This window comes from Methylobacterium sp. CM6246, assembly GCF_054818005.1.
Genome location: NZ_JBTXKY010000001.1, coordinates 2,614,270 through 3,056,784, shown reverse-complemented (window position 1 = coordinate 3,056,784; position 442,515 = coordinate 2,614,270). Strand labels below are relative to the sequence as shown.

Below are 442,515 nucleotides of genomic sequence, written 5' to 3'. Positions count from 1 at the left end.
GCATAGGGCGGCCCGGCCACCGAGTCCCGGAAGGCGCCCGACAGCTTCACCCAATGGCCGTCGCGCACGAGGCCGAGCAGGGTCTGGAAGCCTGGATGCTCCACCCCGGCCGAGGCCGGCATGTGGCCCATATGGTCGAACACCAGGGGCACCGGCAGCCGCGACAGGCGGCTCGCAATCGGCGGCAGGTCGCGGGCGTCGAGCAGGAACTGGAGGTGCCAGCCCATCTCGCGGGCCAGCGCCCCGTAGGCCTCCACCGCATCGAGGCCGATGCCGCCGCCGAACAGCACGTTGAGGCGCAGGCCCACCACCCCGGCCTCCTTCAGGGCGGCGAGGTCCGCATCGGGGAGGCCCAGCGGGATCACCGCGATGCCGCGCAGGCGCTGCCGGTTGGCCCGGAGCGTCTCCACCATCAGGCGGTTGTCGGTGCCGTGGACGCTGACCTGGACCAGCACGCCGTTGGCCATGCCGGTGGCGTCGAGCATCGCGAGGTACCGGTCCGCGGGGGCGGCCGGGGGCGTGTAGCTGCGGTCGGCCACGAGCGGATAGGCCGGTGGCAGGCCGATCACGTGGGCATGGGTGTCGACCGCGCCCTCCGGCACCCGGTAGCGCGTCGGGCCGCCGGGGTGCGGATCGGGGGCCGGGCAGTCTCTGATCTCCGCCATGATCAGGTATCCGCGTGCAGGACCCGGCCGCGGGTCTCGGGCAGCGCGAAGGCCGCCAGGAAGAAGATCCCGTAGGCGATGGCCGCGAAGATCGCGATGGCCGAGGCGAGGCCGGCGCGCTCGGCGAGGTAGCCGACGAGCGCTGGGAACAGGGCGCCGATGCCCCGGCCGAAATTGTAGCAGAACCCCTGCCCCGAGCCGCGCAAACGGGTCGGGTAGAGTTCGGTCAGGAACGCGCCCATTCCGGAGAAGTAGCCGGAGGCGAAGAAGCCGAGCGGGAAGCCCAGCACCCAGAGCACGCCGTTGGAGAGCGGGATCTGCGTGTAGGCGACGATCACCGCGATGGCGCCGAGCGAAAAGATCAGGAACAGCGGCCGGCGCCCGAGCCGGTCGGCCAGCCACGCGCCCACGAGATAGCCGGCGAACGAGCCGACGATCAGGGCCGCGAGGTAGCCCGTGGAGGACACCACCGACAGACCGCGCTCCGTGGTCAGGAAGCGCGGCACCCAGGTGGTGATCGCGTAGTAGCCGCCCTGGCATCCGGCCGCCGCCAGCGAGGCGAGCAGGGTGGTCTTGAGGATCGGCCCGGAGAAGATCTCCCAGATCTTCGGCCGGTCGCCGGTCGCGATGGCCCGGGCACGAGTCTCGGCGGCGACCTGCGGCTCCTGGACGTAGCGGCGCAGGTAGAAGATCAGCAGGGCCGGCAGCGCGCCGATCGCGAACATCCAGCGCCAGGCGATCTCGGGGGGCAGCAGCGAGAAGGTTACGGCCTGTGCGAGCACCGCCATGCCCCAGCCGATCGCCCAACCGGACTGGACCGAGCCGACCGCGCGGCCGCGATATTCGGCCCGGATGGTCTCGCCGATCAGCACGGCGCCGGCCGCCCACTCGCCACCGAAGCCGAGCCCCAGGATCGCCCGGGCGATGAGCAGTTGCTCGAAGTTCTGCACGAAGGCGCAGAGCAACGAGAACACCGAGAACCACAGGATGGTGATCTGGAGGGTGAGCACCCGGCCGATCCGGTCGGCGACGAAGCCCGCGAGCCAGCCGCCCAGGGCCGAGGCCAGCAGCGTCACCGTGGCGGCGAGGCCGGCCGTGCCGGAATCGACATGCCAGAGGGCCATGATCGTCCCGATCACCAGCGGGTAGATCATGAAGTCCATGCCGTCGAGGCACCACCCGGCAGCGCAGGCCCAGAAGGTGTGCCGCTCCGTCGACGTCATGGAGCGGTAGAAGGCCATCAGGCTGGCATCGCGGATTTCCACCGCCTCCACGCCCGGATGTCCCGGCCCTGCTTCCGTCCGCATCACACTCTCCCGTCAGCGGATACCAATATCGGCGCCAATAGCCGAGCTGTGCAACCGTGGGGAGGTGCTACGCAAGGAAAAGGCCGCCCTGAGGCGGCCTTTTCCGAGACGTTCCGGTTCAGGCGTCGCTCAGTAGCAGCGCTCCACCAGAACCCGGCGGTAGCCGTAGGGGGTCCAGCGCACCCGCGGGACCGTGTAGCAGCCGCCGCCGTAGCCGTAATCGCCGGCGAAGCCGACCGGGGCGTAGCCGCCGCCATAGCCGTAGCCCGGATAGCCGTAGCCGCCGCCGTAACCGCCGTAGCCACCATAGAGGCCGCCGGCCGCCAGACCCAGGCCGACGCCGAGACCCAGGCCGCCGAGCCCGTAGCCGTAGCCGCCGCGATAGCCGTAGCCGCGGCCGTAGAAGCCCCGGCCGTAGCCACCGCGGAAGCCGGCGCCGCGGAACCCGCCGTAGCCGCCCCGGAACCCGCCGAAGCCACCGCCGCGGAACCCGCCGAATCCGCCGCCTCGAAACCCGCCGCCGAATCCACCACCGTGGAACCCGCCGCCGTGGAAGCCGCCTCCGCCGAAGCCACGCGCGTCGGCGCTGGCCGGCATCACGACCAGGGCACCCGCCGCCAGCATGGCCGAGCCAAGCACTGCACCCTTCATCATGTATCTCCGTGGATCTAGACCGCCCTCGTGGCTAAGAAACGCCGAGTACTGAAAACAGTTCAGCCGCCCCCCGCGGCGCGCCGCCGCTCCCGCAAGGCGCAAGCCCGGCGCCATCCTGACCGTGGACGGTGCGGTTCCGGACACCAAAATCGCCGTTTTCCCAGGTGAGAGCTCCTGCGTCGGCCCGCGTCTCCGCCTGTGGGCATCACGGAACCCTCGATGACGACGCGCCCGGTTCACGCCTTCTTGATCGCGCTCCTGGCGCTGGTCGCCCTCAGCCGCGGAGCCGCGGCGGCGCCGGCCGCCCCGGACCTCTGCCGCGCCGTCCAGGCGCAGGGCGAGAGCTTCACGGTCTGCACCGTCGACCTGCGGCGCCAGCGGGTGCGGCTGTTCTGGCTTCAGGAGGACGGCCGGCCCTACGGTGCCCTGGGGACCCTCGCCGAGAAGCAGGGCGGCCGCCTCGGCTTCGCGATGAATGCCGGCATGTACGACAAGGAGCAGGCGCCGGTGGGCCTCTACGTCGAGGACGGGCGCGAGATGAAGCACGTCTCGACCGCGGACGGGCCGGGCAACTTCCACCTCAAGCCCAACGGCGTGTTCTGGCTGAAGGGCGACAAGGCCGGCGTGCTCGACACCGGACATTATCTCCGGGCGAAGATCCGGCCCGACTTCGCGACCCAATCCGGCCCGATGCTGGTAATCGACGGCCAGATCCACCCGAAAATCTCGGCGGACGGGCCGAGCCAGAAGATCCGCAACGGCGTCGGGGTACAGGAGGACGGCCGCGTGGCGGTGTTCGCCATCTCCGAGCGCCCGGTGACGTTCGGGGCCTTCGCCCGCTTGTTCCGGGACGACCTCGGCTGCCGCAACGCCCTGTTCCTCGACGGAACGGTGTCCAGCCTCTACGCGCCGAATCTCGGCCGCTCCGACATCAGCCGGCCGCTGGGGCCAATGGTCGGGGCGATGGCGCGCTGACGGCGCGCGCTCGTCATCCTGCGTCACCGCGGATCCGATCCCGGACCACATCACGGTACGCCCACGAGGCCCCACGTGGGCGTACACCGGCAGGCATGCGAGCCGGGGCCGTGAGGTCGATTGCCCGGCGGTCCGGAACCGCCGTCAGCGCTTGAACGCGCGCCCAACCCCGATATACTCAGACAAAATAAAGGGGGGCAACATGAGTCGGTCGAGGCTTTTCGGCAGCGTCGCAGCTGTGCTGATCGCGACGAGCTCGGCGGGGGCGCAAGTCCCGCAAACGATCCTGTACGGCGCGGCCTATTACGATGAGTATACGCCGGTCGATCGGGTCGACGAAGACGCCAGGATGATGAAGGCGGCGGGCATCACCGTCGTCCGGATCGCCGAATCCACGTGGGGCACGTTGGAGCCTCAGCCAAACGTCTTCAATTTCACCCCGATCGACAGGACCCTCGCGGCGATGAACCGTGAAGGCATCAAGGTCATCATCGGCACGCCGACCTATGCCGTGCCGACGTGGTTGGCGCGTCAGCACCCCGACATCCTGCTGCAGCCGGGCGCCTACGGTCCGCGGCAGAATATGGACATCACCAATCCCCATTATCGCGCAGCCGCCGAGCGCGTCATTGCGGCCCTGATCGCCCACGTGAAGGACGATCCGGCGGTCATCGGCTACCAGGTCGACAACGAGACCAAGTCGTTCGGAACCAGCGGCCCCAACGTCCAGGCCGCCTTCGTTGCGGCCCTGAAAAGAAAGTGGTCGAGCCTCGACGAGCTCAACAAGGCTTGGGGGCTCGACTACTGGAGCAACCGGATCAACAGCTGGGACGATTTCCCGTCGGTCAACGCGTCGATCAACGCCAGTTTGACGAACGCCTTCCAGGCTTTCCAGCGGGGGCTCGTGACCGACTTCCTCGCGTGGCAGGCTGATCTGGTCCGTCGTCACGCCCGTCCCGGCCAGTTCGTCACCCAGAATTTCGACCTCGACTGGCGCGGCTATTCCTACGGCATCCAGCCGGACGTCAATCATTGGGAAGCCGCCAAGGCGCTCGATGTGGCCGGCATCGACATCTACCATCCCAGCCAGGAGAAGCTGACCGGGACCGAGATCGCCTTCGGCGGCGACGTGGCCCGCTCGCTGCGCGGCGGCGAGAATTACCTGGTGATCGAGACTCAGGCGCAGGGATTCCCGGAATGGACGCCCTTTCCTGGCCAGCTTCGCCTGCAGGCCTTCAGCCACCTCGCCTCGGGTGCGAAGATGGTCGAGTACTGGCACTGGGCCACGACCACGAACGCGTTCGAGACCTACTGGCGCGGGCTGCTGACGCAGGACTACAAGCCCAACCCGGTCTACGACGAGGCGAAGACGATCGGCGCCGATCTCAAGCGGCTCGGGCCGAAGCTCGCCGACATGAAGAAGAAGAACCGCGTCGCCCTCTACGTCAGCAACGCCGCGTTGAGCGCCTTCGATTCGTTCAAGATCAACACGCACGACTTCAAGGCCAATGCCGATCGGAAGCCCGTCACCTACAACGAGGTGGTGCGAGGATTCTACGATGCGCTTTACCGGCAGAACATCGAGGTGGATCTGATCTCTCCGTCCTCCACGGTACCGCTCGATCAATACAAGCTGATCGTGGTGCCGGCGCTCTACGCGGCGAGCGATGCTGAGATCGCCAAGCTCAATGAATGCGCCAAGGCGGGCGCCCACGTGCTCTACAGCTTCAAGAGCGGCTTCTCCGACGAGAACACGAAGGTGCGCTTCGCGGCGCAGCCGGGCGGGATCGCGCAGGCGGCAGGGGTGACCTATCAGCTGTTCACGGTTCCCGAGGGCGTATCCCTCGCCGGCGATCCGTTCGGCGTCGGCGCTGTCGACAACAAGGCCCGCTGGTGGATGGAGATGTTGACCCCGACCACGGCAACGGTGGTGGCGCGCTACCAGAGCCCGTCCTGGCCCGCCGCCGCCGCGGTGACGCGCAACAGCTGGGGCGCGGGCGAGGTCACCTATGTGGGCTTCATGCCGACCGATGCCCTGGCGGAGAAAATCCTGGCGGATGCGGCCACGCGCGCCGGGATCGACGTTCCCGCGGCGCACTGGCCGATCGTCGTTCGCGGGGGCACCCTGTCGAACGGGCATCCGGTTCGCTACGTGTTGAACTACTCCGCGGCGGCACGGGCCACGCCCGCGATGATGAACGGCACCGAACTCCTCGGCGGTCGGGCGGTCACGCGCGGCAAGCCGATCGACCTGCCGGCTTGGGGCGTCGCGATCCTCGAAGGCGAGTCCGCGGCGCCCTGATCGACCCGCGCTCGGCTTCGGAGCCGGGCGCGGTCTGATCGGGAGCGGCGCCAGAGCCGCTCCCGATCGCGCTGCAATCCGGGACGGCTCTCAGTCCTCGATGCAACGCGATCGCTTGCGCCGAACCGGTAACTACGCCGGCTGCGCGCGCTCTAGCGCTGCCCGAACGCCGTATCCTTGAACAGGTCCTTGTATTCCCGCGGCTGCGAGCGCCAGTACTGCTTCGGGGCGTGCACCTTGGCGCCGAGCTCGGCCGCCGCGTGCCAGGGCCAGCGCGGGTCGTACATTATGGCCCGGGCCAGCGAGATCGCGTCGGCCTTGCCCTCGGCCAGGATCGTCTCGGCCTGCTGCGCCTCAGTGATGAGACCGACCGCGATGGTGGTCAGCCCGGTCTCGGCCTTGATCCGCTCGGCATAGGGCACTTGGTAGCCCGGCCCGAGCTTGATCGCCTGCTTCGGCGAGACGCCACCCGTCGAGACGTGGAGCGCGGGTGAGCCGGCGCGCTTGAGCGCCTGTCCCAGGGCCACGGTCTCGTCGAGGTCCCAGCCGTCCTCGACCCAGTCGGTGGCCGAGACCCGCAGCCAGACCGGGCTGCCCGCCGGGACGACGTCGCGCACGGCATCGTAGACTTCGAGGGGGAAGCGCATCCGGTTCTCGAGGCTGCCGCCATAGGCATCGGTGCGCTTGTTGGCGATCGGCGACAGGAACTGGTGCAGCAGGTAGCCGTGGGCGCCGTGCAGCTCCACGGCCTCGATGCCCAGGCGCACGGCGCGCTTGGCGGTAGCCACGAACTGCTCGCGGACGCGCTTCAGGTCGGCGGCGTCGAGGGCGTGGGGCGGGACCTCGGCCTCGCCGTGCGCGACCGCCGAGGGCGCCTCCGTGCGCCAGCCATAGGCCTGCTCGGGCGGGATCTGCTGGCCGCCGGCCCAGGGCGCCTCGCTCGATGCCTTGCGGCCGGCATGGGCGATCTGGATGCAGATCGGGATCGGGGCGTATTCGCGCACCGCCTCGAGCACCCGGCCGAGCGCCCGCTCGCAGCCGTCATTGTAGAGGCCGAGGTCCCAGGCGGTGATCCGGGCCTCGGGCGAGACTGCGGTGGCCTCCAGGGTCAGCAGGCCGGCCCCCGACATCGCCAGCTGGCCGAGATGCATCATGTGCCAGTCTGTGGCCTCGCCGTCCCGGGCCGAATACTGGCACATCGGTGCGATCAGGATGCGGTTCTCGAGCGTGAGGGCGTCGAGGGTGAGCGGTTCGAACAGGCGGGCGGTCATGGGCGGCTCCGTTACGCGCCGGACCTATGTGGCGCAGGCGCGCGGCCGAGGCCAGCATCGGCATGTGCGCAAGCCCACCCGCTATGCGGCCACGGCACGGTCGCAAGGGAACCGACCACGCGTTCGGTAACTTCTGGCTGAATGACGGTCTGATACCGCCGATGCGAACCGCCTGAGGGGGCGAGATCGCGCGAGGTCCACGCCATGTTGCTCCCGAACCGTTCCACCCGATTTGCCGCCCTGGCCGCGGCTCCGTTCGCCCTGGCGGCGTTCCTGGCCGTCCCCGCCGATGCCCAGCCGGCGGCGTTCGGCGGCCCGAAGATCTTGATTCACGGCAACTATTGCGGCCCCGGCAACAACGCGCCGCTGCCGCCGATCGATGCCCTCGACGCCGCCTGCGCCCGCCACGACGCCTGCACGCCGGCAGGTGGTCTGCCGTCGCAGGCCTGCAACCTGCGCCTGCAGCACGACGCGGCGCTCGTCTCACGCGACCCGCGCCAGCCCGAGGATCTGCGGGCGCTGGCGGGCTTCGTCGCGGCAAGCGCGACGCTGATCCCCGCCGAGCCGGGCCCACGGCGCCTACCCGCCTCGGTCACGACCGCCACGATGCCGGGGGCCTATGCGCCGGCCCTGTCGCGGCCGGTCCCCTCGGCCGACCTCTCGGACGAGGCACCCGAGGGGGGTGAGGCCGACTGAACCTCGTCCCGCCCGGACGGTCAGGCTCGGCCACCCGCCTTGCGCGCATGGCCGAGGAAGAACCGGACCATCTCGGCGCTCGCATCCGGCCCGCGGGGCTCGGTGAACGAGCCGTCCGGGCTGCCGCCCGACCAGGCATGCCCTGCCCCGTGCAGGATCCAGTATTCCAGCTGGGTCCCGCCGGCGGCGTCCTTGCGGACCGTTCGGGTGTAGGCGACGCCCCCCGGGCTCGTGCCCCGGTCGACCGTCTCGGCGAGGCCCGTGGGCGCCATGGCCTGGGCGACCACCTGATCGCCGTTGGCCGGGTGCACGGTGCGATCGATGTCGCCGTGGAACACGATGGTCGGGACCGCCTGCCGGTTGCGGCCCGGGGCGCTGCCCTGCCCCTTCATGGCGGCGAAGGCCGAGGGAACGTCCCGGGCCGCGCCGCAGGCCAGGCCCGAATGGACGCCCACCGCCGCGAACAGGTCCGGATAGGTCGCCGCCAGGATCGCCGCCGTAGCACCCCCGGCCGAGAGACCCGCAGCGTAGACCCGGTTCGGGTCGCCCGAGAACTCCTCCACCACCGCCCGGGCGATGCCTGCGAGCAGGGCCGGCTCTCCGGCGTCACGGGTCTGGTCACTGGTGGCGTACCAGTTCCAGCAGCGCTGCATGTTTGCCGACTGGGGCTGCTCCGGATAGGCGACCAGGAAGGTCTGCGCCTCGGCGAGGCGGTTCATCCGCGTCCCGGCGGCGAAGTCGTCCGGGTTCTGGGTGCAGCCGTGCAGCATCAGGAGGACGGGCAGCGCCTGGCCGGTGTAGCCGCTCGGCACGAACACCTTGTAGCGGCGGCTGCCCGCGGCGGCCGTGAAGGTTCTGTCCTCGAACCGGGCGCCGGCCGGCACGGTCGCGGCGGCGGGCCGTCCGGGCTGCTGCACGGGGGCTCCCGCGAAGCCCTCCGCGAAAGCGCCGGTGGGGAGTCCGCTCCGCGCGAGGCCGTCGCGCACGGTCCGCATCACCGCCGCGGCGATGTCGGCGGCGTGTGGGGGGACGTGTGGGGCGGCGTGGTCCGGCTCGGCACTCGGCTTGGGGGGCGTCCAGGCGTCGCCGGGGGCCTGCGGCGCCTCCATGTCGATGATCGGGGCGCCCCCGGTCGTCTCGGCCGGGCGCTCGCGCGCCTCGGCCCAGCGGGCGAAGGCGTCGGCCTGCTGGCTCTGGAACCGGCCCATGGCGGCCGTCATCCGGGCGGCTCGGGCCGCGCGCTTGCCCTCGGCCTCGGCCGAGCCGGGGCCTCCGAACCCGCCGAGCTTCATCTTGGACAGGTCGAAGTTCAAAAAGTCCAGCTTGGGGAAGTGCTTCATCGGGCCGTTCCTTGCGGGCGGGGTTCGGACACGGCCGGCGGCTGCGCCCGGCTGTGCGGTCGGGAAATTCTTCAGGCGATCCGGTCGGCCAGGGCGGCCTTGACCGCGGGGCTGGCCTGGAACGCCCCCAGCACCTCCACGGAGGCGATGGCGGCGCGCGCCAATTCGGGTGTGACGTCCGTCGCCACCGTGGCGAGGCCGAGGACCTGGATGTGCAGGGGCACGCCGGCATCCCGGGCGGCCTCCAGGGAGGCGCGGGAATAGTGTGAGACGCCCAGGCGCAGCTGGCGGCGGGCCACGGATTGGCGCACCGCCTCCTCCTGCCGGTCCAGCTGGTTGCGCACCGCGGTGCGGATGAAGTCGGCGCGGTTGGCGTAGAACCCATCGCGGACCATCAGGTCGACCCGGCCGAGATCGACGAAGCCCAGGTTGATCGTGATCTTCTCGCTATCCGGCACCTTGGGCCGGAGTTCCGGTACGGTGTCTGCCATCGCCTCGCCCTCTCCAGCCCATCCGGTTGGATGGTCTAGAGATGGTGAACGGATGCCGCAGCGCAAGATACGGTCGCGACGCGTCTCGAAACGGTCGCGGTTTCAAAGGGTCGGCGGCCCGTTGCGTGTCCGGGGCGGAGCCCTGGTGTCCGGCTTCGCCCGGATTCGGGGCTGCGCCCCCCGAACCCCGCCGAAGGGCCTCGGGCCCTTCGGGAGCCCGTATCGCGACGCATCATCAATCCGCGCCGATCCCCCGTCCCTTCAGGCTGGCGCCGATCTCGTCGAGGACGGAGGCGTCGTCGATGGTCGCCGGCATCGTCCAGGGCTCGTGGTCGGCGATGCGCTTCATGGTGGCGCGCAGGATCTTGCCGGACCGGGTTTTCGGCAGGCGCGGCACGGTGAGCGCCAGCTTGAACGCAGCCACGGGCCCGATCTCGTCGCGCACCTTGGCGACCAACTCGCGCTCGATGTCCTCGGGCGCGCGGTCGACCCGGGCCTTGAGCACCACGAAGCCGCAGGGCACCTCGCCCTTCAGCGCGTCGCGGATGCCGATCACCGCGCATTCGGCGACATCGGGGTGGCCGGCCAGCACCGCCTCCATGCCGCCGGTGGACAGGCGATGGCCCGCGACGTTGATAATGTCGTCGGTCCGCCCGAGCACGGTGATGTAGCCGTCGGCGTCGATCACCCCGGCATCCGAGGTGTCGTAGTAGCCCGGGAAGGTGGCGAGGTAGCTCGACTGCATCCGGGCGTCCGAGCCCCACAGGGTCGGCAGGCAGCCGGGCGGCAGGGGCAGCCGGATCGCGATGGTGCCCATCGTGCCGGGCGGGACCGGCTTGCCGCCCTCGTCCAGGACCGCGACCGCGTAGCCCGGCATCGGCACGCAGGTGCTGCCGTGCTTGACCGGCAGGAGGCCGAGGCCCAACGGGTTGCCGGCGATCGGCCAGCCGGTCTCGGTCTGCCACCAATGGTCGATGACCGGGCGATCCAGCGCCCGCTCGGCCCAGGCGACCGAATCCGGGTCGGCCCGCTCCCCGGCCAGGAACAGGCTGCGGAAGGCGGACAGGTCGTAGTCGCCCACCAGCGCCCCGGCCGGATCCTCCTTCTTGATCGCGCGCAGGGCCGTCGGCGCCGTGAACAGACAGACTACGCCGTGCTCGGCGACCACCCGCCAGAACGCCCCGGCATCGGGCGTGCCTACCGGCTTGCCCTCGTACAGGACCGTGGTGCAGCCGTGCAGCAGCGGCGCGTAGACGATGTAGGAATGGCCGACCACCCAGCCGATATCGGAGGCGCAGAAATAGGTCTCGCCGGGCCGGACGCCGTAGAGGTTCGGCATCGACCAGGCGAGCGCCACAAGGTAGCCGCCGGTATCCCGGACCACGCCCTTCGGCTTGCCGGTCGTCCCGGAGGTGTAGAGGACGTAGAGCGGGTCGGTGGCGGCCACCGGCACGCAGGCGGCGCGCTTGCCCGCCGCCTCGGCGGCCGCGACGGCCTCGGCCCAATCGTGGTCGCGGCCCGCGACGAGCGTCGCGGCGCATTGAGGACGCTGCAGGATCAGGCAGGCGTCGGGCTTGTGCCGGGAGGTGGCGATCGCGAGGTCCAGCAGCGGCTTGTAGGCGACCACCCGGTTCGGCTCCAGGCCGCAGGAGGCCGCCAGCACCACCTTCGGGGCCGCATCCTCGATCCGCACCGCCAATTCGTTCGCCGCGAAGCCGCCGAACACCACCGAGTGGACGGCGCCCAGCCGGGCGCAGGCCAGCATGCCGAACAGGGCCTCGGGCACCATCGGCATGTACAGGATCACCCGGTCGCCCTTGCCGACGCCGAGATCGGCCAAGACGGCCGCGAGCGTCGCCACCGAATCGCGCAGGGCCCGGTAGCTGATGCTGCGCTTCGTGCCGGTGACGGGGGAATCGTACAGGATCGCCGCCTGCTCGGCCCGCGCCCCGTCGGCGTGGCGGTCCACCGCGTTGTGGCAGGCGTTGAGCGTCCCGTCCGGGAACCAGCGGCCGTAGGGCCCGGCGTCCGGCGCGAAGATCTGCTCGGGCGCGCGCGACCAGTCGAGCGCCCGGGCCGCCTCGCGCCAGAACGCCTCCGGGTCGCGGCGCGCCGCGACATAGATCTCGGGATAGCGGCCCGGCAGGCTGGCGGTGGTCATGGGCGCGGCGTGTCCTCGGAGCCGCTCTCCGGCGGCATCCCGGAGAGATTAGCCGATTCTGATTTTTTTGCGCGCGCGAGCGGTCGTCCAAGTGGATGATAACGCGCTTATGGATCGCTACCGGGCTCAGCCGAAGAGCCGGCTTCTCCTACCCAGTCCCATCATTCTGATGTTCTGGACCGAAGCGGAGGCCTCGAAGGAGGGTTCCAGGGATCGCGGCTGCATCTGGAGGGCGCCTTCGAGGCTCAGTGGCGCGGGCGCCTCGCGACGGGGTCTCGGTTGGAAGAGCGTAAAACACGCGTGCAGAGAACCGCCGCACCGGGCGGACCGATACGGCGGTTCTCATCTTGAAAGTATGTTCGTGGGACAGTCAGGCGTCGCTCAGTGCAACGTATCGTTGCCGGCTTGCAGCCTTTTGATTTCGTCCTTGAGAAGAAGTTTCCGTCGCTTCAGTTCGGCAATGTGGAGGTCGTTCGCAGAAGGCCTGTGGATCGCCTCGTGAATCTCGCGCTCGAGGGCTTCGTGCTTCCGGGCGAGTTGGCTCAAATGCGTCTGCAGCGACATGAGTCGAATCTCCTGTCATTGTTCCGACACATAGAGACTGGCACAGGATGCCGCACCTGTCGAAGCCTTTTCTCCGGCCAAGCCTCACGAATGCTTGCACGGCCGGCTTGTCCCGCGGCGGGGCGTAACGCATGCTCTTCGATCTGGAACGGTCTTCGATCCCGCGGGTGATGATGGCGGACGAGTCGGGTGAGAGCGCGCAGTCGGACCTCGAGGCCGAGCTGAGTCGTCTGCGCGAGGAGCACCGGGGCCTCGACGGCGCCATCGAGGCGCTGGAGCGCAGCGTCGCTGGGGATCAGCTTCAGATCCAGCGCTTGAAGAAGCGCAAGCTGACCCTGCGCGACCGGATCTACCATATCGAGGATGCCCTCACCCCCGATATCATCGCTTAGAGCGCGCCGCCGAAGTGGATGCCGGTTCGGGGTGAGCGAGCGCAGCGCGTCGCACCGGAAGCCGGAAACCATCTTCCGGGACGGTCCACCGATGCCGGTGGACGCACTGGCCCGCCGCCTTGCCGCCGGGCCGCCTCGCCTGTAAGCGGCCTCTTTTGCCGGGACATACGATGGCGTCGCCTCCCGTCGCGATCATCATGGGCAGTCAGTCCGACTGGGCGACCATGCGGCACGCCGCCGAGACGCTCGATGCGCTCGCGGTGCCGTACGACGCCCGGATCGTGTCGGCCCACCGCACCCCGGACCGGCTCGTGGCCTTCGCCAAGGGCGCGGTGGCGGACGGGTTCAAGGTCGTGATCGCCGGTGCCGGCGGGGCCGCGCACCTGCCCGGCATGGCGGCCGCGATGACCCGCCTGCCGGTCTTCGGCGTTCCTGTGGAATCGAAGGCCCTGTCCGGCCAGGACAGCCTGCTGTCGATCGTCCAGATGCCGGCCGGCATTCCCGTCGGGACGCTGGCGATCGGCCGGGCCGGCGCGGTCAACGCGGCGCTGCTGGCGGCCGCGGTGCTGGCGCTCGGCGATCCGGGCCTGGCGGAGCGGCTCGAGGCGTGGCGCGCGGCCCAGACCGCGTCGGTGGCCGAGCGGCCGGTGACGGAAACGCATTCGTGACGGACACACCCCTGAAGCCCGGCTCCACCCTCGGCATCGTCGGCGGCGGGCAGCTCGGGCGCATGATCGCGCTCGCGGCGGCCGCTTACGGCCTGAAGGTGCACGTCTACGCGCCCGATCAGGACAGCCCCGCCTTCGACGTCTGCGCCCGGACGACCTGCGCGGCCTACGACGACCCGCAAGCGCTCGCCGCCTTCGCGCGCAGCGTCGACGCGGTGACCTACGAGTTCGAGAACATCCCGCGCGCCACCGCCGACATCCTGGCCCGGCACGCGCCCCTGCACCCGAACGCCGAAGCTTTGGCCACCACCCAGGATCGCCTCAGCGAAAAGGAATTCATCAACCGGCTCGGAATTCCGACCGCCCCGTTCCAGGCGGTCGACACGCCCGATGACCTCGACCGGGCGATCGCGGCGCTCGGCCTTCCGGCGGTGCTCAAGACCCGCCGGTTCGGCTACGACGGCAAGGGTCAGCGCATCCTGCGCGAGCGCGCCGAGGGCGACCGCAACGCGCTGTTCGCCGAGTTCGGCGGCGCGCCGCTGATCCTGGAGGGCTTCGTGCCGTTCGAGCGCGAGGTCTCGGTGGTCGCCGCCCGCGGCCGTGACGGCGGCTTCGCGGCCTTCGACCTGTGCGAGAACGAGCACCGCGACCACATCCTGGCGCTGACCCGGGTGCCGGCCCCCGGCCTGACGCCCGAGACCGCCCGCGCCGCCCTCGACATCGCCAAGCGGATCGCCGATGCGCTGGATTATGTCGGCGTGCTCGCCGTCGAGATGTTCCTGGTGCGCCAGGACGGAGCCGAGCGGCTGGTGGTCAACGAGATCGCGCCGCGGGTCCACAATTCCGGGCACTGGACCATCGAGGGGGCGACGACCTCGCAATTCGCCCAGCATGTCCGCGCGGTGTGCGGCTGGCCGCTCGGCGACTCGGCCCGGATCGGCGGGTTGCCGGTGGAGATGCGCAACCTGATCGGCGCCCAGGCCGACGATTGGTCGGGCCTGCTGGCCGAGCCCGGCGCCCACCTGCACCTCTACGGCAAGGGCGAGGCCCGGCCCGGCCGCAAGATGGGCCACGTCACCCGGCTGGGATCCGTTCCGATCCCCTGATCGAGCCCGGTTCTGCGGCTTCGGGAACACACCGGACCGGCCGCACGCGTGCCGGAGGCCGCCCCCGGACGCCTGCGCGCCGTCGAGCCATACCTTCGCCACATCCCGCCGCTTCCACCACATCGTGGGCGGTCACGGAACCGCGCGCCTTTAAGCCGGCATTCACCGCGATGCGCGACGGTGCCTCGGAGACGAGGGGCGCGGCGCGGGCCGGGCGACGGGACAATCGGGGGCGGGGTGCGCGCGCGAAGGCGGGCCGCGCCCCGGGGAGAGTGGGGCGATGATCGTACGCAACGGGCTGGCACACAAGATCGCGCTGATCGGCGCGGCCACGCTCTCGGCCGCGGCCCTTGCGGGCTGTGAAACCGTCGGCAGTGCCGCCAGCCCGCGGCAATACGCGGTGGTGGAGACCGACACCACCGGCGCCACCAACGTCAACATCGCGTCGCTGACCGAGGTGATCCAGCGCAACCCGAACGACGCTGCCGCCTACAACACCCGCGGCGCCGCCTATGCCCGGGCCGGCCAGTTCAACGACGCCATCGCCGACTTCACAAAGGCGATCCAGATCGACCCGAATTCGGGTTCGGCCTACAACAACCGCGCGCTGGCCGAGCGCCAGGTCGGCCGCGACGCCGCCGCGCTGCAGGATTTCAGCAAGGCGATCAGCATCGACCCGAATTACGGGCCGGCCTATATCGGCCGCGCCAACGTCGAGCGCGCCCAGGGCAACGTCGACCAGGCCCTGTCCGACCTCAACGTCGCGATCCGGCTGATGCCCGAATCGGCCGAGGCCTACCATGCCCGCGGCCTGGTCCGGCAGAAGCAGGGACAGGACACCCAGGCGATCGCCGACTTCGACGCCGCGATCGACCGCAACCCGTTCGTGTCCGCGCCGTACGCGGCCCGCGGCCAGAGCCTGATCGCCACCAACCAGTACCCGAAGGCGATCGAGGACTACAACGCGGCGCTCAACGTCAACAACAAGGACGCCACCTCCTGGGCCTATCGCGGCCTCGCCTACGAGAAGTCGGGCCAGCGCAAGGAGGCGCTCGAGAATTACCAGCGCGCCGCCGTGATCGAACCCAACAACGCCGTCGCCCGCGCCGGCCTCGGCCGCGTGCAGGGCGGCGTGGGCTCGCTGTTCAACTGATCTCGCAGACGACCGAGACGGTCCAGGCCGGCGCCCTCCCCTCGGCATGAGCGGAGGGCGTTCGTGTATGGCGTGGCGCGCGCCGGAACGTTCGAGCGCATGAGCCTCTCTGGCTCCACGGTCATTCCGGGGCCGCGAAGCGGAACCCGGAACCCGGAAACTCGACTCGAGCAGGACCCGGCACTGTCGGCGGCTCTCGATTGCCGCCTCGGGCGGCCCCTTCGGTTCCAGGCTCCCCTGCGGCGCCCCGGAATGACGGTGTACGTCCGTTTCTCACGCCGCCAGCAGGCCGTTCTCCCCTTGCGTGATCCGGCGCAGGTGGTGGGCGGTGTCGCCGAGCTGGTATTCGATCATGGCGAGCCGCTTGAAGTGGTGGGCGCCGATATATTCGAGCGTCATGCCGATGCCGCCGTGGAGCTGCACCGCCTCCTGGCCGACGAACCGGCAGGCCTTGTTGATCTGCACCTTCACGGCCGCCAGCGCCGCCGCGCGCGCGGCCGGATCCTCCGCCTCCACCATCATGGCGGCGTAGAGGGCCATCGAGCGCGCCTGTTCGAGCTGGATCAGCATGTCCACGGCCCGGTGCTGGAGGGCCTGGAACGAGCCGACGCTGACCCCGAACTGCGTGCGGGTCTTGAGATACGCCACCGTGAGCTTGTGGAGCGCGTCCATCGATCCGACCGCCTCGGCGGCGAGCGCCGCGATCCCGTGCTCGGCCACCCGCTCCAGCAGCGGCAGGCCGCCCTCGGGATCGCCGAGCGCAGCGTCGGCCGGCAGCGCGACGTCCGAGAACGACACCTCCGCGGCCCGGCCGCCATCCTGGGTCGGGTAGGCCTCGATCGCGACCCCCGGGGCGTCCGCCGGCACCAGGAACAGGCCGATCCCGTGCGGGTCGCGCCGCTCCCCGGAGACCCGCGCCGAGACCACCATCAGCCCGGCCGCGTCGGCGTTGGGCACCACGCTCTTGGCCCCGCTCAGGACGAAGTTTTCGCCCGAGCGACGGGCCGTGGTCGCCACGTCGTGGAGGTCGTAGCGTGACTGGCGCTCGGTGTGGGCCAGGGTAAGCCGCAGGCTGCCGTCGATCACGCCGGGCAGGATCTTTTCCTTCTGCGCCGCGCTGCCGCCGAGCCGGAGCGCCGTCGCGCCGAGCACGAGGCTCGCGAACAGCGGCTCGACCACGAGGTTGCGCCCCACCGCCTCCATGACCAGCATGGTTTCGACCGGGCCGCCGGCCAGCCCGCCCTCGTCCTCGGAGAAGGGCAGGCCGGTGACGCCGAGTTCGGTAAACGCCGCCCAGCCCGCCTCGGGGAAGCCCAGGGGCGCCTTCAGCCGGGCCTGCCGGCTCTCCAGCGACGGATACAGGTCCGCCGCCATCCGCTCGACGCTGTCGCGCAGGAGCGACTGGTCCTCGTTCAGGTCGAAATCCATGGTGGTGTCCTCTCGCGGAAGGTCACGGGCGCCGCGTTCATCCCACCCACACCCTCATCCTGAAGTGCCAGAGCGCAGCGGAGGCCTCGAAGGAGCCCTCCAGCCAGCCCCGCGACCCCTGGAGTTCTCCTTCGAGGCGGCTTCGCCGCACCTCAGGATGAGGGGGTCGGGTGGGATCGGCGGGGGCGGCTTGCGGGCCCCCTGCCCTCACAACCCCAAGATCCCCTTGGCGATGACGTTGTGCTGGATCTCGTTGGAGCCGCCGTAGATCGAGACCTTGCGGTTGTTGAAGTAGCTCGGCGCCGCCGCATCGACCCAGTCGAAGCCGCCGGGCAGGTTGTTGGCGCCGGCCCCGCGCGATGGTGCTGCCAGCGCGAACGGTCCGGCGAGCTCGACCAGCAACTCCGTCGCCGCCTGCTGGAGCTGCGAGCCGCGGATCTTGAGGAGCGAGGAGGCGGGATCCGGCTCCACCGAATCCGCGCGACCCTGCTTGGCCGCCACCCGCATCTGGGTGATCTCCAGCGCCTTCAACTCGACCTCGACCTCCGCGACCCGGCCGCGGAAGTCGCGGTCGTCCCACATGGTCCCGGAGCCTGCCGGCATCTCCTTGGCGAGGCGCTTGATCCGCTGAATGCGTTCCTTGGTGAGGCCGATCCGGGCGATGCCGGTGCGCTCGTTGGCGAGCAGGAATTTTGCGTAATCCCAGCCTCGGTTCTCCTCGCCGACGAGGTTCTCGAGGGGAACGCGCACGGAATCGAAAAAAACCTCGTTGACCTCGTGCCGGCCCTCCAGGGTCAGGATCGGCCGCACGGTGATGCCGGGGGTCTTCATGTCGATCAGGAGGAAGGAGATGCCGCGCTGCTTCTTGGCCTCGAAGTCGGTGCGCACGAGACAAAAAATCCAGTCGGCGTGCTGGCCCAGCGTCGTCCAGGTCTTCTGGCCGTCCACGACGTAGTGGTCGCCGTCGCGCACGGCCTTGGTCTTCAGGGAGGCGAGGTCCGAGCCGGCGCCGGGCTCGGAGAAGCCCTGGCACCACCAATCGTCGAGATTGGCCGCGCGGGGCAGGAAGCGCGCCTTCTGGTCCTGCCGGCCGAAGGTCGCGAGCACGGGGCCGAACATGTAGCAGTTGAACTGCTGCGGCAGCGGCACCGCGGCCTGGAACAGCTCCTCGGTGTAGATGTAGCGCTGTATCGGGGTCCAATCCCGGCCGCCCCATTCCTGCGGCCAGTGCGGCACCGCCCAGCCCTTGGCGTTGAGGATCCGCTGGCTGGCGACGATGTCCTCCTTGGCGAGGCTGCGCCCCTCCGAGACCTTCTTTCGTATGTCAGCCGGGATCTTCTCCCGGCAGAAGCTACGGACCTCGTCGCGGAACGCGATTTCGTCCGGCGTAAAGCGCAGATCCATCGTCAGCCTCCGATCTCGAACAGGCCGGCGCAGCCCTGGCCGCCGGCCACGCACATGGTCACCACGGCGTAGCGCGCCCCGCGGCGGCGGCCTTCCAGGAGGGCGTGCCCCACGAGCCGCGCCCCCGACATGCCGAACGGATGGCCGACCGCGATGGCGCCGCCGTTGACGTTGACCTTGTCCGGATCGATCCCGAGCGTGTCCCGGCAATAGACCGACTGGGACGCGAAGGCCTCGTTCAGCTCCCACAGGTCGATGTCGGCGACCGTGAGCCCCTGCCGCTCCAGCAGGCGCGGCACCGCGAAGACCGGGCCGATGCCCATCTCGTCCGGCCCGCAGCCGGCCGAGGCGAAGCCCCGGAAGGTGCCGAGCGGCGTGAGGCCGCGCCGGGCGGCCTCCTCGGCCGACATCAGCACGCTGGCGGCGGCCCCGTCCGAGAGCTGGCTGGCGTTGCCGGCCGTGATGAAGGCGCCCTCCCCGCGCACGGGCTTGAGCTTGGCGAGGCCCTCCGGCGTCGTGTCGGGGCGGTTGCCCTCGTCCTTGGTGAGCCGCGTCTCGACCTCCCGGGTCTCGCCGGTGGCCTTGTCGGTCACCGCCATCACGGCGCTCATCGGGACGATCTCGTCGTCGAACAGACCCCGCTCCTGCGCGGCGGCGGTGCGGCGCTGGCTCTCCGCCGCGAAGGCGTCCTGCACCTCCCGGGAGATGCCGTAACGCGCGGCCACGATGTCGGCGGTCTCGATCATCGGCATGTAGATCGCCGGCAGGTGCGCCTCCAGCCAGGCGTTGCGGGTCAGCTCCCGCTGGACCTTTGGCTGGACCAGGCTGATCGACTCGACCCCGCCGGCCACGGCCATTGGAACGCCATCGAGGATGATCCGGCGGGCGGCGCTGGCGATCGCCTCCAGGCCCGAGGCGCAGAAGCGCGAGACCGTGACGCCGGCCGATTCCACCGGGATCCCCGCCACCAGGGCGGCGTGGCGGGCGACGTTGCCGCCGGTGGCGGTCTCCGGATAGCCGCAGCCCAGCACCACCTCCTCGACGGCTCCCGGCTCGAGCCGGGCCCGGTCCAGGGCGCCCCGGATCGCGTGGGCCGCGAGGTCGGCGCCGCGGGTGAGGTTCAGCGCGCCGCGATGGGCCTTGCCGATCGGCGTGCGGGCGGTCGAGACGATCACCGCGTCGGTCATGCCGGATTCCTCTTCGGTTCCGCACGGATGTGCAGGTCGGATGCTGGCACAGCATCGGCCGGATGCGGCGCGGGTCCCCCCTCCCGCACGGGAGAGGCGGCGCGGCGCGGGCTGCAGGAGCGACAGCGCCTGATGCCGGCGGGTTGGGGATCCCGAAGGGCGTCACGCCCTTCGGTGGGATGTCGGGGCAACGCCCCGAGGCGTCGGACCTCTCGAAACCGGGACGAAGCCCGTTCGAGCCGGCCGGCCATCAGGCCGTCGCCTTCCAGGCGGCGAAGGTGCCGCCTTCGTCCGCCAGCTTGCGCAGCAGCGGCGCCGGCTCCTGGCTGTCGTCGCCGGCCTCCCGGGCGAAGCGTGACAGCGCCTCGGCGACCGTCCTGAGCCCGACCGTGTCGGCCCAGTGCATCGGGCCGCCGCGCCAGGCCGGCCAGTTGTAGCCGTTGATCCAGATCGTATCGATGTCGCCGGGCCGTGCCGCGATCCCCTCTTCGAGGATCCGGGCGCCCTCGTTGACCATCGGGTACATGAGCCGAGCGACAATCTCGTCGGGGCTGAACGTGCGACGTGCGACGCCGTGCTCGGCGGCGGTCTTCTCGATGAGCGCGTCCACCTCGGGATCGCGGGTCCCGGTCCTGGCGCCGTCCGCATACACAAAGAAGCCGCGGCCCGTCTTCTGGCCGAACCGGCCCATCTCGGCCAGCGCGTCGGCGACCGGGGCCCGGCCGCCGAAATCCTTGCGGGAGCGCCAGCCGATATCGAGGCCGGCGAGGTCGCTCATGGCGAAGGGGCCCATCCGGAAGCCGAAGGCGGTCACGGCGGCGTCGACCTCATGCGGCAGCGCGCCTTCGAGCAGCAGGCGCTCGGCGGCCCGGCTGCGGCGCTCCAGGATGCGGTTGCCGACGAAGCCGAAGCAGACGCCCACCGTCACCGGGAGCTTGTTGAGGCGCTTGGCCAGATCCAGCGCGGTGGCGAGCACGTCGGGCGCGGTCTTCCCGGCCCGGACCACCTCGACGAGGCGCATGACGTTGGCCGGGCTGAAGAAGTGCAGCCCCAGCACGTCCTGCGGCCGGCCGGTCACCGCCGCGATGGCGTCGACATCGAGATAGGAGGTGTTGCTCGCCAGGATCGCCCCCGGCTTGGCGATGCCGTCGAGTTTGGAAAAGATCTCGCGCTTGACGCCCATGTCCTCGAAGGCCGCCTCGATCACGATATCGGCCTCTGCGGCGTTCTCCAGGCCGATCGCCCCGGTGATCCGGCCGACCCGCGCATCGCGCTGGGCCTCGGTGATCGAGCCGCGCTTGGCCGAGCCCGCATAGAGGGCCTTCACCCGGTCGAGGCCGCGCTCCAGGGCGCCGGCCTCGGTCTCGATCACGGTGACCGGGATGCCGGCATTGGCGAAGCACATACTGATCCCGCCGCCCATGGTGCCGGCGCCGATCACCGCGGCCGTCTCGATGGCGCGACGGGGCGTCTCCTTCGACAGGCCCGGGACCCGGCCCGCCTCGCGCTCGGCGAAGAAGGCGTAGCGCAGGGCCTTCGAGCGCGGATCCTCCACCAGCGTGCGGAACTCGTCCCGCTCGACGGCGACCGCCGCGTCGAACGCGGTCGGGTCAAGGCCGGCGCGCACGGCCCGGACCAGGGCGCGGACGTTGGTCGCCTGCGGATCGCGCTTCACGGCCTCCTCGGCCAGCGCCTCGAAACTCTGCCGGGCCTCCGGCGTCAGCCTGTCCGCCCGGTCGCGCACCCGCGGCAGGGCGCCGGAATCGGCCAGTTCCAGGGCCCGGGTGCGGGCCGCCGGGACGAGGTCGCCCAGCACGACGGCATCGACGATGCCCCGCTCGGCGGCCGCATCGGCCGAGATTGGCGAGCCGGTGAGCATCATCGTGAAGGCGGCGTCCGGCCCGATCAGGCGCGGCAGGCGCTGGGTGCCGCCGGCTCCGGGGATGATCCCGAGCTTGATCTCCGGCAGGCCGAGCTTGGCCGCCGGCGCCGCGATCCGGCCGTGGCAGGCCATCGCCAGTTCCAGTCCGCCGCCGAGCGCCGCGCCGCCGATCGCCGCCACCACCGGCTTCCGGCCGGCATCGAGCCGCTCCAGCACGTCGGGCAGGCTCGGGGCCTGAGGCGGCTTGCCGAATTCCGAGATGTCGGCCCCGCCGACGAACACCTTGCCCTCGGCCGCCAGCACGATGGCGCGCACCGAATCGTCCGCCTCCGCCCGGGCCAGGGCGGCATCGAGGGCAGCCCGCAGCCCGGCGCCGAGCGCGTTGACCGGCGGGTTCGCCAGCGTGAGCACGGCCACGCCGCCATCGACCTCGTAACGAACCAAAGCGTCGCGCTCCCTGTTCTGCATTGCAGAATGATCGTTTGCATTTTGCGGGGATGTTGATCTGCGATCCCCGACTCGTCAAGGATGCGCCGGCATCGCCCGTGACCCGCGTCGTGGCGTTCCGCATTGCAGACGCCGCTCAGCTGAACGGTTTGACCGGTGCCGGACGCCATGCCATTCAGACCCGCCCCGGGCACGATTCCGACCCTGGCCCGCCCAGCCGGGTTCCATGGGAAGGGCCGCCCGATCGATCAGGGAGGATCGCCGTGCGCGGTATCGGCCAACAGCCCGGCAGCCTCCGATGAGCGACGGATCCGAACAGGGGCCGGCTAGCCGCCTGCCCGAGACCCTGCGCGGTCGCCTCGCCCTGCCGGTGATCTGCGCCCCGATGTTCATCGTGTCGGGGCCGGAACTCGTGATCGCGCAATGCCTGGCCGGGGTGGTCGGCGCGTTCCCGGCGCTCAACGCCCGGCCCGCCGCACTCCTCGACGAATGGCTTTCGACGATCACGCGGACCCTGGCTGAAGCGCGCGCGAAGGATCCCGCCCGCAAGATCGCGCCCTTCGCGGTCAACCAGATCGTCCACGCGTCGAACGACCGGCTGGCGCACGACGTCGAGGCCTGCATCCGGCACCGGGTGCCGATCATCATCACGTCGCTGCGGGCGCCGGACGCGGTGATCCGACCGGTCCACGGCTATGGCGGCGTGGTGTTCCACGACGTCACCACGGTCCGCCATGCCGAGAAGGCCCTGGAAGCCGGGGTCGACGGGCTGATCCTCGTCTGCGCCGGCGCGGGGGGCCATGCCGGCACGCTGAGCCCCTTCGCCCTCGTCGGCGAGATCCGGCGCTTCTACGACGGGCCGCTGATCCTGTCGGGGGCGATCACCACCGGCTCGGCGATCCTGGCCGCCCAGGCCATGGGCGCCGACCTCGCCTACATGGGCACCCGGTTCATCGCCACCCGGGAGGCGAACGCCGCGTCCGGCTACAAGGACATGATCGCCGGCAGTGCCGCCGCCGACGTCCTGTACACCCCCTACTTCACGGGCGTGCCGGGCAATTACCTGACGCCGAGCATCCGCGCCGCCGGGCTCGATCCCGAGGCCTTGCCGGTGCGCGACAAGACCGCGATGGATTTCGGCAGCGCCGGCGTGAAGGCCTGGCGGGACGTCTGGGGCGCCGGCCAGGGGGTCGGCACCATCGCGGACGCGCCGGCCACCGCCGACCTGGTGGCCCGGCTCGTTCGGGAATACGCCGCCGCCCGGGCCGGGCTCGGGGGCGTCGCCGCGGCCTATGCCGGCGAGGCCGTCCCGTGAGCCTCCGTGTCGCCGATCCCGAGCTCGGGATCCGGCTGGTCACCATCGACCGGCCGGAGCGCCGCAACGCCCTCGACCGGGCGACCTATGCGGGCCTCTCCGCCACCTTCACCGCGGCCGGCGCCGACGAGACCGTGCGCGCCGTGGTGCTCACCGGGGCGGGCGGCTGCTTCACGGCCGGCAACGACCTCAGGGACTTCCAGGATGTCCAGACCGACGGCGACAGCCCGGGCCTGACCTTCCTGAAGGCCCTGCGCGGCTGCCCGAAGCCCGTCGTCGCGGCGGTGGAGGGGCACGCGGTCGGCATCGGCACGACGCTGCTGCTGCATTGCGACCTCGCCTATGCCGGGGACGGCGCCCGCTTCCGCCTGCCGTTCACGGCGCTCGGGCTGAGCCCGGAAGGCGGTTCAAGCTACCTCCTCCCGCTCATCGCCGGCACCAAGCGGGCGGCCGAGCTGCTGATGCTCGGCGAGCCCTTCGGCGCCGCGGAGGCGGCGGCGGCCGGCCTGATCAACGCCGCCGTCCCGCAGGGCGCCGCCCTGGACACCGCCCTCGCCCGAGTCCGTGCCCTGGCCGCCCTGCCCCCGGTCTCGATCGCCGCGACCAAGCGCGCCCTGCGCCGGGGCCACGATGACGTGGTCGCCCGCACGCTCGCCGAGGAGGCGCAGGTGTTTCACGGGCTCCGCCGCGGCCCGGAGGCGCAGGCGGCCTTCGCGGCGTTCCTGCGCCGATGAACGCCGTGGGTGAGGCCCTGCTGGGTGATCCCGAGGCGACGCCGGGCGACGGCGCCAACGAGCGTGGCGCCAAGGAGGATCGCCACTTCGTCACGGCGCTCGGCCGTGGCCTCGCGGTGCTCGCCTGCTTCGGGCCCGGCCGGACCAGCCTGGCCAACCACGACCTCGCGGCGGCCTGCGGCCTGCCGCGCTCGACCGTGTCGCGCCTCACCTACACGCTGACCAAGCTCGGCTACCTGCACCACACCGCCGAGACCGGCCGCTACCGACTGGGCCACGCGACCATCGCGCTGAGTTCGGCGGCGCTGGGCGGCCTCGACGTGCGCGGCATCGCCCGACCGGTGCTGCGGGCGGTCGCCGAGGCCGCCAACGCCTCGGTGGGGCTCGGAGTGCGCGACCGGTTGAGCATGCGCTACGTCGATTGCCAGCGCGGTCCGGCCGCGATCTCGCTGAACCTCGACACCGGCTCGCGGATCTCGCTCGCGCGCAGCGCCATGGGTCGCGCCTACGTGGCGGTCTGCCCGGAGCGCGAGCGCGAGAGCATCTACGAGGACCTGAAGGCCCTCGACCCGGTGGCCTGGCCCGCCCTGCGGGCCGGCCTCGACCGGGCCGTGGCCGAGCACCGCGAGCTCGGTTGCTGCACCTCGTTCGGCGAGTGGCAGGAGACGGTCTGCGCGATCGCGGTGGGATTTCATCCCGGCGGCGGCCTGCCGGCCATGTCGGTCAATTGCGGCGCCCCGACGATCATCACCGACGCCCGGTTCCTGATGGACGTGGTGCGGCCGAAGCTCGTCGCAGCCGTGCGCAGCCTCGACGGCGTGATGGGAGCATGAGGACCCGTTCCATGGAAACCGATCCATCCCAAGATCTCCCGCTCGCCGGCATCCGCGTCCTCGACCTGTCCCGGGTCCTGGCGGGGCCGTGGTGCGCGCAGGTGCTCGGCGATCTCGGCGCCGACGTGATCAAGGTCGAGCACCCGGAGCGCGGCGACGACACGCGGGACTGGGGCGTGGCGACCAGCCCCGGCAACACCTCGTATTTCGACAGCGTGAACCGCAACAAGCGCTCGATCGGCGTCGATCTCGCGACGCCCGACGGGCTGGCGATCGTCAAGGCGCTGGCCCGCGAGAGCGACGTGCTGGTCCAGAACTTCAAGACCGGCGGGGCCGAGAAGCTCGGCCTCGGCTACGCGGCGCTTTCGGCCGAGAATTCCGGGCTGATCTACTGCTCGATCGCCGGCTACAGCTCCGACGGCTCGGAGGCCGGACGGCCCGGCTACGACCTCGTGGTGCAGGGCGAATCCGGCGTGATGGCGCTGAACGGCGAGGCGGGCGGGCCGCCCCTGAAGTTCGGGGTCGCGGCGGTGGACCTGTTCACCGGGCAATACGCGGCCCAGGCCGTGCTGGCGGCCCTGTTCCAGCGCGAGCGCACCGGGCGCGGCAAGGCGATCGACCTCGCCCTGTTCGATTGCGGCGTGGCGCTGACCTCCTATTACGGGCTGGAGGCGCTCGCCCGGGGCATCGATCCGCCGCGCTACGGCAACGCCCACCCGTCGATCGTGCCCTACGGGGTGTTCGAGGCGGGAGACGGGCCGGTGGTGATCACGGTCGGCAACAACGCCCAGTACCGCCGGTTCTGCGAGCAGGTGCTGGAGCGGCCGGACCTGTGCGCCGACCCGCGCTTTGCGACCAACCTCGACCGCTCGAAGAACCGCGCCGCCTTCATCCCGATCCTGGATGCCGAACTCGCCAAGTGGGAGCGCGCGCCGCTGATCGCGCGCCTGCGCGCGGCCGGCATCCCCTGCGGCGAGGTGATGGGCCTGCGCGAGGCGCTGACCTGTCCGCGCGCCCGGGAGGCCGGTCTGGTGGTCGAGGGCGCCGACAACGCCCACGTCATCGCCCCGCCCTACCGGCTCGACGGGCGCCGGCTGCCGGTGCGCCGCATGCCGCCGGGCCTCGGGGATTCGAGCGCCGAGATCCTGGCCGAGCGGCTGGATGTGTCGGCGCAGGCGCGGGACGCGCTGGTGGCGAAGGGCGTGGTCCGGTAGCGCGCCTTCAGCCCTCGACGGCGCCCAGCCGGGCGCGGGCATCGTCCAGCACCCGGGTCAGGGCGTCGTCCCAGGCGACCCGCGGCTGCCAGCCGGTGGCGTCGTGCAGGCGGGCGGAATCGCCCGCCGCCAGCGGGATTTCGTTCGGGCGCACCCGCTCGGGGGCGATCCGGATCTCGAACGGCACCCGGGCGCGGGCGCGCAGGCCGTCGAGGACGCTGGCGATCGTGCGGGGGACGCCGGAACTGATGTTGAACACGCTCCCGTCCGCCAGGGCTTCGGACCGGCCGATCAGGTCGGCATAGGCGCCCGCGACGTCGGCGACGTCGAGGAAATCGCGGTACGAGGACAGGTTGCCGACCTCGAGGAGCGGTGCCGCAAGGCCGGCCTCGATCCGGGCGATCTGCCCGGCGAAGGAGGCCACGACGAAGCGCTCGTCCTGGCCCGGGCCGATATGGTTGAACGGCCGCAGCACCACGAGCTTCACGCCGATCCGGGGCAGCAGGTCGCGCAGCAGCTGCTCGCCGACCCATTTCGACCGGGCGTAGGTGTTGCGCGGCAGGGGTTCGGCCGCCTCGGACAGCGCGTGGCCGGCCAGGAAGGCACCGCCATAGACCTCGCCCGAGCTGACGAAGAACAACGTGCAGCCCGGCACCGCCTCGACGGCCGCCACGAGGTTCATCAGGCCGTTGACGTTCACCCGCCAGGTCTGCCCCGGCCCGGTGGCGGACTGGCCCACCGAGGCGAGGCCGGCCAAGTGGAGGATCTCGGTCGGCCGGAAGCGCGCCACGAAGGCGCCGAGGGCCGCCTCGTCCAGGAGGTCGATGCGCGCGTAGGTGACGCCCTCCGGCAGGCTCGGCGCTTCCCCGCGGCCGATGCCGACCACCCGGGCGCCCGATCCGGTCAGGAGCGGCAGCACATGGCCGCCGACGAAGCCCGCCGCGCCGGTGACGAGGATGCGTCTCACGCCAGGCCTGCCGATCCGTTCCACGGGGTCATCATCATCGTGCAGTCCCGGACGAGATCAGGCGTTGTCTCCCTCAACGAGAAGGCAGCGATATAAACCCGCGCACCGGCAAGGAAATGGGATCCCGAAAGGTACGAGACCCTTCGGCAGGGTGCAGGGCTCCGCCCCGCACCCATAAGGGGTCGAAGACCTTTCGAAACCCTGGCTCGTCAGTTCATCGTCCGGGTGCCCCAGCGGGTGCCCATGCGGCTCTGGGCGCTGCCGGGGGAACTGCCCGCGTCGGCGCCGATCGCCGGCCCGGACGCGGTCTGCGGCCTGTGCTGGGAGCCGGCCGCCATGGGCGTCGAGGCCACCATGTCGGGCACCTCGGCGAGGTGTTCCTCGTCGCGATCGGTGGCGAACTGGCCGGCCTTACGGAACGGCCAGAGATAACCCGGAACCACCGCCTCGGCCGCGGTCGGGCTGATACCGAGCGCCTCGATGGTCCGGCCCTCGGCCTTGGCGGCCTCGGACACGACGTTGTCGTTCTGGAGCAGGATCACCTGGTCGCGGGTGAGCTTCAGGCTGTCGGGCAGCAGGCCGAAGGTCAGGGTGTGGGCGACCTCCAGGAACCGGGCCTGGAGCTTGGCCACCGGCAGCGGCAGGTCCACCACCGCGCGCTTCCGCTGGATCGTCTTCAGCATGTAGCGGACGAGGTGCTCGAGCGTCGCGACTTCGGGGCCGCCGAGCTCGTAGACCTTGCCGCCCGGCACCGCGCCATCGACGGCCCGGGCGATCGCCTCGGCGACGTCGCCCACGAAGACCGGCTGGAAGCGCGACTGGCCGCCCGCCAGCGGCAGGACCGGCAGCGCCCGGGCCAGCCCGGCGAAGCGGTTGAAGAAGCTGTCGCCCGGCCCGAAGACCAGCGAGGGCCGGAACACCACCGCGTCCGGGCAGGCGGCGAAGATCCGGGCCTCGCCCTCCGCCTTGGTGCGGGCGTAGTGCGACGGCGAGGCCGGATCCGCCCCGATCGCCGAGACGTGAATCATCCGGGCACCCTGCCGGGCTGCGGCGCGCGCGATCTCGCCCGCGCCTTCGACCTGCAGGCGTGCGAAGCTCTGCGAGCCGGTCTCCTGCAGGATGCCGACGAGGTTGATCACCACGTCCGAGCGCTCGGCCGCGCGGGCCACCGATTCGGGGTAGCGCAGGTTGGCCTGGACGGCCACGATCTGGTTGACCTTGCCCAGCGGCTGCAGGAACAGCGCCAGGTCCGGCCGGCGCACCGCGACGCGGATCCGGTAGCCGCGTTTGGCGAGCGCCCGCACCACGTGCCGGCCCAGGAAGCCGGAGCCGCCGAAGATCGTCACGAGCTGGGATTGCGGGCGCAGGGGGCCCGTTGCTGCGGTGGATGCGGGCATGCTGTCCTGAGGCGTGTTCTGTGGGCCGGTCATCGCCGTGGTCTCGGGCTCCTCGCGCGCCCCGGGGCGCCGTCATGCGGGCCTACTTAGCCTAAGTTCGGCGCCTTGGGAGCCGCCCATGCGCGTCGCGGCGCGATTACCGTGTCCTGGCGCCGGATGCGACCGGGAACGGGCACCGCGCCCGCGCATTTCCACGGACGACTTCGCCGGGCCGTCCGCCGGCCGGGACGCGCCGGGGACCATGATGATTCTAGGGATGCTCGTCTCGGCGGTGATCGCCGTCTTCGGACTGCTCGTCGCGCTGGGCCTGATCGGCCACCCGATCGATGCGCAGCTCGTCACCAATTACGGCTGGAGCATCCTGACCATCGGCGTCGCGCTGTTCGTCCTGTTCGCCTATCGCCGGTTCAGCCGGACGCGGGGCCGGCGCTCGGTCTGACCAACGGGATCAGGCGACCTTGATCCGGCGGCGGATCTCCCGCGCCACCGCCGGCCGGCCGTCGGCGCCCCGGCTCACCGAACGCGGCGCGCCGACCGTGATGCTCTGGCTCTCGCGGGCGATGAAGGCGGTGGGCATCTCCGCCTTAAGGTCCGCCTCCATGTCGCGCAGCGCCGTATCCGAATGGGCCGGATGCAGGTGGATGATCGCCAGCGCCTTGACCCCGGCCGTCCGGGCCAGCTCGACGCCCTTCTGCCAGGTGGAGTGGCCCCAGCCGCGGCAGGTCGGATACTCGCCGTCGGTGAACATGCCGTCGTAGACCATCAGGTCGGCGCCTTCGACGAACCGCGCCAGCTCGGGATCCGGCCAGGGGTCGCTGTGCTCGATGTCGCTGATCAGGCACAGGCGCTGGCCGCCATGCTCGAAGCGATAGCCCACCGAGCCCTGCGGGTGGTTCAGCAGGATCGTGTCGACCCGGGCGCCATCCGGGAACGTCAGGGACTGCCCGGCCTCGAAGCCGTGATGGTTGAACGTGCAGCACAGCCTGTCGAGCGTAACCGGGAACAGCGGCGGCGCGAACAGACGATCGAGCGTCGGGCCGGCCGATTCGCCGCCGAGATTGCCACAATAGGTGTTGATCACCCGGTCGCAGTCGAGGACTGCCGGCTTGAAGAACGGGAGGCCCGCCGTGTGGTCGAGGTGCAGGTGGCTGAACAGGAGGTCGACTTCCCGGGGGAGATCGGTGCGGTGGCCCTGACCGAGGTTGTAGATGCCGGAGCCGGCATCGACCACGAACATCCGCTCCCCGCAGCGCACCTCGAGGCACGGCGTGTTGCCGCCGAATTCGGCGTATTGCGGACCGCTGACCGGCGTCGAGCCACGGACGCCCCAGAATCGGAGGACGAGGCCCTCGTCGGCCGCACGGATAGTCGGCTCGGAACACTTGGACATGGCGATCACGAATCTGCGGACAGTCGGTCCCGATCCGTTAGAATCGAAACCCCGTCGCCGTTCCGGGAAGGTAGCGCTGATTACGGCAGGCCGACGGGACAGGAGTACCGCTCATCCCCTGCCTTACAATGAATTGGGGGGTCGCAGGCCGTCGTGATGTGCGTCCGCGCACACGGACGGGCCGCGCCCCGGCGCTGCGGCTCCCTTAGAATCGCGCGGCGGATGCGACAAGCCCGGCGTTGGCGCTGCCGGGAATCAGCGGCCCGCCGACCGCGCCCGGGACCCAACCCAGGCCCGCCGCCAGCATCGCGGGCAGGCCGTCGCCGTAGCGCGCCGGGAGCCGGCCAGCCAGCGCCCCGAACGGGTCCGGGGCCCGGTCGTAGACCGGGACGAAGCCCGCCATTCGCCGCAACGCGAGGGCGGAATCGGGGGCGGCCCAGGCGGCCCACACCGCCTCCGGCACCGGCCGCGGCGCCCGGTGACCCGGCACGACCACCACCTCCTGGCCGGCGAAGGCCAGCGCCTCGGGGCGGCTGACGTCGCCGACCGCGCCGCCCCGGGCGGTGTAGGCCGCCCAGAAGGCGTGCTGGCCGCCGTCGGAATAGGTGGTGCGCACGGCCGGCTCGCCGGATTCGGCGAGCGCCGCCATCCGGGCCTCCTCGATGGCGCGGTGGGTCGCGACGGCGGCTTCCCGCGCGGGGTCCCGGGACGGCGCGAAGGCGTAGCGGCCGGCGACGACCGAGACCTGCAGCTCCTCCTTGCTCGCCTCGAACCGGTCCGAGCCGGCCTTGAGCTCGCGCCAGAACCCGATGTTCGGGTCGGTGCGGTGGCGGGCCATGTTCTCGGCACTCATCCGGAACGGGTAGGACTGGAACTGGAACGCCGCCTGCCCGCCGTTCAGGGCCTCGCGGGCGATGGCGTAGATCTCCCCGACCGTGCCGTCGGTCATGGCGAAGCAGCCCATCGACGAGCAGATGCCGTGCACCATCACGGCCGAGCCGGTGCCGCCATGGGCGCGATCGTAGGCGTTGGGGTAGCCGACATCGAAGGACAGGTAATAGTGCGAGTTCGGGTTCATCTGGCGCCGGGGCACCGAATAGAACCCCTCCGGGGTCTGCCGGTCGCCGCTCTTGCGCTTGGGGCCGAGCTGGCCGGACCAGCGGCAGATCGGGAAGGTCTTGATGTGGACGTACCCGGCCGGGCCCTTCTTCCAGACCTCGATCTCGGATTCCTTCTTGTAGGCCCGGAACAGCACCGGGGCGGCGGCACTGGTGCCCTTCTGCGCCATCAGGGCGAGCGTCGCGGCCGGGATCGGCGCGTCGGCCTTCCCGGCCTGCGCCGCGACGGAACCGCAGACGGTCAGCAGCACGAGGCCGGCGGCGAGGGATCTCGGTATCGGGAGGGGCATGAACCGTCCGCGCCGCATCGGCCGGAGGGGAACACGGCCGTGCACGGTCCGCGGAGGCTGACCGGGCATTGCGGCCGTCGTGAGGCCGTCGCGCCCGTGACGACCGCCGGTCACGCCAGGGCTGGCTCCGCGCCGACGGCGCCCGCGGCCTCGATGGCCTGGGGGGCGACCACGGCGCTGTTCTCCACCGCGATCACCGCGTCGAACGGCGCGATCCCGTCGGGTACCCCCGATTCGGGCAGGCAGACGATGAAGCCGCGCCCGGCCCGGGCCTGCCGGAGCCGAGCGAGGCGCTCGCGCACGCCCTCGACCTTGCGCTCGTCGGGCGCCACCGCGACCACCAGGATGTCGGGCTCGCGGGCGAGGCAGCGCCCCAGCTCGATCGCGACGCGCTCCCGGGCGTTGATCGCCCCGTCGGCCAGCGCGCCGGTGCTCGGCTGGATCTCGACCTTGCTGTCCAGGCCGAGCCCGTAGACCGAGGCTTCGAGGCCCTCGTCGGCGAGCACGCGCTGCACCAGTGCCCGCACCCGGGGCTCCGCGTTGGCCTCGCCGAGGCTGATCCGGCCGAACAGCAGGTTCTCCTCCAGGCTGGCGGCCGGATTGACCCGGCCGGGATCGTGGAACTCGACGGCGCCGGCGAGGTGGGGCGGCAGCATCCGGGCGAAGGAGCGGCGCGCCTGAACCAGCCGCTGCTCGAACGCGGCGTCGATCAGCCCGAAGCGGTGGCGGGATTCGCTGTAGCGCAACGCTAGGCCGATCAGCCGGGTGCGGTCGCGCTGGCCGGCCGACCCGCGGCGCAGGCTCGCGGCATTGGGCAGGCGGACCACCAGATCTTCGAAGTAGCCGCGCTCCGAGGCCTGGAACAGCGAATAGTTGTCGAAGAGCGAATGATCGTTGGGCAGGTCCGCGAAGATTTCCACCGTGCTGCGCGCCACCGACAGGCCGATCTCGGTGAGCGGCCGCACCAGCTCCTCGGCCTCCAGCACCGCCCTCAGGTACGGGTGGCGGGCGAACCGCAGGGGCGCGAAGGCCCCCCCGACCGGTTCGCCGAACAGGATGTTCTCGCCGATGCTCGCCTGATGGTTGTAGCGGGCCGGGTCGAAAGGCTCGACCAGGCGCTCGGCCCCCTTGGCGGCGAGGGCCGCCCGCATGGTCCGGCGGGCCGTGACGATCGCCGCCGCGAGCCGGGGCTGGCTCGCCGGGTCGAGGCGGCCGGTCAGGCCGCGGGCGTAGACGAAGCCGTCGAGCCCGGCGAGCCGGCTGATCCCGATCAGCCCGATGTCGTCGGGGGCGTTCGCCGGCTCGGTGCCGTAGAGCAGGTTCTGCCGGAGCGAGCCCTCGATCAGGATCGCCTCCCCGGCCGCGAAGGCGATGCGGCGGGCGCGCTCCGCGGCATCGAAGCCGCGCAGGTCGGAGCCCGCGTAGGTGACCGCGCCCGCCGTCGGCTCGACCTGGCCGGCCAGCACGGCCGCCAGCACCCGGGCGCCGCTGCCCCGGCTGCCGGTGATCGCCACGTGGCCCGGCATGGTGACGGCGACGTCCACGCCGGTCAGGCGCTCGCCGGTCGCTGCGTCGAAGGCGCCGACGCCCTGGGTCGCCAGGATTCCGGACCGGGGCAGCGGCTGCGGTGCGAGCCCCGGCCTGGGCGCCCGGGCCTGCCGCCCCTCGAGCAGGGCTATGATGCGGGCGAGGTCGCGGAAGCGCGGCCGGACGGATTTGCGCACCGTCCAGAGCCGGGCGCAGATGCCGGCGAGCCAGCCGGCGAGGCCGAACGCCCCGGTGGCCGCGAGCAGGGCGGCTGGATCGACCGGCGGCGCCGGCGGGCCGCCGGTCTCTGCGGAGCGCCACAGGGCGGTGCCGATGGCGATGGCCGGGAGGATCACCGCCAGGGCCAGCGCCGGGGCCCGCGCGTAGGCCAGCCGTGCCTCGGCCCGGGCCACCATGGCGCGCGTCGCCGCGACCCGGGCCGCGATGCGTGTCCGTTCGAGGGCGGCGGCTCCGTGGACGCGAACGGCCGGCAGCCGACGGACCAGGTCGTTCAGGTTCGTCTCGGCCCGGGCGCTGGAACGCAGGCGCAGGTCCTGCCGGTCCCGGGCGCGTTCCAGGACCAGCCCGTAGGCGAGCCCGATCGCCGCCAGGCCGACCGCCGCGGCCGGGATCAGGCGTGGGGCCGCGAGCGCCGCGAAGCCGAGCGCCAGGAGCAGCGCGGCGAGCGTCATCGCCGGCAGGACGATGCCGGCGGCGAGCAGCCGGTCGCCCCGGCCCAGCACCTCGCCGACCAGGCGGGCCAGGCTGCGGGCCTCGTCGCGGGCTCCGGCCGGCGCGTCGAGGATCGCCTGCAGGACGCTCTCCCGGACCGCGTCCGCGGCCCGGTTCTGAGCCTTGAAGCACAGGCGCGCCACGATCCAGCCGATTCCGGCCAGGGCCAGCGCGCAGGCGGCGATGCACAGGAAGGCGGCGAGCTCCAGCTCCGCCGGGCGCATCGGGACACCGTGCGTCAGCACGACGTCGCGGCCCGGCAGCGACAGGGCGAGCCGCAGGAACGGCAGCGTCAGCGCCTCGTCGCGCGGCAGCACCGCGACGAGATCGCGCAGACACAGCAGGGCGAGCGCGCAGAGCGGGGCGCCGACCCCGACAGCGAGGCCGGCCGCAATGGTGTGCAGGCGCCGCGCCGCGCGCCAGGTCAGGACGATGGGGTCGGAATCCATAGGGGTCCGAGGCAGGTCCGGGGTGGGGCGGCGACGGGATCGGGCCGCCGCGCCCGACAGGTCAGGCAGCGCATAGGCCTTCGCGCCGCCGGCGGGAAGTGTCGCGGGCTCGGCACGAGAGGCGCCCGGCATGGTGATCCATGTTCTAGCCCCCGTCTGGAAAAGCTCTAGGTTCCTGGGTGAGGGCCGGCCGCTTTGGTCGCATTGCGCGGGCGGACCGGTGCACCGCACACTTCAACCTGGGATCAACGGTGGGGCGACGCTTGCGGCGAGGGGGTGAGCAGATCGAGCCCGGCGACCGAACCCGCCTGCCCGGCGGGTTTTGCGGCTCGTTGCGCGGGCGCATCTGCCTCCTACGCGGGAGCGCCTGCCCCCTGCGCGGGGCCGCCTGATGGCGCAGCTTTTCACCCCCGGCGCGGACGCGACCTACCGGCTCGCCCTGATGACCGGTGTGGCCTGCCTGGTCGGCCTGCCCGTGTTGGCGGCCGGGATCGTGCGCTCGAACTACGTCACGGGCGTCGGCATCGCGCCGGCCCAGCCCCTGCCGTTCAGCCACAAGCACCATTCCGGCGAGCTCGGCATCCAATGCCGGTATTGCCACACCACCGTCGACAAGGAGGCCACCGCCGGCATCCCGCCGACCCATACCTGCATGACCTGCCACTCGCAGATCTGGACCGGGTCGACGATGCTCAAGCCGGTGCGCGACAGCTACGCGCAGGACAAGCCGCTGGAATGGGTGCGGCTGAACAAGCTGCCGCAATACGTTTACTACAACCACTCGGTGCATGTGACGAAGGGCATCGGCTGCTCGACCTGCCACGGCGACGTGACGTCGATGCAGATGACCTATCGGGCGAACGCCTTCGAGATGCAGTTCTGCCTCGATTGCCACCGGGCGCCGGAGAAGTACGTGCGCACGCCCGATCAGGTCTGGAACATGACCTGGAAGCCGCCGGCCGACCAGGCGACGCTGGGTCCGAAGCTGGTGGCCGAATACCATATCCGCGGCGGTGCGCGGCTCACCGAGTGCGGGATCTGCCACCGATGACGCACACTTCCGACATCGCGGCGTTGCGCGCCAAGCTCGCCGGCGGCGACGGCCCCCGCTTCTGGCGCAGCCTCGACGCCGTCGCCGACAGCCCGGAATTCCGCGACTACCTCGCGGCCGAGTTCCCCTCGGCGGCCCGCCTCGCCGCCGCCCCGGAGCGGCGCGGATTCCTCAAGCTGATGGCGGCGTCCTTCGCGCTCGGCGGCCTCACGGCCTGCGGCGCGGAGGGCGGGCGCGATTACGAGGTGCCCTACGTCAACCAGCCCGAGCGGATCGTGCCGGGCACGAACCTGTCCTACGCCTCCTCGGCCGTGTTCGACGGGTTCGGCAACGGGATCCTGGTCACCACCCGCAACGGTCGGCCGCTGAAGATCGAGGGCAATCCCGATCACCCCTGGAGCCGCGGCGGCACCGACGTGCTGGCCCAGGCCTCGGTGCTCGGCCTCTACGACCCGTTCCGCTCGCAGGCGGTTCAGCACCTCGGCAAGCCGAGTTCCTGGGCGGCGTTCCGGACGGCCCTGCAGACGCAGATTCCGGCCTGGCGCGAGGCCGGGGGTGCGGGGGTGGCGCTGCTGACCGGACCGGTGACGTCGCCCACCGTCGCGGCGCAGATCGCCCGGATGCGGGCCGCCTACCCGGCGCTGCGCTGGTATGTCGGCGCCGGCACCGGCCGCGACGCGATCTACGAGGGCGCCCGCCTGGCCTATGGCCGGCCGCTGGAGACGCAGCCCGATTTCGGCCGGGCGCGCACGATCGTGTCCCTGGACGGCGACTTCCTCGACCTCGGCCCCGGCCAAGTCGGCCTGTCGGGGCGCTGGAGCGCGGCCCGTCGCGCCGCTTACGCCGAGGGCCGCCTGTTGAGCCTCCACGCCGCGGCCCCGACCCCGACCCTCACCAGCGCCAAGGCGGATCACGGCGTCCCCGTCTCGGCCGGACGCCTCGAAGCCCTGGCGCGGGATTTTTTGGCGGTGACTTCAGGCGCCGCGGCGCCGGCCGGCGACGATCCGGTCTCCCGCTGGACGCGCCGCGCCGCCAAGGCCCTCACCGAGGCGCGCGGCGCCGGCATCGTCACGGCCGGGCTGACGGCGAGCCCGGACCTGCACGCACTGGTCCACCGCCTCAACGGCGCGCTCGGCAATACCGGGGCGACCCTGCGGCACACGATGCCCGTGGCCGAACAGGGCTCCGGGACGCTGGCGGACCTGGCGGAGGAGATGGAGCGCGGTGCCGTCAAGGTCCTGATCGTGCTCGGCGGCAACCCGGTCTACGACGCCCCGGGCGCCCTCGACTTCGCCGCCCGGATGGAGCGCGTGCCGCTCAAGATCCATGCCGGGCTCTACTACGAAGAGACCGGCGCGCATGCCGACTGGCACCTGCCCGCCGCCCATCCGCTGGAGAGCTGGGGCGACGTCCGGTCCCTCGACGGCACGGTCGGGCTGATCCAGCCCACGGTGGCGCCGCTCTACAACGGCCGCACCCTCCAGGACATGCTGGCCTTCCTCACCGACGGACGCGGCGGTGAGGAAGGCGCCGACGCGCTCGCCCTGCTCAAGGCGCGCTGGCGGACCGAGGGCGAGGACGCGGCGGCGTTCGAGGCGCGCTTCTCCGATGCCCTGCGCCGGGGGTTCTGGCCGGACAGCGCGGCTGCGACCGAGGAGGTCGCGCTCACGCAGGAGGCCGGCGGCGCCGAACCCTCTACCGGGCCCTCTGCACAGCCCTTTGCCCAGCCCCCCGCCCGATCCTCTGCCGAGGCCGGGATCGAGGTGGTGTTCCGCCCGGATCCCACGGTCTGGGACGGTACCCATGCCGACCTCGCCTGGTTGCAGGAACTGCCGAAGCCGCTCACCAAGGTGGTTTGGGAGAACGTGGTCGCGCTCAGCCCGCATCTGGCCGAGCGGGAGGGTGTCGCGACCGGCGACATCGTGCGGGTCGAGGCGGAGGGGCGCGCCGTCGAGGGCGCCGCCTGGATCCTGCCGGGCCAGGCCGCCGACACCGTGACGCTGAGCCTCGGCTACGGCCGCAGCGTGCCCGACCACCTGTCCAGCGGCCTCGGCTACGACGCCGCCACCCTGCGCCCGGCCGGGACGCCGTGGCGGCTCTCCGGCGCGCGGCTGACGAAGACCGGACGGCGCCGCATGCCGGCGACCACCCAGCATCTCGGCACGATGGAGGGGCAGGACATCGTCCGCGTCCAGGCCGTCGGTTCCGCGCCGGTGGGCGATCCCAAGGGCGCGCCGGCGCCGGCTTCGTTCTACCCGCCGCCGGAGAGCCAGGACCGCTGGGTCGCGGCGCAATGGGGCATGGCGATCGACCTCGACGCCTGCATCGGCTGCAACGCCTGCGTCACCGCCTGCCAGTCGGAGAACAACATACCGGTGGTCGGGCGCGCCGAGGTCGAGCTCGGCCGCTGGATGGGCTGGCTGCGGGTCGACCGCTACTACGCGGGCGGGCTGGACGCGCCGACGACGCATTTCCAGCCGGTGCCGTGCATGCATTGCGAGCAGGCGCCCTGCGAGGTCGGTTGCCCCGTGGAGGCGACCCTGCACGACAGCGAGGGCCTGAACCTGCAGGTCTACAACCGCTGCGTGGGCACCCGGACCTGCCAGAGCTACTGCCCGTACAAGGTCCGCCGCTTCAACTACCTGGACTACACCGGCGGCATGACCCCGGTGCAGCAGCAGCAGCGCAACCCCGAGGTCACGGTCCGGGCCCGCGGCGTCATGGAGAAGTGCACCTACTGCATCCAGCGCATCACGGCGGCCCGGATCACCTCGGCCAAGGACGCCCACGCGCCGATCCCGGACGGCGCCGTCGAGACCGCCTGCCAGGGGGCCTGCCCGACCCGGGCGATCACCTTCGGCAACGTCGCCGACCCGGGAAGCCAGGTCTCGGCCGCCCGCACGGACACGCGGGAATACGCGCTGCTCGGCCACCTCAACACGCGCCCGCGCACCACCTACCTGGCGGGGCTCGCCCCCGCCGCCGATCCGGCCGGACGGGAGGGCTGAGCATGTCCGGCGCGCTCGCAGGCGGTTCGCTGATCCGGCCGGAGGAAACCCTCCAGGGCATCGGCGGCGCGGTCACCGCGATCCCGCTGACGCATCCACGCAACCGGCGCTGGTGGATCGCCTTCGCGGGGGCTGCGGCGCTTCTCGGCGTGTTCGGCTTGACCCTCGGCTACCTGCTCTACGCGGGGCCTGGGATCTGGGCCAACAACAACGCCGTCGTCTGGGCGCTGGACATCGCCAGCTACGATTGGTGGATCGGCGTCGCCTCCGGCAGCCTGCTGGTCTCGGCGGTGCTGCTGCTGCTCGGGGCCGAGTGGCGCGGGGCGGTGAACCGCATCGCCGAGACCCTTGCGCTGCTCGCCACCGCGGCGGCCGGCCTCTATCCGATCATCCATCTCGGTCGGCCGTGGTTCTTCTTCTGGAACCTGCCCTACCCCAACACCTACAACCTGTGGCCGCAGTTCCGCTCGCCGCTGCTGTGGGACGCGATCGACATCGTGGCCTTCCTGGTGATCTGCGTCAGCCTCTGGTTCATCGGCCTGCTGCCCGACCTCGCCACCCTGCGCGACCGCGCCTTCGGGGAAGCGATGCGCCAGGCCGACGCGAAGGCGCCGACCCGCCGGCTCGCCCTGCTGCGCGCCCAGGTCTACGGCATCGTCGCCTCCGGGTGGCGCGGGTCCGCGGCCCATTGGCAGATCTGGGTCCAGGCCTACCGCACGGTGGCGCTGCTCGGCGTGCTGCTGGTGGTCTCGGTCCAGACCGGCGCCTCGGTGATGCTGGCGGGCTCGCTGATGCCGGGCTGGCACAGCACGCTGCTGCCGGTGAGCTTCCTGGTGAACGCGGTCTATTCCGGCGTCGGCATGACGGCGGCGATCGTGGTGCTGATCCGCGTCGTCTACGGCCTCGACGCCCTGGTGAGCGTGCGCCACCTCGACGTGCTCGGCCGCCTGCTGCTCGGCCTCGGCTGCGCCAGCGCCTATTGCTACGCGGCCGAGTATTTCGACACGTTCCTCAACGGCGACCCGGAGGCGCGGGCGGTGCTGGCGCGGCGCATGACCGGCGACCACGCGCTGGTCTCCTGGATGGCGATCCTCCTGTTGGTCCTGCCCGCTCAGGTGCTGTGGTCGGCCCGGGCCCGCACGGCGCCGCTCGCGCTCGCCGCGGTCGGGCTCCTGGTGGCGGCCGGCGCCTATGCCGACCACGTCATGGTGCTGGTCGTCACTCTGACCCAGGACTTCCTGCCGTCCTCGCGGCTGCCCTACGGGGTGGATCCCTGGGGCGTGGCCACCTTCGCGGGCTCGCTCGGCCTGTTCCTGACCCTGCTGCTGCTGTTCCTGCGCTACCTGCCGGCGGTCTCGATCATCGAGAGCCGCCGCCTCGCCCTGGCGCGCGCCCCGGGCACCCAGGCCGCCGCCCGGGAGGCCGTCTCGCACGCCGCCCCCCGCCCGGAGGAGGATCCGGGGCCGGCGCCGCTCTGGGGCGTGTCCGCCACCTTCGCCAGCCAGGCCGACCTCGCCGCCGCGCTCCAGGCCGTGTCCGGGATCAGCCCCCCGGACCAGGTCCATCTCGACGGGCACGGGCCGGTGCCGATGCCGCGGACCCTGCGGTCCCTCGGCCTAGAGGGGCGCTCGATCCTGCCCTACGCGCTTGCCGGCGCGCTGCTCGGCGGCGCGGGCTTCTACGCGATGTGCATCTACGCCACGGCCTACGACTACGTGTTCCTGATCGGCGGGCGTCCGCGCCTGTCCTGGCCGTCCTTCGTGGTGCCGAGCATCTCCTTCGCGATGATGACCGGCTGCATCGCGATCCACCTCGCCCTGCTGGTGCTCAACCGCTTGCCGCGGCTGAACCACCCGGCCTTCAACATCCCGGGCTTCCTGCGCGCCTCGGACGACCGCTTCTTTCTCTCCGCGGAGGCGCGCGACGACCGCTTCGACGCAGGCCGGTTCGAGCGCCGGCTCGCGGGCCTGGCGGCCGAGGCCGGGCGCCCCCTCGAGATCCGCAGGATCCCGCGATGAGGCGCGCCGCCAGCCTCCTCCTCGTCGCGGCTTTGCCGGGTCTCTCGGCCTGCGGCGAGGCCAACATGGACGACCAGGCCCGGGCCAAGACCTGGGACCGCAACCCGTTCTTCCCCCGCCAGATCACCATGCGCCAGCCGGTGCCCGGGACCGTGCCGCGGGTCGATCCGGCCCGCGAGGCGCCGCAGCCGCAGACGATCAGCCGGGACCTGATCGACCGGGGCCGGGAGCGCTACGGGGTGTTCTGCACGCCCTGCCACGGCCAGGATGGGCGCGGCGGGGGCATGATCGTGGCCCGCGGCTTCCCGCCCGCCGGCGACCTCACCGCCGAGCCGCTCCGCCGGGCCCCGGCCGCCGAGATCTACGGCGTCATCGGCAACGGCCGGCGCGCGATGTTCGGCATGGCCCAGATGATCCCCTCGGCCGACCGCTGGGCGATCGTCGCGTATGTCCGGGCGCTCCAGCTCAGCCAGGACGCCGTGGTGGCGGGCCTGCCCCCGGACGACCGGGCCCGCCTGGAGGCGACCCGATGAGCCGGCCCGTGCTGATCGGCCTCCTCGGGCTCGGCCTGCTCGCCGCCTGCTGGCTCGCGGGCGGCTGGCGCGGCGCGGCGTCCTCCTACCTGGCGGCCTGGCTCGTCCTGCTGGCGCTGCCGGTCGGCGCCCTGCCGGTGACGATCGTGGCCGAACGCTTCGGCAAGCGCGTGCGCGAGCGCGGCGGGATCGAGATGCTGGCGGGCCTGCGCCGGCTCATGGCGCTGATGCCGGTGGCCGCGCTGCTGGGGCTGCCCCTGCTCGCCGCGGTGCCGGTGCTCTACCCGTGGGTCGGGGCGGCGCCCCGCACACCGCTGGCGGCTTTCTGGTTCATCACGCCGTTCTTCGTGGCCCGGGTGATCGCGTATCTCGCCGCCTGGACCTGGCTGTCGATCCGGTTCGCGCGGCCCTTCGACGAGCCGGGCGAGGGCCGCACCGTGCCGGCGGTGGGCCTCCACGCGGTGGTCGGCACGCTGTTCACCACCGACGTGATCGCCTCCCTCGACCCGAGGCTCGACTCGACCCTGCTCGGCCTGTTGGTGATGACCGCCTGGAGCGGGCTGGCCTTCGCGGCCGCGATCCTGCTCGCCTGGGAGGAGCCGGAGCCGGTGGGCCGCGGGCGGACGGCGCCCGGGCGCGGCCGGCTGGTTCCCCTGGTGGTCCTGCTCGGGCTCTGGGCGTTCATGCACTTCGTGCAGTTCCTGATCGTCTGGTCCGCCAACCTGCCCCCGGAGGTGGCCTGGTACTTCGCCCGGGGCGGCAGCCTCGGGCGCGGGCTGTCGATCGGCGCCGGGGCCGTGGTGGTGCTGGCCGGGCTCGCGACCCTGCGGCCGGGCCGTCCGACCACGCGGGTCCTGGCCGGCGCGGCGCTCGCGGTGCATGCCCTCGAGATGTTCTGGCTGGTCACCCCGGCCCTGCGCGACCGGTTCGTGCTCCGCCCGGTCGACGGGTTCGCGGCCCTGGCGGTGGCCTGCCTTGCCGCCGCGCTCCATCCGCTCTTGCGCGCGGCGCCGGGCGCCCGGCGCGCCGGGAGGTCGGCATGAGCGCGCGTCCCGGTCCCGGCCTGATCCCGGCGATCCTGGCCGGCTTGACCCTGCGCGGCAGCGGCCTGCTCGGTGGTCGCTCGGGTCGCGCCACCGCGCCGGGCACGCCGGCCAACGCCCCGCGCGACCCCGACGATCCCGGCTATGAGACCCGGGACGTCAAGGTCCGCAACACCACGCTGGTGATGGCGGGCCTGGCGCTCTCCGTCCTGACGGTGATCGGCACGATGGTCTGGATGAGCGCCGCGTTCAGCGCGAGCCAGCGCCGGGCCCTGCCGCCCCTGACGCCGCAGCAGACCGCGACGCTGACGCCGCCGCCCCCGAACCTCCAGGCGGATCCCTACGCCGACCTCGACCGCCAGCGGGCCGCGACCGGGGCGCGGCTCTCCGGCTACGGCTACAGCGATCCGGCCCGCACCCACGCCCGCATCCCGGTCGATCGGGCGATGGACCTCGTCGTCGGCCGCTCCCTCGACGCGCCGGAACGGTAGGCAGGATGACGCCGAACCACGCAGCCCTGGAGCTTTGGCCCGCCGCGGTCTCGGGCACCGCGACCGAGACGGACCTGCTCATCCTGGCCTTCACGGTCCTGACCCTGCTGCTGACCGTGCCGGTCTTCGTGGCAATCACCTATTTCGCCCTGCGCTACCGCGAGGGTTCGGAGGCGGATCGCAGCCCCTCCGGCATCCGCTCCAACCTCATCGAGATCAGCTGGATGCTGATCCCGTTCCTGCTGACGCTGATCTTCTTCGTCTGGGGCGCCCGGGTGTTCATCGCCTCCAAGAACGCCCCGCCGGACGCCATGGTGATCGAGGCGATCGGCCGGCAATGGATGTGGAAGTTCCAGCATCCCACCGGTCAGGCCGAGATCAACGACCTGCACGTGCCGATCGGCCAGCCGATCCGCCTGCGCATCATCAGCCAGGACGTGATCCACGCCCTCTACCTGCCGGCCCTGCGCCTGCAGGTGGCGGCGCTCCCCGACCGCTACACCGATCTGTGGTTCAAGGCCGACAAGATCGGCACCTACCACCTCTATTGCTCGGAATATTGCGGCACCGACCATTCGGTGATGGGCGGCGAGATCAGCTTCATGAATCCCGGCGACTACCAGGACTGGCTGACCCATTCCGGCGCGCAGCAGGGCAAGGTCGCGGCCGGCCGCACCCTCTACGAGGCCTATGGCTGCGCCGGCTGCCACGATCCCGGCTCCTCCGTGAAGGCCCCGAGCCTGGCCGGCCTCTACGGCAGCCCGGTGAAGCTCGCCGACGGCCGCACGGTGACGGCCGACGACGCCTGGCTGCGCGAGAAGATCCTGAACCCGAACGGCGACCGCCTCGCCGAGGGCTACAAGCAGGTGATGCCGAGCTTCGCCGGTCGGATCCCGGAGGGCGAACTCGGGACGATCATCGATTTCCTCAAATCCTACACGGCGCCGGCCTCCGGCAAGGCCGCGCAGGCCACTCCATGACGGCCAATCCATGACGGCGACGAGGGCGACACCATGAGCGCATCGGGCAGCGTCGGCGGCACGGCCCGCCGCGAGCCGCACGCGCCGGAGGCCACCCTCGGGCGCAAGGCCGACTACCTTCACGCAGATTCGACCCTGCGCTCGTGGTTCCTCACCACCGACCACAAGCGCATCGCGATCCTGTACCTGGCCTCGATCACCGGCTTCTTCGTGATCGGGGCGGTCGCGGCCGGCGTGGTCCGGCTGGCGCTGATCGTGCCCAACGGCGCGATCATGACCAACGACACCTACAACAAGGCTTTCACCATCCACGGCGTGGTGATGGTGTGGTTCTTCCTGATCCCGTCGATCCCGGCGACCTTCGGCAACTTCCTGATCCCCCTCATGATCGGGGCGAAGGACCTGGCGTTCCCAAAGCTCAACCTGACGAGCTGGTACGTGTTCATGGCCGGGGCGTTCTTCACCCTGGTCTCGCTGGTGCTCGGCGGGGTCGACACCGGCTGGACCTTCTACGCGCCGCTCTCCACCGCCTTCTCGAACACCTGGGTCCTGCCGGCCCTGATCGGCGTCACCATCGTGGGCTTCTCGTCGATCCTGACGGGGCTCAACTTCGTGGTCACCATCCACACCATGCGGGCACCCGGCATGACGTGGTTCAAGCTGCCGATCTTCGTCTGGGCGCACTACGCCACCAGCCTGATCTTTCTGCTCGCCACGCCGGTGATCACGACCGCGCTGATCCTGCTGATCATGGAGCGGGGCTTCCACATCGGCGTGTTCGACCCGGCCTATGGCGGCGACCCGGTGCTGTTCCAGCACCTGTTCTGGTTCTACTCGCACCCGGCCGTGTACATCATGGTCTTGCCCGGCATGGGGGTGATCTCGGAGATCGTCCCGGCCTTCGCGCAGAAGAAGCTGTTCGGCTACCGGTTCGTCGCCTACGCGTCGATCGGGCTGGCCTCGGTGACCTTCTTCGTCTGGGGCCACCACATGTTCGTCAACGGCCAGAGCGACTTGGCCTCGCTGGTGTTCTCGGCCCTGTCGTTCGCGGTGGCGGTGCCGTCGGCCGTCAAGGTCTACAACTGGACCGCGACGATCCATAAGGGGAGCTTACGGCTCGATACGCCGATGCTCTACGCGATGGGCTATATCGGGCTGTTCGTGCTCGGCGGCCTCACCGGGCTCTACCTCGCGACGCTCGCCATCAACCAGCACATCCACGCGACCTACTTCGTGGTCGCCCACTTCCACTACATCATGGTCGGGGGCACGGTGCTGGCGTTCCTGGGGGGGCTGCACTTCTGGTGGCCAAAATTCACCGGGCGGATGTACAGCGAGCCCTGGGGCCGGGTCTCGGCGATGCTGATCTTCATCGGCTTCAACGTGACCTTCTTCCCGCAGTTCATCCTCGGCTATCTCGGGATGCCCCGGCGCTACGCGACCTATCCGGTCGAGTTCCAGCTCCTCAACGTGCTGTCCTCGGCCGGCGCCACGATCCTGGCCGCCGGCTACATCTTCCCGATGCTCTATCTGGTCTATTCCCTGTGGTTCGGCCGCAAGGCACCCGCCAACCCCTGGAACGCCAAGGGGCTCGAATGGGAGACCGGCTCGCCGCCGCCGAAGCACAACTTCCTCTCTCCGCCGGCGGTGCCGCGCATCCCCTACGATTACCCGATCCAGGCCCAGGAAGCCCAGGACCAGCACGGATGAGCAAAGGGCTGGCAGACGGCGTCGGGGTCGCCCGCGCCGGGCATTTCGAGACGGTGGCCCAGCAGCGCGCCGCCGCGACGCTGGGCATCTGGGCCTGGCTGATCACCGAGCTGCTGCTGTTCTCGGCCCTGTTCCTGGTGGCGCTGATCGTCCGGATCCAGCACCCGGAGGCGACCGTCGCGGCGGCCAAGCACCTCAAGTTCTGGATCGGCGCCACCAACACCGTGGTGCTGATTTGCTCCAGCTTGACCATGTCGATGGCGATCGAGTTCTCGCGGATCGGCTGGCAGCGCGCCATGGTCCGGGCGATGCTGGCCACCGCGGCGCTGGGCGGCCTGTTCCTGGTGCTCAAGGGCTACGAGTATTACGCGGACTGGGACGAGCACATGATGCCGTTCCTGGGCAGCCGGCCCTTCGCGCTGGCCGAGACACCGCCCGCGCGGCTGTTCGTGAACCTGTATTACGTCGCCACGATCCTGCACGCGGTGCACCTGTTCACCGGCATCGCGCTCCTGCTCGGCATGACTTGGATGGCCGCGAAGGCCGGCTTCCTGTCCCGGCACCAGAACTGGATCGAGGTCTACGGCCTGTACTGGCACTTCATCGATCTGGTCTGGATCCTGGCCTTCCCGATCCTCTACGTGGTCAACCGGTAGGATGCGCAATCCCCTCGCTGCCTTGAGCGCCGACGACCGCGCCCTGCTCCGGCGCCGGCTGCGCACGCCGGTGCTGACCTTCCTGGCGCTGCTGGCGCTGCTGGCCGTCAACGTCACCCTGGGCGCCACCCTGCCCTTCGCCCAGGTCTGGATCGTCGAGCTCCTGGTCGTCGCCGTGATGGTGGCGCTGATCCTTCTGGTCTCCATGGAGGTGATCCACGAGCCGCCGCTGATCCGGCTGTTCTCGGGGATCGGCTTCTTCTGGGTCGCCATCATGTTCGGCATGACGCTGACGGATTACCTGGCGCGGTGACGCCCATGAATTCCGTCGTCCGGGCGTCAGGCGGCGCCAACACAGTGTCGTGATCCGGTCCGATGCACCGAGCCGGCTTCCACTTCGGCGCCACGCACTCTAAACGTCGCCCCGTCCCCGCTCGGCTCCGGCTTTATCCTGATGTGCGAATTGCTCGGCATGAGCGCCAACGTGCCGACCGACATCCGCTTCTCGTTCGCCGGGTTGGCCAGGCGTGGCGGCGAAACCGGCCCGCATGCCGACGGCTGGGGCATCAGCTTCTACGACGGGCGGACCTGCCGCAGCTTTCACGAGCCGGAGCCGAGCTCGCGCTCGCAGCTGGCCCGGCTGCTGCGCGACATGCCGATCAAGAGCCGCATCGTCGTCGCCCACGTGCGCAAGGCCAATCGCGGCCGGGTCAGCCTGGAGAACACCCATCCGTTCGCCCGGGAATTGTGGGGCCGCCGGTGGACCTTCGCGCATAACGGCCAGCTCAAGGGCGTGAAGCGTCTGCCGCTCGGCGGGTTCATGCCGATCGGCTCGACCGACAGCGAGCACGCCTTCTGCTGGATGCTCGGCCGCCTCCAGACCCGGTTCCAGGCCCTGCCCCGTCCCGCCACCCTGGACCGCGCCGTCGCAGACCTCGCGGGCGACCTGCACGCCATGGGCGTGTTCAACATGCTGCTGACCGACAGCCGCACCCTCTACGCCCATTGCGGCAAGCGCCTGTGCTACCTCACCCGCCGCGCCCCGTTCGGCACCGCCACCCTGATCGACGAGGATTGGCAGGTGAATTTCGCGCAGGAGACCTCGGAAAGCGACGTGGTCACGGTCGTCGCCACCCAGGCGCTGACCCGCGACGAGCGCTGGACCGACCTCGCCCGCGGCGACGTCCTGACCCTGCGGGACGGGGCGATCCGCCTGTTGAGGCCGGCCGGAGCGTCTTAAGTCCTACTTGAGCGAGGGTGCATGCCGCCCCCCGATGCGCTAGAACGACCGTAACAGGAGCGCATCGGCCGGGCTTCAGGGGAGTTCGGCCGGCAAGCGATCCGCCTCGACCGTCCCGGACCGCAGGTCGAGCCACGATAAGCTGACGAGCGCGATACGCATGACCCGCGACGACACCGACACCGCCCTGTCCCACGAGGACGGGCTTCGGGATGCGCTTCGGGATGGCCGCCCGAATCTCGCCCCGAACATCCGCACACATCTCGGCGAGCACCTGCGCACGGTCTACGAGCGGATCGGCGAGGAGGTGCTGCCCTCTCGCTTTGCCGACCTGATCGAGAAGCTGGAAGAGGCTCTGCGCGCCCGCGGCGAGGCGATCGAGCCGGAGTTCCGCAACGGCCTGCTCGCGGCCGTCCCGTCCTTGCGCGCCTTCGCGCTGTCGCTGACCTCGAACCCCGCCCGCTCCGACGACCTCGTCCAGGACACCCTGCTCAAGGGCTGGCAGCATCGCGCCCGGTTCCAGCCGGGGACCAACCTCAACGCGTGGTTGTTCACGATCCTGCGCAACATCTTCTACTCCGATCATCGCAAGCGGGTCCGCGAGGTCGAGGACCAGGACGGCTCCTACGCGGCGCGGTTGGCCACGGCCCCGCACCAGGGCGACCGGCTCGATGTCGAGGACCTGCAATCGGCCCTGGCCAAGCTGCCGCCGGACCAGCGCGAGGCGCTGGTGCTGGTGGGTGCCGAGGGCGTCTCCTACGAGGAGGCCGCCACGATCATGGGCTGCAAGGTCGGCACCGTGAAGAGCCGGGTCAGCCGCGCCCGCGGCCGCCTGGCGGAGCTGCTGGGCTACGACGAGGAGGATCTCGGCTCCGATCGGTTCATCCAGTCGGCGATGCCCAAGGACGCGTAGGGCAAGGACGCGTAAGGATCGCGCCGGGCGGTCCGTCCCCGCCCCGAAAAAAGATGCATCCGAATCCGAGGATCGGACGTTACCGGCCCGAGCTTCGTCGCCTCGCTGCGGCGGAACGCCACGGAATGGAGATGTCCCGCATGACCTTCAAGACCCTTATCGCAGCCTCGGCTCTGGCTCTGTCACTGCCCCTCGCCGCCCAGGCCCAGGGCACCATCCCGGGTGCCGAGCGTGGCGCTGCCGCCGGCAACGACGCGGCCGGCCCGATCGGCGGGATCGTCGGCGGTGCCGTCGGTGCGGCCACCGGCACGGTGGGCGGCATCCTCGGCGTCGACATGGCGCCGCGCTTCCGCAGCTACGTCCGCGAGCGCAACGTCCGCTCGTACGATTACGACGGCCGCGTCGCCGTCGGCTCGACCCTGCCGTCCTCCGGCGTCACCTACTACGACGTCCCGAACGAGTACCGCGTGCAGCCGGGTTACCGCTACACCGTCGTGAACGACCGTCCGGTGCTGGTCGATCGCGGCCACCGGATCGTTGAGGTCATCGACTGATCGCACGGGCCGGTCCCGCGCCGGCCCCTCGGGCCCCGGAGCGACCCGCTCCGGGGCCCGTCCTCGATCCGCAGGACGACGGAGGCGCAACGGTTCTCCGGCGAAGCCGTTGATACGCCACGTGAACCATGAGGCGACCATGAGCCAGGATCCGAGCGACCCCGGCGCGACACTGCCGGAACCGGTGCGCGATCACCTCGGCCAGCAATTGCGCGGCGTCCTGCCGGTCGGGACCGACAAGCCCCGCTTCCTCGGGGACGATCCGGTGCCGGACGCGTTCGAGCCACAGATCCGCCGGCTCGAGACTCGGCTGAAGACCCATGAGGAGGGCACGGAGGCGGTTGGCCAGGCCCTCGATCAGATCCTCGATGCCCTCGGCGTGAAGCCGGACGGCGCCGACAAGTCTCAGGTTTAAACGCCAAGTCTCGGGTTTGAAACGCGATGCCGTGTCAGACCCGCGGCTTCTCGGCCAGCAGATCGCGGATCTCCGACAGGAGCTTCACGTCCGCCGGGACTTCGGCCACCGCCTCGGGCTTCTTGGCCTCGGCGTTCTGCAGCTTGTTCATGGCCCGGATCACCAGGAACAGCACGAAGGCCACGATCATGAAGTTGATGGTCAGCGTTAGGAACTGGCCGTAACCCAAGACGGCGCCTTGCTTCTTGGCGTCCACATAGGGCAGCCCGGCCTGCACCTTCGACGAGAGCGGGATGTAGTAGTTCGAGAAATCGAGCCCGCCCGTGATCGCCCCGATCGCTGGCATGAACAGGTCCTGCACGGCGGAATTGACGATCGCCCCGAAGGCCGCGCCGATGATCACGCCGACCGCGAGATCGACGACGTTCCCGCGCAGGGCGAACTTCTTGAATTCCTCGAGCATGCACAGTCCCCCGCCGATCCCGGGGGCAGACTACGGAAGATCGCTCGGAAAGCCAGCGCGGCGCCCGCCTATCCCCCGCTGATCGTCGGCGCTGCCGGCTCGTCGACCGCGGTGGCCGCCTCGGCCTTGGCGCGACGGCGGTATTGCGCAGCGACCACCGGGATGGTCAGCAGGTAGCCGCCGCTCACCGCCACCAGCGCCTCGAACGGATAGCTGATCAGGATGCCGAACGCGGCGACGCCGAGCAGGAAGATGGGCAGGACGAGGCTGCGCGGCACCCGCTTGCCCATGGTCTTCCCCGAGAAGGTCGGGACCGTGGACACGACCAGCAACGCGATGGCGAGCACGTAGATCAGGATCGCCGAGGCGATCCAGCCCTCGGCGCTGAAGCCGAGGAAGTGCAGGTAGAGCGGCAGCATCGCGGTCAGCGCGCCCGCAGGGGCCGGCATGCCGACGAAGAAGTCCTTCTTCCATTCCGGCCGGTTCGGATCGTCCAGCATGGCGTTGAAGCGCGCGAGCCGCAGGGCCATGGCGATGGCGAAGATCAGCGCTACGATCCAGCCGGCGGATTTGAGGTGGAACAGCGCGAACCCGTAGAGGATCAGCGCCGGTGCGCAGCCGAAATTCACGAAGTCGGCCAGCGAATCGAGCTCGGCCCCGAAGCGCGAGGTGCCCTTGAGCAGCCGCGCCACCCGCCCGTCGATGCCGTCGAGCACGCCGGCCGCCACCACAGCGATGACGGCGGGCTCGAACTTGCCCTCGAAGGCCAGCCGGATCGCGGTCAGCCCGAGGCAGAGCGCCATCAGGGTGATCATGTTGGGCGCGATCATCCGGAACGGCACCGGCTTGAACCGGCGCGGGCGCGGCTCGTTCGGATCCGGCGCGAAGGGCGGGAACAGGTCGTCCATGGCCGTCTAGATCCGCTTGAACTGCCGTCCGGGGCCGCCGCCGAGGTCGGCCAGCACCGTCTCGCCGGCCACGGCCTTCTGGCCGAGTCCGACCAGCACGGTGGCGCCCGCCGGCAGGTAGACGTCCACCCGGGAGCCGAACCGGATCAGGCCGAACCGCTCGCCCACCGACAGCACGTCGCCGGCCGAGACGAACCCGACGATCCGCCGCGCCACCAGGCCGGCGATCTGGACCACGCCGACGCGCTTCGCCTGCCCGGCATGGCTGGTCTCGATGACCATCCCGTTGCGCTCGTTGTCGTCGCTGGCCTTGTCGAGCTCGGCGTTGAGGAACAGGCCGGGCGTATAGTGGATCTGGCCGATTCGCCCTGAGACGGGCACCCGGTTCACGTGGCAGTCGAACACGTTCATGAACACCGAGACCCGCAAGGTGGGCACCTGCGGCAGGTCGAGCTCGGGCGGCGGCAGCACGGTGGCGATCAGGTTGACGCGCCCGTCCGCGGGCGAGACCACGAGCCCGTCTTCCACCGGGGTGATCCGCTCCGGATCGCGGAAGAAGTAGCAGACCCAGAGGGTGAGGATCAGGAAGATCCAGCCGAAGAACTGCGAGAAATAGCCGGCCAGCACCGTGAGCACGATGCCGATCAGGATGAAGGGATAGCCCTCCTTGTGGATCGGCACGAGCGTCCGACGGATCGTCTCGATCAGGTCTGTCATCGTGTTCCGGTTTCAACGGCGCCGCGGGCGGGCGGACATGTCGGACGCGCGGATGGCAGCCCGCCGGGCCGGCGTCAACGTGTCGGGGCGTTCCGTCTCTCTATCAGACATGCGTCATCGTCCCCACCCGCCCGCGGCGGCCAGGCATGGTCCAGCAAACCCGACCCAGGGGATGCGGGACGCCGCGAAGACCCTGGCGTCGACCATAGCTGCACGGCATCCACGATTGCGCCCTCTGCCGACACCTCTGATACAGTTCTCCCCTGATGGGCAGGCTGCGCACGCGACGACGGCGTGAGCCGAGCGCGGCCGCCCAGGATAGTGCCGCCGGTCCGGTCCGCGGCCGCAATGGAGGAAGCCGCCCGGTGCAGAAGCTCGCCATCCTCGGCCTCGGCGCCATGGGCCACCCGATCGCCCGCAACCTCGCGGCCAAGCGCCTGTCCGATTCCGAGACCGTCGTGGCGGTGGATTCCGACCCGGCGCGCCTGGCCGGGCTCGACGCGCCGGGCCTCGTCGCGACGGCGGATCGTGCGGCGGTCGACGGCGCCGCGGTGCTGTTCCTGTGCCTGCCGAACGGCGACGTGGTCGAGGCGGCCCTGTTCGGCGCGGATCGCCTGGTCGAGCGGCTGGCGCCGGGGGCGATCGTGGTGGATCTCAGCACCATCGCGCACGCCAAGGCGCTCGCGATCGGGCGCGCCGTGGCCGCGACCGGGCGGTGTTTCGTCGATGCCCCGGTCTCGGGCGCGCCGGCGGGCGCCAAGGCCGGGACGCTCACGGTGATGTGCGGCGGCGACCCGGAGCGCGTCGCGGCGGTCCGGCCGCTGCTGGAGCGGATCGGCACCAGCGTCCTGCATATGGGGCCGGCGGGATCCGGCCAGCTCACCAAGACGATCAACAACGTGCTCTACGACATCAACATCGCGGCGCTGGCCGAGGTGCTGCCGATGGCGGTGGCCATGGGGCTCGACCCGGAGCAGATCGCCCAGGTGGTCACCACCGGCACGAGCCGGAGCTACGCGGCGCACTATTTCGTGCCGCGCATCCTCCAGGGCCGCTTCGACGAGGGCTACCCGATGGGCGCGGCCTACAAGGACCTCGTCGCGGCCGCAGCGATCTCGGCCGAGGGCGGCTATCCCATGCCGGTCACGGCCGCCGCCACGGCGACCTACCAGACTGCGCTACGCCAGGGCCACGGCGACCGCGACAAGGGCGCGATGGTGCTGCCGTTCGAAGCCTTGCTGGGGGTGAAGGTCCGCTCCGGCGGTTGAGCCCCTGCCCTCGCGGCTGCGCTCCGTGAAAGGCTTCAATCCACCGCCGGCGCGTGCAGCTCCGCGTCGGTGAACCGAGCCTGCTCCTCCATCACCAGCTGGCCCAGCTCGCGCTTGATGGCGTTGAAGTCGGCGCTCGCCGGGTCCCGGGGCCGGGGGATCGGCACGGTGACGTCGCGCTTAATGCGCCCGGGCCGGTAGGTCATCACGAGGATCCGGTCGGCCAGGTAGATGGCCTCCTCAATCGAGTGGGTCACGAACACGATCGTCTTGCGTGAATCGGCCCAGATCCGGAGCAGCTCGTCCTGCAGCGTGCGGCGCGTCAGGGCGTCGAGCGCCCCGAACGGCTCGTCCATGAGCATCACCGGCGGGTCGAGGGCGAGGATGCGGGCGATGGCCACGCGCTGGCGCATCCCGCCCGACAGGTCCTTCGGGTAGCGGGTGCGGAAGTCCGACAGGCCGAGCGTCGCGGTGATGCGGTCGACCGTCTCGGCGGCCTGGGCGCGCGGCACGCCCTTGATATCGAGGCCGAAGCGGACGTTGTCCTCGACGCTCATCCACGGGAACAGGGCGTATTCCTGGAACACCATGCCCCGGTCCGGGCCGGGATCGACCACCGGCTTGCCGCCCACCGTGATCGTGCCCGAGGTGAGCGGGCTGAAGCCGGCCATCGCGTTGAGCAGGGTGGACTTGCCGCAGCCCGAGGGCCCGAGCAAACACAGGAACTGGCCCTCCGGCGCCGTCGCCGAGATGTCCTGAAGGGCGGCGACGCCCGAAGCGCCGCTGCCGAACACCTTGACGGCGTTCGCGACCACGATCTCTGCCGACATCGTCCGGGTTACCGCTCCAGGCCGCGATGCCAGCGCAGCAGGTGATCGTTGAGGCGGCTCATCGCCCCGTCGATGATCAGGCCGAGGATGCCGATCGTCAGCATGCCGCCGATGATCTTGTCCGACCACATGTATTCCCGGGCCTCGAGGATCCGGTAGCCGAGCCCGTCCGAGACCGCGATCATCTCGGCGACGATCACCACGATGAAGGCGGTGCCGATGCCGATGCGCATGCCGGCGAGCACGAACGGGCTCGCGGCCGGCAGGATCACCCGGCGGAACATCGTCCAGGAGCCGGCGCCGAGGTTGCGGGCGGCGCGGATGTAGATCGAATCGACCTGGCGCACCCCCGCGATGGTGTTCACCAGGACCGGGAAGAAGGTCCCGAGCGCGATTAGGAACAGGGCCGGCGGGTTGCCGAGCCCGAACCACACGATGGCGAGCGGGATGTAGGCGATCGGCGGGATCGGGCGCAGCACCTGGAGCAGCGGGTTGAACAGGGCGTAGAGCCCGTCGTTGGTGCCGAGCACCAGGCCGACCGGGACGGCGAGCCCGGCCCCGATCAGGAAGCCGGAGACCACCCGGGACAGGCTCGACGCCGCGTCGTGCGGCATCTCGCCGGAGAACAGCCAGGACAGATAACTCTCCTGGCCCGGATCGTACGGCAGGGCCGGCAGCAGGCCGGACCACCATTTCACCGCCACCGCGCTCGGCGGCGGCAGCACCACGGCCGAGACGAGCCCGGTGCGGCTCGCCAGCTCCCACAGGATCAGCAGCGCGACCGGAACCAGGACGCCGCGAAGGTCGCGCAGGGCCATCGGATCACTCGACCTTCAGGTCGGCCTTGGCCTTGTCGAGCAGATCGAGCTTGACCCACTCGGCATCGCTCTTGGGCGGGTTCTGCATCTTACCCAGCCCGTACTTGACCATGTAGTCGGTGGTGACCTGCATGTGCCCCGCCGGCATGGCGTAGGTGTAGCTCGCGTTGGCCATGCCATCGCGAAAATCCTGGCTCGTGAGCTGACCCTTGAACACCTGCTCGCGGACGTATTTCTCGGCGAGCGCCGGGTCGTCGATGAAGGCCTTGGTGGCGGCCACGAACAGGCGCAGCACCTTGGCGGCCACCTCCGGCCGCTCGGTGTACATCTTCTCGGTCATCACCAGGGGCCGCACCGGCTTGCCAATCGGCGTGTCGTAGGGCTTGACCAGCTCGACGCCCCAGCCGGCGCTGATCGCCTGGGTCGATTGCGGCTCCGACTGGCAGATCACGTCGACGTATTTCTGCCCCAGGGCCTGGTTCAGGTCGGCGTAGTTGTTGAAGTAGGTCAGCTGGACGTCCTTGCCCGGGCGCTCGGACCAGGTCAGCCCGTGCTTGTCGAGCTCGGCCAGGAGCATCAAGTCCTGCGTGCCGCCGCGCACCGTCGCGACCTTGAGGCCCTTCAGGTCGGCCGCGCTCTTGGCCGGCAGGTCCGGCCGCTTGAGGATGCGCACGCCGCCGTCGGCGAAGCCCGCCACCACCACCAGCTTCACGCCGTTGCCGCGGGCGGCCACCGCGCCGTCGCCCCCGGAGGCCGCGATGTCGATCTGGTCCACGGCCATCGCCGGGTAGATGTCGGCGCCCTTGGCGAACTGGCGCTCGTCGATCTTCAGGCCGTATTTCGGCGCGATCTCCTTCATGTAGGAGATGGCGCCGTAATGGGCGAATTTCAGGTTGCCGAGTCGGACGACATCCTCCGCCCGGACAGTGCCGCCGAGGGCGACCAGCATGGCGCCGGCCGCGATCAGGCCCTTCAACATCGATGTCTCCCCCGACCGGACGGCATGAGCCGATTCGCAGCGGGGCCTTCATGATGGGCCGTTCAGCGCAGTATAACGAATACAGCCGGGGAAGTAATCCGCCTTCCGATGTCCTATTCCACCGGTTCAGTCGCCGGCACGGCTCCGCGCCCGGCCCGGATCGGCAGGACCGGGGCGTCGGCGCGCTGGAGCACTTCGAGCGCCGCGTCGGCCTCGCGCTGGCGGTCCCAGAGCGCCGCATAGATGCCGCCGGCCTCCAGCAACTCGCCATGGGTGCCGCGCTCCGCGATGCGGCCGTGGTCGAGCACCAGGATCGCGTCGGCATTGACCACCGTGGACAGCCGGTGGGCGATCACCAGGGTGGTGCGCCCGCGGCTGACCCGGTCGAGCGCCGACTGGATCTCGGCCTCGGTGAAGGAATCCAGCGCCGAGGTCGCCTCGTCGAGCACCAGGATCGGCGGCGCCTTGAGGATGGTCCGCGCGATGGCGACCCGCTGCTTCTCGCCGCCCGACAGCTTCAGGCCGCGCTCGCCGACCGGGGTGTCGTAGCCCTCCGGAAGGCCGGAGACGAAGCGGTCGATCTGGGCGAGCTGGGCCGCCTCGCGCAACTCCGCGTCGGTGGCGTCGGCCCGGCCGTAGCGGATGTTGTAGCCGATCGTGTCGTTGAACAGCACGGTGTCCTGCGGGACCATGCCGATCGCCGCGCGCAGCGATTCCTGCGTCACCGCCGCGATGTCCTGGCCGTCGATGCTGATCCGGCCGGCCGACGGCTCGTAGAACCGGAACAGCAACCGCGACAGAGTCGATTTGCCGGCTCCCGAGGGCCCGACCACCGCCACCGTCTGCCCCGCCAGGATCTCGAAGCTGACGCCGCGCAGGATCGGCCGCTCCGGGGTGTAGGAGAAGCGCACGTCCTCGAACCGCACCGTGCCGCCCGCGACCGTCAGCGGCGCGGCGCCGGGCCGGTCGGCGATCTCCGGGTTCTGTCCGAGGATGCGGAACATGTCGTCGATGTCGATCAGCGCCTGTTTGATCTCGCGGTAGATCATGCCCATGAAGTTCAGCGGCATCGACAGCTGCACCAGCAGGGTGTTGGCGAGCACGAAGCCGCCGATCGTCGTGCGCCCGGCCAGGATGTCCCGGGCCGCGAGCCACATCACGATCGTCATGCCGATGGTGAAGATCACCGCCTGGCCGGCATTGAGCACCGCCAGCGAGACGTAGGTCTGGGTCGAGGCTTTTTCGTACTTGGCCATCGACACGTCGTAGCGGGCGGCCTCGCGGGCCTCCGCGCCGAAATACTTCACGGTCTCGTAGTTGAGCAGGGAGTCGACCGCCTTGGTGTTGGCGTCGGTATCCGAGGCGTTCATCCGGCGGCGGATGGCGATCCGCCACTCGGTCGCCTTGTAAGTGAAGGCCAGGTACGCCCCGACCGTGAGGAACGCCACCAGCGCGTAGCGCCAGTCGAACTCGTAGGCCAGCACGCCGAGCACCAGCGCGAACTCGACGATGGTCGGAACCAGGGTCAGCACCATCAAGCGCGACAATTCCTCGATGCCGGCGCGGCCGCGCTCCAGCACCCGGGTCAGGCCGCCGGTCTTGCGCTCCAGGTGGAAGCGCAGGGACAGGCGGTGCATGTGCTCGAAGGTCCGGAGCGCCAGGCGGCGCACCGCGTGCATCGCCACCTTGGCGAACAGCCCGTCGCGCACCTGGGTCAGCGCCGACATGGCGATCCGCGATACGCCGTAGAGGGCGATGAGCAGCATCGGGGCCGCGAACAGGCCCGTGGGCAGCGGCGCGTCCTTCCCACCGATCGCGGCGACCAGGGCGTCGGTGATCCACTTGAAGGTGAACGGGGTCACCATGGTCACGAGCTTGGCCGCGAGCAGCAGCCCGAACGCCAGGAAGACCCTGCGCTGCAGGTCGGGCCGTCCGTGCGGCCAGAGATGCGGCCAAAGGCGCCGATAGGTGGCGAGCAGCCCGGGGCGCTCGGCCGGGTGTGCGGACCCGGCCGGGGGCGCGGTGTCGTCGGTCATGCGGGATTCGATGCAGGAGGAACGGCGGGAGGAAGGATCTTCCTCCTGCATATAGGCCCGTGGAACGGAGCGGGCACCCGCAGCCGCCGCAGGGCCGGTCATCCTCTCCAGAACGGCTTCCGGATCTCGCGGCGCAGGTGCCAGGGTTCGATGCCGGCATCCCGGAGCTGGTCCGGATGCAGGGCGGCGAGCAACCTCCGGGTCCGGATGCGCTGGAGCCAGAGACCCAGCAGGGACGGGACGGCGGACCGGTTCGCGGAGCGCGTGGGCCTGGCCGTGGACGGAGCCGCGGACGACAGTGTGACGATCGACATGGCGTAGGTTCCGGTGACGGGACGCAGTCCGGCCGGGATTGCGGGGGCAGGATTGAACCGATAGATATCTCGGATCAATCGAAACATTGCACTCGGAGCAATGATGCGGGCTTCGGATTATCGCACCGTCGCGGACGCGGTCGCCGGCGAGATCGCCTCGGGGCGTCTGCGCCCGGGCGACCGGCTGCCGCCGCAGCGGGACTTCGCCTATGCCCGGGGCATCGCGGTCTCGACGGCGAGCCGGGTCTACGCAGAGCTGGGCCGGCGCGGGCTCGTGACCGGCGAAGTCGGACGCGGCACCTTCGTCCGCTCCGAGCCCGGCCAGGCCGTGCGGCTCCAGCCGGAGCCGCCCCCGGCGGCGATCGACCTGCAGCGGACCCATTCGCGTTTGCCGGAGCAGGAGGTCGTGCTGGCCGAGACCCTGGCGGCCCTGGCGGGCGCGGGCGCCGAGATCGGGTTCAGCCAGTACGGTCCCGCGGGCACGCCCCGGGCCCGCACAGTCGCGGCCGACTTCCTCGCCCGCGACGGCTACGCGCCCCGGGCCGCCGACATCCTGTTCACCGGCAACGGCCGGCAGGCGCTTGCCGCCGCGCTCGCAGCCCTGGCGGCGCCGGGGGAGCGGATCGGTTGCGAGCCGCTGACCTATCCGGCGGTGCGGGGCATCGCGGCCCGGCTCGGGATCACCCTGGTGCCGCTGGCCATGGATACCGAGGGCGTGTGCCCGGATGCGCTCCTCCAGGCCCATCGGGCGACCCCGCTGAGCGGCGTCTATCTCCAGCCGACCCTGCAGAACCCGCTCGGCGCGACCATGGGCGCCGCGCGGCGGGCCGACCTCGCCGGCATCCTCGACACGGTCGGTCTCACCGCCATCGAGGATGCGGTCTACGGCTTCCTCGCCGACGCGCAGCCGCTCGCCAGCCTGGCGCCGGACCGGACGATCCTGGTGGACAGCCTGTCGAAGCGGGTGATGCCGGCCCTCACGGTCGGGCTGATCGCCGGGCCCCCGCACCTGACCGACCGGCTCGCGGCCTCCGTGCGCCAGGGCGCCTGGACCGCGCTCGGGCTGTCGCTCGCGGCCGGCATGCACTGGATGTCGGGCGGATCGGCCGCGACCCTGGCGGAGGCTAAGCGCCGGGACGCGGCGTCACGCCAGACGCTCGCCCGGGAGATCCTGGCGGGACTCACGGTGGTCGGCGACCCCCGCGCCTATCACCTCTGGCTCGAATTGCCCGAGACGTGGCGGGCCGAGGCGTTTGCGGCGGCGGCGTTGCGCCGGGGCATCGCGCTGCTGCCGGCCGCGGCCTTCGCGGTGAATCCCGGCCACGCGCCGAACGCGGTCCGCCTCGCCCTGGCGACGCCGTCGCCGGAGGACCTGTCCGAGGCGCTCACGACCCTGCGCCGCCTGGCCCTCTCGGAGGACGACCAGATCGTGGACTGACGGGGGCGTCAGCCCCGCTTGTCGGTTGGCAGGATGAAGATCTGGCCCGGATAAATCCGGTCCGGGTCGCGGATCTGCCCCTGGTTGGCGTCGTAGATCACGGTGTAGCGCTCGCCCCGGCCGTAGGTGCGCTGGCTGATCCGCCAGAGGTTGTCACCCCGGGTGATTTTTGCCGTTGTGATCTCCGGCACGAACACCGCGCCGGCCCCGGTGGGGCTGCGCGCACCCGCGGCATCCTGGCTGAGGGCGGAGGGAGTGTCGGCCGCGCCGGCGCTGTCGCCTTGGGGGCGGCCCCCACCCTGCATGGCCGAGGAGGCTGCCGACCGCCCGGACGGGCCCTGCGGCCGATCCTGCCCGGCGCCTTCGCCGGCTGCGACGCGGGTCGGCTCGGGCACCGCGAGCGGCACCTCGGCGCGGGTGGAGACCTTGCCGGTGCGGGGATCGATCTGGTCGATCCGCACCTGATACTGGCCGGGCTTGACCCCGCGGCCGATCGTGAAGCTCGCTCGCCCGTCCGGCCCGACGCTACCCGGGGCGATCAGCGTGTCGTTCAGGTAGAGCCGGAGCTTCGCGCCCGGGATCCCGGTGGCGGTCACGAACAGCCGGCCGCTCTCCTGCACGTCCACGCTGACGATCTTGGCGGCCGGCGCCTTGCCGTCGGCGGGGGCTGCGGGCGCCGCCTTCGCCTGGGTCCCGGTCGCCGCCGGCCCGGGGGCGCCGGGCTGCGACAGCACGATCGTGGCGGCATCCGGGGCGGTCAGCGCCACCAGGGGCTGGCGGTCGCGGCCCGGGGCGACGTCCACCGCCACGCTCTGGCGTGAGTCTGCGACGCGGCCGTCCTTGGTGGTCATGCGCAGCCGCAGGGCGCTGGAGCCCGCCGGCAGCGCCGGCGGCACCAGGGCGAACTGGCCGTTGGCGTCGGCGGTCGCCCGGGCCACGGGCTTGCCGTCGACCAGCATCTCGATCACGGCATCCGGCGCGCCGCGCCCGGCCACCACGGCGTCGCCGTTCGGCTCGACCCGGACGATGTCGAAGCGCGGCACCTCGGCGGCGTCGGGCTCGGCAGGCTTGCCGTCGGGCGCCCGGTCGGCCGTGCGCGCCGCACCCGGTGCCGGATCGACGGCATTGCGCGCGTCCGAACGGGTGTCGCCGGGCTTGATCTCGCCGGGCTTAATTTCGCCGGGCTTGGCGCCATCCGGCCTGCTCGCCCCCGACGTGTCGTCGCGGAAATCGATGGGCGGCGCGCCGGCTTCGGCCGTCGCTCCGGGGGCGGCCAGGCCCCGCACGCCGCTCTGCGGCGCGGGCGCCGCGGCGGCGGGCGGCTCCGGATCGTGCCGGCCGATCATCCGCCGCAGGGACTCGCCGCCGAACAGGACCAGCACGAGGCCGAGACCGCCGAGGAGGCCGGCGAGCGCCAGGGCGAGACTGCGCCGCACCTGTCTCGACATCGCCACGAAGGCCTCCCTGCTCGTCCGGCCGCCCGGCGAATGGGCAACCTGCCCGCTCAAAAACCGTCGACTGCGGCGCCCATAATACCGTACATGGTCCCGACACCAAGCCGTCCCGCCGCTCCGGCGGGTGAATCCCACGCGAATTCAGCAGTTTGGCGCGTGGAGCGCCGGGCGCGGGGGTCTTTCTCGACGGCTCGCAACGGTTGCGTGATGGAGGGCGCCGGATGGCCCCGGTGAGGACTGTCTGTGTCTATTGCGGCTCCGGCTTCGGCGGAGACCCGGCCTTCCGGGCGGCTGCCGAGACCCTCGGCACGGCGATCGCGCAGGCCGGAATGGGCCTGGTCTATGGCGGCGGTGACGTTGGGCTGATGGGCGCCGTGGCGCGCGCTGCGCTGGCGGCCGGCGGCCACGTGACCGGCATCATCCCGGACTTCCTGCAGGCGCGTGAGCACATGCTCGACGACGTGCAGGAGACCATCGTGGTCTCCGACATGCACACCCGCAAGCGCCTGATGTTCGAGCGCTCGGACGCGTTCGTGACCCTGCCGGGCGGCATCGGCACCCTGGAGGAACTGGTCGAGCAGCTCACCTGGGCGCAGCTCGGGCAGCACCGGAAGCCGGTGGTGCTGGTCTCGGTGGCCGATTTCTGGGCGCCGCTGCTCGACCTGTTCGAGCACATGCGCCGCCACGGCTTCATCCGGGCTGGGTTGGACCTGAGCTACACCATCGCCCGGGACGCGGCCGCGGTGGTGCCGCTGCTGCGCGAGGCCGGCCACGAGCCGGACCCCCAGGCCGAGGAGACCGTCAAAGAACGGATGTGAGGCCGGGCCCGGCCTCTTGGCTCCTCGGACGCTTGGCTCCTCGGACGCTTGACCCCTCGGACGCTTGGCCGCGCCGGCGATCCGGAAGGTCGGTGTATGAGGCCGGCGCCGCCGCACGGGGCGGCGGCTGGCGGAGTCCGAGCATGCGCGTCCCGATCCTGGCGGCCCTGGCGCTCGCCTGCCTCGCCGCCGCGGCGTCCGCGGAGGCGCCGCCGGTCCTCCAGACCCTCGATTACGCCAACACCCGCTATTCCGACCTCGCCCAGATCGACGCCGGCAACGTCTCGCGCCTGAAGGTCGCCTGGACCTTCTCCACCGGCGTGCTGCGCGGGCACGAGGGCGCCCCGATCGTGGTCGGGAACCGGATGTTCGTGCACACCCCGTTCCCGAACGTGGTCTACGCCCTCGATCTGGATCACGACGGCAGGATCCTCTGGCGCTACGCCCCGCGCCAGGATGCGAGCGTGATCGCGGTGATGTGCTGCGACACGGTCTCGCGCGGTCTCGCCTACGCGGATGGGCGGCTGTTCCTGCAGCTGGCCGACACCACGGTCGTGGCCCTGGACCCGGAGAGCGGCGGGGTCCTGTGGTCGGTGAAGAACGGCGACCCGGCCCGGGGCGAGACCAACACCGCCACGGTCCTGCCGGTGCACGGCAAGCTCATCGTCGGCATCGCCGGGGGCGAGTACGGCGCCCGCTGCCACGTCACCGCGTACGACCAGGCGACGGGCCAGCGCCTCTGGCGCGCCTACGCCACCGGTCCTGATGCCGACATGCTGGTCGATCCGGACACGACCACCGAACTCGGCCGCCCGATCGGCCGGGATTCCTCGCTCACGAGCTGGGAGGGCGACCAGTGGAAGATCGGCGGCGGCTGCAGCTGGGGGTGGTTCTCGTTCGATCCGGCGCTGAACCTCGTCTATTACGGCACCGGCAACCCGGCGACCTGGAACCCGGCCCAGCGCCCGGGCGACAACCGGTGGACCATGGCGATCTTCGCCCGCGACCCCGACACCGGGCTCGCCCGCTGGGTCTACCAGATGACGCCCCACGACCAGTGGGACTACGACGGCGTCAACGAGATGATCCTGACCGAGCAGGTGATCGACGGACGCCCGCGCCGGGTGCTGACCCATTTCGACCGCAACGGCTTCGGCTACACCCTCGACCGCGCGACCGGCGAGGTGCTGTTGGCGGACAAGTTCGACCCGAGCGTCAACTGGGCGAGCCGGATCGACCTGGACCGCGCCTCCCCGGGCTACGGGCGGCCGGTGGTCGACAAGCGCTACGCGCCCGGCGAGGCCGACGAGGAGGAGGTCACCAAGAACATCTGCCCGGGGGCGCTCGGCGCAAAGAACCAGCAGCCGGCGGCCTACTCGCCGGTCACCCGGCTGTTCTACGTGCCGACCAACCACATGTGCATGGATTACGAGGCGTTCCGGGTGAGCTACACGCCGGGCCAGCCCTATGTCGGCGCGACGCTGACCCTGCACCCGCCCGAGGGCTCCGACCGAACCGGCGCGTTCATCGCCTGGGACGGGGCCAAGGGAAAAATCGCCTGGACGATCCCGGAGCCGTTCTCGGTCTGGTCCGGGGCGCTCGCCACCGCCGGCAACGTCGTCTTCTACGGCACGCTCGAAGGCTACCTCAAGGCGGTCGACGCCCGGGACGGGCACGAACTCTACCGGTTCAAGACGCCGTCGGGCATCGTCGGCAACGTCACCACGTACGCACACAACGGTCGGCAATACGTGGCGGTGCTGTCCGGGATCGGCGGCTGGGCGGGCATCGGGCTGGCCGCCGGACTGACCGACCCGGCGGACGGTTCGGGCGCGGTCGGCGGCTACGCGGCCCTGTCGCAGTACACGGCGCCCGGCGGCCAGCTCACGGTGTTCGCGCTGCCGGAGTGAGCCCGCGCGGACCCGTGCCGACGAAGTCCACGAACGCCCGCAGCGGCGCCGGCAGGTGCCGGCGGCCGGGATAGTAGAGGAACGGGCCGGAGAAGACCTGCCACCAGGGTTCCAGCACCGGCTCCAGGGCGCCGCTGTCGAGCTGCGGGCGCAGCCAGTCCTCGAACAGGTGGATGATCCCGGTTCCAGCCACCGCCGCCGCGACCGCGAGGTCGCTGGCGCCGACGCGTACGATCAGCGGGCCGGACGGATCCACGCGGACGATCTCCCCGTCGCGCTCGAACTCCCACGGCGCCGTCAGGCTGCCGCTTGGGAACCGGCCCAGCAGGCAATCATGGGCCAGGAGGTCGCGCGGATGCTCCGGGCGCCCGCGCCGGTCGAGATAAGCCGGCGCCGCCGCCGTGGCGAAACGCTGCCGCCGTGGGCCGATCGGCACCGCGATCATGTCCTGCTCCAGCCGCTCGTCGTAGCGGATGCCGGCGTCGCAGCCGGACGCCAGCACGTCCACGAATCCATCCTCGACCACCAGTTCGAGCCGGATCTCGGGATAGGCCGCCAGGAACGGCGGCACGATCGCGGGCAGGACGAGGCGTGCCGCGCTCAGAGGCACGTTGAGTCGGAGCGGTCCGGCCGGCCGGTCGCGGAACCCGTTCACCACATCGAGGGCGGCCTCGACTTCTCCGAGTGCCGGGCCGAGCCGCTCCAGCAGGCGGATGCCGGCCTCGGTGGGCGCGACGCTGCGGGTGGTCCGGTTCAGGAGGCGCACGCCGAGGCGCGCCTCGAGCCGGCGCACCGCCTCACTGAGGCTCGACGCGCTGCCGTTTCCGGCGCGGGCGCCCTCGCGGAAGCCGCCGGCCCGCGCCACGGTCACGAAGGCGGTCAGGTCCGACAGGTCCATCGTCATTGTTCGAGATCTCGCACAGCCCGTGCCGAACATCAGCGCTTATCCGATCAGGCCGCGCCGTCTACATCCGGGGCGCACACAGGAGATTCGCCATGACCGACATCGCGCAGGCCGGCACGTTCGCGCTCGGCGACCGCACCGTGAAACGCCTCGGCTACGGGGCCATGCAACTCGCCGGGCCGGGCGTGTTCGGACCGCCGAAAGACCGCGGGACGGCCGTCGCGGTGCTGCGCGCGGCGGTGGCCGAGGGGGTCGACCACATCGACACCAGCGACTTCTACGGGCCGCACGTCACCAACCAGATCATCCGCGAGGCGCTCCACCCCTATCCCGACGATCTGGTGATCGTGACCAAAGTCGGCGCCAAGCGCGGGCCGGACGCCTCGTGGAACCCGGCCTTCTCCCCGGAGGAACTCACGCGGGCCGTCCACGACAACCTGCGCAATCTGGGCGTCGACGCCCTCGACGTGGTCAACCTGCGCCTGATGTTCGACGCCCACGGTCCCGCGGAGGGCCCGATCGAGGCGCCGCTCACCGTGCTGGCGGAGCTGCAGCGCCAGGGGCTGATCCGGCGGATCGGGCTGAGCAACGGGACGCAGGCGCAGGTCGCCGAGGGCCGGCGGATCACCGAGATCGTCTGCGTGCAGAACCAGTACAATCTCGCGCATCGGGCCGACGACGCCCTGATCGACGCGCTGGCCGAGGCCGGCACCGCCTACGTGCCGTTCTTCCCGCTCGGCGGCTTCAGCCCGCTGCAATCCACCGCCCTGTCGGAGGTCGCCGCCAAGCTCGGGGCGACGCCCATGCAGGTGGCGCTGGCTTGGCTGCTGCGCCGGGCGCCCAACATCCTGCTGATCCCGGGCACCGGCTCGCTCGGCCACCTGCGCGAGAATCTCGCGGCGGCCGCGCTGAGCCTGCCTGACGACGCGATGGCCACGCTGGGCGCGATCGGGGCCGCGTGACCGGCGACGCGGCTGCCTACTTGGCCCCCTACTTGGCCCTACTTGGCCCGCAGGCCGGCCACCATCGGGCAGCCGCCCTCGCTCATCGGCCGGAACGCCTGCTCGGCCGGGATCGTCTCCAGCACCTTGTAGAGATCCCACTCGCCCTTCGACTCGGCGGGCGTTTTGGCCTCGAACAGGTACATCGGGTGGATCTTGCGCCCGTCCGGCCGGATCGTGCCCTTGCCGAACAGGGGATCGTCGGTGGGCAGCTCCTTCATCTTGGCCACCACGGCGGCGCCGTCCTTGGCCGAGTGCAGGGCCGCCACGGCCTTCAGGTAGTGCAGCGTGCTGGCGTAGACGCCGGCCTGGTACGAGGTCGGCTTCCGGCCGGACATGCGCGCGCCGAACCTGTCCGCGAAGGCCCGGGTGCCGTCGTTGAGGTCCCAGTAGAACGAGGCGGTGAACGCCAGGCCCTGGGCGACTTCGAGCCCCAGGGAATGGATGTCGGTGATGGCGATCAGCAGGGCGGCGAGCGTCTGGCCGCCCTGGCGGATGCCGAATTCATGCGCCTGCTTGATCGCGTTGGCCGCGTCGAGGCCGGCATCGGCCAGGCCGATCACCTGCGCGCCGGAGGCCTGCGCCTGCAGGAGGAACGAGGAGAAATCGGGGTTCGGGAAGGGCGTGCGCACGCCGCCCACGACCGTGCCGCCGCTCTTCTCCACCACCGCCTTGGTGTCGCGTTCCAGGGCGAGGCCGAAGGCGTAGTCGGCGGTGATGAAGTACCAGGACTTGCCGCCGCGCTTGAGCATCGCCTTGCCGGTGCCGTTGGCGAGCGCGGCGGTGTCGTAGGTCCAGTGGACGGTGTTGGGGGTGCAGGCCGGGCCGGTCAGGTCGGCGGTGCCGCCGCCCGAGTTGATGAAGGCCTTGTTCTTCTCCTTGGTGATCTGCGCCACCGCGAGCGCCACCGAGGAGGTCGGCACGTCGAACACCGCGTCGACCCCGTCGCGGTCGTACCATTGCCGGGTGATCGAGGCGCCGACATCGGGCTTGTTCTGGTGGTCGGCGGCCACGACCTCGACCTTCAGCCCCTGGGTCTCCGGCTTGAAATCCTCCACCGCCATGCGGGCCGCCACCACGGCGCCCTCGCCGGTGGAATCGAAGTAGACGCCCGAGCGGTCGTTCAGCACGCCGATCTTCACCGGCACGAGGTCGGCCGCGAGCGCCGCCCCGGCTCCGAGCGCGCACAGAAGCCCCGTCAGTGCCGCGACGCGGTGGCGGACCGTCATGTCTCACTCCCTGTTTCTTTGATCGCGGCGGCGTTGTTCGCCGCTCGGATGTCGTCCGAATGCAGTCTAGGCGGACCGGATCGGAGCCGATACCGGCCGGTGAGAGGATGCGGGCGATCCGTCAGGGTCTCCCTTCACCCGCGGGGCGCCAGCCCAAACAGCGCCCGCGCCTCGTCGGGCGTGGCCGGCTCGCGGTCGAGATGGGCCAGCAGGCTCACCGCTTTCTCCACCAGGGCGGCGTTGCTGGGCGCGAGCACGCCCCGGGACAGATAGAGGTTGTCCTCCAGCCCGACCCGGACGTTGCCGCCCATCCCGGCGGCCACCGCCAGGATCGGAAACTCCTCCCGGCCGATGCCGAAGGCCGACCAGACCGCGTCCTCGGGCAGCCGGGCGCGCATCGCCACCAGGGCCTCCGGGGTCGCGGGCGCGCCCCAGGGGATGCCGAGGCAGATCTGGAACAGGGGCGGCCGCGCCAGGTGCCCCTCGGCGATCAGGTGCCGGGCCAGCTCGATCTGGCCGAGGTCGAACACCTCGATCTCGGGCTTCACCCCGGCCTCGCGGATCTGCGCCGCCATCGCCCGCAGGTGCGCGGGGGTATTGAGGAACAGGTGCTCGCCGAAGTTCATCGTGGCGACGTCGAGGGTGCAGATCTCGGGGCGTAGCGCCGCGACGTGCCGGGTCCGGGTCTCGGGTGACGCGAAGGTGGTGCCGGGGCCGGCCACCGACGGGTCGGGATCGCCGGGCACGAACCGGCCCCCGGCCCCGGTGGTAAGGTTGAGGATCACGGCCTCGTTCTTCTCGCGCACCCGCTCGACCACCTCGCGGTAATGGGCGAGTTCCATGCTGGGCGCGGCGGTCTCGGGATCGCGGACATGGATGTGGACCACCGCGGCCCCGGCGGAGGCGGCCTCCAGGGCGGATTGGGCGATGGCCTTCGGGCTCACCGGCACCGCCGGGTTCTTCTTCGGCGTGTCGAACGAGCCCGTGAGGGCGCAGGTGATGACGGTCGTCCTGGACATACTTTCCTCCCTGGCCTGATCCTGACGGTGCCGTCCCGCGTGTGGACGAGGGCCGCTATAGCGCCCCGCCATCCACCGTGATCGTCTCGCCCGTGATGTAGGCGGCGCCCGCGGCCAGGAAGAAGATCGTCTCGGCGATGTCCTCGGGCCGGGCCATGCGGCGCAGCATCGTGTGCTGCACCGTCGCGGCCTTGCGCGCCTCCGGCCACGGCTCGGTCCACGGGGTGGCGACGAGGCCGGGGGCGACCGCGTTGACGCGCACGTCCGGGGCGAGGGCCCTGGCCAGGCTGCGGGTGAGGTTGATCAGCCCGGCCTTGCTGGCCGAATAGGCGATCGAGGAGCCCCGCCGCCCGAGCCCGGCCACGGAGGCCGTGTTGACGATCGCCCCGCGGTTGTCTTTCAGACTCGCCGCCGCGGCCCGCGAACAGCGGTACGGGCCGAGGAGGTTCGTGGCCAGGATCGTGGCCCAAAACTCTTCCGTCATCGCGTCGAGGTCCTCGAAGGCGATCGGCGCAGTGGTGCCGGAGGTCCCGGCATTGTTGACCAGCACGTCGAGGCCGCCGAGCGCCGCGATCCCGGCCGCCACCATCGCCTCGGCAGCGCCGGGCTGCGACACGTCCCCGGGCAGCGCCATCACGGCCAAGCCCTCGGCGGCGAGACGCTCGGCCTCCGCGGGGCCGCGGGGATCGTCGGGGAGGTGGTTCAGCGCCACGCTGGCGCCGTTGCGGGCGAACAGCGTCACCGTGGCCAGCCCGATGCCCGAGGAGGCGCCGGTGACGAGGATGCGCCGTCCGGACAGGTCCGCGCCGATCATGTGCCCTCCATCCGGCCGATCCCGGCCATCGCCTTCTTCAAGGCCAGCAGCTTGCGGTCGCGCTCGCGGAACAGGTCCGCAGGCTCGCGTCCGCCCCAGTCGAAATAGCCGCGCCCCGCCATCACTCCGGTCCGGCCCCCGGCGCAGAGTGCGTCCAGGGTCTCCGACCGGGTCCGGGCCGGGGGCGGCGCGTAGCTGCCGTTCGCCAGGGCGCGCCGGGTCAGGTCCAGCCCGGTGAAATCGGCCTTGGCGAGGTGGCCGAGGATCGGGATGCGTAAGCTGAGCCCGTGGATGATCGCGTCGTCGATCTCGCGCGGCTCGGCGATGCCTTCGTCCAGCAGCCGGAACACCTCGGCGCTGATCGCCGACTGGATGCGGTTGGCGACGTAGCCGGGGATGAAGCGCTTGAGCGCGATGGGCACCTGACCGAGGCCGAGCACGAGGTCGTGCATCGCCGCGATCACGGCCGGATCCGTGCCGGGCCCCGGGACCACGTCGACGAGGTCGACGATGTAGGGCGGCGTGTACCAGTGCATCACGAGCGCCCGCGCCTGCCGGGCCTGCGGGATCAGCGGGAAGACGTCGAGGTAGCTGGTGTTGCTCGCCAGGATCGCGTCGGCCGGGCAGAGCCGGTCGAGCGCCCCGAACAGCGCCCGCTTGGATTCCGGGTTCTCGGTGATTGCCTCGATGACCAGGCCGGCGCCCGCGACCGCCGGTTCGAGCTCCGCCTCGACCCGGACGGACCGGGCGAGCCGCGCGGCGTCCCACCCGTCCGGCGCAGCGCCGCCCTCCCGCAGGGTCGCCAGCGCGGATTCCATGAGCGCCGGCACCCGGGCACGGGTCTGCGCATCCGTGTCGGTGATCCGGACGCCGTGCCCCCGGAGCGCCAGCACCAGGGCGATGCCGTGGCCCATCAGGCCGCCGCCGACGATCGCGATCTCCATCGTGTCCTCCCTCAAACCGTCGCGATCGGCGTCGTCGGCGAGCCGACCGCTCCTGGCAGGCGCAGCGGCGGCGCCGTCAGCAGGAACCGGCTGCGGCCATGGGCGCGCAGCCACTCCGCGAGCGGCGTCAGGTGCCACAGCTCGCCGAGGTTGATTCCGAGCTTGAACAGGCAGTGCTCGTGGAGCGGCAGCGTCGCGCAGCAGGCCGGTCCCACCCCGGCCGGATAGGCCTCCACGGCGTAGTTGTCGGCGATCAGCGCGCACAGCCCCGAGCGGGTGATCCAGTCGAGGAGCCGCGGGTCCCGGCCGTCGAGGCCGGCGCAGAGGTTGTGGACCTGCTTCGGATCGGGCGTGCCGCCCATGGCGATCAGCCGCTCGGCGAAGCCGGTGTGCAGGCAGACCATGTCGCCGGGCTCGATCACGACGCCGTCGGCCTCGAGGATCCGGGCGAGCTGGTCGTAGCCGACCTTGACCTTGGCGTCGCCGAGATGCGCGCGCAGGTCGATCATCACGGCCCGGCCCTGCATGCCGACTTCGGCCAGGCGCTCGATCCCGAGTCTGTTCGCCCGGGACGGCTGGTCGGCCGCCTCGTTCGTGCTCGGGCCGACGATGTCCCGGCCGCCGCGGAAGCCGTTGTAGAAGGTCGGGCCGGCGCCGGTGCCGTCCGCATCGAACAGCGAGCCGACATGGGCGAGCGAATCCCACTGCGTCGAGTATTGCAGGTGGATCAGCGCGCGGTCGTCGCAGATCACGTCGGTGGCGCCCGCGACCTCCTCGCAGACCGGGAAGTTCATGTTCGGCCGGCCGTCGGCCCGCCGGGTCGGGGTGATCTGCGGCGGGTGGCGGCGCGGATTGAGGACGGTGCCGCCGGGCAGGTCCAGCGGCAGGCTGAGGCAGAAGGTCAGGCCCTCGCGGACCTCGGCGACACCCTGGCGGACCTTCTCGGGGGTCAGCAGGTTCAGGCGCCCGAGTTCGTCGTCGGGGCCGAAATCCCCCCAGGTCGAGCCCTCCGGGCGCCGGGTCCAGCGCAGGCTCATGAGCGCCGCCCCGTCGCCCGAGGCCGCAGGACGCGTCGCCTCGCAGGAATCCGGGGCCGCGGTCCGGGGCGAACCCCGGCCGCGGCCGAGCGTGCGTTCCTCACCTGTCCGTCGCCCTTCTTCGAGGCCGTCGAGCCCGCTTTTCGCGGAGCCGGTGCGAGCCTAGGCTGGCGCGGCGCGAGTCGATACCCCGGGCGGAAAACGACTGGGCCGAAACGTCACCGGCCGGTCCCGGTGCGGGCCTTGTGCTCTGGTTTTGCGCGGATACAGTTCATCCCAAGCCCGCGAATAAAAAATTCGGGCACTTGGGATGAGGAATCGCCGATGTCCGAGACCGTGCGCGTCGTCGCTCGGCGTGCCCCGATTCGGCGCGCGCTGCCCACGCTACTCGCTGCGGGGCTGATCGTGTCGGGACAGGCCCACGCGGCCGACCCGATCAAGGTCGGCGTGATCGCCGAGGCGCAGTCGGTGGCCGGCGCCGCGATCCCGAAGGCGGTCCAGCTCGCCGCCGACGAGATCAACGCCCAGGGCGGGGTCGACGGGCGGCAGATCCAGGTCGTGACCTACGACGACAAGAGTTCCGCCTCCGACGCGGTCCGGGCGTTCCAGCGGGCGGTCAGCGAGGACAAGGTCAACCTCGTCATCGCCAGCTACATCTCCGAGGTCGTGCTGGCGCTGATGCCTTGGTCGGCGCGGCTCAAGACCCCGATGATTACCCCGGGGGCCGCCTCCAACGAGATCAGCGTCGCCGTCCACAAGGACTACGCGCGCAACCGCTACACCTTCCACGGCTACCTGACCTCGCACGCCCTGGCGCAGTCGGTCTGCGACTCGGCCAAGGAGGCGCTGGTCGGGCTGCTCAAGGCGAAATCCGCCGCGATCATGAGCGAGGACGCGGCCTGGACCCGTCCGCTGGATGCGGCCTACGAGGACTGCCTGCCCAAGGCCGGGCTCAAGGTGGTGGAGCATGTCCGGTTCTCGCCGGATACGGGCGACTTCACCCCGATCTACAACAAGATCGAGGCGGCCAAGCCCGACCTGATCGTCACCGGCATCGCCCATGTCGGCGTGCAGCCCACCGTGCAGTGGCAGAACCAGCAGGTGCCGATCGCCATGACCGGCATCAGCGGCCAGGCAACTTCGTCCACCTTCTGGGCCAACACCAACGGCGGCACGCAGGGCGTGCTGTTCGACGCGATCGCCGTCCCCGGCGTGGCGATGACCGAGAAGACGAACGCCTTCACGGACGCCTACGTCAAGCGCTTCGGCGGCGCCCCGTCCTACGCGGGCTACATGGCCTACGACGCGATGCACTACGCGGCGGACGCGGTGAAGCGCGCCGGCTCCACCGAGGCCGACAAGCTGGTCGAGGCCCTGGAGAAGACCGACTGGCTCGGCACGGTCGGGCGCATCCAGTTCTACGGCAAGGACGAGACCTTCACCCACTCGATCAAGTACGGGCGGGGCTTCGTCACCGGGCTGCTGGCCCAGTGGCAGAGCGGCAAGCAGGTCGCGATCTGGCCGACGGAGGTGGCCAACGGCAAGCTGGTCCTGCCGCCCGCGGTCAAGCCGGCGGTGCAGTGAAGCGGGCGGGGAGAGCGCGATGATCGGCCTCCAGATCCTCGTCGACGGCTTCGCGATCTCGGCGCTCTACGCGCTCGGCGCGATGGGCTTCACCCTGATCTTCGGCGTCTCCGGCGTGCTCAACCTCTCGCACGGCGCGCTGATGGTGATGGCTGCGGTCGCCGCCTGGGCGGCCTCCGCCCAGTTCGGCCTCGGCTCCTACGCGGGCGCCGGGATCGGCATCCTGTGCGGGCTGGCCGCTTCCCTGGTGACCTACTTCGCCATCGTCGCGCCGATCGAGCGCAGCAGGGCGATCCCCCGGGAGGAGAAGGAGATCTTCGTCCTCACCGGCACCCTGCTCTGGGGCATCATGATCCAGGAGCTGGTCGCCTACTTCTTCACCGACAACCCGAAGACGGTCCTGCCGATCGTCGAGGGCGTGATCGAGATCGCCGGGGTGCGCACGCCCCGCAACGAGATCTTCACCGCGGTGATCTGCTGGATCGTGATCGGCCTGCTCTGGCTGTTCGTGAACAAGGCGCGGGCCGGCAAGGTCCTGCTCGCCGCCTCCATGAACCCCCGCGGGGTCACGCTGCTCGGCCACGACATGGGCCGGATCTACGTCGCGGTCTGGGCGATCTACGGGCTGCTCGCCGGGATCGCCGGGGTGCTGCTCGGGATGTTCCTGGGGGTGTCGTCCTACTCGGTGGGGCCGCTCACCGCGAGCGCCTTCTCGATCGTGGTGCTGGGCGGGCTCGGCAGCGTCACCGGCTCGCTGATCGCCGCCTACGTGGTCGGCTATCTCGAGACGGCCACCGCCTACCTGATCTCCCCGGCCTACCGGGTGATCCCGGCCCTGCTGCTGCTCGTGGCCGTCATGTACCTGCGCCCGCAGGGCCTGCTGGGGCGGCGGTGATGGTTCTTTCGGGACTCTCCCGCCGGCCCGAATGCCACATGCGCGACCTCCGCGGAACGCTCTCCCCTCTCCCGACCCGGCCTGACGGCCGGCCTACCCTCCTCCGCAGAGGGCGGATGGCAACGCGCGGAGGATGGAACCGCTCATGAAGCTCCTCACCACCCCGGGCTTCTGGGTCGCGCTGCTGGCGCTCGCCCTGGCCGCGTTCCTGCCCTGGTGGGTCTCGGGCTACATCCTCGGGCTCCTCACCATCGCGTATTATTTCGGCGTCTTCGCCATGGCCTGGGACCTGCTCTTCGGCTTCGCCGGCGAGGTGAATTTCGGCCCGACCTTCCTGATCGGGCTCGGAGCCTACGGGGCCGGCATCCTCAACAACCGCTACGAGCTGCCGATCCCCTACTGCCTGGCGGCCGGGACCGTGCTGGCGGTGGTCGGCGGGCTGGCCCTGGCGCTGCCGGCCCTGAAGGTGCGGGGTCCGTATTTCGGGCTGATCACCCTGGTCGCGGTGCTGCTCCTGCAGAACATGATCGTGGTGTTCTCCGGGATCACCGGCGGCGAGATCGGGCTCACGGTGCCGGACGTGATCTCCATCGACGCCGACACCAATTACTGGATCGCGCTCGGCTTCATGGCCTTTGCCGGGCTGGTCCTCACGGCCATCGCCCGCTCCCCGGTGGGGCTGATCCTGCAGGCTGCCGGCCAGGACCCGATCGTGACCGGCGCGCTCGGCTTCAACGTCGCCAAGCACAAGCTCGCGGCCTTTGCGGTCAGCGCCGCCTTCTCGGGCCTCGCGGGTGGGCTGGTGGTCTTCTACATGGGCACCGCCTCGGTCGGCACGCTGATCGACACCGCGGTGGGCGTGCAGGTGATCATCGCGGCGGTGCTCGGCGGGCGGCGGACCATCGTGGGCGCCGCGCTCGGGGCGGTGTTCCTGATCGCCGCCGGCGAATTGCTGCGCCCGCTCGGCCCGCTCTCGACCTTCGTGGTCTCGGCCGTGGCCCTGCTGGTCATCCTGTTCGTGCCCTCGGGGCTGCTGGGCCTCGCATCCATCCGGAGAGCGCGATGACCGTCGCCGTCAGGCCTGCGCTGAACGCCGCCCCCCTCGCCGAGCCCTGCCTCACGGTGCGGGGCCTGACCAAGCGGTTCGGCGGCCTCGTCGCCGTCAAGGACATCGACCTCGATCTGCGCCCCGGGGAGATCCTGGGACTGATCGGGCCGAACGGCTCGGGCAAGTCCACCGTGATGAAGCTGATCATGGGGCTGGAGCGGCCGAGCGCCGGCTCGATCCGCCTCGACGGCGCCGAGATCGGCGGAATGCCGGCCCACCGGGTCGCCCGCCAGGGGATCGGCCTCGTGTTCCAGCACGCGCGACCGCTCCAGCGGCAGACCGTACTGGAGAACATCAGCCTCGCGCTGCTGCCCGACAGCCTGATCCGCCTGGCTGCGGATCCCCACGTCGCGCGCCGCGCAAGGGACATCGCCGAGCGCGTCGGCCTCGGCGCGGTGGCCGACCGGCGGCCCGGTACCCTCCCCTTCGCGGACCTGCGCCGCCTGGAACTCGCCAAGGCGATCGCCCGCGACCCGCGGGTGGTGCTGGTGGACGAGCCGTTCGCGGGCCTGACCGGGGGCGAGGTCGCGGCCTTCTCCGAGCTGATCCGGGGCTTCCGGGACGAGGGCAAGGCCGTGCTCCTCGTCGACCACAACGTGAAGAGCGTCGCGGCCCTCGTGGACCGGGTGTTCGCCATGTATCTCGGCGAACGCATCGCGGAGGGCTCGGCCGAGGCGGTGATGGCCGACCCGACGGTGCGCCGGGTCTATCTCGGCGGCAGCATCGAGACCGCCGCCAGGCCCGAGGCCGCGTTCAAGGCGGATTCGCTGCTCACCGTCGAGGGCGTCGACGTGCTCTACGGCAAGGCGCAGGCCCTGCGCGCCGCCTCGATCCACGTCCACGAGGGCGAGTTCGTCTCGGTGGTGGGCCTCAACGGCGCCGGCAAGACCACGCTGTTCAACGCCATCTCGGGCCTCGTCCCGCATTCCGGCACGATCCGGTTCGACGGCCAGGATCTCGGCCGCATGAAGCCGGCCGCGATCGCCCGGGCCGGGATCGTCCAGGTGCCCGAAACCCGCGAGCTGTTCGGCGACCTCAACGTGCGCGAGAACCTCGATCTCGGCGGCCAGCACGTCACCAAGGCCGAGAGCGTGCAGCGGCGCGAGTGGCTCTACGAGCTGTTCCCGATCCTGAAGGCCCGCGAAGGCCAAACCGCCCGCACGCTGTCGGGCGGCGAGCAGCAGATGCTGACCATTGCCCGCGCCTTGATGATGCGCCCACGCCTCCTGATCCTCGACGAGCCGACGCTCGGCCTCGCCCCGGTGATCCTGGAACTGCTGTCGAAGGCCCTGGAGCGCCTGCGCCAGACCACGCCGATCACCGTCCTGCTCGGCGAGCAGAACGTCACCTTCGCGCTGCCCCATGCCGACCGGGTCTACGTGCTGGAACAGGCCCGCATCGTCTGGGAGGGCCCGCCGGACCGGTTCGCCGGCGAGATGGGATCGAAGTATCTGTGAGGGGGGAATCGGACCCGCTGCTCCCCCTCCCCCCTTTGCGGGGAAGGGTGGCCCTCGCGTCAGCGGGGGTCGGGAGAGGGGAACCCGGCATCAGAAAGGGGCGGAGCGGTGATGAAGGCCGCCAGCCTTCTTCGGCACCGTCGCTCCCCTCTCCCGACCCGGCCTGACGGCCGGCCCACCCTCCCCCGCAAAGGGGGGAGGGAGAGGCGCGGATCCCATCGGAACGAAACTCGGGAGCGGACACCGTGGATTTCAACCTCTCCCCGACTCAGACGCAGTGGCTGACCCGGGTCCGCGCCTTCATCGCCGACGCGATCCAGCCCGCCGCCGCCGCCGTGGCGGCCGAGCGGGCGGCAAGCCGCGCGCCCTCGCCCACCATGGAGCGGCTGAAGGGCCAGGCGCGGGCCGAGGGCCTGTGGAACCTGTTCCTGCCGCCCTCCCCCGAGCATGACACGGACGCCTACCGCGGCGCCGGCCTGACCAACCTCGATTACGCGCTCTGCGCCGAGGCGATGGGTCGGGTCGGCATCGCGTCGGAATGCTTCAACTGCGCGGCGCCCGACACCGGCAACATGGAGGTGCTGCACCGCTACGGCAGCCCGGCCCAGAAGGAGACGTGGCTGCGGCCGCTGATGGCCGGGGAGATCCGGTCGGCGTTCCTGATGACCGAGCCCGACGTCGCCTCCTCGGACGCCACCAACATCGAGACCGCGATCCGCCGCGACGGCGACCACTACGTCATCGACGGACGCAAATGGTGGTCCACCGGGGTCGGCGACCCGCGCTGCACCCTCGCGATCCTGATGGGCAAGACGGACCCGGAGGCGCCCCGCCACCGGCAGCAATCCCAGATCCTCGTGCCCATGGACACGCCCGGCCTGCGGGTCGCGCGCCTGCTGCCGGTCTTCGGCTACGAGGACGCGCCCAAGGGACACGGCGAGGTGGTGCTCGAGAACGTGCGCGTCCCGGCCGAGAACCTGATCCTCGGCGAGGGGCGCGGCTTCGAGATCGCGCAGGGGCGGCTCGGGCCGGGGCGCATCCACCATTGCATGCGCACCATCGGGGTCGCCGAGGCGGCGCTCGAGGCCATGGCCCGGCGCCTCGTCTCGCGGGTCGCCTTCGGCAAGCGCATCAGCGAGCAGTCGGTCTGGGAGCAGCGGGTCGCGGAGGCGCGGATCGACATCGAGATGACCCGGCTGCTCTGCCTGAAGGCCGCCGACATGATGGACAAGGTCGGCGCCAAGGGTGCGAAGCTCGAGATCGCCATGATCAAGGTCGCCGCCCCGCGGATCGCCCTCAAGGTGATCGACGACGCGATCCAGGCCCATGGCGGCGCCGGCGTGTCCGAGGATTTCGGACTGGCCAGGATGTACGCCCATATCCGCACCCTGCGGCTGGCCGACGGGCCGGACGAGGTGCACAACCGCTCCATCGCCCGGCTCGAATTCGGGCGCTACACCAACGCCCGGGAGGGTGCATGAGCGGCCCCGACGCCTTCTCCGGCGTGAAGCCGGTCGAGCCGCGCCATCGGATCGACGAGGCCCGGCTGGCCGCCTGGCTCGCAGAACACGTCCGCGACTATGCCGGGCCGCTCACCGTGCAGCAGTTCCGCGGCGGCCAGTCGAACCCGACCTACCGGCTGGAGACGCCCGGCCAGGCCTACGTGCTGCGGCGCAAGCCGTTCGGGCCGCTCCTGCCCTCCGCGCACGCGGTGGAGCGCGAGTTCCGGGTGATCGGCGCGCTCTACGGCGAGGGGTTTCCGGTTCCGAGGCCGTTCGCCCTCTGCGAGGACGAAACGATCATCGGCGCCGCCTTCTACGTGATGGAGGCGGTGGGCGGCAGCGTGCACTGGGACGGCACCCTGCCCGGCCTCGACCCCCATGCCCGGCACCGGCACTATGCCGGCATGATCGCGACGCTCGCGCGCCTCCACGCGATCGACCCGGAGGCGGCGGGCCTCGCCGATTACGGCAAGCCCGGCAACTACTTCGCCCGGCAGGTCGATCGCTGGACCCGCCAGTACCGGGCCGCCGAGGACGGCCGGCTCGCGGATGTGGAGCGCCTGATCGCCTGGCTGCCCCGCACCGTGCCCGAGCAGCAGGGCACGGCCATCGTCCACGGCGATTACCGCCTCGACAACCTGATCTTCTCGCCCGACGGCGGCGTCAGCGCGGTGCTCGACTGGGAGCTGTCGACCCTCGGCGATCCGCTCGCCGATTTCAGCTACCTGCTGATGCATTGGGCTTTGCCGGCGGACGGGCGCAGCGGCCTCGGCGGCCTCGACCTGCCGGCGCTGGGCATCCCGACCCGGGAGGAGGCGGTGGCGCTCTACTGCCGGGCCGCGGACCGGGCGGCCCTGCCCGACCTCGACTGGTACTTCGCCTACAACCTGTTCCGGCTGGTCGGCATCCTCCAGGGCGTGGCCGCGCGCGCCAAGGCCGGCAACGCCGCGAGCGAGCACGCCGCCGCCATGGCGGCGCGGGTGCCCGCTCTGGCCGCCGCGGCCTGGGCGTTCGCCGAGCGCGCGGGGGCCTGAGATGGATCTCGCCGGTCGCGTCGTCGCCGTCACCGGGGCCGCCCGGGGCATCGGCCGTGCGCTCGCCGAGGCCGCCCACGCGCGGGGCGCCTGCGTCGTCGCCCTGGACCGGGACGGCGCCGGGGCCCAGGCCGTCGCCGCCCGGCTCGGCGGCCGCGCCTGCGCGCTCGACGTGGCCGATCCCGATGCCGTGGCCGAGTCCATCGCGCGGATCGAGGCCGAGACCGGGCCGATCGCGCTGTACTGCTCCAATGCCGGCATCCTGGAGCGCGACCCGGATCCCGGGCTCGCGACCTCGGCCGATCCGGCGAGCTGGGAGCGCGCCTGGTCGGTGAACGTGATGGGCCACGTCCACGCGGCGCGGGTCCTGGTCCCGCTCTGGCTCGCCCGGGGCGAGGGGGCGTTCCTCGGCACCGTCTCGGCGGCCGGATTGCTGAGCCAGATCGGCAGCGCGACCTACTCGGCGACCAAGCACGCCGCCCTCGCCTTCCTGGAGCACCTCGCCATCGCGCATGCGGGGGACGGCATCCGGATCGCCGCCCTGTGCCCGCAGGGCGTCGACACCGCCATGCTCGGTGCCGCGAGCGCCGCCGCCCGCGACGGCGTGCTCGCGCCCGAAGCCGTGGCCGAGGCGGCCTTCGACGGGCTGGCCGCCGGCCGGTTCCTGATCCTGCCGCACCCGCAGGTCGCGGACTACGCACGCCGCCGGGCGGACGACCCCGAGCGCTGGCTCGCCGGCATGGCGCGCCTGCGCCGGTCGATGCTGGACGCCGGATGAACCCCGACCGGACCCAGGGAGGACGCGCCATGTCCCTGTTCGATCTGACCGACAAGGTCGCGCTGATCACCGGCTCGTCACGGGGCATCGGCCGGGCGATCGCCCTGCGGATGGCCGAGCACGGCGCGCGGGTGGTGATCTCGTCGCGCAAGCGCGAGGCCTGCGAGGCGGTGGTGGCCGAGATCGAGGCCGCCCACGGCCCGGGCCGCGCGGTGGCGATTCCCGCAAGCATCTCGGTAAAGGCGGAGCTGGAGGATCTGGTCGCCCGGACCGAGGCCCGGTTGGGTCCGGTGGACGTGCTGGTCTGCAACGCCGCCAGCAACCCGTATTACGGGCCGCTCGCCGGCATCTCGGACGCCCAGTTCCGCAAGATCCTGGAGAACAACGTCCTGTCGAACCACTGGCTGATCCAGATGGTCGCCCCCGGGATGGTCGCGCGGCGGGACGGGGCGATCGTCATCGTCTCGTCCATCGGGGCGCTGAAGGGGTCGCCGGTGATCGGCGCCTACAACGTCTCCAAGGCCGCCGACCTTCAGCTCGCCCGCAACTACGCGGTCGAGTACGGCCCGGCCAACGTGCGGGTGAACTGCCTGTGCCCGGGGCTGATCCGCACCGATTTCGCCCGGGCCCTGTGGGAGGATCCCGAGATGCTGGCATCCACCACCGAGGCCGCGCCGCTCCGCCGGATCGGCGAGCCTGACGAGATCGCGGGCGCGGCCGTGTTCCTGGCCTCGCCGGCCGGCCGGTTCGTCACCGGCCAGGCGCTGGTCGTCGACGGCGGCGTGACGATCGCGCGATGACGAGCCCCGATCCCCGCCTTCCCGCCGGCTGGCCGGCCCTCTCCTTCCGCGAGGCGGAAGCGCGCCTCACCGCACCAGGGGCGCCGTTCGCGATCGCCACCCTGCCGATCCGGGGCGTCCCGACCCGGATCTGGACGAGCGCGCCGCCGACGCTGCGCGACCTGTTCCGCATCGCCCGAGGGCACGGGGACCGGACCTTCGTGGTCTACCGGGACGAGCGCGTCACCTTCACCGGCTTCACCCGGGCCGCGACCGCCCTGGCCCACGCCCTGGTGGCCGCCGGGATCGGCAAGGGCGACCGCGTCGCCATCGCGCTGCGCAATCTGCCGGAATGGCCGGTCTGCTATTACGGTGCCCTGCTGGCCGGGGCGATCGCGACGCCGCTGAACGCGTGGTGGACCGGGCCGGAACTCGCCTACGCGCTCCGGCATTCCGGCGCCCGGGTGCTGATCGCCGACGGCGCCCGGTTCGAGCGGATCGCCCCCCACCGCACGGAATGCCCGGCCCTGGAGCAGGTTTTCGTCACGCGGATGGAGCCCGACGACCGAATGACGCCACTCTCCGCGGTGATCGGCCCGGTGGCGGACTGGGCCGCTCTGCCCGAGCGGGCCCCGCCCGACATCGCCCTCGACCCGGAGGACGACGCGACCCTGTTCTACACCTCGGGCACCACCGGCCGGCCCAAGGGTGCGGTCGGCACCCACCGGGCTGCGGCCACCACCGTGATGGCCTACCCCTATTCGGCGTCGCGCAGTGCGCTGCGCCGGGGCGAGACGCCGCCGAAGCCCGATCCGTCCGCACCGCAGCGGGCCTCGCTGCTGGTGATCCCGCTGTTCCACGTCACCGGCTGCCACGCGAGCCTCGGGGCGGCGCTCTACGGCGGCCACCGCCTGGTGATGATGCATCGCTGGGACGCCCATGAGGCCCTCGACCTCATCGACCGGGAGGGCTGCACCGGAGCCGGCGGCGTCCCGACCATCGCTTGGCAGCTCGCGACAGCCGCCCGGGAGGCGGGCCGGCCGCTGCCGAGCCTCGAATCGGTGACCTATGGCGGCGCGCCCGCGGCCGGCGACCTGGTGCGCGCGCTCGGCGAGGCGTTCCCGAAGGCGGCCCCCGCCACCGGCTGGGGCATGACCGAGACCTCGGCGACCTTCACCCACCACCAGGCCGAGGACTATCTCGCCCATCCCGAATCCTGCGGCCCGCCCCTGCCGGTCTGCGAGGTGCGGATCCTCGATCCGCTCGGGCAGGACCTGCCGCCCGGCAGCGTCGGGGAGCTGTGCGTGAAGGGCCCCAACGTGGTCCGCGGCTACTGGGACGACCCGGACGCCACCGCCGAAATCCTGTCCGACGGCTGGCTGCGCACCGGCGATCTCGCGCGCGCCGACGACGAGGGGTTCCTGACCATCGTCGACCGGATCAAGGACATGCTGATCCGCGGCGGCGAGAACATCTATTGCTGCGAGGTCGAGAACGTCCTCTACGCGCATCCGGACGTGATCGACGCGGTGGTGCTGGCGGTGCCCCACCCGACGCTGGGCGAGGAGCCCGGCGCGATCGTGGCCCTGGCCGAGGGGGCCCGGACCGGACCCGAGGAGATCCGGGCCTTCGCGGCCGAGCGGCTCGCGGCGTTCAAGGTTCCGGTGCGCGTGGTGGTCTGGGACGGGCTCCTGCCCCGCAACCCCGCCGGCAAGATCCTGCGGGCGCCCCTGCGGTCGGTGTTCGCGGTCGGATCAGCTCAGAACGGCTCGCCCTCGTCGTCCGGCCGGTAGACGCGCAGCGACCGGCCGTCCGGGAACTCCACCGTGCGGCGGCGTACCACCATGTAGCCGGCGGCCTCCGCGGCACGCAGGCGCTCCAGCCGCTCGTCGGCATAGCCGGGGCCGTAATTGTAGGCCCGATAGCGCGGATAGCCGTCCGGCAGCGGCGGCGGTGGGGGCGGTGCGACCGCGACCATCCGGTGCGGACGCATGGGCCGGGCCGCCGCTGCGGCGACACGCGACCGGTGCGCCGTCGTGGCGCCCCGCGTCGTAGCGACCCGCTTGGCCTCCGGGGCGGGGCGGCGCGTCGCGACGCGCTTCTGAGTGGGCCGTGCGGCGACCGCCTTGCGGGCCGGTGCCGCGGCAGCAGGAGTCGATGCGGGCGGCGGATCGGCTTTCTGAGCCTCGGCCGGGCTCGCGGCCGGGGCCACCTTGCGGGCTGGCGGGTCGGTCCAGCCCGAGGCCGGCTCGGCGCGCGCGCCGGTCGCGCCCAGGGCGAGGGCGAGGACGAGCGCGGCGAGACTCGTTCGTGCACCGTACGGCATGGTGCCCTCCTGAGATCGCGGTGTTTCGGATCGGTCCGCTGGGCCGCACGACAATAGAGCGAACCGTCGCGCAGGGGAATTCCGCAGCATCATTTCGACGGCGATCCCCCAGGACATTTTTAGATCAGTGAATCGTTCCCGATGATCCGAGCTGCGAAGCTGGAGATCGGCTGGCTTGAGAGGAGCGCGTGCCCGTTGCTTCAAACCGGTGTCCGGCTCGGCTGGACGGGCCTGCCGCGGCGCGAGCCCCTGAACCGAACCGCGGGCTCCGTACCCGTCGCGTCGGCAATCCGGCGCAGCGTCTCCACAGTGGAGCTCGAAGGCCCCGATTGCCATCGCGGGTCCCGGCCCGATCCGTTCCCATCGTCTCAGCCCGTTGCGTCTGCGACGGCGGGGACGGCGTTTTGCGCGGAACTCGCCGCCCCCGCCGTGGTTGCACCGCCATGTCCACCCCCGCCGATGCGTCCTCCGGCTCACCACCCGGCCTGCGGGTGTGCGTCGATCTGAACCTCTGCCAGGCCTACGCCCAGTGCTGTTACGCGGCGCCGCGGCACTTCCGCATCGAGGGACACGAGGCGCTGTTCTACGATCCCGCCCCGGCCGCGCACGACCGCGCCGACATCGAGCGGGCGCGCGTCGCCTGCCCGGTCCAGGCGATCCGGGTCGAGGATCCGGGGCAGGCTGCCTGAGATGGCGTCGGGATCGACCACCGAGCGCGCGATCGTGGTGGGCGCCGGCCTGGCGGCTTTGCGCGGCGCCGAGGCGATGCGGGAGGCCGGGTTCGCCGGTCCGCTGACCATCGTCGGCGCCGAGCCGTACCGGCCCTATGACCGTCCGCCATTCTCGAAGCACGTTCTCACCGGCGAGACCGGACCGGACGCGACCGCCCTGCCGAGCAGCCTCGGCGCGGATGTGGAATGGCGTCTCGGAAGCCCGGCCGAGCGCCTCGACCGGGGGGCGCGCACCCTCCACCTCGCGGACGGGCGCGCCCTGCCCTACGACCGCTTGCTGATCGCCACCGGCACCCGCGCCCGGGCGTGGCCCAACCCCCATGAGGGCCGGCTGGCCGGCGTCTTCACCCTGCGCGGGCGGGACGATGCCGCCGCCCTGCGGACCGCGCTGGCCGCGGCTCCCCGCCGGGTGTTGGTGATCGGCGGCGGCTTCATCGGCTGCGAGGTCGCCAGCGTGTGCCGGCAGCTCGGCCTGCCGGTGACCTTGGTCGAGCCCGGGCCGACGCCCCTGGCCCGCGTCCTCGGAGGCACGGTCGGGGCGTTCATCGGGGCGATCCACGAGGGGCGGGGCGTCGATCTGCGCTGCGGCAGCGAGGTCGAGTGGCTCGAAGAGGCGGACGGCCGGTTCGTGCGCGCACACCTCACGGACGGCACCCGCATCGACGCGGACGTCGCGGTGATCGCCCTCGGGGCCGTCCGCAACACCGAATGGCTCGACGGCTCCGGCCTGTCGGCGGATCCGGGCGGCGTCGATTGCGACGCGGCGGGCTACGTCCTCGACACCGACGGGGCGGCCGACCCGCGCATCGCCGCCGCCGGCGACGTGGCCCGGTTCCCCCATCCGCTCTACGGCGGGCGGCGCGTGGCGCTGGAGCATTGGAGCCAGGCGGTGGCGCAGGGCATCCATGCCGGGCGGCTGCTGGCCGGGGCGAAGCCCGAGGGCCCCTACGGCGCGTTGCCGACCTTCTGGTCCGCGCAGGGCAACGTGGTGGTCAAGTCCGTCGGGCTGACCGAGGGCGCGGACGCCCTGGCGATCACCCATGGCGAGCCCGGCACCGGCCGCTTCCTCGCCGTCTACGGACGGGCGGGGCGGTGCATCGCGGCCGTCTCGGTGGACAGCGCCCGCTGGTTGCCGGCCCATGCCGAGCGGGTCGCCGCCGGCGCGCCGTTCCCGCCGGACGGGACCGCCGCCGATCGCCCGGCGAAAGGGATCACCCTCCTCACCCCCGGCTTTCCCTGACCGCTCCGGCGCCCCGCCCGGGATCCCGGGCGGCGCGCCGAGGTTTCGATTTGGATCGGCCCGGACGTCTCCGTCCGGACGATGCGCAACTTGGACACCGCATGCCCGACGCCACCCTCCTCGATCAGGTCAAGGATTTCGCCAACCGCGCGGACCCCTATCCGATCTACGCCAAGCTGCGGGAGCATCCGGTCTCGCGCCAGGACGACGGGACCGAGGAAGGGACCTGGGTGGCCGCGACCCACGGCGCCATCTCGAGCTTGCTGCACGACCCGCGGGTCAGCTCCGAGACCCTGCCCCCGGCCGACCGGCCGCGCACCGGCAACCCCCTCACCGACCTCATCGTCAAGCCGCTCAAGGACTGGATGATGGACCGGCACCGGGTCTTCATCTTCCGCGACCCGCCGGACCACGACGTCCTGCGGGCGTCCGTGATGCACCAGTTCTCCCGTGCGCGCGTCCAGGCGATGCGGGCCCGCTCCGACCGGCTGGTGGCCGACCTGCTGAACGAGAAGTGCGGCGCCCGGGAGATCGACGCGGTCGACGACCTCGCCTACCCGCTGCCGGTGACGGTGATCTGCGAGTTGTTCGGCGTCCCCCGGGAAGACGAGCCGAAGTTCCACGGCTGGGCGACCCAGCTCGCCACCGCCCTCGAGCCGGACAGCCTGTCGGATCGGGAGATCCGCGATGCGAACAGCCGGACCTTCGACGCGATCGGCGGCTACATGGCCGACCTGATCAAGGAGAAGCGCCGCCATCCGCAGGACGACATGCTCTCGGGGCTCGCCAACGAGGCGACGCCGGAGGGCGCCAAGATGGGCGATTACGACCTGATCGCCACCTCGATCCTGATGCTGGTGGCAGGCCACGAGACCACCGTGAACCTCATCACCAACGGGCTGCTGACCCTGCTGCGCCACCCCGACGAGCTGGAGCGCCTGCGGCAGGATCCCGGCCGCGCCCCGCGCCTCATCGAGGAACTGCTGCGCTACGAGCCGCCCGTGCAGTTCCGGACCCGAAAGACGCTGTCGGCCATCGAGATCGCCGGCGTCACGATCCCCGAGGGCGCCGACCTCGTCCTGCTGCTCGCCTCCGGCAACCGCGACGGCGCCGTCTTCCCGGATCCCGACCGCTTCGATCCCGACCGCGCCGGCATCCGCCACCTCGGCTTCGGCGGCAGCCTCCATTACTGCGTCGGCGCCCCGCTCGCCCGGTTCGAGGCCGAGGCGGCGCTCACCGCCCTGGCGAGCCGGCTCAAGGCCCCCCGGCTGATCGAAAACCCGCCGCCCTACCGCTCCGGGGCCGCCCTGCGCGGGCCGGAACATCTCCGGGTGGCGATCGACGGGATTGCCTGACCGTATCAGCCCACCCTCCGCGGCTCAGTCGGTGATCTCGATCGGCGTACCGTCCGGAATGGCGATCACCGCCTCATAGAAGCCGTCGCCGGTCCGGCGCGGGGGGGCCGTAAGGCAGCCATCCGCAGCGCATCGGGCGGCAAGGGCATCGACGGCCTCGATGCTACCGAGGGCGATCGCGACATGCGCCCAGCCCACACGCTCATCGTGTTTTCCGTCTGCGACCCCCGGCGCTGTCATGAGTTCGATTTGCGCGCCGTCGCTGGGCAGCGTCACGAACCGCGATACGAATCCCCTCTGCCGCTGGCTGTGGTACGGCGCGCCGACCTCGGCCCGGAAATAGCGGCGCCAGAAGGCTGCGGCGGCGTTAAGATCGCGAGTCCACAGGGCGACATGGGCGATGCGCATCGTACGGCCCCTTGCGCCAGTGAGTCCGGCGAGGAACCGCACGGTCGCCGAAGCAGCCCAGTGCCGTCTACCACTCCATGGTTGAAGTGGCCCTCGCGGGTCCGCCCTCTCAGGCGGCTTTGACCGCGGCGAGGAACGTGGTCACCTCCTGTCCCAGCCCGGAGGCGTAGCGCGCCAGATCCTGCGCGGCGCTCAGCACCTGGCTGGCGGCGGCGCCGGTCTCGCCGGCGGCTTCCCGGACCTCGGCGATGTCGGCGCTGACGGCCTGCGTCCCCTGCGCGGCCTGGGTGACGTTGCGCACGATCTCGCTCGTGGCGGCGCCCTGCTCCTCCATGGCGGCGGCCACGCTCAGGGCGACCGTGCGCATGGCATCGATCGTGCCCCCGATCGTCCGGATCGACTCGACGGCGTGCCGGGTCTCGTTCTGGATCGCGGCGATCTGATGGGCGATCGTGTCGGTGGCCTTGGCGGTCTGGGCCGCCAGGGCCTTCACCTCGCCGGCCACGACGGCGAAGCCTTTGCCGGCCTCCCCGGCCCGGGCGGCCTCGATGGTGGCGTTGAGCGCCAGCAGGTTGGTCTGTCCGGCGATGCCGGCGATCAGGCCCATCACCTCGCTGATCTGGTCCGTGCCCCGGGACAGGACCTGCATCAGGTCGTTCGTGCGGGCGGCGTCGACGCTGGCCTGGTCGGCCATCGTGGAGGACTGGGCGACGCGGGACGCGATCTCCTGGATCGAGGCGGACATCTCCTCGCTGGCGGCGGCCACGGTCTCGACGTTGGACGACGTCTGCTCCGAGGCGGCCGCGACACGCCCGGACTGGTCGGTGGTGCGGGCGGCCGTGCGGGTCATCTCCCGGGCGGTGGCCTCCATCTCCACGGCGGCCGCCGACAGGCTCTGGGTCAGCGCGCCGACATGGGCGTCGAACCGGCCGGTGAGTTCGTCGAGGGCCTGGGCGCGGCGCATCTTGGCGGCGTTCTCGGCGGCGGCGACGGTCTCGGCGTCCCGCTTGGCGATCAGCGCGTCCTTGAAGACCTGTACGGCCCGGGCCATCGCGCCGACCTCGTCGCCGCGCCGCTGGTCCGCCACCGGCACCGCGAGGTCGCCGCCGGCGAGCCCCCGCATCGCCGCGGTCAGGCGCACGATCGGCCGCGACAGGCCGTTGCCGATGAGTACGAGCAGGGCGAGCACGGGAAGCACCAGGCCGGCGGACCAGAGGGCATTGGTCAGCGCGCGGTGGCGTACGGCCGCGTAGACGTCGTCGCGATAGAGCCCGGCGGCGACGACCCAGCCCCAGGGCTTGAACATCTGGACGCTGGCGACCTTCTCGACCGGCTCGCTCCCGCCCGCACGCGGCTTCATGTAGTCGACGAAGCCGGCACCGTCGCGCTTGGCGACGTCCACCATCTCGGCGAAGTAGCGTTTCCCGCCCGGGACGTCGGTCTGCTCCAGAACCACCTTGCCGACGTTCTTGGCGTTGAACGCGTTGGCGATCAGCCGTCCGTCGGTATCCAGGACGAAGAAATAGTCGGCGTTGCCGAAGCGCAGGGCGCTCACCGCGTCGAGGGCGGCCTTCTGGGCCTGATCGAGCGGCATCCGGCCGGCGGAGGCCAGTGCCTCGTAATGGGCGAGCAGGCTCTGGGCGACGTCGCCGAGGTTTCTTGTCATCAACGCCCGGTCCTCGAGCGCTGAGGAGCGGGTGTCGACGTAGTTCAACCCACTGAGGGCGCCGACCGCCGCCAGTACCAGGGCCATCACCGCCGCCAGCTTGTGGCGCAGCGTGACGTTCGAGAGGCTCCACCGGGGCACGGCGTTGCCCTCGGACGAGCGGTCGGTCTGCGAGCGTATCATTGAGGCACCGGAAACGGGACGGGCGAAGGCCGTCGAGGGCTGCCGGTGCCGGGGGGCGGCACCGCCCACGGCGGCCCGGACCCCACGGCACCGTTCCGGGGCGAAGGTGTGACACGGGATTGGTAAAGATTCGGTCCACACCGGGTATCGACAGCGTATTGGATACGCTTTCCGGTCTCGATAAGTCTCTGGACACATATTCGATGGCCACATCGCGCGACGAGCGCGGGGGATCAAGAGGTTTCCAAGAAAAAACTACGAACCTCTTCGCGGAACAACCGCCCGCCCCGGCGGGATTGTGTGGCCTAAGCCTCGATCCGATAGTGAATCGGCTTGAAGCTTCCGTTGTTCGATTGCAGCGCCGAGCAGGCTGTCAATCCGATGATCAGGTCGGTCTCGGCGGTGAACACGATCCGGTCGCCCGCCCGGCTCAGCGGCGGCTCGACCGTGAGCGCCCCGGTCGTTCCATCGATCGGCACGTTCATGAAGCAGTTGAACGCCACCGGGATCGCGTCGGGTGCGATGCCGTAGGGGGCGAGCGCCGCGGCGAGGTTGCCGAAGCAGCCCCGGTGCGGGTCCGTGTCGCCGTAGATGATCCGGAACGTGTCGGCCGAGCACGGCGTCAGCAGGAAGTCGTGGCGGCCGACCGTGTCCTCGACGATGCGCAGCAGCACGTTCGAGCGGTTCGAGTAGAGCGGGTCGCCGGTGGTCAGGTAGATCCGGCTGGCATAGTCGAGGGTCCGTCCGGACGAGATCACCTCACCCGTGTCGTGACGATTGTAGGCGACCAGATCGGCCACCTGCTCCCCGCGCGGGTCGATCACCGTCAGCCGCTGGCCGCGGTCCAGGGTGAAGGCGACGCCTGAGCGCGGCTCGATCTGCTGCACATCCGCCCGGTCCATGGTGTCTTTGCTCCCGCTCCGCTCCGGCCGGCAACGCGGCAGGCGCCGCCGCGATCCAGCGGCGCCTCAGGCGCCGCTGGTCGGGAAGGTGAGGTCGCGCGGGGAAGCCAGCGGATGCCAGTCGTCTACGACCGGTGTGGCGGGCGCCGCCGGACGGCCCTGCATCGGGCAGCGCCATTCGTCGCCGACGACGCGGCCGCTGTACTGGCGCGCCTCCGAGGACTCGCCGTGACGCGCCAGCATCGGATTGAGGCTGCCGGCCAGGGCCTCGTCGCGCTCCAGGATCGAGGCGCGGAGCTTCTCGTAGCGGCCCTCGGCCCGCAGCCGCTCGAACTGGGCGTGCAGGTTGAACACCAGAACCGGCGAGGAGAACCGCCGCGCCGGCCGGCTCGCGTTCGGATGCAGGCCGACCACGAAGAACGCCTCGCCGCCGAAGCTCAACGAGAAGTGCGGGTTGTCCGGATCGTCCGCTACCCGGGCGTCGTGGGGCTGGCCGAGCCAGGCATCCTTGTCGGTCAGGGATTGCGCCCGCGCCCAGAGATTCTGCTCGAACGCTTCCTCTGACAGGTCGCCCGGCCCCTCGAACACCACCGCGAAGCTCTGGAACAGGTCGGGAGCCTCCCGGTAGCGCGCCACGAAGGCGAGCAGAGCCGGGTAGATGCGCATGTCGTCCCAGCCCGAGGTGATGTCCCGGGCCACGACGATCTTCATGCGCCCGCGCGACAGCGCCGACTTGGCGCCGACGCAGGGGAACGGGGGATTTCGAATGAAGTCGCGGAAGGCCTGGGCACGCGGATGCTCTTGGTCGTCGCGGGGAAACTGCATGCGCTCCGTAGCCCGTATCTGCGCAGGTCCGCCCCGGAGGGGGCAACCGCTGGTCGGGACTCGGGCAACTGCGGTTTCAGGTCACTGTTCCCGCCTGCGACAGGTCGTCCGGGGAGAAGGTGAATCGAAAGCCGTCACGCGAAGGATCGAGGACGGTGTTCGAAAGAACTGTCGCAATGTTCGCCTACGGCACAAACATAGATTAAGGTCGGATAGACTCGCTCCACCCCCGCGCGAATGTTGCGGGACTCGTGCCGTGACTTCTCCGCATGGTCTGCCGGCCCGATCCAGATCGGGGCCCGTCTGGCTCGTCTTTCCCATCCTCGCCCGCGTCCTGAGGCGACGGACCGAGACTCGGATGGCTTACGCCTGAGGATCTGGGGGCGGGTTGGAGGGGCGCTGATCTAGAGCGGACGCGTGCCTGTCGGACGCCGTGCATGTCGGGCAAGCCGACCCGGCCCTGCGGGAGAGCCGGGTCGGCATGGCGTCCTCAGGCAGGCCGCCGAAGTCGCCCCGGGCTCGGCGGCGCGCTGCGGCTCCGGACGCGGTTGGTCCTAATGGTCGTGGTTGCAGCCCGGACCGTGCACGTGCCCCGGATGCGCATGGTCATGCGTCCCGGCCTGGTCGTGCGCGTGAGGGTCGTGATCAGGACCATGGCCGTGCCCCTGATCATGCGCGTGCCCGTGATCATGCGCATGTGCGTGATCGTCGGCGTGCGCGTGGGTGTGCCCGTCGGTGTGCCCGTGGGCGTGTTCGTGGGCGTGTTCGTGATCATGCCCGTGGTCGTGATGGTCATGCCCGTGATCGTGCCCGCAGGTGCTGTGGTCGTGCGCGGCATGCTCGGGCCGGAACGGACGCGAGACCGGGCTCGCGGTGCAGCCCTGCCCGCGCACCAGCTCGGCATTGGCCGGCGAGGCCGGGACGTAGAGCACGTCCGCGGCGATCTCGGCGGGGACGTGGTTGCCGCCGAGCTGCCAGGCCAGCCGGGTCAGCCGGGCCGGGTTCCCGGCGCGCACCTCCAGCAGCGCCTCCGCGGCGGCCCGCACCGCGACGAGGCGGCCGTCCTCCAGGCGCAGGGCGTCGCCGTCCTCCAGCGCCGCCGCCTTGGCGAGCGCCACCTCGAACCCGAGGCCGCCCTCCGCGACGATGGATCCGGAGGCCGCCGCCCGGCCCGCGTGGTCGAGGCTCACCGTGTCGACGACGCGGTCGGGGCGAACCGCGGCCCGGCGGACGATCGTGGTGGCTCTCGACATGGGACCCTCGGGGATGGCGCCGCGGCGCCCCGGCCGGAGCGCCGCCTCAGGCCGGTGGCATAGGGCGAGACGGGAAGCGGGCGCAACTCCGGCCGCCGCCGGTGGGAGGCGCCGGCGCGGCATTCGGGACCCGCGCGCGATCGACGGCTCCGGGCAGGGAACCTTAGCCGTAGGGAGCGCATTGCTTTACTGCTAAGCTCACCGCGATCCGCCACGACGACGGCCGGACCGGATGCACAAGGGAGATCAGGGGACCATGAAGAAGCTGACCGCAGCCGCCCTCGCCACCATCGCAGCCCTGTCGCTGGGCGCCTGCAACACGCCGGAGGACCGGGCTCTCGGCGGTGCCGGCCTCGGCGCGCTCACCGGCGCGGCCATCGGCGCTGCCGCCACGGGCCGCGCTGGCGGCGCCCTGGCGGGTGCCGCGATCGGCGGCGCCGGCGGCGCCATCGTGGGCGCCTCCACGGCGCCGCGCTGCCCCTACGGCACCTACCGGGACGCCTACGGCAACATCTACTGCCGCTAAAGCCGGGGGGCCGGGCGCGTCCCGGCCCTTCCGCACCGCCCGAGGAGCGGTTATCCCGGCCTTGGCCGGGGCGTCCCCGGTGCCGGACCTGAAGCCGCCGACCATGACCGCATCGCGTCCGCGTTTCCCCTCGGGAACGCCCAGTCCATGAGCCAGGGGGCCAAGCTCCAAGGCCCCTGGGGCAAGCTCGGCGGTGCCGGGCTCGGCCTCGCCGTGGGCGGTCCGCTCGGGGCGCTGATCGGCGGCGTCGCGGGCCACTTCCTGGTCGACCGGATCGGCGCGCCCTTCGGCCCGACGCCGCGCGACGTGGTGTTCACCACCGGACTGGTGGCGCTGGCGGCCAAGATGGCCAAGTCCGACGGCGTCGTGCTGCCCTCCGAGGTCGAGGCGTTCGGCCGGGTCGTCCGCGTCGACGAATCCGCGCGGTCCGGCGTCGAGCGGCTGTTCGACCTGGCCAAAAAGACCACGAACGGCTTCGAAGCCTACGCGCGTCAGCTCGCGACGACCTTCGGTGACGAGCCGGCCCTTCTCGAGGACGTGCTCGACGGCCTGTTCCAGATCGCGGGCGCCGACGGCGCGCTGCACGAGGCCGAGGAGCGCTACCTGCGCGCCGTCTCGGAGATCTTCGGTTTTGACGATGCCGCCTTCCGGCGGATCGCGGCCCGGCACGTGCGGCTGCCGGACGATCCCTACGCGGTCCTCGGCCTCGACTCGGAGGCCGACGAGGCCACCGTCAAGGCCCGTCACCGGGCGCTGGTCGCCGAGCATCATCCCGACCGCGCGCTGGCCCGGGGCCTGCCCGCCGAGGCCGTGACCATCGCGACCCGGCGGCTCGCCGCCATCAACGCCGCCTACGACCGGATCGTGCAGGAGCGCGGAGCGCGGTGAGCCTCGATCCGGACAGCCCCCTCGCCCGCCGCGTGGCGCCCTCGCCGAACCACGGCGAGCGCCGCGGAGCGAAGCCCGACATGCTGCTCCTGCACTATACCGGCATGGCGGGCGGCGCCGCCGCGCTGGCACGGCTGCGGGACCCGCTGAGCGAGGTCTCGGCCCACTACCTCGTGTTCGAGGATGGCGGCATCGTCCAGATGGTGCCGGAGGCTCGGCGCGCCTGGCACGCGGGCCGGGGTGCCTGGAAGGGCGTGACCGACCTGAATTCCCGCTCGGTCGGGATCGAGATCGTTCATCCGGGCCATGCCGGCGGGCTGCCGCCCTACCCGGAGGTGCAGATCGACGCCGTGATCGCTCTGGCCCTGGACATCCTGGGGCGCTGGCCGATCCCGCCGGAGCGGGTGCTCGGCCATTCCGACATCGCCCCGGAGCGCAAGGAGGATCCGGGCGAGACCTTTCCGTGGGATCGCCTCGCGGCGGCCGGCATCGGCCACCGGGTGCCGCCGGCCCGCCTCCGGGATGGGCGGTTCTTCGCGCAGGGCGATGCCGGCCAGCCCGTGGAGGCGCTGCAGGCGATGTTCGCCCTCTACGGCTACGACGTGGCGGTGACCGGGACGTTCGATGCGCGCACGCATGCGGTCGTCACGGCCTTCCAGCGCCATTTCCGCCAGGAGCGCGTGGACGGCGTGGCCGACGCCTCGACCATCACCACCCTGCGCGACCTGATCGCCGCGCTACCAGCCTAGCACGGGGAAATCCCGGGCTTCCAAAGAGCTCGGCCCTTTGGCGCGGTGTCGGGGCGGAGCCCCGATGAACCAGGGCCCCGCCCTGGTCCCGCACAAGGTCCCGGACCTTTTGAAACCAGGACTTCAGGCCCGATGGGCCGGCGCCTCGTGGCCGTGGGCCGGGCCGGAGACCGCCGGGGCCGGCGCGTCGGTGCGGGTGCGCCACAGGCTGTAGAGCACGCCGATCGTCAGCAGCGACAGGGTCACCACCAGGGACACCCACGGCTGGACGTGGATCAGCCCGAACGTGTCGGCGATGACGATCTTGGCGCCGATGAAGATCAGGATGAAGGCGAGCGCGGTCTTGAGATAGGCGAACCGGTCGACCATCGCGGCGAGGGCGAAGTAGAGGGCGCGCAGTCCCAGGATCGCGAAGATGTTGGAGGTGTAGACCACGAACGTGTCGGTGGTGATCGCGAAGATCGCCGGCACGCTGTCGACCGCGAAGATCACGTCGGCGCCGTTGACCAGCACCAGCGCCAGGGCGAGCGGGGTGAACCACAGGGCCTTCTTGCCGGTGGCCGGGTCCGGCCGGCGCACCGCGAAGTGCTGGCCGTGCAGCTCGGGCGTGACCCGGAAGGTCTTCTTGATCCAGCGCACGATGGCGCTGTTCTGGAAGTCGCCCTCTTCCTCGGGGCCCGAGAACAGGATCTTGAGGCCGGCGAAGATCAGGAAGGCGGCAAACAGCGACAGCACCCAGTGGACCTGGTGCACCAGCGCCGCGCCGAGCCCGATCATCAGGCCGCGCAACAGCACGGCGGCCAGGATGCCCCAGAGCAGGACCCGGTGCTGGGCGGCGCGCGGGATGCCGAGGGCGGCCAGGATCATGGCGATGACGAAGACGTTGTCCATCGACAGCGACTTCTCGACCACGAGGCCGGTGACGTATTCCTCGCCCGCCTGCGGCCCGAGATACCACCAGATCCAGCCGCCGAAGGCGAGCCCGAGCGCGAGGTAGAAGCCGGTCAGCAGCAGGCTCTCGCGGACCCCGATCTCGTGGTCCTTGTCCCGGTGCAGCAGCCCGAGATCGAAGGCGAGCAGACAGGCGATCAGGACGTGGAAGCCGAGCCACATCCACAACGGCTTGCCGAGCCATTCGACGGTTAGAACGTCCATCATGTGCGGGACCTGATGCTGATTCCGGAAGGAAAGCATCGGCTCCGACATCACGGGCGCTGAAAAGCGCCCGCCAGAGGGGCCCGCAGCCGATAGGGGCGAGTTAAGCGGGCGAACCGGGCGAATCAAGGGCACGGTGGCGGCGCGCGGGTGACTCGCGCGTCGGACCGCGTCCGCGGCCGGTGCTCAGGCCTCCCCGGAGAGCTTCATCAGCACCAGGCCCGAGACGATCAGCGCCGCCGCGGCGATCCGCAACGGGCTCGCGCTCTCGCCGAGCATCAGGATGCCGAGCAGGAAGGCGCCCACCGCCCCGATGCCGGTCCAGACCGTGTAGGCGGTGCCCAGCGGCAGGCTGCGCATCGCGAAGGCCAGCAGGACGAAGCTGCCGAGCGCGGCCGCCACCGTCACGGCGCTCGGGATGGGCTGGGTGAAGCCGTCCGAGCGCTTCATCGCGTAGGCCCAGACCACCTCCAGCAGGCCGGCCGCGAGCAGGATCAGCCAAGCCAAGGTCGTGTCCTCATGTCGGGGTGTCGGCGGCCGGCGCTGCGCCGGGCTTTGCCGCGGGACGTTCACCGAGCGGGCGCTCCTCCATGTAGGCGAGGAACCCGAGGGCCGCCACCAGGCCGACGCAGGCGGCCAGGAACACGGAGCGGAAGGTCTCGGCCAGATGCGCGGGATCGCCGCCGCGGATCAGGCTTTCCACGTCGTGCCCGGTCCCGGCGGCCCCCCCGAGCACGATCGTCCCGAAGGCGGCCACGATCAGGGCGCCGCCGAGCGAGCGGAAGAAGTTCATCGCTGCCGTGGCGATGCCGAGCTGGTGCGGCTCCACGGCGTTCTGGATCGCGATGGTGGAGAGCGGCAGGATCGTCCCGATCCCCATGGAGAGCAGCGCCAGCATCACCTCCATCAGCCAGAACGGCAGCGCCCGTCCCTCCAGGGCGATGATGGCGCAGCAGGCGATGCTGACGCTCATCATGGCCAGCGGCACGCGCTTGTAGTGCCGGAACAGCAGCATCGACCGGCCCGACAGCGTCGCCCCGGTGACGGTGCCGACCATCAGGGGCACCAGGGCCACGCCGGATTCGCTGGCGGTGAGCCCGAGCACGCCTTCGAGGAAGATCGGCACGTAGATGGTCAGGCCGATGAAGGTGCCCATGGCAAAGCAGGCCGACAGCGTGGCGCTGTAGACCACCCGGTCCTTCAGCACCTGCGTGGGGATCAGCGGCTCGGCTGCCGTGGCGAGCCGGGCCGCGAAGCCGCACCCGAGCACGGCCGCAACGGCGAGCAGGCCGAGCACCGGCGCGGAGCCCCAAGGGTAGCGCACGCCGCCCCAGCTCAGGGCCAGCATCAGGGTGGTCGAGCTCAGCACCAGCAGGATGGCGCCGGGATAATCCAGCGTGTGGCGGCGCTCGTTGCGCGGCAGCAGCTTCAGCTTGGCGTTGGTCAGCGCGAAGGCGAGGAAGCCGATCGGCAGGTTGATCCAGAAGATCAGCGACCAGTGCAGGTGCTGGGCGAAGAAGCCCCCGAGCAGGGGCCCCGCCACCGAGGCCGCCACGAACACGCCCGCGATCACCACCTGGTAGCGCGCCCGCTCCTTGGGCGCCATGATGTCGGCCAGGATGGTCTGCGACAGGGCGATCAGCCCGCCGCCGCCGATGCCCTGGAGGCCCCGGGCCAGCGCCAGGGTCACCATGGTGGGCGCCACCGCGCAGGCGAGCGACCCGAGCACGAAGGTCGCGATGGCGATCAGCAGCATGATCCGCCGGCCGTGGATGTCGGAGAGCTTGCCGTAGAGCGGCGTGACCGCCGTGGAGGCGAGCAGGTAGGCGGTGACGATCCAGGGCAGGTTGGCGGCGTCGCCGAGATCGAGCCCGATGGTCGGCATCGCGGTCGCCACGATGGTCTGATCGAGGGCCGCGAGCAGCATCGCGGTCATCAGGCCGAAGACGATCGACCGGATCTCGAGCGGGCTGAGGCGGCCTTTCGAGGGCACGGCGGGGGCCGGCGTGGACGGATCGGTCGCGGTGACGGCGGTGGAGAGCGTCACGGGCGGGAAGCCTCTTCTGGGTTTGCGCCGGATCGGCAGGCTGGACGGGAACGAGGCTGCAGCATCACGGTTGCGCGCAGAGGACGGCATTAACGTCGGGCCGCGCCGGATCCTACGCGTTCCGCGGTCGTCTGCCGTGTGCGTGACACGGGGTGAATTGCCCGCAGGCGGTGCCCCACGGATAATGTGCGGATTGCCGACATCATCTACCGGGCCGCGCGGGCGACGGACGCGCAGACCATCGCTGCAATCCACGTAGCGAGTTGGCGCGATGCCTATTGGTCGATCCTCGATCCCGCGTTTCTGGCCGAGCCCGTCGAGGAGGATCGCCTTTCGCACTGGCTCGGAAAGCTCGACACGCCGGCCTTGAATTTCATGGTCGAGATCGCCTCGACGTCCGATGAAGGACTTGTCGGCTTCGTAGCGACGCATCGTGATCTTGATCGGCGATGGGGCAGCTTGGTCGATAACCTGCACGTCCGTCCAGAGATGCGGGGCAGGAAGATCGGGGAGGCACTGCTGCGCTCGGCTGCGCGAAAGCTCGCCGCCCAGCAGGCGGGAAATGGCCTGTACCTATGGGTTTTCGAGGCCAATGAGGCTGCGCTTCGCTTCTATGAGCGTATGGGCGGCCAGGTTGTCGAACAAGCCATCTCGCAGATCCCGGCCGCGAACGGCAGGACAATTCTGCGGGTCCATTGGCCGACACTGTCGGATTTGTGTTAGAATCTGTTGTTCGATCTTTCCCATCCTCCCCCCCCCCCTCATCCTGAGGCGCCGGAGCGCAGCGGAGGCCTCGAAGGAGCCCTCCAGCCAGCTGCGCGATCCCTGGAGGGCTCCTTCGAGGCGGCTGCGCCGCACCTCAGGATGAGGGGGGAGTGTGGGATCTCCGCCAACCGGAACCGTCACGCGACGGGAACCGGGCGGACAAACAGGCTGTCGGGGAGCCGCATCGTCGCAGAACGGCGCCGGGTAAGGCGGTCCGGCCCCTGAGACGCCGCCGACATCGGCCACATCTTGACAGGTGCGGGCAGCCTGCCGCTCTCCAGGCGGATGCCGGACGACATCAACGATATCGCCATCGTGGGCGGCGGGCCGGCCGGGCTGGCCGCGGCCGAGGTGCTGGCGCAGGCCGGCCGCGCGGTCACGGTGTACGACCGGATGCCCTCTGTCGCCCGCAAGCTGCTGATCGCCGGGCGCGGCGGCCTCAACCTCACCCACAGCGAGCCGCGCGCGGCCTTCCTGGCCCGCTACCATCCCGCCGGCCACCTGGACGCCGCCATCGCGGCGTTTCCCCCGGAGGCCCTGCGAGACTGGTGCGCGGATCTCGGCGAGCCGACCTTCGTGGGATCGAGCGGGCGGGTGTTTCCGACGAGCTTCAAGGCGTCGCCGCTGCTCCGGGCCTGGCTGGCGCGGCTCGACCGGCTCGGGGTCCGGATCCGCACCCGACACCGGCTCACGGCGATCGGTGAGGCACTTGCCTTCGCGACGCCGGACGGGCCGGTCGAGATCCGGCCCCGGGCTGCCCTGCTGGCGCTCGGCGGGGCGAGCTGGCCGCGGCTCGGCTCTGACGGGCTCTGGGTGCCGCTTCTCGAGGGGCTCGGCGTGGACGTCGCGCCCCTGGAGCCGGCCAATGCGGGTTTTGCCGTGGCGTGGTCCGCCCTGTTCCGCGAGCGGTTTTCCGGGGCGCCGCTCAAGCGGGTGGCGCTCGCCTGCGACGGCGTTGCGGTCCGGGGCGAGGCCGTGATCACGGCCGCCGGGATCGAGGGCGGGGCGATCTACGCCCTGTCGCGGCCCCTGCGGACGGCGATCGCCGGGCGGGGCCGTGCCCGGCTCACCGTCGATCTGCGCCCCGACCTGACCGGGACGGATCTCGCCCGCCGCCTCGCCGGCGCCCGGCCGGGGGACTCGACCGCGACCCGCCTGCGCAAGGCCGCGGGGCTCTCGCCGGTGGCCGCGGGTCTCCTGCGCGAGGCGGCCGGCCAAAACCTTCCCGGCGAGCCCAAGGCGCTCGCCGGGCTGATCAAGGCCGCCCCCCTCGACCTCACCGGCTCGGCCCCGATCGAGCGGGCGATCTCGACGGCGGGCGGGGTCCGGCTCGACGCCCTCGACGGCCGCGCCATGCTGCGCGCCCGTCCCGGCCTGTTCCTGGCCGGCGAGATGCTCGACTGGGAGGCGCCGACCGGCGGCTACCTGCTCCAGGGCGCCTTCGCGGGCGGACGGGCCGCCGCCGCCGGGATGCTCGACTGGCTGCGCCAGAGCGGCGGCTAGGGCGCCCGTCGCGGCTAGGACGCTCGTCGCCGAAGGGGATACCGGCTCACCGCCGGGTGCAGAACCCGACGATCCCCGAGGCGTCCGCCGGGCAGGTGGCGCCCTCCCCGTCATAGACGGGGGTGCCGCCCTTGAGGCAGTGGGCGGTGACCAGCATCTCATCGGCCGCGCAGGTGACGGTGCAGCCGCCCGCGCAGTCGGACTTGCGCACGGCCCGCAGGGCGGATGCGCCGGTCTCGCCCCTGGACTCTGCCCCGCCGGCCGGGCCGGGCTCGCCCTTGATGCCCGGCTCGCCCTTCGGTCCTGGATCGCCCTTCGGTCCCGGATCGCCCTTTGCGCCCGGAATTCCCGCAGCACCCGGCTCACCCTTCTCGCCAGGCTCTCCCTTGCTGCCCGGTTCACCCTTGCTGCCCGGTTCACCCTTGCTGCCCGAGTCGCCCTTGCTGCCCGGTTCACCCTTCGGGCCGGTCTCGCCCTTCGGACCAGGCTCCCCGGTCGGACCCGCGGCGCCCTGGGGGCCGGGCGGGCCCGGCGGGCCTTCGGCGGCGCAGTTCGCGACGACCGCCTCGCGCTCGTCCGGGTCGGCCTTGAGGGTCACCACGCAGGTCGGCGGCCGGTAGGGGACCCGGAACGCGAAGCGCCCGCGCCGATCGGCCTGGATCGAGATGTCGTCGTCCAGGACCACGATCGCCCCCGGCTTGCGCACCGAGCCCGAGATCCGCAGGTCGCCGGCCTCGATCCGGGCGTCGTAGACCATGATCGGCTGGCTCGGGACCGGCGCGTGCCGGGGGCGCGGCTTGGCCTGGCGCGGGGGCGCCTCGGAGGATGGGGCGGGGCCGGGGTCGGGCGGCTGCTGGGCGAGGGCCGCTCCTGAGAGGGCGAGCAGGATCGTCAAGGCGAGGGCTGGGCGCATGCTCGGACCGTGTCGGCCGCGTCTGGCGCGGCAGACGACTGTGGTCTCGGCTCGCGGGCTCGGTCAACCGTGGCTTTGGTCGCGGGCGGGGCGGCTGATTCCACAGGCGTCCACAATCATCCACAGGCCAAGCTGCTGGCCCCGCGTCCGATTCAGGTGACCCGCTGAAACGGTTTGAACATGTTCCTGTTATGTTCTTATCGTCCGGCATGATCGGAGCACGCGGAGATGGGGCTGGACCCTGCGAACCAGACCGGGCGGGATCCCGCGCCGGGCAGCCCCCGGGAGCGGCTGGCGGCGCTGCGGGCGCGCCTGTCCGCGTCGGCCGGTCCGGCAGCCCCGCCGTCGGTCCTGTCCCTGGATCTGCCGGCGATCGACGCGCACCTGCCCGGCGGCGGTCTGGCCCTCGGGCCGCCGCACGAGATCGCCCCGGCCGAGCCTGCGGACGCGATCGCGGCCCTGAGCTTCGCCCTGGCGCTCTGTGCCGCCCGGCTCGCCCGCACGCAAGGCGCGGCGCTGATCGCCGCCGCCCCGAACCAGCCGTTGCTCCACGGGCCCGGCCTGGCCGGCCTCGGCCTGGATCCGGCCCGGCTGCTCCTGCTGGAAGCGGGCGGCGACGCGGAGGTGTTCCGCGCGCTCGAGGCGGCGCTCCACGCCCGCACCTTGTCGGCGCTCGTCGGCCTGGTCCAGGACGGCCTGCCGCTGAAGCCGGGCCGGCGCCTGCAGCTCGCCGCCGAAGGGGGCACGGAGGGCGACGGGCCGCCGCTCGTGCTGATCCTGCGGCCCGCCGAGGCCGGGCTGCCCAACGGCGCCGCCACCCGGTGGCGGATCGCCTCGGCTCCGGCCGCCCGGGACCGGTTCGGCACCCTCGACAACCCGCGCTGGCGGGCGCGCCTCGATCGCTGCCGCAACGGCCGGGGCGGCGACTGGCTTCTGGAGTGGGACCATGCCGCGCATCGTCTGCGTCTGCCTGAGCCATTGGCCCGTGACGCGGTTGCGGCGGGCCGGTCTCGCGCTTGACCGGGGCCCGCTCGCGGTGGCGGCCGAGGGGCCCGGCGGCCTGCGGCTCCTCGCCCTCGACCCGGAGGCGGGTGCCCTCGGCTTGAGGCCCGGCGAACTCCTGGGCCGGGTCCGGGCGCGGATCGGCGTGCCGCTCCAGGTCTACCCCGCCGATCCCGAAGCCGACCGGGCGGCGCTGCTGCGGCTCTGCCGCTGGGCGGAGGGCTACGCCCCCGGGGTGGCGCCGCTCGGGCCGGCCGAGGCCGCGGACGGGTTTTACGTGGACGTCGCCGGGGCGAGCCACCTGCGCGGGGGCGAGGGCCCCCTCGTGGACGACCTCGCCGGGCGCCTCGCCCGGTCGAAGATTCCCGCCCGGATCGCGCTGGCCGACACCCCCGGCGGCGCCTTCGCTGTGGCCCGCTTCGGCGCCGCCGACCGGGTGGTCGTACCCCCCGGCGAGGCCGCCCGGGCCCTCGGGGGGCTGCCCGTGGAGGCCCTGCGCCTCGATCCCGGCACGGTCTCGGGCCTGAGGCGGCTCGGCCTGCGCCGGGTCGGCGAGATCGACGCCCTCGCCCGGGGGCCGCTGGCCCGCCGCTTCGGCGAGGCCCTGCTGCTGCGCCTCGACCAGGCGATGGGCCGCCGGCCCGAACCCCTGGCGCCGCTCACCGAGGAGGCCGCGTACCGGGCCGCCCGGGGCTTCCTCGACCCGATCGGCCGGCAGTCGGACATCGTCGTCACCGCCCGGCTGCTGATGGCGGAGATCGCCCCCCGGCTGGAGCGCGACGGGGTCGGCGCCTGCGCCCTGCGCCTCGTCCTGCACCGGGTCGACGGGGTCACGCGCGCCCTCGATCTCGGCCTGTCCCGGCCCGAGCGCTGTCCCGAGCGCGTCGCCACCCTGGTCTCCCTGCGCCTCGACCGCCTCGGGGCGGCTCTCGACGCCGGCTTCGGCTTCGAGACCGTGGCGCTCACCGTCACGGTGACCGGGCCGATGACGGCCCGCCAGACGGATCTCGGGGCGTCGCCCCAGGGGGACGGGATCGGAGTCCTGGCCGACGCCCTGGCGCAGAGGCTCGGCCGGCCGCTCCTGCGCCTCGGGGCGCGGGCGAGCCACCTCCCGGAGCGCGCCGGCCACACCCTCCCGTGGACTGCAGACCCGACGCCCTGGCCGGACCACCTCCCGCCCCGGCCCCTGGTGCTGTTCCCCCGGGGCGAGGCCGCCCTCGACGTGCTGTCCACGGTGCCCGAGGGACCGCCCCGGCGCTTCCGCTGGCGCGCCCGGATCCACGCGATCGTCCATGCCGAGGGGCCGGAGCGGATCGCGGCCGAGTGGTGGCACACGCCCGGCGCGCCCGCCGCCGGCAGGGATGCCGACGCGGCGAACGGGGGCGCCTCCGGCCAGGCCCGGGACTATTACCGGGTCGAGTGCGCGGCCGGCCGAAGGCTGTGGCTGTACCGGGACGGGCCGCACGCCCCCGGCCGCCCGGCCGCCTGGTTCGTCCACGGGGTGTTCCCATGAGCGATCCCGCCTACGCCGAACTCGCCCTGACCACGAACTTCTCGTTTTTACGCGGCGCCTCGCATCCGCAGGAATACGTCGTGCAAGGCGCAGCCTACGGGCTCGCCGCGATCGGGGTCGCCGACCGCAACACCGTGGCCGGGGTGGTGCGGGCCCATGCGGCGGCCCAGGCCCTCGCGGCGGAGGGCGTGGCGATCCGCGTCCTGCCGGGCGTGCGCCTCGTCACCGAGGACGGGTTCGAGGCCGTGACATATCCGGTGGACCGGCAGGCCTGGGGCCGCCTCTGCCGGTTGCTCACCCAGGGCAACCGGCGCAGCCGCAAGGGCGCGTGCCAGTTCTCCTTCGCCGAGATGCTGGAGGCCGCCGAGGGACAGATGTTCATCGCGATCCCGCCGGGCCGGCGCCCGCGGCCCCCGGACGGCTTCCTCGGGCGGCTCGAGGCCCTGGCCGCCGCCGCGCCGGGCCGGACCTGGCTCGGGGCGAGCCATGCGCGGCGGGGCGACGAGCGCCGCCGTCTCGGCCTCCTGGCCGAGCTGGGGGAGACCTACGGGGCGCCCATGGTCGCGATCTCGGATGCGCTCTACCACCATCCCGACCGGCGCCCGCTCCAGGACGTGGTGGCCTGCATCCGCGAACGCTGCCGGATCGGGGAGGCCGGCTATCGGCTGGAGGCCAACGCCGAGCGCCACCTGAAGCCGCCCTCCGAGATCGCCCGGCTGTTCGCCGACCATCCGGAGGCGCTCGCCCGCACGGTCGAGATCGCGCAGGCCTGCACCTTCTGCCTGTCGCAGCTGCACTACGAGTATCCCGACGAGCCGGTGCCCCCCGGGCGCACGGCCCAGGAATACCTGGAGGAGAAGACCTGGGAGCGGGCGCGCTGGCGCTATGCCGGCGCCGTCCCGGACTCGGTCGGGGCCACGCTCGGCGAGGAGCTGCGGCTCATCGCCAAGCTGGACTACGCCCGCTACTTCCTGACCCTGTTCGACGTGGTCGAGTTCGCCCGGAGCCGGGGGATCCTGTGCCAGGGGCGCGGCTCGGCGGCCAATTCCGCCGTGTGCTTCTGCCTAGGCATCACCGCGGTGGACCCGTCCAAGCACCGGCTGCTGTTCGCCCGGTTCATCTCCGAGAACCGGGGCGAGCCCCCCGACATCGACGTCGATTTCGAGCACGAGCGGCGGGAGGAGGTGATCCAGCACCTCTACCACCGCTACGGGCGGGAGCGTGCCGCCCTCTGCGCCACGGTGATCCACTACCGTCCGCGCATGGCGATCCGGGAGGTCGGCAAGGTCTTGGGGCTCACCGAGGACGTGACCGCGGCGATCGCCGACACGGTCTGGGGCTCCTGGGGCAAGGACGTGCCGGACAAGCACGTGCGCGAGGCCGGCCTCGACCCCGACAACCCGGTGCTCCGGCAGGCGCTCGACCTCGCGCACCAGCTGATCGGCTTCCCTCGCCACCTGTCGCAGCATGTCGGCGGCTTCATCCTGACCCGCGGGCGCCTCGACGAGACCGTGCCGGTGGGCAACGGCGCCATGGCGGACCGCACCTTCATCGAGTGGGACAAGGACGACATCGACGCGATCGGCCTGATGAAGGTCGACGTGCTGGCGCTCGGCATGCTGACCTGCCTCAAGCGCGGCCTCGATTTTCTGGAGACGGACCACGGCGTCTTCTACGAGACCCTGGCCGACCTGCCCCGGGAGGATCCCGACACCTACGCGATGCTGGCGAAGGCCGATTCCGTCGGCGTGTTCCAGGTCGAGAGCCGGGCGCAGATGTCGATGCTGCCCCGCCTCAAGCCGAAGGAATTCTACGACCTCGTCGTCCAGGTGGCGATCGTGCGCCCGGGCCCGATCCAGGGCGACATGGTCCATCCCTACCTGCGCCGGCGGTCGGGGCAGGAGCCGGTGGTCTATCCGTCGCCCGACCCCGCCCACGGCGATGCGGACGAGCTGAAGGAAGTCCTGAAAAAAACCTACGGCGTGCCGCTGTTCCAGGAGCACGCGATGCAGATCGCCATCACGGCGGCGAGCTTCACCCCGGCCGAGGCCGACGGCCTGCGCCGGGCGATGGCGACGTTCCGGCATGTCGGCACGATCGGCGGCTTCGAGCAGAAGTTCGTGGGCGGGATGACCCGCCGCGGCTACCCGGCGGATTTCGCCCAGCGCTGCTTCGCGCAGATCAAGGGGTTTTCTACCTACGGTTTCCCGGAGAGCCACGCGGCGAGCTTCGCGCTCCTGGTCTACGCCTCGGCCTGGATGAAGTGCCGGCACCCGGACGTGTTCCTGGCCGCGATCCTCAACGCCCAGCCGATGGGCTTCTACCAGCCGGCCCAGCTGGTGCGGGACGCCCGCGCCCACGGGGTCGAGGTGCGGGGCGTCTGCGTCAACGCCAGCGCCTGGGACTGCACCCTGGAGCCGGCCGGGGATCCGAAGCTGCACGCGGTGCGTCTCGGCCTGCGCCAGGTGAACGGCCTGCCCGAGGCCGCGATGCACCGGCTCGTCCGGCTTCGCGCCAACGGCTATGCCAGCATCGAGGGCCTGCAGGCGGCCCTCGCCTTGCCGCGCAACGCCTTGGAGCGCCTGGCCGAGGCCGATGCGTTCCGGTCGCTCGGCCTCGATCGGCGCGCCGCCCTGTGGATGGTGCGGACCCTCGAGGGCACCTCGGCCCGGAGGGCGGCCAAGGCGGACGGCACCGAGCGGCGCGGCCACCTCCTCGACGCGCCGCTGCCGCTGTTCGCCTGGCACGCCGACGACGGCCTGTTCCGGCACGAGCCGAACGTGGACCTGCCCTCGCTGCCCCTGTCCGAGGCGGTGGCCGAGGATTACGCCGCCACCGGCCTGTCTCTGCAGGGGCACCCGGTCGCGTTCTTCCGGGGCCGGCTCGCCCGGATCGGCGCGATCCCGGCCCGGGCCCATCAGGATCCGGCCCTGCCCCAGGGCGCCCGGGTCACGGTGGCGGGCCTGGTGCTGATCCGCCAGCGGCCGGGCACCGCCAAGGGCGTGGTGTTCCTGACCCTGGAGGACGAGACCGGCATCGCCAACGTGATCATCTGGAAGACGGTGTTCGAGGCGAACCGCCGGGCCGCCATGCAGGCCCGCTTCCTCGCCGTGCGCGGCCGGGTGCAGCGGGCCGAGGGGGTGGTCCACTTGGTCGCCGAGGGATTTCGCGATCTGACGGAATCCCTGCGCGACCTGCGCGCCGCCGGGATGAAGCTGCCCCCCGAGACCACCGATTTCGGGGCGCCTCAGGACCGGCGGGCGTATCCGAGCCGGGATTTCCATTGAGCGTTCGACCGGGGACGCCCGCCGCGAACGCGTGCGCAGCGACGCGACCGAGCGGCGGATGACAGACGCTTGGCAGCGCCTGCCGGCGACCCGATCGAGGCGTACACGGTGCTCCTAGGATCTGCCGAAAAGCGGATAGGGGCCCCGATCAGCCTCGACCAAGTGGACCCGCATCGAGTTGTTCGAGGATCCGCGTCAGCGTCGCACGATTGTTTTTATCGTCTGCGTTTTCGAGCGCATCTTCCAACACGAGACGGATATCCTCGGCCTCGACTTTCTCCATGTCCCAGTTCGGGTAAAGACGCTCTCGTTCTTCTTCGCTCTGGCTCAGCGAAACGATGTCGTGATGCCGCTTGTCGCGATGCAAAATCGCGATCAGGTTCTGGATCTTGGCGGCCGGCCCCTCGATCCACTGGAAGAAGACGCCGCTGCCGAAAACCAGCACCCCGGTGATGCCGTGTTCGAAATTGTTGCGCTGGGCCGTCTCGACGATGCGGCAGACTTCGGCGTCGTCAACGCCCTCGGCGGCACGACTGCAATAGACAAAATGGTAGAGTTTGGGCAGCGCAGCTTCGTCTAACTCGACGCCGCGCGGGATGCCGTATTCGTCGAACATGAGTAAGCTCGCTTGATGTGTGACACTGTAATCAAGCCGCGACCTCAATCGGACCCGCGCCCGCATATGCGGGGCGGCGCCGGTCCAATCCGGTCGAGACTCATACGTTGCGGATCGCTCAGCGGTTCATGAGTCGCGAAGCGCGTCGCCGCGTTCGGCCGCAAGCCGCTCGAAGACTTTCAATGCTTGCACAGGAGTGGCCCGGTCTATCGCGCCGTTCGCGACTTCAGCTTGTGACCACATCCAAGATCGGGCCGGATCGTCACGCATGGCCCAGCGCGGGAATAATCGGTCCGTCACAGTGTGATAGGACAATCGCCTGATCTCCAAATGCCGGTCGTCCCGCAAGATCCGAGCATAGGTGTCATCCAGCGCTTCGGCCGAGCCCTCCAACAACTGCATGTAGACATCGGCCCTACAGATGAGGGCGCCAGTGATCCCATCTCGCGCGTTGCATCGCCGCGATTGCGATAGGATGCCGTTGAGCATCGCTTGGTCAAACCCAAAGGGGCGTGAGGCATAGATGAGCTGAACGACAGACATGGCTGCTGGATCCTATCGGGCCGTCGGATTGGTTCGGATCGGTAGAGAGATCTACGTTCGGTCGTTCACAGGCTCGAAGGCGGATGTGAGCAATCTCTGCGCGAGCAGAACCGCGGTGGGTGCATCGACCGCCGAGGCATCGGCGCCGACCCGTTCGACGTATTCGGGATGCTCCAGGAAGACGGGTCCCCCGACCATGACGCCGATCGAGGGGTTGAGCGACGCCCGTCGTACCGCCTGGATCGAGGCGGCGAGTTGATCGAGATGGCTCTCCCGGCTCAGCGTCAGACCCACGACGCCGAACCGCTCCGAAGCGACGAGATCGGCGATCTCCTGGGGGCTGGAGGCAAGCCCGCTATCCGCATGCCAGCCGGCCTTCCGCATGAACTGTTCGACGATGGCCAAGCCGAAGGTGTGAAGTTCGCCCGGTGCTCCCATCAGGAGGATGCGGCGCCCGCTATCGTAGGGCGCGACGCCTCCGTCCGTGCGGAACGTGGCCAACAGGAACTGGAGTTGGGCGAGGCCGGCCGTGACCTCGATGAAGTCGCACAGATCGTCGTCCCACATGCGCCCCAGCAGGGCCGCCGAAGGTGCCAACAGGTCGAGGAACAGGTCGTCGACGGAATATCCCTTGGCCGTCAGGGCGGTGAAGGCGTCCATGAGGGCCGTGACGTCGTGCCCGAGGATCAGGTCCGTGAAGCCCGCGACCGTTTCCGCTTCCAGCTTCGGCAGGACGTCCGACCGGACCTCCCTCTCGCCGCGATCGACCAGCATCATCCGCGGGATGATGTCCGTCTGAACGATGCGGCCAAGCGCTAGGGTTCGGTGCCGTGCCTCGTCGACGGATCTTCGTCGTGCATAATCCTCCCGGGCATACGCCGCTTCGGCGATCCCCTCCGTGATCAGATCGGCCCACTCTCGGTGGGTTGATCCCTGATCCAGCATTGCCTCCTCCCCATGGTCCGGGGTTGGCATCCCCGTTTGTTATTGACCGTCGTCGGCGAGTACGGGGCGTAGGAGAGACGCAAATGCGCGCGTTGTAAAGGAGACGACTCTCCTACCGCGCTCGCCCGATATCAGCAGTTTACGGCGGGCAGAGAAGTACAGCCGTCAGGCGGGAGATACAGGTCTTCGAACGTCCGCCCCTCGTCGACCGCAGCCTCGGGCGGACCGACTGCTCCCCAGCCGTTACGGACGGCACCAAACGTCGGATCCCGTCTCGGCGCATGAAGACGCAGACCCATCGACCGCCACGCTGCCTCTTGACAATGTTCCTATTTTGTGCTCATTAGCCGTCACCTGTCCTTCGGCGGTGTGGGGGTGACTCCACGGCGCTCCTCGGGGGTCCGTCCGGTGGCTGACCGGCGGGCTCGGGGGATGGGGCGATGCCCGCGTCGGTGGCTCTCAGCCGCCATCGCCCCGGGCGGCGTGCCGATGCAGGGCGTGTCTCGGATGCGGGCGTGAAGATCGGGCGGTAGTCTGCCCGGCGGGGTGCGGAAATGCCCCCGCGGCGACCCGGATCTGGGCGTGACCCTCAGAAACCTGCGGACCCGCCCACTACGAGGCGGATGTCGGGTGGAAGGCCACGGCGGTGATGCGGGTTCCGGGGGCGTCTCGGCTGCGATTGCGGCTTGGGCGCCATGGGCAGTGACCGCTAACACGGAGTCGCGGGGATCGGGGCGTCGCACAGACATCGCGACGAGACAGACGGCACCGGCCGGGGACCATGCCCGGCCGATGCCGCGGGTCGCCGCGGGGATTGGATCCCGCGCGTAACTTGGCCGACACCTGGGTTCCCGCGGCGTCCCGCGTCCAGCGTGCTGAATCTTCTTGGGCCATGCCCCCGGCGCACCAGGCGCGCGGGGACGATGAGGCCTGTCGGGCGGTCGCGTGGCCGGCGCGCCCGCAAAACCGGACCGGGGCCCACCCGTGCGGCATCCTGTCTGGTCGATTCCAGAATCAAAGTGAGACTGGGCTGAACCCAATCTTCTGATTGGCCGTTGAGCGTTCGGCACTGCGACCGCGCAGGCCCAGCCGATTGCCGGAGGTCACGAACGCCGGGCATGAAAGAGTCGATTCGATGGAACAGCCCGACGCTTGGCATCTGACGGACCGGCTCGATGCCGAACACGGCAAGGGCGATCCGTTCGCCGCCGCGGTCCGTGCCACGCGGATGGCGATGATCGTGACCAATCCGCGCCTGCCCGACAACCCGATCGTCTTCGCCAACGACGCGTTCCTGCGGATGAGCGGCTATGACCGCCAGGATGTGCTCGGCCGCAACTGCCGCTTCCTCCAGGGGCCCGACACCGACCGGGGCGCCGTGGCGCTGATCCGGGAGGCCGTGGCGGCCCAGCGCGACATCGCGATCGACGTCCTGAACTATCGCAAGGACGGGGCGCCGTTCTGGAACGCCCTGTATCTCAGCCCCGTCGCCAACGAGGCCGGCGAGGTGCTGTTCTTCTTCGCCTCGCAGCTCGACGTCACCGATCGCGTCGACGCGCACCTGCAGGTGCAGAAGGAGAAGGACCATTTCGAGGCCGAGGTCGCCCGCCGGACCCGCGACCTCACCGAGGCCCTGGCCACGCAGACCATGCTGGTCCACGAGGTCGATCATCGGGTCAAGAACAACCTCCAGATGATCGCGGCCCTCCTGGCCATGCAGACGCGGGCGATCACCGATCCCGCCGCCCGCGCCGCGATGGAATCCATGCTGACCCGGGTGGAGGCCCTCGGCACGGTCCACCGCAGGCTCTACCAGTCCAACAACGTCGAGCGGTTCGACGTGGCCGAGTTCGCCCGCGACCTCGCCACCGACCTGATCCGCGGTTCCGGGACCGACCGGATCCGCCTGCACCTGGATCTGGAAACCGTGGAGATCCCGGTGACAAAGGCCCCGCCGGTGGCGCTGATGATGAACGAGCTGATCACCAACGCCCTCAAGCACGCCTTCCCGGACCACCGCGCCGGCCGGCTCTCCGTGACGGTGGCGCCGGACGACCGCCACTTCACCATCAAGATCGCCGACGACGGCGTCGGCATGCCCGTGCAGGTCATGGAGCAGCGCTCGTTCGGCAAGCGGCTGATCGGCACCCTCTGCCGCCAGCTCAATGCCAGCATCGCCTGGCAGGCGAACGACCCGGGCACGATCGTCAACGTTCGCCTGCCCCGCGAATTGGCTACCGGTCCGGAGGCCAGATGAGCGAGCCGATGCGGATCCTCGTCGTCGAGGACGAGGCCCTGATCCTGATGCAGATCGAGATGATGCTGGAGGAGGCCGGCTATCGCGTCGTGGGCACCGCCATGACGGCGGCAGAGGCGATCGCCCTCGTCCACGAAACCCGGCCCGAACTGGTGCTGATCGACCTGCGCCTCGGCGATGATTCCTCGGGCGTGGACGTGGCGCACGCGGTGCGCGCCATCGGCGGCATCACGGCCGCCTTCATGACCGCCAACGCCCGGGCCCTCTCGGACGATCTGGAGGGCGCCACGGCGGTGATCGCCAAGCCGTTCACCGGAGCGGTCCTGGAGGAATCCCTGGCCTACCTCGAGGATTGCGTCCGCCGGCCGCCGCCGGCCGAGCTGGTGCCGACCGGGATGCGCCTCGCCCCGGCCCTGCTCAAGAGCTTCGCCCAGATGCGGCAGTGAACGCCGCCCTCGACACCTCCGGCCCGGCGCGTAGAGTGCCGGCCATGTCAAGCTTCCGCGTCGCCCGCCCGCTCCTGGCCACATTCCTCGCGGCCCTGGCCGGCCTGCCCCTCGCCGCCCGGGCGGAGCCGTGTGACGACCTCGCCCAGCAGATCGCCGGGGCGATCGGCGGCAAGGTCGGCAAGCGCGCCGGGCCGAGCATCGACATCCGCCTGGCCGGTCCGATCAAGTTCGACGTGACCTGCCGGGCCGAGCCGATCGTGCAGGCGACCTCCGCGGAGCCCGCTCCCTCGGCGGCCTTCTTCCGCGACCTCGCGGCGGCCTCGGAGATCCTGGTCGGCGAGCCGGCCGCGCGGGTCGAGCCGATCATCGCCGACGCCTACCGGACCGCCCTGTCGGACCGCCGCAAGTCGTTCATCCAGCAGAACGGCTGGTCCGCCTCCTGCTACACCGATCCCGGCAGCAGCGCGATGCGCACCCTGTGCTCGGTGGGGCGCATCCCGCCGCGCTGATCAATACTCGATCACGTCCTCAAGCGCGTAATGCTTCACGGTCTTCCGGTTGGCGATCAGCTCGTCCACGGTCGGCTCGCCCTTGAGGGCCCGGGCGATGGCGAGCTTCGTCGCCTCGTAGTTGGTGCGGTACAGGTCCTTGCGGTCGAGGTTGTCGTCCTCCGCGCAGCGCGGGTCGAGCCAGATCATGATGATCATGCACAGCTCGTCGAGACCGTCCTTGGGCAGCACGCCCTCGATGATGCAATCCACGATCGCGTCGCCGGTGGCGGCCTGGACGACGCCGCCGAGCAGCTCGACATACTCGGCCGTGTGGATCGTCGCCTTGGTGGTCATCATCGTGGCGGGGCGCACGAGCTGGTTGAGGTCGCGCACCACGAACATCCGGGTGTGGCCCTGGACCTGCCCCATCATCGACGCGAAGGCCTGACCCACCGGTCCCCGTACCGAGCCGATCAGCACCTCGGGCATGGCGTCGGTGTACTGCCCGTCGGCGGCCAGGACGGTGGCCTCGCCGGTGCGGAACCAGATCTCTTGCATGTTTCGCGACTCCCCGTGTCAGGTCGCCCGGGGGAGACATCATCGAGGCGCCGGCGTCAATCGCTCCGGAGCAGGCCGACCCCGTCGAGGGCGCCGACCCCGGCGATCGCCACGGTCGGGCCGGCGCTCTTGAGGAACTCGGATCCGCGGGGCAGGGAAGTCGGGTGCGGCGCGACGCGGGAACAGTCCCGGGCCAGGGCCGTTCCGGCCGGAGCCTGCGGCGTTGTCTCGGGTCCGGCAGCCGGGAGGGATGTCATGACGGAGAGCACGGATCGGGGGGGCGGCTGGAGCCTCCAGGCGAGCGCCATGCCGGACGGGGTACGGCTCGAACTCGCCCTCGCCGACCTCGGCGGCGGCCCGGTCACCGCGGCGATCGTGCTGGACCGGGCGGAGGCCCGAGCCTTCGCCCGCGCCCTGCTGGCGGCGGCCGGCGATGCGGCCGAGCGCACCTTCCCCAAGCCGGGCGCCTGACCGGGCGGTCTCGGGGCCGGCGCGGGCGGCTCAGATCATTGTTGGATGAAGCCCGGATTGCGGCCCGGCAGGCGCGGCACCACCGTGCCCCGCTTCTCGATCGGCGCGTCGCAGGCGTAGGTGAATTCGCTCTTCTGCGGATCGAACACCGTCTCGCCGGTGATCCGGCAATCCTCCCGCACGGTCTCGTCGAGATAGGCGCGGGCGGCGGTGCGGAAGCGCTTCACCCGGGTCGCGGCCGGATCGGGATCGATCCGCACCTCGCTGAGATTGCAGCCGGTGTACTCGCGCAGGGCGTTCGAGACGACGAGCATCCGGCGCACCTGCCGGTTGTCGTAGACCTCGTAGGGCTCCTTGCAGCCGATGGTGACCACCTGCGGGGTGAGCGCCACGTAGTTGCGCGAGATATACGAGAACCCGGTGGTGCAGCCGGCCAGCGCCAAGCCGACGGCCCCGGCACCGATGGGCAGAAGAGCCGCGCGTCGCATCCTCGTCATCCCAAGCCCAATTCCAGCCCAGTCTCGAAGCCGCCGGGACGATCCGCCTGCCCCGCCGACCGGGGCAAGCACCTCGGCGCATTGAAACGGCGCCGCTTGCCCAGTCAATTCGTTTGTCGCCCGAGATGCCGTTCCAGGCGTCCGCGACCGGTCATCGCTCGACTCGGCGGTGGACGGCGCGCGTGACAGGCTTTGTTGCTGCGCCAGGACGGCGGAACGATCCGACCGGGTGGCGGCGCCGTCAGTCCTCGAAGACGTCCCCGACCAGCCGACGCACGAACTGGAACGCCTCCGTCGCCCCCGCGGCGACGCGTTGCTCCCCGGCCTCCCGGAGTTCGACCCGGTCGAGGGCGGCCGTGAAAAGCCGCCAATGCAACCCGCGTCCTTCGGGATGTCCGGCAAGATGGCGCGCACCGTGGGTTTCCGACAGGCCGAGCGCCCGGGCCTCCTTGAGCAGGATGGCCGCCCCGAGATTCGAGCCCTCGGCGACGTAGAGCCAGCCCAATCCCTGCGCCGGTTCGATCGTCCCGGGATGTTCCTCGGACGCGCCGTCAGGGACGGGCGCTCCGACATCGCGCAGATCCTGCTGGATCAAGGGCAGTCGGCGCCTGCCGTCGAGATCGGGCAGGACATGGGCGAACGCGCCATCGCGATAGACTCGATCGACGACCGCATGGAACCTGTACTGGATCTGGAGGAACAGCGCGTAGCGCTCCAGGCTCGCGAACGGCTTTGCCGCCATGATGCGCCGATCAAGCTGATCATGGGCGGCCGCGGTCGCCACTCTCAGGCGCTTCACGCGGCTGCAGGTCTCGGCGATGTCGGATGATGCGGCGTCCATGCGATCTATGTCTGTCGTCCGGGCAAGGTGCCGTGGGCAGACGTGAGCGGCCCGCCGCGCCACTCTGACCGTCCCAGCCTATGGACCATTGCGGCGATTCGGGTCACCGAGGCTGGCCCGGGTTCGTGCCGATCCGGCCAGACCGGTTCTGCCATGGCGGAGCGACCGCGTCACGGCACACAACGGCCGCATCCGCACATCGCCGATCGATCAAGCTCGGCCGATCACGCTTGCGGAACACTTGCGGAACGTTTAACGTGTTCGTGATTTGTTTCCGCGACCGCATCGAAGCGGTCCTCCAAGCCGCGAGTCCCCCGTCGATGCTCACGCGCAAGCAGCTGGACCTCCTGCGTTTCATCCAGAGCCGCATGCAGGAATGTGGCGTCCCGCCCTCGTTCGACGAGATGAAGGACGCCCTCGATCTGAAGTCCAAATCGGGCATCCACCGGCTGATCACGGCCCTCGAGGAGCGCGGCTTCCTGCGCCGCTTGCCGAACCGGGCGCGCGCCATCGAGGTGATCCGCATCCCCGAGAGCCTGTCCCAGGCGGCTGCTCCACCCGCGGAGCCCCGCCGCTTCACCCCGAGCGTGGTCGAGGGCGGGAAGTCCAAGCTGCCGGCGCAGCCGGCGACCGCCCGGATGATCGACGACGGCGGCCGCGCCATCTCGATCCCCGTGATGGGCCGGATCGCGGCCGGTACGCCGGTCTCGGCGATCCAGAACCAGAGCCACGCCATCACCATGTCGCCGGACTTCCTGGCCGGCGGCGAGCATTACGCCCTCGAGGTCCGCGGCGACTCGATGGTCGATGCCGGCATCCTGGACGGTGACCTCGTGGTGATCCGCAAGCAGGATACGGCCAATACCGGCGACATCATCGTGGCGCTGATCGACGACGAGGAGGCGACGCTCAAGCGGCTCCGCCGCCGGGGCTCCTCGATCGCCCTGGAGGCCGCCAACCCGGCCTACGAGACCCGCGTGCTCGGGCCCGACCGGGTCCAGATCCAGGGCCGGCTCGTCAGCCTCGTCCGCCGCTACTGAAGGGGTTCGGCCGGCGCGTCGCCGGGCGCGGCCTCGGAACCGGCGACGTCGGCCTCGGCCGGGATCGGCTCGGAGGGCGTTACCACTTTCGGTTGTGGGACAGGCGACGGCCGCGAAGCCGGTGATGCCCGCCAAGGCACGGTACGGCCCGTGTCGCGGGTATAGCGTGCCGTGAAGCCATTCCGGTCGGCCCGGAGCGCGACGGCGCCTCGTTCGGCGAGCACCCGGCGGTCGATCACCAGCGGCCCCGTGCAGGTGGGCGGCGCCGCGAGCCGCGAGATCAGCAGGGCCGCCCGGGCGCAGTCCTCCGTGAAGGCGCGCCGGTCGCGGACCAGGGCGACGGCGCGGCCGTCCGGCAGGCTTGCGGTGCAGCCGAGCCGGTCGCACCGTCCGACAGCCGACGAAGCCTGGATCACCGCCTTCGCCGATCGCCCGTCGCCATCCGCTTTCAGCCACTGCTCCATCACGAAGGCCGAAGGATTGCCGAGGGCCCACAGGACTCCGTCCGGTCCACGCACGGCCGCACCACCGCCCTGCCGGTCGACGTACAGGTCGAATCGCTCCGGAACGACGGCGAGGCCGAGCCCGAGCAGTGCGGGCGGCAGGGCCAGCCAGCGCAGCCGCGATACCGGCAGCGTCGCCAGCAGCAGCCCTGCCGCCAGCAGCATCAGCGCGCCGGTGCCGAAGGCCGGCAGCACCAGGACGGCCCGATTGAAGCCGGCGATCCATTCGGAGATCGCCAGCATGCCGCCCACCGCCTGTCCCATCAGCCACCAGATCGGCCGGTCCAGGGCGAAGGGATAGGCCAGGATCCCGATCACCGCCGCCGGCATCACGACCAGGGAGACCAGCGGCAGGGTCAGGGCGTTGCCGATCAGCCCGAACGGCTGGACCGTCTGGAAATGGTAGGTCACGAACGGCGCCGTCGCGACCTGTGCCACCAGGGTCGTCGCGAGGGTGCCTGTCACGGCCGAGAGGCCGGTGCCGACGAACCGTTCGATCCGCCCCGCCCCGGGACGCTGGAACAGGCGTCCGTCGATGAGCCGCGCGCAGGCGATCAGCCCGGCCACCGCCCCGAACGACATCTGGAAGCTCGGTCCGAGCAGGCCCTCAGGTTCCCGCGCCAATGCTATCAGGGCGGCCAGCGCGAGGTTGCGCATGGACAGCGCCGGCCGGTCGACCAGGATCGCGCCGAGCATGATCAGCGTCATGATCAGCGAGCGCTCGGCGGCGATGTCCCAGCCCGAGAACGCGCAATAGGCGGTGACGCCCAGCATCGCGAACCCGGCGGCGATCTTCTTGATCGGCCAGACCAGCGCGCAATACGGCACCAGCGCCAAGACGGCCCGCACCAGCCAGAACACCACGCCGGCGGCCAGCACCATGTGGAGGCCCGAGATGGAAACGACGTGATAGATGCCCGCCGCCCGGAGCGCATCGTTGGCGGCCGGTCCGATCAGGCCGCGCTTGCCCGTGACCAGGGCCGCCGCCACGGCCCCCGCTTGCCCGCCCTCGGCCTGCGCGATCCGGCGTGTCAGCGCGTTGCGGGCCTCGTCCAGCAAGGCTGCCAGTCGCAGGCGCAGAGGCGGCGGGGTGGGCGGCTCTCGAACCGTGATCGCCCCGATCAGCGAGCCTACCGCGCCGAGTCCCTGAAAGTAGGCATCCCGGGCGAAATCGTAGCCGCCCGGTCGTGCCGCCTCGGGCGGCGGCAGCAACCTTGCCGTCGCGGCGATGAAGTCCCCGGGCCGCAGGGATGGCGCCTTCCGGAACGAGACCCGCACCCGAAGCGGCCTCAAAGCGGGTTCGAGCCCGGCGAAGCTCTCGACCCTGATCACCAGCCGGGCGCCGACCTCGCGCTCGTCCAGCCCCTCGATCATCCCGGTCAGCGGCCCGATTGTAGTGCGGGTGAGGATCGGCGCCGCCACCTGCGAGACCCGCCAGGTCGCCGCCGCGAAGCCCAGGAAGCCGGCTGTCAGCGCCAGGCAAAGGGCGAGTGCCCCCGGCCGCGCACCCAGGAACGGCGCCGGCGCGAGGGCGAGCGCCGCTCCGGCCAAGGGGGCGGCGAGGAACGGCGTCCCGTCGGCACACCCGAAGAAGACCAGGATCCCGGCGCCGAACGCCACCGCCAGCCACGGGAACAGGCGGCGCTGCTCGACCTCCCGGGTGAGCCCATCGGCGAGCCAGCCGCGGAGCGCCGGCATCGACACCGGGCGCGTGCCGGCCAGCGCCACCGCGCCGCCCGCCAGCCTCGCGCCGATCCGCCGCATCCGCCCCGCCCCGTGCCGGACGACTCAAGTCCCGGCCGGGGATTCTTAACGCACCCATCGGCCCGTGCTACAGCGGACGCTTCGTGCTACGGGCGCCACGCCGTGCGACGGGCGCCGCCCTGACGCCCTGCACCGCCCCGTCGCCCTTCGCCCCCGAACATATCGGCCCGATGTCCTCAGCCGTCGTCACGCGCTTCGCCCCCTCGCCCACCGGATACCTCCATATCGGCGGTGCCCGCACGGCGCTGTTCAATTGGCTGTACGCCCGCCACACCGGCGGCAAGATGCTGCTGCGCATCGAGGATACCGACCGGGAACGCTCGACCAAGGGCGCGATCGACGCGATCCTCGACGGCCTGTCCTGGCTCGGCCTCGATTGGGACGGGGACGTGGTCTTCCAGTTCGCCCGCGCCGAGCGCCATCGCGCGGTCGCCGAGGAGCTCCTGGCCGCCGGCCGCGCCTACCATTGCTACGCCTCCGCGGAGGAACTGACGCAGATGCGGGAGACCGCCCGAGCCGAGGGCCGGGCCCCGCGCTACGACGGGCGGTGGCGCGATCGCGACCCGTCCGAGGCTCCTGCCGGGGTCAGGCCGGTGATCCGGCTGCGAGCGCCCATCGAGGGCGAGACGGTGGTCGAGGATGCCGTGCAGGGGCGGGTGACCTGGGCCAACCGCGATCTCGACGACCTCGTCCTGCTGCGCTCGGACGGGACGCCGACCTACATGCTCGCCGTCGTGGTCGACGACCACGACATGGGCGTCACCCAGGTCATCCGCGGCGACGACCACCTCACCAACGCGGCCCGGCAGAGCCAGATCTTCTCTGCGCTCGGCTGGGACATCCCCAGGATGGCCCATATCCCGCTGATCCACGGCGCCGACGGGGCGAAGCTGTCGAAGCGCCACGGGGCGCTCGGGGTCGAGGCCTACCGCGACCTCGGCTACCTGCCGGAGGCGCTGCGCAACTACCTCGTGCGCCTGGGCTGGAGCCACGGCGACCAGGAGGTGTTCTCCACCGACGAGATGATCACGGCCTTCGATCTCCGCGCAGTGGGGCGCTCGGCGGCGCGGTTCGACTTCGCCAAGCTCGCCAACCTCAACGGACTCTACATCCGAGGCAGCGCCGATGCGGATCTGGTCGGCGCGCTCGAGACGATCCTGCCGAACGTCGGCCCGGAGCGCGGCCTCCCGGCGACGCTCCAGCCAGCCCTCAAGGACCAGCTGATCCAGGCCATGCCGGGCCTGAAAGAGCGGGCCAAGACACTGATCGAACTGCTCGACAGCGCCTATTACCTCACCGCCCAGCGTCCCCTGGTGCTCGACGACAAGGCCCGGACGCTCCTGTCCGACGAGGGCCGGGCGCGTCTGGCTGGGGTGCTGCCGGATCTCCAGTCGCTGCCCGAGTGGAGCGCGGCGGCGACCGAGGGTGCGGTGCGTCAGTATGCGGAGACAGCCGGGTGCAAGCTTGGGCAGGTGGCCCAGCCCCTGCGGGCCGCACTCACCGGCCGCACCACCTCCCCGCCCCTGTTCGACGTGATGGCGGTGCTCGGACGATCCGAGACCCTGGCGCGCCTCGCCGATCAGGTGCCGCAGGGCTGAGCGGGCGGGAAGGAACTGCGCGCCTCGGCCCGGATTTCGCTTGGTACCGGATTTTGCTTGGCGATGGCGGTCGGTTGTCACCGACCCCGTTGCTGCTGCACTGCCGTTTGGGTAACCCATGGCCTGTGAGCACCCGCAACATGACGCGCGGCGTGCTCCGGCCCCGGGGTCGACTCGGGCAGCCCGAGGCCGGCATCCGCCACGTCGCCAGAGAAGGGTCCACGTTCCATGAGCGCATCCAGCACCATCACCGTGGACGGCAAGGAGATCGAACTGCCGGTCAAGTCCGGCACGATCGGCCCGGACGTCATCGACATCGGCAAGCTCTACGCCAAGACCGGCGCCTTCACCTTCGATCCGGGCTTCACCTCGACGGCCTCGTGCGAATCGAAGATCACCTACATCGACGGCGATGAGGGCGTGCTGCTCTATCGCGGCTACCCGATCGAGCAACTCGCCGAGAAGGGCGACTTCCTCGAGACCTGCTACCTGATGCTGTTCGGTACGCTGCCGACCGCCGCCCAGAAGGCCGATTTCGACTATCGGGTCACGCGCCACACCATGGTGCACGACCAGATGAACCGGTTCTTCACCGGCTTCCGGCGTGACGCCCACCCCATGGCCGTGATGGTCGCCTCCGTCGGCGCGCTCTCGGCCTTCTACCACGACTCGACCGACATCACCGACGAGAGCCAGCGGCTGATCGCGTCGATCCGCATGATCGCCAAGATGCCGACGCTGGCCGCGATGGCCTACAAGTACTCTATCGGCCAGCCCTTCGTGTATCCGAAGAACGATCTGGACTATACCTCGAACTTCCTGCGGATGTGTTACGCGGTTCCGTGCGAGGATTACGAAGTCAATCCGGTCTTCGCGAAAGCCCTCGACAAGATCTTCATCCTGCACGCCGATCACGAGCAGAACGCCTCGACCTCGACCGTGCGGCTCGCCGGTTCGTCCGGCGCGAACCCGTTCGCCTGCATCGCGGCCGGCATCGCGTGCCTATGGGGGCCGGCCCATGGCGGCGCCAACGAGGCGGCGCTGAAGATGCTGATGGAGATTGGCACGCCCGAGAACGTCGGCAAGTACGTCGCGAAGGCCAAGGACAAGAACGACCCGTTCCGCCTCATGGGCTTCGGCCACCGGGTCTATAAGAACTACGATCCGCGCGCCCGGATCATGCAGAGCACCACGCACCAGGTCCTCAAGGAACTCGGCAAGACGGAGGATCCGCTGCTCCACGTCGCCATGGAACTGGAGCAGATCGCCCTCAAGGACGAGTACTTCATCGAGAAGAAGCTCTACCCGAACATCGATTTCTATTCGGGCATCACGCTCAAGGCGATGGGTTTCCCGACCGACATGTTCACTGTGCTGTTCGCGGTGGCGCGCACCGTCGGCTGGATCGCGCAATGGGCCGAGATGATCGAGGACCCGATGCAGAAGATCGGCCGTCCGCGCCAGCTCTATGTCGGCCCGGCGCAGCGCGACTACGTGCCGGTCGACGAGCGCGGCTGAGCCGAGCCATCGAACCCGAAGCGACACCGGGGGCGGCCGAAGGGCCGCCCCTCTCGCTTTGGCCGGTCCTGGCCAGCGGGGCGGTCGTCACGCTCCGCATCCCTTGTCGGCAACCCTATGATTGGCCGTCGATCCGCGCCTTCCTGGCGAAGCGAGCCATCCTTGGGGTCGAAGCGGCCGAGCCCGGCGCGCAATGCTACGCACGCACGGTCTGCATCGGCGGACGGCTCGGCATCGTCGCGGTCGCGTTCGGCGATGCCGGCCTGGACGCGACGCTCCAGGGCCTCGACGTCACGTCCGGGATCGAGGTCGCCGAGCGCCTGCGCCGCCTGTTCGATTGCGACGCCGATCCGGCCGCGATCGCGGCCTGCCTGTCCCGAGACCCTACCCTGGCCGGACTCGTGGCGGCCCGGCCAGGATTGCGGCTGCCCGGCGCGTGGGACCCGTTCGAGACCGGATGCCGGGCGATCCTCGGCCAGCAGGTCTCGGTTCAGGCCGCGATCCGGCTCGCCGGAAAGCTGGTCGCCGCATTCGGGACGCCGCTGGCAGAGCCGGCGGGCAGCCTGACCCATGTCTTCCCGACGCCGCTTCAACTGGTCGAGGCCGACGTGGCGCTCGCGCTGAACATGCCCCGCGCCCGCGGCGCAGCGATCCGGGCGCTGGCGGCCGCCGCGCTCGCGAACCCGGACCTGTTCGCCCCGGCCGGGACCCTGGAGGATGCGGTGCTGCGCTTCACGGCGATCCGCGGGATCGGCCCCTGGACCGCGCAGTACATCGCCATGCGGGCGCTCAAGCTGCCGGACGCCCTGCCGGTGGGCGACATCGGCCTTCTCCGCGCCCTCGAGACCGCCACCGGCCGTCCCAGCCCGGCCGCACTCCTCGCCCGGGCCGAGGCATGGCGCCCGTTCAGAGCCTACGCGGCCCAGCATCTCTGGGCCGCCGACGAGGTTTTTGTGCGCGAGCGATAATGCTGCCCCTCACCGCCCGAACCGCTCGAATTTCGGGAAGCTGCGCGCCATCATCAGGCCGACCTCGCCGCGGTGACCCAGCCATTTCTCGAGAACCGACGCGTTGGCGAGCCGCCCCTCGGGTGAGCCGTCCTGCCAGGGCAGACCGTCGGCCAGCCGGAAGGCGTGCGCGTCGGTGAGGCCGCCGCTGCGGCAGCGCTGGAGCCGGACGCCCTTGCCCCGGGAGAGTTCGGCCACCTCCGAGATCGGGAAGATCAGCAGCAGCTTCTCGGTGTTGACCACCGCGACGTGATCGCCGTCGGCGGGGACGAGCACCACGGCCGCCGCGTCGCCGTCGAGGCCGAGCACGCCCTTGCCCTTGCGGGTGTTGGCCACCAGCGCGTCCGACGGCGCCACGAAGCCGCGCCCATCCGAGCCCACGATCAGCAGCTTGGTCTCCGGCTTGTAGGGCAGCGCGGCCACCACCTCGGTGCCGTCGTCGAGATCGACCATCAGCCGCACCGGATCGCCGAAGCCGCGCCCGCCCGGCAGCTTCGACGCCTCGATGGTGAACACTTTACCGTTCGAGGCGAGCAGCAGGATCTTTTGAGTGGTCTCGCTCGGGAAGGCGATCTTCAGGCCGTCGTCACCCTTGAACGCCACCCCTGACAGGTCGGCGACGTGCCCCTTGAGCGCCCGGATCCAGCCCTTGTTCGAGACGATCACGGTGATCGGCTCGCGCTCGACCAAGGCTGCCGTGAAATCGATGCCGCCGACATCCGGCGGGCTCGCGAGCGTGGTGCGGCGCTTGCCCAGCTTGGTCTCCGGCCCGAAGGTTTTTTTCACGGCGCGGATCTGGGCTTGGATCGCCTTCCATTGCGCTGGCTCGGAGGCGAGCAGCGCATCGATCTCCGCCTTCTCGGCGGTGAGTGCGTCCAGTTCGCGCTTCAGCTCCATCTCTTCGAGCTTTCGCAAGGACCGGAGGCGCGTGTCGAGGATCGCGTTGGCCTGGATCTCGGTCAGCTCGAACCGGGCCATCAGGGCCGGCTTCGGCTCGTCCTCCTCGCGGATGATGCGGATCACCTCGTCGAGGTCGAGATAGACGATCAGCAGTCCGCCGAGGATCTCCAGGCGCCTGTCGATCTGCCCGAGGCGATGGCGCGAGCGGCGCTGGAGCACCACGCGGCGATGGTCGACCCATTCCCGCAGGCATTCGGTGAGCCCGATCACCTTCGGCACGAGGCCGCCGACCAGGACGTTGAGGTTGAGCGGGATGCGGGCTTCCAGCTCGGTCAGCCGGAACAGCGATTCCATCAGGATCACGGGATCGACCGTGCGCGAGCGCGGCTCCAGCACAACGCGGACGTCCTCGGCCGATTCGTCGCGTACGTCGGCCAGCAGCGGCAGCTTCTTCTCCTGGAGAAGCTCTGCCATCTTCTCGATCAGCCGGCCCTTCGGGATGCCGTACGGGATCTCGGTGACGATGATGTTCCAGGTGCCGCGGCCGAGATCCTCCTTGTGCCAGCGGGCCCGGACCCGGAAGGCGCCGCGGCCGGTCCGGTAGGCCTCGGTGATCGACTCCGCCGAATCGACCAGGATGCCGCCGGTCGGGAAGTCCGGCCCCTGGACGAAGCTGTTGAGCTGCGCTGACGTCGCCCCAGGATGGCTGATCAGGTAGAGCGCCGCGTCGCACAGCTCGGCGGCGTTGTGGGGCGGGATCGAGGTCGCCATGCCGACCGCGATGCCCTGGCTGCCGTTGGCCAGCAGGTTCGGGAAGGCCGCCGGCAGCACCACCGGCTCGTCTTTCTCGCCGTTGTAGGACGGGCGGAAATCGACCGTGTCCTCGTCGATCCCGTCGAGCAGCAGCCGCGCGACCTCGGTGAGCCGGGCCTCCGTGTAGCGGTAGGCGGCCGGGCCGTCGCCGTCGATATTGCCGAAATTGCCCTGCCCGTCGACCAGCGGATAGCGCTGCGCGAAGTCCTGAGAGAGCCGCACCAGCGCGTCGTAGATCGCCTGGTCGCCGTGTGGGTGGAAGTCACCCATCACGTCGCCGACGATCTTGGCGCATTTCTTGTGCGCGGTGTTCGGGTCGAGGCGAAGCAGCCGCATGCCGTACAGGATGCGCCGGTGCACGGGCTTCAGCCCGTCGCGGGCATCCGGCAGCGCCCGGTGCATGATCGTGGAGAGCGCATAGGCGAGGTAGCGCTCTTCCAGCGCGGATTTCAGCTCGACGCTCTCGATCCCGTCGCCGGACGGCGGCTCGAAGGGCTGGCCCATGACGGCTCCTGTCTCAGGGCAGGGCCGCCGACCGGCAGCACCGCCTCAACGCGCGATTCGTCATTCCGTGGCGCCGTCGGCGAGCCCGGAATGACGGGGTTGGTTTCAACCGGGGCTCAGTCGCCCCCGGCTCGGCCGTCTCTAGAACATAACGCGAACATTACTCGGCCTCGCGACCGAGCGCAACAAATCGTGCGCGCTCTTCCGGCGCGGCGAGGCCGCGCGGACCCCAGACGTGCCGGTCGAGGAAGTATCCCGTCAAGGTAAACCCTTGGGCAACACCGTCCGGCCCCGGGGATCCGCCCGCGTGCAGGAAGGCCGGCAGCGCCAGTAGGCGATCGCGAAACGGCTCCCCAGCCGAGGCGCTGACCGCCCGGCCGCTCTTCGGCGAGACGTAGGCCAACGCGTCGTTGCCGCCGGTCGCCGCGCAGGCAGTCAGGTCGAGGCCGAATCCGAGCTCAGACAGGATCTCCAGCTCGAACCGCACCATCAGGGGCGGCGCGACGGCCGGGTCGTCGAGGTGCTCGACCAGCACGCCGGCCGCCTCGTAGAGAGCCGGATGCGGATCCCGCTCCGGCAGGAGCCGCAGCAGCGCCGCCATGTGGCCGAGCCCGTAGAGCGCGATGCCCGACCCGATCATCCGCGAGACCTGGGATTCCAGCGGCTCCACAGTGTAGGCGCCGAGCCCCTCGTCTAGCCGCGCCCGCCAGCTCAGCCGGACCCGGTTGCCGGGCTGAAGCACTGGCTGCATGCGGCGCGAACGTCCGCCATGCACGAGGCCGAGATGGCGCCCGTGGTATTCGGTCATCGCTTCCAGAATGACGCCGGTCTCTCCGTGCCGGCGCAAGCCGAGCACGAGGGCGTCGTCGGTCCACTGCATCGAGTTCCCGTGACCGGTGGGCGTGGTGCGGGTCGGCGAACGCCGGTGATCCGCAAGAGATCTCCATATAAGCGCTCCTCGGCCGCCACGCCGCCTTTGCGCGCCGGCGGCGCAGCTTTAGCGTGGCCGTAAAGGAATCACGCCCATGCGCCGCGCCGCAGTTCCGGTTCTTGTCCTGGCCCTGACGCTCACCGGCGCGCGGGCTGCGCCCAAGGCGGCGAAGCCCGTTGCCGCGGAAGCGCCCTCCCCGGCCTTGAAGCAGCGGCTTGCCGCGCTCGCCCTGAAACAGGTCGATTTCGGTTCGGTCTCGCTGCTGCCGGTTCGCTTCGCGGGCAGCCGGCTCGCCGGGCCGATCGAGGATGGCGGGCGGACGATCTACTGCGTGTCGAGCCGGATGAGCGGCCGGACCTTCGGCAAGCCCGAGCGGCCCAAGGCGGTGATGCGCTACGCCGCCGACCGGCTGGACGTGATCGACGACGACGAGGTCTGCACCGGCCATCGCAGCCAGCCGTTCCCGGAACTGGACGCCCTCGGCAACGCGCGGTGAGCCGGCCGCGTTGATGGCCATGCCCTCGATACACGCGCGCACCCTGGACCTCAGCCTCGATCTGATCGTGCGCGCCCACGCCACCCCGGTCCCGGACGATCCGAGCGCACTCGAGCTGCTCAGCGATGCGGAGCTGCGTCCCGGCCTCGAAGCGATCACGGCCGGGCGGGAGGGGCATGACCTCTGGGTGTTCGCCTACGGGTCCCTGATGTGGCGGCCGGAATTTCCGGTGGCCGAGAGCCGGATCGGGACCGTGCGGGGCTTCCACCGCCGCTTCTGTCTGCTCCAACGGCGGTTCCGTGGCACCCCGGAGCGGCCGGGTTTCGTCCTGGCGCTGGATCGCGGCGGCCTGTGCAAGGGCGTCGTGTTCCGTCTGCCGGGGACGGAGATCCGCGAGGCGCTGATGCCGGTCTGGCGGCGGGAGATGCGCGGCCGCGGCTATGTCGCCCGTTGGCTGCCGGTGGCGACCGAGGCCGGGACCGTCTCGGCGCTGACCTTCCTGGCCAACCGAGCCAACGAGCGCTACGCGGGCCGTCTCTCGGACCCGGACATCGCTGACAAGATCGCGGCCGCCCGCGGGCATGCCGGGCCGAGCGCCGAGTACCTGTTCCGGACCGTCGAGGCTTGCGAACGGCTCGGTATCCGCGACCGCCACCTCTGGAGCCTTCAGGCCCTCGTGGCTGCGCGGCTCAAGGCCCGTGCGGCGCGGCAGTGAGCCTCAAGACCAGGCGCGCTTCATCGCGATCACCACACGGCCGCCCGCATGCTCGGTATCCGGGTTGCGCGGCTCGCGGATACCCGGCGCCCGCCCGGTGGTGAGATAGACGACGAGGGTGAGGGCGAGGAGGATCTTGGTGCGCATCGCAACGCTCAGGGTTGAGCGAGGGTGCATAGGATCGATCGGTTTTTACGAAGTTGCCGACAGGCTCACAGGCTGTGGTTGTGGGCATTTCCATGGATCGTGGTGAACGAATCGTTGCGGGCCGGCCGCGATCGTCTCGGGTAGCCCGTTCCCGCGCGACCCTGGCAGGACGCCTTAGTTCCTTGAAATCGCATGGCGATTCCAAAAGGCTGGATTCGACTTTCACGCCTCATGCTTTATGCCGCCGGCCCAGGATCCCCATGGGCGAGGACAGGATGCGGCTGAGGATCGGTGTGGCTCTGGCGATTCTGGTGGTTGCGGTCGCAGTGCTGGCCGCGGGCCCCTGGCCCCACGGCTTCCGGCTGTCCGACGTCTTGACCGGGGGGACGCCTCTCCTGCCGGACGGGTCGCGGCCGATGGCCGGCGCCGTGGAACTCGCCGGCAACGCCACTCTGGGCGCCGGTCAGCGTCCCGCGACCCTGCGGCTCGCCTGCGACCCCGCGGGGGCCGGCCTGTCGGCGGTCCTGACGGTCCAGCGCTTCACGGATTTAGCGGATGGGTTCGATGTGGCCCGCCTCGACGGAGGAGGACCACCGCTCACCAGCATCCTGGTGTCGAGCGCGGGGAGCGTCCGCTCCGTGCGGATGGCAGCGCAGGGGGCTGTCTCGACCGATCCCAACAAACAGATCACCCTGACGGTGACCGGCGGCCACCGGGGCGAGGACCCATTGCGCGGCGTCGCCCTGGCGCTTGCCCAGCCCGGGACCCGAATCACCTGGACGCAGACGAGCCCACGCGCCGGTGACCAATCCCTGGTGGGGAGCTTCTCGGTGGCGGAAGGTGATGCGGCAGCGTTGAAGGCCGCGCTGAACAGCTGCCTCGCGGTGCCGTAACGGCGCTTGGCACCGACTGCGACATCTGAATTAAGCGTCGGGCCTTCAAAGGCACCAGGCGCTTGGATCTGGAGTCAAGCTGCAGTGGCTCGCTGCACGTCGTCTCGTGCGTCGATGGTGTACTCTGCCGTCGAACCCGCACTGCCCGTCGGGCGCTCCGGCGGCAAGACACACGTGGGTGGTCTGGGATCGAACGATCAATCCCAGACCACGATGCCGAACGCCCTGTCCGGCAGGGGGAGGCAGGACGGCTCGACATCCTGCTCCGAGGAGACGAAGACGCTTCACCCTGTCCGGGGTGGCCTCCTTGATGGCTTGGCGCCGGCAAAGGGCCCCAAGCGGAGCGGACTCAGCGCCCCTTCTTGTAGAGTTTGCTGGCGATCTCGAAGATTTCTTCCGGTGCGTAATCCGGCGCGAAGGCCCCGTAGTTGCCATCGAGTTCCGGAATCTTGCCGCCCTCGGGATAGCCATCAACCACTTCGAGGTTGCCCGGCGGGTCGCCCGGCAGCGCCACCTCGTCGTTCGACCAGACGCCGGCAGCTTCCTGATAATCCGCCTCGCTGAACGTGTAGAGGCGCCGGTGCTTGCCCTCGTCGAGGTACTTCTGACACTCAGGGACCCGCGACAGATCGATGTTCGGGGTCGGCAGCATCTTCTCGATCTCGACGCCGGTGAGCTTCTTCAGGGCCAGTGCGTAGGCATGGGCGTGCAGCGAGCCGCGGACCAGAAGGTAGGCACAGACTTCCCGGCCGGTCGGCTCGGACATGGTCTCGTAGACCCGCAGCTTGTGGATGCGGGCACCGCATTCCAAGTGGAAGTTGTGCAGCAGGTCGATGATCAGGTTACCGGTCGTCGTGACCATGTCCATGTTCCAGGACGCGGCGTTGGAATTCATCGGCATCGCGCCGCCGCCATTCGCCAGGAAGCTGCCGGCGAGGCGGACATCCTGCATCTCGGCAAACGGTGCCTTGGAGATGTCGACGTCCTTCTTCGGGTTGCCTGGACCATTGTTCAGCATGGCGATGCCGGTCGAGACGAGTTCGACGTGTCCGATCTCTTCAGCGAAGATGCTCGACACGAGGCTATAGAAAGGCCGAAGTTTGGTCTTGTTGCGGAAATTGAAGCTCTGGAACATGTAGTTCCCGAGGGTCGACATCTCGCCGTACTTGCCACCGAGCAGTTCCTGCAGGGCGGCGGCTGCGTTGGGCTCGGGCTTCTTCGGCTCCGGTAGCTCCGTCAGCAGACGGTCGATCTTCATGAACATGCGGGCAGCTCCGTTTGCGCGAGGTGCGCATGGGACCTACCGGCGAGGGACATACATGTTCCTGCCTGCGACCGAGCTTCTTTTGCCGTCCCCGCAGGAACGTTTCAGCTACGGCACCTCGATAGCCGGAGAAGAATATTCTCAGAATGGCGTCGCCGCACGCCCCGATCGATGACATCCGCAACAGGTCAATCCGGCAGGATCAGCTGCGTTCCTCGATCATGCCGCCGACGTCCGGCGCGGTCCTGAGGCTGCGGGGCTCGGTGCTTCTCGGGGCCGGCAACCACCGTCGGGCAGCCTGGATGCATCTCGACCACGGCGTCACGCTGCGTCGCCGGTCCCTTCCGCAGCACGACAGAACCCCAGACCATCGGGACCATGGTGTCTTCGGGCTGCGTGCGGTTCCTGAACCAGGACATCGTCGACCTGTACGCCCGCGTGCCGGTCGGTACGCGGGCGGTGGTGCTGGCGGCAGGTGGCTCAGCGGCGAGTTAGCTCACCTCCACCTGCACCACCCCCGGCACGGTGCGGAGCAGGCCGGCGAGCTGGGGCGAGGCCTGGAACTTGCCCGGAAGCCGGATCTCGACCTCGCGGCCGCCACCATCGAGCTTGAGGATCAAGGAGACCTCGCTCTCCCCGCGCATCGAAAGCCGCTGCTGCACCGGCGCGACCCCGCGCGGGTCGCTCAGATGAATGCGAATGCCCTTCTGGTGCCGGGCGACCGCGTGATCGAGCGGTTCCGCGGTGAGGATCCGGGCGCGCACGTCCTCGCCCTCCAGGTTCGCCTGAAGCTGGAGCACCAGGGGTCGGCCCGGTTCAAGGATATCCCGGTACTGGCCGAGTCCCTCGGAGAAGATGATCGCCTCGAAATGGGCGGTCCGGTCCGACAGGGTGACGATGCCCATCTTGTTGCCGGTCTTGGTCCGCCGTTCTGCCCGATCGAGCACCGAGGCGGCCACGCGGCCGACGCTGCTGGTCCCGGCCCGGACCGAGCGGCAGAAATCCGCCCAGCTCTGCACCCGCAGCTTGTCCAGAAGGTCGCCGTACTCGTCGAGCGGGTGGCCTGAGACGAAGAAGCCGATCGCCGTGTATTCGCGCTTGAGGGTGTCGGCCATCGGCCAGACCTCGTGCGGCGGGATGCGCAGCGACACGTCGTCCGCGACCACGCCGCCGAACATGTCGGTGACGCCGGTGGAGGCGGCCTCTGCGGCGCTGGCAGCCAGCTTCATCATCGGCTCGACCGCCGCGAAGGCCCGGGCGCGGTCCGGTTCGATGCAATCGAGGGCGCCGGCCTGGACCAGGCTTTCCAGGGTGCGCTTGTTGATCATCCGCGGGTTGAGCCGCCGGGCGAGGCAGGCCAGGTCCTTGAACGGCCGGTCGCCCCGCGCCTCGACCAGCGCCCGCACCGCTTCGCGGCCGACGCCCTTGATGGCGGCGAGCGCGTAGAAGATCTTGCCGTCGCGCACCTCGAACACTTCGCCGGAGGTGTTGATCGAGGGCGGCTCCACCGTGATCTTGAGCCGCTGCGCGTCCTGACGGAATTCGGCGAGCTTGTCGGTGTTGTCGATGTCCAGCGTCATGGCGGCGGCTAGGAACTCGACCGGGAAGTTCGCCTTCAGGTATCCGGTCTGGTAGGTCAGCAGCGCGTACGCCGCCGCGTGGCTCTTGTTGAAGCCGTAATCGGCGAACTTGGCGAGCAGGTCGAAGATCTCGTTGGCCTTGGCCTTGATCAGCCCGCGCTCGATGCAGCCTTTCACGAACCGATCGCGCTGCGCATCCATCTCGGCGCGGATCTTCTTGCCCATGGCGCGCCGGAGCATGTCGGCCTCGCCGAGCGAGTAGCCGGCCAGGACCTTGGCGATCTCCATCACCTGTTCCTGGTAGACGATGATGCCGAAGGTCTCCTTCAGCATCGGCTCCAGCTTCGGATCCGGGTACCAGGACGCCTCGTTGCCGGCGTCGCGGCCGAGCTTGCGCTCGCAATAGACCGGGATGTTGGCCATCGGGCCCGGCCGGTAGAGCGCCACCAGGGCGATGATGTCCTCGAACCGGTCGGCCTGCATCTCGCAGAGCGCCTTGCGCATGCCGGCGGATTCCACCTGGAACACCCCGACGGTCTCGCCACGGCCCATCGGCTTGTAGGTCTCTTCGTTGTCGAGCGGCAGGCTCGCGAGGTCGATCTCGATGCCACGCTGCTTCAGCAGGTCGGTGCAGCACCGCAGCATGGTAAGCGTCTTCAGGCCCAGAAAATCGAACTTCACCAAGCCCGCCTGCTCGACCCACTTCATGTTGAACTGGGTCACCCGCATTCCGGTCTTCGGGTCCCGGTAGAGCGGCACCAGCTCCTCGAGGGGCCGATCGCCGATCACCACGCCGGCCGCGTGGGTGGAGGCGTGGCGGTGCAGGCCCTCGAGCTTCTTGGAGATGTCGATGAGCCGGGCGACGATCGGCTCCTCCTCCATGGCCTGCTGGAGCTTGGGCTCTCCCTCGATCGCCTGTGCGAGCGTCACCGGGTTGGCTGGATTCTGCGGGACGAGCTTGGTCAGCTTGTCGACTTGTCCGTAGGGCATCTCCAGCACGCGGCCGACATCGCGCAGCACGCCGCGGGCGAGCAGCGTACCGAAGGTGATGATCTGACCGACCTGCCGCTCGCCGTAGCGCTGCTGCACGTAGCGGATCACGCGCTCGCGGCCCTCGACGCAGAAATCGATGTCGAAATCCGGCATCGAGACGCGCTCGGGGTTGAGGAAGCGCTCGAACAGCAGGCCGAAGCGCAGCGGATCGAGGTCGGTGATGAGCAGCGACCAGGCCACCAGCGAGCCGGCGCCGGAGCCGCGGCCGGGACCAACCGGGATGTCGTGGTCCTTGGCCCACTTGATGAAGTCCGAGACGATCAGGAAGTAGCCCGGGAACTTCATCGACACGATGACGTCGAGCTCGAAGGCGAGGCGTTTGCGGTAATCGTCCTCCGAGAAACCCGGCGCAGTGCCGTGCTGCTTCAGCCGCAGCTCCAGCCCGGCCTCGGCCTGCCGGCGCAGCTCGGTCGGCTCGTTCGCGACTGACGCGACGCCAGGTTCACCGGCGTGATCCTCGGCGATCGCCTCGGCCACGACCTTCGAAAAGTTCGGCAGGATCGGCTTGCGGGTCCGCGCCCGCACGGCGCAGCGCATGGCGATCTCGACGGTGGCCTGAAGCGCATCCGGCAGGTCGCTGAACAGTTCGGCCATCTCGGCGCGGGTCTTGAAGGCGTGACGTGGCGTCACCCGGCGCCGGCGCTCGTCCGAGACGAGCCGTCCGTCCGCGATGGCGAGCAGCGCGTCATGGGCGTCGTAATCGTCGGACTTGGCGAAGAACGGTTCGTTGGTCGCGACAATTCCAAGACCGTGCCGGCCGGCGATGTCGAGCAGCGCCGTCTCGATCCGACCTTCCTCGGGCGAGCCGTGGCGCTGGATCTCGACGTAGAGCCGGTCCTCGCCGAAGGCCGCTTTCAGCTGCCCGAGGCGGCTCAGCGCCAGCTCGGGTCGCCCGGCCCGAAACGCCGCGTCGAGGGGCCCCGACAGACCGCCGGTGAGCGCGATCAAGCCGGCCCCTGCCTCGGCCAGGGCGGAGGCTTCGACTCGGGGCGCCTCGCCGAGCGCAGTGTCGAAATAGGCGCGGCTCGCCAGACGCAGCAGATTGGCGTAGCCGGTCTCGTCCTGGGCGAGCAGCACGACGCCGTGGCTCGTCGGAGCCGTGCGCTGGTGCGGGTCGGCCGCCTCGAACGCCACCGAGAGCTGCACCCCGGCGATCGGCTGGACACCCTCTCCGGCCGCCTTCTCGGAGAATTCCAGCGCACCGAACAGATTGTTGGTGTCGGTAAGCGCCAGGGCCGGCTGCCGGTCGGCGACCGCGGCCTTGACCAGGGAGCCGACCTTCAGCGCCCCTTCGAGGAGGGAATAGGACGAATGGACGTGGAGGTGGACGAATCCGACCTCCTTGAGCTGGCGTGGCATGGCCGACCTTGATCCGGGGTCGCCCAACATCCCCGCTCGGCCTTGCCAAGTCGACGTATGCCTGAGCCGAACCTGACGATATCCACCGGTCGTGCTCCCGGCGCACCAGTTCGGGCGCCCTCTGTGGATAATCGGCGTGGCCGGCTCGATCGCCTGTGCATAAGCCGCGCATGGCCGGAACTCGGCCCCGAAAGGGAGGACCCGGCTAACGAACCGGTGCCAGAGCTATCGCCCAGGCGCCGACCGCCGCAAACAGCATCCCGAAGGCCATGAACTCGACCATCCCGGTCAGGACCAACCGCTTCAGCATCGTCGCGCCTCCCGTGTTCCGTCTCCATTATGTTCATGTTTCGTTCTGGCGATAGGGGCGTGAGCGGTGCAGTGCCTGCGGCTTTACATCATAGTAAACAAATAGTGGCTTGATGGAGATCGGGCGGGCTGCCATGTCCGCCTTTATCGGGGCGTTCGTTATTTGACCGGGGGGGTCAAGGGAGCAGGCTATTCCCGCGCAACACATTGGGGAACGGATCCAGGTCGCGCTGGTGGCCGTCGGGACGCACGGCGACGTGCTGCCGTTCATCGCGCTGGGCCACATGCTCCTGGCCCGCGGGCATGGCGTCACCTTGGCCGCACCGGCGCCGTTCGAGGCGATGGCGCGGCGCGCGGGTCTGTACTTCCAGCCCCTCGGCACGACCGCCGATTACGAGGCCGTGATCGGCCAGCCCGAACTCTGGCATCCGCGCTGGGGCTTCCGTCCGATGTTCGACTTCGCCCTGCGGGTGGCCGAGACCACCTGCCTCTGGCTCGGAGCCACCCGGGCGCGCGGGGTCGATCAGATCGTGGTCGCATCGCCCCTGGCCTGGGGCGCGCGGCTCGCCCAGGAACTCTACGACATGCGGGCCGCGACTCTGCACGTGATGCCGTTCCTGATCGAAAGCCGGTCCGATCCGCCCCGGCTGCCGGGACTGCCGTTGCCCCGGATCCTCCCGGCGGCGTTGCGGGCCTGGCTCAACCAGGGCGCCGACACGGTGGCGGTCGGCCCGTTCACGCTGCCGCCCCTGAACGCGCTCCGTCAACGCCTCGGCCTCGATCCGGTGACCCGGCTGCGGCATTGGTGGAACAGCCCGACCCGCATGCTGCTGATGTTCCCGGATTGGTACGCCGCGCGCCAGGCGGACTGGCCGTCCCAGGCGGTGCAACTCGGCTTCCCGCTCGTCGATCGGTTCGGCGACGTGCCGGCGATGCCGACGGAACTCGAGACCTTCCTGGCCGAAGGCGACGCGCCGATCGTGTTCACCTACGGCTCGGCGATGCGCCAGGGCGCAGCGTTCTTCGAGACCGCTCTGGAGGTGTGCCGGCGGATGGGCCGACGCGGCGTCCTGCTCGCTCCCCAGGACGGCCAGATCCCGATGCCGCTGCCGCCCGGGATCATCCACCTGCCCTACGCGCCGTTGAGCGCGTTGCTGCCGCGCAGCGCCGCCCTGGTCCACCACGGCGGCGTCGGCACGGTGGCGCAGGCCCTGGCGGCGGGCATCCCGCAGCTCGTCGTCCCGGTGGCGTTCGATCATTTCGACGAGGGGCGGCGCCTGAAGGACCGGACGCTGGGCACCACCTTGAGCCGCCACGCCTTCCGTCCGGCCCGGGCCGCCCGGGTCCTGGGGCGGCTGCTGGCCGACCCGGCGGTGACGCGCGCTTGCGCCCAGGCCAAGGCGCACTTGGCCGAGAGCCCCGACGCGATCATCGCCGCTTGCGACCGCGTCGAAGAGCTGGCGTTTCTTACGGTCGAGCGCGGACCCGGCCTGAAGGTCGCAGAGGCCGGCCGCCGATGAGGGCTCGGGGCGACTGGAAGGCATAGCTCCGCTGAGTCGATGGCTTTGCCGGCCTTCAGGGGCTTCGCGACATCCGGAAATCACGGATCCGCGGTGCTTGGCCCGACGGTGCGGCGAGCCACGCGCGCCGCTGCTTGATCAGCGCCTTAAGCCGTGCGCGTCGCGGGTTCGACCGAATGCAATCGCAGCCGTCGAGGTCCGTCGACTCGCAGCTGAGGATCGATGCCACCATCACCACGATCGCGAGGATCGCCAGCGTCACGAGGGGCCAGGCGAGGCCGAGCCCGACCAACGCGGCGATCGCGAGTTTACCGGCCAGTGAGCCGACGATCTTGGCTTTCATCAGGACGAGCAGGGTGGTGCCGCCGCCTGCTCCGCCGCGCAGGGCCCGGACGATCCGCTTGGGGAACCGATGCTGCGCGGCGAGGGCTTCCAGGCGTCGCAGCTGCCGGCGAACCCGCGCGATCCCCGAAGAGACCGGATCCGGGCGGAGGTTGGTCCGCGATTGATCCGCCACCGGCCCTCCGGGCTCTCGTCCGATCTGCTTCTCCTCATTGTTTAGCGCGACCGTACGAGCCGGTCGACAAGACCGATCCGGGCGAAGCTCGCTCCGGCGGCTGAAGGCCATGATTTGAACGACGGACCGGAGCAACACAGCGTTGATCCGATGATCCTGATCCGGAGGTTGCGGTGATCCGCCTGCTGTCGAGTGTCATGCTGCTGGGATGGATGCAGAGCGCCCAGGCCACGGATATCATCGTGGATTACCGGGACCGCGGCTTCCGGGATGCCAAGCCTTCGATCGCGCCGGACGAGCGGGCCCATCTCGCGCGGGTCATGGCCGAAGAGGCTCCGCAAGCGCTGCGCACGGAACTGGGGCCCGACTCCGTGGTGCTGGGGGTGGCCGCAGGTGCGTTCACGCGGCCCGGCAGACGCGAGCGCGCCTATCTCGTTCAGCGAACGGCGCCCGTGGCGAGCGAGCCGTTTCCGAATGCGGTGGCACCCGTCCTCGTCGTTCTCGGCGATGGCGCGAAGGCACGCTTCTTCCGCCTGCCCAACGACGTCCAGTATCAGCGCGTCGCCGCCGCAGTCGATGCCGATCGCGATGGACGCAGCGACGTGCTGCTCGAATCCGGGTTCTACAACATGGGCGAGAGCGTCACGGCGCTCACCGCGGTCAAGCTCGATCCGGGCAGCGGGCTGGCGACGCCGGGCCAGGTCATCCGGGATGTCTTCACCGACAGCTGCGACGGCGGCTCGGCCCGCAAGAGCCGGACGGCGTCGACCCTGTTCCTCGACGCGGCGGGGAAACTCGTCACCCGGCGCTACCAGCTCACCTGTCGATGAAGGATCCAAAGTCCCTCAGGATGACGAAGGGCCGGGATTCCGCGCGCCGCGCCGTCAATCGAGCGGTGTGATCAGCCCGTCGCGGATCGTCACCCGGCGGTCCATGCGGGCGGCGAGGTCCAGGTTGTGGGTCGCGACCAGGGCCGCGAGGCCCGAGGCCCGCACCAGCGACATCAGCACCGAGAACACGTGGCCGGCGGTGCCGGGGTCGAGATTGCCCGTGGGCTCGTCCGCCAGGAGCAGCCGCGGGCCGTTGGCTACCGCGCGGGCGATGGCGACGCGCTGCTGCTCGCCCCCCGACAGCTCGGCCGGTCGATGCGGCAGGCGGTCCTTGAGGCCGAGGAAGCTCAGCAGCTCGGTGGCGCGGGTCTTCGCCTCGCCACGGCCGAGGCCGCGGATGAGCTGCGGCATCACCACGTTCTCGAGGGCCGAGAACTCCGGTAGCAGATGGTGGAACTGGTAGACGAAGCCCATCTCCTCCCGGCGCAGGCGGGTGCGCTCGGTATCCGGCATCGCGGCGGTGGGCCGGCCGCCGATATAGACCTCGCCACCGTCCGGCCGCTCCAGCAGGCCGGCGAGGTGCAGGAGCGTCGACTTGCCGGCCCCGGAGGGCGCGACGAGGGCAACCAGCTCCCCGGGCCAGATCGCGAGATCGGCCCCGCGCAGGATATCCAGGGCTCCTTCGGCCTGCCGGTAGCGCCGCTCGACGCGGGCGAAGAACAGGGCCGGCACCGGCGGGCTGCCGGCGGGCTCGCTTGCGTCACTCATGGGGTGCGGACCGTCAGCCGTAGCGCAGAGCCTGCACCGGATCGAGCCGGGCGGCACGCCAGGAGGGATAGAGCGTCGCTGCGAGCGACAGCAGCAGCGAGGTGATCACCACGGCGGTGATCTCCCGCGGGTTCATCTGAGCCGGGATCTCGGCGAGGAAGCGCACGGTCGGGTCCCAGGCCCCGGGAAACAGCACGTGCTGGATCGGCTTGATGTTCAGGGTGATCAGGACCCCGAGCCCGAGACCGCTCAGGGTCCCGACCAGGCCGATCAGTGCGCCGTTGATCAGGAACACCCGCATGATCGTGCCGGGGGTCGCCCCCATGGTGCGCAGGATCGCGATATCGCTCGACTTGTCGCGCACCAGCAGGATCAGGCCCGAGACGATGTTGAGCGTGGCCACCACCACGATCAGGCTGAGGATCAGGAACATCACGTTGCGCTCCACCTCGAGCGCCCCGAAGAAGGTGCGGTTGCGCTGGCGCCAGTCGGTCAGCAGGATCGGGCGCTCGGCCGCCATCTCGAGGGGCTCGCGCATGTCGCCGACCTGATCGGGGTTGTCGACGTAGATCTCGATCATGCTGACGTCGCTCTCCCGGTTGAAGAACGCCTGCGCCTCGGTCAGCGGCATGAACACGAAGGTCTGATCGAACTCGGTCATGCCGACCTCGAACACCGCCTTGACCGCGTAGCTCTTGGTCCTGGGCGCCGTACCGAAGGGCGTGGACGACCCCTTGGGCGTGACCAGCGTGATGTTGTCCCCGGCTTGAAGCCCCAGGGAATCCGCGAGCCGCCGGCCGATCAGGACGCCGGTGCCGTCATCGAACCCCTCCAGCGTGCCGCCGCGGATCGCGCTGGAGACCGCGGCCAGCGCGTCGAGGTCGGCGGCGCGCACGCCGCGCACGATCACGCCGGAGCCGCCGAACTGCGACGAGGCGAAGGCCTGGCCTTCCACGAGCGGCACTGCGGCGCGCACGCCCGCCACCTTCGACAGGCGCTCCGACAGGTCGACCCAGTCGTTGAACGGGCGGTCGATCGGCGTGGCGAACAGGTGACCGTTGATGCCGACGATCTTGGAGAGCAGCTCGGCGCGAAACCCGTTCATCACCGAGAGCACGATGATCAGGGTGGCGACGCCCAGCGCGATGCCGAGGACGGAGAAGAACGCCACCACCGACACGCCGCCACCCCGGCGACGCGCCCGCAGGTAGCGGCCGGCGATGATCCACTCGAACGGCGCGAAGGGGGCCGTCCCCTCGCGCAAGGAGGCCGCGAAGCCCCTCACCCGGTCGATCGCCGCTGCTCCAGTCATCGGCCTAGCCCTAAGCACCATTGGCTGCGTTGTCGCCGCTCAAGTGGCGAAAATGATGCCTAAACACGGATTGAAGCAGAATTGCCGCCGGCAATTTGGCCGGCCGCCGCGCTGGCGCCCTTTGCCGGCTCAGACGCGGCGGATGCGGGCCAGCAGGTCGACGGTCGCGAGGCTCTCGCGCTCGCCGCCGGCGCGCCGCTTCAGCTCGACCTTGCCCTCGGCCAGGCCCTTCGGCCCGACGATCACCTGCCAGGGCAGGCCGATCAGGTCCGCGGTGGCGAATTTCGCGCCCGGCCGCTCGTCGCGGTCGTCGTACAGCACCGACAGGCCGGCCGCCTCGAGGTCCGCCTGGATCTGCGCGCAGGCGGCGTCGGTGCCGGAATCGCCGACCTTGAGGTTGATCAGGGCCACATCGAAGGGGGCGACCGAGTCCGGCCAGATGATGCCGGCCTCGTCGTGGCTGGCCTCGATGATCGCAGCCACCAGCCGGCTCGGCCCGATGCCGTAGGAGCCCATGTGGACCGGCCGCTCGATCCCGTCGGGCCCGGTGACCTTGGCACCCATCGGCTCGGAATACTTGGTGCCGAAATAGAAGATGTGCCCGACCTCGATGCCCCGGGCGGCGAGGCGGTCGGCCTCCGGCACCTCCGCGAAGGCCTCCGGCTCGTGGATCTCGTCCGTGGCGGCGTAATGGGAGGTCCAGGCGTCGACGATGCCCTGCAGGCTCGCGACGTCGTCGAAGTCCACGGTCTCGGGCGGGGTCTCGAAATCGAGGTAGGCCCGGTCGCAGAACACCTCGCTCTCGCCGGTCTTGGCCAGGATGATGAACTCGTGGGACAGGTCGCCGCCGATCGGGCCGGTATCGGCGCGCATCGGGATCGCCCGGAGGCCGAGCCCCGCGAAGGTGCGCAGGTAGGCCACGAACATGCGATTGTAGGCGTGGCGCGCCCCGGCCTGGTCGAAGTCGAACGAGTAGGCGTCCTTCATCAGGAACTCGCGGGAGCGCATCGTGCCGAAGCGCGGCCGCACCTCGTCGCGGAACTTCCACGAGATCTGGTAGAGGTTCTTGGGCAGGTCCTTGTAGGAGCGCACGCTGGCCCGGAAGATCTCCGTGACCATCTCCTCGGCGGTCGGGCCGTAGAGCATCTCGCGGTCGTGCCGGTCCTTCAGGCGCAGCATCTCCTTGCCGTAGGCGTCGTAGCGCCCGGATTCCCGCCACAGCTCGGCCGATTGCACGGTCGGCATCAGGATCTCGATGGCGCCGGAGCGATCCTGTTCCCGGCGGATCACCGCGCAGACGCGCTCCAGCACCCGCAGGCCGAGCGGCAGCCACGCGTAGATGCCGGCCGATTCCTGGCGCACCAAACCGGCGCGCAGCATCAGACGGTGGGAGACGATCTCGGCTTCCTTGGGCGTCTCGCGCAAGGTCGGCATGAAGTAGCGAGACAGACGCATGTTTTCGGAGGCTTGTCTTCGGGGAGTTCGGCCTGGATCCGGCCGGGAGGCACCGAGGCGCCCGGGCACACAACACGCCGGGGACGCAAATTACAAGCACCGTCGGCCGACAGAGCGCGTAATCCGGCCGCGCCGCCGGAGGGCAGGCCGACCGGGCGCGGTGCCGCAATAGGAATCGAACTGCCCATTTGCCGGCAAGAAAGCGCAGATTTTTCTCGCACACCCGGTGACAACACGAATTGTTGTTCCTATAAGCGGCGCGTGATGTTTGCGACGCCCGCAAGAGGTGGCGCAGGGTCCGAGTCTCGGGAGGAAAACCGACCGCCACGCAGGCAATGCGTAGGATAATCAAAGGTCGAGCCACTGCAGCTTGAAAAGCAAGGCCTCAGGCCTTGCTTTTTTTGTTGTTCGGCATCCTTCGCCGCGCCCGTCCCGATCTTCCAGCACGCTGCCGGGCGTGGAAGTTGCCATCGTCGGCCCTCCCTCCAGGTCACGTCGCAGGCCTGATGCAGACGCCACGCTGTGAAGAGCGGTGAAAGCGCGGACAAGTCGATGGTTTGTCGACTATTCGACTTTGGCGGCGCAACCCATTAACTCGCAAGGCCTTTTCGCGGCGCATGGTGGTCCGGACCTTACGGGGTGGATTCGCCATGCACTTCCAGATCCGCCAGGCCGAGCATCTCTGGTCCTGGGTCCTGCTTAACGAGGCCGACGAGACCGTCGCCGAGTCGTCCCGGACGTTTCCCTCGGCCGCGCAGGCCTCGGCGGCTGCCCTGGCCTTCGCCCACTTGGTGTCCCGGGCCAGGAAGTCGCTGACGGTGCGGTCCTCCTCCGGGATGCTGCTGTAGAACCCGATCCGGTTTCGTCCCGAACTCAGGTTCATCGGGACGGTTCGCACGCGACCTCCCGACAGGCCTCTTCGTCCCCACGCGCCTGGTGCGCCGGGGGCATGGCCCATGACGTCTCCTCACGCTGGACGCGGGACGCCGCGGGAACCCAGGTGTCGGCCAAGTTACGCGCGGGATCCGATCCCCGCGGCGACCCGCGGCATCGGCCGGGCATGGTCCCCGGCCGGTGCCGTCTGTCTCGTCGCGATGTCTGTGCGACGCCCCGATCCCCGCGACTCCGTGTTAGCGGTCACTGCCCATGGCGCCCAAGCCGCAATCGCAGCCGAGACGCCCCCGGAACCCGCATCACCGCCGTGGCCTTCCACCCGACATCCGCCTCGTAGTGGGCGGGTCCGCAGGTTTCTGAGGGTCACGCCCAGATCCGGGTCGCCGCGGGGGCATTTCCGCACCCCGCCGGGCAGACTACCGCCCGATCTTCACGCCCGCATCCGAGACACGCCCTGCATCGGCACGCCGCCCGGGGCGATGGCGGCTGAGAGCCACCGACGCGGGCATCGCCCCATCCCCCGAGCCCGCCGGTCAGCCACCGGACGGACCCCCGAGGAGCGCCGTGGAGTCACCCCCACACCGCCGAAGGACAGGTGACGGCTAATGAGCACAAAATAGGAACATTGTCAAGGGCGGAGCGCCGCTCTGCCGGCTCCTTTGCGGCGAGCCCAGCCAAGCGGCCCGGGTTTGCCCCATTCTGAGCGCGCGTGCCGCACGGGGTTTGGTTCGCTCCGCTTGCGATGACGGAGGGGGCCGCGCAGGGCCCGTCACGTGGAAGCCTCATGTGGCTCCACGGTGCGCAGCAAAAAGGCCGCGGTGGCGCCCTGCCCCCGCGGCCTTCTCGATGGATCGGTCGATCAGGTCTGCTGCTGCGTCCGGCGGGGGCGCACGGTCCAGCGCTCGAACACGCCTGCCGACTCGTCGGCCTTCGCGTCCTTGGGCTCGGCGGTCGGCTCGGGATGCTGATGGATCGCGGCGCCGAGCGCCTGCGACAGGCTCTCGATCACGTCGTCGATGCGCGCGTCGCTGTGGATGCCGTCGTGGGCGGCGGCCGGGGCCGGGGCGGTTTCGTGGGCGGTCGGCGCCGGGGGCGCGACGGGCTCCGGGGCCGGCTCGGGCTGATGCTCGGGCTCCGGCGGCAGAGCCTCGGCGACGGGCAGGGGTGCGGGCGGCGGCTCGACGGCTTCGGGGGCCGGCGCCGGCGCCGGTGCAGGCGCGGGCGGTGCCGCCGGTGCGGCGGCCGCAGGCGTCACGATGCGGCGCATGGCGCTCATCGCGCCGTCGTCCGACGTCTCGCTGCCGCGCGCGTTGCTGCCGTAGCGGCCGAAGCCGAAACGCGGCTCGATCATATCGAGCACGGCGTCGAGCGCCGCGTTGCTCAGCGGCACCTCCTCGCCGGCCGGCACGCCCTGGATGGCCAGAGCCTGGCGCTCGTAGGCCGGCTCGCTGCTGACCTCGCGTCCGAACCAGTTCGGGGTCTGGAAGGCACCCGCGTCGCCGTCATTGTCGAAGGCGACGCTGATCAGGTCGAGATTGCCCGGCGTGACGTACCGGTCGATCGTGACCTCGCGCCCGCCGAGCGTCAGCACGGTGCGGTCGTAGGCGGCCTTGCCGGGGCAGACATCCAGCAGCGCGTCGCCGTGGGCGCGCGGCACATCGGTCCGCTCCTCGGCCGGGATGCCGTCGGCGCCCTTGTTCACCAGCACCAGCTGGCAGATCTGGCCGTCGACGCGCACGTAGGAGCTGCGGCCGCCCTGGGCGACGAAGTGGCCCTCGGTGATCCGGGCGCCGCCCCGTTCCTTGCGGATCAGGCGGACCAGGGATGGCGCGACCAGGAATCGGCGAATGGTGCTCATGAACTCAAAACCCCTCCCGCTTCGTCGGCGGTGCGCCGATCCGGCGGACTGCCCTCAGGGCCGCCGGCCCGGATGGATCTGGTAAGTCGAGCCGGCCGGCACGGCGTAAAAGCTCAGCCGCAACGCCGTATTGGCTCTCCCTCAACCGCATCCATCGCCAATACCGGACGGCGACAACATGAGACGGTTAAGCGCTAAGCAAAAACACGACGAAATCAAGTCCGGAATGGGGTTGCGATTCCCCCAATTCCGGGTCTGTCCCCGATATCCCGTCTTTCGGTATGGATTTTCCAACCCAGGTTAATCCCGGGCCGGCCCGGCTCAGGCCGCCGGCTCGAAGGTCATGGCGGCGCCGTTCATGCAGTAGCGCAGGCCCGTGGGGGCGGGGCCGTCGTCGAAGACGTGGCCGAGATGGCCCTTGCAGCGGGCGCAATGAACCTCGGTCCGGACCATCCAGTGGCTGCGGTCCACGGTGGTTTCGACGGCGCCCTCCAGCGGCTCGAAGAAGCTCGGCCAGCCGCTGCCGGACTCGAACTTGGTGCCCTGCTCGAACAGCGGCTGTCCGCACCCGACGCAGGTGAACGTGCCGGGCCGCTTCTCGGCCAGCAGGCAGCTCGTGCCGGCGCGCTCGGTGCCGTGCTCGCGCAGCACCCGGTACTGCTCGGGCGTGAGCGTCGCCCGCCACTCGGCCTCGCTGCGGGCCTCCGGGCTGGTCGTCGCGGTATCGGCCATGAAGATCTCCCTGTTCGCCGGGCGATATAGGCATCGTGCCCGGGGCCCGGCAGTCCTGCCACCCCGAAAACGGCTGCACCGGCGGCAACCTGTCGCTCACGGTCCCGCTTTACGGCCGCGTCCTACGCCGCCGCCCCCACGGTGTCGGCCATCCGGGCCCGGCGGTGTCCGAGCGGCAGGGGCGCCCCCGTGGTGGTGTCGCGGCCGGTCTGGTGCTCGAGCTCGGCGTTGATCTCGCCGCCGAGCAGCACGATGGTCGACGAGATCCAGATCCAGGTCATGAAGCCGATCACCGCCCCCAGCGAGCCGTAGGTCTCGTTGTAGGTGCCGAAGCTGGCGACGTACCAGGAGAACAGCAGGGACGCGATCAGCCAGAGCAGCCCCGCCACCACGCTGCCGACGCCGACCCAGCGCCAGCGGGCGTGTTCCCGGCTCGGGCCGAAGCGGTAGAGCACCGAGAGCCCGGCGAGCAGCACCAGCAGCACCGCCGGCCAGCGCAGGGCCGCGAGCAGCCAGGCACCCGAGCCGAGGCCGAGGAAGTTCAGCACGATCGGAACCACCACGATCGCGTTGAGCGCGATGATGATGAACAGCAGCGCGCCCACCGTGAAGGTCAGCGAGCGGATGTTGAGCCAGAGGAAGTTGCGCTTCTCCTCCTCCTCGTAGACCACGTTCAGGGCATCGAACATCGCCTTCATGGCGGCGTTGGCGCTCCAGAGCGACAGCAGCAGGCTGGTGAAGAACGTGACGCTGAGGGAGCTGCTGCCCTTGGCGGCGATGCGCTTGATCTGGTCGCCGATCAGCTCCACCGCGCCGGTCGGCAGTACGGCGTGCAGCTGCGCCAGGTGCTCGTTGATCGCGTTGACGTCCGCGAACAGGCCGTAGCAGGTGACCAGCGCCGCGATCGCCGGGAACAGCGACAGCAGGGTGTAGAAGGTCACCCCGGCGGCCACGGCCAGCACCCGGTCCTTGTTGAACTCCAGGTAGACCCGGACCGCGATGTCCTTCCAGCCGGCGCCCGTCATCTCGGCGGGGCTGTCGGCGGCGCGTCCACGCTCGGGCTGGGTCGCCGCCGTGAGCTGCGCGGCGCGGCCCACGATCGAGCGTGCGCCGACATTGATCGCCGTGTTGCGCACAGGTGGGGCCGGGTCGACGTGCAGCGGTTCGGCCTGCGGCTCCGGGGTCTCGGACAGGGCCTGCGTGCGGCGCCGGGCCGGCGTCGCAGCGAGCGCCACCAGGGCCGAGCCCAGCATCAGGATCCAGAGGACCGAGCCGGTATCCGGCTCCGGACCCGGGCGGGGAGGCGACGCGCGCATGGCTGTACGAGACGGACGTTCCGCGCGGAACTGCCGCGCTCGAAGGCTCAAACGTCGGCGAAGCGCGGCCGTTCCGCACGCGTTTTCGGGCACGCGCGGCTGCGACGCGCGTTGTGCATCCTATGCGCGATCAGCCACGCCTCGGATTCTGCTGCAAGTTCGTCCTGGACGAGCCGCCCGGCACCCATGCCACCCTCAAGGCGGAGCGCGAGGCCACGCTCCACATGAACCTGACCAGCGTGACCATGGCGCATCTCACCAAGCTGGAGCCCGCCGCCCGGCGGGCGAAGCTCGCCGGGCTCGTCGCCCACAATCTGGACGCGCTGGCCCGCCAGATCGCCTGGGTCGGGGCCCGGCCGCCGATCGAGCGCCTGCTGCGGATGGCGAGCAACGTCCTGCCGGGCTACACCCACGCGATCGCCCGGGCGATCTACGCGGAGCCCGAAATGGAGGCTCTGGTCCAGCGGGGGCTGACGGAGGCCGGGGCGCTGGCGCGCCGGCTCGGCGTGCGCCTGAGCTTCCACCCGGGCCCGTTCTGCCTGCTGGCGAGCCGCAACCCGGCGGCCATCGCCAACGGCCTGTCGGAACTCGACTATCACGCCGAGATCTTCGACCGCATGGGCTACGGGGGCGGCTGGCATCCCCACGGCGCCCACATCAACATCCATGTCGGGGCCGGCGACCCGGGCGTCGCGGGCTTCCGCGAGACCCTGCCCCGGGCCAGCCAGGTGGCGCGCGACCTCCTCACCGTCGAGAACGACGAGAACGTCTTCGGGGTCGAGGCGGTGCTGCAACTCGCCGACGTCGTGCCGGTGGTGCTCGACCTGCACCATCACTGGGTGCAGAGCGGCGGCGAATATCTCGAACCCGACGATCCCCGGATCGCCCGGGTGCGGGACTCCTGGCGCGGGGTGCGGCCGCTGGCGCATATCAGCGTCTCGCGCGAAGCGGTCTCGGCCGATTGCGACCCGGACGCCCTGCCCGATTTCCCGGCTTTGCGCGCGGCCGGCCACGCGGTCCGGGATCTCGCCGCCCATTCCGACATGATGTGGAACCGGGCCGTGAACGACCTCGTCGCCCGCCACCTCGTCTGGGCCGATTTCGAGATCGAGGCCAAGGCGAAGAACCACGCCTCCACGCAGATCGCCCGCCACATCACCGACCCGGCCCGGGCCGCCATCGCGGCGGAGTGACGGCGGATCTCGGCGGCGTCGCCGGACCGGGCTAGCGCCTTGTTCGGGCATGATGATCTCGGAGATCCGGATTTCACTTTCCCGCATCATGCGCTAGGCAGCCGGCATGAAGACGGCCGATTGCGACATCCTCATCGTCCCGGGGCTCGGAGGCTCCGACGAGGACCATTGGCAGGCCCGCTGGGCCGGCCGGCTCGCCACCGCCCGCGTGGTCGCCCAGGACGATTGGCACGCGCCGACCCCGGAGGCCTGGTGCGGACGGATCGCCGAGGCCGTCGCGGCCGCGACCCGTCCGGTGATCCTGATCGCCCACAGCCTCGGGGTCGTGGCCTGCGTCGAGGCGGCGCCGCGTTTCGCGCCGGGAATCGTGCGCGGCGCCCTGTTCGTGGCCTGCCCGGACGTCGAGGAGGCGCCCGACCTGCCCGATTCCGTGCGCACCTTCGCGCTGGTACCCCGGGACCCCCTGCCCTTCCCGTCGCTCCTGGTCGCGAGCCGCACCGACCCGTATTGCACCTACGCGCGCGCCGACGACTTCGCCCATGCCTGGGGTTCCCTCACGGTCGATGCCGGCGAATCGGGGCACATCAACGTCGCGAGCGGCCACGGGCCGTGGCCCGAGGGGCTGATGCGGCTCGCCGGGTTCATGAAAGGGCTGTAGGCGCTGCGCCGCGCGTTAACGCGCCATTTACCCTCGCGGCCTCCAGTGTCGGCTTGGGCGGACCTTCGCCCCGAAGGCGCCCCTGGAGAGCACCGTGACGCGTAAAGAGCTTCTGGAACGACTCGACGTGGTCCAGGCCGCCCTCGGGCAGCGGGCCCACATCAACTTCAACAGCTCGCTGTTCAACGACGCCGCGCTCCTGAAGCGCATCGAGGCGTTCGAGGCGAAGGTCGGCGAAGTCGAGAAGCCGAAGGTGGCCGACTACACCGGCAACATGTTCACGCGCATCGCCAACCGCCGCGCCGCCACGGCCGCCGCGAAGTAGCCGCGTCGGCCTATTTCGATTCGGGCTCTGCCGAGCGCAGCAATTCGCCCGCTACGTCGGCCAGGCGCGGCGGCGCTTCGCGCACGAACGGCAGCGGCCGGCAGACGTTGAGGGCGGCCAGCCCGAACCGGGCGGTCATCAGCCCGTTCAGCACGCCCTCCCCCAGCTTGGCCGAGACCCGGGCCGCGATCCCGAGCCCCAGTACCTGCTGCATCACGCTCTCGCCCACCGCCATCCCGCCCGTGATGGTGAGATGCGCGACCGCCGCCCGCGCCAGCCGTAGGAAGCCCAGGAATCCCGGGCGTCCGCCGTAGATGGCGGCGATCCGGCGCAGCAGCCGCACGGCGGCGAAGACTACGAACGCCACGTCGACGATCGCCCGCGGGCTCAGCGCCGTGACCGCCGAGACCTGCTTGGCCGCCGCCGCGATGGCGTTACGCGCCTGCCGGTCGAGACCCGCCAGCAACTCGTGCTCGGCCAGCCCGATCCGGTCGTCCACGTCGAGGATCGCGTCGGCGGCGGCGTCGATCCGGGCGCGGCCGGGCGCCAGGGATTCGCGATCGGCGTAAAAGGTCGAGAGCGCCTGCACCACCGCCTGCGCGCCGGTATGGTCGCGGCTGCCGAGCGCGTCGATGGCCGATTGGCGCAGGCGCTCGATCTTCCGCTCGCGCCGCAGGCCGGCCAGCTCCCGGACGACGATCGCCAGGAGCGCCAGACCGGCCAGCCCGAGCAGGGCGAGCGCCACCCAGCCGAGCCAGGGCGCGGCCTGGAACAGGTCTGCGATCATCCGCTCGATCGACAGGCCGATCCCCAGCGAGACCAATCCCCCCGCCGCGGTCAGGAACAGCGCCCCCCAGGGCGAGCCCCGGCGCGGCGCAACCGGCACCGCGACGCCGTCAGCCGCGTCGACGATCTCGAACGGCTCCTCGACGATCCGGGCCTGTTCCGGCCGGGGCGCGAGCGGCATCGTGGCCACGCCCGGCCCCGGCGGCGGCTCGGGATTGATCCGGAAGGCTCGGGGTTTCTGGCCTGAGGACATGGCTTACGGCCTCCTGAGGGGGCGGATTGTTTTAGGGTTTGCCCCTTCGGCAAGGACGCTGTTCGCACGTCGTTTGGCGCTGGCCGCGACGTACCCCATCTCCCGCAAGGGAGAGAGGACCTGCATCGTGCCCGATGCCGTATAGGCCCGGCGACATGCGCGCGAACGCGGACCCGCCCATCGGTCGCGCGCGCCGCCCAGGGCGATCGAAATACGCGCCGACCGGCTCACGACCGCGACGGCATCCTGGGCACCCACCCGCCCCATCATCACCCGAGCCTGTCACCGATCAGAAACTGCATCGCCCGGTCCAGCCGGATCTGCGGCAGGTGGCCGGCGCGGCCGAGGCCGTCCGGGCGGATCAGCGGCGGGCGGAAGCGGGGGAAGCGGAGCGACCCGGGGGCGACGGCGCCCTCCAGCACTGCTTCCGCGCGGGCGGGGAGTTCGCCCGGGAACACGGCGGCCTCGCTGTTGCCGTCGAAGACCTCGTCGCCCACCGTCTCGCCGGCCTCGGGCGTGCCCGCGACCGCGCGGAGAACCTCGGAGCCGTCATGAACCGTGGTCTCGCGGGTGGCGCGCACGGAGGCGAGCGCCACGGTGCCGACCCGGGCGCCCGCGGCCTCGGTCCGCCGCATGGAGCGGGAGACCAGCAGGCGCAGCAGCGCGTCGAGCCGGTCGTGGCTGGTCTGGTGGAGGTGGTCGGCCTTGGTGGCGGCGAACAGAACCCGGTCGGCCCGGGGCGCGAACAGCTTCGACAGCACCGTGTTGCGCCCGATGTTGAGGCTGAGCAGCACCGCGTCCAGCGCCTCCTCCAGCTCCGCCAGGGCGGTGGCCCCGGCATCGACGGCGGCGAGCACGTCCACCAGCACGATCTGCCGGTCGACCCGCTGAAAATGGTCGCGGAAGAACGGGGTGACGACCTTGGCCTTGTAGGCTTCGAAGCGCCGCTCCATCAGCCCGGCCAGGCTGTCCGGGGGGATGCTGCCGGTGAGATTATCGAGCGGCGCGAAGGTCAGCGCCGGCGAGCCCGCGAGGTCGCCGGGCATCAGGAAGCGCCCCGGCGGCGTCGTGGCGACCGATTCCGGGCCGGCGCGCAGGGCCGCCAGATAAGCCTTGAACGCGTCGCTGGCGCGCTCGGCCGCGACTTCGTCGAGGGGGCCGTGCGGATCGAAGCCCTTGAGCGCCTCGAGCCACGGCGCCGCCACCGCGGTCCGGCCCGGCCGGCGGGTGCCGTTGATCGTGGCCCGGGACCAGGCGGTGTAGCCGGTCTCGATCAGCGCGAGGTCGAGCAGCCATTCGCCGGGGTAATCGACCACGTCGAGCATCAGGGTCGCTGGCCCGCTGCGCCAGCCTGCGGCGCGCTCGTAGGCGATCTCCAGGCGGAACTGGCTGATCCTGTCGGTGGAGCGCGGCCAGCGCCGGGCCTCCGTGAGGGTGCCGAAATGCTCCTCGTAGGGGAAGCGCGGCACGTCGTCGTCGGGCTGCGGCACCAGCCGGGCGCGGCGGAGGCGGCCCTCCTGCGCGGGCGCGAACGCCGGCAGCGCGTGAGCCTCCACGAGGTGGTGGATCAGCGCCGTGGTGAACACGGTCTTGCCGGACCGCGCGAGCCCGGTGACCCCGAGCCGCAAGGTCGGCTGGATCAGCAGGTCGTGCGAGGCTTCGGCGAAGGCTTTGACGGCCGAGCCGGCGCGTGCGGCAAGGTCGGTCAGGGGCACGGGCGGGCTCGTGATCGAGGGAAACAGGCCGCGCACAGGTGGCGCGATTGCAGCCGAACCGCAAGGCTTGCGGTTACGGTGTCGTCGCGTTGGCGGCGGGCGTGACCGGCTTCAGACGGGCGATGGCCGCGTTGACCAGGTCGGGACCTGCCCGGAGCGTGCCGAGTTCCACGGCCGACATCGCCAGCATCACCGGCCCCAGATTCGGTCGCGGCTCGCCGTCCGGCCCGAACAGGTCGAGGTCGTCGGTCGGCTTCAGCCCGACGCTGCCGCTGATCTTCGCGGCATAGGCCTGGATCCGAACCTCGTCGCCCGTGCAGAGCGGAGCCGGCAGGCGCAGGTCGAGCAGGGGCAGCCCGGAGGCGATGGCGGGCAGGAGCGCCGATTCCGCGACCATCCGGTCCGGGCTCGGGACCTTGCGGTCGAGGAGCGCGGCCGGATCCGCGGCGCCGCGGGCAAGCGCCGGTACCGTCGGGGACGCGATGCCGGCGGCGATGTCGGGCACCGGCTGGAGCGTTGCGACCCGGGACACGCGGGGGGCGGGCAGCCGAGCGCCGGCCTTCCCCGCCATCCGGGCGAGCGGCGACCAGGGCTGCACCCGCAGGGCCTTGGCCCGGCCCCGGGCCACGCCGCCCGGCCGGTGGGAGGCCAGGAACCGGGCACGCAGGGTCCGGCCCAGTCCCCGGGGTGCGAGGGTCGCCGAGACCGCCGGCGTGGCGACCCCGGTCGCGACCCCCCTGCCCGTCCGACTCGGCATCGCGACCCGGCACTCGGAAGGCGCCCAGCGGCGCACGATGGCGAGGGCGTTGCGCCGGTTGTAATCGCGGACGTAGCGGCGCAGCAGGCTCGCGGCGGCGTCTGCCCCGTCCGCCATCGTGGCGAAGGCGGTGTGGCCCTCGGTATCGGCCCCGATCTCCCCCGACCAGCGGGCGGACTTGATGCACCAGCCGTTGTTGAGCCGGACGCAGCGGGCGACGTAGGGCGGGTTCTCTGCGAGCCGGGCCGTCAGCGCCAGGGACCGCGGCAGCAGGTTGTCGCCGGCCTGCGCGTGCCAGTTGGATACCGACCGGGTGGCGGGATCGAAGCGCGGCGGGGCGGCCTCGGCCGGTGCCGCGGCCATCGGCGGCGCGGCGGCCAGCAGCGCAGCCGCGCGATCCTCCGCGGCCGGCACGAGCGCCGGCACGAGGGCCGCCAGCAGGACGAGCGCGTTCAACAGCACGCGGACGGGCTCCCACGGTCGCGGTCCTCCGTGGAACGGCGCTCCGTCACGGGTTCAGCACCCTCAGCGCGGCCTCGTGGAGGCGCGGGTCGGCCGCCGCCACGACGCGCCCGCCGCCTGCGGCCGAGCCGCCGTCCCAGGCTGTGACGCGTCCGCCCGCGCCCTCGACGATCGGGATCAGCGCGACGATGTCGTAGGGCTTCAGGCCGGCCTCGACCACGAGGTCGATCTGGCCGGCGGCGAGCATGCAGTAGGCGTAACAATCGGTGCCGTAGCGGGACATCCGCACGCGGCCCTCCAGATCGCGGAAGCGGTCGGCCTCCTCGCCGCCCGCGAACAGGCGCGGGTCGGTGGTGGCCAGGATGGCCTGGCTGAGTTCTCCGCAGCGGCGGCCGCGCAGGGTGCGCTCGCCGGCGCGGCCGCGCAGGCGGGCGTTGCGGCCGTCGCCGGTGAAGCGCTCGCCGAGATAGGGCTGGTGCATCAGCCCGCGCACCGGCACGCCGTTGCGCGTGAGCCCGATCAGCGTGCCCCAGGTCGGCAGGCCGGCGATGAAGGCGCGGGTCCCGTCGATCGGGTCGAGCACCCAGACGCACTCGGCGTCGGTGCGCTCGGAGCCGAACTCTTCGCCCAGGATGCCGTGGCTCGGGAAGGTCTGGGCGATCATCCGGCGGAGCACGGTCTCGGCCGCGCGGTCGGCCTCGGTGACCGGATCGAACGGTGCGCCGCCCCGCGCCTTGTCGTCGAGGCCGAACGCGGCGCGGAAGAACGGCAGGATCGCCTGGCCGGACGCCTCCGCGAGATCGTCCATGAACCGTCCGAGTTCGACGACGCTCATCGGCCCTGCCCCCTGCTTTGCCCGAGGCCCGATGGGGGCCTGCCCGGCGCGAGACGAAACCGGGGCCGGGCCCCGGCCGTCAAGCCCCTTCGCCCCAAACCCCTTCGCCCCAAGCCCCAAGCCCCTTCGCCCCAAGCCCCTTCGCCCCAAGCTCCTTGGCCGCAAGCTCCTCCGCTTCAAGCCTCACGCCTCCGCGGGTTCCGGCAACCGCGCCTCGGCGCCGGCCGCGGGCGCTGCCGTGCCCGCGATATCCGCCTGCACGGCGGCCAGCACCGCCTCGAGCGCCTCGCGCAAGGACGCGACCTGTCCGGACGCCTCGGTGGAGCCGTTCGGCACGCGCGCCACCCGGTCCGACTGGCCGTTCTGGGCCAGCCACAAGCCGAGCAGGACCGGTACGCCGGGCATCCGCGCCTGCAGCCGCCCGACCAGCCGGCGCAGGTGCGTCGGCTCGCCGTTCAGCGCCAGCGAGACGACGCAGGCCATCCGGGCCGGGCCCGGCTCGAACCGTCCGATCCGCGCCGTGGCGGCGTCCGAGAACGGCACGGTGCGGACGCCGATCCCGCGCTTCTCCAGGATCTGGGCCAGGATCGCGGCCGCCGCGCCGTCGAGGAAGCCGCGTCCGGAGATGCAGAGCACCGCGCCCGCGCGGGTCCAGGCTTCCGGCAGCGCATCCGGGGCCGGGCCGACCGGCATCGGGCTGCAGGCGTGCTCGCCACCCTCCCCCGAGCTCTCGGCGGTGGCGTCGCCGCGCTCGGACAGGTCGGCGATCAGCTCGCCCAGGGCGGTGCGCATCGCGCCCTTCTGCTGGGCGGTCAGCACACCCCGCGCCGCGTCGCGGGCGGCGAGTTCGAGCGCCTTGAGCACCACCTCGTCGTAGTAGGACGAGAGCGAGCATTGCTGCAGGATCAGCTCGGCATGGCCCAGCACCTCCTCGGAATCGCCGGCCAGGATGCGCTGGTAGAAATTCTGCACGGGCGTGAGCGCCGGCCGGTCGCCGAACAGCACGTCCAGGAATTCGAGATGTTCGACGTGCCGTCCCAGCACCACCAGGCAGACGGTGAGCGGCGTCGACAGCAGCAGGCCCACGGGCCCCCACAGCCAGGTCCAGAACAGGGCCGAGACCAGCACCGCGAGCGGCGAGAGCCCGGTGGACTGGCCGTAGACGATCGGCTCGAACACCTGGCCGGTCAGCGGCTCCAGGATGAGGAACAGGATCGTCACCGCGATCATCATGTTCCAGCCGGGATCGACCGCGGCGGCGAGCGTGATCGGGAGGATCGCCGACAGGAACGCGCCGATGTATGGCACGAACCGCATCAGCGCCGCGAAGATCGCCCACAGCACCGGGTTCGGCACGCCGATGACGTAGAGGCCGATCCCGATCACGACCCCGAAGGCGGTGTTGAGGGCGAGCTGCACCACGAAGTAGCGGCTGAGGCGCCCGGCCGCGTCGTCGATCGCCCCGGTGGTGCGGTGCAGGTCGCTGGAGCCCGCGAGCCGGATCATGCGGTCGCGCAGGTCCTCGCGCTGCATCAGGACGAACAGCAGCACCACGAAGACGATGCCCACCGTGGCCAGCGGCTGCAGCACCGGCGACAGCAGGGTGCCGAGCGTCTCGAGCGGCCCCGGCTGGGTCGAGGCCACCTCGACCAGGACGGGCTTTTGGCCGGGCCCGGCCTGGTCCAGTGCCGATCCCTGCGCCGGCTCGGAGGCCGGCGGGGCGGGGCGCGCGGGCTCCGGACCGGCCGGCGCCTTCGCGGGCTCCTTGCCCGCCTCCGCCTCCTTGCCGCCGGCATGGAGCGCCCGGCCGATATTGGCGACGTAATCGGTGATATGGCCCACCGGCGAGGCGCGCAGGCCCTCGATCTTGCGCTCGATGGTGGTGCGGTAGCGCGGGATGTCGCCGGCGAGGTCGGCCGCCTGGATGCCGATCAGCGTCGCCAGGGCGGCCACGATGCCGAGCGTCAGAAACACGCTCACGCCCACCGCCACCAGCCGCGGCAGGCGCAGGCGCCGCAGGCGGTTCACCAGCGGCGTCAGCACGAAGGACAGGAGCAGCGCGATCGCGATCGGGATGAAGATCTCGCGGCCGAAATACAGCACCGCCACGATGGTGGCCCCGACCAGGATCGGCGAGGCCATCGCGGACCGCGGGGTCTCGGCCGCGGCGACGCGCGTGGGGCGCGGCGCAACCAGCGCGCGCTCAGGCTGCGCCCCGACCGGGCTTCTCGTTCCCATGCTGCGATCCACACCCCGAACGCGACAGGCGGGCGCCCGCCGGGGTCGCGGGGCCTCGCGGCATGGGAACGGCACGGGGTCCGAAAACGATCCCGCGCGGCTCGCGGATCCGTTACCCAGAGTTGCGCGCGCTCCGGTTACGCCCCCTGGACCCCGGCCCGGGCCACCTCGCCCACGTCCTTCAGTTCGGGGAGCGACCAGCACATCTGCATCACCCGCTTGGCCTGGGCGTCCGGCAGGATCCCGGCGGCGAGGTCGGTGAACTTCGCCTCCAGCTGCGCGTCCGACATCGGCGTCTCGACGCTGCCGATCGCGTGCTCGATCCGGCGGTGGAAGCTGCGCCCGTCGTTCAGCGTCACGGTCATGTCGACCTGCGCGGCGTCGATGCCCGGGGTGATCACCGGCATCACCTTCTGGCGCAGAGCCACGACGCGCGGGTCGTTCACGGCCCTGTCGCTGAACTGCTTCTCGCCGCCCGCGCCCTCCACGAGGGCGATCGCGGCCGCGTGGTAGATGCTGAACTTGCCCTCCAGGCCGGTCTTCGGCGCGGTCTTGCCGGTCAGCTCGAGCACCAGCGGGTGGACCTTGAGGTCGACCCGGGCGATGTCCTCCGGCCGGACGTGGTCCTGATCGCGGATCTGCACGCCGGCATCGATCGTCGGGTGCATGACGATCCCGCAGGCGAACGGCTTGTAGGTGTTGAGCAGGGCCTCGTAGCGGGTGCCGAGGCCGTCGGTGATCTCGGACCAGTCCTGCTTTGTCGAGATGGTGTTGGCCCAGCCGCGCTTGGCCTCGATCATGCCGTCCGACGACGTGAAGCCCTTCGCGGCCAGGATCGCCGCGAACAGGCCGTTCGAGGCCGCCCGGCCCGGGTTGAAGCTCTTGTTCATCGAGCCGAACGATTCGCGCAGGCCCACCGGCTGCGAGGCGGCGAGCCCCAGCGCGTAGACCATCTGCTGCTCGGTCAGCCCCATCAGCTTGCCGACTGCCGCAGCGGCGCCGAACGGCCCGCAGGTGCCCGTGATGTGCCAGCCGGCATCGTAGTGGTTCGGGTAGACCGCGTTGCCGATCCGGCACTCGGTCTCGATTCCGACCACCAGCGCGTCGAGGAAGTCCTTGCCCGAGACCGGCTTCATCTGGGCATAGGCCAGGATCGCCGACGCGACCGGCCCGGCCGGATGGATGATCGTCTTGAGGTGGGTGTCGTCAAAGTCGAAGATGTGGCTCGCCACGCCGCTCAGGAAAGCCGCGTTCATGATGTCGAATCGCTCCGACCGGCCGAACAGCCCGGCCTGCGGCGGCCCCGAGAACGGCTGCAGCGCCGAGACCGCCACGTCCACGGTCTCGTGGTGCGAGCCGCCGATCGCCACGCCGACCCAGTTGAGGAAGCTGCGCACGCCCTCACGGCGGACCGTTTCGGGCAGGGTGTCGTAGGACGAGGCCAGGATCCACTGCGCGAGGATTTTCGTAACGGGCGGCGGCGCCTTGGCGGCCGGCGTCTTCGCGGGGTCGACGGCCTCGGCGGCCTGCACCCCTTGCACGGCCGGCGCCGCCAGGGCGAGGCTTGCGGCGCCGATGAGCGCGCGGCGATTGAAGGTCATGGCGTTCTCCCTCGGGGGCGTCCGCAGACGGCGGCCCTGTTGGTCGACACGATACTGAATAAAGCTCGGGTCCGTCAGGGGGGAACGTTTCGTATCCGCGCGCAGGCCCCGCCTGTCCCTGCGCGCAAGGCGCATGAGCGGACTGTGACCCGGGACCCGGCGCACGACGACGCGCAGCGTCCGTGGGGTTCAGCGACGGTGCCGCGGCACGGCGCTCTGCGTGCTGGGTCCCGGATCACCGTCCCCTGACGGGTCCGGCGTCCGGGAAAGGGTGCGGTTCATCGGCCGGGGTGGCGAAGCCGGTCGTCCCTCACACCAGCACCGGCAGCGCGTCCTGCTCGCCGACCCCAAACACCCGGCGGTAGCGGGCGATCTCGTCCTCCGGTCCCTGCGCCTTGGTGGGGTTGTCGGACAGCTTGACGGTGGGGCGGCCGTTCGCCTCCACGACCTTGCAGACCACCGAGACCGGATCGAGTTTGCCGTCCGGCAGGAGGCCGCGGAAATCGTTGGTGAGCAGGGTGCCCCAGCCGTAGCCGATGCGCATGCGCCCGTGGAAATGGGCGTGGATGCGCTCGATCTCGTCGATGTCGAGGCCGTCGGAGAAGATCGCGAGTTTGTCCGCGGGATCGTAGCCGCGCTCTCGCCAGAACCGGATCACCTCCTCGCCGCCCGCGATCGGGTCCTTCGAGTCGATGCGGATCCCGGTCCAGTCGCTCACCCAGTCCGGGGCGTTCGCCAGGAAGCCGGTGGTGCCGTAGGTGTCGGGCAGGATGACCCGCAGGTTGCCGTCGTAATCCTCCTGCCAGTCTGCCAGCACCGCGTAGGGCGCGGCGGCCAGCGCCGCATCGTCCTCGGCGAGCGCCGCGTAGACCATCGGCAATTCGTGGGCGTTGGTGCCCACGGGCTCGACCTCCTGCCGCGCCGCGATCAGGCAGTTCGAGGTGCCCAGGAATGCGGGGCCAAGTCCCTCGGCCATCGCCTGAACGCACCAATCCTGCCACAGGAAGCCGTGGCGCCGCCGCGTGCCGAAATCCGCCACCGACAGGTCCGGCAACCGCTGCAGCCGCTGGATCTTCTCCCAGACCCGGGTCATGGCGCGCGCGTAGAGCACCTGCAGGTCGAGCTTGCCAAGGCCGCGCAGCACCGCGCGCGCGCGGAGTTCGTTGAGGATCGCGAGCGCCGGGACCTCCCACATCGTGGTCTCGATCCAGGGACCGTGGAAGGTCAGCTCGTACTGGCCGTCATGGACCGCGAGCTCGTAGTCCGGCAACTGGAAGCCCTCGAACCACGCGACGAATTCGGGGCCCAGGATCCGCCCCTGGCCGCGGAACACGTTGCCGCGCAGCCAGGTCACTTCGCCCTTGCTGAGCCGCAGGCTGCGGGCGTGGTCGAGCTGCTCGCGCAGCAGCCCGGCATCGACCTCGTCGGCGATGCGGATGCGCTTGGTGCGGTTGGTGATCCCGAAGGTGGTGTCGATCTGTGGATGCCGGCGCAGGATCGTCTGCGCCATCAGCAGCTTGTAGAAATCGGTGTCGAGCAGGGACCGCACGATCGGGTCGATGCGGAAGCTGTGATCGTAGACCCGCTTCGCCAGATCAATCATGCCGTTCGGACTCTTTCACGCGCGCCACCGGCGCAGAGCGCATGCCGCAAGCCGTGACGTCAAGAAGAAGGGCGGCCCGCCGATCTGGCGCGCCGCCCCGTCATCCGCATCGCCAAGTCACACGAGATCAGGCGAGGTCGACCTTCTTGGTCTCGGTCTTGGGGCTTTCGCCGGTGAGCGAGGCCTTCACGTAGCCGTAGAGATGCAGCATCGTGCTGTTAGGGCTGTCCCAGTACTCGCCCTTCTCCGGGTGGACGCGGATCAGCGCGACCTCGGGATCGTTCTTGCCGTTGGGGAACCAGGTCTTCAGGCTCTCATTCCACTTCTCGTCGATCTTGGCCTGATCGCGCACGATCTCGGCCTTGCCGGCGACCGACACGTAGGTCTGGCTCGACGGGTCGGAGTAGGCCAGGTTGATCTGGTTGTCCTTGCTGATCTCGGCCGTCTTGGGCGAGTGCAGCTTGGTGAAAAACCACAGGTCGCCGTTCTCGTCGGCGTCGTTGTTCCACATCGGGCGGCTGTTGAGCGTTCCGTCGGCATCGACGGTGGTCATCATGGCGATCTTCACGTCCTTGACCAGCTCGAACAGCTTCTTCGCGCCCTCGTGGTCGCGGTGGTTGCCCTGATGCATGAAACCGATCTCCTTAACTGTCGCCGACGTGGCGTTCGAGTCGCGCGGGCAGCCCCCTCCAGGAAGGCCCCGCCCGCAAGTCGCCTCGACAACGGGCGAAGGCCCGCTTGGTTCAGGTGGTTTCGGGATGGGGGCAATCGGGCGGTGGACGGCCCGCTCAGGCTTGGCCGTGGTGGCCGCTCGGGTCTGGCCGGCCATCGCACCGGCCCGGGCCGAGATCGGGTCCGGCGCAGGCGTCCGGATGGGCCGCTCCGATTCCCGGGCGTTGAAGATCAGGCTGCCCGAGTCGCGACCGAACGCGGAGGCCGGTCGCGCGGGGCCGCGGCGTGGAGGTTTGACGCCAGGGTCTGGTGTTCTCGCCTGGCTTAGTTACATGCAGCGGGAACGAGACCTGCTTTCCCCCGGTGGAGGACGATTTGGCGATCACCCGCGACGACGTGCTGCGCGCGCTCCAATCCGTCACCGTCGATGCCGCCGGCACCACCCTGCCCGGCTCCGGCCGGCTCTCTCAGGTCGTGGTCGATCCCAATAACCGCGTGATGTTCTCGATCCTGGTCGATCCGAGCGAGGCCGAACGGTTCGAGCCGGTGCGGCGACAGGCGGAGGGGCGCATCCTGCAGATGCCGGGCGTCTCGGGGGTGTTCGCGAGCCTGACCTCGGAGCGCGGTCCGGGCATGCCCGCACAGAGCGACGCCGCGCCCCGCCCGGTGACGCCGCCGCCGGTCGCGCCGCCGCGGCCCGGCGCGCCCCCGAACCAGGGTCCGCAAATCGCGGGCGTGCGCCACATCGTGGCGGTCGCCTCCGGCAAGGGCGGCGTCGGCAAGTCCACCACCGCCTGCAACCTCGCGCTGGCCCTGCAGGCCCAGGGATTGAAGGTCGGCCTGCTCGATGCCGACATCTACGGGCCGTCCGTACCGAAGCTGTTCGGCCTGTCGGGCAAGCCGACCGTCGTCGACAACAAGTCCATGGAGCCGATGGTCGGCTACGGGCTGAAGGTCATGTCGATCGGCTTCCTGATCGAGCCCGAGACGGCGATGATCTGGCGCGGGCCGATGGTGCAGTCGGCGATCACCCAGATGCTGCGCGACGTGCTGTGGGGCGAACTCGACGTGCTCATCGTCGACATGCCGCCCGGCACCGGCGACGCCCAGCTGACCATGGCCCAGGCGACCCCGCTCTCGGGCGCCGTGATCGTCTCGACGCCCCAGGACTTGGCGCTGATCGACGCCCGGCGGGGCGTGACCATGTTCAAGAAGGTCGCGGTCCCGATCCTCGGGGTGATCGAGAACATGGCGACCTTCGTCTGCCCGAATTGCGGCCACGCCTCGCACATCTTCGGGCATGGCGGCGCCCGCATCGAGGCGCAGCGCCTGGGCGTGCCGTTCCTCGGCGAGGTGCCGCTCGACATGACGATTCGCGAGACCTCGGATTCCGGCCGGCCCGTGGTGGCGACCGATCCGGACGGCCCCCACGCCAAGGTCTACCGCGACATCGCCGCGTCCCTGTGGGCGAACCTCTCGGGTGCCCCGGCCGGGCGCACCGCGCCGAGGATCGTCATCGAGTGAGTGTCTCCCGGTGGATCGCCCGCACGTCCTGGGCCTGATCCTCGCCGGCGGCCTCGGCCGCCGGATGGGCGGGGTCGACAAGCCGCTGATGCGGCTGGTTGGCCGGACGCTTCTCGACCGCGTCGTGGAGAGGCTCGCCCCGCAATGCGGCGCGGGTCTGGCCTTGAGCGCCAACGGCGACCCGGATCGGTTCGCCGGGTTTCCGGGGCCGATCCTGCCCGATCCCGTGCCGGGGCTCCCGGGTCCCTTGGCCGGCCTGCTGGCGGGTCTGGACTTCGCCGCCGTGCGGCACCCGGACGTCACCCATGTGCTGAGTGCCCCCGGGGACGCCCCGTTCCTGCCGGACGATCTCGCCATGCGGCTCGAACCGGCCCTGCGGGACGCGCCGATCGCCCTCGCCGCCTCGGGCGCGCGCGCGCATTACACGGTGGCGCTCTGGCCGGTCGGGCTGCGGGCGGATCTGCGCCGCGCTCTGGTGGAGCGGGACGAGCGGCGGGTCGGGGCGTTCATCGCGCGCCACGGCGCGGCGACCGTCTCCTGGCCGACGGAGCCCCTGGATCCGTTCTGCAATCTCAACGCGCCCGACGACATGGCGGCTGCCGAGGCCGCGATCCTGGCCGGCCTCGGGCGCGGCTGAGCCCGGCCTCAGGCCCGGCGCGCTTGCCAGCGTGGATAGAGGATGCCGAGGGCGAGGCCCCCGAGGACGAGACCGGCCGCGCCGAGCTTCCAGCCCGGCAGCGTCTCACCGAGCCAGACGGCGGATCCGGCCATCCCGAAGACCGGTACCAGCAGCGCGATCGGGACGATGCGCGCGGCGGGGTGGCGGGAGAGCAGCCATCCCCAGACGGCGTAGCCGAACAAGGTATTGCCCACGGTTTGCCAGATCACCGCCCCCCAGGTCGCCGCATCGGCATTCTGGAGGCCGGCGCGGATCGCATCCCAGCCTTCGAGCAGGAAGGACAGCGCGAAGAGCGGCGGCGCGGAGAACAGGCTGGCCCAGACCACGTAGGGCAGCATCGCGCGGACGCCGCTGCGCTTCGCCGCGACGTTGCCGCCGGCCCAGCTCGCCGCCGCGAGGACGATGAGGCCGAGGCCAAAGGGCGTCGTGGCCCCGTCGGCATGCAGCGCGATCACGCCGATGCCGGCCGCCGCCAGTGCCAGGGCGGCCCATTGGTAGCCAAGGACCCGCTCGCCGGTGAGCCGGATCGACAATCCGATCGTGAAGAACACTTGGACCTGGATCACCAGCGACGCGAGGCCGGGGGTGATGTGGCCGCGCATGGCGATGAACAGGAGCCCGAACTGCCCGGCCCCGATCAGCAGCCCGTAGGCGGCGAGATTGCGCCAGGCGACGTTGGGCCGGGGCATGAGGAACACGCCAGGGCACGCCGCCAGCGTGAAGCGCAGCGCCGCGAACAGCAGCGGCGGCAGGTGGTCGAGCCCGATCCGGATCACCACGAAGTTGGTACCCCAGACGGCGACCACCGCGACGGCGAGGCAGAGGTCCCGAAGCGGAAGCGTGGCGGTTTCCATGGCGCGGCAACCTCACAGGCCGCGCGCGTCTTGCCAAGGGACAATCGTCCCATCGGTACGCGGACGTGTCCGCCCGGGCGGGCGGACACGTCCGGTCGTTTCAGGCCGCTTCGCCGACCGTCGCCTTCACGATCTTGTCCGGGGAGCGCGGCGGCTCGCCCTTGTTGATCGTGTCGACCACGTCCATGCCGTCCACGACCTTGCCCCAGACCGTGTACTGCTTGTCGAGGAAGCGCGCGTCGTCGAAGCAGATGAAGAACTGCGAGTTCGCCGAGTGCGGGAAGTTGGTGCGGGCCATCGAGCAGGTGCCGCGCACGTGCGGCTCGGCGTTGAACTCGGCCTTCAGGTCCGGCAGCTCGGAGCCGCCCGAGCCGGTGCCGGTCGGATCGCCGGTCTGGGCCATGAAGCCGTCGATGACCCGGTGGAACGGCACGCCGTCGTAGAAGCCCTGGGCGGCCAGCGTCTTGATCCGCTCGACATGGCCCGGGGCGAGGTCGGGGCGCAGCCCGATCACGACGCGGCCCTTGGTGGTCTCGAGGATGAGGTTTTCGGTGTCGGCCATGGTAGGTCCTTCCTGTTGGTGAGAATGTAGCGGCGCCCACCCGATCCGGCGAGCGCGGCGAAACGGTCAGGCCGGCGGGCGGTAGACGAACCGCAGGGCTACGGGCCGCCCCGCGATCGCCCGGCCGAGGCCCGGGGTGATCCGCGCCGGCATGCACCCGGTGAGCGCGTCCAGGGTCGCCCGCACCAGGCTGCGGCGCCGGCCGGTCTGGAAACCCGCGGCGTAGGTGATGCGCGGGCGGCCAATCAGGCTGCCGTCGCGCCGGAGCGACAGCCGCGCGGTGATCTCGATATCGGCTGCCCCGCCGTCGGGCCGCCCCAGCCCTGCCGGCGGCTGCCAGCAGGCCGCCAGCACCGGGTAGAGTTCGGCCAGGGTATCGGCCGCCCGGGCCGGCCGATGCGCGAGCGGTACCGCGACGGTGCCGCGCAGGGTCTGCGGCAGGCTCAGCGGATAACCGCCGCCGGGCGCGTACGCGTAGCCGCCATAGGCTGAGACGCCATCATAGGCGCGCGCCGTCGCCGGGGCGAGGGCGAGCGCGCCGAGGAGGGCCAGCCGGTGCCACATCGGCGAGGGGCTACTTGGCCTTCTCGGCCAAGGTCATGCGGACGATCTTGTCCGGATCCTGCACGGCGCCGCCCGGGGCGCCGGGGGCGGCCTTCTTGATCCTGTCGAGCACGTCGAGCCCGTCCGTGACGTTGCCCACGACGGTGTACTGCTTGTTCAGGAACGGCGCGTCGCCGAGGCAGATGAAGAACTGCGAGTTGGCCGAGTTCGGATCCGAAGAGCGGGCCATGCCCACGGTGCCGCGGCGGAACTCGGCCGTCTGCGAAAACTCGCCCGGGATGTTCGGCAGGCTGGAGCCGCCGGTGCCGTTGCCCTTCGGGTCGCCGGTCTGGGCCATGAAGCCGTCGATCACCCGGTGGAACTTCAGGCCGTCGTAGAAGCCCTGGCCGACCAGCGTCTTGATCTGCTTCACGTGCTTCGGGGCGAGGTCCGGCCGCAACGCGATGGTGATGCGCCCGTCCTTGGTGTCGAGAAAGACCGTGTTGGCGTCGGCGGCCCGGGCGGCCGGGACGGAGCCGAGCGTGAGGGCGAGCGCGAGGAGGGCGTGGCGGCGATTCATCGGGTTCCTTCCAGAAAGGTCAGAGGATCAGGCTGTGGTGGCGAAGCGCTGCCGGAGGCGGTCGGCGACGGCCGCCGGCACGAAGGGCGAGACATCCCCACCCATGCCGGCGATCTGGCGCACCAGCGTCGCGGTGATCGGGCGCGCCTGCGTCGAGGCGGGCAGGAACACGGTCTGCACCTCCGGCGCCATGGCGCCGTTCATGCCCGCGAGCTGCATCTCGTAGTCGAGATCCGTGCCATCGCGCAGGCCGCGTATGAAGATCGACGCCCCGCAGCGCCGGGCCGCCGACACCGCGAGGTCGGCGAACGTCGCGATCTCCAGCGTCGCGCCCTCGGCCTGGGCCACCGGCCCGCAGGTCTCGGCGAGCAGGGCGGCGCGCTCCTCCGCGGAGAACAGCGGCGCCTTGCCGGGATGGACGCCGATGGCGATCACGAGGCGGTCCACCAGCCGGCAGGCTTGGCGGACCACGTCGAGATGGCCGTTCGTGACCGGATCGAACGAGCCGGCATAGAGGGCGGTGCGCGTCATCGCGGCCCGACCTAGAGCATTTTTGCGCGCGACGGAACCTCGGGCTGTGCGGGCCGAAGCCTCACACCTCTTCGGTGCCGTCCTCGGTGCCGTCCTCCGGACCAGCCTCGATGCCGCTCTCCAGGCCGGCCTCGGCGCTGCCCTCGTCCTCTCCCACGATGTGCTCGACCGACACGACCTTCTCGTCCTTGGCGGTGTTGAACACGGTGACGCCCTGCGAGGCGCGGCCGACGATGCGGATGTCGTCCACCGGCACCCGGATGAGCTGTCCGCGGTCGGTGACCAGCATGATCTGGTCCGTCGCCTCCACCGGGAAGGAGCCCACGAGGCTGCCGTTGCGGTCGTTGACCCGCATGGCCGTGATGCCCTTACCGCCGCGGCCCGAGGTCCGGTACTCGAACGACGAGGACCGCTTGCCGTAGCCCCGTTCGGACAGGGTGAGCACGTATTGCTCTGCCCCGCCCATCTCGGCGTAGCGCTCCTGCGAGATCGCGGCGGCCTCCGCGCCGTCCTCGGCCTCGACCTCGGCGCCCTCCTCCACCTCGCCAGTGACGGCGCGGCGCATCTTCAGGTAGCCGGTCCGCTCCTCGGCGCTGGCGTCGAAGGCGTTCAGGATCGTCATCGAGATGACCCGGTCGTCCTTGGCCAGCAGGATGCCGCGCACGCCGGTCGAGTCGCGGCCCTTGAAGACGCGCACGTCCTCGACGGGGAAGCGGATGCACTGCCCCATCGCGGTCGTCAGCAGCACGTTCTGGTCCGGCCGGCAGATCTCGACATGGACGATGTGATCGCCCGGATCGAGCTTCATGGCGATCTTGCCGTTGCGGTTCACCTGGACGAAGTCCGACAGCTTGTTGCGCCGGACGTTGCCGCTCGCGGTGGCGAACATCACGTCGAGAGTTTCCCAGGACGCCTCGTCCTCGGGCAGCGGCATGATCGTGGTGATGCGCTCGGAGGTGTCCTGCAGCTGCAGGATGTTCACCAGCGCCTTGCCGCGGGCGTTCGGAGCGGCCATCGGCAGGCGCCAGACCTTCTCCTTGTAGGCCTGGCCCTGGCTGGAGAAGAACAGCACCGGCGTGTGGGTGTTGGCCACGAACAGGCGGGTGACGAAATCCTCGTCGCGGGTCGCCATGCCCGAGCGGCCCTTTCCGCCCCGGCGCTGGGCCCGGTAGGTCGAGAGCGGCACGCGCTTGACGTAGCCGGCATGGGACACGGTCACGACCATGTCCTCGCGGGCGATCAGGTCCTCGTCCTCGACGCTCGAATCGAAGTCGACGATCTCGGTCCGGCGCGGGGTGGCGAATTGCTGCCGGACCTCGATCAGCTCGTCCGTCACGATCGCCTGGATGCGGGCGCGTGAGCGCAGGATGTCCAGGTAGTCGGCGATCTCGTCGGCGAGCGACTTCAGCTCGTCCCCGACCTCGTCGCGGCCAAGCGCCGTGAGGCGCTGCAGGCGCAGGTCGAGGATGGCGCGGGCCTGGGTCTCGGACAGGCGATAGGTGCCGTCCTCGGCGACCCGGTGGCGCGGGTCGTCCACGAGCGCGATCAGCGGCGCGATGTCGTGGGCCGGCCAGTCGCGGGCCATCAGGGCCTCGCGGGCGGTGTTCGGGTCCGGCGAGGTGCGGATCAGGCGGATGACCTCGTCGATGTTGGCGACCGCGATGGCCAAGCCGCACAACACGTGGGCGCGCTCGCGGGCCTTGCCGAGCAGGAACTTGGTGCGCCGGGAGACGACCTCCTCGCGGAAGTCGACGAAGGCCTGGAGCAGGTCCTTCAGGTTCATCAGCTCCGGCCGGCCGCCGTTGAGGGCGACCATGTTGCAGCCGAAGGAAGATTGCAGCGGTGTGAACCGGTAGAGCTGGTTCAGCACCACCTCGGCCATGGCGTCGCGCTTGATCTCGACCACGATGCGCATGCCGCTGCGGTCGGATTCGTCGCGCAGGTCCGAGATGCCCTCGACCCGCTTCTCCTTCACCAGCTCGGCGATCTTCTCGACCAGCGTCGCCTTGTTCACCTGATACGGGATCTCGGTGAAGATCAGCGCCTCGCGCTCCTTGCGCAGCTCCTCGACATGCGACTTGGCGCGCATGATCACCGAGCCGCGGCCGGTGGCGTAGGCCTGCCGGGTGCCGGCGCGGCCGAGGATCATCCCGCCCGTCGGGAAGTCCGGCCCGGGAACGATCTCGGTCAGCTGCTCGATGGTCAGCCCGGGATCGCCGATCAGCGCCACGCAGGCGTCGATCAGCTCACCCAGATTGTGCGGCGGGATGTTGGTCGCCATGCCGACCGCGATGCCGCCGGCGCCGTTGGCCAGGAGGTTCGGGAACCGGGCCGGGAGGACCTTAGGCTCCTCGCGCGATTCGTCGTAGTTCGGCTGGAAGTCGACGGTGTTCTTGTCGATGTCGGAGAGCAGCGCGGTCGCGGGCTTGGCCAGGCGCGATTCGGTGTAGCGCATGGCCGCCGGCGGATCGCCGTCGACCGAGCCGAAATTGCCCTGCCCGTCGATGAGCATCAGGCGCATGGAGAAATCCTGCGCCATCCGCACCAAGGCGTCGTAGATCGATTGGTCGCCGTGCGGGTGGTACAGACCGATCACGTCGCCCACGATGCGGGCCGACTTGACGTATTTCCGCTCCGGCAGGTGCCCGGATTCGAAGGCGGAATAGAGGATGCGCCGGTGCACCGGCTTCAGGCCGTCGCGCGCGTCGGGAAGCGCGCGACTCACGATCACGCTCATGGCGTAATCGAGGTACGAGCGGCGCATCTCGTCGGTGATGGAGACGGGGCGAATGTCGCTGGCGGGCGGGGGAGCGCCAGTCGGATCGGTCTCGGCCAAGGAAGTATCCGTTATCGGGCCCGGAGGGGCGGTGCTGGCGACCGTCCGGATGGCGCGCGGGGCGCCCGGACGGCCTTGCGGAACAGCAGTGATATCAGGTGGTTAAATAAGCTTTTCCGGGCCCGGACACAAGGCCGCGCCCCGGCCCGATCCGGCCGGGGCGCGCGCTGCACGCGTCAGTAGAACGTCGGGTGCCGCGGGCCGAAATGCCGGCGGTACGCGACGGGGCGCCGGTGCCAGTGATGGCGGTGCCAATGGTGGCGGCGGTGCCAGTGATGGCGCCGGTGGTGCCAGTGCCGCCGCCAGTGATGGCGCCGGTGCCAGTGGCGCCGGTAATGCCACCGGGCGAGCTGCACCGTCGGGGCGGGGGCTGCCGCCTCGGCGGTCGCCGGGACCGGCAGGGGCGCCGCGCGCGCCGGGGCGTCGGCGAAGCCCCCGATCAGCGCAGCGAGCAGGACCAGGATAGGCCAGGGTCGCATCGTCTCTCTCCCGTTTGAGGACCCGGAGCGTCCAGCCGATCCGGGCCGGCGCGATCCGTGCGCCGTCGGCAGGAACCGCCAAGGTGGGCAAACGGTTCGATCCGGTCTGACTGCGCAGACGGTTGGGCCCTGCTGTCCCGGTTCCCTTGCGCCGGCCGCCGGAACGCCCACCTCGGGCGGAAGCACCTCCGCGTCCCGCCTTTCCCGAAGAGCCTCCATGCCGTTCGCCCTCCCCGACGCCCTCCGGGCTTTCCTGCCGCGCCGCTTCCGCGACCGCCGCCCGCGGGTCGCCGTGGTCCGGCTGTCCGGCACGATTGGGGCGGTCTCGCCGATCCGCCCGGGGCTCTCGATCGGCGGCGTCGCCGGCAGCCTGGAGCGGGCCTTCACGATGCCGGGGATCAAGGCGGTGGCGATCGTGATCAACTCGCCGGGCGGCGCCCCGGCGCAGTCGCACCTGATCCACCGCCGCATCCGGGCCCTGGCCGACGAGAAGAAGCTCCCGGTCGTGGCCTTCGTCGAGGATGTGGCGGCGTCGGGCGGCTACATGATCGCCTGCGCGGCCGACGAGATCGTCGCCGACCCGACCTCGATCGTCGGATCGATCGGGGTGGTCTCGGCCGGCTTCGGCTTCCAGGGTCTCCTGGAGAAGATCGGCATCGAGCGTCGGGTGCACACCCAGGGCGAAGCCAAGTCGATGCTCGACCCGTTCCGCCCGGAGGACCCCGCCGATGTCGCGCGCCTGAAGCGTCTCCAGGCCGACATCCAGGACCTGTTCACCGGCCTCGTCACGAGCCGGCGCCCAACCCTGTCGACGTCGGAAAACCTGTTCACCGGCGCGGTCTGGACCGGGCGTCAGGCGGTCGGCCTCGGGCTGGTCGACGCGCTGGGCGATATCCGCTCGACCATGCGGGCGCGCTTCGGCGACACGGTCGACCTGCGGCTCGTGGCCGAGGCCCGGGGCGGGTTCCTGTCCCGCCTGCTGCGCCGGGGCGGGGCCCCGGGCGGCATCGCCGAGGAGGCGGTGGCCGCGTTGGAGGAACGCGCGGCCTTCGCCCGCTTCGGGCTCTGACGCCGGGGGCGCCTCAGCCCCGTCCGGCGCGCCGGGCCGAGACCCGCGCCAGGGCGGCCAGATCCTTCTCGCCGTCGCCCTGGCTGATCGCCTCGATCAACCCGTCGCGCAGGACGCTGGCGAACGGCATCGGCACGCCCGCGCCCTCCGCCGCCTGGAGCGCCAGCCGCACGTCCTTGGCGCCGAGCCTCAATCCGAAGCCCGGCGGCTCGTAGCGGTTCTGGGCGATCGAGGCGCCGTAGCCCTTGTAGACCGGCGAAGCGAACAGCGTATTGGTCATCAGGTCGAGGAAGTCGGCGCCCGCGACCCCGTGGCCTTCGGTCAGCGCGCAGGCCTCGCCCATGGCCTCGATCGCCGAGATCAGCATGAAGTTGCCCGCGAGCTTGACCGCGTTGGCCCGTGACGGTTCGTCGCCGAAGGGCCAGGTCTTGGCGCCCATGGCGTCGAGCAGCGGCGCGGCGCGCTCGAGCGCGGTCGCCGCGCCGGCCGCCACGATGTTGAGCTTGCCGGCCTCGGCCACGTCCGGCCGCCCGAAGACCGGTGCGGAGACGTAAGGAACGCCCGCCCGCTCGTGGATTGCGGCGAGCTGCCGGGCGAGCGCCACCGAGATCGTGCTCATGCCGATATGCACGCCGGGGCGCTCCGGCTGGTCGAGCAGGCCGCCGGCCACGATCACCGACTCAAGGGCCGCGTCGTCGGCCAGCATGGTGACGACGGCATCCCCGGCGAACGCCTCCGCGGCGCTCGCCACCGGGGTCACGCCCTCGATGCCGCGGGCGCCCTCGGGCGAGCGGTTCCAGGCCCGGACCCGGTGGCCCGCCCGCGCGAGGTTGGCGGCCATGCCGCGGCCCATCCGCCCCAATCCGATGAATCCGACGTCCATGCCGCGCTCCTCGCTGTCGTTGCCGCCGTGCCGACCCGGGCCGGGCCCCGACGGCGCAGGCGGGGATTTGTCCCGATCGCCGGGCATGGCAAGCTCGCGCCATGCTGCGCAACCGCATCACAGACATTCCGGGCCTGCGGGTCGGCCACGCCGGCGACCCGACGGTCGCCAGCGGGGTCACCGCGATCCTGTTCGACGCGCCCGTCATCGCCTCCGTGGACGTGCGCGGCGGCGGCCCCGGCACCCGCGAGACCGACCTGCTCGATCCCGAGCGCACGGTGGAGCGGATCGACGCCCTGGTCCTCTCGGGCGGCTCGGTCTTCGGGCTCGACGCGGGCGCGGGCGTGACCGCGTGGCTCGCCGAGGCCGGACGCGGCTTTCCGGTCGGCCCGCTGCGGGTGCCGATCGTGCCGGGGGCGGTCCTGTTCGACCTGCTCAACGGCGGCGACAAGGATTGGGGCCGCTACCCGCCCTATCGCGAGCTGGGTTTCCTGGCGGCCGCTGCCGCGTCGGACGACTTCGCCCTGGGCTCCATGGGGGCCGGCACGGGCGCGCGCACCGGAAACCTGAAGGGCGGGATCGGCTCGGCCTCGGCGACGGTGTCGGGCACCGGTTTCACGGTCGGCGCGCTGGCGGCGGTCAACGCTTTCGGCCGCGCCACAATCGGCGGTGGGCCGCATTTCTGGGCCGCGCCGTTCGAGGTGGGCGACGAGTTCGGCGGCCTCGGCTCCCCCGCCCGGGTGCCGGCGGATTCCCTCGCCTTCCCGGCCCGGATCCTGCCCGGCTCGGCCACGACGCTCGCGGTGGTCGCCACCGATGCCGCCCTGACCAAGGCCCAGTGCCGGCGCCTCGCGGTGGCCGCGCAGGACGGCCTCGCCCGCGCCCTGGTCCCGGTCCATACACCCCTCGACGGCGACCTCGTCTTCGCGGTGGCGACCGGCACCGTGCCGCTGGGCGATCCGGTGGCCGATCTCGCCCGCCTGGGCGACGCCGCCGCGCGGGTGCTGGCCCGGAGCGTGGCGATCGGCGTGTTCTCAGCGCATAGCCTGCCTGGGCTGGCGCCCGCACCGCCGCTGTCGGTCATGGGCCTGCCGCCGGCCTGGCGCGATCGTTTCGGTGGGGGATGAGACCAGCGCGGGTGCACGCAGGCGCGGTGGTCACACCTCTCCGCGCGCATCCGCGATCAGCTGCGCCAGCCCGGCATCGACCTCCGCGCCGAGCATCTTGCGCTCGGCATCGGTGAGGTCTTTGGCCCAGGCGGTTCCGGCAAAGCCTTCCGCACAGCGCGCCCGCTCGGAGGCGATGTAGGCCTCGGTCTCGGCGGGCTGCGTTTTCATCGCGTGGACGAGGCCGAACCACGCCGCCCGCTCCACCACCGCCAGCCGCGCCCGCAGGCGGATCGCCGCCGCCTTGTCCGGATCGATCCCGTTGTCGCTCATTGTGTTTCTCCCACATCGTTCTCGGCGAGCCGCTCGATCAGGCCCTGGAGCCGGCCCGGGACCGGCTCGGCGGTCGAGCGCGCGTAGAGCACCCGCAGCTGCCGGCCGATCTCGGCGAGGCTCATGGAGCCCTTGGCGATCACCCGGTCGGCCTGGGCGCCGAGGCTCGCCTTCTCGGCGCTGGTGATCTCCTTGGCGGTGAGCACCACCACCGGCACGTCGCCGTCCGGCCGGGCGCGCAGCGCCCGCAGGAAGCCGAACCCGTCCATCTCCGGCATCATCAGGTCGAGCAGGATCAGGCTCGGGCGCGTCTGGCTGACCCGCTCCAGGGCGATCCGTCCGTTCTCAGCCTCGTCTACGGTCCAACCCTCGCGGCCGAGCGACCGGCGCAGGCGCTCGCGGGCATCCGGGTCGTCGTCGACCACGAGGACGCGCGCCTCCCCCGGGCCCTCCGGGCGGTAGCGCTCCATCATGCTCTTCAGCCGGTCCCAGTCGATCGGCTTGACGAAGTAGTCGGTGGCGCCGAGCGCCTGACCGAGCCCCTGCTCGGCCACCACCGAGGTCATGATCACCGGCGTCCCGGCGAGATCGGGATCGCTGCGGACCGCGTGCAGCACCGCCCAGCCGTCCATGCGCGGCATCTCGACATCGAGCAGGATCGCCCGCGGCTTGAGCGCCCGGGCGAGCGTCAGGCCGGCCCGGCCGTCATTGGCGGTGCGGACGTGGAACCCCTCGCGCTCGAGGAAGCGCTGGAGCAGCTCCCGGGCGGCGGGGTCGTCGTCCACCAGCAGGACCGTCTCGTGCTGCTCGTGCGACTCGACCGCCGTCGCCTCGGCCTCGGCGGTGACCTCCTGCGGCTCGTCCTCCGGCTTGAGCACCGCCGGCAGGCGGATCGTGAAGGTCGCGCCCTGCCCTTCCGTGCTGGTCACCGCGATGTCGCCGCCCATGGTCTGGCAGAAGGCCCGGGTGATCGCGAGGCCGAGGCCGGTGCCGCCGAACTGGCGGGTGGTCGAGTCGTCGGCCTGCACGAAGCGCTCGAACAGGCGCGCGATCTGCGCTTCGGACAGGCCGATGCCGGTATCGGTGACCGCGAAGGACAGCCAGTCCGCCGCCTCCTCCCGGTGGTGCCGCACGGTGAGGCGGATCGTCCCCTTCTCGGTGAACTTGGCGGCGTTGCCGATCAGGTTGAGCAGGCACTGGCGGATCTTGGTCTGGTCCTGGTGCATCGACCCGAGGCCGGCCTCGCCTGCCTCATCGCCCACATCGAGGACGAAGCGGTTGCCCTTCTTCTCCACCAGCGAGCCGGTGGAATCGACCACGTCCCGCAGCAGGTCCGAGACGGAAAACGTCTCGGCCGAGGCGGTCATGCGCCCGGCCTCGATCTTCGAGATGTCGAGCACGTCGTTGATCAGCGACAGCAGATGCCGGGCGGCCGCCTCGATCTTGCGCAGGTCCGGCAGCAGGGCGGCCTGGCCGATATCCTCAAGCTCCTCGCCGAGCATCTCGGAATAGCCGATCACCGCCGAGAGCGGCGTGCGCAGCTCGTGGCTCATGTTGGCGATGAACTGGCTTTTCGCCCGGTTGGCCGCCTCTGCGGCCTGGCGCGCCCGCTCGACCTCCTCCTCGGCCTCCTTGCGCTCCGTGACGTCGACGCAGGTGCCGACCCATTCGCGCAAAGTGCCGTCCGCGGCGAGCACGGGCACGCCCCGCACCTCCATGGCCCGCCAGGCGCCGTCGTGCCGGCGCAGGCGGTACTCGACCTCGTAGGGCTTGCGCGCCTCCACGGAGGCGGCCCAGGCATCGGCCGCGTGCGCGCTGTCGTCGGGATGGACCGCGTCGACCCAGCCCCAGCCCTGGTAGGCCTCTTCGGTCTGGCCGGTATAGGTGCTCCACCGGACCTGCGGCGGCATCAGCTCGCCCACCGCGTTGGTGTTCCAGATCACCGCCGCGGAGGCGTCCACCAGCGCCCGGAAGCGCTGCTCGGAATCGCGCAGGCGCTCCTCGACGGCGCGGCGGCGGGAGATGTCGGTGTTGGTGCCGTACCAGCGCAGGATGGTCCCGGCCTCGTCCCGGTGCGGCAGCGCCTTGGACAGGAACCAGCGGTAGATCCCGTCGCGCCCGCGCAGCGGAAACGTGTCCTCCCAGGACTGGCCGAGCAGGATCGCCGCCCGGAAGCGCTCGGTGACGGCATCGACGTGGTCGGGGTGGTGGACGGCGCGCCAGCCCCAGCCGCGCATCTCGTCCAGGGTGCTGCCCGTGTAATCGTACCAGCGTTGGTTGTACCAGACGATGGTCCCGTCGGCCTCGGCGATCCAAGCCAGCTGCGGCAGCGTCTCGGCGAGATTCCTGTAATCGGCATCGGTGACGACGCCTTGGCCGCCCTCGGATTCTCTCATCGGCTCGCCGAAATCCCGTCGCTCGCCCCGCGGGGCGCAGGGTATTCCTTATACACGCATCGGGTCGGGATCCGACCGGACCTCAACCACAGGGTCCACCGGCCGCCGGCCGCGGAGGGCATCGATGCTGTAGAGGGCCAGCGCCAGCCAGATCAGGGCGAACATGGCCGCCCGGTGCGGCTCCACGTGCTCGCCATAGACCAGGACGCTCAGGCCGAGCAGGCAGGTCGGGGCGACGTATTGCAGCAGGCCCAGCGTGGTCAGCCGCAGGCGCACCGCGGCGGCGGCGAACCAGATCAGCGGCAGCGCCGTGGTGAGCCCGGTCAGCATCAGCAGCGTTAGGTTCCTGGGCTCGGCCGGCAGGAACGGCTCGGGCGAGAGCACGAGCCACAGGATCGCGAGCGGCAGGAGCAGCAGCGTCTCGGTCAGGAACCCGACCAGGGCATCGACTCCCACAAACTTCCGCACCAGCCCGTAGAGTGCGAAGCTGACCGCGAGCGACAGCGAGAGGGCCGGTAACTCCCCCGCCCACACTACGGCGACGGCCACGCCCGTCGCCGCGATCGTGACCGCCACGACCTGCAGGGGCCGCAGCCGCTCGCCGAACACCACGCGCCCGAACGCCACGCTCACCAGGGGATTGATGTAGTAGCCGAGGCTCGCGTCGAGCAGGTGTCCGCGGTCGATCGCGTAGAGGTAGAGCAGCCAGTTCACCCCGATCATCGCGGCTGAGACCGCCAGCAGGGCGTGGCGCGGGCGCAGGGGCAGCGGCAGGTTCAGGCGCCGCCGCGCCGCGAGCGCCAGGGCCAGGGCGCCTGCGAACAGGCTCGACCAGACGATCCGCTCGGCCAGGATGTGGTTGGGGCTGAACGCCCCGAGCATGCGGAAATGCACCGGGACCAGCAGGCCCCAGCTCAGATAGGCGGCGAGCGCGTAGACCAGGCCCACATTGTCCTCCCGATCGACCCGAGCGGGCGGACGGTGCTGCGGCTTTACGCCCCGCGTCGCGCCCATGACAGGGGTGCGCGACGCAGAGCTGCTATCCCGGCCGCCATCCCGGGTGGACGCGCGCGGCGCGCCCCCCGGCTCAGGCGGCTCGGATCGTCTCCAGGAACCGGTCGACCTCGCCGCTGAGATGCTCGGACTGGCGCGACAGCTCGGAGGCCGCGTCGAGGACTTGGCCGGCCGCCCGGCCGGTCTCCGCGGCGGCGCCGGCCACGCCGGCGATGTTGCTGGTCACCTCGCCGGTGCCCTGCGCCGCCTGCCCGACGTTGCGCACGATCTCCTGGGTGGCCGCCCCTTGCTCCTCCACCGCGGCCGCAATGGTGGTGGCGACCGCCTCGATCTCCTTGATCCGAGCGGTGATCGCCGCGATCACCGAGACGGCCGCGCCGGTGGATGTCTGGATCTGGCCGATCTGGCCGGCGACCTCCTCGGTGGCCCGGGCGGTCTGGTTGGCCAGCTCCTTCACCTCGGCCGCCACCACGGCGAAGCCGCGCCCGGCCTCGCCGGCGCGCGCGGCCTCGATCGTGGCGTTGAGGGCGAGCAGGTTGGTCTGGGCCGCGATGTCGGTGATCAGCCGGACCACGTCACCGATTTTGGCGGCGGCGGCGCTCAGCTCCTGCACCAGCGTCGCGGTCTGGTCTGCCTCGGACACGGCGCCCTGAGCGAGCTTGGCGGATCCGTCCACCTGCCGGCTGATCTCCTGGACCGACGAGCCCAGCTCCTCGGCCGCGCTCGCCACCGTGTTGACGTTGGAGGCGGCCTCCTCGGCGGCGGCCGCCACGGCGGTGGATTGGCTGGCGGTCTGGGTCGCGGTGGCGGTCATGGCCTGCGCGGTGGCCTGCAGCTCGGTGGCCGAGGACGAGACTTGGCCGATGATCCGGCCGACCGTGCCCTGGAAGCCGTCGGCCAATTCCAGCATCGCCTGGCGGCGCGCCTCGGCGGCGGCCTCGTCCGCCATCCGCCGGATCTCGGCCTGCTCGGCGGCCTTCTGGGCGACGAGCGCCTTGATGCCCTCCACGGCGCGGCCGATCAGGCCGATCTCGTCGCCGCGCCGCGCCTCCGGGATCTCGGCCCCGATCTCGCCGTCCGCCATGCGCCGCAGCACATCCGTCAGCCGGCGGATCGGGCGCGTCACGCCGTAGATCACGACCAGGCCGCCCCCGACGATGCCCGTGGCGATACCGATGAGCGACACGGTCAGCAGCAGGGAGCGGGTCGCGTTGGTCTCGACGGTGAGGTCGTCCGACCGCTTCTGGACCGAGACATCCATGTCGTCCACGAGGGTGCGGGCGGCCTCGGTCAGGTCCGCCCGGATCGGTTCGGCCGTCCGGTGTGCGAGCACCAGGGCCTCGCTGCCCTGGCCCTTGTCGGCGAGGCTGCGCATGTCCCCAACGGTCCGGGCGTAGAGGTCGAATTGCGTAGCGATCCGGTCGATCCGCTCCCGGAAGGCGGGTGCGTCGCGACGGGCGTCTTCGACCAACTTCGCGGCTTCGGCCACGAGGCCCTCGAGGCCCATGCCGACCCGGGTCCCGTCCGCCGTGCCGGCTTCTGCCGCGCTGCGGAAGGCCACGTAGCTCAGCTGCGCGACGACGCGGTTCAATCGCGCCACCCGGACGACCGCCTTCGATTCCTTGTCGAGCAGGATCGTGTAGGCGACGTCGATTCCGGCGACGTTCTGTGATGTGTACCAAGCTGATCCGAAGAAGAGTATACTCATCAACGCAATGACAGAAAAGAGCTTCGTGGGAATATTGATCTTGGCTATCAGTTCCATGGAAGCCTCTGCTTGGCGCGATGGCGAACGTGCCCGAGAGATCTGTGTGGATTAATGTGGATGGCGGCAAGATGGATTGTTGCCGATCGATGTCTACGCTGCCCGTTCCGAGAGAACAGAAACGGCATTGTCTCGATCGAGCGACGCTATGAAATCTTATTATTTAGCGAGGCTGGCGTTTGAATGAAGAAAGAACGTTATTTTAATGCTGTTTGCGCGATCCGAATGCCGTCATTCCGCGGTGTGAAGCTTACGGGGCGATCCAGCTGCCGGTCCAGTCACCCTGGCCCCGGGTCCAGGCGGCCCGGCGATGGCCGCGGCGGTCAAGGTAGAGGAAGTCGAGGCGCGCGGCCCGTACCCTGACGACGGCGAAATGCGGCCGGCCGAGGGTCGCCGCCGCCGTCTCGTCGGGCAGCGTGTAGGCGTCCCCCGTGGGCAGCGCCGTGCCCGGAGCGGGGGCGGCGCCGTAGCAGACCCGGCTCATCGCCCGGGAGCCGGCCCAGGCTTCCTCCGCCACGGCATCGTCCGTGTGGAGCGTCGCCCGGCCCTCGATCCGGATCTGGATCTTGGCCGCCGCGTCGTAGGCGGAGAGTGCGCAGGCCGGGTGCGCCAGGATCTCGGCGGCCTTGTCGGAGCGGCGGTCGCAATGGAACCGCAGGATGCCGGATCTCGCGTCGGCGGCGCGCAGCACCACCGTGCGCAGGCGGGGGCCTTCGGGTCCGAGCGTCGCCAGGGCCGGCAGGTGGAAGCCGCTCCGGCCCTGCGCGGCGCCCTCGTCCAAGAGCCGCCACAGCTCGGCGAAGCTGGCGTCGAGGTCGTCGTAGAAGGCCGGCACGGGAGCGCGGGTCATGCCGGGTCGCTCCGACGTCGCCGCTGCTCGCGAAAAATCAGCGCCAGGTTGCGCAGGTAGATGCCGGTGGACAGGCCCTGGCCGATGATGATCACCGGTTCCCGGCGCACGAATCCGTAGACCAGGGTCATCAGCCCGCCCAGGATCGACAGGAACCAGAACGAGAGCGGCATCACGCTCCGGCCGGCGCGCTCGCTGGCGATCCATTGCAGGATGAAGCGGGAGCCGAACACCAGCTGAGCGATGATGCCGAACACCACCCAGAAGTCGAGCCGGGTGACGAACACGTCGTAGAAATAGTCCGGCAGATCGCGCGCGAGCTGGATCAGCATCCGACATCCTGGTCTGCGGGCATGGCGGTGTCGGAGGCGGTGTCGGCGGCGGCGATCTCGGCGGGCTGCGGGTCGGCGCGCTTGCGTCGGATCAGCCACCAGACCCCGGCGAGGTCGAGGAGCCCGACCCAGAGCCGGTCGAACAGGCCGTAATTCGAGACGCCGGTGAGCCGCGGCCGGTCGATCACGTCGTGGTGGACCACCGAAAACCCTTCGCGCACCATCAGGGCCGGCATGAACCGGTGCAGGGCGTCGAAATAGGGCAGCCGGAGGTACACGGCCCGGCGGAAGACCTTCAGGCCGCAGCCGGTATCCCGGGTGGCGTCCTTGAGGATGCGCCCGCGCACGCCGTTGGCGATGCGCGATTGCAGCATCTTGAAGCGCCCATCCTTGCGTCCGCGCCGCTGGCCCTGGGCGAGCCCGGCCTGCGCGCCGCCCGCCTCCAGGGCGGCCAGCAGGGCCGGGATGAAGGCCGGGTCGTTCTGGCCGTCGCCGTCGAGGGTCGCGACGACCGGCGCCCGCGCGGCCAGGACGCCGCTGCGCACCGCCGCGGACTGGCCGCCACCGCGTGCATGCCGTACCACCCGCATCCACGGCCGGCCGGCGCGGGCCGCCGCCAGGGCCGCCGGCGTGCCGTCGGTGGAGCCGTCGTCGACGTAGATCAGCTCGAAGCCGAGCGGCGTGCAGGCGGCCTCGATCTCGGCCACCAGGGGGGCGATGTTGCCGGCCTCGTTCTTGACCGGCACGACGACGCTGAGGTTCGGCGCGCCGGTCACGGGGCCACCCCGTAGGCGGTCACGAAGACCCGCCGGCCGGTGTTGAGGTTGAAGCCCTCGACCTCGGCGAGCGGCGCGGGCGCGCCCCGCGCCACCGGCCAGGCGGCGTTGAAGTCGTCGCGTTCCCGGGCTTCCACGAACAGCAGCCGGCAGCCGCCCGCCTCCAGGAATTGTCTGGCGGCGGCGCCGTCCGGCGGGAGGGCGAGATCCGTGCCGGCCAGGAACACCAGGCTCGGCTCCCGGTAGCCGAGGCTCGCGACCTGCGGGTTCGCGCAGCCCACGCGGTCGCGCAGGGCGGCGAGCCGCGGCGAGACCTTCAGGGCCGGCAGCGAGCGTTGCGCCACGCCGAGTACCGCCGGCCCGAGCAGGCAGGAAGCGAGTACCCCGAGCACGAGGGCGCGCTCGGGCCTGCCGCCCGCGAAGGCCATCCAGGCCAGGACTGCCACCGCGCAGGCGGCGGCGAGCAGCGGCAGCGCGGCCCAGGGGAGCGTGTGGCTGTCCAGGCGCCAGCCGGCCAGGCACAGACCGAGCGTCAGACCCACAGGAATCGCCGGCACGAGCAGGGCGGTCGCCCGCGCCCCGCGCAGACGCGGGTCGAGCGCACCGCGGGACAGGGCCAGGGCGGTGAGGATGGCGAGCCACGGCATCAGCGGCAGGACGTAGTGGGGCAGCTTGGTCGGCACCGCCTCGAAGATCAGCCAGGCCGGCAGCACGGAAGCGATCAGGAACGCGAAGGCCGGCTCGCGCCGGGCGCGCCAAGCCAGCGGCAGGCTCATCGCCGCGAAGGCCGCGCCGGGCCAGAAGGTCGCGAAGAACGCCAGCGCGTAGGCCCCGGGCGGGGCCCAGTGCCGCTCGGCCCCGCCGCCGACCTTGGCCAGCATGTCGTGCCCTACCGCCTCAGCATAGAAGGTGCCGCCGCTCTTCCAGGCGATCGCCGCGAACCAGGGGGCCACCAGCAGCAGCGTGAGCGCCAGCCCCGCCCACGGCTTCAGCGCCAGGAGCCAGCGACCCGAGCGCGCCACCACCGACAGGATCAGGGCCGGCAGCACCACGAACAGCGGCACCATCGGGCCCTTGATCAGGATGCCGAGCGCCATCCCGAGCCAGAAGGCGGGGAAGACGGCACGACCCAAGGGTTTGCCGGCCCGGTACGCCAGCCATACCCGCGCGAGCGCCCCCAGGCTCGCGGTGGCGCAGGCGGCGAGCAGCGCGTCGGTCTTGGCCAGATGCGCCTCGGCCGAGAGCATCAGCCCGGCGCCGTACAGGACGGCCGCCAGCAGCGCGAGGCGGCGGGGCAGGAAGGCGAGCGCGGCCCAGTAGGCGAGCAGCACCGAGGCGGTCGCGCCGATCAGCGACGGGATGCGATAGAGGGCGATCTGCCGGCGCGCGTCGGGCACGCCGAGCGCCTCGCCCGCCGCCACCGCGGCGGCCTGCGCCCAATAGATTCCGACCGGCTTCTTGTGCCGGGCCTCGCCCTGGAAGCGGATGTCGACGAAGTCGCCGCTCTCCAGCATCTGCTTCGAGGCCTGGGCGAAGCGCGGCTCGTCCCGGTCCATCGGCTGCAGGGAGATCTGCCCGGGCAGGAACAGCAGCAGGCAGAGCGCCAGCAGGGCGGCCGCGGCGCGGGCATGGGTCAGGCTCAGCGCGTCGAGCCCGCGGCCGATCCGATCGACAGGTGCGCGGCGCGGAATGCCGTCGGCGGAGAGGCTCGTGGTCATGCCCGGCCGGTCAATCAGGATCGGACGGGAAGGTCAAATGCCCCGTCATTCCGCCGTCATCGCGCGCGGTGACGGCGGACCGTCAGGACGCGGCCCGCAGGCGCGCGAAGCCGGCGTCGAGATCGGCCTGGAGGTCGGAGATGTCCTCCAGCCCGATATGGAAGCGCAGGGCCGGGCCGCCGGGCGCCCACTGTGTCGCCGTCCGGTAGCCGGCGCAGTCGAACGGGATCACCAGGCTCTCGAAGCCGCCCCACGAGAAGCCCATCCCGAACAGCTCCAGCCCGTCCAGCATCGCGGCGACCGCCGCCTCGGGCACGGGCTTGAGGATCACCCCGAACAGCCCGGAAGCGCCGGAGAAGTCGCGCTTCCAGATCGCGTGGCCGGGATCCTCCGGCAGCCCCGGATGCAGCACCCGCAGCACCTCCGGCCGCGCCTGGAACCACCGGGCCATCTCGAGCCCGGCCCGGCCGTGCTCGCGCAGGCGCAGCGCCATGGTGCGCATACCCCGGAGCGCCAGGAAGATGTCCTCGGCGCCGGCGCAGGGGGCGAGGTGATCGAAGGTGCGCCGTACCGCCGGGTAATACGCGGCGTTGGCGGAGGTCAGGCCGATCAGCAGGTCCGAGCCACCGCTGAGATACTTGGTGCCGGCCTCGACCGCGATGTCGACCCCGCGTTCATGGGGCGGGAACAGCAGCGGCGTCGCCCAGGTGTTGTCCATGATCACGCAGGCGCTTCGCGCATGTGCGACCTCGGCGATGGCCGGGATGTCCTGCATCTCGAAGCTCTGGGAGCCCGGCGCCTCGACCAGCACCGCCTTGGTGTTCGGTTGCATCAGCTCCGCGATGCCGGCTCCCACGGTCGGATCGTAATAGGTGACCGCGACGCCGAACCGGGCCAGGACGCCGTCGCAGAACTGCCGGGTCGGCCGGTAGGCGGAATCGGTGACGAGGAGATGGTCGCCGGCCGAGACCGCGGCCATCAACGCGATGGTGAGGGCCGACAATCCCGAGGGCGTCACCACGGTGCCGGCGGCGCCGGCAAGCTCCGTCCAGGCATCGGTGAGCGAATCCATCGTGGGCGTCGCCGAGGTGCCGTAATTGTAGCGCCCGCGCCGGTTCTTGATCGCGTCGTAGGTCGGATAGAGCACGGTCGAGCCGCGATAGATCGGCGTGTTGACGAAGCCGTGCTGCGCGCCCGGATCGCGGCCCGCATGGACGAGGCGCGTCGCAGCCCCGTACTTGTCCTTGGATTCGGGCTTGGGCGTCAGGGACATTGTGGCTCTGGGATCGCGTTGCGCTGCGACACACGAAGCCCGCGGGCTTGGGCGAGGTCAAGCGTGGCGCCGCTAGAGGGGCGGACGCACGACCTCCAGATTGACCCCATGAGCCTAGGGCGATATCAGTTCGTGATATCTCGTGCGCCGAGATCGGGCGCGAAATGAACAGCCGGCATGCGCGTACTTTGCGCGCCATCTACAAGGATCCGGTGCCGGCCTCGATCGAATGGCACGCCATCGAGAGCTTGCTGCTGGCAGTCGGATGTCGGCTTATTGAAGGGACCGGGTCACGGGTGCGTTTCGCGTACAGAGGCGTCGTGGCTGCTTTCCATCGGCCGCATCCGGCCAACGAGGCCGCGCGCTATCAGGTGCGCGCCACACGCGAGTTTCTCATCAAAATCGGTGTCACACCGGGAGAGTCGCCGTGAACACGATGACCTATCAGGGCTTTCGTGCCCGCGTCGCGTTTGACGAGGAGGATGAGCTTTTCGTCGGCCAAATCGCTGGCATCAACGATGTGATCAGCTTTCACGCGGACACCGTGCCCGAGCTGAAGGCCGCGTTTCATGAGGCGGTGGACGACTACACCGCGGCGTGCCGAGCGATCGGAAAGGAGCCGGAAAAGGCTTATTCCGGCAAGCTGATGCTCCGGATTGACCCGAAAATCCATGCCCAGGCAGCCCGCGCGGCGGAACTCGCCGGAACGAGCCTCAATCAATGGGCCGAAGATGTCCTGCGTCGGGCGGGCTCAAACCTCATGCGGTCCGTGACCGAGGAGGCCTGAACCGCCTAACGCCGACCCGGCCCCATCGCTCACGGCGTCTCGGGCGGATCGGAGACCACCGCCTCCTCGTAAGCTTGCATCCAGGCGGCATGCTCTTCCGAGCCGTCCGGATAGGGACATTCGCTTGCCGGCTTGCCGTACAGGCGGGCGTTGCGCCCCTGAATGAACGCGCTGTCGCTGGCGGTGGCCTGGACGTTGGTCAATATCGCCTCCCGAACATTGGCACCCATCCCGACGATTTGGGGTGGGCTTCGTTAACGGGCCGGCGGGTAATCTGTTGCCGTCTCCAGTCGCGTTCCGGGTCGTCTGCGTGCGTATCCTGCGTTCCCTTTTCGGCGGCGTCCTCGTGCTGGTCTCGACGGCGATCGTCGCCTTCGTCAGCGCCGACCGGCTCGCCCACCTGGCGCCGCCGGCCGTGGTGCGCGCCGCCCAAGCCGAGCCCTCGGCCACCGGGTCGCTTCCAGCGCCGGTCAAGGCCGTGCCGACGCCCAAGGCGGCCGTGCCCAGCATCCCGAACGGGTTCGATACCGAGCGGCTCAACGCCCTGATGCGCGGCGACCCGATCCTGCCGCGCCGCTGAGCGGACGGGGCTCGTCACGGGGTCCCGCCAGGCGGCTCGTACGCCGGCCCCCTACCGGGCGGTGCGGAAAACCTGCAGGTCGAGGTCGCGGACCTTCTTGCGCAGGGTGTTGCGGTTGACCCCCAGCAGTTCCGCCGCGCGGATCTGGTTGCCCCGCGTGGCAGCGAGCGCCGCGCCGATCAGCGGGCCTTCGATCTCCCGCAGGATCCTGTGATAGAGCCCGGGCGGCGGCAGCGTGTCCCGGTAGCCGGAGAAGTAGTCCGACAGGTGGCGCTCCACCGCGCTGGACAGGGTCTCTGATTCGCCGTTGGCCTTGCGGGCGCTGCCGTTGGCGGAGGCCGGGGCGGCGAGCGGCAGGGTATCGAGCTCGGCCTCGATCACCGGGCCGGTGATCGTCTCCTGCGGGTACAGGGCGGCGAGCCGGCGAACCAGATTCTCCAACTCGCGGACGTTGCCGGGCCAGCGGTACCGCTTGAGCCGCTCCATGGCGTCGCCGTCGAGCGACTTGCGGGTCAGGCCCTCGCGCTCGACCAGCACGAAGAAGTGCCGGATCAGGTCCGGTACGTCCTCGGACCGCTCGCGCAGGGCCGGCAGCCGCAGCGGCACGACGTTCAGCCGGAAGAACAGGTCTTCGCGGAAGATCCCCTGCTGGATCGAGATCCGCAGGTCCTTGTTGGTCGCCGCGATGATCCGGACGTTGGTCTTGATCGGAACGCGGCCGCCGACCGTGGTGTACTCGCCCTGCTGCAGCACGCGCAGGAGCCGGGTCTGGGCCTCCATCGGCATGTCGCCGATCTCGTCGAGGAACAGGGTGCCGCCCTCGGCCTGTTCGAACCGGCCGGCGGAGCGCTGGAGCGCGCCCGTGAAGGCGCCCTTCTCGTGGCCGAACAGCTCGGATTCGATCAGGTCGCGCGGGATCGCGGCCATGTTGACCGGCACGAACGGGCCGGTGCGGCGGCGGCCGTAATCGTGCAGCGCCCGGGCGACCAGCTCCTTGCCGGTACCGGACTCTCCGGTGATCATCACGGTGAGGTCGGTGGGCATCAGCCGGGCGAGCGCCCGGTAGATCTCCTGCATGGCGGGCGAGCGCCCGACCAGCGGGATGTCCTCGTTGTCGGGCGGCGCGCCGGCCGCGGGCGCCCCGCGGGGACGCGACAACGCGCGGCCCACGATGGCGATAAGCTCCTTCAGGTCGAAGGGTTTCGGCAGGTACTCGTAGGCCCCGCGCTCGGAGGCGCGGATCGCCGTCATGAAGGTGTTCTGCGCGCTCATGACGATGATCGGCAGTTCCGGCCGCACCCGCTTGATGCGGGGCAGCAGGTCGAACACGTTCTCGTCGGGCATCACCACGTCGGTGATGACGAGGTCGCCCTCGCCCTGCGCGACCCAGCGCCAGAGGGTTGCGCAATTGCCCGTCGAGCGGACTTCGTAGCCCGCCCGGGATAGTGCCTGGTTCAGCACCGTGCGGATGGCGGCGTCGTCGTCGGCGACGATGATGTGGCCGTTCGGCATGACTCTCTACTCAGACGTCCGGCCGGGCGGCCGAAACACAAGACGATTTCAAGGGTCGACCGACGATTCACGCCCGTCGCGGGCGCTCGACATCGGCAGAAGAATGCGGAACGTCGTGCGGCGGGGGGCGGGATCGCACTCGACGATGCCGCCGTGGTCGCCCACGATCTTGGCGACCAATGCAAGTCCGAGGCCGGAGCCCTGTGACTTGGTGGTCACGAAGGGGTCGAACAGGTCCGGCAGCAGGTCGGCCGAGATGCCCGGGCCGTTGTCGCGGATCGCGACCTCGATCGGCAGGCTGACCCGCTCGCGCGAGCCCGGCACCTGCAGGCGCAGGCCGGTGCGGAACGCGGTGGACAGGGTGATCTCGCCCTCGACCGCATCCGGGCCGATCGCCTCGGCGGCGTTCTTCACGAGGTTCAGGATCACCTGGATCAACTGGTCGCGGCTTCCGAGCACCGGCGGCAGCGACGGATCGTAGGTCTCGACGAAGCGGATATGGCGCGCGAACCCGCTCTGGGCCGAGCGCTTCACCTGGTCGAGCACCCCGTGGACGTTGACCGCGCCGCGATCGGCCGGGCGCTCGTCACCGAACAGCTCCATCCGCTCTACGATCCGCACGATCCGGTCGGATTCGTCGCAGATCAACCGGGTGAGCATCCGGTCCTCCTCGGCGCCGGTGCCCTCCAGGAGCTGCGCGGCGCCGCGGATGCCGGCGAGCGGGTTCTTGATCTCGTGGGCCAGCATCGCACCGAGCGCCACCATCGAGCGGGCGGCGCCGCGATGGGTGAGCTGGCGGTTCATCTTGTCCGCGATGGTGCGCTCCTGGAGCATCATCACCACGGCGTCGTCGTCGTCGGCGAGCGGCGTGGCGAACACGTCGACGCTACGCTCCAGACCGAGGCGGGGCTGGGTCAGCTCGACCCGGTACTCGCTGACGCTGGCCCGGCGGCGCCGGACGTCGGCCACGAGCGCGATGATCGGCGACGCGAACGGGATGATGTCGCGCAGGCGACGCCGCTGCATCAGGCGCGCGGAATAGTCGAAGAACGCCTCCGCGGCGTGGTTGCAGTGGAGGATCCGCTCGTCGCCCCCGATGGTCAGGACCGGCAGCGGCAGGGCGTTGAGCACGGCCTCCCCGGACGTGGCGCGCCGGCCGCCGGGCTCCTGCGGAAAGGCGTCCTCGGTCACGCGGCCTCCCGGATGGTCTCGGACGCCCCGAAGGCGCGCGCCAGAAGGGCCAGCGCCACCTCGGGATCGGTGGTGGTGAGGAGGGCGGCGCGCTCGGCCGGCTCCAGCGCCCCGCCGGTCTCGGCATAGGCGGCGAGGTGCTTGCGGGCGTGGCGCACGCCCATATGGCGGCCGTAGAGCGACAGCAGCCCGGCGTAATGCGCGGCCGCCATCCCGGCCTGCTCGGCCCGAGACGGCGGATCCGTCGGCCGGCCGGCCAGCGCCGCCGCGACCTGCCCGACCAGCCAGGGCCGCCCTGTGGCCGCGCGCCCGATCATCACCCCGGCGGCGCCGGAGGCGGCCAGGCACGCCCGGGCGCTGGCGAGGTCGACCACGTCGCCGTTAGCGATCACCGGGATCGACACCGCCTCGACCACGGGGCGGATCGCGGCCCAGTCGGCCACGCCTTTGTAGAATTGCTGCCGGGTCCGCCCGTGGACCGTGACGGCGTTGAGCCCGAGCCGCTCGGCCCGGGTCGCCAGATCGACGGCGTTGCGGGTCGCGTCGTCCCAGCCGAGCCGCATCTTAACGGTGACCGGCACCGACACCGCGCCGCGCACGGCCGCGAGCAGCCGTTCGGCATGGTCGAGATCGCGCATCAGGGCCGAGCCCGACGCGATTCCGGTGACGATCTTGGCCGGGCAACCCATGTTGACGTCGATCACGTCGGCGCCACCGGCCTCCGCGAGGCGTGCGGCCTCGGCCATGGGCTCCGCCTCGCAGCCGGCCAACTGGACCACGTGCAGGTCGACCCCGGAGCCGTCGGCCCGCAGGGTCGCCTCGCCGGCGCCGCGGGTGAACTCCCGTGCCGCCACCATTTCGGACACCACCGCGTCGGCGCCGCAGCGCCGGGCGATCCGACGCATGTGCAGGTCGGTGACCCCGGACAGGGGCGCGAGCAGGCAGAGCGGGGCGGGGGATTTCTCCCCGCCACCCGGACGTCCACGGCGCAGCGCGCTTAAATAATGATCAGTCGCCATTCTGCACAACAATGAGGCAAGGGCGATCCGCTGGCAAGCGGATACCGCGCGTTGATTTCGAGCCCTCCCCCGCTTAAACGACGGGCACCCTCACCGGCAGAGGTTCGGCAGCACGGCTGGCCCGCGCGCCCGCCCCCGTTTCCCGCGCCAGGATCCCACGAGTTTCCCGCCCATGCCCGCCATCGGCACGCCTGCCACCGGACCCGCGGATACGGAGTCCGGCGTCGCCGCGGTGGTCGTGGCGGCCGGTCGCGGCATCCGCATCGGCGGCGGCACGCCCAAGCAGTACCGCAGGGTCGGCGGCCAGGCCGTTCTGACCCGTACGCTGGCGGCGCTGGCCGCCCAGGACACGATCGACCGGATCCAGCCGGTGATCGCCGCCGACGCGGCAGACTTCTTCCTCAGTTGCTTGGACGAACTCGCCCCCGGTCTCCGGGAAAAGATCGGCGCCCCCGTCGAGGGCGGGGCCACGCGCCAGCTCTCGGTGCGTGCCGGCCTCGAGGCGCTGGCGGCGGGTGCTGCGCCGGAGATCGTACTGGTCCACGACGCCGCCCGCCCCTACGTCGATGCGGCCTTGATCGCCCGGGCGATCGCGGCTGGCCGCGACCACGGCGCGGCGGTACCCGGCGTGCCGGTGACCGACACGGTCAAGCGCGTCGCCGAGATCGCCCCCGGTATCGGCCGCGTGATCGAGACCCCGCCCCGGGAGCACCTGCGCGCGGTCCAGACCCCCCAAGCCTTCGCCTTCGCCCCCCTGCTCGCCGCGCATCGCGACGCCGCCGGCCAGGGCCTCGACGGCTTCACCGACGACGGCGCGCTCGCCGAATGGGCGGGCTTGCCGGTGGTGGTGTTCCTGGGCGACATCGCCAACCGCAAGATCACCCAGCCCGCCGACCTGATCGAGGCGGATCGGGCCTTCGCGTCCGATTCAACCGAAACGCCAGCGCCCGGAGCCCGCGCCATGACCGCCTACGTCACCCGCCTCGGCACCGGCTTCGACGTCCACGCCTTCACGTCCGGCGACCACGTCTGGCTGGGCGGCATCAAGATCCCGGCCGATCGCGGCGTGCTGGCTCATTCCGACGGCGACGTGGCGCTGCATGCGCTCACCGATGCGCTGCTCGGCGCCATCGCGGACGGCGATATCGGCACGCATTTCCCGCCCTCCGACGAGCGTTGGCGGGGCGCTTCCTCGGACCAGTTCCTGGCCCACGCCTGTGCCCTCGTCCGCGCCCGCGGCGGTCGGATCGACCATCTCGACATCACCGTCCTGGCCGAGGCGCCGCGGATCGGCCAGCATCGGGAGGCGATCCGCGCCCGCATCGCCGAGATCGCCGGCGTGCCGCTCACTGCCGTTTCGATCAAGGCGACGACCACGGAGAAGCTCGGTTTCGTCGGCCGTGCCGAAGGCCTTGCAGCCCAGGCCGCCGCCACGATCCGCCTCCCCGAAGAGGACGGCCCGGTGCTCGACGCCGAGGCCGAGACCGCGATGCGGCAGGGGTAAACGGCTGGTTCGCATTGGCGGACCGAAGCTTATTCTGGCCGCCGCGTTCTACGTCTTGCTGCGCCCAGCCGCGATGTTCACGTCTCTGCTTTTACGGCGCGGCTTCCCCTCTCCCCGCGAGCGGGACGAGGGGATCCGTTCGGCCCGTCGCGCGAAGCCGTTAGCGCTGCGAGAGGAAGAGGCCGAAGGGTTTCCGACCGACCCCCGCCCTCATCCGCGTTGAACGCCGAAGGCACCCTCTCCAAAAAAGGAAATCACGCCGTCCGGAGCAGGAGCGCGATCGCCGCGATGGCGATCGTGGCCATCGTCAGCAGGATCCCGCCGCCCCGGCATGCGAACTGGCGGGGGGTGTTCGGCGCGGCGAACATGCCGATCGGGTGGAGGATACGGCCGACCAGCAGGGCGATCAGCAGGCCCTGGACCAGACCGTGGCCGCCGCCAGCCTCCAGCAGGGCGATCAGGATCAGCGCCAGCGGGACGTATTCCGAAAAGTTGGCGTGGGTGCGGACCCGCTTGAGCAGGGATGCGTCGCCGCCGTCGCCCAACAGGACGTTGTCGGAGACGCGGGATCCCATCACCCACCCGGACAAGCCGAGATACACGAGGGCGAGCAGCGCGGCGTAGAAGGCCGTGGTCGCGGGGAAGATCATCGGTGTTGGGTTTCCTGTCTGGGCAGCTGGTCCTTGAGCCAGGGCCGGCCTTGCGTCACAACACGAGATAGGGCGCTCCGGCCCAGGGCGAACCGCGTGCGATGATCGACGACACGGAGCTTCTGGACCGCGCCGAGGCGCTGGTCGCGGCCTACGCCAAGGCCGGGCGCACGATCGTCACGGCCGAATCGTGCACCGGGGGGCTGGTGGCGGGGCTGCTCACCGCGGTGCCGGGTTCCTCGGCGGTGGTCGAGCGCGGCTACGTCACCTACTCGAACGAGGCCAAGGCGGAGGCGATCGGGGTGCCGATCGACCTGATCCGCCGGCACGGCGCCGTCAGCGAGGATGTGGCCCGGGCGATGGCCTGCGGGGCGCTGTCGGCCTCGCGTGCCACGGTCGCGGTGGCGATCACGGGCATCGCAGGCCCCGGCGGCGGCAGCGCCGAGAAGCCGGTCGGGTTGGTGCATTTCGGGTTGGCCCTGCGCGACGGCGGACGCCGGCACCTGGAGCGGCGCTACGGCGACCTCGGACGCGGCGCGATCCGCCGCGCGGCGGTCGCGGACGCGCTCGGCCTGCTCGAGGGAGCGCTGGCGGACTGATCCAGCGGCGGGAGGGGTCGATGGTCAGCCTGAAGACCCAGCTCTGCATCGTCGGCGGCGGCCCGGCCGGGATGATGGCCGGACTGCTCTTCGCCCGGGCCGGGATCGCCGTGACGGTGCTGGAGAAGCACGCGGATTTCCTGCGCGACTTCCGCGGCGACACGATCCACCCCTCCACCCTCGACCTGATGGACGAGCTCGGCCTCGGCGAGCGCTTTCGCGCCCTGCCCCAGCGGCGGGTCGAGTCCTTCTCGGGAGTCGTGAACGGCCGGAGCTACCGGGTCGCCGATTTCAGCCGGCTGCCGACCCGCAACCGATTCCTGTCTTTCATGCCGCAATGGGATTTCTTGGACTTTCTCGCCGGCGAGGCGGGCCGCTATCCGGGGTTCCGGCTGATCCGCCGGACCGAGGCACGCGACCTCGTCGAAGCGGAGGGCCGGGTCGCGGGCGTGCGGGCCGAAGGGCCGGACGGGCCGGTGGAGATCCGGGCCGACCTCGTGCTCTGCGCGGATGGCCGGCATTCGCGGATGCGCCAACGCGCCGGCTTGGTGCCCCGGGCCTTCGGGGCGCCGATCGACGTGCTGTGGTTCCGCCTGCCCCGCCGGGACGGCGACCCCGAGGCGGCGGCCGGGCGCTTCGCACCGGGGCGTCTCCTGATCACCCTCGACCGGGGCGACATCTGGCAATGCGCCTACCTGGTCCCGAAGGGCGGGGACACGACGCTTCGCGCCAGGGGGCTGCCGGCCTTCCGGGCGGCGGTGGCCGAGATGGCACCGTTCCTGGCCGACCGCACCGAGTCCATTCCCGACTGGGACGCGGTCAAGCTCCTCACCGTGACCGTTGATCGGCTGGAGCGCTGGCACCGCCCCGGCCTGCTCTGCATCGGCGATGCCGCGCACGCGATGTCGCCGGTGGGTGGGGTCGGCATCAATCTCGCGATCCAGGACGCGGTGGCGGCGGCCAACATCCTGGCCGGGCCCCTGCGGTCCGGGCCGGTCGCCGAGGCAGACCTCGCGCGGATCCAGGCCCGGCGGTTGTTCCCGGTCCGGGCGACGCAGGCGCTACAGCGGTTCATCCAGGCCCGGGTGATCGCCACCACGCTCAAGGCCGATGCGCCGTTCCGGGCTCCGCTCGCCCTGCGGATCCTCGACAGGCTGCCGATCCTTCAGGTCCTGCCCGCCCGGATGATCGGGATGGGCGTGCGGCCGGAGCACGTGTCCGCGCCGGCCCGGACCTGACGCGTTCAGGCGGTGCCGTACATCCGGTTTGCCCGGCCCTCGAAGGCGTCGGTGAACTTGCGGAAGGCGCGGTCGAACATCGTGCCCATCAGGAGGCCCAGCGTCCGGCTCTTGAACTCGTAGGTGATGAAGAAATCCACGGCGCAGCCACCATTCGGCGCTTCCTTGAACAACCAGCGGTTCTCAAGGTGCCGGAACGGGCCGTCGATGTACTCGGCCACGATCTTGTGGTTGGCCGGATCGAGGCTGACCCGGGTGGTGAAGCGCTCGCGGATCGCCTTGTAGCCCACGCCCATCTCGGCGATCAGCACCTCACCGCCCTCCGGCATGTCCTGGTGCTGGACCTGCTGACGGCGGATCACCCGCAGGGATTCGCACAGCGGCAGGAACTCGGGATAGCGCTCCACGTCCGCCACGAGATCGTACATCTGCTGCGGCGAATGCCGCACCGTGCGGGTAACCCGGAAGGACGGCATTTCTGTTCCGACGTGCTCAGGCCGAGAGGGCGGGGGCGTGCGAGGAGGCATGCTTGGCGAGCCGGGCCGCCTGAAGCTTGGCGAAATCCTCGCCCGCATGGTGCGACGAGCGGGTCAGCGGCGTGGCCGAGACCAGCAGGAAGCCCTTGGCGTAGGCGGTGGTCTCGTAGGTCTTGAACTCGTCGGGCGGTACGAAGCGCACGACCTCGTGATGCTTCTTGGACGGCTGCAGGTACTGGCCGACGGTCAGGAAGTCGACCTCGGCCGAGCGCAGGTCGTCCATCAGCTGGAGCACTTCGTTGCGCTCCTCGCCCAGGCCGACCATGATGCCGGACTTGGTGAAGATCGTCGGGTCGAGCTCCTTCACCCGCTGCAGCAGGCGCACCGAGTGGAAGTAGCGGGCGCCCGGCCGCACCGTCAGGTACTTTGCTGGGACTGTCTCCAAGTTGTGGTTGAACACGTCGGGCTTGGCCGCGACCACGACCTCCAGGGCCCCGTCCTTGCGCAGGAAGTCCGGGGTGAGGATCTCCACCGTGGTACCGGGGCTCGCACGACGGATCGCCGCGATGGTCCGGGCGAAATGCTGCGCGCCGCCGTCCTTCAGGTCGTCCCGGTCCACCGAGGTGATCACGACGTGGTGCAGGCCGAGCTTGGCCACCGAGTCGGCGATTTTCTCGGGCTCGTGCTGATCCAGCGCGTCTGGCAGGCCGGTGCGGACGTTGCAGAAGGCGCAGGCCCGCGTGCAGGTGTCGCCCATGATCATGAAGGTGGCGTGCCGCTTCTCCCAGCACTCGCCGATATTCGGGCAGCCGGCCTCCTCGCAGACCGTGACGAGGCCGTGCTCGCGCACGATCTTCTGGGTCTCGGTCCAGGCCTTGGAGCCCGGCGCCTTGACCCGGATCCAGTCCGGCTTCTTCGCCTGGACGGGCTGGTCCGGCCGGTGCGCCTTCTCGGGATGGCGCAGGCGCGCGGCGCGCGGATCGTTCTTCAGGATGTCGAGGACGATGGCCATGCCACACCGCGGGGAAGCGCCCGGGGGCGCGGTCGGTCAGTAGAGACTGACTTAAGGCGCCCGGCCCCGCGCCGCAAACCACCGCGACGCCGGGACGCCATGCGGTGGTTGAGGATGCCGCGTTTCCGTCAGATCCCGAGCACCCGCACGAGCAGGCCGGCCAGTGCCGCCCCGATCACCGGGCCGCCCACCGGAACCAGCGCGTAGCCCCAGTCGGACGCGCCCTTTCCGGCGATCGGCAGGATTGCGTGGGCGATGCGCGGCCCGAGGTCGCGAGCGGGGTTGATGGCGTAGCCGGTGGTGCCGCCGAGCGAGAGGCCGACGCCCCAGACCAGCATGCCGACCATGTAGGGCGCGACCCCGCGCGGGATCGCCCCGGAGGCGCCCAGCGTGTTGGTCACCAGCGCCGAGATGGTCAGGATCAGGAAGAAGGTCGCGATGATCTCCGACGTCCAGTTGGCCTTGGCGTCCCGGATCGCCGGCCCGGTGCAGAAGCAGGCGAGCTTCAGGTCCTGCTCGGGGGTTGCCGCCCAGTGCGGCAGGTAGTGCAGCCAGACGATCGCCGCCCCCGCGAAGGCGCCGAGCATCTGGGCCGGGATGTAGACGGCGAGCTTCGAGACATCCCCGGAGCTGACGGCGCCCGCCACGGTCACGGCCGGGTTGAGGTGCGCGTCCGGGCTGCCGGTGGCGGTGGCGACGAAGATCCCGGCGAGCACCGCGAAGGCCCAGCCGGCGGTGATCGCGATCCAGCCCGCGTTCTCGGCCTTGGATCCCTTGAGCAGGGCGCCGGCGACGACGCCGTCTCCGAGCACGATCAGGGTCATCGTGCCGAGGAATTCACCCAGGAATGGCGACGTCATGGTCTGGTCTCCCCCAAAGATCGTCTTGTTACGAAAGTCTTTTTTTGAGGTTCTTCCGTCGCCGACCTCGGGCGTTGGCTGGAGGTCGGAACTTGCGGGTCTCAAAGGGCCCGGGCCTTTTCGCGTGCGCGGGGTTACGCCCGGCCATCCTGGGGGGCTCCGCCCCCGAACCCCTGCCGAAGGTCCCGCGCTCTCTCGAGCCGCGGGACCGGCCCGCTCAATCCTCGTCGAGCTTCCAGTCGAAGGAGCGCTGCACCGCCCGGCCCCAGGCGGCGGCGATCTTCTCGCGCTGGCCGGCATCCATCTTCGGGGTCCAGCGCTTGTCGACGCCCCAGTTGCGCTTGAGGTCGTCGAGGCCCTTCCAGTAGCCGACCGCGAGGCCGGCCGCGTAGGCGGCGCCGAGCGCCGTGGTCTCGGAGACCTTCGGGCGCACCACCGGCACGTCGAGCATGTCGGCCTGGAACTGCATCAGCGTGTTGTTGGCGACCATCCCGCCATCGGCCCGCAATTCTTTGACCGGAATGCCGGAATCCCGCGCCATGGCGTCCAGCACCTCGTGGGTCTGGAAGGCCGTCGCTTCCAGCACCGAGCGGGCGATGTGGCCGCGGTTGACGTAGCGGGTCAGGCCGATGATCAGCCCGCGCGCGCCCTCGTTCCAGTGCGGCGCGTAGAGGCCCGAGAAGGCCGGCACGAAGTAGACGCCGCCGTTGTCCTCGACGGTGGTTGCGAGCGTCTCGACCTCGGCCGAGTCCTTGATCATGTGGAGGTTGTCGCGCAGCCACTGCACCAGGGCGCCGGTGATCGCGATGGAGCCTTCGAGCGCGTAGGCGGGCTTCTGGCCGTCGAGGCGGTAGGCCAGGGTCGTGACCAGGCCGGCCTTGGATGGGACGGGCTCGGTGCCGGTGTTCATCAGCGCGAAGCAGCCGGTGCCGTAGGTGTTCTTGGCCTCGCCGGGTGCGAAGCAGGTCTGCCCGAACAGGGCCGCCTGCTGGTCGCCCAGGATGCCGGCGATCGGCACGCCCGCGAACGGCGCCTTGGTCTCGCCGTAGACCTCGCTCGACGAGACGATCCTCGGCAGCATCGCCTTCGGGATGCCGAAGACGCTCAGCATACCGTCGTCCCATTCCAGGGTCTTCAGCGACATCAGCTGCGTGCGGCTGGCGTTGGTCACGTCGGTGACGTGCAGCCCGCCCTCGGTGCCGCCGGTGAGGTTCCAGACCAGCCAGGTGTCGATGTTGCCGAACAGCACGTCGCCGGCCTCGGCCCGCTCGCGGGCGCCCTCGACATGATCGAGCAGCCAGCGCAGCTTGAGGCCCGAGAAATAGCTCGCCAGGGGCAGGCCGGTGAGGTCGCGGAACCGGTCGCGGCCGCCGTCGCGGGCGAATTCGGAGACCAGCCGGTCGTTGCGGGTGTCCTGCCAGACCAGGGCGTTGTGCAGCGGCTTGCCGGTGCGCCGGTCCCAGATCAGCGTGGTCTCGCGCTGGTTGGTAATGCCGACGGCCGCGAGGTCGGTGGGCTGGAGGCCGGCCTTGTCCAGGGCCTCGCGCATCACACCCTGCGTCTTGGTCCAGATCTCGGCGGCGTCGTGCTCGACATGGCCAGGAGCCGGATAGATCTGCGCGTGCTCGGCCTGGGCCAGCGCGATCACGCTGCCCTCGCGATCGAACACCATGAAGCGGCTGCTCGTGGTGCCCTGGTCGATGGCCCCGACGTAACGGCTCATCGTTCCCTCCCTGTGTTATGCCCGACCGGTCTCGCGCCGGATCGGGTTCGGCAAGATCATGCGGCCTCGGCCCTGCGGTCGAGGTAGGCGGCGAGGCGTGCGGCGCTTTCCGGGCCGGTGCGCAGGCCGAGCTTCGAGCGGCGCCAGAGGATGTCCTCGGCGGTGACCGCCCATTCCGCGACCCGCAGGTAATCGACCTCGGCCGCCGTGAGGCCGCCATCGAAGACTTCGCCGAGATCGGCCATGGATTGCGCGGTCCCCACGATCTCGCGCGCCTTGGTTCCGTAGGCGCGAGCGAGGCGCCGCGCGGTCTCGGCGGGCAGGAACGGTTTTTCCGCCTGGAGCTTGGCGAGGAACGTGTCGAAATCCGCGTCTGGCATGGCGCCGCCGGGCAGCACCGCATCGCCGGTCCAGGCCGGCTTGAGGCCGGGGAAGAACGGCTTGAGCTTCTCGATCGCGTGCTCGGCCAAGCGCCGGTAGGTGGTGATCTTGCCGCCGAACACCGACAGCACGGCCGCCTTGCCGCCCTGGTCCTCCACGTCGAGGACGTAGTCGCGGGTCACCGCGGAGGCGTTCTCGGCGGCGTCGTCGTAGAGCGGGCGCACGCCCGAATAGCTCCAGACCACGTCGGCCGGGGTGATGCGCGTGTCGAACGAGCGGTTGACGCAGCCGCAGAGGTAATCGGTCTCGTCTCGGGAGATCGAGACCGGCCCGGGCTCGCCGTCATACGGCACGTCGGTGGTGCCGATCAGCGTGAAGTCGCGCTCGTAGGGGATCGCGAAGATGATGCGCTTGTCGGGCTGCTGCAGGATGTAGGCCTGGTCGCCCGGGAACAGGCGCTTCACCACGATGTGGCTGCCCTTGATCAGACGGACCGCCGCGCGGCTGTTGATGCCGAGCGTGCCGCCCAGGGTCGCGCTGACCCAAGGGCCTGCGGCGTTGACCACGGCCTTGGCCCGCACGGTCCGCTCGCCGCCGCCGCGCTCGTCCCGCAACGTCGCGACCCAGCCGTCGCCATCGCGCCGGGCCGAGACGACGCCGGTGCGGGTCAGCACCGTGGCGCCGCGCTCGCGGGCATCCATGGCGTTGAGCACGACCAGGCGGCTGTCCTCCACCCAGCAGTCGGAATAGACGAAGCCGCGGGTCAGGCGCTTCTGCAGCGGCGCGCCGTAGGGCGAGCTGCGCAGGTCCACGGACTTGGAGCCCTGCAGGGTCCGCAGCCGCGCGAGATGGTCGTACAGGAACAGGCCGAGGCGCAGCATCCAGGCCGGGCGCAGGCCCTCGTCGTGGGGCAGCACGAAGCGCAGCGGCCAGATCACGTGGGGCGCCTGCCGCAGCAGCCGCTCGCGCTCGGCCAAGGCCTCCCGCACCAGACGGAACTCGTAATATTCGAGGTAGCGCAGGCCGCCGTGGATCAGCTTCGTCGAGGACGAGGAGGTGAAGCCGGCCAGATCCCCGCGCTCGGCCAGCAGGACCGACAGGCCGCGGCCCGCCGCGTCGCGTGCGATCCCGGTGCCGTTGATGCCGCCGCCGATGACCAGGAGATCGTAGGCGTCGGACGGCTCGTGCTGGCGCTGTGCAGCCGGCATTGTTCCTCCTCTCCTGCCCTCGATGGCAGGTTGAGGACATATTGAGCCGCCCGAACATTTTCGCAAGCGAAAAAAACGAAGTTCGTTACGGTTCGTCTGCGCTGTCCGCCACCGCCAGGGTCACGCCCTGCCGCTCAATCATCGCGACGATTTCCGGGGGCGGCATCCGGTCGGTGAAGAACGTGTCGACCTGATCCAGGCGACCGACCTGCACCATCGGCCTCCGGGTGAACTTGGTATGGTCCGCCACCAGGAAGGTCTTGCGGGCATGGGCCAGGATGGTCTGCGTCGCCCGCACCTCCTCGTAATCGTAGTCGAGCAGCGCGCCGTCGGCATCGATCCCGCTGATGCCGATCACCGCCACGTCGACCCGGAACTGGCTGAGCGTGTCGCAGGTGAGCTGGCCCAACACCGCGCCGTCGCGGTTGCGCACAGTGCCGCCGGCCACGACGATGTGGAATTCCGTGGCCTCGGCGAGCGACAGGGCGACGTTCAGGTTGTTGGTGATGACGCTGAGGTCGTCGTGCCGGGTCAATTCCCGGGCCACGGCCTCGGGGGTCGTGCCGATGTTGACGAAGACCGAGCAGTGGGACGGGATCCGGCTGGCGGCCAACCGGCCGATCCGGGTCTTCTCGGGGAGCAGGGTCACCCGGCGGTCGGCGTAGTCGATGTTCTCGACGCTCGACGGCAGCCCGCCCCCGCCCCGGTAGCGCTCCAGCCGCCCTTCCGCGCTCAGCTCGTTGAGGTCGCGCCGGATCGTCTGGACGGTGACGCCGAATTGCGCGGCGAGGGCCTCGATGGTGACGAAGCCCCGCTGACGGACGGATGCCACGATGGCGCTGCGCCGCCCCTCGACGCCGGACACCTCGACCCTGTCCTCGGATCTCCGGTCGAGCGGTCGTGACATCGACACTCCTGGCGTTCCCCGATCCGCTCGAAGACGCGGATGTTCGTTTGCGAACATTGTGTGCGTGCAGCGGCTTTCGCAGGAGAGTGAACCGGCGGGCGTGGCCGGGCAACCGCTTCGGTGCTGTGAACCGATGGATTCACAGACCTGCCGGAGGCTACGCCTGCCCCGTGGGAGGTTCGCGCTGTGCGCGGCTCCGCTCGTATTCGCCGTACCGATCCCGCGGGCCTGCGGCCAAAAGCCCGCAAAAAAGGCCTGTCGCGGGTGCGACAGGCCCGTTCGTCCGGGTGACGCCGCCGTGCGGCGTCCCGGCAGATCACATCTGGTGGTGACGCATCCGGCGGTGATGCTTCATCATGCGCTTGTGCTTCATGCGCTTGCGCATCATCGGACGCTCGACCGGGGCTGCACCGCGCTCCATGGCGGCGGCTTCGCCAGCGCGCTCCATGCCGCCGCGGGGACCGCCCGCCTGGGCGCCGGAGGAGTTGTAGGGCGAGTTGCCCTGGGCGTAGGCGGAGCCCGCGAGCAGCGTCAGCGACGCGGCGGCCAACAGAAGTTTCCTCATGATCAATCCCTGGGCGTAGACTGTCGCAGGCGAGGCGCCGTCCGTCGTCTGGGTGGTGCCGCTGCGTCGGAAAATAAGCGGCCCAGAGGAGACTTGGTTCCCCGATCCCGCGTTTCGGAGACGAATGATTGCTTGGCGGGGTCCGAGGGCCTATTTCGCGACCTGTCCCGGCGCGACCGCGCCCGGGATGCGTTCGGGAGGGGGCGGCTTTGGCCAGCAGCGGTTCGGCCTATCTGCTCCTGGATGTCGCCGGCACGCCCTGCGCCCTGCCGCGCGCGGCGGTGTCCGAGATCCTGCCCCTGCCGGCCCTGCACAATCCCCCCGCCACGGGCGGCTGGCTCGCCGGCTTCCTCAACCTCGGCGGCGCGCCGATTCCGGTGATCGATCTGGCCCCGCTGCTCGGCCTGCGCCAGGCCGCGACGGCTCCGAGCCTCTACGCGCATCTCGTACTGACCCGCGACGACGCGGTCGCGTACCTCGTCGATCGCGCCGCCGACCTCGTGGTCGTCCCGGATTCCGCGATCCGGCCGGCCGAGGAGGCCGGGACGCTCAACGGCTGCGTGGCCGCCGAACTCGTGATCGGCGACAGCCTGGTACACGCCCTGGCGCCCGAGGGGTTGCTGACCGCGCAGGAACGGGCCCGGATCGCGGCGCTGACCCGGGCCGCCGCCGAGCGTCTCGCCGCTTTGCCGCCGTCCGCGTGATCCCACGATGGCGCGCCAAGTTCCGCCCCGCCCCCATCCGGGCGACGACCCCGCCTATGCTGCCCTGAAGGCACGCATCATCGCCCGCACGGGCCACCATTATTATATCGACAAGGACGAACTCCTGATCGAGCGCCTGCGCCGGCGCTTCCGGGCCACCGCCGTCGCCGACTGCGCCGCCTACAGCGTCTTGCTGGCCGACCGGTCCCGGGGCGAGGCGGAATGGGCCTGCCTGGAGGCCGAGATCACCGTTGGCGAGACCTTCTTCTTCCGGTACGCGGAGCAGTTCCAGGCCCTGCGCCAGACGATCCTGCCCGCGCTGATCGCGGCTCACAGCCTCGACCGCACCCTCCGGATCTGGAGCGCCGGCTGCTCGACCGGCGCCGAGCCCTATTCCCTGGCGATCTTGGTCCGCGAGGCCCTGGGCGACGCCCTGCCCGACTGGCGGATCGCGATCCTCGGCACCGATATCAGCGTCGAGGCGCTGGCCACCGCCCGGGCCGCCGAGTACGGGCGCTGGGCGCTTCGCACCATGCCGCCGGAGGACCGGCTGCGCTACTTCACGCGCCTGCCCCCCGCCCCCGGGATCCGCCGCGAGGGCGGTTACGCCCTGCGGCCGGAATTCCGCGCGCTGGTGCGGTTCGAGCGGGGCAACTTGTTAAGCCTCATCGAGCCCAAGACCCCGCCGGGCGAAGGGTACGACCTGATCCTGTGCCGCAACGTGCTGATCTATTTCGAGGCCGAGACGGTGGCCGCGGTGGTGCGCGGCCTCGGGCGCAGACTTCGGCCGGACGGCTGGCTGCTGCTGGGCCATGCCGAGCCGAACCCGACCTTCTCGGGGTTCCTCGATCCCGTAAGCCTGCCCGGGACCGTGGCCTACCGCCGCCTTGCCGACGCGGTGCCGCCCGCGCCCCGGCCGGTCCCGCCGCCGGCCGAGCCAGAGCCCCGCCCCCGGCCTGTCGAGGAACCGCGGGCGGCGCTCGAGACCGTCGTGGCGACCCTGGCGCAGCCGCGCCCGCCCGCAATGGAGGTGGCCGAGCGGTCCTCTGTCGAGATCGTGGCCGCCGACCCGGACGCGCCGGCCGGTGACCTCGCCCGCATCCGTGCGCTCGCCGATGCCGGCGAAACCGGCGCCGCCTGGCGGGTCCTGCGCGGCGCCCTTGCGCACGACCCGACCGATCCGGCCCTGCGCTTCTACGAGGGCCTGCTCGCCCGCACCCTCGGCCGGGACGACGAAGCCGAGCGCGCGCTGCGGGCAGCGCTCTACCTCGACCGGGGCTTCGTGATGGCCCACTACCATCTCGGGCTGCTGCTGATCGGGCTCGACCGTCCCGTCGAGGCGGCCCGCGCCCTCGACAACGCCATCGCGTTGAGCCAAGCCCTCGGACCGAACACGCTCCTGCTCGAGGGCGACGGCGCCGCGGCCTGCGAGATCGCCGCCGGTGCCACCGCCGCCCGCGCCGGGCTCGGGCCGGAGCGTGGCCCTGACAGCGGCATCGGGAGCCCCTGATGGAAGCGCAGCCCAGCGCGCCGGATCGCGGCGGGCGCCCCAAGTCCGACCAGGCGCTCGAGTCCGACCGGGACCTGGTGGCCGAGCGCACCGCAGCGCTGGCCCAGCGCAGAGTCTTCTCTGCCGGGCCGGAGACCGGCATCGACCACCTCGTTTGCGCCTGCGGGGCCGAGCGCTACGGGCTGCCGCTCGCCGCGGTAGCGCACGTTCTGCCGATGCGCCCGTGCACGCCGATGCCGGGAGCGGTGCCGGCGCTGCTCGGCCTGATCGCGCTGTCGGGCCGGATCGTCGGCGTCCTGGGCCTTGCCCGGGCGCTGGGCCGCCCTGAATCGCCCCCCGACGGCGAGCGCGGGGGCGGGCATCTCGTCGTGCTGCGCGGCGGCCAGGCTCAACCCGTCGCTCTGGCGGTCGACCGGGTGCTGGGCATCGCCACCGCCTCTGTCGACTCGACCGCGGAGGACGCCGATCCGGCCGGATTGGGCAATGCCGCCGCTTCGGGTTATGCCCCCGCCTCGGCCGGCGACGGCCGACCGGATTTCGTCGTCGTCGACCTTCCCCGCCTCTTGCGTCGCGTGCTGCCCTAAAATCCCGTCCGCGCGCCCCTCCACCGGAGCCAGCCCCGACCGTGACGTTCTCGATCGGAAGACGCATCCTCCTCGGCTTCGTGGCCGTCACCGTGGTGATCGTGGCGCTCGGCTTCTACGCGCTGGAGCAGATCGGGGCGGTGCGCGACACCACCGACGCCATCGTCCGGCGCGACATGTCGGTGCTGCGCCAGCTCGACGACCTCGGCAACCAGGCCCGGGATCTCGGGCTCCTGCGGCGCAGCGCCGTGATCGCGATGCTGTCGCAGGCGCAAGGGCGGCCGGCGCGCGCCGACGATACCCTGACGACCTGGCGCCGGACCGCCGCCCAGATCGAGAGCGGCCTCGCCGCCACGATGCAACTCGCCGGCGAGTACCGGACCCAGTCGATCTCCACCGAGCGCAACGCCGTCTGGGACCGCATCGCCACGGCCGCGGCGGACGTGCAGCGCTCGTTCCGGGAGGTGCGGAGCGTCGGCGAGGCGCAGTTCGCCGCCATCGCCCGACAGGACGTCGCCGGGGTCGAGGCGCGCAACGACGAGATCAGCCGACTGCAGGCGCCGTTCCTGGGGGGCATCACGAACCTGCGCACCCTGCTCGACGGCGGTATGGCCCTGGGGCAGCGCGCCGCCCACGAGGTCTACGAGCGCTCGCGCCTGTCGATCTACCTGACGCTGACTGCAGCCGTGCTGCTGGCGATCATCGTCACCTGGATGATCCGGCAGGCCGTGGTGCGCCCGCTGGAGACCGTGATGGGCTTCGTGGAGCGGGTCGGCGACGGGGATCTCTCGGGCCGGCTCGACATGCGCGGCGGCGACGAGATCGCGCGCCTGGGGCGGACCCTGAACGCGATGGTGGACAACCTGTCGGACCTCGCCCGCACGAGCCGGGCGGCCACCGCCGACCTGAACGCCGCCGCGGCCGAGATCCGCGCCTCGGCGCAGCAGCAGGCGGCGTCGGTCGAGGAGCAGTTCGCGGCCGTGCAGGAGACTGCGGCCACGGTGGACGAGATCACCCATTCCGGCGCCCAGATCGGCAAGCGCGCCACCGAGGTGATCGCCACCGCCCAGGCCACGGCCCAGACCTCCCGGCAGGGCCTGCGCGCGGTCTCCGACACCGCCAAGGCGATGGACGCGATCCGCGAGCAGGCCGAGGCGGTGGCCGGCAACATCGTCAGCCTGTCGGAGAAGACCCAGACGATCGGCGACATCATCGAGACGGTCAACGACATCTCGGAGCGCACGCACCTGCTGGCGCTGAACGCCGCGATCGAGGCGGCGGCGGCCGGCGAGAGCGGGCGCAGCTTCGCCGTGGTGGCCTCCGAGATGAAGCTGCTGGCCGACCAGGCCAAGGCGGCCACCGGTCAGGTCCGGGGGATCCTGGGCGAGATCCAGCGGGGCATCAACACGTCGGTGATGCTCACCGAGGAGGCGGTCAAGCGCGCGGCGGCCGGCAAGACGCGCTCGGACACGACCCAGCGGACGATCGAGGAGATCACGGCGCGGGTGGAGGAGAACGTGCAGACGTTCCAGCAGATCGTGGCCTCGACCAACCAGCAGCAGCTCGGGATCGAGCAGGTGATGGGCGCGCTGCAGAACATCCGCCAGGCCAGCCAGCAGACGGCGGCCGGCACCCGCGAGGTCGAGGCGGCCTCGGCCAACCTCACCGAACTCGCCCAGGCCCTCATGGCCCTGGCCGAACGCTACCGGCACTGAGGGCGGTACCGCCTTGCCCGCCGATATCCGCCAGCTCCTGCTCGCGGCCTTCGAGGTCGAGCACCGCGAGCACGTCACGGCGATCCGGGCCGCGCTCGGGAGCGCGACCCCGGACTGGAACGACGTGTTCCGCCGCGCCCACAGCCTCAAGGGTGCCGCCCGCGCCGTCGATCTCCCGGCCGTGGAGGCGGTCGCCCACCGCCTGGAGACCCTGTTCGAGCGGGTCCGCACCAACGCGCAACCGGTCGACCGCGAGGCGGCCAACGCCGTCCACTTGGCCCTCGACCGGATCGAGAGCTACGTCGCCGGCCTCCAGGACGGGGCCGGGCCGGACATGCCGGCCGACGCCCTATCGGCCCTCGGGCAATGCCTCGGCCTCCCCGGGGAGGCCGCGGAGGAAGCCCCGCCGCCGGCTGCGCCACCGCCACCGGTCGCGCGGGCTGCCGAACCCCCCGCCCCGCCGGCGCCGGTTCCGGTCGCCCCGGCGCCATCCCCCGAGCCCGCCGAGTCCGGCGCCGCGATCCTGCGCGTGCCCGGGGAGGCCGTGGAGGCCCTGGCCCGAGCAAGCCACGACCTGACCAGTACCCTTGCGGCGCAGGCCCCCGCCGCCGAGGGCCTGGCGCGCCTCGCCCGGCTCGCCCGCGACATGCGGGCCGGCGCCGAGGCGCTGGCGGCCAAATCCGTTGCGGACGAGCCGGAGCTGCGCGCGCTGGCGGCCCATCTCGGCGGCTTCGCCCGGGAGGCCGCGGAGCTGTCCCGCCGTCAGGCCGCGGCGACCAGCGCGGTCGAGGGCGCGGCGTTCCGGGTCCGCGCCGAGGCCGAGCGCCTCGCCCTGGTGCCGGCCGAGACCGTGCTCGGCCCCCTCGCCCGCTCGATCCGCGAGACCGCCCGGGAGCAGGACCGCGACGTCGATCTCGACCTGCGCGGCCTCGACCTGCCTGTGGAGCGCGGCCTGCTCCAGGCCCTGAAGGATCCGCTGCTCCACGCCCTGCGCAACGCCCTGAGCCACGGCTGGCAGAGTCCGGAGATCCGCCGTGCCGCCGGCAAACCCGAGGCCTTGGCGCTCGGGCTGGAGGTGGCCGTGCGCGGCTCGCGCCTGCAGGTCACCGTCACGGATGACGGGCCGGGGCCGGACCTGTCCCGGATCGCCGCCACAGCCCGCGCCCGCGGCCTGATCGCCCCCGGGGAGGAAGCTGACCCCGAGACCCTGCTGCGCCTCGTCTTCGAGCCCGGCTTCTCCACCGCGGAGGCGGTCGATACCCTGTCGGGGCGGGGCTACGGCCTGTCCGTGGCCGCGGATGCCGCCCGCCAGCTGCTCGGCAGCGTGCGCCTGGAGCCGCGCGAGCCCGCCGGTACCGCCCTGGTGTTCAGCCTGCCGCTCTCGGCGGCCCGGCGCAGCCTGCTGCTGGTCGAGGCGGCCGGGCGGACCTATGCCTTGCCGGGCGGCGCGGTGGAGCGGCTGCTGCGCATGGACCGCGCCGGCTTGCCCATCGCCCTGGGGCGGACGATCCTGCGGATCGGCGCGGATGATGCCGCGACGAACCATCCGGTCGCCGCCCTCACCGAGATCCTGGGCCAAGCGCCGACCGCCCCGGACGCGGCCGGTCAGGACCCGACGATCCTGACCGCGGTGCTGCTGCGGGCCGGCGGCGGCCGCCTGGCGCTCGGGGTCGACCGCCTGCACGACGTCCGCGCTTTACTGGTCCTGCCGGCGCCGGCCTTCGGGGCCGATCCCGGCCTGATCGCCGGGACGGCTGTCCTGCCCGGCGACGTGCCGGTGCTGGTCCTCGACCCCGACGGCCTCGCCGCCCGGGCCGCGTCGATGGCGTCGGGCCTTTCGCTCGGAACGATGGCGCAGGCTCCACGTTCGACGACCGCGCCCCGCGCCACCGCACGGGCGACCATCCTGGTCGTCGACGACTCGATCACCACACGCACCTTGGAGAAGGGCATCTTGGAAGCCGCCGGCTACCGCGTGGTCGTCTGCGTCGACGGTCAGGACGCCCTCGACCGGCTGCGCGCCGAGATCGAGCCCATCGATCTTGTGCTGGCCGACGTGGAGATGCCGCGCCTCGACGGCTTCGGCCTGCTCAAGGCCCTGCGCGCCGATACCCGCTTCGCCCGGCTCCCAACAATCCTGATGACCTCGCGCGGGGATGCGGCCGACGTCTCCCGCGGCCTCGACCTCGGCGCGGACGCCTACCTAACCAAGCAGAAATTCGACCAGCGCCAGCTGCTCGACACGATCGGACAGCTGCTATGACGCCCGTCCGGGTCATGCTCGTCGAGGACAGCCTCGTGGTGCGCGAGTTGCTGCGCTACATCGTGTCGCGCGATCCCCGGCTCGAACTCGTGGCCGCGGTGCCCTCCGGCGAGGAGGCCCTGGCCACCCTTCAGACGGTGCGGCCGGACGTGATCTCCATGGATATCCGCCTGCCCGGCATCGACGGTCTCGAGACCACCCGCCGGATCATGGCGGAGCAACCGACCCCGATCGTCGTGATCGCCGATGCGGTGGAAGATTCGTCGCTCCGCATCTCCATGAATGCGCTGCGCGCCGGCGCCCTGTCGGTGGTCGAGAAGCCCGTGGCGACGACCCATGCGGGCTACGAGGCGGTGGCCGGAGAGATCTGCACCCAGCTTCGAATCATGGCGCAAGTCCCGGTGATCCGGCGGCGACCGATCGGTGCCGAATGGGCCGGACGAACCAGCCTGGCCTCCTTCGCCGCCCCCACCGAAGCGGCGGCGCAGGCGCCGAGCCTGCTGGCGATCGGCGCGTCGACAGGCGGCCCGCCGGCGCTCGCCCGGGTGATCGGCGCCCTGCCCAAAACCTTTCCGCTGCCGGTGCTGGTAGTCCAGCATATGGGCCCGGCCTTCATGGAGGGTTTCGCCACCTGGCTCGACAGCGTCGTGGCCCTGCCGGTCTCGCTGGCGCAGGACGGGGAGCGCGCGGAGCCCGGCCGCGTCTACGTGGCGCCCGGTGACCGGCACCTGGAGATCGGCTCCGGCCGGGTGATGCGCGTGATCGCCACCGAACCCGTCTCCGGCCAGCGCCCGGCTGCCACGGTGCTGTTCCGCTCTCTGGCCCGTCAGGTCGGACCCTCGGGGATCGGCGTGCTGCTCACCGGCATGGGCGAGGATGGGGCGGTCGGCCTCGCCGACATGCACCGGGCCGGCGCCCAGACCGTGGCCGAGCACGAGAGCACCGCTGTGGTCTACGGCATGCCGGCGGCGGCGGTGCGGCTCGGCGCCGCCCGCGCGATCCTGCCCCTCGACCGGATCGGCGACCACGTCCTGCGGCTTGCCGATCCCGGGGCTCGGCCGTGAGCCGGAGCGAGGCCGGCGCCCAGGACGGGCCTGCCCGGATCCTGCTCGTGGAGGATTCGGAGACGCAGGCTCTGGAACTGCGCCTTCTCCTTGAGGCGAACGGTTTCTCGGTGGAACGCTGCTCCTCCGCAGAAGCCGCCCTCGACCATCTCAACCGCAGCCAGCCCGACCTCGTGGTGGCCGATTATCACCTGCCCGGCATGGATGGCGACGAGCTGATCCGCCAGATGCGCCTGTCCCTGCGCACCCGGGCCCTGCCGGTGCTGATGCTCACCGGCGGCGGTGGCGGCGAACGGAAGGGCCTGGAGAGCGGCGCCGACGCCTACCTGCCGAAATCCGCCGACCGCGACCTGATGATTCTGCGCATCCGCGCCCTTCTGCGCGAGCGCCGGCCCTCCGCCGAGGGCGAGGGGCCCGGTGCCGCCGCGTTCCGGCGCGGGCGGATCCTGGTGATCGACGGCAGCCTGACCTACCGGACCTTCCTGGCGGGCCTGCTCGGGCAGGAGGGGCACCACGTTGCCACCGCCGACGGGCCGGAGGCCGCGCTCGAATCGCTCAACGGAGTGGGCGAGGATGCGTTCGACTGCGTGACCGTCGACCTGCTCGGCCACGCCTATGACGGCCTCACCCTGTGCCGGGCGATCAGCCAGCGCCGCTCCGGCCAGGCCGCCGGGGCCGGCTTCCACCTCGTGGGCATCGCCGGCAGCGATCCGGCCAAGGACTTTCTGGTCGAGGCCTTCGCGGCCGGCGCCGACGATGTTGTCTCCAAGACCGATGCCGAGGTGCTGGCCCTGCGGGTGCGCGGCTTCGTGCGCCGCCGCCTGCTGGAGGAGGACGACCGTCGCATCGCCGGCCAGTTCGGCGAGCGCGAGCGGGCGGTGGAGCGCGCCCGCGCCGAGGCCGAGGCCTCCGAGGCGCGCGCCCGCCTCGCCGACGCCCTGGAGCGGGCCAACCGCGACCTCGCCGACGCCAATCGGCAGATCACCGAGGCCCAGGCCAAGCTGGTCCAGGCTGCCAAGATGGCCTCGCTCGGCGAGCTGGTCGCCGGCATCGCCCACGAGATCAACAATCCCCTGGCCTTCATCCTGGCCCATCAGGGTACGGTCGAGCGCCTGCTCAACGAATTGCCGAACGCTGCCCCGGAGGCGGCCTCCCGCGCCGTCGACAAGGCCCGTCAACGGGTCGGGTCGATGCGGATGGGGCTGACCCGGATCCAGGATCTGGTGCTCAACCTGCGCAAGTTCTCGCGCCTCGACGAGGGCGAGCGGGCCCTGGTCAACGTGCCCGAGGCGATCGAGACCGTGCTGGCGCTGATCCAGCACAAGCTCGGCGGCCGGATCGCGGTGGAGCGCAGCTTCGCCGGCCGGCCCGAGATACACTGCACCCCGGCGCTGCTCAACCAGGTGGTGATGAACATCCTGGGCAACGCCGCCGACGCCATGCCGGAGGGCGGCATGATCCGGATCGATACCCTGTCGAACCCGGAGGTCGACGAGATCCGCATCAGCGATACTGGTCCTGGTATCCCGGAAGACCTACGTGAAAAGATATTCGAGCCGTTCTTCACGACAAAGCCCGTGGGCTCAGGCACCGGCCTGGGTCTTGCGATTGCCTACAGCGTCGTTCAGGCGCATAGCGGCTCGCTCACCGTGGAGGCGGCGCCGGACGGGGGAGCCTGCTTCGTGATCGGGATTCCGCGGCAGGCGTCCAGCGCATGAGTGAAGGCACGGCAGGACGAGCATTCCCCGCTGCGATGGACACCGGTTCGGTGACGGATACGCATTCACTGCACGAGAACGGGGCCGGGTTCGATGGCCCCCGCGGGACCATCCTGGCCGTCGATGACGAGCCGGATATCCTGATCGCCCTGGAGGACCTGTTCGAGGATTCCTACCGGATTCTGACGACCTCGAACCCGAACGAGGCGCTCGAGATCCTGCACGCCGAGCCCGACATCGCCGTGGTGCTGTCGGATCAGCGCATGCCCGGCCTCACCGGCGACGCGCTCTTGGCCGAGGCACGCGCCTTCCACGACGCGCAGGCGATCCTGCTCACCGGCTATGCCGACATCACCGCGGTGATTGCCGCGCTCAACCGCGGCGGCATCGTCGGCTACGTCACCAAGCCCTGGGACGCGAGCCTGCTGCGCTCCACGGTCCGGCAGGCCTTCGAACGCCACCGGCTCGGCCGCGACCTCGCCACCGAGCGGGCCCTGCTGCGCGGCCTGCTCGACCACGCTCAGGACGCGATCAGCTTCAAGGACGCGGACGGGCGCTTCGTGCGCCTCAACGCCCGCAAGGCGGCCCAGCTCGGCCGGGACGTCTCGGGCTGCCTCGGGCAGCGGGAGGGCGACCTGATCGGCGCGAAGGGCGGCACCGTGGCCGAGGCCGATGCCGCCGCGATCCGTTCCGGGGCGGTCGCCGAGAGCCTGACCAGCGACGGCCCGGTCGGTGCAGAACTCTGGAGCCACGTCACCCGGGTGCCGATCCGCGATGCGGGCGGCGCGATCAGTCATCTCGCGGTGATCGAGCGGGACGTGACCGAGCAGCGGACCCTGGAGGCCCGGCTGCGTCAATCCGACAAGATGCAGGCTCTCGGCACCCTGGCCGGCGGTATCGCGCACGATTTCAACAACCTGCTTACCGCGATCCTCGGCAGCCTGGAACTCGCCGCCCCCAAGGTCGCCGACCTGCCGCGGGTGCAGCGCCTGATCGAGAATGCACGCGGCGCGGCCGAGCGCGGCGCCTCCCTGACCAAGCGCCTGCTGAGCTTCAGCCGCGCGCACGACCTCCAGGCCCGCGCCACGGACGTCAACGCCCTGATCGGCGGGATGAGCGACCTGTTCGGCCGCAGCCTCGGCGGCTTGGTCAGCGTCCGCACCGACCTGACCGAGGGCCTGCCCGCCGTTCAGGTCGATCCGGACCAGCTCGAACTCGCCGTGCTCAACCTATGCATCAACGCCCGGGACGCGATGCCGGAGGGCGGCACCATCACGGTGGCGACCCAGCGCCTCGACATCGCGGGCGACCCCGAGATCGCCGACGGCTCCTATCTCGGTATCAGCGTCACCGACGAGGGCACCGGCATCCCGGACGAGATCCTGCGCAGGGTCTGCGAGCCGTTCTTCACCACCAAGGCGGTGGGTCAGGGCACGGGCCTCGGCCTCGCCATGGTGTTCGGCCTCACCCAGCAATCGAAGGGCCGGCTCGCCATCGAGAGCGAGGTCGGCCGGGGCACGCGGGTCGAACTCGCCCTGCCCTTCGCGACCGAGGCACCCGAGGAGGCGGCCGGTGAGCAGGACGACGCCCCGATGGCAGCCCGTTCGGCGCGGATCCTGGTGGTCGACGACGACGCGCAGGTCCGGCACGTCACCGCCTCGTTCCTGGCGGGCTTCGGCCACGACGCCACGGAGGCCGGCGACGGCGAGGCCGCGCTCCGATCCTTCGCGCCTGGCCGCTTCGACCTGATCGTGGCCGACCTCGCCATGCCGGGCATGAGCGGCATCGAGCTCGCCGCCGAGATCCGCGGCCGCGACCCCAGCCTGCCGGTGCTGATCCTCACCGGCCATGCGGAGGCGATGCAGATTCCGGACGATCTGCCGGTTCTGACCAAGCCGTTCCGCTCGGCCGACCTGGCGATCCGGGTCTCGGCGCTGCTGGACGGGTCTGATCCGGGGCGGGGATAAACCCGACGGGGGGGTACCCTGCCGGCGTTGCCGACGCTCGAAAAGCTCGCACGGGCGGACTGATCGGTCCGGCAAGGGGCGCACAGGCCCCTGGGAACGCGACGCCCCTGCCCGCTCTCGAAACCGGGAACGCAGCTTCCCGGGCCCGGGAGCCGGAAATTCTCGGGAACCAGCGTGTTACCGGCTCATTGATCCTCCACGGAGCCGTCACGCTCCGGGTTACGATCGTGGAGGTGAACCATGAGCAATCACGGTATCTTCCCAGGCAGTCGGCGCGATGCTGACACGGATCAGGACGATCCACCCAACAAGGATCGGCAGGGATAGAGGTTTCGAAGCTGCCGCGCGGTCGAGTTCCCGGTCAGGCCGACACTGACCGCCAGGGCGAGCTCCCGAGACGTTTCGAGACGTAGACCCTGCTTCAGGCCCGCCGGCGCAAGCCGGCGGGTTTTTTTGGGCTCTGCACGAACACGAAAAAGCCGCCCCGGACGGTCCCGGGACGGCTTTCTTAAGCTGGATCGTTGGAGCTTCGCTCAGGCCGCCTCGGCGACCTCGACCTGACCGGAATCCTTGCCGCGGGCCTCGACGTCGCGATCCACGAACTCGATCACGGCCAGCGGGGCGTTGTCGCCCTTGCGGAAGCCCGCCTTCATGATGCGGAGATAGCCGCCCGGACGGCCCTGGTAGCGCGGGCCGATCACGGCGAAGAGCTTCTTGACCATGTCGCCGTCGCGCAGCTGCGCCATGGCGAGACGGCGGGTGTGCACGCTGTCGATACGGCCCAGGGTGACGAGCTTCTCGACCACGGGACGCAAGTCCTTGGCCTTCGGCAGGGTGGTGACGATCTGCTCGTGCTTCAGCAGCGCGACCGACATGTTGGCGAACATCGCCTTGCGATGCTCAGCTGTGCGGTTGAAGCGGCGACCGCGATAACCGTGACGCATGATTTGGCTTCCTTCTCATCTCGGCCGCCGTGCCACGGTACGGCCGGGTGCCTCATCGAGGCTGTTGTTATCCGCGTAACCCCGCGGCGGGATTTTTTGGACTTCGCGTCAGGTCTGCGGAGGTCCGTATCTGGCCAGGCCCGACGGACGGCACCGTACAGCGCCGCCCAGTCCGGCCCGAAGCCGTTTCGCCTCAGTAATGCTCTTCGAAGCGCTTGGCGAGATCTTCGATGTTCTCCGGCGGCCAGCCGGGGATGTCCATGCCGAGGTGCAGGCCCATGCCGGCCAGCACTTCCTTGATCTCGTTGAGCGACTTGCGGCCGAAGTTCGGGGTCCGCAGCATCTCGCCCTCGGACTTCTGGATCAGGTCGCCGATGTAGACGATGTTGTCGTTCTTCAGGCAATTCGCCGACCGGACCGACAGCTCCAGCTCGTCGACCTTCTTGAGCAGAGCCGGGTTGAAGGGCAGCTGCGGGGCCAGCGGGGCAGCCTCTTCCTTGCGCGGATCCTCGAAGTTCACGAAGACCTGCAGCTGGTCCTGGATGATCCGCGCGGCATAGGCCAGCGCGTCTTCCGGGCCGACGGCACCGTTGGTCTCGATCGTCATCGTCAGCTTGTCCTTGTCGAGATCCTGGCCCTCGCGGGTGGTCTCGACGCGGTAGCTGACCTTGGTCACCGGGGAGAACAGCGCGTCCACCGGGATCAGGCCGATCGGCGCGTCCTCTGGACGGTTGCGCTCGGCCGGAACGTAACCCTTGCCCGTGGCGACCGTGAACTCCATGCGGATCTCGGCGCCGTCGTCCAGCGTGCAGATCACCAGCTCCGGGTTCAGGATCTGGATGTCGCCGACCGTGCCGATGTCACCCGCCGTGACGGTGCCCGGGCCGGTCTTGCGCAGGGTCATGCGCTTGGGCGCATCGGTCTGCGACCGGATCGCGATGGTCTTGATGTTCAGGACGATGTCGGTGACGTCCTCGCGGACGCCCGGGATCGAGGAGAACTCATGCAGCACGCCGTCGATCTGCACCGAGGTCACGGCCGCGCCCTGGAGCGAGGACAGGAGCACCCGGCGCAGGGCGTTGCCCAGGGTGGTGCCGAAGCCGCGCTCGAGCGGCTCGGCCACGACGGTGGCGACCCGCTTCGGGTCGTCGCCGGTCGAGACCTGCAGCTTGTTCGGCTTGATCAGTTCCTGCCAGTTCTTCTGAATGACCACGATCCTACCTCTCGTCCATGCTCGGGATCCGCGACACCCGTTCCCGCGCTTCGGCCGCCCGGCGCCGCCCCCTGGCGCCCCGAACGGTCCCTGAATTCAAGTCTGTTATTCGCCACCGACCCAGAGGGCCGGCACGAAGCGGTACCCGGCCCCGTCCCGATCCACGTAGCCGAGGGCCGGGAATTCCAGGTGCGCACCTGCGATGAAGGTCCGCTCCTGCGCCACCTCGTCCATGATGGCCTTGCGCGTCGCACGCGCCTGGTCGCCATCGACGTCGAATCCGACACCCGCCTCCGGGTTCTTGAACTGGATCGCGGGCAGGTGCACCACGTCCGTCCACATCAGCAGCGACTGTCCACCGGAGACGATGCGGAAACCGCAATGCCCGGGGGTATGACCCGGCAGATGGACCGCGCTGATCCCCGGCAGGACCTCACCGCCGCGATGCTCACGCATCCGCTTGGTGTAGGGCGCGACCGCCTTTCGGGCGTTTTCGAAGTACGGCTTGGCCTCGTCCGGCGCCCGCGAGAGAGCGTCGTCCGGCAGCCAGTGCGCCGCCTCGTCGGCATGCACCACGATCTCGGCGTTGGGGAACCGGGCCGCCCCGTTCGTGACCAGCCCGCCGACATGGTCGGGATGCAGGTGCGTGACCAGGACGGTTTCGATCTCCTCGGGCTTGACGCCGGTGAGCGCCAAAGCCGTGCTGAGCCGCCCCAGGGTCTCCACCGGGGCAAAGTCACCGTATCCCGTATCGATCAACACCGGCTCGCGGCCGGCACCGGTGATCAGGAAGGCGTTCAGCGTGATCTTGGGCTGCTCGGTGCGGAAGCCCGCAACCTGGAGCTTGCCGGCTTCGTCTTTCGGGATTCCCGTGACGAGATCGAGGCTGGCCTGAAACCAGCCGTCGTTGAGCGCGGTGACCGTGAGGTCGCCGAGGTTCCAACGCAGCACGCCCGGAAGCGGCTTCGATCCCGTCATGAGCTTCTCCGTCAAACCGACTGGTTCAGACCCGACGACGCTTGCGCGGACGGCAGCCGTTGTGCGGGATCGAGGTCACGTCGCGGATCGAGGTGACCGTGAAGCCCGCGGCCTGGAGCGCGCGCAGCGCCGACTCACGACCCGAACCCGGGCCGGACACCTCGACCTCGAGGGTGCGCATGCCGTGCTCGGACGCCTTGCGGGCGGCATCCTCGGCGGCAACCTGCGCGGCGTACGGCGTCGACTTGCGCGAGCCCTTGAAGCCCATCGCGCCGGCGGAGGACCACGAGATCGTGTTGCCCTGCGCGTCCGTGATGGTGATCATCGTGTTGTTGAACGAAGCGTTCACGTGGGCGACGCCCGACACGATGTTCTTGCGTTCGCGCCGGCGGACGCGTTGCGGTTCCTTGGCCATTCGGGTCTCACTCTTCCTTCAAGCGCGCCCGTAATTCCAGGCGCTCGGGATTCTTCTAGGCACTCGGCCGGCGCGCCCGTGAAGGGCGGTCCGGCCCGATGCGGGATCCCTCGCGGGACACCAACACGACGGAAGGAAGGCCGAGCTCAGCACGGCCTTCCAAGTGGAGAATTACTTCTTCTTGCCGGCGATCGGCTTCGCCTTGCCCTTGCGGGTGCGGGCGTTGGTATGGGTGCGCTGGCCGCGGACCGGCAGCTGCTTGCGGTGACGCAGACCGCGATAGGCGCCAAGATCCATCAGGCGCTTGATGTTCATCGAAACTTCGCGGCGCAGGTCGCCCTCGACGATGTAGTCGCGGTCGATCGTCTCGCGGATCTGCAGCACCTCGGCGTCGGTGAGCTGGTTCACGCGACGCTCGGCGGGGATGTTCACCTTCTGGGTGATTTCCTCGGCCTTCTTAGAGCCGATGCCGTGGATGTACTGGAGCGCGATGACGACGCGCTTGTTTGTCGGGATGTTGACGCCTGCGATACGGGCCATGATCACGCTCCATCTGAGGCCCGGCGATGCGGGCGTTGATCGCGCGCGTCCGGTGGAGGCCGGCCCCTGCGCGCGCCAAACGACAACGTGGCCCTGGGGCGGCCCTGGACAGGGCACCTCGGACCAGCGATCGATTGGACGAAGGAGGGCCTGCTAGCGTGCGCGGGCCCAGATGTCAACGACTGGTGAACGATCGGCCGCGCTTCCATGCGTCGCGCGCGGACCATGCCAGGGTCACCGAGGGAGCACAGATGTCGGTTCTGACCAGCGACGGCGCCACCCTGCGGGCTTTCGCAGACTCGGTCCTTCGGGCCGCCGAAGAGAATGCCGAGGAAGTCGTCCCGGTGATCCTTGCGGTCGTCGGTGGCATCCTCACCGAGGCCCAGCCCGGTACCATCGCACTCCAAACCGAGGATGACGGTCCCGGCCAGCTCTGGGCGACCTTCGCGGGCCGCCGGATGGTGTTCCGCTACAACAGCATGACCGCGATGGTCGAACTGCGCGACGACCGCACCGACGGCAATCCCACCCGTCTATTCGGACGCCGCGCGCTGCCGATGGACATCGTCAATTTCTTTGGAGCGTTGCGGGCGGAGGGGCCTGGGGATCGCTGACGCCGCCGCGTCAACGGAATCGCTGGCTTCGGTACCGGCAATAACCGCCCATCGTCTGGTAGCCGGCCGGGCAGCGGCGGACGCACGCACCCGCCGCATACTTGAGAGGCGGCCGACACGCATGCCGGAAACGCTTCTCCCCGTAGACGAAGGATTGCGCGGGGCTCTGCGCCGCGACCGGGAGGGGCGCCAGCACCACGGCCAGAAGCAGAAGGCTTACGGGGATACGGAGGGCGGTCATCGGGACTCCCGATCGTGTTTCGCCATCAACCTCCGGCTGCGCCTATGGTTCACCGCACGCTACGATCCCGGGCAATTCGTCGTTCGAGACGGCGTCCCACGACCGGGCGATCAGATCTCGCACATCCGGTCGAGCGACCAAGCGCATGCCGGGCTGTGTGATGGGACCGCGTTCGGTGCCGGCCCCATGGGACCGACGCATCGCGCCGCAGGGCCGGTCGGCCCGTCGATGCCACCCCGCGAGTGTCGCCTGCTGGTTTCTCGCCGCGCGCAGGATCGTGGCGCAAGATGGAACTGACGGATGTGTCCTCCGGTAGCGGCCGGCATCCGAATGCATGCGGCATGCTGGCGTTTGCGGCAGGAGGGGCCGCGCTCGGCCTGCGGTCTCAGCACCGCCAAGTTTTCTGTGATCACCGGTTTGAGCCTTTACATGCTCGCTCCTCGCGGCTCGCAAGATCGGAACCTACTTTTGATCACATATCCACCTTAAGCCGCAAATGTAAGAATATTTCGTGTCTCAATACAATATATTAATCCAAATTATTATTTGACGTCGATCAATTAGGCTAAAGCGAAATGCCTTCCGGCGGAGACATGCTGCGTAAATCCTGCTTGACCTTAGGTAGCGTCAGAGTTTTAAATAAAATATCTTTGGCGACGAGCGGAGCAATCCGCATGAGTCCATGTGCGCATCGCGCTACATTTCCTGCGATCCATCGATCTATGCGTCGGGCGGCTTTCCGGGTGATCTGGATATGCTGCATCGACTGCACGCAACGCCGGCCCCGGAGATCGTTTCGGTCGCGAATCTCTACGATCCGGCCTGCTACACCCGCACTCTCGATCCGGACGCGATCTTCGCCGATCCCGCCCTCCGGCCGAATCTGGATCGGGCTTTCGCCTTCGTTGGCGGCGTCCAGGCGGTCGCACCGGCCTGTGTTTTGGTTCGGATCGACAATGCGAGCATCTGCAACCGGAGCATCACGGTCTCCCGCGATGGGGAAACGCTGCTCCTGTTCGAGACTTTCCGTCCCTCCGATCTCGTCACGCCCCCGCAACCGGGAGCCAGCGGGCCGACCACGACCCTTCCGAAGACCTGCGCTTATCTCCTGCTGACATCCTCCGGGACCTTCAACTGGGGACATTGGCTGGCCGAAGACCTGCCGCGCCTCCTGGCAGTGGACTGCCTGTCCGGTCTCCGCAGACCCATCTGCCTGTTGCTGCACGGTTTCGTCCCGGCCACCGACCGGATGCGGATCGAGCTTCTCCGGGGCTTGCTCGGACGCCGGGACGTCACGATTCGGTTGCTGCGACCGGATACGACTTACCGGGCGGCGGACCTCTACTTTGCCTCGCCGATGGCTGGTCTGCCTGGCCCGAAGCATCCCCAGGCTCTCGCAGACCTTTCCGTTCGGGCCATCGCGATGATGCGTCGCCTGGACCGGCGATGGTGGCGATCGCCCCCGCGCCGTCCGACCCGTCTGTTCGTGATTCGCCGACGTGATCGCGGCCGGGTGCCGATCGGATGGGTGGACCTCTGCAGGACCCTGCAGGCCCGCGGCTACCAGCCGATCGATCCCGAGGGGATCTCAGCGCGGGAGCAGGCCGCGACCTTCGCGTGTGCAGAGCGCGTCGTCGGCTGCATGGGCGCCGCGATGGTGAACACACTGTTCTGCGCGCCAGGGACGCGCATTCTATACTTCGCCCCGGAAACGTTCACCGATCCGTATTATCTCGACCTCGCAGCGGCGCGCGGTCATCGCTACGGCGTCTGCTACGGCAAGGCCCTCGATCCGGGTCGGCCGGCGCAATCGGATTACGTCCTCGATCCAGACCACCTAGCCCGCGCTCTGGCATGGCTCGATGGGGGTCGTGAGGAATGCCGGCAAGCTGCTCGAAACTATTTACCTGCGGGCCGGATATACCCCCACGCCTCGCTTCGCGTCGGCGCCGATGGCAGCCAAGATTCTTCGCGGCTCGCTCCGAACACGGAGCCGCACACGATCCGTACCGTCGAAGAACTGTGATCTTCCTGGAAGAACGACGGCGCTGACGCCATCGCCGATCATCGCCGTTGCGCCAACCTAAGGTCTGCGCAACCGAAAGTGGATCGAACCACTCTCAGCCTGCTGCTTGAGCGTCGGCTTCGTGCGCTTCGAGTTCATCACAAGGCCGGCCGCCGAATGATGCGGCGTACCGGCGGTCTTGGTCAGGACGCCACGCGTTCCGCGTGCGGCTCCAGCACCGCCATGATCTCCGTGGTCACGGTATCGATCGGCTGCATGCCATCGACGGTGTGGAGCAAACCGGTCTTGGCGTAGTAGTCCGAAAGCGGCGCGGTCAGGGCCCGGTAGGCCTCCAGGCGCTGCTTGAACACCTCGGGGGTGTCGTCCTTGCGCACCGCCTGCCCGCGCGCGAGCGTCTCCGCCGCTCGCTTCTGGATGCGCCCGACCAGCGCGTCCTCGTCGACCTTGAGCTCAACGACTGCGGACAGGTTCATGTCCTTGCCGGACAGCATGGTTGCCAGCGCCTCGGCCTGGGCCACAGTGCGGGGGAAACCGTCCAGGATGAAGCCGCGCTTCGCGTCGGGTTCCTCGATCCGGTCGGCAACGATCCCGACCACGATCCGGTCGGAGACGAGGCCACCCGATTCCATCACGGCCTTGGCCTCGAGGCCCACCGGCGTGCCGGCGGCGACCGCGGCGCGCAGCATGTCCCCGGTCGAGAGCTGCGGGATGCCGAAGCGCTCGACGATCCGCTCGGATTGCGTGCCCTTCCCCGCGCCGGGGGGGCCGAGCAGAATGATGCGCATGGCGTTGTCCTCGTCCGGCCCGACTCTCTACGGGCACAAGCGGCGGTTGACGAAGCCTCCCCGGCATCGCCCGTTTCGGGTTTTTCTAGTCGGTCCCGGGCCCGGAGGCATCCAGACCTTTTGCTGAGAGGCGGGCGCGGCGGTGGCTTCGTCCCGCCTCTGTAGCAGGCTCAGCGGCGGCGTTGCGTGGTCGAGGCGCCACGCAGCTTGGCCTTCTTCACGAGGCCCTCGTACTGATGCGCCATCAGATGCCCGTGGATCTGAGCGACCGTGTCCATGGTCACCGAGACCACGATCAGCAGCGAGGTCCCGCCGAAGCCAAGGCTTGCCGAGGCGTAGGACGACAGGATCTCGGGGCAGAGGCAGACGAGAGTCAGGTACAGGGCGCCGATCACCGTGATCCGGGTCAGCACCTTGTCGATGAAGGCCGCGGTGCGCTCGCCCGGACGGATGCCCGGGATAAAGCCGCCATGCTTCTTCAGGTTGTCGGCCGTCTCCTGCGGATTGAAGACCACCGCGGTGTAGAAGAACGTGAAGAAGATGATCAGCGCCGCGTAGAGCGCCATGAACAGTGGCGTCCCGTGGCCCAGATAGGCCGTCACGGTGCCAAGCCAGCCGCTGCTGCCGCCATTGGCGGAGAAGCTCGCCGCGGTGGCCGGCAGGAGCAGGAGCGACGAGGCGAAGATCGGCGGGATCACACCCGACGTGTTGAGCTTCAACGGCAGGAACGAGGTCTGGCCCTCGTACATGCGGTTGCCGACCTGGCGCTTCGGGTAGTTGATCAGCAGGCGGCGCTGGGCGCGCTCCATGAACACGATGAAGTAGACCAACACCACGGCCGCCACGGCGACGCCCAGGATGATGATCGGCGACAGCGCGCCGGTGCGGCCGAGCTCGAGAGCGCCCGCGATCGCGACCGGGAGGTGGGCGACGATGCCGGCGAAGATGATCAGCGACGAGCCGTTGCCGATGCCGCGCGAGGTGATCTGCTCGCCGACCCACATCAGGAACAGGGTGCCGCCGGTCAGCGTGATCACCGTCGAGGCCAGGAAGAACGGGCCGGGATCGATGGCCGCGGACGAGCTCTGGAGACCGATCGCGATGCCCCAGGACTGCACAAGCGCCAGCACCACCGTGAGGTAGCGGGTGTACTGGTTGATCACCTTGCGGCCGGACTCACCCTCCTTCTTCAGCGCTTCCAGGCTCGGGATCACCGAGGTGAGCAGCTGAACGATGATCGAGGCCGAGATGTACGGCATGATGTTGAGGGCAAAGATCGCCATGCGCTCGACGGCACCGCCGGAGAACATGTTGAACAGCCCGAGCACGCCGCCAGCCTGCTGCTGGAAGTTCCGGGCGAACTGCTCCGGATCGATGCCGGGGATCGGGATGTAGGTGCCCAGCCGGAACACCACGAGGGCGCCGAGCGTGAACCAGATGCGCTTCTTCAGCTCATCGGCCTTCGCGATGGCACCGAAATTGAGGTTGGCGGCAAGCTGCTCGGCGGCTGAGGCCATAAGCGTCGCGTCCTGGGAGTGTCGCCGGGCGAACGGCGCCCGGATGAATTGAAAACGGCGGCCCGCGTGGTCGCAGGGCCGCCGCTCGAAGGATCGGCTTAAAGGGTGCGCGGGGACCGTGCAACGGGGCCCCGCATCGCTCCCATGCCGGCCGTCAGGCCGTGGCCTCGGCCTTGGCGCCGCCGCGGGTCGACACGCCGGTGGCGAATGCGACGCTGACCGAGCCGCCGGCCTTCTCGACCGCTTCGATGGCGGACTTGGAAGCGCGGGTGACCTCGAAGCTGAGCTTCGCGGTCAGCTCGCCGACGCCGAGCAGCTTCACGCCGTCACGGGCCCGGGCGATGATGCCGGCGGTGACGAGGCTGTCGACCGTGACGGTCGCGGCCTTGTCGAGCTTACCGGCGTCCACCGCCTCCTGGATCCGGCCGAGGTTCACCTCGTTCAGATCCTGGGCGTAGAGGTTGTTGAAGCCACGCTTCGGCAGGCGCCGATGCAGCGGCATCTGACCGCCCTCGAAGCCCTTGATGGACACGCCGGTCCGGGCCTTCTGACCCTTCACGCCGCGGCCGGCGGTCTTGCCCTTGCCGGAGCCGATGCCCCGACCGACACGCATCCGATTCTTGGTTGCGCCGGGATTGTCGCTGATCTCGTTGAGCTTCATCGGTGCCTCCTCACGCCACGTCGCCGTGGACGCGCACGAGGTGCGCAACCTTGCGGATCATGCCGCGCACGGAGGGGGTATCCTCCAGCTCGGACACGCGGTGGAGCTTGTTGAGCTTGAGGCCGATCAGCGTCTGGCGCTGGCTGGCCTCCTGGCGGATCGGCGAGCCGATCTGCTCGATACGGACGGTCTTCTGTGCCATCGGACCCTCCCCTTACGCGACCGCAGCTTCGGACTGGTCGGCCGGATCGGCGTCGCGGCGACGGGCCTGGAGGCTCGAAACCTTGATGCCGCGGCGGGCCGCCACGGAGCGCGGGCTGTCCTCGTTCTTAAGCGCCTCGAAGGTGGCGCGCACGAGGTTGTAGGGGTTGGAGGAGCCGAGCGACTTCGCGACAACGTCCTGCATGCCGAGCGTCTCGAACACGGCGCGCATCGGGCCGCCGGCGATGATGCCGGTACCCTGCGGAGCCGCACGGAGGATCACCTTGCCGGCGCCGTGGCGGCCGTTCACGTCGTGGTGCAGGGTCCGACCCTCGCGCAGCGACACCCGGATCAGGCCGCGCTTGGCCGCCTCGGTCGCCTTGCGGATCGCCTCCGGCACCTCACGGGCCTTGCCGTGGCCGAAGCCGACGCGGCCCTTCTGGTCGCCGACGACGACGAGGGCTGCGAAGCCGAAGCGACGGCCACCCTTCACCACCTTGGCGACGCGGTTGATGTGGACGAGCTTGTCCACGAATTCGCTGTCGCGCTCCTCGCGCTCGTCGCGGCGGCCGCGGCCCCCGCCTTCCCGTTCACGTGCCATGTTGTCTAACCTATCTCACTAGCGCGGATCCTCGGACCCGCTCGCTCGATTCCCCTCGCCGGAAACGGGAGGGAATGGCCGCGCGGGTATCACGCCGCGCGGGGTGAGTTCCTCAGAACTCCAGGCCGCCTTCGCGGGCGGCCTCGGCCACGGCTGCGACGCGGCCGTGGTAGATGTAGCCGGAGCGGTCGAAGATCACCTTCGTGACGCCCGCGGCCTTGGCGCGCTCGGCCACCAGCTTGCCCACCGCCTTGGCGGCGGCGACATCGGCGCCGGTCTTGAGTTCACCCTTGAGTGCCTTGTCGATCGACGAGGCGGCGGCCAGCGTCTTGCCGGCGACGTCGTCGATGACCTGCACGTAGATCTGCTTCGACGAGCGGAACACCGAGAGCCGCGGACGGCCGTTGGCGGCCGCCCGCAGCGCGCGACGGACGCGCGCCTTGCGGCGATCGAGGGCTTCGAGCTTGCGAGACATGATGCCCTCCTTACTTCTTCTTGCCTTCCTTGCGGAAGATGAACTCGCCCGCGTACTTCACGCCCTTGCCCTTGTAGGGCTCGGGTCCGCGGTAATCGCGGATCTCGGCGGCGACCTGACCGACCTGCTGGCGGTTGATCCCGGTGATCGTGATCTCGGTGGGCTTCGGGGTAACGATCGTGATCCCGGCGGGGATCGCGTATTCGATGTCGTGGCTGTAGCCGAGCGACAGCTTGAGGGCCTTACCGGCCATCGCCGCACGATAACCGACGCCCGTGATCTCAAGCTTCTTTTCGAAGCCCTTCGACACGCCCTCGGCGATGTTGGCGATCTGAGCCCGCGACGTGCCCCACAGGGAACGGGCCGGCTTGGACTGGTTGATCGGCTCGACCGAGATCGCGCCGTCCTTCATCTCCACGCTGACCAGCGTGGGGACGTCGAACTGCAGCTCGCCCTTAGAGCCCTTCATCTTCACCGTCTGACCGGTGACGGTGGCGGTGACGCCGGCCGGCACGGGAACGGGCTTCTTGCCTACGCGAGACATGGGATAACCTCCTCCGTCCCGATCAGAATACGGTGCAGAGCACTTCACCGCCGACGTTGCGCTCACGCGCCTCGTGGTCGGCCATGACGCCCTGCGGTGTGGAGACGATGGTGACGCCGAGGCCGTCGGCCACGTGCGGCAGATCACCGACCGACGAGTAGACCCGACGACCCGGCTTCGAAACGCGCTTGATTTCGCGGATCACCGGGCGGCCGTCGTAGTACTTGAGCTCGATGGCGAATTCGGTACGGCCGTTGCCGAGGTCGGTCGCCGCGTAGTCGCGGATGTAGCCCTCGGACTTCAGGACGTTCAGGACGTTGGCGCGCAGGCGCGAGCCGGGTGTCTGAACGACGTTGCGACGGCGAAGCTGGCCGTTGCGGATACGGGTGAGCATGTCACCCACGGGATCGTTGACCATGGGGACCTCCTTACCAGCTCGACTTGACCAGGCCGGGGATCAGGCCCCGGTTGCCAAGCTCCCGCAGCGCGATGCGCGAGATGCCCATCTTGCGATAGAACGCGCGGGGCCGGCCGGTCATGCCGCAGCGGTTGCGGATGCGGGTGGCCGACGAGTTGCGCGGCAGTTCCGCGAGCTTGAGGCGCGCCTCGAAGCGCTCCTCCATCTCGAGGGTGTCGTTGTTGGCGATGTCCAGCAGCGCCTTCCGCTTGGCCGCGAAACGCTTCACCAGCGTCTTGCGGGCCTCATTCTTCTCGACTGAGCTTTTCTTCGACATGTGGTCTATCTCCGGTGTCCGCGTATGAGGCGCGAGGGCCTCACTGCCGGAACGGGAACTGGAACGCGGCGAGCAGTGCCTTGGCCTCGGCATCGGTCTGGGCGGTGGTCGCCACGACGATGTCCATGCCCCACATCTGCTCGGCCTTGTCGTAGGAGATCTCCGGGAACACGAGGTGCTCCTTGAGACCCAGGGCGTAGTTGCCGCGGCCGTCGAACGAGCGCGGGTTCAGGCCGCGGAAATCGCGGACGCGCGGCAGCGCGATCGTGATCAGGCGATCCATGAACTCGTACATGCGCTGCTTGCGCAGCGTCACCTTGCAACCGATCGGCATGCCTTCACGGACCTTGAAGGTCGCGATGGCCTTGCGGGCCCGGGTGATCACCGGCTTCTGGCCGGCGATGAGCGCGAGGTCGCCAGCCGCCACGGTCGCCTTCTTGGAGTCCGCGGTGGACTCGCCGACGCCCATGTTGATGACAATCTTCTCGATCTGCGGGACCTGCATCGGGTTCTTGTACCCGAACTCCTCGATCAGCTTCTGGCGCACCACTTCGTCGTAGTGCTTACGCAGGCGCGGGGTGTAGGCGTTCTTGTCGGCCTCAGCCATCGATCTGATCCCCCGTGCTCTTGGCGAATCGGACCTTGCGCCCGTCTTCGAGGATGCGGAAACCTACGCGGGTCGGCTTGCCGTTGGCATCGGCGACCGCGATGTTCGAGAGTTGGATGGCGGCCTCCTTGGAGATGATGCCGCCTTCCTGGTTCTGCGTCTGCTTCTGGTGCTTCTTGACCAGGTTTATGCCACGCACGAAAGCGCGGCCTTCCTTCGGCAGAACCTGGATGACTTCGCCCGAGCGACCGGAATCGCGGCCGGTGAGTACGACGACCTTGTCGCCCTTCTTGATCTTCGCGGCCATCACAGCACCTCCGGCGCCAGCGAGATGATCTTCATGTGGTTGCGCGCGCGCAGCTCGCGCGGCACCGGTCCGAAGATGCGGGTGCCGATCGGCTCTTTCTGATTGTTGATCAGGACCGCAGCGTTCTTGTCGAAGCGGATCACCGACCCGTCGACGCGCTTCACGGCCTTGGCCGTGCGAACGACGACCGCCTTCATGACGTCGCCCTTCTTGACGCGACCGCGCGGGATCGCCTCCTTGACCGACACGACGATGACATCGCCAACGCCGGCATACTTCCGCTTCGACCCGCCGAGAACCTTGATGCACATCACACGGCGTGCACCCGAGTTGTCGGCGACGTCCAGATTCGTCTGCATCTGGATCACGTGCGTGACTCCTTGTTTCAGGCGGGTTTCCGCACACGGGCGGTATTGCCCGGCGGACGACGCCTGATGGGGATCTGATGTCCCCGGCTCATGGTATAGACCGCGCTTGCGGCGTCCGAGACGCCGGCGCGGTCACCGCGTTCAGAGGGTGCGAGCACCCATCGAAATGTCGCGAAGGCCGGGCGGATACTACGGGCTGCCCCGAAAGGCAAGCCGATCGCGACACATTCGCCGGTGGGATCGGGGGGGATCGGGCGCGGTCGGGGCGATTCGATGGCTGGCGCAGCGTGGTGTCCCGGGCGGTCGACCACGGGCTTATCGATGTGCGTCCGGCGGGTCGAGGGCGGCTTCCGCCAGGATGTCTCCGCGGCGGCTGGGCGGCGAGACGGGGCGGCCGATAAATCGAAACGACACCACAGCCATGTCCGCCGCGCAGCCTCGCGCGGCGGACATGGCTCTCTCGGGCGTTCAGGGCTTCAGAAGGGCTGGCCCGCTGATTCGAACAGGAAGTCGTCGAGGCTCGGGATCGTCACGGCGCTTCCGTAGGCCGGCTTCGACAGGCGCCACGGACGCTCGGACCGGGCCCGGATCGCCTCCGAGGGGCGCAGGCGCCGCATGCCGCCCTCCTCGGTCACCTCCTCGATCGTCAGGAAGCCGTAGACCTGCAAGCGGGACGCGGTGAGCTTGATCTCACGGTCCTCGGCGGCGACGATCATGCTGCCGGTGGCGTAGACCGCGTCCATGAGCGAGCGTTGCTCGCTGCGGCGGCGGTTGCGGGCGTCCCGCTCGCCTGCCGCGGAGGCGGGGGCGATCCGCCGGAAGGGGACGACGTTGCTGACCGCGACGCAACCCATACGCAACATCCTCGACGCACACAAAGGCCGGCCCACGGGCCGTCCGACGATCGGGACATTTCGACGGTTCGCTTTAATCTTCCGTAGACCGTGTTGCCGGGCCCCTGCCCCGATCCGGCACGCCCCCGTTCCGGCGCCCACGTTGGATGCACCATCCCGGATGGCCTCGACGATGCCGAATCACGCGGTGCTCGAGGGCGGTGCGGTCGAGACCGGACCGGGTCCGGCGGTTCGTCTCGACCTGATGGCCCTTCGGCGCGGTGCTGGGAGCAGGCTGCCGCGAGCCGCGCCCGTTCACGGCGCGATCTGGCTCGATTCGAGGCTCTCCAGGAGCGTCGCGATGCCGAAAACCTGGAAGGCCAGGAAGTTCTCTGTCTCCACCTCCCGGGACGCATAGGACAGCTCGGCGAGGCCGATGGTCATGGTCAGCGACGTGTCCTTGATGGTGTTGAGATATTGGCCGACCACCGGCAGCCAGGCGAAGCGCAGGGCCAGCGGCAACGCGATCTGGCGGAAGATCTGGAGATCGATCAGGTGGAGGGCCAAAGCGGGCTCCCGCTGGGCAGGCCGTACGCCGTCGAGGCCAGCCCGGCATTCCCCGGCGATGTCGGCGGCGGCGTAGAGCGTCAGCCCGAGGAAGCCGGCCAGGGTCTCGTAGGCCGGCCGGTGCAGGGTGGCCGACCCCAGGGCCAGGCCGTGTGGGCTATTCAGTCAGGCGGTGAGCCAGGACGGCATCAGCGCGACGGCGCTGAAGTACCAGAGGAGCAGCTGCACCAGCAGCGGCGTGTTTCGGGTGAGGTTGATAAAGGCGGTACTCCGCGCCTTCACGAACCGGCCCCCCGCCTCCTTCGGGCAGCAGAAGGCAAGGCCGAGCGCCGTTCCGGCCACGCACATCGAAGCCGACAGGACCAGGGTGGCCCCGAAACCCTGCAGCAGCCAGACCAGGTAGCGCGGCGCGAGCAGATCGCCGAAGGGACTCACCGCCGTCGGCTAGCTGTGGTCGCCGATCCGGAACAGGCACGGCAGCGGCTACGTCGTGTTCGGGCCGAACCAGCGGTCGTAGAGCGCCGCAGCCTTCGCGCTGGCCTCCAGCTCCCGGAGCGTCTCGTCCACCACCGCGCGGAGGCGGGTCTCACCCTTCGGGATGCCGGCGCCGATGTAGTCGTTGGAAATCGAGAAGGCCGGAACCTCGTGATTCTCTTTGTCGGGAGCCGTGGCCAGCAGATTGACGAGTTTCGATCCGTCCTGCGTGTTCGCCTGAACGTTGCCGTTGCGCAGGGCCGCGAAGGCGAAGGGCGTATCGTCGAACGCCACCACGGTCGCGTTCGAAAAGTCCCGGCGCAGGACGGTCTCGTTGGTTGTGCCCTTATCGGCTGTAGGAGTGCGCTCTGCCGACATCGCTTAAGCACTAACTGTGAAATGGAGGATTCTCTCGCCAAAATATGAATTCAATCATATTAATATTAAAAAGTAAAAATCTATTAGTATGACCGAGACTGTTCGAATGAAATGAGATGAGTTTATGGGCGTTAAAAGATATCAATCGATGAGATAACAGAAGGGCGAGCCAGATAATGTAACGTATCACCTTAGTAATATGATATCGATTAATATGGTATTGAAATTCAATATATACATTTGTGATCACCAAAAATCGACATCTCCTCTCACGTTGACTGAACGGTTTCCCAGGCACATTGTCGTGATCTCTGCATCCCAATGATAACGGGGGCAAAAACGAGAGGTTTGACGAATGCGCGGATATATTCTGGCAGTACCCGAAGCAAATGCGCCGGGCGCAATCTCGGGCAATGACGGTCAGCGCTATCGTTTCTCAAGTGCAGATCTGAACAGTAATAGCACACGGGCTGGCAATGCGGTGGACTTCATAGTTGTCGATGGTGAGGCACGCGAAATATACCCTGTCCCCGGTCAAGCCTCGGTTTTCTCACCGGCCTTCAGTAAAGCTGTTCGCCAGCGAGATTGGGTTGCTTTCTATTTTAATCCAAATGGCCGCATCGGACGTCGTGACTATTGGACCTTTGGATTTTTAGGGTCTGGACTCGATCAGCACCAGAACGCGATGACGGCGGCGAGAGCGACAGCTGAGGCGTAGTTACGGGCGAGCTTGTCGTATCGTGTGGCGATGCGGCGGAAATCTTTGAGGCGGTTGAAGGTCGCCTCGATGCGCCAGCGTTCGCGGTAGCGGCGCTTGTCGTGGCGGATCCTCTTCTTCCGACCGCGCTTGCCCGGGATGATCGGCGTGATGCCCTTCGCGCGCAGGTCAGCGCGCAGCCAATCGGCGTCGTAACCCTTGTCGGCGCTCAGGCGGCGGATCCGGCCGGGGGCCTCAGCCAGCACGGCTGGAGCTGTGGTGACATCGCTGGCGTTGCCGGGCGTCAGCAGGAGGACGCCGGGCCGGCCGAGGACGTCGGTGAGGGCGTGGATCTTGGTCGTCTGGCCGCCGCGCGACGGGCCGATGGCTTGCGCACGCGCCCCCCTTTACCGCCGTGGGCCGAACGGTGCGCCCTCACGTAGGTGCTGTCGATGGCAGCAGCCTTGCCCGACCATCCGGCTTGGGCCATCGCCGCCAGCATGGCCTTCCAGAAGCCGCGCCGTGACCACCTGTTGAAGCGGTTGTAGACGGTGGTACGTGGGCCATACACGGCCGGGCAGTCGCGCCAGCGGCAGCCGGAGGTGAGTACGTGCAGGATGCCGGAGATGATCTGCCGGTCGTCCTTGCGCGCCGGTCCGGGTTGATCCTTCGGCATGAACGGTTCGATCACCGCCCACTGCGCATCCGAGAGCCAGAACAGATCCGCCATCGCCGCCTCCGTGCTGAAAACGGCGGCCCTGAATCACAAAATCACACAGCCTGCAAGAGCTTGGTGCGGTTCACACCCTAGTGCTGATGATTGTAAACATTGTTCTTGGCCTTATTCCAGGCGTGAACATAATCGTTTTTTTTGTTACGGCGTGGTGCGGCCTCGCTCTCGGCATCAAGCGCTGCCATGATGTAAGTCGATCCGGTTGGCTGAACGCCGTACCTTACGTCCTCACTCCGCTGTCCTTCCTTTGTGCATCGATCGGCTTTCTCTCATCTTACAGCCGCCATGCGATCGGGGTTCCTGCCTTGTTCAGCACTCTCGCCTTGCTGACTGGCGTTGCCACCTTCGGATTTTGGATCTGGTTCATCGTACAGGTGCTGGCAAAAGCCGGCGATGCGGAGCCGAACCGGTTCGGCCTTCCACCCATCGCACCGAGCGCATAGGATGCGGCAGCACATGCGTTTGTCGGCCGGGCTGATCACTCGATCGGCGCGGTGCCCAGAATATCGCGATCGACGCATTGACCTGCGGGTTAACCGAGGCTAAAAGCGCGCCACTTCGGACGGCCATTGGCTGCCGACGGCCCTAGGGTTTGACCCTTGGGCGCCGCGATCGCCTCGAGCGATCCGAAGGCTCAAATCGCCTGACGCTCTAAGTCAGATCCGTAGGTACGAGCGCGTTCGTCATGAGCGTGCTCCTCTGCCCACACCGCGCCGAGGGTCTGTGACAGGACCTCCGGCGCATATTCGTTTTGCGGACTGCCCTAGGCGGTCCGGCCAAGGTGACCGAGGAAGAGGGCACAGGATGCCGACGATCAACCAGCTGATCGCCCAGCCGCGGAAGATCCAGCGGAGCCGCAACAAGGTTCCGGCGCTTGACGCTTGCCCGCAGAAGCGCGGCGTCTGCACCCGGGTCTACACGACGACCCCGAAGAAGCCGAACTCGGCCCTTCGTAAGGTCGCCAAGGTCCGTTTGACCAACGGCTTCGAGGTGATTGGTTATATTCCTGGCGAGGGCCACAACCTCCAGGAGCACTCGGTCGTCATGATCCGCGGCGGCCGCGTGAAGGATCTTCCGGGTGTGCGCTACCACATCCTGCGCGGCGTGCTCGACACGCAGGGCGTGAAGAACCGGAAGCAGCGCCGTTCCAAGTACGGCGCCAAGCGTCCGAAGTAAGACCGGCGACCGGAGTTTATCCGGTCGCAGAGATGCGTTTCCACGGCCTCGTAAGGATGTCGCCGGCTTCATCAAGAAAGCCAAGGCGGCCTGCGCGAGGTGCTTAAGTCAGACTCGTTTGAGAGTTTAAGAGATGTCCCGTCGTCACTCTGCCGAGAAGCGTGAGATCATCCCGGACCCGAAGTACGGGGACGTGGTGCTGACGAAGTTCATGAACTCGATCATGTACGAGGGCAAGAAGTCGACCGCCGAGCGGATCGTCTACGGTGCCTTCGACATCGTCGAGAACCGCGCCCGCGCCAACCCGATCGAGGTGTTCCGCGCTGCGCTCGACAATGTCGCCCCGATGATCGAAGTGCGCTCCCGGCGCGTCGGCGGCGCGACCTACCAGGTCCCCGTCGAGGTCCGGACCGAGCGCCGCCAGGCCCTCGCCATCCGTTGGCTGATCCAGGCCGCCCGGTCGCGCAACGACCGCACCATGATCGAGCGGCTCTCCGCCGAGCTGCTCGACGCCGCGAACAACCGCGGCAACGCCGTCAAGAAGCGGGAAGATACGCACCGGATGGCTGAAGCCAACCGCGCCTTCTCGCACTACCGCTGGTAAGCGGTTCCGCCGTCTCTCAGGAGCAATCCAATGCCCCGCACGCACGCGATCGAGGACTACCGCAACTTCGGCATCATGGCCCACATTGATGCCGGGAAGACCACGACCACGGAGCGGATCCTCTACTACACCGGAAAGTCGCATAAGATCGGCGAAGTCCATGACGGCGCCGCCACCATGGACTGGATGGAGCAGGAGCAGGAGCGCGGCATCACGATCACGTCCGCCGCGACGACGTGCTTCTGGCGCGAGAAGCGCCTCAACATCATCGACACCCCTGGGCACGTCGACTTCACCATTGAGGTCGAGCGCTCCTTGCGCGTGCTCGACGGCGCCGTCTGCGTGCTCGACGGCAACCAAGGCGTGGAGCCCCAGACTGAGACCGTCTGGCGCCAGGCCGACAAGTACGACGTCCCGCGCGTCGTGTTCGTCAACAAGATGGACAAGATCGGCGCCGACTTCTTCAAATGCGTCGCCGACATCATCGACCGCGTCGCCGGCAAGCCGGTCTGCCTGCAGCTGCCGATCGGCGCCGAGTCCAGCTTCAAGGGCGTCATCGACCTGATCAAGATGAAGGCGATCGTCTGGTCCGGTGAGACCCTGGGCGCCGACTTCTCCGAGGTCGAGATCCCCGAGGAGCTCAAGGACCAGGCCGTCGAGTACCGCAGCAAGCTGGTCGAAGCCTGCGTCGAGCTCGATGACGAAGCCATGGTGGCCTATCTCGACGGTACCGAGCCGGATGCCGCGACGATGCACAAGCTCGTGCGTCGCGCCGTGCAGCTGCGCGCCTTCCATCCGGTGCTGTGCGGCTCGGCCTTCAAGAACAAGGGCGTGCAGCCCCTGCTCGACGCCGTGGTGGATTACCTCCCCTCCCCGGCCGATCGTGGCGACGTCGACGGCCTAGACTTCAAGACCGAGGAGCCGGTCGTCCGTCACCCGACGGATGCAGATCCCTTCTCCATGCTCGCCTTCAAGATCATGGACGATCCCCACGTCGGCACGATCACGTTCTGCCGCGTGTACTCGGGCAAGATCGAGTCGGGCGCCAACGTCATCAACTCGACGCGCGACAAGAAGGAGCGCGTCGGCCGCATGCTCCTGATGCACGCCAACAACCGTGAGGACGTCAAGGAAGCCTTCGCGGGCGATATCGTCGCCCTCGCCGGTCTCAAGGACACCCGCACCGGTGACACCCTGTGCGATCCGCAGAAGGCCGTAATCCTGGAGCGCATGGAGTTCCCGGAGCCGGTGATCGAGATCGCCGTCGAGCCCAAGTCGAAGGCCGATCAAGAGAAGCTCGGCATCGCGCTCGCCAAGCTCGCCGCCGAGGATCCGTCCTTCCGGGTCTCGACGGACCAGGAATCCGGCCAGACCATCCTCAAGGGGATGGGCGAGCTTCACCTGGACATCAAGGTCGATATCCTGCGCCGGACCTACAAGGTCGACGCGAATATCGGCCAGCCGCAGGTGGCCTACCGCGAGAAGCTGACCCGACGTCAGGAGATCGACTACACCCACAAGAAGCAGACCGGCGGTACGGGCCAGTTCGCCCGCGTCAAGTTCGTCGTGGAGCCGAACGAGCCGGGTGCTGGCTTCCAGTTCGAGTCGAAGATCGTCGGCGGCGCGGTGCCCAAGGAGTACATCCCGGGCGTCGAGAAGGGACTCAACTCGGTCCTGGGCGCCGGCGTGCTGGCGGGCTTCCCGGTGGTCGACGTCAAGGTCGAGCTGATCGACGGTGCCTACCACGACGTCGATTCATCGGCGTTGGCCTTCGAGATCGCGTCCCGGGCCGCACTGCGCGAGGCGCTTCAGAAGGGCGGCTCGGTCCTGCTCGAGCCGGTGATGAAGGTCGAGGTCGTCTCGCCGGAAGAGTATACCGGCTCGGTCATCGGCGACCTGAACTCCCGCCGCGGCCAGATCCAGGGCCAGGACATGCGCGGCAACGCCAACGTCATCAACGCGATGGTGCCGCTGGCCAACATGTTCGGTTACGTGAACAACCTGCGCTCCATGTCGCAGGGCCGGGCGAACTTCACCATGCAGTTCGACCACTACGAAGAGGTGCCGCGCGGCGAGGCCGACAAGGTCATCGCCAAGTACGCCTGAGGCTACGCCGGTACCACCTCTTCATCCGCAACACGATTTCGAATCTAGGAGGCTCTGATGGGCAAGGAAAAGTTCGCTCGCACCAAGCCGCACTGCAACATCGGCACGATCGGTCACGTCGATCACGGCAAGACGTCGCTGACGGCGGCGATCACGAAGGTCCTGGCTGAGACGGGCGGTGCGACGTTCACGGCCTACGACCAGATCGACAAAGCGCCGGAGGAGAAGGCGCGCGGGATCACGATCTCGACCGCGCACGTGGAGTACGAGACGGCCAACCGTCACTACGCGCACGTCGACTGCCCCGGCCACGCCGACTACGTGAAGAACATGATCACGGGTGCAGCCCAGATGGACGGCGCGATCCTGGTGGTGTCGGCGGCCGACGGCCCGATGCCGCAGACCCGCGAGCACATCCTGCTCGCCCGCCAGGTCGGCGTGCCGGCGCTGGTGGTGTTCCTGAACAAGGTCGACATGGTCGACGACGAGGAACTCCTGGAGCTGGTCGAGCTGGAGGTGCGCGAGCTTCTGTCGAAGTACGACTTCCCGGGCGACGACATCCCGATCACCAAGGGCTCGGCGCTGATGGCGCTGGAGGACAAGGAGCCCAAGATCGGCAAGGAGGCGGTGCTGGCGCTGATGGCGACGGTGGATGCCTACATCCCGCAGCCGGAGCGTCCGATCGACCTGCCGTTCCTGATGCCGATCGAGGACGTGTTCTCGATCTCGGGCCGCGGCACAGTGGTGACGGGTCGCGTCGAGCGCGGGATCGTCAAGGTCGGCGAGACGGTGGAGATCGTCGGCATCCGGGCGACCACGACCACGACGGTGACCGGCGTGGAGATGTTCCGCAAGCTGCTCGACCAGGGCCAGGCGGGCGACAACGTCGGCGTGCTGCTGCGCGGCACCAAGCGCGAGGACGTGGAGCGCGGCCAGGTCGTGTGCAAGCCGGGTTCGGTGAAGCCGCACACCAAGTTCAAGGCCGAGGCGTACATCCTGACCAAGGAGGAGGGCGGCCGCCACACGCCGTTCTTCACCAACTACCGGCCGCAATTCTACTTCCGGACCACGGACGTGACCGGGGTGTGCGAGCTGCCGGAGGGCACCGAGATGGTGATGCCGGGCGACAACGTGACCATGGACGTCACGCTGATCGTGCCGGTGGCCATGGAGGAGAAGCTGCGCTTCGCCATCCGCGAGGGCGGCCGCACCGTCGGTGCCGGCGTCGTCGCCGCCATCAACGACTAAGCCAGGATAGCATCCTTAGCAGGGCGCGGCGGGGACACGTCCTCGCACCCCCCGCCGTCCCTCTCAAGGTTTCAGGATTATGAACGGTCAGAACATCCGCATCCGCCTCAAGGCGTTCGATCACCGCATCCTCGATGCGTCGACCAAGGAGATTGTCTCCACGGCCAAGCGCACCGGCGCGACCATCCGGGGTCCGATCCCGCTTCCGACGCATATCGCGAAGTTCACCGTGAACCGCTCGCCGCACATCGACAAGAAGTCGCGCGAGCAGTTCGAGATGCGCACGCATAAGCGAGTGCTCGATATCGTCGATCCGACGCCGCAGACCGTGGACGCGCTGATGAAGCTCGACCTCGCCGCCGGCGTGGACGTGGAGATCAAGCTCTAAGTCCCGCCGGGATTTAGAGCTTACCGTTTCATCGCGCGAGGGAGAGACCTATGCGCTCAGGCGTCATCGCACAGAAGGTCGGCATGACCCGCGTCTTTACGGACGCGGGGGAGCATGTCCCCGTCACAGTGCTTAAGATCGATCAGTGCCAGGTGGTGGCCCACCGCACCGTCGAAAAGAACGGCTACGTCGCCCTCCAGGTCGGCGTGGGCAAGGCCAAGGTTAAGAACGTGTCGGCGGCCGAGCGCGGTCGCTTCGCGGTCGCCAAGGTCGAGCCGAAGAAGAAGCTCGCCGAGTTCCGCGTGTCCGAGGATGCGCTGATCCCGGTCGGCGCCGAGATCACCGCGGACCATTTCATTCCGGGTCAGTTCGTCGACGTGACGGGCACGACCACGGGTAAGGGCTTCGCCGGCGGTATCAAGCGCTGGAACTTCGGCGGCCTGCGCGCCACCCACGGCGTGTCCATCTCGCACCGTTCGATCGGTTCGACCGGCGGCCGTCAGGACCCGGGCAAGACCTTCAAGAACAAGAAGATGCCGGGTCACCTCGGTGTCGAGCGGGTCACCACCCAGAACCTGCGCGTCGTGCGCACCGATCCCGAGCGCGGCCTGATCCTGGTCGAGGGCGCGGTCCCCGGTGTCGCCGGTGGCTGGATCCAGATCCGCGACGCGGTGAAGCGCAAGCTCCCCGCCGACGTTCCGCTGCCGGGCAAGTTCCGTGAGAACGGCGCGTCTACCGAGTCCGCCCAGACCGCCCCCGAGGCCCCTGCGGCTGAGGAGACCGCCTGATGAAGCTCGATATCACCACTCTCGACGGCGCTGGCGCCGGCTCGGTCGATCTGAACGAGGAAATCTTCGGCCTTGAGCCGCGGGCCGACCTCCTCCAGCGCATGGTTCGCTGGCAGCTCGCCAAGCGGCGCGCTGGAACCCACGCGGTGAAGAACCGTTCGGACGTGAACCGCACCCGCAAGAAGCTGTACAAGCAGAAGGGCACCGGCAACGCCCGTCACGGCGCTGCCTCGGCGCCGCAGTTCCGCGGTGGCGGACGCGCCTTCGGGCCGGTCGTTCGCGACCACAGCCACGATCTTCCCAAGAAGGTCCGTGCCCTGGCGCTGCGCCACGCACTGTCGGCCAAGGCCAAGTCCTCGACCCTGATCGTCGTCGACGACATCAAGATCGAGGATCACAAGACCAAGGGTCTCATCGAGCGTTTCGGCAAGATGGGCCTTTCGAACGCGCTGATCATCGGCGGTGCCGAGGTCGACGTGAATTTCGGCCGCGCCGCGCGTGCCATCCCGCAGATCGACGTCCTTCCCGTGCAGGGGATCAACGTCTACGACATCCTGCGCCGCAACACGCTCGTCCTGACGAAGGCCGCTGTCGACGCGCTGGAGGAGCGTTTCAAATGAGTGCCGATCCGCGCCACTACGATATCATCGTCTCCCCGGTCATCACCGAGAAGGCGACGAACCTGACCGAACAGAACAAGGTCGTCTTCCGGGTCGGCCCGAAGGCGACCAAGCCTCAGATCAAGGAGGCGGTCGAGAAGCTGTTCGACGTCAAGGTCACGGCGGTGAACACCCTCGTGACCAAGGGCAAGAAGAAGATTTTCCGCGGTCTCCGCGGGCAGCGCTCCGACGTGAAAAAGGCGATCGTCACCCTGGCCGAGGGCCACACGATCGACGTCACGACCGGGCTCTGAGGACGGGTTTTAGGGATCCAAGCCGATGGCCTTGAAGACATTCAAACCGGTCACGCCGAGCCTGCGCCAGCTCGTGCTCGTCGACCGCCGTGAGCTCTACAAGGGCAAGCCGGTGAAGGCGCTGACGGAGGGCAAGAGCTCCTCCGGCGGCCGTAACAACCTCGGTCGCATCACCGTCCGCTTCCGCGGCGGTGGCCACAAGCGTGTGCTGCGCAACGTCGATTTTAAGCGTCGCGAGCAGCTCGGCGTGACGGCGACGGTCGAGCGGATCGAGTACGATCCGAACCGCACCGCGTTCATCGCCCTGATCAACTTCCCCGACGGGAAGCAGAGCTACATCCTGGCTCCGCAGCGCCTTCAGCCGGGCGACAAGGTGGTGACGGGCGAGAACGTCGACATCAAGCCGGGCAATGCCGGTCCGGTCGGCTCGATGCCGGTGGGTACGATCATCCACAACGTCGAGCTGAAGATCGGCAAGGGTGGCGCGATCGCCCGCTCGGCCGGGAACTACGCCCAGATCGTTGGACGCGACCAGGGCTACGTGACGCTGCGGCTGAACTCGGGCGAGCAGCGCCTCGTCCATGGCCAGTGCTTCGCGACCGTCGGTGCGGTCTCGAACCCGGACCACATGAACATCTCGCTCGGCAAGGCCGGGCGCAACCGGTGGCTCGGCAAGCGCCCGCATAACCGCGGCGTCTCCATGAACCCGGTGGATCACCCGCACGGCGGCGGCGAGGGCCGTACCTCGGGCGGCCGCAACCCGGTCACGCCGTGGGGCGTGCCGACCAAGGGGAAGAAGACCCGGTCCAACAAGCGGACCGACGTGTTCATCCTGTCCAGCCGCCACAACCGCAAGAAGTAATCGCTATGGCACGCTCTCTCTGGAAGGGGCCGTTCGTCGACGGCTACCTCTTCAAGAAGGCCGAAGCGGCGCGGGGCTCCTCGCGCTCAGAGGTCATCAAGATCTGGAGCCGCCGCTCCACGATTCTCCCGCAGTTCGTCGGGCTCACCTTCGGTGTGCACAACGGGCAGAAGCATATCCCGGTCTACGTCTCCGAGGAGATGGTGGGGCATAAGTTCGGCGAGTTCTCGCCGACCCGCACCTTCCACGGGCACGCGGCCGACAAGAAGGCGAAGAGGCGCTGAGATGGGCAAGCAAGCCACCCCCCGCGCGCTCCCCGAGAACGAGGCGAAGGCGGTTGCGCGCATGCTGCGTGTCAGCCCGCAGAAGCTGAACCTCGTGGCGCAGATGATCCGCGGCAAGAAGGTCGACACTGCGTTGGCCGAGCTGCAGTTCTCGCGCAAGCGCATCTCGACCGAGGTCAAGAAGTGCCTCGAGAGCGCGATCGCGAATGCCGAGAACAACCACGATCTGGATGTCGACGATCTCGTCGTCACCCAGGCCTTCGTGGGCAAGGCCCTCGTGCTCAAGCGCTTCCACGCTCGTGCCCGCGGCCGCGGTGCGCGTATCCTGAAGCCCTTCTCGAACCTCACCATCGTGGTTCGCGAAGTCCGCCAGGCCGAAGCGGCTTAAGGAGGATCTCATGGGCCAGAAAGTCAATCCGATCGGTCTCCGTCTCGGTATCAACCGGACCTGGGACTCCCGCTGGTTCGCCGGCAAGGGCGAGTACGCCAAGCTGATGCACGAGGACGTCGCCATTCGCGCCGCCCTGATGAAGCAGCTGAAGCAGGCCGCCGTCTCGAAGATTGTAATCGAGCGTCCGCACCGGAAGTGCCGCGTCACCATCCACTCGGGTCGTCCGGGCGTGGTGATCGGCAAGAAGGGCGCGGATATCGAGAAGCTGCGCAAGCTGGTCGGCACGATGACCAAGGCTGACGTGACGATCAACATCGTCGAGGTGCGCAAGCCCGAGATCGACGCTACCCTGGTGGCCGACTCGATTGCTCAGCAGCTCGAGCGCCGCGTTGCCTTCCGTCGCGCCATGAAGCGCGCCGTGCAGTCGGCGATGCGTCTCGGTGCGGAGGGCATCCGGATCAACTGCTCGGGCCGTCTCGGCGGCGCCGAGATCGCTCGCCAGGAATGGTACCGCGAGGGCCGGGTCCCGCTGCACACGCTGCGCGCGGACGTGGATTACGGCACCGCTACGGCGTTCACGACCTACGGCACTTGCGGCATCAAGGTCTGGGTGTTCAAGGGCGAGATCCTTGAGCACGACCCGATGGCCCAGGACAAGAAGGCCCAGGAAGAGGGTGGCCGCTCCGGCGGACGCCGTGAGCGCGATGGCGAGGGCGGCCGCGAGCGCGGACGCCGCGAGCACGCGTAAGGTAGGAAGCCATGCTGCAACCCAAAAAGACTCGCTTCCGTAAGCAGTTCAAGGGCCGCATCCACGGTGCGGCCAAGGGCGGCTTCGAGCTGAACTTCGGTCAGTTCGGCCTGAAGGCTGTCGAGCCCGAGCGTGTTACCGCACGGCAGATCGAGGCGGCCCGCCGCGCGATCACCCGTGAGATGAAGCGCCAGGGCCGCGTCTGGATCCGGGTGTTCCCGGACGTCCCGGTCTCCTCGAAGCCGACCGAAGTCCGCATGGGATCGGGCAAGGGCGCTCCGGATTACTGGGCCGCCCGTGTCCATCCGGGCCGGATCATGTTCGAGGTCGACGGTGTCGCCGAGGACATTGCCAAGGAGGCCCTGCGCCTCGGTGCCGCCAAGCTCCCGATCCGTACGCGGGTCGTCCAACGCATCGCCGACTGAACGGAGGATATCGTGAAGTCGACCCAGAGAGTGTCTGATCTGAAGGCGTTGTCGCCGGATCAGCTGAACGACGAGTTGCTGAACCTCAAGAAGGAGCAGTTCAACCTGCGCTTCCAGGGGGCTACCGGCCAGCTCGAGAACGTCGCCCGCGTCCGTGAGGTCCGCCGCGACATCGCCCGCGTCCGCACCCTGCAGCGTTCGAAGACGCTGCAGGCGTCCAAGAGCTGACAGGGGCTTAGGAGAACACCATGCCGAAGCGCGTCCTGCAGGGCACCGTCGTCAGCGACAAGGGCGAAAAGACCATCGTGGTGAAGGTGGAGCGTCGCTTCACTCACCCGGTGATGAAGAAGACCGTGCGCCGCTCGAAGAACTACCATGCCCACGACGAGGCGAATGTCGCCAAGGTTGGGCAGACGGTGTTCATCGAGGAGTGCCGCCCCTTCTCGAAGACCAAGACCTGGAAGCTGGTCGAGGACCAGGCCTCCGCGGTCGCCGAGGCCGGCGAAGCGGCCTGATCAAGGGAAGCGGCGGCTGCGGGTTTCCGCGTCCGCCTCGACGTAGCGGGAAGTTGGGCGGTCGGGACGTTGCACCGGATGCGGTGCTTTCTTCCCTACCCGGCGTTCAGTACGACAAACGCCCGGACGAAGCTCGACCCTCATAGGGCCGGATTCGCGCCGGGCGTTGTCGTTTCTGGGGCGTGGTCTGGATCGGGCGAGAACGGTCGATCCAGGCCCGGGACGATCAAAGCTTTAGGGGGGCATCGACCTTTCTCGGGTGCAAGGCGGAGCCCTGCGAGGCTCGCGAGACTGGCTCGAACCCCGCTGAACCCTGCCAAAGGGCTCCAGCCCTTTGGCATTCCGCTTGTCTGCCGTTCGTCAGGCCTCGCCCTCGTCGAGGTCGTCCTCGGTCGGCTTGGCATTTTCCAGGATCTTCTCGGCGACGAGGCCGGAATTCTGGCGGATCGAGGCTTCGATCTTGCCGGCGATCTCAGGGTTGTCGCGCAGGAACCCCTTCGAGTTCTCGCGGCCCTGGCCGAGGCGCTGGCTGTTGTACGAGAACCAGGCGCCGGACTTCTCGACGATGCCGGCCTTCACGCCAAGGTCGATCAGCTCGCCGACCTTCGACACGCCCTCGCCGAACATGATGTCGAACTCGACCTGCTTGAACGGCGGCGCGACCTTGTTCTTGACGACCTTGACGCGAACCTGGTTGCCGATCGCCTCGTCGCGGTCCTTGAGGGTCGAGATCCGGCGGATGTCGAGGCGCACCGAGGCGTAGAACTTCAGCGCGTTGCCGCCCGTGGTGGTCTCCGGGCTGCCGTACATCACGCCGATCTTCATCCGGATCTGGTTGATGAAGATCACCATGCAGTTCGAGCGCGAGATCGAACCGGTGAGCTTGCGCAGGGCCTGGCTCATCAGGCGGGCCTGGAGGCCGGGCTGGCTCTCGCCCATCTCGCCCTCGATCTCGGCCCGCGGGGTCAGCGCGGCGACCGAATCGACCACCAGCACGTCGATGGCGCCGGAGCGCACCAACGTGTCGGTGATCTCGAGCGCCTGCTCCCCGGTGTCCGGCTGCGAGATCAGCAGGTCGTCGAGATTGACGCCGAGCTTACGGGCGTAGATCGGGTCGAGGGCATGCTCGGCGTCCACGAAGGCGCAGACGCCGCCCTTCTTCTGGGCCTCGGCGATGGTGTGCAAGGCCAGCGTCGTCTTGCCGGACGATTCGGGGCCGTAGATCTCCACGACCCGGCCGCGGGGCAGGCCTCCGACGCCGAGCGCGATGTCCAGGCCGATCGAACCGGTTGAGACGGTCTCGACCTCCTGCACCTTGTCGTTCTTGCCGAGGCGCATGATCGAGCCCTTGCCGAAGGCACGCTCGATCTGGGACAGGGCGGCGTCGATCGCCTTGGACTTGTCCTTGTCCACCGGGGGCATGTCGACCACTTTCAATGCAGGCTGGGCCATCTGGCGGGCTCCTTATGAAGGGGTTGCGCGCCATTCACAACGCGCGTCAACACGGCGTTTGTGTACCCTTTTTGTTCTCATTCTGCAAGGCCGCCGGACATGGGAACGCCGCCCGGATGGGGCGGCGCTCAGGTTCTCGGTCGGGCTCTTTTTGCCGGAGCGCCGTCAGTCGGCCGCCATGGTCTTCTTCACGGTCTCGACCAGCTGCTTGAGGCTGAACGGCTTGGGCAGGAAGTTGAAGGCTTCGCCCTCGGGCAGGTTCTTGCGGAACGCGTCCTCGGCGTAGCCCGAGACGAAGATCACCTTCAGGTCCGGCTGGCTCTTGCGCACCTCGCGCAGCAGGGTCGGGCCGTCCATCTCGGGCATCACCACGTCCGAGACGACGAGGTCGATGGGCTGGCTGCCCTCGCGCACGATCGCCAGGGCCTCCAGGCCGGAGGCGGCCTCCAGGACGGTGTAGCCCCGAGCCGACAGCGCCCGGCTGTTGACCGCCCGGACGGGATCCTCGTCCTCGACCAGCAGGATCGTGCCCTGCCCGGTATGGTCGGCAGCGGGCTTGCGCGGGGCCGGCTTCTCCGGTGCCTTCTGGGTGCCGGTGCGATCGACGGTGCCGAGCGGCTTGGCCGTCACCGGCATGTCGGCCCGGGGCAGGGCCGGAACCGCGGGGGCGGCCTCCTCGGGCTCCGCGACGGGCACGTGCCGCGGCAGGTAGATCCGGAAGGCGGTCCCCTCTCCGATGGTCGATTGCACGTCGATGGTGCCGCCGGATTGCTTGACGATGCCGAACACCGTCGAGAGCCCGAGGCCGGTGCCCTTGCCGATCTCCTTGGTGGTGAAGAAGGGCTCGAAGATCTTCTCCATCAGCTCGGCCGGAATGCCCTGGCCGGTATCGCGCACCTCGATCAGGACGTGGTCGCCCGCGGGTGCGCCGCCGCGTCCCTCCACGGCCGCAATCGGCCCCGGATCGGTCACGTTTTCGGTGCGGATCATCAGCTTGCCGCCGTCCGGCATCGCGTCGCGGGCGTTGACCGCCAGGTTCACGATCACCTGCTCGAACTGGTTGACGTCGGCCTTCACCGGCCAGACGTCGCGGCCGTGCTTCAGCTCCAGGGCGACGCGCTCGCCGAGCAGCCGCTTGAGCAGCAGGGTCAGCTCCGAGAGCCCCTCCCCGACATTCATCACCTCCGGACGCAGGGTCTGTCGGCGCGAGAACGCCAGGAGCTGGCGGACGAGGCCCGCCGCCCGGTTGGCGTTCTGCTTGATCTGCATGATGTCCTGGAAGGCCGGGTCGGTCGGCCGGTGGCTCGCCAGGAGCAGGTCCGAGTAGCCGATGATCGCCTGGAGGACGTTGTTGAAGTCGTGTGCGATGCCGCCGGCGAGCTGGCCTACGGCGTTCATCTTCTGAGCCTGGGCGACCTGCTGCTCCAGTTGCCGCTGCGCCGTGGTGTCGAGGGCGTACAGGATCACGCGCTCGGCCTCGTCGGCCTTGTGGGTGGCGTCACTGCTGTCGGCCGGGCTGAGCCAGAGCCGGGCCGAGCGGCCCCCCGGGCCGCTGAGCTGGACCTCGATCGGCTCCGGGTCGGACAGGCCGCTGGCGGCCCGGGCGAGGCCGGCCTCCAGGGAGGCGCGGTCGACCACCGAATCGGCCACGTTGGGCTCGGCGCCCTGGGTGCCCTCCCCCTCCGGACCGCCCTCGTCGACCTGGCGCGGCACCGTGCCGAACAGACGCGTGAACGAGGTGTTGGCCCGGGCGATCCGGCCGGAGCGGTCCAGGGTCGCGATGGCGATCGGGGAGTTGTTGAGGAAGCGGGCGAGCCGGACTTCGGCGGCGCGCTGCGGCTCGTCGGTCTCGGCCCCGGCCGAGCGGTTGATCACGAAGGTCCGCGACGAGCCGGGCTTGCCATCCTTGCCGAAGGCGACGCGGTGGTACAGCCGCACCGGCAGGGTGTGGCCGTTGCGGCGGCGCAGGTCGAGGTCGAACCGGTCGGTGCGGACCTCCCCGGGCAGGCCGGCGGTGCGCACCAGCACGTCGGCCTCCGGGGCGATCTCGGTGAGGTGCGGGCCGCCCGGGCCGACGCTCGCCAGGTCGTAGCCGAGCCAAGCTGCGAGCGTCGCGTTCATGTAGACGATCGCGCCGGCCGGATCGATCGACAGGAATCCCGCCGGGGCGTGGTCGAGATAATCGATCGCGTGCTGAAGCTCCTGGAAGACGTTCTCCTGGCGCTCGCGCTCGGCGGTGATGTCCGCCACCGTCCAGAGCGAGGCGGCCCGGCGCGGGCGCGCCAGGGGCCGCACCGACACCCGGTACCAGCCGAAGCCGCGCTCGTTCGCCTGGGGGCCGAGCGGCGGCGACATCCGGATTTCCTCGGTATGGGCCCGGCCGTCCCGCGAAGCCTGCGACAGGCGGTAGACCGCCTCGGAGACCTCCGGCGAGCCGACCAGGATGCGCTCCACGGGCACGAGGTTCGAGAACGCGTCGCCGCCGGCGACCCGCAGGTAGGCCTCGTTGGCGTAGATCAGGCGGCCGCCATCCTCGACCACCAGCGCCCCGTCCGGGGAGGCGTCGACGATGCCCTTGGTGATGTCGTCCCGGGTCGCGGTACCGCTGAGCTGAAGCGCCCCGATCGCCAGCGCGAACAGGAAGAACACGCCGGCCATCGCCAGCAGGGCCAGCAGCCAGACGATCAGCGACTGCGCCTGCTCGTTGGCCACGAAGGACAGGCCGATGGCGGCCCCGACCAGCAGGCCGGCGAGCACGAGCAGCAGCCCGACCCGGCCCGGCTGCTCCGAGCGGTCGATCGAGCCGGTCCCCTGCGGGTTCGCGATCTGCGTGCCCGTCGCGGGCGCCGGAGGTCCAGTGACGTCGGCCATCGGCATCATTCCAGAACAATCACCCGGTTAGGCCCGCCGGCCATAGCAGGGCACGGGCGGTACGGCATCACCCGCGTCGCGCCGTTCGCGTCGCGCCAAGCCTTGCTGCAGCCTTGCAAAAAAAGGTGGAGGAAGCGTGGCTTTTCGGGCCCACGGGATGCGATCGTCGTGCCGACGCCCACATCCTGCCAATCGCTCCTACGCCGCCCGCCGGCGCAGGCGCAGGACGAAGCCGATGACTTCCGCCACCGCGCGGTAGTGTTCGGCCGGGATCTCGCGGTCGATCTCCACCGTGGCGTGCAGCGCCCGGGCGAGCGGCGGGTTCTCGATCACCGCGACGCCATGCTCCGCCGCCACCGTGCGGATGCGCAGGGCCAGGGCATCGACGCCCTTGGCGACACAGATCGGGGCGGCCATGCCGGCCTCGTAGCGCAGGGCCACCGCGTAGTGGGTCGGGTTGGTCACCACCACGGTGGCGGTCGGCACCGCCGTCATCATCCGCTTCCGCGCCCGCGCCATGCGGATCTGCTTCATGCGGCCCTTGATCTCCGGGTTGCCGTCCGACTCCTTCATCTCCTGCTTCATCTCCTCCTTCGACATGCGGTGGCGCTTGCGCCAGCGGAAGCGCGCGTAGAGCGCGTCGCCCAGCGTGATCGCCAAGTGCATGCACAGCATGCCGGCGAGCAGCCGCAGGCTGAGGGAGAGGATCGCGGGCAGGCTGCCGGCCGGATCCAGCCGGGCGAACACCTCCAGCCGGTCGCGGTCGTTCCAGAGCAGCACTGCGCCGACGATGCCGACCGCGCCGATTTTGGCGAGGCCCTTGCCGAACTGGAACAGGGCCTCGACCCCCATCAGCCGCTTGATCCCAGCCATCGGCGAGATCCGGTCGAATTTCGGCGCCAGGGTCTGGGCGGTGAGGACCAGCGGGTGCTGCAGCAGGCCGGCGGCGAGGCCGGCCGCAGCCGCCATCCCGACCGGCACCGCCACCGCCTCCAGCCACAGCCACAGGCCCCGGGTCGCCGCCTGCTTCATGGCGGTGGCGTCGTCCGGCAGGGTGTGGGCGTTGGCGAGGTAGGCCTTGAGGCCCTGGGTCAGGTTCTGGGCGATGGTCGGGGCCGCGATCACCAGGGCCAGCGTGAACGCGCCGAGGATCGCGAAGGTGTTGATTTCCGCGCTTGTTGCGACGTCGCCGCGCTCGATCGCCTGATCGAGCCGCCGCTGGGTCGGCTCCTCGGTCTTGTCTTCCTGCTCCGCGCCCTCGGCCATCGTCCCTGCTCGACCTCAGTGCGCGTGGACGCTCAGCGCCCGACGAATTCGCCGAGATACCGGCCGAGATCGTCCAGAAAGACGCCCATCATGACGCCGAGCGAGCCCATCAGGATCAGCATGCCGACGAGCACCGAGGCCGGGACCGCCAGGAAGAACACCTGCAATTGCGGCATCAGCCGCGACAGCACCCCGAGCCCGAGGTTGAACAGCAGCCCGAAGGCGATGAACGGCCCGGAGATCTGCACCGCCAGGGTGAAGCCCCGGGTGAGCGCCTTCACCGCCAGCATCAGCGCGTCGGAGAAGGCCGGGACCCCGTCCGGAGGCAGCACCACGTAGCTCTGCGCCAGGCCCTCGATGGCGAGGTGGTGCAGGTCGGCGGCGAAGATCAGCGTGACGCCGAGCAGGGACAGGAAGTTGCCGAGCGCCGCCTGCTGGCCGCCGTAGCTCGGGTCCACCGTCATGGCGTAGGCCAGGCCGAGCTGCTGCGAGATGATCAGCCCGGCGGTCTGCAGCGCGGCCAGCACCATCCGGACCGACAGGCCGAGGACCAGGCCGACGATCGTCTCGGCGAACAGGAGCCCGATCAGCCGGGGCCCCGCCAGCCCGTCGGTGCCGCCGAGCAGCGGGCGCACGGTCGGGAACAGCACCAGCGTGGTCAGCAGCGCGAAGGCCAGCCGGATCCGCGGCGACACCATCTGCTCGCCGACCCCGGGCATCAGCATGATCAGCGTGCCGACCCGGGCGAAGGCGATCAGGTAGGCCGAGGCGATGCCGGGCAGGAGCAGGTTCATCGCCGCCCCTATGGCACGTGCGCGCCGCCCCTGTCCCGCCGGAGGGCGCCATCAGCCGCCGGCCGCGATGCGGGCGGCGATGCGGATCATGTAGCCCGCCATGGCGTCGCCGATGAACGGCAGCATCAGCAGGAGCGCGGCGAACACCGCGACGATCTTGGGCACGTAGATCAGGGTCTGCTCCTGGACCTGCGTCAGCGCCTGGAGCAGCGAGACGATCAGCCCGACCGCCAGCGCGACCAGCATCAGGGGGCCGGCCACCTTGAGGAAGACGAAGATGCCGTCGCGGGCGACGTCGAGGATGGCCAGGCCGGTCATGGGGCGTCGTGCTCAAAAAGAAGGCAGCGGAAATCCGGTGGTCCGGGAGGTCTGCTCAAATCTGCATCCGCATGATCTCTTCGTAGGCGGAGATCATGCGGTCGCGCACCGCAACCATGGTCTGCAGGGCGGTCTCGCTCTCGGCTACCGCGGTCACCACGTCGACGACGTTGGCCTTGCCGGACGCCGCCGAGATCGCCTGGCCGTCGGCCCGCCGTCCGGCATCCCCGACGTTGTCCAGGGCGCTGCCCAGCATCTGCATGAAGTTGCCGCCGGCCTCATTGGCCGACTGGATTTTCGGGGCCGGGCGGCCGTTCGCCATGCCCTGGACGGCGGCGTAGGCGCCGGCCGCGAAATTGCTCGTCGCCATCGGCTAGACTTCCTTCGGGATCACGTCAGGCGGGCTCACTTCAGGATCGACAGCGTCTGCGAGAGCATCTTGCGCGTGGACGTCACCATGTTGAGGTTCGCCTCGTAGGAGCGCTGGGCCTCGCGCAGGTCCATGTTCTCGATCAGGGCGTTGACGTTGGGCATCTGCACCTCGCCCCGGGCGTTGGCCGCGGGGTTGCCGGGCTCGTACTTGGTCCGGAACGCGGACGTGTCGCGCCGGACCCGGCCCGCTTCCACCAGCTTGGCCCCGGTCTCCGGGTCCATGTGGCTGGTGAAGGACGGGATCTTGCGGCGGTAGGGTTCGGTCCCGGCCGAGGCCGGCGCGGAATCGGCGTTGGCGATGTTCTCGGCGATGATCCGCATCCGGCCCGACTGCGCCTTGAGGCCGGCGGCGGCCACGGTGAGGGACTTGCTGAATTCCATGGCTCAGGGCCCCTTTTCCGCCGCGCGTTTCGACGCCGCGTCCGATCGATCGGTGTCCGAAACGTTCAGCTCTTGCCGATGGCGATCTTCAGGGTCGTCAGACTGTGCTGGTAGAGCGAGGCGGCGAGCTGGTAGTCGGACTGGTTGTCGCCGGCTTTCATCATCTCGTCCTCGAGGTTGACCGCATTGCCGTTCGGCCGGATCTCGAAGCGCTTGGCGCCCTTGGCGTCGGCCCCGGCCTCGGATTGCCCGGGAGGCGCGAGGTGGGCGGGGCTGGTCAGCGCCAGGCCCGGAGAGGTGTTAACCGCAGTGCCGGTGGCCCGGTCGAAGCGCAGCTCGGCCAGGTCGCGCGGCGTGAAGCCCGGCATGTCGGCGTTGGCGACGTTCTCGGCGATCAGCCCCTGGCGCGCCTGCGCCCACTGCATCCGGGTGCGCAGCATCCCCAGGACGGGCAGGTCGGTCAGGGCCATGGTCGCCTCCGGGTGCGCGATGCCCCGTCGGTTCGAGCGGGCTCGGCAAAATCTGCCGCCTCCATGGTTAACGCACCGTTAAGCGCGCGAAACCGGTCGGGGGATCGACAACCGCCGCGTCGGGCGCTCGCGGACGGGGCCGCGGCGACGTTCCCCGGGATGGCGGCGCCCGGTCCTTCACAACCTCTTGTCTCGATGGCGCTAAACTTAAGAGCCTGTTAACGAAGTCTTAACGTCGTTTGCCTTGGGGGGCGGCCGGCGTGGTATGAGCGAGGCTCGTGCCGGGCGCGGCCCTGCGGCGGCCGAAACGTGCGAGTGCGTAATCTTGCAATGGCTGCAATCCGTGTTCGGTTCTGAGGGCTCTCCCATCGTCCAGTATGTCGTGATCTTCGCCGTCATCTTCACGGCGTTGGCCGCGATCGTGTTCACGGTGCGCCGCCTGACCGGACGCAGCCTGGCGCTGCCCGGACGCACCCCTGCCCGCGGGCGCCAGCCGCGGCTCGGCATCGTCGATGTCTACGAACTCGACCGGGCCCGGCAGCTGATCCTGCTGCGCCGGGACAACGTCGAGCACTTGTTGCTGGTCGGCGGCCCCAACGACGTCGTGGTCGAGCGCAACATCCAGCGCTCGCAGCGCCCCCTGCCCGAGGCGACGCTGCGCGCCGATGGCGGGTCGGAGCCCCTGGCCGAGCCGTTGCCCGATCCGATGGCCCAGGGCGGCCGCCTCGCCGAGCCGCCCCGGGCGCTCGCCGAGATCGCCGGCCGCCGCTCCGAGCCGTTGTTCGATCCCGGTTTCGAGATGCCGGTCGTGGTGCCGCCGCCGGTGCCGCGCTCCGCCGCCGCCCCGGCGGTCACCTTCCCGCTCGATGTCGGCTTGCTGGGCGGTGACGAGCCGGGCCAGGAGGTCTCGGCCCCGGCCGTCCCGCAGCCCCGCGCAGCCGAAGCCTCCGCCCCGTCGCCGCCGCTCCGTGAGACGTTCTCGCCCCGGCGGATCCTGAGCCGCACCGCGCCGCCGCTGGCCGAGCCGCGCGCCAATCCCGCCTCCGAGCGCATGCCGGAGGCCGCCCCTGAGCGCGACGAGCCCGTCCGGTCCGCTCCGACCCCTCCGAGCCTTGCCGCTTCGAGCCTTGCTGCTTCGAGCCTTGCTGCTTCGAACCTTGCCGCTCCAAGTCTGGCCGTCCCGACCGAGCGGCGCTCCGTCGATCCGGCGGTGCTCAACGATATGGCGCGGCAGCTCCAGGCCGCGCTGGCGCGCCCCGCCTCGGCGGTGACGCCCGCACCGTCCGCGCTGGCGCCTGAGCCGGTGGATCCCATGGCCGCTCTGATGGCGGCCGCGCCTCCACCTCCGGCCCCTGCACCCGTTCCGCCCGCACCGCCTGTTTCTCCAGTCCCGCCGGCCGCCCAGCAGCTCCAGCCGCCGACACCCGCGCCCGAGCCGCCGCCGGCCGCGGTTTCGACGCCCGAGCCCCCGGCCCCGAGCCCACCATCCCCCGTGGAGCCGACGCCACCTCCGGCGCCTGTCGCGCCGCCGCCGCGGGCTGCACCCGCCGCGCCGCCACGGCCCGAGCCGAAGGCCGCCGGCAACCCGTTCTCCGTGGAGGAGATCGAGGCCGAGTTCGCGCGCCTGCTGGGCCGGCCCCTCGACAAGCGCAACTGAGATCACGCGTTGACGGACGGTTAACCAGTTTTGGGAAGGGTCGGGCTCCGAGGAGGATCCGATGCTCAACCTGGACGCCCAGACCGCTCAGCGAAACCGCGCCTACCGGGCGTTCAAGCTCGACCGGGCCGGCCGCGTGTTCTCGGCCGAGATCGTGCCGGCCGCCGACGACACGCAGGCCCGCCGCCGCGCCCGGGCCATGGCCACGGACGAGGCGATCGAGCTGTGGGACCGGACCCGGTTCCTCGGCCGTTACGAGCCGGCCGCCCAAGCCCGCATGTGAGGGGCGAACCCCTCTTCCTCAATCGTACGCGCTTTCCCGCATGGCCAGGACGGCGACGAAGCTGAGCACGGCGGCAGCCGCGAGATAGAATCCGACGAAACCGATCCCGCCATAGGCCGCCAGCTCCTGGGCGATGTAGGGCGCCCCCGAGGCGCCCAGGATCCCGGCGAGGTTGTAGGTGACCGAGGCTCCCGTGTAGCGCACCCGGGTCGGGAACAGTTCCGGCAGAACCGCGCCCATGGGGCCGAACACCCAGCCCATCGCCAGCAGGCTGAGGCACAGGAAGCCCAGCACCGGCGGCCAGGTCCCGGCCGAGGCGGCGTTCCCGAGCATCGGACCCATCAGGAAGCCGAGGGCGAACACCGCGGCCATTCCGGAGAGCAGCACCGGCTTACGGCCGAACCGGTCGGCGGCAGCCCCCGAGATCACGGTCCCGAGTGCCATGAAGCAGACCGCGATGCACTCGAACATCAGGAAGGTCGGGCGGCTGTAGCCCAGCGTGCCGGTGCCGTAGCCCAGGGCGAACACCGTCGAGAGATAGAACACGGCGTAGACCGCCACCATGGCGAAGGTCCCGATCAGCACCGCGCCGCCGTGTTGGGTCAGCATCGTGGCGAACGGCACGCGCTCGGGCTTCGCGTCGGTCAGCGCGGCCTTGAAGGCCGGCGTCTCGGTGAGCTTCAGGCGCACGTAGAGGCCGACCCCGACCAGGGCGGCGGAGGCCAGGAACGGCAGGCGCCAGCCCCAGGTCTGGAAACTCTCCGGCGACAGGCCGAAGCTGAGGCAGAGGAAGCCGAGATTGGCCAGGATGAAGCCGACCGGCGCGCCGAGCTGCGGGAAGATGCCGTACCAGGCGCGCTTGCCCGGCGGTGCGTTCTCCACGGCCAGCAGGGCCGCCCCGCCCCATTCGCCGCCGAACCCGATCCCCTGGCCGCAGCGCAGGATGCACAGCGCGGCCGGCGCCCACCAGCCCGCGGTGGCATAGGTCGGCAGGCAGCCGATCAGGACGGTGGACAAGCCCATGATCAGCAGCGAGGCGACCAGCGTCGCCTTGCGGCCGACCCGGTCGCCGAAATGCCCGAACAAAGCCGCCCCGAACGGCCGCGCGATGAACGCGATCGCGAAGGTCGCGAACGCGCTGAGCTGCTGCACCCCGGGCGCCCCCGCCGGGAAGAAGACCGGGCCGATCACCAGGGCGGTCGCGGTCGCGTAGATGTAGAAGTCGAAGAACTCGATCGCGGTGCCGACGAAGCTCGCGGCCAGGATGCGGCCGGGGCTGGCGCTCGGTGCAGCGGCATGCGGGCTCGCGGTCTCGACATTGTGCGGCATGGTCTGACGGAACTCGGGCGGCCGGTGCTGCTTCAGGTTGAGCGCGGCGCTTTCGCACGGGGCGGCTCCGGCGGGAACCCTGAATCCCACCAGCCGGCGGTGTAGCTGTGTGATGCCGCTGCGGCGGCCTTGCGTTCGACCGTCCCCTTCGCCAAGCTGATCGGCCTGTTTTCGAGAGGGATGCCGGCCGCGGCGCCCTCCCCCATCACTTGAGTATCGCGATGAGAGTCACCGTCGAGCGCGCGGCCCTGCTCAGGTCGCTCGGCCACGTGCACCGGGTCGTCGAGCGCCGCAATACGATCCCGATCCTGTCGAACGTGCTGCTGCGTTCGGAGGGATCGAGCCTCCAGCTCCGGGCGACCGACCTCGACATCGAGGTCACCGAGAGCGTGCCGGCCGACGTGGCCGATCCCGGCGCCACCACGGTCCCGGCGCACGTGATCTACGACATCGTGCGCAAGCTGCCCGACGGCGCCCAGGTCTCGCTGGAGACCGGCGGTGAATCCGGCCAGATGACGATCCGCTCGGGCCGGTCGCGGTTCGCGCTCGGCGCCCTGCCGGAGGGCGACTTCCCTGATCTGGCCGCCGGCGAGATGCCACATGGGTTCGAGATCGCGAGCGCCGACCTGAAGCGCCTGATCGACAAGACGCAGTTCGCGATCTCCACCGAGGAGACGCGCTACTACCTCAACGGCATCTACCTGCACACGCTGGAGTCCGAGGCCGGCCCGGTGATGCGCGCGGTCGCCACCGACGGCCACCGCCTCGCCCGGGTCGAGATCCCGGCCCCACAAGGCAGCGTCGGGATGCCGGGGGTGATCGTGCCCCGCAAGGCGGTCGCCGAGATTCAGAAGCTCCTGGACGATGGCGGCGAGACCGTGGCGGTCGACCTGTCTCCCGCCAAGATCCGCCTGCGCTTCGCCGGCGGCCTGACCCTGATCTCGAAGCTGATCGACGGCACCTTCCCGGACTATCAGCGGGTGATCCCGGCCAACAACGACAAGCGGCTGACCGTGGAGCGCGACGCCTTCGCCAAGGCGGTGGACCGGGTCTCGACGATCTCGTCGGAGCGCGGCCGCGCCGTGAAGCTCGGGCTCACCGAGGGGCGCCTGGCGCTCTCGGTCAACAACCCGGATTCGGGCAGCGCCACGGAAGAGCTGGACGTCGATTACGAGGCCGCCGGCCTCGATATCGGGTTCAATGCCCGCTACCTGCTCGACATCACCGCGCAGCTTGAGGGCGACACCGCCCTGTTCAAGCTCGCCGACCCGGGCTCGCCGACCCTGATCCAGGATCGCGAGGGCGCGCCGGCCCTGTACGTGCTGATGCCGATGCGGGTGTAGTCGCAGGCTGTCATGCCGAACGCCGTGATCCTCGATCCAACTCGGGAAGCCTTGCGCGATCGTCTGATCACGGCGGGTCGCTTCGGTTCGCCGCAGGAAGGGATCGCGGCTGGCGTCGCGCTGCGGCTCCAGCACGAGGATCGCCTCGCGACGATGCCTGAGGCCTGGCGGAAGGGCATCGAGAGCGGAGATGATGAGCCGCTCGACGCCAGGCCGGATGCCTTGGGGGCGCGCTATGCCGCCATGGAAAAGGCCGGCCCTTGAAGCCGGTCGTTTTGTCACGACGAGCCCGAACCGATCTGCGCGCAATCGGTGCCGTCATCGTGACTGACAATCAGACGCGCGCCGGCAGCTGCGTCTCGGAGCTGCGCGATTCGACCGAAGTCCGTCGCTCGGTCGTTAGCCGATGACGGACAGGCCCGCGCCGAAGATTGCTCTCACTGTACGGATCCTCATATTCCGATCTTGCCTGATCCTTCATCGCATTCCCGGCGACCGCATTTCGATCGGGCGCGTGCTGCATTCAGAGCGCGATCGCTCCACCTTGCCGCCTTATGAGTGAACTCGACGCCGCTGGATCCACGCGCCTGACCCGGCTGATCGCCCGCGACTTCCGCAACCACGCCGACCTCGAACTCAACCCCGGCGCCCGCTTCGTCGCGCTGGTCGGCGAGAACGGTGCCGGCAAGACCAACCTGCTCGAGGCGATCTCGCTGTTCGTGCCGGGCCGGGGCCTGCGCCGGGCGGAGTTCGCCGCCATGGCGCGCGTCGACGGCCCGGGGGGCTTCGCGGTCTCGCTCACCCTGGATCGCGACGGCGCGGAGCATCGCCTCGGCACCGGTCTCGAGCCGCCGGGGCCGGACGGGCGCACGAGCCGGCTCTGCCGCATCGACGGCGCCCCCGCTGCCTCGCCGGTGGCGTTCAGCGAGTTCGTCCGGGTGGTCTGGCTGACGCCGGATCTCGACGGCCTGTTCCGTGGCGCCGCCGGCGACCGCAGGCGCTTCCTCGACCGCCTCGTACTCGCGGTGGATTCCGGCCACGGTGCCCGGGTCTCCGCCATGGAGCGGGCGTTGCGCTCGCGCAACCGGCTGCTGGAGGACCGGCCCGACGACGGCCGCTGGCTCGACGCCGTGGAGCGGGAGGTGGCCGAGCTCGGGGTGGCGGTCGCGCTTGCCCGCCGCGAGACCGCCGAGCGCCTGGACCGGCTGATCGCCGAGACGCGCGACGATTCCCAGCCCTTTCCCTGGGCGTCGATCCGCCTGGAGGGCGACCTCGACGACCTGGTGGCGGTCTGGCCGGCGATCGAGGCGGAGGATCGCTTCCGGCTCGCCCTGCGCAACGGCCGCAACCGCGACCGCGCCGCCGGCCGCACCCTCACGGGGCCACAGACCACCGATCTCGTGGTCCGCCACGGCCCAAAGGACGTCCCGGCCGGTACCGCCTCCACGGGCGAGCAGAAGGCCCTGCTGATCGGCTTGGTCCTGGCCCATGCCCGCCTGGTGCGCGCGATGAGCGGCATCGCTCCGATGATTCTCCTCGACGAGGTCGCTGCGCATCTCGATCCGCGCCGCCGGGCCGGCCTGTTCGAGGCCCTCGACGCCCTCCCCGGGCAGGTTTGGATGACCGGTGCCGACCCGGCTGCCTTCGCGCAGGCGGGCGACCGGACGGAGGTGCTGCGGATCGGGGGGTGATCGGGATCGCGGCCGACCGCTCCAGTTAGAGCGGAGGGAGCGCGCCGCGCGTCACCGCCGGGCCGCGGCGGCCAGGCTGGCGCGGTCGACGACCTCGATCGCGCCGCGCCGGAGCTCGATCAGGCCGGCCTCGGCCCATTGCGCGAGAATGCGGCTCACCACCTCGCGCACGCTGCCGACGTCGTCGGCGAGCGTCTGGTGGGTGACCATGGCGACGCCCCGGGGATCGGCTTCGGCCAGGATCCGCTGGGCCAGGCGCTGCTTGAGCGGGGCGAACGCGACCGCGTCGATCAGCGTGAACAGGCCGGACATCAGCCGCGTGTAGTCGTCCATGACGAAGCTGCGGAAGGCCGCGCTGTCGTCCATCAGGTGCTGGAACGTGCCCACCGGCAGGGCTGCCAGCTGGGTCCGTTCCTCGGCCACGCTCTCCGCCGGAAAGGTGCCGCCGGACAGGAGGCATTGCGTGGTCAGGGCGCAGGTGCCGCCCGGGCCGACCTTGTAGATCAGCACCTCGCGCCCGGCCTCCGACATTCGGAAGACGCGCGTGCGCCCGTCCAGGCACATCAGGTAGTTGGCGCATTCGCCATCGAGCTCGTACGCGGTGGCGCCCGTCTCCAGCACCGGGAACTGCACGGTGCCCCGGGCGAGTTGTAGGTGCGCGGGGCTGAGGGCGCGCATCAGCGGAAACCGGTCGATCCAGCGCTCGACCATCTGCGCGTCCGTCATGGCTGGCGTCACCCTCCGGCCGCGACGATGGCGGATCGTCCGGCGCGCGTTGCGTTTCTCTCCCACCGTGCCGGACTTGTGTGACCTGGGTCACCGACCGGGTTCGGCGGCCCGGCATAGCATCGCGGCCCAACCAACACGATACGGGGCCGGCTCCGCCCGGCCCCCGATGGGAGTGAAAAGATGCGCCGCCTCGCCCTGAGCGTCATGCTGGCTACACTCGCCGCCAGTCCGGCCACGGCCGAGCAGGATCTGCTGCTCGGGGCCGACATGGCCTCGCCCGCGATGACACAGGCCGAGATGAGCCGCGCCGACGTCGAGGCGATGATCGCGGCCGCCGATGGCAAGCCGATCGATCTGCACGACAAAGCTTTGTCCGGCCTCGACCTGTCCGGGCTGAACCTGCATGGGGCCAACCTGCGGACCGCGCGCCTGAACAAGACCAACCTGCGCGGCACCGACCTCAGCGATGCCAACCTCGAACAGGCGTGGTTCCTGAAGGCCGACCTGTCCGGCGCCAAGCTGGCGGACGCCAGGATGTTCGGCATCACCGCACGGGATGCCGATCTCACCGGCGCCGACCTTAGCCGGTCCAGGCCGATCGGCGACTTCAAGGGCGCCAATATGAGCGGCGCGACGCTCGTGGACCTCAAGGGCGGCGCCGACATCAAGAACCAGTCCATGGGGCTGATGCGGGCGGTGTTCACCTCGGTGAATCTCACGGGGGCGAACCTCAAGGGGGCCAACCTCGGGCGATCGCGCCTGGAATACGCCGACTTGAAGGATGCCGACCTGACCGACGTCGTGCTGATGGGCTCGGACTTGTCCGGGGCAAACCTGACCGGGGCCACGGTGGCGGGCACGGACTTCAAGAACGTCGATGTCAGCGGCGCCCGGCTGATCGAACTCAAGGGTCAGGACCGCGCCAAGGACTGGGCCGGACGCGTGAACGCCGACCGGGCCGTCGTCACCCGCGCGGCACCCTGACCGGAGCCCTCACCGCCGAGACGGCCGATCGCGCATCGTACCGGATCTCATAACCGGCACGACGCGCGCGGTCCTCAATCCGCATCGTCGTTTTCTGAGAGTGGGCGGCCACCGTTCGGAACGATGCTTGAATGCGCATCATCACCGGGCTTCGCGACGCGGCCTCGGGATGATCCGGGTGGTGTCAGCACCGACGCGGCACAGCCCGAGCACCACCAGCCAATTCCTGGGTCCCGAGGGCCGCAGACATCTTGGAAGCGCCGGCGCTCTTGGTCCGAACCGCCGCTACCGCGTGGGCCGGGAGAATACATTATCCGAACCCGGTCCAAGGCGGGAAATTTCTACCACAATCAACCGGCGGTTGTCTTATTGCGCAGCAACGTTGTCGGTTTTAAAGAACCTATGTTTGTCAAGCTTCCGTTACGATAAATATCGGCCGAAAAATTCCTCGTGTTAAAGCCAGCGTCAAATTTTTATAAGCTCAAAATCCGATGGATTGGCGACAGCTCACATGGTTAATGCTTAGCTTCTGTCGTATTATAATAATATGTGCACAACCATCGACGCCGCTATCCGCCCGAGCCCTGTTGTGCTCTGGCGCGATTCGATCGCGGCGATGCCGACGCAGGGCTCACCCTGTCGCTTTTTGGCGGTGGAGCGCTGGGTGCGGCTCCGGCACAGCGCCCTCGACTTCATCGAACGATTTGGCGACGAGGCGCACCGGCTCGGTTGGACGACGGCCGATCTGTTCGGCGTCGACCCCCACTTCGGCACACGTCGGACCAAGCGGTGCGGCGCGCTGATGGTGGACGGCCGAGCAGTGTATCGGCTCGAGCTGCACAGGGTCAGGTTCACCATCAGCTCGGGGTCGGGAAACAGGTTCGACCAGCAGGCTGGCGTCCCGGTCTGGGAGTTCGCCGGGAACGGCGCCGCGCTCGGCTGAGGGAGCGGACGTGGAGCGGGTGGATAGGGCCTGAACGCGCAGTTTGCCCGCGCCGGCCCTATGATCTGCGCCGCGTTCGACGATGCATCGAGAGCGGCGAGTGGCTCTGCCGTCTACTCGTGCGGGCTACGCTGTTCACGGAGCGCGCTGCTGCACCCGGGCCAAGGCCGGCCCCGAGTGCGTCTCCCCCACCGCTGGGACCGGCGGATTCACGCAGCGGTGGCGGACGAGGCGCGAGGCCCCGCTCCCGTTCGGGAGCGGGGCCTGTCAGCCCAATGAGAGCCGATCTCTGAAGGTCGTAGCCCGCAGAGGGGACGGGTGCGTTACGCTGCCCGCACGGTGGAGAGGAAGCGGGACACTTCGGCGCCCAGGTGCTCGGACTGACGCGACAGCTCTCCGGCGGCGTTGAGCACCTGGCTTGCGGCGGCGCCGGTATCCTCGGAGGCCTGGGCCACGCCGGCGATGTTGCTGGTCACCTCGTTGGTGCCGGTGGCGGCCTGGGCGACGTTGCGGACGATCTCCTGCGTGGCGGCGCCCTGCTCCTCGACGGCCGCGGCGATCGAGGTCGCCACCGAGTCGATCTCCCGGATGCGCGCCGTGATGCCCCCGATCGCCGTGACGGCCTGGCCGGTCACGCCCTGGATCTGGCCGATCTGCTGGCTGATCTCCTCGGTGGCCTTGGCGGTCTGCGCAGCCAACTCCTTCACCTCGGAGGCCACCACGGCGAAGCCGCGGCCGGCTTCGCCGGCGCGGGCGGCCTCGATGGTGGCGTTCAGGGCCAGCAGGTTGGTCTGCCCGGCGATGTTGGAGATCAGGCCGACCATATCGCCGATGCGGGTCGCCGCCTGGCTGAGCGCCTGCACGAGATGATGGGTCTGGTCCGCCTCGCCGACCGCCGACTGGGCGAGTCCGGCCGATCCGAGTACCTGCCGGCCGATCTCCTGGACCGACGAGCCAAGCTCCTCGGCGGCGGCGGCCACGGTCTGGACGTTGGCGGCGGCTTCCTCGGCGGCGGCGGCCACCGTGGTGGATTGGGTGGCGGTCTGGGTGGCGCTCGCCGTCATCGACTGGGCGGTCGCCTGCAACTCCGTCGCCGAGGACGAAACCAGGCCGACGATGCCGCCGACGGCGCGCTCGAACCCGTCGGCGAGCTCCAGCATGGTCTGCTTGCGCGCAGCCGCTGCCGCCTCCTCGGCAACCCGCCGGACCTCGGCCTCCTCGGCGGCCTTGCGGGCGACCATCGCCTTGATGCCCTCCACGGCTTTGCCGACGGCGCCGATCTCGTCCTTGCGGGCTGCCTCTTTGATCTCCGCCTCGATCTCGCCCTTCGCCATCCGCTGCAGCACGGCGACCAGGCGGTCGAGCGGCCGGGTGATGCCGACCATCGCGATGAACGCGGCCAGGACAGCGCCGGCGAGCATCCCGAGGGCGCTGACGATCATCAGGCTGAGGCGCGTGGCATCGGTCTTGGCCGACAGGTCGTTGGACCCCCTCTGCATGAAGTCGTTGATGTCGTTGGACAGCGCGTTGCCTTCGACCATGAGGGTCGAGAAGGTCGGATCGATCGCGGAATGGACCAGGGCGATCGCCTGGTCGTTCTGGTTGCTGGTGCCGAGGCGGCGCACCTCGGTGACGTCGGTGAGGAACTTGTTGATTCGCATCGCCAGCGCGTCGATGCGCGGCGCGAAACTGGGCGCGTGGTCGCGCAGCGACTTGAGCGTTTCCTTCAGGTTCGGCACTGCGGCCTCGAACCCCGCGTTGGCGGTCCGGATCTGGTCCGCGTCGGTCTCGGCGATGATCCGATAGACGAAATAGTTGAGTTCGAAGACGAATCGGTTGAGGCGTCGGCCTTCGGCTACCGCGACGGCCTCGTCGTTGATGAACGCGCTGTAGGCGTCGTCGATCTGGCTCATGCGTGACTGAGCGTACCAGACGCAGCCGCCGACGATGACGCCGATCAGAGAGACGACCGTGATCAGCTTGGTCAAGATCTTGAGGTTCGACAGGCGCAGCATGTCTGTTCGGGTCCGTCGGTCTGGGGTCGGGCTGGAGCCCAGGTGAATGCTCCGTGTATCATGATTCTATTAATCTGGCCCTAAGGTCTGCTATTTTTCTGTCACAGGACCAAATTTGAGGTATTATTCGCATAATACAGTTTGAATACACATGTATTCGCAATTTTAGAACCAGAATTTCGCGCAATATATTTGAAAATTTCTCATAATTGCGCCGATGAGCGCATCATCAATGTGTCAAAAAACTTGAATTTACTTTCAGGTATCAGGAATCAATGTACAGGCGCGGCGCGGCGGTTGTCCGGAGACCGCGTGGGGTTGCAGCGGACGGTCGGCCCTTTCCCCCGGGCCGAGGCGGCGCCACATAGACCGCGTCCCGAATGCTTCGACGATCCCGGAACCGCTGCCGCATGTCCAAGCCCATCCACGCCATGATCCGCGTTCGCGACGAAGAGCGCGCGCGGAGTTACTACGCGCGCGCCTTCGGCTTCGAGGCTGCGGACCGCTACGACTTCGACGATTTCACACTGGTCTACCTGCGCGATCCGGCCTCTCCGTTCGAGCTGGAGCTCACGGTGAACAAGGGCCGCGACACGCCTTACGACCTCGGCGACGGCTACGGCCACATCGCCGTCGTGGTCGACGACGTCGAGGCCGAACACGCCCGCCATCTCCGCGAGGGCTTCCCGGCCACCGACGTGAAGACCCTCAAGCACGGCGACACCGTGCTGGCCCGGTTCTTCTTCGCCACGGACCCGGACGGCTACAAGATCGAGGTCATCCAGCGCGGCGGACGCTTCGCCTAGAGCCGTTCCCGACCGCGTTGCCATCAGGACCGGCGCTAAGTCCCTGATCCAACGCGCTCGCTGACGCTGAACCGGCATCCGCTTTCCGGAGCGCACGCTTGCAACGTCCCGCCTTCCCCCACGCGACACATCCGAGCCACATGCCCGAGACCACCCGCATTGTCTGCATCCGCCACGGCGAATCCACCTTCAACGCCGCCCACCGGCACGGGGGCGGCGATCCCGGCCTGCTCGACGCCCGCCTGACCCCGCGAGGTCAGGCCCAGGCCCGGGACGCGCGGGAGCGACTGAAGGATATCCCGTTCGAGCTGGTGGTGATCTCGCCGCTGACCCGGGCGATCGAGACCGCCGCGATCCTGTTCGGCGAGCACCCGAACCAGCCGCGGGTGCTGGTCGAGGTGCTGCACCGGGAGTGCCAGGAGAGCAGCTGCGACGTCGGCCGGGCCGCCTCCGAGATCGCCGCCGAGTTCCCGCATCTCGATGTCGGCCACCTGCCCGAGGTGTGGTGGCATGCCGAGCCCGGCTGCGAGGTCGGCGGATACCCGGTAGAGCCGCGCCACCTGTTCGACGCCCGCGTGGCCGGATTCCGGGAGTGGCTGCGGGGGCGGCCCGAGACGACGATCGCGGTGGTCGGTCACGGGACGTTCTTCTATCACCTCACCGGCACATTCCTGGAGAACTGCGCCTCCATCGAACTGGACCTCGCCGCCGAGCCCGTCCTGGCCTGATCAGGCCGGGATTCGCGCCCGGGCCGCGTCGAGGCGCGCCCGGGCGCCGATGAGGTCGATCTCCGGCGCCTGCCGGCCGATCGCCAGGGCAGCGTCGAGGATCGTGCAGGCCCGCGCCCAGGTGTCCGGCACGAACGGGGCCGCGCCCTCGGCGACCTCGGCGGCACAGCGGGCATCCTCGGCCGCGCGCTGGGCCGCCGTCGCCGTGCGGGCGACCGCCGATTGCAGCGCGCCGTCCCGCCAGCGCCGCATGCGGGCGGCTTCCTGCGCCAGCGCGCCGCCCTGCCATTCGGCCGACCGTGCCGCCGCCAGGGCCAGGCTCAGGTCCGGCGCGCCGGCACAGGCCTCGGCATGCTCGGCCATGCCGGCCCGAGCGCAGAGGGGCGCCAGGATCTGCCGGATGCTGTCCAGAGCGAGGCGCCGGGTCCGGGCAGCCTCGACGTCCGGCCGGTCGGCGCTGCCGGACAGCCGCAGCACGAAGGCGATCAATTGGGACCGCGCGTCGTCCGGCATCGCGTCGTTGAGGCCCAGCGCGTAGGCCGCGATCGGCCTGGAGAAGCAGGGTGGGCAATCGGCGCTGGAACGGATCGCCTTGTAAGGCAGCCCGGCGGCCACGATCGCCGCCTCGTTGATGCAGGTTCCGCCATCGGGACCCGGGAAGGGATGCGATCCGGCCAGCAGGCGCCAGTTCAGGATCGTCAGGAAGTCGGCGTGCATCCGCGCTCCTCCGCCTCGAGACGGCAGCGTGACACGCTAAAGCCCTGTTGGCGAGACGATTTCGCTCGCCGGTAAGGGGCTGATCCTGCGACAGCCCGCGCGCTGCCCGGCATCCGCAAACGGGCTTCGACCGTTCGATTGCGGACTCACCCGCCGAGGTTCATTGCCAGGCCGGACAGCATCGCGACGCCCAGCACCAGCACGAAGGCGGCGGCCACGAGCTCCAGGCCGCCGATGACCAGCAGACCCGCTTGGCCGCGACCGCCCGCGAGGCGCAGGGCCGCACGCTTGGCGAAGACTGCGAGGCAGGCCAGGGCCGTGGTGGTCAGCGCGGTGCCCACCGCCATCGCCAGGACAGCCAGGATCCCCGCCCCCGGCACCCCCTGCGAGACCGCGAAGACCAGGATCAGCACCGCTCCGGCGCAGGGCCGCGAGCCCGCCGCCAGGACCACGCCGGCGCGGGCGCGCCAGCTATCCAGGCTGTCGAGCGTCCGGGCGTCGGGCAGGTGGGCGCAGCCAGGTCCGCAGGGCGTCCCGAGTTGGACGAGCCGGCCGGCCTTACGCCAGGTCAGCGACAGCCCGACCACGGCGACGAGGGCGAAGCTGGCGGTCTCGATCACGGTTCCGGCCCGGGTCACTCCGGCTGCGGTGGCGTTCAGCACCACGGTGCCGATCCCGACGATCGCCCCCGCGACCAGCGCCTGGAGCAGGGCCGCGCAGGCGCTCAGGGCGCAACCCCGACGCAGGGCCCGCTCGCCTGCCAGGATGTAGCCGGCGATCACCGCCTTGCCGTGGCCGGGGCCGGCGGCGTGGAACACGCCGTACGCGAAGGCCAGGCCGATCAGCGGCGCCCAGTCGCCGCCGCCCTTCAGCGCCAATACGGCGGCGTTGAGGCTGCGGGAGAAGCTCGCCTGCAGGGCCAGGATCACGCCGCCGAGACCCGAGGCGGCCGGGGCCGCCTCGCGGAAGCCGATGCCGAACGGCGAGCGTGCCGGCGGCGCGGCGATCCCGGGGGCGATGAGCCAGGCCAGCCCGGCTGCCACGAGGGCGGCCAGCACCACGGCGGCGGCCATCAGACCCAACCGCAGCCCGAGCCGTCCGTACCGGGGCTGCGCGGCGACGCCGATCCCTACGGACATGCGACCAGGATCCGGCTGGCGAACTGGACTCCGTAGGACGAGGCGGCGGTGAGCGCCTCGAAGAAGGCCTCGGTCATGCCGGGCGAACCGGCTTCGGCGGTCTTGGGCTGCTCCGTCTTCGGACGAGTGACCGTGGCGGCGCAGCCCTGCGGCGCACCCGCGAGGGTGGCCGCGTCCGAGCCCTCCGCGAAGGAGAAGGCGACGAAATACGTTGGGTCGTAGACTTCCAGGGCCGCGACGCCCCTGCCCTGCTGGACCGGCGCCTTGAGCGGCAGCAGAAAGCTCAGCTCCAGCGCCCTGCCCTCAAGGCGCATCGCCGGCTCGTTCGGTTCGGCGAAGGCCTGGTCCTTGCCGCCGACCTTCAGTTTCGTGAAGTAGCCGAACTCGGCGAGGTTCTTGGTGTTCTCGGCCGCGAGCCCAGCCAATTCGTCCGGCGAGAGCGTGCCGTCCTTGTCGGTGTCGAGCCCCTGCGTGACGAAGGCGGTGTATTCGGGATCGAAGCTCCAGGTATCGCGCACGCCCACGAGCTTGCCGTCCTGATAGACGAGCTGCGCCTTCGCGGTGACCCAGACATGGGGATGGGCGGACGCGGGCGTGGCGGCGCAGGCGAGGCCGGCGGCCAGGAGCAGGGCGACGGTCTTCAGGGCCGGCTTCGGCACCGGTTTGGGGACGGGCTTGGGGAAAGGCGCGGCGATCGGCATGGGGCGGCGGCACGCTCGCTGCAGAGAGGGGGGACCACGAGAAACGCGGCCCCTTCCTCATCCGCTGGTTGGGCGAAAGCGAGGCGCAGCAGGTCCCGAGACGTCACTCCTGCGCGTCCAGGCCCATCAGCTGAAAACTCGTCCGCAGGTCGTTCGACATCGGGATGTCGAGGCGCTCGCCGTTGGGCAGGCGCTTCAGGAACCAGCGCTCGTAGATCCAGCGCAGCGCGCGCGATTCGGCGAGCCTCGTGAAGGTCTGGGCCATGATCCCAGCCAACTCGGGATCGTCCTTGCGGAACATGATGCCGTACGGCTCGTAGGAGAGCTTGTCGGGCAGGACCGTGTAGTTGGCCCCGTCCTGGCTGTCGGTGGCGATCAGGCCGTAGAGCAGCACGTCGTCGGTGGCGAAGGCGTCCGCCTGACCGGCCTTCACCATGGCGTAGGACGCCGCATGGTCGGGGGCCGTCACGATCTGCGCCTGGATCCTGAGCTTGGCCAGGAGGTCGCGCACCGCCTTCTCGTTGGTGGTGCCGGCCGTGACCACCACGGTCTTGCCGCCGAGGTCCCGGTAGGAGGCCACGCCGGAGCCCTTCTTCACCAATAGCTGCGTCGCGCTGATGTAGTCGACCGGGGAGAAGGCGACGCTCCGGCGCCGCTCGGCGTTGGCGGTGGTCGAGCCGCATTCGAGGTCGATCTTGCCCGAGGTCAGGGCTGGGATGCGCGTCTCCGCGGTGACCGGCTCGTACCGGACCGTCACGGTTCGTCCGATCGCCGCCTGGATGTCGTCGGCAATCTCGCCGCACAGGTCGATGGCGTAGCCGATCGCCCTTGGGCTGCCGTCCCGGTGCTTGCCCTCCACGAAAGAGAACGGCACCGAGCTCTCACGATAGCCGAGCACGATCTCGCCGCGCTCGGCCACCCGCTTCAGGGTGCCGGTGAGCACCTCGACGGCATCGGCGGGGCGCGGGGCGCCCACCAGCGCCAAGGCGAGCACGCCTGCCATGACCAAGCCGAACCGCATCGCCGACATCCCGTGTCCTCCGCGTGACCCCGAGCCGTCCTATTCAGCCGGCGATGGGACCGTGCCGACATGGTCGAGGCGCTGATCGGTGCTGGTGAGCTGGCCCTCCCACTTGGCCACCGCGACGGTGGCGATGCTGTTGCCCAGCACGTTGGTGGCCGAGCGGCCCATATCCAGGAACTGATCGATGCCGATGATCAGCAGCAGGCCGGCTTCGGGGATGTTGAACTGCGCCAGCGTCGCCGAGATCACCACCAGCGAGGCGCGCGGCACGCCGGCCATGCCCTTCGAGGTCACCATCAGCAGGAACAGCATCGTGAGCTGCTGGCCCCAGGTGAGAGGGATGTTGTAGGCCTGGGCGATGAACATCACCGCGAAGGTGCAGTACATCATCGAGCCGTCCAGGTTGAACGAGTAACCCATCGGCAGCACGAACGAGGTGATGCGATTGGGCACGCCGAACTGCTCGAGGTTGGTCAGCATCTTCGGGTAGGCCGCCTCGCTCGACGCGGTCGAGAAGGCGAGCACGAACGGCTCCTTGATCAGGTTGAACAGCCGCATGATGCCGCTGCCGCCGAGCATCAGGAAGCCGACGCCCATCAGCAGCGCCCAGAGCACCGCGAGGCCGGCGTAGAACTCGACCAGGAACTTGCCGTAGGTCACGAGGACGCCGATCCCTTGCGTGGTAATCGTGGCCGCAATGGCCGCGAACACCGCCACGGGGGCGAACAGCATCACGTAGCCGGTCACCTTGAGCATGACGTCGGCCAGGCCCTCGATGCCCTGGGCCAGGAAGTGCCCCTTCTCGCCGAGCGCCGCGAGCGCCACGCCGAAGAAGATCGAGAACACCACGATCTGCAGGATCTCGTTGTTGGCCATCGCCTCCACGGCGCTCTTGGGCACCAGGTGGGTGACGAATTCCTTGAGCGACAGCGAAGCCGCCTTGAGCCCGGTGCCGGCGCCGACATCGGGCAGGGGCAGGTTCAGGTTGTGGCCCGGCTGCATCAGGTTGACCAGGATCAAGCCCAGCATCAGCGAGCAGAACGAGGCCCCGACGAACCAGAGCAACGCTTTTCCACCGACCCGGCCGACCGCGGCGGTATCCCCGAGATGGGCGATGCCGACGACAAGTGTCGAGAACACCAGCGGCGCAATGATCATCTTGATCAGGCGGAGGAAGATGTCCGAGACCAGTGCGATATAGCCGGCGATTTCCTTGGCCGTCTGCGGATCCGGCCAGGTGATGCTGCAGGCGTAGCCCACCGCTATCCCGAGCAGCATGCCGATGAAAATCAACGTCGTGAGCCGTGAACCCGACATCGGTACTGCTCCTCGTCGCCGCCCGGGATGGACCAGCATTGATTTTCGTTAACGTGAAGCACGAACTACGCCAGATGCAAGCCCATTCGCGGGGTGTTACTGACTTGGCCGACTGTTTTCCCGGGACGTTCGCCCGGGGTTGAAACCTGTGGCCGACCGGTCGCAGCTGCGGTACGAGACTTGCTCTCCCGGCTTGCCTGCCGTTTCTGCAGGCTGGACCAAAAACCTGCGCCCGCGAGAATACATGGACGTCTTCGTACAACAGCTGATAAACGGGCTTACGCTCGGTTCGATCTACGGTCTGATCGCGATCGGTTACACGATGGTGTTCGGAATTATTGGAATGGTAAACTTCGCCCATGGCGATGTGTTTATGGTCTCTTGCTTCATTGCGCTGATCACCTTCCTTCTCTTGACGACCTGGCTGGGCATTAGTTCGATCGCCCTGGCATTCCTGATCGTCCTCGTGGTCGCCATGGTGCTCACCGCCCTGTGGGGCTGGGCGATCGAGCGGATCGCGTACCGGCCCTTGCGCGGCTCGTTCCGGCTGGCGCCCCTGATCTCGGCGATCGGCGTCTCGATCTTCCTGTCGAACTTCGTCCAGGTGGTGCAGGGCGCACGCAACAAGCCGACGCCGCCGATGCTCTCGGGCGGCATCACGCTGTTCGAGCGCGACGGCTACGCGGTGTTCCTGGCCTACAAGCAGATCCTGATCATGGCGGTCACGGCCGTGCTGCTCACCGGCTTCTGGTATCTCGTGCAGCGGACCCCGTTCGGCCGGGCGCAGCGCGCCTGCGAGCAGGACCGCAAGATGGCCGCCCTGCTGGGCATCGACGTCGACCGGACGATCTCGCTGACCTTCGTGCTCGGCGCCGCGCTCGCGGCCGTCGCCGGGGTCCTCTACCTGATGTACTACGGCGTCGTGTCGTTCTCGGACGGGTTCGTGCCCGGCGTGAAGGCGTTCACCGCGGCGGTGCTCGGCGGGATCGGCTCGCTCCCCGGCGCCGTGCTCGGCGGCCTGATCATCGGGCTGATCGAGACCTTCTGGTCGGCCTACTTCTCCATCGAGTACAAGGACGTCGCCGCGTTCTCGATCCTGGCGATCGTGCTGATCTTCATGCCGTCTGGCATCCTGGGCCGGCCGGAGGTCGAGAAGGTCTGATGGCGAACCCCAACTCCGCGACCACCGCCACCGCGATTCCCGGATCCGCGATGGCCGGCATCCTGCGCGATGCCGCGATCTACGCGCTCGTCGCCTTCGGCCTCTGCGTGCCGATCATCAGCTACCGCACGGAGGCCGGACCCGGCAGCGACCTCCTGCTCCTGCCCCGCTGGGGCCTCGTGGCATCGCTGTGCGCGGCGATCTTTGTCGTCCGCGTCCTCCAGCGCCTCGTTCTCCTGCGCCGGGACGCCCGCCGCGCCCTGACCCCCTCCCCGGCCCAGGCCACCGAGGCGGTCCAGGGCGAGCCCGCGGCCGGACAGAAGACCTCAAAGGTCGGCCTGTACCTGTTCGTCGGCATCGCCCTGACCCTGCCGGCGATCGCTGCTGCGGCCACCGGCGGCCTGTCGTCGGCGCGCTACTGGATCGATCTCGGCATCCTGATCCTGACCTACGTGATGCTCGGCTGGGGCCTCAACATCGTGGTCGGCCTCGCCGGCCTGCTCGATCTCGGCTACGTCGCCTTCTACGCCGTCGGCGCCTATTCCTACGCGCTGCTGTCGACCACCTTCGGCCTGTCGTTCTGGATCTGCCTGCCGCTGGCGGGCGTGTTCGCCGGCCTGTGGGGGATGCTGCTCGGCTTCCCCGTGTTGCGCCTGCGCGGCGACTACCTCGCGATCGTGACGCTGGCTTTCGGCGAGATCATCCGCCTCGTCCTGATCAACTGGACGGACGTGACCGGGGGCGGGGCCGGCATCTCGTCGATCCCGCGGGCGACCTTCTTCGGCATCCCGTTCAGCGCCGGCGAGGACGGCTTCGCCGCCCGGTTCGGCATCCCGTACGATTCGATGCACCGGCTGGTGTTCCTCTACTACCTCATCCTTGCGCTGGCCCTGTTCACGAACTTCGTCACCCTGCGCCTGCGCAGGCTGCCGATCGGGCGGGCCTGGGAGGCGCTGCGCGAGGACGAGATCGCGTGCCGCTCACTCGGCATCGACACCACGGCGACCAAGCTCACGGCCTTCGCCCTCGGGGCGGCGTTCGGCGGCATCGCGGGCTCGTTCTTCGCGGTGCGCCAGGGCTTCATCAGCCCTGAGAGCTTCAACTTCCTGGAGAGCGCGATCATCCTGGCAATCGTGGTGCTGGGAGGCATGGGCAGCCAGGTCGGCGTCGCCATCGCGGCGGTGGCCATGGTCGGCGGCCCCGAGATGCTGCGCAACCTCGGCTTCCTCAAAGCCGTCTTCGGTGACGGCTTCGATCCTAACGAGTACCGCCTGCTGCTGTTCGGGCTCGCCATGGTGGCGATGATGGTCTGGCGACCGCGGGGCCTGATCTCGGTGCGCCTGCCCTCCGTGTCATTGGGCGAGCGCCGCGCCGTCTCGGGTGCGCATGTGAGCGAGGGGCACGGCTGATGGCGCTTCATCCGGATCCCCGGGCGCAGGCGCAGGTCTCCGCCCCGCCGGTGCTCGCCGTCGAGCACCTGACCATGCGGTTCGGCGGGCTCACCGCCGTCTCCGGCCTGTCCTTCGAGGCCAGGCGCGGCGACATCACCGCCCTGATCGGCCCGAACGGGGCCGGCAAAACCACGGTGTTCAACTGCATCACCGGCTTTTACAAGCCGACCGAGGGCATGCTCCGGCTCGCCCATGACGACGGCACCACGCACCTGCTGGAGCGGCTGCCGAACCACGCGGTCAACCGCACCGCCCGGGTGGCCCGGACCTTCCAGAACATCCGCCTGTTCCAGGGCATGACGGTTCTGGAGAACCTGCTGGTCGCCCAGCACAAGCCGCTGATGCGCGCCTCCGGCTACACTCTGTTCGGTCTGCTCGGCCTCAAGGGCTACCGGGACGCGCAGGCCGAGGCGATCGAGCGGGCCAAGGCCTGGCTCGACCGGATCGACCTGATGGCGCGGGCCGACGATCCGGCCGGCGCCCTCCCGTACGGCGCCCAGCGCCGGCTGGAGATCGCCCGGGCGATGTGCACCGATCCGGTGCTGCTCTGCCTCGACGAGCCGGCCGCGGGCCTCAACCCGCGTGAATCCGCCGAGCTCAACGCGCTGCTGCGCCACATCCGGGACGCGCACGACACCTCCGTGCTGCTGATCGAGCACGACATGTCGGTGGTGATGGAGATCTCGGATCACGTGGTCGTGCTGGATTACGGCCAGAAGATCGCCGACGGCACCCCGGCCGAGGTGCGGGCGGATCCGAAGGTGATCGCCGCCTATCTGGGCGTCGAGGACGACGAGGTGGAAGCCGTGGAGGCCGAGGTCGGCATCACGGTGCCGCACGGGGACCCGACGCGTCCGGACGTGAACCGCTCGGAGGCTTCGGTATGAGCGTGGCCGGCATCAACGTCCTGGTCGAGGAAACCCGGGCGATCCAGGCGGGGGGCAAGCCCCCGCTCCTCGCGGTGCGCGACGTCTCGACCTATTACGGCAGCGTCGCAGCCCTACGGGGCGTCGATATCGACGTCGCCGACGGCGAGATCGTCACGCTGATCGGCGCCAACGGCGCCGGCAAGTCGACCCTGATGATGACGATCTTCGGCAGCCCCCAGGCGCGCACCGGGACGATCACGTACGACGGGCGCGACATCACCCGGCTGCCGACCCACGAGATCGCCCGGCTCGGCGTCGCGCAATCGCCGGAGGGCCGCCGGGTCTTCCCGCGGATGAGCGTGTTCGAGAACCTCCAGATGGGCGCCTCGCTCCACGGCGAGCGCTACTTCCAGGAGGATCTCGAGAAGGTCTGCACCCTGTTCCCGCGGGTGAAGGAGCGCCTGAACCAGCGCGCCGGCACGATGTCGGGGGGCGAGCAGCAGATGCTGGCCATCGCCCGGGCGCTGATGAGCCGTCCGCGCCTGCTGCTCCTGGACGAGCCGTCGCTCGGCCTGGCGCCGCTGGTGGTCAAGGGCATCTTCGACGCGATCCGGGAGCTGAACCGCACGGACGGCATGACGATCTTTCTGGTCGAGCAGAACGCCTACCACGCCCTGAAGCTCGCCCATCGCGGCTACGTGCTGGTCAACGGTCGCGTCACGTTGAGCGGAACCGGCAGGGCGCTGCTCGACGATCCGAACGTCAAGGCCGCCTATCTGGAAGGGGGCCATACCGGCCCGGTCGGGGCATGAGCATGCTGCAGGGGATCCTGTACGAGGAGGAATCGGCTTGGCTGTTCCTGCTCGTCACCGTGGTGATGGGCGGCTGGGCCGGCTGGATGGCCGCCCGCGCGGTCGCCCGGGGCTGGCGGCCATTCTGGCAATGCGCGCTCGCGCTGCTCCTCGTGGCGGCGGCCGTGCGCTTCATCCACTTCGCATTGTTCTCGGGGACGCTCGTCTCGCTCCATTACTACGCGATCGACGCGACCGTCGTCATGATCATCGGTGCGGCCGGCTTCCGGTTCACGCGGACGCGCCAGATGACGAGCCAGTACCGCTGGCTCTACGAAAGAACCTCACCGCTGACGTGGCGCACGCGGGATTCCGTGGCGGACGGGGGACGGTGAGTTCGGCCGGATCCGCACAGGCGGACCTGTAATCTAGGGGATGTTAGCGATGAGATCGTTTCTGCTCGCCGGGCTCGCTCTCGGTGCAATGATCGCCGCGGCGCAGGCGGCCGAGGTCAAGCTCGGCATCGCGGCGCCGATTACCGGCAACAGCGCCGCCATCGGCGTCCAGTTCAAGAACGGCGCCAGCCAAGCCGTCGACGACATCAACAAGGCCGGCGGGATCAAGGGCACGACCCTGACGGTCCTGATCGGCGACGATGCCTCCGACCCCAAGCAGGGCGTCTCGGTGGCCAACAAGTTCGCCAGCGACGGCGTCAAGATGGTGGTCGGGGACTACAATTCCGGCGTGTCGATCCCGGCCTCCGACGTCTACCTCGACGCCGGAATCATCCAGATCACCCCGGCCTCGACCAACGTGAAGTTCACCGAGCGCGGGATGTGGAACACCTTCCGCACCTGTGGCCGCGACGACCAGCAGGCTGCGGTGGCGGGCGCCTATCTGGTGGCCAACTATAAGGATAAGAAGATCGCCTTCGTCCACGATAAGACCCCCTACGGCAAGGGTCTGGTCGACGAGACCCAGATGGTGCTCAAGGCCAAGGGCGTGAAGCCGGTGATCTTCGAGGGCATCAACCCCGGTGAGAAGGACTACTCGGCCCTCGTCTCGAAACTGAAGTCGGCCAACGTCGACATCGTCTATTTCGGCGGCTACTACACCGAGGCCGGTCTGATCCTGCGCCAGATGCGCGACCAGGGCCTCAAGGCCACGTTGATGGGCGGCGACGGCATGGTCGACCGCGAGCTGGTGGCGATCGCCGGTCCGGCCGCCGAGGGCACGCTGACCACCTTCCCGCCGGATGCCCGCAAGAACCCGAACGCCAAGGCCGCCCTGGCCGCGTTCAAGGCCAAGAACATCGATCCCGAGGGCTACACGCTCTATTCCTATGCCTCCGTCCAGGTGCTCGCCAAGGCGATGGCCGAGACCGGATCCACCGACGGCAAGAAGCTCGCCGAGTGGTTGCACCAGGGCAAGCCGGTCGACACGGTTGTCGGCCCGATCGCGTACGACAAGAAGGGCGACATCACCCGGCCGGACTACGTCCTGTACGAGTGGAAGAAGGGCGCCGATGGCAAGATCGACTACACCGGCAACGAACTGACCAAGTAATCTGCATCCAATCCGGGCAGACGCCGCCTCGCACGCGTGCGGGGCGGCGTCTGCGTTTCCGGAACGGTGGATTCGTCAGCCTTAATTGTTCTTCCCGCCGCGCTACCCGGTGCGTACGCTCAAGAATTGTGCATGATGCCGGCGGCACGCGGGCCGGCAAGCTGCCGCGACCTGCCGGGGGAGGCCGAATGACGGCGGCGGGACACGCAACCGGGGACGCTCGCGCGACGGTGGCGGCCGGTCGTACGTCGTCCGCCACAGACCTGCGCGGCGTTGCAGCCCAGCTTCCGGCACCATCATTGCAAAGGCGTCGCCCGAGCGGGCGGGGCCGAGCGCCGAGCCGCCAGCCGATCCCGTTCGACCCGATCCAGGAGTTCCGTACCGATGCAGTCTGATATCGCTCGCCGTGGCCTTGCCGCGGCGCTCGGCCTGAGCCTCGCCCTGGCCCCCCTCAGCCTGCGGGCCGAGGATCTGACCGGTACCCTCAAGAAGGTGAAGGACAACGGCGCCATCGTCATCGGCTACCGCGACGCCTCCGTGCCGTTCTCCTATCTCGGCGGCGACCAGAAGCCGGTCGGCTACGCGATGGAGATCTGCTTCAAGATCGCCGACGCCGTGAAGGCCAATCTGGGCCTCCCGAACCTCGAGGTTAAGCTCAACCCGGTCACCTCCGCCACCCGCATCCCGCTGATGGCGAACGGAACGATCGACCTCGAGTGCGGTTCGACGACGAACAACGCCGAGCGCGAGAAGCAGGTGTGGTTCACCAACTCGCACTTCCTGACCGCGACCCGCTACGTCTCGAAGAAGTCGGCCAACCTGCACACGATCGAGGACCTGAAGGGCAAGACCGTTGTGTCGACCTCCGGCACCACGAACATCAAGCAGATCAACGAGGCCAACACCGAGCGGAAGCTCGGCCTGACGATCCTGCCGGCCAAGGACCATGCCGAGGCATTCCTGATGGTCGAGACCGGCCGCGCCGTGGCGTTCGTGATGGACGACGTGCTGCTCGCCTCGCTGGCCGCCTCCTCCAAGGACCCGTCGGCCTACGAGATCTCCACCGAGGCCCTGTCCAAGCCCGAGCCCTACGGGATCATGGTGCGCAAGGACGACACGGCGTTCAAGAAGGTCGCCGACGAGGCCACCGCCAAGCTCTATACGAGCCCCGAGGGCAAGGCGCTCTACGACAAGTGGTTCACCCAGCCGATCCCGCCGCGCAACATCAACCTCAACCTGCCGATGAGCGCGGAGATGAAGAAGCAGTTCACGACGCCGATCGCCAGCCCCGATCCGGCGGCCTACTGAGAGCCGTCCAGCGTGACGCGGACCGCGGGGCCCTGCCCTGCGGTGCGCCTTCGTAAGATCAGGGCAGAACCAGCGCGATGAACTACAATTGGAACTGGCGCATCTTCTTCGATGCCTCGCCCGAGGGCACGGGCACCTATCTCGACATGCTGCTCTCCGGGCTCATGTGGACGATCGCCACCGCCCTGTGCTCCTGGGTCATCGCGTTCTTCCTCGGCTCCCTGATCGGTGTGCTGCGCACGCTGCCGTCGAAGACCGCCAACGCGATCGGCACGACCTATGTCGAGCTGTTCCGGAACGTGCCGCTGCTGGTGCAGATGTTCCTCTGGTACTTCGTGCTGCCCGAGGTGGTGCCGACGCAGTTCGGCGACGCGATCAAGCAAATGCCTGACGCGCCGTTCTACACCGCGGTGGTGTGCCTGGGCTTCTTCACCGCCTCGCGGGTGGCCGAACAGGTCCGGGCCGGCATCCAGTCGCTGCCGCGTGGCCAGAACATGGCAGGCACCGCGATGGGCTTCACGGTCTACCAGACCTACCGGTACGTCCTGCTGCCGAACGCCTACCGGATCATCCTGCCGCCGATGACCTCGGAATTCCTGAACAACCTCAAGAATACCTCCGTGGCCCTGACGATCGGCCTCCTGGAGCTGACCGCTCGCGCCCGCTCGATGCAGGAATTCTCGTTCCAGGTGTTCGAGGCGTTCACGGCGGCGACGCTGCTGTACGTGATCGTCAACCTCGTGGTCGTCACCGCGGCGACCTACCTGGAGCGCGCCGTCGCGATCCCCGGCCAGCGCTGAGGCGCCGGCCCCGCCCCCGATTTCCCCGATCCGCCGGCGCTCGGCCACCGCGAACAGGTCCCGATGCTCTCGAATTTCGATTTCAACGTCATCCTCTCGTCCCTGCCCTACCTGTTCGGGCAGGGCATGGTCTTCACGGTGACGCTCACCGCCATGGCGGCGGTCGGTGGCGTGATCATCGGCACGCTGCTGGCGATGGCCCGGCTCTCGAGCGTGCCGGGCCTCAGCCACCTCGCCAAGGGCTATGTCGAGCTGTGCCGCTCGCTGCCGCTGGTGCTGGTGATCTTCTGGTTCTACTTCCTGGTACCGTATATCGGCGCCTACGTGACCGGCGCCTCGACCCCGATCCAGGTCGGCGCCTTCCCGTCGGCGCTGATCACCTTCATGGCCTTCGAGGCGGCCTACTTCTCCGAGATCATGCGGGCCGGCATCCAGTCGATCCCGAAGGGACAGACCGGGGCGGCCCTGGCGCTCGGGATGAACTACTGGCAGACCATGGCCAACGTCGTCCTGCCGCAGGCCTTCCGCAACATGCTGCCGCTTCTGCTGACGCAGACCGTGGTGCTGTTCCAGGATACTTCCCTGGTCTACGTGCTCTCGCTCACCGACTTCATGGGCGCCGCCTCGAAGGTGGCACAGCGCGACGGCCGCCTCGTCGAGATGTATATCTTCGCCGCCATCGTCTACTTCGTGATCTGCTTCACGGCCTCGTTCCTGGTGCGTCGCCTGCAGCGCCGCGTCGCCATCATCCGCTGACCGACACTGGAGTCCGCGCCATGACCTCGACCCCGATGCCGGCCCCGTCCGTCAAGGAACCCGTCGCCGACGCCGCCCACGCGCCTCGCGATGCCGGGCTGCAGCCGGGCGCCCTCGTCTCCGGCGTACCGGACGCGGCCCCCGGCGGGACGATGATCTCGATCGACGCCATCAGCAAATGGTACGGCGACTTCCAGGTGCTGACCAACTGCTCCACCAAGGTCGCCAAGGGTGAGGTCGTGGTGGTCTGCGGCCCCTCGGGTTCGGGCAAGTCGACACTGATCAAGTGCGTCAACGCCCTCGAGCCGTTCCAGAAGGGCCAGATCACCGTCGCCGGCACCAAGGTGATCGACAAGTCGACCAACCTGCCCAAGTTGCGCTCCCGGGTCGGCATGGTGTTCCAGCATTTCGAGCTGTTCCCGCACCTGTCGATCACCGAGAACCTCACCATCGCCCAGCGCAAGGTCCTGGGGCGCGGCGCCGAGGACGCGAAGAAGCGCGGCCTCGACCTGCTGGCCCGGGTGGGCCTGAGCGCCCAGGCGGACAAGTTCCCGGGCCAGCTCTCGGGCGGTCAGCAGCAGCGCGTGGCGATCGCCCGGGCGCTCGCCATGAACCCGGTGGTGATGCTGTTCGACGAGCCGACCTCGGCGCTGGATCCCGAGATGGTCGGCGAAGTGCTCGACGTGATGGTCGAGCTCGCCAAGGAGGGCATGACCATGATGGTCGTGACCCACGAGATGGGCTTCGCCCGCAAGGTCGCCGACCGGGTGATCTTCATGGACCGCGGCGAGATCGTCGAGGATGCCAGGAAGGAGGACTTCTTCGGCAGCCCCCGCTCCGAGCGCGCCCAGACCTTCTTGTCGAAGATCTTGCAGCACTGAGCGTTCCGGCCGTATTGGGCCGCACCGTCAGGCCAGGTCCGCCTGCGCGGCCCGATACTCCCGCCCGTGCTGGCAATAGCCCTCGACGATGCGGATCATCATCGCGCGCTTCTCGGCGTCGAGCGGCGCGAGGATCCGGGCCGGGCGGCCGCCCCAGAGATAGCCGGCCTCCAGGATCTGGCCAGGATCGGTGGTGGCGCCGGCCGCCAGCATGACGTCGTCGGCGATCAGCGTGCCGGGGGCGACCGTGGCGCCGATGCCGATCAGGGCCCGCGCGCCGATCCGGCAATCGGCGATCCGAACGTTGTGGGCGATGGTCGTGTCGCGCCCGATCACGACCCCCTCGGCTCGGCTGCGGATCGTCGTGTTGTCCTGGATGTTGGTGTCGGCCCCGACCACGATCGGCCCGGCCTCGGCGTTGAGATCGCACGAGAACAGGACGCTGACGCCGGCCCCCAGGCTCACCCGTCCACGCAAGCGCGCCGTCCGAGCCACGAACACGCTGTCCTCCACCTCCGGGGGGAGCCCAGGTTCGACGGATGCCCCGTCGCCCATCCGCTCGCGCAGGCGCTCGGCGCGCTCGGCGACCTCGTCCGGGCCGACCGGCCGGCTCGGCCGCGCCGGGCTGCCGGCATAGGCGTATCCACCCGCGAGCCTCATGCGCGGGAACACGGTTGCACCCGCCTCGATCACCGCGGTGTCGCCGATCTCGGCGCCGTCGAGGATCACGACGTCGTCCTCGATCACGACGTCGGAGCCGATCGTGCAGGCATGCACGACGCTGTTGCGCCCGACCGTGACCCGGTCGCCGACCTGCGTCGCGTGGGTGAGCGTGGCGATGTGCACCGTCGAGCGGTGGCCGAGCCAGAACCTGTCCCCGAGGGTGATGGCCTGCCCGTCGGCGCGGATCACCGCCTCGTCGCCGATCCAGGCCTGTGCGCCGATCCGGGCGGCGCCGATCACCGTGCTGCCGCGCCCGCACCAGACCGGGTGGCTCGCGAAATCCGGCAGGACGCCCGCGTAGGGCAGGATCAGGTCGGGGGTCACACGGTCATCCTTCTCCGCCGATCACGCCCGCGACCGGGGCGAATGCGACTTCACGTGCCATATAGAGGCGCGGCCGGGTGTGACAGGCGTGGGACCGGCACGCGCCGCCTGAGGATCGTCGGACGAGGATGTTGGACCGCAGCATGAGCGCCCCCGCACCGAGCGTCGCCATCCAGGCCGAGCCGTTCGACACCGCCGCCGAGATCGCCCGGGTGAGCGCCGAACTCGGCGGCCGGGCCGGGGCGGTCGTCACCTTCACGGGCCTGTGCCGGGACGAGGCCGGCCGGCTCGCGGCGCTCGAACTCGAACATTATCCGGGCATGGCGGAGGCGGAGATCCTCCGGGTCGCCGAGGACGCCGTCGCCCGCTGGCCGCTTCAGGCGCTGCGGGTGATCCATCGCCACGGACGCGTGTGTCCGGGCGACGGCATCGTACTGGTGGTGACCGCCTCCAGCCACCGGGTCGCGGCTTTCGAGGCGGCGAATTTCCTGATGGACTACCTGAAGACCCGTGCGCCGTTCTGGAAGCGCGAGCACCTGGCCGACGGCACCGTCGGCGGCTGGGTCGAGGCTGCCGCCCACGACGATGCGGCGGCCGAGCGCTGGGGACAATAGACCCCGCGCCGTCCAGTCATTCCCCAGACAGTCTTTCCCGGGCACATGCAGCGTCAGCGGAATGCGGCCCGTGACCCAGCGCGGGACGACTCGGAGCGCTCGCCGTTTCGCGCCAGAACATGCCCTACAGGATCGCGTTGAGCAGCACCGCCGCCAGGGCGCCCGCGACGGCGAGGCCGAGGATGACCACGCTGCTGACCTGGTCGCCCGTATCCACGGTCCGGCCGGGGCCGAGGGAATGGGTGTGGGGCTCGTTGCTGCTCACGCGGTCTCTCCTGGATGCGTCCGGCTCCCGGCGGGAGCGCTTGCGTGGGCGGACAACGCGCGAAAGGCCGTCCGGTCTCGTCCGGCCGCACACAAGCTTGGTACGGCGCCACCCTTGACCCCGGCCGGTCAGGGGCGTTCGTGAGCCCGCCACGCAGGAGCAATGATGACGGACGGTCAATCTCGGGAGTTGGACGGCCCGGTCGGGTCCTGGCGCGGAGCCTTGCCGCTGGCGGCTTCGGGGATCGCCGTCGTCTGCTTCGTCGCGGCGCTGGCGCTGGCCTGGATGTCGGTGGGCACGCTCCTGCTGATCTTCGCAGGCGTGCTGCTCGGCGTGTTCCTCGACGGCCTGACCCGGGGGCTCGGCCACGTCCTGCCCCTGCCCCGGGGCCTGCGCCTGACGATCGCCAGCCTCGCGGTCGCCGTCGGGGTGATCGGCTTCGCATCCTACGGCGGAGCCACCATCGTGCAGCAGGGCCGCGATCTCGGAACCACGATCAAGAATCAGGCCGGCACGGTGTCGAGCTGGCTGTCCGAGCGCGGTATCGACGTGCCGAGCCTGGCGCCGAAGGACGGCTCGGCCGAGCCCGGCCAGAAGGAGGGCGGCCTCGGCGGACTCGCCAACGGCCTGCTCAAGAGCAGCAGCTCGATCGTCTCCGACGCGGGCAGCGTCCTTGGGCCGGCGGCGGCCGTGATCCTCGGCTTGTTCGATGCCCTGGGCAACCTGCTGGTGATCGCGTTCCTGGGGCTCGCCTTCGCGGCCGACCCGGAGGCCTACCGGGACGGGGTGCTGCGGTTCGTGCCGCCGAAGAAGCGGCGGCGCGCCGCCAAGGTGCTGGACGGTGCGGGCGAAACCCTGCGGCACTGGCTGTTCGGCCAGCTGATCATCATGGCGGTGATCTTCGTCTGCACCTGGGCCGGGCTGGCCTTCCTGGGGATCGGCGGCGCGCTGATCCTCGGCCTCCAAGCCGGGCTGCTGGCCTTTGTGCCGACCGTGGGACCTCTGGTGGCGGGCATCGTGATCATCCTGGCGGCCCTCGCCTCGGGCCTCAAAGCGGTGATCGGCGCCGTCGGCGTCTATCTGGCGGTGCAGTGCCTGGAGAGCTACGGCCTGACGCCGTTCATCCAGAAGCGCGCTCTGGACATACCCCCGGCAACGATCTTCGCCGGCCAGCTCATCCTCGGCGTGATCTTCGGCCTCTGGGGCATCGCCCTCGCTCTGCCGCTGATGGCGGTGATCAAGGTGCTGCTGGAGCAGCTCTACGTGGAGGACACGCTGCACGAGGATCCGAGCAGTTGAGGCGCATGGCCTGAGGCGCGGGGCCGCGAGCCCGAACCTGCCCGGTTTGGCCGTGACGTTGTCTCGGAGGGTGGTTTGTGGAAGGTCCGCTTGCGAAGCGAACACTGCCATCACGCCCGCTCACGACCGAAGCAGCTGCCCCGAATGTCCGCTCCTGGATGCGGCAACTCCGGTATCCGAAGCCGACGACAACGCCGCGCCTTGGGCCATTGCTGCGATCACGCGGTCGCCACGGCCCCGAGACCGCTTGACCGTGGGATGGAGGATAATCCTTGAGCCAGCGCCCTGAGGATGAGCCGCCCGTCGCCCTCGTGACCGGGTCCACGTCCGGCATCGGGGCGGCGATAGCGCGTCGGCTGTCCAGCGATGGCTACGCGGTCGTGTTGCACTCGCGCAAGTCTGCGGAGACGGGACACGCGCTAGCCGCCGAACTCGGGAGGGCCGCATACGTCCGGGCCGATCTGGCCGATGACGCCGACAGGGTCAAGCTGGTGCGGCAGGCCATCGCCTTCTGGGGGCGTCTCGATGTCTTGGTCAACAACGCAGGCATCAACCGGGTCATCCCTCACGCCGATCTCAAGGCCGCCTCGCCAGCCGTCTGGCACGAGTTGCACGAGGTCAACGTAGTGGCGCCGTTTCGCCTCGTGGCAGAAGCCGAAACCGCTTTGCGGGACGCCGCGCGGCGAGGTCGTTCAGCGTGTGTTGTCAACATCAGCTCGCACGCGGGGATCAGACCCAAGGGGGCATCGATCCCCTATGCCGCATCGAAGGCGGCGTTGAATCACATGACCCGCCTGCTCGCCGTATCGTTGGCGCCGGACATTCGTGTGAATGCCGTTGCTCCCGGGTTAGTGGATACACCCCTGACAGCCGATTGGACTGCTGCCCAGGCGCTCTGGCGGGAGCGGTCGCCCATGCGCCGGGCTGCCAAGCCGGAGGATATCGCCCAGGCCGTCGCACTGCTGGCGGCCTCGGACTATCTTACTGGGGAAATCTTGCTGTCGGATGGAGGTTTGAACCTCACGTAGCGGGCGTGGAGCCAAGGTCCGCCTTCCAGGCCTGGGGTGGAGACCGCTCACCACCCTGAGCCGAAGTTGCCTGACGACCGGCGAATGTCCGCTCTTGGGAAGTGCCTATGGTCGACCATGCGGCTAGGTCGGGTCGATATCAGCCAATGCGTAGGCGAGACCGGCATCCGGACCCACGGACGAGTCCGGCCGCGTTCGCCCGTAGGTCCAAATTCCTGGCCCTGCCATCCGCGCTGCTGACGCGTCACCCACGCAGCGCGTCCTCGATCATCCGCGCCACCGCCAGGGCCCGGGCATCGTCGCCGAAGCGGCCGATCACCTGCACGCCCACCGGCAGGCGGTCGCCCGGCACCGGTACGTTCACGCAGGGCACGCCCATCAGGGTCCAGAGCTGGTTGAAGCGCGGGTCGCCCGTCGAGGCCAGGGTCGCGGGGGCCGGGCCCGGCGCCGAGAAGGTGAGGATCGCGTCGTACTCGGCGAACAGGCCCTTGAGCCCCCGGCGGGCCCGGTGGCCGTGGCGGCGGGCCTCGTCGTACTCCGCGGCGCCGAGCGCCGCGCCGGCGTCGAGATGCTCACGGACCCGCGGCGGCAGCGCGTCGCGCTGGCCGTCGTACTCCCAGGCCAGCGCCAGCCGGCCCTCGTAGTTCTGGATGATCCGGTGGCGCTCCCAGGCGAGCGCCAGCTCCGCCGGCAGCGTCAGGTCGGTGACCTGTGCACCGGACCGCTCGGCCGCCCGCCGGGCGCGGTCCAGCGCCGCCTCGGCGGCGGGCTCCGGCGCCTCGGCGAAATCCTGCCGCACGAGGCCGATCCGTGGCGCCGAGCCGGTCTCGGCCCGGTCGATCTCCGGTCGCCCGGTGACCAGCGCCAGCGCGTGGGCGACGTCCGCGACGCCGGCTGCGAACAGCCCGACCGTATCGAGCGCCCAGGAATACGTCTTGACCCCGACCGTCGGGATCAGCCGGAACGACGGCTTCACCGCCGCGCAGCCGCAATAGCTCGCAGGCCGGATCACAGAGCCCGCCGTCTGCGTGCCGAGCGCCAAGGGCAGCATCCCGGCGCCCACCGCGGCGGCCGAGCCCGCCGAGGATCCGCCCGGGGTGTGGCCGGGATCGTGCGGGTTGACGGTCGCGGTCGGGTCGCTGCTGGCGAAGGCCGTGGTGGTGGTCTTGGCGAGCGCTACGGCGCCAAGGCTCTTCAGACGCGCCACCACCGAGGCATCGCCCCGGGGCTGCCAGCCGGCGTACAGCGACGAACCCATCTGCGTCGGCAGGCCGGCGCTGTCGATGATGTCTTTCACGCCCACCGCGATGCCGGCGAGCGGTCCGGACTCCGGGATGGCCGGGTTGTCGTCCAGGGTGACCAGCGCCCGCAGCTCCGGCTCCCGCGCGGCGATGGCCGCGCGGCACAGATCGATCGCGCCCGAAGGCGTCAGGGTGCCGGCTTCGATGCGGGCGCGGAGGTCGAGGATTGAAAGCATCTTGTATTCAGTCCGCGGTCGACAGGCTCTGTCAACTCGATCCCTCACCGCCGGTGTGAATACGGGTTCGGCGCATGGGTGCCCGTCCCACCGACGATTTGGCACCGCTCCCGATCAGACGCCGACGGGCGCAATCCGCAAAAACCACAGGCCGCGCCAATCCCGAATCGCCGTTGACGAACGCTTTACGCGACCGTGCGCATCGTCCGGGTCATGTGGCGTGGCGTATCCCTGTTCTCCGCCCTGGCGCTGTTCGGCGCGGGGCTCACCGCTTGCTCGATCAACCGGTTCGAGCGGCGCGACCCGTGGCGCGACCAGGCGGAGCAAGTCTGCCTGGCGAAGAAGTTGGTCGAGCCGACCGAGTTCATCACGCCGATCGCGGCGATGGATGGGCCCGGCCCGTGCGGCATGCAGCAGCCCTTCCGGGTGACGCGGCTCGCCGGCGGCACGGTTGTGATGAAGCAGCGGATGACGCTGGGTTGCCCGGCGCTCGCCGAGGCCGAGGCCTGGCTCGCCGACACGATCCAACCCGCCGCGAACCTGTATTTCGGCGTGCCCGTGGCCGAGATCAACGCCGGCTCGTATTCCTGCCGGGGGCGCAACAACCAGCCCGGTGCCAAGCTCTCCGAGCACGGTTTCGGCAACGCGATCGACGTGATGTCGATCAAGCTCGCCGACGGCCACGTCATCACCGTCAAGGGCGGATGGCGCGGTACTGAGGCCGAGCAGGGCTTCCTGCGCGAGATCTTTCTGGGCGCCTGCCAGCGCTTCACCACGGTGCTGGCGCCGGGCTCGAACGTGTTCCACTACGACCACATCCACGTCGACCTCGCCCGGCACGACCCGCGCGGCCTGAAGCGGATCTGCCAGCCGTTCATCAAGTTCACGCCCCAGCTCGGGAGCGGGGCCGAGCGGCCCCTGTCGCGCCCGTTGCCGCCGCCGCGCCAGCCGGCCGCGCCGCAGGCCCCGGTGGATATCGAGGAGGACGATCCCTACGGCGTCTCGCCGATGTCGAAGGCTGCGAGTCCGACGCAGGTCGCCCGCGCCCCGGCGCGCCTGCCCGCGGCCTCGGCCTACACCTCCGCGCCGCCGGTCCGCCCCGCACCCCGGATCGCAGCTGCCCCCCGGGTCGCCGCCGCCCCGGAGGAGTCGGTGCAGGATTACGACGAGCCACTGCAGCTCGGTGCGCCGCCGCCGAGCACGGGGCCGATTTACTGAGTCGACCGGTCTCCGCCGTGCCTCGGTAGGCCCCGACCTGTAGCGGCTGCGCCGCACAGATCGGTTAAAGCGTCCCGGATCGTGCGCAAGAGCTTGACTGGCGGCGCAGCCGAGCCATCGTCTCGCGCATGCAGGACAGCACCCCCGTCGAGGCACGCGCCATGCGCCCGATCCTTCACAGCCTCGCCCTCGGGCTGGCACTCCTCTCCGTCGCGCAGCCGGCGCTGGCCCGCTCGGCCCGGGAGGATATTGAGCCCGCCGAGGAGCGGATCTTCCCGTTCGACGCACAGATTCCCGGCTGCCAGGACCCGAGCGTGCTGGAGCGGGTCTCGACCAACTTCGCCGAGAAGGAGGCGAAGTACTGGAATTCGTCGATGACGATCCGGTCGTTCGATACGATCGAGCGCACCGCCTGGCGACCCTGGGGCCTCGACACCTATCCGCGCCGGTTCTGCTCGGCCACCGTCACCACGTCGGACGGGGTGCGCCGCAAGGTCGATTATTCGGTGCGTGAGAGCCTCGGCATCATCGGGGCGACCTGGGGCGTCGAGTTCTGCGTCCACGGCCTCGACCGCGACCTCGCCTACGCTTACGCGACGGCCTGCCGGATGGCGCGGCCCTGAGGATGCGCGCTCGCGCCGCCTGCCTCGCCGGCCTGCTGCTCGCCGGGCCGGCCGCCGCCCATGATTTCGGCGGCTTCAGCCGGCGGGGCGAGCCCGGCGCGTTCGATTTCTACGTGCTGGCACTCTCCTGGTCGCCCACCTACTGCGCGGGCGTCGGCGAGCGCCGGAACGACGTGCAATGCACCCCCGGCCGGGGCCTCGGCTTCGTCGTGCACGGTCTCTGGCCGCAATACGCCCGGGGCTACCCGCAGAACTGCTCCGCGGTGGAGCGGGCGCCGACCCGGCAGGCGCTTGAGGTGGCTGGCCAGGTCTATCCGAGCGAGGGGCTCGCCCGACACGAGTGGCGCACCCACGGCACCTGCTCCGGTCTCGACCCGGCCCGCTACTTCCAGGCCGCCCGCGACGCGCGCCTCGCCGTCACGATCCCCGAGGGGCTCAAGGGCGGCGGCGCCCCGCAGACCCTGGCGCCGATCGAGATCGCCCGGCAGTTCGTGGCGGCCAACCGCGGCCTGCGCCCCGACATGATGGCGGTGACTTGCACGCGCGGGCAGTTGCAGGAGGTGCGGATCTGCTTCTCCAAGGACCTGCGCGGCTTCACCCCATGCCCCGAGGTCGCCCGGAGCAATTGCCGCGCGCCGGATATCACCCTCGACGCCGCCCGCTGACTTTTTTGACCGTTTTTGCGGTCCGAGGCTGGACCTGGAGCGCAGGATCCGCTTGAGGGCGATGCCATGAACTATCGGCATGCCTTCCACGCCGGCAACCATGCCGACGTGCTCAAGCACCTCGTTCTCGCGCGGGTGCTCGCCCACCTGAGCCTCAAGGACAAGCCGTTCCGGGCGCTCGATGCCTTCGCGGGCCTGGGCGTCTACGACCTGACCGCCGACGAGGCCTCCCGCACCGGCGAGTGGCGGGACGGCTGGGGCCGGATGGACACGCCCTTCGCACCCGAGGTCGAGGCGCTGCTGGCGCCCTACCGAGAGACCGTCGCGGCAGTGCAGGCCCGCTACGGCGCCATGGCCTATCCCGGCTCGCCCGCGGTGATCCGCGAGGCCCTGCGGCCCGGCGACAAGGGCGTGTTCGTGGAACTCCACCCGGAGGACGCCGCGACCCTGGGGGAGCGCTACGCCCGCGACCCGCGCACCAGGGTCCTGAGCCTCGACGGCTGGACTGCGGTCAACGCGCAGATCCCGCCGCCCGAGCGGCGGGGCCTCGTGCTCATCGACCCGCCCTACGAAGTGCCGGGCGAGATCGAGCGGCTCGGGACCCACCTCGCCCGGGCGGTCGCAAAATGGCCGACCGGCGTGTTCCTGGCCTGGTATCCGATCAAGGATGCCGCCGCGATCGACCGCATGGTTGGGGACCTCGACGCCGCCCTGCCCCGCCCGGCCCTGCGCCTCGACCTGCTGATCGACCGGCCGGACGATCCGACACGGCTGTGCGGCAGCGGGTTGATCATCGTGAATCCGCCCTGGCGCCTCGCCGAGGAGGCGCTTCTATTTTTGCCGGCGCTAGCTGAGCGGCTGGCCCGGAACGCGTTCGGCGGGTTTCGCTGCGATCGGATCGGTGCAGAGGGCTGATTCGTCACTATTGCCGAAGGATCGCGCGATCCGGGCACCGGTCTGACAAGGTCTCGCAGCAAAGCGGGCTGAAAAATGTGGCGACAAAACCACAGACCTCTGCCGACCCATCCCTGGCGTCCAAGAATGACTAAAAACTAGGCAAGTGCCATTTGTTTGATTTTGTATCAGCGGCGGGTCGGTGTCAGCTTGGCCGGGAACCAATTCAAACGAGCCGCGAAACCATGCTGAAGCGATCCACCCTGGCCGGCTTGGCCACCGTGCTGCTCTCCTCGACCAGCATCCTCGCGGCCGATCTCTCGGCTCCGGCGCCGGTCCCCGTCGCGCCTCCGGCCGAGCCCTGCAAGGCCACCCTGATCGGCCCGGTTTACAGCGGTACGATCAAGGCCAACCCGAACCCGACCTGCTTCTCTGCCGGTCCGCTGGGCGACCTCTATGTCGGCGGCGCCGTCACCGGCTACGGCTACACGCAGAGTAACCCGTTCGCTTCGTTCTCGACGCCGGCCGCCCCGAATGATCGGGATCGCTCCGCGCGGTTCGACTTCTCGAACATACAGGGCATCATTCAGAAGCCCGAAGGCGCATTCCAGTTCTATATCCAGGCGGGTGGCTACTCGATCCCGCAGCTGGGCTTCCCCACCCTCGGGACGTTCACCCAGACCGACCTGCTGTTCGGCCCGGTTCCGGTCGCCTTCGGCAAGATCCAGATCAACGATGAATGGTCGGTCCAGGGCGGACGGATGTTCACGCTGATCGGCACCGAGCTGCTGTTCACCTATCAGAACCTGAACATCAACCGCGGCCTCCTGTTCGTGCAGGAGAACTTCATCAACCAAGGCGTGCAGGTCAATTACAGCAGCGGTCCGCTCTCGGTCTCGCTCGCCGGCACGGACGGCTTCTTCTCCAACGAAATTACGTGGTTCACCGGCAACGTTGCCTACAAGCTGGACGATTACAACACGATTGGCGTCAACGGCGGCTTGAATGTTGGGCGCACCAATTCGCTCGACCGCAGCCCGCGCTACCAGTTCGCTACGCCGAACGCGCAGCAGAACAGCGGCATCTTCAACATCAACTACACCTACGCGAACGGCCCGTGGATCATCTCGCCCTACTTCCAGTTCACGAATGTCGAGCGTGACCTGCGTGTCGGGATCGGCAACACCGCTTCCACCTACGGCGGTGCCCTGCTGGCGGCCTATTCCTTCACCGATAACTTCTCCCTAGCCGGCCGGGTCGAGTACACCGAGCAGACCGGTGTGCGGGGTTCGACGCAGACGAACCTGCTCGGCTTCGGTCCTGGCAGCAACGCCTTCTCAGTCACCGTCACGCCGACCTTCACGTTCGACCGTTACTTCTTCCGGGTCGAATACGCTCACGTCGAGCTCGGCGGCATCACCCGTGGGAATCTTGCAGAGGGCTCGCTGGGCACCGGCTTCGGCCGCACCGGCAACCGTACCTCGCAGGATCGTTACATGGTCGAGACCGGCATCACGTTCTGATCTGATTCTTCATGCCGGACCCCGGGCCGGCCCTTTTGAAGACCCCCGGGCACAGGCCCGGGGGTTTTTTCATGCCTGAAGAACAATTCGAAACCATTGTGCAAGACTGCCTCGGTCTGGGTTTGATCGCTGAATTAAAATATAGAACTTCTCTAATCCGGTATATTCTCGACACAGAGGTTGGTAAATCCATACAATTCGAGCGATTCCGGAATCGCAATGAACTTGCGGTGGCGCCGTAAACTCTCGTAATAGACTTCGCCTGTGATGCGTATGCGGGTTGAGGATCTTAGAACATGCCGGTGATCAAGGCTTTGTCGGATACGTTGCGGAGTGTCGCCGCGCCCGGCATGACGCCGAAGGCGTTGCGCGCCGCCGTCCGGGAGAAGCACCCCGATGCCTCCAAGAAGGATATCGTGCGGGCCGCCTTCTATGCCTTGCTCGAGGAGCCGGAGCAGGATCTGGCCTGCCTGGCCGAACTACATGGCTTCGCCCTCGTCGAGCGCGTGTCGGAGGATGAGCGCACCATCAAGGTCGGTGGCAGCAAGAAGAAGCGCCGGGCCGCCGAGGCGGCGCAGGTTGCGACGGGTGAACTGGCCGGGGCCCTGAACACCTGACCTGACGGCGCCTGCAGTCGTCCTGCGGCGCGAAGATGCGCGGCTCAGCCGCGCTGGAGTATGCGTCGCCCGGGACGGTGCCCTTCCTCGCCGGTGTCGCGAAAGCCGAGCTTCTGCAGGAGGCCCCAGGAGGCGACGTTGCCGGGGCGGCACTCCGCCACGATGATACGGGCCGGGAACCGCCGGCCGAGGAGTTCGAGGATCGCCGAGACCGCCTCGTAGGCCAAGCCGCGCCCCCGCGCTGCGCCACCGACCCAGTAGCCGATCTCGATCGCACCGGGGCCGCGCAGATGCGTGCCGACCACGCCGACAAGGTCGGATGCGGCCGCGTGCTGGCCCGCCTCCGCGTCGTGCATCCAGACCCCCAGGAAGCGGTCCTGGCCGCGCCCACCGCTGCGGATCAGGTCTTCGGCGTCGCGTACGGTGAAGGGAGTCGGCAGGAAATCCACCGCCGCGGTGATCGCCGGATCGTCGGTGACCCGGCGGAGATCCTGGGCATCCTGTGGCCGCAGCGCGGCGATCGACAGCCGTGGGGTCTCGATTGAAGGCAGGTCGGCGAGGCTGTCGCGGGCGGCGCGAATGGTAAACATCTTTCCGATGTGGGGTGACGGCCGGACCGGAAAAGGCACGGTCAAACCCCGGTCTTTCATCCCGCGCAGAGTGCGGCCACTACTCAGACAGAGCGTCATGCGCTCACCGATAGGCCGGACGGGAACGGTTGCTTAACCTGAATCCGTCTTCATTGGGGCATCAAGTTGCGTCAGGCAAACGGGTGCGTCGATGCGGGTGCGCGGTACGGGTCGAGGGTTACGGACGCTGTCGCGCGTCGCCCTCATCGGCATCATCGGTGGCGGTGCCGCCGCCTGTTCCTCGGACGCATCGCGCCTGAGCAACCCTTTTTCAAACCCCTTCTCGTCGGAGCCTGCCGCCACCGGCAGCCTGCCGGAGGGTAGCCTGAAGCCGGCGCCGGTGATCCGCACCGGCCGGATCCAGTCCGAGGCGCTTGGCGCCCCCGGCGCTGCCTCGCGTCCGGCCGCTACGGCGATCCCGGCCCCGACCCCGGCGGCTGCGCCGGGCACCCGGGTCGCCTCGACCGGTGCCCCCGGCTGGAGCGCCCAGGGCGGCACGCAGATCACGGTGTCGAAGAACGACAGCCTGAACCAGATGTCGACGCGCTTCGGCGTGCCCGCTTCGGCGATCCTGTCGGCGAACGGCCTGTCCAACGCCAGCCAGATCACTCCCGGCCGGCAGATCGTGATCCCGGTCTACAACGCCTCCGGGCTGAACCCGGCCGCGGCTCCGATGACCGCCCGGCCGGCCCGGGCTGCCGAGGAGAAGCGCGAGGACGCGCGGCAGGTCGAGGCCAAGGTCGCCTCGAAGCGCGAGGAGGCCAAGGAGGTCGCCAAGCGCGAGGAGGCTTCCAAACGTGAGGAGGCGTCCAAGCGCGCCGCCGCCGAGAAGGAAGCGGACCGCAAGGAGGCGCTGGCTCGGGATACGGCAGCCCGCAAGGTCGCCGAGGACAAGGCTCGCAAGGAAGCGTCTCTGAAGGACGCCGACAAGAAGCATCACGTTCGCCCCGGCCAGATCGCCAAGGCGGACGAGAAGAAGGCCGACCCGAAGGCTGAGGCGAAGGCCAAGGCCGAGGCGAAGGCCCTGGAAGCCAAGGCCGAGGCCAAGGCGGCCGCGAAGGCCGAGGCCACCCAGAAGCTCGCCGAAGCGAAGGCCGCCAAGGAGGCGGCCCAGAAGGCCGCAGCCGCCGAGAAGCCCGAGAAGGTCGCCGCCAAGGAGGCGCCGAAGCCGGTCGCCGCCGCCGCGCCAGCCAAGCCGGAGCCCGCCGCCACCGGGTCCGTCGCGGATGCGACGGCGTCGGAGAGCTTCCGCTGGCCCGCCAAGGGCCGGGTGATCTCGGGCTATGGCACGTCGGGCAACGAAGGCATCAACATCGCGGTGCCGGAGGGCACGCCGGTCAAGGCCGCCGAGGAAGGCACCGTGGCCTATGCCGGCTCGGACGTGAAGGGCTACGGCAAGCTGGTGCTGGTGCGCCACGCCAACGGGTTCGTCTCGGCCTACGCCCATAACGGCGAGATCGACGTGAAGCCCGGCGACAAGGTCAAGCGCGGTCAGACCATCGCGAAGTCCGGCGCCTCCGGTAACGTCACCTCGCCGCAGCTGCACTTCGAGATCCGGAAGGGCGGATCGCCCGTGGATCCGATGTCCCAGCTCGCCAGCAACTGAGACGCCGCAGTCGATGCGGCCCGTGCGGCGGTCCCGAGAGGGGCCGCCGTCCTCGTTCGCGACCGCTGGCTTAAACGATCAAACTCTTGCGATCAGGCTTTGGGGACCTGCAGCGATCCGTCCGGGCTGTGGTGATCCACCGCTTCCGGCAGGGTCTTAGCCAGGGTCGGAAACAGCTGGTCGACCGGGATGCCGAGCTTCGCGGCCATCTGGCGGACCTGCTCGTTGTCCAGGACCTTTTGCAGGTCGTCGGCGGTGATCGGCTCGTTCGGGCCGCGGCCCAGCCAGGAATTGACCTGGCTCTCGTAGCCGGAGCGGCGGAGCTGATCCAGCAGCGCGTTGAGCCCGCCCGGCAGGACCTGCTGGATGATGCCGGGGAGCGCCTTGAGCGCCATCTGCCCCAACGAACCGCCGAGACTGTCGAACAAGCTCACGATGATCCCCCGTCGCTCTCCGTCGGGACAGACCTTAGCGCATGGTTCCGCGTACCGGAACCGGCCGGATGCGCTAGCGATCTGATTCGCAACAGCTTTTCCCAAGCAGCCGGCGCCGCCCTTTAGCGCGAGTCCTCGAGACCGTCGACCGATTCGGCCGGGGCGGCCGATCAAACTAACAGCGGACCTGCGTGCTGAAGTTCGGCTGCGGCTTCAGCCGGCCGTCCTCGCTCTGGGCCGCGACCGCCGCGGGCAGGAACTCGGCGAGCGCCGTCGGCACGCGGCCGGCCGGCAGGCTGAGATCGTAGGCCAGTCGCTCGGTGACCGCATCCGGCAGGCACCCGGCGATCGCGGAGGCCGGGACGAGGCGGTTCTCACCGGAACCGATCCAAGAATCGACGGCTCCGCCGTGGCCCGCCTCGCGCAGCCGATCCAGGAACGCGACGAGGCCGCCCGGGTAGAACTTTGCCAACGCAAGTGCCAGCTTGCCGCTGCCGGCGCTCACGACCGCCCGGTCGGCCGCCGCGACAACGTCGCCGATCAGGGTCTTCACACCGTCGCGCAGGCTCATCGTGTCGTATCCCCGGGTTTGGTCACCACGCTCAAGGTTGGGCGGGACCGGCGGGCGGCAAGAGGCGGCCGGCAACGGTGCATGCGGCAATTGCGCGGCGATCGGCTAGAACATCCGACGCAGCGAGAGGTAATCCATGAAGCGCGTGCAGGCCGGTCTGCTCGACGTCGCCTACCTGGAGGTCGGTCCTGCGGACGGGAAGCCGGCCGTCCTGCTCCACGGCTTCCCGTACGACGTCCGTGCCTACGATGCGGCGGCGGCACGCCTGGCCTCTGCGGGCGTGCGCTGCCTGATCCCGTACCTGCGGGGCTACGGGCCGACCCGGTTCCGCGACCCGCAGACGCCGCGCTCGGGTGAGCAGGCGGCCTTGGGAGCGGATCTCCTGGCCTTCCTGGATGCGCTCGGGATTGGGCGGGCGGTGCTGGCCGGCTACGATTGGGGCGGCCGGGCGGCCTGCGTGGTGGCGGCGCTCTGGCCGGAGCGGGCGACGGGGCTCGTGAGCTGCGGCCTGGGCTACAACATCCAGAATATCCAGGCCTCGGCCCAGCCCGCATCGCCGGAGGCCGAGCACCGGTTGTGGTACCAGTACTACCTTCATGGCGCGCGCGGCCGCGCCGGCCTGGCGGCCAACCGCGCGCAATTCTGCGCCTTACTGTGGCGGCTGTGGTCGCCCTCGTGGTCTTTCTCCGAAGAAACGTTCGCCCAGACCGCACGGTCCTTCGAAGAGAATTCGGATTTCGTCGACGTCGTGGTCCACTCCTATCGCCATCGCTTCGCGCTTGTACCCGGCGATCCGGCGCTGGCCGGAATCGAGGCAAGGCTGGCGGCTCAGCCGGACATCACCGTGCCGTCGGTGGTGCTGCTCGGGGCCGACGACGGGGTCGGGCCGCCTTCTCAGAAAGACACCGACGCCCGGCACTTCACCGGGCCGTACCGACGCGCCATCGTCGCGGGGGTCGGGCACAACTTTCCCCAGGAGTCACCGGAGGCCTTCGCGGAGGCGGTACTCAGCCTGCTGTGACCGTCTGAGCGCGGGGCGTTGCTTTCGGGTAGCCCCTGGCTATAGTCCGCGCGCTTTCAGACAGGTCTGCGGACGCCGCTTCCGGCGGCAGGCCTGCGTGCCAATCGCAGGAGACGCTCGTTGATCACCCCCGCCTTCGCGCAAGGGGCCGCTACGGCCGCTGGCGGAGCGGAGATCGCCTTTCAGGTGATCCCGTTCGTCCTGATCTTCGTGATCATGTATTTCCTGATCCTGCGACCGCAGCAGAAGCGGGTCAAGGACCACCAGGCGCTGATCAAGGCCGTGCGCCGGGACGACACGGTCGTCACCAATGGCGGCCTCGTCGGGCGGGTCGTGAAGGCCGTCGACGACCAGGCGGAGATCGAGGTCGAGATCGCCCCGAACGTCCGCGTACGGGTCGTCCGGACGATGATCTCCGAGGTCCGCGCCAAGGGCGGACCGGCCAAGGCCGTCTGACACCTTCCATGAAGCGGCCGGCGTAACCCGCCGGCCTGACAGAGAAAACATCGGCCGATGCTGCGCTTCTCCCGTGCGAAGATCATCACGACCCTCGCGGCGATCCTGATCGGTCTGATGCTCGCCGTGCCGAGCTTCTTCTCGCCCGAGCAGCGCAAGGGCTTCGTGGCGAGCCTCCCGACCTGGTTCCCGACCTGGATCGTCCCGACCCGGGGCATCGTGCTCGGCCTCGACCTGCAGGGCGGCTCGCAGCTGCTGCTGGAGGTGGACCAGAACGAGCTGATCGCCTCCCAGGCCAAGGCCCTGCGCGACGACGTGCGCCGCACGCTCCAGCAGGAGAACGTCCGGGCCGACGGTGGCATCGGCCTGCTCCAGCGCGGCGTCCAGGTGAAGGTCGCGGACGACGCGGCCCGGGCCAAGGTCCTGCCGAAGCTGCAGGACTTGTCGCTGCCGATCACCACGTCGATCGGCCAGACCGCCGCCCGCACTCTCGACATCACAGAGCAGCCCGGCGGCGTGATCCGCCTGGCGCTCACCGATGCCGGCATCACCGACCGGACACGGCGGGCCGTGAGCCAGGGCATCGAGGTCATCCGCCGGCGGCTCGATTCCACCGGCACCACCGAGCCGTCGATTCAGCAGCAGGGCGCCGACCGGATCCTGATCCAGGTCCCGGGCGAGCAGAACCCGGAGCGCCTGGAAAGGCTGCTCGGCTCCACCGCCAAGCTCGAGTTCCGCATGCTGGCCGACAGCCCCTCGGGCGACGTCGATATGCTGCCCTCCAAGGACGAGAAGGGCGCCAAGGTCCCGGTCGAGCGCCGGGTCATGGCGGATGGCGGCGAGCTGACCGACGCCCAGCCGGCCTTCGACCAGCAGTCGCATGAGCCGATGGTCAGCTTCAAATTCAACCTGCGCGGAGCCCAGCGCTTCGGTCAGGCGACCTCGGAGAATGTCGGCCGGCGCATGGCGATCGTGCTCGACAACGAGGTCGTGTCGGCTCCGGTGATCCGCTCTGCGATCACCGGCGGCTCGGGCCAGATCACCGGTAACTTCACGGTTCAGCAGGCCAACGACCTGTCCGTCCTGCTCCGGGCCGGCGCCCTGCCGGCAAAGTTCACCGTGGTCGAGCGCCGCGTCGTCGGCCCCGGCCTCGGCCGCGACTCGATCCAGGCCGGCAAGCTCGCGACCCTGGTGGCGGCGGGCCTCGTGGTCTGCTTCATGTTCGCCACCTACGGGACCTTCGGGTTCATCGCCAACATCGCCCTGATGGTCCATGTCGGGCTGATCCTGGGCCTGATGTCGGTGCTGGAGGCGACCATGACGCTTCCGGGCATCGCCGGCATCGTGCTCACCATCGGCACGGCGGTGGATTCCAACGTGCTGATCTACGAGCGCATGCGCGAGGAGAGCCATGCCGGCCGCTCGCTGATCTCCGCGCTCCAGGCCGGCTTCGATCGGGCCTTCGCGACGATCATCGACTCGAACTCGACCATGGCGATCGCCGCGCTGATCCTGTTCTTCCTCGGCTCGGGGCCGGTGAAGGGGTTCGCCGTGGTGTTCATCCTCGGCATCCTGACCACGGTCATCACCGCGGTGACGCTGACCCGGATGATGATCGCGGTGTGGTATAAGACGTTCAGGCCGAAGGCCCTGCCGTTCTAAGGCTTCGAATCTTCCGAGGAGGTTGGCCGAGCGATCAGACACCGACCCGTCATCCCGGGGCCGCGAAGCGGAGCCGGGGATCCAGAGCCGCCGCCGGCGCCCGATCCTGTCGCCGCCGTGCGTCTGGATCCCGGGCTCGCCTACGGTGCCCTGGACTGGCGGAGCGAGCGGGATGAGCCCGCGTCGATCATCCGGAGGCCCCTCGCGCCCGATACGCGAACCGAGACGAAACCATGCGCCTGCTCCGCCTCTGGCCCGATGAATCGCATTTCGACTTCATGCGCTTCCGGCGGCTCACCTTTCCGCTCTCGGCGGTGCTGTCGCTCGTCACCGTGGTGCTGTTCCTCACCATCGGGCTGAACTTCGGCATCGACTTCAAGGGCGGCACCCTGGTCGAGCTGCAGGCCAAGTCCGGCACTGCCGACGTGGCTGCGATCCGGCACACCGCGGTGGGCTTCGGCTTCGGCGAGCCGGAGGTGCAGGAACTCGGCAACCAGGGCACCGTGCTGGTCCGCCTGCCGCTCCAGCCCGGCGAGCAGGGCCAGACCGCCGTGATGAACAAGGCGCACGCCGCCTTCGACGCCGATTACGATTTCCGCCGCACGGAGACGGTCGGCCCGCGCGTATCGGGCGAGCTGGTCCAGTCGGGGACGCTCGGCGTCGTGCTGTCGGTGGTCGCGGTGCTGCTCTACCTGTGGTTCCGATTCGAGCGCGAACTGGCGCTCGGCGCCATCGTCGGCACGCTCCACGACATCGTGCTCACGGTCGGCGTGTTCATCATCACCCGTATCGAGTTCAACATGACCTCGATCGCCGCGATCCTGACCATCGTCGGCTACTCGCTCAACGAGACCGTGGTGGTGTTCGACCGGACCCGCGAGCTGATGCGACGCTACAAGACGATCCCTACGGTCGACCTGCTCAACCTGTCGATCAACTCGACCATGTCGCGGACCGTGATGACCTCGATCTCGTCCGGCCTGTCGCTGCTCGCGCTGGTGCTGTTCGGCGGCGAGGCGATCAAGGGCTTCGCCACCGTGATGCTCTGCGGCGTCGTGATCTGCACCTACTCGGCGATCTTCGTGTCGACTCCGGTGTTGATCTATCTGGGGCTGATGCTCTCGGGCGCCCGCGCGGCGGCCGAGCGGTCCGGTGTCCCGCAACCCGCGGAGTAGTTTGTCCCCGAGATGGCCGAGCAGCCGAGTCCGAAGAGTTTCGAGTCCGGCTTCGTGCCGGGGCGCCACATCATCGACACCTACGGCAATGGCGGCTTCCGCTTCGCCGGGATGTCGCATCGCGGCTCGCTCCTGCTCCTGCCGTCGGGCGTTCGGGCGTGGGACGTGACGTCGCCGAAGGCGATCGACCGCACGGCCCTGCGCCCGGTCCAGGCCGAGGCGGCGGAGATCGAGCTGCTGCTGGTCGGCACTGGCCTCGACATCGCGGCGATCGATCCGTCCCTGCGCGGCTGGCTCAAGGATGCCGGCGTCGGGCTGGACGTGATGCAGACCGGGGCGGCGGCCCGAACTTACAACATCCTGGTGGCCGAGAACCGGAAGGTCGCGGCCGCCCTGATCGTGGTCGATTGATGCCGGAGGTCGATGACAAGCCCGCCGAGACCGGCCTGGCTTTCGCGCAGACCCATTGCGAGCAGCTGGTCCGCGACGGAGACCCCGACCGTTATTATGCGACCTTGTTCGCCCCGGCCGCCGCCCGCCCGCACCTCTTCGCCCTCTATGCCTTCAGCCTGACCGTCGCGCGGGTGCGCGAGGCGGCCTCGAACCCGATGGCCGGCGAGATCCGCCTGCAATGGTGGCGCGACGCCCTCCAGGGCGAGGCCCGGGGTGACGTGCGCGCCAACCCGGTTGCGGCGGCGCTCGAGGAGGCGATCCGGGTCAACCGCCTGCTGCGGCAGCCCTTCGTCGACCTGATCGATGCCCGGGTGTTCGACCTCTACGAGGACCCGATGCCCCGGGTGAACGACCTGGAGGGCTATTGCGGCGAGACCGCCTCGGCGCTGTTCCGGTTGGCGAGCCTTGTGATCGGCAACGGCACCGAACCGGGCGGCGCGGGGGCCGCCGGCCATGCCGGCGTCGCCTATGGCATCACCGGGTTGCTCCGCGCCCTGCCGTGGCATGCCCGCTCGGGGCAGGTCTACCTGCCGGCGGACATCCTGGGCCGCTACGGAGTGACCCGCGAGGACATCACCAGCGGCCGCGGCGGCCCCGGCCTGCGTCGGGCCTGCGCCGACCTGCGCGACCTCGCCCGGACCCATCTCAAGGCTTTCGAGGCCGCTCGTCCGGCGATCGCACCGCTCGCCGGTACGGCGTTCCTGCCGGTGGCCCTGGTCGAGCCCTACCTGGCGACGATGGAGCGGGCGAGCTACGACCCGCTCAACACCATCACCGACCTGCCCCGCTGGCGGCGGCTGTGGTGGTTGTGGCGGGCGTCGCGGCGGATTTCTTAGGGGAGGCGACGCCCTTTTCCGGACGCCGGCGACGCAGTGGACGGCGGTCCGGAATCCGGCAGAGGAAGTGTCGCGCAGCAGCACGATCGAGAAGCAACGCAGACGCTTCGCGGCGTCATGTGCTTGGTCTAGGGTCGCTTTCCGCTAACGCTGCATGCGCCCGGGAAAGGGGTGGTGCTCGGGACGGCATCGCCATTGCGAGCGCAGCGAAGCAGCCCGGTGCGACAGCCCACCGGGTCGGCTTTTGAATTCAATCGGTAATGAACCGGCACGAGCTTTGAGAATGGTGCCAGACCATCTTAGGCAGGGATTAGGGTCAGAGGCACGGCGGTGACGAAGCAAGCGTTGCGCGCGGCATCGAGGCGCCACACCGTGCGCACCTGCGGATTGCGTCCATCGGGCGTGACGAGAGGCCCCGCGAAGATCACTTTCACGTCGCCGCGCCCAGACATCGTCTCCACCACGAAGGTGGTGTCCGCCGGGTGATCGAGGAGGGCGGCTGAGGACGTCAGGGGATCGTGCATCCCGAATCCGGAGCGCTTGAAGAAGCGTGCTTTCGGACCCCCTCCGATATGGATTTCATCCAGGAGGTAGCTGCTGATCGTGCGCGGGTCGAGCGATCAGCTCAGAGGCCAGTCCGGGAGGGTCAAGCCGGCCCGCGCTTCACGAGGCGGAGGTCGCTGGCCTCGACCGTCGCGAGGGCGCCCATCGGATGCGCAAACTCGACGTCGCAGGCTTCCCCGTCCCGCCAGATTCCGACGATCGTTCCCTCGGTGCCGGGCTCCATTGTCACGCCGTCGTCAGTTATCGCATGCGCCCTCAGCGCCACCCGGTCGAGGTCCCGAAGGTCCGACTGCGGCTCCTCGCGCCTGACGCTGTAGAATGCGTCGACCGACATGTCGGCGGGATGGCGGGTCGTGCGCGACGACGCAAGGCTTCAGCCTCACAGCACCCGCGCCAAGCCCGGCACCAGCCCCGCCAAACGTATCGGTGGCCCGAGTTCCGGGTCCGCATCGGGGGTCGCCAGCGTCGCGATCCGGCACCGGCCCTCTCGGCTGAGGCCCGTCACCAGGCGCCCGCCCGGTTCGAGGGCCGCGCGCCAGTGCGCCGGGATGGCGTCGACGCTGCCATGGACCAGGATGCGGTCGAAGCCGCCGTCCGGCAGCTCCGGGGCGAGGCCGTCGGCCCGGACGACGTGCACCTCGGACTGGGCGGCGAGCCGCGCGGCGGCCTCATGGGCGAGCGTCGCGTAGCGCTCCAGGCTGAGGACGGCCCCGGCCCCGAGCCGGGCGAGCAGCGCCGTGACGTACCCTGAGCCGGTGCCGATCTCCAGGACACGGAGACCGGGTTCGATCCGCAGCAGCGCCAGCATCTGGGCCACCTGCGTGGGCGCCGTCATCGAGGCGCCGCAGGGCAGCGGCAGGGCGAGGTCGCGCCGAGCCTGGGCGCGGTGGGCCTCGGGGGCGAACGGCTCTCGCGGGACCAGCTCCATGGCCCGCAGGATCGCGGTGTCCCGCATCCCCCGGCCGCGGAGCGCCATGACGAAGGCCGCGTTGCCGGCAGCCTCCTCGAGGCTGCCCAGGTCGATCACGCCGAGAAGGCCTGCGCAAAGCGGGTGAGCGTCGGCTCGTCCGTGAGGTCCAGGCGCAGGGGCGTCACCGAGATCTTCTTCTCGGCGATCGCCTTCAGGTCCGAGCCGTGGCCCGGCTCGAACCGGGCCTTGGCGAAGGCCAGCCAGAAATACGGGTTGCCGCGCCCGTCCATCCTTGCATCGATCGACAGCAGCGCCTGGTTGCGGAAGCCCTGCGCGGCCACCGCAATGCCCTGCACGTCGGCCGGTTCGCAGTCCGGAAAATTCACGTTGATCAGGATGCCGGGCTCGATGCCGGTCTCGAGGATCTTGCGGATCACCTTCGGCCCGTGCTCGCGGGCGCAATCCCACTTGAGATTGGTCCGCCCGCCCGCGCCGTAGGCCTGGCTCAGGGCGATCGAGCGGATGCCGAGGATCGTGCCCTCCATGGCGGCCGCGATCGTGCCCGAATAGGTCACGTCCTCGGCGACGTTCTGGCCGCGGTTGACCCCCGACAGGACGAGATCCGGCCCGTGCTCGCCGAGAATGTGGCGCACGCCCAGGATCACGCAGTCGGACGGCGTGCCCTTCACGGCGAAGCGCTGCTCCGAGACCTGCCGCAGGCGCAGCGGGTCGTTCAGCGACAGCGAGTGCGAGACGCCGGATTGGTCGCTCTCGGGCGCCACCACCCAGACGTCGTCGGACAGCTCCCGGGCGATCTCCTCCAGGGTGGCGAGCCCCGGCGCGTGGATGCCGTCGTCGTTGGTGACTAGGATGCGCATCAGCGGGCCCCTTCGATCCGGTTGAGCCCGCCCATGTAGGGGTGGAGCACCGACGGGATCGTGATGCTCCCGTCCGGGTTCTGGTAGTTCTCCATCACGGCGATGAGGGCGCGGCCGACCGCCACCCCCGAGCCGTTCAGCGTGTGGACATAGGCCGGCTTGCCGTCCTTGCCCCGGTAGCGGGCGTTCATCCGGCGGGCCTGGAACGAGCCGCACACCGAGCACGACGAGATCTCGCGGTGGGTGCGCTGGCCGGGCACCCAGACCTCGATGTCGTAGGTCTTCTGGGACGCGAAGCCCATGTCGCCGGTGCAGAGCGTCATCACCCTGTAGGGCAGATCGAGTTTCTTCAGGACCGCCTCCGCGCAGGTGAGCATGCGCTCGTGCTCGTTGTCGGATTCCTCCGGCGTGGTGATCGAGACTATCTCGACCTTGTTGAACTGGTGCTGGCGCAGCATGCCGCGGGTATCCCGCCCCGCCGCACCGGCCTCGGCCCGGAAGCAGGGCGTGAGCGCGGTGAAGCGCAGGGGCAATTCCTCTTCGCGCAGGATGGATTCGCGGACGAGGTTGGTCAGCGGCACCTCCGCGGTGGGGATGAGCCAGAATTTTTCAGACGTGCTCCGGCCGGCCTCGTCCTGATCTCCCGGGGTCACGCCGATCTCCTGCGCCTTCGGGGCATCGAGACCCTTGAAGACCGAGAACTGATCATCCTCGAATTTCGGCAGCTGCGCGGTGCCGAACATCGCGGCGTCCCGCACCAGTACCGGCGGCGCCACCTCCAAGTACCCGTGCTCCTGCGTGTGCAGGTCGAGCATAAACTGGCCGAGCGCGCGTTCCAGCCGGGCGAGCTGGCCCTTCAGCACCACGAAGCGCGAGCCGGAGAGCTTGGCGGCGGATTCGAAATCCATCAGCCCGTTGGCCTCGCCGAGCTCGAAATGCTCGCGGCCCTCGGTCAGCCGCTCGCGGGTCGAGGCGTGGCTGCGGTAGACCACGTTGCCGTGCTCGTCGGCGCCGTCCGGCACGTCGGACTTGGGCTGGTTCGGGATCGCGGCGAGTTTTTCGGACAGCGCCGCGTCGGCCCGGTCCTGCGCCGCCTTCAAGTCGGCCTCGGCGCTTTTGAGCGCGGCGACCTCGGCCATCAGGTCGGCCGCGCGCGCCTCGTCCTTGGCCTTCTTGGCGCCGCCGATCTCCTTGGCGAGCGCGTTGCGCCGCTCCTGGTTGGCCTGGGCCGCCGAGACCGCGGACTTGCGGGCCTCGTCGAGGCCGATCAGCGCGGACGAGAGCGGCTTGAGGCCCCGGCGGGCGAGGTCGCGGTCGAAGGCGTCCGGGTTGTCCCGGATGGCGCGGATGTCGTGCATCGTGTCGGCTCGGATCTGCGGCGCACGAGGCTCGGCGCGCGCGGCCCCCGCTTTGCCGCATCGCGTCCGGTGGGACAAGCGCAGGCCGTCCTCACGCCTTCGGCGGCGCGATCTTCAGCTGGTCGATCGCCCAGAGCCAGGTGCCGTCCGGCTGCGCGCGGGCGACCTCCACGGACAGCGCGCCGTTGGGCAGCCGGGCGAAGGTCAACGCGAGGGCGCCGTTGCGCACGGGCTCCAGCGTCTCGGGGGCCGGGAAGTCGGACTTGCGCGCCAGCAGGTCCGTGTAGAAGGCCCGGATCTCGGCATGACCCGTGGCCACGACGCGGCCGGCGGCCAGCACCGCGTCAGGCTCGTAGAGCGCCACCAGGCCCTCGACATCGCCGGCATTGGCCCGCTCGTTGAAGAGCTGGGCCAGCGCCGCCGGCTCGGTGGCAGCGTGTCGGTGATCGTGGGCCACGGGCAACTCCTGTGTAGGCTATGAGTGTGTGACATCTCGGGCCGCGCGCCCGGATGTTTGAGATGTCGGCCGCGACGCTGCGGGAAGGTCCGAAACGCCACACGTCCAGCCGGCGCTCATGCGAGCCGCGCCCCGTCGGCATCCTCCACCGAGACCGCCACCGGGATCCCGGCCTTCACGCTCTCCGAGACCGTGCAGAAGCGTTCGAACTGCTCCAGCACCCGGTCGATCCGGGGCATGGCCTCGGCCGCGGCCCCCAGCCGGATGCGCACGTCGATCCCGCCGATCCGCAGGCGGCCCTCCGGGTTGCGTGCCATCCGGCAGGTCGCCTCGGCGGCGACGCCCTGCGCGTCCTGCCGGAACTTGCCGAGGGCGAAGACCAGGCTGGCGCAAAGGCAGTTCGCTACGCCCGATGCCAGCAGCTGCTCGGGGATCGGACCTGTGCCGCCGCCGACCGGGGGCGCCTCGTCGGTGAGGAGGCCCGGAAGGCCCGCACCGAAATCGACGGAGAAGACGTAAGCCCCGACCTGGGTGATCCGGATCGTCGGTCCCGCATCCATCCGCGCCCTCCCGGGGCCGACCCGACCGCCCTCGCGGAGGATTCAACGCCCGATCCGGCTTCGCGTTCGAGCCGCACGGGGACGGATGATTTCCGCCACCGAACGCCGTAGTACGGTTGCTCGACCGATCCGGAAGCGAACCCCCGATCCGATGACGAGCCTCGAGACCCTGATGCCGCTCCTGGAGCGGATCGCCACCGCCCTGGAGCGCGCCGCGCCGCCCGCCCAGCCGGCCTTCGACCCGAACGCCGCCGACGCTTTCCTGTGGGGACCGGAGCGGCGGCTCACCCCGGTGCCACAGGTGGCGCGGGTGGAGATCGGCCTGCTCACCGGCATCGACCGGGCGCGCGACACGCTGATCGAGAACACCGAGCGCTTCGCCCGCGGCCTGCCGGCCAACAACGCCCTGCTGTGGGGCGCCCGCGGCATGGGCAAGTCCTCGCTGGTCAAGGCGGCCCATGCCGAGATCAACGCCCGCCGTCCCGAGGGTGCGCGGCCGATGAAGCTGGTGGAGATCCACCGGGAGGATATCGAGGCCCTGCCCGACTTGATGGCCCTGCTGCGGCCCGACCCGCATCGCTGGCTGGTCTATTGCGACGACCTGTCCTTCGACGGCGACGACACCTCGTACAAGTCGCTCAAGACCGCGCTGGACGGCGGCATCGAGGGCCGGCCTGGGAACGTCCTGTTCTACGCCACCTCGAACCGCCGGCACCTGCTGGCCCGCGACATGGTCGAGAACGAGCGCTCCACGGCGATCAACCCCGGCGAGGCCGTGGAGGAGAAGGTCTCCCTCTCGGACCGGTTCGGCCTCTGGCTCGGCTTCCACAAATGCAGCCAGGACGAGTTCCTGGCGATGATCCGCGCCTATGCCGAGCGCTATGGCCTGGACCTGCCCGCGGAGCGCCTGCGCGCCGAGGCCCTGGAATGGGCCACCACCCGGGGCTCCCGCTCGGGCCGCACCGCCTTCCAGTTCATCCAGGACCTGGCCGGGCGGATGGGGAAGGTGCTGGATTGAGGCGTTTGACCGCCTAGAACATGCGCGGCATCCCGGCGGACGCAGCCTCAGACGGTCATCGGCGGCGGGATCGGTGGATGCGCCGAGATCGGTCCACGCACCGTGTCGTCCCCGTCTCCGGCGCCCCGCCGGGACGACACGGTGAATCGTTCGGCCGCCGTCGTATCTCGGGAGTCGACCTTCGACTGGTCGGCACGGCGCGATACGTCAGGGCATGTTCGGCTTGGGCCTTGCGACCCATCGGCAGCTACGTCGGGCTCGCGCGATACGAGGTGATCGCCTTCGGGAATGATCTGGCTTGAGGGGCGGGGCGCCAACCGGCGATCTCCGTCACCCGCGTATCGCCCGGGGCCCTACCGACCGCTCGACCCGAACCCCCCTGCCCCACGGCCCGAACCCGAACCGGGCTCGTCCTCCAGCACGGTGAGGACCGGCCGGGTCACGCGGGTGAAGACCAGTTGGGCGATCCGGTCGCCCGGCTCGATCCGGATCGGCCGCGCGTCGTCGCGATTCCAGGCCGAGACCATCAGGGGGCCTTCGTAATCCGCGTCGATCACTCCGGTGCCGTTGCCCAGCACCAAGCCGTCCCGGTGGCCGCGTCCGGAGCGCGGGAAGATCAGGCCGCACCAGGCGGGGTCGCGGATCAGCACGCAGAAGCCCGCCGGGATCAGGGCCGGTGCGCCCCGGGGCGGCAGCGTCAGCGGCGCGTCCAGGCAGGCCTGGAGGTCGAGCCCGGCCGCCGCCGCCGAGCCCCAGCGCGGGAAGCCCCAGCCGGGCAGCCGCGGGTCGAGGAGACGCAGGCCGACCTCGGGGAGCTCGTTCACGCGCCGAGCCGTTCGATCGCCTCGGCCAAGGCCAGGGTGCGCCGCGCGGCCTCGACATGGAGGCGCTCGACCATGCGCCCGTCCAGCGCGATGACCCCGTAGGCCTGGGTCTCCGGCGCGTCGAAGGCCGCGGCGACCCGGCGGGCCTCCGCGATCTCGGCCGCGTCGGGTCCGAACGCGGCGTTGGCCGGGCCGATCTGGCTCGGGTGGATCAGCATCTTGCCGTCGAAGCCCAGGTTGCGGCCTTCGGCGCATTCCGCTTCAAATCCCGCCGCGTCGTCGAGACCGGAAAAAACCCCGTCGATTGCCTCGATCTCGTAGGCCCGGGCGGCGGCCAGGACATTCATCAGCCAGGGCACCAGGGCGGCCCGGCCCGGGGGGCGGATCCGGGCCGCCTTCACGAGGTCGTTGGGGCCGATCACCAGGGCGGCGAGCCGTCCATCCACGTCCCGCGCGGCCCCGGCGATCTCGGCGGCGTTCACCACCGCCATCGGGGTCTCGATCATCGCCCAGATCCGCGTCGCCGCGGGCGCCCCAAGCCGGCGCAGGCGGGCGCCCACCGCGATCAGCGCGTCGGAGCTGCGCACCTTCGGCACCAGGATCGCATCCGGGCCGGCGCCGGCCAGCGCCGCGAGGTCAGCCTCGCCGTCCTCGGTCTCGGGCGGGTTGATCCGCACGACCACCTCGCGCGAGCCGAAGCCCGATCCCGAGACCGCCGCGGCCACGAGGGCGCGGGCCTCGGCCTTCTTCTCCGGCGCGACCCCATCTTCCAGGTCGATCAGGATCACGTCGGCGGGCAGCGTGCGCGCCTTGTCGAGGGCGCGGGCGTTGGAGCCGGGCATGGCCAGCACGCTGCGACGGGGACGGATCTCGCTCATCACGCTTCTCCCGGGCCGGCGGCGATGCCCTTGCGGTCGCCGATAGCTTTCCACCGCGTCCCGGGCAAGAACGGATCGCGGGATGCGGGGACGGGATGGCGCGCTGGGTCGCGGGGCTGGACGGCTGCCGAGGCGCCTGGGCGGGGGCGCTCCTCGACCTCGACGATCCCGGTCGGTACCGCTGCGCCCTGTTTCCCGACGTGGCCGCACTCCTCGACGCGCCGGAGCAGCCGCTGATCGTCGGCATCGACGTGCCGATCGGCCTGCCGGACCGGATCGTTTCCGGCGGCCGGGGTGCCGACAGGGCCGCCCGCCTCCGGCTCGGCCCGGCCCGATCGTCCGTGTTCCCGATGCCGGCCCGGGCGGCGGTCTACGCGGCGGATTACGACGCGGCCAAGGCCATCGCCCGGGCGACGAGCGACCCGCCCTTCGCGCCCTCGATCCAGGGCTACAACATCTTCCGCGCCGTCCGCGCGGTGGACACGCTGCTGCGGGCGCGGCCGGTGGCGTTGGCACGCGTCCACGAGGTTCACCCGGAGGTGGCGTTCCACGCCCTGAACGGCCTCCGGCCCCTCGGCCTGCCCAAGAAGGGCGCCCGGGCCCGCGAGGGCCTCGCCCTGCGCCGGAGCCTGCTGGAGGCTGCGGGCTTGCCGGTCGCCCTGATCGAGGTCCGCGCCAAGGGCGTGCCGGCCGACGACCACCTCGACGCCCTCGCCGCCTTGTTGGTGGCACGGGACATCCTCGAGGGCACCGCGGTGCCGCTGCCGGACCCGCCTGAGCGGGATGGGTACGGCCTGCCGGTGGTGATCTGGGCGCCGGCCGCGCGGGTGCTGTGACCCGCCACCTCGAGGTCTTGTGATCGCTCACAACTTGGTGATCGCGGCTGAGCGGTGTCCGTCTGTGGCCTCGTGCTCTAGCTCAATTGCATGAGCGAACCGAACACACCCGCGATCCGCCACATTGCCCGGGCGATCGTCCTCGACCCGCAGGACCGGATCCTGCTGATCGCGTACGCCTCCGTCCACGCCAAGGGGCCGGACGGCGAGCCGCTGCGCTTCTGGTTCATGCCCGGTGGCGGACTGGAACCCGGCGAGGACCACGTCACCGCCTGCCGCAGGGAGCTGGGCGAGGAGATCGGCCGCGATGACGTCGCGATAGGCCCGCAGGTCGCGGCCTGCGACGGCCCGTTCCACCTGTTCCGCCAGTCGCGGGATGCCCGGGAGCGCTACTTCCTGGTCCGCCTGCCCGACGACCGGGTCGATACCAGCCAGCTCGCCGAGACCGAGGACAACCCGGTGATCGGAACCCGCTGGTGGCCGCTGGCCGAACTCAAGGCGAGCGGCGAGCGCGTCGAGCCGGCGGGGCTGGCCGATCTCGCGGCCGATCTCGCGGCCGGGACTATTCCGCCTCGGCCGCGCGTTCTGACTTGGCACGATCGCTGACCCGGATCTCGCATCTGCGAAGATCCCGAACCTCAAGGAGACGGCATGTTCCCTGAATTCCTGACCGAGGGCTACCGCGCGTTCCTGGCCGACCGGTTTCCCACCGAGCGGCGGCGCTTCGCGCAGCTCGCTCAAAGCCAGGAGCCTCAGATCCTGGTGATCAGCTGCTGCGACAGCCGGGTGGCCCCGGAGGCGATCTTCGATGCCGGCCCCGGTGAGTTGTTCGTGATCCGCAACGTGGCCAACATCGTGCCGACCTACGAGCCGGACGGAGCCTATCACGGCACCTCGGCGGCCATCGAGTTCGCGGTCCAGGCGCTCGAGGTGAAGCACATCGTCGTGCTCGGCCACGCCACCTGCGGCGGCATCAAGGCCTTCGCCAACAAGGCCGCGCCGCTCTCGAGCAGCAACTTCATCGGCAAGTGGGTCTCGCTGGTGGGCGCCGCGGAAGCGAAGGCGGGTGATTCGAGCGCGCCGGACTACCTGACCCGGATGGAGCACGCCATGGTCAGCCAGAGCATGGAGAACCTGCTGAGCTTCCCGTTCATCAAGGAGCGGGTCGAGGATGGCCGGCTCAACATCCACGGTGCGCATTTCGGCGTGGCCAACGGCGTGCTGCTGGTCCGGAATCCGGAGACCGGCGACTTCCACCCCGCGGTGGACGATTCCGGCCGCAAGATCCTGCCGACCGCGGTGGCTTGCGACTGAGGAACCCCTCGGACGGCTCGACATTCCGGCTTGAGGTGTTCTGCGGGGCGTCTCAGGCCGGGGGGCTGCATACCGGATGCTGCGGTCGCCAACTGGCAGATGCGCGTCGCCGCTCTTCGCGTATCGGTTGTCGCTTGCGAAAGCTGTAAGGCGCTTAAGCGTCTGCAGGGCTCGACGAACGCGCCTCCCCACGAGGGAGAGAGGAAGCAGGTTCCGCACCGATACTTACGGCTTGACGTCTACCATCTGCGGCTCCGCGAGCCCGCAAGGTCGAGTGGCTCGTCGCACCTTCGAACACGATGACGTCTGGCCGCATCTGCTTCCGGGGTGGCTTCGCTGCACCCGCAAGAACGGTGCAGTGCGCGGTCAGAGACAGGGCGAGGCGGCGTGCTCGCGCACGCCGCCTCGCCCTGTCACCCGGCCGGGGCCGGGATATCCTAAACGATCACATGGCGCCCGGCAGACGCTGGGCGTGATCGAAGTGCATCTGCAAGGCCGGCAGGGCCTGCTGGGCGTAGTTGCGCAGGGCCGGGTTCGGGCCGCCCTGGGCGTAGGCCTGCGTCATGGCGATCGACATCTGGTGCGCCTGGATCTGCTGGCTGGCGTAGAGACGGTCGAAGCGTGGGCCGGCCGGGGTCGCGGACAGCTCGGCGAGCATCGCCTGCTGCTCGGGGCTCGGCGGGACGACAGTCGAGGCGCCGGTGGCCATGGCATCGCCGCGTCCGAGGCGACTGCCCGCCGCCGCGCCGCTGGCCGCGCCGGTGCCGACGCCCTGAAGGCCGCCGACCGGGCCGCCCGCCAGGGTTCCGCCGACCACGCCGGTCGCTGCGCCGACGCCTGCGCCGACTGCGCCGCCCGCCACCGCCAGCGGTGCCGTCACGAAGCCGCCGAGGCCTTCGTCCCGGGCCGCCATGTAGTTGCTCTCGCCGCCCGACAGCGCCACGTTGGCGGCGCGATGGTCGCGGATGACTTCCTGGGCGAACGACCGAACCTTGGGATTACGCGACTTCGACAGGGCGATCTGCGAGGACTGGACCTCAAAGGCGTTCGCCTGCATCGACTGCAGGCGGAAATCGTTCGCGCCCTGTGCAAAGGCGGGGGTCGATAGCGCCAGGACGAGCGCGGACGCGGCAGCGTAGTTCTTCAGCATGGAAACCTCGATTACGTGTGAAGACGCGAAGCGGCCCGCGGGGCCAGCAAAGATCCGGTCCTGGTCGAAGGTCCAAGATCTTGCAGCCGAAACGGTACGGCGACACGTTCGCGAATTAGTTCGACAACGGGGCTATCGACTTATGGTTCCTGCCGTTTTTTACTGAGAGCCCGGGATTAGAGGAACTCCATTTGTGTTGAAGGCTCCGTGACCCTGTTCGGAATCCAGATCCTGCGCGCCGCTGCTGCGCTCATGGTGGTCTGGCATCACGCGCGCCACGAGTCCGGGATGATGGCTGCCCGCGGCGCCGGCCCGACCCTCGATCCCGGGACGCTCCTGCCATGGTGGGGCGGGGTCGACCTGTTCTTCGTGATCTCTGGTTTCGTCATCGTCCATGCGAGCGGCCGGCTGTTCGGGGCGCCGGGCGGACGCGCCCGCTTCCTGGCGCACCGGGTCGCCCGGGTCGTCCCCCTGTACTGGCTGGTGAGCCTGATCGTCCTGGCCCTCGCCATCGCGCGCCCCGACTGGCTGGGCGAGGCCGCGGCCCTCGTCAGAGAGCCGGGCACGATCCTGGCCGGATTCCTGTTCTGGCCGGCGGCCCGGCCGGACGGCACCATCCAGCCCCTCTACGGCCTTGGCTGGACCCTCAATTACGAGGTGTTCTTCTACGGCCTCTTCGCCCTGGGGCTGGGCTTCGGCCGGCGCGGCGCCGTGGCCTGGCTCGCCCTTGCGCTGGTGCTGCTGGTGTCCGTGGGTGCGCTCGTGCCCGCCTTGCCGGTGCCGGTCCGGTTCTGGGCGAACCCGATCGTGCTGGAATTCCTGGTCGGGGCTGGGCTCGCCCTCGCCCATCGGGAGGGTCTTCGGCCTGGATCCGGGGTGCGTCTCGGGCTCGGGGTGATGGGTCTCCTGGGTCTAGCCCTGGCCGCCCGCCTGCTCGGCGACGACGGGTCCGCCGACGGGGTCCTCCGCCCCCTGCTCGTCGGCCTGCCATCCGCCCTCCTGGTGACCGCCGCCCTCGGGCCGGCGCGGGATGCCGCTCAGGTCGCGGCCCTGCCCGCCTTGACGCGGGGGCTCGTGATCCTGGGGAACGCCTCCTACGCGCTGTACCTCGTCCACCCCTTCGCGCTGCGCCTCGGGCGCGAGGCGCTGCTGCGGCTCGGCCTCGCCCCGGTCCTGCACCCCTGGGGCAGCGTCGTTGTGATGCTCGCCGGCAGCGTCGCGGCTGCCCTGCTGGTCCACCGGTTCGTCGAGCGGCCGCTGAGCCGCTGGGCGCGCGACCACCTGGATCCCGGCGCCGCGCAAAACCGTGTGCGCCCCGTCCCGGCCCCGGTTCCCACCGGGCCTCGGGCGGATTAGCCTCGCGCACCGGAGGAGGATGCCGCGATGAAGACTTTGCTCGTACCCGTCGCGATGCACGACGGCCTGACCTCCGTGTTCGAGACGACGCGGCTCGCGGCGTCGCGCTTCGGCAGCCTGATCGAGGGCGTATCCCTGCGCCCTGCGCTCGCCGAGTACGTCCCCGTCGACATGGTGGGCGGCATGACCTGGCTGCGCGACGAGGAGGCCGACCGCGCCGAGGCCGAGGAGGCCGGCGGCCGCTTCGTCGCCTTCATGGACGCGGCCGGGATCCCGCGGCACGCCCGCGACGGCCTGTGCATCCCCGAGAAGGTGGCGGATGCCGGGCCGCGCTACCGCTGGCGGCAGGACGTGCCCACCGGCGACGCGTTCCTCGGCCAATACGCCCGGCTGTTCTCGGCCACCGTGGTCGGACGCCCGGGGACCACCGACAACGCCCCGCGGATGACCACCTTCGAGACTGCGCTGTTCGAGGGCGGCCGGCCGATCCTGCTGGCGCCGCCGGTCGCCCCGACGTCGCTTGGAGAAGCGATCCTGATCGCCTGGAACGGCTCTACCGAGACCGCCCGGGCGGTGGCCTTCGCGATGCCGTTCCTGCGACGGGCCGAGCGGGTGCTGGTGCTCAGCGTCGAGGGCGGCATGGTCCCGGGGCCGAGCGCCCAGGACCTCGCCCAGGCGCTGGCCTGCGAGGGCGTGGCCGCCTCGCATCGCTCCCTTCCGTCCGGCCGGCGCGCGCCGGGCGAGACCTTCCTGGCCGAAGCCAAGGCGTTCGACTGCGACCTCCTGATCAAGGGCGCCTACACCCAGAGCCGCCTGCGCCAGATGATCTTCGGAGGTGTCACGAGCCACGTGCTGGCCCATGCCGACATGCCGGTGCTGATGGCGCATTGACCGCGACTGGAACCGTCGTCCGCCCCTGGCGTTCGGCCCCCGCAGCCGGACCAGGATCCCCGTGACGAAATCGCGAACCCGCTTCCTCCTCGCAGCCCTTCTGATGGCCGTGACGGCGACCGCCGTCCGGGCGCAGCCGAGCACCGTCCGGTTCCGCGGTACCATCGTGTGGGCCGAGGCCGACCGCCTGCAGATCCGCCGCGCCGGCGGCAGCACCCTGACCCTGCGGATGAACCCGCGGACCCGGGTCTTCGCGGTGACCGAGGCGGCCGTGCGCAACATCAAGCCCGAGAGCTACGTCAGCGTGCTCGCCGGCTCCGAGGTCGAGCCGCGGCGGGCGACGGCCGTGACCGTGTACTCGCCTTCCGAGCGCGGCTTCGAGGCGGGCAGCCAGACCTGGGATACCGAGCCGGGAGCGACGTTCACGGCTGGCTGGGTCTCGGACCTGCGTGGCGGACGTCCGCTCGGCCTGACCCTGGGCTTCGGCGGCGGTCAGGCCAGCTTCTCGGTTCCCGCCGGGACCCCGGTCACCGCGATGGCGCCCGGCGAGAAGGCCCTGCTGGAGCCCGGCGCGGCCACCACGATCTTCGCCCGGTCCGGGCCGGACGGCGCCCTCGATGTCGGCACGATCGCGGTGGGCCGGCAGGGCGCCGTGCCTTCGTTCTGACCGAAGCTTTGCGCCGGTTGCGTCATCGCTCCGCGCATCCGAGGCGCGCGCCGGCGCGCAGGCTGCGCTACACCGTCGTGCCATGACCGAGTCCGCCTTCCTCCTCGATCCGCGCCTCTCTGCCGACACCGTCGAGGTGGGCGACCTGACCCTCTGCCGCGTCCTGCTGATGGACGATGCCCGGTTCCCCTGGCTGATCCTGGTCCCGCGCCGCCCCGACGTCTCCGAGATCACAGATTTGTCCGAGGCCGATGCCGGGGCACTGTGGCGGGAGATCCGCATCGCCACCGGGGTGATGCAGGCGCTGTCGAAGCCCGACAAGGTCAATGTCGGGGCGTTGGGCAATGTCGTGGCGCAGCTCCACGTCCACGTCATCGGCCGGTTCCGATCCGACCCGGCCTGGCCCGGGCCGGTCTGGGGCTTCGAGACCCGGAAGCCCTACCCGTTCCATGCCCGCGCCCAGCTGATCGAGCGCGCTGGCACCCTGTTCTCCGCGGCCTGAACCCGAATGACCGATCCCCGCGACACCCTCGGCTTCGTCCGCAACCGCCTCGACCGGCACTCGGCCGAGCAGCCCGAGGAGGCGGTGCCTCCGTTCGACGCGCCGGACGCGCGCCTCGTCCTGATCTGCGGCGACCGGATCGTGCTGCGCGGGGCGACCGCGCTGATCACCCCGGCCGAAGCGCCGGACCCGTCCGGCACGCGCATCTTCCTGGGCCATCGGGACGGAAGGCCGGTCTTCGCCGCGTCGGCACCGGCCGAGGCCGCGGAGGGTTTTGCCGCCGGCGAGACCCGTACCCTAGACCTGCGCGCCATCGCGACCGAAAACGCCGTCGAGGCCGAGGAGCTGGGCCTGCTGGCGGTGGCCAAGTCGATGCTCGATTGGCACGCCCGGCACGGCTTCTGCGCCAATTGCGGCACGGCCACCGTGGCGAAGGCCGGGGGCTTCCGCCGGGAATGTCCGTCCTGCAACGCCCACCATTTCCCCCGGGTCGACCCGGTGGTGATCATGCTGGTGCGCCGGGGCGAGACCTGCCTGCTCGGGCGCGGCCCACATTTCCGCCCGCACATGTATTCCTGCCTCGCCGGCTTCCTGGAGCCCGGCGAGACCATCGAGGACGCGGTGCGCCGGGAGGTGTTCGAGGAGACGCGGATCCGGGTCGGCGCGGTCACCTACCGGACCTCGCAGCCCTGGCCGTTCCCGTCCTCGCTGATGCTGGGCTGCGCCGCCGAGGCCCTCGACGGCGACATCGTCACCGATCCGAGCGAATTGGAGGACGCCCGCTGGTTCGACCGCGCCGCGGTCGCCGCCATGCTGGCCGGCACCCATCCCGAGGGCATCCAGTCCCCGCCGCCCATGGCGATCGCCAACTACCTGATGCGGGCGTTCGTGGCCGGCGAGACCTGAGCCACTCGCCGCTTCAGCCCATCGGAAACCGCCGGCGGCATCGACGGCGCTCAACGGTTCCGAGCGGTCCGGTACGCCTCATCCCCACCGCGCTTCCTCACGGCGACCACGGTCACGGTGATCGCCGCATCGCTGACTCGGTAGACCAAGCGGTGCCCGGAGGCGCGTCGATCCGCTCCATCCTGGCTTCGCAGGCGGCCGGAGGGGCCTTTTAGGCCATGACCCGATTGGGGTTGAGGATCGCGACCCGCTCGCCCTGCGCTGCGCTCGACACACCGGCCGGACCCTCCTCCAGATCCGACACGCTCAAAGCCCGGTTCGCCAGCACGGCTCGCATCGCGATCGTCGAGAGATTTCATTCCTCGGGGCGTAACGCGATGCCAGGATCAGTACCGACTTTCGACCCAGGACCGATCCGTCTCGGCCTCAGATCGCCAAACGCTCCGGCACCGTCTCGGGGGCCACCGCCGCCCGCGTCTCCGAAAAGGCCTCGCCGACCATCAGCAGCGCAGGCCCGTCGAGGCCCGCAGCCTCGACCCGGTCGGCAAGGTCGGCGGCGGTGCCGCGCAGCGAGGCCTGGTTCTGGCGGCTGACGTTGAAGACGAGGAGCGCCGGGGTCGCGGGCGCCAGCCCCTCGTCCACGGCCCGGGCCAGCAGCGCCCGGAGCGTGCGCTTGGGCATGTAGACCACCGTGGTGACGCTCGGATCGGCGAGGGCACCCCAGTTCAGGTCGTCCGGCAGGGCGCCGCGGCGGTCGTGGCCGGTGACGAATTGCAGACGGCGGGCAGCGTCGCGGTGGGTCAGCGACAGGCCCAGCGCGGCCGCGGCCCCCTGCGCGGCCGAGATGCCCGGCACCACGGTGACGGGAATGCCCGCAGCCCGGCAGGCATCGATCTCCTCGCCGGCCCGGCCGAACACCAGCGGATCGCCGGATTTCAGCCGCACCACCTGCTTGCCGGTGCGGGCCAGCTGAACCATCAGCGCGTTGATGTCGTCCTGGCGGCAGGACGGGCCGTGACCGGTCTTGCCGACCAGCATGGTCCGCGCCTCCCGGCGGGCATAGTCCAGGATCTCGGGGGCGACGAGGTCGTCGTACAGGATCACGTCGGCGTTGCGCAGCGCCCGCAGGGCCTTGAGCGTGAGCAGCTCCGCGTCGCCCGGACCGGCGCCGACGAGGCTCACCGCGCCGCCCTTCGGCGCCGCCTCAGTCTCCCCCAGCAGCTCGGCGAGGTCCTGTTGCGTCGGAGCGCGGTCCGGCTCCGCGAAGGCGCGATCGGTGAAGCGTTCCCAAAAGCTGCGTCGCTCACTGAACCCGTGGAACCGGGCGGTGACGCCGTCCCGCCAGTCGCGGGCGGCCCCGACCCAGCGACTGAACCCGCGCGGCAGCATCGCCTCGATCCGGGCGCGCACGGTCTGGCCGAAGACCGGCGCCGCGCCCTCCGTGGAGATGCCGACGACCAGGGGCGAGCGGTTGACGATGGCGCCGAACTTGACGTCGCACAGGTGCGGCCGGTCCACCGCGTTGACGATCGCGCCGGCGCCGCGGGCCGCGACTACGAAGGCGACGCAGTCGGCCTCGTCCTCCATGGCGCCGATGCAGAAGGCGGCCCCCCAGAGGTCGTCGGGTGTCCAGGCGCGCTCGTGAAGGGCCACGCTGCCGTCGACGATCTCGTCCGGCACCGCACGGAGCTCGTCGCTGGGCTGCGGCGCGTAGACGTCGACATGGGCGCCTGCGGCGGCCAGGACCTTCACTTTCCAAGGCGCCCCGCCCGAGGATCCGGCGAGCACCACCCGCTTGCCACGCAGGGGCACGAACACCGGCAGCACCGCCAGCGGCTCCAGGCCGGCGGATTGGGTCTCGCGGGGTGCGCGGGCCGCGCGCAGGAGGCTTGGGGTGTCGGTCACGAATCTATCCTGAGCCTACATCGTGCCGGTCATCCCAACCGACAACCTCATCCTGAGGTGCCGCGTCGCCGCTGCCGCTCCGCGCCCGCATCTCAGGATGAGAGGGGCTGGCGGGACGGGCCGATCCGTTCTCGATTGGGCATATATCAAAGAATCATGCGGCGCGGGCAGTCTGGCCGGGGAGCATCTTGCGGATCTCGGGGATGCAGGAGCCGCAATTCGTGCCCGCCTTGCAGGCCGCGCCCACCGCCGCGACGGATCCGGCCCCCGCCGCGATGGTCGCGGCGATCACGTCGGCACCGACCCCATGGCAGGCGCAGACCACCGGGCCGGCCGGCGCGGTGGCGGCACGGCCCGAGAGCAGGGCACGGCGCTCGGCCGCCTCGGGGGCCTCGATGGCGAACAGGGCCTTGGCCGTTTCCCAGTCCGGGCGGGCCTCCGCGGGGGCATAGGCGAGGCACGCGACCAGCCGCGCACCGTCGTAGACGGCGCAGCGGTAGCGGTCGCGGGCATGGTCGGCGTATTCGGCGAGTTCGTAGCCGGCGAGCGCCTCGCTCTGGATCAGCCCGCGGACCATCAGCGCCACGGCGCTGGAACTGGCCGCGGTGGCGAATTGTACGCCCCATCCGCCGGTGATCGCCGCCCGTGCCCACCACCAGCCCTCCGGCAGCGCCACCTGACGGCGCGACAGCAGGAAGCCCCGAGCCCGGTAGGCGACGGGCGCGATGGCGGCAGGCGTCGCCTTCAACTCGGGCTGGCCCGAGACCGGGTCCGGCACGCCGCGGACCAGGCCCCCGACCCGGGCCTTCGACGCGTGGGCGCTGCCCCAGTGCATCGGCATGAACAGGCAGCCCGGTACCACCGTGTCCGTGACCATCACCTCCAATTCGGCTTCGCCGTGCTCGGTCCACAGGCGGGCGATGCCGCCCTCGGTGAGGCCGAGGCCGGCCGCGTCGTCCGGATGCACCTCGACGAACGGCACGGCACGGTGCGCCGAGAGGCGCTGGCTTTTCCCGGTGCGGGTCATCGTGTGCCAGTGGTCGCGCACCCGGCCGGTGTTGAGCACGAACGGGAACGCCTCCGAGACCGCCTGCGCCAGGCCCGGTGGCTGCACCGCCACGAAGCGGGCGCGCCGGTCGAAGGTGTAGAACCGCCCGTCGCCGAACAGCCGGGCCTTGCCCTGCGGCGCGCCCCGCGGGCCGGATCGCTTCGGGATCGGCCATTGCACCGGCAAGGCGCTCTCGTAGGCGGCGTCGCCGATGTCGGTGAGCGCGCCGAGATCGAAGTCGCGGGTGCCGTTGTTCTCGTAGGCCGAGAGCCCGGCATGCTCGCGGAACACCGCCGCCGCGGAGTCGAACGCGAAGGCCCGGCCGTGGCCGAGCCGGCGGCCGATGTCGGACAGCACCGCCCAGTCGGCCCGCGCCTCGCCTGGGGGCGCCAGGAACCGGCGCTGCCGGGAGATCCGCCGTTCGGAATTGGTGACCGTGCCGTCCTTCTCGCCCCAGGCGAGCGCGGGCAGCAGCACCGTAGTCTTGCCGAGACCCCGCACCGTGTCGGAATCGGCCATCACCTCGGAGACGACGTAGAGGTCGAGCCCGTCGAGGGCGTCGCGGATCACGTCGGCCCGCGGCATCGAGACCAGCGGGTTGGTGCCCATCACCCACAGGGCCTTGATCCTGCCCCGGCAGATCGCCTCGAACAGGGCCACCGCCTTCATGCCCTCGCCGGTGACGATCCGGGGCGCACCCCAGAACCGGCGAACCCGGTCCACCTCCTCGGGGGCGAAGTGCATGTGGGCGGCCAGCATGTTGGCCAGACCCCCGACCTCGCGGCCGCCCATGGCGTTGGGCTGGCCGGTGAGCGAGAACGGCCCCATCCCGGTCTCGCCGATGCGGCCGGTGATCAGGTGGCAGTTGATGATGCTGTTGCCCTTGTCGGTCCCCTGGGCCGACTGGTTCACACCCTGCGAGAAGGCGGTGACCACCCGGCGGGTGCCCGCGAACAGGTCGTAGAAGGCGGCGATGTCGGCGAGCGGTACCCCCGTCGCGGCGGCGACCGTCGCCACGTCCGGCGCGATGAGGCGGGCGCGATCCAGGGCGGCATCGAGCCCGGCGGTGTGGGCCTCCACGAAGGCCCGGTCGCGGAAGCCGTTATCCGAAAGGTGCACGAGCAGCCCCGAGAACAGCGCCACGTCGCTGCCGGGCCGGATCCCGAGGAACAGGTCGGCCTCCTGGCCGGTCTGGGTCCGGCGCGGGTCGATCACCACGAACTTGGTGCCCCGACGGGCCTTGGCGTCGGCCATGCGGCGGAACAGCACCGGGTGGCACCAGGCGGCGTTGGACCCGACCATGACGATCAGGTCGGCCTCGTCCAAGTCCTCGTAGCAGCCCGGTACGGTGTCCGAGCCGAAGGCGCGGCGATGGGCCGCCACCGCGCTCGACATGCAGAGCCGCGAATTGGTGTCGACATGCGGCGTGCCGATGAAGCCCTTCGCCAGCTTGTTGGCGACGTAGTAATCCTCGGTGAGAAGCTGCCCCGAGAGGTAGAACGCGATCGATTCCGGACCTTGCGCCTCGGCCACCGCGCGCAGTTTTTCCGACACGGTCGACAGCGCCGCGTCCCACGAGGCCTGGACGCCATCGACCTGCGGGTGGAGCAGGCGGTTCTCCAGCGACAGGGTCTCGCCGAGTGCCGAGCCCTTCGAGCAGAGCCGGCCGAAATTGGCCGGGTGCTCGGAATCGCCCGCGATCGCCGCGCCGCCGTTCCCGTCCGGGGTCGCGAGAACGCCGCACCCGACACCGCAATAGGGGCAGGTTGTCCGCACCGCCGGGTCTGCCACGGACAGGGTCATGGCTGAATCCTCGAAACTTCTGTGTTCGACGGCGGCCGCAAGGGGCGGGCCGCCTATTCCCTCCCCCGCAGAGGGGGGAGGGTTTCACGGGCTCAGTACACGTCGGCCTGGTAGCGGCCAGCCTTCTTGAGTGCGCCGAGATACGCCACCGCGTCCTCGGGGCTCTTGCCCCCGAACTGCGCCGCCACGTCGATGATCGCCCGCTCCACGTCCTTGGCCATGCGCTTGGCATCGCCGCAGACGTAGAAATGCGCGCCGCCTTCGAGCCACTTCCACAGGTCGGCGCCGTTCTCGCGCATCCGGTCCTGGACGTAGGTCTTCTCGCTGCCGTCCCGGGACCAGGCGAGCGACAGGCGGTTGAGCACCTTGTCGTCCTTCAGCGTGTTGAGCTCGTCCTTGTAGAAGAAGTCCGTGGCTTGGCGCTGGTGGCCGTAGAACAGCCAGTTGCGGCCGGGGGCGTTGGTGGCGGCGCGCTCGCGCAGGAACGACCGGAACGGCGCGATGCCAGTGCCGGGGCCGCACATGATCACGTCCTTGGACAGGTCCGCCGGCAGGGCGAAGCCGTGGGCCTTCTGGAGGTAGATCTTCACCTTGGTCTGCTCGGGCAGGCGCTCGCCGAGATGGGTCGAGGCCACGCCGAGCCGCAGCCGGGAGCGGTGGTTGTAGCGCACCGCATCGACGGTCAGCGAGACGCGGCCGGCATCCATCTTGGGCGAGGACGAGATCGAGTAGAGCCTCGGTTGAAGCTCGTCCAAAGCTTCCAAGAAGACCTCCGCGTCGGGCCGGGCGCCGGGGAACTTGTGCAGGGCGCCGAGCACATCGAGATAGGCGGCGTCCCCGTCCGGGTCCTCGCCCGAGGCCAGCGCCTGCGCCTTCTTGCGCGCCGCTCCCGAGGTGAGCAGCGACAGCAGCTGGTAGAGGTTGTCCGGCGCGGCGCCGAGCGCGTAGTCCTTGAGCAGGTGGTCGCGCAGGGTCTGGGTCCCGATCATTCGCTCGGGCCGGGCGCCGAGTTCGGCGATCACCGCGTCCACCAGCGCCGGGGCGTTGGCCGGGAACAGGCCGAGCGAATCGCCGGCCTCGTAGGTGATCGGCGTGCCGTCCAGGCCGATCTCGATGTGCCAGGTCTCCTTCTCGCCGCCCGGCTCGTTGAGTCGGCGGCGGGACAGGAACAGCGCCTCGACCGGGTTCTCGCGGCAGAAGCCCAGGGGGCCGAGATCGGCCGTTTGCTTCGGTGTGTCGCCCTCGGCCATCGGGGTCACGGGCGCGCCGCCTGCGGTGCCGAATTCCTCGTCCAGCTTCTTGAGCATGCGCAGGGTCTCCTTGCCGCCGGGCTGGCAAAGATTCAGGCGCTCCTCGTTCTTCAGGAAGATCGCGTTGGCGTAGTCGGCGCAGTTGTAGCCGCACTGGCCGCAATCCTGCTGGGCCATGGCGGCCATGAGCTTCTGCGGCTCGGGCCGGTCCTTGGCCATCGCCATCCGGTCGCCGATCGGCACGGAGGGGTCGTGCCAGGGCGCGTCGTCGTTGTCGGCCAGCTTGGGGCCGGCGGCGGGGGCCTCGCCCGGCGCTAGGGCTGTGGATCCCGTCACGGCGGGGCCGAGCAGGGCGGCGAAGTAGCCGGAGAGCCACGAGCGCTGGTCGGCGTCGAACGGGGCGGTCTCGGGGATCAGGACGAGGGGGGGCGAGACGTGCTGGGTCATGCGGCGGCCTTCAGGGCGGGCTGTTCCTCGGCGGCGTCCCGCAGGGCTTCGGCGCCGGTGCGGGCGGTGAAGGATTGGAAGCTCTCGTCCGGGCCCTGCCGGCGGGCCAGATAGGTGCGCAGCAGCGCCTCGACCCGGAACGGCGCGTCCTCGGCCTTCACGGCCTTCCAGATCTCGGTGCCGATCTTCGGGTTCTCGGCGAAGCCGCCGCCGACCACGATGTCGTAGCCCTCGACGGTGTCTCCCTCCTCCGAGACGACCACCTTGGCGCCGATCAGCCCGATGTCGCCGATGTAGTGCTGGGCGCAGGAATGATGGCAGCCGGTGAGGTGGACGTTCACCGGCACGTCGAGCTCCGTCACGGTGCGCTCGACGTGGTCGGCGATGATCAGCGCGTGACCCTTGGTGTCGGAGGCGGCGAACTTGCAGCCCCGGGCACCGGTGCAGGCGACGAGACCCGAGCGGATGCCGGCCGCTTTGATGGTCAGGCCGAGTTCGAGGATACGGCTCTCGACCTCCGCCACCCGCGCGTCCGGGACCCCGGAAAAGATGAAATTCTGCCAGACGGTGAGGCGGATCTGGCCGTCGCCGCAGTCGCGGGCGATCTCGGCCAGCGCCCGGACCTCGTCGCTGGTCATCTTGCCGACCGGCAGGACCACGCCGATCCAGTTGAGGCCGGGCTGCTTCTGGGCGTGGACGCCGACATGGGCGAACCGGTCGGTGGGCCGGCGCGGCGCCACGTGGGCCGGATCGACCCGGTCGAGCTTGCGGCCGAGCTTCTCCTCGACGGCGGCGAGGTACGCGTCGAAGCCCCAGGCGTCGAGGACGTACTTCATCCGGCTCTTGTTGCGGTTGGTCCGGTCGCCGTTCTCGATGAACACCCGGATGATCGCGTCCGCGACCACATTGCAGTCTTCGGGCTTGAGCACGATGCCGGTGTCGCGGGCGAGGTCCCGGTGGCCGGAGATGCCGCCGAGCACGAGGCGCATGTAGACGCCCGCCGCCACCGCGGCCCCGTCCAGCACCTCGATCGCCTGGAAGCCGATGTCGTTGGTCTCCTCCAGGGTCGGCATGACGCCGCCGCCGTCGAAGGCGACGTTGAACTTGCGCGGCAGGCCGTAGAGCGAGCGGTCGTTGATGATCCAGTTGTTCCAGGATTTCGCCAGCGGGCGCGTATCCAGCAGCTCCTGGGTGTCGATGCCGGCGGTCGACGAGCCGGTGACGTTGCGGATGTTGTCGGCGCCCGAGCCGCGGGCGGTCAGGCCGATATCCACCAGCCCGTCGAGGAACGGCTGGGCGTGTTCGGGGCCGATCTCGCGGACCTGGAGGTTGGCCCGGGTCGTCACGTGGACGTAGCCGCCGCCGTGCCGGTCGGCGAGGTCGGCGACGCCTGCGAACTGCCAGTGGTGCAGGATGCCGTTGGGGATCCGCAGGCGCGCCATGTAGCTCACCTGGTTCGGCGCCACCCAGAACAGGCCGTGGTAGCGCCAGCGGAAATTGTCCTCGGGCTTGGGCGGCTTGCCGGCGGCGGCGTCCGAGATCAGCCGGTTATGGCCGTCGAACGGGTGCTCGGCGCGCTTCCACTTCTCTTGCTCGCAGAGCTTGCCGCCGTCCTTGACGGTCTTGTCCTGCGCCTTGAGGTGGATCGCGTCCGGCCCGGTGGGCTCGGCCGGCGCCGGCGGGCCCTGCCCGATCGCGAGGCCGCCGGTGAGGCGGGCCGCGGCCACGCCGGAGGCGAACCCTTCGAGATAGCGCTTCTGCTCGGGATTGAAGCCGTCCGGGGCGGTCTGTGGGGTGGTCTCGGCCATCTGCGCCTCCCTGGATCGCTCGCCGCCGAAGTGAACGCCGGTCCGGCGTAAGCGAGCGTGTCAAATCAAAGGCTTAGTACCCCCGGCCGATCGGCCGGGAACCTAAGCGGCGAGCGGCTCGGGCACCGGGCGCCCGAACATCAGGTCGTCGACGTTCCCGACCGGATCGCCGGAGCGGATCAGGCCCTTGCAGGCGCCCTGCTCGGCGATGTCGCCGACGAACACGGCACCGATCAGTCTGCCCTCTCGCACCAGCAGCTTGCGGTAGAGCCCGGCGCCGGGATCGGAGAGGACGATCGCCTCGGCATCTTCGGGGGTGTCCACGAGGCCGGCGGAGAAAACCGGGAGGCCCGAGACCTTGAGGCTGGTGGCAAGCGAGGTGCCGGCATAGGCGGCGCTCTCGCCGGCGAGGTGCCGGGCCAGGATGTCGGCCTGCTCGTAGGCCGGCTCGACCAGCCCGTAGATCAGGCCGCGATGCTCGGCGCATTCCCCGAGGGCGAAGATGTTGGCGTCCGATGTGGTCATCCGGTCATCGACCTTGATGCCGCGGCCGATCTCCAGCCCCGCCCCCTGGGCCAGGGCAACAGAGGGGCGCACCCCCACCGACATCACCACCATGTCGGCCGGGAGCACGGTCCCGTCGGCCAGGATCAGGCGCTCGACCCTGCCGTCGCCCTCGACCCGAGCGGTGTCGGCCTTGAGCAGCACCCGCACGCCGCGGGCCTCCATGGCCCGCTTCACCAGCCCGGCTGCGTGGTGGTCGAGCTGGCGCTCCATCAGCCGGTCCATGACGTGGAGAAGGGTCGTGTCGACCCCCAGACGCGCCAGGCCGACCGCGGCTTCCAGCCCGAGCAGGCCGCCGCCGATGACGATCGCCCGGGCGTGCTGCACGGCGGCCTTGCGGATCGCCGCCACGTCGGCGAGGTCACGGAACGTGATCACCCCGGGAAGGTCCATCCCGGGCTTGGGCAGGCGGATCGGCAGCGATCCCACCGCCAGCACGAGCTTGTCGAAGGGCAGGACGTGGGTCTCTCCCACGATCGCCAGCCCGTTCTCGCGATCGATCTGGGTGACCGGGGCTCCGGTGATCAGGCGGATTCCGTGGGCCGCGTACCAGTCCAGGCCGCGGAAGTCGCAGGCCGCCTCTTCGACTTCGCCGCCCAGCAGCGAGGAGAGCAGGACCCGGTTATAGGCGGCCTTCGGCTCGGCGCCGACGCAGGTCACGTCGAACCGGCCGGGCGATCCTTCGGTCAGGCGCTCGAGGAAGCGGAGCGAGGCCATGCCGTTGCCGACGACGACGAGCCGCTCGCGTGGGAGACCGGTCTCGCCGCGCGTATCGTGTGCGCTGGTATCCATTGGGGATGTCGCCATCTCTCGATCGCGTCGGGGACCTCGATTGCAGGATCGTCGGCGGACCGCCCACGAAAAAGCCGCTGCCGGTTATCCCCCAGGGCAGGCTTGAACCCGCAGGAGAACCGGATCAGCGGCCTCGCTGACGGCGCTGCCCGTCGCCATTGACGGACGCGAGCTATCAAGCAGATCTCATGCCAAGCTGGACCCGCATCGGTAAGGTGTTGTCATGACGCTTGAAATCGCGGCGGCCCATGGGGCCTGGCACGCTGGAGTGTAGCGCATCGCACTGCACAAAAAGTGGGCTGGTGGTCGCTTAAACGATCAGCGCTGTGGCAGTGGAACTGGCGCCCGAGCTGTCTTCAAACACGAGCGCAGACGGCAGCAGGATCGCACTGCACGCTCATTGCGAGCACGGCGAAGCAATCGAGGAACCCTATGCGCTCGTAGCGAGAGCGATCTCGGGTTGCTTCCCTCTACTCGGTGAGACGGAGAAGCAGGAACACGCCGATCGGATCGGATTACATGCCGTGTTCGACTCGGATCTCAGATCAGTGTCGAGAGCATCGCCAGCAGGCCCAGCGTCGGCATGGCGCCGGCCACGAGCACCCAATACCAGGACGGAACACCGCCGGGACGGCGGTTGTCGTTGCTCGCGCGCGGAGCCTTGGCGCCGCGGCGAACATAGCGTCGAAGCTCGATCCGGCTGCGCGGATGCGATGTCGACGATTCGGTATCGAGTTTACGGCATCCGGGCATGGCGTAGTCACAACGGCCGAGACCCGGCAACGTTCCGCGATCTGCCGCATCCCGGCAATGGGCGAATGACGAAATCCACGTGATGTCTGCTGCCACTCAGAGCGCTGTCGCGGCCCGGTAGAGGTCGGGCCTGTAGATGGCCGCCGCTTCGGCATCCGGGTGTCTCCCCGGCGGTAACTGCTGCGAGGCGGCCATCTGCGTCACGAGCCACCGCGCGGCCTCGGGCCGCGGCTCCTGCACGTCGGCGCCGAGGTCGAGACGGCCCGGCATCGGCCGCGTCGCGCCGGCCGCGTCCAGGATCGCATCGCCCGCGAAGCCCCGGGCCACGAGGTCGACGTCGAGGTCGAGATAGGTCCGGTGCGCCAGGCAATGGATCAGGTCGGTGCGGTTGGCCGGGTCCGCGCACCATTGGCCGGCCCGCGCCACCGCCCGGACGAGGGGCAGCAGCGCGTCGTCGAGCCGGCCCGACACGGCAAGGACCTTCTCGGGGGCGTCCGGTGCGAGGTCGCAACCGAGCGCCGCAATCCGCCCGTGGCCGGCCGCCACCGCGACATCGTTCCAGGGCGCGCCCGCGCAGTAGCCGTCGACCAGGCCGCGGGCCAGGGCCTCGACGCTGTGCTGGGGTGGGACCACGACCGTGCGGAAGGCCGACGGGTCGAGGCCGCCGGCCTCGGCGAACAGCCGCAGCTGATAGCTGTGGCAGGAGAACGGATGCACGGTCCCGAGCGTCAGCGGCTGGCCCGCGTCCCGGCGCTCGACCGCCACCCGGGCGAAGGCCCGGGCCACATCCGTCAGGGCCTCGCTCGCCGGGCCCATCGCGGCCCAGAGCCCGCGCGACACCGTGATGGCGTTGCCGTTGGCGCTGAGCTGCAGCGGGACGACGAGGTCGGAGGGCGGTCCCGACAGGGCGAGCCGGCTCGCCAGCGCCAGCGGCGCCAGCATGTGGGCGCCGTCGAGATGGCCCAGCGCGAGGCGGTCGCGCAGGGTCGCCCAGGACGGCTCGGCCGAAAGGTCGAGTTCCAGTCCCTCGGCCCGGGCGAAGCCGAACGCGTGCGCCACGATCAGCGGCGCGGCATCGCAGAGCGGGACGTAGCCGAGCTGAAGCCTCATCCGAGCAGGTCCGCCGTGGTGACGATGGCCCGGGCGATGTCGGCGATCTTGCGCTTCTCGTTCATGGCCTTGCGTCGCAGCTGCTTGTAGGCCTCGTCCTCGGTCAGCCCCTTCAAGTTCATCAGGATGCCCTTGGCGCGCTCGATCAACTTGCGGTCGGCCAGTTCGCCGCGGGCCTCCGACAATTCGCGCTGGAGCCGCGCGAAGGCGTTGAAGCGCAGGATCGCGATATCGAGGATCGACTTGATCCGCTCCGCCCGCAGCCCGTCGACCACGTAGGCCGAGATGCCGGCGTCGACCGCCGCCTGCATCATGGTGGTGTCCGAGCGGTCGACGAACATCGCCACCGGCCGCTCGACTTGCCGAGAGACCCCGGACATCTGCTCCAGGATGTCCCGGCTGGGGCTTTCTAGGTGGATCACCACCACGTCGGGCTTGAGGGCGGTCACCCGCTCCAGAAGGTCGACGGTATCGGGAATCACCACGATTCGACCGATGCCGGCCGCGCGCAAGCCCTCCTCCAGGATCGCCGCGCGGGCGCGGCTCGGGTCGATCACGGCGACGGTGAGGTTGGATTCGGTCATCGGGGCCCGGTCGGGCGGGACTTCTCGAGAGGGCGACCCGGTTCGGGCGCTCTGGCCAAGCAAGGCATATGCCCCGCAGCTGTCGCCAGCGTTACCGCCGCGCAAAGAAACGGTCCAGCTTCCGCCGCAATGCTGGGGGCATTCTTGCGTCGTCGGAACTAGGGCGGGGGTGGTGAAACGGATGCGCAGGCCAGACCCGCTTGCCCTCACGGACGCCGCCACCGGCCGCGTGTCGATGCCGTTCCTGCCGACGTTGGTCGTTGTGGGGATCCTGGGCGTTGCGTCCCTCTACTGCCCGTCGTCGCAGCTGACGCCGCCGCCGGAGGCCCGCGCCGAGCTCGTCGCGCCCGAGGCTCCGTCGCCCACCGCGTTCGTCAAAGCCGCGCCGGTGTCCGTGCCGGTCCGCCGCCCGGCCACCGTGGCCTTCGCCGAAGTCTATCCCCTGGTCCCGACGCAGCCGGCCCGGCCGGCGTTCGCGGCCCAGGCGACGTCGCATATCGCGATCGCAGGCCGCCATGCCTGCCCCGGGCGCCGCTGCCCGGAGATGCCCCAGCGCATGACCGATCCGCTGGCCGCCGCCCGTGCGGAGACCATCGATTCGGATGAGGCCGGGCTGCTGCCCCCCGCCGCCCTGCCCTTCGCGGCCTCCGTGGTTGAACGGCTGACGCCCGCCGCCCGCGTCGTCGGCGATGCGGCCAACCTGATGCGCGACGGGGCGGCCGCCGTGCAGGGATCTGTCGCCCTGGTAGTGGCCGACTGCCTGCGCTGACGCGCTCGCAACTCCGTCCGTACGACACGGCATTCCACTCTACTCGCCGCGCCTCCGGCTCTGGACCTCGCAACCGGGCGTCCTAGGTGCGTTGCAGCGGATGGCCGGGGGATTCCGGCCACGCGGGAGCCGGGGCCGTATGGCTGCACGCATCGAGGATTATGCGCTCGTCGGGGATTGCCGCAGCGCCGCGCTGATCAGCCGGCAGGGCAGTGTCGACTGGCTGTGCTGGCCGCGCTTCGACGCCGCCGCCCTGTTCACCAGCCTGCTCGGGACCGAGGCTCACGGATTCTGGAAGATCTATCCCGAGGCCGAGCATGTCGAGACCAGCTGGGCCTACCGTCCGGGAAGCCTGGTGCTGGAGACCCGGCACACGACGCGGCAGGGCGAGGTCCTGGTCACCGATTTCATGCCGGTTGGCGACGGCGCTCACTTGGTGCGCCTGGTCGAGGGGGTTCATGGGCGCGTCGCCATGCGCATGGAGATGGCGGTGCGATTCGACTACGGCTCCGCGGTGCCGTGGGTCTCGCGCTCGGAACTGGGCGACCTGCGCGCTGTGTCCGGCCCCCACAAGGTCGTGCTGCGCACCGATGTCCACTTGAAGGGCTCGGACGCGCAGACGACGCTATCCGAGTTCACCGTCCATGCCGGCGAACGCTGCCGCTTCGTCCTGAGCTACGGCGCCTCGCACGAGGACGACCCGCATCCGATCGAGCCGCTCAAGACCCTCGAGGCCACCGATCAGGTCTGGCGCGACTGGTCGAGCCGCTGCGCCGGCGGCACCGCCTGGGACCGGATGCTGCAACGCTCGCTGCTGACCCTGAAGGCGCTGATCTACGAGCCCACCGGCGGCATCGTCGCCGCGCCGACCGCGTCCCTGCCCGAGGGGCTCGGCGGTGAGCGGAACTGGGATTACCGCTTCTGCTGGCTGCGCGACTCGACCCTGACGCTCATCGCCCTGATGGATGCGGGCTACATCGACGAGGCGCGCGACTGGCTGGGCTGGCTGCTGCGGGCGGTGGCCGGCAACCCGGAGCAGGCGCACATCCTCTACGGTATCGGCGGCGAGCGGCTGCTGCCGGAGATCGAGCTCGACTGGCTGCCCGGCTACGAGAACTCCAAGCCCGTGCGGATCGGCAACGCCGCGGCCTCGCAGTTCCAGATCGACGTCTATGGCGAGTTGTTCGACGCGCTCTACCAGGCCCATGCCCGCGGCCTGCCGATCAGCAAGGATGGCCTCCGGGTCGGGCTGGCGATCCTGGGCCACCTCGAGAAGGCCTGGCGCTTGCCCGACGAGGGCATCTGGGAGGTGCGCGGCGGCTCGCGTCACTTCACCCACTCGAAGGTGATGGCCTGGGTCGCCTTCGACCGGGCCCTGCGCATGCACGAGATGCACGAATCCGGCGCCACCGAGGGGCAGGCCGTGCGCTGGCGCGCGCTCCGCGACGAGATCCACGCGGAGGTCTGCGCGAAGGGCTTCGACGCCGAACTCAACAGTTTCGTGCAGTCGTACGGATCGAAGGCGCTGGATGCGAGCCTGCTGCTCATCGCCCATACCGGCTTCCTGCCGCAGGACGATCCCCGGGTGGTCGGTACCGTCGCGGCGATCGGCAAGGGACTGATGCGGGACGGCTTCATCCTCCGCTACGAGACGCAGGGGCAGACCACCGACGGCCTGTCCGGCAACGAGGGGGCGTTCCTGCCCTGCACGTTCTGGTATGCCGACAACCTGATCGGCCTCGGCCGGCGGGACGAGGCGCGGGCGATCATCGAGCGCCTGATCGGGATCTGCACCGATCTCGGCCTCGTCAGCGAGGAATACGACGTGCATGCCAAGCGCCTTGTGGGTAACTTCCCCCAGGCATTCACCCATGTGGCGCTCGTCAACACGCTGCTCAGCTATACGCGCGGCGAAGGGCCGGCGGATCGGCAGGGTGGTAAGGCCAACGGAGCCCCTCCCGCCGTCCTGCGGCAGCGTGAAGCCGACAAGCGGCACGCAAGAGGCGAACTGGAAGACGCGACATCATGAGCGGCGCTGATACCCCCGCCAAGGCGGCCCTCGCTGAGATCGATACGCTCAGCATCAACACCATCCGAACGCTCGCCATCGATGCGGTGCAGAAGGCGAATTCCGGCCATGCGGGCGCGCCTATGGGCCTCGCCCCGGTCGCCTACACGCTGTGGAACCGCTACCTCCGCTACGACCCGGCCCATCCGCACTGGCCGAACCGGGACCGCTTCGTGCTGTCCTGCGGTCACGCGTCGATGCTGCTCTACGCCCTGCTGCACCTGGCCAACGTCGCGGAGAGCGACGGCGGCAACGCGGCGGCCGTGACGCTGGACGAGATCAAGAAATTCCGGCAGCTCGACAGCCGCACCCCGGGACATCCCGAGTACCATTTCACCACCGGCGTCGAGACGACCACCGGGCCGCTGGGCCAGGGCGTGGCGAACTCGGTCGGCATGGCGATCGGCGGCCGCTTCCTCGGCCAGCACCTCAACCGGCCCAACCTGCCGCTGTTCGACTACAACGTCTACGCGATCTGCTCGGACGGCGACCTGATGGAGGGCGTCGCCTCGGAGGCCGCCTCGCTCGCCGGCCACCTGCGGCTGGCCAACCTCTGCTGGATCTACGACGACAACACCGTCACCATCGAGGGCCACACCGAACTCGCCTTCGGTGAAGAGGTCGCCACCCGGTTCCTGGCCTATGGCTGGCAGGTGCTGCGGGTCGCCGACGCCAACGACGTGCACGCGATCGCCGGCTCCATCGAGACGTTCCTGGCCACCAACGACCGGCCGACCCTGATCGTCGTCAAGTCGGTGATCGGCTACGGCGCCCCGAAGAAGCAGGGCACGTCGAAGGCGCACTCGGACGCGCTGGGCGAGGAGGAGGTCAAGGGTGCCAAGCGGGCCTACGGCTGGCCTGAAGACGCGCAGTTCCTGGTGCCGGACGGCGTGCACGAGAACTTCCGCGACGGCATCGGCAAGCGCGGCGCCGCGCTCTACGATGCCTGGCAGGATTTGCTGTCCAAGGCCCGGGAGGCCGATGCCGACCACGCCGAGGATCTCGACGCCCTGCTGGAAGGCCGCCTGCCCGACGGCTGGGACAAGGACATCCCGGTGTTCGAGCCCGACGCGAAAGGCCTCGCCACCCGCGAATCGTCCGGCAAGGTCCTCAACGCCATCGCGCAGCACGTGCCGTTCCTGCTCGGCGGCTCGGCCGACCTGGCCCCGTCCAACAAGTCGAACCTGACCTTCGAGGGCGCCGGCTCGTTCGGGCCGTTCTCGCCCGGCGGGCGCAACCTGCATTTCGGGGTGCGCGAGCACGCCATGGGCTCGATCGTGAACGGGCTCGGGCTCTCCGGCCTGCGGGCCTATGGCGCGACCTTCCTGGTGTTTGCCGACTACATGCGGCCGCCGGTCCGGCTCGCCTCCCTGATGGAGCTGCCGATCTTCCACATTTTCACGCACGATTCGATCGGCGTGGGTGAGGATGGACCGACCCACCAGCCGGTCGAGCAGCTGCTGTCGCTGCGTTGCATCCCGGGTCTCGTCACCCTGCGCCCGGCCGACGCGAACGAGGTCGCCGAGGCCTACCGGGTCATCTTCTCGCTCAAAGACCAGCCGGCCGTGCTGGCGCTCTCGCGCCAGCCGCTGCCGACGATGGACCGGACCAAGTTCGGCGCGGCCTCCGGCACCGCCAAGGGTGCCTACGTGCTAGCCGACAGCGACGGGACGCCCGACGTAATCCTGATCGGCACCGGGTCCGAGGTGCAGCTCTGCGTCGGCGCCTACGAGACGCTGAAGGCCGAGGGCGTGAAGGCCCGAGTGGTCTCGATGCCGTCCTGGGACTTGTTCGAGCGCCAGGACCAAGCCTACCGGGATTCCGTGCTGCCCCCCACCGTCAAGGCGCGGGTGACCGTGGAGCAGGGCAGCATCATCGGCTGGGACCGTTACGCCGGAACCGAGGGCACGGTCATCGGCATGGATACGTTCGGCGCCTCGGCGCCGATCAAGGATCTCCAGACCAAGTTCGGCTTTACCCCCGAGAAGGTGCTGGAAGCAGCCCGGGCGCAGCTCGCCAAGCACAAGCGATAACGCGTGATCCCTCCCCTCTGCGGGGAGGGATCAGGGGTGGTGGTGGTTCATACGGAACCGCCGAGCCTCATCCGGCACCACCCCCACCTCCAACGCATCCCCACGAGGGGGAGGCGAGCAGGGCGTGAGTAGGGAAGGACGAGGAACCGACATGAACGCGCTCAAGGCCCTGCACGACGAACAGGATCAGGCGGTTTGGCTGGACTTCGTGGCCCGCGGCTTCGTCCAGAAGGGTGAGCTGAAGCGCCTCGTCGAGGAGGACGGCCTGCGCGGGGTGACGTCCAACCCGTCGATCTTCGAGAAGGCGATCGGCCACTCGGACGAGTACGATGCCAGCCTGAAGGCCGTGCAGGAGACCGGCGACAGCCGCGTCATCGACCTCTACGAGGGCCTGGCCATCGCCGACATCCAGGCTGCCGCCGACGTGCTCCGCCCGGTCTACGAGTCGAGCGACGGGGCGGACGGCTACGTCAGCCTCGAAGTCTCGCCCTACCTGGCGCTCGACACCGAGGCGACGCTGACCGAGGCGCGGCGCCTGCACAAGGCGGTCGCCCGCGACAACCTGATGGTGAAGGTGCCCGCCACCCCGGAGGGCATCCCGGCGATCCGGCAGCTCACGGCCGAGGGCATTTCGATCAACGTGACGCTCCTGTTCTCGCAGGAGGCCTACGAGGCGGTGGCCCGCGCCTTCGTCGACGGGCTCGACGCGCGGGCCAAGGCCGGCCACGACGTCTCGAAAATCGCCAGCGTGGCGAGCTTCTTCATCAGCCGGATCGACGTGCTGGTGGACAAGCTGCTCGACGAGAAGATCGCCCAGGCCAACGACCCCGACGAGAAGGCGGCACTCGGCCAGCTCAAGGGCAAGGTCGCGATCGCCAACGCCAAGCTGGCTTACCAGCGCTACCGGACGATTTTTTCCGAGGCGACCTGGACGTCGCTGTCGGAGAAGGGCGCCAAGGCGCAGCGGCTGCTTTGGGCCTCGACAGGCGTGAAGAACAAGGCCTATCCCGACGTGCTCTACGTCGAGGAGCTGATCGGGCCGAACACCGTCAACACCATGCCGCCTGCCACCATGGACGCGTTCCGCGACCACGGCACCGTGCGGGCGACGATCGAGGAGGACGTGCCGGGCGCCGAGGCGGTCATGACCCGGCTCGCCCGGGCCGGCATCGACATCGAAAAGGTCGCTGAGCAGCTGGTGAAGGAGGGCGTGCGGCTCTTCATCGACGCCGCCGACGACCTGCTCGGCGCGGTCGCCGGCAAGCGTGCGGCGCTGCTGGGCCAGCGCCTCGACGGCCAGAGCCTCGTGATGGACGACAGCCTCGCCGCAGAGGCGAAGAAGACCGTCGAATCCTGGCGGGCGAGCGGCGCCATCCGCCGGCTCTGGGCCGGGGACGCGACGGTCTGGTCCGGCCACGACGAGGCCAGCTGGCTCGGCTGGCTGCACATCGTCGAGGAGGAGCTGGCGAAGGCCGAAGACTACGCCGCCTTTTCCGACTGGGTGAAGCAGGAAGGCTTCACCGACGCCGTGGTGTTGGGGATGGGCGGCTCCAGCCTCGGCCCCGAGGTGCTGAGCCTGACCTACGGACAGCGCGAGGGCTTCCCGAAGCTCCAGGTCCTCGACTCGACCCATCCGGACCAGGTGCGCGCCCTGGAGGCGAGCATCGACCTCGGCCGGACCCTGTTCATCGTCTCGTCCAAGTCCGGCTCGACGCTGGAGCCCAACGTTTTTCGCGATTATTTCCTGGGGCGCGTGAAGGAGACTCTGGGTGACCGGGCGGGCGATCACTTCGTCGCCGTGACCGACCCGGGCTCGGACATGGAGCGCGCCGCTCAAAGAGATAAGTTCAAGAAAATCTTCTACGGCGTGAAGCAGATCGGCGGGCGCTACTCGGTGCTGTCGGCCTTCGGGCTGGTGCCGGCCGCCGCCTTGGGCCTCGACGTGAAGGCGTTCTTGGAGATGGCTCGGATCATGGTTCGCTCCTGCGGACCGGTGGTGCCGCCCGCGCAGAACCCGGGCGTGCTGCTCGGTGCCGCGATGGGCGCGGCGGGTCTCGCCGGACGCGACAAAGTCACGATCATCGCCTCGCCGGGGATCGACAGCTTCGGCGCCTGGGCCGAGCAGCTCATCGCCGAATCGACCGGCAAGCAAGGCAAGGGCCTCGTGCCGGTGGACGGCGAGCCGGCAAGCGTCCCAGCGGTCTACGGCCGCGACCGGTTCTTCATCTACCTGCGCCTCGACGGTCAGGCTCAGGAGGCACAGGACGAGGCCCTGCGCGCCCTGGAGCGCGATGGACACCCGATCGCCCGGATCACCCTCGATTCGATCGAGCAGCTACCGCAGGAATTCTACCGGTTGGAGATGGCGACCGCCGTCGCCGGCGCGGTGCTCGGCATCAACCCGTTCGACCAGCCCGATGTCGAGGCCAGCAAGATCGAGACGAAGAAGCTGTTCTCGGAAGCGGAAGCGAGCGGCGCCCTCCCCGACGAGACGCCGCTGTTCGAGGACGACGCGATCGCCCTCTACGCCGACCCGAAGAATGCTGCGGCCTTGCCGCAGGCCACCGAGGGCCTGGAGGCGGCGCTCAAGGCGCAGATCGCCCGCCTGAAGGACGGTGACTATCTCGGGCTCCTGGCCTACGTCCCGCGCAACCCGAAGGCCGCCGGCATTCTGCAGGAAGCCCGGCTCGCCGTGCGCGACGCCCGGAAGGTTGCGACCTGCCTGGAATTCGGGCCGCGGTTCCTGCACTCGACCGGGCAGGCCTACAAGGGCGGCCCGGATACCGGCGTATTCCTGCAGATTACCTCGGCCCCCTCCGAGGACCTGCCGATTCCCGGCCGGGCGCTGGGCTTCAGCACCGTGGTGGCCGCCCAGGCGCGGGGCGACTTCGCGGTGCTGGCCGAGCGCGGCCGCCGTGCCCTCCGGGTCCACATCAAGGGCGATCTCGACGCTGGGCTGAAGCGCGTGGCGGCGGCGCTCACGGCGGCAGTGGATTAGGCGCCGGCTCTCTCCTTCCCCTTGCGGGGAGGAACCGGAGGTGGAGGTGATTCCGGATGAGGCTCAGCGGTCCCGTCTGAACTGCCCCCACCCCTGACCCCTCTCCGCAAGGGGGAGGGGAAACCCCGAGGAGATGACGACAATGCAACTTGGCATGATCGGCCTCGGCCGGATGGGCGGCAACATCGTCCGGCGCCTCCTGCGCGACGGGCACACGGCCGTGGTCTTCGATCAGAACCCGGCGGCTTTGGCCGCGCTGGTCGAGGCCGGCGCGGTCGGCGCGTCGAGCCTGGAGGATCTGGTCTCCAAGCTGGAAGTGCCGCGCACCGCCTGGGTGATGCTGCCGGCCGGCGCGATCACCGAGGAGGCGGTCAAGACGCTGGGCGGCCTGATGCAGTCCGGCGACTGCATCATCGACGGTGGCAATTCCTTCTACGGCGACGACGTGCGCCGGGGGCTGGAATTGAAGGAGAAGGGTCTGCATTACGTCGATGTCGGCACATCGGGCGGCGTCTGGGGCCTGGAGCGCGGCTACTGCATGATGATCGGCGGCGATACCGAGACCGTCGACCGCCTCGACCCGATCTTCAAGACCCTGGCGCCGGGCATCGGCGACATCCCGAAGACCCCCAACCGCGACGGCCGCGACCCGCGCGCCGAGCAGGGCTACATCCATGCCGGGCCCACCGGCGCCGGCCATTTCGTCAAGATGGTCCATAACGGCATCGAGTACGGCCTCATGCAGGCCTATGCCGAGGGCTTCGACATCCTGAAACACGCCAATGCGGACGCGCTTCCGCCTGAGCGGCGCTTCGACCTGAACATGGGCGACATCGCCGAGGTCTGGCGACGCGGCAGCGTCGTCTCGTCCTGGCTGCTCGACCTGACCGCCCAGGCGCTGGCCGGCGACGAGAGCCTCCACGACTTCTCCGGCTACGTCGAGGATTCCGGCGAGGGCCGTTGGACGATCAACGCTGCCATCGAGGAGAGCGTCCCGGCAACCGTGCTGTCCGCCGCCCTGTACCGCCGCTTCCGCTCGCGCGAGCAGGAGAGCTACGCCGACAAGCTGCTCTCGGCCATGCGCAAGGGGTTCGGCGGCCACCAGGAGCCCAAGAAGTCCTGAAGCCAAGAACTCCTGATCCCAAAGAATCCCGAGGCGCCGATGAGCCTTCCCACCGGAATCCATGTCCTGCCCGATCCGCAGGCGGTCGCCCGCGAGGCGGCCGAGCGGCTGATCGTGGCCTGCGGCGAGACCGACGCCGAGCGGATCGCGCTCTGCCTGGCCGGAGGCTCGACCCCGAAGGTGCTCTACGGCCTGCTCGCCGGCCCGGACTACGCCGCCCGGGTGCCGTGGGAGAGGATCCATTGGTTCTTCGGCGACGACCGCGTGGTCCCCTGGGACGATGAGCGCAGCAATGTCCGGATGGTCCGCGAGGCGTTCGGGCACGGCTCCCGGATCCCCTCGACCCACCTGCACTTCATCCCGTCCGACGCGGGCGTGGAGGCCGGAGCCCGGGCCTACGAGCGGACCCTGCTGGACTTCTACGGGGCCGACAGCCTCGATCCCGCCCGGCCGCTGTTCGACCTGGTGCTGCTCGGCCTTGGCGAGGACGGGCACACGGCTTCCCTGTTTCCGGGCAAGCCGGCCGTCGCCGAGACCGACTGCCTGGTCGCCCCCGTGCCCGAAGCCGGGCTGGCGCCGTTCGTGCCGCGGATCAGCCTGACCCTGCCGGCTCTGGCCTCGTCACGGCACGTCTTGTTCCTGGTCACGGGTGCCGGCAAGCGCGAGGCCCTGGCTCGGATCGCCGACGGGGAGGACCTGCCGGCGGGCCGGGTCACCAGCGTGGGCGACGTGGCTTGGCTGCTCGACGCCGCGGCGGCGCCGTAGGCGGTGATCCGGCGTTACGGTCTGGCAAGGCCGATGCGCTAAGACGGCCTGCCTGCGACGCGACGCGGATCCCGCTGCCTCTCGGGCCGGGGGCATGCCACGAAGAGCCAGATGCGCGCGGGCACCGTCGTCCTTTACACCGACCAGCCCGGCCGCCGCGGCGAACTCCTGCGCGTGCTCGGAGACATTGCCCCCTGCACGGTGCTGAACGCGGCCGCGATGCCGCCCCCCGGCCCCTGCCTCGCCCTGGTGGCGGATGTCGACCTGCTGCAGCCCTCCCCGCTCATCGGCCTGCGGACCCTGATCGCCGCCGCCCCGGCCCTCCCGCGGGTGTTCCTGATGCGCAGCATGGGCGCACGCAGCCTGTCGGCGGCGCGCGGGCTCGGGGCGGGCCTCTGCCTCCCCGTGGATACGCCGGCCGAGACAGTGGCCGAGGCCCTGCTGGCGCAGCTGCCGCCCGTGCCCGGGGAAGTGACGAAGCCGGGCGGGCGCGTCGGGACGCCCCTCGTCGTCCAGGCCGCCGACAAGGCCGGCGCCGTCATCGCCAACCTGCTCGACGCCGCGCGAGCCTCCGGATCGGTCGATGCCGCCCTGGTCGACGACGGCCTTGAGCCGATCCTTGGGGCGATCGGCCAGGGCGGCCTCAACGCCTGGCTCGACACGGTCCGTGCCTACGACGACGCGACCTATCAGCATTGCCTTCTGGTAGCCGGCCTCGCCGCGACCTTCGCGATCGACCTCGGCTTCTCCGACGCCGACCGCCATCAACTCGTGCGCGCCGCCCTCGTGCACGATGTCGGCAAGGCCAAGATTCCCCTGGAGATCCTGAATAAGGCCGGTCCCCTCGACGTGGCGGAGCGGGCCGTGATGCGCGAGCACCCGGCGCTGGGGCACCGGATACTGGTCCAGGCCGGCGGCTTCGACGACGCGGTGCTGAAGGTGGTGCGACACCACCACGAACTCCTCGACGGCTCGGGCTATCCGGACGGGCTCGTGGGTGACGCCATCGACGACATCGTCCGGCTGATCACTGTCTGCGACGTCTACGCCGCGCTGGTCGAGCGCCGCCCCTACCGGGCCCCGATGTCGGCCGCGGCGGCCATGGCGATCCTGCACGGCATGGATGGCAAGCTCGACCGGGCGCTGGTGCGCGCTTTCGAGCGCTCCGTCGCCGGGTCCTGATGGGCGCTGGCGTCCGCGAACGATCGATCTCCCTGAACGGTCCGATCGACGCGGCCTCTCGCGTCACGTCCCCCTTACGAACGCAGCGAAGCGATCCGGGGAGACGCCGATGTCCGGACAACGCGCTGCGCCGGGTCGTTTCGCTGCGCTCGCGATGACGGTCGAGCCTGCAGACGAAGTATGCGGAAACCGCCGCCCACGCACCTCCTGCATTGCGCCGGAACAGCCAGACGCGTGGAACGGCCTGACGCGATTGGTCAACCAAGAAATAAAACCCTCGCGATCCGTCGCTCCGCGCAATCTCATTGCGCGAGGGAGCAGCACGAGACCGAACTTGGCAACCTGTCTCCCGCACCCTGGCGGTAGGATTCGCCGAGCCCGACGGAGGGCTTCGAAGGAGATCGCCATGACCCCGCTAAGCCATCCGGCCGACATCGAGGCGATGATGGCGGATCTGGCGCTCTCGGCCGCTCGCTCTCCTGACGCCTACCTGGCCGCGGCTCGGACGACCCTGACGCAGATCCTGGCGCGCCCGGGGGTCGTGGACCGGACGCGGCTGGCCGCACCGCCGGAGGGTCTGGGCCGCAACCTGCTGTTCGGGACGCGGGCGATCAGCGTCTGGGCCATAGTGTGGAGCCCCGGCGCCATCACGCCGGTGCACGACCACCATTGCTCCTGCTGCTTCGGCCTGCTCAGCGGCAGCCTGCGGGAGACCTGGTATCGCCCGATCAGCGACACCCACGCGGTCGCGACCCGCGATGCGGTCCGGGAGCCAGGCTACGTGGCCTGCATGATGCCCTCGGGGCCGAACCTGCACCGGATCGCCAACGACGGACCAGCGACAGCGATCTCGATCCACGTCTACGGCTACGATCACCGGGAGCAGGCCTCCTCGGTGCATCGCACCTACGAGGTCGCGGCGGGGTGACGGCGGGCGCCTACACGGTGCCCGGCTGAGGCTTTCGGATCTCGCTGATCGGCATCGCGCCGAGCAACCCGGTCAACCCGCGTCTCACGCGTGGTACCGCCTCGAGGCGGTGACTTCCGGCGCAGGGCAGACGTCCGCTACAGGAACGAAAGGCCCCCCGGACCGAGTCGTAACTCGGCTCGACCGTTCGTTCAGTCTCGCAGCAGGACGCCAACATGAGCCTTCGCGTCGGCATCGTCGGGATCAGTGGTTTTGGCGGCGGCGAGGCGTTGCGCCTGATCGCGGGCCACCCGTCCTTCGAGCTCGTCTACGCCGCGGGCGAGGGGAGCGCCGGTAGCCGTTTGGCGGATCGCTATCCCGGTGTGCCGGCTAAGCTGGCTGAGCTGGTGATCGAGAAGTGGGACCCCGGGGCCCTGCCGAAGCTCGACGTGCTGTTCGCGTCGCTACCCACGGGCACCTCGGCCGAGGCGCTGGCGCGCGTCCCCGGGGACGTGAAGATCGTCGATATCGGTGGTGACCACCGCTACGTCGCGGGGTGGGCATACGGCCTGGCCGACATCTGGCCGGCCCGGATCGTGGATCAAGCGCGCGTCGCCAACCCCGGCTGTTTTCCGGCAGCGACCCTGACGGCGCTGGCGCCGTTGCTGGCCGATAAGCTGATCGAGCCCGGCAACATCGTGATCGACGCCAAGACCGGCATTTCCGGTGCCGGTCGGGGCGGTGCGGACAGCCGGTTCGGCTACGCCGAGAGCAACGAGAACCTGGTGCTCTATGGCCTGCTCAATCATGTCCACATGCCCGAAATCGCCGAGACGATCGAGCGGCTGAGCGGTGGCAGCGCGGCCGGGCTGGTGTTCACGCCGCACTTGGTTCCGATGACCCGCGGCGTCCTCGTGACGATCTACTGCCGTGGCCGCGCCACGACGGATCAATGCCTGGAGGCGGCGCGGCGCTTCTACGCCGGACGTGCCTTCGTCCGCGTCACCGACAAGCCGCCGCAGACCAAATGGGCGACCGGCTCGAACCTCGCGTTCGTCAGTTATGCGGCAGATCCCGAGCGCAACCTCGTGATCGCGATGGGCGTGGTCGACAATCTCGGCAAGGGGGCGGCCGGTCAGGCGGTTCAGAATGCGAACCTGATCTGCGGCCTGCCGGAAACCGCAGGGCTCGACGGCGCACCTGTCTGGCCGTGAGGCTTGCACGCGTGCGCGTCGTCGGCTTGAGGCGGTCGGCAGTGCTTCATTGCGCCGGATTCGCCGCGGTCCGGGACCGCGCATCGCCCCGGGTTGCCCCGCCGGTCCCGCGATGGCGCCGGAGGCCACGCCCTGCCTCCTGCTGAAAGACGGCCTCACGTCATGTAGATCGTCGGCACCGCGGTCGTATACTTCATCTCCTCCATGGCGATGGAGGAGGACAGGTTCGAGAATTCGAGCTTCGCGATGAGCCGCTGGTAGACCGCGTCGTAGGTCTCGATATCGGGCACGACGATGCGCAGCAGGTAGTCGATCTCGCCGGTCAGGCGCCAGGCCTCGACGATTTCCGGGAAGCCTGCCACCACCCGGCGGAACGCGTCGGACCAGTCTGCGGCGTGGCGCGGTGCCTTCACGGCGACGAACACCGTGGTCGGGACGTTGACCTTGCGGCGGTCCACCAGGGCGACCCGGCCCCGGATGACGCCGGAGGCCTCCAGCTTCTTGACCCGGCGCCAGCACGGCGCGGCGCTGACGCCGACTCGCTCGGCCAACTCGGCGACCGGCAGCGTCGCGTCCTGCTGCAGGACGTCCAGGATTTTTCGGTCCACCGCGTCCATACGACCATCGCTCCCGCGCGGGGTCCGGGCTGCCGGGGCTACAGGAAGAAGTGCTTCGAGAGCTTCAGCCCCTGGGCCTGGTAGTTCGATCCGGCCCCGGCGCCGTAGAGCGTGCCGGGGATGGCCAGCATCCGCTCGTAGACGAGCCGTCCGACGATCTGGCCGTCCTCCAGCAGGAACGGCACGTCCCGGGAGCGGACTTCGAGCACCGCGCGGGCACCCGCCCCGCCGGCCCCGGCATGGCCGAAGCCCGGGTCGAAGAACCCGGCGTAATGGACCCGGAACTCGCCGACCAGCGGATCGAACGGCACCATCTCGGCGGCGTGGTCGGGGGGGACCTGCACCGATTCCTTGGAGGCCAGGATGTAGAACTGGCCGGGATCGAGGATCAGGGCGCCCGAGCCGTCCGCCGGCAGCGGCTCCCAGAAATCTGCCGCCCGGTGGCGGCCCGGGGCGTCGACGTCCACCAACCCGGTATGGCGCTTGGCCCGGTAGCCGATCAGCCCATCGAACCCGGACAGGTCCACCGAGACCGCGACGCCGCCCTGGAAGGACGGGGCCGCGCAATCGACCAGCGGTGAGCGCAGGTGGAGCTGGCCGAGTTCGGCCTCCGTCAGCCGCGGCGCCCCACGGCGGAAGCGGATCTGCGACAGACGCGATCCGGTGCGGACCAGCACCGGGAAGGTGCGTGGCGAGATCTCGGCATAGAGCGGCCCGGTATAGCCGGGCTCGACCTGGTCGAATGCCTCACCCCGGTCGGTGATGACCCGGGTGAACACGTCGATGCGGCCGGTTGAACTCTTGGGGTTCGCGGCCGCCGCCAGGTCGGCGGGGAGCGCCAGGCCCTCCTGCAGTTCCGCGATGTAGACGCAGCCCGTCTCCAGCACAGCGCCGGGGCGCAGGTCGATCGTGTGCAGCGACAGGCGGTCGACGCAGGCCTGGACCGTCCGGGCCGCCCCCGGCAGGAAGCTGGTGCGGACCCGGTAGGCCGTCGCACCGAGGCGCAGGTCGAGGCTCGCCGGCTGGATCTGGTCCGGCGCGAAGGCGGCGGCGGTGCGGATGCCGCCCGCCTGCGCCAGCGCCGCGATCGCCTCGGCCGGCAGGATGCCGCCACGGATCTCGACGCCCGGATCGGTGGCCTGCGAATCGGCGGCATCCTGCCCTGCGCCCGCGTTCATCGCGCCTCGACTCCTTCGCGCGCCTCCGGGTGGATCCGCGATCCCCGACGTTCTCCGCCCGGACTGGCTAATGCCGGCTTAATCCGGATGGTACGATACGCGCGGCGCGGGACTCGACCCCCCTCGGACGAGGCTGCGGCATCATCCGCGCGAGGTAGTCCGCCGCAATTGACGCCGATTTCACTGGCCACTACCACCGCCAGTGAAGCGCGTTCAATTCGTCTTCATCGAATCGCACCGTTCGAAGAAGGGCCTAATAGGGCGATGTACAAGGCCGAGACGCGGGGAATTCGTGTGACCGTTGAGCCCCGCTTCGTCGAGGAGGAATCCTCGCCGAATGAAAGTCGTTACTTCTTCGCCTATACGGTCGAGATCGTGAACACCGGCAGCGAGCAGGTGCAGCTGCGCTCCCGGCACTGGCGCATCATCGACGGGCACGGGGCCTGCCAGGAAGTGCGGGGCACGGGCGTGGTCGGCAAGCAGCCGGTGCTAGAGCCCGGCGAGTCCTTCTGCTACACGAGCGGCTGCCCGCTCAACACGCCCGACGGCCTGATGGCCGGCAGCTACACCATGGCGACGGTGGCCGGCGAGAGCTTCGAGGCCGAGATTCCCGCCTTCTCCCTCGACAGCCCGCACGTCCGCCGCAGCCTGCACTGAGGTCCCGGCTCCGGGGTCTCGCTCCGGAGGGACCTATGTCTGGGATCGGCGAGCGGCTCAGCCCGCTCGACATGCTCGCTCGCCTCGTGTCGTTCGATACCGAGAGCGACAAACCGAACCTCGCCCTGATCGATTCCGTCTGCGCCTATCTCGACGGTTGGGGTGTCCGTTATCTGCGCCTGCCGAACGCGGCCGGCGACAAGGCCGCCCTGTTCGCCACGATCGGCCCGATGGTCGACGGCGGCGTCGTGCTCTCCGGCCATACCGACGTGGTCCCGGTGGCGGGTCAGGCTTGGACCGGCGACCCGTTCACCCTGCGCGTCGCCGACGGGCGGGCCTACGGTCGTGGCGCCGTCGACATGAAGGCCTTCGACGCCCTGGCGCTGGCGCTGGTGCCCGACATGCTGGCCGCCAGCCTCACGCGGCCGATCCACATCCTGCTGTCCTACGACGAGGAGACCACCTGCCTCGGCTCGATGGATGTGATCACGCGGTTCGGTGCCGACCTCCCGCGGCCCGGCGCCGTGATCGTCGGGGAGCCGACCGGCATGGAGGTCGCGGACGCGCACAAGAGCATCGTCACCTGCCTGACCACCGTACACGGCCACGAGGCCCATTCGGCACGGCCGGCGCTGGGGGCGAACGCGGTCGCGGCGGCCTGCGAGCTGGTCGCCGGCCTGAACCGGATCGCCGACCTGATGATCGAGCGCGGCGACGCCTCCGGGCGCTTCGATCCGGCCGCCACCACGGTCCATGTCGGGACGATCCACGGTGGCACGGCGCGCAACATCCTCGCCAAGGAGTGCCGCTTCCTCTGGGAATACCGCGGCCTGCCGGACCTCGACCCGGCCGAGGTTCCGCGCCTGTTCGGCGAGGTGGTCGAGCGGGTGACGCGCGAGCGCCTGAACCGCTACGGTGAGTACGGGCGAATCGAGACGCTCGAGGAGGTCGATATTCCTGGGCTCGCACCAGATCCAGGCTCAGAGGCCGAACGGCTGTGCCTGCGGCTCGCGGGGCGCAACCGCACCATCGCGGTGCCCTACGCCACGGAGGCCGGTCGCTTCCAGCAGGCCGGGATCGCGACCGTCGTCTGCGGCCCCGGCGACATCGCCCAGGCCCACCAACCCGACGAGTTCATCACCCTCGACGCGCTCGGCAAGGGCGAGCGGTTCCTGAGGGCCCTGATCGAGGCTTGTGCGTCATGAACGCGCTGATCGGCATCACCATCAAGCTGCGCCCGCTGGAACGCGAGGACCTGCGCTTCGTCCACCAGCTGAACAACAACGACAGCATCATGCGCTACTGGTTCGAGGAGGCCTACGAGTCCTTCGCCGAGCTGCAGCAGCTCTACGAGCGCAACATCCACAACCAGACCGAGCGCCGCTTCATCGTGGCCGATCCGAGCGGCGAACCGGCGGGGCTGATCGAGCTCGTGGAGATCAACCACCTGCACCGGCGCTGCGAGTTCCAGATCGCGATCCACCCCAGCTTCCAGGGCCGTGGCTATGCTTGGCAGGCGACCCGGATCGCCATGGATTACGCGTTCAGCGTGCTCAACATCCACAAGCTGTACCTACACGTGGACCGGGACAATGCCCGGGCCGTGCGGATCTACGAGCGCTGCGGCTTCCATCCCGAAGGCGTGCTCAAGGACGAGTTCTTCGTGAACGGCCGCTATCGCGACGCCGTGCGGATGTGCCTGTTCCAGCCGGATTATCTCAAGAACCGCGGCAGCGGCGACATCGCCGAACCGGTGCTGAAAGTCTGATCCCGCGGCGGATGCGGGAGGGGCCGCGCGGACCCCTCCCGGACCTCTGCTTAGTTGCGGCCGGCGCCGGGCTCGCGGCCGACCCTTCCGGCTCCCTGCGCTGCGCCGCCCTGAGCGCCACCGGCATTCATGCCGCCGCGCTCGGTGTTGCCCATCCGGCCACCGTCGTTGTTGGCCGGCCGCGCGCCACCCTGCTGGTCGCCGCGCTCGGAGGCATCGCGGATGCCGTCCTGTCGGCCGCCCCGCATGTCGCCGCTACGCGTGCCGTCGTCCCGGCCCTGGCGATTGGCCGTCCGATCCCTGTCGCCGCCGTCAGTATTGCGGGCGCCGTCGCGCTGATCGCGACGGTCCGTGCGGACGCCGGCGCGGGTCTCGGCCCGGAAGCCGGCATTGACCGTGCCGCCGCCGCTCAGGCGACGGTATTCATCGGAGCCGTAGCGCACCCTCTGGCCGCGGATCGTCACGAACCGCTCCTCGCGCACCGATACCAGGCGGCGATACTCGGGCGAGCCGTACACGACACGCTGGCCCCGGATGGTCACGAAGCGTTCCCGCGGCCGGCTCTCGCGGACGCCGACGAGGCGGCGGTACTCGGGCGAGCCATAGAGGACGCGCTGCCCGCGGATCACCACGTACCGGACCCGAGGCCCCCGATTCTCGGTAACGATCAGGCGGCGGTACTCGGGCGATCCGTAGACCACCCGGTGGCCGCCGATCACCACGAACCGGCCCTCGCGGCGGACGCCGCCTCCGACTCGATCCGACCGGACATCGGTCCGGCGCTCCGTGCGGCTCTCGCTGCGCCCACCCCGGATCTCGGCGCGCTCGCCCCGCGCACCATCCCGGCCGCCGCGCGCACCGGCTTCCGAGTCGGCCCGCCCGCGATCCTGGGCTGCCCGGTCACCGGAAGCCCGGTTGCCGTTCCCACCCTGCGCGGCCCGGCCGATCTCCGCACCGGTGCGTCCCGCTGCCGCCTGATCGGCGGCCTGTGACGCGGTCCGGTCGGACCCGGTCCGCAGGCTCGATGCCGAGCCGCCGGCTTCGGCCCGGCCGGCCATCCCGGTGCCGCGATCGGCCCCGCCCGGCTGCTGCGCATAGGCCGAGGTGCTGATCAGCAGCGCGGCCAACCCGATCGACAACGTTCGCATGGCGTCTCCTCCGATATTGAAGCAGCCACGCAACGTCGAAGGTCCGAAAACGGTTCTGTCCGGGATCCTTAAAAATTCGCGCATCGAATACTGAGGTGACAGCGTTTCGCGCGGAGAAGCTTGACCGTTATCGGTAGCCGAGACCGGAAGATCGGTCTTGCTGGCTAAGTATCTACTGGTTCGACTGCGCGCCGATTTCGGCTTCGACCTCCTGCGGGTCGAGGTCGTAGCGGCGGGAGCAGAACTCGCAGGTGATGACGATGCGCCCGTCATCCGCGATGATGTCGCGCCGCTCCTGAGGCGAGAACGAGCGGATCATGCCCATGACGCGCTCCTGGGAGCAACGGCAGGCCTCGTGCACCGGCTGACGGTCGAACACACGCACGCCGCGCTCGTGGAACAGCCGGTAGAGCAGGCGCTCGCTGGACACGTTCGGATCGACCAGCTCGTGGTCCTCGACCGTGCCGACGAGAGAACGCGCCTCGACCCAAGCATCGTCCTCGACAGCTTGACCGGACAGATGCGTATGTCCCTCCGGGATGTCGCCCGGCGGCAGATCGGCGAGGCGGGCGCGGTCGATCGACTGCGGCAGGAACTGCACGATCAGGCCGCCGGCCCGCCACCGGGCAGCCCCCTCCTCCACCGCCTCGGCGACCGCGAGGCGCACCTGGGTCGGGATCTGCTCGGACTGCCGGAAATACTGGTGCGCAGCCTCCTCCAGGCTCTGGCCTTCGAGGGCGACGACGCCCTGGTAGCGGCTGGACGCGGAGCCCTGGTCGATGGTCATGGCGAGGTGGCCCGCACCGATCAGGTCGGCGTCCTTCAGCGGGCGCTCGCCCAGGGCGGCGACCCGGTCGGCGTCGAACCGCGCGGTGGCGCGCAGGCGATCGGGCGCCTCGAAGTCGACGACGATCATCGCCACCGGACCGTCGGTCTTGGTCTGGAGCTGGAAGCGGCCCTCGAACTTGAGCGACGAGCCCAGCAGCACGGTCAGGGCGGCGGCCTCGCCCAGAAGCCGGGCGACGGCATCCGGGTAGCCGTGACGGCGCAGGATCGTATCCACCGAGGGGCCGAGCCGGACCAGCCGCCCGCGTACGTCGAGGGCTTCCACGGCAAAGGGCAGTACGGCATCGTCCGCGCCGTCATGGCCGTTGCCGACCGCCTGCACCTGGGATTGCGACTCTGTTCCTGAGGTCATGCCCGCTCCGATCGATCCATTCGGCGCCCGCGACGGCCGCTCCGACAGGCCGGGGCGCGGGTCCCGCTCCCGCAGGGAGGGGAATGGCGTGAGGAAGAGGACCCGTCTGGAGCGATCTGTTCCCTCACCCCGCCCGCGCCGGCACGGGAGAAGGGGCGCATCGCGCCACATCCGTCGCCGGGATACTGCCGTCCGGCAGCCGTGATGGGGAGGCGGGCCGCGAAAGCCGCCCGCTCACCCGTATATGGGGCGGCATTCCGACATTCGCGACCGCCCCGCCTCGAAAATCGGGACCGGTGCGGTGCGCGAGCCTGCGTTCAGGGCGTCTCCGCGCCCAGGCACCAGGCCAGGATCCCCTTCTGCGCGTGCAGGCGGTTCTCGGCCTCGTCGAAAACCACGGAGCGCGGCCCATCCATGATCTCGGCCGTGACTTCCTCGCCGCGGTGGGCCGGCAGGCAGTGCATGAAGATCGCGTCCGGGTTGGCGGCCGCCATCAGCTTGGCGTTCACCTGATAGGGGTTCAGCAGGTTGTGGCGGTGGCCTTCGTCGTCGTCGCCCATCGAGACCCAGCAATCCGTCACCACGGCGTCGGCGCCGGCCACGGCCGCGAAGGCGTCGGTGCCGACATTGACCGTCGCGCCTTCGCGCTTCGCCCAGGCGATCAGGCCGGGCGGGGGGGCGAGCTCGGGCGGGCTGGCGATGTTGAGACGGAAATCGAGCCGCGCGGCCGCGTGGACCCAACTCGCCAGAACGTTGTTCGAATCACCCGACCACGCCACCGTGCGGCCCTTGATCGGCCCGCGATGCTCCTCGAAGGTCATCACGTCGGCCATGATCTGGCACGGATGCGAGACCTTGGTCAGCGCGTTGATCACCGGCACGGTCGCGTGCTCGGCCAGTTCCAGCATCTGGCCGTGGTCGAGGATGCGGATCATGATCGCGTCAACGAAGCGCGACAGGACCTGGGCGGTGTCGCCGATGGTCTCGCCCCGGCCGAGCTGCATCTCGGAGCCGGTCAGCATCAGGGTCTCACCGCCGAGTTCACGCATCGCCACGTCGAACGAGACGCGCGTCCGGGTCGAGGGCCGGTCGAACACCATCGCGAGGGTCTTGCCGACCAGGGGACGCTCGGCGGCGCGCTCACCCTTGCGGCGGCGCGCCTTGATGGCAGCGCTCGCGTCGAGCACCCCGCGCAGCTGCGCTCCGGAGAAGTCCTTGAGGTCGAGGAAGTGGCGGGGGCCGGCACCGTTCAGGTGCGGGACTGGGGCACGCGCCCGGCCGTCAATCTGGGCTTTCATCGCGTCACGTTCGCTAGAGCCTGCTCCACGATCACCTGATCATGAACGACACTCTATCTCCTGGTGAGGGGCATTCTCGTCACGCACGGCGGGATCGACCGTGCCCGAAAATGCTTCGCACCGCCCGGCACCGGAACGCGGCGCTGGGCGGTGATTCGTAGAAGCGGGATCGGCCTGCTATTCGGCCGCCCCGCGCAGAGCTGCGAAGGAGGAGGCGGTCTCGTCCAGCCGCCGGACCGCCTCGTCGATCTCGCTGTCGCCGACGATCAGCGGTGGCAGCAGGCGGACGATGTTGTCGCCCGCCGGGATAACCAGAAGATGTGCGGCCCGGGCGGCGGCGGCAAAATCCGTGTTCGGCACGCCGAGCTTGAGGCCGAGCATCAGTCCCTCGCCTCGGACCTCTTGGAATACGTGCGGGTGGCGGTCGCGCAGGGCGGCCAGCTTCTGCTTGAGCAGCAGCCCGGCATGGGCGACGCGGTCGAGGAACCCATCCGCCAGCACCACGTCGAGAACGGCGTTGCCGACCGCCATGGCGAGCGGGTTGCCGCCGAAGGTGGTGCCGTGGCTGCCGGCAGTCATGCCGCGGGCTGCCTCGCGGGTGGCGAGACAGGCGCCCATCGGGAAGCCGCCGCCGATGCCCTTGGCCACGCTCATGATGTCCGGGGTGATGCCGGACCATTCGTGCGCAAACAGCTTGCCGGTGCGCCCGACACCGGTCTGGACCTCGTCCATGATCAGCAGCAGGCCGTGCGCGTCGCAGATCTCGCGCAGGCGGCGCAGATCCGCATGCGGGATCACCCGCACGCCGCCCTCGCCCTGGATCGGCTCGATCATCAGGGCGGCCGTCTCCTCGCCGATCACGGCCTCCAGAGCCGCGAAGTCGCCGGCCGGGACCTGATCGAAGCCTTCGACCTTGGGGCCGAACCCCTCGATGTATTTCTGCTGGCCGCCTGCCGCGAGGGTCGCCAGGGTCCGGCCGTGGAAGGCGCCCGCGAAGGTGACGATCCGGTAGCGCTCCGGATTGCCGCCGGCCGCGTGATACTTCCGGGCGATCTTGATCGCCGCCTCGTTGGCCTCCGCCCCCGAGTTGCAGAAGAACGCCACGTCCGCAAAGGTCGCGTCCACGAGACGCCGCCCGAAGCGCTCGCCGCCCGGGATCTCGAACAGGTTCGACGTATGCCAGATCCGGCTGGCCTGCTCGGTGAGCGCGCCGACGAGGTGCGGATGGGCGTGGCCGAGGCCGTTGACCGCGATGCCGGCGCCGAAATCGAGATATCGCTCCCCGGCCTCCGTCACGAGCCAGGCGCCCTCGCCGCGCTCGAAAGCGAGCGGCGCGCGGACGTAGGTCGGCAGAAGGGCTGACGTCACGGATCCCGTCTCCGTCTCTCAAGGCACCGGAGCAAGCATTGTGCCGGCTCCAAATGAAAGTGCCGCCTCGTTATGGGCGGCACGCGCGCGATTACTATGAAACGGCCGGCTCCTGTCAACGTTGCGACGTCGGTTCAGGGTGCGCGGCAGCTCTGCGCGATGCTTGCGCGGATCGGATTTCAGCGGTGTGACACCCGGCCGATGCCCTTGCGCGGCAGGGTGCGGACATGCTCCTGCTGCCGCAGATTCGAGTTGGCGCGGGAGAATCCCATGAGCACGATCAAGGACCGTCTGGAGAGCCTGGGCCTTACCCTGCCGAAGGCGGCGGCACCGGTGGCCAACTACGTGCCGTTCGTGCGCACCGGCAACCTCGTGGTCATCTCCGGCCAGGTCTGCTTCGGCGCGGACGGGACCATCGCCCCCGAGCACAAGGGCAAGGTCGGCGGCGACGTCTCGGCCGAGGCCGGCAAGGCGGCGGCTCGGCTCTGCGCCCTCAACGTCCTGGCTCAGCTCGAGGCTGCGGTGGGTGACCTCGACCGGGCCCTGGAGCAATGCGTGCGGCTGGGCGGCTTCATCAATGCGGCCCCGGGCTTCTCCGCGGTCGCCGGGGTGATGAACGGTGCCTCCGACCTGATGGTCGAGCTGCTGGGCGACAGCGGACGCCATGCCCGCTCGACGGTCGGCGTCGCCGAATTGCCCCTCGACGCCGCGGTCGAGGTCGAGGCGATCTTCGAGGTCCGCTGAGCGTGGCTGCGCCCGACTGGCTCACCGCGCGGCCGATCGCCCATCGCGGGTTGCACGACCGGGCGGCGGGTCGGCCGGAGAACACCCTGGCTGCCGCCCGTGCGGCGGTGGCGGGGGGCTTTGCCATCGAATGCGACGTTCAACTGAGCGCCGATGGCGAGGCGATGGTGTTCCACGACGCGGCGCTGGGCCGGCTGACCGGGGCGAGCGAGGCGATCGGGACCAAATCGGCGGCCGAACTCGGGGCGCTCGTTGTCGGCGGGACCGCCGAGACGATCCCGACCCTGTCGGCCTTCCTGGCGGCGGTGGCTGGGGCGGTCCCGGTCGTGATCGAGGTCAAGTCCCGCTACGATGGAGACCTGCGGCTGGCGACCCGTGCGGCGGAGATCGCCGTGGCTTCGGGCGGCCCCGTGGCGATGAAGTCCTTCGACCCGCAGGTGGTGGCCGCCTTGCGGGATCTCTGCCCGCCCGCAATGCCCCGTGGGATCGTGGCCGAGACCACCCAGGACGACCCTGCCTATGCCGCCCTCCCCTGGGCGACGCGCCGGGCCCTGTCCAACCTGCTGCACTTTTCGGAGTCGCGGCCCGACTTCCTGTCCTGGCGGGTCGACGACCTCCCCTGCGCGCCGACCTACCTGTGCCGGCTCCTCAGCCGCATCCCGGTGATGGCCTGGACGGTGCGGACCGAGGACCAGCGCATCCGCGCGGGCGCGCACGCGGACCAGATGGTGTTCGAGGGTTTCGTCCCGTGATCGATGCGGGCCGTTCGGTTTTGCCGCCCGACGGTGTGACGCCGTCGTCCATCTGACAAGTCCGCCGGGCAGCCGCGCGCATCCGCCCGCTTGCCCGGCTGCCCGGCCCGGCTAGATTGGGCGCATGAAGCAAACACCCGGGCCGGCGCCGGAGACCTCCTCGCTCACCGTGCGGGCGATGACCGGCTTGAAGGAGATCGGCGCCGCGGCCTGGGATGCCTGCGCGTTCTCCTCCGAGACCTTGGCGGCGGGCGACGAGACTCACAACCCGTTCGTCTCGCACGCCTTCCTGTCGGCGCTGGAGGAATCCGGCTGCGTCGCGCGCAAGACCGGCTGGCTGCCGCTCCACGTGGCGGTGGAGCGCGAAGGTACGCTGCTCGGGGTGGCGCCTTGCTATCTGAAGTCGCACAGCCAGGGCGAGTACGTGTTCGATCACGGCTGGGCCGATGCCTACGAGCGGGTCGGCGGCGCCTATTATCCGAAGCTGCAGGTCAGCGTGCCGTTCACCCCCGTGAGCGGCCCGCGTTTCCTGATCGCCCCGGGCGCCGATCCGGACGAGGCGACCGCCGGGCTGGTCGCCGGCCTGCGGGCGCTCCGGGCCGAGACCAAGGCGTCGTCGATCCACGTCACCTTCATGCGCGAGGCCGAGTGGGAGCGGGCCGGAGCCGCTGGCTTCCTGCAGCGCACCGACCAGCAGTTCCACTGGGAGAATGCCGGCTACGCGAGCTTCGATGATTTCCTCAACGCGCTCGCATCCCGAAAACGAAAGACCATCCGCAAGGAGCGGCGCGACGCGCTAGCCCCCGGGATCACCGTCGAGCACCTGACCGGCGCCGACATCACCGAGGTCCATTGGGATGCGTTCTACGCCTTCTACATGGATACGGGCGCGCGCAAATGGGGGCGGCCCTACCTCAACCGCCGGTTCTTCTCGCTCCTGTCCGAGCGCATGGCCGACCGGGTTCTGCTGATCATGGCCCGCCGCGGTGACGCCTACATCGCCGGCGCGATCAACCTGATCGGCGACACGGCGCTGTACGGACGCAACTGGGGCTGCATCGAGGACCACCCGTTCCTGCATTTCGAGATCTGCTACTATCAGGCGATCGACTTTGCGATCCGCCGCGGGCTCAAGCGGGTCGAGGCCGGGGCGCAGGGGGAGCACAAGCTGGCCCGCGGCTACAGGCCGGTGCTGATGCACTCCGCCCACGACATCGCCGACCCGGCCTTCCGCCGGGCGGTGGCCGATTATTTGCAGCGGGAGCGCGCCCACGTCGCCGAGGCGGTCGACGTCCTCGACACGCTCACGCCGTTCCGGCGCACCGAGGCGGACGCCGTCGGCGACGCTGAGGCCCGGTCCACGCCTTCGTCCCCCGAGAGCCCGAGCACATGAGCCCGATCGACCACATCAAGACCTATGCCGACGAGCTGACGGCCCTGCGCCGCGACCTGCACGCCCACCCGGAGCTGGGCTTCGAGGAGGTACGCACCGCCGGCATCGTCGCCGATCTCCTGGAGCAGTACGGCTGCGAGGTGCATCGCGGCGTCGGCGGCACCGGCGTGGTCGGGCTCCTGAAGGGCCGCACCGATAATGGCCGCCGGATCGGCCTGCGCGCCGACATGGACGCCCTGCCGATCGAAGAGGAGACCAACCTCCCCTATCGCTCGACCTACGCGGGCAAGATGCACGCCTGCGGTCATGACGGCCACACGACGATGCTGGTCGGCGCGGCGCGCTACCTCGCCGAGACCCGTGACTTCGACGGCACGGCCGTGTTCGTGTTCCAGCCCGCCGAAGAGGGCCGCGGCGGCGCCCGGGCGATGCTGAAGGACGGGCTGTTCGAGCGCTTCCCGTGCGACGAGATCTACGGCCTGCACAACCAGCCGGGCGGCGGCCACGGGCGGATCAAGCTGCGCCCCGGGCCGCTCATGGCGGCGGCCGACTTCTTCGACATCAACATCCGTGGCCGGGGTGCGCACGCCGCCCATCCGCAAGGCGGCATCGACCCGATCGTGATCGCCACGGGGCTCGCCCAGGCGCTCCAGTCGATCGTCTCGCGCAACGCCGACCCGCTGAAGTCGATCGTGCTGTCGATCACCCGGATCTCGGCCGGCTCGGCCTACAACGTCATCCCGGAGACGGCGCAGCTGGCCGGCACGATCCGCACCTTCGATCGGGAACTGCGCGCGCTCGCCGGAACTCGCATGCGCGAGCTGGCCGCGGGCTTCGCCGCCGCGTACGGCGCCGAGATCAAGGTCGATATCCACGACATGTTCTCCGTTCTGGAGAACGCACCCGAGCAGGCGGCCGCCGCGACTGCGGTGGCGACCGAACTCTTCGGACCCGACAATGTCGAGGCGGATGCGGCCCCGAAGATGGGCAGCGAGGATTTTGCCGACATGGCCCAGGCTGTGCCGGCCGCGTATGTCTGGCTCGGCTCGAACCCCGGTCCGGGCCTGCACAATGCCAGCTACAATTTCGACGACTCGGTTATCCCGATCGGCAGCGCCTTCCTGGCCCGGATGGTCGAGAGCCGCACCGCCGCCTGAGACGACGCCTCAGCCCGCTGCGGTCGCGATCCGCGACCGTAGCGCGGCCAGCGCGCGGGTGAAGACCGCCGGCTCGTCGAGCGCCCGCGCGAGCACGATCGCCCCCTGGATCTGCGCGACGACGTCCTCGGCCAGCGCCGTGCTGGCTTCCGCATCGTGCCCCGCACGCAACAATGCGTCGGCGAGGGCGGCGACCCAGCGGGCGAAGTAGCCCCGCACCGCCTCGGCGAACAGATCACGGCCGCTGCCGAGGGCCAGGACGCCGACGAGGCAGACCCGCTGCCCCGACCGGAAATAGGTTTGGACCGACGCGAACATCTCCCAGATCGCGGTCTCGGGCCGGTCGGCCTCGCGCAGCGGCCGGTATACGTTGGCCTCGAACCACGCGTCGATCTCCGCGAGCACGCAGGCTGCCATCTCGGCCTTCCCGCCCGGGAAGAGGTGGTACAGGCTGCCTTTGCCCAGGCCGGTGGCCTTGCCGATCAGCGCGAGGCTGGCGCCCGCGTAGCCGTGCTCGCGAAAGACCTCCGCGAGCGCCGGCAGAATCTCGCTGCGCACCGTCACCGTGCCTAGAGGCCCAGGTCGCTCAGGCCCGGATGATCGTCGGGGCGCCGGCCCAGCGGCCAATGGAACTTCCGGTCGGCGGCGGCGATCGCCAGATCGTTGATGCTGGCGATCCGGCGGCGCATCAGCCCGTGCGCGTCGAACTCCCAGTTCTCGTTGCCGTACGAGCGGTACCATTGCCCGCCCGCGTCGTGCCACTCGTACGCGAAGCGCACGGCGATCCGGTCGCCGCCGCAGGTCCAGAGCTCCTTGATCAGCCGGTATTCGCGTTCGTGCGCCCACTTGCGCTGGAGGAACGCCACGATCGCCGCGCGCCCCGACAGGAACTCGCTTCGGTTCCGCCACACGCTGTCCGGCGTGTAGGCGAGCGAGACCCGCTCCGGATCCCGCCCGTTCCAGGCATCCTCGGCCATGCGGGCCTTTTGGGCGGCGGTCTCCGCGGTGAAAGGTGGAAAGGGCGGGCGGTCCGACATCAGCGTATCCTCACGGTTTGTACCGATTGGTACAAACGTGGACGCATCGGGAGCTCGCGTCAACCGGATCGGCTCGCCTTGCGGGTCGGTACGGCTCGTCCAAAGGCAGCGGCGGGATCCGCGCCCTGGGTCCGATAGGCGGCCGGGGCTGCACCGATGATCCGGCGGAACATGGCCGCAAAGGCGCTGGGCGTCTCGTAGCCCAGCGCGGCCGCGGTTTCGGCGACCGATCCGCCTCCAACCAGCATCGGCAACGCGGCCAGGACGCGGGCCTGCTGACGCCAGACTGAGAACGGGACCATCAGCTCTCGTTCCGCCAGCCGCACCAGTGTTCTCGGCGAGGCCCCGGCATCCCGGGCGAAGGCCGCCATGTCCCGCCGGTCGCCGGGACGCGCCAGGATCGCGTCGCAGACACGCCGGAGCCGCGGGTCGTCCGGCATCGCCAGGCAGCATGGGCAGTGCGGGAGCGCGGCGACCTCATCGAGCAGGACATCGAACAGGCGGCCTTGCCGCCCGCCCCGATCGTCCGCCCGGCCATCGCGGATCGCCCGCAGGATCAGTTCGCGCAGGAGCGGCGTCACCGCGAGACCGGTCGGCACGTTCGGCCGCTACGGCAAGGTGGGCGACGTGGAAGGTCCGGAGCTCTTTCACCGCCGAGAAGCCGTGGGCCATCACCACGGCCGCAGCGGATGCGCCCTCCGGTGTGTCCGGCCGATAGAGCCAGCCCCGCAAGGTCCGGCCCTCCGAACTGAACGCAACATCGCTTCGCATCGGTCGCTCCCTCGATCGCCGAAGCATCGTGCCGGACCTTGCTTAGGTCGGCGCGGTGAACCCGGTCAAAGATGGCGCCGTTTCGGCCAGAGATCCCTGTCGCCCGATGGCGCCGTCCACCGTCGACAGCCAGGCCGATCGGTGCAACTCTGGCACGCAAAGCGCCGCGGAGCGCGGCCCGGCGGACCGGGCGATACGATCGGGGAGGCTCATGGCGTCGGACATCCAAGAATCGCGGGCTGCGCTCATTCTTCTGGCGGTTGTTGTCGGGGCGGTGCTGCTGTTCGGCGCGTTCACGCTGGTCACGCAGATCGGCTGAAGCCCGCGCATGAAGTACAACCGTCGCGCGTCCATCGACATGGCGCGAAACCGGGGACGGTTCGTCGGACGGCGGGAATAACCTCAATCCATCAGTAGAATGACCGGGAGAGCATTGAGGTTGCGGTGTTGAGTTAACCGCCTCTTAATTCCATCATGGGTTGTATGACTGCGAAGAATGCGTGCGAGGGGCACGCCGGTTTCGGAGATCGCCCATGGTTGTCGACGCGATCAAGCGCCCGCGCGGCCTGCCGGTGGATCTGTCGGCAGCCCTCGACGCGTCCGGCGTGATCGGCGCGTGGTCGTGGTCGCCCCGGTCCGATCGCTGCACCCTCGATGCCGGCGCCGCCGACGTGCTCGCGGGCGATCCTGGCCTCGCCGGGCGGCCGATTCCGCTGGAGATCGCGAAGGCCTGCGTCCATCCCGAGGACCGGCCGGCGGTGGTGCGGCAGTTCCAGGCGGTCCGCGAGCGCGGCGGCCTGTTCGTGGCCGAGTACCGCACGCTCTCGCCGGCCGGCCAGGTCCGGTGGATCCTCGACCGCGGCCGGCTGCCGGCGGGCTCGTCGAGCCGGCGGACCGGGCACGGCATCATCATCGACGTGACCGACAGCCGGCTCGAGGATGAGCAGGCCGCCCCGTTGCCGGTCGAGCCGCTGGATGCGCTCTCGGTCGCCATCGACCGGGCCCTCGAATGCCGCGACGCGCTCGAAGGAGTCGCGGATACCGAACTGCAATTGCTGATCGATATGCTGCTGCTGCGCCTCGGGCAGAGCATCGCCAAGACCCCCGCCGCCGCGGCGGCAGGCCGGCGCGGGCATTGACCGATCGCGGGGGCGGCTCCTCGGCACCCTGGCACAGGATCGCGCGCGGAAGCGCGGACCGGATCGGCCTTCGGCGAGGATATCGGCCCCTCGGCAAACGAGAGGGCCCGCTTCGAGACGTTGTTTGCGAAGGCCGCGCGATTGCAAGGCGCGGGGACGTAGGGGCGGCTGATTGCTGACCCGGTTGAACGGGCGATGCATCCGGAGCAGTGATTTGCTTCGGCGATCCGGATGCTGTTGTCTGGCCGTTGTCGGAGCGACCCCGGTCTCTCTTCGATCGGACCTCTATGTCGCCCTGCCCGCCGCACGCATCCTGACGAGGCTGCTCCGATGGATCCCGGCGCGCGCGACACCGCTCGGCGGGGTGGTCTGTCCCGCTTCCTCGTTTTGTACGTTGCCCTGTACGGGGCCTACGGTTTCCTCTCCCCGATCCTGCCGGGCTTTCTCGCGGCGCGTGGGCTGGAGCCGGGGCAGATCGGCACCCTCCTGGCAGCCGCCGGCGCCCTGCGGCTGGTGATCGGCCCTCTGGCCGGCGCCTTCGCGGACCGGAGCCGGGCCGGCCGTCCCGTCCTGGCGGCGAGCATCGCGCTCGCGGGTCTCGCCGTCCTGGCGCACCTGCCCGGCGTCGGGTTCTGGCAGCTCCTTGGGCCGGCCCTGCTGTACGCGGCCGGAACCGCCGCGCCTGCGCCGCTGGCCGACGCGCTGGCGCTCGCCGCCGCCCGGGGCGGGGCCGTCTTCCAGTATGGCTGGGTCCGTGCGGCCGGCTCGGCCGGCTTCATCGCCGCCACCGGCGCCGCCGGCTGGCTGATCGCCGCGTCCGGCTTGTGGGCCGCGCTGGTGGCGAGCGGGGGCCTGTTCATCGCCGCTTCGGGTGTGGCCCTGGCGCTGCCGGTCCGCGAAGGCGCGCAAAACGGCCCCATGCCGTGGCACAACTTCGCGGATCTGCTGCGGCTGCCGCGCTTCCTGCGCGTGGTCTTCGCGGCTTCGCTGGTGGTCGGCGCCCACGCCATGCATGACGGTTTCGCCATGATCCTGTGGCGCGCTGCCGGAATTGGAGCCGGCACCGCCGGACTGCTCTGGTCTGGATCGGTGGCGGCCGAGGTGCTGGTGTTCCTGTTCGCCGGACCCTGGCTCCTGGCGCGGATCGGGCTCCCGGCCGGAATCGCGGTCGCGGCGCTGGCCGGCGCCCTGCGCTGGGCGGCGCTCGCCTCGACCACAGCGATCCCCGTCCTCGCGGGTGCGGAGGTCCTGCACGGGCTGAGCTTCGCCCTGCTGCACCTCGCCTGCCTCGGCCTGATCGAGGCCGCGACGCCCCCGGAACGTCGGGCCACCGCGCTGGCACTCTACGGGACCCTGGGCCTCGGCCTGTCCGGCGTGCTGGCGACGCTGGCCTCCGGCGCGCTCTTCGGCGCCTTCGGGGCACCGGCCTTCTGGGCGATGGCGGCCATGAGCCTCGCCGCCCTGCCGCTGGTGCCGGGTCTGCGGGACGGCTGAAGCCGCGGGTTCTTTTCCCGGCCCTGTGGTACGGACCCGGAACGGACCCGCCCGATACGCCCGCATGCCCTTTGTCGCCGAGATCCTGATCCCGCTGGCGCTCGATGCGCCCTACAGCTACGCCGTGCCCGGCGGCCTCGACCTCGCGGTCGGCGACGTGGTGCAGGTGCCGCTCGGGCCCCGCGAGATCGTGGGCGTCGTCTGGGGCTTGGCCGAGACGGCCGGCGGCTCGAACCTGCGCCCCGTGACCGGCACCCTCCCCTACGCACCGCTCTCGGAGCCGCTGCGCAGTCTGGTCGACTGGATCGCCCGGTACACCCTCGCCCCGAAGGGCTCGGCGCTCGCCATGGTGCTGCGCCTGCCCGACGAGGCCGCCGCCGCCGAGACCGCCCGGGTTGCGGTGCGCCTCACCGACAAGCCGCCCTCACGGCCGACCGCGGCGCGAGCCAAGGTCGTGGCGACGGCCGCGGACCGTGCGCTGCGCGGCAAGAGCGCGCTCGCCAAGGAAGCCGGGGTCTCGCTCTCGGTAATCGACGGCCTGATCGACGACGGCGTCCTGGAGACCATCGCGGTCGAGCCCGAGCCGGTCGCCCTGCCCCCCGAGCCGGACTTTCCGCGCACGCCGCTTTCGCCCGCCCAGGCCGAGGCGGTGACGGAACTGGTCGAGCGGTTCCCGTGGCTGCAACCCGACGCGGAGGCGGCCGACAACCGGCCGATCCTGCTCGAGGGCGTCACCGGCTCCGGCAAGACCGAGGTTTATTTCGAGGCGGTCGCGGCCTGCGTCCGGGCGGGGCGCCAAGCGCTGATCCTGATGCCCGAGATCGCCCTCACGGCGCAGTTCCTCGACCGGTTCGCCCAGCGCTTCGGGGTCCGGCCGGCGGCCTGGCATTCCGGCATCGGCGGCAAACGCCGCGAGCGACTGCGGGCCGCGGTGGCGGCCGGCGAGGCTCTGGTGGTGGTGGGCGCGCGCTCGGCGCTGTTCCTGCCGTTCGCCCGCCTCGGCCTGATCGTCGTCGATGAGGAGCACGAAGCGGCCTACAAGCAGGAGGACGGCGTCCACTACCACGCCCGCGACATGGCGGTGGTGCGCGGGCGCCTGGAGGGCTGTCCGGTGGTGCTGGCCTCGGCGACGCCGTCGATCGAGACCCGGGTGAACGCGGCGCGCGGGCGCTACCGCCACGTGCTGCTGCCGGAGCGGTTCGGCGGGCGGCGCCTGCCCGACATCGCCGCCATCGACATGCGCAAGGACCAGCCCGAGCGGGGCCGCTTCCTCAGCCCGCCGCTGGTCAACGCCGTGAAGCATACCCTGGAGCGGGGCGAGCAGGCCTTGCTGTTCCTCAACCGCCGGGGCTACGCACCGCTGACCCTGTGCCGGGCCTGCGGGCACCGCTATCAGTGCAAGAACTGCTCGACCTGGCTCGTGGAGCACCGGTTCCGGCGGGCGCTCGTCTGCCATCAGTGCGGCTACACCGAGCGGCGGCCCGACGCCTGCACCGAGTGCGGCACCTTCGACAACCTGACCGCGTGCGGCCCCGGCGTCGAGCGGATCGCCGAGGAGGCCGCCGCGCTGTTCCCGGACCGGCGCATCGTCGTGCTGTCGAGCGACTTTCCCGGTGGCGCCGACCGCCTGCGACAGGAGCTGGAGGCGGTGGCGGCCGGTGAATGCGACCTCGTCATCGGCACGCAGCTGGTGGCCAAGGGCCACAACTTCCCGAGCCTGACCCTGGTCGGCGTTCTGGACGCCGATATCGGACTGACCTCTGGCGATCCGCGGGCGGCGGAGCGCACCTTCCAGCTGCTTCAGCAGGTCACCGGCCGGGCCGGGCGCGGCGACAAGCCCGGCCGGGCGCTGGTCCAGACCTACCAGCCCGAACACCCGGTGATCGCCTCCCTGTTGTCGGGGGATGCGGAGCGCTTCTATCAGGAGGAGATCCACGCCCGCGAGGCGGCGGGGCTGCCACCGTTCGGGCGGCTCGCCGCGCTGATCGTCTCGGCCGCCGAGCGGGAGGTCGCCGAGGCGCACGGACAGGCGCTCGCCCGCGCCGCCGATCCGCCGGAGGGTGTGATGGTGCTGGGGCCCGCGGAGGCGCCGCTCGCCTTGGTCCGGGGCCGCTACCGCTTCCGGCTGCTGGTGAAGACGGAGCGCAACATCGACATGCAGGCCTATCTGCGCGCCTGGATCGCCCGCGGCCCGAAGGTGCGTGGCAACGTCCGGGTCGCGATCGATGTCGACCCGCAGAGCTTTTTGTAAGACAGTGCGGCCACGGGCAGCGGACCCGCGGCCGGAGATCGGCGGCGGGACGCGTGCGGTTCCCGGAGGAGCGATCAGTGCTGAGCTATACCAAGACGCCGGACTCGAACGTCGCCGAGATCGTGGTCGACGGCAAGATCTCCGACGAGGAGATGAACGCCGCGATGAATGCCATGAAGGCGGACCTCGACAAGGGCGGCAAGATCAAGCTGCTCGAGGATATCCGCGCCTTCGAGGGCATGGAGCCGGCCGCCTTCTTCAAGGACCCGCGCTTCGGCATCTCGATGATGAAGAGCGTCAGCCATGTCGCCCTGGTGACGGATGCGCCCTGGCTGAAGGCATTGGCCGAGACATTCAATTTCGTCTCGCCGACCCAGATCAAGGTGTTCGAGCGCGCCCGCCTCGCCGAGGCGCGGACCTGGCTCGCCGGCGCCGCCTGACCGTCGTCAGTCGGCCTGCGCGGTGCGGTCGTTCCTGCGCCGCGCGGTCCAGTGGCCGGAGCATAGGGTGGCGACCTTCCAGGTGCCCGAGCCGGTACCGGCCTGAAGCCGCCCGGTTCCGGTCCCGCTCGCCGTCCCGGTGGTGACGGCGAGACCGACGCTGCCGTCGGCGCCGACATGGCCGCTCACCCGGGCTCCTGCCTCGCCCGAGACCAGCCGAACCTGGCCCTCGCGGATCGCCAAGGCGTAGGTGTAGCGGGCGTTGCATAGCCCGCTCTCGGTCACGAGTTCCACCGACCACGTTCCGTTGTTCGCGCCCGGTGCGGCGTGGGCCGACGGGGATATGGCGGAGAACAGGCCGGCGGCGAGAGCCGCGGCGGCGACCAGTTTGATCATGCGGGTATCTCTTTCAGCAAAGCGCGCGCCGCCGGTCATGGCGCGCCGGGTCACACTCGTCGATGGAGGATGACGCAATGCTGAATGAGGGAAGCGGCAAGAGTATGGCTGCACGGTTTTTGGGTGAGATCAGGATCTGCGCCTCGATGAGGCGGAAATAGTCACGCCGCGCTCTGCGATTGCTTGGCCGTATCATTGATTGGGGAACGTTCATCCACGCCGTCCTCGAAGGCGGCGTGTGGAACGGGTGCGCCCGGGCCCGGCGTAGCATTCTTCTCGACCCGCGCCCGGATTTTCAGATTGCGCCTTGGCACGGGGAACAGACGCGCCCGCCCATACCGTCGAGCTCGTGCATCGCAGGGCGAGGCATCGGTCCCCCGCGCCGGCGCGAGAGACGAGATGTCCATTTCGGGCTGGACAGCGCGACGGCAGGATGAAGAAAAAGTCCTCTGCCGTCAGGGAGAGAGGAGGTACGGCGCACCTGGCGGAACGCGCTGCGTGACCGTCGCAGCCCGTCCTGGAGCGGCAGTACGAGGCCGGTGTTTCGTCGAGCGGCGCGGACCATGTCCGCCCGACCGCGTGTCCCGGCCCCGCGCGTCTCAATCCGTCAGTGAGCGCGCCTCTTCCGGCAGCATGATCGGGATGCCGTCGCGGATCGGGTAGGCGAGCTTCGCAGAGCGGCTGATCAGTTCCTGGCGGGCGGAATCGTATTCGAGCGTGCCCTTGGTCAGCGGACAAACCAGGATCTCAAGGAGCTTGGGGTCCACGCGGGTCGCCTCGACGGTGGTTGTGAGGTCGTTGGTCATCGGTCGTGCGAGCCTATTGCATCGTCGGCTCGGGGCCGGAGCCGCGAACCAGTTCCATCTGCGTGACCGCGATCAGGATTTCCGCCCGGGTCTTCAGGTCGGGGGCCTCCAGCATCGCCTGCTTCTCGCGAACGCCGAACGGACTCATCATGCAGAGGGCGTTGACCAGCGCCTCGTCTGGCGCCTCGTCGATCCCGTCCCAATCCACCTTCAGATCGTTCGATTCCACGAAGTCGCGCAGTGCCTTGAGGACGCCGTCGCGGTCGACCAATTCCTCGCCCGCCCGCGGCTCGAAGTCCACCGCGAAGTCCTCGTAGGAGACGTGGCAGCGGCGGTAGGTGCTGGTGGAGGCCAGCTCGCTTTCGACCCGGAACCGGCTGATGCCGGTCAGCGAGACGAGGTAACGGCCGTCGCCGGTCTCGGCGTATTGCGTGATCCGTCCCACGCAGCCGACCCGGTAGAGCTTGGGGTTCGCCGCCCCCGACCCTTCCGGATCGGGCTGGATCATCCCGATCACCCGATCCGTGCGCATCGCGTCGTCGATCATCGACAGGTAGCGTGGCTCGAAGATGTTCAGGGGCATCTGGCCGCGCGGCAGCAGCAATGCGCCGGGCAGCGGAAAGACTGGGATGACGGCGGGGCAATCCGCCGGGCCCTTGTAGCTCGCATGGGTGCTCATGGCGCCTCCCGGATGGGCCTGATGCTGGGGCGGAATATCCGCCCCAGGGCGAGCCGAAGTGTCATGAGAACAGGAGCGCCGAGAGCTTGCGTCGTCCCCGGATCGTGTCGGGATCCATCACGCCCCAGGCCTCGAAGAACTGCAGGAGCTGCTTGCGCGCCGCATCCTCGTTCCATTCCTTGTCGCGCTTGCGCAACTCGATCAGGTGATCGACCGCTTGTCCGCGCTCGTTCGCGGCGGCGAGACCCAGAGCGAGGTCGAACCGCGCCTGGTGGGCGTCCGGATTGGCGTCGACCTCACGCTGCAATCCCGTGAGGTCGCCGAGCGAGGCGGCCTGCTCGGCGAGTTCCAGGGCGGCACGGACGCCGGTGAGCGCCGGGTCGGCGGCCTTTGCGTCCGGGACCATCGCCAGCACGCGCTTGGCATTCTCGATCTCGCCGGCGTCGAGCTGCATCTTCGCCAGGCCGGCGAGCGCCGCCACGTTGTCGGGCTGCTGCTCCAGGACCGCGGCGTAGATCTCGGAGGCGCCCGCAAGGTCGCCCTCCTCGATCAGGGCGGCGGCGTCCGCGAGTGCCAGCTCGACCGGATCCTGGGCGGGGCCCGCGACACGGTCGATCAGCTCCTTGATCTGGCTTTCCGGTACTGCACCCATGAAGCCGTCGACGGGCTGGCCCTTCTGGAACACGATCACGGCCGGGATCGACTGGATCCCGAGCTGGCCCGCGATCGAGGGATGGTCGTCGATGTTCATCTTGACCAGCGCCACGGCGCCCTTGGCCGCCTTGACAACCTTCTCCAGGACCGGCGTGAGCTGCTTGCAGGGGCCGCACCAAGGCGCCCAGAAATCGACCAGGACCGGCCGGTGCATCGACTCGGCGATGACATCCTGTCGGAAGCCCGCGGTCGTCGTGTCCTTGATCAGGGCATCGGTGTCGCCGGCCGGAGCGGCGCCGCCGGCAAGGGTGTCATTCAGCATTGGCCTAGCTTCGGAACTTTTTTCGTGGAGTGCCTTAGATGGGGCTTCGGACCGGGTCTGACCAGTCCAAACTCACCGGGCCGGCGCCCCGGGTGCCCCCTTCTCCGCAGCTTTGGCGGCCGTTACAAAGGTTCCGGCGAAGGCGCGGCCATCCGCCGTGCTGGCCTCGCAGGTGATCGCGGTGCGGCCGGGCTCCGGGGCCGAGAAGCGGCAGGCGCCGATCGCCAGCGTCGGCGTCCCGTCCTTGCCGACCATCACCAGGTTGATCGGCTGCAGCGGGTCGGTCTCCTCGGTCGCCTCCTGCTGTGCGCCGTTGCCGCTGAAGCTGATGGTCTGGCCATCCTTAGCGGAGAAGTCGAAGCTCGTGCGGTTGCGGTTGACGGCATTCATCAGCACGTCGCTGCAGGACGCGCTGAGATCCTGGCCGTTGACGATCAGCTTCTCGCACGACCCTTCCAGCCGGAGCGCAGCCTGCGCGTGCGCCGTGCAGGGGAGGCCGAGGAGCGCGCAAAGCAGCGCGAGGCGCAGTCGGTTCGTCATGGCAGGCCTGTCTCCTCCGTTTGCGGTCGAACTAGGCGTCCTGAACGGTCTGTCGAGGGAGGCGGGCCTGCCGGGCGGGATCGGCCTCCGCTCAACCGAACCGTAGGGCACGGTCGTTTGGGGCGGTAAGATCGAGTTCTGGACCGAGCGGTACGATCCGGGTCGGGTTGATGGTCGGATGACTCTCGTAATAGTGCCGCTTGATGTGCGTGAAATCGACTGTCGAGGCCACACCGGGAAGCGCGTAGAGGTCGCGCAGATAGTTCGACAGGTTGGGATAATCCGCGATGCGGCGCCGGTTGCACTTGAAATGCCCGACATAGACGGCATCGAACCGCACGAGCGTCGTGAACAGGCGGATATCAGCCTCGGTCAGTCGGTCGCCGCAGAGATAGCGGCCCCGGTCGAGGCGCTCCTCCAGCGCGTCGAGTTCGGAAAACAGCGCCTCGAAGGCTGCCGCGTAGGCGTCCTGCGCGGTGGCGAAGCCGGCCTTGTAGACGCCGTTGTTGACCCGGTCGTAAACCCGCTCGTTGATCGCGTCGATCGCAACGCGCAGATCCTCGGGGTACAGGTCCGGCCCGGTCTCCCCGAAGGCGCTGTTGAGCATCCGCAGGATCTCGGCGGATTCGTTCGACACGATGGTGCCGCGCTTGCGGTCCCACAGCACCGGCACCGTGACGCGGCCGGTATAGGATGAGTCCGCCGCCCGGTAGACCTCGTAGAGGCGGCTGGCGCGATGGATCGGGTCCGGCGTCGCCCCGGGCGTGTCTCCGAACACCCAGCCCTCGGCACCCATGTGCGGATCCACCACCGAGACCGTGATCGCCTCCTCCAGGCCCTTGAGCGCCCGCCCGATCAGGGTGCGGTGGGCCCACGGGCAGGCCAGCGAGACGTAGAGGTGATAGCGCCCCGGCTCGGCCCTGAAGCCGCCCTCCCCTGAAGGACCGGGTGCTCCGTCGGCGGTCACCCAGTTGCGGAAGGACGAGGCCTTTCGCTCGAACCGGCCTCCGGTCGAGGCGGTGTCGTACCACTGGTCGCGCCAGACGCCGTCGACGAGGAGGCCCATGGTGATATCCCGGTTCAGATGGTCGTCGAAGCGAGATGGGAGCCCGGACGGCTGCGGAAAGGGGCCGGCGGCGCCGTCCGACTCGGTTCCGGCGTGCGCCCCAGCCTCGTGCAACGCAGGCTTGCGCGAACGCTTCTATTGCAGTGCAGCATAATCGGCCATTTTCCGGCCACCCGCCCGCTTCTGCGCATCCGCAGCGCCCCCGGCTCGGCGGGAGACTGGATGGAGCTGAGAGATGTCGTTCGCGCTGGTGCCCGTCGCTGAGGCGGCCCTGTTCACCCTGGGGTGTCTGTTGATCCACACCCTTAAGCGGCATGCGGACGTGGTCACGGCGACGCTCGCCTGCGTCGCCACCCTGCTCGTGCTGATGATCGGGATCGCCTGCGCCCCCGAATCCTTCGTCAAGTATCAAGGGGCCAGCATCACCGAGTTCGCCCGCCTGGACCCCGCGATCTACTGAGCCGCGGTGGCGCGCCCGGCGCCGTTCATCTGCGCCAGCCGCCCGCCGGTCCCGCGCTGGCCAGAGACCGCCACGTCGAAATCGTCCCGCGGCAGCCGCGCCAGGAATCGCTCGGCCAACTCGAACAGCAGGATGTCGGGGCGCACGCGTTCGATGTAGCCCCAGTCGAGGCTGGCCGACCAGACAAAGTGAACCTCGCGGAAGCTTTCGGCCAGCAGCCCGGTCAGCAGGAACGGGTCAAAATGCGCGCAGGAATCACCGAACAGCACGAGGCGGCGCGGGTCGGCGCCCTCCGCCTCGTTCCGGAAGACGACGTGGGCTCCGACATGGGCCTCCCGGTCGCGCCCCTGCGCCTCGTAGGCGGCGAGCAGCGGGCCGACCTCGACCCGCTTGGCGTCGCGCAGCAGCATGAACCGGTTCAGCCGCTCCAGTGGGCGCTCTCTGAGTTTCTCGCCGAGGTCCATCACGGCTTCGGTGACGAGTTGCGGCCGCGCGCCGATATCGGCCGGCGGGATCGAGCCCAGCGCGCGCATGATCTCGCGATAGGCCAGGAGGCAGCCCTCGATGGTCCAATGCGTGTCGGTGCGGAGGTAGAGCGGCACCAGGCCGTCACGGCCCGCCCGGAGGGGCGCCAGGAGATCGAGGTAGGCCGGATGCCGGGCCAGGCGTCGCGCCAGACGGCGTGTGGAGGCCTTGCCCGGGGCGTAACGCAGCCCGTCGGTCTTGTCGTCGTAGACCGACAGCTTCTCCGGCACGATCACGTGAAGGCAGCGGATCCCGAGACGCTCCGCGCGCCGGGCCCGGGCTTCGATCAGCCGCGTCCAGCCGCGCAGGAGCAGCCAGTGCCGCAATCCGCCCCGGTAACGGTCCAGGACGCGGTTGGTGCCGCCGATGAGGAACAGCCATCCGTCGCGGCCGACATGTACGCTCTCCCTGCCTGCAGCCATGGCGGTGCTTTAGAGCCGTTCCCGATCACCTTGCAATCGGGAACGGCGACAGGCCTTCAATGCGGCGAGCGCTTCGGCCGCACGCTGCCGGGTCGCCGAGGCCGGACCCGCCCGGGGTGGCGTGCGTTCGACAGACATGTCGTCCAGCGCTGCCCTGATGCCCGCCCCCTCGCCGGTTGAAAGCCACGGCTCGGCCTGTGCCCGTCCGGCCCGGCTCTGGCGCCCGCGCCGAGTGCTGGTAACCCCGGCCGCGCTGGATTTCGCGCATGGGCGTGCCATGGTCGCGCGGGCCGAGGCGATGGGGCTGCCCGTGGAGCGGCTCGCCGCCAACCGCCTCACCGGGCTGCGCGACGCTGATCCGCGCCGGGCCTACACCGCTGCCAAGGCGACCCTCGCCATTACGGTGGCGCCGCCGACGAAGCTGCGGTTGCAACCGATCCCGCCCTCGGCCGACTGGCGCTTCGACCTCGCGGAGGGCTGCCCGGCCCATTGCCAGTATTGCTACCTCGCCGGCTCGCTCCAGGGGCCGCCCTTGACCCGGGCCTACGCCAATCTCGACGCGATACTGGGCAACCTCGCGGGCTATGCCGGCCAGGGCGCCGTGACCTCCGCGTCCACTGAGCGCGCTCACGAGGGCACGACCTTCGAGGCGTCCTGCTACACGGATCCTCTGGGCATCGAGCATCTCACCGGCTCGCTCTCGGCGGCGATTCGGCATTTCGGCGCTTGGAACGCGCCGGTGCAGTTGCGCTTCACCACGAAGTTCGCCGCCGTCGCCCCGCTCCTCGACCTGCCGCACAACCGGCGCACGCGGATCCGCTTCTCGGTCAATGCCCGTCCCGCTTCCCGCTACGAGGGCGGCACCGACCCGCTCGACGCGCGGCTCGCCGCCATGGCCGCGATGGCGCGGGCCGGCTATCCCGTGGGCCTAACCATCGCGCCGATCATCCCGGTACCGGATTGGGAGGCGGCCTATGCCGGGCTGATCCGCGATGCCGCCGACGCGCTGGCGGGCATCCCCGATCTGGACCTGACCGCCGAACTCATCACCCACCGCTTCACGCCGATCTCGAAGGCGGTCCTGCGCGGCTGGTACCCGGGATCGGACCTGCCCCTCGACGAGGCCGACCGCGTGGAGAAGCGCACCAAGTTCGGCACCGTGAAGCACGTCTTCCCGAAGCCCTTGATGCAGGCGATGCGCACGCATCTGACGGATCGCCTCGCTCGCGACCTGCCGGCCGCGCGGGTGCTCTACTGGACCTGAGCGGTTTTGGCGCCATGTCGCGTCTCATGCATGACGCGGCCCCCCTGATCCTGACGCTCGCCTTCGACGAGCCGACTTTCGCGCGCTTCGACGGCGAGCGCCGGCGCAACTTCCCGGAGGCCCTGAACTTCATCCCGGCCCACGCGACGCTGTTCCACCACCTGCCGGGGGACCGGGAGCGCGGGGTGATCGAGGCGGTGACGACGCTGGCCCGGACGGTGCCGGCGCCTGGCGTCGCCGTCACGGGCTTGCGCTTCACGGGCCGCGGCGTCGCCTACGTCCTCGAATCAGAGTCGCTGTCGAACTTCCGGGCTCGGCTGGCCAAGGCCTTCGAGCCCTACTTGACGGCGCAGGACCGGCAGGGTTGGCGGCCACACGTGACGGTGCAGAACAAGGTCACCCCCGACAAGGCCCGCGCGCTCCACGCCGACCTGTCGGCCGGCTTCGCGCCGTTCCACTTCACTGCGCCCGCGACGCAACTGTGGCGCTATCTTGGCGGTCCCTGGGAGCCCGTCGCCACGCTGGCCTTCGGGGAGAATGCCTAATGGTTCTCACGCCGACCGGAAGGGGAGCGCCATGAGGGCGCCGGGTGGCCTGCAGCGCTATCCCCTGACCGGGCGCGCGATGTCGGTCTGGCTGCGCCTTCGGCTGAACGAGGTCGGGCCCCTCGTGGCTCTGCTCGGGGTCAGCATCCTGGGCTACAGCTTCTTCTACCTCGCCCACGAGGTCGGCGAGGGCTCGACCGCGGCGCTGGACCGCAAGATCCTCCTGGCCCTGCGCAATCCCGCCGACCTGTCCGACCCGATCGGGCCGCCCTGGCTCGAGGAGACGATGCGCGACATCACCGGGCTCGGCAGCGTCTTCACGGTCCTGTTCCTGACCTGTGCGGTGGCGGCCTACCTGGCGGTCTCCGGACGCCGGCGGATCAGCCTGTTCGTGCTCGCCGCGGTCGGCAGCGGTGAGCTAATCTCGACGGTGCTGAAGCTGTTCTACCAGCGGCCCCGGCCGGACCTTGTCCCGCACGGCATGGAGGTCTTCACGGCGAGCTTCCCGAGCGGCCACGCCACGATGTCGGCGATCGCGTACCTGACCCTGGCGACCCTCATTGCCCGGCTCGACCGCAATCGCAGCGCGAAGGCCCTGGTTCTCGGACTTGGGGTCGGCCTGACGCTGCTGGTCGGACTCAGCCGGATCTATCTCGGCGTTCACTGGCCGAGCGACGTGCTGGCCGGGTGGTGCATCGGCGCGGCCTGGGCGTCGCTGTGCTGGTTCGTCGCCCTCCAGCTTCAGCGGCGGGGCGAGGTGGAGGCGCCCGATCCCCCGCCGCCCGCCTGACCGGACGATCAAGGTAAACCGGAGGTTGAGGGGGCCTTCGGGTCCCATCCGCGAGGCGACGGAGGCGGCCTCCGAGTCGGATTCCGGCGGCCCGCCGCCTGACCGACAGTGAGGCGGAGGTCGCGCGTCTGCGCGCCGCGCTGCTGTCCGGAAACGACCGGATGCCGGCCTGCGTTCACTGACGGGACAGCGTTGATCGCGGACGCTCGTCCCATGTCGCGGCGATTCGCTGCCGTGACCCGGATCCAGCGAAACGGCGAGGCTCATGGCGGACGACACCCGACTCTCACGACGCACCCTCCTGGCCGCGGGGGGCGCCCTGGCCGGCGCTGGCCTCGGCAGCACCGCCCAGGCGGCCCAGCTCGGCCCGGCGGTTCCGGCCGATACCGGCGCTGTTCAGGGCGGCCGCGTGATGTTCCCGAACTGGCGCGGCCCGGCCGACCGGCCGCCGGCGCCGAGCCCGGCGCCGCAGCCTCCGGGCCAGCGGGTTGGCTATTGCGTCGTCGGCCTCGGGCGTTTGAGCCTCGACGAGATCCTGCCGGCCTTCGGGGTTACCAAGCGCTCGCGGTTGGCCGCGGTGATGTCGGGAACCCCCGACAAGGCCAAGCTCGTGGCGCGGCAATACGGCCTGCCCGAGGATGCCGTCTACGGCTACGACGAGTGGGATCGGCTGAAGGCCAACCCGGCAATCCAGGCGGTCTACGTCGTGACGCCCAACAGCGTGCACCGGGACAACGTCCTGGCCGCCGCGGCAGCCGGAAAGCAGGTGCTGTGCGAGAAGCCAATGGCGGTGGCCTCGCAGGAGTGCCGCGACATGATCGCGGCTTGCAACCAGGCCAACGTCAAGCTGATGATCGCCTATCGCTGCCAGTACGAGCCGCACAACCGCGCGGTGATCAAGCTCGCCCGCTCAGGCGAGTTCGGGCGTCCCCGGCTGATCCAGGCGTTCAACGGCCAGACGAGCGGGCTGCCTGAGCAGTGGCGGCTCAAGAAGGCGCTCGCGGGCGGCGGATCGCTGCCGGATATCGGGCTCTACTGCCTCAACACCACCCGGGCCGTCCTCGGCGAGGAGCCCGACCTGATCCAGGCCCAGATCCACTCTCCGCCCGACGATCCGAAGTTCCGCGAGGTCGAGGAGACGGTCACCTTCACGATGCGCTTCCCGTCCGGGGTGATCGCGCAATGCACGTCGAGCTACGGCGTGTACGAGGCCCGGAGCCTGACGCTCCACACCGGGAGCGCCTCCGTCGATCTGCAGAACGCCTTCGCGTACGAGGGCCAGCGCCTGTTCGTGTCCCACCGCGACGGCAAGAACGGAACCCGCGACGAGAAGGTTCTGAGCCCCAAGAACCAGTTCGCCCTCGAGATGGACCACTTCTCCCGGTGCATCCAGGAGAACCTGCGTCCCCGCACCCCCGGCGAAGAGGGGCTGCAGGATCAGGTGCTCATGGAGGCGATCTACGAGGCCGCGCGCACCGGTGCGCCGGTGAAGGTCGGGCCGCCCGCGGGGGCCGCCTCGGGCCTCGACGTGACCCGCGGGCCGGAGCCGGAGGAGCCGAGCTGAGAGCGCTCAGAACGGCAGCAGGATATCCACGATCTGCTGGCCGTAGCGGGGCTGCTGCACGTCGGTGATCTGGCCGCGGCCGCCATACGCGATGCGGGCCTGGGCGATCTTGGTCGAGTCGATGGTGTTGTCGGACTCGATGTCCTCCGGCCGGACCACGCCGGCCACCACCATCTCGCGAACCTCGAAGTTGACGCGGATCTCCTGCTTGCCCTCGACCACCAGGTTGCCGTTGGGCAGCACCTGCGTGACCACCGCGGCGACGTTGGTGGTCACGGTCTCGGCCCGCTGGACCGAGCCGGCGCCGTCGTTGGCAGTGGCCGAGGTGGCGGCGAGCAGCGCCGTGCTGCCGACGCCGAAGGACTTGCCGACCGCATTGTTCTCCAGCCCCAGGGCGTTCGGCAGGCCGAAGCTCTCGGTGTTGGCCCGGGACCGCTTGGTCTCGTTGTTGATGTTGGCCTTGTCGGTGACGTTGACCTTCACGGTCAGCAGGTCGCCGAGCCGGGCCGCCCGCTGATCCTTGAAGAACGCCCGGGAGCCGGTGCGCCAGAGCGAATTCGGCGCGTAGGAGACCGGCTGCACGTCGGGCATCGGCATCCGGACAGGCTTGTAGCCCGGCTGGGTGGTCGGATCCTCGATCGCCGACAGCGCCGGGGTGGCGCCGACCTGGGACAGCCGGTCGGCGGTGTTGCAGGCCCCGAGGCCGGCGAACAGCACGGCGACGAGCGGGGTCAGGGCGAGGCGGCTGGTCATCGGGAAACTCGTTGACGCATCGGATGGGCGATCAGCGCAGGGACGCCGTCGCCTGGACTTGCGGGGCCGCGGCGGCCTGCTGAGTCGTGGAGGCGGGGCCGACCGAGACCCGGCCGGGGCCGATCACGGTAGCCTGGAGGACCTTCTTCGAGGCCACATTCACGACGTTGACGACCGCGCCCATCCGGCCGGCCTCGTTGGCCAGCCCGCGCATCGACAGGCTGACGCTGGCGGTCTCGTACACGATGGTCACGCTCTCGCCCCGGGCCACCAGCTCCGGCAGGGCGGTGTCGGAGACCCGCAGCACCGTGCCGGCCGGCAGCGCGTGCTGGGCGACCTCACCCAGGACCGCCGTGGCGCCGGCCTGCGCGTCGGCCGCGACCATCTCGCGGGGGCGGCGCTCGACGACGAGGTCGCCGTCTCGCACCGGATCACCCCGGTTGAGCGACCGGGTGAGCACCGCCACCTCGCGCAGTTCGACCACCACGCCCGAGACCCGGAGCGATGCCTGCCGCTCGCCGAGACTGACGAGACCCGTGACGCGGCGGGAGCGCGGATCGTAGGTCAGGTCGAGGGCCGTGGCCTGACCGGCGAGGTCAACCGGCGCCAGCAGCGTCGGGCCGTCGCCGTCGAAGCGGACGGCCACGCTGCGCGGATCGAGGCCGTAGCCCGTCTCCAGGGCGCGCTTGAGCGCGGCCTCCAGATCCGGCGGTCCCAGGCGTCGCGCGGCGCGCTGCACGGCGATCTGCATCCGGCCACCGGTCTCCAGGCCGGTCAGGCCCAGGGCTGCGGCGGCCTCGACGATGCGGCGGGTCTGGATCGTGCCGGTGGCGCCGAGCGCGGGTGAGCGGAACAGCGGCCGCGCGGCGAGCGCGTCCGGCGCGCCCTCGACGAGGTCGGACAGGGCGAGCACATCGCCGCGGGCGGTCACGTCTCCGCGCAGGCGCGGCTGCGCCTTCTGAGCCTCGTTCTGCGGGGGGGCGGTCTGGGCCATCGCCGGGATCGCAAGGGCGCCGATGGCCGCGAAGGTCAGGAAGGCGAGCGCCGCGCGCACAAGCACTGCGGCGCCGGGGGGCGCCACCCGCGGGCGGGTCCGGCGGACGATCGGGTTGAGGTCGCTCTCGTCCGTCGCCGTGCTGACGAGGGGCAGGTCGGCAAGGTCGATCTGGGAGCCGGCATACATGATCGGAGACCTGAAGTGAGGGCAGGACGCGCGGTCAGCTGCGGAACATCTGCGAGGTGGTGGAGAGCATCTGGTCGGCGGCGGTCACGACCTTCGAGTTCATCTCGTAGGCGCGCTGCGCGGCGATCAGCGACGAGATCTCGGTGACGGCGTTCACGTTCGCCTCTTCCAAATAACTCTGCTGAAGGTTTCCAAATCCTTCCGCTCCCGGCAGGCCGCTGATCGCCGGCCCCGAGGCCGCCGTCTCGATGAACAGGTTGTCGCCGATCGATTCGAGGCCGACCTTGTTGACGAATCGCGAGAGCTGGAACTGGCCGAGCGCCTGCGGCGCGGTCTGCCCGGGCAGCGTCGCCTGGACGGCGCCGGTAGCGCTGATCGTGACCGCGGTCGCCGTCTGCGGCACGGTGATCGCCGGATCGAGCAGGTAGCCGTCGCGGGTGACGAGCTGGCCGGTGGCCGAGAGGTCGAACGAACCGTCTCGGGAATAGGCGGTGCGGCCATCCGGCATCGTCACCCGGAAGAAGCCCTCGCCACGGACCGCGACGTCGTAGTCCTTCTCGGTCGAGCTCAGCGTGCCCTGCGACATGACGCGGGCGGTCGAGGTCGTCTTCACGCCCGAGCCGAGGGCGAGGCCGGCGGGAAGCTGGGTGTTCTGCTCGGAAGTCGAGGAGCCGGCTCGGCGCAGGTTCTGGTAGAGCAGATCCTGGAAATGCACCTGCTGGCGCTTGTAGCCGGTGGTGCGCAGGTTCGCGATGTTGTTCGAGATGACCTGGACGTTCAGTTCCTGGGCCGCCATGCCGGTGGCGGCTGAGTAAAGGGCGCGCATCGGTCGAGCCCCCCTTACGCGACGTCGGCGAGGCGGCGGATCGCCGTGCCCCGCAGGTCGTCGAGGCGGCTGATCATGCTCGACACCATGGCATAGGAGCGGTTCACGTCCATCAGCCGGGTCATCTCGATGACCGGACGGACGTTCGAGCGCTCCAGCGCGCCGGATTCCAGGCGGCCGTCGAGTCCGGCCGCGCGGGCCGGCTCGGGCGACGCGTAGAGGTTGCCGCCCTCGTTGGTGAGACGCTGCGGGTTTGCGAAGGTGACGAGCTTGATCTTGCCGCGGATGCCGAGGTTGGTCGACACGGTGCCGTCGAGGCCGATCGTCAGCCCGGTCTCCTGCTGGTTGATGGTGATCGGCCCGCCGTCGCCGACGACCTTGTAGCCGTCGCTGGTCACCAGCGCGCCGGTCGGGTCGATCTCGAAGGCGCCGTTCCGGGTGTAGCGCTCGCCTTGGGGCGACTGCACCGCGATGAACGCCGAGCCCTTCACCGCGACGTTGAGCGGGTTGCCGGTCTGCTCGATCGGCCCCTGCCCCAGGTCCAGCGTCGTGCCCTGGTCGATGACGTAGGAGAGGCGCCTGTCCGGGCGGGCGAACGAATCCGCGCTGGCCACCGGCATCAGGTATTCCTGGAACCGCGTGCTCCGGCCCTTGAAGCCGGTGGTCGAGACGTTCGCCATGTTGTTGGAGATGACGTCCAGCTCGCGCTGAAGCGCCACCTGGCTCGACACGCCGACGAAGAGGGCATTCTGCATCGTGGACTCTGACACTCGCGTGCCGCGGTGGCGGCAACGATCCATTCAGCATCCGCTGTGCCAACGCTCAAAAATCCAAATTTGCATGCAAATTGAATGATTTGCGCGACGCTCCGGCAACCACCCGGATGGGTCGGGCCTGCGCTACGGCAATCCTGGCCCGGCAGGATTTGCCCGCTTAACGACGCGTTAACCGTAATGCTCCGATATCCGGTCATACCCGGCACGCGGATATCCGCGAGAGAGTATTATTTCCCATGGCCAAGAAGCCCAAAAAGGCCGCCGAAGAGGGCGAAGCCGGCGCCGAGGCGGCTCCGAAGGGCAAGAAGAAGCTCATCATGATCGGGGCGGCCGTGTTGCTGGTCGTCGTCGGCGGCGGCGGTGCCTTCATGATGATGGGGTCTGGCGGTGGCGGTGAGGGCAAGGAGGCTGCCTCGGGCGGCGGACATGGTGGTGGTCACGGCGGCGGGCACGGCGACGCCGCCAAGGGCGTCGGCCCGGACGGCAAGAAGCCGATCGTGTTCGTCGAGATGCGCGAGATGCTGCTGAACCTCAGCCCCGACGCGCCACAGGAGAAGGCCAAGTACGCCAAGCTGCGGCTCGCCCTGGAACTCAAGGATGCCGGGGTCGAGGACGAGGTGAAGCCCCTGATGCCGCGCATCGAGGACACCCTGCAGGTCTACATGCGCGAGCTGCGTGCGAGTGACCTCACCGGGTCGGTCGGGCTCTACCGGCTGCGCGAGGAGTTGCTGCGGCGCGTGAACGTCGCCGTCTATCCCGCCAAGGTCGAGGCGGTGCTGTTCAAGGACGTGATCGTCCAGTGACCGACCCGTCGGCCCTGGCGGTCACCGCGAACCAGGCTTCTAGCGGACGCGTCTGATGGAACCCGAGGACGAACTTCCCGAAGACGACTGGTCGGCCGCCCTCCTGGAGCAGGGCGCCGAGGGCGGCGACACATCGCTCGCCGAGGAATGGGGCGCGGCGCTCGCCGAGCAGGGCACCACGCGCAACGCCGGAGACGTCGCCGCCGAATGGGCGACGATGATCGAGGACGGGGAGAGCGACAACCTCCCCGAGCTCGCCGGCAACGACCGGGTGCTGAACCAGGACGAGATCGACGGCGTCCTCGGCTTCTCGATGCGCGAGCTCTCGGCCTCGGGGGCCGGGGGCGTTCAGGCCATCGTCGACTCGGGCGTCGTCCAGTACGAACGCCTGCCGATGCTGGAGATCGTCTTCGACCGGATGATCCGGTTGCTGTCGACCTCCCTGCGCAACCTGTTCCAGGACAACGTCGAGGTGACGCTGGACAACATCACCTCGGTGCGCTTCGGCGACTATCTCAACGCGATCCCGCTCCCGACCCTGCTGGGCGTGTTCCGCGCCGAGCAATGGGAGAATTCCGGCCTCGTCACAGTCGATTCGAACCTCGCCTACGCGACCTTCGACCTGCTGCTCGGGGGCAAGCGCGGTGGCTCGTCGAGCCGTCTCGACGGACGGCCGTTTACGTCGATCGAGATGACGCTAGTGCGCCGCCTCGTGGAGATCGTGCTCGGCGACCTGGAGATGTCGTTCCAGCCGCTCTCGCCGGTGACCTTCGGCATCGACCGGATCGAGACCAACCCGCGCTTCGCCACCATCACCCGCCCCGGCAACGCCGCGATCCTGATCAGCCTCCGCCTCGACGTCGACGGGCGCGGCGGCATGCTGCAGATCCTGTTCCCCTACGCGACCATCGAGCCGATCCGGGAACTGCTGACCCAGAGCTTCATGGGCGAGAAGCTCGGCCGAGACCATGTCTGGGAGGGCCACCTCGCCACCGAGATCTGGCAGGCCGACGTCACCATGGAGGCGGTGCTGCACGAGATGATGCTGCCGCTCAAGCAGGTGATGCGCCTCAAGGTCGGCGACACCCTGATGTTCGACGCCAAGCCCTCCGACCTGATTGCGGTGCGCTGCGGCGACTGGGCCCTCACCCAGGGACGGATCGGCCAAGTCGACGGTAACATCGCCGTGCAGGTCACCCGGCCCCTGCGCCGCTCGCGCACGACCATCCAGGCCTACGAGGCCTCAATGAACAGCCACACAGACGTCTAGCGTGCGATAGGTCCGGATCATGAGTCTCTTCGTCACGCTCGCCGCCGACATCCTGGTCGCCGTCCTCCTGGCGGCCACGATCGTCACCTGCCTGCGCCTGTCGCGCCGGATCAGCCAACTCAAGGGTGACGAGGCGGCCTTGCGCCAGACTATCGGCGACTTAATGGTCGCCACCAGCACCGCCGAGCGCGCTATCGCGGGGCTGCGCTCGGCGATCGATGACGGCGACCGCACCCTGACCACGCGGATCGAGGCCGCCACAGCCCGCTCCGCCGAACTGGCTGCGCAGGTGGAGGCCGGGGAGACCGTCGTGATGCGCATCGGAGCGATCGTCGCGCAGATGCGGGCCGCGCCGGTCCGGTCCGAGCCGCCGTCCGCCCCGCGGCCGGTCCCCGAGCCCGAGGCTCCCGCGACGCGCCGGTCCGAGCCCGCGAGCCCCAACGGCGAGCGCCTCGGCGCCGCCGCCGCCGCGGCCCTGGCCATGAGCGAGCGCGCCCTCGCCCGCGTCCGGGCGCGCGCCGCGTGACCGGCGTCCCGGCCCCGAAGATCCCGCCGGCACCCAAGCCGACCCCGCAGGCGCCACGCACGGACGCCACGGCCCTGCGCCGCCCGCGGTTGAAGCCCGTGCGGCCGGTGCGGCTGCGCCTGATCGATGCCGTGGCGATCGCAGCCGGCGGCCTGCTGCTGCTCAAGCTGCTCACCCTGGGGCAGGTCGGCCTGCCGGGTGCCGGAACCCTGCCCGAATACGGCCGGGCGGTGGCCCGGGCGCGCACCGGCTACGAGCCCCCCGATCCCGGTACCACCGGCTCGGTCGGCGCCAAGGAGGAGACGGCCGCGGCACCGATCGAGAAGCCGTCGGAGATGCCCGCGCCCGAGCCGGCGAAGGCGGCATCCGGTTCCCCGACCGAACGCGCGCTCCTGGAAAAGCTCGGCGCCCGGCGCGACGCGCTGCGGCAGAAGAACGACGAGCTGGAACTGCGCGAGAAGATGCTCAACGAGGCCGAACGCAAGCTCGAGACCGGGCTGGGCGACCTCAAGCAGGCGGAGGAGAAGGTCGATTCGGCTGCCAAGGCCCGCGAGGACGCCGAGAAGCAGGGGCTCAAGAACATCGTCACGATGTACGAGACGATGAAGCCCAAGGATGCTGCCCGGGTGTTCGACCGCCTCGGCCAGGACGTGCTGGTGCCGATCGTGCTGGCCATGAACCCGCGCAAGATGGCCGAGGTGCTCTCGGCGATGCAGCCCGATACGGCCGAGCGCCTCACCGTCACCCTGGCCAACCGGGCGCGCGGGGTCGGAACTGCGCAGGCGCAGGTCGGCGCGGCCCTCCCGGCGAACGAGTTGCCGGCGATCGATCCGGGACCACCGCTGTCGCGATAGGCTCGCGAGGCCCTCCGGTCTCACGCCGATGCGGCAGCGCCTCCCGGCCTCCGCCTCGGTCGACGATGACGAATGGAGATCGCCCGGTGTCCCGGTGTCGAAGGGCGAGGCCGGGTCTTTCCTGGATGCCCGCGCGGCGACCTGGTCCCGGAGCAGGCAAGGGTTTTCGGGAAATCGTATCGTCTGCCGGCTCGGGACCGAACTGAATCGGTGCCGATCGCATGAGATGCGCTGCGCAGTGTCCTTGACATTACAGTAAAAACATTTACTGCGCTGCGCAAATTCATGTATCTGGGCCGGACGGTGATGACTTCGAGGGAATATCTCCTTTCCGGTGCGTCTAGCTTGGCCGGCAAGCTGTTAGACAATGTTGCCATCCAAAAGATGTTATTCAACGCTTTGCGCCTCAACAGGAAGCAGGTACGACGGTTCGTATTGGATCGCGATGCGACGTTCCTTGCGTATTGCCTTGCGCGAAGGTCTCAATCGAAATCGCAGATTTTGCAGGATCTCTGGGTTTGCTTCGAGCTGGGCGAGAAGATCGGCGGCTACTTTGTAGAATTCGGGGCCACGAACGGCAGGAAGAACAGCAACACGTGGCTGCTCGAAAAAACACTGGGGTGGAAGGGGATTCTTGCGGAGCCGAATCCTATCTGGCACGCCGCGTTGGCGGCCGAGCGAGACGCCGCGATCGAACACAGATGCGTTTCGTCCCGGTCGCACGAGACGGTCACCTTCATCGCGACCAACGACTCGGATCCCGAATTGAGCGGCATCGCCCGTTTCGCTGAGTCCGACCATTTCGCCGAGACGCGCAGCCGCGGGCAGCGCATCGAGATTGAAACCATTTCCCTGGACGATCTGCTCGACGCCTACGCGGCGCCGCCTTGCATCGATTACCTGTCGATCGATACCGAGGGGAGCGAACTCGACATCCTTTCGGCTTACAGCTTCAGCCGAAAATTCAATGTCCTATCTGTCGAGAACAATCCGAAGAACGAGGTCGCGATCGACGCGCTTCTCGCTGCGAAGGGATATGTCCGGGTTTTTCGGCAGTTCTCCCAGTGGGATAGCTGGTACGTATCCGGGGAACTGAGGGCTGAAGGACCGGTGATCGTGGCGGCCCCGGATGCATGATCGTCATCCCGGATCGCGAATGGCTTTAGGTTAAGCACCGGTCAAAGGTTTCGCCGGTCGTGATCGCTGAGATCACTTCCGCCAGATCGGGCCGGTTCGTCGGGGTCGGTTGCAGGCAGGCCTCCACAAGCGTCTGCAGCCCGTTCAGGGCCCCGTCGCTGCGGTCCAGCAACTCGCTCAGCAGGATCCCCACCGCCCGCACCTCGATCCGCTTCAGCGCCGCACCGTCTTCGCCAGCAGGCAGCGCCGAGGCGGCGCCGAAATCGCTGAGCACGGCGGCGCCGGTTGCGGCATTCCACAGCGTGTTGTGGGCGTAGACGTCGCCGTGGAGCAGGCCACGCCCGTGCAGATGGGCCACGGCTTCGGCCACCGCGCCGGCGATGCGCAGGCCATGCCCTGTGGCAAGCGTCAGGGTGGGGTCGTAGACGTCACGGCTGCAACTCGCGAGGCTCGGCGGGCCGGCGAGCACGCGCCACTGGGCCGGCAAGAGCCGGAGCAGCAAGCCCTGCGCACCGTCGGGATGGTCGACGAGCCGGCCGAGGGCGCCTGTGAGCGCCGGATGGGTTCCGGCAGCGAGGCAGGCTTCCATCTCGCGCTCCGGCAGACCGTCGCTGGTCATCGCGCCCTTGAACAGCTTCAGCGCAACCTCCTGCGGGCCAGTAGGTCCGCGCCAGACGGCGCGGTGGACCCGGCCCGAGGCACCCTCCCCGAGCAAATCGCCGACCTCGAGCGCGGTCCACGGAACGGCCGCCGCCGGTGTGGGCTCCGTCGGCGGTTCGGCGGGATTGCCCGCGTAGGAGATCCAGGCGAGGCGCGGCAGGCGTGCCAGCCAAGGCGGCAGCGCGTCGAGACGGTTGCAGGATAGGCGGATCAGTTCGAGGTTCTGCGCCTCCGCCAAGCTCTCGGGCAGATGCGCGATGCGGTTGCCCGACAGCATCAGCTTCTGCAGCAGCGGCCGTGCCCCCAGCGTGTCCGGCAGCGTCTCGATCCGGTTGTCCGTGAGGGTGAGCCAGCGCAGGTCGCGTGGCAGCGCCTCCGCCGGCACCTCCCGGATGCCGCATCCGCGAAAGCCGAGCTGGCTCAGCGTCGGGCATTGGCCGAGGACGGACGGCAGCCGCGCGAACGGATTGCCGGAGCAGAACAGCACCCTCAGATTCTGGAGGCGGCCGAGATCGACCGGCAGATCGGCGAGGCTACCACGCCCGAGATCCAGCACTTCCAGGGTGTCTGCGAGGCCGAACACCTCCTGGGGAAATTCAGCGAGTCCGTCCGGCAACCGCAGTTCCCGGGCGCCCGCGAGATCGCCGCGCCGCAGGGCCGCGAGGGTTTCGGTCCGATCCAAGATGTCAGCCCCGCTTGAAAAAGGCGTCGGCCGCGCCTTGTGCGGCCTGCTTGGTCGCCCGGGCCGCCTCGATCCGCGCGATCTCCTCTCGCAGCAGCGCGACGCGCGCGTCGAGGTCGGAGAGCGACAGCGTGTCGAGAGATTGCCCGATCTCGTGGGCGACGGCCTTGCGCGGCCGCTCGTCGTCGTCTCGCATGTCTCGGCTCCCTACAGGAACGATTGGCCGGCGCCATCCCAGGCCAATCCGAGATGGGCCGCCAGGGTGGCGCCGATATCGGCGAAGGTGTCCCGCCGGCCGATCGATCGGGACGCGACACCGGGGCCGAAAGCCAGGACCGGCACCTGCTCCCGCGTATGGTCGGTCCCCGGCCAGGTCGGGTCGTTGCCGTGGTCGGCAGTGATCACCGCCAGGTCGCCGGGCCCGAGCGCCGCCAGGATCTCCGGGATGCGGGCGTCGAACGCCTCCAGTTCCGCGGCGTAGCCGGGCACGTCCCGGCGGTGGCCGTGCTCCGTGTCGAAATCCACCAGGTTCACGAAGATCAGCCCGCCCTCGGGCAGATCTCCCAAGGCGTCCAGGGCCGCATTGAGGCAGGCCGCGTTCGCGCCAGGCTTGATCTCGCGGCCGGTGGCGCGGTGGGCGAAGATGTCGCCGATCTTGCCGACGCTGACCACGGCCCGGCCCTCGGCTTCGGCCCGGTCGAGCAGGGTTTGCCCCGGGGGGGCGACCGCGAAATCCTTGCGGTTGCCGGTCCGGCGGAAGCCCGCCGCCACGGAGCCGATGAACGGCCGGGCGATCACGCGGCAGACCCGGTAGGGGTCGCATAGGCGGCGCGCGGTCATGCAAAGCGCGTAGAGGCGCTCCAATCCGAACGCCTCCTCGTGGGCGGCGATCTGGAAGACGCTGTCGGCCGAGGTGTAGCAGATCGGCCGACCGGTCCGGACGTGCTCGGCGCCGAGTTCGTCGATGATGGCGACGCCGGGCGCGTGTCGGTCACCCAGGATTCCGGGCAGGCCGCCTTCCGCGATCAACGCCGCCGTCAGCGCGGCCGGGAAGGCTGGTTGGCTGTTCGGGAAATGGCCCCAGGGTTCGGGCATCGGTAGCCCGGTGATCTCCCAATGGCCGGATGGGGTGTCCTTGCCGGCGGCCGTCTCTACGGCATGTCCGTAAGCGCCCTCCGGCTCACCTGCGGGGTCGAGGTTCGGAGGCATACGGCCCGAAGCTCCGGCGGCCGCCAGACCCAGCCCGAGGCCGGCGAGATGGGGCAGGCGCAGAGGGCCGGCGCGCAGGCCCGCCCGGTCGCCGCGCCCGGCCGCGCAGGCCTCGGCGATATGCCCGAGCGTGTCGGACCCAGTATCGCCGTACGCTGCGGCGTCCGGGGCGCCGCCGATGCCGACGGAATCGAGGACGATGAGGAGGGCGCGCGCCACTTTCAGGCGGGCTCCAGCTCGGCGGCGACATCGCTGTCTAGGGCGAAGGCGGCCTTGAACAGCGCCCGTGTGTAGGGTGTCTGCGGATCGGAAAAAATAGTCTCCGCCGGGCCTTCCTCGACCACCCGGCCGTTCTGCATCACCACCACGTAGTTCGCGAGCGCCCGCACCACCTTCAGGTCGTGGCTGATGAACAGGTAGGCCAACCCGCGCTCGCGCTGCAGGTCGCGCAGCAGCGTCACGATCTGCGCCTGCACCGAGCGGTCCAGCGCCGACGTCGGCTCGTCCAACACGACGAAGCGTGGGTTGAGCACCATGGCCCGGGCGATGGCGATGCGCTGGCGCTGGCCGCCGGAGAATTCGTGCGGGTAGCGGTCCATGGCGGCCGGGTCGAGGCCGACATCGGTGAGCGCCTTGGAGACCACCGCCCGCCGCTCGGCCCGGGAGCGCGCGGTGCCCTGCACGATCAGCCCCTCGGCGACGATGTCGGCCACGGACATGCGCGGCGAGAGCGAGCCGTAGGGGTCCTGGAAGACCACCTGCATGTCCTTCCGGAGTGGGCGCATCTGCGCCACGGTGAAGCCGTCGATGGCCTGGCCTAGGAACACGATTGGGCCTTCGGAGCCGGTGAGCCGCAGCAGGGCGAGGCCCAGCGTGGTCTTGCCGGACCCGGATTCGCCAACGACACCAACGGTTTCGCCCGCCCGCACCGTGAGCGAGACCCCGTCCACCGCCTTGACGTGGCCGGTGACGCGCCGGAACGCGCCCGCCTTCAGCGGGAACCAGACCTTGAGCGGGCCGGCCTCCACCAGGGGCGCCGCGTCGGCCGGGACCGGGTTGGCCCGGCCCTTCGGTTCAGAGGCGATCAGGCGGCGTGTGTAGTCGTGCTGCGGGTCGGCGAAGACCGCCTTGGTCTCGCCGGCCTCGACGATCTTGCCCTTCAGCATCACGCAGACCCGGTCGGCGATGCGCTCGACGATGCCGAGATCGTGGGTGATGAACAGGAGCGCCATGCCGAGCCGCTTCTGCAGGTCGGCGAGCAGCGCCAGGATCTGGGCCTGCACCGTCACATCGAGAGCGGTGGTCGGCTCGTCGGCGACCAGCAGGTCCGGTTCGCAGGCCAGCGCCATGGCGATCATCACCCGCTGGCGCTGGCCGCCGGAGAGTTCGTGCGGGTAGGCGCCCAGGCGGCGCGCGGCATCGCGCAGGCCAACCAGTTCCAGGAGCTCGAGAATCCGCGCCCGGGCGGGTTTGCCGGTGAGGCCGCGGTGGAGCCCCAGCACCTCGCCGATCTGCCGCTCGATCGTGTGGAGCGGGTTGAGCGAGGTCATCGGCTCCTGGAACACCATGGTGATGTCGGCGCCGCGCACATCGCGCATCTGGCGTTCCGGTAGAACCGCCAAGTCCCTGCCTTTGAACAGGATTTTTCCACTCTGCCGCGCCGCGCCGTCGAGCAGCCGCAGGATCGCCAGGGCGGTCACGGACTTGCCGGAGCCCGATTCCCCCACCAGCGCGACGGTCTCGCCCCGGTGGATCGTGAAGCCGATCGAATCGACCGCCGCCGTCTCGCCTGCGCGGGAGCGGAAGGCGACGGACAGGCCCTCGACGGACAGGAGCGGCGGGGTTTCGGCCTCGGACATGGGACCCTTATAGCGCGGCCGGCACCCTAGCCTACCCGCCCGCGGATGCGCGATCATGCGCGGTGCTCGCAGCGGGGGGACGCGCCATGCCCGGGATCGACGAAGAATTGGCCGCTCAAGTCCGGCTTCCCTTCGCAGAGCCTTCACGGCCTGCCGCCAGACTTCGCGTTTCCGGGTCCGGCGCCCTGCCCTCCGCATTCCGGGTGACGGACCTCGCCGCGGCCTCGATTGCAGCCGCCGGCCAGGCGCTCGCGGAAGTTGCGGGCCTCGATGGGCCGGTCGCGGTGGACCGGCGGCTCGCCGCGGCCTGGTTCGCGACGTCGCTGCGGCCGGATAACTGGCGGGTGCCGGCGCCCTGGGATCCGGTGGCCGGGGATTACCGGACCCGGGACGGCTGGATCCGGCTCCACACCAACGCCCCGCATCACCGGGCGGCGGCCGAGCGGGTGCTCGGCGCCCAGGCCGACCGGGCCGGCATGGCGCGGGCGGTGGCCGGCTGGGCCAAGGCGGATCTCGAGGCGGCGGTGGTGGCCGAGGGCGGCTGCGCGGCCGAGATGCGTGGGTTGGAGGCGTGGGCGTCCCATCCCCAGGGCCGGGCGGTGGCGGCCGAGCCCCTGGTGGCGTTCGATTCGGACCCCGACCGGAGCGCGTCGCGCTGGCGGCCCCGGCCGGAGCGGCCGCTGGCGGGTTTGCGGGTGCTCGACCTGACCCGGGTGCTCGCCGGCCCGGTGGCGACCCGGTTCCTGGCCGGGTTCGGGGCGGATGTGCTGCGGATCGATGCGCCCGACTGGGACGAGCCGGCCCTCGTGCCCGAGATGACGCTGGGGAAGACCTGTTCCCGCCTCGACCTGCGCCGGGCCGCAGACCGGGCGACCTTCGAGGCGCTGCTGGCGGGGGCGGACGTGCTGGTCCACGGCTACCGCCCCGGCGCCCTCGACGGCCTCGGCTACGGCCCCGAGGCGCGGCGGGCCCTGGCCCCGGGCCTGATCGACGTGGCGCTCGACGCCTATGGCTGGACCGGCCCCTGGGCGGGGCGGCGCGGCTTCGACAGCCTCGTGCAGATGAGCTGCGGCCTCGCCGAGGCCGGGCAGGCCTGGCGGCAGGCCGAGGCGCCGGTGCCGCTCCCGGTCCAGGCGCTCGACCACGCCACCGGCTACCTCATGGCGGCGGGCGCGCTCCGCCTGCTGGCCCACCGGCTTCGAGACGGCACCGGCGGCCGCGCCCGCCTGTCGCTCGCCCGGACGGCGGCGTTCCTGATCGCGGCCGGCCCGGCCGAACCGGAGCCGGCCTTCGCCCCCGAGACCCCGGAGGATCTCGCCCCGGAGGTCGAGGCGACCTCCTGGGGGCCTGCGCATCGCCTGCGCCCACCGCTGAATGTCGCGGGTGCCGCGATGCGCTGGGACCGGGCCGCCCGCCGGCTGGGGGATGACGCGCCGGCTTGGGCCGGGGAGCCGGGGGCGTCCCTGCGGTAGGAGCCGGGTTTTGGGCCAGCCCTCTCGAGCTGTTTGGATGGGGTCGCGATCGAGACGTTCGACCAAGCGGATCGACACGTCTCAGTTTGGCGCCAACGCCTCGAAAAATAGGCGTTTTCCCGCGGTTCGTGGCGACGGTCTTAAACGGATCGGAGGGGTCATCGCTTCCCAGGGCGGAAGGCTCGATCGTCGTCCGGTGAAGGCCGGACCCATGCCGGCACGTGCCGTCATCCCGGGGCCGCGCGGCGGAGCCCGGGATCCAGATGCGCCGATGCGTCAAGTTCCTGCACCCGCAGCAATTCTGGGTTCAGGGCTCGCCTGCGGCGCTCCGGAATGACGGCGCGGGTCGTTACGGATGGGGAATCAAATCCCGGGCGATGCATCTCTCAAACGTGGGTAACTGTCAGCGACGAGGGGGAGGAGAGCGTGGCGCGTCACCCCTGAAGCTGGGCGCCAAACGCCGTGAACGGGGTTGGTCCGAGGTTAGTCGCGATCGAGCGGACGAGGCGGGCCGATCTCTCGTCGGGACCTGCTTTCGCACAGGGCCGCGGTCGCGCGCGCGGTGCGGCGAAGTCCAGTTTTATGGGGCGCCACGCGTCGACGGACCGCCGCAGGCCGACCCGATCCGGTCCATCCATATCTGTCTGCCAGCCGCGTCGAAGCCAGGTCGTTTTCCCGATCGCATTGCAAACAGGATCGCCTCCCACGACTCGATTTAAAGCGCGTGCGGATTCCGGTCCGCGCTCCACTTCGGCGGCCCGCACGCTGGACCGGCGCGTGAAGCCGGCAACGCCGTGATGTTGGCGATCTGGTCGATCGGCCCCGTGCGCGGAAGATTGACGGTGAACCAGTCCACCGGAGACATGTCGGCAAGAGGGGTAGTGGGAGCGAGAATTGGGCTTCAAGACCACCAATTTGAGCTTGACATTTAACATGAATCAAATAGAAACACTTAAAGATGGTATTGACCTATAAAAATTGAAACATTCAGAGACGTGTATACTCTGAAGGCATGGGTGGAAAGCAGAAGCGGCGGACACTGAGCCATTGCGCGCCTAACTTTTCAGCAGCGGGTGCCTTATGACAGCGATGCGAAAGATCGACGTCACGATACGAAAGATCTTCCATCGCATTGCACAATGGCCGTCCAAGACAACGCATTTGGTCTATTCGCTTGGTCCTATCCAGCGCAGGTCGATCAACAACCGGGCGTCTGATATCGAAGCTCACAGGCACAAGTTGCCGATATTGACGTTTCAGGAGCTGCCGCTCGCGCATGCTTTGAGTGAGCGGGGTTTCTGCAGGGCGGACGTGGATTTATTCGAATCCTTCACGGCGAACCGATTTCGTACCGCCGCCAATCGGATCTATGATGAGACAGAACGGACCTACCTCAAAACAGGCAAGACTATCGACATCATAAGGTTGCTCGACGCAAATCCCTCTTTGCTGGATCAATTCAAGGTCATTTTCTCCGCGGGACTGGATGAAAAATTTCTTAAAATCATTGAGCATTACTTGAAGCTCCCCGTCGCGTTCGGAGGAGTCGATATATTTTTCACTGTTGCCGATGGCTTAGAAAAAGGCGCCCGGACTTGGCACAAAGATAGCGAAGACACTCCGATGGTGAAAGTTGCCATCTATCTGAACGATGTCGGTGACGACGACGGACCTTTTGAAATTCTTCATTTGCAACACAAAACCTCCGATCTTGAAAAATCACGAGGCTTCAAGCAACAGAAATTGATACAGGCTCAAAACGAGGGCAAGATCGATTTCGACATCACAACCTTCAACGGCCCGGCGGGGTCCGTGATATTTTGTGATACATCGAAATACTACCACAGGGGCAAGCCTGCCACCGGCAAAAATCGCAGGGCCTTGTTCTATAACTACTACGCCAGCAGGCCGCTAACCCCGTATTTCTGCCCGAATCCGCCATTCTCCCCGGATGGCATGAGAGATCTGGTTTCAGGTCTATCGCCGACACAAAAGGCAGCGGCTTTGTGGCGCGAGAATTTAACGCGCTTCGATAAAATCGTGACCAAGCGAAAGCCGTATCTGAACTTGTAACGTGGCAACTTCGGTCACCTATAGATTGACGGGCGCTTGCCGGAGAAACGACATCTCCCCGTGCCGGTCGGGGCTATGTGCCGACAATCTTGAGGGTGCGGCTGAACTGACCGCCGTTACAGGTAAATGATGGCGCCGCTGACCAAGGATGTTTAATCGCGGCCGCGTTTTATCTCTCTAATAAAAAATGGATTAAATCTAAACTTTTCAAATATTTAGCAAAAGTCGTGCATCTCTTCGTTCGCGTGCATTCAGTAAAGCAATTGCAGTCGAGAAACTACAGTCATGCAAATCAGGTGGCGAGCGCCCGCCGGCGAAGAGCATACTGGTGCGGCGGCGCGCGTTGAATTGCGGATTGAGACCCATCCGTTTCCAAGTGTTTGCTGCGGGAGGCAGACACTATCCCGCCATCCGACGCGCAAGTTGCTTGCCGACGCCGGTCCGACAGCAACCCCGGTCATCCCGGGGTGCTTCGCTGACCGCCATGACGGAGCGGGTCGCGTCAGCTGGCCGAAACCGAATTCATCCCGGATATCGCGGCCGCGGGATGACGCGGTGGGCATCCGTGTAGCTTGAGCAATCCCTAGTCACGGCCGCACGGCGGTGACCTCGATCTCCACCAGCCAGCCCGGATTGGCGAGCGCCGCGACCTGCACGGCCGAGCGGGTCGGCAGGTTCGGCTGAGCCGCCGTCCCGAACGTCGCGCGGTAGGATTCCATCAGGCCGGCGAAATCCATCCGCCCGCCCTTGGCCGGGTCACCGACCAAGAAGACCGTCATTTTCACAACGTCGCGGAGGGAGAGGTTCCGGCGTTTCAGGGCCGCCTCGATGGCGGCTAGGGTCGAGGCGGTCTGGGCGCGGGTATCGCCGAAGGCGGCGACCGTGTTCTTCTCGGCGTTGGGATCGGTCACGGCCGGCCCGAAGCCGCTTAGATAAACGGTCGCGTGCCCGGCGGGCACCTCGACCGCTTCCGAGATCGGGAAGTCCGAGCCAGGGATCGGGTGCCGGGTGATGTCTTCGGAAAGCGCCGGCCCGGCCGACAGGGCGAGGGCGAGCGGTATCAGGATCCGTCCGATCATGGCCGTGCTGCCTTCACATCCTGGGGGGCGACCGCGTCGCCGTAATGGTTGTCGAAATGGGTGCGGACGTAGTTCACCACCGCGGCCACCTGGGTGTCGCTCATCATGCGCCCGAGCGGGGGCATGCCGCGCAGGCCGTACAACAGCACCGTGACGGCGTAGCCGGCGCCGGCGAGTCTTTCGTTGTGCAGGAGCGGCGGATACGAGGCCGCGCCGACCGCGCCCTCGCCCCCCGCCTGGTGGCAGGCGGCGCAGACCTGGGCGTAGAGCGCCTCGCCTTCGGCCTGGGTGAAGCTCTTGCCTTGGCTCATCGCGGGACCGGCCGACGGCAGGGCCGCCATCGTGGCGTGCTCCTGCGCGGTGGCGGCTCCGCCCGAGGCGAGCAGCAGCGCGACGATTCGGGGGATCGAAAGGACATTCATGCCGCCAGAACCCTCTTGTGGAGCCGCGTGACCGCGTCAAGCGCCGAGAGGATCGCACCCTCCTGCCAGGCCGGGATGTATGAGGCGTGCTCGCCGGCCAGCATGATCCGCCCGTCGATCGCGCAGAGGTTGTCGTAGTGCTGGGCCCGCGCCTCGTCGGTCCAGTCGCCGGCGCAGCCCAGGGTGAACGGCACCCGGTGCCAGGCCACCGCGATCCCGGTCTCGAACTCGGTGCGGTATTGCGGGTGGATCTGGCTGCCGTAGGCCACCGCCCGGCGCACCCGCTCGGCGGGGCTCTGGGCTGTGAATTCATAGGAGTTCGGCCCGTTCCAGGTATAGGCGCCGAGTAGAACGCCCTTGCCGCCGGCATTGTAACCGGTCGCGGGATAGGCGATCTGGCGGATCGGCAGGTCGGTGTAGGAGATTCCGCCGAAGATTTGCTCGTCCTCCTCCCAGAACCGCCGCTTGAACTGAAGCCCGACCTTTACGGATGAGGCGTAGGGCACGGCGTCGATCGCCGCCTTCATGGTCGGGCCGACCTGGGTCGGGATCTGGCTCAGCACCGTCAGCGGCAGGGCGCAGACGCACCAATCCGCCTGAGCCTGCCGCATGGCGCCGCCCTGGCCGAGATCCCGGTAGGTGGCGGTGACGCCGTGGGCATCCTGCGCAATCTGCGTGACCTTGGCGCCGTACCGGATCATGTCCGGCGGCAGCGCGCGGGCGAAGGCCTCGCCGATCCGGCCCATGCCGCCGACCGGCTGGAACATCGTGGTCTGGAACTCGTAGAGCAGGAAATTCTGCAGGCCGCGCCACAGCCGCGAGGTCAGGATGTCGTGCAGCGCCATCGGCTCGCCGTCGACCGGGCGTGCCGAGAGGCCGCCGCCGGGATCGTGGGCGTAGCCGCGGAATTCCGAGGACTCGGATCCGGCGCGATAGGCGAGGTTCTCGTCGAGACCGCCGAGGGAGCGCAGGGCCTCGATCAGGATCTCCTGGTCCTCCTTGGAGACCTGTGCGTCGAGCGCACCCTTGCGGGTGGCCTTGGCCAGGAGTTCGGCGGTGGCACCGTCGAGATCGGTCTTCACCGTGCGGATCCGCTGCGGCTTGCCGCCGAAACCGGATGCGCTGTGCACGAACGCGTTGTGGTTGAGCTGGATGAAAGGCTCCAGTGCCACCCCGAGCCGGCGGCAATAATCGAGCACGCCGTGGTGGTGGTAGGGGATCCGCCAGGGGCCGGGGTTGAGGTAGAGGCCGGCGTCGAACCCGCAGCGCTGGGTTTCGCCGCCGAGTTCCGTGTAGGTGTCGCCGCCGCGCAGCGTCCAGTTCCGGCCGCCGGCGCGGGTGTTGTATTCGAGGATCTGCACCCGGTACCCGGCCCGGTGCAGCTCCAGCGCCGCCGTCATGCCGGCGAGCCCGGCCCCGAGGACCAGCACCGAGGCGCCTTTGGGATCGCCGTCGAGCTGGATCGGCCCGCGATAGGGCGATTCCCCGGCAAACCCGAGGCTGGTCATCACCTGATAGGCCGCCGCGCTCCCGGCGGCGGCGCCGACCATGGCGATGAGCTTGCGGCGACTGAAGCCTGATGTGTCTGCCATCTCGCCTCCCGTTTCCTCATCCGGATGCGTCCAGGACGATTCAGTCTAAGCAAGCCGGAGGCCAAGCTTGGAGCCATGCAAATGAAGCGCGCCGGACGCAGCGTCCAGCCGATGGAATGCGCCCTCGGACTTGCAACTTAAGCGGATGTGAGGCGCGGATAAATCATCGTCCCCGGTGGTCTTGCTTCGGATCGCGCCGGGATCGCCTGAGATAGTCTTTCCGGTCCGGGTCCTCATCCCGAGATGCGGCGGCGTCGCCACGGCCACGAAGGAGCCCGCCGGCCGGCCGCGCGATCCCCGGAAGGCGCCCTCGCGGTTCGCCGTGCTCGCGGTGCGGGCCGGCGATGCGCAGCGCGTCATCGCTCCCCAACCGTACGGATTGATCCGCCCGTGCGCCCCGCTACAAGCGGTTGCGTGATCGTCCCCCGCCTTCGCCTCCTCGCCCTCCTCCCGCTGCTCTGCGCCGGCCCGGCCGCGGCGGCCCCGTCCGAGGGGGCGACCGAGACCGTCGAGCAGGCTTTGTGCCGCCTCATCGACGATTCCGCGAAGGCGCGCGGGCTGCCGGTGCCGTTCCTGACCCGGCTGATCTGGCGCGAGAGCAGTTTTCGCGTCGGCGTGGTGAGCTCGGCCGGCGCGCAGGGCGTCGCGCAGTTCATGCCCGGCACGGCCCGGGAGCGCGGCCTGCTCGACCCGTTCGATCCCGAGCAGGCGATCCCGCACGCCGCCCACCTGCTCGCGGACCTGAAGACGCAGTTCGGCAATCTCGGGCTCGCGGCGGCGGCCTATAACGGTGGTGCCGGCCGGGTCAGCAAGTGGCTGTCCGGCGAGGGCGGCCTGCCCGCCGAGACCCGGGCCTACGTCGCCGCCATCACGGGGACGCCCGCCGAGGATTGGCGCGGCGGCACCGCCGGGACGATCACGTATCCCGAGGGCGGCGCGCCGGAGGCGAAGGCCAAAGAGGCCAAAGAAGCCAAGCCCGGGGCCAGGGCCGAGACCAAGCCGGAGACGCCGGTGACCTGCCTGCAGGTCACGGCCAGCCTGCGCATCCCGTCGCGCGGCGACCGCTTCGCGCTGGGGCCGAACGAGGGTCCGGCGGCGCCCTGGGGCATCCAGCTCGCCGGCAACTTCTCCAAGGCGCTGGCCCTGCAGAGCTTCAACCGTGCGCGCAGCGCCTATGCCGGCGTGATCGGCGAGGCCCGGCCGATGATCATCGGCACCCGCCTGCGCAACCGCGGCACCCGGGCCTTCTACCGGATCCGCCTCCCCGCCCAGAGCCGGCAGGCCGCCGACGACCTGTGCGGCCGCATCCGCAAGGTCGGGGGCGCCTGCATCGTGCTCCGGACCTGACGATTTATGGCCCGCTGCCCCGCCCGCGTCATCAATCCGCCCCGAGCGGAGCCCTGAATGGGCCAATCAGGGCAACCGGACGGGATATGACACGCCTCCTCATCGCGTTTGCCAGCCTTCTCGGGCTCGGTCTTGCGGCGTACGGCTTCAGCGCCGCCTCGCCGCTGACCCTGTTCGACGCGATCGGCCCGCGCGACGCCGGCGGCCGCCTCGCGGTGCGCGATCAGGCCTTCGGTGCGGGGCCGCGGCGGCGGCTCGACGTCTACGTCCCCACCGTGGCGGCCGAGCGGGCGCCCGTGCTGGTGTTCTTCTACGGCGGCTCCTGGCAAAGCGGCTCCAAGGACGACTACGCCTTCGTGGGCCACGCGCTGGCCGCCCAGGGCTTCGTGACGGTGATGCCGGATTACCGGCTCTACCCGGAGGCGCCGTTCCCCGGCTTCCTCCAAGACGGCGCGGCGGCGATCGCCTGGGTGCGGGACAACATCGCGGCCTATGGCGGCGACCCCCGCCGCATCGTGCTCGCCGGCCACTCGGCCGGGGCCTACAACGCCGTGATGCTCGGGCTCGATCCGCGCTACCTCACCGCCGCCGGGGTCGATCCCAAGGTGATCAAGGCGGTGGCGGGCCTGTCCGGCCCCTACGACTTCCTGCCGCTCGACCAGGACACCACCGTCAAGGTCTTCGGTCAGGCGCCCGATCTGCCCCTGACCCAGCCGATGACCTTCGCGGGCCCGCTCTCGCCGCCGACCTTCCTGGCCTCGGGCGATTCCGACACGGTGGTGAAGCCCCGGCATACGGCGAGCCTCGCCGCCAAGCTGCGCGCCGCCCACGTACCCGTGCAGGAGCGCATCTATGCCGGGCTCGACCACAAGGACACGCTGCTGGCGCTGTCGGTGACATTCCGCTCCAAGGCCCCGGAACTCGCCGAGATGGCCTCGTTCCTGATGCGCCAGGCCGCCGGGCGGTCGCAGTACACGATGCGGCGGTAGGGCCGCACCGCTCAGCGCCGGCCCGGAATCTCGACCGTCCGCGCGATCCCGATGGCGTGCAGGAACGCCGGATCGTGGCTGACCACGAGCAGCGCGCCGTCATAGCCCCGCAACGCCCCCTCCAGCAGCGCGACGGACTCGATGTCGAGGTGGTTGGTCGGCTCGTCGAGGATCAGCAGCCAGGGCGCCTCCTTCCGACCGAGGAGGGCGGCGAGCCCGGCGCGCAGGCGCTCGCCGCCCGAGAGCGTGTCCACCCGCCGCCCGGCCTCGCGGTTGCGGAAGGCGAAGCGGGCGCAGACCGCATAGGCCTCCCGTTCACTCAGACCCTCGTTCAGGCGGCGGACATTGGCCAGGATGCTGGCGGCGGGGTCGAGCAACCCGACATGCTGGTCGAGCATGGCGACCCGGCCCTCCGCCCGCCGCACCCGGCCCTTGACCGGCATCGTTGAACCCGCCGCCACCGTCAGCAGGGTCGTCTTGCCCGCGCCGTTCGGGCCCTCAACCGCCACCCGCTCCGGCCCGGTGATCGCGAGCGTCCAGGGACCGAGCGGGCGGCCGCCGGGATCGGCGACGACATCCTCCAGGGCGAGTAGGTCGGCCCCCGAGGGCAGCCCGCTCGGCGGCAAGGCGATGGTCAGTGGCGTCAGCACCTCGACGCGTGCCCGCGCCGCCCCGGCCCGGGCGGCGGCATCCCCGATCAGCCGCGCGCCTACGGCCTGGACGCGGGCGCCGGTCTTTTCGGCGCGCTCTGCCCGGGCGCCGAGCAGGATCTTCGGCTCCGAGCCTTTGACCGCCGCGGCGCGACCGGTCCTGTCGCGCCGGGCCTTGGCTTCGCGTTCCTGCTGTGCGGCCTCGCGCACGTCGCGCAACTGGATGTCGGCCCGCTCCAATTCAGCGGCGGCGCGGGCCCGCTCTGTCTCCCGCCAGGCCGCGAAGGCGGACCAGCCGCCACCGACGATCCGAACACCGAGGGGCGTCAATTCGACGATGCGGTCGACATGCTCCAGCAGAGCGCGGTCGTGGCTCGCCACCAGCACGCCGCCGCGCCAGCCGCGCACCAGCGCCTGGATCGCGTCCCGCCCGGACCCGTCGAGATTGTTGGTCGGCTCGTCGAGCAGGATGAGATCGGGCGTCTCGACCAGAAGGCGCGCGATGCCGACGCGCGTGCGCTCGCCGCCCGACAGCGTGCCCACGCGGCGCTCGAGCGGCCATCCGGGCAGGCCTGCCTCTGCGAGCGCTCCCGCGATGCGCGATTCCAGGGTCCAGTCTGCGGTATCGAGGTCGTCGGGGCTGCCGGTTCCGGTCAGAACCCGCTCCAGCGTCGCCAACTGGGCGGCCATCCCGAGCGCGTCCGCCAGCGTCCATTCTTCGGGCCAGTCCTGCCGAAGCAGGCCGACCGTGCCCGAGCGTTGCAGGCAACCGGCGGCGGGCTCGGCCTCACCCGCGACGACGCGCAGGAGCGATGACTTGCCGGAGCCGTTGCGGCCGACAAGGCCGACCCGCTCCGCCCCGAGCGACAGTCTCAGATCGTCGAAGAGGGTCTGCCCCTCAGGTGTGCGGAGGGAAACACCGTCCAGGGTGAGGAATGCGGACATGGCGAGCCGGGAGCGTGAACGAGACGGGGCGAAGAGCGGTGTTCATCCTGTCGTTCACGGCGGCGCACTCCTTCTGGGCTGCGGTGGAAAGCTAGAGCTGCCGGGGCTCGTGGTGCAACCCGGGGCCGACGATCGCCGCGCGCGCAAGGGTACGACGGGGCGCGGCGGTCACGCCAGCACCGGCACGTGCGGGGCGCAGGTCCGGGGCAGGACGCCGGTGAGGCGCGGATCGGGTGCGACTTCGACCGTCACGGCGCAGGGCGTGAAGCCCGAACGCCGGTAAAGGCCGAGCGCCCCGGGATGGTCGAACGTGCAGGTATGGACCCAGAACCGCCGGATCGGGTGCGACCAGGCGCTTTCGATCGCCGCGTCGATCAGGGTGCGGCCGAGCCCCTGCCCGACCGCGCTCGGGATGAGGCCGAGGAAGGCGAGCTCGCAGGTGTCCGGCTCGCGGAAGTCGAGCTCCAGCAGGCCGAGATCCGTACCGTCCCGGCGCAGCGCCTGGATCTCGACGCGTGGATCGTCGAGGATCGCCTGCAGCGCAGCGTCCGGCAGGGTCAGGCGCGAGAACCACAGCCACTCCGCCCCGACGGCCCGATACAGCCTGCGGTAGGTCTCGCAATCCGGCCGGACGAGGCGGTGGAGCGCCGTCCCGGCCGGGAAAGGCCGCTCTGGCCGCGGGGCCGGCGGCTCGAACATTTCCAGGCTGGTGACGATGGCCGCGATGTGGCCCGGCGGGACCGCGGAAAAGCCCGGCGGCAGCGCCGGCGAAGAAGGGTTGGTTGGCATCGGCTCGGAGCTGTGGCGACCGCGAAGGCCGCCACCCTACCCGATTCCCGCCCCTCAGATCTGGATGCAGATCTTGCCGAAATGGCGGTTGCTCTCCTGGTGCCGGAACGCCGCCACGATCTCGTCCAGCGGGTAGACGCTGTCCACGACCGGCCGCAGGCCGCACGCCTCGATGCCGCGGATCATCGCGATCTGCTGGCTCCGGCTGCCGACCAGCACGCCCTGGAGCCGGATCTGCCGGATCAGCGCCGGCACCAGCGGCAGCGGCCCGGCCACGCCGGTCAGGATCCCGATCACCGAGATGTGGCCGGCCACCCGGACGGCCGCCATCGACTGCTCCAGCGTCCCGGGGCCGCCGACATCGAGCACGTGGTCGACGCCGCGCCCGTCGGTCAGGCGCCTTGCGGTCTCGCCCCAGGCCGGGTCGGCGCGGTAGTTGATCAGGTGGTCGGCGCCGAGGGCGCGCAGGCGCTCGAGCTTCGCGTCGCTGGACGAGGTGGCGATCACGGTCGCGCCCGCCGCCTTGGCGAATTGCAGGGCGAACAGCGACACGCCGCCGGTGCCCTGCACCAGCACCACGTCGCCGCCCTTGAGCCCGGCATCGGCGTGGAGCGCCCGCCACGCGGTGAGCGCGGCCGTGGTCAGGGTCGCGGCCTCGGCATGGTCCCAGCCCCGGGGGGCGTGGGTGAAGGCGGTCGCGGGCGCCGTCACCCGCTCGCGGGCGTAGCCGTCGACCCCGTCGCCCGGCACGGTCGCGAAGCCCTCGACGAGCGGCGTGCCGTCGAGCCAGGTCGGGAAGAACGTGCTGACCACCCGGTCGCCCACCGCGAACCCGTCCACGCCCGGGCCCACGGCCTCGATCTCCCCGGCGCCGTCGGACATCGGCACCCGCGCCTCGCTCGGCCCCCACAGGCCGCTGACCACGGCGTAGTCGTGATAGTTGAGCGAACTCGCCCGCAGCCGCACGGTGATCGCGCCGGGCCCCGGCTCCGCCACGGGCCGCTCGCCGAACCCCACTTTGTCGAAGCCGCCGCCGGGCTGGACGATGACCGCCCGGGATGCCGATCGGGTCATGGTGCACCTGTTGTCTGCGCGGGGCCGGCGGGTGTTCCCACGATCTGGGCCGGATCGAACTGGCCGCCACGCCCGATGCAGGGGCGGCGGCAAGAGCAGTCTGCTCGATGAAGCGTCACATCCAGACAGTCCTGTCTCAGAGAATCCCTGCCTCAGCGGATCAGCTCGATCGTGACACCGGCGGCCCCGGCGATGTCCGGCCAGCGCCGCTCCGCCGTGAGGGCGGGTACGCCTTCTCGCTTCGCCAGAGCCAAGCAATAGCGGTCCCCGAGCGACAGGCCGCCTTCGAGCGTGATCGAACGTAAGAGGCCCGCGTCGTAGGACAATGCCGCATCGACGGGAAACAGGCGGATCGGCAGGGGCCGCAGCAGCATCTCGATGTCGTGGCGTCCAGCACCGAGCTTGGCGTAGTAGCTGATCACCTCGGCGAGGTTGACGGTCGTCATGACAGAACCGTCGAGCCCGGCCTTGACCGTGTCGGCCCCACGCTGTCCGAGCAGGAGCGCGAGGAGAGCCGAGGCATCGAGGACGAAGCGTGTCACTCGCGCTCGGCCTCGCGGGCGCGGTCGGCCAGGAAATCCTCGACCGAGGCGCCGACGTGGCCGCCGATCAACCGGCGGCTCATATCCTGCGCGCGCGCCACCACCTGATCCAGCGTCCGGAGCACGATGGCGTCCCCGACATCTTCGACGATGACCTCGCCGCCATTGCCGAGCCCATGCCTCTTGCGGAGGTCGGCGGGCAGGCTCATCCGTCCATCAGGCATGACCTTGGCCCTCATGGGGTACCTCCACGTTATGCCGGACGTGGATCTATACGCCAGGAGGTATCTCCGATTCCAGATGTGTCATCTTAAGCCGTCGCCTTCGCAGGCCCCTTCCTGCGATCGCCCCCGCTAAGGTTATCGCCAGATCTTCCGCTGCAACTGTCGGTCGCCCCATCGCCCCGGCGTCCACACCCGCTACAATGACAAGCGCCGCATCACGCGGCTGCTGCGGTGGAACGGCATGGCTACGGCGGACGCGGCGATCGGGATCCCGGCCGGGACGGCTCAGAACGGCGTAGCCGGGCGCGACCTGCCGGATGTCGTGCGCGTGCTCCTGAACGGGGCGGTGTTCGTCCTGCTGTGGAACCACGACTGGCTCAAGGACCTGTCCGACCGGTCTTCGCTGGCGGCCGCCGAGGATGGCAGCCTGCTGACCCAGGTGCTGTTCCTGGCGGCGGGACTCGGCATGGCGGCGGCGATCCACCGGATCGGGTTCCGCCACCTGCGGCCGCTCGCGACTTGGCCGCTGATGCTGTGCGGCGCCTGGCTCGGGCTCACCGCGCTCCTGTCGGTGGAGCCGAGCCTGTCGCTGCGGCGGCTCGCCCTGCTCGGCATCGCCACGATGCTGTCGGCGGGCGTGCTCTTGGTCGCGCGCTCGCCGCGGCAGCTGGCCCTGACCATGGCCTGGTCCGCCCTGGTGATCCTGGTCGCGTCGTACCTGGCGGTGGCCCTGGTGCCGGATCTGGCGATCCACTCGGCCTTCGACGTGAATTCCGATCCGAGTCATCCGGGCCTGTGGCGGGGCATCTTCCCGCAGAAGAACGAGGCCGGGGCCGCCATGGTGATCCTGGTGATCGTGGGGTTCTACGTCGCCGCCGCCGCGAGCCGCGTGCTCGGCTGGACCATCGTGCTCCTGGCCCTCGGCTTCCTGGTGGCCAGCGGCTCCAAGACCGCGATCCTGCTGCTGCCGGTGATCCTGGCGGTCACCGGCCTGTGCCGGATCCTGACCGGGCGGGGCCTGCGGGCGCTGCTGCTGCTCGGGCCGATCGCCGGGTTCTCGCTGGTCTCGATCGGCTCCATCCTGATCCCGGCGGTTCAGGATGCGGTCGGCACGCTCCTGACCGACGCGACCTTCACGGGGCGCAGCGAGATCTGGCAGTTCGCCCTGGACAACATCATGGTCCGCCCCTGGCGGGGCTGGGGCATCGGCGCATTCTGGATGACCGAGCGGACCATGTATGGCGGCTCCGAGGAACTCACCTGGGTCAACACCGCCAACCACTCGCACAACGCCTACCTCGACACGGCGCTGATCGGCGGATTCCCATTCCTGGCGCTCACCGTGGTGGCGTTCGTGCTGGCGCCGGTCCGCGACCTGCAGCGCGTCGCCGGGGGGCGCGGCCTCGATGCCGAGACGCTGCTGTTCCTGCGCCTGTGGTTCCTGGGCCTCGTCTCGGCCTCGTTCGAGACCGTGCTGTACAACGGCAACAACGCCACCTGCTGCATGTTCATGATGGCGGTGTTCGGCCTGCGGCTGCGGACGCGCTACGCGTTGGCGGCGGGGTGAACAGGGTCGTTCGCATCAGGGTGACGAGCCGAAGCCGCCGCCGCATCCGTGGTCGTACGGCAGGCGGGAAGAAGCTGCGATGCGCGATCCGCTTCCGCACCATCGACGTCCCAGCCCGAGGCGAGCGTCCGACACAAGCGCCCTCAGCCCGGGTCCTCGTCGGGGACGGTATCCTGGAACGGCACCGTGAGCACCAATTCGCCCGCCTCGTCCCCGATCTCGAAGGCGCACTCCATCCAGTCGCGTACGAAGGTGTGGCGCTCCCGCGCGATCATCCCGCGCGCCTGAGACAGGGCGTTCTCGCGCGCCGCGCCCAGGTCCGCGCAGTCCTCGCCTTCCGGATCCACGGCCAGCCCCGCTGGGCCGGGACGATGCCGGACGTTGAAGAAGTAGCGCGGCATCACGCCCCCTTGATCAGCCGGGCGAACTCTCGCTCGGGCAGGCCGTAGCTGTCGTCGGCCACCGCCACCAGGGCCGCCCGGTCCAGGATCGTGATGCGGCCGCGCCGGGCCCGGATCAGGCGATGCCCCTCCAGCGTCTGGATGGCCAGGGTCGTGCTGGACCGCTGCACGCCCAGCATCATCGACAGGAACTCGTGCGTGAGGAGGAGCTCGTCGCCGTCGAGCCGGTCGTGGCACATCAGCAGCCAGCGGGCGAGGCGGATGTCGACCGTGTAGCTCGCGTTGGCGAAGGCGGTCTGCGCCGTCTGGAGGATCTGAACCTGGATCGAGCGCAGGAGCAGCGTGTGCAGCCGCGGGCTCTCCGCGACGGCCGCGTACAGCGCCTCGGTATCGATGACCAGCATCATGCCGGCGTTCTGGACGAAGTGTTCGTGGGGCGTGCGATCGGTGCCCAGCAGGATGGGCGAGGCGCCGCCCAGACCCTCGCGTCCGACGATGCCGACCTCGACCTTCCTGTCCGCGCCGTGGGTGACGATCGAGCCGAAGCCGACCTCGGGAAAGTACAGCTGCCGGATCGGTACGTCGGCCTCGATGAGCGGCTGGTGCAGGACCGTCGTCACGGGCTGCAGGTGCGGCTGCAGCAGAGCGAAGTCGCCGGGCGCGAGCGCCTTCAGCAGATGATTGCGGATACTGGATTGCTCAGGCTGGGGCACGCTTTCGCTCCCGTCGGGGCAAGAGCACACGCCGTCTCTCAAGCGCCTGCGCCCGGATCAGCCGGCAGGCGACATTCTAATAATCCAGTCGAATTGGCGGTATCAAGCCTCGAATTCAAACCTATGTTAGCGGAAAACGCAGTATTCCGTATGGTGGGGTACCATACCGATATACGGATGCACCTTCCATAACACGGGAGCCTAGGTTTACAGCTTGCGTTATCCATTCATGCGTGAGCCGAATGATCGGACGGCTCGACCGGCGGGAGCTTTGCATGCCACAGATGGGCCAACAGCGTGCCATCCTGCTCGCCGAGAGCGACGCCGTGATCGGCATGGACCTGAGCGACGCCCTCGAGAGGTCCGGCTACCGCGTGCTCGGGCCGGCCAGGACCACGGCCGAGGCGCTGCGCCTGCTGGTGCAGCGGAAGCCCGACCTGGCGTTCGTCGACGGCGCGCTGAAGGACGGCAGCTTCATCGAGCTCGCGCACACCCTGCGCCGGCTCGACGTGCCGATCCTCGTCCACCTGGAGGCGGGTCAGGACCAGCATCTGACGCCCGACCTCGCGGGCGTGCCCTGGCTCCTCAAGCCGGCCTTGTCCTTCGACGTCGTGGCCGCGCTCCGTGAGTTGATGGCGGCGTCGGTGCGTGCAAGAGCCGCCCCGGTGCCGCGCCTCCGGCCCGCCGGCACCGCGGGCAATCCGCTGATCCGCAAGCTGAGCGGCCTCACCACCCTGTCGGACGCGGACCGGGTCACGCTGGCGCGGATCAGCGCCGAGCCGCGCCGGGTCACCCCCGGCACCGACCTGGTGCGCGAGGGCGACCGCCCGGACGGCGTGTTCCTGGTGATGAACGGCGTGGCGGTCCGGCACAAGCTGCGGGTGAGCGGCGCCCGGCAGATCATGGCGTACCTGGTGCCGGGCGACCTGTGCGATCTCGACGTCGCCCTTCTGAGCGCGATGGACCATACCATCACGGCCCTGTCGGCCTGCGAGGTCGTGCGCCTGGCGCCCGAGACGGTGGCCGACCTCCTGGCGAACCATCCGCAGATCGCCCGGGGGCTGCGCAAGGCCCAGCTCGTGGACGAGGCCACCCTGCGCGAGTGGCTGGTCAACGTCGGCCGCCGTTCGGCCCTGGAGCGGCTGGCGCACCTGCTCTGCGAGCTGCTGCTGCGCCTGCGCGCGGTGGGTCTGGCGCCGGGCGACAGCTACGAACTTCCGGTCACCCAGATGGACCTCGCCGACACCGCCGGGCTCACGCCCGTGCACGTGAACCGCACCCTCGGGGAACTCCGGCGACAGGGGCTGATTGAACTGAGGACGAGATGGCTCAAGATCCTCGACCTGCCCCGCCTGCGGGCGCTGGCGGAGTTCCGGCCCAATTACCTGCATCTTGGAGACCAAGCTGCGGCATGAACCTACGCCTGCAACCCATCCAAGTCGCGACGGGCAGCTACGACACTGAGGGTCAGCTGGTCTTCGCTGATGGGTTCCTCGCGGCGGTCCTGGTGAAGCTCTCGGGCTTTCACCAGGACATGGCCGGGATGTGGTTCCTGGAGGCCGGCTTCGGCCGGGTCGACACCCCGAACCGGCCGACGTTCTCCGATCTCGACGAAGCGCAGGACTGGATCGAGCGGCAGCTGGAACGGGTGCGCTGACGCCGCCCGCCGCGACGCAGGATCAGGTCCGCGAGAAGGGGCCGTTCGACGGTTCGACCTGTTCCCGATCCCCGAGGACGCGCCGCGCGGAGGCGAGGATCTGGATCACGCTCCGGCTGTCGCATTCCTGCCGGGCCACCGCCTCCAGGTCCCGCAGGTAGGCGATCACCGGCTTCCGCGCGCGCGGCCCCTGCCGCAGGACGGGTTCGACCTTCGTGGTCACATGCACGGCCAGGCCGTCCCAGAAGTCCGGATCCTTCGAAGACCCTTCCGTCATCCAGCGTGCTCCGTACCGAAAGAGCGGCCCCGTTGACCATGGACCGAGGGGGCGAAAACCCATGATCGACGGGGCCGACCGGAGCGGATCCGGCGCGCCCGATCTGGCCCAGGAGCGCCGTCGCTGAAATCACCTGGGTTGCGTCACCCACCCGGTGCGACAGTGCTGTCCATCCGGCGCGCCCGCCGGCTCCGGTGGCGGGGTTGCCGGCACGGGCTTACTCCGCCGGCACCGGGCGCGGGCGGCGGTCGTCGCCGATCGCCACGAAGGTGAAGGTCGCCTCCGTGACCTTCATGGTGGTCTCGCTCGCCCGCTCCCGGCGCCAGACCTCGACCTGGATGCGCAGGGACGAGCGCCCGACCGTGATCAGCCAGGCGTAGAGGCTGACCTCGTCGCCGACGAAGACAGGATGGTGGAAGGTGATCGCGTCGACCGCGATGGTGGCGCACCGCCGGCGCGAGCGCCGGGCCGCCACGTTGCCGGCCGCCAGATCCATCTGGGCCATCAGCCAGCCGCCGAAGATGTCGCCCGCCGGGTTGGTGTCGGCCGGCATCGCGATGGTGCGGATCACCGGCGCGCCGCGCTGGCTCGGCTGCGAAGCCGCGCCCGCCTGCGCACCGTCCTGGCTGCTTCCGTCCGCCATCGTCCCGCCGAGTCGCCGAGCTTGACCGGAAGCCTTCCAGTCAAGCTCGGCCGGCGTCAATCGGGCAGCGCGAAGACCAGCAGTGCGTCGCCGGTGCCGAACCCGGCCGCCTTGGTGAAGGACGCGCCGCCGGCCGCCACCGCGAGGTACTGCTTGCCGTCGAGCGCGTAGGTCATGGCCGGGCCGCTGATGCCCGCCCCGCACTGGAACCGCCAGAGCAGCGTGCCGTCGCGCGCATCGTGGGCTTCGAGGTGGCCATCCTCGGCGCCGGAGAAGACGAGGCCGCCCGCGGTGGCGAGCGTCCCCCCGGAGAGCCGGCTGTCGGACCGCAGGGTCCAGGCGATCTTGCCGCCGTCGGCGAGGTCCACGGCGGTCAGCGTGCTGAAGGACGGCTCGCCCTTCGCCTCGCTGGTCTCGGTGTAGCGGATCTCCGCCCGGTCGCCGGAGGCCGGCACGGTCTTGATCGTGTAGGTCGTGGCCCCATGGCGGACCTGCACGTAGGCGCGGCGGCCGTCATAGGCGGTGGGCGGCCACGACACGGCGCCGAGCGGCCCCGGCGCCACCACGGTGCCCTGCGGGGTCGGCGGCGCGAACAGGTTCTTCTGCTCGATCAGCGGGGCCGAGCGTTCGAGCAGCGTCCCCGTCGCGCGGTCGTGGACGTAGATCCACCCGGTCTTGCTGGCCGAGGCCACGGCCTTGGTGCCGTTCGGCCCGTCGAGCAGGAACGGTGGCGCGGCGACGTCGTAGCCCCATTCGTCGTGCGGCACCTGCTGCGAATACCAGCGCAGCTGTCCGGTGCGGACGTCGAGCGCCACGAGGCACATCGTGTAGAGGTTGTCCCCCGGGCGCGACAGGCCGAAATTCTGCGGCGCCGGGTTGCCGGTGCCGAGGAAGATCAGGCCGAGATCCGGGTCGTAGGCCGGGGTCATCCAGAGCGAGCCGCCGCCGACCCGCCAGGCGTCGCGGTTGGCCGGCGCCGCTTCCTTCTCGGCGGCGATGTCGCGCTGGAGCGGCACGCCGTCCACCGTCTGGGCGACGAAGCCGCCCTCCCAGCCCTCGGGCGGGGTGACGTACCAGCGCCAGCGCTCCGCGCCGGTCTTGGCATCGTAGGCCGCGAGCCAGCCGCGCCGTCCGTAGCCGCCCTCGATCCCGACCACGGCGCCGCCGTCGAGCCCGCCGGCCTCGTCCGCGATATGCAGGCCGTAGCCCGCCCCCGTGACCCCGACGATCACCAGCCCTTCGACCACCAGCGGCGGCATCTTGAACCCGAGCCGGCTCGAGCCCTGCACCGGCTTGCCGCCGAGCTTGCCCGCGAGATCCGAGGCGGTCTCGCTCTCGCCCTCCTCCGGGCGCACCGCCTCCGTGTCCCACACCAGCCGGCCGGTCTTGGCGTCGAGCGCGATCAGCCGCCCGTCCATGGTCGCCTCGAACACGAGGCCGTCCGAGACCGCGACCCCGCGGTTGGAGGGGGGGCCGAAGATCTTTTCCGTGCGCGGCTTGTGCGTGTAGGTCCAGAGCGGCCGGCCGGTGCGGGCATCGAGCGCCGCGACGTTGTTCTGGGTCGTGGACGTGTAGAGCGCGCCGTCGACCATCACCGGCTGCGCCTGGAAATAGCCCGTCACCCCGGTCTGGAAGATCCAGGCCGGCCGCAGCCGCGCGACGCTGGCGCGGTCGATCTGTGTGAGGTCGGAGAAGTTGCGGTTGCTGTGGTCGTGCCCAAAGGCCGGCCAGGGGGTCTCGGCGGCGCGGGCGGCGGCGGGTAGGAGGATCGCGACGGCGATCAGCGCGGGGCGAAGTGCGGTCATGGGCGGCACGGCGTTTCCTCGAGTTTTATCGGTTCTCTATTCCTTCACGTGCCCGGCTCGTGAATACAACGCGCCCATTCCTGCGCATCCCGTGCCGCTGCCGTCCCGGGCGAGAGTTTCCGGCGCCCGTCGTGTCGTCCCCCCTCGACGTTGGAGCCGACGCACCGGGTTTGCGTCCTCGACGCGATCCGGGCAGCGGAGTGTCTGGAAAGCTTGGGATCCGAGGTCGGCTCGACTTCCTGGGTACATCGACTCACTTAGAAAGAGATCGCCAGCGAGCGCCAACGGTCTATGCTAGCCTCGTCTTCGGTCCGACGTGCGTTTCGAGCCAGGATGTTTCTCATGCGCGGCAGGGCGCAGACATGATCGGTGCGGACATCTCCCCCACGCTTCGGGCCGCGATCGAAGCCGTCGTGTGGCAAGAGCTCGGCCGCTTCGGCGTCAGCGAGGTTGAAGTCACGGAGTCCGAGGATGCCGATGGCGATCCCGTCATCCTCGTCAACGTCCATTATTGGGATCCCGAAGCCGAGCCCGATTTCAAGGTCGCGTCCAGGGCTCTCACAAAACTGAATGACACGCTCTTCGAACTGAAAGAGCCGCGCTTCGGCTACATACGGCACAAGGTCCCGGACGCCATGCCTGAGCCGCGCAGCCGGCGATGAGCCGGGAGTTGCTCGGGACTGCACGGCGGTTGGCGCGGGCGAGTCCCGGCAAGCCGCGGCAGTCGGACCTCAAGCGCGCGATCAGCTCGGCCTATTACGCGCTCTTCCATGCGCTCGCGAAAGAATGTGCGGACCGGCTTGTCGGAACGGGACGGGCTCGGCCCGACAAGGCCTGGCGACACGCGTATCGCGCCCTGAATCACGGGGACGTCAAGAATGCCTGCAGACAGCTGCGCACCTTCGGATTTCCTCCCGAGCTGATTCAGGTCGGAGACATCTTCCAGGGGCTCATGCTTCAGCGACACAGTGCGGATTACGACCCGACGCATCGCGTCACCCGTGCCGATGCTCTGGCAGTCATTTCACTGGCCGAAGAAGGTATGGCAAAGCTCGGCTCGGCGACCGCACGGGATCGCGTGGCCTTGGCGATCCAGCTTTTGTTAAAGCAACGGTCGGCGTGATGATTGGTCGGGACAAGCGAACGGCAGGCAGGTTCGGTGTCGCGTCTTGTTCATGCTTCGCTGGCCACTTTCACGAAGGCGCGTAGACGGTTCGCGAAGGCCGCTCTTGGCTGATCCCGAGACTCCCACCCGGCCCTTCGACGTTTCGACGTATCTGCGTACGCCGGAGAACTCCGCCGCCTACCTATCTGCCGCCCTCGACGAACGATCCCGCTTCCTTCCGTCGAGCCCTGTGTGACGTTGCGCGCGCAGAGCATGGCGGTCGTCCCGTCGGCCCCCTTCGTCGAAAAATCCCTGATCCCTCACCCCGTCTTCCGTGCCGCCGCGTCGAGCTGGCCCGGGGTCGCCTGGGCGCCCATCGCCCGGGCCATGTCGGCGGCGCTCTGGCCGGCGGCATCGCGAAAGTCCGGGTCGGCGCCGTGCTCCAGCAGCAGCGCCACCATCTCGGTGCGGTCGAACATCGCCGCGGTCATCAGGGCGGTGCGGCTGCCGGTGCCGGTGCCGTCCACCGCGGCGCCGTGCTGGAGCAGCAGTCGGGCGACGGCGAGGTCGTTCTTGAAAGCGGCGCCGGCCAGAGGCGTCTGGCCGCGATCGTTGGCGAGTTCCGGGTCGCCGCCGGCCTCCAGGATCACCCGGGTGGCGTCCGCCTGGCCGTTATAGGCCGCGAGCATCAGCAGGCTGTCGCCCTTGTCGTTGCGCAGGTTCGCCGGGAGCCCCTGCCCGAACAGCTCCGCCAGCTCGTCGGCGTGGCCCATCCGGGCGAACTGGAAGACCCGGCCCGCGAAAGCCAGGGTCGCGTCGTCGAGGGCCGGGGGCGTGTTCGTCTCGGAGGTCATCGTCGTTCGCCTGCTTCAACGAGGATCGATCTGGGACGGGACCGTGCCCCTGTCCAGCGCCGGCCGAAACGCGCTTCATGAAAGGGTCGTTGCCGGACTCACGCGCATGTCACACCGGGCGGGGCTTCCTTGTCATGTCATCCGGGACCGGACTGACAGGGGGGATCATGGTCGACATTCGCGTGACGGAGCGTCGTGAGGATCCGGCGGCGGCCGCCGGATCCATGCGGATCGCCATCGTATTCCACTCGGGCTACGGCCACACGGCCCGCCAGGCCGAGGCTGTGGCACAGGGGGTGAGGCTCGTCGAAGGTGCCGACGCCCTGATTTTGCCCGTCGCAGACGTGGAGCGGTCCTGGGCCGTGCTGGAGGCCGCCCCGGCCATCATCTTCGGCACCCCGACGTATGTGGCCGGGCCGTCCGCGGCGTTCAAAACGTTCCAGGAATCGACCTCGAACCGGGTGATGGCCAAGGGTTATCCGTGGAAGGGCAAGATCGCCGCCGGGTTCACAAATTCCGGTGCGATGGCCGGCGATAAGCTCGCCACGCTGATCCAGCTGGCCCTGTTCGCGGCGCAGCACGGCATGCACTGGGTCAGCCTGGACCTCCCGCCCGCGAACTGTTCGACCACGGGCTCGGAGCAGGATCTGAATCGGCTCGGCTACTGGCTCGGCGCGGCGGCGCAGTCGAACACGGACGCGGGTCCCGACCGCGCGCCTCCGGAGGCCGATCTGGCGACCGCGCGCCATCTCGGCCGACGCGTCGCGCAGGTCACGCGCCAGTTCGTGCGCGGCCTGGAGGCGCCGGGTCTGTGATCGCGCCGTGCAACGGGGCCGCCGCCCCCGAACCGAGCTTCCAGGAATCCCGCCCGGGCCTGGTCCGGCTTGCTTACCGCATGCTGGGTTCGATGGCCGACGCGGAGGACGTGGTTCAGGATGCCTACGCACGCTGGCTGGCCGCCGATCGGGACACGGTACGGGAGCCGGCTGCGTTTTTGCGGATCGTGGTCACGCGGCTCTGCCTCAATCACTTGAAATCGGCCCGCCGCCGGCGGGAAACCTATATCGGACCCTGGTTGCCGGAGCCGATCTTCGATCCCGATGCGGGCGACGATCTCGACGACATCACCCTGCCGCTGATGATGGCGCTGGAGCGCCTGTCGCCGCTGGAGCGGGCGGCGTTCCTGCTGCACGACGTGTTCGGGATGGCGTTCCCGGATGTGGCCCGGGCGATCGGACGGGAAGAGGCGGCGTGCCGCAAGCTCACCAGCCGCGCCCGAGCGCATCTCCGGGAAGCGCGGCCACGCTTCACTGTCGACCGGGAGGAGGGCTTCAAGATCGCCGCCGCGTTCTTCGCCGCTTCGCGCAGCGGCGATATGGGTGCGCTGCGCACCCTCCTGGCCGACGACGTGGTCGCCACAGCCGATGGCGGCGGCAAGGTCCCCGCGTCGCCGGAACCGCTGATCGGGCGGGACGCCGTGCTCGTCCGTCACGAGGCCATGGCCCGCGACTTCGCCCGGAATTCATCCCGGCTCGTGCGCTATGCCGTCATCGACGGGCTGCCGGGTTTCGTGACCGTCGAGACGCCCGGCCTCATTCAGACGACGGCCCTGCAGGTCCGCCAGGGCCTCGTCGCCGCCATCTACGTGGTGCGGAATCCGGACAAGACCCTGCGGGTTTCACGGGACGCGTGAGTGGACCGCGCTGCAAGGGGCGTGAAGCCCTGGTCTGGCCCGGCATGCGAAGACGCCCAGCACCAGGCGGGAACGTTTTCCCCCGGATGCTCGTTGCAGCCGCCACCCGGGCCGTGACGGCCCGATCCGTCGCCGGAGCGAGCATGCCGCGCCCCTATGAGCCCTTCGCCGATGCGTTGCGCATCGCCCGCGACATCGTCCGCGACCGGGTCGGCGCGGTGACGCGGGCGGCCGTGCAGGCGGATCCCCACGCCTACGACGAGGCCTGCGACGCCCTCGCGCTCCGGATCGCCGAGGCGCTGGTCGACGAGGGCGAGGCGGTGGCGAGCCGCTATGCCGGCCGGGACGACCGGGCCGCCTGAAACCGGCGCGGTCAGCCGCGCTTGCGGCCGCCCCCGCCCTTGTATTTCGGCTTCTGGCCGCCGAGGCCCTGCGTCGAGCGCGGCTTGGGCCGCTCCTGCCAGGCCACCGCCCCCGCCGGCATCTCGCGGTCGGTGCCCGGGCCCATATTGTCGAGTTCCGGCTTCGAGATCCGGGTCGCCCCGGCGCCGCGCGGCGCCTTGCGGCCGTACTTGCCGGCCTCGCGCTCGACGTCGCCCTGCCGGGCCATCGGGTCGTCCGAGACCAGCAGCTCCGTCGCCTGGAGACGCTTGAGCTCGTCGCGCAGGCGCGCGGCCTCCTCGAAGTCGAGATCGGCGGCGGCCGTCCGCATCCGCTTCTCCAGGTCGGCCAGCACCGCCTTGAGGTTGTGGCCCACCGTGATCGCGTCCTTGGCCAGGCCGGTATCGACCTGGACGTGGTCGCGCTCGTAGACGCTGTTGAGGATGTCGCTGATCCCGCGCTTCACGCTCTGGGGCGTGATGCCGTGCTCCTCGTTGTAGGCGAGCTGCTTGGTGCGGCGCCGCTCGGTCTCGGCCATCGCCCGCTCCATCGAGCCGGTGATGGAATCGGCGTACAGGATGCAGCGCGCGTCGGCGTTCCGGGCGGCCCGGCCGATGGTCTGGACCAGGGAGGTCTCCGAGCGCAGGAAGCCCTCCTTGTCGGCGTCCAGGATGGCGACCAGGGCGCATTCCGGGATGTCGAGGCCCTCGCGCAGCAGGTTGATGCCGATCAGGACGTCGAAGGCGCCGAGCCGCAAATCGCGAATAATCTCGATCCGCTCCAGGGTGTCGATGTCGGAGTGCATGTAGCGCACCCGCACGCCGTTCTCGTGGAGGTACTCGGTCAGGTCCTCGGACATGCGCTTGGTCAGCGTGGTCACGAGGGTCCGGTAGCCGGCCAGCGCGACCGCCTTGACCTCGCCCAGCAGGTCGTCGACCTGCGCGCGCGCCGGGCGGATCTCGATCACCGGGTCGACCAGGCCGGTCGGGCGGATCACCTGCTCGGCGAAGACGCCGCCGGTGCGCTCCATCTCCCACTTGCCGGGGGTGGCCGAGACGTGGACCGTCTGGGGCCGCATCGCGTCCCATTCCTCGAAGCGCAGCGGCCGGTTGTCCAGGCAGGACGGCAGGCGGAAGCCGTACTCCGCCAGGGTCGCCTTGCGGCGGAAGTCGCCCCGGTACATGCCGCCGATCTGCGGCACGGTGACGTGGCTCTCGTCCGTGAACACCAGGGCGTTGTCGGGCAGGTACTCGAACAGGGTCGGCGGCGGCTCGCCGGGCCGGCGGCCGGTGAGGTAGCGGGAATAGTTCTCGATGCCGTTGCAGGCGCCGGTGGCCTCGATCATCTCGATGTCGAAGGTGCAGCGCTGGTCGATGCGCTGGGCCTCGATCAGCCGGCCCATCTTGGTCAATTCCTCGATCCGGCCGTTCAGCTCGTTCTTGATGCCCTTGATCGCCTGCTGCAGCGTCGGCCGCGGCGTGACGTAGTGGGAGTTGGCGTAGACCTTCACGAATTTTAGCTCGGCGATCTTCTTGCCGGTGAGCGGGTCGAACTCGACGATCGACTCGATCTCGTCGCCGAACATGCCGATCCGCCAGCCGCGATCTTCCAGGTGGGCCGGCCACAGCTCGATGGAATCGCCCCGCACCCGGAAGGTGCCGCGGGCGAAATCCGCCTGGATCCGCTTGTACTGGAGGGCCACGAGGTCGGCTACGAGCTGGCGCTGCTCGATCTTCTCGCCCAGCGTCACGGTGAACGACATCGCCGTGTAGGTCTCGACCGAGCCGATGCCGTAGATGCACGACACCGAGGCGACGATGATGACGTCGTCCCGTTCCAGCAGGGCGCGGGTGGCCGAATGGCGCATCCGGTCGATCTGCTCGTTGATCGACGATTCCTTCTCGATGAACGTGTCGGAGCGCGGGACATACGCTTCGGGTTGGTAGTAGTCGTAATAGGAGACGAAATACTCGACGGCGTTGTCCGGGAAGAACGACTTGAACTCGCCGTAGAGCTGCGCCGCCAGGGTCTTGTTCGGGGCGAGGATCAGCGCCGGGCGCTGGGTCTGCTCGATGATCTTGGCCATCGTGAAGGTCTTGCCCGACCCGGTGACGCCCAGCAGCACCTGGTCGCGCTCGTGCGCCTGCACGCCCTTCACCAATTCGGCGATGGCGGTGGGCTGGTCGCCCGCCGGCTCGAACTCGGATTTCAGCGTGAACTGGAGGCCGCCCTCGGATTTCTGCGGCCGGTCTGGCCGGTGCGGCACCCAGGTCTGGCCGTCCTTGAACAGCGGGTTGCCCTCGATGAGCAGCCGCTCCAGCGCCGTCACGGTCGCGGAGGCGCCGCCGTCGCCGCCCGGATCCGGCAGCTCTGCGCCCGCGGGCACGGGCCCGTCCTCGGGCGGGGTCAGCCCCAGGGCCTGGGCGAGGCGCGGATCGACCTCGGCCGCGTCGCCGAGCGCGTAGCCGGCCTGGGGCGCCTCGGCGAAGCCGTCGCGGGCGATCTCGACCTTGCGGGTGGCCGCCTTGCTGATCGGCTCCTTGGCGGGCCGTCCCTTGGGCTTGCCCGGACGCGGCTTCTCCGGCTCCGGCGCGATCGGCGGCGGCCGGTTGCGGTTCAGCGCCGGGTTCAGCAACTCCGCCAGATAGGTGTCGAGCGGCTTCAGCTCGGGCTTCGATGCCTTGGCCGACGAGGCCGAGACGGATACGGCGCGCGGCTTCTTCGGAGCGGGCGTGTTCTTCGGAGCAGGCATGGCACCAATATGGGCCCCGCACGCGCCGCGAGAAACCCTCGGGGCTGCGGAGTTTTCACGCTTTCCCGGATGAGGCTCGCCGATGACCGCACCGATCCATCCCGAGACCCGCATCGGGCACGTCCACCTCAAGGTGGCCGACCTGGACCGGGCGCTCGGGTTCTATTGCGGGATCCTCGGCCTGGGTTTGACCCAGCGCTTCGGCACGCGTGCCGCCTTCGTCGCGGCCGGGGGCTACCACCACCATATCGGGCTCAACACCTGGGAGAGCCTCGGCGGGCTGCCGCCGGCCCCGGGTACCACCGGCCTGTACCATCTCGCCCTGCTCTACCCGACCCGGGCCGCCCTGGCGGATGCCCTGCGCCGGGTCGAGGCGGCCGGCATCCCCCTCGACGGCGCCAGCGACCACGGGGTCAGCGAGGCCCTGTACCTGCGCGACCCGGACGGGAACGGCGTCGAGCTCTACCGGGACCGGCCGGAGGCGGAGTGGCCCCGCGCTCCGGACGGCGCCCTGCGGATGGTCACGGCCCCGCTCGATCTCGATGCTCTTCGCCGCGAAGATGGATAATTACAACTCTTAGGTAGAATTCACCGTGCTTTGGCCTGGACCGGACCGGTCGATGCTGAGAAAATTCGGTCCCATCACCCGGTGAATTGGCTTGCGGCGACCGGAGCCCGTCGGTACTTTGCGGCGCAAAGCATGATGCAGGGCGGGGGCTGAAGCTCATGCAGGACCTGGACAAGGCGCTGGCCGACATCGTGGCGATCCGGTCGCAGATCGCCCGCGATACCGCGTTCCGCGGCCTGGGCGCCGCCACCGTGGCGGGCACCGGCGGCCTGTCGCTCGCCTGCGCGGTGGGCCAGGCCCTGTGGCTCGGCGATCCGTCGGCCCGGCCGGCCCTGTTCTTCGGCCTGTGGATCGGCGCCGCCCTGGTGGCGTTCGCGCTGATCGGGGTCGAGGCGGTCCGGCGCAGCCGCCGGCTCCATTCCGGCTTGGCCGACGCGATGGTGTGGAACGCCATCGAGGTGTTCATGCCGGCCGCCGGCACCGGGGCGTGCCTCGCCCTGGTGATCGCCCGCTTCGCTCCGGAAGAGGTCTGGATGCTGCCCGGCCTGTGGCAGGTGTTGGTCGGGCTCGGCCTGTTCGCCTCGGCGCGGATCCTGCCCCGGGCGGTCCAGGGGGTCGGCGCCTGGTACCTGCTCACCGGCCTCGCCGCGCTGGCGTTCGCGGCCGAGACCCGCACCCTGTCGCCCTGGACCATGGGGCTCCCCTTCGTGGTCGGCCAGATCTGGCTGGCCGGCCTCATCCATCGCGGCGCCCGGGCCTTCGATGATGACCTCTGACCGCGACGACGGACGGTTCTCCTACGAGGGGCTGGACCGGATCATCCACGAGCGGGCGCGGCTCAGCGTGCTCACCTCCCTGGTGGCCCATCCCAAGGGCTTGCCGTTCCCCGACCTCAAGCGCCTATGCGGGCTGACCGACGGCAACCTGAGCCGCCACCTGGCCGTGCTCAGCGAGGCCGACCTGGTGAGCCTCGAAAAGGGGTTTTCGCTCAACCGGACGCAGACGGTGTGCCGGATGACGCCGACCGGGCGCCGGCGCTTCATCTTCTATCTCGGCGTGCTCGAGCAGGTGGTGCGCGACGCGGCGGCGGCGGCCGAGCGAAGTCCGGATGGCGGGGTGCGCGGCCTCGATCCGGCCACGAAACCGGCCTGAGAACGCCGGATCGCGCAGAGACTGTCAACGCAAACCGAATAAACCTCAGCGATACGCCCATGCCGGGAGACTTTACGATGCAAAGCGAAGCGGGGCCGGGGGGGCTGCACGCCGCGATCATCATGGACGGCAACGGGCGCTGGGCGACGCAGCGCGGCCTGCCGCGTCTGGCCGGCCACCATCGCGGCGTCGAGGCGATCCGGCGCACCGCCGAGGCCTGCCCGGATCTCGGCATCGGCACGCTCACGCTCTACGCCTTCTCGGCCGACAACTGGCAGCGCCCCGACGACGAGGTCGGCGGCCTGATGCGGCTGCTGCGCTCCTACCTGCGCAACGAGACCCAGCGGCTCGCCCGCACCGGCACCCGGCTCAGCGTCGTGGGCCGGCGCGACCGCCTGCCCCGGGGCATCCCGGAGGCGATCGCGGCCGCCGAGGCGGCCACGGCGGCCGGCACCCGCCTGCACCTGCGGATCTGCGTCGACTATTCCGCGCGGGACGCCATCATCGCGGCGGCGCAGGCGCTCCAGGGCGGCGACGCCTCCCGCGAGAGTTTCGGCGCGCTGGTGGCCGGGCAGATGCACGGCTCGCCGGTGGACGTGGACCTCGTGATCCGCACCGGCGGCGAGCAGCGCCTGTCGGATTTCCTGCTGTGGGAGGCGGCCTATGCCGAACTCCACTTCACCGATCGGATGTGGCCCGATTTCGGCCCCGACGATCTCGCCGCGGCGACGGCCGACTTCGCCCGCCGGGACCGCCGCTTCGGCGGCCTGAAGGCGCCGGCGGTCCCGGCGGCGGCCTGACCCCCGGCCCGCTTGACGGGCGCGCCGGCTCAGGCAGAGGCTTTCCGTCATGACTGAAACGCTCGCCAACCGCCGCGTCCTCCTCGTCATCGGCGGCGGCATCGCAGCCTACAAGGCCCTCGACCTGATCCGGCGCCTGCGCGAGCGGGGCGCCAGCGTCTGCCCGGTGCTGACCGCGGGGGCGCAGGAATTCGTGACGCCGCTCGCTGCCGCGGCGCTCGCGGGCGAGCGGGCCCATACCGACCTGTTCGACCGGGCCGAGGAGGCGGATATCGGCCACATCAAGCTGGCCCGCCAGGCGGACGCCGTCGTGGTGGCGCCGGCGACCGCCAACCTGATGGCCCGGATGGCCGGGGGCCACGCCGCCGACCTCGCGACCACGATCCTGCTGGCGACCACCCTGCCGATCCTGATCGCCCCGGCCATGAACGTGCAGATGTGGGCGCATCCCGCGACGAGCCGCAACCGCGCGACCCTGGAGGGCGACGGAATCCGCCTCGTCGGGCCGAATGCCGGCAAGATGGCCGAGGCGGAGACCGGCCCCGGCCGCATGGCCGAGCCCAACGAGATCGCCGACGCCCTCGAGCGGATGCTGGCCGAGGCGGGCGACGGGGCCCCGGGCCTCGGCTTCCTGTCGGGCCGCCGGAGCGCGCCCGCCCGCCCCCTCGCCGGCCGTCGGGTGCTCGTGACCTCCGGGCCGACCCACGAGCCGATCGACCCGGTGCGCTACCTCGCCAACCGCTCCTCCGGGCGCCAGGGCCACGCGATCGCGGCTGCCGCCGCCGAGGCCGGCGCCACCGTGACCCTGGTCTCCGGGCCGGTCTCGATCCCGGATCCCGCCGGCGTCGGCGTGGTGCGGGTCGAGACCGCCCGGGAGATGCTGGCGGCGGTCGAGGCGGCCCTGCCCGCCGACATCGCGATCTTCGCGGCCGCGGTGGCCGACTGGCGCCCCGAGACCGAGGCCGGCGCGAAGAAGATCAAGAAGGACGGCGCCGGCCCGGTGCCGCTGCCGCTGGTCGAGAACCCCGACATCCTCGCCACCGTCGCGCATCTGGAGGCCGGGCGGCCCCCCCTGGTGGTCGGCTTCGCCGCCGAGACCGACACGGTGCTCGACCACGCCCGGGCCAAGATCGCCCGGAAGGGGTGCGACCTGATCGTGGCGAACGACGTCTCCGCCGCGGGCGGCGTCATGGGCGGGACCGACAACACCGTCCACCTGATCCACCGCGACGGCGCGTTGGAGACCTGGCCGCGCCTCGGAAAGGACGAGGTCGCCCGCCGCCTGGTCGCGCATCTGGCCGGCCTGCTGGTGCGCTGAGGCGGCATCGGACCCGCAGAATCGACCGCGCGAAGCCGATTTCGCCGCGGGTGTGGCGGCGAAGCCTCGGCCGTTTCGTGGATCTTCGCGCTTCGCAAAGCTGGCTTCCGGCCAAGATGAAGCCAGCAAAGAGCGTTGCGAATGTGGACACGGCGTTCACATCGGACGATCGATCATGTGGTTGCCCACGTATTAACCGGATCGATCTCCCGATTTAAAAAACAGTCAGTATTTGAAGTCGATTTTCTGTCCTAAAAATACGGCGGGTTTTATAAGTCGGTTCTTGAGATTGAATTATAGACCTCGCTCAAACAAATATAAATTGTCTATATAAACTTGCAATTTGCGGTTTTACGATGGTGTAAGTCCACGGCGCCGAACAGAAGACTGTCGGCTCGGGGGCGTTATGGATCATGGAACGTAGACTTCTATCGGGATGGGCGGCTGCTCTGCTGGTCATCGGAGCCTGTCCTTGTGTTGGACTGGCACAGGCACAGCCTTCGGCGCCCCGAAACACGGAAGAATCGACGATCCTGCCGGATCCGAATGCGCCGCAGCGCCTGCCGCTGGATCGGCCCTCGACGCCCGCGCCGGACACCCGCCCCGCCGTGGGCTCGGTGGATCCGCGCAATATCGGCCCGAAATTCGGCCTGCTCGGCAATCTCGGCGGTATCCGCGATCGGCTCTGGGAGCACGGCATCCTGCTCAACCTCGGCTACGTCTACGAGGGCGCCACGAACGCGGCCGGTGGGGATCGCACGCTGGCGCGCGGAGCGGCCCAGTTCACCGCAAAGGGCCTGTTCGATTTCGAGAAGATGTTCGGCCTGGAGGGCGGGTCCGGCGCGGTCACGCTCACCCACCGCCACGGCCGCGACCTGACCCTCGACGCGCATCTCGGCACGCAGACCAGCGTCGAGGAGATCTACGGCCGCAGCCGCATCTGGCGGTTGAGCCAGTTCTGGTACGATCAGAAGTTCGGCCCCTGGGTGGACCTGAAGATCGGCCGGATGCCGTCGAGCGACGACTTCGCCGGCTTCGCCTGCGAGTTCCAGCTCAACGCCCTGTGCGGCGCCCCGACCGGCAAGATCGCCGGCAACTACATCTACAACTACCCGGTCGGGCAATGGGCGACCCGCCTGCGCGTCGGCACGGCGGATACGGCCTACGTCCAGGTCGGCGCCTACCAGGTCAATCCGGACAACCTTGTCGACGGCTTCAGCTTCAACTTCAGCAAGGGCACCGGCGCCCTGATCCTGTCCGAGGCGGGCTGGTTCCCGAAGGTCGGCGGCGCGGGCTATGCCGGCAGCTACAAGGTCGGCGGCTGGCACGAGACCAGCGGCGGCAACGACGTCTACCTGAACGACCGGCGCCTGCCGTTTCCCATGTACCGGGGACAGCCGCTGCATCACGACGGCCGGAACGGCCTGTATTTCGTCGGTGTCCAGGAGGTCTACCGCCCGGATCCCGCCAACACCGTCCGCAACGTCTCGGCCTTCGTCCGGGCCGTGGCCAGCGACCGGGAGACCTCAATCTACTCGGCCCAGGTGACGGGCGGGTTCATCTACAAGGGCTGGTGCGCGGAGCGTCCGAACGACTGGATCGGCTTCGGCGCCGGCCAGACGACCCCGAATCCCCGGGCGGTCGAGGCCATCGAGCTGAGCAACCTGGTCACCCGGACCAACCGGCGGCTGCCGTGGCAGGAGCGCTTCGTCGAGGCGTTCTACAGCATCGCGGTGACCGACAACATCGTCGTCCGACCCAACATCCAGTACATCACCCGGCGGGCCACGCCGGAGCAGAAGCCCGACGTCGTGGTGTTCGGCGTGACCTCGTTGATCACCTTCTGAGTGCTTTGAACGCCCCCCGTGAGGAGGGGCCCGGGGATGGGGGATGCGTCGGATCGCGCGGAGCCGCGCCTTCAGAACCGCCCCCACCCCCACCTCCCCCACACGAGGGAGTGAGCCCTCGGCACGCCCTGCGCGGACTTCGTCGCCCGTGCGGCTCTGGGGGGGGGCGTGCCGCGCGCCGTCATCGCGCCCGGCCCGGAGCCGTGGTCGAAACGCCCCCCCCCGGCGCGATGACCAGTGACCTGCGCGATTGCGAGCGTAAATACACCGTTAAACAGCTTTCAATTGAAACGAAGGCGCCAAAATTTTCCGAAGGATGCAGTTCCGATACGAATGAGTTCGAGTATCGATTGTCAGCCCGCGACGTCGGTTGGAGAGAGGTCAAACAGGCTCGTGGTCATAACATTCGACAAATGATGCGGTGTAAGACATGACCTCGCAACCGCCGGGCTTCGGGAGTTGTGCGATGATCCGCCTGCAAAATATTTCGATCCGAATGACGATGAGCGTGGTGCTCTTCGTCTTGGGTCTGATTATCTTCACCTATGCAACGTCCGCGCTGATCGGAGCCCGTGCTTCTGCTGTCCAGGCCGAGGCGGGTATCTCGCTCGTGCGGGCGAGCCGCGCGCTGCTCCAGACCCTGTACGCGACGCGGCTGGAGCGGGGCGCCACCCTGCAGTTCCTGGCCGCCGGCCAGCCGATGGATGCCGAGACCCTGTCCGGGCTCTACACGGAGCGGCAGCGGGCGGTCGCCGGCATCGCCGCCGCGACGACACTGGTGGGCGACCTGGATCTGCCCTCCGTCCGGGCGACGCTCGGTCAGCTTCAGGCGTCCCGCGAGCGTGTCGAGCGCCTCCGCCCCCGGGTGGATGACGCCCTGAAGGTGTCGAAGGCCCAGCGTGACGCCTCCGTCACCGCGGAGGCGCAGACGGCCTTCCTCGCCATGCTCGACACCCTGACGGCGACGACGGATGCGGTCGATGCCGCGATCCCGCGCTCCGATACCGTCCTGGAGCGCGATCTCGCCCTCAAGCGCTCGGCCTGGGCGACCCGCATGGCGCTCGGCGCCATCGCGCTGCGGATCCAGACATCCCTGTCGGCCGAGACGCCCTGGTCGCCCGCCGAGACTGTCGCCGCCGCCGAGGAGCGGGGGCGGCTCGACGCCACGTGGAAGCTCGCCGCGGAGACGTCGGCGACCCTCTCGGGCACCGTCCGGGCGGCCTTCGACAAGGCCCGCACCAACAATTTCGAGGGCGCGCCCCTCGACCGGCGCATGGCGGTCTCGACAGCTTTGGCGCAAGCTCAGCCGCCGGGGATCACGCTCCAGCAGGCGCGCAAGCTCGACACCCCGGAACAGGCCACCCTCGTGGACCTCGCCTACGCCGCCCTCGACGAGATGATCGCGCGCGCCGAAACCCTGGCCCAGGATGCACGCAGCGTCCTGGTGCGCAACGTGGCGGCGCTGCTGGTCTCCGGGCTGCTCGTCGCCCTCGGCCTGGTCGCCCTATTCCGCTTGGTGCTGCGTCCGATCCGGACGATGACCGGGACCATGCAGGCCCTGGCCGACGGCGACGCGTCGGTCGAGGTGCCGCTGCGCGACCGCAACACCGAGGTGGGCGCGATGGCGCGGACGGTGCAGGTGTTCAAGGACAACCTGATCCGCACCCGCGCGCTTGAGGCCGAGACCGTGCAGGAACGGTTGTCCGCCGAGGTGCAGCGTCGTGACGGCATGCGGGCTTTGGCCGAGTCGTTCGAGACCGCGGTCGGCGGCATCATCAAACAGGTGTCGGTCTCCGCCACGGACCTGCAAGCCACCGCACAAACCCTGACCGCAACGGTCGATCGGACGGCTGGCCAGGCCGTCACAGTCGCCTCCGCAGCCGAGGAGGCCGCCAGCAACGTCAACACGGTGGCGGCCGCCGCCGAGGAACTGGGAACCTCGGTCGAGGAGATCGGCCGGCAGGTCGATGGATCGGCCAAGCTCGCGCAGGGCGCGGTGGGCGAGACCGATCGGACCGGGGCGCTGGTACAAGAGTTGAGCAGCGCCGTGGCGCGGATCGGCGACGTGGTCGGGCTGATCTCGTCCATCGCCGCCCAGACGAACCTGCTGGCGCTCAATGCGACGATCGAGGCGGCGCGCGCGGGTGAGGCCGGGCGCGGCTTCGCGGTCGTCGCCGCCGAAGTGAAGGCGCTGGCCGAGCAGACCGCCAAGGCCACCGAGGAGATCTCCGGGCAGATCGCACGCGTCCAGACCTCGACGGGCCAGGCGGTCTCGGCGATCGGCGCGATCACCGGACGGATCCAGGAAATCAGCGCCGTGTCGACCAGTATCGCCGCCGCGGTTGAGGAGCAGGGCGCCGCCACCCAGGAGATCGTCCGCAATGTCGGGCAGGCGGCGACCGGCACCGGTGCGGTGACCAGCAACACCGTCGGCGTGGCGGGGGCGGTGGAGCAGGCCGGGCGGGCGGCGAACCAGGTCCTGGGGTCGGCCTCGGTCCTGTCGCGCCAGTCCGAGCAGCTCACCGCGGAAGTGACCCGCTTCCTGATGAACGTGCGTACGGTCTACGCGATGGCGCCGCGTCAGATCCAGCTCGTGCGGGACAGCTTCGAGAAGGTCCGGCCGATCGCCGGTACGGCGGCCGACCTGTTCTACGGACGCCTGTTCGAGATCGCCCCGCAGGTCCGCTCCATGTTTCCGGACGACATGGCCCCGCAGAAGAAGAAGCTGATGACGATGCTCGGGCTCGCGGTCGCCAATCTGGATCAGCCGGCGACTCTGACGGCCAGGGTCCAGGAACTCGGCCGGCGTCACGTGGGCTACGGCACGAGGAACGACCATTTCGCGCCGGTCGGCGCCGCCCTGCTCTGGACCTTGGAGCAGGGGCTCGGCCCGGCCTTCACGCCGGAGGTTCGGGACGCTTGGACCGAAACCTACAACCTCATCGTGGATCTCATGAAAACCGCGTCCGCCGACATCGCCGCCTGACCCGACACCGGGCGGAGCCAAGCTGTCGGGTTTCGCTCCGACGACCCGCCGCAGGACGGCGCGCCCGTCGCACGTCCGAACCCCGATCCGTCGGATCGCGCGCCTCCCTGGCCTGGACCGGCTCGAGTCGATAGAAGGCCCCCCGACGGCCGGCGCGGACGGCGCCGGCTCCAGGGAGATACCATGCCTCGCCTGTCCCTCATTGCCGGAGCCGCGTTCATCGCCATGACAGCAGCCGCGAATGCCGAGATCGTCACCCTGCCCTCGGGCCTGAAGTACCAGGATGAAGTGGTGGGCACCGGGCCCGAGCCGAAGGCCGGCCAGCAGGTCACCGTGCAGTACACGGGCTGGCTCGACGAGGGTGGCAAAAAGGGCAAGAAGTTCGATTCCTCCCGCGACCGCAACCAGCCCTTCAGCTTCCCGCTGGGCGCCGGCCAGGTGATCAAGGGCTGGGATCTCGGCGTCGCCACCATGAAGACCGGGGGCAAGCGCACCCTGATCATCCCGCCGGAGCTGGGCTACGGCGCCCGGGGCGCCGGCGGCGTGATCCCGCCGAACGCCACGCTGATCTTCGACGTCGAACTCCTCGGCGCGAAGTAGTCTGACCGCTGCGCGAGCGCGAGACTCCGAGACAATGCTGTTCGCGCAGCTGCCCGACGAGCTGTTCAAGCCGCTGGCCTCGCCGAGCCGGGGCTTCAACGCGGCCCTGCTGCTGCACCTGCACCGGCGCGTCCTCGGGGCGGAGCCGGTGCGCAAGGCCGAGCTGCTCGCCGAGATCGGCGATTTCGCCGCCGGCTGGAGCGACCCCGAGATCCTGGGCGACGAGCCGATCTCCGCGGATCCGGCCGAACGCCGCAACGCCCTCTACCGGCGCCTCCTGGAGACCGGCTGGCTGCTCGAGCGCCGCGAGCGCTACGTCCCGGTGGCCGAGTTCGACCCGGAGGCACGCCTCCTGCTCGAGGAGCTGTCGCGCCTGGAGCGGGGCGAGACCCGCTCGTATGGCGGCGCGGTGCTGGAGGTGCTGGGCGGCCTGGAGAGCGCCGTCTCCGATCCGGCCAACCGCTCCGAGGCCCTGTCCAACGCCGCCCGGGCGTCCGCCGCGTTCCTGGCCCATGTCCGCGGACTCGCCGCCGGCATGCGCAAGGTCGAGGAGCGGATCCTGCGCGAGCCCGACCGGGCCAAGACCTTCCGGCTGTTCTTCGAGGATTTCGTCGAACGCCACCTGATCAGCGACTACCGGACGCTGCACACCCGGTTCAATCCGTTCCGGTTCCGCGCCAGCGTGGTCCGCGAGGCCGGGCGGGCGCTGCGCGACGCCCTCACGGTGCGGGCGCTGGCCGAGGGGCAGATCCGCGAGGGCCGCAGCCCCGACCTCGACACCGCGCAGCGCGCGGTCCGGGCCGATCTCGCCCAGATCCTCTCGGTGTTCGAGGGGCTCGACAACCATCTCGACGCGGTCGATGCCGTGGTGGCGCGCCTGGAACGGCGGATCGGCGCCGCGCTCCATGCCATGGACCGGCCGGACCCATCGGGGATCGAGCGGGTCGCCGGGATGCTGCGCGCCGTCGGCGCCGCCGAGGTCGCGCCGGAGGTGCCGCCGGTGGTGTCGCTGCTCCGGCCGCCGATCGGCCAGGGTCACCTGCAGACGCCGCGCGCCCGCCGCAGCGCCATCGACGTCGAGCCGCTGCCGGATATCGACTACGACCCCGCGGTGGATGCCTTCGCGGCCGCCAAGGCCGAGTTCCGCCGCCGCACCACCGTCACGCCGGAGACCATGACGGCCTTCGTCGAGGCGCGGCTCGGCAAGGCCGTATCGCTGCGCGGCTCGCAGATCGCGATCGAGGGGGTCGACGACTTCGTGGTGTTCCAGCGCCTGCGCGAGATCGAGGTGCTGTTCGACGCGCGGCTGCGCGACCGCTACGCGGTGGTCCGGCTGCCCGAGCGGCTGGCCAACGGCTGGCTGGACTGTCCCGATTTCCTGCTGGAGCGGCGTGCCGGTGCTTGAGGGATTTCGCGCGATCATCGACGGCGACGAGCCGCCGCCGCCGGGTGCCCGCGCTCCGGACGCCGAGGAGCTGTGCCGCGCCCTCCAGGTGATGCTCAAGGGCCAGGTGATCTACGCCGACACGCCCGGCATCGGCCGCTCCTACGAGCTGGCCCGGCACTACGCGCCGTTCTTCACCGATTACTTCGCCTGCCTGGGCTACGCGCTCACGGTCTCGCACCGCGACCAGATGGTGTCGCTGAGCCCCGCCGCCGACGCGCCCCGGCACGACATCGCCTCCGAGCGCCTGCGCAAGGACGAGACCCTGGTGCTGCTGGCGCTGCGGCTGCTCTACGAGGAGGGCCTGCGCGACAACCGCGCCGGCACGGACGGGATCGTCGCGTGCACCACCGACGAGATCGTGGAGAAGATCCGGGCCGTCGCCCGCAACGAGCCCCCGGAAGAGGGCCGGCTCGCCGACATCCTGCGCCTCTACGCCCGGCGCGGGGGCCTGCGGATGGGCGAGCGCGACCGGGTCGAGCGGGTCACGCCGCTGTCGCTGCTGCCGGGCCTCGCGGTGCTGGCCTCCGACGCCTGGCTGGAGCGCCTGCGGGCGTGGTCGGAAGCCGGGGAGCTCTGAGGGCGGCCCTCGGCACCGCTGGCGGATGAACCGCGCCCGGTTCCCGGACGCCTGGACCGTCAGGGGGGGCCATGTCGCTGCGCGCGGACGCGTCGCGTCCCGCTGGATCGCCGGCCGCTCACGCCGCCTGCGCCCGGGAAAGGGGCTCGGCGCAAACGGTAACCCGGCGTCTCAAGCCGCGCGCACCGTCGCCAGAAAATGCTCGACCTCCTCGCCGAGCTGCGCCGCCTGGCGGGCCATCTCGGAGGCCGAATCGAGCACCTGCCCGGCCGCTTGCCCGGTCGCCGCTGCGGCGCCGGCCACGCCGTTGACGTTGGCGGTCACCGCCTCGGTTCCGGTGGCGGCCTGGGTGACGTTGCGGACGATCTCCTGGGTCGCGGCGCCCTGCTCCTCCACGGCGGCGGCGATCGCGGTCGCCATCCCGCTGATGTCGCGGATGCGGGCCGCGATGCCGTCGATCGCCCGCACCGCCTCGCCGGTCGAGCCCTGGATCCGACCGATCTGCGCCGCGATCTCGGCGGTGGCCCGGGCGGTCTGGGCCGCGAGCGCCTTCACCTCGGTGGCGACGACCGCGAAGCCGCGCCCCGCCTCCCCGGCCCGCGCGGCCTCGATGGTGGCGTTCAGGGCCAGCAGGTTGGTCTGGTCGGCGATCGAGGAGATCAGCGTCACGACTTCCCCGACCCGCTGCGCCCCCGTGCTCAGGGCCTGGACCAGCTGCGCGGTCGCGGCCGCCTCGTGGACGGCGGCCTGGGCCAGATCGGCCGATGCGCCGACCTGGCGCCCGATCTCGTCCACCGTCGAGCCCAGTTGCTCGGCCGCCACCGCCACCGTGGTCACGTTGGTGGAGGCCTGCTCGGCCGCCGCCGCCGCGCCGGTCGACCGGCCGGCGGTCTGCGACGCGGTCGCGTTCAGGCCCTGGGCGGTGGCCTGCAACCGAGTCGCCGCCGCGGTCACCGAGCCGAGGATGCCGCCGACGGCGCCCTCGAACCGGTCGGCCAGCGTCCGCGTCGCCTCCCGGCGCTGGGTCTCGGACTCGGCGCGGGCTCGTGCCGCCTCGCCCTCGAGGGTGCGGGTATGCAGCAGGTTCCGCCGGAACACCGCCACGGTGGCCGACATGGCGCCGATCTCGTCCCGGCGGGCCGCGTAGGGGATCTCCGCCTGCACGTCGCCGTCCGCCAGCCGGCGCATGGCCTGGGTCATGACGGTGATCGGGCGCGAGACGCCGACGAAGCTGTAGAGCGTCGCCCCCAGGGCGATCAGCAGCGTGACGCCCAGCATGATCACGGTCGAGCGGACCGCCTCGGCCTGGCTCCCGCGGGCGCTGCGCCCGGCCGCGTCGCCGGCCTGGATGTTCATCTCGGCCAGCGCGTGCGCGGCTCCGGCGGCGGCGACGTAATGGCCGTTCATCGCTCCGCGGAAATACGACATCGCCGGGTCGCGCTGCTCGAGCGTGAAGCCGCGCAGGCGCTCCCAGTCGTAGTGCTGCACCTTGAGCTTGGCGAGCAGGTCGTCGAACCGGGCCTTCTCGTCGGGCGAGGCGATCAGCGTCCGATAGGCCTCGACCTTGGCGTTCCGCTCCCGGGTCAGCCCCTCGACCTCCTTGACGGTGAGCTGCCGCTCGGTCTCGGCCATCGCGGTGACGAAGCGGACCTGCGTGAGCCGCGACCGGATCACCAGCGCCTCGATGGCCTGCGCCTCGTTCATCGACAGGACCGCGTGATCGAGCAGCGTCGCGAGCTGGCGGTCGAGTGCGATCATCCGATGGATCGCGAACCCGCCCTGAAGCGTGGCGGCCAGGAGGAGCAGGGCGAAGAGGCCGCTCAAGGTAAACTTTAGACTGGTGCGCATGGTTTTCATGGATCCCCCCGGCGGGACGATACAGGCGCAAAATTGTCTGACAAGTTGCGAATCCCGGTTGAGGTGACAGCTCGGCGCCGGGAACGCCGAAGCTTGCATGCGCGGCCGAACCCGGCCAACTGGTCCGCACATCCTTCCGACAGCGGCCCGGCCTCCCGACATCGTGTACGTCCTCACCGACATCGCCATCTCGAACTGGTACCTGATCCGGCGCGAGCAGATCCGCCTCCGGGGCGCCGCCGCCCTGGTCGGGCCGACGGGGGCCGGCAAGTCCACGATCTTCGACGCGGTCGGCACGGTGCTCGCCGGCAACAACGCCAGCCGGCTTGCGCTGAACGCCTCGGCCTCCGGACGCAGCGCCCGCACGGTGCGCGACTATTGCCTGGGCTGGATCAGCGATCCGGCGGAGGGCGGACGGCCGACGCGGGAATCCTGCGAGACCGTGCTGGCCCTGGTGTTCGAGAACCCCGCCTCGGGCCGCACCGTCACGGTCGGGCTGGCGCTGGCGGCCCGGGCGGTGGAGCCGCGTGAGACCGTGCTGTCCCGCTTCATCGCGGTCGGGCACCGATTCGAGGTCGCCGACTATACCCGCACCGCACCGGGCGGCAGCTTCACGGCGCCGTGGAGCGAGATCGCCGCGGATCTGCGCGCCCGGGCGGCGAGCTTCACCGAGTACCGGACCTCCGGCGAGCGCTTCACCGCCGACATCCTGGCGACCCTGCGCGAGGGCGCGCCCTCCCCCGAGCCGCGGCACTTCCTGCGCAGCTTCTCCAACGCCGTGGCGTTCAAGCCGATCTTCGACACCAGCGCCTTCGTGCGCGCCTTCGTGCTCGACCCGGAGCCCCTGGACGTCGAGCGGGTGCGGCTCTCCATCGCCAACTGGCGCCGCCTGCTCGAGACGATCGGCGAACTGGAGAGCCGTCTCGCCCGGCTGCGGCGCCTGCGCGACCGCTACGAGGCCTGGGGCGAGGCGGTGCTGGCCGCTGCCACCCACGAGTTCGCGGCGGCCTGCGCCGAGCTGCGCCGCCGCAGCCTCGACCTCGTCGCGGTCCGCCTGCGCCTGCGCGAGGGTGCCGACACGTTGCGGATCGCCCGGGAGCGGGTCGCGGCGAGCCGGGGCCACGTCCGGGAGATCGACGGCGAGATAGCCGAGAAGAAGGCCCTGCTCGCCGGCAGCGCCGCGGAGGGCCGGCTCGCCGCCTCGACGCTGGGCCTGTCGATGTTGGAGCGGGACCGGAAGGACCTCTCCGCCCGGATCGCCGACCTCGTCGGCCTGGTCGGCCAGATGGGCAAGCTTCAGCCGGTCGCCCCGATCCTGCGACAGGCCTGCCCGCCGGCGGCCCGCCTCGCGGAATCCTGCGCCCGGGCCGGCCTGCGCCGGGAATCCTCGCCCGACGAGATCCTGCGACCGGACGGGCCCCTGGCGGACCTGATCGACGGGCTGGCACGCCTGCCCGAGTTCGACGAGGCCCTGGAGCGGGCGGCCGAGGATGCTGCGCTCAAGGCCCGCGCGCAGGAGAGCGAGGCCGAGCGCACCGCGCCGCGCACCGGGGGCGGCCCGGCGGCGCGCCTGTCCTCCGATACGGTGGCGTTCCGGGGCGAGCTGGCGCGGCGCGACATCGACGCTCTGCCGATCTGCGAGCTGGCCGAGATCGTCGATCCGACCTGGGGGCCCGCGCTGGAGGGCCTGCTCGGGCGCGCCCGCGAGGCCCTGGTGGTGGCGCCCGACCGGCTGAGCGAGGCGCTGGGCGTCCTGCAATCGGGCCGCGACCGGTTCCACCGCTGCATCCTGGTCAAGACCACCGACACCGCCAAGCAGCGGGCGCGCCGCTACGACGACGGCCCGCTCACCGTGATCGAGACCAGCGATCCGCACGCGGAGGCGTTCCTCGGGGTGCGGCTCGGCGGCTACGACCTCGCCCGGGACGATGCCGAGCTCGCCCGCCTGTCCCGCGCCGTCGCGCCGAGCGGCCGGACCACGGCCGGCATGGCCTATTCGGTGACCCGCAGCGTCGATCTGCTGATGACCCGCGGCCATCGCGGGCCCACGGTGGACAGCCGCAGGGCGCACGAGGCCGCGGTTGCGGAGGCCCGGCGGCTGCGCGGCGAGGCGGCGGTCCTGCGCGAGGCCGCCCGCACCGCCGCGGCGGTCCGGGCCCGCATCGCGCGCGGCCTCGACGACGTCGATACCCTGCGGAGCGAGCTGGACGGGCTGGAGGGGCGGCGGCGCACGCTCCAGACCGAGCGCGAGGGCATCGAGAAGCGCGACAATGCCGGCCTCACCGCCGAAATCGCCGCGCTGACCACCGAGCGGATCGGCTACCTGCGGGAATTGTCCGACGATCTGGAACCGAAGCTCGACCGCCTGCTCGCCGACGAGGCGGCGCTGCGGGGGCGCCTCGGGACCGTGCGCGAGGCCGCCCGCGCGGCGCTGGCGGCCCGGCGCTCAGCCCTGCGGCAGGCGATGGGCGGCGACGCGGCGCGGGTGCGCCTCGCCCGCTCCGAGACGTTCGGCGTCGGCGTGATCGCGCAGGCGCGGGGTGCGCTCGCGGGCCTCGACGCCAAGGCCGCGGGCACACGGGCCGCCACGGAGCGCGGGCTCGCCCGGGAGGCCGCCGAGGCGGCCCGCTCGCACGGGCGCGTCGCCGAGCGCGAGCTGACCGAGGCCTGTTCGGCCTGGCGGGTCGAGAATCCGCTGAACGCCGGCGACGCCCCGGCGATCGACGGCTACGCCTGGGTCTCCAAGGAATACGAGGCCGTCGAGGGCCACGAGCTGCGCCGCTACCGCGCCCAGGCCGAGCGGGCCGAGGTCGAGATGCGCCGGCTCATGACCGAGGATCTTCTGACCCGCCTGGCCGACCGGTTCGAGCGGGTCCATGCCCGGCTCGCCGCCCTGAACGAGCGGCTCTCGGCGCGCAGCTTCACCGGCCAGACCTACGCGTTCGAGGCGGCGGTGGACCGGCGCTACGCCGCCGTCCACGCCCTGGCCACCGAGACCGCCCGCTCCCCCGAGGCCGCGCAGGCGCTGCTGGCCGGCGAAACCGAGGGGCCGATGGCGGCGGCGCTGGAAGAGATCACCGCGCTGATCGCCGGCCAGGAGGATGCGGCCCGGCTCGCCGATTACCGCAACTACTTCGTGTACGAGATCGGCATGAAGGACGCGGCCGGCAACCGCACGACGATGTCGGCGCGGGCGCTGCGCGGGTCCGGCGGCGAGGCGCAGGCGCCGTTCTACGTGGCGATCGCGGCTTCGCTGGCGAGCGCCTACTATCCGGGCGACCGGCCCGGCGACGAGAATCCGGGCCTGGGCCTCTGTCTCCTCGACGAGGCGTTCTCCAAGCTCGACGTGCGCAACAGCCAGGCGCTGGTCGATCTCTACCGCGCCTGGGGATTGCAACTGCTGATCGCCGCCCCCGAGGACAAGCGCACGACGCTGACCGAGGTGATGGACACCATCGTCACCGTCTACAAGAGCCCGGATCTGACGTCGGTGCGGATCGAGGCCGAGCACCCGTTGGAGGCGGCGCGCCGGGCGCTGCACGCGATCAACCCGGAGCAGGTCGGGGTCGAGGGCTTCCGCCACTCGGACGCGGCGGAGTGAGCCGGCGGGGTACCGATTGCGATCCCCGATATCCCCGCTGTTCCTGAGCCGCGCCCAGGTTCGCTCAGTGCAGGCCCCGTGCCAGGGCCACGCTGCCGCCGACGATCACTAGCGCCTGGAACCCGATCGCGCCGAGCATCCATGTGACGATCTCGGCCTTCGTCTCGGCGAGGTCGGCCTTGTTGGCTAGCTGCAGCACCTCGATCTCGGACTTGGTCGAGAGCCGCAGCGCCTCGATATCCGTCCGGACCGCGGCGATGTCGGTCTTGGTCGCCAGATCGTTCTGGATCGCCTCGGCGATGGCGTCGGCCAGACCTTTGGCCTGCTCCGAGGACATTTTGGCCTTGTCGCGGAGCGTGCGGACGAACCGCAGGGTGTCGAAAGCAACGGCGGTCGCGGACGCGGCTCGCACTCTTGAGAAGAGGCTGGCCTGAAGTGCAGCTTCAGGCTCCGTTCGTCCAGCATACGAACGGAGCTGGCGCACGGGCGACGTGACCTTGGCAGGATTGATCGACCGCCTCGCCGTCATCCGGCGGGCACGGCACGACCGGTCGGCAATTCGTCACGGCCCCGCCGATCGATCGGCGGGGCTCTGCGCTGCGAGGACCCCAGCAGGTCGATCCTCTTCGCGCAAAGCCACTTCGAATCCGCTGGAACCGGTCAGTTCAGATAGGTGCGGATCCAGTTCGGGGAGAGGATCTCGCCCTCCTCGGTGATGATCCAGGGCTGCTTGGCCGGATCGGTCAGGGCGCCCGCGGCGGCGGCGATCGCCTCGCGCAGGGTGCCGTACCGCTCGGGCTGGGCCAGCGGGGCGCTCGCCGGGGCCGTGCGCCAGATCGTGAGATCGGCCGGGCGTTCGAGAGCTTCGGTTTCCATGATGACTTGTCCTTCCGAACCGTTTTGGACCGTTCAGATCCCCGCCGCCCGGTCGAGCCGGTGTGCCGCGGGATCCGAGAGGCTGAGCGTCAATGCAAGCATCTCTGCGGCAGCTTTGCGATCAATTTGGGCATTTCAGGCACCAGTATCTAGTCCTACTACGTAGGATAAGGTGCGGTGCCTTGTTCCATGCCCAAACCGGCCATGCCTGATCCGCCGTGAACTTGCGAGAATTGTGGCCACCGATTGATGACCATTCCGTTAGCCAATGCGCGCCAGTCTCCGAGGTGCGCCAGAACACGTCAGGGCCCCGGCGGAGACCGTGCTTCCCCTGTGTTGACGCCCCGATCCTGAACGCGCACTTAAGGCTTTCCCCGCGCGTCCTGCGCCGCTGCCCCGCCGCCGCCCCTTCGCTGCCTCGTCCTGACCTGGAGACCGCCCCCGTGCCGGATCGTACCGTGCGCATCGTGCTCGCCGCGGTCCTGGTCCTGCTGGCGCTCTACGTCGCCCAACCCTACGTGCAGGCGCTGCTCTACGCGGCCGAGACGCCGCGGGCGGTGACCGCACGCGGCGATCTGGCCCAGTCCGAATCCGCCACGATCGCGCTGTTCGAGCGGGCGAGCCCCTCGGTCGTTCACGTCTTCGCGCGGAGCGCCGCGACCGGGCGCGACCTGCTCGACGCGGACGACGAGGGTGGCGAGCAGGGCGGCACGCAGACCGGCACCGGCTTCGTCTGGGACGGGGCCGGCCACGTCGTCACCAATACGCATGTCGTGCAGAACGCGGCGCAATCCGGCGGCTCGGTTTCGGTGCGGATGAGCGACGGAGAGGTGGTCTCCGCGACCCTGGTGGGGCTGGCGCCGTCCTACGACCTCGCGGTCCTGCGGCTCGGGCGGGTGGCCAAGATGCCGCCGCCCCTGGCGATCGGGACCTCGGCGGACCTGAAGGTCGGCCAGTCGACCTTCGCGATCGGCAACCCGTTCGGCCTCGACCACACCCTGACCACCGGCGTGATCAGCGCCGTGCGCCGGCGGATGCCGACCAGCGCCGGGCGTGAGCTATCCGGCGTCATCCAGACCGACGCGGCGATCAACCCCGGCAATTCCGGCGGCCCCCTGCTCGATTCCGCCGGCCGGCTGATCGGGGTCAACACCGCCATCGTCTCGCCCTCGGGGGCCAGCGCCGGCATCGGGTTCGCGATCCCGGTGGACGTGGTCAACCGGGTCGTCCCGGAGCTGATCCGGGTGGGGCGGGTGCGCAACCCCGGCATCGGCATCATCGCCGCCCAGGAGGCCGCCGCCGCCCGGCTGGGGATCGACGGCGTGGTGGTGCTGCGGGTGCTGCCCGGGTCGCCCGCGTCCCAGGCCGGCCTGCGCGGCGTCGACCCGCAATCCGGCGATCTCGGCGACGTGATCGTGGCGGCCGAGGACCGGCCGATCCGCCGGCTGGCCGACCTCACCGCGGCGATCGAGGAGGCCGGCCTCGGCGCGGCCATCAACCTGAAGGTCGTGCGCGGCGGCCGGATCCGGGAGGTCCGCATCACCACCGCGGATGTCGCGGAGAACCGCCGGTGAGGCGGCTGCCCGGCCTCGTGCTGCTCGTCCTGGTCTCCGCCGGCATCGCGCAGGCTGCCGAGACGCGGGTGCGGTCCCGCCTCTGTCCGGAGGACCTGCCGGAGGGTGTCCGCCTGCCGCCGCCGCCCGGCTGCGACGTTCCGGCCCACGCCCCGACGACGGCCCCGCGCGGGTTCTACGATCTGGGTGACGGCACCACGGTGCGGATCGGTGGCCGCGTCGGCGCCGAATTCGGCGCGCGGCGATAACGGCGGCGGTTCGCGATGGTGCTGTTTGCGGTCCTACTGGCCTGCGCCACGCTCTGGTGGCTCTCGAAGAACGGGGACGGCCTCGGCCGCCGGCTCGGGCGTGCCTTCGGCAAGGGCGTCGGCGCGGTGACCGGCGCGGTCCAGCCGCAGAAGCTCGGCGGCGCCTTCGCGCTCGCGGCGGCCGGGTTCCTGCTCCTGCACGGGAACCTCATCCTGGCGGCCCTGCTCGGCCTCAGCGGCATCTGGATGATCGAGGGGCAGGCCGCAATGACCGAGCGCCTCGCCCGCCTCGTCACGTCCCGGTTCGGCCCCGGGCTCCGGCACCGCACGTCCCTGCTCGATGTCCGCCTGCGTCCGGACGGCTCCATCCGCGACGGCCGGGTGATCGCCGGGCCCGGTGCCGGGGCCCGGCTCGACGCCCTGCCGGCCGAAATCCTGATCGCGCTGCTGCAGGTCTGCCGCGCACGCGATGCCGAGGGCGCGGCGCTGCTAGAGCCGTATCTCGACCGCCGGGCGCCCGGCTGGCGTGTAGACGCTGAGCGCGATCGAGACCCGCGGCCGGGACGCCCGGCGTATCCAGGGTCGATGACGCAGGAGGAGGCGCACCAGATCCTGGGGCTTCAGCGCGGGGCGACCGCTGAGCAGGTCCGGACGGCCCACAGGTCTCTGATGAAGCTCACCCACCCCGACCAGGGCGGAAGTGCCGACAGGGCGGCGCGGGTCAACGCGGCCCGGGACAGGCTTTTGAACCGACATCGCTGAACTCCACGCGCGTTGTCAGATGCTGACTGGTTCGCAGCCGCGGGCAAACACAGCCGCGGCTCCGCCGTGCCGGCGCGCCGGAGGGGCGCGCCGTCGATCGTCTAGAGCGTCGTCCCGGAAATCAGGGCCGGGACGACGCTCGAGGCCTCTGTCTCCGCATCATGTTGGTCCGAAAGCCGGAATCCACCTTTCGGGATGATGCTCAAGGTCGTTCAGCTGCGGGTCGCGAAGCAGCTGAAGCCGCTGCGCTTCAGGGCCGAGCAGGCATCCTGCGCGGAATCCTGTTCGGCGAACCCGGAGAAGCGGGCGCGGTACAGCGTGGTCCCGCCATGCTCGACCTTGACCGTGTAGGGCGCCGCCTTGGACAGGCTGCCGCCGGCCTTGGCGCGGGCCTCGGAGAGCATCGTGCGGGCCTTGGACTCGTCGTCCATGGCGCCGAGCTGGATCACCCAGGCGGTGGGGACGACGCGGGTCCCGGCGACGGCCTTGGGCGGTTCGTCGCGTTCCGCGGAGGCCATCCGGGCCGCGGTCTTGGATGCGCCCGGGAACGGTGCCTGGGCGCCGCTCGCGCCGGCATAGGCCTGCGCGGCTTTCGGGAGGGCCTGCGACACGCCCTGCGGACCGGGCTTCCAGGTGCCGCCCGGCGTCGTGGTCGAGCGCGAGGGCATGATGTCCAGGGGCTCGCCGGTGGTGCCGGTGGTCTCGACATCCTCGTCGTCGGCAGAGGCGACCTGGGTGCGGGTGCGCGAGACGGCGTCCGCCACCACGGCCGGGCGGGCCCGCTCGGCCACCTCGGTGACCGGCGCCGACTGGCGGACGCCGGCATAGGCCCGGGGCAGGTTGGCGCGGACGAGGTCGGCCATGATCCGGTCGCGGCTGCCGCCCGACTTGCCGCCGAGCACGATCGCCACGATCTGGCGGCCCTCGGACTTGGCCGCGGTCATCAGGTTGAACCCGGAGTCGCGGGTGTAGCCGGTCTTGATGCCGTCCACGCCCTGGACGTTGCCGAGCAGGTGGTTGTGGTTGCCGATCACCCGGCCGCGGAACGCGAAGGCGCGGGTCTGGAAGTAGCGGTAATAGTGCGGGAACCGGTCCTGGATGGCGCGGGCCAGGACGGTGAGGTCCCGGGCGGTGGTGAGCTGGTCCGGGTCCGGCAGGCCGGATGCGTTGGCGTAGCGGGTCCGGCTCATGCCCAGCGCGTGCGCCTTGGCGGTCATCATCTGGGCGAAGCGCTCCTCGGAGCCGGCGATGTTCTCGCCGATCGCGCAGGCCACGTCGTTGGCCGACTTGGTGACGATCGCCTTGATCGCGTCCTCGACCGTGATGGTCTGGCCGGGGCGCAGGCCGAGCTTCGAGGGCGCCTGGGCGGCGGCGTGGGCCGACATGGTCAGCTCGGAATCGAGGGCGAACTTGCCGCGCTCCATCTGCTCGAACAGCATGTAGAGCGTCATGACCTTGGTGATCGAGGCCGGATGGCGCAGCGCGTCCTCGTTGACCGCGTGCAGCGTCTTCCCGCTCTTCACGTCCACCACCATGGCGGCGTAGGGCGGGTTGTAGCCGCCCCCTGACGCATGGTGATGGTGCCGCCCGCGGCGGGCTTCGGCCGGGGCGGCCAGGGCGGTCAGGACCGCGGCGGCGGCCAAGGCGGCCGGCAGCGCGGGGATCGTCCGGGGGCGGCCTACAACGCTACGCATCACGCCTGATTGCCTCGCGAGACCGGCATGCGCCGGTCGTATCTCTGGTGCTGGCCTGCGTTGATCGCGTGGCCCCGCTGCATCGGTTGAGAATTAGGCGGGTGCAGTTACAGGCCCGTTAATGCGAACCACTCGCGTTCCGAATCGCGCCGGTCCGGCCATGTCTTGACGATGGCGTATGCGACCCACACTCTTGGGTGAGATCCGGTTTCGTCATCGGTGTCGGCGCGCGGCGAGCCGGCCCGGCGGCGCCGAGGAGGCCGGCCATGCAACGATCCCCCGCCCTCCCCGCGTCTCCCGGCATTCACCGGTCGGGAATCGGGTTTCGCGCGGTTCGATCCGGGCGCTGCGTGCCGACCCTGGCCCCGCCTGCCGGGCGCGTTCCGCGTGCCGACCTCGGCAGGTCGGCATGAGCGGGTCGCAGGCGTCGCGCCGGGCGCAAGCTTTGCGGGGCGGACAAGTGCGCGCAGGCGTCTGGCGAAGTCGCTTCACGGTCTGTAGATTAATGTCCGCCGACCCGGACGCCGCTCCCGGCAGGGTCATGACGGGATCGGTATTGGGGGCCGGCGACGCCCGCTCCAATCGAGGGATCGGTTCGACGCACATGACACAGGTCCCCCTTCAGGGCACCGCGATATCGACGACGCTTCACGGGCCGGCGCGTTTGGCGATCACGGCCTCCGGTTCGCGCGCCCCGGGCGGCGACGACCGGTCCAACACCGCGATCATCACCCGCACCAAGCCGAAGACCAAGAAGCCAAGCCTGTACCGGGTACTCCTTCTGAACGACGATTATACGCCGATGGAATTCGTCGTGCTGGTCGTCGAACGCTTCTTCAACAAGAGTCACGAGGACGCCTACCACATCATGATGCACGTGCATCAGAACGGGGTCGGCGAGTGTGGGGTCTTCACCTACGAGGTGGCGGAGACCAAGGTGACGCAGGTCATGGACTTCGCGCGCAAACACCAACATCCTCTCCAGTGCGTTATGGAAAAGAAATAGGCGCCGTTCGCGGTAGGCACCCACACAGAGGCCAGCTTTGCCAAGCTTCTCACGCAGCCTAGAACAAGCCCTCCACCGAGCCCTGGCGCTCGCCGGCGAGCGACGGCACGAATACGCGACGCTGGAGCATCTCCTGCTCGCCCTTGTCGACGACCAGGACGCGGCCGCGGTCATGCGCGCCTGCAACGTCGAGATCGACACGCTGAAGCGCAGCCTGGTCGATTACGTGGACACCGAGCTCTCGAACCTGACCGGGGACGGGCGCCAGGACGCCAAGCCCACCGCCGGGTTCCAGCGGGTGATCCAGCGGGCGGTGATCCACGTCCAGTCCTCGGGCCGTGAGGAGGTGACCGGGGCCAACGTGCTGGTGGCGATCTTCGCCGAGCGCGAGAGCCACGCCGCCTACTTCCTGCAGGAGCAGGACATGACCCGCTACGACGCGGTCAACTACATCAGCCACGGCATCGCCAAACGCCCCGGCGCGTCCGAGGCCAAGCCCGTGCGCGGCGCGGAAGAGGAAGGCGCCCCCGAGCGCCCGAGCGACGAGGGCGATCCCCGCGGCGGCGCGAAGAAGAAGGGCGACGCCCTCGACGCCTACTGCGTGAACCTCAACAAGAAGGCCCGGGACGGCAAGATCGACCCGCTGATCGGCCGCCACTCCGAGGTCGAGCGCACGATCCAGGTGCTCTGCCGCCGGCAGAAGAACAACCCGCTGCTGGTGGGCGACCCCGGCGTCGGCAAGACCGCGATCGCCGAAGGCCTGGCCCGCAAGATCATCCAGCACGAGGTGCCGGAGGTCCTGGCCGACGCGACCGTGTTCTCCCTCGACATGGGCACGCTGCTGGCCGGCACCCGCTACCGGGGCGACTTCGAGGAGCGCCTCAAGCAGGTGATGAAGGAGATCGAGGCGCACCCGAACGCGATCATGTTCATCGACGAGATCCACACGGTGATCGGTGCCGGTGCGACCTCGGGCGGCGCCATGGACGCGTCGAACCTGCTCAAGCCGGCGCTCGCCTCGGGCACGCTGCGCTGCATCGGCTCGACCACCTACAAGGAGTACCGCCAGTACTTCGAAAAGGACCGCGCCCTCGTGCGGCGGTTCCAGAAGATCGACGTCAACGAGCCGTCGATCCCGGACACGATCGAGATCGTGAAGGGCCTGCGCCCGTACTTCGAGGAGTTCCACAAGCTCAAGTACACGACCGAGGCCGTGAAGGCGGCGGTCGAGCTGTCGGCCCGCTACATCAACGACCGCAAGCTGCCCGATAAGGCGATCGACGTGATCGACGAGACCGGCGCGTCGCAGATGCTGGTGCCGGAGGCGCGTCGCAAGCGCACCATCGGCATCAAGGAGATCGAGGCGACCATCGCCACGATGGCCCGCATCCCGCCAAAGACCGTCTCGAAGGACGACGCGGTGGTGCTGCAGCACCTCACCGAGAACCTGAAGCGGGTGGTCTACGGCCAGCCGAACGCGATCGAGGCGCTGACCTCGGCGATCAAGCTCGCCCGGGCGGGCCTGCGCGATCCGGACAAGCCGATCGGCTCGTACCTGTTCGCGGGTCCGACCGGCGTCGGCAAGACCGAGGCCGCCAAGCAGCTCGCTTCCTCGCTCGGCGTCGAGATGCTGCGGTTCGACATGTCGGAATACATGGAGCGCCACACGGTCAGCCGCCTGATCGGCGCGCCCCCCGGCTATGTCGGCTTCGACCAGGGCGGCCTGCTCACCGACGGGATCGACCAGCACCCGCATTGCGTGCTGCTGCTCGACGAGATCGAGAAGGCCCATCCGGACCTGTTCAACATCCTGTTGCAGGTGATGGACCACGGCAAGCTGACCGACCACAACGGCAAGCAGGTCGATTTCCGCAACGTCATCATCATCATGACGACCAATGCCGGCGCCTCGGACCTGGCGAAGTCGGCCTACGGCTTCACCCAGACGAAGCGCACGGGTGACGACGTGGAGGCGATCAACAAGCTGTTCGCGCCGGAATTCCGCAACCGCCTCGACGCAATCATCTCGTTCGGCCACCTGCCGAAGGAGGTCGTGGCCAAGGTCGTGGACAAGTTCGTCCTCCAGCTCGAGGCGCAGCTCGCCGACCGCAACGTGACGATCGAGCTGTCCGACGAGGCGCGGGCGTGGCTGGTGGAGCACGGTTACGACGACGCCATGGGTGCCCGCCCGATGGCGCGTCTGATCCAGGCGACCATCAAGACGCCGCTGGCCGACGAGGTGTTGTTCGGCAAGCTCAAGGACGGCGGCGCCGTCCGGGTGGTGGTGCGCAAGCCGGAGGACGAGGAGGCCAAGGCCGGCGCCAAGGACAGCCTCGGCTTCGACTTCCCGGCAGGCCCGGTCACGCCGAAGCCGGAGGCGGACGTCACCAACGCGGCCAAGCGGCACAAGCGGGCCAAGCCCCGCGCGGCCACGCGCAAGAAGACCCCGAAGGACGACAAGGGCGGCGGTGGTGGCAGCGGCGGCTCGGGCGGCGGCGTCCGGACCGTGCCGAAGGTGCCACTGGTCCGCGCATAAGAGCCCTCACGCCGGCCGGCAGGCTTCCGGACCACGGCCTGCCGGTCTATGACCGCCGCGACGCGAACGCGCCGCGGCGAGGAGGCGCTTGATGACCGAAGATCTGCACGAGGGGCCTCTATCCCCCGTCACGCATCCTGCGCCTGCCCCGAAGCTGACCCGGCGCGAGGAGCGGCGCCGGCGCCGCCAGCGGCGTCGCCGCGGCGAGGAGGTGCTGGCCTGGGTGCTGGTGCCACTGATCTGCGTCGGGATCTTTCTCGGCGTGAATGCCGGCTTCGACTTCTTCGGCACCTCGCCCGGTCAGGTCTGGGACCAGCTGATGCAGGTCAAGACCATGATGGAGAAGCGGTCCGCCAACCCGGCCGCGCATTAGAGCCTCGGATCGGGCAACAGGATCGACGCCCTGCGTGCGGTCCTGGCCTCGCGGCGTCGGTGGCATTCAAGGCGGCATCTCCGTTTCCGCGATGATGCTCGGGGACGTCCAGACGGCATCACCCTTTGCCGGCCGCAGGCTCGCCTCCTTCGGGAAGATGCCGCGGCCCTGCCGCGCTTGCCGGTCCGCGATCTCGGTACAGGTATCCCGGGTGAAGCCGGACTGATCCGGTTCAGAATGGCCCCCCAGCGGTGACGCCATGAGTCCGACCCGACGAACGATCCTGGCGGCTGCCGTGCTGGCGGCCCCGTCCGTGCGCGCCGCGACGCGGGGCGGCTCCGTGGCGGTCGTCGGCGCCGGGGCGGCCGGGCTGGCGGCGGCGTCGGCACTGCGCGCGGCCGGGCAGGACGTGGTGCTGGTCGAGGCCCGGGACCGGATCGGCGGCCGGGCTTTCACCGATCGGTCGCTCGGACCCGATTGCCGCTTCGATGCCGGCGCCGAGTACATCCACTGGGCCGAGCGCAACCCCTGGGCCCCCGTGGCCAGGGCATCGGGCGTGCGTTTCGCGCAGGAGAGCGGCTGGGCCCGGACGCTCATGATCGACGGCCGGCCGGCGACCGACGCGGAGAATGCGAGCCGCCGTGCGGGCTTCTCCGGGCTCGACGCGCTGCTGGCCCCCAAGGGGCGCGACACCTCGCTGGCCGAGGCCGCCCGCGCTGGGGGCCCGAACGCCGAGGGTGCGACGGCCGGCCTGAGCCGGCTCTCGCTCGGCGAGGATCCCGAGCGGGTCTCGGCGGTGGATTACGATCGCTTGTGGTCCGGGACCGACCTCTGGGTCGATGGCTACGGCGACCTCGTGGCGCGGCGCTTCGCCGACCTCCCGGTCCGGCTGAGCTGTCCGGTGCGGGCGATCGACTGGTCCGGCAAGACCGTCCGGATCGACACGGCCTGCGGCACGCTCGCGGTGGCGGCGGCAATCGTGACGGTGCCGGTCGGCGTGCTGAGAGAAGGGGCGATCCGGTTCACCCCGGGCCTGCCCGATGGCACTGCGGCGGCCCTGGATGGTCTGCACATGGGCGCCTACACCAAGATCGGCCTGCGGCTCGACCCTGCGAAGGTCGATCCGGCGGCTCTGGGCGACGCGGTGTCGGTGATCACCGGCGGCCCGACGGTGTATTTCGAGATGGGCCCGTTCGGCCGCGCCATCGCGGTGGCCAATCTCGGCGGCGACCTCGCCCGGGACCTGTGCCGCGCGGGCGAACCGGCCGCGATCGCCCTGGCCACCGAGCGCCTCGGCGCGATCCTGGGCGCGAAGGCGCAGTGCGCCGTCCTGGCCGGCCGCCTCGCCGGGTGGTGGACCGACCCGCACGCCCGCGGCTCGTATTCCATCGTCGAGCCCGGACACGCGGAGGCTCGCGAGCGCTTGCGCGATCCGGTCGGCGGGCGGGTGTTCTTCGCCGGCGAAGCGCTCGCCGGCGGCGGCGCCATGACGGTCGGCGGCGCCACCCTCGACGGTGAGCGCGCGGCCCAGGAAGTGCTGAAGGTCCTGGGCGCCTAGAGCATCGCCCCGAGAGGTGGCTGCCGGCTTTCGGAAGGCGACGATGCGCGAGCGCGGCGCGCAGAGTATCTGAGCCGGCAGCCGACGGTCCTGACGATGCCTTAAGCCGGCTTCCGGATCGCCGCCACGGCCAGCGGCTGTTCTCGGCCGCGCAGGGCGTGCGTGCCGAGATCCTCCGCCATGAGGTCGGGCGGCAGCGGGCCGATCCGGTCGAGCAGGTCGGCCGAGACCAGCACATGCACGCCGAGGCTCTTGGACAGGCTCTCCAGCCGGGCTGTGGTGTTCACGACGTCGCCGAAATACGCGATCTTGTGGCGCTCGAGCCCGATCTCTGCGGTGACCACCGAGCCGCAATGCAGGGCGGCGCGGAATTCCGGGACCTGCCCGAACCGCTTCGTCCAGGCGTCGGCCTCGGCGGCGAGCTGCTCGGCGAAGGCGAAGACGCAGCGCAGGCAGGCCGCGTCGCGCGTGCCCCGCTCGATCGTCCAGGTGACCAGGGCCATGTCGCCGATGTAATCGTCGATCGAGCCCCGGAAGCGCGAGACCGGCGGCGCCAGGGCGTTGAACACCTGCCCCAGATAGGCCTGCGCCGCGCGGTCGCCGTGGCGGTCGGCGAAGCGGGTCGAGCCGGTGACATCGAGGAACAGGAAGATGCGCTCCTCGCTGATCGGCCGGTGGTAGCGGCCGATCAGCAGGTTGGCGAAGACGCCGGGACCGATCAGGTCGCGCACCCGGAACACGAACACCACGAGGACCGAGATCGCGAGCCCGTAGAGCAGGCCGGATTCGGTCATCAGCATCGCGTTCCGCTCGCTGTACATGAAGCGGAACAGGCGGTTCAGCACCGTACTGGCGACCGCGTTGCCGGCCACGATCAGGGCGATGTAGAGCGCCACGGTGGAAAGCAGGAACAGCGGCGTCGCCAGCTGGCGCACGCGCTCCCGCATCTGCCGCCACAGCAGCCCGCGCTCGTAAAGCAGGATCGGTGCCCCGATGATCGCGCCCCGGATCGCCGAGCCCAGCAGCGGGCCGACCGCGAACAGCGATCCGTAGAGCAGGCCGGCCAGGGCGCCGAGCCCCGGCGCCACGAGGTAGAACCAGCGCGGGCTGAAACGCATCCGGCCGTCCTTCACCCCACGTGCCGGCCCGACGCGCCGGGGTTCAATCCTGCCGGAGGGCGTGGACCGAGAACAGCCCCTCCGAATCGGTCCAGACCTGGATCCAGGTCCAGCCGGCCCGCTCCACCAGGGCTCGGAAGGTCTCGACCGTGTACTTGTAGCTGCTCTCGGTGTGGATCGTTTCGCCGGCCGCGAACGCGAAGATCTCGGAGCCGATCCCGACATCCTGCGCGCGCTGCGAGACCAGATGCATCTCGATCCGTGAGGGCCCCGGGTTGAACACCGCCCGGTGCGAGAAGGCGCCGAGATCGAAGCGGCCGGCGAGCTCCCGGTTGATCCGGGTCAGGAGGTTGAGGTTGAACGCAGCCGTTACGCCTGCTGCATCCGCGTAGGCGTTCTCCAGGATCGCGGTATCCTTCACGAGGTCGACGCCCACGATCATGTGGGCGCCCCCCCCCAGGATGCGCCCGAACCGCCGCAGCAGGTCCTCGGCCTCGGCGGGCTCGAAGTTGCCGATGGTCGAGCCCGGGAAGAAGCCGGCCCGGGGCATGCCCGCGAGGCTCGCGGGCAGGTCGAAGTCGCGGGTGAAGTCGGCCGCCACCGGCTCGACCCGCAGATGCGGGAAGTCGCCGCTCAGCACGTCCGCCTGCGCCCGCAGGAACTCGGCCGAGACGTCCACCGGCACGTAGGCCGCGAGCTTGTCGAGGTGGCGCAGCAGGCGGCGCAGCTTGATGGTCGAGCCGCTGCCGAACTCGACGAGCGCGGCCTTGGCCGGCAGCAGCGCGGCCATCTCGGGGCCGCTGCGGTCGAGGATCCCGACCTCCGTGCGGGTCGGGTAGTATTCCGGCAACCGCGTGATCGCCTCGAACAGGTCCGAGCCGGCGGTGTCGTAGAAGTACTTCGGCGCGAGCGCCTTCTGCGGGCGGGACAGGCCGTCCCGCACATCGGCCAGGAAGGCCAGTTCGGGCGTGTCCAGGGCGACCGGGGCCGCGTCGGGGAAGCTGGGCTTGACGGTCAAGGGCGACTCCGGGGCGCTTGGAGCGCTCGCGGCCGACGGGGATACCGGTTCGGCGTCGGCGAGCGTTTCGAATCGAGGATTGAGGCCGTTCGCGATCGGGAACGGCCCTAGGCGGCGTCGGTGAGGCGCAGGCCGGTGAACTGCCAACGCTGATGCGGATAGAAGAAGTTGCGGTACGGCAGCCGGGCGTGGCCCTCCGGCGTCGCCACCGACGAGCCGCGCAGCACGAACTGGCTGACCATGAACTTGCCGTTGTATTCGCCCAGGGCCCCCGGCAACGGCCGGTAGCCCGGATAGGCGGTGTAGGCGCTGCGGGTCCATTGCCAGACGAGGCCGAACGCGTCCGGCAGGGCGCCGTCCCGCGCCGCCACCTCCCACTCGAACTCGGTCGGCAGGCTGCGACCGGCCCACCGGGCATAGGCGTCGGCTTCGTAGTAGCTGAGATGGGTGACCGGCGCGTCGAGCTCCACCGGCCGCACGCCGCCGAGCGTCATGGTCGCCCAGCCGTCACCGTCCCGGCGCCAGTAGCCCGGCGCCTCCCAGCCCTCGGCCTGGCCGGCGTACCAGCCGTCGGAGAGCCACAGTTCGGGCTTGGCGTAGCCCCCCGCCTCCATGAAGGCGAGCCATTCGCGGTTGGTGACCAGCGCCCTGTCGATCCGGCCGGGCAGGATCAGCGCCTCGTGGCGGGGCGATTCGTTGTCGAACGAGAACCCGTCTCCGGTATGCCCGATCCAGGCGATGCCGCGGGCGAGCGGGGCCTGACCCGTCTGCCCGGAGGCCGCCGGGAACTGCCAGCCGGCATCGTAGACCGGCCCGAGGGGGTTCTGCGCGAAGGCGTGCAGAATGTCGGTGAGCAGAAGCTCCTGATGCTGCTGCTCGTGGTACAGCCCGATCTCGAGGATCGGCAGCACGGCCTCCAGGGCGCTTTCCGAGGCCTGGCCGAGCAGCGACTCCACCGCGCGGTCGATATGCGCCCGATAGGCCGTGACCTCGTCCATGGTCGGTCGGGTGATCATGCCCCGCTGGATGCGCGGCTGTCGCGGGCCGGCCGCCACGTAGTACGAGTTGAACAGGTAGTGCAGGCGCTCGTCGAAGATGGCGTAGCCCGGCAGGTGCTCCCGCAGCAGGAACTGCTCGAAGAACCACGACACGTGCGCCCGGTGCCACTTGGTCGGGCTGGCATCGGCCATCGACTGGACCTGCTGGTCCTCCGCCGAGAGCGGCGCGGCGCGGCGCTCGGTCTCGCTGCGCACGAAACGGAATGCGGCGATCCAGGCGGCGCGGTCGATCGGCCGGGCGGTCACGGCCGGGGGCGGGAAAGCCGCAGCCGGTTGCGCGCGCGTGTCGCCGGAGCGGAGTGCCGCCGTGGCTGCCATGCGGATCTTCCCTTATTCGCGTCTCTGCTGGGATCGTCTTATCGACGCTCAGCTTGGTCGCAGAAGATATGTCCCCGCGGTGGTCAGACAACCTCCGCTCGTGATTCCGCCTGCGCCCGGGTCGTTCGCCTCATTCGCCGCCGGGGACGCGGGGGTTAACGGGGAGAACTTGAAATCGCGGGTCTTTCTTGCGCCGCAGTGAGGAGGTTTTAACCCTCGACACCGAGATTCGAGGCGCTGAGTGCGGAGTCCAGAATTTCCATGCGGATCGATCTGATGGCCGGGGCGAGCTTGTCCCCCGCGGCGTTCCGCCCGTCACCGGAGCCGACCATCCTGGTGTTCGATTCCGGCCTGGGCGGCCTGACGGTCCTCGATGCGGTGCGCCGCGCCCGGCCGGACGGCCGCTACGTCTATGCCGGCGACGATGCCGCCTTCCCGTACGGGCGGCTCGGCGAGGCGACCCTCGTGGCCCGGGTGCTCGCGGTGATGGAGCAGCTCGTCGCGACGCACCGGCCGGACCTGGTGGTCATCGCCTGTAACACCGCCTCGACCCTGGTCCTGCCGGCCCTGCGCCAGCGCTTCGCGACGCCGTTCGTCGGCGTGGTGCCGCCGATCAAGCCCGCCGCTGCGGCGACCCGCTCGTGCCTCATCACGCTGCTGGCCACGCCCGGCACGGTGGCACGCTCCTACACGCACGACCTGATCGCGACCTATGCCGGATCCTGCGCGGTGACGCTGGTCGGCTCGCCGAACCTCGCGGGCTTCGCCGAGGCCGAACTGGCCGGCGCACCGATCGACGATGCCGCCCTGGCGGCCGAGATCGCGCCCTGCTTCGTCGCCGAGGCTGACGGACGGCGCACCGACGTGGTCTGCCTCGCCTGCACCCACTACCCGCTGCTGCTGCCGCGCCTCGAAGCGCTGGCGCCCTGGCCGGTGACCTGGATCGATCCGGCGCCCGCCATCGCCCGGCGCGTGATCCAGCTGATCGGCCCGGCCCGGCGGGATGCCGACCATGACGGGGCCGTCCATGGCGCCTTTACGGCCGGCACCTGCCTGACCGGCCCATTGCGCGCCTCCCTCGCCGCCCGCGGGATCGGCGAGGTCGCCGTCGAGGCGATGCCGCTGGCGATGCAGTAGGCGGCGCCGACCCAGCCGGGCCCCGACGGGCCGCGGCTTCTCCCGCCGGCTCCTTCCGGAAGCCGGCGGCCCTCCTGCGAAATGATACTCCAGGTCCGGCCCTGGGCCGCCGCGTCCGGGCCTGCCGCGGATCCGCCTCGGACGGAGCCCGCGGCCTTCGCCTCGCCGACGAGGCCGCCGGTCCGCCGTCCAGCCGTGCCGAACGAGAGAGACGGCGACTGGGACGGGTGCGTCAGCGCAGCGCTGCGGTGCTTGCCGGTCTGTCGAGGGCTTCGGCCTCGGTGGGGACGACCAGATGGACGAAGAGCATCCCGGCGGCGACGATCAGCGCCAGCGCCAGGATCCGCCACAGCTCCATGATCGGCTCTTGCGGTGTCGTGTCGGTCTTGCGCGGCATCGGTCTCGGATCCCTGTTGTGTGATCTGTCCTGTGGGCCGGTCCCTGGCCCGTCGCGGGTGGCGTGGTCCACCGAAGGCTTGCCTGGCCTTGGTGGCGTAAAGTGGACACCCGCAGGATGAACGCTTCGTAAAATTTGCAACCACGGTCGCCGAAGCGGGTGGAGCGCGGCGTTGGGGTGGGGATCGGGGGTATCGGGCGCTGCCGCGCGCTCCGGCCTTGGCCAGGCTCGCGGGGATCGCCGCAGCGGAAATGGCCCGCCGCAAGGGTTGCACACCGCAAAGCCACCCGCGGCGATACTGATAAGTGTGCAAAATAATCTGCGCAGTCTAGCTTCTGCCGCAATTTCGATCAGACTTCAGGCCTATAAAAGGAAATGCCGGCGGGAAGGACCAGATGTTCGAGAGTCTTTTCTGGGGTGCCGCGATCATGGCGCTGGTCGGATCGGCCGCCCTGGTGGCCATCGGTGCGGCGGTGCAGCCCCGGATCATCCAGAAGGATGAGGTCGGATCCGGCATCCTCGACTCGCGCAGGACGTTCGGACGCAAGCGGCGCTGGCGCCGTCCGTCCCGGGTGACGCGCCGCCTCGGCTGGCTGCCGCTGCGCTAGACGCCTGGGCCGCATCGCCTTTTCCCGAACGCCGCCGGCCCCGTCCGGAACCGCCCTCGGTCCTTGATCCGACGGGCTTGCTTTCCCCGAACCGGTATCGATCCCGGCCGCGAGCGCCCCAGAAGGCCGGCTTTACCAAGCTGGATACTAAACCTGTCTGCACCAAAGACGTACATCTGACGTTGCTGCCGCGGATGCTAAGACCCGATGACTGCGCAATAGCGGTCCAACGGCAGTGCAAAGGGCTCAAGACTGATGAGCGTGCGTCAAATCTGCGATCAGGTGCGGGTGACCGAGCAGGCCTTCACCGCGGCCCTCGGGGCCATGAAGGCGACGGGGCTGCGCGAGGCGTTGACCCAGGAGCTTCAGGAGATGGAATCCGCGGAGATCGAGGCCGGACAGGACGCCGGCTCGGCCCGCTCGGCCTCGTGGAAGCGGGTCAAGATGCTGCACGGCCTCGGTTATCCGGTGGATTTCGGCTGGCTGCACATCGCGCACGGCGCCACCCGGTAGAGCCCCCTGTCCGAAACCGATTCCGGAGGGATTGCGAAACGCCGCCGGCCCCGGGCCCCGTGCGTCCGCACGAGGCCCGGGAGAGACCGCGCTCAGGGCGCGAGGTCGTGGACCGGCGCCGGGACCGGCGTGTCGCTGCTGTTCAGCACGGTACTGCTCGCCGGCACGGGCTTGAGCGCTGCCGTGTCGATCCGGGGCGGCGCCGGCAGCTGCAGCTGCCCGCTGGTATAGGCCCATTCCTGGGCGACCCGGGCGGGGTCGTCGTTGAGCGTCGTGCCGTAGCTCGGGACGATCTGCCGGATCTTCGCCTGCCACTCGGGCGTGGCGACGTTCTTGGCGAACACCTTCTCCAGCACCTGCAGCATGATCGGCGCCGCCGTCGAAGCACCCGGCGAGGCACCCAGCAGGGCGGCGATGCTGCCGTCCTTGGCGTTGACGATTTCGGTGCCGAGCTTCAGCACGCCGCCCTTGTTCGGGTCGCGCTTGATGATCTGCACGCGCTGACCCGCCTGCCACAGGCGCCACTCCCCCTTCTTGGCCTTCGGGAAGTATTCGCGCAGGGCCGCGATCCGGTCGTCGTCCGACAGCATGAGCTGGCCGGCCAGGTACTCGACCAGCGGATACTCGTCCAGGCCGACCCGGACCATCGGCCAGATGTTGCTGGTCGTGGTCGAGCTGAGGAGGTCGAGATACGAGCCCTCCTTCAGGAACTTGGTCGAGAAGGTCGCGAACGGTCCGAACAGGATCACGCGCTTGCCGCCGAGCACCCGCGTGTCCAGGTGCGGCACCGACATCGGGGGCGAGCCGACCGACGCCTTGCCGTAGGCCTTGGCGAGGTGCAGCGTCGCGACGTCCGGGTTCTCGTTGATCAGGAACGAGCCGCCGACCGGGAAGCCGGCGTAATCCTCGCCCTCCGGGATGCCCGATTTCTGCAGCAGGTGCAGGGCGCCGCCGCCGGCGCCGATGAACACGAACTTGGCGTCGACGCTGCGACGCGACCCATCCTTCACGTTGCGCGACGTCACCCGCCAGGAGCCGTCGGCGTTCTTGGCGATGCCCTCGACCTCGGTGGAGAGGCTCAGCTTGAAGGTCGGCTGGCCCTGCAGGTGGGCGACGTACTGGCGGGTGACCTCGCCCCACTCGACATCGGTGCCGAGCGGCGACCAGGTGGCGGCCACCTTCTGGGCCGGGTCGCGCCCCTCCATCATCAGGGGCACCCATGTCTTGAGCTGCTCCGGATCTGTCGAGAATTCCATGCCGGCAAACAGCGGGCTGGCCTTCAGGGCCTCCCAGCGCTTCCGCAGGTAGGCGATGTTGTCGTCCCCCCAGACGAAGCTCATGTGCGGGGTGTAGTTGATGAAGGCGTGGGGGTTCTTCAGCACCCCGGCCTTGACCAGCGAGGCCATGAACTGGCGCGTGACCTGGAACGCCTCGTTGATCTCTACCGCTTTGGCGATCTCGACCTGGCCGTTCTTCTTCTCCGGGGTATAGTTCAGCTCCGCCAGCGCCGAGTGCCCGGTGCCGGCGTTGTTCCAGCCGTTCGAGCTCTCGAGGGCGACCTGATCCAGGCGCTCGACCATCTGGATCGACCACGTGGGCTCGAGCTGGTTCAGCCACACGCCGAGCGTCGCGCTCATGATGCCGCCGCCGATCAGCAGCACGTCGACCTTGGTGTCGGCGCTGTCGGCGAACGCGAGGGCGCTCGGCAGCGAGGCCGCGGCGAGCCCGGTGGCCGCCGTCCCGAGGAGCTGCCGCCGGCTGACGGCGAGCGTGTCGCGCGGGGACCGGGGCTTGTTGGTGTCGTCGGCACGCATCGCCACATCTCATCGGTTGAGGGCCGGGCATGCACGGCTGGCACGTCCCGGCACAGAAGGCGTCGGATCGATGCGACGGGAGCCCCGCGCATCCAGCCTTCCGGAACGTTCCCCCGCGGATGATGCGGCACGCAGCGCGTGATCGATCGTGTGCGATCGTTTCTTGTCTTGTGCGCCGTCGATGCTTCCGAAGTCAGCTTCCGGAAGTGCAGGGCCGGATAGAAGCGTCTTTTCCCAGTCGACGGCCGGGTTCGACGTGGCAGCGCCGAATAGAGCCAAGACCCGATCCAGAGGTCGCGCGGTGATCGGCGAGTCTCGACGGTGAAAAGACGCCGGCCGATCTGGCGCGGCGGCGTGTTCACCGCGTCTTAGAGGATGAGGTCTGAAAGGACAATCTGTGGTGTAGGACAAACGCCGCCGCCTGTCCTGTGCGGAACATGCGGGGTGCGCGCGGGCGGCATGGCGGGAGCCGCCCTTATCGGCTGCGCCGGAATCGGATGATGCTGCGCGAGAGTCGGCCGGCATCCCAGTTGGGCATGATCCGCCAGGGCGTCGTCACGTCGGCCTCGTCGCCATGGATCTTGATCGTCCGCCGCTGCTCGGTGTTGACCCATTCCGGCGCCCAGGCGGTCTGGACCGTCGTGATCCATTGGTCGCCCTCGATCCGGTAGCGGCCGATATAGGCGACCAGCGTCTTCATCAGCGCCGCGCGATCGGCATCGGTCTCGGCCGGCTTGCGGTCGGTGCCCTCGAGGTTGAACGCGACCCAGCCATCCGGGGTAAAGATCACCCGGCCCCGCGGCGCGCTGCCCATCGCGTCGATGAGCGACCCGGTCGCCTTGTCCTCGACCTGGTAGGAGACGAGTTCCCAGGTTCCGACGATCTTCTCGGCGAGATCGCCCTCGTCCGCCTGGATCTGCGGCTGGGCGTCGGCGGCCTGGCCGGGCGACGCGGCCATGAGCAACGCGGCCGCGAGCGTCGCGGAGAACTTCGTCATCCGGTGATTCTCCTTCCGGCCCGCTTCGCCTGCCGGCCATGCGGCCAGCGCGAATCGGGCGACACCGGGATACGGCGCGCGGCCCCGTCGTGACAGGTCTCGGTCGCGCGAAGCTGGGTTCGGATGACGACATGCGGCTTCGAACGACAGGGATCCGAAGCGGCGCCGACCGGCGGCGATGGCCGGTCCCGTGTCATGGTCTGGGGAGAGAGTGTTGTGCGGATCAGCGCTTTAGGCGGCTGATGGTGCCCAGGAAAGGACTCGAACCTTCACCTCTTGCAAGACTGGTACCTGAAACCAGCGCGTCTACCAATTCCGCCACCTGGGCTCGCCGTCGGCAATTGGCCGGCGACGGCTTCGTTTATGCGGACGCGTGGGGTCCGTCAATCGCGATTTGTGCCTTTTGCGCCTCAGCCGCGCGGCCAATCCCGGATGTCCACGAACCGGCCGGCGACCGCGGCCGCCGCCGCCATGGCCGGCGAGACCAGGTGCGTGCGTCCGCGATGGCCCTGACGGCCCTCGAAGTTGCGGTTCGAGGTCGAGGCGCAGCGCTCCAGCGGGTTGAGCCGGTCGGCGTTCATCCCGAGGCACATGGAGCAGCCCGGCTCGCGCCAATCGAAGCCCGCGGCCTTCAGCACCCGATCGATGCCTTCGGCCTCGGCCTGCGCCTTCACCAGCCCCGAGCCCGGGACCACCATGGCGGACACGCTCTCGTGCACCTTGCGGCCCTCGACCATCTGGGCGACGACCCGCAGGTCCTCGATCCGGCCGTTGGTGCAGGAGCCGATGAACACCCGGTCCAGGGTGATGTCGGTGATCGGCGTGCCGGGGGTCAGGCCCATATAGGCCAGCGCCTTCTCCTTGGACTGGCGCTTGTTCTCGTCCACGATCGCCGCCGGATCCGGCACGCGGCCGCGCACCGAGATCACGTCCTCCGGGCTGGTGCCCCAGCTGACGATCGGCGGCAGGCTCGCGGCGTCGAGGCGCACCTCGCGGTCGAAGAACGCGCCCTCGTCGGTGAGCAGGCTCTCCCAGTAGGCCCGGGCCTTGTCGAACGCCGCGCCCTTGGGGGCCTTCGGGCGATCCTTGACGTAGGCGTAGGTCGTGGCGTCCGGCGCCACCAGGCCGGCGCGGGCGCCGCCCTCGATCGACATGTTGCAGATGGTCATCCGCCCCTCCATCGAGAGGGCGCGGATCGCTTCGCCGGCATACTCGATCACGTGGCCGGTGCCGCCCGCCGTGCCGATCTCGCCGATGATCGCCAGGATGATGTCCTTGGCGCCCACGCCGGGCGGCAGCGCGCCGTCCACCGTGACGCGCATGTTCTTGGCCTTGTTCTGCACCAGCGTCTGCGTGGCGAGCACGTGCTCGACCTCCGAGGTGCCGATGCCGTGCGCCAGTGCCCCGAAGGCGCCGTGCGTCGAGGTGTGCGAATCCCCGCACACGATCGTCTGGCCGGGCAGCGTGAAGCCCTGCTCGGGCCCGATGATGTGGACGATGCCCTGGCGCACATCGAGGGCGTCGTAGAACTCGATGCCGAAGTCGCGCACGTTCTCGGCCAGCGCCTCGAGCTGGGTGCGGCTCTCGGGATCGTCGATGCCCTTCGACCGGTCGGTGGTCTGGACGTTGTGATCCACCACCGCCAGCGTCTTCTCGGGATGGCGCACCTTGCGGCCGGCCACGCGTAGACCCTCGAACGCCTGCGGGCTCGTGACTTCGTGAACGAGGTGCCGGTCGATGTAGAGGAGGCTGGTGCCGTCCGGCTGGACATCGACGACGTGGTCGTCCCAGATCTTGTCGTAGAGGGTGCGCGGGCTGGTCATCGGTTTTCGTCTTCGAATGGGATCGGTGCAGAGCTCTCGCGATAATGCGTCTTCCTTAGTAGGCATCGCGGGCGAATTTCGAAAGGGGCGAGTCCTCGTCTCGTCGTGTCCTGGTCCCGTCGTGTCCAGGTCCCGTCGTGTCTTCGCCCTGCCGCACGGCGCCGGCCGCCGGATGTCACCGCCCGGGGCCGGGCATGGCTGGCGCCGGACCGGCGGCAGGCCCTATGCCGGATCCAAACCGCCGGTCGCAGCAGCGAGCGGCCAAACAGGGAGTGTGAGATGTCCGAAGCGCCGCCCGAGATCCTGCTGCTCAAGACGATGCATCCGCTGGTCGAGGCCGCCTTCGAGGAGCGCTTCACCGTGCACCGGCTCGCGGGCGTCGCGGATCCGAACGCCAAGCTGGCCGAGATCGGGCCGCGGATCCGGGGGCTCTGCGTCGGCGGCCAAGTCGATGCCGCCCTGATGGAGCGGCTGCCGAAGCTCGAACTGATCGCCAATTTCGGCGTCGGCTACGACGGCGTCGACGCGGTCGAGGCGCATCGGCGCGGCATCGTCGTCACCAACACGCCCGACGTGCTCACCGACGAGGTCGCCGACCTCGCCGTCGGCCTGGTGCTGGCGACCGTCCGGCGGCTGCCGCAGGCGGACCGCTACCTGCGGGCGGGCCACTGGCCGAAGGCGCCGTTCCCGCTCACCGCGTCCCTGCGCGGGAGGCGGGTCGGCATCTTGGGGCTCGGCCGGATCGGGCAGGCGATCGCCCATCGCCTGGAGAGCTTCGGCGTCACGATCGACTATCACGGCCGCAGCCGGAAGGCGGGCATCGCCTACACCTATCACGACAGCCTGATCGCCATGGCGCGGGCGGTCCACATCCTGATCGTGGTCGCCCCCGGGGGCGACGACACCCGCAAGCTGGTGGATGCCGCCGTCCTGGAGGCACTGGGACCCGAGGGCATCCTGATCAACGTCGCCCGCGGCAGCCTCGTCGACGAGGCTGCGCTGATCGCCGCGCTTCAGGCGGGCACGATCCTGGGGGCCGGCCTCGACGTGTTCGAGAACGAGCCGCACGTGCCGGCGGAGCTGGCCGCCCTCGACAAGACCGTGCTGCTGCCGCATGTCGGCTCAGCCTCCGAGCATACCCGCACGGCGATGGCCCAACTCGTGGTCGACAACGTGTTGTCGTGGTTCGAGGGTCGGGGCCCGCTGACCCCCGTGACCGAGACACCCTGGAGCCCGCCCGCGTGAGACCCGTACAGGCTGCGCTGCTCGCCGCCCTGGCCCTGGCGCCGCGGCCGGCGACGGCGCAGGAGGACTTCGCCGCCCCCTCCACGGCCCCCGAGCCGAGCCTCCTGGACCCGGGGACGCTCGCCGCGCCCCCGACGGCGATACAAGCGGCCCCCCCTGCCCCGCCGAGCCTCCCCGAGCGGCTCAGCGAGGTGCCGGGGACCTGGGACCTGTCGCGCGACGGCACCAACCGCCGCTGCGTCATGACCCTGCGGAGCGAGAACGGCGAGGCCGGCCAGCGCATCAGCTTCCCGGCCGGGTGCCGGCGCGCCCTGCCGATCGTGAACGGCGTCGCCGGCTGGCTGTTCAGCGACCGGGGCGTGCGCCTGGTCGACCGGAACGTCCGCCCGATCCTCGAATTCGTCCGGCGGCCGGACCAGCGCAGCCTCGTCGCCAAGCCGGACGGTGGCGAGACCTACAGCCTGGTGCCCCTCGACATCGCGGCGATGCGCCCGCCCGCTCCCCCCGCCATCGCGGGGATCGAGGCGGCGCCCGCAACGAACGCTCCGCTGCAGACGGCGCCGTCGGTGCCCGCCGAACTGCAGCGCACCACGGCCGCGACCGCCACGGCGGCGCCGGGGCCCGCGCCGGGCACCTATGCCCTCGATCGATTCCAGGAGCGCGACACCTGCCGGATCACCCTCGACGGGGCCGGCGGCGGCGTCCACGTGGTCCCGGGCTGCCACGATGGCGGGCTCGAAGTGTTCGATCCCGTCCGCTGGCGCTACGCCAACGGCCGCATGACGCTCACCGCCAAGCGCGGCCACACCATCGACTTGGTGCCGAGCGGCGACGGCCGCTGGCGGCGCGAGCCCGAGGTCGGGACGACCTTCGTGCTGCGCCGGGTCGACTGATCCGAGCGCCGTTCCCGGTCGCGGTGCAATCGGGGACGGCGTTCAGTCCTGGATGTGACGCGCTCGCCGACGCCCTGCCGGTATCCACCCCGGCGGCGACCGCCTCAACGCAATCCGCGCCCGTCCTGGACCGGAAGCATCCGCTCCAGCAGGCCGTCCCGGCGGATCATGAGGTGCCAGGCCGTGCCGGCGACGTGCAGCAGCACCAGGGCGTAGACGAACCATTGCCCGACGAGGTGGATCGACTCGGCGATCTTCTGCGCGCCGTCGTCCTTGGTCAGGCCCGGGATGGTGAACAGCCAGAAATACGGCGTGGACCGTCCCGAGAGCGCGCTCAGCAGGTAGCCGCTGATCGGCATGATCAGGAAGATCGCGTAGAGCAGCCAATGGTTGACGCGACCGATCAGCGTCAGCAGCCGTGGCGCCTGGGGATCCGGCGGCGCCGGCCGGATCATGCGCCAGACGATCCGCAGGACCACGATCGCCAGGATCGTCAGCCCGACCGATTTGTGGAGCACGAACAGGCTGCCCTTGGCGGGGTCCGGCGGCAGGCTCACCGCCACCCAGGCCAGCGGCAGGACCGCCAGCGCCAGGGCCGCCGTGACCCAGTGCAGCGCCTGCGACACCGGATGGTGGCGCGGCAGGCCGGACGCCGTGACGTAGGTGGCGGGAAGCGGCGCGCCCGCCTTCCGGTCCGCCTTCTTGCCGGCCGAGATGGTTGAACCTGCCATGATCCCTCGCGGATGGGCTTCGTCAACCGCGGGCTGGAACGGACAGGCGCACTCAATCCACGCCGGGCCCGATCACGGTTTAGAACGATGCCAGGCTGACGGTGTAGAACCGCTCCCGGCCCGCTGCAAACCGGCGACGCTCCCGCGTCAGGCCGCCGCGCCGGCGTCGATCGCCCGGGCCACGTCCAAGAGCGCGGCCAGCTCCACCGCCGCCGCGGCGAGGCGGGCCGCCACGGTGGCGTCGGTGATCTGCCCGTCGGCCATGTCCTCGGGGCCGGCGTAGACCGAGGTCGGCGCGACGTGGGCCGCGAAGAAGCCGAACAGCGGGCGCAGGCCGTGCTCGACCACCAGGGCGTGGCGCAGGCCGCCGCCCGTGGCGGTGAGCACCACCGGCATACCCGCCATCCGCGCCGGATCGACGAAGTCGAAGACGTGCTTGAACAGCCCGGCATAGCCGCCCTGGTAGACCGGCGTCCCGACGATCAGGGCGTCCGCGCCCTCGATCGCCGCGATCAGGTGCGCCGCCGGCAGGGGCAGGTCCTCGCGCAGCGACGCCCCGATGCCCGGGCCGGCATCGACCAGATCGTAGACGGTCAGCTCGATCCGGCGCAGCCGCCCGAGCTCGGCGCCGACCGCCGTCACGAGATCGCGGGTCCGCGACGGTCGTTTGGCACTCCCGGAGAAGGCGACGACACGGGGAAGGCTCGGCTTGACGCTCACGACTCGACGCTCACTTGGACATAATCTTTCAGACGCCGCGCCCCCGGAGGCGGGATACGCGCAAATCTCGAGCCCGCCGAGCGCCCGGCGACGCATCTTTCGGAGGCGCGCCCGCATCTCGCGGTCCGGCTGCACGGTAACGCATTCCAGCCTGGGATGAAGCCTCGATGCCGCGGCCGGATCGATTGGACGCGCGACGCGCGGGCCATCGTCTCACCCGCGCAGCCGCCAGACGTGGCTCTGCTTGATCTCGGCGTCTTCGAGGGCGCGGGAGACCGGCACCGCGTAGGTCGCCAGGCATTCCAGGCGCTCGCGCGGCAGGTAGGTCCGCCCCGGGTCGCCGATCAGCACCGTCACCCCGCCCGCCTGCAGGTCGATGAGCCAGGCCGTCACCGCCTGGGCGAGGTCGCGCTCGTAGAACACGTCGGCGGCGAGCACGAGGTCGGCCTCCGGCCGCGTCCCGAGGAGGTCGGCCGAGACCGGGGCGATCCGGCCGGCCACGCCGTTGGCGGCGGCATTGATGCCGATCGCCGCCACGGCGAACGGGTCGAGGTCGCTGGCGACGACGTGCCGCGCGCCCGCCCGGGCTGCGGCGATCGCCACCAGGCCGGAGCCGGAGGCGAAGTCCACGGCCCGGCGCCCGCGGGCCACCTCGGGATTGTCGAGGATGTAGCGGGCGAGCGCCTGCCCGCCCGCCCAGGCGAAGGCCCAGAACGGCGGCGGCAGCCCGATCGCCTGCAACTCGTCCTCGGTCTTCTGCCAGAGCTCGGTCGCCTCGTCGGCGACGTGGAGGCGGATCTCGGGCGCGTAGGGAACCGGCAGCAGCCGCGTGTTGGCCTGGATGAAGCCCTGCGGATCGTCCGGGCGCATTGTCAGGCGTCCAGCAGGTCGCGCCAGACGGCGCAGACCTGATCGGTGACGGCGGCCTCGGTGAAGCCGCCCGCCTCGATCCGCGCCAGCGCCGCCGCGCCGAACGTCGCGACCTCGGCCGGATCGTTGCACAGCCGGACCAGGGCGTCGGCCAGGGCCGGGGCGTCGCCGGGGGGCACGAGCAGGCCCTCGATGCCGTCGCGCACGAGGCTCCGGCAGCCCGGGACATCCGTGGTAACGAGCGCCCGGCCGCAGGCGCCGGCTTCGAGCAGGGTCCGCGGAAGCCCCTCCCCGCCCCGGGACGGCAGGCACGCGACATGGTGTCCGGCCCAGACGGCGGCGACATCCTCGGTGGGGCCGTGCCAGGCGACGCCGTCGCGGCTCCACCCCCGCAACGTCGCCGCGTCGATCGAGCGGCGGTTCGACGGATCGGGCGCCCCGTACAGGGCGAGCTCCACGGCTGCGCCCCGGGACCGGGCCAGGCGGGTCGCCTCCACGGCCACGTCGACGCCCTTGGACCAGAGCATGCGCGCCACCAGGGCGACCTTCAGGGGCGGTACCGGCGGCATCGGCTGCGGTGCGAACGCGGCGAGGGCGACGCCGGCGCCGCCGACCACCGTCACGGACCGATCGGACGGGTCGAGGCCGAGCGCCAGCGCGTCGTCCGGATTCTCGAACAGGAAGCGGGTCCGCGCCGACGCCAGCGGACCCCGGATCAGCGCCTTCAGCCCGAGGCGCGCGACGCGCCCGATCCGGTCCGCGCGGGCGCCGACGAGGCCGAGCCCGGTCAGCGCGTAGACGCGCGCCGGGATGCCGGCCATGGCGGCCGCGGTGCCGCCCACCAGGATGCTGCGCAGGGCGATGCAGTGGACGATGTCGGCCTCGAGCGCCTTCAGGATCCCGGCGAGCTGCCCGGCCGCATAGCCGGCGGTCATCGGGTTGAGGCTTGCCCGCTCGGCCTCCAGCGGCACGACGCGGGCCCCCGTCGCCTCGATGGCGGCGCGGTGCGCCCGCACCCGGGTGACGACGGCGACCGACAGGCCCATGCCGATCGCGGCACGCGCCATCGGCAGGAAGTGGGAGGCGAAGAACCAATCCTCGGTGACCACGAAGACCAGACTTCGCTTGGGATTGGTGAGGGGGTCGCGGGCGGGTTCGAGGTCCATCAATCCTGTCTAGCGCATCGGGCCGGATACCGGAACCGGCACGATGCGCTAGCGCCTTGATCCGCATCGTCTTTTTCCGGAAGCCGGCGGCCCGCTTGCGGAACGAGGCTTTTCGCATGGCCCACGGCGCCGGCCTGCGGCGGATGCGCAGGCCCGGAACGGCCCACCTGCGCCGCCGGTTGACCGGGGCCTTCTCGCCGGGTGTCACCCCGGCGGCGTATCCGGGAGGGGCGGCCATGGCGGACACCGAGACTGACCAAAGCGGCGGAACCCTGCGCGCGGCGGCCGAGGAAGCCGGCCTCGTCTACGTCGATGACGGCCTGCCGGGCCTCACCCGCAAGCGCAGCGGCACCGGTTTCCGCTACCTGGATGCGAAGGGCGCGCCGGTGCGCGACAAGCGGATCCTCGCCCGCATCCGTGCCTTGGCGATCCCCCCGGCCTACACCGATGTCTGGATCTGCCCGCGCAGCAACGGCCACATCCAGGCCACCGGCCGGGATGCCAAGGGGCGCAAGCAATACCGCTACCACGCCGACTTCCGGCAGGCCCGCGAGGAGAACAAGTTCTCGCGGATCATGGCCTTCGCGGACGCCCTGCCGGGCATCCGCCAGCGGGTCGATGCCGACATGAAGCGTCAGGGCCTGTGCCGCGAGAAGGTTCTGGCCACGGTGGTCCACCTGCTCGAGACCACGCTGATCCGCGTCGGCAACGACGATTACGCCCGCACCAACAAGAGCTACGGCCTGACGACCTTGCGCGATCCGCATGTCCGGATCGCGGGGGCCGAGCTGTCGTTCCGGTTCAAGGGCAAGAGCGGCAAGACCTGGGACGTGTCGCTGAAGGACCGGCGCGTCGCCCGGATCGTGAAGGCCTGCCAGGACCTGCCCGGGCAGGAGCTGTTCCAGTACATCGACGGCGAGGGCGTGCAGCGCGACGTGACCTCGTCGGACGTGAACGCGTATCTGCGCGAGGTCACGGGCGAGGATTTCACCGCCAAGGATTTCCGGACCTGGGCCGGGACGGTCTTGGCGGCGCTGGCCTTGCGCGAGTTCGAGAGCTTCGACAGCGAGGCGGGGGCCAAGCGCAACGTCCGCGCGGCGATCGAGAGCGTCGCCGGGCGCCTGGGCAACACGCCGACGATCTGCCGGAAGTGCTACATCCACCCCCAGGTCCTCGATTGCTACCTCGAAGGCGACCTCCTGATTCAGGTGCAGGACGCGGTCGAGACCGAGCTGAGCGGGGACCTCGGCAAGCTCCGCTCCGAGGAGGCCGCGGTGCTCGGCCTGCTGCAGGCCAGGCTCGCCGCCTCGCGGGACGCCGCCGAGGCGGGCAAGCCGGTCAAGCCCGGCGCGAC

At 70.1% G+C, this 442,515-nt stretch carries 431 protein-coding genes, 1 tRNA gene and 2 pseudogenes (2 of these 434 cut by a window edge); 215 read left to right on the top strand and 219 right to left on the bottom strand.

Features of this window, described 5'->3' with window-relative positions:
• From ACYQPG_RS15000 to ACYQPG_RS14990, 3 genes are all read right to left on the bottom strand, one after another.
• Positions 1-665: the 5' portion of an amidohydrolase family protein gene (locus ACYQPG_RS15000; protein ID WP_419829717.1), read on the bottom strand. The gene continues 205 nt to the left of window position 1, outside the view; only the first 665 of its 870 coding nucleotides appear in the window; it begins with the start codon at positions 663-665; its stop codon lies off the left edge, out of view.
• 2 nt (positions 666-667) lie between these two features.
• On the bottom strand, positions 668-1,972 hold the full coding sequence (locus tag ACYQPG_RS14995; protein ID WP_147908877.1) for an MFS transporter: 1,305 nt from the start codon (positions 1,970-1,972) through the stop codon (positions 668-670).
• Positions 1,973-2,101: 129 nt separating this feature from the next.
• Complete coding sequence (locus ACYQPG_RS14990; RefSeq protein WP_147908888.1) at positions 2,102-2,623, bottom strand: hypothetical protein; 522 nt, start codon at positions 2,621-2,623, stop codon at positions 2,102-2,104.
• 222 nt (positions 2,624-2,845) lie between these two features.
• Here ACYQPG_RS14990 and ACYQPG_RS14985 point away from each other — a divergent pair, with 222 nt between their 5' ends.
• Both ACYQPG_RS14985 and ACYQPG_RS14980 read left to right on the top strand, forming a co-directional pair.
• Entirely contained in the window at positions 2,846-3,601 is a 756-nt protein-coding gene (locus ACYQPG_RS14985) for a phosphodiester glycosidase family protein (protein WP_461231195.1), read from the top strand.
• 202 nt (positions 3,602-3,803) lie between these two features.
• Positions 3,804-5,903: a beta-galactosidase gene (locus ACYQPG_RS14980; protein ID WP_147908879.1), complete on the top strand. Its 2,100-nt coding sequence runs from the start codon at positions 3,804-3,806 to the stop codon at positions 5,901-5,903.
• A gap of 152 nt (positions 5,904-6,055) precedes the next feature.
• Here the strand turns inward: ACYQPG_RS14980 and ACYQPG_RS14975 are convergent, their stop codons facing one another.
• A complete protein-coding gene (locus ACYQPG_RS14975) occupies positions 6,056-7,174 on the bottom strand; it encodes an NADH:flavin oxidoreductase/NADH oxidase (protein ID WP_147908880.1) in 1,119 nt (372 codons plus the stop codon).
• Positions 7,175-7,378: 204 nt separating this feature from the next.
• Here ACYQPG_RS14975 and ACYQPG_RS14970 point away from each other — a divergent pair, with 204 nt between their 5' ends.
• Positions 7,379-7,870, top strand: coding sequence for a hypothetical protein (locus ACYQPG_RS14970; RefSeq protein WP_147908881.1), 492 nt, complete (start codon positions 7,379-7,381; stop codon positions 7,868-7,870).
• 20 nt (positions 7,871-7,890) lie between these two features.
• Here the strand turns inward: ACYQPG_RS14970 and ACYQPG_RS14965 are convergent, their stop codons facing one another.
• From ACYQPG_RS14965 to ACYQPG_RS14950, 4 genes are all read right to left on the bottom strand, one after another.
• On the bottom strand, positions 7,891-9,210 hold the full coding sequence (locus tag ACYQPG_RS14965) for an extracellular catalytic domain type 1 short-chain-length polyhydroxyalkanoate depolymerase (RefSeq protein WP_461231194.1): 1,320 nt from the start codon (positions 9,208-9,210) through the stop codon (positions 7,891-7,893).
• Between the two features lie 71 nt (positions 9,211-9,281).
• A complete protein-coding gene (locus ACYQPG_RS14960) occupies positions 9,282-9,701 on the bottom strand; it encodes a CopG family transcriptional regulator (protein WP_461231193.1) in 420 nt (139 codons plus the stop codon).
• A gap of 235 nt (positions 9,702-9,936) precedes the next feature.
• A complete protein-coding gene (locus ACYQPG_RS14955) occupies positions 9,937-11,862 on the bottom strand; it encodes a propionyl-CoA synthetase (RefSeq protein WP_461231192.1) in 1,926 nt (641 codons plus the stop codon).
• Between the two features lie 381 nt (positions 11,863-12,243).
• Complete coding sequence (locus tag ACYQPG_RS14950; RefSeq protein WP_058190671.1) at positions 12,244-12,426, bottom strand: YdcH family protein; 183 nt, start codon at positions 12,424-12,426, stop codon at positions 12,244-12,246.
• Positions 12,427-12,596: 170 nt separating this feature from the next.
• Between ACYQPG_RS14950 and ACYQPG_RS14945 the strand changes: the two genes are divergently transcribed.
• The 4 genes from ACYQPG_RS14945 (at position 12,597) to ACYQPG_RS14930 (ending at position 15,745) form a co-directional block, all read left to right on the top strand.
• A complete protein-coding gene (locus ACYQPG_RS14945) occupies positions 12,597-12,818 on the top strand; it encodes a YdcH family protein (protein ID WP_147908890.1) in 222 nt (73 codons plus the stop codon).
• Between the two features lie 170 nt (positions 12,819-12,988).
• Positions 12,989-13,486, top strand: coding sequence for a 5-(carboxyamino)imidazole ribonucleotide mutase (gene purE, locus ACYQPG_RS14940; RefSeq protein ID WP_147908884.1), 498 nt, complete (start codon positions 12,989-12,991; stop codon positions 13,484-13,486).
• Positions 13,483-14,592 carry a 5-(carboxyamino)imidazole ribonucleotide synthase gene (locus tag ACYQPG_RS14935; protein WP_147908885.1) on the top strand — a complete coding sequence of 370 codons (1,110 nt, stop codon included), beginning with the start codon at positions 13,483-13,485 and terminating at the stop codon, positions 14,590-14,592. Before purE ends, ACYQPG_RS14935 begins: the two co-directional genes overlap by 4 nt.
• A gap of 280 nt (positions 14,593-14,872) precedes the next feature.
• Positions 14,873-15,745: a tetratricopeptide repeat protein gene (locus ACYQPG_RS14930; RefSeq protein WP_147910976.1), complete on the top strand. Its 873-nt coding sequence runs from the start codon at positions 14,873-14,875 to the stop codon at positions 15,743-15,745.
• Between the two features lie 273 nt (positions 15,746-16,018).
• On the opposite strand, the gene ACYQPG_RS14925 is transcribed toward ACYQPG_RS14930, so the two are convergent.
• The 4 genes from ACYQPG_RS14925 to ACYQPG_RS14910 all read right to left on the bottom strand — a co-directional run bounded on the left by ACYQPG_RS14925 (position 16,019) and on the right by ACYQPG_RS14910 (position 22,114).
• Complete coding sequence (locus ACYQPG_RS14925) at positions 16,019-17,173, bottom strand: acyl-CoA dehydrogenase family protein (protein WP_147910975.1); 1,155 nt, start codon at positions 17,171-17,173, stop codon at positions 16,019-16,021.
• A gap of 207 nt (positions 17,174-17,380) precedes the next feature.
• Positions 17,381-18,577: an acyl-CoA dehydrogenase family protein gene (locus ACYQPG_RS14920; RefSeq protein WP_419829713.1), complete on the bottom strand. Its 1,197-nt coding sequence runs from the start codon at positions 18,575-18,577 to the stop codon at positions 17,381-17,383.
• Between the two features lie 2 nt (positions 18,578-18,579).
• Complete coding sequence (locus ACYQPG_RS14915) at positions 18,580-19,764, bottom strand: acetyl-CoA C-acyltransferase (RefSeq protein ID WP_147908305.1); 1,185 nt, start codon at positions 19,762-19,764, stop codon at positions 18,580-18,582.
• A 250-nt stretch (positions 19,765-20,014) separates the two neighbouring features.
• On the bottom strand, positions 20,015-22,114 hold the full coding sequence (locus tag ACYQPG_RS14910; RefSeq protein WP_210248929.1) for a 3-hydroxyacyl-CoA dehydrogenase NAD-binding domain-containing protein: 2,100 nt from the start codon (positions 22,112-22,114) through the stop codon (positions 20,015-20,017).
• Between the two features lie 277 nt (positions 22,115-22,391).
• Between ACYQPG_RS14910 and ACYQPG_RS14905 the strand changes: the two genes are divergently transcribed.
• From ACYQPG_RS14905 to ACYQPG_RS14890, 4 genes are read left to right on the top strand one after another with little or no spacing between them, the layout of a single operon-like run.
• Positions 22,392-23,408 (top strand): NAD(P)H-dependent flavin oxidoreductase, encoded by a 1,017-nt coding sequence (locus tag ACYQPG_RS14905; RefSeq protein ID WP_147938976.1) that lies wholly within the window; start codon positions 22,392-22,394, stop codon positions 23,406-23,408.
• Complete coding sequence (locus ACYQPG_RS14900; protein WP_461231191.1) at positions 23,405-24,142, top strand: enoyl-CoA hydratase-related protein; 738 nt, start codon at positions 23,405-23,407, stop codon at positions 24,140-24,142. The genes ACYQPG_RS14905 and ACYQPG_RS14900 overlap by 4 nt, the downstream gene beginning before the upstream one ends.
• A complete protein-coding gene (locus ACYQPG_RS14895) occupies positions 24,139-24,975 on the top strand; it encodes an IclR family transcriptional regulator (protein WP_147908309.1) in 837 nt (278 codons plus the stop codon). Before ACYQPG_RS14900 ends, ACYQPG_RS14895 begins: the two co-directional genes overlap by 4 nt.
• 11 nt (positions 24,976-24,986) lie before the next feature.
• Complete coding sequence (locus ACYQPG_RS14890) at positions 24,987-26,189, top strand: CaiB/BaiF CoA transferase family protein (protein WP_147908310.1); 1,203 nt, start codon at positions 24,987-24,989, stop codon at positions 26,187-26,189.
• 7 nt (positions 26,190-26,196) lie between these two features.
• Here the strand turns inward: ACYQPG_RS14890 and ACYQPG_RS14885 are convergent, their stop codons facing one another.
• Both ACYQPG_RS14885 and ACYQPG_RS14880 read right to left on the bottom strand, forming a co-directional pair.
• Positions 26,197-27,156, bottom strand: a complete 960-nt coding sequence (locus tag ACYQPG_RS14885) for an NAD-dependent epimerase/dehydratase family protein (RefSeq protein WP_461231190.1) — start codon at positions 27,154-27,156, stop codon at positions 26,197-26,199.
• Between the two features lie 209 nt (positions 27,157-27,365).
• On the bottom strand, positions 27,366-28,553 hold the full coding sequence (locus tag ACYQPG_RS14880) for a complex I NDUFA9 subunit family protein (RefSeq protein WP_461232468.1): 1,188 nt from the start codon (positions 28,551-28,553) through the stop codon (positions 27,366-27,368).
• Between the two features lie 241 nt (positions 28,554-28,794).
• On the opposite strand from ACYQPG_RS14880, the gene ACYQPG_RS14875 reads away from it, so the two are divergent.
• Positions 28,795-28,992, top strand: coding sequence for a hypothetical protein (locus ACYQPG_RS14875; RefSeq protein ID WP_246689939.1), 198 nt, complete (start codon positions 28,795-28,797; stop codon positions 28,990-28,992).
• 9 nt (positions 28,993-29,001) lie between these two features.
• Here ACYQPG_RS14875 and ACYQPG_RS14870 read toward each other — a convergent pair whose 3' ends face one another.
• The 3 genes from ACYQPG_RS14870 to ACYQPG_RS14860 all read right to left on the bottom strand — a co-directional run bounded on the left by ACYQPG_RS14870 (position 29,002) and on the right by ACYQPG_RS14860 (position 34,059).
• Positions 29,002-29,943 (bottom strand): MBL fold metallo-hydrolase, encoded by a 942-nt coding sequence (locus ACYQPG_RS14870; RefSeq protein WP_147908312.1) that lies wholly within the window; start codon positions 29,941-29,943, stop codon positions 29,002-29,004.
• A gap of 205 nt (positions 29,944-30,148) precedes the next feature.
• Positions 30,149-31,351 carry a L,D-transpeptidase family protein gene (locus ACYQPG_RS14865; protein WP_461231189.1) on the bottom strand — a complete coding sequence of 401 codons (1,203 nt, stop codon included), beginning with the start codon at positions 31,349-31,351 and terminating at the stop codon, positions 30,149-30,151.
• A gap of 110 nt (positions 31,352-31,461) precedes the next feature.
• Positions 31,462-34,059, bottom strand: coding sequence for an ABC transporter ATP-binding protein (locus tag ACYQPG_RS14860; protein WP_461231188.1), 2,598 nt, complete (start codon positions 34,057-34,059; stop codon positions 31,462-31,464).
• A 391-nt stretch (positions 34,060-34,450) separates the two neighbouring features.
• On the opposite strand from ACYQPG_RS14860, the gene ACYQPG_RS14855 reads away from it, so the two are divergent.
• The 14 genes from ACYQPG_RS14855 to ACYQPG_RS14790 all read left to right on the top strand — a co-directional run bounded on the left by ACYQPG_RS14855 (position 34,451) and on the right by ACYQPG_RS14790 (position 48,671).
• The gene (locus ACYQPG_RS14855) at positions 34,451-35,110 is read left to right on the top strand and encodes a cytochrome c3 family protein (RefSeq protein WP_147908315.1); all 660 of its coding nucleotides are present in this window, start codon (positions 34,451-34,453) and stop codon (positions 35,108-35,110) included.
• The gene (locus tag ACYQPG_RS14850) at positions 35,107-38,118 is read left to right on the top strand and encodes a TAT-variant-translocated molybdopterin oxidoreductase (RefSeq protein ID WP_461231187.1); all 3,012 of its coding nucleotides are present in this window, start codon (positions 35,107-35,109) and stop codon (positions 38,116-38,118) included. Before ACYQPG_RS14855 ends, ACYQPG_RS14850 begins: the two co-directional genes overlap by 4 nt.
• Positions 38,119-38,120: 2 nt before the next feature.
• Positions 38,121-40,136, top strand: coding sequence for a DUF3341 domain-containing protein (locus ACYQPG_RS14845; RefSeq protein WP_147908317.1), 2,016 nt, complete (start codon positions 38,121-38,123; stop codon positions 40,134-40,136).
• Complete coding sequence (locus tag ACYQPG_RS14840; RefSeq protein ID WP_147938967.1) at positions 40,133-40,669, top strand: c-type cytochrome; 537 nt, start codon at positions 40,133-40,135, stop codon at positions 40,667-40,669. Before ACYQPG_RS14845 ends, ACYQPG_RS14840 begins: the two co-directional genes overlap by 4 nt.
• Entirely contained in the window at positions 40,666-41,712 is a 1,047-nt protein-coding gene (locus ACYQPG_RS14835) for a hypothetical protein (protein ID WP_147938966.1), read from the top strand. Before ACYQPG_RS14840 ends, ACYQPG_RS14835 begins: the two co-directional genes overlap by 4 nt.
• The gene (locus ACYQPG_RS14830; RefSeq protein WP_461231186.1) at positions 41,709-42,203 is read left to right on the top strand and encodes a hypothetical protein; all 495 of its coding nucleotides are present in this window, start codon (positions 41,709-41,711) and stop codon (positions 42,201-42,203) included. Before ACYQPG_RS14835 ends, ACYQPG_RS14830 begins: the two co-directional genes overlap by 4 nt.
• A gap of 5 nt (positions 42,204-42,208) precedes the next feature.
• Entirely contained in the window at positions 42,209-43,183 is a 975-nt protein-coding gene (gene coxB, locus ACYQPG_RS14825; protein ID WP_147908321.1) for a cytochrome c oxidase subunit II, read from the top strand.
• A 33-nt stretch (positions 43,184-43,216) separates the two neighbouring features.
• Positions 43,217-44,893, top strand: a complete 1,677-nt coding sequence (locus ACYQPG_RS14820; protein ID WP_147938965.1) for a cytochrome c oxidase subunit I — start codon at positions 43,217-43,219, stop codon at positions 44,891-44,893.
• Entirely contained in the window at positions 44,890-45,549 is a 660-nt protein-coding gene (locus ACYQPG_RS14815; RefSeq protein ID WP_419829709.1) for a cytochrome c oxidase subunit 3, read from the top strand. Before ACYQPG_RS14820 ends, ACYQPG_RS14815 begins: the two co-directional genes overlap by 4 nt.
• Position 45,550: 1 nt before the next feature.
• Positions 45,551-45,862 (top strand): oxidase, encoded by a 312-nt coding sequence (locus tag ACYQPG_RS14810; protein WP_147908324.1) that lies wholly within the window; start codon positions 45,551-45,553, stop codon positions 45,860-45,862.
• Positions 45,863-46,003: 141 nt separating this feature from the next.
• Positions 46,004-46,789, top strand: a complete 786-nt coding sequence (locus ACYQPG_RS14805) for a class II glutamine amidotransferase (protein WP_147908325.1) — start codon at positions 46,004-46,006, stop codon at positions 46,787-46,789.
• A gap of 160 nt (positions 46,790-46,949) precedes the next feature.
• Positions 46,950-47,702 (top strand): NepR family anti-sigma factor, encoded by a 753-nt coding sequence (locus tag ACYQPG_RS14800; RefSeq protein ID WP_147855899.1) that lies wholly within the window; start codon positions 46,950-46,952, stop codon positions 47,700-47,702.
• Positions 47,703-47,842: 140 nt separating this feature from the next.
• Entirely contained in the window at positions 47,843-48,256 is a 414-nt protein-coding gene (locus tag ACYQPG_RS14795; protein ID WP_147897179.1) for a DUF1236 domain-containing protein, read from the top strand.
• Between the two features lie 139 nt (positions 48,257-48,395).
• Entirely contained in the window at positions 48,396-48,671 is a 276-nt protein-coding gene (locus ACYQPG_RS14790; protein ID WP_461231185.1) for a hypothetical protein, read from the top strand.
• Between the two features lie 34 nt (positions 48,672-48,705).
• On the opposite strand, the gene mscL is transcribed toward ACYQPG_RS14790, so the two are convergent.
• From mscL to ACYQPG_RS14775, 3 genes are all read right to left on the bottom strand, one after another.
• On the bottom strand, positions 48,706-49,134 hold the full coding sequence (gene mscL / locus ACYQPG_RS14785) for a large conductance mechanosensitive channel protein MscL (RefSeq protein WP_147938962.1): 429 nt from the start codon (positions 49,132-49,134) through the stop codon (positions 48,706-48,708).
• 68 nt (positions 49,135-49,202) lie between these two features.
• Positions 49,203-50,042: a CDP-alcohol phosphatidyltransferase family protein gene (locus ACYQPG_RS14780; RefSeq protein WP_147908328.1), complete on the bottom strand. Its 840-nt coding sequence runs from the start codon at positions 50,040-50,042 to the stop codon at positions 49,203-49,205.
• A gap of 6 nt (positions 50,043-50,048) precedes the next feature.
• Positions 50,049-50,759, bottom strand: a complete 711-nt coding sequence (locus ACYQPG_RS14775; RefSeq protein ID WP_147857019.1) for a phosphatidylserine decarboxylase — start codon at positions 50,757-50,759, stop codon at positions 50,049-50,051.
• Between the two features lie 365 nt (positions 50,760-51,124).
• Here ACYQPG_RS14775 and ACYQPG_RS14770 point away from each other — a divergent pair, with 365 nt between their 5' ends.
• Entirely contained in the window at positions 51,125-52,027 is a 903-nt protein-coding gene (locus ACYQPG_RS14770) for an NAD(P)-dependent oxidoreductase (protein ID WP_147938961.1), read from the top strand.
• A 35-nt stretch (positions 52,028-52,062) separates the two neighbouring features.
• On the opposite strand, the gene ACYQPG_RS14765 is transcribed toward ACYQPG_RS14770, so the two are convergent.
• The 5 genes from ACYQPG_RS14765 to ACYQPG_RS14745 all read right to left on the bottom strand — a co-directional run bounded on the left by ACYQPG_RS14765 (position 52,063) and on the right by ACYQPG_RS14745 (position 57,004).
• A complete protein-coding gene (locus ACYQPG_RS14765; protein WP_461231184.1) occupies positions 52,063-52,857 on the bottom strand; it encodes an ABC transporter ATP-binding protein in 795 nt (264 codons plus the stop codon).
• Between the two features lie 8 nt (positions 52,858-52,865).
• Positions 52,866-53,675 carry an ABC transporter permease gene (locus ACYQPG_RS14760; protein WP_147908331.1) on the bottom strand — a complete coding sequence of 270 codons (810 nt, stop codon included), beginning with the start codon at positions 53,673-53,675 and terminating at the stop codon, positions 52,866-52,868.
• A 4-nt stretch (positions 53,676-53,679) separates the two neighbouring features.
• Entirely contained in the window at positions 53,680-54,654 is a 975-nt protein-coding gene (locus ACYQPG_RS14755) for an ABC transporter substrate-binding protein (RefSeq protein WP_147897185.1), read from the bottom strand.
• 113 nt (positions 54,655-54,767) lie between these two features.
• Positions 54,768-56,690, bottom strand: a complete 1,923-nt coding sequence (locus tag ACYQPG_RS14750; RefSeq protein WP_419829708.1) for an ABCB family ABC transporter ATP-binding protein/permease — start codon at positions 56,688-56,690, stop codon at positions 54,768-54,770.
• Positions 56,691-56,788: 98 nt separating this feature from the next.
• Positions 56,789-57,004: a DUF1127 domain-containing protein gene (locus ACYQPG_RS14745; RefSeq protein ID WP_461231183.1), complete on the bottom strand. Its 216-nt coding sequence runs from the start codon at positions 57,002-57,004 to the stop codon at positions 56,789-56,791.
• A gap of 103 nt (positions 57,005-57,107) precedes the next feature.
• Here ACYQPG_RS14745 and ACYQPG_RS14740 point away from each other — a divergent pair, with 103 nt between their 5' ends.
• Entirely contained in the window at positions 57,108-58,442 is a 1,335-nt protein-coding gene (locus ACYQPG_RS14740) for an aminotransferase-like domain-containing protein (protein ID WP_147908335.1), read from the top strand.
• An 8-nt stretch (positions 58,443-58,450) separates the two neighbouring features.
• Here ACYQPG_RS14740 and ACYQPG_RS14735 read toward each other — a convergent pair whose 3' ends face one another.
• Positions 58,451-59,890: a LysM peptidoglycan-binding domain-containing protein gene (locus tag ACYQPG_RS14735; protein ID WP_419830027.1), complete on the bottom strand. Its 1,440-nt coding sequence runs from the start codon at positions 59,888-59,890 to the stop codon at positions 58,451-58,453.
• A 227-nt stretch (positions 59,891-60,117) separates the two neighbouring features.
• Between ACYQPG_RS14735 and ACYQPG_RS14730 the strand changes: the two genes are divergently transcribed.
• Together ACYQPG_RS14730 and ACYQPG_RS14725 are read left to right on the top strand one after the other, a co-directional pair.
• Positions 60,118-60,714, top strand: a complete 597-nt coding sequence (locus tag ACYQPG_RS14730; RefSeq protein ID WP_147908336.1) for an LOG family protein — start codon at positions 60,118-60,120, stop codon at positions 60,712-60,714.
• A gap of 143 nt (positions 60,715-60,857) precedes the next feature.
• Entirely contained in the window at positions 60,858-62,624 is a 1,767-nt protein-coding gene (locus tag ACYQPG_RS14725; protein ID WP_419829707.1) for a methanol/ethanol family PQQ-dependent dehydrogenase, read from the top strand.
• Here ACYQPG_RS14725 and ACYQPG_RS14720 read toward each other — a convergent pair.
• Positions 62,599-63,528 carry a LysR family transcriptional regulator gene (locus ACYQPG_RS14720; RefSeq protein WP_147908338.1) on the bottom strand — a complete coding sequence of 310 codons (930 nt, stop codon included), beginning with the start codon at positions 63,526-63,528 and terminating at the stop codon, positions 62,599-62,601. The two genes, ACYQPG_RS14725 and ACYQPG_RS14720, sit on opposite strands and share 26 nt — an antisense overlap.
• A gap of 92 nt (positions 63,529-63,620) precedes the next feature.
• Between ACYQPG_RS14720 and ACYQPG_RS14715 the strand changes: the two genes are divergently transcribed.
• The gene (locus ACYQPG_RS14715) at positions 63,621-64,490 is read left to right on the top strand and encodes an aldo/keto reductase family oxidoreductase (protein WP_461231182.1); all 870 of its coding nucleotides are present in this window, start codon (positions 63,621-63,623) and stop codon (positions 64,488-64,490) included.
• Between the two features lie 38 nt (positions 64,491-64,528).
• Here ACYQPG_RS14715 and ACYQPG_RS14710 read toward each other — a convergent pair whose 3' ends face one another.
• The 5 genes from ACYQPG_RS14710 to ACYQPG_RS14690 all read right to left on the bottom strand — a co-directional run bounded on the left by ACYQPG_RS14710 (position 64,529) and on the right by ACYQPG_RS14690 (position 69,572).
• The gene (locus ACYQPG_RS14710; RefSeq protein WP_147938956.1) at positions 64,529-65,758 is read right to left on the bottom strand and encodes an ABC transporter substrate-binding protein; all 1,230 of its coding nucleotides are present in this window, start codon (positions 65,756-65,758) and stop codon (positions 64,529-64,531) included.
• 134 nt (positions 65,759-65,892) lie between these two features.
• Entirely contained in the window at positions 65,893-66,777 is an 885-nt protein-coding gene (locus tag ACYQPG_RS14705; RefSeq protein ID WP_147908341.1) for a beta-keto acid cleavage family enzyme, read from the bottom strand.
• A 55-nt stretch (positions 66,778-66,832) separates the two neighbouring features.
• Complete coding sequence (locus ACYQPG_RS14700) at positions 66,833-67,591, bottom strand: SDR family NAD(P)-dependent oxidoreductase (protein ID WP_461231181.1); 759 nt, start codon at positions 67,589-67,591, stop codon at positions 66,833-66,835.
• Complete coding sequence (locus ACYQPG_RS14695) at positions 67,588-68,535, bottom strand: 3-hydroxyacyl-CoA dehydrogenase family protein (protein ID WP_419829705.1); 948 nt, start codon at positions 68,533-68,535, stop codon at positions 67,588-67,590. Before ACYQPG_RS14695 ends, ACYQPG_RS14700 begins: the two co-directional genes overlap by 4 nt.
• Positions 68,536-68,546: 11 nt before the next feature.
• Positions 68,547-69,572, bottom strand: a complete 1,026-nt coding sequence (locus ACYQPG_RS14690; RefSeq protein WP_419829704.1) for a cyclase family protein — start codon at positions 69,570-69,572, stop codon at positions 68,547-68,549.
• 324 nt (positions 69,573-69,896) lie between these two features.
• Between ACYQPG_RS14690 and ACYQPG_RS14685 the strand changes: the two genes are divergently transcribed.
• The 9 genes from ACYQPG_RS14685 to ACYQPG_RS14645 all read left to right on the top strand — a co-directional run bounded on the left by ACYQPG_RS14685 (position 69,897) and on the right by ACYQPG_RS14645 (position 80,502).
• Entirely contained in the window at positions 69,897-71,156 is a 1,260-nt protein-coding gene (locus ACYQPG_RS14685) for an ABC transporter substrate-binding protein (protein WP_147908345.1), read from the top strand.
• A gap of 19 nt (positions 71,157-71,175) precedes the next feature.
• The gene (locus ACYQPG_RS14680; protein ID WP_147908346.1) at positions 71,176-72,051 is read left to right on the top strand and encodes a branched-chain amino acid ABC transporter permease; all 876 of its coding nucleotides are present in this window, start codon (positions 71,176-71,178) and stop codon (positions 72,049-72,051) included.
• A gap of 145 nt (positions 72,052-72,196) precedes the next feature.
• Positions 72,197-73,117: a branched-chain amino acid ABC transporter permease gene (locus ACYQPG_RS14675; RefSeq protein ID WP_147908347.1), complete on the top strand. Its 921-nt coding sequence runs from the start codon at positions 72,197-72,199 to the stop codon at positions 73,115-73,117.
• The gene (locus ACYQPG_RS14670; RefSeq protein ID WP_147908348.1) at positions 73,114-74,616 is read left to right on the top strand and encodes an ATP-binding cassette domain-containing protein; all 1,503 of its coding nucleotides are present in this window, start codon (positions 73,114-73,116) and stop codon (positions 74,614-74,616) included. The genes ACYQPG_RS14675 and ACYQPG_RS14670 overlap by 4 nt, the downstream gene beginning before the upstream one ends.
• A 245-nt stretch (positions 74,617-74,861) precedes the next feature.
• Complete coding sequence (locus ACYQPG_RS14665) at positions 74,862-76,097, top strand: acyl-CoA dehydrogenase family protein (protein ID WP_419829703.1); 1,236 nt, start codon at positions 74,862-74,864, stop codon at positions 76,095-76,097.
• On the top strand, positions 76,094-77,152 hold the full coding sequence (locus ACYQPG_RS14660; RefSeq protein WP_419829702.1) for a phosphotransferase family protein: 1,059 nt from the start codon (positions 76,094-76,096) through the stop codon (positions 77,150-77,152). Before ACYQPG_RS14665 ends, ACYQPG_RS14660 begins: the two co-directional genes overlap by 4 nt.
• A 1-nt stretch (position 77,153) precedes the next feature.
• Positions 77,154-77,930, top strand: a complete 777-nt coding sequence (locus ACYQPG_RS14655) for an SDR family NAD(P)-dependent oxidoreductase (RefSeq protein WP_147938948.1) — start codon at positions 77,154-77,156, stop codon at positions 77,928-77,930.
• 29 nt (positions 77,931-77,959) lie between these two features.
• Positions 77,960-78,730, top strand: coding sequence for an SDR family NAD(P)-dependent oxidoreductase (locus tag ACYQPG_RS14650; protein ID WP_147938947.1), 771 nt, complete (start codon positions 77,960-77,962; stop codon positions 78,728-78,730).
• Entirely contained in the window at positions 78,727-80,502 is a 1,776-nt protein-coding gene (locus tag ACYQPG_RS14645; protein WP_419829701.1) for a class I adenylate-forming enzyme family protein, read from the top strand. Before ACYQPG_RS14650 ends, ACYQPG_RS14645 begins: the two co-directional genes overlap by 4 nt.
• On the opposite strand, the gene ACYQPG_RS14640 is transcribed toward ACYQPG_RS14645, so the two are convergent.
• Entirely contained in the window at positions 80,469-81,035 is a 567-nt protein-coding gene (locus ACYQPG_RS14640; protein WP_419829700.1) for a hypothetical protein, read from the bottom strand. The genes ACYQPG_RS14645 and ACYQPG_RS14640 overlap by 34 nt on opposite strands.
• Before the next feature lie 443 nt (positions 81,036-81,478).
• Between ACYQPG_RS14640 and ACYQPG_RS14635 the strand changes: the two genes are divergently transcribed.
• The 3 genes from ACYQPG_RS14635 to ACYQPG_RS14625 all read left to right on the top strand — a co-directional run bounded on the left by ACYQPG_RS14635 (position 81,479) and on the right by ACYQPG_RS14625 (position 84,361).
• Positions 81,479-81,724: a ferredoxin gene (locus ACYQPG_RS14635; RefSeq protein WP_147910448.1), complete on the top strand. Its 246-nt coding sequence runs from the start codon at positions 81,479-81,481 to the stop codon at positions 81,722-81,724.
• A 1-nt stretch (position 81,725) separates the two neighbouring features.
• Positions 81,726-83,006, top strand: coding sequence for an NAD(P)/FAD-dependent oxidoreductase (locus tag ACYQPG_RS14630; RefSeq protein ID WP_147910449.1), 1,281 nt, complete (start codon positions 81,726-81,728; stop codon positions 83,004-83,006).
• Between the two features lie 101 nt (positions 83,007-83,107).
• A complete protein-coding gene (locus tag ACYQPG_RS14625) occupies positions 83,108-84,361 on the top strand; it encodes a cytochrome P450 (protein WP_419829699.1) in 1,254 nt (417 codons plus the stop codon).
• Between the two features lie 24 nt (positions 84,362-84,385).
• Here ACYQPG_RS14625 and ACYQPG_RS14620 read toward each other — a convergent pair whose 3' ends face one another.
• The 5 genes from ACYQPG_RS14620 to ACYQPG_RS14600 form a co-directional block, all read right to left on the bottom strand.
• Positions 84,386-84,769, bottom strand: a complete 384-nt coding sequence (locus ACYQPG_RS14620; protein WP_419829698.1) for a VOC family protein — start codon at positions 84,767-84,769, stop codon at positions 84,386-84,388.
• A 109-nt stretch (positions 84,770-84,878) separates the two neighbouring features.
• Positions 84,879-86,618 (bottom strand): methyl-accepting chemotaxis protein, encoded by a 1,740-nt coding sequence (locus ACYQPG_RS14615; protein WP_461231180.1) that lies wholly within the window; start codon positions 86,616-86,618, stop codon positions 84,879-84,881.
• 305 nt (positions 86,619-86,923) lie between these two features.
• The gene (locus ACYQPG_RS14610; RefSeq protein WP_092037247.1) at positions 86,924-87,520 is read right to left on the bottom strand and encodes a DUF1989 domain-containing protein; all 597 of its coding nucleotides are present in this window, start codon (positions 87,518-87,520) and stop codon (positions 86,924-86,926) included.
• Between the two features lie 66 nt (positions 87,521-87,586).
• Positions 87,587-88,345: a guanitoxin biosynthesis heme-dependent pre-guanitoxin N-hydroxylase GntA gene (gene gntA, locus ACYQPG_RS14605; RefSeq protein WP_147938940.1), complete on the bottom strand. Its 759-nt coding sequence runs from the start codon at positions 88,343-88,345 to the stop codon at positions 87,587-87,589.
• Between the two features lie 554 nt (positions 88,346-88,899).
• The gene (locus tag ACYQPG_RS14600; RefSeq protein WP_461231178.1) at positions 88,900-89,598 is read right to left on the bottom strand and encodes an urease accessory protein UreE; all 699 of its coding nucleotides are present in this window, start codon (positions 89,596-89,598) and stop codon (positions 88,900-88,902) included.
• Between the two features lie 256 nt (positions 89,599-89,854).
• Here ACYQPG_RS14600 and ACYQPG_RS14595 point away from each other — a divergent pair, with 256 nt between their 5' ends.
• From ACYQPG_RS14595 to ACYQPG_RS14585, 3 genes are all read left to right on the top strand, one after another.
• A complete protein-coding gene (locus ACYQPG_RS14595; RefSeq protein WP_007560631.1) occupies positions 89,855-90,124 on the top strand; it encodes a hypothetical protein in 270 nt (89 codons plus the stop codon).
• Between the two features lie 147 nt (positions 90,125-90,271).
• A complete protein-coding gene (locus tag ACYQPG_RS14590) occupies positions 90,272-91,012 on the top strand; it encodes a TerB family tellurite resistance protein (RefSeq protein ID WP_147910813.1) in 741 nt (246 codons plus the stop codon).
• Complete coding sequence (locus ACYQPG_RS14585) at positions 91,009-91,761, top strand: N-acetylmuramoyl-L-alanine amidase (RefSeq protein WP_419829695.1); 753 nt, start codon at positions 91,009-91,011, stop codon at positions 91,759-91,761. The genes ACYQPG_RS14590 and ACYQPG_RS14585 overlap by 4 nt, the downstream gene beginning before the upstream one ends.
• Positions 91,762-91,884: 123 nt before the next feature.
• On the opposite strand, the gene ACYQPG_RS14580 is transcribed toward ACYQPG_RS14585, so the two are convergent.
• From ACYQPG_RS14580 to ACYQPG_RS14570, 3 genes are all read right to left on the bottom strand, one after another.
• Positions 91,885-92,919 carry a TerC family protein gene (locus tag ACYQPG_RS14580; protein WP_147910815.1) on the bottom strand — a complete coding sequence of 345 codons (1,035 nt, stop codon included), beginning with the start codon at positions 92,917-92,919 and terminating at the stop codon, positions 91,885-91,887.
• Positions 92,920-93,102: 183 nt separating this feature from the next.
• Positions 93,103-93,423, bottom strand: coding sequence for a quaternary ammonium compound efflux SMR transporter SugE (sugE, locus tag ACYQPG_RS14575; RefSeq protein WP_147910816.1), 321 nt, complete (start codon positions 93,421-93,423; stop codon positions 93,103-93,105).
• A gap of 10 nt (positions 93,424-93,433) precedes the next feature.
• Positions 93,434-94,852 carry an MDR family MFS transporter gene (locus ACYQPG_RS14570; protein ID WP_246692494.1) on the bottom strand — a complete coding sequence of 473 codons (1,419 nt, stop codon included), beginning with the start codon at positions 94,850-94,852 and terminating at the stop codon, positions 93,434-93,436.
• Between the two features lie 297 nt (positions 94,853-95,149).
• Between ACYQPG_RS14570 and ACYQPG_RS14565 the strand changes: the two genes are divergently transcribed.
• Together ACYQPG_RS14565 and ACYQPG_RS14560 are read left to right on the top strand one after the other, a co-directional pair.
• Complete coding sequence (locus ACYQPG_RS14565; protein WP_461231177.1) at positions 95,150-95,686, top strand: GNAT family N-acetyltransferase; 537 nt, start codon at positions 95,150-95,152, stop codon at positions 95,684-95,686.
• Between the two features lie 327 nt (positions 95,687-96,013).
• Positions 96,014-97,231 (top strand): TIGR03862 family flavoprotein, encoded by a 1,218-nt coding sequence (locus ACYQPG_RS14560; RefSeq protein WP_147938980.1) that lies wholly within the window; start codon positions 96,014-96,016, stop codon positions 97,229-97,231.
• Positions 97,232-97,277: 46 nt separating this feature from the next.
• Here the strand turns inward: ACYQPG_RS14560 and ACYQPG_RS14555 are convergent, their stop codons facing one another.
• Positions 97,278-98,144 (bottom strand): collagen-like protein, encoded by an 867-nt coding sequence (locus tag ACYQPG_RS14555; protein ID WP_461231176.1) that lies wholly within the window; start codon positions 98,142-98,144, stop codon positions 97,278-97,280.
• Positions 98,145-98,372: 228 nt separating this feature from the next.
• Between ACYQPG_RS14555 and ACYQPG_RS14550 the strand changes: the two genes are divergently transcribed.
• Genes ACYQPG_RS14550 through ACYQPG_RS14540 form a run of 3 tightly spaced genes read left to right on the top strand, consistent with a single transcriptional unit; the run spans position 98,373 to position 103,946 of the window.
• Positions 98,373-99,164 carry an ImuA family protein gene (locus ACYQPG_RS14550; protein WP_461231175.1) on the top strand — a complete coding sequence of 264 codons (792 nt, stop codon included), beginning with the start codon at positions 98,373-98,375 and terminating at the stop codon, positions 99,162-99,164.
• The gene (locus tag ACYQPG_RS14545; protein ID WP_461231174.1) at positions 99,091-100,659 is read left to right on the top strand and encodes a Y-family DNA polymerase; all 1,569 of its coding nucleotides are present in this window, start codon (positions 99,091-99,093) and stop codon (positions 100,657-100,659) included. The genes ACYQPG_RS14550 and ACYQPG_RS14545 overlap by 74 nt, the downstream gene beginning before the upstream one ends.
• Positions 100,656-103,946, top strand: a complete 3,291-nt coding sequence (locus ACYQPG_RS14540) for an error-prone DNA polymerase (RefSeq protein ID WP_461231173.1) — start codon at positions 100,656-100,658, stop codon at positions 103,944-103,946. Before ACYQPG_RS14545 ends, ACYQPG_RS14540 begins: the two co-directional genes overlap by 4 nt.
• A 148-nt stretch (positions 103,947-104,094) precedes the next feature.
• Here ACYQPG_RS14540 and ACYQPG_RS14535 read toward each other — a convergent pair whose 3' ends face one another.
• The 3 genes from ACYQPG_RS14535 to ACYQPG_RS14525 form a co-directional block, all read right to left on the bottom strand.
• The gene (locus tag ACYQPG_RS14535) at positions 104,095-104,562 is read right to left on the bottom strand and encodes a BLUF domain-containing protein (protein WP_147910606.1); all 468 of its coding nucleotides are present in this window, start codon (positions 104,560-104,562) and stop codon (positions 104,095-104,097) included.
• A gap of 126 nt (positions 104,563-104,688) precedes the next feature.
• Positions 104,689-105,105, bottom strand: coding sequence for a BLUF domain-containing protein (locus tag ACYQPG_RS14530; RefSeq protein WP_147910605.1), 417 nt, complete (start codon positions 105,103-105,105; stop codon positions 104,689-104,691).
• A gap of 51 nt (positions 105,106-105,156) precedes the next feature.
• Positions 105,157-105,882, bottom strand: a complete 726-nt coding sequence (locus ACYQPG_RS14525; RefSeq protein WP_461231172.1) for a cobalamin B12-binding domain-containing protein — start codon at positions 105,880-105,882, stop codon at positions 105,157-105,159.
• Positions 105,883-107,185: 1,303 nt separating this feature from the next.
• On the opposite strand from ACYQPG_RS14525, the gene ACYQPG_RS14520 reads away from it, so the two are divergent.
• Genes ACYQPG_RS14520 through ACYQPG_RS14510 form a run of 3 tightly spaced genes read left to right on the top strand, consistent with a single transcriptional unit; the run spans position 107,186 to position 109,265 of the window.
• The gene (locus tag ACYQPG_RS14520; RefSeq protein ID WP_147909323.1) at positions 107,186-108,307 is read left to right on the top strand and encodes a histidine kinase dimerization/phosphoacceptor domain -containing protein; all 1,122 of its coding nucleotides are present in this window, start codon (positions 107,186-107,188) and stop codon (positions 108,305-108,307) included.
• Positions 108,304-108,753 carry a response regulator gene (locus ACYQPG_RS14515; RefSeq protein WP_147909322.1) on the top strand — a complete coding sequence of 150 codons (450 nt, stop codon included), beginning with the start codon at positions 108,304-108,306 and terminating at the stop codon, positions 108,751-108,753. Before ACYQPG_RS14520 ends, ACYQPG_RS14515 begins: the two co-directional genes overlap by 4 nt.
• A 44-nt stretch (positions 108,754-108,797) precedes the next feature.
• Complete coding sequence (locus ACYQPG_RS14510; protein ID WP_147940487.1) at positions 108,798-109,265, top strand: hypothetical protein; 468 nt, start codon at positions 108,798-108,800, stop codon at positions 109,263-109,265.
• On the opposite strand, the gene fae is transcribed toward ACYQPG_RS14510, so the two are convergent.
• Together fae and ACYQPG_RS14500 are read right to left on the bottom strand one after the other, a co-directional pair.
• Positions 109,266-109,805 carry a formaldehyde-activating enzyme gene (fae, locus tag ACYQPG_RS14505; protein WP_147909320.1) on the bottom strand — a complete coding sequence of 180 codons (540 nt, stop codon included), beginning with the start codon at positions 109,803-109,805 and terminating at the stop codon, positions 109,266-109,268. It abuts the gene before it with no gap.
• A gap of 56 nt (positions 109,806-109,861) precedes the next feature.
• On the bottom strand, positions 109,862-110,062 hold the full coding sequence (locus ACYQPG_RS14500; protein WP_147909319.1) for a hypothetical protein: 201 nt from the start codon (positions 110,060-110,062) through the stop codon (positions 109,862-109,864).
• On the opposite strand from ACYQPG_RS14500, the gene ACYQPG_RS14495 reads away from it, so the two are divergent.
• Positions 110,061-110,276, top strand: a complete 216-nt coding sequence (locus ACYQPG_RS14495; RefSeq protein ID WP_147909318.1) for a hypothetical protein — start codon at positions 110,061-110,063, stop codon at positions 110,274-110,276. The two genes, ACYQPG_RS14500 and ACYQPG_RS14495, sit on opposite strands and share 2 nt — an antisense overlap.
• A gap of 35 nt (positions 110,277-110,311) precedes the next feature.
• Here ACYQPG_RS14495 and ACYQPG_RS14490 read toward each other — a convergent pair whose 3' ends face one another.
• Both ACYQPG_RS14490 and ACYQPG_RS14485 read right to left on the bottom strand, forming a co-directional pair.
• A complete protein-coding gene (locus ACYQPG_RS14490) occupies positions 110,312-110,764 on the bottom strand; it encodes a hypothetical protein (protein WP_147940489.1) in 453 nt (150 codons plus the stop codon).
• Between the two features lie 250 nt (positions 110,765-111,014).
• A complete protein-coding gene (locus ACYQPG_RS14485) occupies positions 111,015-111,614 on the bottom strand; it encodes a biliverdin-producing heme oxygenase (RefSeq protein WP_419829689.1) in 600 nt (199 codons plus the stop codon).
• 320 nt (positions 111,615-111,934) lie between these two features.
• On the opposite strand from ACYQPG_RS14485, the gene lexA reads away from it, so the two are divergent.
• Entirely contained in the window at positions 111,935-112,654 is a 720-nt protein-coding gene (gene lexA, locus ACYQPG_RS14480) for a transcriptional repressor LexA (RefSeq protein WP_147909315.1), read from the top strand.
• On the opposite strand, the gene ACYQPG_RS14475 is transcribed toward lexA, so the two are convergent.
• Entirely contained in the window at positions 112,648-114,921 is a 2,274-nt protein-coding gene (locus ACYQPG_RS14475) for a ComEC/Rec2 family competence protein (protein ID WP_461231171.1), read from the bottom strand. The two genes, lexA and ACYQPG_RS14475, sit on opposite strands and share 7 nt — an antisense overlap.
• 170 nt (positions 114,922-115,091) lie before the next feature.
• Between ACYQPG_RS14475 and gltX the strand changes: the two genes are divergently transcribed.
• The 3 genes from gltX (at position 115,092) to ACYQPG_RS14460 (ending at position 119,005) form a co-directional block, all read left to right on the top strand.
• Complete coding sequence (gene gltX, locus ACYQPG_RS14470) at positions 115,092-116,519, top strand: glutamate--tRNA ligase (protein ID WP_419829687.1); 1,428 nt, start codon at positions 115,092-115,094, stop codon at positions 116,517-116,519.
• 228 nt (positions 116,520-116,747) lie between these two features.
• Positions 116,748-118,037: a citrate synthase gene (gene gltA / locus ACYQPG_RS14465; protein WP_147909312.1), complete on the top strand. Its 1,290-nt coding sequence runs from the start codon at positions 116,748-116,750 to the stop codon at positions 118,035-118,037.
• On the top strand, positions 117,932-119,005 hold the full coding sequence (locus ACYQPG_RS14460; protein WP_419829686.1) for a DNA-3-methyladenine glycosylase family protein: 1,074 nt from the start codon (positions 117,932-117,934) through the stop codon (positions 119,003-119,005). Before gltA ends, ACYQPG_RS14460 begins: the two co-directional genes overlap by 106 nt.
• 9 nt (positions 119,006-119,014) lie before the next feature.
• On the opposite strand, the gene parC is transcribed toward ACYQPG_RS14460, so the two are convergent.
• Both parC and recO read right to left on the bottom strand, forming a co-directional pair.
• Complete coding sequence (gene parC / locus ACYQPG_RS14455) at positions 119,015-121,261, bottom strand: DNA topoisomerase IV subunit A (protein WP_419829685.1); 2,247 nt, start codon at positions 121,259-121,261, stop codon at positions 119,015-119,017.
• A gap of 160 nt (positions 121,262-121,421) precedes the next feature.
• Complete coding sequence (recO, locus tag ACYQPG_RS14450) at positions 121,422-122,141, bottom strand: DNA repair protein RecO (protein ID WP_461231170.1); 720 nt, start codon at positions 122,139-122,141, stop codon at positions 121,422-121,424.
• Between the two features lie 145 nt (positions 122,142-122,286).
• Here recO and ACYQPG_RS14445 point away from each other — a divergent pair, with 145 nt between their 5' ends.
• Positions 122,287-122,688: a hypothetical protein gene (locus ACYQPG_RS14445; protein WP_419829683.1), complete on the top strand. Its 402-nt coding sequence runs from the start codon at positions 122,287-122,289 to the stop codon at positions 122,686-122,688.
• 19 nt (positions 122,689-122,707) lie between these two features.
• Positions 122,708-123,403, top strand: coding sequence for a gamma-glutamylcyclotransferase (locus ACYQPG_RS14440; RefSeq protein WP_419829682.1), 696 nt, complete (start codon positions 122,708-122,710; stop codon positions 123,401-123,403).
• 3 nt (positions 123,404-123,406) lie between these two features.
• On the opposite strand, the gene ACYQPG_RS14435 is transcribed toward ACYQPG_RS14440, so the two are convergent.
• Positions 123,407-123,550 carry a hypothetical protein gene (locus ACYQPG_RS14435; RefSeq protein ID WP_162886512.1) on the bottom strand — a complete coding sequence of 48 codons (144 nt, stop codon included), beginning with the start codon at positions 123,548-123,550 and terminating at the stop codon, positions 123,407-123,409.
• A gap of 275 nt (positions 123,551-123,825) precedes the next feature.
• Between ACYQPG_RS14435 and ACYQPG_RS14430 the strand changes: the two genes are divergently transcribed.
• Positions 123,826-124,443 carry a hypothetical protein gene (locus tag ACYQPG_RS14430; protein ID WP_147940499.1) on the top strand — a complete coding sequence of 206 codons (618 nt, stop codon included), beginning with the start codon at positions 123,826-123,828 and terminating at the stop codon, positions 124,441-124,443.
• 349 nt (positions 124,444-124,792) lie between these two features.
• On the opposite strand, the gene ACYQPG_RS14425 is transcribed toward ACYQPG_RS14430, so the two are convergent.
• Positions 124,793-125,707, bottom strand: coding sequence for a manganese catalase family protein (locus ACYQPG_RS14425; protein ID WP_147853587.1), 915 nt, complete (start codon positions 125,705-125,707; stop codon positions 124,793-124,795).
• Positions 125,708-126,058: 351 nt separating this feature from the next.
• On the opposite strand from ACYQPG_RS14425, the pseudogene ACYQPG_RS14420 reads away from it, so the two are divergent.
• Positions 126,059-126,202: pseudogene (locus ACYQPG_RS14420) on the top strand (L,D-transpeptidase); the annotation flags it as partial.
• Here the strand turns inward: ACYQPG_RS14420 and dnaE are convergent.
• Positions 126,199-129,699: a DNA polymerase III subunit alpha gene (dnaE, locus tag ACYQPG_RS14415; RefSeq protein ID WP_419829681.1), complete on the bottom strand. Its 3,501-nt coding sequence runs from the start codon at positions 129,697-129,699 to the stop codon at positions 126,199-126,201. The pseudogene ACYQPG_RS14420 and the gene dnaE overlap by 4 nt on opposite strands.
• A gap of 527 nt (positions 129,700-130,226) precedes the next feature.
• Between dnaE and ACYQPG_RS14410 the strand changes: the two genes are divergently transcribed.
• Positions 130,227-131,528, top strand: a complete 1,302-nt coding sequence (locus tag ACYQPG_RS14410) for a glycosyltransferase (protein WP_461232467.1) — start codon at positions 130,227-130,229, stop codon at positions 131,526-131,528.
• A gap of 55 nt (positions 131,529-131,583) precedes the next feature.
• Here the strand turns inward: ACYQPG_RS14410 and ACYQPG_RS14405 are convergent, their stop codons facing one another.
• Positions 131,584-132,045 carry a hypothetical protein gene (locus ACYQPG_RS14405; RefSeq protein ID WP_461231169.1) on the bottom strand — a complete coding sequence of 154 codons (462 nt, stop codon included), beginning with the start codon at positions 132,043-132,045 and terminating at the stop codon, positions 131,584-131,586.
• A gap of 173 nt (positions 132,046-132,218) precedes the next feature.
• On the opposite strand from ACYQPG_RS14405, the gene ACYQPG_RS14400 reads away from it, so the two are divergent.
• Positions 132,219-132,875, top strand: coding sequence for a hypothetical protein (locus ACYQPG_RS14400; protein WP_461231168.1), 657 nt, complete (start codon positions 132,219-132,221; stop codon positions 132,873-132,875).
• Between the two features lie 54 nt (positions 132,876-132,929).
• Here the strand turns inward: ACYQPG_RS14400 and ACYQPG_RS14395 are convergent, their stop codons facing one another.
• From ACYQPG_RS14395 to ACYQPG_RS14380, 4 genes are all read right to left on the bottom strand, one after another.
• Positions 132,930-133,643, bottom strand: a complete 714-nt coding sequence (locus ACYQPG_RS14395) for an ABC transporter ATP-binding protein (protein ID WP_147909306.1) — start codon at positions 133,641-133,643, stop codon at positions 132,930-132,932.
• Between the two features lie 13 nt (positions 133,644-133,656).
• Positions 133,657-134,955: a lipoprotein-releasing ABC transporter permease subunit gene (locus ACYQPG_RS14390; protein ID WP_147909305.1), complete on the bottom strand. Its 1,299-nt coding sequence runs from the start codon at positions 134,953-134,955 to the stop codon at positions 133,657-133,659.
• A gap of 129 nt (positions 134,956-135,084) precedes the next feature.
• On the bottom strand, positions 135,085-136,410 hold the full coding sequence (gene proS, locus ACYQPG_RS14385; protein ID WP_147909304.1) for a proline--tRNA ligase: 1,326 nt from the start codon (positions 136,408-136,410) through the stop codon (positions 135,085-135,087).
• A gap of 348 nt (positions 136,411-136,758) precedes the next feature.
• Positions 136,759-136,881: a hypothetical protein gene (locus tag ACYQPG_RS14380; RefSeq protein ID WP_281407091.1), complete on the bottom strand. Its 123-nt coding sequence runs from the start codon at positions 136,879-136,881 to the stop codon at positions 136,759-136,761.
• 179 nt (positions 136,882-137,060) lie between these two features.
• Here ACYQPG_RS14380 and ACYQPG_RS14375 point away from each other — a divergent pair, with 179 nt between their 5' ends.
• Positions 137,061-137,258 (top strand): hypothetical protein, encoded by a 198-nt coding sequence (locus tag ACYQPG_RS14375; RefSeq protein ID WP_461231166.1) that lies wholly within the window; start codon positions 137,061-137,063, stop codon positions 137,256-137,258.
• Positions 137,259-138,163: 905 nt separating this feature from the next.
• Here the strand turns inward: ACYQPG_RS14375 and ACYQPG_RS14370 are convergent.
• The 3 genes from ACYQPG_RS14370 to ACYQPG_RS14360 all read right to left on the bottom strand — a co-directional run bounded on the left by ACYQPG_RS14370 (position 138,164) and on the right by ACYQPG_RS14360 (position 141,210).
• Positions 138,164-139,162, bottom strand: coding sequence for a hypothetical protein (locus ACYQPG_RS14370; protein ID WP_461231165.1), 999 nt, complete (start codon positions 139,160-139,162; stop codon positions 138,164-138,166).
• Positions 139,163-139,483: 321 nt separating this feature from the next.
• Positions 139,484-139,894 (bottom strand): peptide-methionine (R)-S-oxide reductase MsrB, encoded by a 411-nt coding sequence (gene msrB / locus ACYQPG_RS14365; RefSeq protein WP_147909638.1) that lies wholly within the window; start codon positions 139,892-139,894, stop codon positions 139,484-139,486.
• Between the two features lie 122 nt (positions 139,895-140,016).
• The gene (locus tag ACYQPG_RS14360) at positions 140,017-141,210 is read right to left on the bottom strand and encodes a YihY/virulence factor BrkB family protein (protein WP_147909639.1); all 1,194 of its coding nucleotides are present in this window, start codon (positions 141,208-141,210) and stop codon (positions 140,017-140,019) included.
• A gap of 122 nt (positions 141,211-141,332) precedes the next feature.
• Between ACYQPG_RS14360 and ACYQPG_RS14355 the strand changes: the two genes are divergently transcribed.
• The 3 genes from ACYQPG_RS14355 (at position 141,333) to ACYQPG_RS14345 (ending at position 143,386) form a co-directional block, all read left to right on the top strand.
• Positions 141,333-142,403, top strand: coding sequence for an apurinic/apyrimidinic endonuclease family protein (locus ACYQPG_RS14355; protein ID WP_461231164.1), 1,071 nt, complete (start codon positions 141,333-141,335; stop codon positions 142,401-142,403).
• A gap of 106 nt (positions 142,404-142,509) precedes the next feature.
• Positions 142,510-143,061 (top strand): RBBP9/YdeN family alpha/beta hydrolase, encoded by a 552-nt coding sequence (locus ACYQPG_RS14350; protein ID WP_461231163.1) that lies wholly within the window; start codon positions 142,510-142,512, stop codon positions 143,059-143,061.
• A 94-nt stretch (positions 143,062-143,155) separates the two neighbouring features.
• Complete coding sequence (locus ACYQPG_RS14345) at positions 143,156-143,386, top strand: hypothetical protein (protein ID WP_147856450.1); 231 nt, start codon at positions 143,156-143,158, stop codon at positions 143,384-143,386.
• A 10-nt stretch (positions 143,387-143,396) separates the two neighbouring features.
• Here the strand turns inward: ACYQPG_RS14345 and ACYQPG_RS14340 are convergent, their stop codons facing one another.
• The 8 genes from ACYQPG_RS14340 to ACYQPG_RS14305 all read right to left on the bottom strand — a co-directional run bounded on the left by ACYQPG_RS14340 (position 143,397) and on the right by ACYQPG_RS14305 (position 154,267).
• Positions 143,397-144,425 (bottom strand): YcjF family protein, encoded by a 1,029-nt coding sequence (locus ACYQPG_RS14340; protein ID WP_147941512.1) that lies wholly within the window; start codon positions 144,423-144,425, stop codon positions 143,397-143,399.
• A 269-nt stretch (positions 144,426-144,694) separates the two neighbouring features.
• On the bottom strand, positions 144,695-146,140 hold the full coding sequence (locus ACYQPG_RS14335) for a YcjX family GTP-binding protein (RefSeq protein WP_147909643.1): 1,446 nt from the start codon (positions 146,138-146,140) through the stop codon (positions 144,695-144,697).
• Between the two features lie 73 nt (positions 146,141-146,213).
• Positions 146,214-147,359 carry a hypothetical protein gene (locus ACYQPG_RS14330; RefSeq protein ID WP_419829676.1) on the bottom strand — a complete coding sequence of 382 codons (1,146 nt, stop codon included), beginning with the start codon at positions 147,357-147,359 and terminating at the stop codon, positions 146,214-146,216.
• 46 nt (positions 147,360-147,405) lie between these two features.
• Complete coding sequence (gene hisN, locus ACYQPG_RS14325) at positions 147,406-148,194, bottom strand: histidinol-phosphatase (protein WP_461231162.1); 789 nt, start codon at positions 148,192-148,194, stop codon at positions 147,406-147,408.
• A 183-nt stretch (positions 148,195-148,377) separates the two neighbouring features.
• Positions 148,378-150,432 (bottom strand): AI-2E family transporter, encoded by a 2,055-nt coding sequence (locus ACYQPG_RS14320; RefSeq protein WP_461231161.1) that lies wholly within the window; start codon positions 150,430-150,432, stop codon positions 148,378-148,380.
• A 137-nt stretch (positions 150,433-150,569) separates the two neighbouring features.
• Entirely contained in the window at positions 150,570-152,033 is a 1,464-nt protein-coding gene (locus ACYQPG_RS14315; protein WP_461231160.1) for an MmgE/PrpD family protein, read from the bottom strand.
• A gap of 310 nt (positions 152,034-152,343) precedes the next feature.
• Positions 152,344-153,636 carry a nicotinate phosphoribosyltransferase gene (locus tag ACYQPG_RS14310; protein WP_461231159.1) on the bottom strand — a complete coding sequence of 431 codons (1,293 nt, stop codon included), beginning with the start codon at positions 153,634-153,636 and terminating at the stop codon, positions 152,344-152,346.
• 127 nt (positions 153,637-153,763) lie between these two features.
• Positions 153,764-154,267: a pyridoxamine 5'-phosphate oxidase family protein gene (locus ACYQPG_RS14305; RefSeq protein WP_147856598.1), complete on the bottom strand. Its 504-nt coding sequence runs from the start codon at positions 154,265-154,267 to the stop codon at positions 153,764-153,766.
• Between the two features lie 416 nt (positions 154,268-154,683).
• Here ACYQPG_RS14305 and apbC point away from each other — a divergent pair, with 416 nt between their 5' ends.
• A complete protein-coding gene (apbC, locus tag ACYQPG_RS14300) occupies positions 154,684-155,832 on the top strand; it encodes an iron-sulfur cluster carrier protein ApbC (RefSeq protein ID WP_147939578.1) in 1,149 nt (382 codons plus the stop codon).
• Positions 155,833-155,842: 10 nt separating this feature from the next.
• Positions 155,843-156,469: a molybdenum cofactor guanylyltransferase MobA gene (gene mobA, locus ACYQPG_RS14295; protein ID WP_419829673.1), complete on the top strand. Its 627-nt coding sequence runs from the start codon at positions 155,843-155,845 to the stop codon at positions 156,467-156,469.
• An 8-nt stretch (positions 156,470-156,477) separates the two neighbouring features.
• Here the strand turns inward: mobA and ACYQPG_RS14290 are convergent, their stop codons facing one another.
• The 7 genes from ACYQPG_RS14290 to ACYQPG_RS14260 form a co-directional block, all read right to left on the bottom strand.
• Positions 156,478-157,365 carry an EamA family transporter gene (locus tag ACYQPG_RS14290; protein ID WP_461231158.1) on the bottom strand — a complete coding sequence of 296 codons (888 nt, stop codon included), beginning with the start codon at positions 157,363-157,365 and terminating at the stop codon, positions 156,478-156,480.
• Positions 157,366-157,465: 100 nt separating this feature from the next.
• Positions 157,466-157,927: a peptidylprolyl isomerase gene (locus ACYQPG_RS14285; RefSeq protein ID WP_147855449.1), complete on the bottom strand. Its 462-nt coding sequence runs from the start codon at positions 157,925-157,927 to the stop codon at positions 157,466-157,468.
• Positions 157,928-157,993: 66 nt separating this feature from the next.
• Positions 157,994-158,491 carry a hypothetical protein gene (locus tag ACYQPG_RS14280; RefSeq protein ID WP_147909650.1) on the bottom strand — a complete coding sequence of 166 codons (498 nt, stop codon included), beginning with the start codon at positions 158,489-158,491 and terminating at the stop codon, positions 157,994-157,996.
• Positions 158,492-158,501: 10 nt separating this feature from the next.
• Complete coding sequence (locus ACYQPG_RS14275) at positions 158,502-159,050, bottom strand: peptidylprolyl isomerase (protein ID WP_147909651.1); 549 nt, start codon at positions 159,048-159,050, stop codon at positions 158,502-158,504.
• A 27-nt stretch (positions 159,051-159,077) separates the two neighbouring features.
• Positions 159,078-159,581 carry a pantetheine-phosphate adenylyltransferase gene (gene coaD, locus ACYQPG_RS14270; RefSeq protein ID WP_147909652.1) on the bottom strand — a complete coding sequence of 168 codons (504 nt, stop codon included), beginning with the start codon at positions 159,579-159,581 and terminating at the stop codon, positions 159,078-159,080.
• Between the two features lie 61 nt (positions 159,582-159,642).
• Positions 159,643-162,417, bottom strand: a complete 2,775-nt coding sequence (gene gyrA, locus ACYQPG_RS14265; RefSeq protein WP_147939553.1) for a DNA gyrase subunit A — start codon at positions 162,415-162,417, stop codon at positions 159,643-159,645.
• 176 nt (positions 162,418-162,593) lie between these two features.
• Positions 162,594-162,896 (bottom strand): hypothetical protein, encoded by a 303-nt coding sequence (locus tag ACYQPG_RS14260; RefSeq protein ID WP_147909654.1) that lies wholly within the window; start codon positions 162,894-162,896, stop codon positions 162,594-162,596.
• Between the two features lie 217 nt (positions 162,897-163,113).
• On the opposite strand from ACYQPG_RS14260, the gene ACYQPG_RS14255 reads away from it, so the two are divergent.
• Positions 163,114-163,965: a S49 family peptidase gene (locus tag ACYQPG_RS14255; protein WP_419829671.1), complete on the top strand. Its 852-nt coding sequence runs from the start codon at positions 163,114-163,116 to the stop codon at positions 163,963-163,965.
• Positions 163,966-163,978: 13 nt separating this feature from the next.
• Here ACYQPG_RS14255 and ACYQPG_RS14250 read toward each other — a convergent pair whose 3' ends face one another.
• Positions 163,979-164,848 carry an NAD(P)-dependent oxidoreductase gene (locus tag ACYQPG_RS14250; protein ID WP_419829670.1) on the bottom strand — a complete coding sequence of 290 codons (870 nt, stop codon included), beginning with the start codon at positions 164,846-164,848 and terminating at the stop codon, positions 163,979-163,981.
• A 101-nt stretch (positions 164,849-164,949) separates the two neighbouring features.
• Between ACYQPG_RS14250 and ACYQPG_RS14245 the strand changes: the two genes are divergently transcribed.
• Positions 164,950-165,975: a P1 family peptidase gene (locus ACYQPG_RS14245; protein ID WP_461231157.1), complete on the top strand. Its 1,026-nt coding sequence runs from the start codon at positions 164,950-164,952 to the stop codon at positions 165,973-165,975.
• 30 nt (positions 165,976-166,005) lie between these two features.
• On the opposite strand, the gene ACYQPG_RS14240 is transcribed toward ACYQPG_RS14245, so the two are convergent.
• The 9 genes from ACYQPG_RS14240 to metC all read right to left on the bottom strand — a co-directional run bounded on the left by ACYQPG_RS14240 (position 166,006) and on the right by metC (position 176,411).
• Positions 166,006-166,287 carry a hypothetical protein gene (locus ACYQPG_RS14240; RefSeq protein ID WP_147856614.1) on the bottom strand — a complete coding sequence of 94 codons (282 nt, stop codon included), beginning with the start codon at positions 166,285-166,287 and terminating at the stop codon, positions 166,006-166,008.
• A complete protein-coding gene (locus ACYQPG_RS14235) occupies positions 166,284-168,683 on the bottom strand; it encodes a response regulator (protein ID WP_147909211.1) in 2,400 nt (799 codons plus the stop codon). The genes ACYQPG_RS14240 and ACYQPG_RS14235 overlap by 4 nt, the downstream gene beginning before the upstream one ends.
• 48 nt (positions 168,684-168,731) lie before the next feature.
• Positions 168,732-169,631 carry an EamA family transporter RarD gene (rarD, locus tag ACYQPG_RS14230; protein ID WP_147939558.1) on the bottom strand — a complete coding sequence of 300 codons (900 nt, stop codon included), beginning with the start codon at positions 169,629-169,631 and terminating at the stop codon, positions 168,732-168,734.
• 139 nt (positions 169,632-169,770) lie between these two features.
• Positions 169,771-171,405 carry a methyl-accepting chemotaxis protein gene (locus ACYQPG_RS14225; protein ID WP_419829668.1) on the bottom strand — a complete coding sequence of 545 codons (1,635 nt, stop codon included), beginning with the start codon at positions 171,403-171,405 and terminating at the stop codon, positions 169,771-169,773.
• Positions 171,406-171,712: 307 nt separating this feature from the next.
• Positions 171,713-172,312 (bottom strand): pyridoxamine 5'-phosphate oxidase family protein, encoded by a 600-nt coding sequence (locus tag ACYQPG_RS14220; protein WP_147909208.1) that lies wholly within the window; start codon positions 172,310-172,312, stop codon positions 171,713-171,715.
• Positions 172,309-172,644, bottom strand: coding sequence for a lipid-A-disaccharide synthase N-terminal domain-containing protein (locus ACYQPG_RS14215; RefSeq protein WP_147909207.1), 336 nt, complete (start codon positions 172,642-172,644; stop codon positions 172,309-172,311). The genes ACYQPG_RS14220 and ACYQPG_RS14215 overlap by 4 nt, the downstream gene beginning before the upstream one ends.
• Positions 172,638-173,420 carry a glycosyltransferase family 2 protein gene (locus ACYQPG_RS14210; protein WP_419829667.1) on the bottom strand — a complete coding sequence of 261 codons (783 nt, stop codon included), beginning with the start codon at positions 173,418-173,420 and terminating at the stop codon, positions 172,638-172,640. The genes ACYQPG_RS14215 and ACYQPG_RS14210 overlap by 7 nt, the downstream gene beginning before the upstream one ends.
• Entirely contained in the window at positions 173,417-175,138 is a 1,722-nt protein-coding gene (locus ACYQPG_RS14205; RefSeq protein WP_419829666.1) for an ArnT family glycosyltransferase, read from the bottom strand. The genes ACYQPG_RS14210 and ACYQPG_RS14205 overlap by 4 nt, the downstream gene beginning before the upstream one ends.
• Positions 175,139-175,220: 82 nt before the next feature.
• Positions 175,221-176,411: a cystathionine beta-lyase gene (metC, locus tag ACYQPG_RS14200; protein ID WP_419829665.1), complete on the bottom strand. Its 1,191-nt coding sequence runs from the start codon at positions 176,409-176,411 to the stop codon at positions 175,221-175,223.
• A 164-nt stretch (positions 176,412-176,575) separates the two neighbouring features.
• Between metC and ACYQPG_RS14195 the strand changes: the two genes are divergently transcribed.
• Together ACYQPG_RS14195 and ACYQPG_RS14190 are read left to right on the top strand one after the other, a co-directional pair.
• Positions 176,576-176,842, top strand: coding sequence for a type II toxin-antitoxin system HicA family toxin (locus ACYQPG_RS14195; protein WP_147909203.1), 267 nt, complete (start codon positions 176,576-176,578; stop codon positions 176,840-176,842).
• Positions 176,839-177,198 (top strand): type II toxin-antitoxin system HicB family antitoxin, encoded by a 360-nt coding sequence (locus tag ACYQPG_RS14190; protein WP_147909202.1) that lies wholly within the window; start codon positions 176,839-176,841, stop codon positions 177,196-177,198. Before ACYQPG_RS14195 ends, ACYQPG_RS14190 begins: the two co-directional genes overlap by 4 nt.
• A gap of 29 nt (positions 177,199-177,227) precedes the next feature.
• Here ACYQPG_RS14190 and ACYQPG_RS14185 read toward each other — a convergent pair whose 3' ends face one another.
• Complete coding sequence (locus ACYQPG_RS14185) at positions 177,228-177,401, bottom strand: ribosome modulation factor (protein ID WP_187193593.1); 174 nt, start codon at positions 177,399-177,401, stop codon at positions 177,228-177,230.
• Positions 177,402-177,475: 74 nt separating this feature from the next.
• Here ACYQPG_RS14185 and ACYQPG_RS14180 point away from each other — a divergent pair, with 74 nt between their 5' ends.
• A complete protein-coding gene (locus ACYQPG_RS14180) occupies positions 177,476-177,778 on the top strand; it encodes a hypothetical protein (protein WP_246692262.1) in 303 nt (100 codons plus the stop codon).
• Positions 177,779-177,829: 51 nt separating this feature from the next.
• Here the strand turns inward: ACYQPG_RS14180 and ntrC are convergent, their stop codons facing one another.
• From ntrC to dusB, 3 genes are read right to left on the bottom strand one after another with little or no spacing between them, the layout of a single operon-like run.
• Entirely contained in the window at positions 177,830-179,290 is a 1,461-nt protein-coding gene (gene ntrC / locus ACYQPG_RS14175; protein WP_147909200.1) for a nitrogen regulation protein NR(I), read from the bottom strand.
• Positions 179,291-179,338: 48 nt separating this feature from the next.
• Complete coding sequence (locus ACYQPG_RS14170) at positions 179,339-180,481, bottom strand: two-component system sensor histidine kinase NtrB (protein WP_147909199.1); 1,143 nt, start codon at positions 180,479-180,481, stop codon at positions 179,339-179,341.
• Complete coding sequence (dusB, locus tag ACYQPG_RS14165) at positions 180,478-181,500, bottom strand: tRNA dihydrouridine synthase DusB (protein WP_461231156.1); 1,023 nt, start codon at positions 181,498-181,500, stop codon at positions 180,478-180,480. The genes ACYQPG_RS14170 and dusB overlap by 4 nt, the downstream gene beginning before the upstream one ends.
• Before the next feature lie 172 nt (positions 181,501-181,672).
• Here dusB and ACYQPG_RS14160 point away from each other — a divergent pair, with 172 nt between their 5' ends.
• Positions 181,673-183,004, top strand: a complete 1,332-nt coding sequence (locus ACYQPG_RS14160) for a bifunctional 2-C-methyl-D-erythritol 4-phosphate cytidylyltransferase/2-C-methyl-D-erythritol 2,4-cyclodiphosphate synthase (RefSeq protein WP_147909197.1) — start codon at positions 181,673-181,675, stop codon at positions 183,002-183,004.
• 254 nt (positions 183,005-183,258) lie between these two features.
• Here the strand turns inward: ACYQPG_RS14160 and ACYQPG_RS14155 are convergent, their stop codons facing one another.
• Positions 183,259-183,654, bottom strand: coding sequence for an MAPEG family protein (locus ACYQPG_RS14155; protein WP_461231155.1), 396 nt, complete (start codon positions 183,652-183,654; stop codon positions 183,259-183,261).
• A gap of 101 nt (positions 183,655-183,755) precedes the next feature.
• On the opposite strand from ACYQPG_RS14155, the gene ACYQPG_RS14150 reads away from it, so the two are divergent.
• Together ACYQPG_RS14150 and ACYQPG_RS14145 are read left to right on the top strand one after the other, a co-directional pair.
• Complete coding sequence (locus tag ACYQPG_RS14150; protein WP_147939567.1) at positions 183,756-184,253, top strand: CinA family protein; 498 nt, start codon at positions 183,756-183,758, stop codon at positions 184,251-184,253.
• A gap of 20 nt (positions 184,254-184,273) precedes the next feature.
• Positions 184,274-185,491 carry an FAD-dependent oxidoreductase gene (locus ACYQPG_RS14145; protein WP_461231154.1) on the top strand — a complete coding sequence of 406 codons (1,218 nt, stop codon included), beginning with the start codon at positions 184,274-184,276 and terminating at the stop codon, positions 185,489-185,491.
• 5 nt (positions 185,492-185,496) lie between these two features.
• Here ACYQPG_RS14145 and ACYQPG_RS14140 read toward each other — a convergent pair whose 3' ends face one another.
• From ACYQPG_RS14140 to ACYQPG_RS14110, 7 genes are all read right to left on the bottom strand, one after another.
• A complete protein-coding gene (locus ACYQPG_RS14140; protein WP_147939569.1) occupies positions 185,497-185,967 on the bottom strand; it encodes a type II toxin-antitoxin system RatA family toxin in 471 nt (156 codons plus the stop codon).
• 16 nt (positions 185,968-185,983) lie between these two features.
• Positions 185,984-186,979: a lipoyl synthase gene (gene lipA / locus ACYQPG_RS14135; protein WP_147909192.1), complete on the bottom strand. Its 996-nt coding sequence runs from the start codon at positions 186,977-186,979 to the stop codon at positions 185,984-185,986.
• Between the two features lie 128 nt (positions 186,980-187,107).
• Entirely contained in the window at positions 187,108-187,839 is a 732-nt protein-coding gene (locus ACYQPG_RS14130; protein ID WP_147909191.1) for an MIP/aquaporin family protein, read from the bottom strand.
• Positions 187,840-188,056: 217 nt separating this feature from the next.
• Positions 188,057-189,562, bottom strand: coding sequence for a glycerol kinase GlpK (gene glpK, locus ACYQPG_RS14125; protein ID WP_461231153.1), 1,506 nt, complete (start codon positions 189,560-189,562; stop codon positions 188,057-188,059).
• Between the two features lie 56 nt (positions 189,563-189,618).
• Positions 189,619-191,151, bottom strand: a complete 1,533-nt coding sequence (glpD, locus tag ACYQPG_RS14120) for a glycerol-3-phosphate dehydrogenase (RefSeq protein WP_461231152.1) — start codon at positions 191,149-191,151, stop codon at positions 189,619-189,621.
• An 85-nt stretch (positions 191,152-191,236) separates the two neighbouring features.
• The gene (locus ACYQPG_RS14115; RefSeq protein ID WP_147909188.1) at positions 191,237-192,058 is read right to left on the bottom strand and encodes a DeoR/GlpR family DNA-binding transcription regulator; all 822 of its coding nucleotides are present in this window, start codon (positions 192,056-192,058) and stop codon (positions 191,237-191,239) included.
• A 316-nt stretch (positions 192,059-192,374) separates the two neighbouring features.
• The gene (locus tag ACYQPG_RS14110; protein ID WP_147857686.1) at positions 192,375-192,623 is read right to left on the bottom strand and encodes a hypothetical protein; all 249 of its coding nucleotides are present in this window, start codon (positions 192,621-192,623) and stop codon (positions 192,375-192,377) included.
• 209 nt (positions 192,624-192,832) lie between these two features.
• Here ACYQPG_RS14110 and ACYQPG_RS14105 point away from each other — a divergent pair, with 209 nt between their 5' ends.
• The 8 genes from ACYQPG_RS14105 to ACYQPG_RS14070 are packed head-to-tail and all read left to right on the top strand — an operon-like array spanning position 192,833 to position 204,148.
• Positions 192,833-193,327 carry a chemotaxis protein CheW gene (locus ACYQPG_RS14105; RefSeq protein WP_147909187.1) on the top strand — a complete coding sequence of 165 codons (495 nt, stop codon included), beginning with the start codon at positions 192,833-192,835 and terminating at the stop codon, positions 193,325-193,327.
• 7 nt (positions 193,328-193,334) lie between these two features.
• On the top strand, positions 193,335-194,837 hold the full coding sequence (locus tag ACYQPG_RS14100) for a CheR family methyltransferase (protein ID WP_147939574.1): 1,503 nt from the start codon (positions 193,335-193,337) through the stop codon (positions 194,835-194,837).
• Positions 194,837-195,421 carry a chemotaxis protein CheW gene (locus ACYQPG_RS14095; RefSeq protein WP_419829660.1) on the top strand — a complete coding sequence of 195 codons (585 nt, stop codon included), beginning with the start codon at positions 194,837-194,839 and terminating at the stop codon, positions 195,419-195,421. The genes ACYQPG_RS14100 and ACYQPG_RS14095 overlap by 1 nt, the downstream gene beginning before the upstream one ends.
• Before the next feature lie 41 nt (positions 195,422-195,462).
• Positions 195,463-197,136: a methyl-accepting chemotaxis protein gene (locus ACYQPG_RS14090; protein WP_147939576.1), complete on the top strand. Its 1,674-nt coding sequence runs from the start codon at positions 195,463-195,465 to the stop codon at positions 197,134-197,136.
• A 13-nt stretch (positions 197,137-197,149) separates the two neighbouring features.
• The gene (locus ACYQPG_RS14085) at positions 197,150-199,399 is read left to right on the top strand and encodes a hybrid sensor histidine kinase/response regulator (protein WP_419829659.1); all 2,250 of its coding nucleotides are present in this window, start codon (positions 197,150-197,152) and stop codon (positions 199,397-199,399) included.
• Positions 199,396-200,463, top strand: a complete 1,068-nt coding sequence (gene cheB, locus ACYQPG_RS14080) for a chemotaxis-specific protein-glutamate methyltransferase CheB (RefSeq protein ID WP_419829658.1) — start codon at positions 199,396-199,398, stop codon at positions 200,461-200,463. Before ACYQPG_RS14085 ends, cheB begins: the two co-directional genes overlap by 4 nt.
• Positions 200,460-202,181, top strand: a complete 1,722-nt coding sequence (locus tag ACYQPG_RS14075) for a response regulator (RefSeq protein WP_461231151.1) — start codon at positions 200,460-200,462, stop codon at positions 202,179-202,181. The genes cheB and ACYQPG_RS14075 overlap by 4 nt, the downstream gene beginning before the upstream one ends.
• The gene (locus ACYQPG_RS14070) at positions 202,178-204,148 is read left to right on the top strand and encodes a response regulator (protein WP_461231150.1); all 1,971 of its coding nucleotides are present in this window, start codon (positions 202,178-202,180) and stop codon (positions 204,146-204,148) included. Before ACYQPG_RS14075 ends, ACYQPG_RS14070 begins: the two co-directional genes overlap by 4 nt.
• Before the next feature lie 533 nt (positions 204,149-204,681).
• Here ACYQPG_RS14070 and rplQ read toward each other — a convergent pair.
• The 5 genes from rplQ to rpsM all read right to left on the bottom strand — a co-directional run bounded on the left by rplQ (position 204,682) and on the right by rpsM (position 208,238).
• Positions 204,682-205,092 carry a 50S ribosomal protein L17 gene (gene rplQ / locus ACYQPG_RS14065; protein WP_147909515.1) on the bottom strand — a complete coding sequence of 137 codons (411 nt, stop codon included), beginning with the start codon at positions 205,090-205,092 and terminating at the stop codon, positions 204,682-204,684.
• A gap of 193 nt (positions 205,093-205,285) precedes the next feature.
• Positions 205,286-206,305, bottom strand: a complete 1,020-nt coding sequence (locus ACYQPG_RS14060; RefSeq protein WP_147909516.1) for a DNA-directed RNA polymerase subunit alpha — start codon at positions 206,303-206,305, stop codon at positions 205,286-205,288.
• Between the two features lie 105 nt (positions 206,306-206,410).
• A complete protein-coding gene (locus tag ACYQPG_RS14055; protein WP_419829656.1) occupies positions 206,411-207,283 on the bottom strand; it encodes an MBL fold metallo-hydrolase in 873 nt (290 codons plus the stop codon).
• Positions 207,284-207,308: 25 nt separating this feature from the next.
• On the bottom strand, positions 207,309-207,698 hold the full coding sequence (rpsK, locus tag ACYQPG_RS14050) for a 30S ribosomal protein S11 (protein ID WP_007557606.1): 390 nt from the start codon (positions 207,696-207,698) through the stop codon (positions 207,309-207,311).
• 171 nt (positions 207,699-207,869) lie between these two features.
• A complete protein-coding gene (gene rpsM, locus ACYQPG_RS14045) occupies positions 207,870-208,238 on the bottom strand; it encodes a 30S ribosomal protein S13 (protein WP_147853146.1) in 369 nt (122 codons plus the stop codon).
• Between the two features lie 251 nt (positions 208,239-208,489).
• Between rpsM and ACYQPG_RS14040 the strand changes: the two genes are divergently transcribed.
• Complete coding sequence (locus ACYQPG_RS14040; protein WP_147909518.1) at positions 208,490-208,852, top strand: hypothetical protein; 363 nt, start codon at positions 208,490-208,492, stop codon at positions 208,850-208,852.
• Between the two features lie 10 nt (positions 208,853-208,862).
• Here the strand turns inward: ACYQPG_RS14040 and ACYQPG_RS14035 are convergent, their stop codons facing one another.
• Positions 208,863-209,093 carry a hypothetical protein gene (locus tag ACYQPG_RS14035; RefSeq protein WP_147940632.1) on the bottom strand — a complete coding sequence of 77 codons (231 nt, stop codon included), beginning with the start codon at positions 209,091-209,093 and terminating at the stop codon, positions 208,863-208,865.
• 682 nt (positions 209,094-209,775) lie between these two features.
• Between ACYQPG_RS14035 and ACYQPG_RS14030 the strand changes: the two genes are divergently transcribed.
• Positions 209,776-211,119, top strand: a complete 1,344-nt coding sequence (locus ACYQPG_RS14030; RefSeq protein WP_461231149.1) for a glycosyltransferase family 61 protein — start codon at positions 209,776-209,778, stop codon at positions 211,117-211,119.
• A gap of 182 nt (positions 211,120-211,301) precedes the next feature.
• Here ACYQPG_RS14030 and ACYQPG_RS14025 read toward each other — a convergent pair whose 3' ends face one another.
• From ACYQPG_RS14025 to ACYQPG_RS13945, 17 genes are all read right to left on the bottom strand, one after another.
• Entirely contained in the window at positions 211,302-211,904 is a 603-nt protein-coding gene (locus ACYQPG_RS14025; protein ID WP_147853150.1) for an adenylate kinase, read from the bottom strand.
• A 170-nt stretch (positions 211,905-212,074) separates the two neighbouring features.
• Entirely contained in the window at positions 212,075-213,421 is a 1,347-nt protein-coding gene (gene secY, locus ACYQPG_RS14020; protein ID WP_461231148.1) for a preprotein translocase subunit SecY, read from the bottom strand.
• A gap of 154 nt (positions 213,422-213,575) precedes the next feature.
• Entirely contained in the window at positions 213,576-214,082 is a 507-nt protein-coding gene (gene rplO, locus ACYQPG_RS14015) for a 50S ribosomal protein L15 (protein WP_147909522.1), read from the bottom strand.
• A 10-nt stretch (positions 214,083-214,092) separates the two neighbouring features.
• Positions 214,093-214,284: a 50S ribosomal protein L30 gene (gene rpmD / locus ACYQPG_RS14010; RefSeq protein WP_007557591.1), complete on the bottom strand. Its 192-nt coding sequence runs from the start codon at positions 214,282-214,284 to the stop codon at positions 214,093-214,095.
• 12 nt (positions 214,285-214,296) lie between these two features.
• A complete protein-coding gene (gene rpsE, locus ACYQPG_RS14005) occupies positions 214,297-214,884 on the bottom strand; it encodes a 30S ribosomal protein S5 (RefSeq protein ID WP_007557588.1) in 588 nt (195 codons plus the stop codon).
• A gap of 112 nt (positions 214,885-214,996) precedes the next feature.
• The gene (gene rplR, locus ACYQPG_RS14000; protein WP_010686176.1) at positions 214,997-215,359 is read right to left on the bottom strand and encodes a 50S ribosomal protein L18; all 363 of its coding nucleotides are present in this window, start codon (positions 215,357-215,359) and stop codon (positions 214,997-214,999) included.
• Positions 215,360-215,369: 10 nt separating this feature from the next.
• A complete protein-coding gene (rplF, locus tag ACYQPG_RS13995; RefSeq protein WP_147898533.1) occupies positions 215,370-215,903 on the bottom strand; it encodes a 50S ribosomal protein L6 in 534 nt (177 codons plus the stop codon).
• 22 nt (positions 215,904-215,925) lie between these two features.
• Entirely contained in the window at positions 215,926-216,321 is a 396-nt protein-coding gene (gene rpsH, locus ACYQPG_RS13990) for a 30S ribosomal protein S8 (protein WP_007557585.1), read from the bottom strand.
• A gap of 10 nt (positions 216,322-216,331) precedes the next feature.
• Positions 216,332-216,637: a 30S ribosomal protein S14 gene (rpsN, locus tag ACYQPG_RS13985; RefSeq protein ID WP_092039092.1), complete on the bottom strand. Its 306-nt coding sequence runs from the start codon at positions 216,635-216,637 to the stop codon at positions 216,332-216,334.
• Positions 216,638-216,677: 40 nt separating this feature from the next.
• Positions 216,678-217,244 (bottom strand): 50S ribosomal protein L5, encoded by a 567-nt coding sequence (gene rplE, locus ACYQPG_RS13980; RefSeq protein WP_147853154.1) that lies wholly within the window; start codon positions 217,242-217,244, stop codon positions 216,678-216,680.
• Positions 217,237-217,551 carry a 50S ribosomal protein L24 gene (gene rplX / locus ACYQPG_RS13975; protein WP_007557581.1) on the bottom strand — a complete coding sequence of 105 codons (315 nt, stop codon included), beginning with the start codon at positions 217,549-217,551 and terminating at the stop codon, positions 217,237-217,239. Before rplX ends, rplE begins: the two co-directional genes overlap by 8 nt.
• Positions 217,551-217,919, bottom strand: a complete 369-nt coding sequence (rplN, locus tag ACYQPG_RS13970; protein ID WP_007557579.1) for a 50S ribosomal protein L14 — start codon at positions 217,917-217,919, stop codon at positions 217,551-217,553. Before rplN ends, rplX begins: the two co-directional genes overlap by 1 nt.
• Positions 217,920-218,395: 476 nt before the next feature.
• Entirely contained in the window at positions 218,396-218,773 is a 378-nt protein-coding gene (locus tag ACYQPG_RS13965; RefSeq protein WP_147909523.1) for a hypothetical protein, read from the bottom strand.
• Positions 218,774-219,067: 294 nt separating this feature from the next.
• Positions 219,068-219,319 (bottom strand): hypothetical protein, encoded by a 252-nt coding sequence (locus ACYQPG_RS13960; RefSeq protein WP_461231147.1) that lies wholly within the window; start codon positions 219,317-219,319, stop codon positions 219,068-219,070.
• Between the two features lie 165 nt (positions 219,320-219,484).
• Positions 219,485-219,754: an ABC transporter permease subunit gene (locus ACYQPG_RS13955; RefSeq protein WP_461231146.1), complete on the bottom strand. Its 270-nt coding sequence runs from the start codon at positions 219,752-219,754 to the stop codon at positions 219,485-219,487.
• 48 nt (positions 219,755-219,802) lie between these two features.
• Positions 219,803-220,171: a type 2 periplasmic-binding domain-containing protein gene (locus tag ACYQPG_RS13950; RefSeq protein ID WP_419829653.1), complete on the bottom strand. Its 369-nt coding sequence runs from the start codon at positions 220,169-220,171 to the stop codon at positions 219,803-219,805.
• 669 nt (positions 220,172-220,840) lie between these two features.
• Positions 220,841-221,598, bottom strand: a protein-coding gene (locus ACYQPG_RS13945; protein ID WP_461231145.1) for an IS5 family transposase whose coding sequence is annotated in 2 segments (ribosomal slippage) — positions 220,841-221,268 and positions 221,268-221,598 — 759 coding nt in all. Because the reading frame shifts where the segments join, the coding sequence is not laid out codon by codon here.
• A gap of 86 nt (positions 221,599-221,684) precedes the next feature.
• On the opposite strand from ACYQPG_RS13945, the gene ACYQPG_RS13940 reads away from it, so the two are divergent.
• The 16 genes from ACYQPG_RS13940 (at position 221,685) to rpsQ (ending at position 232,049) form a co-directional block, all read left to right on the top strand.
• Positions 221,685-222,044, top strand: coding sequence for a DUF805 domain-containing protein (locus ACYQPG_RS13940; RefSeq protein WP_461232466.1), 360 nt, complete (start codon positions 221,685-221,687; stop codon positions 222,042-222,044).
• A gap of 361 nt (positions 222,045-222,405) precedes the next feature.
• Entirely contained in the window at positions 222,406-222,777 is a 372-nt protein-coding gene (gene rpsL / locus ACYQPG_RS13935) for a 30S ribosomal protein S12 (RefSeq protein WP_007557568.1), read from the top strand.
• 133 nt (positions 222,778-222,910) lie between these two features.
• The gene (gene rpsG / locus ACYQPG_RS13930; protein WP_007557567.1) at positions 222,911-223,381 is read left to right on the top strand and encodes a 30S ribosomal protein S7; all 471 of its coding nucleotides are present in this window, start codon (positions 222,911-222,913) and stop codon (positions 223,379-223,381) included.
• Positions 223,382-223,411: 30 nt separating this feature from the next.
• Positions 223,412-225,487, top strand: coding sequence for an elongation factor G (gene fusA, locus ACYQPG_RS13925; RefSeq protein WP_147909525.1), 2,076 nt, complete (start codon positions 223,412-223,414; stop codon positions 225,485-225,487).
• A gap of 57 nt (positions 225,488-225,544) precedes the next feature.
• Positions 225,545-226,735, top strand: coding sequence for an elongation factor Tu (gene tuf / locus ACYQPG_RS13920; protein ID WP_147853161.1), 1,191 nt, complete (start codon positions 225,545-225,547; stop codon positions 226,733-226,735).
• 79 nt (positions 226,736-226,814) lie between these two features.
• A complete protein-coding gene (rpsJ, locus tag ACYQPG_RS13915; protein ID WP_007569268.1) occupies positions 226,815-227,123 on the top strand; it encodes a 30S ribosomal protein S10 in 309 nt (102 codons plus the stop codon).
• A gap of 50 nt (positions 227,124-227,173) precedes the next feature.
• On the top strand, positions 227,174-227,911 hold the full coding sequence (gene rplC, locus ACYQPG_RS13910; RefSeq protein WP_058194332.1) for a 50S ribosomal protein L3: 738 nt from the start codon (positions 227,174-227,176) through the stop codon (positions 227,909-227,911).
• On the top strand, positions 227,911-228,531 hold the full coding sequence (rplD, locus tag ACYQPG_RS13905; protein ID WP_147853162.1) for a 50S ribosomal protein L4: 621 nt from the start codon (positions 227,911-227,913) through the stop codon (positions 228,529-228,531). The genes rplC and rplD overlap by 1 nt, the downstream gene beginning before the upstream one ends.
• Positions 228,528-228,824 carry a 50S ribosomal protein L23 gene (locus tag ACYQPG_RS13900; protein ID WP_007569272.1) on the top strand — a complete coding sequence of 99 codons (297 nt, stop codon included), beginning with the start codon at positions 228,528-228,530 and terminating at the stop codon, positions 228,822-228,824. The genes rplD and ACYQPG_RS13900 overlap by 4 nt, the downstream gene beginning before the upstream one ends.
• Before the next feature lie 25 nt (positions 228,825-228,849).
• Positions 228,850-229,686, top strand: a complete 837-nt coding sequence (rplB, locus tag ACYQPG_RS13895; protein WP_147853163.1) for a 50S ribosomal protein L2 — start codon at positions 228,850-228,852, stop codon at positions 229,684-229,686.
• Between the two features lie 5 nt (positions 229,687-229,691).
• The gene (gene rpsS / locus ACYQPG_RS13890) at positions 229,692-229,970 is read left to right on the top strand and encodes a 30S ribosomal protein S19 (RefSeq protein ID WP_007569276.1); all 279 of its coding nucleotides are present in this window, start codon (positions 229,692-229,694) and stop codon (positions 229,968-229,970) included.
• A 1-nt stretch (position 229,971) separates the two neighbouring features.
• Positions 229,972-230,358 (top strand): 50S ribosomal protein L22, encoded by a 387-nt coding sequence (gene rplV, locus ACYQPG_RS13885; protein ID WP_147853164.1) that lies wholly within the window; start codon positions 229,972-229,974, stop codon positions 230,356-230,358.
• Positions 230,359-230,368: 10 nt separating this feature from the next.
• The gene (gene rpsC, locus ACYQPG_RS13880; protein WP_147853165.1) at positions 230,369-231,109 is read left to right on the top strand and encodes a 30S ribosomal protein S3; all 741 of its coding nucleotides are present in this window, start codon (positions 230,369-230,371) and stop codon (positions 231,107-231,109) included.
• Between the two features lie 11 nt (positions 231,110-231,120).
• Positions 231,121-231,534 (top strand): 50S ribosomal protein L16, encoded by a 414-nt coding sequence (gene rplP, locus ACYQPG_RS13875; protein WP_007569280.1) that lies wholly within the window; start codon positions 231,121-231,123, stop codon positions 231,532-231,534.
• Positions 231,535-231,546: 12 nt separating this feature from the next.
• Positions 231,547-231,762, top strand: a complete 216-nt coding sequence (rpmC, locus tag ACYQPG_RS13870) for a 50S ribosomal protein L29 (RefSeq protein ID WP_058194328.1) — start codon at positions 231,547-231,549, stop codon at positions 231,760-231,762.
• 20 nt (positions 231,763-231,782) lie between these two features.
• Positions 231,783-232,049, top strand: coding sequence for a 30S ribosomal protein S17 (gene rpsQ / locus ACYQPG_RS13865; RefSeq protein ID WP_147907559.1), 267 nt, complete (start codon positions 231,783-231,785; stop codon positions 232,047-232,049).
• Between the two features lie 360 nt (positions 232,050-232,409).
• Here the strand turns inward: rpsQ and recA are convergent, their stop codons facing one another.
• The 8 genes from recA to flgB all read right to left on the bottom strand — a co-directional run bounded on the left by recA (position 232,410) and on the right by flgB (position 240,033).
• Positions 232,410-233,471, bottom strand: coding sequence for a recombinase RecA (gene recA / locus ACYQPG_RS13860; RefSeq protein ID WP_409565429.1), 1,062 nt, complete (start codon positions 233,469-233,471; stop codon positions 232,410-232,412).
• Between the two features lie 195 nt (positions 233,472-233,666).
• Positions 233,667-236,372 carry a cell cycle histidine kinase CckA gene (gene cckA / locus ACYQPG_RS13855; protein ID WP_461231143.1) on the bottom strand — a complete coding sequence of 902 codons (2,706 nt, stop codon included), beginning with the start codon at positions 236,370-236,372 and terminating at the stop codon, positions 233,667-233,669.
• Positions 236,373-236,570: 198 nt separating this feature from the next.
• On the bottom strand, positions 236,571-237,638 hold the full coding sequence (gene flhB / locus ACYQPG_RS13850; protein WP_147907562.1) for a flagellar biosynthesis protein FlhB: 1,068 nt from the start codon (positions 237,636-237,638) through the stop codon (positions 236,571-236,573).
• A gap of 32 nt (positions 237,639-237,670) precedes the next feature.
• Complete coding sequence (fliR, locus tag ACYQPG_RS13845) at positions 237,671-238,432, bottom strand: flagellar biosynthetic protein FliR (protein ID WP_147907563.1); 762 nt, start codon at positions 238,430-238,432, stop codon at positions 237,671-237,673.
• A 51-nt stretch (positions 238,433-238,483) separates the two neighbouring features.
• Entirely contained in the window at positions 238,484-238,750 is a 267-nt protein-coding gene (gene fliQ, locus ACYQPG_RS13840; protein ID WP_147907564.1) for a flagellar biosynthesis protein FliQ, read from the bottom strand.
• Between the two features lie 55 nt (positions 238,751-238,805).
• Positions 238,806-239,120 carry a flagellar hook-basal body complex protein FliE gene (fliE, locus tag ACYQPG_RS13835; protein WP_147907565.1) on the bottom strand — a complete coding sequence of 105 codons (315 nt, stop codon included), beginning with the start codon at positions 239,118-239,120 and terminating at the stop codon, positions 238,806-238,808.
• 35 nt (positions 239,121-239,155) lie between these two features.
• Positions 239,156-239,563 (bottom strand): flagellar basal body rod protein FlgC, encoded by a 408-nt coding sequence (gene flgC, locus ACYQPG_RS13830; RefSeq protein WP_147907566.1) that lies wholly within the window; start codon positions 239,561-239,563, stop codon positions 239,156-239,158.
• Between the two features lie 65 nt (positions 239,564-239,628).
• The gene (gene flgB / locus ACYQPG_RS13825; RefSeq protein ID WP_419829651.1) at positions 239,629-240,033 is read right to left on the bottom strand and encodes a flagellar basal body rod protein FlgB; all 405 of its coding nucleotides are present in this window, start codon (positions 240,031-240,033) and stop codon (positions 239,629-239,631) included.
• 343 nt (positions 240,034-240,376) lie between these two features.
• Between flgB and ACYQPG_RS13820 the strand changes: the two genes are divergently transcribed.
• A complete protein-coding gene (locus tag ACYQPG_RS13820) occupies positions 240,377-241,690 on the top strand; it encodes a hypothetical protein (RefSeq protein WP_419829650.1) in 1,314 nt (437 codons plus the stop codon).
• Positions 241,691-241,751: 61 nt separating this feature from the next.
• Entirely contained in the window at positions 241,752-241,973 is a 222-nt protein-coding gene (locus tag ACYQPG_RS13815; protein WP_147941550.1) for a hypothetical protein, read from the top strand.
• Between the two features lie 18 nt (positions 241,974-241,991).
• Here the strand turns inward: ACYQPG_RS13815 and ACYQPG_RS13810 are convergent, their stop codons facing one another.
• The gene (locus tag ACYQPG_RS13810) at positions 241,992-243,302 is read right to left on the bottom strand and encodes an MFS transporter (RefSeq protein WP_147907570.1); all 1,311 of its coding nucleotides are present in this window, start codon (positions 243,300-243,302) and stop codon (positions 241,992-241,994) included.
• Between the two features lie 221 nt (positions 243,303-243,523).
• Between ACYQPG_RS13810 and dnaN the strand changes: the two genes are divergently transcribed.
• The 3 genes from dnaN to recF all read left to right on the top strand — a co-directional run bounded on the left by dnaN (position 243,524) and on the right by recF (position 246,336).
• Positions 243,524-244,645 carry a DNA polymerase III subunit beta gene (dnaN, locus tag ACYQPG_RS13805; RefSeq protein ID WP_147907571.1) on the top strand — a complete coding sequence of 374 codons (1,122 nt, stop codon included), beginning with the start codon at positions 243,524-243,526 and terminating at the stop codon, positions 244,643-244,645.
• A 12-nt stretch (positions 244,646-244,657) separates the two neighbouring features.
• Positions 244,658-244,909, top strand: a complete 252-nt coding sequence (locus ACYQPG_RS13800) for a type II toxin-antitoxin system ParD family antitoxin (protein ID WP_461231142.1) — start codon at positions 244,658-244,660, stop codon at positions 244,907-244,909.
• A gap of 290 nt (positions 244,910-245,199) precedes the next feature.
• Positions 245,200-246,336, top strand: a complete 1,137-nt coding sequence (gene recF / locus ACYQPG_RS13795; protein WP_147907573.1) for a DNA replication/repair protein RecF — start codon at positions 245,200-245,202, stop codon at positions 246,334-246,336.
• A gap of 51 nt (positions 246,337-246,387) precedes the next feature.
• On the opposite strand, the gene ACYQPG_RS13790 is transcribed toward recF, so the two are convergent.
• Positions 246,388-247,062: a Crp/Fnr family transcriptional regulator gene (locus ACYQPG_RS13790; RefSeq protein WP_147907574.1), complete on the bottom strand. Its 675-nt coding sequence runs from the start codon at positions 247,060-247,062 to the stop codon at positions 246,388-246,390.
• A 183-nt stretch (positions 247,063-247,245) separates the two neighbouring features.
• On the opposite strand from ACYQPG_RS13790, the gene ACYQPG_RS13785 reads away from it, so the two are divergent.
• Positions 247,246-248,049 carry a pentapeptide repeat-containing protein gene (locus ACYQPG_RS13785; RefSeq protein ID WP_461231141.1) on the top strand — a complete coding sequence of 268 codons (804 nt, stop codon included), beginning with the start codon at positions 247,246-247,248 and terminating at the stop codon, positions 248,047-248,049.
• Between the two features lie 589 nt (positions 248,050-248,638).
• Entirely contained in the window at positions 248,639-248,992 is a 354-nt protein-coding gene (locus ACYQPG_RS13780) for a hypothetical protein (protein ID WP_461231140.1), read from the top strand.
• Positions 248,993-249,315: 323 nt separating this feature from the next.
• Here ACYQPG_RS13780 and ACYQPG_RS13775 read toward each other — a convergent pair whose 3' ends face one another.
• Entirely contained in the window at positions 249,316-251,007 is a 1,692-nt protein-coding gene (locus ACYQPG_RS13775) for a methyl-accepting chemotaxis protein (protein WP_419829648.1), read from the bottom strand.
• 410 nt (positions 251,008-251,417) lie between these two features.
• On the opposite strand from ACYQPG_RS13775, the gene ACYQPG_RS13770 reads away from it, so the two are divergent.
• Both ACYQPG_RS13770 and ACYQPG_RS13765 read left to right on the top strand, forming a co-directional pair.
• Entirely contained in the window at positions 251,418-251,813 is a 396-nt protein-coding gene (locus ACYQPG_RS13770) for a VOC family protein (RefSeq protein WP_147907578.1), read from the top strand.
• Between the two features lie 140 nt (positions 251,814-251,953).
• A complete protein-coding gene (locus ACYQPG_RS13765; RefSeq protein ID WP_147907579.1) occupies positions 251,954-252,541 on the top strand; it encodes a histidine phosphatase family protein in 588 nt (195 codons plus the stop codon).
• On the opposite strand, the gene ACYQPG_RS13760 is transcribed toward ACYQPG_RS13765, so the two are convergent.
• The 5 genes from ACYQPG_RS13760 to ACYQPG_RS13740 form a co-directional block, all read right to left on the bottom strand.
• Positions 252,542-253,258 (bottom strand): hypothetical protein, encoded by a 717-nt coding sequence (locus tag ACYQPG_RS13760; RefSeq protein WP_461231139.1) that lies wholly within the window; start codon positions 253,256-253,258, stop codon positions 252,542-252,544. It abuts the gene before it with no gap.
• A 146-nt stretch (positions 253,259-253,404) separates the two neighbouring features.
• Positions 253,405-254,397 carry a nickel/cobalt transporter gene (locus ACYQPG_RS13755; RefSeq protein ID WP_419829647.1) on the bottom strand — a complete coding sequence of 331 codons (993 nt, stop codon included), beginning with the start codon at positions 254,395-254,397 and terminating at the stop codon, positions 253,405-253,407.
• The gene (locus ACYQPG_RS13750; protein WP_461231138.1) at positions 254,388-255,098 is read right to left on the bottom strand and encodes a DUF1007 family protein; all 711 of its coding nucleotides are present in this window, start codon (positions 255,096-255,098) and stop codon (positions 254,388-254,390) included. The genes ACYQPG_RS13755 and ACYQPG_RS13750 overlap by 10 nt, the downstream gene beginning before the upstream one ends.
• Before the next feature lie 103 nt (positions 255,099-255,201).
• Positions 255,202-256,128, bottom strand: a complete 927-nt coding sequence (locus ACYQPG_RS13745) for an amino acid ABC transporter substrate-binding protein (protein ID WP_461231137.1) — start codon at positions 256,126-256,128, stop codon at positions 255,202-255,204.
• A 30-nt stretch (positions 256,129-256,158) separates the two neighbouring features.
• A complete protein-coding gene (locus ACYQPG_RS13740; RefSeq protein ID WP_147907583.1) occupies positions 256,159-257,439 on the bottom strand; it encodes a dicarboxylate/amino acid:cation symporter in 1,281 nt (426 codons plus the stop codon).
• A 244-nt stretch (positions 257,440-257,683) separates the two neighbouring features.
• Between ACYQPG_RS13740 and ACYQPG_RS13735 the strand changes: the two genes are divergently transcribed.
• The 10 genes from ACYQPG_RS13735 (at position 257,684) to ACYQPG_RS13690 (ending at position 267,023) form a co-directional block, all read left to right on the top strand.
• Positions 257,684-258,601 carry a branched-chain amino acid ABC transporter permease gene (locus tag ACYQPG_RS13735; protein WP_147907584.1) on the top strand — a complete coding sequence of 306 codons (918 nt, stop codon included), beginning with the start codon at positions 257,684-257,686 and terminating at the stop codon, positions 258,599-258,601.
• Positions 258,601-260,010, top strand: coding sequence for a high-affinity branched-chain amino acid ABC transporter permease LivM (gene livM / locus ACYQPG_RS13730; protein WP_147907585.1), 1,410 nt, complete (start codon positions 258,601-258,603; stop codon positions 260,008-260,010). Before ACYQPG_RS13735 ends, livM begins: the two co-directional genes overlap by 1 nt.
• The gene (locus tag ACYQPG_RS13725; protein WP_147907586.1) at positions 260,010-260,939 is read left to right on the top strand and encodes an ABC transporter ATP-binding protein; all 930 of its coding nucleotides are present in this window, start codon (positions 260,010-260,012) and stop codon (positions 260,937-260,939) included. Before livM ends, ACYQPG_RS13725 begins: the two co-directional genes overlap by 1 nt.
• Complete coding sequence (locus ACYQPG_RS13720; RefSeq protein ID WP_147907587.1) at positions 260,936-261,733, top strand: ABC transporter ATP-binding protein; 798 nt, start codon at positions 260,936-260,938, stop codon at positions 261,731-261,733. The genes ACYQPG_RS13725 and ACYQPG_RS13720 overlap by 4 nt, the downstream gene beginning before the upstream one ends.
• A gap of 5 nt (positions 261,734-261,738) precedes the next feature.
• Entirely contained in the window at positions 261,739-262,107 is a 369-nt protein-coding gene (locus tag ACYQPG_RS13715) for a DUF6867 family protein (protein ID WP_147907625.1), read from the top strand.
• Positions 262,108-262,156: 49 nt separating this feature from the next.
• Entirely contained in the window at positions 262,157-263,278 is a 1,122-nt protein-coding gene (locus ACYQPG_RS13710; RefSeq protein WP_147907588.1) for a branched-chain amino acid ABC transporter substrate-binding protein, read from the top strand.
• Between the two features lie 384 nt (positions 263,279-263,662).
• The gene (locus ACYQPG_RS13705) at positions 263,663-264,586 is read left to right on the top strand and encodes an amino acid ABC transporter substrate-binding protein (RefSeq protein ID WP_147907589.1); all 924 of its coding nucleotides are present in this window, start codon (positions 263,663-263,665) and stop codon (positions 264,584-264,586) included.
• Between the two features lie 77 nt (positions 264,587-264,663).
• The gene (locus ACYQPG_RS13700; RefSeq protein ID WP_147907590.1) at positions 264,664-265,386 is read left to right on the top strand and encodes an amino acid ABC transporter permease; all 723 of its coding nucleotides are present in this window, start codon (positions 264,664-264,666) and stop codon (positions 265,384-265,386) included.
• A 63-nt stretch (positions 265,387-265,449) separates the two neighbouring features.
• Positions 265,450-266,142 carry an amino acid ABC transporter permease gene (locus ACYQPG_RS13695; RefSeq protein ID WP_147907591.1) on the top strand — a complete coding sequence of 231 codons (693 nt, stop codon included), beginning with the start codon at positions 265,450-265,452 and terminating at the stop codon, positions 266,140-266,142.
• A gap of 152 nt (positions 266,143-266,294) precedes the next feature.
• Positions 266,295-267,023, top strand: a complete 729-nt coding sequence (locus ACYQPG_RS13690; RefSeq protein ID WP_147907626.1) for an amino acid ABC transporter ATP-binding protein — start codon at positions 266,295-266,297, stop codon at positions 267,021-267,023.
• Positions 267,024-267,050: 27 nt separating this feature from the next.
• On the opposite strand, the gene ACYQPG_RS13685 is transcribed toward ACYQPG_RS13690, so the two are convergent.
• Positions 267,051-268,070 (bottom strand): gamma carbonic anhydrase family protein, encoded by a 1,020-nt coding sequence (locus tag ACYQPG_RS13685; RefSeq protein ID WP_419829645.1) that lies wholly within the window; start codon positions 268,068-268,070, stop codon positions 267,051-267,053.
• 143 nt (positions 268,071-268,213) lie between these two features.
• Here ACYQPG_RS13685 and ACYQPG_RS13680 point away from each other — a divergent pair, with 143 nt between their 5' ends.
• Positions 268,214-268,684 carry a molybdenum cofactor biosynthesis protein MoaE gene (locus ACYQPG_RS13680; RefSeq protein WP_147907593.1) on the top strand — a complete coding sequence of 157 codons (471 nt, stop codon included), beginning with the start codon at positions 268,214-268,216 and terminating at the stop codon, positions 268,682-268,684.
• A 124-nt stretch (positions 268,685-268,808) separates the two neighbouring features.
• On the opposite strand, the gene ACYQPG_RS13675 is transcribed toward ACYQPG_RS13680, so the two are convergent.
• Complete coding sequence (locus ACYQPG_RS13675) at positions 268,809-268,949, bottom strand: hypothetical protein (RefSeq protein WP_187193590.1); 141 nt, start codon at positions 268,947-268,949, stop codon at positions 268,809-268,811.
• Positions 268,950-269,114: 165 nt separating this feature from the next.
• Between ACYQPG_RS13675 and ACYQPG_RS13670 the strand changes: the two genes are divergently transcribed.
• Together ACYQPG_RS13670 and ACYQPG_RS13665 are read left to right on the top strand one after the other, a co-directional pair.
• Entirely contained in the window at positions 269,115-270,248 is a 1,134-nt protein-coding gene (locus ACYQPG_RS13670; RefSeq protein ID WP_419829644.1) for an AI-2E family transporter, read from the top strand.
• A gap of 272 nt (positions 270,249-270,520) precedes the next feature.
• Positions 270,521-271,276: an SDR family NAD(P)-dependent oxidoreductase gene (locus ACYQPG_RS13665; RefSeq protein ID WP_461231136.1), complete on the top strand. Its 756-nt coding sequence runs from the start codon at positions 270,521-270,523 to the stop codon at positions 271,274-271,276.
• Between the two features lie 244 nt (positions 271,277-271,520).
• Here the strand turns inward: ACYQPG_RS13665 and ACYQPG_RS13660 are convergent, their stop codons facing one another.
• Positions 271,521-272,753 (bottom strand): amidase, encoded by a 1,233-nt coding sequence (locus ACYQPG_RS13660; protein WP_419829642.1) that lies wholly within the window; start codon positions 272,751-272,753, stop codon positions 271,521-271,523.
• 213 nt (positions 272,754-272,966) lie between these two features.
• On the opposite strand from ACYQPG_RS13660, the gene ACYQPG_RS13655 reads away from it, so the two are divergent.
• The 6 genes from ACYQPG_RS13655 to ACYQPG_RS13630 all read left to right on the top strand — a co-directional run bounded on the left by ACYQPG_RS13655 (position 272,967) and on the right by ACYQPG_RS13630 (position 278,293).
• Complete coding sequence (locus ACYQPG_RS13655; RefSeq protein WP_147938408.1) at positions 272,967-273,971, top strand: extensin-like domain-containing protein; 1,005 nt, start codon at positions 272,967-272,969, stop codon at positions 273,969-273,971.
• Between the two features lie 161 nt (positions 273,972-274,132).
• Positions 274,133-274,594 (top strand): hypothetical protein, encoded by a 462-nt coding sequence (locus tag ACYQPG_RS13650; protein WP_007562510.1) that lies wholly within the window; start codon positions 274,133-274,135, stop codon positions 274,592-274,594.
• Positions 274,595-274,596: 2 nt separating this feature from the next.
• Positions 274,597-275,259: a ribonuclease T2 family protein gene (locus ACYQPG_RS13645; RefSeq protein ID WP_461231135.1), complete on the top strand. Its 663-nt coding sequence runs from the start codon at positions 274,597-274,599 to the stop codon at positions 275,257-275,259.
• Between the two features lie 66 nt (positions 275,260-275,325).
• Positions 275,326-276,174: a 23S rRNA (adenine(2030)-N(6))-methyltransferase RlmJ gene (locus ACYQPG_RS13640; protein WP_419829640.1), complete on the top strand. Its 849-nt coding sequence runs from the start codon at positions 275,326-275,328 to the stop codon at positions 276,172-276,174.
• 224 nt (positions 276,175-276,398) lie between these two features.
• Positions 276,399-277,676: a porin gene (locus ACYQPG_RS13635; RefSeq protein WP_147907598.1), complete on the top strand. Its 1,278-nt coding sequence runs from the start codon at positions 276,399-276,401 to the stop codon at positions 277,674-277,676.
• Positions 277,677-277,972: 296 nt separating this feature from the next.
• Positions 277,973-278,293 (top strand): hypothetical protein, encoded by a 321-nt coding sequence (locus ACYQPG_RS13630; protein ID WP_419829639.1) that lies wholly within the window; start codon positions 277,973-277,975, stop codon positions 278,291-278,293.
• 44 nt (positions 278,294-278,337) lie between these two features.
• Here the strand turns inward: ACYQPG_RS13630 and ACYQPG_RS13625 are convergent, their stop codons facing one another.
• Positions 278,338-278,883 carry a GNAT family N-acetyltransferase gene (locus tag ACYQPG_RS13625; protein ID WP_147907600.1) on the bottom strand — a complete coding sequence of 182 codons (546 nt, stop codon included), beginning with the start codon at positions 278,881-278,883 and terminating at the stop codon, positions 278,338-278,340.
• 190 nt (positions 278,884-279,073) lie between these two features.
• Between ACYQPG_RS13625 and ACYQPG_RS13620 the strand changes: the two genes are divergently transcribed.
• Positions 279,074-280,528, top strand: a complete 1,455-nt coding sequence (locus ACYQPG_RS13620) for a peptidoglycan DD-metalloendopeptidase family protein (protein WP_419829638.1) — start codon at positions 279,074-279,076, stop codon at positions 280,526-280,528.
• A 92-nt stretch (positions 280,529-280,620) separates the two neighbouring features.
• On the opposite strand, the gene ACYQPG_RS13615 is transcribed toward ACYQPG_RS13620, so the two are convergent.
• Both ACYQPG_RS13615 and ACYQPG_RS13610 read right to left on the bottom strand, forming a co-directional pair.
• The gene (locus ACYQPG_RS13615; RefSeq protein WP_419830025.1) at positions 280,621-281,067 is read right to left on the bottom strand and encodes a YidB family protein; all 447 of its coding nucleotides are present in this window, start codon (positions 281,065-281,067) and stop codon (positions 280,621-280,623) included.
• Positions 281,068-281,137: 70 nt separating this feature from the next.
• Positions 281,138-281,533, bottom strand: coding sequence for a YidB family protein (locus ACYQPG_RS13610; protein WP_419829637.1), 396 nt, complete (start codon positions 281,531-281,533; stop codon positions 281,138-281,140).
• Between the two features lie 136 nt (positions 281,534-281,669).
• Here ACYQPG_RS13610 and ACYQPG_RS13605 point away from each other — a divergent pair, with 136 nt between their 5' ends.
• From ACYQPG_RS13605 to ACYQPG_RS13580, 6 genes are all read left to right on the top strand, one after another.
• Positions 281,670-282,554, top strand: coding sequence for an alpha/beta fold hydrolase (locus ACYQPG_RS13605; protein ID WP_461231134.1), 885 nt, complete (start codon positions 281,670-281,672; stop codon positions 282,552-282,554).
• 120 nt (positions 282,555-282,674) lie between these two features.
• Positions 282,675-283,010 carry a preprotein translocase subunit YajC gene (yajC, locus tag ACYQPG_RS13600; protein WP_147907605.1) on the top strand — a complete coding sequence of 112 codons (336 nt, stop codon included), beginning with the start codon at positions 282,675-282,677 and terminating at the stop codon, positions 283,008-283,010.
• Positions 283,011-283,067: 57 nt separating this feature from the next.
• Positions 283,068-284,672: a protein translocase subunit SecD gene (gene secD, locus ACYQPG_RS13595; RefSeq protein WP_147907606.1), complete on the top strand. Its 1,605-nt coding sequence runs from the start codon at positions 283,068-283,070 to the stop codon at positions 284,670-284,672.
• 233 nt (positions 284,673-284,905) lie between these two features.
• Positions 284,906-285,847 (top strand): protein translocase subunit SecF, encoded by a 942-nt coding sequence (gene secF / locus ACYQPG_RS13590; RefSeq protein WP_147907607.1) that lies wholly within the window; start codon positions 284,906-284,908, stop codon positions 285,845-285,847.
• Positions 285,848-285,859: 12 nt separating this feature from the next.
• Positions 285,860-286,258 (top strand): Mth938-like domain-containing protein, encoded by a 399-nt coding sequence (locus tag ACYQPG_RS13585; RefSeq protein ID WP_147907608.1) that lies wholly within the window; start codon positions 285,860-285,862, stop codon positions 286,256-286,258.
• Positions 286,258-287,136 (top strand): phytoene/squalene synthase family protein, encoded by an 879-nt coding sequence (locus ACYQPG_RS13580; RefSeq protein ID WP_419829635.1) that lies wholly within the window; start codon positions 286,258-286,260, stop codon positions 287,134-287,136. Before ACYQPG_RS13585 ends, ACYQPG_RS13580 begins: the two co-directional genes overlap by 1 nt.
• 299 nt (positions 287,137-287,435) lie before the next feature.
• Here the strand turns inward: ACYQPG_RS13580 and ACYQPG_RS13575 are convergent.
• The 7 genes and pseudogenes from ACYQPG_RS13575 to ACYQPG_RS13545 form a co-directional block, all read right to left on the bottom strand.
• Positions 287,436-287,741, bottom strand: a pseudogene (locus ACYQPG_RS13575) (DUF6883 domain-containing protein); the annotation flags it as partial.
• Between the two features lie 41 nt (positions 287,742-287,782).
• On the bottom strand, positions 287,783-288,034 hold the full coding sequence (locus ACYQPG_RS13570; protein WP_147938385.1) for a DUF4926 domain-containing protein: 252 nt from the start codon (positions 288,032-288,034) through the stop codon (positions 287,783-287,785).
• 45 nt (positions 288,035-288,079) lie between these two features.
• Positions 288,080-288,727 (bottom strand): protein-L-isoaspartate O-methyltransferase family protein, encoded by a 648-nt coding sequence (locus tag ACYQPG_RS13565; protein WP_147938384.1) that lies wholly within the window; start codon positions 288,725-288,727, stop codon positions 288,080-288,082.
• Positions 288,724-289,488, bottom strand: coding sequence for a 5'/3'-nucleotidase SurE (surE, locus tag ACYQPG_RS13560; protein WP_147907613.1), 765 nt, complete (start codon positions 289,486-289,488; stop codon positions 288,724-288,726). Before surE ends, ACYQPG_RS13565 begins: the two co-directional genes overlap by 4 nt.
• Positions 289,488-290,846 (bottom strand): serine--tRNA ligase, encoded by a 1,359-nt coding sequence (serS, locus tag ACYQPG_RS13555; protein WP_461231132.1) that lies wholly within the window; start codon positions 290,844-290,846, stop codon positions 289,488-289,490. Before serS ends, surE begins: the two co-directional genes overlap by 1 nt.
• 91 nt (positions 290,847-290,937) lie before the next feature.
• Positions 290,938-291,303 carry a YybH family protein gene (locus tag ACYQPG_RS13550; protein WP_147907615.1) on the bottom strand — a complete coding sequence of 122 codons (366 nt, stop codon included), beginning with the start codon at positions 291,301-291,303 and terminating at the stop codon, positions 290,938-290,940.
• Between the two features lie 116 nt (positions 291,304-291,419).
• Positions 291,420-291,863, bottom strand: a complete 444-nt coding sequence (locus ACYQPG_RS13545) for an OsmC family protein (protein WP_147907616.1) — start codon at positions 291,861-291,863, stop codon at positions 291,420-291,422.
• Between the two features lie 151 nt (positions 291,864-292,014).
• On the opposite strand from ACYQPG_RS13545, the gene ACYQPG_RS13540 reads away from it, so the two are divergent.
• Positions 292,015-292,881, top strand: a complete 867-nt coding sequence (locus tag ACYQPG_RS13540; RefSeq protein WP_419829633.1) for an ATP-binding protein — start codon at positions 292,015-292,017, stop codon at positions 292,879-292,881.
• Positions 292,882-293,234: 353 nt separating this feature from the next.
• Here ACYQPG_RS13540 and dut read toward each other — a convergent pair whose 3' ends face one another.
• On the bottom strand, positions 293,235-293,705 hold the full coding sequence (gene dut / locus ACYQPG_RS13535; RefSeq protein WP_461231131.1) for a dUTP diphosphatase: 471 nt from the start codon (positions 293,703-293,705) through the stop codon (positions 293,235-293,237).
• Positions 293,702-294,583: an HpcH/HpaI aldolase/citrate lyase family protein gene (locus ACYQPG_RS13530; protein WP_147938379.1), complete on the bottom strand. Its 882-nt coding sequence runs from the start codon at positions 294,581-294,583 to the stop codon at positions 293,702-293,704. The genes dut and ACYQPG_RS13530 overlap by 4 nt, the downstream gene beginning before the upstream one ends.
• A 95-nt stretch (positions 294,584-294,678) precedes the next feature.
• Between ACYQPG_RS13530 and ACYQPG_RS13525 the strand changes: the two genes are divergently transcribed.
• From ACYQPG_RS13525 to ACYQPG_RS13515, 3 genes are all read left to right on the top strand, one after another.
• On the top strand, positions 294,679-295,419 hold the full coding sequence (locus ACYQPG_RS13525) for a DUF429 domain-containing protein (RefSeq protein ID WP_147907620.1): 741 nt from the start codon (positions 294,679-294,681) through the stop codon (positions 295,417-295,419).
• A gap of 90 nt (positions 295,420-295,509) precedes the next feature.
• Entirely contained in the window at positions 295,510-296,025 is a 516-nt protein-coding gene (locus ACYQPG_RS13520; RefSeq protein WP_147907621.1) for an NUDIX hydrolase, read from the top strand.
• Positions 296,026-296,070: 45 nt separating this feature from the next.
• Positions 296,071-296,733 carry a carbonic anhydrase gene (locus ACYQPG_RS13515; protein ID WP_419829632.1) on the top strand — a complete coding sequence of 221 codons (663 nt, stop codon included), beginning with the start codon at positions 296,071-296,073 and terminating at the stop codon, positions 296,731-296,733.
• Between the two features lie 445 nt (positions 296,734-297,178).
• Here the strand turns inward: ACYQPG_RS13515 and ACYQPG_RS13510 are convergent, their stop codons facing one another.
• Entirely contained in the window at positions 297,179-297,883 is a 705-nt protein-coding gene (locus tag ACYQPG_RS13510; protein WP_419829631.1) for a DUF4142 domain-containing protein, read from the bottom strand.
• A gap of 207 nt (positions 297,884-298,090) precedes the next feature.
• Between ACYQPG_RS13510 and ACYQPG_RS13505 the strand changes: the two genes are divergently transcribed.
• The 5 genes from ACYQPG_RS13505 to nudC all read left to right on the top strand — a co-directional run bounded on the left by ACYQPG_RS13505 (position 298,091) and on the right by nudC (position 302,205).
• Positions 298,091-299,239 carry an acyltransferase family protein gene (locus ACYQPG_RS13505; RefSeq protein WP_461231130.1) on the top strand — a complete coding sequence of 383 codons (1,149 nt, stop codon included), beginning with the start codon at positions 298,091-298,093 and terminating at the stop codon, positions 299,237-299,239.
• A 27-nt stretch (positions 299,240-299,266) separates the two neighbouring features.
• Complete coding sequence (locus tag ACYQPG_RS13500; protein ID WP_147909551.1) at positions 299,267-300,130, top strand: universal stress protein; 864 nt, start codon at positions 299,267-299,269, stop codon at positions 300,128-300,130.
• A gap of 61 nt (positions 300,131-300,191) precedes the next feature.
• The gene (locus ACYQPG_RS13495; protein ID WP_461231129.1) at positions 300,192-300,797 is read left to right on the top strand and encodes a hypothetical protein; all 606 of its coding nucleotides are present in this window, start codon (positions 300,192-300,194) and stop codon (positions 300,795-300,797) included.
• Positions 300,798-300,879: 82 nt separating this feature from the next.
• Complete coding sequence (locus ACYQPG_RS13490; protein WP_147909553.1) at positions 300,880-301,299, top strand: HIT domain-containing protein; 420 nt, start codon at positions 300,880-300,882, stop codon at positions 301,297-301,299.
• Positions 301,300-301,305: 6 nt separating this feature from the next.
• The gene (nudC, locus tag ACYQPG_RS13485; RefSeq protein ID WP_147909554.1) at positions 301,306-302,205 is read left to right on the top strand and encodes an NAD(+) diphosphatase; all 900 of its coding nucleotides are present in this window, start codon (positions 301,306-301,308) and stop codon (positions 302,203-302,205) included.
• 211 nt (positions 302,206-302,416) lie between these two features.
• Here the strand turns inward: nudC and ACYQPG_RS13480 are convergent, their stop codons facing one another.
• From ACYQPG_RS13480 to ACYQPG_RS13440, 9 genes are all read right to left on the bottom strand, one after another.
• Positions 302,417-302,542, bottom strand: a complete 126-nt coding sequence (locus ACYQPG_RS13480) for a hypothetical protein (RefSeq protein ID WP_281407045.1) — start codon at positions 302,540-302,542, stop codon at positions 302,417-302,419.
• A gap of 89 nt (positions 302,543-302,631) precedes the next feature.
• Complete coding sequence (cysG, locus tag ACYQPG_RS13475) at positions 302,632-304,110, bottom strand: siroheme synthase CysG (RefSeq protein ID WP_419829629.1); 1,479 nt, start codon at positions 304,108-304,110, stop codon at positions 302,632-302,634.
• A gap of 154 nt (positions 304,111-304,264) precedes the next feature.
• Positions 304,265-306,961 carry a molybdopterin-dependent oxidoreductase gene (locus tag ACYQPG_RS13470; RefSeq protein ID WP_461231128.1) on the bottom strand — a complete coding sequence of 899 codons (2,697 nt, stop codon included), beginning with the start codon at positions 306,959-306,961 and terminating at the stop codon, positions 304,265-304,267.
• Between the two features lie 92 nt (positions 306,962-307,053).
• Positions 307,054-308,658, bottom strand: coding sequence for a sulfite reductase subunit alpha (locus ACYQPG_RS13465; RefSeq protein ID WP_419829627.1), 1,605 nt, complete (start codon positions 308,656-308,658; stop codon positions 307,054-307,056).
• Positions 308,655-310,466: a NirA family protein gene (locus ACYQPG_RS13460; RefSeq protein ID WP_419829626.1), complete on the bottom strand. Its 1,812-nt coding sequence runs from the start codon at positions 310,464-310,466 to the stop codon at positions 308,655-308,657. The genes ACYQPG_RS13465 and ACYQPG_RS13460 overlap by 4 nt, the downstream gene beginning before the upstream one ends.
• A gap of 102 nt (positions 310,467-310,568) precedes the next feature.
• Positions 310,569-311,837, bottom strand: coding sequence for an NAD(P)/FAD-dependent oxidoreductase (locus ACYQPG_RS13455; RefSeq protein WP_419829625.1), 1,269 nt, complete (start codon positions 311,835-311,837; stop codon positions 310,569-310,571).
• Between the two features lie 525 nt (positions 311,838-312,362).
• A complete protein-coding gene (locus ACYQPG_RS13450) occupies positions 312,363-312,671 on the bottom strand; it encodes a hypothetical protein (RefSeq protein ID WP_419829624.1) in 309 nt (102 codons plus the stop codon).
• Positions 312,672-313,685 (bottom strand): CmpA/NrtA family ABC transporter substrate-binding protein, encoded by a 1,014-nt coding sequence (locus ACYQPG_RS13445; RefSeq protein ID WP_419829623.1) that lies wholly within the window; start codon positions 313,683-313,685, stop codon positions 312,672-312,674.
• Positions 313,682-314,269 carry an ANTAR domain-containing response regulator gene (locus ACYQPG_RS13440; protein WP_147854501.1) on the bottom strand — a complete coding sequence of 196 codons (588 nt, stop codon included), beginning with the start codon at positions 314,267-314,269 and terminating at the stop codon, positions 313,682-313,684. Before ACYQPG_RS13440 ends, ACYQPG_RS13445 begins: the two co-directional genes overlap by 4 nt.
• A 181-nt stretch (positions 314,270-314,450) precedes the next feature.
• Between ACYQPG_RS13440 and ACYQPG_RS13435 the strand changes: the two genes are divergently transcribed.
• From ACYQPG_RS13435 to argC, 9 genes are all read left to right on the top strand, one after another.
• Entirely contained in the window at positions 314,451-315,038 is a 588-nt protein-coding gene (locus ACYQPG_RS13435; protein ID WP_419829622.1) for a hypothetical protein, read from the top strand.
• A 139-nt stretch (positions 315,039-315,177) separates the two neighbouring features.
• Positions 315,178-317,067: a glycoside hydrolase family 15 protein gene (locus ACYQPG_RS13430; RefSeq protein ID WP_419829621.1), complete on the top strand. Its 1,890-nt coding sequence runs from the start codon at positions 315,178-315,180 to the stop codon at positions 317,065-317,067.
• Positions 317,064-319,139: a transketolase gene (tkt, locus tag ACYQPG_RS13425; protein ID WP_419829620.1), complete on the top strand. Its 2,076-nt coding sequence runs from the start codon at positions 317,064-317,066 to the stop codon at positions 319,137-319,139. The genes ACYQPG_RS13430 and tkt overlap by 4 nt, the downstream gene beginning before the upstream one ends.
• A 151-nt stretch (positions 319,140-319,290) precedes the next feature.
• Complete coding sequence (locus ACYQPG_RS13420; RefSeq protein ID WP_419829619.1) at positions 319,291-322,137, top strand: bifunctional transaldolase/phosoglucose isomerase; 2,847 nt, start codon at positions 319,291-319,293, stop codon at positions 322,135-322,137.
• Between the two features lie 142 nt (positions 322,138-322,279).
• On the top strand, positions 322,280-323,260 hold the full coding sequence (gnd, locus tag ACYQPG_RS13415) for a phosphogluconate dehydrogenase (NAD(+)-dependent, decarboxylating) (RefSeq protein WP_147909568.1): 981 nt from the start codon (positions 322,280-322,282) through the stop codon (positions 323,258-323,260).
• 39 nt (positions 323,261-323,299) lie between these two features.
• Positions 323,300-324,025 (top strand): 6-phosphogluconolactonase, encoded by a 726-nt coding sequence (gene pgl / locus ACYQPG_RS13410; protein WP_147909565.1) that lies wholly within the window; start codon positions 323,300-323,302, stop codon positions 324,023-324,025.
• Between the two features lie 111 nt (positions 324,026-324,136).
• Positions 324,137-325,207 (top strand): HD-GYP domain-containing protein, encoded by a 1,071-nt coding sequence (locus ACYQPG_RS13405; protein WP_419829618.1) that lies wholly within the window; start codon positions 324,137-324,139, stop codon positions 325,205-325,207.
• Between the two features lie 406 nt (positions 325,208-325,613).
• Positions 325,614-326,135 carry a cysteine dioxygenase gene (locus tag ACYQPG_RS13400; protein WP_419829617.1) on the top strand — a complete coding sequence of 174 codons (522 nt, stop codon included), beginning with the start codon at positions 325,614-325,616 and terminating at the stop codon, positions 326,133-326,135.
• Positions 326,136-326,350: 215 nt separating this feature from the next.
• Positions 326,351-327,328 carry an N-acetyl-gamma-glutamyl-phosphate reductase gene (gene argC, locus ACYQPG_RS13395; RefSeq protein ID WP_147908821.1) on the top strand — a complete coding sequence of 326 codons (978 nt, stop codon included), beginning with the start codon at positions 326,351-326,353 and terminating at the stop codon, positions 327,326-327,328.
• A 155-nt stretch (positions 327,329-327,483) separates the two neighbouring features.
• Here argC and ACYQPG_RS13390 read toward each other — a convergent pair whose 3' ends face one another.
• A complete protein-coding gene (locus ACYQPG_RS13390) occupies positions 327,484-327,945 on the bottom strand; it encodes an Lrp/AsnC family transcriptional regulator (protein ID WP_147908820.1) in 462 nt (153 codons plus the stop codon).
• Between the two features lie 38 nt (positions 327,946-327,983).
• Positions 327,984-329,123 carry a 2'-deoxycytidine 5'-triphosphate deaminase gene (locus ACYQPG_RS13385; RefSeq protein WP_147908819.1) on the bottom strand — a complete coding sequence of 380 codons (1,140 nt, stop codon included), beginning with the start codon at positions 329,121-329,123 and terminating at the stop codon, positions 327,984-327,986.
• A gap of 264 nt (positions 329,124-329,387) precedes the next feature.
• On the opposite strand from ACYQPG_RS13385, the gene apaG reads away from it, so the two are divergent.
• The 3 genes from apaG to speG are packed head-to-tail and all read left to right on the top strand — an operon-like array spanning position 329,388 to position 331,548.
• Complete coding sequence (gene apaG, locus ACYQPG_RS13380) at positions 329,388-329,780, top strand: Co2+/Mg2+ efflux protein ApaG (RefSeq protein WP_147908818.1); 393 nt, start codon at positions 329,388-329,390, stop codon at positions 329,778-329,780.
• A 35-nt stretch (positions 329,781-329,815) separates the two neighbouring features.
• Complete coding sequence (gene argE / locus ACYQPG_RS13375) at positions 329,816-330,985, top strand: acetylornithine deacetylase (RefSeq protein ID WP_419829616.1); 1,170 nt, start codon at positions 329,816-329,818, stop codon at positions 330,983-330,985.
• A complete protein-coding gene (gene speG / locus ACYQPG_RS13370; RefSeq protein WP_147908816.1) occupies positions 330,982-331,548 on the top strand; it encodes a spermidine N1-acetyltransferase in 567 nt (188 codons plus the stop codon). The genes argE and speG overlap by 4 nt, the downstream gene beginning before the upstream one ends.
• A 50-nt stretch (positions 331,549-331,598) precedes the next feature.
• On the opposite strand, the gene ACYQPG_RS13365 is transcribed toward speG, so the two are convergent.
• The 4 genes from ACYQPG_RS13365 to ACYQPG_RS13350 form a co-directional block, all read right to left on the bottom strand.
• A complete protein-coding gene (locus tag ACYQPG_RS13365; protein WP_461231127.1) occupies positions 331,599-332,696 on the bottom strand; it encodes a hypothetical protein in 1,098 nt (365 codons plus the stop codon).
• A 172-nt stretch (positions 332,697-332,868) separates the two neighbouring features.
• Complete coding sequence (locus ACYQPG_RS13360) at positions 332,869-333,894, bottom strand: Hsp33 family molecular chaperone (protein WP_147908814.1); 1,026 nt, start codon at positions 333,892-333,894, stop codon at positions 332,869-332,871.
• A gap of 317 nt (positions 333,895-334,211) precedes the next feature.
• Positions 334,212-335,192, bottom strand: coding sequence for an ornithine carbamoyltransferase (gene argF, locus ACYQPG_RS13355; protein WP_147908813.1), 981 nt, complete (start codon positions 335,190-335,192; stop codon positions 334,212-334,214).
• A gap of 177 nt (positions 335,193-335,369) precedes the next feature.
• Positions 335,370-336,560, bottom strand: coding sequence for an aspartate aminotransferase family protein (locus ACYQPG_RS13350; RefSeq protein WP_419829614.1), 1,191 nt, complete (start codon positions 336,558-336,560; stop codon positions 335,370-335,372).
• 270 nt (positions 336,561-336,830) lie between these two features.
• On the opposite strand from ACYQPG_RS13350, the gene ACYQPG_RS13345 reads away from it, so the two are divergent.
• The 4 genes from ACYQPG_RS13345 to ACYQPG_RS13330 all read left to right on the top strand — a co-directional run bounded on the left by ACYQPG_RS13345 (position 336,831) and on the right by ACYQPG_RS13330 (position 340,606).
• Positions 336,831-337,304, top strand: a complete 474-nt coding sequence (locus tag ACYQPG_RS13345; protein ID WP_419829613.1) for a RidA family protein — start codon at positions 336,831-336,833, stop codon at positions 337,302-337,304.
• Positions 337,305-337,306: 2 nt separating this feature from the next.
• A complete protein-coding gene (locus ACYQPG_RS13340; protein ID WP_147908810.1) occupies positions 337,307-338,056 on the top strand; it encodes a glycerophosphodiester phosphodiesterase family protein in 750 nt (249 codons plus the stop codon).
• Between the two features lie 124 nt (positions 338,057-338,180).
• Complete coding sequence (locus tag ACYQPG_RS13335) at positions 338,181-339,449, top strand: GNAT family N-acetyltransferase (protein WP_461231126.1); 1,269 nt, start codon at positions 338,181-338,183, stop codon at positions 339,447-339,449.
• Entirely contained in the window at positions 339,446-340,606 is a 1,161-nt protein-coding gene (locus ACYQPG_RS13330; protein WP_147908808.1) for a M20 aminoacylase family protein, read from the top strand. The genes ACYQPG_RS13335 and ACYQPG_RS13330 overlap by 4 nt, the downstream gene beginning before the upstream one ends.
• A gap of 9 nt (positions 340,607-340,615) precedes the next feature.
• Here ACYQPG_RS13330 and ACYQPG_RS13325 read toward each other — a convergent pair whose 3' ends face one another.
• Genes ACYQPG_RS13325 through ACYQPG_RS13315 form a run of 3 tightly spaced genes read right to left on the bottom strand, consistent with a single transcriptional unit; the run spans position 340,616 to position 342,242 of the window.
• Positions 340,616-341,170 (bottom strand): TetR/AcrR family transcriptional regulator, encoded by a 555-nt coding sequence (locus ACYQPG_RS13325; RefSeq protein ID WP_461231125.1) that lies wholly within the window; start codon positions 341,168-341,170, stop codon positions 340,616-340,618.
• A 5-nt stretch (positions 341,171-341,175) separates the two neighbouring features.
• Positions 341,176-341,643: a nuclear transport factor 2 family protein gene (locus tag ACYQPG_RS13320; protein WP_147938348.1), complete on the bottom strand. Its 468-nt coding sequence runs from the start codon at positions 341,641-341,643 to the stop codon at positions 341,176-341,178.
• 59 nt (positions 341,644-341,702) lie between these two features.
• Positions 341,703-342,242: an AraC family transcriptional regulator gene (locus ACYQPG_RS13315; protein ID WP_461231124.1), complete on the bottom strand. Its 540-nt coding sequence runs from the start codon at positions 342,240-342,242 to the stop codon at positions 341,703-341,705.
• 705 nt (positions 342,243-342,947) lie between these two features.
• Between ACYQPG_RS13315 and ACYQPG_RS13310 the strand changes: the two genes are divergently transcribed.
• The 4 genes from ACYQPG_RS13310 to ACYQPG_RS13295 all read left to right on the top strand — a co-directional run bounded on the left by ACYQPG_RS13310 (position 342,948) and on the right by ACYQPG_RS13295 (position 347,738).
• Positions 342,948-343,553 (top strand): PAS domain-containing protein, encoded by a 606-nt coding sequence (locus ACYQPG_RS13310; RefSeq protein ID WP_147908803.1) that lies wholly within the window; start codon positions 342,948-342,950, stop codon positions 343,551-343,553.
• 330 nt (positions 343,554-343,883) lie between these two features.
• A complete protein-coding gene (locus tag ACYQPG_RS13305; RefSeq protein ID WP_461231123.1) occupies positions 343,884-345,047 on the top strand; it encodes an MFS transporter in 1,164 nt (387 codons plus the stop codon).
• A 64-nt stretch (positions 345,048-345,111) separates the two neighbouring features.
• Positions 345,112-347,298 (top strand): primosomal protein N', encoded by a 2,187-nt coding sequence (locus ACYQPG_RS13300; protein WP_461231122.1) that lies wholly within the window; start codon positions 345,112-345,114, stop codon positions 347,296-347,298.
• Positions 347,299-347,375: 77 nt separating this feature from the next.
• Complete coding sequence (locus ACYQPG_RS13295; protein ID WP_147854795.1) at positions 347,376-347,738, top strand: SpoIIAA family protein; 363 nt, start codon at positions 347,376-347,378, stop codon at positions 347,736-347,738.
• A 6-nt stretch (positions 347,739-347,744) separates the two neighbouring features.
• On the opposite strand, the gene ACYQPG_RS13290 is transcribed toward ACYQPG_RS13295, so the two are convergent.
• The 6 genes from ACYQPG_RS13290 to ACYQPG_RS13265 all read right to left on the bottom strand — a co-directional run bounded on the left by ACYQPG_RS13290 (position 347,745) and on the right by ACYQPG_RS13265 (position 352,201).
• Positions 347,745-348,134, bottom strand: a complete 390-nt coding sequence (locus ACYQPG_RS13290; RefSeq protein ID WP_419829607.1) for a hypothetical protein — start codon at positions 348,132-348,134, stop codon at positions 347,745-347,747.
• Positions 348,135-348,733: 599 nt separating this feature from the next.
• Entirely contained in the window at positions 348,734-348,940 is a 207-nt protein-coding gene (locus ACYQPG_RS13285) for a Trm112 family protein (protein WP_147854793.1), read from the bottom strand.
• A gap of 13 nt (positions 348,941-348,953) precedes the next feature.
• Positions 348,954-349,619 carry an LON peptidase substrate-binding domain-containing protein gene (locus ACYQPG_RS13280; RefSeq protein ID WP_147908799.1) on the bottom strand — a complete coding sequence of 222 codons (666 nt, stop codon included), beginning with the start codon at positions 349,617-349,619 and terminating at the stop codon, positions 348,954-348,956.
• 61 nt (positions 349,620-349,680) lie between these two features.
• Positions 349,681-350,595 carry a thioredoxin gene (trxA, locus tag ACYQPG_RS13275; RefSeq protein ID WP_147908798.1) on the bottom strand — a complete coding sequence of 305 codons (915 nt, stop codon included), beginning with the start codon at positions 350,593-350,595 and terminating at the stop codon, positions 349,681-349,683.
• 72 nt (positions 350,596-350,667) lie between these two features.
• The gene (locus ACYQPG_RS13270; protein ID WP_147908797.1) at positions 350,668-351,135 is read right to left on the bottom strand and encodes a hypothetical protein; all 468 of its coding nucleotides are present in this window, start codon (positions 351,133-351,135) and stop codon (positions 350,668-350,670) included.
• A gap of 91 nt (positions 351,136-351,226) precedes the next feature.
• Positions 351,227-352,201 (bottom strand): glutathione S-transferase family protein, encoded by a 975-nt coding sequence (locus ACYQPG_RS13265; protein ID WP_419829606.1) that lies wholly within the window; start codon positions 352,199-352,201, stop codon positions 351,227-351,229.
• Between the two features lie 235 nt (positions 352,202-352,436).
• Between ACYQPG_RS13265 and ACYQPG_RS13260 the strand changes: the two genes are divergently transcribed.
• Positions 352,437-352,661: a hypothetical protein gene (locus ACYQPG_RS13260; RefSeq protein WP_147908795.1), complete on the top strand. Its 225-nt coding sequence runs from the start codon at positions 352,437-352,439 to the stop codon at positions 352,659-352,661.
• Here ACYQPG_RS13260 and ACYQPG_RS13255 read toward each other — a convergent pair.
• A complete protein-coding gene (locus ACYQPG_RS13255) occupies positions 352,655-353,608 on the bottom strand; it encodes an alginate O-acetyltransferase AlgX-related protein (RefSeq protein ID WP_461231120.1) in 954 nt (317 codons plus the stop codon). The genes ACYQPG_RS13260 and ACYQPG_RS13255 overlap by 7 nt on opposite strands.
• A gap of 157 nt (positions 353,609-353,765) precedes the next feature.
• Here ACYQPG_RS13255 and ACYQPG_RS13250 point away from each other — a divergent pair, with 157 nt between their 5' ends.
• From ACYQPG_RS13250 to ACYQPG_RS13235, 4 genes are all read left to right on the top strand, one after another.
• Positions 353,766-354,872 carry an SPL family radical SAM protein gene (locus tag ACYQPG_RS13250; protein ID WP_461232465.1) on the top strand — a complete coding sequence of 369 codons (1,107 nt, stop codon included), beginning with the start codon at positions 353,766-353,768 and terminating at the stop codon, positions 354,870-354,872.
• A 26-nt stretch (positions 354,873-354,898) separates the two neighbouring features.
• Positions 354,899-355,417, top strand: coding sequence for a 2'-5' RNA ligase family protein (locus ACYQPG_RS13245; RefSeq protein WP_147938405.1), 519 nt, complete (start codon positions 354,899-354,901; stop codon positions 355,415-355,417).
• Between the two features lie 31 nt (positions 355,418-355,448).
• Positions 355,449-356,207, top strand: coding sequence for a phosphatase PAP2 family protein (locus ACYQPG_RS13240; protein WP_461231119.1), 759 nt, complete (start codon positions 355,449-355,451; stop codon positions 356,205-356,207).
• Positions 356,208-356,472: 265 nt separating this feature from the next.
• Complete coding sequence (locus ACYQPG_RS13235; RefSeq protein WP_147908792.1) at positions 356,473-357,771, top strand: Gfo/Idh/MocA family protein; 1,299 nt, start codon at positions 356,473-356,475, stop codon at positions 357,769-357,771.
• Positions 357,772-357,777: 6 nt separating this feature from the next.
• On the opposite strand, the gene flgH is transcribed toward ACYQPG_RS13235, so the two are convergent.
• The 4 genes from flgH to flgF are packed head-to-tail and all read right to left on the bottom strand — an operon-like array spanning position 357,778 to position 361,288.
• The gene (gene flgH / locus ACYQPG_RS13230) at positions 357,778-358,524 is read right to left on the bottom strand and encodes a flagellar basal body L-ring protein FlgH (RefSeq protein WP_147855644.1); all 747 of its coding nucleotides are present in this window, start codon (positions 358,522-358,524) and stop codon (positions 357,778-357,780) included.
• A gap of 31 nt (positions 358,525-358,555) precedes the next feature.
• Positions 358,556-359,707, bottom strand: a complete 1,152-nt coding sequence (flgA, locus tag ACYQPG_RS13225; RefSeq protein ID WP_461231118.1) for a flagellar basal body P-ring formation chaperone FlgA — start codon at positions 359,705-359,707, stop codon at positions 358,556-358,558.
• A 34-nt stretch (positions 359,708-359,741) separates the two neighbouring features.
• Positions 359,742-360,533, bottom strand: coding sequence for a flagellar basal-body rod protein FlgG (gene flgG / locus ACYQPG_RS13220; RefSeq protein WP_092038758.1), 792 nt, complete (start codon positions 360,531-360,533; stop codon positions 359,742-359,744).
• Positions 360,534-360,547: 14 nt separating this feature from the next.
• Positions 360,548-361,288, bottom strand: coding sequence for a flagellar basal-body rod protein FlgF (flgF, locus tag ACYQPG_RS13215; protein WP_147896360.1), 741 nt, complete (start codon positions 361,286-361,288; stop codon positions 360,548-360,550).
• A gap of 257 nt (positions 361,289-361,545) precedes the next feature.
• Between flgF and fliL the strand changes: the two genes are divergently transcribed.
• The 5 genes from fliL to ACYQPG_RS13190 all read left to right on the top strand — a co-directional run bounded on the left by fliL (position 361,546) and on the right by ACYQPG_RS13190 (position 365,899).
• Positions 361,546-362,112 carry a flagellar basal body-associated protein FliL gene (fliL, locus tag ACYQPG_RS13210; protein ID WP_147908790.1) on the top strand — a complete coding sequence of 189 codons (567 nt, stop codon included), beginning with the start codon at positions 361,546-361,548 and terminating at the stop codon, positions 362,110-362,112.
• Positions 362,113-362,167: 55 nt separating this feature from the next.
• A complete protein-coding gene (fliM, locus tag ACYQPG_RS13205; protein WP_378995020.1) occupies positions 362,168-363,382 on the top strand; it encodes a flagellar motor switch protein FliM in 1,215 nt (404 codons plus the stop codon).
• 19 nt (positions 363,383-363,401) lie between these two features.
• Positions 363,402-363,908, top strand: a complete 507-nt coding sequence (locus ACYQPG_RS13200; RefSeq protein ID WP_147938337.1) for a DUF6468 domain-containing protein — start codon at positions 363,402-363,404, stop codon at positions 363,906-363,908.
• On the top strand, positions 363,905-364,762 hold the full coding sequence (locus ACYQPG_RS13195; protein WP_246692624.1) for a MotE family protein: 858 nt from the start codon (positions 363,905-363,907) through the stop codon (positions 364,760-364,762). The genes ACYQPG_RS13200 and ACYQPG_RS13195 overlap by 4 nt, the downstream gene beginning before the upstream one ends.
• A gap of 345 nt (positions 364,763-365,107) precedes the next feature.
• Positions 365,108-365,899, top strand: coding sequence for an FkbM family methyltransferase (locus ACYQPG_RS13190; protein WP_419829602.1), 792 nt, complete (start codon positions 365,108-365,110; stop codon positions 365,897-365,899).
• Positions 365,900-365,924: 25 nt separating this feature from the next.
• Here the strand turns inward: ACYQPG_RS13190 and ACYQPG_RS13185 are convergent, their stop codons facing one another.
• From ACYQPG_RS13185 to ACYQPG_RS13170, 4 genes are read right to left on the bottom strand one after another with little or no spacing between them, the layout of a single operon-like run.
• The gene (locus tag ACYQPG_RS13185; protein ID WP_461231117.1) at positions 365,925-367,241 is read right to left on the bottom strand and encodes a leucine-rich repeat-containing protein kinase family protein; all 1,317 of its coding nucleotides are present in this window, start codon (positions 367,239-367,241) and stop codon (positions 365,925-365,927) included.
• A 4-nt stretch (positions 367,242-367,245) separates the two neighbouring features.
• Positions 367,246-367,437, bottom strand: coding sequence for a DUF1192 domain-containing protein (locus tag ACYQPG_RS13180; RefSeq protein WP_147938335.1), 192 nt, complete (start codon positions 367,435-367,437; stop codon positions 367,246-367,248).
• An 11-nt stretch (positions 367,438-367,448) separates the two neighbouring features.
• The gene (locus tag ACYQPG_RS13175; protein ID WP_147910564.1) at positions 367,449-368,669 is read right to left on the bottom strand and encodes a phosphopentomutase; all 1,221 of its coding nucleotides are present in this window, start codon (positions 368,667-368,669) and stop codon (positions 367,449-367,451) included.
• Positions 368,670-368,671: 2 nt separating this feature from the next.
• On the bottom strand, positions 368,672-370,309 hold the full coding sequence (locus tag ACYQPG_RS13170; protein WP_147910563.1) for an ABC transporter ATP-binding protein: 1,638 nt from the start codon (positions 370,307-370,309) through the stop codon (positions 368,672-368,674).
• 203 nt (positions 370,310-370,512) lie between these two features.
• Here ACYQPG_RS13170 and ACYQPG_RS13165 point away from each other — a divergent pair, with 203 nt between their 5' ends.
• Positions 370,513-371,781, top strand: a complete 1,269-nt coding sequence (locus ACYQPG_RS13165; RefSeq protein ID WP_246693302.1) for a CoA transferase — start codon at positions 370,513-370,515, stop codon at positions 371,779-371,781.
• Between the two features lie 1,089 nt (positions 371,782-372,870).
• On the top strand, positions 372,871-373,854 hold the full coding sequence (locus ACYQPG_RS13160) for a phytanoyl-CoA dioxygenase family protein (protein WP_461231116.1): 984 nt from the start codon (positions 372,871-372,873) through the stop codon (positions 373,852-373,854).
• 587 nt (positions 373,855-374,441) lie between these two features.
• Here ACYQPG_RS13160 and ACYQPG_RS13155 read toward each other — a convergent pair.
• Genes ACYQPG_RS13155 through ACYQPG_RS13145 form a run of 3 tightly spaced genes read right to left on the bottom strand, consistent with a single transcriptional unit; the run spans position 374,442 to position 376,947 of the window.
• A complete protein-coding gene (locus tag ACYQPG_RS13155) occupies positions 374,442-374,933 on the bottom strand; it encodes a RidA family protein (RefSeq protein ID WP_147909376.1) in 492 nt (163 codons plus the stop codon).
• The gene (locus tag ACYQPG_RS13150; protein ID WP_147909375.1) at positions 374,930-375,355 is read right to left on the bottom strand and encodes a c-type cytochrome; all 426 of its coding nucleotides are present in this window, start codon (positions 375,353-375,355) and stop codon (positions 374,930-374,932) included. Before ACYQPG_RS13150 ends, ACYQPG_RS13155 begins: the two co-directional genes overlap by 4 nt.
• The gene (locus ACYQPG_RS13145) at positions 375,352-376,947 is read right to left on the bottom strand and encodes a flavin monoamine oxidase family protein (protein WP_461231115.1); all 1,596 of its coding nucleotides are present in this window, start codon (positions 376,945-376,947) and stop codon (positions 375,352-375,354) included. Before ACYQPG_RS13145 ends, ACYQPG_RS13150 begins: the two co-directional genes overlap by 4 nt.
• A 414-nt stretch (positions 376,948-377,361) precedes the next feature.
• On the opposite strand from ACYQPG_RS13145, the gene ACYQPG_RS13140 reads away from it, so the two are divergent.
• Both ACYQPG_RS13140 and ACYQPG_RS13135 read left to right on the top strand, forming a co-directional pair.
• Complete coding sequence (locus tag ACYQPG_RS13140) at positions 377,362-378,294, top strand: transglycosylase SLT domain-containing protein (RefSeq protein WP_461231114.1); 933 nt, start codon at positions 377,362-377,364, stop codon at positions 378,292-378,294.
• An 86-nt stretch (positions 378,295-378,380) separates the two neighbouring features.
• On the top strand, positions 378,381-379,283 hold the full coding sequence (locus tag ACYQPG_RS13135; RefSeq protein WP_461231113.1) for an alpha/beta hydrolase: 903 nt from the start codon (positions 378,381-378,383) through the stop codon (positions 379,281-379,283).
• An 11-nt stretch (positions 379,284-379,294) separates the two neighbouring features.
• Here ACYQPG_RS13135 and ACYQPG_RS13130 read toward each other — a convergent pair whose 3' ends face one another.
• The 5 genes from ACYQPG_RS13130 to ACYQPG_RS13110 all read right to left on the bottom strand — a co-directional run bounded on the left by ACYQPG_RS13130 (position 379,295) and on the right by ACYQPG_RS13110 (position 383,522).
• Positions 379,295-380,878 carry an ABC-F family ATP-binding cassette domain-containing protein gene (locus ACYQPG_RS13130; protein WP_461231112.1) on the bottom strand — a complete coding sequence of 528 codons (1,584 nt, stop codon included), beginning with the start codon at positions 380,876-380,878 and terminating at the stop codon, positions 379,295-379,297.
• A gap of 168 nt (positions 380,879-381,046) precedes the next feature.
• Positions 381,047-381,667 carry a GNAT family N-acetyltransferase gene (locus tag ACYQPG_RS13125; RefSeq protein ID WP_147909371.1) on the bottom strand — a complete coding sequence of 207 codons (621 nt, stop codon included), beginning with the start codon at positions 381,665-381,667 and terminating at the stop codon, positions 381,047-381,049.
• 54 nt (positions 381,668-381,721) lie between these two features.
• Entirely contained in the window at positions 381,722-382,741 is a 1,020-nt protein-coding gene (locus tag ACYQPG_RS13120) for a zinc-dependent alcohol dehydrogenase family protein (RefSeq protein WP_461231111.1), read from the bottom strand.
• 152 nt (positions 382,742-382,893) lie between these two features.
• Complete coding sequence (locus ACYQPG_RS13115) at positions 382,894-383,283, bottom strand: PIN domain-containing protein (protein ID WP_461231110.1); 390 nt, start codon at positions 383,281-383,283, stop codon at positions 382,894-382,896.
• Positions 383,280-383,522 (bottom strand): AbrB/MazE/SpoVT family DNA-binding domain-containing protein, encoded by a 243-nt coding sequence (locus tag ACYQPG_RS13110; RefSeq protein ID WP_147855093.1) that lies wholly within the window; start codon positions 383,520-383,522, stop codon positions 383,280-383,282. The genes ACYQPG_RS13115 and ACYQPG_RS13110 overlap by 4 nt, the downstream gene beginning before the upstream one ends.
• A 226-nt stretch (positions 383,523-383,748) precedes the next feature.
• On the opposite strand from ACYQPG_RS13110, the gene ACYQPG_RS13105 reads away from it, so the two are divergent.
• Positions 383,749-385,074 carry an O-antigen ligase family protein gene (locus ACYQPG_RS13105; RefSeq protein ID WP_461231109.1) on the top strand — a complete coding sequence of 442 codons (1,326 nt, stop codon included), beginning with the start codon at positions 383,749-383,751 and terminating at the stop codon, positions 385,072-385,074.
• A 143-nt stretch (positions 385,075-385,217) separates the two neighbouring features.
• Here the strand turns inward: ACYQPG_RS13105 and ACYQPG_RS13100 are convergent, their stop codons facing one another.
• Both ACYQPG_RS13100 and ACYQPG_RS13095 read right to left on the bottom strand, forming a co-directional pair.
• Positions 385,218-385,475, bottom strand: coding sequence for a DUF6894 family protein (locus ACYQPG_RS13100; protein WP_419829591.1), 258 nt, complete (start codon positions 385,473-385,475; stop codon positions 385,218-385,220).
• Positions 385,475-386,188, bottom strand: a complete 714-nt coding sequence (locus tag ACYQPG_RS13095; RefSeq protein ID WP_147909367.1) for a Crp/Fnr family transcriptional regulator — start codon at positions 386,186-386,188, stop codon at positions 385,475-385,477. Before ACYQPG_RS13095 ends, ACYQPG_RS13100 begins: the two co-directional genes overlap by 1 nt.
• A 275-nt stretch (positions 386,189-386,463) precedes the next feature.
• Here ACYQPG_RS13095 and ACYQPG_RS13090 point away from each other — a divergent pair, with 275 nt between their 5' ends.
• Positions 386,464-387,603, top strand: coding sequence for a helix-turn-helix domain-containing protein (locus tag ACYQPG_RS13090; RefSeq protein ID WP_461231108.1), 1,140 nt, complete (start codon positions 386,464-386,466; stop codon positions 387,601-387,603).
• Positions 387,600-387,845, top strand: a complete 246-nt coding sequence (locus tag ACYQPG_RS13085) for a hypothetical protein (RefSeq protein ID WP_147909365.1) — start codon at positions 387,600-387,602, stop codon at positions 387,843-387,845. The genes ACYQPG_RS13090 and ACYQPG_RS13085 overlap by 4 nt, the downstream gene beginning before the upstream one ends.
• Positions 387,846-387,867: 22 nt before the next feature.
• Here the strand turns inward: ACYQPG_RS13085 and ACYQPG_RS13080 are convergent, their stop codons facing one another.
• From ACYQPG_RS13080 to ACYQPG_RS13070, 3 genes are all read right to left on the bottom strand, one after another.
• Positions 387,868-388,122, bottom strand: coding sequence for a hypothetical protein (locus ACYQPG_RS13080; protein ID WP_147909364.1), 255 nt, complete (start codon positions 388,120-388,122; stop codon positions 387,868-387,870).
• A gap of 217 nt (positions 388,123-388,339) precedes the next feature.
• Positions 388,340-388,765: an acyl-CoA thioesterase gene (locus ACYQPG_RS13075; protein ID WP_461231107.1), complete on the bottom strand. Its 426-nt coding sequence runs from the start codon at positions 388,763-388,765 to the stop codon at positions 388,340-388,342.
• 56 nt (positions 388,766-388,821) lie between these two features.
• Entirely contained in the window at positions 388,822-390,570 is a 1,749-nt protein-coding gene (locus tag ACYQPG_RS13070) for a pyrroloquinoline quinone-dependent dehydrogenase (RefSeq protein WP_147940683.1), read from the bottom strand.
• A 362-nt stretch (positions 390,571-390,932) separates the two neighbouring features.
• Between ACYQPG_RS13070 and ACYQPG_RS13065 the strand changes: the two genes are divergently transcribed.
• The gene (locus ACYQPG_RS13065; protein ID WP_461231106.1) at positions 390,933-391,232 is read left to right on the top strand and encodes a hypothetical protein; all 300 of its coding nucleotides are present in this window, start codon (positions 390,933-390,935) and stop codon (positions 391,230-391,232) included.
• Positions 391,229-391,693: a hypothetical protein gene (locus tag ACYQPG_RS13060; RefSeq protein WP_461231105.1), complete on the top strand. Its 465-nt coding sequence runs from the start codon at positions 391,229-391,231 to the stop codon at positions 391,691-391,693. The genes ACYQPG_RS13065 and ACYQPG_RS13060 overlap by 4 nt, the downstream gene beginning before the upstream one ends.
• A gap of 302 nt (positions 391,694-391,995) precedes the next feature.
• Here the strand turns inward: ACYQPG_RS13060 and ACYQPG_RS13055 are convergent, their stop codons facing one another.
• The gene (locus tag ACYQPG_RS13055) at positions 391,996-392,529 is read right to left on the bottom strand and encodes an ankyrin repeat domain-containing protein (RefSeq protein ID WP_147940686.1); all 534 of its coding nucleotides are present in this window, start codon (positions 392,527-392,529) and stop codon (positions 391,996-391,998) included.
• 167 nt (positions 392,530-392,696) lie between these two features.
• Here ACYQPG_RS13055 and ACYQPG_RS13050 point away from each other — a divergent pair, with 167 nt between their 5' ends.
• From ACYQPG_RS13050 to ACYQPG_RS13040, 3 genes are all read left to right on the top strand, one after another.
• On the top strand, positions 392,697-393,344 hold the full coding sequence (locus ACYQPG_RS13050; protein ID WP_419829586.1) for a flavodoxin family protein: 648 nt from the start codon (positions 392,697-392,699) through the stop codon (positions 393,342-393,344).
• On the top strand, positions 393,341-394,222 hold the full coding sequence (locus ACYQPG_RS13045; protein ID WP_461231104.1) for a sigma-70 family RNA polymerase sigma factor: 882 nt from the start codon (positions 393,341-393,343) through the stop codon (positions 394,220-394,222). Before ACYQPG_RS13050 ends, ACYQPG_RS13045 begins: the two co-directional genes overlap by 4 nt.
• Before the next feature lie 143 nt (positions 394,223-394,365).
• On the top strand, positions 394,366-394,584 hold the full coding sequence (locus ACYQPG_RS13040) for a hypothetical protein (RefSeq protein ID WP_147909354.1): 219 nt from the start codon (positions 394,366-394,368) through the stop codon (positions 394,582-394,584).
• An 11-nt stretch (positions 394,585-394,595) separates the two neighbouring features.
• Here ACYQPG_RS13040 and uvrB read toward each other — a convergent pair whose 3' ends face one another.
• Entirely contained in the window at positions 394,596-397,355 is a 2,760-nt protein-coding gene (gene uvrB, locus ACYQPG_RS13035) for an excinuclease ABC subunit UvrB (protein WP_461231103.1), read from the bottom strand.
• An 82-nt stretch (positions 397,356-397,437) separates the two neighbouring features.
• Here uvrB and ACYQPG_RS13030 point away from each other — a divergent pair, with 82 nt between their 5' ends.
• From ACYQPG_RS13030 to ACYQPG_RS12985, 10 genes are all read left to right on the top strand, one after another.
• Positions 397,438-397,923 carry a VOC family protein gene (locus ACYQPG_RS13030; RefSeq protein WP_147940690.1) on the top strand — a complete coding sequence of 162 codons (486 nt, stop codon included), beginning with the start codon at positions 397,438-397,440 and terminating at the stop codon, positions 397,921-397,923.
• A gap of 158 nt (positions 397,924-398,081) precedes the next feature.
• Positions 398,082-398,699 carry a hypothetical protein gene (locus ACYQPG_RS13025; protein WP_147909351.1) on the top strand — a complete coding sequence of 206 codons (618 nt, stop codon included), beginning with the start codon at positions 398,082-398,084 and terminating at the stop codon, positions 398,697-398,699.
• The gene (locus tag ACYQPG_RS13020) at positions 398,686-399,075 is read left to right on the top strand and encodes a transcriptional regulator (protein ID WP_147857943.1); all 390 of its coding nucleotides are present in this window, start codon (positions 398,686-398,688) and stop codon (positions 399,073-399,075) included. Before ACYQPG_RS13025 ends, ACYQPG_RS13020 begins: the two co-directional genes overlap by 14 nt.
• A 77-nt stretch (positions 399,076-399,152) precedes the next feature.
• Entirely contained in the window at positions 399,153-399,875 is a 723-nt protein-coding gene (locus tag ACYQPG_RS13015; protein WP_147909350.1) for a di-trans,poly-cis-decaprenylcistransferase, read from the top strand.
• A 49-nt stretch (positions 399,876-399,924) separates the two neighbouring features.
• A complete protein-coding gene (gene coaBC / locus ACYQPG_RS13010) occupies positions 399,925-401,193 on the top strand; it encodes a bifunctional phosphopantothenoylcysteine decarboxylase/phosphopantothenate--cysteine ligase CoaBC (RefSeq protein ID WP_147940691.1) in 1,269 nt (422 codons plus the stop codon).
• Between the two features lie 617 nt (positions 401,194-401,810).
• The gene (locus ACYQPG_RS13005; protein ID WP_461231102.1) at positions 401,811-403,040 is read left to right on the top strand and encodes a carbohydrate porin; all 1,230 of its coding nucleotides are present in this window, start codon (positions 401,811-401,813) and stop codon (positions 403,038-403,040) included.
• A gap of 502 nt (positions 403,041-403,542) precedes the next feature.
• Entirely contained in the window at positions 403,543-406,026 is a 2,484-nt protein-coding gene (locus ACYQPG_RS13000; protein ID WP_461231101.1) for a methyl-accepting chemotaxis protein, read from the top strand.
• 183 nt (positions 406,027-406,209) lie between these two features.
• A complete protein-coding gene (locus ACYQPG_RS12995; protein WP_007569323.1) occupies positions 406,210-406,626 on the top strand; it encodes an FKBP-type peptidyl-prolyl cis-trans isomerase in 417 nt (138 codons plus the stop codon).
• A 34-nt stretch (positions 406,627-406,660) separates the two neighbouring features.
• On the top strand, positions 406,661-408,031 hold the full coding sequence (locus ACYQPG_RS12990) for a Wadjet anti-phage system protein JetA family protein (protein ID WP_147909954.1): 1,371 nt from the start codon (positions 406,661-406,663) through the stop codon (positions 408,029-408,031).
• A complete protein-coding gene (locus ACYQPG_RS12985) occupies positions 408,024-408,650 on the top strand; it encodes a DUF4194 domain-containing protein (protein WP_147909955.1) in 627 nt (208 codons plus the stop codon). Before ACYQPG_RS12990 ends, ACYQPG_RS12985 begins: the two co-directional genes overlap by 8 nt.
• 171 nt (positions 408,651-408,821) lie before the next feature.
• On the opposite strand, the gene ACYQPG_RS12980 is transcribed toward ACYQPG_RS12985, so the two are convergent.
• Positions 408,822-410,498, bottom strand: a complete 1,677-nt coding sequence (locus ACYQPG_RS12980; protein ID WP_461231100.1) for a methyl-accepting chemotaxis protein — start codon at positions 410,496-410,498, stop codon at positions 408,822-408,824.
• Positions 410,499-410,670: 172 nt separating this feature from the next.
• Here ACYQPG_RS12980 and ACYQPG_RS12975 point away from each other — a divergent pair, with 172 nt between their 5' ends.
• Positions 410,671-414,108: an SbcC/MukB-like Walker B domain-containing protein gene (locus ACYQPG_RS12975; protein ID WP_461232464.1), complete on the top strand. Its 3,438-nt coding sequence runs from the start codon at positions 410,671-410,673 to the stop codon at positions 414,106-414,108.
• Between the two features lie 64 nt (positions 414,109-414,172).
• Here ACYQPG_RS12975 and ACYQPG_RS12970 read toward each other — a convergent pair whose 3' ends face one another.
• Positions 414,173-414,445, bottom strand: a complete 273-nt coding sequence (locus tag ACYQPG_RS12970; protein WP_461231099.1) for a DUF1640 domain-containing protein — start codon at positions 414,443-414,445, stop codon at positions 414,173-414,175.
• A gap of 323 nt (positions 414,446-414,768) precedes the next feature.
• Entirely contained in the window at positions 414,769-414,984 is a 216-nt protein-coding gene (locus tag ACYQPG_RS12965; RefSeq protein WP_147909957.1) for a hypothetical protein, read from the bottom strand.
• A gap of 443 nt (positions 414,985-415,427) precedes the next feature.
• Here ACYQPG_RS12965 and ACYQPG_RS12960 point away from each other — a divergent pair, with 443 nt between their 5' ends.
• From ACYQPG_RS12960 to ACYQPG_RS12950, 3 genes are read left to right on the top strand one after another with little or no spacing between them, the layout of a single operon-like run.
• A complete protein-coding gene (locus ACYQPG_RS12960) occupies positions 415,428-416,558 on the top strand; it encodes a S1C family serine protease (protein WP_419829575.1) in 1,131 nt (376 codons plus the stop codon).
• Positions 416,555-416,806 carry a hypothetical protein gene (locus tag ACYQPG_RS12955; RefSeq protein ID WP_147909959.1) on the top strand — a complete coding sequence of 84 codons (252 nt, stop codon included), beginning with the start codon at positions 416,555-416,557 and terminating at the stop codon, positions 416,804-416,806. The genes ACYQPG_RS12960 and ACYQPG_RS12955 overlap by 4 nt, the downstream gene beginning before the upstream one ends.
• A gap of 15 nt (positions 416,807-416,821) precedes the next feature.
• Positions 416,822-417,568 (top strand): J domain-containing protein, encoded by a 747-nt coding sequence (locus tag ACYQPG_RS12950; RefSeq protein WP_419829574.1) that lies wholly within the window; start codon positions 416,822-416,824, stop codon positions 417,566-417,568.
• Positions 417,569-417,780: 212 nt separating this feature from the next.
• Here the strand turns inward: ACYQPG_RS12950 and ACYQPG_RS12945 are convergent, their stop codons facing one another.
• Complete coding sequence (locus ACYQPG_RS12945) at positions 417,781-419,262, bottom strand: SPOR domain-containing protein (protein WP_419829573.1); 1,482 nt, start codon at positions 419,260-419,262, stop codon at positions 417,781-417,783.
• A gap of 604 nt (positions 419,263-419,866) precedes the next feature.
• Here ACYQPG_RS12945 and clpS point away from each other — a divergent pair.
• The 4 genes from clpS to ACYQPG_RS12925 all read left to right on the top strand — a co-directional run bounded on the left by clpS (position 419,867) and on the right by ACYQPG_RS12925 (position 424,735).
• Positions 419,867-420,268, top strand: a complete 402-nt coding sequence (clpS, locus tag ACYQPG_RS12940) for an ATP-dependent Clp protease adapter ClpS (protein ID WP_187193701.1) — start codon at positions 419,867-419,869, stop codon at positions 420,266-420,268.
• Between the two features lie 37 nt (positions 420,269-420,305).
• Positions 420,306-422,804 carry an ATP-dependent Clp protease ATP-binding subunit ClpA gene (clpA, locus tag ACYQPG_RS12935; RefSeq protein WP_147909962.1) on the top strand — a complete coding sequence of 833 codons (2,499 nt, stop codon included), beginning with the start codon at positions 420,306-420,308 and terminating at the stop codon, positions 422,802-422,804.
• Between the two features lie 91 nt (positions 422,805-422,895).
• Entirely contained in the window at positions 422,896-423,177 is a 282-nt protein-coding gene (locus ACYQPG_RS12930) for a hypothetical protein (RefSeq protein ID WP_147909963.1), read from the top strand.
• A gap of 259 nt (positions 423,178-423,436) precedes the next feature.
• Positions 423,437-424,735, top strand: coding sequence for a flavin monoamine oxidase family protein (locus tag ACYQPG_RS12925; protein ID WP_461231098.1), 1,299 nt, complete (start codon positions 423,437-423,439; stop codon positions 424,733-424,735).
• A gap of 101 nt (positions 424,736-424,836) precedes the next feature.
• Here ACYQPG_RS12925 and ACYQPG_RS12920 read toward each other — a convergent pair whose 3' ends face one another.
• The 3 genes from ACYQPG_RS12920 to egtB all read right to left on the bottom strand — a co-directional run bounded on the left by ACYQPG_RS12920 (position 424,837) and on the right by egtB (position 428,247).
• Positions 424,837-425,853: an adenylate/guanylate cyclase domain-containing protein gene (locus ACYQPG_RS12920; RefSeq protein WP_461231097.1), complete on the bottom strand. Its 1,017-nt coding sequence runs from the start codon at positions 425,851-425,853 to the stop codon at positions 424,837-424,839.
• A 43-nt stretch (positions 425,854-425,896) separates the two neighbouring features.
• The gene (egtD, locus tag ACYQPG_RS12915; protein ID WP_461231096.1) at positions 425,897-426,871 is read right to left on the bottom strand and encodes an L-histidine N(alpha)-methyltransferase; all 975 of its coding nucleotides are present in this window, start codon (positions 426,869-426,871) and stop codon (positions 425,897-425,899) included.
• A 107-nt stretch (positions 426,872-426,978) separates the two neighbouring features.
• Positions 426,979-428,247, bottom strand: a complete 1,269-nt coding sequence (egtB, locus tag ACYQPG_RS12910; RefSeq protein WP_461231095.1) for an ergothioneine biosynthesis protein EgtB — start codon at positions 428,245-428,247, stop codon at positions 426,979-426,981.
• Between the two features lie 261 nt (positions 428,248-428,508).
• On the opposite strand from egtB, the gene murI reads away from it, so the two are divergent.
• Positions 428,509-429,384: a glutamate racemase gene (gene murI / locus ACYQPG_RS12905; protein ID WP_461231094.1), complete on the top strand. Its 876-nt coding sequence runs from the start codon at positions 428,509-428,511 to the stop codon at positions 429,382-429,384.
• 232 nt (positions 429,385-429,616) lie between these two features.
• Here murI and ACYQPG_RS12900 read toward each other — a convergent pair whose 3' ends face one another.
• The gene (locus tag ACYQPG_RS12900) at positions 429,617-429,781 is read right to left on the bottom strand and encodes a hypothetical protein (protein WP_461231093.1); all 165 of its coding nucleotides are present in this window, start codon (positions 429,779-429,781) and stop codon (positions 429,617-429,619) included.
• Between the two features lie 395 nt (positions 429,782-430,176).
• Here ACYQPG_RS12900 and ACYQPG_RS12895 point away from each other — a divergent pair, with 395 nt between their 5' ends.
• Positions 430,177-430,389 (top strand): hypothetical protein, encoded by a 213-nt coding sequence (locus tag ACYQPG_RS12895; RefSeq protein ID WP_147905806.1) that lies wholly within the window; start codon positions 430,177-430,179, stop codon positions 430,387-430,389.
• Between the two features lie 255 nt (positions 430,390-430,644).
• Complete coding sequence (locus ACYQPG_RS12890) at positions 430,645-430,902, top strand: hypothetical protein (RefSeq protein WP_461231092.1); 258 nt, start codon at positions 430,645-430,647, stop codon at positions 430,900-430,902.
• Between the two features lie 92 nt (positions 430,903-430,994).
• On the opposite strand, the gene mqo is transcribed toward ACYQPG_RS12890, so the two are convergent.
• The 4 genes from mqo to leuC form a co-directional block, all read right to left on the bottom strand.
• Positions 430,995-432,716, bottom strand: coding sequence for a malate dehydrogenase (quinone) (mqo, locus tag ACYQPG_RS12885; RefSeq protein WP_461231091.1), 1,722 nt, complete (start codon positions 432,714-432,716; stop codon positions 430,995-430,997).
• A gap of 475 nt (positions 432,717-433,191) precedes the next feature.
• A complete protein-coding gene (locus tag ACYQPG_RS12880; RefSeq protein WP_147905803.1) occupies positions 433,192-433,713 on the bottom strand; it encodes a lipocalin-like domain-containing protein in 522 nt (173 codons plus the stop codon).
• Between the two features lie 243 nt (positions 433,714-433,956).
• Positions 433,957-434,041: transfer RNA gene (locus ACYQPG_RS12875), tRNA-Leu, on the bottom strand.
• Between the two features lie 82 nt (positions 434,042-434,123).
• Complete coding sequence (gene leuC, locus ACYQPG_RS12870; protein WP_147905802.1) at positions 434,124-435,536, bottom strand: 3-isopropylmalate dehydratase large subunit; 1,413 nt, start codon at positions 435,534-435,536, stop codon at positions 434,124-434,126.
• 279 nt (positions 435,537-435,815) lie between these two features.
• On the opposite strand from leuC, the gene ACYQPG_RS12865 reads away from it, so the two are divergent.
• Positions 435,816-436,781 (top strand): 2-hydroxyacid dehydrogenase, encoded by a 966-nt coding sequence (locus tag ACYQPG_RS12865; protein ID WP_147905801.1) that lies wholly within the window; start codon positions 435,816-435,818, stop codon positions 436,779-436,781.
• Positions 436,778-437,674, top strand: a complete 897-nt coding sequence (locus ACYQPG_RS12860; protein WP_147905800.1) for an AprI/Inh family metalloprotease inhibitor — start codon at positions 436,778-436,780, stop codon at positions 437,672-437,674. Before ACYQPG_RS12865 ends, ACYQPG_RS12860 begins: the two co-directional genes overlap by 4 nt.
• Positions 437,675-437,778: 104 nt before the next feature.
• Here ACYQPG_RS12860 and ACYQPG_RS12855 read toward each other — a convergent pair whose 3' ends face one another.
• From ACYQPG_RS12855 to ACYQPG_RS12840, 4 genes are all read right to left on the bottom strand, one after another.
• Positions 437,779-438,405: a cytochrome b gene (locus ACYQPG_RS12855; protein ID WP_147938119.1), complete on the bottom strand. Its 627-nt coding sequence runs from the start codon at positions 438,403-438,405 to the stop codon at positions 437,779-437,781.
• 147 nt (positions 438,406-438,552) lie between these two features.
• The gene (locus ACYQPG_RS12850; RefSeq protein WP_147905798.1) at positions 438,553-439,125 is read right to left on the bottom strand and encodes an NAD(P)H-dependent oxidoreductase; all 573 of its coding nucleotides are present in this window, start codon (positions 439,123-439,125) and stop codon (positions 438,553-438,555) included.
• A 213-nt stretch (positions 439,126-439,338) separates the two neighbouring features.
• Positions 439,339-439,995 (bottom strand): class I SAM-dependent methyltransferase, encoded by a 657-nt coding sequence (locus ACYQPG_RS12845; RefSeq protein WP_461231090.1) that lies wholly within the window; start codon positions 439,993-439,995, stop codon positions 439,339-439,341.
• A 2-nt stretch (positions 439,996-439,997) separates the two neighbouring features.
• Entirely contained in the window at positions 439,998-441,161 is a 1,164-nt protein-coding gene (locus ACYQPG_RS12840; protein ID WP_461231089.1) for a glycosyltransferase family 4 protein, read from the bottom strand.
• 236 nt (positions 441,162-441,397) lie between these two features.
• On the opposite strand from ACYQPG_RS12840, the gene ACYQPG_RS12835 reads away from it, so the two are divergent.
• Positions 441,398-442,515, top strand: partial view of a DNA topoisomerase IB gene (locus ACYQPG_RS12835; RefSeq protein WP_147905822.1) — the 5' portion only. It continues 106 nt past the right edge of the window; 1,118 of the gene's 1,224 nt are visible here — the first part of the coding sequence; it begins with the start codon at positions 441,398-441,400; its stop codon lies off the right edge, out of view.

Bases quoted from the DNA above. Each gene is read 5' to 3' on its own strand.
- ACYQPG_RS14995 (WP_147908877.1), bottom strand. From the start codon at position 1,972: ATGCGGACGGAAGCAGGGCCGGGACATCCGGGCGTGGAGGCGGTGGAA.
- ACYQPG_RS14990 (WP_147908888.1), bottom strand. From the start codon at position 2,623: ATGAAGGGTGCAGTGCTTGGCTCGGCCATGCTGGCGGCGGGTGCCCTG.
- ACYQPG_RS14985 (WP_461231195.1), top strand. From the start codon at position 2,846: ATGACGACGCGCCCGGTTCACGCCTTCTTGATCGCGCTCCTGGCGCTG.
- ACYQPG_RS14980 (WP_147908879.1), top strand. From the start codon at position 3,804: ATGAGTCGGTCGAGGCTTTTCGGCAGCGTCGCAGCTGTGCTGATCGCG.
- ACYQPG_RS14975 (WP_147908880.1), bottom strand. From the start codon at position 7,174: ATGACCGCCCGCCTGTTCGAACCGCTCACCCTCGACGCCCTCACGCTC.
- ACYQPG_RS14970 (WP_147908881.1), top strand. From the start codon at position 7,379: ATGTTGCTCCCGAACCGTTCCACCCGATTTGCCGCCCTGGCCGCGGCT.
- ACYQPG_RS14965 (WP_461231194.1), bottom strand. From the start codon at position 9,210: ATGAAGCACTTCCCCAAGCTGGACTTTTTGAACTTCGACCTGTCCAAG.
- ACYQPG_RS14960 (WP_461231193.1), bottom strand. From the start codon at position 9,701: ATGGCAGACACCGTACCGGAACTCCGGCCCAAGGTGCCGGATAGCGAG.
- ACYQPG_RS14955 (WP_461231192.1), bottom strand. From the start codon at position 11,862: ATGACCACCGCCAGCCTGCCGGGCCGCTATCCCGAGATCTATGTCGCG.
- ACYQPG_RS14950 (WP_058190671.1), bottom strand. From the start codon at position 12,426: ATGTCGCTGCAGACGCATTTGAGCCAACTCGCCCGGAAGCACGAAGCC.
- ACYQPG_RS14945 (WP_147908890.1), top strand. From the start codon at position 12,597: ATGATGGCGGACGAGTCGGGTGAGAGCGCGCAGTCGGACCTCGAGGCC.
- purE (WP_147908884.1), top strand. From the start codon at position 12,989: ATGGCGTCGCCTCCCGTCGCGATCATCATGGGCAGTCAGTCCGACTGG.
- ACYQPG_RS14930 (WP_147910976.1), top strand. From the start codon at position 14,873: ATGATCGTACGCAACGGGCTGGCACACAAGATCGCGCTGATCGGCGCG.
- ACYQPG_RS14925 (WP_147910975.1), bottom strand. From the start codon at position 17,173: ATGGATTTCGACCTGAACGAGGACCAGTCGCTCCTGCGCGACAGCGTC.
- ACYQPG_RS14920 (WP_419829713.1), bottom strand. From the start codon at position 18,577: ATGGATCTGCGCTTTACGCCGGACGAAATCGCGTTCCGCGACGAGGTC.
- ACYQPG_RS14915 (WP_147908305.1), bottom strand. From the start codon at position 19,764: ATGACCGACGCGGTGATCGTCTCGACCGCCCGCACGCCGATCGGCAAG.
- ACYQPG_RS14910 (WP_210248929.1), bottom strand. From the start codon at position 22,114: ATGCAGAACAGGGAGCGCGACGCTTTGGTTCGTTACGAGGTCGATGGC.
- ACYQPG_RS14905 (WP_147938976.1), top strand. From the start codon at position 22,392: ATGAGCGACGGATCCGAACAGGGGCCGGCTAGCCGCCTGCCCGAGACC.
- ACYQPG_RS14895 (WP_147908309.1), top strand. From the start codon at position 24,139: ATGAACGCCGTGGGTGAGGCCCTGCTGGGTGATCCCGAGGCGACGCCG.
- ACYQPG_RS14890 (WP_147908310.1), top strand. From the start codon at position 24,987: ATGGAAACCGATCCATCCCAAGATCTCCCGCTCGCCGGCATCCGCGTC.
- ACYQPG_RS14880 (WP_461232468.1), bottom strand. From the start codon at position 28,553: ATGCCCGCATCCACCGCAGCAACGGGCCCCCTGCGCCCGCAATCCCAG.
- ACYQPG_RS14875 (WP_246689939.1), top strand. From the start codon at position 28,795: ATGATGATTCTAGGGATGCTCGTCTCGGCGGTGATCGCCGTCTTCGGA.
- ACYQPG_RS14870 (WP_147908312.1), bottom strand. From the start codon at position 29,943: ATGTCCAAGTGTTCCGAGCCGACTATCCGTGCGGCCGACGAGGGCCTC.
- ACYQPG_RS14865 (WP_461231189.1), bottom strand. From the start codon at position 31,351: ATGCCCCTCCCGATACCGAGATCCCTCGCCGCCGGCCTCGTGCTGCTG.
- ACYQPG_RS14860 (WP_461231188.1), bottom strand. From the start codon at position 34,059: ATGGATTCCGACCCCATCGTCCTGACCTGGCGCGCGGCGCGGCGCCTG.
- ACYQPG_RS14855 (WP_147908315.1), top strand. From the start codon at position 34,451: ATGGCGCAGCTTTTCACCCCCGGCGCGGACGCGACCTACCGGCTCGCC.
- ACYQPG_RS14850 (WP_461231187.1), top strand. From the start codon at position 35,107: ATGACGCACACTTCCGACATCGCGGCGTTGCGCGCCAAGCTCGCCGGC.
- ACYQPG_RS14845 (WP_147908317.1), top strand. From the start codon at position 38,121: ATGTCCGGCGCGCTCGCAGGCGGTTCGCTGATCCGGCCGGAGGAAACC.
- ACYQPG_RS14840 (WP_147938967.1), top strand. From the start codon at position 40,133: ATGAGGCGCGCCGCCAGCCTCCTCCTCGTCGCGGCTTTGCCGGGTCTC.
- ACYQPG_RS14835 (WP_147938966.1), top strand. From the start codon at position 40,666: ATGAGCCGGCCCGTGCTGATCGGCCTCCTCGGGCTCGGCCTGCTCGCC.
- ACYQPG_RS14830 (WP_461231186.1), top strand. From the start codon at position 41,709: ATGAGCGCGCGTCCCGGTCCCGGCCTGATCCCGGCGATCCTGGCCGGC.
- coxB (WP_147908321.1), top strand. From the start codon at position 42,209: ATGACGCCGAACCACGCAGCCCTGGAGCTTTGGCCCGCCGCGGTCTCG.
- ACYQPG_RS14820 (WP_147938965.1), top strand. From the start codon at position 43,217: ATGAGCGCATCGGGCAGCGTCGGCGGCACGGCCCGCCGCGAGCCGCAC.
- ACYQPG_RS14815 (WP_419829709.1), top strand. From the start codon at position 44,890: ATGAGCAAAGGGCTGGCAGACGGCGTCGGGGTCGCCCGCGCCGGGCAT.
- ACYQPG_RS14810 (WP_147908324.1), top strand. From the start codon at position 45,551: ATGCGCAATCCCCTCGCTGCCTTGAGCGCCGACGACCGCGCCCTGCTC.
- ACYQPG_RS14805 (WP_147908325.1), top strand. From the start codon at position 46,004: ATGTGCGAATTGCTCGGCATGAGCGCCAACGTGCCGACCGACATCCGC.
- ACYQPG_RS14800 (WP_147855899.1), top strand. From the start codon at position 46,950: ATGACCCGCGACGACACCGACACCGCCCTGTCCCACGAGGACGGGCTT.
- ACYQPG_RS14795 (WP_147897179.1), top strand. From the start codon at position 47,843: ATGACCTTCAAGACCCTTATCGCAGCCTCGGCTCTGGCTCTGTCACTG.
- ACYQPG_RS14790 (WP_461231185.1), top strand. From the start codon at position 48,396: ATGAGCCAGGATCCGAGCGACCCCGGCGCGACACTGCCGGAACCGGTG.
- mscL (WP_147938962.1), bottom strand. From the start codon at position 49,134: ATGCTCGAGGAATTCAAGAAGTTCGCCCTGCGCGGGAACGTCGTCGAT.
- ACYQPG_RS14780 (WP_147908328.1), bottom strand. From the start codon at position 50,042: ATGGACGACCTGTTCCCGCCCTTCGCGCCGGATCCGAACGAGCCGCGC.
- ACYQPG_RS14775 (WP_147857019.1), bottom strand. From the start codon at position 50,759: ATGACAGACCTGATCGAGACGATCCGTCGGACGCTCGTGCCGATCCAC.
- ACYQPG_RS14765 (WP_461231184.1), bottom strand. From the start codon at position 52,857: ATGTCGGCAGAGATCGTGGTCGCGAACGCCGTCAAGGTGTTCGGCAGC.
- ACYQPG_RS14760 (WP_147908331.1), bottom strand. From the start codon at position 53,675: ATGGCCCTGCGCGACCTTCGCGGCGTCCTGGTTCCGGTCGCGCTGCTG.
- ACYQPG_RS14755 (WP_147897185.1), bottom strand. From the start codon at position 54,654: ATGTTGAAGGGCCTGATCGCGGCCGGCGCCATGCTGGTCGCCCTCGGC.
- ACYQPG_RS14750 (WP_419829708.1), bottom strand. From the start codon at position 56,690: ATGACCGACGACACCGCGCCCCCGGCCGGGTCCGCACACCCGGCCGAG.
- ACYQPG_RS14745 (WP_461231183.1), bottom strand. From the start codon at position 57,004: ATGTCGATCGTCACACTGTCGTCCGCGGCTCCGTCCACGGCCAGGCCC.
- ACYQPG_RS14740 (WP_147908335.1), top strand. From the start codon at position 57,108: ATGCGGGCTTCGGATTATCGCACCGTCGCGGACGCGGTCGCCGGCGAG.
- ACYQPG_RS14735 (WP_419830027.1), bottom strand. From the start codon at position 59,890: ATGTCGAGACAGGTGCGGCGCAGTCTCGCCCTGGCGCTCGCCGGCCTC.
- ACYQPG_RS14730 (WP_147908336.1), top strand. From the start codon at position 60,118: ATGGCCCCGGTGAGGACTGTCTGTGTCTATTGCGGCTCCGGCTTCGGC.
- ACYQPG_RS14725 (WP_419829707.1), top strand. From the start codon at position 60,858: ATGCGCGTCCCGATCCTGGCGGCCCTGGCGCTCGCCTGCCTCGCCGCC.
- ACYQPG_RS14720 (WP_147908338.1), bottom strand. From the start codon at position 63,528: ATGACGATGGACCTGTCGGACCTGACCGCCTTCGTGACCGTGGCGCGG.
- ACYQPG_RS14715 (WP_461231182.1), top strand. From the start codon at position 63,621: ATGACCGACATCGCGCAGGCCGGCACGTTCGCGCTCGGCGACCGCACC.
- ACYQPG_RS14710 (WP_147938956.1), bottom strand. From the start codon at position 65,758: ATGACGGTCCGCCACCGCGTCGCGGCACTGACGGGGCTTCTGTGCGCG.
- ACYQPG_RS14705 (WP_147908341.1), bottom strand. From the start codon at position 66,777: ATGTCCAGGACGACCGTCATCACCTGCGCCCTCACGGGCTCGTTCGAC.
- ACYQPG_RS14700 (WP_461231181.1), bottom strand. From the start codon at position 67,591: ATGATCGGCGCGGACCTGTCCGGACGGCGCATCCTCGTCACCGGCGCC.
- ACYQPG_RS14695 (WP_419829705.1), bottom strand. From the start codon at position 68,535: ATGGAGATCGCGATCGTCGGCGGCGGCCTGATGGGCCACGGCATCGCC.
- ACYQPG_RS14690 (WP_419829704.1), bottom strand. From the start codon at position 69,572: ATGAGCCTGCGCTGGACCCGGCGCCCGGAGGGCTCGACCTGGGGGGAT.
- ACYQPG_RS14685 (WP_147908345.1), top strand. From the start codon at position 69,897: ATGTCCGAGACCGTGCGCGTCGTCGCTCGGCGTGCCCCGATTCGGCGC.
- ACYQPG_RS14680 (WP_147908346.1), top strand. From the start codon at position 71,176: ATGATCGGCCTCCAGATCCTCGTCGACGGCTTCGCGATCTCGGCGCTC.
- ACYQPG_RS14675 (WP_147908347.1), top strand. From the start codon at position 72,197: ATGAAGCTCCTCACCACCCCGGGCTTCTGGGTCGCGCTGCTGGCGCTC.
- ACYQPG_RS14670 (WP_147908348.1), top strand. From the start codon at position 73,114: ATGACCGTCGCCGTCAGGCCTGCGCTGAACGCCGCCCCCCTCGCCGAG.
- ACYQPG_RS14660 (WP_419829702.1), top strand. From the start codon at position 76,094: ATGAGCGGCCCCGACGCCTTCTCCGGCGTGAAGCCGGTCGAGCCGCGC.
- ACYQPG_RS14655 (WP_147938948.1), top strand. From the start codon at position 77,154: ATGGATCTCGCCGGTCGCGTCGTCGCCGTCACCGGGGCCGCCCGGGGC.
- ACYQPG_RS14650 (WP_147938947.1), top strand. From the start codon at position 77,960: ATGTCCCTGTTCGATCTGACCGACAAGGTCGCGCTGATCACCGGCTCG.
- ACYQPG_RS14645 (WP_419829701.1), top strand. From the start codon at position 78,727: ATGACGAGCCCCGATCCCCGCCTTCCCGCCGGCTGGCCGGCCCTCTCC.
- ACYQPG_RS14640 (WP_419829700.1), bottom strand. From the start codon at position 81,035: ATGCCGTACGGTGCACGAACGAGTCTCGCCGCGCTCGTCCTCGCCCTC.
- ACYQPG_RS14635 (WP_147910448.1), top strand. From the start codon at position 81,479: ATGTCCACCCCCGCCGATGCGTCCTCCGGCTCACCACCCGGCCTGCGG.
- ACYQPG_RS14630 (WP_147910449.1), top strand. From the start codon at position 81,726: ATGGCGTCGGGATCGACCACCGAGCGCGCGATCGTGGTGGGCGCCGGC.
- ACYQPG_RS14625 (WP_419829699.1), top strand. From the start codon at position 83,108: ATGCCCGACGCCACCCTCCTCGATCAGGTCAAGGATTTCGCCAACCGC.
- ACYQPG_RS14620 (WP_419829698.1), bottom strand. From the start codon at position 84,769: ATGCGCATCGCCCATGTCGCCCTGTGGACTCGCGATCTTAACGCCGCC.
- ACYQPG_RS14615 (WP_461231180.1), bottom strand. From the start codon at position 86,618: ATGATACGCTCGCAGACCGACCGCTCGTCCGAGGGCAACGCCGTGCCC.
- ACYQPG_RS14610 (WP_092037247.1), bottom strand. From the start codon at position 87,520: ATGGACCGGGCGGATGTGCAGCAGATCGAGCCGCGCTCAGGCGTCGCC.
- gntA (WP_147938940.1), bottom strand. From the start codon at position 88,345: ATGCAGTTTCCCCGCGACGACCAAGAGCATCCGCGTGCCCAGGCCTTC.
- ACYQPG_RS14600 (WP_461231178.1), bottom strand. From the start codon at position 89,598: ATGTCGAGAGCCACCACGATCGTCCGCCGGGCCGCGGTTCGCCCCGAC.
- ACYQPG_RS14595 (WP_007560631.1), top strand. From the start codon at position 89,855: ATGAAGAAGCTGACCGCAGCCGCCCTCGCCACCATCGCAGCCCTGTCG.
- ACYQPG_RS14590 (WP_147910813.1), top strand. From the start codon at position 90,272: ATGAGCCAGGGGGCCAAGCTCCAAGGCCCCTGGGGCAAGCTCGGCGGT.
- ACYQPG_RS14580 (WP_147910815.1), bottom strand. From the start codon at position 92,919: ATGATGGACGTTCTAACCGTCGAATGGCTCGGCAAGCCGTTGTGGATG.
- ACYQPG_RS14570 (WP_246692494.1), bottom strand. From the start codon at position 94,852: ATGACCGCGATGCTGCTCGCGGCCCTCGATCAGACCATCGTGGCGACC.
- ACYQPG_RS14560 (WP_147938980.1), top strand. From the start codon at position 96,014: ATGCCGGACGACATCAACGATATCGCCATCGTGGGCGGCGGGCCGGCC.
- ACYQPG_RS14555 (WP_461231176.1), bottom strand. From the start codon at position 98,144: ATGCGCCCAGCCCTCGCCTTGACGATCCTGCTCGCCCTCTCAGGAGCG.
- ACYQPG_RS14550 (WP_461231175.1), top strand. From the start codon at position 98,373: ATGGGGCTGGACCCTGCGAACCAGACCGGGCGGGATCCCGCGCCGGGC.
- ACYQPG_RS14545 (WP_461231174.1), top strand. From the start codon at position 99,091: ATGCCGCGCATCGTCTGCGTCTGCCTGAGCCATTGGCCCGTGACGCGG.
- ACYQPG_RS14540 (WP_461231173.1), top strand. From the start codon at position 100,656: ATGAGCGATCCCGCCTACGCCGAACTCGCCCTGACCACGAACTTCTCG.
- ACYQPG_RS14535 (WP_147910606.1), bottom strand. From the start codon at position 104,562: ATGTTCGACGAATACGGCATCCCGCGCGGCGTCGAGTTAGACGAAGCT.
- ACYQPG_RS14530 (WP_147910605.1), bottom strand. From the start codon at position 105,105: ATGTCTGTCGTTCAGCTCATCTATGCCTCACGCCCCTTTGGGTTTGAC.
- ACYQPG_RS14525 (WP_461231172.1), bottom strand. From the start codon at position 105,882: ATGATGCTGGTCGATCGCGGCGAGAGGGAGGTCCGGTCGGACGTCCTG.
- ACYQPG_RS14520 (WP_147909323.1), top strand. From the start codon at position 107,186: ATGGAACAGCCCGACGCTTGGCATCTGACGGACCGGCTCGATGCCGAA.
- ACYQPG_RS14515 (WP_147909322.1), top strand. From the start codon at position 108,304: ATGAGCGAGCCGATGCGGATCCTCGTCGTCGAGGACGAGGCCCTGATC.
- ACYQPG_RS14510 (WP_147940487.1), top strand. From the start codon at position 108,798: ATGTCAAGCTTCCGCGTCGCCCGCCCGCTCCTGGCCACATTCCTCGCG.
- fae (WP_147909320.1), bottom strand. From the start codon at position 109,805: ATGCAAGAGATCTGGTTCCGCACCGGCGAGGCCACCGTCCTGGCCGCC.
- ACYQPG_RS14495 (WP_147909318.1), top strand. From the start codon at position 110,061: ATGACGGAGAGCACGGATCGGGGGGGCGGCTGGAGCCTCCAGGCGAGC.
- ACYQPG_RS14500 (WP_147909319.1), bottom strand. From the start codon at position 110,062: ATGACATCCCTCCCGGCTGCCGGACCCGAGACAACGCCGCAGGCTCCG.
- ACYQPG_RS14490 (WP_147940489.1), bottom strand. From the start codon at position 110,764: ATGCGACGCGCGGCTCTTCTGCCCATCGGTGCCGGGGCCGTCGGCTTG.
- ACYQPG_RS14485 (WP_419829689.1), bottom strand. From the start codon at position 111,614: ATGGACGCCGCATCATCCGACATCGCCGAGACCTGCAGCCGCGTGAAG.
- lexA (WP_147909315.1), top strand. From the start codon at position 111,935: ATGCTCACGCGCAAGCAGCTGGACCTCCTGCGTTTCATCCAGAGCCGC.
- ACYQPG_RS14475 (WP_461231171.1), bottom strand. From the start codon at position 114,921: ATGCGGCGGATCGGCGCGAGGCTGGCGGGCGGCGCGGTGGCGCTGGCC.
- gltX (WP_419829687.1), top strand. From the start codon at position 115,092: ATGTCCTCAGCCGTCGTCACGCGCTTCGCCCCCTCGCCCACCGGATAC.
- gltA (WP_147909312.1), top strand. From the start codon at position 116,748: ATGAGCGCATCCAGCACCATCACCGTGGACGGCAAGGAGATCGAACTG.
- ACYQPG_RS14460 (WP_419829686.1), top strand. From the start codon at position 117,932: ATGGGCCGAGATGATCGAGGACCCGATGCAGAAGATCGGCCGTCCGCG.
- parC (WP_419829685.1), bottom strand. From the start codon at position 121,261: ATGGGCCAGCCCTTCGAGCCGCCGTCCGGCGACGGGATCGAGAGCGTC.
- recO (WP_461231170.1), bottom strand. From the start codon at position 122,141: ATGCAGTGGACCGACGACGCCCTCGTGCTCGGCTTGCGCCGGCACGGA.
- ACYQPG_RS14445 (WP_419829683.1), top strand. From the start codon at position 122,287: ATGCGCCGCGCCGCAGTTCCGGTTCTTGTCCTGGCCCTGACGCTCACC.
- ACYQPG_RS14440 (WP_419829682.1), top strand. From the start codon at position 122,708: ATGCCCTCGATACACGCGCGCACCCTGGACCTCAGCCTCGATCTGATC.
- ACYQPG_RS14435 (WP_162886512.1), bottom strand. From the start codon at position 123,550: ATGCGCACCAAGATCCTCCTCGCCCTCACCCTCGTCGTCTATCTCACC.
- ACYQPG_RS14430 (WP_147940499.1), top strand. From the start codon at position 123,826: ATGCGGCTGAGGATCGGTGTGGCTCTGGCGATTCTGGTGGTTGCGGTC.
- ACYQPG_RS14425 (WP_147853587.1), bottom strand. From the start codon at position 125,707: ATGTTCATGAAGATCGACCGTCTGCTGACGGAGCTACCGGAGCCGAAG.
- dnaE (WP_419829681.1), bottom strand. From the start codon at position 129,699: ATGCCACGCCAGCTCAAGGAGGTCGGATTCGTCCACCTCCACGTCCAT.
- ACYQPG_RS14395 (WP_147909306.1), bottom strand. From the start codon at position 133,643: ATGAGTGACGCAAGCGAGCCCGCCGGCAGCCCGCCGGTGCCGGCCCTG.
- ACYQPG_RS14390 (WP_147909305.1), bottom strand. From the start codon at position 134,955: ATGACTGGAGCAGCGGCGATCGACCGGGTGAGGGGCTTCGCGGCCTCC.
- proS (WP_147909304.1), bottom strand. From the start codon at position 136,410: ATGCGTCTGTCTCGCTACTTCATGCCGACCTTGCGCGAGACGCCCAAG.
- ACYQPG_RS14380 (WP_281407091.1), bottom strand. From the start codon at position 136,881: ATGGCAACTTCCACGCCCGGCAGCGTGCTGGAAGATCGGGACGGGCGC.
- ACYQPG_RS14375 (WP_461231166.1), top strand. From the start codon at position 137,061: ATGCACTTCCAGATCCGCCAGGCCGAGCATCTCTGGTCCTGGGTCCTG.
- ACYQPG_RS14370 (WP_461231165.1), bottom strand. From the start codon at position 139,162: ATGAGCACCATTCGCCGATTCCTGGTCGCGCCATCCCTGGTCCGCCTG.
- msrB (WP_147909638.1), bottom strand. From the start codon at position 139,894: ATGGCCGATACCGCGACGACCAGCCCGGAGGCCCGCAGCGAGGCCGAG.
- ACYQPG_RS14360 (WP_147909639.1), bottom strand. From the start codon at position 141,210: ATGCGCGCGTCGCCTCCCCGCCCGGGTCCGGAGCCGGATACCGGCTCG.
- ACYQPG_RS14355 (WP_461231164.1), top strand. From the start codon at position 141,333: ATGCGCGATCAGCCACGCCTCGGATTCTGCTGCAAGTTCGTCCTGGAC.
- ACYQPG_RS14350 (WP_461231163.1), top strand. From the start codon at position 142,510: ATGAAGACGGCCGATTGCGACATCCTCATCGTCCCGGGGCTCGGAGGC.
- ACYQPG_RS14340 (WP_147941512.1), bottom strand. From the start codon at position 144,425: ATGTCCTCAGGCCAGAAACCCCGAGCCTTCCGGATCAATCCCGAGCCG.
- hisN (WP_461231162.1), bottom strand. From the start codon at position 148,194: ATGAGCGTCGTCGAACTCGGACGGTTCATGGACGATCTCGCGGAGGCG.
- ACYQPG_RS14320 (WP_461231161.1), bottom strand. From the start codon at position 150,432: ATGGGAACGAGAAGCCCGGTCGGGGCGCAGCCTGAGCGCGCGCTGGTT.
- ACYQPG_RS14315 (WP_461231160.1), bottom strand. From the start codon at position 152,033: ATGACCTTCAATCGCCGCGCGCTCATCGGCGCCGCAAGCCTCGCCCTG.
- ACYQPG_RS14310 (WP_461231159.1), bottom strand. From the start codon at position 153,636: ATGATTGATCTGGCGAAGCGGGTCTACGATCACAGCTTCCGCATCGAC.
- ACYQPG_RS14305 (WP_147856598.1), bottom strand. From the start codon at position 154,267: ATGCATCAGGGCAACCACCGCGACCACGAGGGCGCGAAGAAGCTGTTC.
- ACYQPG_RS14290 (WP_461231158.1), bottom strand. From the start codon at position 157,365: ATGGAAACCGCCACGCTTCCGCTTCGGGACCTCTGCCTCGCCGTCGCG.
- ACYQPG_RS14285 (WP_147855449.1), bottom strand. From the start codon at position 157,927: ATGGCCGACACCGAAAACCTCATCCTCGAGACCACCAAGGGCCGCGTC.
- ACYQPG_RS14280 (WP_147909650.1), bottom strand. From the start codon at position 158,491: ATGTGGCACCGGCTGGCCCTCCTCGGCGCGCTCGCCCTCGCCCCGGCG.
- ACYQPG_RS14275 (WP_147909651.1), bottom strand. From the start codon at position 159,050: ATGAATCGCCGCCACGCCCTCCTCGCGCTCGCCCTCACGCTCGGCTCC.
- coaD (WP_147909652.1), bottom strand. From the start codon at position 159,581: ATGACGCGCACCGCCCTCTATGCCGGCTCGTTCGATCCGGTCACGAAC.
- ACYQPG_RS14260 (WP_147909654.1), bottom strand. From the start codon at position 162,896: ATGCGACCCTGGCCTATCCTGGTCCTGCTCGCTGCGCTGATCGGGGGC.
- ACYQPG_RS14255 (WP_419829671.1), top strand. From the start codon at position 163,114: ATGCCGTTCGCCCTCCCCGACGCCCTCCGGGCTTTCCTGCCGCGCCGC.
- ACYQPG_RS14250 (WP_419829670.1), bottom strand. From the start codon at position 164,848: ATGGACGTCGGATTCATCGGATTGGGGCGGATGGGCCGCGGCATGGCC.
- ACYQPG_RS14245 (WP_461231157.1), top strand. From the start codon at position 164,950: ATGCTGCGCAACCGCATCACAGACATTCCGGGCCTGCGGGTCGGCCAC.
- ACYQPG_RS14240 (WP_147856614.1), bottom strand. From the start codon at position 166,287: ATGAGCGACAACGGGATCGATCCGGACAAGGCGGCGGCGATCCGCCTG.
- ACYQPG_RS14235 (WP_147909211.1), bottom strand. From the start codon at position 168,683: ATGAGAGAATCCGAGGGCGGCCAAGGCGTCGTCACCGATGCCGATTAC.
- ACYQPG_RS14225 (WP_419829668.1), bottom strand. From the start codon at position 171,405: ATGAGTATACTCTTCTTCGGATCAGCTTGGTACACATCACAGAACGTC.
- ACYQPG_RS14220 (WP_147909208.1), bottom strand. From the start codon at position 172,312: ATGACCCGCGCTCCCGTGCCGGCCTTCTACGACGACCTCGACGCCAGC.
- ACYQPG_RS14215 (WP_147909207.1), bottom strand. From the start codon at position 172,644: ATGCTGATCCAGCTCGCGCGCGATCTGCCGGACTATTTCTACGACGTG.
- ACYQPG_RS14205 (WP_419829666.1), bottom strand. From the start codon at position 175,138: ATGACCACGAGCCTCTCCGCCGACGGCATTCCGCGCCGCGCACCTGTC.
- metC (WP_419829665.1), bottom strand. From the start codon at position 176,411: ATGTCCCTGACGCCCAAGCCCGAATCCAAGGACAAGTACGGGGCTGCG.
- ACYQPG_RS14195 (WP_147909203.1), top strand. From the start codon at position 176,576: ATGAACAGCCGGCATGCGCGTACTTTGCGCGCCATCTACAAGGATCCG.
- ntrC (WP_147909200.1), bottom strand. From the start codon at position 179,290: ATGCCGAACGGCCACATCATCGTCGCCGACGACGACGCCGCCATCCGC.
- dusB (WP_461231156.1), bottom strand. From the start codon at position 181,500: ATGGCGACTGATCATTATTTAAGCGCGCTGCGCCGTGGACGTCCGGGT.
- ACYQPG_RS14160 (WP_147909197.1), top strand. From the start codon at position 181,673: ATGCCCGCCATCGGCACGCCTGCCACCGGACCCGCGGATACGGAGTCC.
- ACYQPG_RS14155 (WP_461231155.1), bottom strand. From the start codon at position 183,654: ATGATCTTCCCCGCGACCACGGCCTTCTACGCCGCGCTGCTCGCCCTC.
- ACYQPG_RS14150 (WP_147939567.1), top strand. From the start codon at position 183,756: ATGATCGACGACACGGAGCTTCTGGACCGCGCCGAGGCGCTGGTCGCG.
- ACYQPG_RS14145 (WP_461231154.1), top strand. From the start codon at position 184,274: ATGGTCAGCCTGAAGACCCAGCTCTGCATCGTCGGCGGCGGCCCGGCC.
- ACYQPG_RS14140 (WP_147939569.1), bottom strand. From the start codon at position 185,967: ATGCCGTCCTTCCGGGTTACCCGCACGGTGCGGCATTCGCCGCAGCAG.
- lipA (WP_147909192.1), bottom strand. From the start codon at position 186,979: ATGGCCATCGTCCTCGACATCCTGAAGAACGATCCGCGCGCCGCGCGC.
- ACYQPG_RS14130 (WP_147909191.1), bottom strand. From the start codon at position 187,839: ATGACGTCGCCATTCCTGGGTGAATTCCTCGGCACGATGACCCTGATC.
- glpK (WP_461231153.1), bottom strand. From the start codon at position 189,562: ATGAGCCGTTACGTCGGGGCCATCGACCAGGGCACCACGAGCAGCCGC.
- glpD (WP_461231152.1), bottom strand. From the start codon at position 191,151: ATGCCGGCTGCACAGCGCCAGCACGAGCCGTCCGACGCCTACGATCTC.
- ACYQPG_RS14115 (WP_147909188.1), bottom strand. From the start codon at position 192,058: ATGTCACGACCGCTCGACCGGAGATCCGAGGACAGGGTCGAGGTGTCC.
- ACYQPG_RS14110 (WP_147857686.1), bottom strand. From the start codon at position 192,623: ATGAGGAAACTTCTGTTGGCCGCCGCGTCGCTGACGCTGCTCGCGGGC.
- ACYQPG_RS14100 (WP_147939574.1), top strand. From the start codon at position 193,335: ATGGCGCGCCAAGTTCCGCCCCGCCCCCATCCGGGCGACGACCCCGCC.
- ACYQPG_RS14095 (WP_419829660.1), top strand. From the start codon at position 194,837: ATGGAAGCGCAGCCCAGCGCGCCGGATCGCGGCGGGCGCCCCAAGTCC.
- cheB (WP_419829658.1), top strand. From the start codon at position 199,396: ATGACGCCCGTCCGGGTCATGCTCGTCGAGGACAGCCTCGTGGTGCGC.
- ACYQPG_RS14070 (WP_461231150.1), top strand. From the start codon at position 202,178: ATGAGTGAAGGCACGGCAGGACGAGCATTCCCCGCTGCGATGGACACC.
- rplQ (WP_147909515.1), bottom strand. From the start codon at position 205,092: ATGCGTCACGGTTATCGCGGTCGCCGCTTCAACCGCACAGCTGAGCAT.
- ACYQPG_RS14055 (WP_419829656.1), bottom strand. From the start codon at position 207,283: ATGACGGGATCGAAGCCGCTTCCGGGCGTGCTGCGTTGGAACCTCGGC.
- rpsK (WP_007557606.1), bottom strand. From the start codon at position 207,698: ATGGCCAAGGAACCGCAACGCGTCCGCCGGCGCGAACGCAAGAACATC.
- rpsM (WP_147853146.1), bottom strand. From the start codon at position 208,238: ATGGCCCGTATCGCAGGCGTCAACATCCCGACAAACAAGCGCGTCGTC.
- ACYQPG_RS14040 (WP_147909518.1), top strand. From the start codon at position 208,490: ATGTCGGTTCTGACCAGCGACGGCGCCACCCTGCGGGCTTTCGCAGAC.
- ACYQPG_RS14035 (WP_147940632.1), bottom strand. From the start codon at position 209,093: ATGACCGCCCTCCGTATCCCCGTAAGCCTTCTGCTTCTGGCCGTGGTG.
- ACYQPG_RS14030 (WP_461231149.1), top strand. From the start codon at position 209,776: ATGTGCGCATCGCGCTACATTTCCTGCGATCCATCGATCTATGCGTCG.
- ACYQPG_RS14025 (WP_147853150.1), bottom strand. From the start codon at position 211,904: ATGCGCATCATTCTGCTCGGCCCCCCCGGCGCGGGGAAGGGCACGCAA.
- secY (WP_461231148.1), bottom strand. From the start codon at position 213,421: ATGGCCTCAGCCGCCGAGCAGCTTGCCGCCAACCTCAATTTCGGTGCC.
- rplO (WP_147909522.1), bottom strand. From the start codon at position 214,082: ATGAAGCTCAACGAGATCAGCGACAATCCCGGCGCAACCAAGAATCGG.
- rpmD (WP_007557591.1), bottom strand. From the start codon at position 214,284: ATGGCACAGAAGACCGTCCGTATCGAGCAGATCGGCTCGCCGATCCGC.
- rpsE (WP_007557588.1), bottom strand. From the start codon at position 214,884: ATGGCACGTGAACGGGAAGGCGGGGGCCGCGGCCGCCGCGACGAGCGC.
- rplR (WP_010686176.1), bottom strand. From the start codon at position 215,359: ATGTCTCGCAAGCTCGAAGCCCTCGATCGCCGCAAGGCGCGCGTCCGT.
- rplF (WP_147898533.1), bottom strand. From the start codon at position 215,903: ATGTCTCGCGTAGGCAAGAAGCCCGTTCCCGTGCCGGCCGGCGTCACC.
- rpsH (WP_007557585.1), bottom strand. From the start codon at position 216,321: ATGGTCAACGATCCCGTGGGTGACATGCTCACCCGTATCCGCAACGGC.
- rpsN (WP_092039092.1), bottom strand. From the start codon at position 216,637: ATGTCGAAGAAAAGCTCAGTCGAGAAGAATGAGGCCCGCAAGACGCTG.
- rplE (WP_147853154.1), bottom strand. From the start codon at position 217,244: ATGGCTGAGGCCGACAAGAACGCCTACACCCCGCGCCTGCGTAAGCAC.
- rplX (WP_007557581.1), bottom strand. From the start codon at position 217,551: ATGGCCGCGAAGATCAAGAAGGGCGACAAGGTCGTCGTACTCACCGGC.
- ACYQPG_RS13965 (WP_147909523.1), bottom strand. From the start codon at position 218,773: ATGGGTTGCGTCGCGGTCAGCAACGTCGTCCCCTTCCGGCGGATCGCC.
- ACYQPG_RS13950 (WP_419829653.1), bottom strand. From the start codon at position 220,171: ATGTCGGCAGAGCGCACTCCTACAGCCGATAAGGGCACAACCAACGAG.
- ACYQPG_RS13940 (WP_461232466.1), top strand. From the start codon at position 221,685: ATGATTGTAAACATTGTTCTTGGCCTTATTCCAGGCGTGAACATAATC.
- rpsL (WP_007557568.1), top strand. From the start codon at position 222,406: ATGCCGACGATCAACCAGCTGATCGCCCAGCCGCGGAAGATCCAGCGG.
- rpsG (WP_007557567.1), top strand. From the start codon at position 222,911: ATGTCCCGTCGTCACTCTGCCGAGAAGCGTGAGATCATCCCGGACCCG.
- fusA (WP_147909525.1), top strand. From the start codon at position 223,412: ATGCCCCGCACGCACGCGATCGAGGACTACCGCAACTTCGGCATCATG.
- tuf (WP_147853161.1), top strand. From the start codon at position 225,545: ATGGGCAAGGAAAAGTTCGCTCGCACCAAGCCGCACTGCAACATCGGC.
- rpsJ (WP_007569268.1), top strand. From the start codon at position 226,815: ATGAACGGTCAGAACATCCGCATCCGCCTCAAGGCGTTCGATCACCGC.
- rplC (WP_058194332.1), top strand. From the start codon at position 227,174: ATGCGCTCAGGCGTCATCGCACAGAAGGTCGGCATGACCCGCGTCTTT.
- rplD (WP_147853162.1), top strand. From the start codon at position 227,911: ATGAAGCTCGATATCACCACTCTCGACGGCGCTGGCGCCGGCTCGGTC.
- ACYQPG_RS13900 (WP_007569272.1), top strand. From the start codon at position 228,528: ATGAGTGCCGATCCGCGCCACTACGATATCATCGTCTCCCCGGTCATC.
- rplB (WP_147853163.1), top strand. From the start codon at position 228,850: ATGGCCTTGAAGACATTCAAACCGGTCACGCCGAGCCTGCGCCAGCTC.
- rpsS (WP_007569276.1), top strand. From the start codon at position 229,692: ATGGCACGCTCTCTCTGGAAGGGGCCGTTCGTCGACGGCTACCTCTTC.
- rplV (WP_147853164.1), top strand. From the start codon at position 229,972: ATGGGCAAGCAAGCCACCCCCCGCGCGCTCCCCGAGAACGAGGCGAAG.
- rpsC (WP_147853165.1), top strand. From the start codon at position 230,369: ATGGGCCAGAAAGTCAATCCGATCGGTCTCCGTCTCGGTATCAACCGG.
- rplP (WP_007569280.1), top strand. From the start codon at position 231,121: ATGCTGCAACCCAAAAAGACTCGCTTCCGTAAGCAGTTCAAGGGCCGC.
- rpsQ (WP_147907559.1), top strand. From the start codon at position 231,783: ATGCCGAAGCGCGTCCTGCAGGGCACCGTCGTCAGCGACAAGGGCGAA.
- recA (WP_409565429.1), bottom strand. From the start codon at position 233,471: ATGCCCCCGGTGGACAAGGACAAGTCCAAGGCGATCGACGCCGCCCTG.
- cckA (WP_461231143.1), bottom strand. From the start codon at position 236,372: ATGGCCGACGTCACTGGACCTCCGGCGCCCGCGACGGGCACGCAGATC.
- flhB (WP_147907562.1), bottom strand. From the start codon at position 237,638: ATGGCCGAGGGCGCGGAGCAGGAAGACAAGACCGAGGAGCCGACCCAG.
- fliR (WP_147907563.1), bottom strand. From the start codon at position 238,432: ATGAACCTGCTCCTGCCCGGCATCGCCTCGGCCTACCTGATCGCCTTC.
- fliQ (WP_147907564.1), bottom strand. From the start codon at position 238,750: ATGACCGGCCTGGCCATCCTCGACGTCGCCCGCGACGGCATCTTCGTC.
- fliE (WP_147907565.1), bottom strand. From the start codon at position 239,120: ATGGCGACGAGCAATTTCGCGGCCGGCGCCTACGCCGCCGTCCAGGGC.
- flgC (WP_147907566.1), bottom strand. From the start codon at position 239,563: ATGGAATTCAGCAAGTCCCTCACCGTGGCCGCCGCCGGCCTCAAGGCG.
- flgB (WP_419829651.1), bottom strand. From the start codon at position 240,033: ATGGCCCTGACCGACCTGCCCGTCCTGGGGATGCTGCGCACCCGGATG.
- ACYQPG_RS13815 (WP_147941550.1), top strand. From the start codon at position 241,752: ATGCTCAACCTGGACGCCCAGACCGCTCAGCGAAACCGCGCCTACCGG.
- ACYQPG_RS13810 (WP_147907570.1), bottom strand. From the start codon at position 243,302: ATGCCGCACAATGTCGAGACCGCGAGCCCGCATGCCGCTGCACCGAGC.
- dnaN (WP_147907571.1), top strand. From the start codon at position 243,524: ATGAGAGTCACCGTCGAGCGCGCGGCCCTGCTCAGGTCGCTCGGCCAC.
- ACYQPG_RS13800 (WP_461231142.1), top strand. From the start codon at position 244,658: ATGCCGAACGCCGTGATCCTCGATCCAACTCGGGAAGCCTTGCGCGAT.
- recF (WP_147907573.1), top strand. From the start codon at position 245,200: ATGAGTGAACTCGACGCCGCTGGATCCACGCGCCTGACCCGGCTGATC.
- ACYQPG_RS13790 (WP_147907574.1), bottom strand. From the start codon at position 247,062: ATGACGGACGCGCAGATGGTCGAGCGCTGGATCGACCGGTTTCCGCTG.
- ACYQPG_RS13785 (WP_461231141.1), top strand. From the start codon at position 247,246: ATGCGCCGCCTCGCCCTGAGCGTCATGCTGGCTACACTCGCCGCCAGT.
- ACYQPG_RS13775 (WP_419829648.1), bottom strand. From the start codon at position 251,007: ATGCTGCGCCTGTCGAACCTCAAGATCTTGACCAAGCTGATCACGGTC.
- ACYQPG_RS13770 (WP_147907578.1), top strand. From the start codon at position 251,418: ATGTCCAAGCCCATCCACGCCATGATCCGCGTTCGCGACGAAGAGCGC.
- ACYQPG_RS13765 (WP_147907579.1), top strand. From the start codon at position 251,954: ATGCCCGAGACCACCCGCATTGTCTGCATCCGCCACGGCGAATCCACC.
- ACYQPG_RS13760 (WP_461231139.1), bottom strand. From the start codon at position 253,258: ATGCACGCCGACTTCCTGACGATCCTGAACTGGCGCCTGCTGGCCGGA.
- ACYQPG_RS13755 (WP_419829647.1), bottom strand. From the start codon at position 254,397: ATGTCCGTAGGGATCGGCGTCGCCGCGCAGCCCCGGTACGGACGGCTC.
- ACYQPG_RS13750 (WP_461231138.1), bottom strand. From the start codon at position 255,098: ATGCCGATCGCCGCGCCTTTCCCCAAGCCCGTCCCCAAACCGGTGCCG.
- ACYQPG_RS13745 (WP_461231137.1), bottom strand. From the start codon at position 256,128: ATGTCGGCGATGCGGTTCGGCTTGGTCATGGCAGGCGTGCTCGCCTTG.
- ACYQPG_RS13740 (WP_147907583.1), bottom strand. From the start codon at position 257,439: ATGTCGGGTTCACGGCTCACGACGTTGATTTTCATCGGCATGCTGCTC.
- ACYQPG_RS13735 (WP_147907584.1), top strand. From the start codon at position 257,684: ATGGACGTCTTCGTACAACAGCTGATAAACGGGCTTACGCTCGGTTCG.
- livM (WP_147907585.1), top strand. From the start codon at position 258,601: ATGGCGAACCCCAACTCCGCGACCACCGCCACCGCGATTCCCGGATCC.
- ACYQPG_RS13725 (WP_147907586.1), top strand. From the start codon at position 260,010: ATGGCGCTTCATCCGGATCCCCGGGCGCAGGCGCAGGTCTCCGCCCCG.
- ACYQPG_RS13720 (WP_147907587.1), top strand. From the start codon at position 260,936: ATGAGCGTGGCCGGCATCAACGTCCTGGTCGAGGAAACCCGGGCGATC.
- ACYQPG_RS13710 (WP_147907588.1), top strand. From the start codon at position 262,157: ATGAGATCGTTTCTGCTCGCCGGGCTCGCTCTCGGTGCAATGATCGCC.
- ACYQPG_RS13705 (WP_147907589.1), top strand. From the start codon at position 263,663: ATGCAGTCTGATATCGCTCGCCGTGGCCTTGCCGCGGCGCTCGGCCTG.
- ACYQPG_RS13700 (WP_147907590.1), top strand. From the start codon at position 264,664: ATGAACTACAATTGGAACTGGCGCATCTTCTTCGATGCCTCGCCCGAG.
- ACYQPG_RS13695 (WP_147907591.1), top strand. From the start codon at position 265,450: ATGCTCTCGAATTTCGATTTCAACGTCATCCTCTCGTCCCTGCCCTAC.
- ACYQPG_RS13690 (WP_147907626.1), top strand. From the start codon at position 266,295: ATGATCTCGATCGACGCCATCAGCAAATGGTACGGCGACTTCCAGGTG.
- ACYQPG_RS13680 (WP_147907593.1), top strand. From the start codon at position 268,214: ATGAGCGCCCCCGCACCGAGCGTCGCCATCCAGGCCGAGCCGTTCGAC.
- ACYQPG_RS13670 (WP_419829644.1), top strand. From the start codon at position 269,115: ATGACGGACGGTCAATCTCGGGAGTTGGACGGCCCGGTCGGGTCCTGG.
- ACYQPG_RS13660 (WP_419829642.1), bottom strand. From the start codon at position 272,753: ATGCTTTCAATCCTCGACCTCCGCGCCCGCATCGAAGCCGGCACCCTG.
- ACYQPG_RS13655 (WP_147938408.1), top strand. From the start codon at position 272,967: ATGTGGCGTGGCGTATCCCTGTTCTCCGCCCTGGCGCTGTTCGGCGCG.
- ACYQPG_RS13650 (WP_007562510.1), top strand. From the start codon at position 274,133: ATGCGCCCGATCCTTCACAGCCTCGCCCTCGGGCTGGCACTCCTCTCC.
- ACYQPG_RS13645 (WP_461231135.1), top strand. From the start codon at position 274,597: ATGCGCGCTCGCGCCGCCTGCCTCGCCGGCCTGCTGCTCGCCGGGCCG.
- ACYQPG_RS13640 (WP_419829640.1), top strand. From the start codon at position 275,326: ATGAACTATCGGCATGCCTTCCACGCCGGCAACCATGCCGACGTGCTC.
- ACYQPG_RS13635 (WP_147907598.1), top strand. From the start codon at position 276,399: ATGCTGAAGCGATCCACCCTGGCCGGCTTGGCCACCGTGCTGCTCTCC.
- ACYQPG_RS13630 (WP_419829639.1), top strand. From the start codon at position 277,973: ATGCCGGTGATCAAGGCTTTGTCGGATACGTTGCGGAGTGTCGCCGCG.
- ACYQPG_RS13625 (WP_147907600.1), bottom strand. From the start codon at position 278,883: ATGTTTACCATTCGCGCCGCCCGCGACAGCCTCGCCGACCTGCCTTCA.
- ACYQPG_RS13620 (WP_419829638.1), top strand. From the start codon at position 279,074: ATGCGGGTGCGCGGTACGGGTCGAGGGTTACGGACGCTGTCGCGCGTC.
- ACYQPG_RS13610 (WP_419829637.1), bottom strand. From the start codon at position 281,533: ATGAGCCTGCGCGACGGTGTGAAGACCCTGATCGGCGACGTTGTCGCG.
- ACYQPG_RS13605 (WP_461231134.1), top strand. From the start codon at position 281,670: ATGAAGCGCGTGCAGGCCGGTCTGCTCGACGTCGCCTACCTGGAGGTC.
- secD (WP_147907606.1), top strand. From the start codon at position 283,068: ATGCTGCGCTTCTCCCGTGCGAAGATCATCACGACCCTCGCGGCGATC.
- secF (WP_147907607.1), top strand. From the start codon at position 284,906: ATGCGCCTGCTCCGCCTCTGGCCCGATGAATCGCATTTCGACTTCATG.
- ACYQPG_RS13585 (WP_147907608.1), top strand. From the start codon at position 285,860: ATGGCCGAGCAGCCGAGTCCGAAGAGTTTCGAGTCCGGCTTCGTGCCG.
- ACYQPG_RS13580 (WP_419829635.1), top strand. From the start codon at position 286,258: ATGCCGGAGGTCGATGACAAGCCCGCCGAGACCGGCCTGGCTTTCGCG.
- ACYQPG_RS13570 (WP_147938385.1), bottom strand. From the start codon at position 288,034: ATGTCGGTCGACGCATTCTACAGCGTCAGGCGCGAGGAGCCGCAGTCG.
- surE (WP_147907613.1), bottom strand. From the start codon at position 289,488: ATGCGCATCCTAGTCACCAACGACGACGGCATCCACGCGCCGGGGCTC.
- serS (WP_461231132.1), bottom strand. From the start codon at position 290,846: ATGCACGACATCCGCGCCATCCGGGACAACCCGGACGCCTTCGACCGC.
- ACYQPG_RS13545 (WP_147907616.1), bottom strand. From the start codon at position 291,863: ATGGATGCGGGACCGACGATCCGGATCACCCAGGTCGGGGCTTACGTC.
- ACYQPG_RS13540 (WP_419829633.1), top strand. From the start codon at position 292,015: ATGACGAGCCTCGAGACCCTGATGCCGCTCCTGGAGCGGATCGCCACC.
- ACYQPG_RS13530 (WP_147938379.1), bottom strand. From the start codon at position 294,583: ATGAGCGAGATCCGTCCCCGTCGCAGCGTGCTGGCCATGCCCGGCTCC.
- ACYQPG_RS13525 (WP_147907620.1), top strand. From the start codon at position 294,679: ATGGCGCGCTGGGTCGCGGGGCTGGACGGCTGCCGAGGCGCCTGGGCG.
- ACYQPG_RS13520 (WP_147907621.1), top strand. From the start codon at position 295,510: ATGAGCGAACCGAACACACCCGCGATCCGCCACATTGCCCGGGCGATC.
- ACYQPG_RS13515 (WP_419829632.1), top strand. From the start codon at position 296,071: ATGTTCCCTGAATTCCTGACCGAGGGCTACCGCGCGTTCCTGGCCGAC.
- ACYQPG_RS13510 (WP_419829631.1), bottom strand. From the start codon at position 297,883: ATGCTGAAGAACTACGCTGCCGCGTCCGCGCTCGTCCTGGCGCTATCG.
- ACYQPG_RS13500 (WP_147909551.1), top strand. From the start codon at position 299,267: ATGAAGACTTTGCTCGTACCCGTCGCGATGCACGACGGCCTGACCTCC.
- ACYQPG_RS13490 (WP_147909553.1), top strand. From the start codon at position 300,880: ATGACCGAGTCCGCCTTCCTCCTCGATCCGCGCCTCTCTGCCGACACC.
- nudC (WP_147909554.1), top strand. From the start codon at position 301,306: ATGACCGATCCCCGCGACACCCTCGGCTTCGTCCGCAACCGCCTCGAC.
- ACYQPG_RS13480 (WP_281407045.1), bottom strand. From the start codon at position 302,542: ATGCGAGCCGTGCTGGCGAACCGGGCTTTGAGCGTGTCGGATCTGGAG.
- ACYQPG_RS13470 (WP_461231128.1), bottom strand. From the start codon at position 306,961: ATGACCCTGTCCGTGGCAGACCCGGCGGTGCGGACAACCTGCCCCTAT.
- ACYQPG_RS13465 (WP_419829627.1), bottom strand. From the start codon at position 308,658: ATGACCCAGCACGTCTCGCCCCCCCTCGTCCTGATCCCCGAGACCGCC.
- ACYQPG_RS13460 (WP_419829626.1), bottom strand. From the start codon at position 310,466: ATGGCCGAGACCACCCCACAGACCGCCCCGGACGGCTTCAATCCCGAG.
- ACYQPG_RS13455 (WP_419829625.1), bottom strand. From the start codon at position 311,837: ATGGCGACATCCCCAATGGATACCAGCGCACACGATACGCGCGGCGAG.
- ACYQPG_RS13445 (WP_419829623.1), bottom strand. From the start codon at position 313,685: ATGAGGCTTCAGCTCGGCTACGTCCCGCTCTGCGATGCCGCGCCGCTG.
- ACYQPG_RS13440 (WP_147854501.1), bottom strand. From the start codon at position 314,269: ATGACCGAATCCAACCTCACCGTCGCCGTGATCGACCCGAGCCGCGCC.
- ACYQPG_RS13435 (WP_419829622.1), top strand. From the start codon at position 314,451: ATGCGCAGGCCAGACCCGCTTGCCCTCACGGACGCCGCCACCGGCCGC.
- ACYQPG_RS13430 (WP_419829621.1), top strand. From the start codon at position 315,178: ATGGCTGCACGCATCGAGGATTATGCGCTCGTCGGGGATTGCCGCAGC.
- tkt (WP_419829620.1), top strand. From the start codon at position 317,064: ATGAGCGGCGCTGATACCCCCGCCAAGGCGGCCCTCGCTGAGATCGAT.
- ACYQPG_RS13420 (WP_419829619.1), top strand. From the start codon at position 319,291: ATGAACGCGCTCAAGGCCCTGCACGACGAACAGGATCAGGCGGTTTGG.
- gnd (WP_147909568.1), top strand. From the start codon at position 322,280: ATGCAACTTGGCATGATCGGCCTCGGCCGGATGGGCGGCAACATCGTC.
- pgl (WP_147909565.1), top strand. From the start codon at position 323,300: ATGAGCCTTCCCACCGGAATCCATGTCCTGCCCGATCCGCAGGCGGTC.
- ACYQPG_RS13405 (WP_419829618.1), top strand. From the start codon at position 324,137: ATGCGCGCGGGCACCGTCGTCCTTTACACCGACCAGCCCGGCCGCCGC.
- ACYQPG_RS13400 (WP_419829617.1), top strand. From the start codon at position 325,614: ATGACCCCGCTAAGCCATCCGGCCGACATCGAGGCGATGATGGCGGAT.
- argC (WP_147908821.1), top strand. From the start codon at position 326,351: ATGAGCCTTCGCGTCGGCATCGTCGGGATCAGTGGTTTTGGCGGCGGC.
- ACYQPG_RS13390 (WP_147908820.1), bottom strand. From the start codon at position 327,945: ATGGACGCGGTGGACCGAAAAATCCTGGACGTCCTGCAGCAGGACGCG.
- ACYQPG_RS13385 (WP_147908819.1), bottom strand. From the start codon at position 329,123: ATGAACGCGGGCGCAGGGCAGGATGCCGCCGATTCGCAGGCCACCGAT.
- apaG (WP_147908818.1), top strand. From the start codon at position 329,388: ATGTACAAGGCCGAGACGCGGGGAATTCGTGTGACCGTTGAGCCCCGC.
- argE (WP_419829616.1), top strand. From the start codon at position 329,816: ATGTCTGGGATCGGCGAGCGGCTCAGCCCGCTCGACATGCTCGCTCGC.
- speG (WP_147908816.1), top strand. From the start codon at position 330,982: ATGAACGCGCTGATCGGCATCACCATCAAGCTGCGCCCGCTGGAACGC.
- ACYQPG_RS13365 (WP_461231127.1), bottom strand. From the start codon at position 332,696: ATGCGAACGTTGTCGATCGGGTTGGCCGCGCTGCTGATCAGCACCTCG.
- ACYQPG_RS13360 (WP_147908814.1), bottom strand. From the start codon at position 333,894: ATGACCTCAGGAACAGAGTCGCAATCCCAGGTGCAGGCGGTCGGCAAC.
- argF (WP_147908813.1), bottom strand. From the start codon at position 335,192: ATGAAAGCCCAGATTGACGGCCGGGCGCGTGCCCCAGTCCCGCACCTG.
- ACYQPG_RS13345 (WP_419829613.1), top strand. From the start codon at position 336,831: ATGAGCACGATCAAGGACCGTCTGGAGAGCCTGGGCCTTACCCTGCCG.
- ACYQPG_RS13335 (WP_461231126.1), top strand. From the start codon at position 338,181: ATGAAGCAAACACCCGGGCCGGCGCCGGAGACCTCCTCGCTCACCGTG.
- ACYQPG_RS13330 (WP_147908808.1), top strand. From the start codon at position 339,446: ATGAGCCCGATCGACCACATCAAGACCTATGCCGACGAGCTGACGGCC.
- ACYQPG_RS13320 (WP_147938348.1), bottom strand. From the start codon at position 341,643: ATGTCGGACCGCCCGCCCTTTCCACCTTTCACCGCGGAGACCGCCGCC.
- ACYQPG_RS13310 (WP_147908803.1), top strand. From the start codon at position 342,948: ATGGTTGTCGACGCGATCAAGCGCCCGCGCGGCCTGCCGGTGGATCTG.
- ACYQPG_RS13305 (WP_461231123.1), top strand. From the start codon at position 343,884: ATGGATCCCGGCGCGCGCGACACCGCTCGGCGGGGTGGTCTGTCCCGC.
- ACYQPG_RS13300 (WP_461231122.1), top strand. From the start codon at position 345,112: ATGCCCTTTGTCGCCGAGATCCTGATCCCGCTGGCGCTCGATGCGCCC.
- ACYQPG_RS13290 (WP_419829607.1), bottom strand. From the start codon at position 348,134: ATGATCAAACTGGTCGCCGCCGCGGCTCTCGCCGCCGGCCTGTTCTCC.
- ACYQPG_RS13285 (WP_147854793.1), bottom strand. From the start codon at position 348,940: ATGACCAACGACCTCACAACCACCGTCGAGGCGACCCGCGTGGACCCC.
- ACYQPG_RS13280 (WP_147908799.1), bottom strand. From the start codon at position 349,619: ATGAGCACCCATGCGAGCTACAAGGGCCCGGCGGATTGCCCCGCCGTC.
- trxA (WP_147908798.1), bottom strand. From the start codon at position 350,595: ATGCTGAATGACACCCTTGCCGGCGGCGCCGCTCCGGCCGGCGACACC.
- ACYQPG_RS13270 (WP_147908797.1), bottom strand. From the start codon at position 351,135: ATGACGAACCGACTGCGCCTCGCGCTGCTTTGCGCGCTCCTCGGCCTC.
- ACYQPG_RS13265 (WP_419829606.1), bottom strand. From the start codon at position 352,201: ATGGGCCTCCTCGTCGACGGCGTCTGGCGCGACCAGTGGTACGACACC.
- ACYQPG_RS13260 (WP_147908795.1), top strand. From the start codon at position 352,437: ATGTCGTTCGCGCTGGTGCCCGTCGCTGAGGCGGCCCTGTTCACCCTG.
- ACYQPG_RS13255 (WP_461231120.1), bottom strand. From the start codon at position 353,608: ATGGCTGCAGGCAGGGAGAGCGTACATGTCGGCCGCGACGGATGGCTG.
- ACYQPG_RS13250 (WP_461232465.1), top strand. From the start codon at position 353,766: ATGCCCGCCCCCTCGCCGGTTGAAAGCCACGGCTCGGCCTGTGCCCGT.
- ACYQPG_RS13245 (WP_147938405.1), top strand. From the start codon at position 354,899: ATGCATGACGCGGCCCCCCTGATCCTGACGCTCGCCTTCGACGAGCCG.
- ACYQPG_RS13240 (WP_461231119.1), top strand. From the start codon at position 355,449: ATGAGGGCGCCGGGTGGCCTGCAGCGCTATCCCCTGACCGGGCGCGCG.
- ACYQPG_RS13235 (WP_147908792.1), top strand. From the start codon at position 356,473: ATGGCGGACGACACCCGACTCTCACGACGCACCCTCCTGGCCGCGGGG.
- flgH (WP_147855644.1), bottom strand. From the start codon at position 358,524: ATGACCAGCCGCCTCGCCCTGACCCCGCTCGTCGCCGTGCTGTTCGCC.
- flgA (WP_461231118.1), bottom strand. From the start codon at position 359,707: ATGTATGCCGGCTCCCAGATCGACCTTGCCGACCTGCCCCTCGTCAGC.
- flgG (WP_092038758.1), bottom strand. From the start codon at position 360,533: ATGCGCGCCCTTTACTCAGCCGCCACCGGCATGGCGGCCCAGGAACTG.
- flgF (WP_147896360.1), bottom strand. From the start codon at position 361,288: ATGCAGAATGCCCTCTTCGTCGGCGTGTCGAGCCAGGTGGCGCTTCAG.
- fliL (WP_147908790.1), top strand. From the start codon at position 361,546: ATGGCCAAGAAGCCCAAAAAGGCCGCCGAAGAGGGCGAAGCCGGCGCC.
- fliM (WP_378995020.1), top strand. From the start codon at position 362,168: ATGGAACCCGAGGACGAACTTCCCGAAGACGACTGGTCGGCCGCCCTC.
- ACYQPG_RS13200 (WP_147938337.1), top strand. From the start codon at position 363,402: ATGAGTCTCTTCGTCACGCTCGCCGCCGACATCCTGGTCGCCGTCCTC.
- ACYQPG_RS13180 (WP_147938335.1), bottom strand. From the start codon at position 367,437: ATGCGAGACGACGACGAGCGGCCGCGCAAGGCCGTCGCCCACGAGATC.
- ACYQPG_RS13170 (WP_147910563.1), bottom strand. From the start codon at position 370,309: ATGTCCGAGGCCGAAACCCCGCCGCTCCTGTCCGTCGAGGGCCTGTCC.
- ACYQPG_RS13160 (WP_461231116.1), top strand. From the start codon at position 372,871: ATGCGAAAGATCGACGTCACGATACGAAAGATCTTCCATCGCATTGCA.
- ACYQPG_RS13155 (WP_147909376.1), bottom strand. From the start codon at position 374,933: ATGATCGGACGGATCCTGATACCGCTCGCCCTCGCCCTGTCGGCCGGG.
- ACYQPG_RS13150 (WP_147909375.1), bottom strand. From the start codon at position 375,355: ATGAATGTCCTTTCGATCCCCCGAATCGTCGCGCTGCTGCTCGCCTCG.
- ACYQPG_RS13145 (WP_461231115.1), bottom strand. From the start codon at position 376,947: ATGGCAGACACATCAGGCTTCAGTCGCCGCAAGCTCATCGCCATGGTC.
- ACYQPG_RS13135 (WP_461231113.1), top strand. From the start codon at position 378,381: ATGACACGCCTCCTCATCGCGTTTGCCAGCCTTCTCGGGCTCGGTCTT.
- ACYQPG_RS13130 (WP_461231112.1), bottom strand. From the start codon at position 380,878: ATGTCCGCATTCCTCACCCTGGACGGTGTTTCCCTCCGCACACCTGAG.
- ACYQPG_RS13125 (WP_147909371.1), bottom strand. From the start codon at position 381,667: ATGCCAACCAACCCTTCTTCGCCGGCGCTGCCGCCGGGCTTTTCCGCG.
- ACYQPG_RS13120 (WP_461231111.1), bottom strand. From the start codon at position 382,741: ATGACCCGATCGGCATCCCGGGCGGTCATCGTCCAGCCCGGCGGCGGC.
- ACYQPG_RS13110 (WP_147855093.1), bottom strand. From the start codon at position 383,522: ATGAGGGCCAAGGTCATGCCTGATGGACGGATGAGCCTGCCCGCCGAC.
- ACYQPG_RS13105 (WP_461231109.1), top strand. From the start codon at position 383,749: ATGGCTACGGCGGACGCGGCGATCGGGATCCCGGCCGGGACGGCTCAG.
- ACYQPG_RS13100 (WP_419829591.1), bottom strand. From the start codon at position 385,475: ATGCCGCGCTACTTCTTCAACGTCCGGCATCGTCCCGGCCCAGCGGGG.
- ACYQPG_RS13090 (WP_461231108.1), top strand. From the start codon at position 386,464: ATGCCACAGATGGGCCAACAGCGTGCCATCCTGCTCGCCGAGAGCGAC.
- ACYQPG_RS13085 (WP_147909365.1), top strand. From the start codon at position 387,600: ATGAACCTACGCCTGCAACCCATCCAAGTCGCGACGGGCAGCTACGAC.
- ACYQPG_RS13080 (WP_147909364.1), bottom strand. From the start codon at position 388,122: ATGACGGAAGGGTCTTCGAAGGATCCGGACTTCTGGGACGGCCTGGCC.
- ACYQPG_RS13075 (WP_461231107.1), bottom strand. From the start codon at position 388,765: ATGGCGGACGGAAGCAGCCAGGACGGTGCGCAGGCGGGCGCGGCTTCG.
- ACYQPG_RS13070 (WP_147940683.1), bottom strand. From the start codon at position 390,570: ATGACCGCACTTCGCCCCGCGCTGATCGCCGTCGCGATCCTCCTACCC.
- ACYQPG_RS13065 (WP_461231106.1), top strand. From the start codon at position 390,933: ATGATCGGTGCGGACATCTCCCCCACGCTTCGGGCCGCGATCGAAGCC.
- ACYQPG_RS13060 (WP_461231105.1), top strand. From the start codon at position 391,229: ATGAGCCGGGAGTTGCTCGGGACTGCACGGCGGTTGGCGCGGGCGAGT.
- ACYQPG_RS13055 (WP_147940686.1), bottom strand. From the start codon at position 392,529: ATGACCTCCGAGACGAACACGCCCCCGGCCCTCGACGACGCGACCCTG.
- ACYQPG_RS13050 (WP_419829586.1), top strand. From the start codon at position 392,697: ATGGTCGACATTCGCGTGACGGAGCGTCGTGAGGATCCGGCGGCGGCC.
- ACYQPG_RS13040 (WP_147909354.1), top strand. From the start codon at position 394,366: ATGCCGCGCCCCTATGAGCCCTTCGCCGATGCGTTGCGCATCGCCCGC.
- uvrB (WP_461231103.1), bottom strand. From the start codon at position 397,355: ATGCCTGCTCCGAAGAACACGCCCGCTCCGAAGAAGCCGCGCGCCGTA.
- ACYQPG_RS13030 (WP_147940690.1), top strand. From the start codon at position 397,438: ATGACCGCACCGATCCATCCCGAGACCCGCATCGGGCACGTCCACCTC.
- ACYQPG_RS13025 (WP_147909351.1), top strand. From the start codon at position 398,082: ATGCAGGACCTGGACAAGGCGCTGGCCGACATCGTGGCGATCCGGTCG.
- ACYQPG_RS13020 (WP_147857943.1), top strand. From the start codon at position 398,686: ATGATGACCTCTGACCGCGACGACGGACGGTTCTCCTACGAGGGGCTG.
- ACYQPG_RS13015 (WP_147909350.1), top strand. From the start codon at position 399,153: ATGCAAAGCGAAGCGGGGCCGGGGGGGCTGCACGCCGCGATCATCATG.
- coaBC (WP_147940691.1), top strand. From the start codon at position 399,925: ATGACTGAAACGCTCGCCAACCGCCGCGTCCTCCTCGTCATCGGCGGC.
- ACYQPG_RS13000 (WP_461231101.1), top strand. From the start codon at position 403,543: ATGAGCGTGGTGCTCTTCGTCTTGGGTCTGATTATCTTCACCTATGCA.
- ACYQPG_RS12995 (WP_007569323.1), top strand. From the start codon at position 406,210: ATGCCTCGCCTGTCCCTCATTGCCGGAGCCGCGTTCATCGCCATGACA.
- ACYQPG_RS12990 (WP_147909954.1), top strand. From the start codon at position 406,661: ATGCTGTTCGCGCAGCTGCCCGACGAGCTGTTCAAGCCGCTGGCCTCG.
- ACYQPG_RS12980 (WP_461231100.1), bottom strand. From the start codon at position 410,498: ATGCGCACCAGTCTAAAGTTTACCTTGAGCGGCCTCTTCGCCCTGCTC.
- ACYQPG_RS12970 (WP_461231099.1), bottom strand. From the start codon at position 414,445: ATGTCCTCGGAGCAGGCCAAAGGTCTGGCCGACGCCATCGCCGAGGCG.
- ACYQPG_RS12965 (WP_147909957.1), bottom strand. From the start codon at position 414,984: ATGGAAACCGAAGCTCTCGAACGCCCGGCCGATCTCACGATCTGGCGC.
- ACYQPG_RS12950 (WP_419829574.1), top strand. From the start codon at position 416,822: ATGGTGCTGTTTGCGGTCCTACTGGCCTGCGCCACGCTCTGGTGGCTC.
- ACYQPG_RS12945 (WP_419829573.1), bottom strand. From the start codon at position 419,262: ATGCGTAGCGTTGTAGGCCGCCCCCGGACGATCCCCGCGCTGCCGGCC.
- clpS (WP_187193701.1), top strand. From the start codon at position 419,867: ATGACACAGGTCCCCCTTCAGGGCACCGCGATATCGACGACGCTTCAC.
- ACYQPG_RS12930 (WP_147909963.1), top strand. From the start codon at position 422,896: ATGACCGAAGATCTGCACGAGGGGCCTCTATCCCCCGTCACGCATCCT.
- ACYQPG_RS12925 (WP_461231098.1), top strand. From the start codon at position 423,437: ATGAGTCCGACCCGACGAACGATCCTGGCGGCTGCCGTGCTGGCGGCC.
- ACYQPG_RS12920 (WP_461231097.1), bottom strand. From the start codon at position 425,853: ATGCGTTTCAGCCCGCGCTGGTTCTACCTCGTGGCGCCGGGGCTCGGC.
- egtB (WP_461231095.1), bottom strand. From the start codon at position 428,247: ATGGCAGCCACGGCGGCACTCCGCTCCGGCGACACGCGCGCGCAACCG.
- murI (WP_461231094.1), top strand. From the start codon at position 428,509: ATGCGGATCGATCTGATGGCCGGGGCGAGCTTGTCCCCCGCGGCGTTC.
- ACYQPG_RS12900 (WP_461231093.1), bottom strand. From the start codon at position 429,781: ATGCCGCGCAAGACCGACACGACACCGCAAGAGCCGATCATGGAGCTG.
- ACYQPG_RS12895 (WP_147905806.1), top strand. From the start codon at position 430,177: ATGTTCGAGAGTCTTTTCTGGGGTGCCGCGATCATGGCGCTGGTCGGA.
- ACYQPG_RS12890 (WP_461231092.1), top strand. From the start codon at position 430,645: ATGAGCGTGCGTCAAATCTGCGATCAGGTGCGGGTGACCGAGCAGGCC.
- mqo (WP_461231091.1), bottom strand. From the start codon at position 432,716: ATGCGTGCCGACGACACCAACAAGCCCCGGTCCCCGCGCGACACGCTC.
- ACYQPG_RS12880 (WP_147905803.1), bottom strand. From the start codon at position 433,713: ATGACGAAGTTCTCCGCGACGCTCGCGGCCGCGTTGCTCATGGCCGCG.
- leuC (WP_147905802.1), bottom strand. From the start codon at position 435,536: ATGACCAGCCCGCGCACCCTCTACGACAAGATCTGGGACGACCACGTC.
- ACYQPG_RS12865 (WP_147905801.1), top strand. From the start codon at position 435,816: ATGTCCGAAGCGCCGCCCGAGATCCTGCTGCTCAAGACGATGCATCCG.
- ACYQPG_RS12855 (WP_147938119.1), bottom strand. From the start codon at position 438,405: ATGGCAGGTTCAACCATCTCGGCCGGCAAGAAGGCGGACCGGAAGGCG.
- ACYQPG_RS12845 (WP_461231090.1), bottom strand. From the start codon at position 439,995: ATGCGCCCGGACGATCCGCAGGGCTTCATCCAGGCCAACACGCGGCTG.
- ACYQPG_RS12840 (WP_461231089.1), bottom strand. From the start codon at position 441,161: ATGGACCTCGAACCCGCCCGCGACCCCCTCACCAATCCCAAGCGAAGT.